Genomic DNA, 461373 nt, shown 5'->3' with positions numbered 1-461373 from the left:
AACCACCGTTTTTTCTTTTTGGGAGCATTTGCCGGTGTCATTGTTGATTTTTGTTCTGGCTGTGGTTCATCATTGTGCTCAAATTGTTTGAACTCTAGCAGCCTCACTTGAGAAAAATCGTGAATACTAGCATTAGCTTTGTCCAGTGTCTTGTTTAGCTGACTAATCTGTTGTTGATAATTCTCTATCAACTGCTTTTGATCGCTGACTTGCTGTCGAAGGTGTTCGTTCTTTAATTTCTCTAGATCTAGTTGGTGTTCAAGCGCTGTACAAGACTGTACAGTCAGACTGTTCAAGTGCGTATTATGAGAGCTGTTCAGTGATTGTTCAGTACGTTTTTTGACAAAGGCTCTCCAAATACCCGAAGCATCTCTGCAGTGTCAATTTTTTTGTCTGCTGCTCTAGAGAGCTCTCCATCATTGACTTTTTGATAGATCGTCGTTCTTGAAACACCCCATTCTTTTGCGGCTTTCGTCACCGATATGTTCATTGTTCACCTAATGTTCAAGTACGTTTTTAGAACCTGTACAGTTGCACTGTACAGAACGTTCAGTGAACAACTATGGCACTAACGTGCTTGTGTGGCAAACTATAAATACTTGGTATAGAAGTTAGGCACTCAGACATATATCATCCATTTCATTGAACAAATATAGGGTATTATAGCTACCTATTACTAGGGCGTGTCCTCAATTCAATCAATTACTCTCTAAATGGGCTAAAAATGGCTAAATTTTGTTAAACATCGTCAAATAGCTTATCAATATCTCGATGTTAACAGCGCTATTTTCCTTGGTTAACTGCAATTTATCTCATTTTTATCACCATTTTTAAAATGAGGACACGCCCTAATAAAAATGATAAAAAGAGATTGATATGCCAACCTTTATAGTTGTAGACGATGGAATTGTTAACCTATCGGAAATTAAAAAGATAACTGCGGATAAAAAGCGACTTACAATCATATTTCATTTAGGGTTTTGGAATGAGAACGCATTTAAAAAATGTACTGATAGCCAGCACTTTGAAGAAGTTTTTGAAAGTATAGTAACTAAGTTAGAAGCTGAAAAGATTTGAGTTCGCTACTTACAGTTCCCAATTTTAGATAGTAAGTCTTTCATTATATTAGTAATCTATAACAGTTTTGTTATGGCTTACTAATACAATTTAGTTAACCAAATATGCTATAGATTATGACAGCAGTAAGTAAAATAGACGAAATATCATCACCCAGTATTATTAATTTATGCCAAGTTTTATCCTTGTTGTTATTATGAGTAATAGAACTACTATTATAATGACTTATGAAATCATCATCACTTATAGAGTACCTTTTTTTCGACAAAGATAGTTTTTGGTCTAGATCTACAGGTATGACAACTTGCTTCAATACTGCTAAAAATATTCCTAGCCATATTAAGATGTTTGGTATGTCTTTATTTATAGAAGAGTTTATGAAAAAACCAAAACTTAGGATTAAAGCCACAATGAAAAACTTGCGGTAACTCCCCTTTGGGTAATCTAGGACAAAATTCCGCATCAAAAATCCTAATAAATGAACGTATGTTTATTTAAAAGATCGAATATTAATGTTGGTGATAACCATTGTCAATAGAGATGTTCATAGCAAACTGAAGATACAGTTCCCTAGTGAGGACTTGAAAATAAGGCTGTGAGCTAATGGTATTAACGTTTTAACTTGCTGAAATAGTCACAGTGTACTTCATGATGTACTTACCATAAATATTCTATTCATGATCGGTGTGCTATACGGGAGTCGAACGTGTTCCCACAACGGACGTTATGGTAAAAGGTATTGAAATGAAAAAAACAGTGATTAAAGAAATTTTAATTAAAAGCACATGCGATGATGGGCGATTATTTATAGAGAGTAGTGCAGATCAGAATAAAGGATCCGAATTGTATACGCACTTAAGTAAAGGTCATAAAGTAATTTCATCTAAATATTTTATTAAGCTAGGAGATAATCAAGAAATTTTTATTCCAGTTGCCAACATCATAGAGCTATTGCCTGATCGAACAGGAGTTGTAGTTATTTATAGTGTTATGTTTGACAATGGTAAACCGACCATTGCTTAACTTAGTCAGATATAGCTAATTTTTCTAAGTAAGTCGGTATTCGATATCGTTGGATTAGTTGGTTTTTCTAATTTGTTAAGTCGAGTTAATTTAATAAATGAACATGTTTTTTTATTTATCACCTACTTTCAAGATAAACGGTAGTTTTTTAATGATAAGCGGCTAGATAAAAATAATTTATCTTTTATATATGGGCTATAATAGCTCCGGCTAAGTAAAAATTCTTTTACTAATTGTAGTGCAATGCATTCGCTAAAAAACACTTAGCTACAGATGTTTTAATGTCATTAACATCTCACAATTTTATTATTACTTTATTTTAATACAATCAAATAAATAGGAAAAAGTATGTCAAATATCGCTGAGTCGTTACAAGAATTAATGAATCTTGATGGTGCAATGGGTGGCTGTATCGTCGACTATATGTCAGGCATGGTACTTGGTATGGCTGGCGGCGGCGTTGACTTAGAACTTGCAGCAGCAGGTAACTCGCAAGTGGTAAAGGCGAAAGTAGCAACGATGAAATCATTAGAAATCAAAGGTGAAATCGAAGATATGTTAATCACCTTGGAGTCTCAATTGCACATCATTCGTCCTACAGCCAAGCATGAAGACTTGTTTATTTATTTGGTGCTTGATAAATCAAAAGCCAATCTTGCATTAGCCCGCCGTAAGGTACAAGCGGTAGAAAATAAACTAGAAATATAATTCGGTTGGTCGTGTTCAAAAAATGAGTGATTTATCAAACTCTCCTTGTTGCTTATCGCGCCTTAAATAAGACAAGACTGGCAACAAGGTCAAATTCGTTATGTACGTACTGTACATAGCGAATTATTATTTTATAAGCAGTAGGAATAACTTAACGAGCGTGAGCCGTTTTATCAAGTGGCAAAATGAAGTGTATTGCATACGTCAGTAGAGTGCCTATCAGTGATCGTACTATTCGAATGCCTACTGGGTTATCAGACATCGTTAGCGTCTCTCGTAAGAATAATCCAAAATCGCAAATTACGGGTATCATCTCTTACCGTGACGGTCAGTATCTGCAAGTGCTAGAAGGCCCTCATCTGGAAGTAGACAAGTTAATGAGTAAGATAGCTTCTGATCCTAGACATGAAGATCTTTGGGTGTTTTTGGATGTGCGCGTGATCAAACGCAGCTTTAATAATTGGGCTGTGAGCGTGTTTGACTTTGTGGATCAAGATAACTTTTTTAATGCGTTCATTGAGAATAATAGCGCTGTGTTGAACAGCTTTGATGAGTCTCAACAAAGACGTATTCAACCGTTTATTGATATAAAAAAATCTGATACGGCGCCTGAAAAGTATTATGAAGGTAAGAATTTAAGATTATTAGCTTGGCCTGATCTGAATAATGAAAGTAATCCTCAAATGACTATGAACCTGTGTATCAAATTGACTAAAAAGCCTTATTCGTTTAATGCACTAGCGGATAGTGGTGATTTTGGTAGCCATCATCAAGTCACACAGATTATCAGAGAGTTTGATCGTTTAGGTTTATTGAGTGTCACAGAGGCAGCACCGATACATGAGCAAACCGTAAATGAGAAAAAGCCTAACAAATTTTATGGTGCGATCAAAAAATTCTTAGGAATGAGGTAAAAAATTGAATATCAGAAACTAGCAATCATTGGTGAAGTAGGTGCTGGAAAAACTCAGTTGGTCAAAACCCTAAGCGAGATAAGCCCCATCGAAACAGAAGCAAAATCTAGTATCGATATCGGTAAAGAGTACACGACGGTCGGTATCGATTATGGGCGCATCACTCTGTCTGACGATATGGCGCTAGGTATTTACGGTGTGCCAGGTCAAGAGCGGTTTTCTTTTTTATGGGAGTTCGTCAATCAGTCGCTATGGGGATTGCTCATTTTGATTAGATATGACGAGACACCCGATTATGCCAATTTAGATAAGCTATTACACTTTTTTGCACCAGAAAAAAATCAGACCACGTGTATCATTGGCATCACTCATTGCGAGGATGCTGACAAAGATAGCCTTTCAGCACTGGGACAAGAAATAAGAGTGATGTTGATGCAGCATAAAGTGGTGGCACCCGTGCTCCATACAGATCCTAGAAATAGAGAGTCCGCCGTGTCTCTGTTGTCATTATTTAATACCCTTAACAATCAAGACTAATGCCAGATATGACTATGTTAAAAGAAAAATTAGACGAAAAATCACCAGCAAAAATAGTGTTATTAAGCCATATGAAAGCACTGTGTGACGCCAATAGAGAAGTCATATTGGTTAGCTTATGCACCACAGATGGCTTTCCCATTAGTTGCTTTTCGATCAGTGAATTGAGCAATCAAACGGACAAGTTTGCAGCGATGAGCAGCACACTATCAGCACTGAGCGATTCATCCGCGAGTCAAATGAAGCAGGGCAAGTGCGACATCACTATCGTCGAAGCCACTGCTGGAAACATGCTATTTGTCAAAACTGACTATATCGGTAAGCCTTGTGTGTTGACCGTAGTAGCACAGAATAAGATGGCACTAGCAGAAGCAAGATATAAGACCAAAAACTGATTGGTCTTATATCTGCTATCACTGAGTAGTGTTTTACGAGATTACCTAAATCATCTGTACAGTAGGACTTATGAGGGAGTACTCAATTATGAATAGATACAAAACCAAATACTTCCCTAATAGCTAGCTCAGAGTTTAGAAACTTTCATAATCTGGATGATAGAGTAAATCTTCAGCTGATCCCATGAGACGTGGTGGTATGTCATAGCCAAAGTCAAAGTTATATTGTCCATCTACTGTGACTTTCATTTTACAGGTAGTCCAATATTCTTTTGAATTATGCATAGTTTCATTTAATTCAAAAAATAATTTTAATAAGAGATACCTATTGTTGACGTCTACTCTATAATCTACTTCTTCGTTATTATGAAACCATACCGAAGATGAACTATTTTCAAAATCCTCACCTGTTTTGACTAGCTCAATGTAGTGACAGTACTTAGTCCAGTTCTGTGGACTATTATCAAAAACCCATCTAACGATTAGCTCTTGTAGTTCTTCCACTTTAGTTACACTCATCTTCAACCACCTTTTTTATTTTGAATAATATTTTCTGTAACTCTTTTACCAACTTCGCCATAAGACACTGAAAAAGCATCTGGTCTAACACTTCGGTTGTTTGAATTATATATTGGCTCAATCAAATTAATAACGGATAAAGTTTTTAAATAGTAAGTTCATATTTTAGAACTCTTTATAGTCTGGGTCGTACATCAAGTCTTCAGCTGATCCCATAAGGCGTGGTGGTATGTCATAGCCAAAGTCAAAGTTGTATTTTCCATCTGAAGTAACTTTCATCTTGCAGGTCGTCCAAGATCTATTGTCAGTCATAAAACTAACTTTATTTAATTCGTAAAATAAATCGGTCATTTGAATACCTATACTACCTTCTACTAAATAATCAATAACTTGATTATTACTATCAAACCAGACTACCGATTCATCTGACTCATAATCATTATTTATGATAATTAGCTCAATATATACACAACATTTTTTCCAGTCGGTAGGTGCGTTACTCTGTACCCAAAGTGATATCTTTTTTTCAATAGAGTTCTTTTCATAGTTATTCATTTCAACCTCCTGCTTGATTTTTAAACGTTCTAGTTCTCCAAGTACCGTTTTCAATTCTATAGCTTGTTCTGATTGTATCTGGCCTTGTTGTATTATTACCACTACGATAAATTGGCTCTATCCTTACTTCTACCTTTTTACCCGCTGCGGCTAACGCTTTTACCTTACTCTCAAACTTACTCGCATAGGCTCCTTGATTTAAGTTTGCTACTCCATTAGAAGGTTTTCCGTTACCTGGTACAACATTTAATCGATTAATTGGACCATTGAACTGATTACCAATTAAATGGAAACCTACATCACCCGATTTCGACCCCTTATCGTTACCAATTTTTGTCGTAGTAATGCTATCTGTTGTTTGACGCCCATGGTCTTTCGGATCAATTGTACCTGATACTTGATCAACACGACCTTTACTATCGGTACGCCATGCATAGCTACCATACTCATAAGTCGTGTTGGGTAGTGGATTCTCTGCCATACGATTAAAGGTAGCTAAGTCTGTGACTTTAATCACGGCAGGTAGTTTTTTTTACAAAACCCTCAGGGGTATTATTGCTTTTATAACTATAAGTCGTTAATACTGAGCTGCCTTCCTTAAATGTGGGCTTAACGTAGTATCATAAAAAAAACCTGCAAGAGCAGGCTTTTAAAAGGTAGAATAAAGATATAAATTTTCTATACCGTATCGTCTTATAAACTCATAGAGCTTGATCAAATCAGATATCTCAACATCACCTAATTGGTGTAGCGGATCGTCCTTATCTAAATCATCAACATTTTTTAGAGTAGTCAGTGTTGGATATTTCTCAAAAATATAGCTAACCGCTTTTGGGTTTAGCTTCGAAAGTAAATAACCACTATGCTCGTCATAAGCGACGGTGTCAGCTATATCAATTGGAATGTCAATTATATCCGTAAGCTCAAGCATTGTAATGGTATCAAACCACAACGTTTCAAATGTAAACCCGTGCCCTTCTTCTGGATAATATTTAATTTTTTCGACATCTGGTTCAAAAATAAATAACCGTATCACCAATCACAGTAGACCTCCTTAATAATAGTCCTTATAACCATAAAATAACCTATATTATGACACTATCAATCTGGCTGACTAATTCTTTGATAACTTCTATATCAATTCCTTCTTTCTTAGCAATCAATTCAGCATTAAATAGTACAGCTGATGTTCCTTCTGGCTCATCAGAAATATCTAACGATATTATTAACTCATTTGGGACGTTTAATTTCTGAATTTGAATGGCGGCTGCCTCGAGATTAATAATAGTGAAGTACGGCCATCTACCAAATTTAATGCTTTCGATATCAGCATTAAACAATCGGCATAGGTGCATATTTGCTTGGCTAAAATCACAGTCTTTTACTAATCCATAATGATTTGATGACTCTTCATCAGGGCGTCCGCCCAAATCGCATCCTAAAAAATTACCTTTGAAGGTTACCGAGTCGAAGGTCACACTATGCTCTTGCCAATTGGTTAGCTTCTTCTTCGTCTGAAAAACACCCCCAACCATTTCAGCATCTAAGAACTGTATACCTCTAGCCGTTTGCTTATTGATAACAACACAATCAACGAGTTTTAAATTTGGTCCTAGAAATATACAGCTGTTACTTTCAATAATAATTTCTTCGTCAATTATTGTCTTGTTACTGAAATTTTCCATACGATTTACCTTTTTAACTCTAGAAAGTTAACATTCGCCAAATGAAATCAGGCATACCCTAGCGGAACCAGCTATTTTAGCCCTTAAACCTATTAACAGACCACAATATCGAGCCTAGACTTTAATAATCTACGCAAACTCATGGATGCCTTAATTGATCTAAAAAAAATTGATGATCTAGATTCTCTTGATGCAGATTACAGTTTTGAATGGCAAGAAGATGCCAACGAGATGATTGATGGTATCAATAAGTATGTAGAGCAAACGTTAGCTAGCCTAGAGGCGGAGAGCTACCAAAATGCTTTCTGTAGTCTGACTTCTTTGAAAATACGCCTACAGCATTTAAATGGCACAATAAAAATGGAATCACTAACGATACTATCTTACTGCACTATGATGATAAAGAATTCACTTGGCCACCATTGAATAAAGATTGTCGCCTTCTTGAGTGATGGCGCGAGCCCTAATACTCTAAATAACCCCTAATTGGACGCTTACTAAACTGTGATGCATTCTTTTTTTAGTCTATTAATCATCTCAAACTCTCATATCCTGACCAGCTAGGTCAATCGAGCTAATTAAATCGTTGCAATCTACTTATCTAGAACAGCCCTTTAACCAATAGGTTAACGATAGAAAATATTGTCGCTACTAAGAATAGGCTGTTAAGAGCCGCTCACTATAATTGCAGACTGTCTCGATTAACTATATATTATAGACTATAATCTATATATTGGTTTTTATATGTGGACTGTCATCACAACAGAGCTGTTCAACCAATGGTTTGATCAGCAAGATGAATCAACGCAAGAAAAAGTACTGGCAGCTTTGATGGTTCTAGAACAGCAAGGTCCAAGCTTAGTCGTCCTTTAGTGGATACGGTGTACGATTCAAAGTTTACCAACATGAAAGAGTTGCGTATTCAGCACAGAGGCAAGCCACTCAGAGCCTTTTTTGCCTTTGATCCAAAGCGGCAAGCGGTTGTGCTTTGTATTGGTGATAAGGGTAATAAAAAGCGTTTTTATAAAGAAATGCTAGCCACTGCAGACCAGCAGTATGAGTATCACCTCAGAACCTTAGGAGATCTATAACATGACTAAGACACTACAAGAGATGTTAGCTGAGCGTTCTTTAGATAGCCGAGCGCGTATTAAACAACTGGCAGAGCAACTGCTTTTAGAAAACCAGCTGTCTCGTATCCGTGAAGAGTTAGATATCTCTCAAAAAGAGCTGGCTCAAACCATGGGTATTAAGCAGCCTTCATTGTCTGCTATAGAAAATCGCGGCAATGATCTTAAAATATCGACCATGAAAAAATATGTTGAGGCTATGGGCGGCAAGCTTCGTATCGACGTTGAGCTGCCAACAGGGAAGCATATAGGCTTTAATGTGTAACAATGAATTCAAGTGATTCAAGCGCTAATAAGCCACCTTCTTATAGGTGGCTTATTTATTGCTAAGAATAGGCTAACGTTATTAGGAAAGCACAGTAGCGAGTCCCTTAATTCAAAGACCTGTTATATATGGTTCCATTATACCAGTCTGTTTTAAGTAGTCTGTTAATAGGTTTGGAGGCTGAAATAGTTGGTTCCGCTGGAGCCTATCCCAGATTCTGTGTAACTGCTATTTAGATTAAATGCTTACTGATACGATCATCAAACATAATCATAAAGCGATTTAAAGCAGACGTCCAGTTACGGATTGGCATCGACCATTTTTTGGATGCTTGCTGGGTTGCCAGATAAATCACCTTGAAAGCTGCCTGATCAGATGGGAACACCTTACGCTTATTCACCGCCGTTCGAATCACGCTATTTAATGACTCAATAGCATTGGTGGTATAGATGGCTTTTCTGATGTCTTTAGGATAACCAAAGAACACCGTTAAGCCCTCCCAGTTACTGCGCCAAGACTTAACCACATGCGGGTACTTATCACCCCACACCTGATCGAATGACTCAAGATTGGCCTCTGCTATCTCAAGCGTATCAGCGCCGTAGATGGCCTTTAAATCAGCCGCTACGGCCTTCTTATCTGTCCACGGTACAAACTTCATCGAATAGCGCAGCATGTGTACGATACACAGCTGAACCTGAGCGTTGGGGTAGACGGTGTTGATGGCATCAGGGAAGCCCTTTAAGCCGTCGACACAGGCAATGAGGATATCTTGTACCCCGCGGTTTTGTAGTTCAGTGAGAACACCCAGCCAGAACTTAGCGCCTTCATTCTCTGATAACCACATACCAAGCAGCTCTTTTTTACCATCAAGAGCAACACCTAGCGCTAAGTAAATGGCTTTGTTGATAATCTGCTTATCTTGACGTACTTTAACGACAATACAGTCCAAATAGACGATAGGATAAACACTGCTCAGCGGCCGGTTCTGCCAAGCGGTGATGTCCTCTAATATGTTATCGGTGACTCTTGAGACAAGAGAGCTTGATATATCAACGTCGTAGAGCTCTTTAATGCTCTCTACAATCTCGGTGGTGGTTTGACCCTTGGCGTAAAGGAATATGATCTTGTCATCAAGGCCTGAGATACGGGTTTGATGCTTACGCACTAGTGCAGGTTCAAAAGCGCCATCACGGTCTCTTGGGGTGGAGATTTCAAGATCGCCTGTGTCGCTACGGACGGTCTTTTTAGTGTGTCCGTTGCGCTTGTTAGGCTTGTCTGCTTTCTCATGCTTGGGGTAGCCCAGATGCTCTTCCATCTCAGCTTCAAGAGCAGTATCGATAAAGGATTGCATGAGCTGCTTTTGGAAGTCTTTGATGTCATCAAAGCTTTTCATGCTACCAGCCATTTGCTCGGCCAGTTTTTTAATGTCAGATTGAGTAGTCATTGCTTATTCTCCGGTTAGTGGATTATAAGCAGTACACAGTTTTTAGGAAAGGCTCTTCCGCTGGGGTATACGTTGCTTAAACAGTATTTATTTATCTTCTAAAAATACTTAAAATGTATATCACCTAATTCCAACTATTATCTGGGTGAGGCAAAGTGTCAACTCGACCTTCCCAATATTTTGCTTGCTCTGCATATTCTAAATCAATGGTCTTTAGCCCCTTATACAATTCTTTCAATTCATTTGTAGCAATATAACTTCCTTGCTCGGCAAGATGTGTGAGTTCCTCAAGTTTTGGGTCAAATAGTTGGTGAATCACTTCTAAAGTGGGGTTATCAAGGGTCTCATCCATTCGATTGATGTAACTCTTTACTAATATAGCCTTCGTGTCTAAGTGCCCTGCTTTGGATAGCAAATAAGCAGTCACGGCTTCAACGCTACTCTCAGTCTCATGCTGTAATTTAATAGGATTGTTATCATTGATATGTCTTTGTTTTTCTATGATTGCTATCGCAACCATAGAATTAAGTAATGGTGATACATCGTTAGGGCTAAAGGATTGATGGTAGTCAACCACATAGCTCATATACTGCACGGCTTTAGCATCGTCTTTAGGTACGAATTCGCCTAAATAACTATGAACCGCCATATAGATGTATACGTTTATGAACTTGTCTGGATCGTACTTTTTCTGTTTTACCGGTTCTACGTTTTTAATTATTTGGTCAAGTTCTTCATTATCTAAACCTTTATATTTAGAGAAGCCTTCTGGTACATCACGAATAATTATCTCCGCTATCTTGTCTAAGTCGTGTTCAAGTTGCTGGTACAGCGCAATAGCCTCTTTGTCACTACTGAATGGCTTACTGGCTTTGCATGGTTGAAAGTCTTCCACTTGAAGATCTAAGTCATTAGAATGAACTTTAATACCATTTGGCGTTTGTGTGACATTATTCAGGTCAATGGAGGTTTCAGACTGTTCAACGTGCTTGTAGATGTCACAACTTGATGAGCTGTCAGCAACGCTTGATACGTTAAAAGACTGGTTAGGTGTGCTTTGAGCGATTGCCATTGATGAGAGCGTAGCAAGTACAGCAACTGACAATATAGATAAAATTGGGTTTAGACACTTATTAATATTTAATTTTTTGTTGTACATAGTGCACTTTCCATGTAAATACCCCATACTTAACACAACATCTTCGTAGAATCATTAAGCCACCTGTCTGTATTCAGCGGGTGTCATATCATTAAGTGAATCATGGGGTCTTTCAGTGTTATAAACCTTGATCCAGTCCTCAGTCAGCTTATTGACTTCCTTTAAATCATTAAATAAATAGCAATCTAAAACCTCATTGCGATAACTACGATTAAACCGTTTAATATAAGCATGACCACTGTCGCTAATCTCATAGACCTTAACTTGGGAGATTTTAATTATACAGCTCGATGCCTGTATAGCGCACCGATCATAGATAGAGTATGTATGGTAAGTACACCATAAAGTACACTGTGGCTATCTCAGTAATTCAAAACCTCGATATCATTAGCCTACAGTCAAAGATTCAAGTCCTCACTAGGGAACCATGCTTACTCTCATAATACTCTTATAATAAACGATTTTAGAAAAAAATAAGGCACTATGTCGATTGCGCTAATGTATGGGTAGTTTAACAATAAAATATCTCAAAAATACAGTGCAATTATGAGCTGTGTTATAATTCATCATTATAAAACTAGCACATTGCTGGCATTGCCTTATCGACCCTCTCTTTTTTATCTATGAAGACTTTTTTATGTCCAAAACATCGTTTGATGCTCAGTCTATTACCAACAGCCTACGCGCTGCCAAACACCAACCGCGTAAGCGCTTTGGTCAAAACTTCTTACATGATCGCAGTGTCATCCGTGAGATTGTTGAGAGCATTCGCTTAGAGCGCGATGACAATTTGATTGAGATTGGGCCAGGGATGGGCGCACTGACTGAGCCATTATTGGCAGAAGTGGATGCGATGACTGTGGTCGAGCTGGATCGTGATTTGGCAGATAGCCTGCGTATTCGTATCGGTGCCAACAGCCATCGAAACTTTACGATCATCAAAGACAATGCCATGCATGTCGACTATCGCGAGCTGTATAGCGATGAGCGTGGCAAGCTCCGTGTGGTTGGTAATCTGCCGTATAATATTTCTACGCCTATCTTATTTCATTTGCTCAGTTATGCCGATGTGATTCAAGACATGCACTTTATGCTGCAAAAAGAAGTGGTCGAGCGTATTACGGCGGATGTCGGTAGCAAAACTTATGGTCGCCTGTCGGTCATTATGCAGTATCATTGCCATACCGATTATCTACTGACCGTACCACGTGGTGCTTTTAATCCGCCACCAAAAGTAACCAGTGCGGTTTTTCGTTTGACGCCGCATATTACTAAGCCAGTCGTCGCAGAGGACGAAGAATATTTCGCGCTTGTGGTACGTGAAACCTTTAACCATCGTCGTAAGACGTTACGTGCCATCTTTAAAAAATCAACGTTGCTACCGACATTGAGCGAAGAAGATTTTGCAGCGTGTAGCATTGACCCACAAGCACGTCCTGAAGTCTTAAGTGTGAAAGATTTTGTGAATTTAAGCAATCAAGCGCGTAAAGTAGAGGTTTAAATCGAGTTACTGCCGATTCGTCGTCAAAGACATTTATATGGAAATGACGACATAAAACTTTCACATAAAAATATCACGTAAAAACACTGAGGATTTATGAGCTTTCGCCATCAGTATGTCATCGGTGACCTGCAAGGTTGCTATGCGGCGTACCTTCATTTACTTGAAATATTGGATTTTGATCCTGCACAAGACAAGCTATGGTTTGCAGGGGACTTGGTGGCACGTGGTGAAGATTCGTTAAGTACCTTGCGTCATGTCAAAGCACTTTGCGAGCAAGGGGCAGCCGCGACAGTACTCGGCAATCATGATATCAATTTGATCGCTGTCTGGCGCGGTGCGGCAAAGATTAAAAAAAAGGATCAGACAGCGCCTATTTTTGCTGCCGATGATTGCGATGAACTGCTTGAATGGCTACGTCATCAGCCAGTATTGGCTTTTCCTGATGAGCAGACAGTATTGGTTCATGCTGGCATTCCACCGCATTGGACGGTTGAGGCGGCCGCAAATTACGCGCAGCAGTTAGAGTCACAATTGCAAAGTAGTTTAAAACAGCTGGATCGTTTATTGCCGAATTTATATAGCAAGACTGCTGATGACTGGCATCCAGATATTAATGGTTTTACCAAAATGCGTGCAATTGCCAATTATTTCACTCGTATGCGGCTGTGTAAACAAGATGGCACGTTAGAATTTAGCTTTGCAGCAGGGTTAGAAGCGTCTATGCCAGAGGGTTTTTTGCCTTGGTTTGAATGGCAAGTGCCGCGGACTCGCAAGGTATTATTTGGGCATTGGGCAGCGCTGAAAGGTGAGATAGACTTACCGTATGCGAGTGCACTTGACGGCGGCTGCGTTTGGGGTAATCATCTATTGGCTTATCGCTTGAGTGATGAAAAAATCATCAGGTCAAGTGCGCACTGCTTACCGCTAGAAACATAATATTAGGGTGTGGGCTCATTTCTATCTCCGTTTTTAAAATGAGGTCACGCCCCAACTATTTTGCTTATTCAAACGATTTATTAAACCACCAAAATCTTCTCATTAGCTGGGTAGGTTCGGTGGTTTTTTGGGTTTAGGTAATGAGGTTTTAGCATCGCCCGCAGCCTTATTTTCAGGGTTACTGTTATCGTTTTCAGGATGGGCAGTCGTCTCATTACCCTCAGTAAAGGCGTTATGCGCTTTATCATATTGAATATCACTACTATAAGGAACGCTATTGAGCTCCTCATCTATCAGCCCATCATCGAGTTCAATGGTTTTTTTGGTACTGATATGATTGGTGGTGCTGTGTGTTTCCCGACTTTTTAGCGCCGCGTCAGTGTCAGCATTTGAGATGTTGTTATCGTAATCTATGTCTGTGATAGCCTGTTCATTTTGCATGCTTTTTTGCTTGGATTTAGGTAGAATTTTTACATCAGACAAACGCCGCACGACATAATTATTGGGAATAGTTTGTCCCCCTTTATGAGCGCTGGTATCGTCAAAAATCATATGTCCTTGACTGTCGATACGAGCATATTTCATTGGCTTATCACGTGGCCAGAAAAAGTCTGAAGGATGGGTAAGCATATGGCTGAAAAGCTGCTTGGTTAAACGACTCCACTCCATGAATTTTACTTCTTTAGAGCGCAGTGCCACAAATAAGGCGAGCGAAAAGCTGACCATGAGGTTCACCATGCCGATAAGGGCAACGCCTAAAATAGAAATAAACACAATCTGCCAATCCCACTGGTTGGCAGATATATTAAACAGTCCATGCGCCAAATTCGCCGAGGCAAACGCAATGTGGCGAATATCAATCGGTAAGCCAAATAAATAGCCAATTGTTGCAGTACTACCTAAGAACACTCCGAACAAGAAATTGCCCATAATGGCGCCGAGGTTGGCTTCTATAAAACCGCCTAAACGCTGTAACCAAGTTTTTGGTAGTAGGTATTGAAGTAGTTTGTGGCGCTGAATACGGGCACCGATTTGGTTGTAGACCGCCAAGTTATCGTAGTAACCAGCAATAAGACCCGATAAAAATAAATAGACGCCAGCAATGGCCGCGTGGGGCAATGCCAGTGAGTGAAAAGGGTCAAGATCATGCAGTAAGTGTGCAGCCTTGTCGGTATTGATCATCGGCGCACCAGTATATTGTAGCCATGCAAAAGAGATAATCAGAGCGACTGGTATTGCTAGCATGATATTGCCCATAATCGCCACAAACTGGGTACGTAAAATATCGACCACCAATTCTGATAGTTTATTTAACTGGTGTGACTTTTTGCCAGAACCGTCCGATATAGTAGAGGCGATTGCCGCCGCCGTCATAGCAGGCTGTTTGGTAGCAACCGTACCATGAACGATATGGATAAAAACAAAACCCAATCCATAAATCATACTATTTACAAAGGCGCGTCCCATCGGTGCGAGGGCTAGGTTATAGGCTAATATCTTAAGCGTTGCCATAAAAGCAATAATAAAACCACCAATAGAGGCTTTCTTGAACATTTTTTGGTAGCCCGATTTATCGGTACTAATATAATGTTCACCCACACGGCTGGCATTTTCAGTGACTTTGCGCGACAGCAGCTTAGTATTATTATCAATTAAGTATCCAATACTATAACGGCGGCTAGCAGTGGTAATCAGTGCTTGAATCAATTCAATGAGCGCCTGATCACGCTTATCATAATTATCTGCTACCAGTTCAGTTAGGATGCGCATACGCTGCAAGCTTTGGTCTAAACGCAGCATCATATTGGTCAGGCGAATAGAGATCCCCGTTTTATAAATGCGCTTGCGTATGGTGGCAACGATATCTTCGCATTGTTCAATCATGACCAGTAACGGCGCAGGATCTACCGCTTTTTCGGGCGTGATATCCGTTAAAGTATCAAGCTCATGCGCTTCTCGGTACTGATTGACGTATAAGACCGCCTCTTGATTTTGTGCCACAAATGACGCTGAATAATTCAGCATTTGCGGATAAAATTCCATCAAATCTGGATGCAAGCCAATACCGCTGATACGGTATGACAAAATGATAATCGCGTTCAAAATACTGTTTTTTGCTGTCGCAACTAAGTTTAAATGCTGCTCATCGACTTTGAGTAGCTCAACCAGTTCATCCCATTTGTCTTTTTTAATATTGGCAAGCCAGCGCTCGTCAGAGCGTTTATCAAATAAATAACCGACCAATTCTACGACAGAATCTTCTTGTGGCAATAGCGGTAAAAAACGGTGTCCGATAAGGCGACGTAGACTATTAAAAAGCCCTGATCCGACATGATACCGGTATCGGTATATAAAGCAATTTGGCGATATTCAATAATCAGTTTTAAGACGAAACTTGACAGTCCATCTGCATATTCTGGATGTTGACGTAAAATATCAATCAGCTCTTGAATGTTTTGATTGGCTAACGTGGGCTCTTTATCGCTCACTCGTAGCTCATCGATTAGGCGCTTGAGTACCGCAGGATCTGGCACATCACTTAAGGCTGTAATCTGTTGTAAAATGTGTTTTATTTCTGACACATTGCATCCCTTGTGGTGGTTATTTCAGTCATTGTTATTATTGAGTATGAGCAAAGATATAGGTGTTTTGAATGACTATATTGGTTATCAATGTCGCGATATCTACCACTATTGATGGTTAGGTTTCTAATTTACAGCTCACTAATTTGGAAATTATTGGTTCAGAGCTTATTGGTTTAGGCATTAAAGATATTTGTACCAATCTTAATGTTGTGACTTTACGTTATTTTAATCGTAACAATGCCTGAGCGGTTAATTATTTTGTTAGCAGTTATTTTGTGGCGCTCATTATATCTATTGTGGAAACCATCGCTGTGATGATATTTTTGGCAAAAAAAGGGACAGTAGCGTGACTGTCCCCTTATCGTAGTGCGGTATGGCTTACTTTATTATAAAAGTAAGAAATTAGCTAGCGGGTACATCAAAGTAGCTAAGATCAAAGTTCATCATTGGATCACTACCAGCTTGAACCATTTGTGCATGGGCATCAATGCGTGGCAAAATACGGCCGACGAAATAATCGGCAAGCTTGGCTTTATTGGTATAAAACTCACCTTCTTTACCGTTAGCTGCTTCTACCATCAACGCAAACATGTACGAGTAAGCGAGGTAACCAAAGGCATGCATGTAATCAACGGCACAGCCATTGACTTCGTTTTTACGCTCGCCAATGTTGCTAAGCACAGTGTTGGTTAGCGCTTCGATAGTATCTGCAGCATCTAGCGTTGCTTGCTTGATACCATGATCCGCTTGCATGTTATTGACGAAATCACGAATTTCACCTAAGAAATGAGTGACGTATTTGCCGTTATTTTTCGCCACTTTACGACCCAGTAAGTCAAGTGCTTGAATACCGTTGGTGCCTTCATAAATCTGGGCAATACGGGTATCACGAACGATTTGCTCCATACCCCATTCGCGGATATAGCCGTGACCGCCAAATACTTGCTGGCAATCAATGGTGGCTTCTAACGCTTTGTCAGTCAAGAAAGCTTTAGCAACTGGCGTTAGTAGCGCAACGCGTGCTGCTGCTGCTTGAGCGGCTTCAGGGTCGGTGCTAAATTTCTCTTCATCAAGATTTTTAGCCACGTACATCGCAAAGCAACGTGAGGCTTCGGTATTGGCTTTGGCATTTAATAGCATACGGCGCACATCGGCATGATGAATGATGGCATCCGCTGGTTTTTCTGGACTTTGCAGTTGGGTATCGCTACGACCTTGACCACGGTCATTGGCATATAGCGCTGCGTTTTGGTAAGCAAGCTCAGAACCGCCAAGGCCTTGCAGACCCATGGTGACACGCTCATAGTTCATCATGATAAACATTGATGACAGACCCGTGTTTTCAGCACCAACCATCCAGCCTTTAGCGCTGTCAAAATTCATGACACAAGTGGCTGAGGCTTTGATGCCCATTTTGTGCTCGATAGAGCCGACTGCTAGCGTGTTACGCTCGCCTAAGCTACCATCTGCATTGACCAAAAATTTTGGTACCACAAATAGCGAAATACCTTTTGAGCCTTCTGGCGCGTTAGGGGTTTTTGCCAATACCAAATGAATGATGTTTTCGGTTAAGTCATGCTCGCCGCCAGTAATAAAGATTTTGGTACCAGAGATATCATAGCTACCGTCATCATTAGGGATAGCTTTGGTTTTGATGATACCTAAGTCAGTACCAGCATGTGGCTCTGTTAAGCACATGGTGCCCGCCCACTCGCCGTTGTACATTTTCTCTAGGTAGGTTTGCTTTTGTTCTTCAGAAGCCGCTGCGTTTAGGCACAGTGTTGCACCAACGGTTAGGTTAGGGTAGAGGGCAAATGATTGGTTGGCAGTGAATACCATCTCTTCAGTCAGCATAGTCACCATTTTTGGGAAACCTTGACCACCGTATTCAGCGTTACCGCTTAAGCCAACCCAGCCTGATTCAGCATACTGCTTATACGCTTCTTTAAATCCAGTAGGAGTCGTGACGACGCCATTACCTTCAAAGGTTGCACCTTCTTCATCGCCGCTGCGGTTGATTGGCAAAAGAATGTTTTTTGACAGTTTTGCCATTTCTTCCAAAATCATATCGACTGTTTCCATATCGACATGAGCTAAGTTTTCGTTGTTTTGCCAAAATTTAGGCGCGTTAAATACATCATTTAAGATAAAGCGCATGTCATTCAGAGGGGTATTATAAACAGCCATAAACATTCCTTTGGTTCAAATAAATAAAATTAAAGTTGTTAAAGATATCAATTGTTCTTTTGGTCTAACCTTAGCGGTTAATAATCAAAGTTTAGCAAATAAGCTTGCGCACGGGTGTGTTTCTTCGTGAATTGTGCGTACACCAAAAGTATTGATAAAGGATAGCCTTTATAAAAATAAGAATAGATTTTTAGAAAAGGTTAGATTTCTTGAAAGTGTTGACTCTACTCGTTATTAATTTTAATAGCGCTAAGAAAATCGGCAACACACCTGAGTATGTTGCCGATAAAAATACAGTATTAGCAGTATTTAACGTCTAATTAAAAAGCGAACTGATCAACGTCCATGCTCATGTATGGTTCAACACCAGTGCTGATACGCTGTACGTGAGTGGTGGTACGTGGCAATAGCTTAGCAAAGTAGAACTGCGCGGTTTTTACTTTCGCGTCGTAGAAGGCTTGTTCGCTAGTACCGTTAGCAAGTTCAGTTTGTGCTACTAATGCCATGCGTGCCCATAAGTAGGCTAGCGTCACATAACCGCTGAAATACATATAATCAACCGCAGCGCCGCCAACCGCATCTGGGTTTTCAGTGGCTTGCATGCCGATGCGTGCAGTCAAATCACCCCATTCTTTAAGATGCTTGGCAAGTGGGCGAATAAACTGACCCATCTCATCGTTTTCTTTGTTTTCTTCACAGAATGTCTGGATGATTTTTACAAAGTTTGCAAGCAGTTTGCCTTGTGAGCCCAATACTTTACGACCTAGTAGATCGAGTGCTTGGATTTCAGTAGTACCTTCGTATAAGCAAGCAATACGCGTATCACGCACGTTTTGCTCCATGCCCCATTCACTGATAAAGCCATGACCACCATAAACCTGTACGCCATGGTTAGCGGCTTCAAGACCAGTTTCAGTCAAGAACGCTTTAGCGATCGGTGTCAATAGTGACAACATTTGATCAGCAAATTTAAGCGCATCGCCTTCGCCTTTTGCAACAGTATCGGCAAAATGTGAGAGGTAATAAACCAAAGCACGACCACCTTCAGCAAAGGCTTTTTCAGTCAACAGCATGTTACGAACCGCTGGATGTACAATGATAGGGTCAGCGACTTTTTCAGGCGCTTTAACACCAGATAATGAACGCATTGCTAGACGATCTTTGGCATAAGTCAATGAGCCTTGGAACGCATATTCTGCTGCTGTTAAACCTTGCACTGCGGTACCAATACGCGCCACGTTCATAAAGGTAAACATGCACTGTAGACCACGGTTTTCTGGGCCAATTAGATAACCTGTTGCGCCATCAAAGTTCATCACGCAAGTGGCTGAGGCTTTGATACCCATTTTGTGTTCGATAGAGCCACAAACGACGTTGTTGTTTTCACCTAGGCTACCATCTTCGTTGACCGTTACTTTAGGAACGATAAACAGTGAGATGCCTTTTGTACCAGCAGGCGCGCCTGGTAGACGAGCCAATACAATGTGAATAATATTGTCCGTTAAGTCATGCTCACCCGCTGAAATGAAGATTTTTTGACCAGTGATGCTATAGCTGCCATCTTCTTTAGGCTCGGCTTTGGTGCGGATAATACCCAAATCAGAACCCGCATGTGCTTCAGTCAAGCACATGGTGCCTGACCATTCGCCGCTGACCATTTTTTCTAGGTAGGTTTGTTTTTGCTCGTCCGTACCGTGATGCTCGATGGTTTGAATGGCACCATGCGATAAACCAGGGTACATAGAAAATGACCAGTTAGCCGTACCAACCATTTCATTAATGACGGTTGATAATGAGAACGGCATGTTTTGACCACCGAAGTCTTCTTCAGCAGACAACGCTGGGAAGCCAAGCTCACAATACGCTTTGTATGCTTCTTTAAAGCCTTTTGGCGTAGTGACTTGACCATTGTTAAACTGGCAGCCTTCAGCGTCACCACTTTGATTCAATGGTGATAGCTCATTTTCAGCAAAGCTTGCCGCCATCTCAAACAGGCTGTCCATTAGCTCGCGATCCGCTTCTTGGAATGCTGGCAGGGTTTTATAATGGCTTTCGCTGTCGAGTAACTCATGCATCACGAATTGAATGTCACGTAAGGGCGCTTTGTATTGCATAACTTCCTGTCCTTTTGAGAATATAACCAATCATCATCAAGGGTAGGCACATGACTGCACTGTTATTTAGTGCACAAGTCCAGCCCATATTAATCTAACGAGCCCAAATAAATGCTAGGCAATAATGGAGATTGACGATGTTGTCGGCTATATAAAATAGTATTGAAAAGAATGGTGATGGTCAGAGTAAGCTTGAAACTTAATAAACTCTAACAAATTCACTATAAAAGATAGGCTTTCAGAGGGGATTATACAAGTTTGGTGACAGCACTGATAAGTCATGAACCTATCTTGCATCGGTTATACAATCGACGTTAGGCGTTAAGAGGAAATGCGAATAACCATATGAAAATACTAATGATACTGGATAAATAAACATTCGTTAAAGGGGGTTTATTTGGCAGCGTACTGCTGAATCAACATCTCAGTCGCAGCATCTGCTGGCACTGGTTTGCCAAACCAATAGCCTTGACCCTGTTGACAGCCCATTTTTAGCAAGACATCGCGCTGTTGTTCGGTTTCGATACCTTCGGCGACTACCTGCATATCAAGTGCAATTGCCAAGTCTAAAATAGCTTTTACAATGGCATGTTGGGTACGATCAGTGTCGATGTTGGATATAAAACTTTTATCAATTTTAATGAAATCAAACGGATATTCTTGTAAGTAACTCAAAGAGGCATAACCGGTGCCAAAGTCATCCAACGCCAAACAAATCCCCAGTTCCTTGAGTAAATTAAGCTGTTTTTTGACATTTGCATGACGCTGAATTAAGGATGATTCGGTGACTTCAATATGTAGCTGATGGGCAGAAATATGGTGTTGCACCAGTAAACTGCTCACCATCTCAGAAAACTCAGGGTGGCTAAATTCGGCGGCATCTGCATTGATACAGATATGCTGAAAAAATCCTTGCTGTTGCCAAGTCGATAACTGCTTAGCAATTTGAACCGCCATGTGCGAGAACAGCTCAAACGACAGTTTATGAGTGATAATGGCATTGATAAAATGTATCGGCTTTAGCAGTCCGCGAGTCGGGTGTTGCCAACGTACCAGCGCTTCAAAACCAATAATGATGCCAGTAGCCAGCTCAAACTTTGGTTGATAATAAGGAACAAACTGATTTTCAGTGGTGGCGGCTCTAAGTTCCGCCTCTAACTGCAAGCTACCCGCAGTGGCTTCGTCAATGGCCGTATCATACCAGCAAATGTCATCACCGCCTTGCTGCTTGACATAATGCAGGGCTTTTTCAGCCTTGGTCAATAATCCTGTCACTTCGTCGTCGTTAGTGGGAAAGTAACTGACCCCGACGGAAATATGACAATAAATCTTGGCGTCTGTCGCAGTGTTTTCATCTAAGGAGAAGGGGCGTTCACACATTTGCATTAAGCTGTCTAGCTGATGACGTACCATATTAGCGTCATTGAATTCGAATAATAACGCAAAATCATCGCCGCCAAAATGGGAAAAACACTGTAAATTATCGAGCTTGAGGTTCTTCAGGCGTGTGACAAAGTTCTTTACCAAAGTGTTGATGCCGTCAGGGCCAAGCAAGCTTGCTAGATTGCGATAACGGTCAATATTAAAGCGCACAATCACGACTTCTTGATAGCTGTCCAACAATAGGTCGCTTGTCTGACTCAAGAAAACCTTACGGTTTGGTAACCCAGTCAATTGATCATAATTGAGCAAATGAGCCACTTGCTTTTGATCCTTGACGACCGAGGACATATCACGCACCATACCGATATAGTAAGTCTTATGATTGACACAGATTTTGCGATAAGTCATGTGACAGTCAAGTATTTGTCCATAACGGTTCGGCATCGAAAAGTCGTTTTCATAAAAACCATTGCAGTCTAGATGGTTAGTGATATCTGCTAAAACGGCCCTTTCTTCATCTGATAAAAATTCTGCTGCATAAACACCAAGTGGTCTGCCAAGCAAAAATGACTCACTGTAGCCAATGATAATCTCATAACTGGCATTGACCGATAGATAGCGTAAATTGGCATCCAAGATGAATATTGCATCATCAAGCTGCTCACATAACTCGGCCAGCAGTTGCTGCTTGTCTGCGATGGAAATAGGGGCGAAAGCAGTCATAGTTGGACTCATCATATCGAAATAGAGCAGCAGTTAGGATTACGCATATGGTATTTACTCATAATAGCTCAAAGCATGCAGAGTCGCCAACGCCACCACGGGTGCGGTCTCGGTGCGTAAGACTCTTGAGCCAATTTGCCAAGGTTCAAAACCAGCTTTGGCTGCTTGCTGGCATTCATCAACGCTCAGACCACCTTCAGGGCCTATTAGCAGCTCAATATAAGGAGACTGTTGCGTTAAGACTGTTGGTAGAGACTTAGGCATTGCTGGTTGTCCTGCAGCTGGTACGCTCAGTTGCAGACGCAAATCTGCTGGTTGTTGTAATATTTGGTAATAAGGGTCTTGGCTAAGGGTGGTAACAATAGTACTGGTAGTAGGAGGGCGCACGTCCATTTGTGAATCGGAAGAGTGGGTCGCTGACTTTTGTAACCAGTCATTTATGGACACAGGCGCAATAATAAGCGGTGGACGGTTAAGACCGCATTGTTCACACGCGGCAATGGCAACTTGCTGCCAATGTGCCAGTTTTTTTTCTACTTGGGCAGGCTTTAGATTGACCTCGCCATGATGGCTACTTAGCAATTGAATAGCAGTGACACCAAGCTCGGTGGATTTTTGAATCGCATAGTCCATGCGTTCACCGCGGCTCATCACTAAACCGATTTTAGTGAAGACAGCGGCACTTCGGTCAGTATCTACATGTGCTAATAATGTCACAGTGGCGTGTTTTTTACTGATGACCTGTAGCTGCACTTGATACTCGCCGCCAAAGCCATCAAATAATATGCCTTGATCGCCAATATTGGCACGCAATACACGGCACCAATGATGGACGATACTCTCTGTTAATTCGGCACTATCTCCAATAGCCAAGGTGCTAAGTTGAGGATGGAGTGAGCTTCTTTCATCACTGATGTCATTGCTGGTGTCATAAAAAAAACGTCGCACAGTTGCTTAGTCCTATTGTTTGAATAATATTTTCAAATATCTTAGCAGAATATCGTTTGAGAGGGTAAAGGGATTATCTTTAGTAGAATTTGCATTAGTGCAATTCTTATACCAAAAAGACTGGCGCTCCTATGAGCGCCAGTCTTTAAAAAATATATTCGATAAATATGATGAGCAATTAAGCTAAGCCGAGTGCTTCAATCAAGCGCTTGTTTGGCTCAACCTTATTCATGCTATAAAAATGCATGGCAGGTACGCCCTCAGCAATTAAGCGCTCGCATAAACGATAGACGACATCAAAACCAAATTCACGAATGGCTTTGCGGTCATCGCCAAAGTCAGACAACTGCTTACGTACATAACGCGGAATATCAGCGCCACAGCTATCGGCAAAGCGTACCAAATTACTTGAGTTAGTAATTGGCATGATACCAGCGATTAAAGGCTGAGCAACCGTATCGATACCACGCTTCTCTAAGGTATCACGCAAATATAAGTAACTATCAGCGTTATAGAAAAACTGAGTAATCGATGCATTAGCACCCGCTTGGTATTTATTGACCAAGTTGTCAACATCAAATGCAAAGCTACGCGCTTGTGGATGCATTTCAGGATACGCTGCGACCTCGATATGGAAATGATCGCCTGAATGTTCACGGATAAACTTAACCAAGTCTAACGCAAACGGCAGCTCGCCCATACCGACTTGACCTGACGGTAAATCACCACGCAGGGCGACTAAGCGCTTGATGCCCAAACCTTTATACAGATCGAGCAATTCAGCGATTTCCGCCTTATCATCACCGATACAAGATATATGCGGCGCAATGTCAGTCTCGCCGCGTGCGCATAGTGCTTGGACGATATCTAAAGTGCGATTTCGGGTTGAACCCCCAGCACCGTAAGTCACCGAAAAATACGCAGGTGATAGCTTATTCAACTCATCATAAGTACTGAGTAGTTTTTCATGACCTAGCTCGGTTTTGGCAGGGAAAAACTCAAAGGAGAAAGCAGGCTTAGTCACAGTCTGGCTCCTTTTAGTATTTATAAGCGTCAGGCTTAAATGGACCTTCGACAGGCACACCCAAATACTCTGCTTGTTTTTCAGTTAGCTTCGTTAGAGTACCGTTAAAACCAGCAACCATCGCCGCAGCGACTTCTTCATCGAGCTTCTTAGGCAGTACTTTGACGTATAGGTTGTCAGTACGTTTATCAGCTGGCAAGTCTGCGAATTTCTCGTCAAACAAGTACATTTGAGCCAATACTTGGTTAGCAAATGAGCCGTCCATCACGCGCGATGGGTGACCAGTCGCGTTACCTAGGTTAACCAAGCGACCTTCAGCAAGCAAAATCAAATAATCATTTTCGTCGTCCGAGCGGAAGATTTGATGGACTTGTGGCTTAATTTCAACCCAGCGCCAGTTATCACGCATAAACTGCGTGTCGATCTCAGTATCAAAGTGACCGATGTTACAAACAACTGCACCAGGTTTCAATGCGGCTAGCATATGACGATCACAAACATGGTAGTTACCAGTAGTCGTGACAATCATGTCGGTGTCTTCAAGCAGACGGGTGTTGATATTCTCAGCGCCGCCAGTGTTATCACCATTGATGTATGGTGACAATACTTCAAAACCGTCCATACATGCCTGCATGGCACAGATAGGATCGACTTCTGAGACACGGACAATCATGCCTTCTTGACGTAAGCTTTGCGTAGAGCCTTTACCCACATCGCCATAGCCGATAACTAAAGCGCGACGACCAGCAAGGAACATGTCAGTTGCACGTTTGATAGCATCATTTAAACTATGACGGCAGCCGTATTTGTTGTCGTTTTTAGACTTAGTAACCGCATCGTTAACGTTGATAGCGGGAACTTTAAGTGTGCCTTTATTTAGCATTTCAACTAAGCGATGGACGCCTGTAGTCGTCTCTTCTGAAATACCGTGAATATTATCCAGCAATTCAGCATAATCATTATGAATCAATGCGGTCAAATCACCGCCATCATCCAAGATTAAGTTGGCATCCCAAAGCTGACCTGATGCTTCACCGCCAACGTGGATTTGCTGACGTAAGCACCACTCGTACTCTTCTTCAGTTTCGCCTTTCCAAGCATAAACAGAGATGCCAGCAGCAGCAATAGCCGCAGCAGCATGGTCTTGGGTTGAGAAGATATTACATGAGGTCCAACGTACTTCAGCACCTAGCGCGACTAGTGTCTCGATAAGTACGGCAGTCTGGATGGTCATGTGGATACAGCCAGCGATTTTTGCGCCTTTAAGCGGCTGATCGGCTTCGTAGCGACGACGCAAACCCATTAGGGCAGGCATTTCAGCTTCGGCAAGGGTGATTTCACGGCGACCGTAGTCAGCAAGGCTGATGTCAGCGACTTTATAGTCAGTAAAAGAGGGATCGATCGTATGGGCAGATGGGGTGTTAGACACTGCGTCCATAATATGCTCCTATCAGTGGTTAAGGTATGATAAAAAGAATAAAAACGCAGGTGCCGTTATTTGCGCTGTCAACAATCAATGAGATGATTGTTTAACAGTTACCGAGCCTAACATAATGACTGATTAGCAGGGCTTTAAAGCCTAAATGCACTATCAGATATTATGGCGCAACACCTCTCGGAGGTCGTTATTGTAATTGATGAGTCATGAATTGTCACCTGTTGGATAACATAAATAGCTGACGGTATAGGCACTAAGAAGGCGAGCGGTAATATGTAGCAATAAAAAAGGCCATCGATGGATGACCTTTTTTATTCTCATTTCAGACAGTCCAAATAGTACTAAGAGAAAATTAGTACCAGTTATAAGTTAATGAGGTAAAGAAGTTGGTGCCGTCCGTATTATAGCCCGGTATGGTGGTGTATTTCTCGTTAGTGATATTGTTTAATCGCGCTGTCATAGATAGATTGTTAGTCAATTTATAATTACCACTGATATTGAATAAGCCATAATTATCAACAAATTCTGACTCAGTATTGGCAACACCACTATAATAATCGCCTACGTATTGATACTCAGCGCGGATATCTACGCTTGGTAAGCGATAGCCCAAATACACTAGACCTTTATGTTCGGGACGAATAGATAGGAAGTTGCCATCGTTAGTGCCGCCACTGTTATTTTTTGCTTGCTGATAGTCATAGCTACCACCGAACAAATAATTATCAATTGTCCAATCTGAGGTTAGCGATAACCCTTTGATTTTAGCTTCATCAACATTTTCACTGCTACCCGCCCATTCATTTTCAGGCGTTGGGTTAGCAACATAACCGATTAAGTCATCAACTTTATTATAATAGCCGGTTAATCGAGTCGATTGTAAAGTGGTGTCATATTCGACAAAGGCTTCATAGTTGTCGCTAGTTTCAGGTTTTAAGTTGGGATTGCCTGAGCCAGGATAGTATAAATCATTGAAGGTTGGTGCACGAAAACCCTTAGCATAGTTGATACCAGCGCGTGCATTGGGATTGATATGATAGGCACCGCCTAAGTTATAAGTGGTTTCATTACCATATTGTGAGTCATCATCAAAACGTAAATTGGCTTGCGCATCAAATTGATTATTGGCCAATACGTAACCCAAAAATGCACTGCTCACATCGCGATCATCAACATCATATTCAGTCGTATCAATACTTTGGTTAAGATATTCTATGCCGTATATACCTTGACCAACAGGAAGTAAGTGCTGACCGACTAAGCTGATTTGGTCTTGTTTAGTATCATAAACACTGCTGTAAGTTGGGTTATCAGACTTATCTATAGAATGGCCATATTGCAATTTTACTGAAGAGCCTGGCATATAACGCCAATCGACAAACGCTTGTGCGGCACCATTTTCTTGATCAGAGTAGGTGTTTTCTGCAGCGCCGTTATCAAAGTCAGTGGTAGACTTACTATACAAGGCGCTTGCACCTACAAGTAGCTGCTCGTTGAGACTTTGGGTTAAGGCAAGACTGACATTATCGCTTTCAAAACCATCTTTATCTTTATTGTAACCATAAGAGCCTGGTAACGTCGCATTAAAGCCGTCGGTTTCATTATGGCTTGCCGAGATACTTAGTGTCGTTCCGGCTTTATTCGCAAATTGGCCGCTGGCACCATACAGATATTCGTCATGTGACCCTGCACCAACCGTTACTGAAAAAGTGGTTCTGTCAACGTTCGTGCCTTTCGTAAATACTTGAATCACACCGCCCATGGCATCTGAGCCGTAAAGACTAGAACCTGACGCACCGTATAGAATTTCGATACGGTCAATTTGATCAGCAGGTAACAGGCTAAGGGTCGCGCCACCAGCACTAATTGAGCTATAGCGTATACCATCGATTAAGACTAAGATTTGATTACTACCATACCCACGCATATAAAAGTTTGAAGTAGTACCAGGACCACCATTTGTGTAATAGCTTATTCCAGGCTGGTGTTTGAGGACTTCAAGGGCACTTTGACCCTGATAACGTTGTAGCTCTTCACTGTCAACCACACGAGTTTGCGCAATTACATTGCTGGTTTTAGTGGGGGTACGAGTTGCTGTTACGATGATTTCATCAAGCTCAACTTGTGGTAGCTCGCTATCGTTAATAGTAGCAACGTCAGGTGTCACTGCCATTGCTGTGTTAACCGCAAGTAAACCCAATGCGCTTAAGATACTCAAACGAAGGTAGGTACCTGAAGATGAACGTGATAAAGACATAGTCAATTCCAAAATAATCATATTAAAAAATGCAGCGAAAAAGTAACCATATTGACGTTAATATGGCTAAAAATTACAAAAAACAGTGGGCAAGCAAAACTGCGTTCATTATCTACAAAACAGACCGCTTTATAAACCACTTTAACCTAATGTTTATTCACGGTAAGCTGAGTAGTTTTCATGATAGATTGCGGTTTATTCATTTAATGATTATCACTCTTATTCATAGTAGGCATTGAGAAGGAGTATCGTGAAAGGTGATAAAACATCAGAAGCCATAAGCAAAGGTGAGAGCAGATAACTCACATAGATGACCATAAAAACGTGTAATCAAAAGCACTGCTGTTATAAATAATTGCTATTATAGGGAAGCACTCATTTGTTCTTCGTTGTACCATTCATAATGCTAAGAGGTTTGTTTTGTCTATTAAGTATCGCCTGATTCCTATGATTACCAGTCCCGAGTTGTCTTCACCATACTCAATCATCAAAATGCCACTAATGGCAATTTTATTTTTGCTTGTGATGCTGTTGAGTGCGTTGTTACCAAATAATGCATTTGCTGCTGAAGCTAGCGCACTGGGGATGGGTGGCAGTACCAGTGAGGAGTCGGCGAGTACGCCGATACCAGATTCATTCGGACGTGATACTCCGCGCCATACCGTACAGGGCTTCATCAGTGCGTTAGGTGAAAATGACTATCTGCTGGCGAGTAATTATTTAAACTTATCAAAGTCGGATAATCCAACCACAATCGTTCGTCAATTTAAGCAAGCGCTGGATGCAGGTGGGCGTTTTCAGCCTGATTTGCAGATTAATAATACGCCTGAGGGCAACCTAACTGATCAGCTACCGCCAAGCCAAGAAAACGTCGGTGCGATTAATGTGGGTGAAAAAAGTGTGCCACTGATACTTGAAAGAGTGGTGTCTAAGCAAGGAGAGCAGTATTGGCAGTTTTCTACGGATACGCTTAGCTCAGTACCAGAAGTCATAGAAAATACCGAACCAACGTTAGTGTCTCGCTATACTTTTGATTCATTAGAAGGCAAAAAGCTGTTTGGTTATCAAGTGGCGGATTTAGCCGCAGCGTTAATGATGACTGTCGGCAGCTTTGTGTTTACTTATATCATGGTATGGCTGCTGTACCATCTATTACGCATCGTCTATCCTCGTGTGCGCGGCGTACCATTGCCATTACCTGATAAGGTCGTATTGCCGCTGGCAGTAGTCATTATGGCGCTGATACTGTCAGAAGTGATGGTGTATGCAGGCGTGTCGGTGACGTTACGTGAACCGATCAATCGTTTTACCGAGATTGCATCTTGGCTTGCATTGACTTGGTTGCTGTTACGAGTCATCGATGCCATATTCACTCGTGCGGTAAACTTAAGTTATAAGAAAAATTATACTGAACGTGTCTCTATCTTGGGGCTGCTACGCAAAGTGGTCAAAGCGTTGCTGCTGATCTTTGCCGTAATTGTTATCTTCGGTAATCTGGGTTTTGATTTGACCACGGGTATTGCTGCCTTGGGTGTGGGTGGTTTGGCATTAGCACTGGGTGCTCAAAAAACCATCGAAAACCTTGTTGGTAGTGTCGTGGTCGTGGCGGATTCGCCCGTACGTATTGGTGATTATTGTAAGTTTGGCACTTATGAAGGCACAGTCATTGATATTGGTATTCGCTCATCACGTGTGCGCACCTTGACGCGCACTGTTGTGACTGTACCAAACGGTGATTTTTCATCGATGCAGATTGAAAACTTTACATCCCGCGATATGTTTCGCTTCTTCCATCAGTTATATATTAAACGCACTGCTGATATTGATGTGGTCTTTAAGATGGTCAAGGACTTGGATGAGTTTATAGATGAGCATTATTTGACCAACCAAGAATGGAATCAGGTCAATATTTTAGAGCTACGTCAAGACTGCTACATCATTCAATTACAGGCGTATGTTAATGCTAATGGCGTGACTGAGTTCTATGACAAACAGAACGTTTTGTTTGTTGATTTATTGAACCAAGTGGCGAAATATGATGTCGAGCATGCTTTGCCAACGCAGCAGCTTATTGTCAATCAAACTGAGCTTGAGCATCACATAGAAAACGAAATTGAAGATAAGAATAAGGAAGGTAACGTCGCCGAAACGACAAAAGACATGTCAAACGATGACCATGCTGATGATGCTAGCGACAATAAGGATAACAGCAACGATGATAAGCATGCCGTGGACTTGAGTAAAGATAATGTCAAGGCAGATGAAAAGAGCAGCCAGCAAACGACTAAATCCGTAGAGAGTAAAAAAGACAATGCGTTAAAGGCATTGAGAAATAAAAGCCGTATGATAAAGAAGATCAAGTTCAAGTACGCAAAAAGAAAATCTGGCTTTTCTATATGGAATCAGCCATAAAATTATGGATTGAAAGCTGTATAAGATCAGCACTTGAGGTAAGTATCAAGCGTTCATCTTATACCATCCACAAAAATTAGAGCAGCAAAGAAAACGAGTGCTAGACTAAGCTTAAGCTAAGCTAAGCTAAGCGAGTTTGACATAGTGAATCGTACTTTGGTGTTTGGTATTATAAAGGGACAGCGGTTTGATTACGTAATAAGCCGTAGTATGACCATAGTAACAGACTGGCAGCGCTGCGATGTGGTGACCAATCTTGTGTTAGATTCTTTAACTGTTTCGGCGTTGGGCGTTCCGTTAAGCCTAATAACGCCATCGCCGCTACTTTAATCGCTAGATCATCGATCGCAAGTACGTCTGCACGTTTCAGAGAGAATAATAAATACATCTCAGCCGTCCAGCGACCAATACCAGTAACGGCTGTCAGCACTTCTATTGCTTCTTCATCAGGCAAAATTTCTAACGCAGCAAAGTCTATATCATGATCGACTAATGAGCGAATATAACGGGTTTTTTGTTTAGATAACCCTTGCGCTCTTAAGTCCTCATCTGTTGCTTTAATTATTGCCTGTGAGTTAGTTAAGTCTGCATCAAGCAATCGTTGCCAAATACTGGCTGCTGCTGCCACAGACAGCTGTTGACCAACCATTGCTCGCATCAACTGCTCAAACCCGCCGATATTATGCCGTAGACTGGGAATACCAACTTGTTCATAGATAGACAAAAATCTTGGCTCGATAACAATCAAAGCCATGATATGTTCATCTAGTTGCTGTGTGTTTTCAATGATCTGTATGCTCATAAATGTCTGATCCTAACTTATGCAAATAACGTTATCGCTAGATGTTAAATGTAGGGGCTATAGTAGATAAAGATTAAATAATGATTTTATGAGCATAACAAAAAGGACTGCCAATAAGCAGTCCTTTTGATTATTCATACTAACTCTAACACTAAAAACTATTCACCATCAGCTTTAGATTTTTTGAGCAGTACCAATACTGCACCGTTACCACCATCTTTTGGCGGTGCAGAACAAAATGCCAATACTTCTGGTAGTTGACGTAGCCAACCATTGACGCAGGTTTTTAAAATGGCTTCACTGCCTTTACCATGGACGATTTTTACCATGGTCTCGTTTTTCTGTTTTGCTTGGCTTAGGAGTTGAGTCATTGCCACGCGCGCCTCTTCGATGGTACAACCATGAATATCTACGGCGTCATACCAACGTAGTTTGCCTTTTTTAAGCTGATCAAAGATTTTATTCTGCAAAGTCGGCTGTTTGTAAGATAAATAGGCTTCAGCAGCGACAGGGTTGAGTAGTGCTTGCATATCTGACAAGCCAGCTCCCAAATCACTCGCTTCACTACCTTGCGCGGCAGCACGTTTAGACAAGGTAGTCGCATCAGGTTTGCCCGCTTTGCTAGCATTGGCAGGTGAGCGCACGTTTTTGTCTTCAAGCTGATTGACACCATGCATTGCTTGCATAAACAGCACTTTGTCATCGTCAATATGCTCGCTAGCCATTTGCTTGACAGTCTTGTTTACTTGCTTTTGCGTGGGCAATGATACAGGCTCAGTAGGCTTTTGATTTTCATCTTCAGGCGAATTGGTATCACGACCTTTGCTAAGTTGGCCTTTTAGCTCTTTGAGCTGGTCTTGCATTTCTTTTGAAAATAGAGAGTTTGACATAGAATTTAACGTATCGTTGGTTGATGAATGATGGACTGATTTAAACTGTTTAGTGGACTTAAGCCACTTTACCCGTCTGCTGCGACGCCCGCAAGTAAGGATTGTAACGCTTGTCCAGGATGATCAGTCTTCATGAACTGTTCACCGATTAAAAAGTGCTGAATATTGTGCTTCAACATCAAATGAATATCAGCGCTATTATGAATGCCACTTTCGGTGACGATAAGCGGTTTAAGCGTGCTGTCCATATCAGCCGCCAGTGCGTCGATTAAAATATTTTTTAGATCTAGCGTGGTTTGTAAGTCGACATCGAAAGTATTCAAATCACGATTATTAATACCGTAAATATTATGCGCTGAGCGCGGTAGCTGTAGCGCACGTTCAAGTTCAGCTTTAGTATGGACTTCTATCAATACATCCATACCCAATTCGATACTTAGCGCATGCAGCTCTTGTACTTGGATGTCGTCAAGGCAGGCCATAATGAGTAAAATACAGTCAGCGCCCATCAGATAAGATTGATAGATCTGGTACACATCTATCATAAAATCTTTACGCAGTATCGGTAGGCTTACCGCATTAGCTGCTTGAATAAGATAGCTATCATCACCTTGGAAATAATCGCGATCAGTCAATACAGACAGACAGCTGGCGCCGGCTTGCTCGTATTGCTTGGCAAATAGGGCAGGCGCGAAGTTGTGATTGATAACGCCCTTAGAAGGAGAGGCTTTTTTAATCTCAGCGATGATACCAATACCATGCTCTTTAGTGCTAGCCGCTCGCAGCGCCGCCGCAAAGCCACGACGTGGTTTGTTATCCGCCGCTACTTGTGCTTGTAAATCTTCAAGAGATAATACCTCGCGTGCGGCATTTACTTCTTCCACTTTAGTGGCGACAATGCGTTGCAGTACGGAAGGAATATCTGTCTTAATTTCTGTATGAGTCATGCGGGTATCCGAATATCGTTGAATGTAAATAGACAAAATAGCTAGAGTGCACAGTAATGGTGCTTAGCCGTTAAGCAGGAGTCACCAGTTGCTGCGTGTATTTGGCGAGAGACTCGAGCTTGAGTAGGGCATCACCGTTCTGAATGACTTTTTGTGCCCGACTCACACCATTAGCATAGTTGCTGGCAAGCCCTGCGGTATATATAGCCGCGCCTGCATTTAGTGCAATCATATCACGTGCTTTAAGGACGGCACGGTCTTGAGAGTTTTCTCCTGATAGAGCCGCGCGAATCAGCTCAAGACTTTGCGCTGGAGAATCTACATCGAGACCGATAAGGGTTTGTGACTCAATACCTGCATCTTCTGGCATCATCTCATAAACAGATATCGCACCGTCTTTTAATTCAGCGACAGTGGTTGAGGTAGCGAGACTGATTTCATCCAAACCGTCTTTTGCGCCCACAACCATGACATGACGTGCGCCTAAGTTTTTCATGACTTTAGCGATAGGCTCGCACAGCTGAGCGGTAAAGACACCGATTACCAGATTGGGTGTGCCAGCAGGGTTGGTTAATGGTCCTAAAATATTAAAGATGGTACGCGCTTTGAGCTCGCGGCGTACTGGATTGGCATAACGCATCGCACTGTGATGATTGGGCGCAAACAAAAAGCCGATACCTTGGTTTTCGATACACGCTTTAGATTGCTCAGGGGTAAGCGCCAGACTGATACCTGCTTGCTCAAGCAAATCTGAGCTACCAGAGTTGGTAGAGACGCCGCGGTTACCATGTTTTGCCACTTGCGCACCAGCAGCGGCAGCAACCAATGCTGACGCAGTAGAAACGTTGAATAAATTGGCACCATCACCGCCAGTTCCGACGATATCGACTAAGTAATTACAGTCATTTGGTTCGATATTGGCTGCTAACGCACGCATTGCACTGGCAGAGGCAGTAATCTCATCGATGGACTCACCTTTCATACGCAGACCAGTCAAAATAGCCCCCATCATGGCGTCGCTACATCTGCCTTGCATGATAATCAGCATCACCTGATACATCTCATCAAAGGTTAAATCAATGTGCTGAAAAATTCGCCCCAAAGCCGTCGTCAGTAGCGTATGTGTGTCTTCATCAGACAGTTGAGCAATATTAGTTGGGGTAGGACTTTTATTTATTTTTGTCGTACTCATTATGATCTCTCTTAATATTTTTATACGTTAATTTTAAATTATCAATAGAATAGGTTTTATTTTAATTTTGTTATTAACGGCTTTTTTAGAACATGCTTTAATAAACTGTTAGCCGACTTGTGGTAGTTCATCTGAGGTTAGTACTGACAAATGATGCGTTTGCAAAAAATTGTTGAGCAGCTGATAACCTGCTTCGCTTAAGATAGACTCAGGATGGAATTGTACCCCTTCTATCGCAAACGTTTTATGATGGATACCCATGATTTCTTCAATACTGCCATCACTGTTTTGTGTCCATGCGGTCAGCTCAAGACAATCGGGCAGGCTGGTTTTATCAATGACAAGCGAATGATAGCGCGTGACTTGTACGGGATTAGGCAAGCCTACAAAGACACCTTGGTCAGTATGATAAACGGCGGATAAGCGGCCATGCATGACTTCGCCAGCCTTGACCACTTGTCCACCAAATGCTTGTCCAATTGCCTGATGTCCTAGGCAAATACCTAGTATCGGTATCACGCCCTGAAAAGTCTTGATAGCTTCTAGAGAGATACCAGCCTGATCAGGATCGCAGGGACCGGGGCCAATGACGATCGCATCTGGCGCAAGGGTTCTAATATTTTCAATAGTGGTTTGATCGTTACGCCAGACGGTGATGTCCTGCTGTAATTCACCGAAGTACTGTACAATATTGTACGTAAAGCTGTCGTAATTATCGATCATCAGAATCATTAGCGTTCTACTTATTGGGTTCTACTTATGAAGATGGTTATATAACGCCGTTATCTTACCACTATTTTGTAGACTATCAAATGTAGGGTGCAGGCGACCCAAATAAGCGGTGAATAACAATACATTTTGCTTATTGGATGACATTCGTTAACATCTCAAACGCACTAAAAAAGTACATAATTTTTATTTATACATTCAATATGCACTAATTTAGTGCGTAAATGCGTTATTAATGATCCTGGATAAACAATTTGCATGACACCACTGACGATAAATCTACGGCTGCAATATTGTCAAAGGTATTATAAGTTACTGTAATTATTATTAATAACTATCCTTATGTCTTCGATATTTTTTTTATTATAAAAAACTGGCATAGCCTTTGCATTATTACTGTTATGATTATCTTTGGTGATAAAGTGGTTCAATAATTATTATTAACGAGTGCCTGAAGAGTTCAGCATAATGAGTGATATGTTGTTAGAATAATATCGAACCAAAACACTGGCGGGTCTTATTAAGCGCATAACTCAGGTGACTATCTTGACTAATAATATTGACAGTGCTGAGAATAAGCATAATATTAAACAGGATATTTAGCTCTAAACGCAGCGCTGACTGTTATCAAACCAGAGATTTTTAACCAACAGATTGTACCTATAATTTTAAATCGCAATAACCTAATCAACACAACGGAGACTATTTATGTCGAACAAACTACTAGATCTTATCCAATCCTCTAATGCTAAATGGGTTGATTTTCGCTTCACTGATACACGTGGTAAAGAGCAACATATCAGCTTTCCAGCGCATAGCGTTGACGAAGAAGTGATGGAAGATGGCAAGATGTTTGATGGCTCATCTATCGCTGGTTGGAAAGGTATCGAAGCGTCAGATATGATCTTGCGTCCTGATCCAGAGACGGCTTTTCTTGACCCGTTCTTTGATTCACTTACCGTAGTTGTTACTTGCGATATCATCGAGCCATCAACGCTACAAGGTTATGATCGTGACCCACGTTCTATTGCGCGCCGCGCCGAAGAGTACTTGAAGTCAACAGGCATTGGCGATACTGCTTATTTTGGTCCTGAGCCTGAGTTTTTTATATTTGATGATGTGAAATGGTCAATTGATATGTCTGGCGTTAGCCACAAGATCACAGCCGAAGAAGCGGCATGGTCGACTAACAATGACTATGAGTGGGGCAACATGGGACATCGTCCACGTGTTAAAGGCGCTTACTTCCCAGTACCACCAATCGATAGCTCGCAAGACATGCGCTCTGTTATGTGTGAGCGTTTAGAAGAAATCATCGGCGAAGGCTGTGTCGAAGTTCATCACCATGAAGTTGCGCCTTGCCAGTCAGAAATTGGTGTCGCTTTCAATACGCTAGTCAAAAAAGCCGATGAAGTACAGCAGTTAAAGTATGTTGTGCATAATGTTGCGCATCAGTTTGGCAAAACGGCTACCTTTATGCCAAAACCAATCGTTGGTGACAATGGTTCAGGCATGCATGTGCATATGTCAATCTCCAAAGATGGTGTCAATACTTTCTCAGGTGATGAGTATGCGGGTCTTTCTGAATCTGCACTGTATTTTATCGGTGGTATTATCAAGCATGCGCGTGCGTTGAATGCGATTACCAACCCATCGACTAATAGCTATAAGCGCCTAGTGCCGCATTATGAAGCGCCTATCAAACTTGCGTACTCAGCGTCTAACCGCTCAGCGTCTATCCGTATTCCACATGTTAGCAGCCCAAAAGCGGTACGTGTTGAAGCACGTTTCCCTGATCCAGCAGCCAACCCATACTTAACATTTGCAGCGTTACTAATGGCAGGTCTTGATGGTATTCAAAATAAAATACATCCAGGTGAAGCGGCTGACAAAAACTTGTATGACTTACCACCAGAAGAAGAAGCGCTCATCCCAACCGTTGCGGAGAGCTTAGAAGTTGCATTACAAGCCCTGCGTGATGATCATGAGTTCTTGTTAAAAGGTGATGTATTCACTGAAGACATGCTAGAGGCGTTCATCGCTTTGAAAGAAGAAGAAGTGCAACGTGTCAATGTAACCGTGCATCCCGTTGAGTTTGACTTATACTACAGTTGCTAATTTATAGCTAATACGCTCATAGCAAGCTCAATTCATAAAACCAGTTAAGGCAATCTTAGCTGGTTTTTTTACGTCTCAATAATAATTTACTAAATCAACAGATATGTCCTCTTTGAAATTATTACTGATTTAACGCCCAAAGTATCGCATAATAGATATTCATAATATTAAGTACTCATTAGGTTGACTGACTATGACTTCATTATCAAAACCAGTTTTTTCAAACAGTAAGTTAGGGTTGGCACTGATTGCTGCTACGATGATTAGTATGGCAACTCTCTACGCCCCTTTGGCAAATGCTGCGCCTATTTATAAAGTTATTGACGAAAAAACTGGTCAAGTCACCTTTACCGATCGCCCGCAAAATTATGAGCAGCAGGCAGGTAAACAAATCAGCCAGACGGGTGTCATGACGAAAGAAAGTCGCGTCAGCTCAAGTAACAGTGATAACACGAGTAGTCAACCTCATTCTAGTAATGTTAATACTACTACGCAAAATACGGCTGCTAAAAATAGCCCTGACGCCAAACCAGTCGTCAATTATCAGCTTGCTATTACTGAACCAAGCGCAGAACGTGCATATCGTCGCCCAGCCCAAAGCATTGATGTTAATGTGCAAGTGAAGCCGAACTTACAAACAGGTGATAGTGTTAGTATTTATTTGGATGGTAATGAAGTCGCGCAAGGTCTTAGCGCCTCGATTGCAACGGTAGATGTTTTACCAGGATCGCACAACATAAAAGCCGTGTTAAAAAATGAGAAAGGTCAAACACTCAAACAAGTAGAGCGTACGGTTTATGTGATTCAAAACAATACAACATTGCAAAATAATAAGAAAATCGCGCAACAGCTTTTAGCTTATCAAAATCTACCTTGGTATCAAAAAGTACTGTTAAAAATGCGTCAAGAGGGCAAACAACCGAATATGCAATCATTTACTAAGCCTATAGTGGATAAACCTATGACGCTTGAGCAACCCGTGATAAATTAACTTATAGTCAATGTGTCAATCATGGATAAGTATAAGAACCCATACAAAATAGAGTAACTTTATAAGTTGATTTCTTCTATATAAGCATAAAGGCAAGCGCTGATTGCAGCACTTGCCTTTATGTTTATCAGGATATTTATCAATTCTATGTATTTATAGCTTATTTAGTCAATTCAATCGTACCGTTAGCAGTCACTGAGATAGTGCTATTGCCAGATTCAAAACTTTGGCTAGGTACTGATTCGTCTGCTGCGCCTGCTTTCATACTCATAGCACTATACATCGGACGTGGGTAGTTGCTACCTGTATTTAAATTCACATTGACCACACGATAGCCACGAGCATCCCAAGCGCGTGTTAGGTTTTTAGCTTGTTGCTGAAAGGCACGAGACGCATTGGTCATCAGCTTTTGCTCAAGCGCATCCTTCTTAGTATCTGAGACACCAAAGTTCAGATTGTCCATCACCAGCGTTTCTTGTAGGTCAGCGATGAGTTGGCTGGTTGCTGCAAAGTCGGTGCTCTTTAAATCGATGTTTGCTTGTCCTGTCCAGCCAATGATTTTGTCATTTTTATCATAGCGAGGGTAGGTGCGCTGTTGTCCGGTGCTCACGGTAACCGTTGGATAGCGCTTAGCAATTTTCATGGCATTATTAATTGAGGTGTTGAGCGTTGTCGCTAGAGTTTTAGAATCCGTTGCCTGCGCTTTTTTATATAAGCTGGCCCGTACTTCATCATTTTGGATTTCTTCTTTTACTTCTGTCTGAAAAGTAAGCTGATCGTAGCCTGTTGGTTCTGCATGCGCGCTACCCATCATGGCTGTGAGTAGAAATGCAGTACCAGTCGTTAGAGCGGCTTTATTAAGTAAAGTGGTTTTCACAATGATCTCCTGAGTGAGTTATATCAATAGTATTTAGGTGAGCCATACAATAAGTAAGACTCGCCTTTATATGAGAAGCTGTCCATTTTAGTTATTAGTTGATACCGAGTATGCTCAGCTTCCTCAACTAAAATAGCAAAATTTAACAGGCTTGCTGTGAGAATTTTGTCACCTAAGTTACAGGGCGTTTTGAGGTAAAAGAAAGAGTTTTACGATAGGGGTTGTAATATTTAAAAATTCTTGTATAATTTGCAACTGGTGGCTCCATTGGTAGCCTCGCAACATTGTTCTATGAACCCCGCCAGGACCGGAAGGTAGCAACGGTAATAGTCACAGTGTGTGCCGAGGATTTGCTTTTGGAGTCGCTTTTTTTTGCCTAAAATTTGATACCTGTTTTGATATTTAATCAAAAATGCTCGTTTGATCTATTAAGCCCTTCATTGTAAAGGGCTTTTTTTCGACCTTTTTTTGTCCGATTTTGACCTTTGATTGATTAAGATGGGTTAAAATACAATGTATTAACTTTTATTAACATTCTGGACACTTTAGGGTTTTCTTATGAAGATGTTTGTTTGGTTGTTCATTGCCTTTGTGCTACTAGTGATTGTGTTTGGCGTATCTATATTTAATAAATTGGTACGCGCTCGCAATCAAGCGAAAAATGGTTTTGCTCAAATAGATGTACAACTGAAGCGCCGTCATGATTTGATTCCAAATTTGGTTGAAACTGCTAAACGCTATCTGACGCATGAAGAAGAGACGCTGACCCGTGTGATTAGTGCACGTAATCATGCCCAGAGCTTGCAAGACTCCAATACACATCAGCCAGACTCGCTTGAGCATATGGCGCTATTTGCCAAAGCTGAGAGTATGCTGTCTAAAGCGTTAGGGCAGTTTTCAGCGGTTGTGGAAGCTTACCCTGAGCTAAAGGCGGACAGCATGATTAAAGAGTTGATGGATGAGCTGACCAATACTGAGAACCGCATTGGCTTCGCCCGTCAGCACTATAATGACAGCGTGATGTTCTACAACAATGACCGCGAGGTATTTCCCAACAATCTTATTAGTACGACTTTTGGCTTTCGCCCGTTAAGCCCGCTAGTTTTTGAAGACAGAAAGGTGATCGCTCAAGCACCTGTCGTCAATATGGGCTGATATTGAATTATATTCATATGTTCAGATGCGTTTAGCTATTTTTAAGTCAGGCATATAGATGGATTTTTTTGGTGAACAACGCACCCGTACCCAGCGAAGTCTGTTGCTCTATGGGCTATTTTTTCTTATTGTCTTTGCCCATCTGGCAGTAGCGCTGGGTATCATGGCGCTGCTGCTAACGATATTTACTGGTGGCATTTATCATTGGGTGTTGATACTGGTTGCTATCTGGACAATCGGTAGCTTTGTGATCGGTAGTTTTTTAGAGTACAGACGTTTAGAAGCCGGTGGTCGCGCTATTGCTCAGCGTGTGGGCGGGGTTCGGCTGTTTATCGACCACAGCCAAGACGCGTGGGAGCATAGTCAAGGGGTTGCCCATCAGCATGGGCCCATACCAAAGGTTCGTTTCAGCGCCCACCATATCGCCGTGCGTGATGAGCGAGACTTCCCGCCTGTCTACCGTCGTTATTATGAGATTGCCCAGCAGCTAGCCATTGCTTCGGGTGTACGTATGCCGATTCTGTATGTACTGCCTGATGAGCAAGGTATTAACGGCTTCGTTGCTGGTCGTCATAGTCAAGATATGGTATTGGTCGTCACTCAAGGCGCGCTTGATAAGCTGTCCGATGAAGGGCTGTATGGACTGATAGGGCATGAATATGGTCATATCTTGCATGGTGATGCGACGTTTAATTTGCAACTGATGGTGGTGCTGGCAGGCTTGCAATTACTCTATGACTGGAGTGATTCTATTAATAATTTTGGCACTGGTAATCAACGCAATCATCAGAATAGCCATCACAATTATTTTGATGATGCGGTCAATCGACGCAATCTCTTGTCACAAAGAGCCGTCGATAGCCATGCGCGTAGCACTGAGGCACAAACAGCAAGCTTTACCACCCATAGTGAATGGGTAAGCTATTGGCAAAGTCAATCACAAAGCCAGCAGTCGTCAGCTAAGAGCCAGTCACGATGGCTACAAAATAATAATAAGTTCGATAGTCAAGCACCGCGCAATATTTGGACGTTGTTAATACATGGATTGAGTTTTTCGAGTATGGCCAGTGCGCAACTGATTAAACACAGCTTTAATCGCCAGCGTGAATTGCTCGCCGATGCCACCAGCGTGCAGCTGACACGCTCGCCGGCTATTATGGAAACCTTACAAGCCATTCATCAAGATTCGCTTGGTTCGCGCTTAACCAGTATCGCCGATATCAATGGTCTTAGTCATTTCTTCTTTGCCAGTAGTGGTGCTGATTTGGGTGACGTCTCTTGGTTTGCTACCCATCCGAGCTTGGCTGAGCGAATGAGTGCCATTAATGCCCACGCTTATCATGATTTTGCGGTAAAAGTAGCTAAAGAAAAGCGCATAAATCAACAGAAAATAAAAGAGATATATGAGCAGCGGCGATTAGGGGATTGGGGTGTCATAAAAGCAAATAGCCTAAGCAAAAATAAAAAAGAAAAAAATACTCAATCATCAATATTTGAAACTCAATCAGGATTAGATAACAATAAAAGCAATAACGATAAAAGCCTTACTAATAACAGCAATGATGTTATAGACAAAGAAATTACTGCTTTTCCTGCAAATGAAATAAAGAATGAGTTGAACGAAGATAAGGGGCTAGAGTTTGTTATCGAGAAAGATGTCATTGTTGAAGGACGTTTACAGATTCAAGCGCAAAATACCGGTATTCATCAGTTGCTCAAGCCATGGCAAGCAAAACATGATAGCGATTTGCCATCGGATACATTGATTGGTATCGACGATAGACAAAAAGTTTCACTGCCGCAGTATATACTCAATCACAGTTATCACCCGCTCGGGGCGCAAGCTTTGATTGAAGCTGTTATGTTATGCCATCAAGGTCGCATATTATCAACGACTGAGAGTTATGACTTGAGTGATATCTGGCTTGAACTTGCTAACGATAAAACGTCTGCTGCTGAAATCGATAATAACGCTAGCGCTAATATTAGCAGCCACCCCCAATTTTTAGCGCATACGATAGATCATAAATTATTAGCGGCAGTGGCACATCTTGATAGGCGTTTAGACAACGCATTGATTGCATTGGCAATAAAGCAACTGAGTCAGCATGACCTGTCAGAAATTGCTATCAATGAATCACGCTTAAGATATGAATCGAGTCATAGCAATCAAGATCATCAACATTATGTGCAGCAAAAAAAGTGTCGTACAATGCTGATGCGCTATCAACAGGGTATCATTGAGCTATTTGAACACTATCTAACGGCGGATTTAAGTCAACATTTGGCTGATAACATAGCTAGTGAAGATGGTGCTATGGATAAAACTAAGCCAGTATCAACGTACTCAGGAAAAATCGACTCTCGGTTGCCATCGATTTTATCATTATGGCAAGCGCTACAGCTGCAGCAATTATTACCGATATTGTCTACTGTATTAAACGAGACACACGTGCATGCTCAGCCTCAGCTATTATTGTTATGGCAGCAAGCATTGCAAGCGAGTAGAGATGATATTTATGACCAGCTTGACCCTTCAGGACAGGTATTTGATGGTCTCGATGTTGCGGCGAAAACAATGCTTATTTTATTGGCTTATCGGCTATCAAAAGATGTTAAGGGTCAGGTCGTATCAGCACTAGATAGCTCAGTACACATTTCAGCACCTATTTCAGTACTCGGCTATAATAATGACAGTATTGCTCACTATATTGTGGATTTGCGGCGTCATGCACGTTTGATTGATATTGACTTAGCCGCCGTTAGTGACGCAAATTTGCAATGGATACTATTGACTGCGCAAAATATAAATAGTATCCAGTTATTGGCAGTGATAGAAGCGGTGCCTATTTTTATAGCGCCTGCCAGTCAATCATCTAGTTCTAAAGCCAAAGGTGATGATAATTATAGACAGAGGCAACAGGGCGGCGATCAAATAGATTATAATGCTCATAGACAAGACGTCAACGCAGGCAATGACAGTCATTCTTATGCTTATCATACTTACCGGCAATGGCTGAGCACATTGCATACGGTGATGTTACACGATACGATAGTCAGTCAAGATGAATATGATTGCTTGTCCATGTTAGCCAATCATTGGTTAGGCGTTCGGCAGCTTTTTTGAGCAATTTAGTTGATGGTACTTAAGTAATTGTTTTGCTGGCAAGAAACGATATGTTCTTGACCTTTTCTTAATAGCATTTCTTTTGATAGTAAAAGCCTGTAAATTCATTTTAGATAAGTAGGATAGTAAATAAGCATGAGTGATATCCAAGAGCCGCTAATTGTATTGCAGCAGCGCATGCAGCAGCGCCAGATTTTAGCGATGATGGGTATCAATCAGTGGGTGCAGCCGAGCTCTGAAACCATGAATATCGCAGATATTTCTGCGCCTACTCTGCCTGATCCGGCTACCACTCACTCGACTATCGCTAATACCAGCATTGCCTCTGTTGCTGCTGCTCCGACCACTGAACAGCCAACTATTGAGTCTCCCAATGGTGAAGATATAAGCATTGGGATGTCGCATTCAGCATCTGCTGATTCGCTATCAGGTATAGTGGATGATGAGTCTACTAATCACTATTATGATGACGCTAATGATACAGATTTAAGCTATTCTGACCAGCAAAGCCCCGTTACCTATAGTTTTGACTCGACTACCCCTGACATCTCTAAGCCCGCCGTTACCTCCTTTGTAGATACTGTTGTACAGCAAACTTCTATTGTTGATATAAATGACGCTTCGAGCTTTGAAAATGGCAGTTTTAAAGAAGAGGGCTTTCAAGAGGAAAGCTTTAAAAAGGTAGCACCCTTTGATTTACAAGGTGGTCGTTATGGTGATTGGGTGATTTTGGTGGATATCCAAGCACTTAATCATGACAGCCAAAAACTGTGGCAAAATATCACCCAAGCGTTATCCATCAGTTGTGAGACGACATCGTTCCCTATCTGTGAAGGTATGGATACGGCTGAGCTTGCCAATGCCAGTCTTGCTGGATACGTCTTTAAAATCGGCCGTAGCGAAGAGATAAAAATTGCCGCATTGACAGTGTTGCCTGACGGTCTTGAGCATCCTAACCTGACGACTGCACCCACGTTGGATGAGATGCTTACTGATAGTAATCTCAAACGTCAGCTTTGGGAGCAGTTATCGAGTCACAGTTAAAGGCTTACCACTTACTATGATAGAGATTAAAAAATAACGATAAATTCAACATTCAACATTCAACCTTTAATAACCACGATGACTTCATCATATTTAGGATATTGATTATGACCAATAAAGCCGCTCCTAACCGCGTACCCAATTTTTCAGCGGGACCTGCTACTATACCGACGGCCGTATTATCACGCGCTCAAGAAGAGTTGCTTGATTGGCAGGGACGCGGCATGTCGGTCATGGAAGTGAGTCACCGTAGTAAAGAATACATCGCCATTACCGAAAAAGCCGAAGCCAAATTGCGCTCATTGATGGACATTCCAGATAACTATAAAGTGCTGTTTTTACAAGGTGGTGCTAGCTTACAGTTTTCAGCGATTCCATTAAACTTGCTAAATGGTGGGCGCGCAGACTATCTAACGACGGGTGCATGGTCTGGTAAAGCGGTCAAAGAAGCCCAGCGCTATGCCAAACTAGGTCTTGGTGAAGTTAACGAAGTTGCAACAGGCAAAGGTAGCAGCTTTACTGATGTACTAGCCGAGAGCGAGTGGAATATTAGCAAAGATGCCGCTTATTTTCATTACTGTGCCAACGAAACCATTCATGGTTTGCAAATATTTGAGCCGCCACAAGTCGATGCGCCGATTGTCGTCGATATGTCTTCTTGCATTTTGTCACAGCCAATTGACGTCTCTAAATTTGGCATGATTTACGCGGGTGCGCAAAAAAATATCGGGCCAGCAGGTCTGATTATCGTGATTATCCGTGAAGACCTATTAGGTCAAGCGAGTGAATGGTGCCCACTGCTGATGAACTATGAGCACCAAGCTGAAAAAGAATCAATGTCAAACACACCAGCGACTTACTCTTGGTATTTGGCAGGGCTGGTATTTGATTGGCTAGAGGAGCAGGGCGGCGTCGCTGCTATCGGCAAAATCAACCAACAAAAAGCCGATTTACTCTATAAAACGATTGATGATAGCAGCTTTTATAGCAATCCAGTTGACCCCAAATATCGCTCTATCATGAATGTGCCTTTTACCTTAGCCGACAGCAGCCTTGATAAAGTATTCTTAGAAGATTCGGAAGCGGCAGGATTGATGAATCTAAAAGGTCACCGCGATGTGGGCGGTATGCGTGCCAGCATTTACAATGCAGTGTCATTAGATTGGGTGCAGCAGTTGGTTGACTTTATGATTGCGTTTGAGAAAAAACACGCATAAATTATGCATAGACTTTAAAATAAAAGACGCAACTTTTATAAGCTGCGTCTTTTTTTATACACGTTAGTATTCTTTTAAGATAAATGATGCATCATGTAGCAACTCTAACGCTGCAAATCATTAGGTTAAAAAACCTAAGTTTGTTATGATAAAATTCTGCAGCACTCACTCTTTTCAATTATATGGTAGCACTTAAGTAAAATTTCATCATACTCATTGGGCTAGCACAAGGGTTTGTTATAACTTTATTATGATAAAAAATACCATGCTAAAAGTCATCTTGTTAGTGGCAACATTAGGAGCAATGGCGAGCTGGATACCAGTTAGTATCGCGGCGCCGATCACCACTACTGCGCTTGGTCATAATAGTACTACTGAGTATATTAATGCGCCTTTTATGCCTTATGCCAATCCAAAGGCACCGACAGGCGGCACGTTATCGCTCGATGCGCGCGGCACCTTTAATGCGGCCAACAAGTGGATGACCACAGGTGTGGCGATGGTTGGCACCGATTATCTCTATGACACCTTGATGACTGGCTCATTAAATGAAGCCTTTACCATGTATCCGCAGCTGGCGAGCAAGGTCACTTATGACCCTGATGATACCAGTTGGATTATCTATCATATTAATCCTGCTGCCCGTTTTTGGGATGGAACGCCAGTCACCAGTAGTGACGTCAAAGCGACTTATGACGCACTGTTAAATAAAGGACCGATGTATATCCGCAGCTATTTGGGTGATATTAAAGACATTCAAGTTGTTGATAAGCAGCAAGTCAAATTTGTCTTTGCTTCTGATGATAATAAAGAGATTTTATTAACCGTCGGACAGTTTCCTATTTTTGCTAAGTCCTCTATCGATACGGATTTTGAAAAAATAACGTTGACGCCATTGATGGGCAGTGGACCTTATAAGTTAGGACGTGTCGATGCAGGGCGCTCGGTCAGCTATGTACGTGATCCCAATTATTGGGGTCGTGATTTGATGGTCAATCGCGGTCGTTATAACTTCGATATGATTAAGTTTGTTTATTATCAAAGCGATGAGATTGCCTTCGAAGGTTTTAAGTCTGGTCAATATCGTTTTCGCCCTGAGAATAAAGCCTCGAACTGGGCAACGGGTTATAACTTCCCTGCAGTCAAGGCAGGGATGATTAATAAAGAAACGATCAGCAGCGAAAACCCAGTACCGATGCAAGGTCTAGTCATGAATATGCGACGTTCCATCTTTCAAGATATTCGCGTTCGCCAAGCACTGAGCAAGGCTTATGACTTTGAGTGGATGAATAAGACCTTGTTTCATGGGCAGTATGAACGCTTGCAAAGTTTCTTTCATGGCTCCGAGCTTGCCGCAACAGGGGTGCCATCTGCTGAAGAGATGCAGGTGCTTACGCCTTTATTACCTAAGCTTGAACCGTTGCAACGTCAAGCCGTATTAATGGAGTGGCAATTGCCGACCAGTGACGGTAGTGGCTTTAACCGTAAAGAGTTACTAGAAGCGCGGCAGCTGTTGCTAGATGCTGGATTTTATTATAACGATATGAAGCTATATCAGCCCAATGGAAAACTTGCTCAGATTGAGATATTGATGACAGGCGAAACCATGGGTCGGGTGCTGCTGCCATATATTCGAAATTTAAAGCGCTTGGGATTTGATGCCACGTTACGTCAAGTCGACGGACCACAATATTATGAGCGGGTACGCCGTTTTGACTACGACATGATAGTTGATAAATTTGCTCAGAGTTTATCCCCTGGTGCGGAACAAGTTGGTTTTTGGGGTAGCTCAGCCGCTGACCAAGCGGGTAATAGAAATACTATTGGTATTAAAAATACGGCGATTGACACAGTAATAGATCAGTTAGGCAAAGCCAAAAATCGTGATGAGATTGTTTTATATACTCAGGTGCTCGATCGCCTACTACGTGCTGGTCATTATTTAGTGCCCTTATACGGCAAATCAGCGACCAATGTCGCCTATTGGGATCAATATCGTCATACTGAAAAACTGCCCTCTAATGCCATCGGTATTGACTACTGGTGGACGGATAAAGAAGCAGAAGCACGTGTTAACCAATACTTGAAGCAATAATTTAGAACAATAAAGGAAATAACGCTTCATCTTAAAATTTTATTTCGTTTAAAAAATCAATAAAAGACATCAGCAATAAAGATAACTACTGGTAAGGATTTAATATGACTATCCGCATTCACCCAATCAAAGCGTTCAATGATAATTATATTTGGACATTGATTAATGAAAATAATAAACAGGCGATCGTTATTGATCCTGGTCAAGCTGAGCCTGTCATGAGTTATTTGGAAGAAAATAAATTAGAGCTGACGTCTATCTGGACGACTCATCATCATCATGACCATATCGGCGGTGTCGCAGAACTGCAAGAGTCTTATCCGATGACGCATCTGGTTGCGCATACTGAGCATAATGTCGATGAAGATCAAACCATCAAAGATGGTAGTACCGTCAGTGCGTGGGGCTGTGCAGCACAAGTATGGGATGTGTCCGGTCATACTGCTAGCCACGTGGCTTATATTTTAGAGATTGACGGGCTTAAGCACTGCTTTTGTGGCGATACTTTATTTAGTGCTGGATGCGGACGGGTATTTACGGGGACGATTGAGCAATTACACAACAGCTTTAAGCGTTTAAATGGTTTGCCAACCGATACCTTGCTATACCCTGCGCACGAATATACCGCTAGTAATCTGCGCTTTGGCTTATCTATTGAGCCTGCTAATGAAGCGATGCAGCAAGCTTTGACACAAGCAGAAGAAAAAAACGCCGAGGGTATCCCGACGTTGCCAGTCACTCTAGAACATGAGCGCGCAGTCAATGTGTTTTTACGGACGCAAGAGCCGAGTGTGATAGCAGGGGTGAAGTCTAAAGCAACTATCGATGATGATAAATCTTTGGCTGTATTTGCTGCGTTACGTGAGCTTAAAAATAGCTTCTAGTTTCTAACTTTTAAAGCTTAAGCCATAAGTTCTAATCAATGCTTTAACAAATAATAAGTCGATAAGTGGTCGCTGCTCATTTTCTCTGTTGTTATGTTTTTATCTTAGGAAGCCACCGTTATGGGTCGTTATATCTTAAAAAGGTTACTGCTGATATTACCGACGCTTTTTTTGATATTGCTCGCAAACTTTGTGATTGTACAAGCAGCGCCTGGTGGTCCTGTCGAGCAGCAACTGGCGCTTATTGAGCAAGGTGCAAAAGACAATGCACTTGGCGGTAATATTGGCGCAGGTAGTGCGGGAAATAACAGTACCTATCAAGGTACGCGTGGCTTATCTGAGGAAATGGTTGCAGCGATTAATGCCCAATACGGCTTTGATAAATCGGCACCTGAGCGCTTTTGGCTCATGTTAAAGAATTACGCTCAGCTAGATTTCGGCGAGTCTTTTTTTAAAGGACAGTCGGTAACAGATTTAATTATCGAGAAATTACCCGTTTCTATCTCGCTTGGGCTCTGGAGCACGTTGCTGATTTATATGATAGCGATTCCATTAGGTATCTATAAAGCCATGCATCATGGCTCGGGGATTGATAAAGTTACTGCCATGCTACTGGCTATCGGGCATGCAATACCTGTTTTCGTATTTGCCGTTATATTACTGGTGTTTTTTGCCGGTGGTAGCTACTGGAATATCTTTCCACTGCAAGGCTTGACCTCTGAGAACTTCGATCAATTAAGCGCGCTGGGTAAAATCAAAGATTACTTTTGGCATTTAGCGCTACCGCTGCTAGCAAGTACGATTGGCGGTTTTGCGGGCTTGACTTATTTGACCAAGTTTAGCTTTTTGGAAGAGCTCGGCAAGCAATATGTGCTTACTGCTCGTGCCAAAGGCTTGGCTGAGCGTCAAGTGTTATACGGGCATGTGTTTCGTAATGCCATGCTGATTATTATCGCGGGTATTCCAGCGGCTATCGTTGGTATTTTCTTTGCCGGTAATTTTTTGATTGAGATTATTTTTAAGCTTGATGGTTTGGGTCTCTTAGGCTTCGAAGCCATTCAACAGCGTGATTATCCTGTGATATTCGGTACGCTATTTATCTTTACTTTACTCGGACTATTATTGCAGTTAATCAGTGATTTAAGTTATCACTTAATTGATCCTCGTATTGATTTTGAGGGGCGCTAATGTCAGATAAAATATCAAATCATCCATTACCTTCAACGCCTTCATCTGCATCTCCTGTCTCTATGCCAAATAAATGTCGTCTAAATCCTATCTGGCAGGCACGCCTAAACCATTTTCGCCAAAATCGTCTTGGCGTCGTATCATTATTCATTTTTGCGCTGATATTCGTCATTTGTATGGCAGCCAATGTGATTGCCAATGACAAGCCGCTACTGGTGCAGTATCAAGGCGATTATTACTTTCCTGTTCTAAAAGCCTATCCTGAAACGGCTTTTGGTGGGGTGTTTGAGACTGAAGCCAATTATAAAGACCCTGCGGTACAGACGCTGATTAATGAGCAGGGTTTTTACATTATGCCGCCGATTCCATTTGCCGATCAGACACCAAACGTTGAGCTGGGTATTCCATATCCAGCAGCGCCCAATAGCCAGAATTGGCTTGGTACTGATGACTTAGGCCGCGACGTGTTGGCACGAATACTTTATGGCATGCGCGTGTCATTATTGTTTGGTTTAGCATTAACACTTGCTGGGGCAGTGATTGGTATTATCGTCGGTGCAATACAAGGTTATTACGGTGGTTGGATAGATTTGGCAGGGCAGCGCTTCATGGAAGTGTGGGGCGGTATGCCGCAGCTATTTATGATTATTATCTTGGTCAGCTTATTCAGCCCTAGTATCTTTATGCTATTTGCAATGATGTTATTATTTGGTTGGATGGGGCTGGTTGGCTTGGTACGGGCAGAGTTTTTGCGGGCGCGTAACTTTGACTATGTGCGCGCTGCTCGTAATCTTGGGGCTTCAGACAGTCAAATCATGCTCAGACATATTTTGCCCAATGCCTTAGCGTCAAGCTTGTCGCAATTGCCTTTTATATTGACAGCTAATATTATCGCTTTAACCGCACTAGATTTTTTAGGTTATGGCTTGCCGCCTGGGTCACCGTCTCTCGGCGAGCTGATGGTACAAGGGAAAAATAATCTCGATGCACCATGGCTTGCGCTATCTGGGTTTTTTAGTTTGACCTTTATCTTATCACTGCTAATATTCGTTGGCGAAGCGCTGCGTGATGCGTTTGACCCGAGGCGCTCCTGATATGACAACTGATAATGTGATTACTGATAGTTTGACAACTACTAATATGACGATTGCTACTGAGCAAAATGCCCATTTAAATAATAGTCATAGCAATAACCAAAATAAGCTGATGCTGACCGTGGATAAGCTGAGCATTGTTACCAATACTGGCTTAACGTTAGTTGATAATCTGTCTTATGCGCTTAGGCAAGGACAAACCCTTGCTATCGTTGGTGAATCGGGCTCTGGCAAATCCATTGCAAGTCTTGCGCTATTAGGCTTATTGCCAGACAGTTTGACTGTTAGCGGTGAGGTGAAGCTAGCAGGGTTGACTGTGCTACCGATAGCCAATGCCAATGCCAATGTTAGTGTTAGTGCTAAGGCACGTAACGCTGCGCTGCGCTCTATTCGCGGACAGCGCATCGGCATGGTGTTTCAAGAGCCGATGACAGCGCTCAATCCACTACATACAGTTGCCAAACAAATTGCTGAATCGCTACGTCTAGTTGGTGTGCCCAAGAAACAATGGCAAAGTCAAACAATCGATTTACTAAATGATGTCAATATTACCAATCCGACTGATAAGCTGAACCGCTATCCGCATGAGCTATCAGGTGGTCAACGTCAACGGGTCATGATTGCCATGGCATTGGCACAGCAGCCTGATATTTTAATCGCTGATGAGCCGACCACCGCGCTTGATGTGACTCTGCAACGTGAGATTCTCGCTCTATTAGATGATCTTAAGCGTCAGCATAATATGGCGATGGTGCTTATTAGCCATGACCTCAATCTGGTCAGGCGCTACAGTGATGAAGTAATTGTCATGCGCCAAGGGCAAACGATTGAGCAAGGGCAAACGGCAGCGGTATTTAATGAGCCTAAAGCAGAATATACTCGCTCGCTTATTCAGCAAGACTTTGGCCAAGCACTGAACTTCTCTAATGATGATAAAATTCAGCAATCAACCGTATTGCAAGTCAGCAATTTACAAGTACAGTTTCCCATTGAAAAAAGTCTGTTTGGTGGTACTAAGCGCTGGTTTGATGCGGTAAAAAATGTTGATATGACGCTACAGAAAGGGTGGGCGTTAGGCATTGTAGGTGAGTCAGGCTCTGGAAAAACCACGATAGCGCTGGCATTAAGTCAATTACTTAGCAATCAAGCGCGTGTGGGTGGCGAAATAATGGTCAATGGACAAGATATTTCAGTATTGTCCAAGGGTGAGCTACGTCAGTTTCGCTCGCAAATTCAAATGGTATTTCAAGACCCCTTTGCCAGTATCAATCCACGTATGACGGTGATGCAAATCATTGAAGAAGGATTGCTTGTACAAGGCGTTGATAAAGCAGCACGGCAGCAGGCGGTGATGGATAGCCTTACTACCGTACATCTGCCAGCTGAGTTTGCGCATCGTTATCCGCATGAGCTATCAGGTGGTCAGCGTCAGCGTGTCGCACTTGCTCGCGCCCTTATTATGCAGCCGAGTCTACTGATATTGGATGAGCCGACGTCCGCGCTTGATAGTACCACGCAGGTCACTGTAGTTAGCTTGCTGCGTGAAATTCAGGAAAAATTGCAAATCAGTTATGTGTTTATTAGTCATGACTTAAAAGTGGTGCGCGCCCTATGTCAGCAAATTATGGTGCTTAAAGATGGCATATGTATTGAGTCTGGACGTACTGAAGATGTTTTTAATAGCCCACAGCATCCCTATGCGCAGCAGTTGCTGCAGGCGAGTATGATTTAGCTTAGCCAAAAAGAGTTAAGCAGATAGAGCCAAATAAGCAGAACATGGCAGTTCATACTAATTGCGATATCCTAAAAATAGCAGTGATACAATAAGTTAAACAGACGTTCACTTTAGTTAGATGCTTAAATTTGTTTAATTTTTAGTTAAAGAGCCGTTTAAATCGCTGCTTTAAAGGATTGTTATCGCTATTATTACTATCATTAAAAAGGATTTTTACTTATGAAAAAGCAAAACAGTATTGCTAAATTAGCAAATAACAAGTTAGTAAATACCAATGGATTGCAGAATGTCGGTTATTTAGCCGTTGCTAAAACACGCGCTAAAGTCTTAAAAGCGTTCGCTTATGTTGTTCCAATTAGAAGACCAATGCTATTTGTCGGTGAGAGCTCTTGTGAAGAGCTATGTGATATGGCTATCAACGAAGGCAGCACCAATGTATTTATCGTCACTGATGCCGTGCTTAATAAGCTTGGCATTCCAGCCAAAGTGACTGATTATCTAGATAGCAAAAATATCAGCTATACCGTTTATGATGGCATTACCCCAGACCCTACTTTTAAAGTTGTCGAAGAGGGACTGCGAAAATCTATCGATGCTAAGTGCGATTCGATTATTGCCATCGGTGGTGGTTCGGTCATTGATGCGGCTAAGATGATTGCGATGTCACAAGGCAATAGTTGCAAGCCGCAACAGCTTATCGGCATTCTTAAAGCCAGAAAGCCTTCGATGCCGCTTTATTGTATTCCTACCACGGCTGGCACAGGTTCAGAAGCAACCCTTGGTGCAGTAGTATCAGACGATAAAACGCATCAAAAAGCACTGTCTATTGACCCAAGAATGGTGCCATTAGCAGCGGCTATTGACCCTGTTATTATGAAAGGCATGCCGGCTCATATCACAGCAGATACGGGTATTGATGTATTGACCCATGCGTTAGAAGCTTGGATGAGTGCTAATGCGAGCGTCGAGACCGATTATTATGCGGCTTCTGCGGTTAAATCTGTGATGCAAAACTTACCGCTGGTCTATAAAGACGGCGGCAATCTTAAAGCCAGAGAAGCAATGGGTATTGCCGCTCATTACGGCGGTATCGCCTTTAATAAAGCGGGTCTTGGTTACGTCCATGCTATCGCTCACCAATTAGGGGCGTATTACAGTATCCCGCATGGTCGTGCCAATGCCATCGTGCTGCCGTATGTGCTTGATGTCAATCGTCAAGGAAGTAAAAAAAGACTGGCAGAGTTGGCTAGAAAAACAGGTATGGTAAAATCGGGACAAGCTAGCAAGAGTGATGCTGAGATTGCCGACCACCTCATCGCGCAAGTACGCGAACTGATTGCCACCTTGAATATCGATCCAACGGTGAAAGGCATGCAAAGCAGTGATTTTGATAAAATTGCTAAAGCAGCAGTAAAAGAAGTCAGTGATACTTATGCCGTACCGACTTATCTATCAGCGTCTGAAATTAAGGCTATTTTAACCAAGATTCAGCAAGCCAGTGATGAGCGTTCTGCTGCAAAATAAAAGAGTAACTAAGCTATATTGATATAATATAAAAGAGCACACTACACTGTCCGTAATGTGCTCTTTTTTAATAATCATACTTTGTAGCAAACTTATCTTATTAAGATAATTGTGTATAATTCAGGGTTTTACTGTTTAATTATATTAAATAATATCTGATTACTGTTAAATGTTTATAACAATATAGGTGTAGTTTAGTGAGGTCAAAGAGTTATCATGGTTATATTATATTACTTTTAGGAGGTATCGATGAATCATAAATTAAAGACGGGCGCTATTACGATGGCTGTAGCAGCCATCAGTATGGTTTTCGTTGGCTGTGCTGCCACCGAAAATACGCCCGCTGTGAAAAATACTGCCATCGATAATCCTTATGCGCCAACGGATCCAAATCTCGCAGTCGCTACGGTCGCTGGCGGTTGTTTTTGGTGCGTGGAAGCGGGTTATGAAAAAATACCTGGCGTTGTAGAAGTGGTCTCTGGCTATACCGGCGGTCAATCGACCAATCCAACTTATAGCACTGTATCAGCAGGCGGCACAGGGCATACTGAAGCGGCTCAAGTCTATTATGACCCGACGAAAATCACCTATAATGGTCTCGTTCAAGCGTTATGGCGTATCGCCGATCCAACCGATGCTGACGGCCAGTATGTAGATCGTGGTACTCAGTATCGTGCTGCTATTTTTTATAATAATGCACAAGAAAAGCAGATAGCAGAAGCGGCTAAGCAATCACTGCAAGACTCTGGTATCTATAGCAAACCAGTTGTGATTGAAATTGTTGCTGCTAGCAAGTTTTACCCTGCTGAAGAGTATCATCAAGATTATTATAAGAAAAACCCAATCCGCTATAAGGCCTATACCTTTAATTCTGGTCGCTATCAGTTTATCGAAAGTGTCTATGGTAAAGACTACGAGCTGGATTTTAGCCAGTTTAAATCTACGGCGGCAGATAGCGTACAGGCAACATCAAACAATGCGTCAGCTACTAAAGCTAGTACAGGATTCAATCCAGATACCTTTGAGAAGCCTGCACAGGATGAGCTAAAGCAGTCACTAAGTGACATTCAATATAAAGTCACTCAAAAAGACGGCACCGAACGCGCTTTTGATAATGAATATTGGGATAATAAAGCGCCTGGGCTGTATGTCGATGTGATATCGGGGGAGCCACTATATTCCTCTCGTGATCAATACAAATCTGGCACTGGCTGGCCAAGCTTTACCCGTCCATTGAGCACGGATATGGTCGTTGAGAAGGAAGACAGAGGGATATTCGGAAGCCGTACCGAGATTCGTAGTCGCTATGCTGATTCACATGTGGGTCATGTGTTCGATGATGGCCCAGCACCGACAGGCAAGCGCTACTGTATGAATTCAGCGGCAATGCGTTTTATTCCACTGGCACAAATGGAAGCAGAAGGTTATGGCAATTGGATTGATGAAGTAAGCTAGGTTAGTTAAGCCTCGTTATATTGCAATCAAGGATTGATTGCTAGTTATTAATGATAGCTATATTGAAAGGTACGCATTAAAAAAGGATACTTAAGTATCCTTTTTTTGTGACTATCTATTGTTATTTGAAGCGTTAGAATGCAGGCTGACGTCTAGGGATCGCACTCAAAAACTCATTGCGCGCTTGATTGTCATGTACGTACTCACCCAACATCGACATCGTGCGTGTAGTAGAGTGTTGTTTATTTACGCCGCGCATCATCATGCACATATGTGCTGCATCCATCACTACCGCTACGCCGCGACAGCCAGTGACATCCATAATAGTTTGTGCCACTTGCTCGCTTAAATTTTCTTGAACTTGCAAGCGACGGGCGAACATATCGACGATACGGGCAAATTTTGATAAGCCCAGTACTTGACCATTGGGTAAATAGCCTACATGAGCGATACCATGAAAAGGCAGCATATGATGTTCGCACAATGAATAAAATTCAATATTTTGTACCAATACCAGCTCGCGATTGCTCGATGGAAACAGGGCGTCGTTGACGACTTCATCCAAGCTTTGATGATAACCTTGGGTTAAATGTGCAAAAGCTTTCGCGGCACGCATCGGTGTTTCTTCAAGACCGGGACGCTGTAAGTCCTCGCCAGTTGAGAGAATCAGTTGACGATAAGACTCAACGCTTTCTTGGTAATTTGATGCTATTGTTGGGGTGTTACTCATAAGTTTGGCAGCCATCCAAAATGTGGGTGTAGCTTAACGCTAAATCCCTAATTACGAACAGTTACAAATAACTGTTGTAAAGGATTTTTATAAAAATTGTGCAAGCTGGGAAGGGCTGTGATTATACTTGAAATCTACTTAACTTCATACTGCTGTGGCGAGCAGTTGGGCGTTTAATCAATATTAGACGCCATTATAAGGGAATACAGTTTACGACTGTTTACTTAAATTAATTCGTGTATAATGACTTATTTTATAATTTGTACTTTTTACGCTGTGATATTCATCGTATCTAATCACTCTAAATAACTTAATATGATTAAACAATTTTGATCGACCCAAAAGGAAATATTATGCTACTACAAGGACAACGATTTGTCGTGACAGGCATTGCGAGCAAACTGTCTATCGCTTGGGCTATCGCTGAGGCACTGCACCGTGAGGGTGCCTCATTAATTCTCACTTATCCTAATGATAAGATCAAAAAGCGTGTCGATATGGCAGCGGAGAAATTCGAAGCAGATTTGGTACTTGAGTGTGATGTGGCGTCTGATGAGTCTATCGCTGCCTGCTTTGAGCAAGTCACTGCCCATTGGGGTGATGGAATCGATGGTGTGGTACATGCGATTGGCTTTGCACCGATGGATCAGCTTGATGGCGATTTTGTTAAGGCGACGACCCGTGAAGGCAGTCAAATTGCCCATGATATCTCAAGCTATAGTTTTGTAGCATTAGCCAAAGAAGCTCGTGCTTTATTGGCCATGCGTCACGGTTCGATGCTGACATTGACGTATGAAGGTAGTATCTCGGTATTGCCAAACTACAACGTCATGGGTATGGCAAAGGCCAGCCTCGAAGCCAGTGTTCGCTATTTGGCTACTTCGATGGGCGGTGAAGGCATTCGTGTCAATGCGATCTCAGCAGGTCCTATTCGCACGCTTGCTGCCAGTGGCATCAAATCATTCCGTAAAATGCTCGATATCAGCGAAAAAATCGCGCCGCTACAACGTAATATCACACAAACCGAAGTCGGTAATGCGGCGCTTTTCTTGCTATCACCTTGGGCATCTGGTATCACCGGCGAGATTATGTTTGTTGACGCAGGTTTTAATACTGTGGCTATCAGTGAGCAATTAATGATGCTTGATGAGCCGAAATAATCCACTTCAATAGTCGGTTATAGGGTTTTATACATCAGGAAGGCAGCCAATCGGTTGCCTTTTTTGGTTATAATAGATGCTTTTTGGTGATAAGCCATTAGGCGGCGAATATGATAACCAAATTACCAAAGTGGATATTGTGGGGCGGGGCAGTACTGGCATTCAGTGCTGGCTGTGTTAACACTGCTGCGTTAATGGGGTTTACCAATCTATCGGTTTCTCATGTCACTGGCAACGTAAGCTTATTTGCAGCGGCTATTGCTTACTTGGATGTGCGTAGTATCTTGTATATCGGTGCGCTGCTATTGTCTTTTTTGGCAGGCGCGATACTAAGTGGTTATGTGATTGGGCAGACATCATTAAAGTTAGGTAGGCGCTATGGTAGTGCGCTATATATCGAGGCGGCACTGTTAATGGCCAGCTACTGGTTGTATCAGCAGCATGATTATTTAGGACAATTGGCGGCGGCGATGGCATGCGGATTACAAAATGCCATGGTAGCGACTTATAGCGGTGCAGTCATTCGTACCACCCATTTGACAGGTTTGACATCAGATATGGGCGCTGCTATTGGCAACTGGCTGGCTGGTCGATCAATTAGTAAACCGACATTGGGTTTTCAAGCCATTATTTGGTATTGCTTTTGTGGTGGTAGCGCCGTAGGGGCATTTTTATTCGCTAAAGTTGGCTATGAAGCTCTATTTGTACCAATTGCTATCGTCTTGACGGCGGCATTTATATATAACTACGCCTCAGATCGCCTGCCAGAAAAAAGAGAGCCAAAACACGAAAGGCGCTCATCATAACGATAAGCACCTTTCGTGTTTTGGCTTGGGGTAATCATAAAACGTTGGCTTACTTCTCACCTTCATGGTCTTCATGTTCATGCATGCCCTGCATCATATCGAGTGCTGAGTCGTCGGTACGTTGCTGGTCTTCTTTAGCCAAACCGTCTTGATTGATATCTTTTGGTGCCATTTTAGTGGTTGAGTCGGTTTTATTTGTGTCTGTCATAAAATACTCCTATTTATTGTTATTAACTTTCCGATATAAATACTATTAAAAAATAATTGTTAAGCTGTTAGCGGTATTAGATTTTTATTTTGACTTATTTAGTATGAGATAGCACCATGCGCTTGTACATACTAAGTGTACGCTTGTTTAGTGACGATGTGTAACCGTACATCACAAGGCTTGCGACTTGATGAAAAGCGATTACTCAGCTATAGATTGCTCACTCTGTATTCGATTTAACAATAATAAGCTGTTGAGTTAAGTTTTTAATTAAAATGTGAACGGGTCCATGAGAAAGATTTATCTCTGTAAAGTACTGTTTTAAGGTGCATTTCGTAAAATGCATCAAAGTAATTTTTTACCTTTGAAATGACAATATTTATTGCAAATCTCATAAGGGCTTTGTTGCATCAGATTTTTGTTATATATCTGTTATTATGACAACGTATTTTTTACGGTTGCTGGTTGAATCAGTGTCAATCGCTAACATACGTTTTTATTTTAGCGTCTTTTTACACTGTCTTTGGGAAAATAAGGACATTTTATGTCAGAGCAAAAACTAGATAGCCATCTTCCTGATGATGGCAACGAGTATTTATTTACCGATACCTTTCCAAAGGGTACTGGTAAAGGGTTGATAGTGGTCGCTATTGCGGCGGTTATTAGTATAATTATCTTTAATATATTGCCATTCGATGTCAATGCCAATAAGGGTCTTGCCTTATTGTTTTTCATCGGCGTACTGTGGCTAACGGAAGCGTTGCACGTCACGATTACGGCGCTATTGGTAGTAGTGGTGGGTGCCCTAGTTGGGATACCAGAATTCGATGCCGAGATAGGCTTACAAAGCTTTGCCAATCCGACCATTTATCTGTTTTTTGGTGGTTTTGCTTTGGCGGCGGCCTTGCATGTGCAGCAGTTGGATAAAAAAATTGCACTGAAGATTTTATCGATGTCAGGCGGCAAATTAAGTACGGCGGTGTTTTTGATATTTGGCGTGACCGCATTTTTATCGATGTGGATATCGAATACCGCGACGGCGGCGATGATGTTGCCACTGGCGCTCGGTATTTTAACGCAAGTTGATCGCGAAAAAGACCGTGGTACTTTTGTATTTGTATTACTAGGTATTGCTTATTCAGCAAGCCTTGGTGGTCTGGGTACGATCGTTGGTTCACCGCCAAATGCCATCGCGGCAAAGGCGCTCAATATTGCCTTTGTGGATTGGATGAAGTTTGGTATACCAATGATGTTGGTGTTACTTCCACTATTATTGGGTGCGATGTATCTGTTCCTTAAACCCAATCTGAATCGTAAAATTGTACTGGTTGAAGACGAACCTATCGCATGGAATAAACCGCGTGTGGTGACGATTATCGTCTTTATTGTCACTGCATTGAGCTGGATTTTCTCCAAAAAGATCGGTGCCGCGCTTGATATTACGGATACTGATGCAGTTATTGCCTTGTCAGCCGCCGCTGCGGTGGTGAGCTTAGGTTTGGTATCTTGGAAGCAAGTGTCTGATAATACGGATTGGGGTGTACTCATGCTGTTCGGTGGCGGTATCGCCCTATCGACGATTTTGAAGGTATCAGGTGCGTCCTTGGTGCTAGGGGAGACGGTCGCTAATGCCTTGTCTTCTGCACCGCTTATCGTGGTTATGATTGCGGTATCAGCATTTATTATCTTCTTGACGGAGTTTGCTTCTAATACCGCCTCTGCTGCACTGCTGGTTCCCGTATTTGCTGCCATTGCAGAGCAGATGGGTTTACCTCACGAAGTGCTGGTATTGGTCATCGGTATTGGCGCATCTTGTGCCTTTATGCTACCAGTTGCGACACCGCCAAATGCGATTGTCTTTGGTACGGGGTTGATTAAACAGAGCGAAATGATCCGTACGGGTGTCATTCTTAATATCATTGCTACCTTTGTCGTCGGATTGTGGGCTTATTTCTTCTTAATATAGTTTAGCAATCACATTAATCATAACTTATGAAACCCGATGTCTCAATACTCACGAGCCATTGGGTTTTTTTGTTTCTCTTTTCTATTCCTTTTTACGGTTAGTCGATGTATAACATAGTGGTTTGTGAGGAGAATAAATAGAATGGCGCACTCTAATAATAAGCATTTAAATACTATCGCGGCTATTTCTGACATTCATAGTAATGTCTTCGCGCTTGAAGCCGTGTTGACTGATATTAAACAGCGTAATATTGATCAAATTGTTAATCTGGGTGATATTTTATACGGACCGATTGCCCCTAAAGATACCTATGCGCTCTTAATGGCACATCAGAACGATATCATTACTATTCGAGGTAATCAGGATAGACAGATTTATGAAGCGACAACGGCGGAGATTGGCAACAACGCAACCATGGCTTTTATCACCGAGGACTTGCCTAAAGCAGCGGTTAATTGGCTACAGAATTTGCCGTTTGATTGTCATTTGAGTGAGGATATTTATCTGTGCCATGGGTCACCAACCGATGATATGGTATATTTGTTAGAAAATATCGAGACGGGTCAGCCAACCTTACGTGATAATCTAGACATTTTGGCACTGCTTAACGGTATCGATAGCACTGTTATCATATGTGGTCATACTCATATCCCACGTACAGTCACGCTATCGACAGGGCAGGTGGTCGTCAATACAGGTAGCGTTGGTTACCCAGCCTATGAAGATGATTTGCCTATTTTGCATAAGATGCAAACCTATTCGCCCCATGCCAGTTACGCGATTATTAAATGTGTTGATACTGAACAGGGCAAATACTGGCAAGCTGAGCATATCAAAGTGCCTTATGATTATGAGGCTGCGGCTAAATTAGCTTCAATGAACGGTCGTGAAGACTGGGCGTTTGCACTGAGAACAGGGCGGGTGTTATAAATGTAGAATTTGCCAACATATTTTTAGAGTAAGCTGATTACATTAATTAGACTAACGATGAGTTTTGTATATTAAATAAGGACTGCGTCAGATGCCAACACTCTTTATGGTGCAGCTTGGTGGTCGCCCTAAAGGTCGTTTGATTGAGCAGCATGATATTTTCTTTGGTGTAGCTGGCAAAGTAAATGAGCTGATAGACGATATCAATAATCATTGGCCAGAAGTCAACAATAAATGGCATATTGATTCATACAGAGCGATTACCAAAGTGGGAAACCATACTATTAAATTGATTGAGTCAAACAATCAAGTAGAGAACGATAACGGTTTAAAACTGTTCTTTATTAATTTAGGTGGCTATCAGCAGGGGAGTTTTGAAGAGTTTCACCATAAGCTACTTATCGTTGCTGATAATCAAACAGATGCCATTAAACAAGCAAAGCAAAGTGAGTTTTATCAGCAATTTACTTATAAAGATAAAGACACACCTTTTAATGCCGCATCGCACATCGATGATAAATTTGAGGTAGATATTGATGATATATACAACGTGAATGACCTTGTCTTAAACATACAGATTTTAATTGAGCCTATGATTAATAATAGTCACGAACTTGCAAATGCTGACGAAGATAAAGAGTATGTTGGTTATCTAAGTATCAAGAATTTAAGGAAGTTACTCTAGGCTTGTTCTCAATTGACGAGACTAGAGTTTAATGGACTAAAAGCGGTTATATCTCCGTCACTCTTTGCAAGTTTTTAGACAATATGTTCATATTCTCTGCAATTGTCTCTTTGACTGACAAAAATATATTTCATTTTTAGTCTCATCATTTAATTAAGGACAGATTCTAATATGGCTTTAAATATGTACTATAAAAATGGCATGATTCGCAAATCGCGTTGCCAAATTTCTGATGAGCTATTACCCACTCTTTATCAGATTCATGATAATGCTAAGTTTCCACAACTCACTTGGTTAATTGATAATGTGTATGAAAATCCGCAGATTCAACCTGACGTCGCGCAAGCATTAGCTGATGAAATGGTAGCGTTTGAGAGGTTAATACTTTCGCTGCATCTGCCTTTTCCTAGGCTGCCATTGCAAAAGTTGCAGAATTTCTTTACGGGGGCTGCCATTCGTCAACAGATTATTTATACAAGCAGCGTTTGAGCTTACAAATAATTTATTCACAAAAATAAAATAGGGCTGGCAGGTTTGAGAAATTTGATAAAATGTCACTACTAAACCACGAATTTACGAACCTTTTATGATCTATCAATGCATCACAGAAGAGGGTGAGCATTTACGTTTGGATGTGATTAATAGCGATATTGGTTATATGCTGAAGTATTATTTCGCTACCCAAGGCAATCCTTTAAGATTAGAGGCGCAGCAAGCGACTGAGGATACCTATTATACGACTCTTTCTAATGGTACTAATCTCGTTATGCGGGATCCGAATAATTACTATGAGCTGACACAGTTTGAAGATAGCGATACTTCTTTTTATATTATTAATGCCATCACTGGTCAGGAGATGAATCATTTTTCTTGTGAGAATAACTCGATTGAAAAGGATCAGTATGCTTTGATTGCTCAGATGGAGCCAAAGCATTTTAAATTTAGACCCATGACGGATGAGCTTAGAAATATTTTGACTGAGCGTTTTGAAAATAGATAATAGTCTGCATAGTTGCCAAGCAAACACTATAACCACCTTGAATCACGCCCAAATTACCCTCATAATCTAACCACTTCCAAACAATAAATAGCCTAAGTAAATATGCCGAATACTTCTAAGAACACCTCAAATATGCCGACTGAAAACAACACCAATGTGTTTAAATCCGATGAATTAAGTAAGTTAGCAAGCCCAAATAATGATAATTCAAATATGACGGCGAACAGTGATGAGGCGTCTTCACAGCCCGACATGGTTGTTGATTTACCAGTACTGGCTAAAGACAGTTATTATTTAAGTCGTCTCGAGCGGGAGCTGGCGCGAGCTACTGTGGCTAAAAATAAAAAATATTCTGACGATAAAGCGGATGATGGGCTAACTAAAAAACGTGCGCAGTATGAAAAAATTAAAAGCCGCTCACAGCAAGCGGTGCAGGCACGTATGGATAGTATTCCAGACAAACTGGCAGAAAAACTGAATCTTGATTTGCCCGTGAGTCAACGTGCAGAAGATTTAGTACAGGCAATTATTGATAACCAAGTCATTATTGTTGCAGGGGAGACGGGTTCTGGTAAGACGACGCAATTGCCGAAGCTGGCAATGCTGGCAGGTCGCGGTATCACTGGGCAGATAGGGCATACCCAGCCTCGACGATTGGCCGCGCGCAGTGTGGCAAACCGTATCGCTGAAGAATTGGGCGAGCAGCTCGGTAATACTGTCAGCTTCAAGATTCGCTTTAATGAGCAGGGTACGGCGCAATCTGTTGTTAAACTCATGACCGATGGTATCTTGCTGGCTGAATTGGGGCATGATCGGTTCTTGAGTAAATACGATACTATCATTATTGATGAAGCGCATGAGCGTAGCTTAAACATCGATTTTATTATGGGGTATCTGAAAAAGCTACTGCCCAAACGTCCTGATTTAAAAGTGATTATTACCTCAGCAACACTTGATACCAAACGCTTTAGTGAATATTTTAGCCGCTATGATAATAAGCTAAAACGCAATGTGCCTGCGCCTATTTTCAATGTCGAAGGTCGTAGTTTTCCTGTTGAAGTTCGTTACCGTCCGCTTACCGATGAGCCAGTGAACAGCTCAGATGATGACAGCTACGATGACTTTGAAGAAAATCTGCCACGTGCGGTCGTGGCCGCCGTCGAAGAATGCTTTAGCGATGCACAAAATAAAGGTCATGCCGATCAAGCGGACATTCTCATATTTGCCGCCACAGAAGCTGAGATTCGTGAGCTACAAGAGGTGCTTGAGCGTCATGGGCCAAAGCATACAGAAGTCTTGCCACTATTTGCACGGCAGACTTATGAAGAGCAGCAGCGTATCTTTCAGCCATCAGGTCGTGGCAGGCGTATCGTTATCGCGACCAACGTTGCCGAGACTGCATTGACCGTACCGGGTATCCGCTATGTGATTGATTTGGGTTTTGCGCGGATTTCGCGTTATTCGTATCGCTCACGCGTACAGCGTCTACCGATTGAGGCGATCTCGCAAGCCGCTGCCAATCAGCGTAAAGGTCGTTGTGGTCGTGTTGCACCAGGGGTTTGTATTCGTCTGTATAGCGAAGAAGATTTTACTGGTCGTCCGGAGTTTACTGAACCTGAAATTTTGCGAACTAACTTAGCCTCGGTTATTTTACAAATGGCCAATCTTCGTTTAGGTAGCGTTGATGATTTTGCCTTTATTGAGCCGCCTGACAGTCGCTTGGTTACTGATGGTCATAAATTGCTCGATGAGCTAGGCGCTATTACTTCTAAAAGCGAAGCAACTTCTGCTCATCAAAACAATAAGCCAAAACCAAAAAAAGGTCTCGATCATTTAAGCCTGACGCCCACTGGGCAAAAAATGGCACGTATGCCAATCGATCCAAGACTGGCACGTATGTTGGTTGCGGGTAGTGATTTTGATTGTATCCGTGAAATGCTTATTGTAGTAGCTGCGCTTGCTGTACAGGACCCACGCGAGCGTCCTGCCAATAAACGCCAACAAGCCGATCAAAAGCATGCGGAATTTAGACAAGATGATTCTGACTTTTTATTCTATCTAAGTCTGTGGAAAGCGCTATTTGAAAAAGATGAAGACGGCAATAAGTTGTCTGGTAATCAGCGAAAGCAGTTTACGAAGAAAAACTATTTGAGCTTCCCGCGTGTACGTGAGTGGAGTCAAACCCATCGTCAGTTAGTACAAATGGTCACAGAACTTAAGCTGACGGATGTTAAAGAGGCAAAAGCTACTGATAAAAATGCTTCGTTAGAAAATATGACCAGCGATCCTACCGCGATCGAAGATGAAGACCTCAAGGCCGTTAAATATGCCAATTTACACCGCGCATTATTGACAGGCTTGTTGTCTACGATTGCGCATAAAACTGAAAATCGTGGTGAATACTTAGCGGCGCGCCAGCAAAAAGCCAAAATATTCCCAGCCAGTACAGTATTTAAACAAGTACCACCTTGGGTAATGGCTTTTGAAGTGGTCGAAACCTCACAAGTCTTTATGCGCACTGTTGCCAAAATTGAACCTGAATGGATTATCTCAGCCGCTGGTAACTTATTAAAGTATCACTACTTTGAGCCGCATTGGTCGAAGAAGACCGGACGGGTTAAAGCCTATGCGCAGATTAGTTTGTTTGGTCTCATAATTATCAGTAAGCAGCTGACCAATTATGAGCAAGTGAACTTAGTTGAGTCACGAGAAATATTTATCCGTGATGGTCTGGTGACTGGTAACTTGGGGCGTCAAGCGCCATTCTTACAGCATAATATGGATAAAATTGCCGATATCGAGCGCATTGAAGATAAATTACGCCGCCGTGATTTGTTGGTGGATGAAGAGGCGTTGTATCAGTTTTATGATAAAAAAATCCCTGAGCATATTGCCAGTCGCAAAGCCTTTGAAGATTGGCGTGCCGAGGTTGAAAAAACCGATGCCAAATATCTATTCTTTACCGATGATGACGTGCTCAATAGCCAAGCACCGACCACAGGCGATTTTCCAGAAGTGTGGAAATTGGGCGATTTAAAACTACCGCTACGTTATGTCTTTGATCCGTCAAGCGATGATGATGGCGTGACCATTCGTGTGCCACTTGCCGCGCTACCGCAGCTTGATGCGATCGAATTATTATGGGGCGTACCGGGTTGGCGTTATGAGTTGGTGTTGCAGTTGCTCAAGTCACTACCTAAAGATATCCGCCGTCAAATTGTACCGATTCCTGATACTGCCGATAGTTTGTTTGATGAATTGCAACCTGCTGGTGGACAAGGACTGCTTAAGCAGCTTTGCCAAGCGCTCAACCGTCGCGGCGTTATGTCAGTGACGCCTGATAGCTTTAATCCTTCCAGCATTGATCGATATTTGCAGCCACAAATCTGTGTGGTCGATGACAAAAATCGTATTATCGAAAAGGGTCGCGACCTGCAAACGCTACAGATTCGCCACGCTTCTGAGACTAGACAAGCGGTGAATGAGCAGCAAGGTACGCACACCGAATTCCCTGAGCATTTTGCCTTTAGTAAAAACCATCATAGTGCAGGAGTAGTAATGAAGCAGTTTGCTGCTTTGGTTGCTGATGAAGCAGGCGAGGCGGTATCCATCCATCAATATACCGATGTCAATGCGGCGTTACAGGCGCACCGTATTGGCGTTTTGACCTTAATAAAAGGTAAGCTTGGTGCGAAGAAAAAACAGCTGACCAGCCAAATCGACAAAATATTTAAATTGGCGTTTGCCCCACTTGGTGATATGGAGAAGCTAAAAACCATCGTTATCGACGCGGCATTGGACGCGTCGCTTGAAGAGCATTATGTGTTATTTGATCACAGTGCTGATTTGCCTGAAAGCGCTGATGATAGTGCTGTAGCCCTTGCTGAAGAATTACCCTTTACACCAGAAGAGTACGAGAAAACCTTGGAAGTGGTTTCGGGTAACTTTCTATTGACAGGTCAAAACGTCATAAAAATCCTTAAAAATGTCTATACTCGCTGGCAACGTATTCGCCAAAGCTTACTCATGCTCGATCGAGAGGTATTTGGTGAGTCTATCGAAGATATCGAAGACCAGTTAGAAGATTTGCACTTGGCTGATTTTGTTTATCGTATGGATTATAGCCATTGGCAGCAGTATCCGCGCTATCTAGAGGCGCTTGAAATTCGTATCGAACGGCTTGAGCACAATCTCGAATCTGATCTCGAAGGAGTATACGCGCTTGATGTACATATGGAGCGGCTGGCGAATCGCGCCAATGATAAAGCCATTAGTGAGTACCGCTGGATGGTCGAGGAGTATCGCATTCAGCTATTCGCGCAACCGATGAAAACCCGTATGGCGGTGTCACCAAAACGTCTAAGCAAGATGTGGGATAAAATGAGTTAGGATAGCGTTAGGCTTTTAGAATGGATCAGAAAATTCGTAACCCATCGATTTTGAATGCCGTATCTCTTGGAGTTATTCCTGCTATAGTCATGTCAATATAAAAGAGATGCCGTATGACTGTTGTAAATTTGAGTAGCTTCTCTCTGCGCAGGCAAAGCAAGCAAAAAAGTTTGTAGCAGTCACGCTGTATCATAATATTGTTTATTTAGTATCGCCTATACATTCTGATTCAAACAATAAAAAAGGCTAGATTAGTAATCGCTAACCCAACCTTTTTTATTGAACTAAAGATAAATTATAGTAAAGCCCTAAATTCTGAATACACCATATCGGAAGGAGACAAGCTATCGTTTAGCATCTCTTTATCCCTCGTTTTTTTCTAATACAATGTCATATACACTGCCACCAGTCTCTTGCGTCTTCTCGCGACAAAAGAAGACGCATCATAACCAAGATGCGGGTTTTATCGTTTTATTTGTCTTATTGCACCGCTTTTGAGTGTCATTGTTTTGCTGCAACGGATAAATCTTTTATGAAACAAAAAAGCAAAGGCGACTTCATGTGACCTTTGCTCTAAAAATTAGCACCTAGATAAAGTTAGTGACTGATCTTTTCTGTCAGTACGCCCATACTATAAAGAACGAATGCAATGACGGTCAATGCTACAATAAATGGCGTGAGTATCCAGATCACCACGTTGATCAATAATGAGGGCAATAATCCGTTAAATAATACGGTATTTGGTGTAAAAAAGTCCGTCATGACATCGACTGCACGCTTAGCTACAGGGAATAACAAGGTGCTTAGTGCCAGCATATAAATATACTTGCTAAAACCAGGGTCGCTCATGACCACCATAAAATAAAACACCAAAAAATAAGTGACACCCAATGCCCAGCATTTGAGAGTATAGCTTAAACGAATCATGTTAGTGCCTCCCGAAATATTCTGACGATCACACGTAGAAAAATTATTATAATAGTTGCTAAATTATGAATATATTATATATGTTATAATATGAATATATAGACCAAGTCAACTGTTTTTTTCTTGGGTAAGATATTTCGTCGTTTGTTTGGCTGGAAAGAGGGAGGGTGTAGGAATCTGTTAAACAGATAATTACATTGTGTACGCAGTTGCTTATGAAGCTGTCAAGACGCAGAGGGATTGCCCTAGTCAGAAACCATTATAGTAGAAGCCTCATTCTAGATATTTAACTCACTGCTTGGGCTTACTCCAAATAGCCGCTTATATTCACGGCTAAATTGGCTGGGACTTTCATAGCCTACTTGCATGGCGATTTGCGATACTTGTGCCTCGCCGAGTTGAATAAGCTGCCGCGCTTTCATCAATCGTAGGCTTTTTTGATATTGAAGCGGGCTTAGTTGAGTGATTTCTTTAAAATGTTGATGAAATCCCGAAACACTCATACCGCAGCGACTGGCCAAATCTTCTATGATGACGGGCTCTTCTAAATGCGCTTTTAGCCAATCGGTAGCTTGGGCAATACGGTGGGTGTGACTGCCGTTAACCATCAGTTGCCGAAGCTTATGACCTTGCTGTGCTGAGAGCAGACGATAATAAATCTCTTGCTGAATTAAAGGTGATAAAAACTCTATATCATTTGGATAATTAAGCAAGTCTATCAGCCGTTCGAATGCGGTTAATATGGTGTCTTCTAATGGCCATTTTATACCTTGATGCTCATAATCGGCATTTTTCTGAGGGGGTATTTGCGCCATGACCTCACGAATGAGCGCCAGATTTAATTTCATAGACAATACGATGACAGGCTTCTCTACAGTGGCGTGTTTGATATGCATGTTTATAGGAATATTGACAGGGCAGAACATCAGACTGCTGTCATCAAATTTCTGGCAATCTGTACCTAAGTAAATTTCACGCGTGCCTTGTAGGACGATACATATACTAGGTTCTTGGATATAGCTGATAGTCTTTCTTGGTGTGTCGGCACAATAAAAAAACAAGCCTGAAATGTCTGATTCGATGGTTTGGTTTTTGGGTAACATACTAAGTAGCTGCTCTACCGTTTTTGTTTTCATGATTTATGCTTACTTTATAATTTGCCTAATGATATAAATATTTATAGGATTAGGCAAGGATTCTGGAGTAATGCTCTACTGGATTAGCGTGCTCACTTCTATAATGATGGCATCAAAACGCAGCAAGATTGATTTGCAGCGTATTGCCCAATACCAACAATATGCCAATCCATAAGGAATATATGATGAAAATTTTCTATAAAACGCGAGCAACGGCAACGGGTGGTCGTTCTGGCCATACAGGTCTTGACGATGGTTCGCTAGGTTTTGATTTGGTCTCTTTTCAAGAAACAGACAAGGAAGGGGTTAATCCAGAGCAGCTTTTTGCAATGGGTTACGCGGCTTGTTTTGATAGTGCTTTAAATCTGACCGCCCAGCAAATGAAACTGCCAATCACTGCCTCAAAAACCTCGACCCAAGTGGGTATTGGTATGAAAGCCGATGGTAGCTATAACTTAGATATAGATTTATATGTTGAAGTGTCGGGCATTGATGAGGCTCAAGCGCAAACACTGGTCGAAACAGCTCACCAAATTTGCCCATACTCTAATGCTACTCGCGGTAATGTCGATGCACGTTTGCATGTGACCGTGGTTTAACGGTCAGCAGTAGTTAACACCTAACGACTGATTCAACAGCTGTTTCTAATAACTATAAACAAATATAAAAACGACATGACTTTCAACTGCTTGGGTACATAAAGTATTCAGGCAGTTTTTTATTGAGTGATTCAACGTTGATCATTAAAATTAAATTATCAAGTATAAAAAGTTAAGTACAAAAAAGAGCCAGTAGTTTGACTACTGGCTCTTTCGTTTTCAATAGATGTGAATAAAAACATGGATTTTATTCAAATAACCACCACGTATTATTTACGCTTGTTTCTAGGGTTATTATAGTTGGCAGTTCACTTGGTATTGTTGACCATTGTCTGATTTGATGGTCATGATGCCGTAATCCGCTTTGGTGTGCCAATCGTAAGTGGTTTTAGGGTTAACATTATTGACATAACGAGCGCCAGAACCTGATACTGCTTGCTCCATGGTGATTTTTGCGTTGGTTAAGCCAACTTTAGGCAAGGTCACGTTTAGGTTAGCAGTTTGACCATTGGCAGTGTAGGCAGCAGTGAGTTGACCGTTGTCGTCACAAGTGAATGATTGGGCTACTGGCTGAGTATTGGTCTCTGAGATCGTAGTAGTTGGTGCATTAGTGGCACAGGCAGACAATAATAGAGCAAAAGGTGCTACGGCTAATAATTTTTTCATAATATGCCTCAAAAGTATCGGTAAAAGTAGGTTGTTACTTCAAGCAACATGATACCGTAGAGAATGTAACTTCATGTTGTGTTTGAGGGCTATGGTAGTAATCTTATCTGTCTTTTTTATCACTAAGCATTTTAGTCTTTATTAGCCTATTAATTTTGAATAACGAATGAGGATATTTCACGTAGGGGCTTTTTCTCTATTTAAAATAAATACCAATACTGCACCCAAGATAACCGAGCTTGCTATAACGAATGGCACGGTCAATTGCTCAGATAGAAATACCACGCCTAATATCGCAGCCAGTATAGGGACACACAGTTGTACAACTGCTGCTTGGGTGTTTTTTAACAAAGGCATGGCCATATACCAGATGCTATAGCCTATACCGGATGCGATCGCTCCTGATGCACAGGCCAAAAGTACTCCCTTGATAGTAATGTCACCTAAATTGATGTTTTCCAAGCCTATATTGTCTAAATAAGTCATGCTTATCACTAACAGTATGGGCGCTGCTATCAGACTCCGAATGAAATTAAAACCTGTGGCTCGCAGCGGTGACACGCAGGTTTTGCCGCGTATGCTATATATGCCCCAAGCGGCACCACTGATTGCCATAAGCACCGCCGCTAGTAATGAAGGCACCGCTGCTGACGGTAGCATCAAATAGACAAACCCTGCTACCGCTACGATGAATGCTAGCCATTGTAAACCGCTCAATTGCTCTTTTTTGTAGATGCCCCAACTAATCATCGTCAGCTGAACCGCTGAAAATAGAATCAGCGCTCCTGTACCAGTATCCAACTCTACATAAGCAATCGAAAAGCATAGCGCATAAATCACTAAGCTCACGCTGCTTAACCAACTGCCTTTATTGTTTAAAATAGCAGCGTGAGCAATACTGTCAGGCTTTCGCACGTGCTGTCGTAACCGATAAGCATGAATGGTCATGATAATACTTAGGCAGACAGCAGCGCTCAGCAGTCGCAAAATGGTAAAGCTCCAAGCATCTATATGACCCTCTGCTAACGCCATACGGCAAAAGAGAGAGTTTGCAGCAAAGGCGATTAATGCAATAACGGTGTACAAGGTGGCTTTCAAAAATAATTCCTACAATAAAGAAGCTGGTTTTTGAATAAAATAGGCAAATTCGACTTTTAGGGATGTTGTTATTACCGCTTTTTTACCAGCAAAAATACTGGCTGAAGTGTGAAAACCCAGTTGCTAGTTGCCAATTGGGAGGTGTCTTACAACAGACCATATTTTATTGCACTCGCAGGCAAAAGTATTTTTTAAATTGGACTGATGATAGTTGAATTAACAATAAAGACCGACTGCAAGGGTGGTGGCAGGTCAAGCGCATATTCAGAACGATTGCTGAAGTTAATCGTCATAAATCAAATAAAAACAATAGATAGGAAAAAGTAATATGGATTGGGCAAGTATCTTTATTCATGACACCACTTGGGCATTTGCGCTTGAGATATTGGTGCGTGTCAGCGTCATGTTTGTACTGATTATTTCGTTTTTGCGTTTGACGGGCAAACGCGGCGTCCGTCAGCTGTCAATCTTTGAGTTGACCATTATTTTATCATTGGGTTCTATCGCAGGTGATCCTATGTTTAACGAGGATTTGCCGATTATTCAGGCGGTGCTGGTCATGAGCGCCGTTATCGTGCTTTATCGACTGTGCACGTGGATCATGATGGAATTCCAACCTTTTGAAGATCTGTTAGAAGGGAAATCGCTCTATATTGTAGAAGACGGGATGCTGGTACTCGATAAGATTAAAAAGGGTAAAATGTCTCATGATGAGTTTTTTACTGAAATGCGCCAACAAGGGGTCGAGCATTTGGGTCAAGTGCGTACAGGCTTGCTAGAGACAGACGGTAATTTTAGTATATTGTTATATCCGCCTGAAAACACTGGCTATGGTATGCCGCTTTTTCCTAAGCAGTATCCACCTGTCGAAGAGATAGAGTCAGAAACATATTACGCATGTATGCATTGCGGCTATGTCGATCATATATCTGACCCCAATCAGCTCTGTGAACGCTGTGAGAATGGATGTCGAGACTGGGCGAAGGCCTTGAATAGTGAGATCGTTAGATAATAATAAATGAGATGATAGCTATATTAAATTATCTATGAGTAGATCGAGCTGTCTTATGTTGGCAGGCTTAATAATAGCCAATTCTACCAACGTAAGACAGCCCTAGACTAAACGCTTTTGACATGCCCTATCTGAATTAGGCAATTTTATACCAATCAATTTTACGGGTCATGACCATCACGCAAGCGAGTAGCACAAAACAGAAGACAGCACCAAGCAATAAATTCATATCTTCGGTGGTTAATATACCGAAAAACGCCGCATACAATCCTGCCAATGTGACAGTAAAAATCGCCGCTCGCTTGACGCCGCCCAGTACATAATAAGTATACCAACCAATGAGTCCAACACAGGCGCTGGCAGCAATGGCATACGCTTTCCAAAAGACAATTTGCTCAGCAAGTGGTAATAGTAAGACATAAAACACAAACAGCGCGCAACCGACCAACAGATATTGAATAGAATGAATACGACTGGATTTAATTACTTCAAATAAGAAGAAAGTGCCGAATGATACTAAGATTAATAATAAGGCATATTTCATCGTTCGTTCAGTTTGTAAATACACATCATTAGGCTCAGCAAAACTCACACCAAAGCTGTTCAGGCGCACGTTTCGATAGCTATCAGGTATGTCAGTAGCTTCTGCTGTAGCAGCGCCTTCCATTGCTGTAATCACATCATCAGAAGCCATTGACTGGCTGTTGTTATCAAGAGTGGCTTGACTGGTGACGACACATCGGTTGTTAGCGATGCTGACACATTGCGACAAATCTTGATTGTTGGCTATTGTTAAATACTGATTTTGCCAACTGGCTTCAAAACCTTTAGCGGTAAGTTTCTTGGCATTGGGGAGCGCCTTACCAATAAAGTTTGGCGCATGCCAATTACTGCGCATCGTTAAGTTAAAGTTTTGTCCAGTCGGCACAGTGTTTACATTGCTAATACCAGCTAACGGTAAATCAATGACGATTTCTGTACTAGTCAATGACTCGCTAGCACTGTTCGTAGCAAGAGCGTTATTGCCATTCTGCTGGCTCGTTATATTTTTTATTGAACGCTGTAATATATCTTGCGGAATAGCTACTTCTACATAGGCCAGGTTTTTCAGCAGCGCTATCTGAGGGTAGGTCGCTTTTATCGGTTTTTTATCAATGCTCACCGTTGGTAGCGTCGCAACGCCGCGCAGATCTGATACTGGAATAATCAATTTTGCTGCGTTCCAGTGGATGATGGCTTTTTCGGGCTGGGTGTTATTTTTATTGGTGGGTGTACTGACAGAACCTTGTGCATCACTAGCTGTGCTCGTAGTGTCATATAAGCTGCTGATGGCTTGATCAAATGTATAGCGTTGGTCAAATGTCAACGCACCATCATAACTGGTCGCATGATAGATACCACGTTTATAGGTATCAGTGCTGACTTCAAGATCTTGTATGGCTTGGGTCTGACTGGCAAAGACAATTTCATTTTTTGAATAGGATGGTGCACATTTACTGGTTGTTTCAGGTGCTGTAATCTGGCATTCAGGCGTAATTGTGGTAGGTATGATGATAAATGGGGTGATGACTTCTTGCGGATTGACGTGCTGCTGGGCAATTTCTTTAACCACCGACGCGGCATAATTTTGTCGTTCGTAGATGACTGAGCCAATCATACCAAGACCGATGGCAAAAATAATACAAAGCCCGGCGATGATGGACAATTTAGTCAATAGTGTTTTTTGCATGAAAGCTCCTCATATGAATCTTTAGTCCAAAACTGTGCATATAACAGTCAGTAGGTTCAAAGAAGATCATAGAGGAGAGATGAAGAAAAAATATGTAAGAACGATGGAGAGTGTGTGAAAAAATAAGCCTTAGTATTTTCTGGCATCAGTGTTTTTTAGTATCACCAACCACTTTATCCATAATAGCAAACAATAAGCCAGACAACACAAAAGTCATATGAATGATGACTTTCCACATGAGTTTGTCCGCTTCACCCTCACTCAATTCATTAGGAATATCCATAAACGATTTTAATAGATCAATCGCAGAAATAGCGACGATGGCACCGATGACTTTTAGTTTTAGACCAGAAAAATCTACTTTTCCCATCCAACTAGGTCGATCAACATGATCACCAGTATCAATTTTTGAGACAAATATTTCATAGCCACTAAATATGATAATTAATAATAAACTGGCTACTAAAGAGAGGTCGACCAACACTAATATATTAACAATGACATCTGATACAGAAGCGCTAAATACAGTATTGAACATCATGACTGTTTTTTGAATGAATTTTATAAATAATAAAATAATCCCTAAGACCAGCCCTAAATAAAAAGGCGCTAATATCCAGCGGCTGTTAAAGATGGTTTTTTCTAGGTATCGTTCAATGTTTTTTAGCATGGACATCTCTTAATGCTCTTAAAGGTAAGGTTGTAGGTCATTTACTGATAACGTGGTATAGGATGAATTTAAGACAGCCATTCGAGCACTTGTTGTACCCGCTCGTCTCTATCACCACCTATGCGATGAAATGGCTTTTGGTGACGGGTCAGCTGACTTTCAAAATAAGCACTGATTTCATCACGTTGATGTGGGCTATCACGCAAATCATCGGCGACCCACGGGATATCAACTTCGGTTAATAAAATCAAGTCATAATGATGCGTTAACGCCGCATTGGTGAGCGCTTTAGGGCAATCACCATAATACCAGTTGGCATAGACCATTAATTCAAACAGACTGGTATCACAAAACAAGTAGCTGCTATCAGAATTTTGCGCGGCTTGTGCGGCGAGCTTATTTTCTAACTCAATTTGACCTTGTGCAATAGGGAGTAAATCCTCCCAAGTGCAAGTGAGATGTTCCTTATCCCATTTCGCTTGTAGATAGGTGCGCATGTATTCTGGCACCCAAGGGCAGCCAAAATGCGCTGCCAAGTCGCGACATAGCGTGGTCTTACCAGTGCTCTCTGCCCCTAGAATCGCGACATTGATGACCGATTTAGGCGTATGCTGCTTTAGGTTGCAAGCGGTAACGTCGTTGCCATTCATAGTAAGCCCAAATTGCGATAAGAGTGAAAACTACGTATTGTAGCGCAGTAAAAGTGAGACCTTTATAAAAGTATAGCGGGACTGAAATAGCATCGGCGATTATCCAGAGTATCCAATGCTCAATTTTGCGCCGCGCCATCAGCCACATCGCCATCAAAAACAGCGCGGTAGTCAACATATCGGTGTAATCGATCCACGTAAATAAATGCAAACCTAATACCGCGCCATCAAAACTAAAGTTATTATTGATGACTGGTCTGAAATAATACACCAACGCGACAAAGGCAATAGTCGCCGAGGCTAGTAAGGCGAGTATTGGCACATCTTTTTTATCGAGATGTTCTACTTGAATAGCATTCTGGGCGTTAGTCCTTGCTAACGACTCATTTTGCTGCTGACCAGTAGGGTTGATATAATCTTGCTGTTTTTTGATTGCTGTGTTTTTCTTACTCTGTGTCCAATTGATCCAGCCATATAGACTCATTACCGTATAGTAGGCATTGATAAACATATCGCCAAATAACTGCCATTTCCACAATAGATAGACAAATATAGCGGTGCTGACGAGACCTATCGGAAATACCAAAATATTGGTTCTGCTGGCGAGTAAGACACTTGCTACCCCAAATATGACAGCAATCAATTCCAGAGCAATAAAGACAGTGGGATAGTCAGCGTATTGTCCAAATAACCAGTTAAAAATTTCTACCATGAGTATTCCCAAATATGAGCGGGTTTTATGTCTCGCAGTTTTATGCGCTCGAACTGTGAACGTGTCGCTAGCAAAATGCGCCAATTATAACGTAGCTGCTCCAAAATGAAGTCAGGACTTTACTTATTTTTCGCAACAAACAGATTATTTGTAACAAAGTATTAGAAAAATAATTATATTCAGGCATAATAAAGGCTCTGATTTTAAGTTTACAGTTATTCACTGAAATCAAACGACTGTTATTTTTCCACTTTTATGCTTATCCCAAGCCCTATAGTAGTAGACAAGGAAGCTTATCATGACGACTTGTATCACAGGCACTGGCCTGTATATTCCGCCTTATAGCATCAGTAATGAAGAGCTAGTAGATTCATTTAATAAGTATGTTGAGAATTATAATGCAAAGCATGCTGACGAGATAGCAGCAGGAACTTTGACTGCCCTAGAGCCTTCTTCAGCGGCCTTTATCGAAAAAGTATCTGGTATCAAATCACGTTATGTGATGGAAAAGGATGGTATTTTAGATCCTGAAATCATGGCACCAGTGATTCCTTATCGTCATTTAGGTGAAGAGCTGTCTATCATGGCAGAAATGGGTACTGCGGCTTTGAAAGACGCGCTAGCAGATGCGGGTCTTGAGGCGAATGACCTAGATGGTATTATCCTTGCCTGTTCAAACTTTCAGCGTACTTATCCTGCGGTCGCTATCGAAATTCAAAATGCAATCGGTATGATTGGTGGTTTTGCTTATGATATGAACGTCGCTTGTAGTGCCGCGACTTTTGGTCTATCGCAAGCACATGGCTCTATCGTTTCTGGTCTGGCTAAGCGCATCGCTGTGGTCAACGTTGAGATTACTTCAGCGCATCTGAACTGGCGTAACCGTGACAGCCACTTTATCTTTGGTGATGTCGCAACAGCATCTATCGTCGAAGAGCTAGACACGCCAAAAGGTTATGAGATTCTTAACTCTAAGCTATTTACCCAGTTTTCGACCAATATCAAAAACGAATACGGTTTTATGGATCGCTCAGAGTTTTTAGCAGCACAGACTGAGATGTATCCAGACATTAAAGAGCCTGTCACCGACAAGCTATTCTTACAAAATGGTCGAAAAGTGTTCCGTGAAGTCTGTCCAAAGGTTTCAGAGGTCATCACTGAGCATTTGCAAGAAAACGATATCGCAACTTCTGACGTTAAAATGATGTGGCTGCACCAAGCCAACGCCAATATGTTGGATTTAATCCTACGTACTGTGATTGGTAAAGAAGCAGATAAAGCGATTGTGCCAAGTGTCATTGCTGAATTTGCTAACACCAGTTCAGCCAGTCCGATGATTGTTTTCCATCGCTATAAAGATGAGCTGGCATCAGGTGATTTGGGTGTGATTTGCTCATTTGGTGCTGGTTACTCTATCGGTTCAGTGTTGGTGCGTAAGGTTTAATTTTTAAAGTAAGACCTGTTACTAATAAAAAATAGCTAAGAGCAATCTTAGCTATTTTTTTGTCTGTTATTTTTGTTATAAGCATTTAATCACATTATTTAAGCAATATATTATTCAAGAATGAGGCGCTATTTGCGAATATAACGGGAAGAATGCTTAGAGGTTTTAATTTACCCCGAAAAATTTGCTATAATCACGGTCTTATTCCTCTCATCCAATTAAAAGTCCTTTTATGAAAGAATCCTTACGCCTGCGTTTAGACCAGATGGTAGACCGTTATGAAGAGGTCACCGCCTTATTATCAGATCCTAGTATCATCAGCGATAATAATAAATTCCGTGAATTGTCTGTCGAGCACAGCGACTTGATGGATATCACTACTTTATGGCAGAACTATGTGCGTGCAGAAACGGATCAGGCTGATGCAGAGGCTATGCTGGCTGATGCTTCAGATCCTGACATGAAAGAGATGATGCAAGAAGAGATTGATAACGCCCGCGAGACCATCGTAGAGATGGAAGAGGCGCTCAATGTCATGATGCTACCAAAAGATCCAAATGATAAAGTGCCTGCTTTCCTGGAAATTCGAGCGGGTACAGGTGGTGATGAAGCCGCGATTTTCTCTGGTGATTTGTTCCGTATGTACCAAAAATACGCGCAGACACAAGGCTGGACAGTGGAAGTATTGTCGGCAAGTGAAGGCGAGCATGGTGGTTATAAAGAAATTATCACTCGCGTATCAGGCAACAGCGTGTATGGGCGCTTAAAGTTTGAATCAGGCGTACACCGTGTGCAGCGTGTGCCTGAAACCGAAAGCCAAGGTCGCGTGCATACCTCAGCTTGTACCGTGGCGGTGATGCCTGAAGTTGAGATTGATGATACAGTAGATCTAAATCCAGCCGATATCCGCTTTGACACTTTCCGTTCAAGCGGTGCTGGCGGTCAGCACGTTAACACCACTGACTCAGCCGTACGTTTGACCCACATTCCAACGGGTACCGTGGTAGAGTGTCAACAAGAGCGTAGCCAGCACAAAAACCGCGCGCAAGCGATGAAAATGCTGATTTCAAAGATTCAGCAAGTCAAAGTACAGGCTCAAGTTGATGCAGCAGATACCATACGCCGTGATTTGGTGGGTAGTGGCGATCGCTCAGAACGCATTCGCACTTATAATTTCCCACAAGGTCGCATGACTGATCACCGTATCAACCTGACGTTATACAAGCTTGATGCCATCATGGAAGGCGACTTGGATGAGATTCTTGATGCACTGTTGCGTGAGCATCAGGCTGATTTAATGGCCAGTATCGGCGGTGGTGATTAGTAACCATCAGGATATTAATGACTAGAGGCTCAATAGCTGGTCGTGAATCCATTAATTCATAAAAGCGTGACACTGTCTTGATGATAGTGTCTGTTTGTTTATAGCTGTTTTTTTACGGCTATCGACTATGATAATAAGTATAGATTTAATTTTGCAGTTTTCGTTTATTCCATTTAATTATCTAATAATATTGAGAGTGTTATGTCAAAGCACAACAATCAGAATCAAGAGCAAGCCCCAGAAGACGCTAACGAGCTAATTGCTCAGCTGCAAGCCAAGCTAGACGATATCAGTGCTTCAGGCAAACAGCCGTATCCAAATACATTTAAACGTACTGATTATGCGCAAGATTTGCAAACTGCTTTTGACGGCGTCTCAAAACAAGAAATTGAAGAAAAAGCGGCGAATGGCGAAAAAACACAGGTCAACGTGGCAGGTCGCGTCATGCTGAACCGTGGTGCCTTTATTGTTATTCAAGACATGACGGGTCGCATTCAGTTATATGTTGCACGCAAAGAGTTGGATCCAGAGACGTTAGCGACCATTAAATCATTAGATTTGGGTGATATTGTTGGCGTATCAGGCTATATCGGTCGCTCAGGCAAGGGCGACTTATATGTGCATATCGAAGAGTTTCAGTTATTGACTAAAGCGTTACGTCCAATGCCAAACAAGTTCCATGGTTTAGCTGATGTCGAAGCTCGCTATCGTAATCGTCATCTTGATTTGATGACCAATGAGACGACTCGTGATACCTTTATGATTCGCAGTCAAGTCATTAGCGGCATTCGAAAGTTTATGTTAAATGAGCGTTTCATGGAAGTTGAGACGCCGATGATGCATCCTATCCCGGGTGGTGCGGTGGCGCGTCCGTTTGTGACGCATCATAACGCTCTAGATATGCCTTTATATCTGCGTATCGCACCTGAGCTTTACTTGAAGCGCTTAGTCGTTGGTGGTTTTGAAAGAGTGTTCGAGATTAACCGCAGCTTCCGTAACGAAGGTGTATCAACTCGCCATAATCCTGAATTTACCATGATTGAGTTTTATCAAGCGTATGCTGATTATCATGACTTGATGGATTTGACCGAACGCTTATTTAATGAATTGGCGATGGATATTTTGGGCACGACTGAGATTACTTATCAAGAAGAAGCCATCAGTCTAAAAGCGCCATTTATACGTTTGTCTATGTCTGATGCAATTGCAAAATATGCCGAAAATTTCGATATGGCACGTATCAATGACCGTGAATATCTGGCAGACTACGCCTCGACAACGCTTAAACAGCAAGTGAAAGAGGTGTTTGGTGTGGGCAAACTACAGACCATTATCTTTGAAGAAACCGCTGAACACCAATTGCGTCAGCCAACGTTCATCACTGAATATCCAGCGGAAACGTCACCACTGGCACGCCGTAGTGATGACAATCCTGAAATCACCGATCGTTTTGAGCTATTCATCGGTGGTCGTGAACTGGCAAACGGCTTTAGCGAGCTTAATGATCCTGCTGATCAGGCAGAACGCTTCCGTGGACAAGTCGCTGAAAAAGACGCTGGTGATGATGAAGCGATGCATTTTGATGAAGAATACATCGAAGCGTTGTCTTATGGCTTACCACCAACCGCAGGCGAAGGTATCGGTATTGACCGTTTAGTGATGTTGTTTACCGATTCTGCCAGTATTCGTGATGTGATTTTGTTCCCGCATATGCGCCGCAAGTTAGAAAGCTAAAACTGGTTTACTTGCCATAAATCCATGCTGGGACTAAACTGAACATAAGAAAGCTCTTTTGCTTTCAATGGAATGGTCCCAGATTCTTTATGAGACCTCATTTATAGGGATATCATGGATACTCAGCACGCGTCACCCTCACTTTGGCAACAGATGATTCAACAAAGTTTCTTATCTTTGTATGAATTACCAGCAGATAAAACAACCAATCCTAAGCAGTTTCAAGGTTATGATTTCGTTTTTGAGTTTTCTGGCGCTATCATTTATTTGATCGTCAATGATGTGGTGATGCAAGCGAGTAGGCAAAAAGTAGACAGCGCTCAAGTTCGTGAGTGGAGAAAAGAAGTCGTCAACCAACTAATTAAGCGTCACGCTCAGCTTTATCTAAAAAACGATAAGTCGATGGCAGAAAGTAATACCTCGGCAGCTGGTAAGGATGTTTATTTCATTGGTTTGACATCACTGTCTGTCATGCATCAAGATGATAAACCACAAGCATCCTCGCATACGGTTGATTATGAATATGGTAGTCAGTTTTTTGCTGAAGACTGTGTTTTAGATCTGGATGATGAGCAGAGTGTCTTACAGGTATTTAGCCATCAAAACTTTGTCGATATCATCAGCCAATTGGTTACGCCAAGCGATTTATCCGCATTTTTAGACTTTCATCGCAGCCAGCTGACAGGGTTTGAGTCATTCCAAGACGAGTCGACATTACTTACCCAGTTTTTACAGTCGCCTGACTTTCATCAAAGAGCGATTAGGGTGCAAGAGCAATTGATTGATAATCAGTTGATCGATCAGATTGAGCAACGCTTGCTCAAAGCTACAGAACCAGATCAGGCAGTCTTTGCCAAAGCACTCATGGCTGAGATTCAGAAAAATACTCGGATGTGGTACAAGCTGTTTAATAGTTTGATCAAAAATTATTATGAGGCAGGTCAACCACTACCAAAAGAGCCAGTCGATATTTTGGTCGATGAGTCAATGTATACTTACGCTTGTTTGGTTGAAAAAATCTTAGCTTACAAAACGATGGATCAAGACTCTCGCTGGAATGGTTATGTCTGTCATGAGCACTCTTATCACGTGTTTGGACGCCATTATCTGATGGTTTTCTATGCGCAAGATGATAATAGTTCGCTGAGAGCTGACAAGGTGCGCACGTCTCAACAAGACTTGTTATTGGAGCTCAATGCTCAAATGCAGGATCCAGTGATGGATGATTTGTTTTTGATTGGCGTAGAGTTTAGACCTTGTGATGATAGCGTCAATACAGAGGTGCATTTGGATGCCTTTTATCAAAAAGGCTCAGTGATTGACGCAAATACTCAGCGCTTATACGAACGTTTAGCACAACTTCAAGCGCAGTTATAATCTAAACCTAATATAGCCTACTGGTTTGACACCCCATCTATATTTGTATTATTCACATTGGCATTTATTATGACGCAGCAATATCAAGTTTTAGCGCGCAAATACCGTCCCAAGAACTTTCACGAGTTGATTGGGCAAACGCATGTTTCTCAAGCATTGATTAATGCGATTGATTATAACCGTTTGCATCATGCTTATCTCTTTACGGGCACACGCGGTGTGGGTAAGACCACAATTGCGCGTATCTTATCTAAATGTTTGAACTGCGATACGGGTATTACTAGTACGCCTTGCGGTGTGTGTGATAACTGCGTGGCCATCGATCAAGGGCGATTTATCGATCTTATCGAGATTGATGCGGCATCCCGTACCAAAGTAGAAGACACACGTGAGTTGCTGGATAATGTACCGTATGCGCCAAGTCAGGGGCGTTATAAAGTATACCTGATTGATGAAGTACATATGTTGTCCACACACAGTTTTAATGCGCTTCTTAAAACTTTGGAAGAACCCCCTGAGCATGTAAAATTCTTACTTGCCACGACTGATCCGCAAAAATTGCCGATTACCATTATTTCGCGTTGTTTGCAGTTTGTACTACGTCCGCTACCGCAAACGTTACTCAGCGAGCATTTGGCAAATGTTCTTACCCAAGAGCAGGTAGATTATACGCAGCCAGCACTTTGGCAGTTGGCCAGTGCGGCTAAAGGCTCAGTACGTGATGCCTTATCGTTGACTGATCAGGCGATTGCTTTTGGTCAAGGTGCGCTTGATGATGTCACTGTCAATGCCATGCTTGGTCTGATTGATGCTGCCGACTTGGTGCGCTTAATCACAGATATATACAATCATGATAAGTCTGCCGTCGCTGCCCATATTGAGCAGATGCGCGCCCAAATGGTTGATGCGACCAGTATGTTCGATGGATTGGCTGAACTATTGCATCAGTTGGCCTTGACTCAACTGCTACCTGAGGTTGCTCTGAATGTAAATGAGGCGCAGGCACAAGACATTAATACACTTGCCCAGCATATTAGTCCCGATGTATTGCAGCTCTATTATGAAATTGTTGTGCAAGCGCGCGAAGGTGTGAAACTTGCTAGTACACCGATGCAAGCACTTGAGATGTGTATTTTACGTCTATTGGCATTTCGTCCTTTGCCTGTCGATGAAGTGCTAAGTAGTCATTCTGTTGGCGCTGCATCATCTTCAGAAACGCCTGCTATAGAAGGTGGCAGTGCAGCCTTAGATAATGACAGTGTCAAAAACATTACAGATGGTGCAAATGTTACGGTGCCTTCTAATGAACATTTAGCTTCAGTACCGCCATTACAATCTTACGATGTTGATTATCAACAGCAAGGTAATGATGAGCAGTTAAGCGCAATTCAAGAATATGAACCAGTTGTTGAGCCTGAACCAGTTGTTGAGCCTGAACCAGTTGTTGAGCCTGAACCAGTTGTTGAGCCTGAACCAGTTGTTGAGCCTGAACCAGTTGTTGAGCCTGAACCAGTTGTTGAGCCTGAACCAGTTGTTGAGCCTGAACCAGTTGTTGAGCCTGAACCAGTTGTTGAGCCTGAACCAGTTGTTGAGCCTGAACCAGTTGTTGAGCCTGAACCAGTTGTTGAGCCTGAACCAGTTGTTGAGCCTGATGCAAATAATTCTCAGTTAACAACGCAACTGGATGATCCTCGTACTTTGCTGCGTTGCTCACCGCAAGAACTGCTTGGTGAGTGGACACCAGAAAAATGGGATTATTGGCTACAAACGGCTCGTGAAGCGGAGATATTGGCTCAAGACGAATTGGCACTTGCGCGTCAAGGCATGATGACGGGCTTATGCGATGGCAAGGCAATATTTATAACCAGTGTAGATAGTCGGCATTTACAAACCACTTTTCAGCAATTAGCGGCTAAACTGCAACAGCAGTTCACCCAAGCAGAAATTGACTTGCAAATCGATGGCAGCGTCATGCAAGCAGAGGATAAGACGCCTGAGCGTCGCCAACAAAAGCGCTTGGTGCAAGCCAAAACGGTTGCAGAAGCAAGACTGCTTGCTACGCCTGTGATGCAGTATTTGAATGAGCGCGGTGAAGGAAAAATGGGTAAGGTTCAGTTGTATTAAACAGTCAGAAAAACTGTTGTTAAAATTATTTAAAAGTCTATATAGTTATTAAATACAACTTTCATATAAAATATCAAGGCGATGTTGTACTATCGCCTTGATATTTTTGTTTTTATTGCAGATTAAATGGGCTTTTTTAAACAAGAGAGAAATATTTAATAACGATAAGATAAATTAAGATTCGTTATAATGGTTAAGTTATATTAAAAACTGAAATGAAGTTTAGGTGAGAATATGTTGGATAATTTACGCGGTATGGCTGTGTTCGCCAGTGTGGTTGGACATGGCTCTTTTAGTGGCTCTGCTCGTGAGCTTGGCATTACAACCAGTGCAGTCAGTCAGCAAATCCGCTCATTAGAAAATGAACTGGGCGTCGTGCTATTACACCGCTCAACTCGTAAGCTGAGCTTAACAGAAGCTGGCGAGAGCTTTTATGAAGCCGCAAAAGATGTTGTCAGTGCTGCTGAACAAGGGCGGATTAAGGTCAATCAGTTGCGTGATGAGTTGGCAGGCAGCTTACGAGTGGCGACAACACCGGAGCTTGGCGTTAATCATATTTTGCCGGCACTTTCTACGTGGATGGCGGCACATGATGATCTTAGCATTACCTATCTGGCAGACAACCATTATATTGACATGATTGATGAGCGGATCGATATTGCGATTCGTATGAGTCCATCGATTAATGACTCGAGCCTCAGCAGTCATCCATTGACCGATGTGCGCCAAATGTTGGTTGCTTCACCGCAGTATCTACGTCAACATACCAAACTGCAGACGCCTAAAGATTTGGCTGACCATCAGCTGATTTGTATTGAAATCATGAAAGATGCCAATCAAATTGATCTCATTCAGACAGAAACGGGTAAAAAGACGCGCACGAAAATGAATTCACGCATTTATACCAATAATGTTTTTATGGCGACCACCTTGGCAAAAGAAGGTCATGGCTTGGTTAGAATGATGGAAATGGACATCAAAAAAGAGCTTGAAAATGGTGACTTGGTCGAAGTGTTGACCGGTTATCAATTACCAGGTTTTGTACTATATGCTGTCACCTTAAACCGTGATCAACAGCCAGCCAAAATCACTCGCTGTTTAGAGGTGTTAAAAAAGTATTTTCATGCTAATTAGATGACGTTTGAATAATGCACCGTAGAGAGTGGTTTAAAGCCTCCAAAAGCAAAAAGCCTATAGACATATTATCTATAGGCTTTTTTAGTATTAGCGTTTAATGTAACCAATCATTTAAAATGATGGTTTTAGCAAGTCAATCAGACGCTCAGCCACTTGTGTGCTCTCATCGCGGCTCATATTAAGCGGCGGTAGCAAGCGCACAACATGCCCACCAGTGACATTGATGATGAGCTTTTGTTCATCACGCGCACGATCAACCAACTGACTACAGTCCATGTCTTCAGGCAAAGCGATACCAATCATCATACCTGCACCACGACTGCTGACTCCATATTGTCCTAGTGTATCGACCAGCGTCTCTCGAATAAACAGCCCTTCGGTTACGGCATTGGTCATGATATCACTGTTAGCCAATACGTCATATACGCTATGTACCACACGACTGGCTAGCGGCGTACCACCATAAGTAGAGCCATGACTACCAGCACCAAACAGACCATTAGCGCGGCCACGTACCATACACGCGCCTACTGGAAAACCGTTACCCAAGCCCTTAGCTGTCGTCAATACATCAGGACGCGCATTACTATGTTGATAAGCGAAGTATTTACCCGTACGGCCATTACCTGTTTGCACTTCATCCAGCATAAATAGCCAGTTGTGGGCTTCACACTCTGCTTGTAGTTCTTCAAGATACGTAAATCCGTTGGCAGCAGTATTTAAACCCCCTTCACCTTGAATAGGCTCTACAAAGATGGCGCAAATTTCATCATGATCTTGCGCGGCTTGCTTAATCGCGGCAATATCGCCAAAGGGTACACGGATAAAGTCATCATCTAATGTGTAAAACCCTTCACGGGCTTTTGGGTTGGCGGTGGCTGACAATGATAATAAGGTACGACCATGGAATGACTGCTCCATAACGATGACTTTTGGGCGTTTAAAACCTTGCTGATAGGCATATAGACGCGCCAATTTAAGCGCCGCCTCGTTCGCTTCAGCACCACTATTGGCAAAGAACACACTGTCCATTTGGGCGGCTGTACATAGTACTTCACCCGCACGCTCTTGCCAGTCGATACCGAATAAATTACTGGTATGTACTAAAGTCGCTGCTTGCTGCTGAATGGCGTCAGTCACTTGCGGGTGGCAATGCCCTAAACCGCATACGGCAATACCAGTCAGCGCATCTAAATAAGGCGTGTCATCTTTGGTATACAACCAGCTGCCTGAACCGCGTGTAAAGCTGATTGGCTGACGGTTATAAGTGGGCATCAGATAAGTAGCAGACATATAAAACATCCTTAAGATGATAAATTAGTTAAAAGAGAAGGTGTTGATTATAGCTCGTCAGAAAAAGGCGTGGTTTCAGCAGGTAAGGTATAGTCTTCATTTGCCCATGCACCTAAGTCGATAAGTTTGCATTGACTGCTACAAAACGGCTTGTATTTATTGTCTTGCCATGCTGTTTTAGTACCACAACGTGGGCAAGGATAGGTTTTAGGAGAGGTTTGGGGGGTAGATTCAGTCATGATAAGGGTGGGAGTATCCTCGATTTATTTGTATGATGAATGTCATTAGCGAGCGGCAGTCGGTAATTACATCTATTTTCATCTCGTATGCGCTTGATAGACTACGATAGCGCGTTACTCGCTGTCGCTATATTACTATTGAAGTGGATTGGCTATATAATAGCATGCGCCCGAATAATGGCAAAAGACAAATACTTTAAGGATAGTAGATGACCGACAATATTGAGCTTACACATCAGCAACAGCGAGCATTTCAACCAGAAAAGCTTTCAGCACCACGTAATTTTATTATGCCAAATATCATTCACGACAATAAAAGCACTGTCCCTTTAATATTAGAAATTGGTGCAGGGAAGGGTAAGCATGCGCTTGGTTTCGCCGCAAAAAATACCGATAAGCACCTGATTGCGATCGAACGTACGCGTAATAAATTTGACGCTTTTGCCAAACTGGCAGTGCTACAAGATTCACCGAATTTAACTGCCATTCATGCTGATGCGATCGCATGGATTGTGCATGCCATTAAACCCAATAGTGTCAGTAAAATCTTCATACTGTACCCCAATCCTGAACAGCATAATCCCAACCAGCAATGGCTAAACATGCCTTTCTTCGAGTTTCTATTGTCACGCTTGCAAGTAGGTGGAGAGGTGGTACTAGTAACAAACATCGAAGCCTATATCAATAATGCAGAGCAGCAAGCAACGGAGACATGGTCGTTGCCTAATGAGCGCTATCAAGTCGCTGATGACAGTCAGCGCACGCATTTTGAAATAAAATATTTAGCCCGTGGGGAGGTATGCTGGGAACTTATTATGCGTAAGCCAGAGGGTTATAAAACTAGGTTTGATGAGTGGCAGACGGATATTGCGAATCAAGTTAAATAACCTAAGTAATAAATCGAAATAAATCTTGCCGATAATAAGTGCTAATTTATAATATATAAAATAGCCTAAGCAGATAAAATACTAAAAAATAAAACCGCCACAAAAAGGCGGTTCAAAAATTATTTATTATTAAAGAAAATTTGCTTCAATCAAGACTATAAATAAGGTTTTACTAAAGTATCCGAATCAGTATAAGCGTCAAGCACCGTCAAAAAGGTATAAGCACCAATAAATTTTCGACTAATAAACATAAATTCTTTTGGTGGCAAGTTAAACTCAAAAGACTGCATTGCTTTTGTGGCTTGTGTTGAAAGGCGAGAGTGAAGTTTGCTATTCGCCCAAATATAACGGTCGTCCTTATCTAAACAATCGCTAGGAATATCAGGATTGGTCGCTGGATCACTAAACGGTTCGGTTGCCAATAAAAATAGTGACGCCATATCAGAGCGTACTTTATCACTCATACTATCAAAGAAGTCATAACCCGTCATCGCAAGCATCATCGCCCGATGGTCATGGCGGTAACCAGCTTTTAGTAAGCCATGCGCAATGGTCAAAAGGTTGTTATCAAATTGACGAATAGCACCAAAATCTAATAATACTAATTTATCGATATCACCTTCATTTTCACTGACACGAACCAAATAATTACCAAAGTTGGGGTCTGTCTGCATTTCACCCCACACAAAAATCTCTTGCATCATGATTTCGATGGCCGCCTGACCAATAGCGTTACGACGCTCATGAGGTAATAATTGTAATGCCTCAGAAACTACAGTAATACCTGGCTCATAAGACATGCAGAGTAGGCGCTTTTTGGAATAAGTACGATTAATCTTGGGCACTATGTAACGCGTATCATTACTCAAACGGTCATAAAATCGTTCTGTCGTCGCGGCTTCAGCTTCATAGTCCACTTCATGATGGAGTAGGTCACGTATTTCTTCGAACCACGCATCGAGCGAACGGGTCTGTGGAACGATATTACTCACTTTTAATAGTTGTTTAAATAAAGCAAGATCCGAGTTGATCGCATCAGCAACACCCGGATACTGAATTTTTAATACAACTTGCTCGCCAGTTGCAATCACGGTGGCTCGATGAACTTGAGCGAGCGACGCAGTGCCTATAGGAACCGTATCGACATCTAATTCATGTAGTTTTTCGCCCAATAATTGCTGCAGGGTTTGTTGCATGGTTGGCCATGATAACGTAGCGGTATCGTCATTGAGCGTTTGCAAGGCACGGGTAATTTCTGGTGGCAAAATATGTTCGCCATAAATCGCTAGCATTTGACCAATTTTGACGACCGAACCTTTTAGCTTACCTAGCTCTTCTGCGAGGTAGTTTGCTTGGGCTTCCATAAATACTTGGTTGCGTGCTGTGCGAGCTTCTTTATTTAAGAACATGCCAGACACACTATTACCCGCCCAGCGGCGACCAATATTTAAGGAAGTTTTAGCAATCGACATTCGTCTATCAAACCCTGAGGTTTTTAAGTTATCGATGGATTGCTTGGTGCTAGAAGGTTTAGACGTATCATTTGCCATAAATATAATCATTCATCCAGTTGGTATTGATTTGTGGGTTCAAAACCTACAATACAAGGGAGATGCGATGTACGGGTACAAAATTGTATCATATAAAGCACATTTGGTTGATGAGCCTAAGCTTGCCAATAGCAGTTACTTTGTAAGCCGCAGTATATATTTGCAGATTATAATTTCGTAAAAAATAATATCAAAAAATAAGACCTAGCATGATGCTAGGTCGAATCATAAAAGCTAAAAATAATTTGGTATATCAGACTAAAACTGAGAACAGCTATCGCCTGAGTAATATTGATTTTTAACTGTTTTCACGAGCAATGGCATGATGCCCAATATCACGGCGATACTGTGCACCATCAAAACTAATCGCACCTGTTACCGCAAGTGCGGCTTGCTGAGCATCTGAAATACTATCTGCAAGAGCAGTCACGCATAATACACGTCCGCCATTCGTCACCACTTCTTTTTCACGGTCTATGGCATCGCTGTCAGAAAAAGTAGTGCCAGCATGGAAGACTTTGACAGCGTTGTCATTATTGTCATCTAGTTCTGGCAAGCCAGCAATTACATCACCTTTTGATGATGTTTCAGGATAGCCTTTTGAAGCAATGACGATACCGAGGGCAGGGCGGCTGTCCCATTGAGCATCACTAGGCAACTGTCCTGCTAGACCTTGTGCCACCAAATCTACCATTGATGATTGTAAACGCATTAGGATAGGCTGAGTTTCTGGATCACCGAAGCGGCAGTTAAATTCGATCACATAAGGGTCACCTGCTTCATCAATCATAAGACCTGCATATAAAAATCCCGTATAAGGGTGACCAGCATTATTCATTGCATCAACCACTGGTTGAATGACTTGGGTCATGACTTTTTCATGGACATCTTGAGTGACCACTGGCGCAGGAGAGTATGCTCCCATACCGCCTGTGTTCGGACCTGTATCGCCTTCAAAAGCCCGTTTATGGTCTTGGCTTGTTGCCATTGGCAAGATATTTTTACCATCAATCATGCAGATAAAGCTGGCTTCTTCACCTTGCAAAAACTGCTCAATCACCACGCGGCTGCCTGCATCACCAAATTTATTGTCCGCAAGCATATCATCGATGGCCTCATATGCCTGTTCGATAGTTTCTGCAACAATGACACCTTTACCAGCGGCAAGGCCATCAGCTTTGATAACGATGGGTGCACCTTGTTCATCGATATAAGCTTTGGCTGCCACCGCTTCGGTGAAGCCTTTATAGGCTGCGGTAGGGATATTGTTTTGTTCCATGAATTCTTTGGCGAAGGTTTTGGAACCTTCTAACTGCGCACAGTATGCTGTTGGTCCCCACGCTTGAATCCCAGCATCGCGGCAAGCATCAACGATACCAGTGACCAAAGGCGCTTCTGGTCCAACAATGACCATATCAATGGCATTGTTTTGGCAAAAATCGATGATTGCACTATGTTCACTAGCGTTGTCGCCCGTAGATACTAGAACAACGTTTTGGCATTTAGGTTCAAGCGCTGTACCAGCATTACCAGGCGCGACGTAGACATTATTGACCTTATCGTCTTTTGCACATTGCCATGCTAGCGCGTGTTCGCGACCACCTGAACCAATCACCAAAATATTCATCATACGTCTTGCCCTTAGCATTAAAGTTAATTATGAGTTAGCCACACACTCTCAAATATACTGGCATATTCTAACAAAAAAGTCGTACCGATTGCCATGAGTATCCACTTGCCAGCAATTAATCATTAATAAACGGAAAAACCTGTCTCATGAGCAAATGTTATCGACATGTTGCTGATTCATGAAATGATGTTGTACGCTTTAGCTGGCGCGCTATGTACGTTACACTTCACTAAATTAATGGCATTAAATCCCAATTGCGACATATTCCTAAAAATAAGGGTGAAAAAAGGAGAGAAACTTAAAATATCAAGAAAAAACAGAATAAATTGCGTAAATGGATATACTGCTCCGCAGCACCAATAATGTTTCACATATTTATGCGCTGCCATTAGTTAGTACGAATTAATAAACTTAAATAAATGATAAATCAAATCTATAAAAAAGGATGAAGGACATGCCAAACTCCCTCAGTATCGCAAAAGAGCGCATCGGCCAGATAAGCGATATTGCTACCAGTTATGTACAAAAAGACAAATCATTATTTGATCATTTTATTCATAGCTATTATCAGCCATTGCACGCAGAGGCAGCTGAGACTATCAGTAATGCTGACCTAGCGGGCATGGCATTACATCATTTTACGTTGCTCCAAGCCTATGATGGCAGCAAGCCACAACTGAAGGTGCTGTACCCCAAAGCAGAAGAGCAGCATTTTCATAGCTCACATACGGTTATTCAAATTGTTGCCTATGACAGACCGTTTTTAGTCGATACGATTTTGATGAGTCTTGAGTCTGAAGGTATCGATGTTCATCGTACTTATAACATCATTGTCAGTGTTGCACGTGATGATAATGGTCATATTACTCATGTCGAAGGCGCACATGAAAGCGCGACCTCTCATTTGTCTTTGATTCATTGTGAAATTGCCTATCAAGATGATGAAGATCTGGCTGCATTACAGCAAATGTTATTGGCAAAAATTGATACGCTAGATACAGTCGTTGGCGATTGGAAGCAGATGCGTGCGCAGTTGACGGATATCAAAGCTGAGCTATCAAACAAACCACTGCCAGAAGTTTTTTACTCGCAGCAAGAGATACAAGCGTTTTTAGATTGGATATTAGACGATCATTTTATATTCTTGGGTTATCGTGAATACCGTTTGGAAGGCGGTCAGGCTGTTGAAGTGAATGCTGAACCTGCTGATTTAGATTTATTCGCCATTGGTAATAGCGGTCTTGGTCTATTACGCGGTGCTGAAGAAGATAAACTGTCAGAAAGTTTTAGCCAATTGCCAAAAGTATTAAAGCAGCTATTGACTGAACCGCGAGTGTTGATGTTGTCCAAATCAAGCCGTGTATCGCCTGTGCATCGTCCCGTATATATGGATTTTTTGGGTATTCATAAATTTGATGACAACGGTAAACTGGTTGGTGAATATCGATTTATTGGTCTATTGACCTCACAAGCGTATCAACTAACGGTACAGCAAATTCCGCTATTACGTGACAAAGCCAATAAGATTATGGCGATGGCAGAATTGCCACGTGACGGTCATGCGCACCATAAAATGATGCATGTGATTAACACCTTGCCGCGTGACGACCTCTTTCAAGCCAGCGTTGAAGAGCTATATCCTATCGTTTCTGGTATCAGCCAGTTGCAAGATAAAAAGAGCCTGCGCCTATTCAGCCGTGTGGATCATTATCAGCGTTTTGTCTCATGCTTGGTCTATATCCCGCGCGACAAGTTCAACACCGAGCTACGTATCAAAGTACAGAACGTCCTAAAAGAAGCTTACGGTGGCACATCATCAGGATTTACCACAGAATTCAATGAATCAGCTCACGCACGTGTGCATGTCCACGTGCGTACGGTGCCAGGTCAAGTGAAAGACGTCGATACTGCGGCACTTGAAGCCAAACTATCTGCTTTAATGCAATCATGGAGCGACAGCTATCAAAAGATGCTGCTGGATAATGTGGGTGAGCAACAAGCCAATGCTTTAAACCGTCGCTTTTTGAATTATATCCCTGCCGCTTATCAAGAGCGTTTTGATGCCCGTACTGCGGTTGAAGACACCAAGCGTTTGGCTGTATTGACAGCAGAACAGCCGATGATTTGGCATTTATACCAGTCAACTGGCGATGCAAGCAATCAATTACACCTAAAATTGTATGGTCGTGAACAGCCTGTTATTTTATCCAAAGTCCTGCCAATCCTTGAAAACTTTGGTGTGTCTGTCATTTCAGCGCAAACCTATGAGTTTGATTTGCCAGAGCAGCCCATTTGGATGCAAGAGTATGAACTGACACTGGAGCATGTCGATACTGTCAACATGCAAGTGGTGCGTGGTCAGTTTGAAGACAGTCTCAAGCAGATTTGGGCGGGACATGTCGAGAGTGACTCCTTTAACGAATTGGTATTAACGACCAATTTAGACACTTATGATGTGGTGGTGCTACGAGCATTGTCACGCTATATGATGCAAGCAAAAGCACCATTCTCTAGTACGTATATTCAGCAAACGGTAGTAAAAAATAGCGACATTAGCGTGGCGCTAGGTAGTCTGTTTGATGCCCGTATGAATCCTAAGTACAGTGAAGATGAACGCACAGAAAAAACCGCGCAGATTCAACAGCAAATCACGGCGGAATTGGCAGGTGTGGATAGCTTGGATGAAGACCGTATCTTGCGTTGGTACTTAGATTTAATTAACGCCATGGTACGCACCAATTTCTATCAAACCGATAGCGATGGTCAGCGTAAAGATCGTTTATCGTTTAAGTTTTTGGCAGCAGATATTCCTAATCTGCCAAAACCAAAACCGATGTTTGAGATATTCGTGTATTCGCCGCGTGTTGAAGCCGTGCATTTGCGCGGTGGTAAAGTGGCCCGTGGTGGTCTGCGTTGGTCAGATCGTATGGAAGATTTCCGCACCGAAGTGCTTGGTTTGGTCAAAGCACAGATGGTCAAAAACGCGGTGATTGTCCCTGTTGGTTCAAAAGGCGGTTTTATCGTCAAAACCAAAACCATGGCAGATGGTCGCGACGCATTCCAAGCCGAAGGCATTGCTTGTTATCAAGCATTCCTACGCGGTATGCTCGATGTGACGGATAATATCGTTGATGGAAAAATTGTCCCGCCAGCCAACACCGTGCGTCATGATGAAGATGATCCGTACTTAGTGGTCGCGGCTGATAAAGGAACCGCCAGCTTCTCTGATATTGCGAATGCCTTGTCTGCTGAATATGATTTCTGGCTCGACGATGCCTTTGCTTCAGGCGGCTCGGTTGGTTACGATCACAAAGCCATGGGTATCACTGCACGCGGTGGCTGGGAGTCGGTCAAACGCCACTTCCGTATGCGCGGCATGGACATTCAGAACCGTGATAACTTTACCGTGGTTGGTATTGGCGATATGAGCGGTGACGTATTCGGCAATGGTATGCTGCTCTCCACCCATACCCAGCTGGTCGCTGCATTTAACCATCTACATATCTTTATTGATCCGAATCCAGATGCTGCTGCTTCACACGCAGAACGTGCCCGCTTATTTGACATGCCACGTTCGACGTGGGATGACTATGAAAAGTTGCTCATTAGCCAAGGAGGTGGTGTTTTCTCCCGTAAAGATAAGAGCATCACGCTCAGTGCTGAGATGAAGCAGCGTTTTGATATCGCTGAAGACAGCATGGCACCCAATGAGTTAATCAGTGCGTTGTTAAAATCGCCTGTTGATCTTATTTGGAATGGCGGTATTGGTACTTATGTGAAAAGCGTGAATGAGAGCCATGCTGATGTCGGCGACCGTGCCAATGACGCAGTACGGGTCAACGGCAATGAGCTACGTACGGCTATCGTTGGTGAAGGTGGTAACTTAGGCTTTACCCAGCAAGGGCGTATCGAATATGCACAAACAGGCGGGCGCATTTATACCGACGCTATCGATAACTCAGGCGGCGTAAACTGCTCAGATCATGAAGTAAATATCAAAATTCTACTTGGTAAAGTGGTTGAGCAAGGCGACATGACTTTAAAGCAGCGTAATGAGTTGCTTGAGAGCATGACCGATAGCGTGGCAGAGCTGGTATTGCGTCAAAACTACCTTCAACCACAAGCGATCGAGCTTAGCCACATTCGTGCGGCGGCTAACTTAAGCGATCATCAGCGTTTCATTCAGATGTTAGAAGGTGAAGGGCGTCTTGATCGGGCGATTGAATATCTGCCATCAGATGAAGAAATTGCCAAACGTCAAAAAGCAGATACTGGCTTGACCAACCCTGAGCTGGCAGTTGTCATGGCTTATGGCAAAATGTGGGTGTATGACAACTTGTTATCATCAGACTTGCCAGATGATGCGTATTTTATCAATGAGCTGCGCAAGTATTTCCCTGATGAGCTGGCGACGCGGTTCTTTGATGAGATGACTGAACATCGCTTACATCGTGAGATTATCAGCACCTATTTGACCAATAGTGTGGTCAATCGTTTGGGTATTGAAGCACTGTTCCGTCTTTATGAGGAAACAGACCAATCGCTTGCGACCATCGTACGTGGTTATGCGATTAGCCGTGATGTCTTCAATGTGTCAAAAGCTTGGAACACGCTTGAAGCACTGGACAATCAAGTCGATGCTACATTACTACTAACTCTTGAACTGCGTCTACGTGACGCGCTTGAGCAAGGTGCTGTTTGGTTTATCAATGCCTTTGGTCAAGAATTGCAAGTCGCTGACATGATCAGTCGCTTTAGCGATAGTGTTGAGAAATTAACCAAATCAGGCGGCTTTATTGAGCAACAATTTGCAGAATACTTGCAAGAAGATACTACTAGCCTGATGCAGAATGATCTGTCTAATAGTGATGCCGCGTTGTTTGCGATGCTGCCTTATCATGTTGATGCACTTGATGCCGCACTGCTCGCTGAGCAATATGAGCGTCCTGTTGATGAGATTGCAACGTTGTACTTTGATGCCTATCACGTCTTGCAGTTAGATTGGATGATGGACAACATCGCCACGTTACCACAGCAAGACTACTGGGATCGCCGCGCACGCCATGCGTTGATGAATGAGCTGTCACGTAGTCTACGTCTACTGATGGATGCCATATTATCTAAACCAGATGCGAAGCAAGCATTTGGTGAATGGCGTTCACGTCACTTGGATCATCTGGAGTCTGTCACCACAGAGATGAGCAAGTTAGATAATCTGCATCGTAATGATGAAAATGGTCAAATTGGTCTTTCAACGTTGTCAGTATTGATGAGTGAGCTAAGCGGTTTGGTAACTAAGTAACTAAACTAACTAAACTAACTAAACTAACTAAGTAGTCATTCAATAAACAACAAGATAAAGGTCTTTTCAAAAAAACCACCGTTATTAATTAACGGTGGTTTTTTATTGTCTGGCTAAGCGTAAAAAGCAATCAACGGCGTGATGCACGCTCGACTCTTGATGACCGCTTTAACTTACAAGGCTTTTTCATTAGTAATATTGACCACTCGGCGACATCCTTGACCACTGATGTGGCTAAAACCACCCGAGATTTTTTCAACCTTGATTTGAGTCAAGATGCGATCTTTTAACGCCTGTACGTGAGAGATAATACCAATAAGCTTACCTTCTTGTTGTAAGCTCGTTAAAGTATCGAGCGCAATATCAAGCGACTCTTCATCAAGCGTACCAAACCCTTCATCCAAAAATAGTGAATCCACGCGAATATTGTGACTCGCCATCTGCGATAGCCCAAGGGCGAGCGCCAAGCTGATAATGAATCCTTCGCCGCCCGATAAGTTTTTGGTACTGCGAATATCACCACCTTGATAGTTATCAATCACATTAAGCTCAAGCGGATTACTGTCATCATGAATGAGCAAATAGCGGTCACTCATTTTTTGCAGTTGCGTATTGGCATGGCTAATCATGACTTCAAACGTTAAGCCTTGCGCAAAGGTGCGATATTTTTTGCCATCAGCAGAACCAATTAACGTATGTAGCTGCTGCCAAACTTGTAGTTTTTGTTTTTGTTCATCGATTGCAATCAGCTGTGTCGCCTGTTGCCCTTTTTGGCTGTCGTTATCCTTAAGCTTTTGGTCAATCGCACCGATTTTTTGACTTAACTCATCGATATCCGTCTGTATTTGATGATGCTTGCCAGCAAGTGTTTCTCGGTCTTCATGTGTCATAGGTGTGGCAAGTTTTTGCTCTAACGCTTGCTGGGTATTATTTAACTGCAACTTAGCTTGTTGTAGGGCATTATCAATCGCTAGTTTACGTATATGTAATGCCTCACGCTCTTCTTTAGGCAGACGCGCACTCAAAAAATCCGACTCATCGACGAACTTTGACTCTGCGAGTAAGTTAGTAAAAATACTGTCCTGTGTATTTACGGTAGTAGTCGCCAACTGTTGCTCTGTAGCTAGCTGTTGCTCTCTGCTCTTTAATTGCTCTAAAGACTGCTGTATAGAATCTAGCTGTCTTTGAGCTATGATTTGTTTGGCTTTAGCCTCATCAGCAGCGCTGCGTAACTGGTTTTCTTCATAGTCTGTATCTTTATCTGCGAATAGCGCTTTTCTAGCTTTCTTTAATTGTTCGATATCCTCTGTTTTATTATCAATTAATTCCTCTAATTCTTTGAGTGCTGCCTCATCATTGGCGAGCTGTGCTTGCTTACTCTCAATATTCGCAGTCAGGCTGCTCAGAGTATTGGTGAGTTGCTGTTGGCGGCTACTTTGCTCATGATGATATTGCTTTAACTGCTTCAAAGCATGACGTTGTGCCCGCAATTGGTTAATATGCTCATCATAATCTGCGCTTGCTAATACTATTTGCTTATGAGTACTTTCAATGAGTTGCAGCAGTGCGCCTTGAATGTCAGTCGCTTTGGGCGCTATCGTTAAATGCTTCTCGTATTTAGCCGTTGGGTACTTACTCACCAAAGATGAAATATTGGTCATCATGGGTATGAGTGCCGAAAAATTAGTGGCAATCTTATCTTCGACACTTTCAATTTTTTGAGCATTTAGCTTGATATCAGTCATCAGGTTATTAATGGCGTGACTAAGTAGCTGTTGCTGCTGTTCATCGGCTTCGATGGCAATACTGAGCGTTGCAGCACTTTCAGCTAGGTTGTCATATTTGACGACTATCGTTTTAAGAGACTGTTTATGCTCAGTCAGTTTGTGTTTGATGGTGTCTAATAAGGATAAGCTGTGATCAATATGAATATCAGTATCGCTCTTAATCTGCGCAAGTGGATCGATAATTGCCACAGTCGATTCCGAATAATTATTTTTAGTGTTAAATAGCGAGGAAAGGTTAGACTGAATATCAGCGTGTAAGATTTTAGATTGCTGCTGTAAGGGCGCTAACTGCTGCTGTTGATTATTGATGGCTTCTTTTTTGGTGGCATGGTCGATATGATGTTTAGATAAAGTCTGCTCAAGATTATCAATAGCAGTTTCTAATTCAGCTATGTGCTGCTGAGTTAATTGCGCCTTAGTCTGTTTTATTGTGGACGACTGGTTTTGATCGTCATGGGCGTCGGTATTATTATTCTTGGTACTAGAGTCTAATAATGGATGATGTTTGCTATAAGGATGCTCATGTGCACCGCAAAGCGGGCAGGGCGACCCATCCTCTAGCTCTACTATATAATCTTCAAGCTTAGCGACCTTTTGTAGTAGATGTAGATGCTCTTGTTTCTCTTGTCTCTTGAGCTTAGCCTCTTCAATATTTATCTTGTGACTGTCAATCAAACCTTCTAAAGTCTTAAGCTCTTGATTCAGTTTGGGTAACGTTGCATTGATGTGTTGAATTTGGTTGGTACGCTCAGACAGCTGCTCTAGCTTAATATTGGCTTGCGCAATCTGGGTGCTGATTTGATCGATTTGCTCTTGCTCGCGACGCATATTAGCAATGGGCTGGTTTTGAATGAGTGTGGCTTGCTGCTGTTGTACGCTGGCAAGTTGCTCGCGTTGCTGCGTTATCAATAATTTCTCTGCGTTTTGCTGCTTATATAACTTATCAAAATCAGTCTGTAGCATGCGGGCTTGATTACTATAAGCAAGTTTATCCGCTGTTAGATTGGCATTATCTTCCAACAGCGCCATTAATTGGCGACAGCTGTTATCGAAGGTCACCATATCTTTATCGAGGTCTTTTAGCTCTTGGTAATCGCGAAAGTACTTTTCTACACTGCTAAGCTGAGTCTGAGTCTTTTGCTCTGTTTGTTTGTAGTCAGCTATATCTTGACCTAATTGTTGAGTGTTACTAACTAATACCTCTTTACGCTGATTATCGCTAGCTAAAGAATAAGAGTGCTGTTTTATCTCAGTATCCAACTCACGCGTCTTTTTAATAATAGGCAAAGTAGCATGTAGGCTATCTGTGGCTTGCTTTTCAATGGTATTGATATTATTTAGATGGATTGAAGCTTGTGCCAGTACTTCTTGCTGAGTTGGAATCTTATTAAGTAAACCTTGCTGCTCAACCTCTAACTGCTTGACCAAATTTCGGTTGTAGCTCAGCTCTCGGAAGTGACTGTCAATCTCTAGAGCTTTATTAGCAATGTTTAAGCGCTGTGCTTCTGGGATAAAGGCTTGCTGCGTTTGCTGCGCTGTTGCAAACTCGACCTGATAGGTCGAGAGATTTTGCTGTAGCTGCTGAACGCTATCCAGCCATTGTAGCTGTTCACTCAGGGTTTTGAATGTTTGGCGCTGTGCGCTCTGCTGTTGGTTAAAGCTCTCTAAATCTGCTACCAATAGCTTTTCGTCTTCAATATTTAATAACGACAAGCTATTCACGCCCGCTTGCAGCTTACCAAGCACTTCTTCCTCAGAGCGTTTTTTTTCATGAACGTTTAATGATATTTTGGCATAAATAGCCGTACCCGTTATTTTCTCTAAAATCGCGGCTCTATCGCCAATATCAGACTTTAAAAACGCGGCAAAACTGCCCTGTGCGAGCATGATGGAGCGCGTAAATTGATTAAAATCCATGCCGATGAGGTTTTGTATATAGGCAGAAGTTTTGGACTTTTTCTCTTCTAAAATCTTGCCGGTCTTCACCTCGCTAATCTCATGCTTAATCGGTAATAAATTGCCCTTGGCTTTTTTGTGAGCGCGATGTTGATACCAGTAGCATTGGTAGCGTTTGGAATCTATCTCGATGATGACTTCTGCTGAGCATTCACCTGTACCTTGAGTCATGATCTCGTTCGTTGAACCAGTGATATCGCCCAGTCTTGGCGTCTGGCTATAGAGTGCTAAGCAAATCGCATCCAATATGGTCGTCTTGCCAGCACCAGTCTGTCCAGTAATGGCAAAGATGCCTTCATTAAGAAAAGCGGGGTCACTAAAATCAATGTGCCATTCGCCTTTTAAAGAATTCAAATTTTTAAGTCGTAGTTCAATTAGGCGCATGATAAGGTCTTATTTTTATAGGTAGTAATAAAAAGGGCAATAATGAGAAATGAAGCTATTATTCTAGCTAGCTTCGATCAACAGCGTTTATGATTACATAATACTATTCAGCCTGAGTATCTTCATGACGTAAGTTATAAACGATTTGATCATAGGCGTCACGTAAGGATGATTTTTGCTCATCAGGAATATCATGAGCAATCAAGCAACGCTCGAATACTTCTTCCTCATTTAAATCTTGTAGCGTCTCGGAAGTTTGTTGTTGATTTAGTACTTTATTATAGGTACGAGTGTTTTTGATTTTTAACACCTCGCACGGCAAATTATCTACCATCGTTTGGATATGCTCACGTAACTCGCTGATAATATCATCACCCGTATAAATAATTTCAAGCCATACAGACTCTGTTGCGTTAAGAGATTGAATGACTTTATCTATAGCCTGATTAATGCACTCCAAATCACCTGAAACTTGCGCCAGTTGTTGAAACTTTGGAATAGGTAGGGATACTACTTGCATCTGATTAGAGTCATCTCGGTGCAGTATTTTGTTGGGAGTATCGATATTTCTAGGCATTGATTGGTTGTTTTGATCCTGCTGATCAGGGATATTTTCTATAGCAGCAGTTTTTGTTATCTCATTACTTTCTGATTGCTCGTCAAAACCAAACAAGTCATCTATAAATCCAGTCGTCTGACTGGCTACTTTCTTAACAGGTTTTTCAATCGGGGTAACGGTATTGGTCAGCTGAGGAATAATGCTTTCAACTATATTATTTGAGGCTGATTTTTGACTGCTAATGTCATTTGCTACTGCGCCAAACTGTACCAGTAATACTTGTTTTTGCTGTTTTGACTCACCAAATCCCATCGCGATTGGCGAGCCTGAATAGCGGATATGATCACAGCTACCAACCCTTTGCGGTACGTGCAAATGACCAAGTGCGACATAGTCAAAGCAGCTATCAAACATACTTGCTGATATTTGACCTAGGTTACCTACATAAAGGTCGCGAACACCATCATCCTCAGTTGTTTTGCTATCAAGAGCAAATAGATGCCCTGTCGCAATGATAGGAATATGACGCTTATGCGCTTTGGTTAACTCAGCTTGTATGGCTTTGGCAATATCTGCAACGTCATCGTAGTGTGCGCAGATACCAGCGATGACATTGGCATCTTTGCTATCAGCCGACTCGCCAGCCTGACTGCTACGCACGTCACGATCACGCAAATAGGGGACGGCAGCGATAATACAATGCGGGTTTCCATCTGTATCATCTAATACCAATACTTCATCGTTTAAGTCTTCACAAGCCGTACCGATAACATGGACGTTTAAAAACTTGAGTACATTGCTTGGTGCATCTAAAAATGTCGGGGAATCGTGGTTGCCTGCGACGATGACGACATGTTGACAGCATGATTTTGAAACTTTTCCTAAAAATTCATAATACAGCGCTTGTGCTCTATTGCTTGGGGTCATGGTGTCAAATATATCACCAGCGACAATAAGTACATCGATTTGCTGCGCACTAATGGTGTCTTGGAGCCAGCTTAAAAACGCTTCAAATTCCTCATAGCGCATCCGTCCATAAAGCCTACGCCCCAAATGCCAGTCAGAGGTGTGAAGGATAGTCAGAGGGGTAACAGCAGATACAGACATAATGAGGCTTAATGGTGAATGAAAGACAGCGATTATTTTAGCAAGGATTAGAGAAGTTTGCTTTGCTATAAATTTACCAGTAAAGCAAAGTAGATACGAATGAGTAGTGACATTTGACCGTAAATGAAACGATGATCGATTATTAAAATAATGGCTATTTAAAAAAGCTGATTAATAAGGCGCGTTGTTAATAGTATTAAGTAACAAATAAATGGTACTAGAAAAGGTCCATATTTAGTAACATCCAAGCCATTATTAATATAAGGTTATGTTATGTCGTTTATCAGATTATGCACATTGGCTTTAATTGCCACTTCCTCTTTGGCTGCTTGTAGCAGTTATGAGCAAGCAAATATGAATAATAAAACCAGTGTGAGTCAAATAAAAGATAGCACCGCGTTTGTCCATTCGATTAAACCGAGTCATTCTGACGCAATCATTGGTCAAGTGACTGAGGTCATCTCGCAAGACAGAGAGCAGCAAAAAGTTACTATCGTCGCTCAAGATGGACAGACGTATACCGCAGAAATCAGTAAAGCCAACTTTGCTCAGAAAAACGCCCATCAAATGCAGAAATTAATCATAGGCGATTATGTTGAAGTGATGGGAGAGCAATCGACATTACAATCAGAGGTAGATAGTAAGCACCACATTACTGTCCATGCGATGCCTTATGTTTTACGTAAAATCATCATCGCTGACCATCAAGTAGACTGTGTCGGTGTTGCGCCGCAATCATGCTTACTGACTAAGCCTGCTGAACAAGCTAACGCCGACTGGGAGTATCGATATAGTGGTATAGAAGGTTTTGATTTTGAACCTAATTATGAATACACTTTGCTCATCAAGAATACACCGATTAGCAATCCGCCTGCTGACGCATCATCAATTCATAGCACGCTAATAAAAGTCATTGAGAAACAAAAGACCAAATCTTAATTGTTAAAAATGAATAGCTCATAAAAGATCAATAGCGTTATACTAAATACTAAAAAGCCCTACTAATCTACTAGCAGGGCTTTTTAGAAATTGAAGATCATACGTCAACCAATCACTAACTGCTCCAAACCATCATCAGCCGTTGCCAAATTAGCCACCATAGATAACGCATGGGCTTGCTGGCTAGTATGATTTGCCTTTGGTGTAGCCGCTGTGCCACCACGTAGCCAGTTACTAGCTGTAGTGTCACTATTGTTGTTTTTCTGCTGATTTTGCAAATTATACCAAGCTAAGTCATGATGCAATGCGACCACATCTCCCATAATGAGCAAGGCTGGCGTGGGTAGCTGATTTTTTTCTTGCAATTCAACGATGTCGGCAAGCGTTCCCGTTAATACCTGCTGATTGGGCATACTGGCATTGGAGACTATAGCAATCGGGGTGTCGCTGCTGCGCCCTGCATCAATCAAGCCTGTCGTCAAACGCGCCAGCGAATGCAACCCCATATAAAAGACGACTGTTTCATCCGTATTCAAAAAGCTCTTAAAGTTATTATTGGGCGCGCCAGCCTTTAAAAATCCAGTGACAAAACGTACCGACTGCGAATGATCACGGTGAGTCAATGGAATACCGGCATAACTGGCAGCGGCATTGGCAGCGGTAATACCAGGTACGACTTGATAAGGGATACTGTGCGCACGCAAGCTCTCAATTTCTTCGCCGCCACGGCCAAAGATGAAAGGATCACCGCCCTTTAAACGCACCACACGGCGACCTTCTTTTGCGCTATTGACCAACAATTCATTGATGCCTAATTGCGCTACTGCATGATTGCTGCGTTTTTTACCAACAAACACTTTATCGGCATCACGGCGGCATAGGTCTAATACTTGCGGTGAGACGAGCGCATCATAGTAAACAATGTCAGCCTGCTGCATGAGACGCAGCGCTTTAAAAGTGAGCAGCTCTGGGTCACCTGGGCCTGCACCAACGATATAGACTTCGCCTACATTATTTTGTAGGGTTTGAGGTTCTGTAGATATATTATTCTCTGTATGTTTATCACTGATAATTGATGCTGTTTTATCTAAATCGGCTTGTAATTGTGCCGCCGCTTCAGTTTCATTACCCGCAAACATCAGCTGACTGACTGGACCTTCAAATGCCTTTTCCCAAAACTGCCTGCGTCCTGTCAGCGTAGGTATTTTAGTTTTCACTTCGCTACGAAAATCGCCAGCAAGCTTTGCCAATTTACCATAGCCTTGTGGAATCAAGGTTTCAAGGCGAGCGCGTAATAGACGTGCCAGCACTGGCGCTTTGCCGTTTGACGATATGCCAATCACGATTGGATTGCGATCAACAATCGCAGGGAAGATAAAATCGCATAAATGCGGCGTATCGACGACGTTTACAGGGATATTTAATGCCGTCGCATCGGCATGAATTTGATGGTTCAGCGCTTCGTCATCCGTGCCAGCGATAATGACGCGTGCGCCTGTCATATAAGTTTTATTATAATTCTCATAAATGAGTGCGTGCTTACTGTCACTGAGCAAGGCTTGTATTTCGTCGCTGATATTTGGCGCAAGAACAGTGATGCACGCGCCAGCACGGCTGAGCAAATCCGCTTTACGTAACGCCACATCACCGCCGCCAACAATGAGTACTTTACGGTCTTCTAATTTAAAAAATAATGGAAAAGTGTTCATAGGATTACCTGTAACTCATTCAATGTAAGGTATGTCGCTATTATGAGGTATCACAGGCATACGCTCACGTAGCGAATTGGCATTAGCATATTCGTTTTTGTCATGTTGGTGAGGGTTTTTGATGTAAAAGGGAATAGGTGAGTCGTGAAATACAGAACTAAAAAAGCCACAGGCTTACGTCAAAGCTTGTGGCTGTCATGTAGATTAGATTTTTGCATTAGATATTAGCAATAACGAGATTTGACAACGTACAAAATCTACTCAAACTCACTCAGCATCTTAGTCATACGGGCATCTTTTTGTTGCCAGATATCCTCTAACCAATCAAACATCATTTTTTTGGTGGTTTCATCACGGTCATAGCCGCCGTCCATGATGGCAGCAAATAATTCGTCTGGTATCTTTAAGCGAGTCACATCGACGCCCAAACGGCGAATATTGCCTTTCCATAAATCATCATAGTCAGGCGCGCCGTCTGGGTAGACAATGGTCACGTCCAAGATAGAATCCAACTCATTGCCTAACGCATTAATTGCTAACGACAAACCGCCAGCCCGTGGTTTTAACAAATGCTGATAAGGGGATTTTTGTTGGTCATGTTTTTCTTTAGTAAAGCGCGTGCCTTCCAAATAGTTTAATAGCGCAAAGGGTTTGTCCTTTAATTGACGACATGCCCGCTTAGCCTCAAGCAGGTTTTGTTTTTTAAGCTCTGGATTTTTGGCCATCGCTTTGGCAGAAAAGCGCTTCATCATTGGAAAGTCTAAGAAATAAAAGGCTTGACCGATGACAGGAATATAAATCAGATTAAACTTGGTAAAAAACCGTGTCAGAGGCAGCGTATCTTGGCTGATATATTGCACAATGCTGGTATCAACCCACGATTGATGGTTGCTTACCAATAGATACTGTTTGTCTTCGCTCAGATCGTCAGGCAGGTTAATGCGCCAGTCTTTGTGAGGCAGGGCATGATCAATGACGGCGTTATTACTATTAATCCAGTATTTGGTAATCGCAATCAGCGCATCATCCGCAGCTTTTGCTCCTGTCAATACTTTTGCCGCTCCCAAAGTCCAGATGGGCAGACCCACCATCGCACTATTGGCAGTAAGAACACTCGTACCGGTTAAAAAAGAGGCTGTCTTGCCTACCGCTGGTAGCTTATCGTGCAATTTTTCATAGAGTGAATCGATTTTTTTTATAAAAGACATAATAAATATCCATATTGATGAGCGCGAGTGCCTATAAGGAAATAAAAAAGGATGAGTAACTTTGTCCATGATGTGGCTTCATAGCGTCGGTTTAATACCGAGCAGCCACTAAGGCAAGCCATAGAATACCGCAATGTTAGACAATAAAACGTTCAAGAAACGTTAATTATTCAAGAGATATTCAAGAATAGTAGAAAATTGTCTATTGAGCAGACTATTTGCTATAGTTTGGCGGCCTCTAATGAATACTTTATATAATAAGCTATTGTGAGGAAGAGGAGGATGTATGTCATGGTTCACCATAGCGTATGAAGCGAGCTGTTAAAGCAATAAACGGTAGTCAATATGATTGTAGTGCTAATCTAAGATGTTGAACATTATTCCGCGTGGCGCCGCGCTAAGTTTAGCGTCTGCTTTGTTTGGCATACTTTTATTATTGGCTTTTGTGCTGACTTATCAAATAAGTTGGTCAATTTCTGGTGTCTATCGCTATGATCTGTTGTTGGCTTATGCTTTGATTATTCAGTTTCTTTTGGTTTATTTCAAATTAGAAACGCCGCGTGAGGTATGGGTCATTGCTATTTTTCATATCATGGCCATGGCAATGGAGCTGTTTTTAACCCATCCCAAAATTGGTTCTTGGTACTATCCTGAACCAGCAATTTTTAGAATTGCCACTGTGCCACTTTTCGCCGGTTTTATGTATTCGGCCGTAGGTAGTTTTTTAGCGCGTGGCTTAAGATTGTTTAATGCCTCTTTTACCGACTTGCCACGTTTACTATGGGTGAGTGTATTGGTTATTTTTTCTTATGCCAACTTCTTCACTAAGTTTTTTGTCCCTGATATTCGCAATATATTGTTCATCGCTTCGATAATTTTATTTTGGAAAACCAGAGTGTTTTTTCAAATACATCACAAAAATAATCTTCAACTGCATGATACCAAGCAATATCAATGTCCATTTTTACCATTACTGTTGTTCCTCGCTTTTTTGGTTTGGTTGGCAGAAAATATTGCTACTTTTACCAATATTTGGCGTTATCCCTCACAAGCAAATGTATGGCATATGGTAGGTTGGGGTAAGCTGGGCTCTTGGTACTTATTACTGATGTTAAGTCTAGTGTTGGTTTTGGCAGTCATGGGTAAAAGGGATGAGAAAGGTGGTTGGCAGTTAGCTCAATAATTTTGATACTTGCGTGTGTCCTCATTTTTTTGGCGGTAGCGCTTGAATGATATATTCAAATTTTGTGGGACTAAATATTGAATCTACTATGACAATAAAAAAACACCTCTTATATCTAAGAAGTGTTTTATCGTAAAACTACGAAATACCTAAAGTTGCGTGTGCAAGCCACACTCACGGCTTTCTTCTACTTTCGTCGGATCAAAGTAATCAAATTCATTCGGTAAGTTATGCTCTTCGAGATAAACATCTAAATCAGCATCAGTGTTTTCAAACAATGGTGCTACTTTTAACACGCCATCTTTTGATAGGCTAAGTACATCAAGACCTTGGCGGAATTCGGTTTGATCTTTACGAATCGCATTGAACCAAACATCTGGCTTTAACTCATCTAGCGCACGGCGGAATGGCTCCAGCTTCACTTGGTCAGTGAATTCATCATGCTGTGGGTTGTCGATACCTGGGATACCGTTCATGGTCGCGTCACGATACGCCGCCGTTTGCTTAGGAATATAGGTGATGACGTTTAAATTTAAATCACGGATGACTTTATTGGCAAATTGATAGGTGGCATCCGTATTGTAGCCTGAGTCTACCCACAATACCGTGATATCAGGACGTTGCTTAGCAACCAAATGCAGAATCGCTGACTCGTATGGGCGGAAGTTAGTCGTGATGATTGGGTTTTTCGCTTGGCTTAATGCCCACTCAACGATTTGCTCAGGCGACTTGCCTTGCAATGCTTGGTTGGCTTGGTCGAGGTCTAAATTTGGATGTAATTGGCTCATAATACCTTCCTTAATGGTTGTTAATATAAAGTTAATATAAAATCGTTGATTAAAAATTTATGGTCAATGTTAAAGCTAGGCGATTGAGGGTTCTGACGGTTTAGCAAACATCGGTAAATCCGAAGCACTTTGTCCATCATAACTACTGGCAAGGGCAGTAAATGCTTGCTCAATACCGAATTTAGAGTCTGGCTGCATGTCATGCTCGCTCAATACAAAGCTATCAACACCCATGCGCAGTAGATATGCGATTTGATCACGGCCAAACGCGCCAGCCACCCGAATCTCACCTTGGTAGCCAATTTGGCGTAGGGTACGTGCAAAGCTAAAGTTGCGACCATCAGCAAATTTAGGTACATCAATCACGATAAGCGCCTGCGTTGATAAGAAATCACCAATACCTTCTAACGCATCAGCATCGGTGTCAGCCGTCACCCACAATCCAAGGCGGCTACTGTGCTGTACTATCAGCTCATAAACCTCTTTGATAAGACCACCGACCTGCGCACCTGATTCGTCTAATAGGTCAGCGAGCGGTACAATCACATCGGGCTTTTCTTGCCTTTGTAGCAGCTCAAGCAAAGTGATGTTTGTTGATACAATGCTCTCTGGTAGCACGTCCGTAGTGAGCACATACCAGTTATCTTGACTGCTGATATCTGTGCCATGACTGTCCAAAATATGATGATTAGCCATAGACCTTCTCCTTAAATGGATCAATACCAACGCGTTCAACCAATTGACCAAAGCTTTCGACATCATTGTCGGTGCTGGCACGCAAGTCTACATAGACATCAACGATTTGCTGTATGGTATTGGCAACCTCAAGAGCAGGGACAGATTTACCTAAGATTTTGCCAAGTTTGGCATCGTCACTGGAATTGCCACCAATGCTGATCTGATACCAATGCTCACCTTTTTTATCCACACCCAAGATACCAATGTCACCTGTATGATGGTGCGCACACGCATTGATACAACCAGACATGTTTAAGCGAATCTCACCCAAATCATACAGATAGTCCAAATCATCGAACTGTTTTTCGATCTGTTCAGCGATGTTGTGTGTCGTCGCATTAGCAAGCGAGCAGTAATCCCAACCTGGGCAGACAATCATATCTGTTAGGGTATTGATATTAGCGCGTGCTAAATGCAACTCTGCTAGCTGCTGCCACAACTCATAAAGGTTATTGGTTTGCACATCAGCGAATACCAAATTCTGCTGATAAGTACCACGCAGCTCACCAAAACTGTATTTGTCAGACAGATTAGCCAGTGCATCCATCTGCGACTCGCTGACATCACCAGAGGGCACATATTTGCCATCGACCAAGCCTGCTTTGAGCGAAATAACGACCGCACGATAACCAGCGACTTTATGCGCCACCGTGTTTTGGTTATACCAATTGGCAAAATCTTTATCAGCATTTAATTGCTGTTGTAGCTCAGACTGTACTTGTAGCGCATCAAACGACACATAGTCAGGCTCACTAAAAAAGCTGCTTGCTGTTGCAAAGTTCTCATCAGTTAAGGTAAGCGAACCATCTTTGGTGTGGGCTTCCCACTCAGCATTGACCAGTTTGGCAAAGGCAGGGCCTCCCATGCTCTCGACCAAAATCTTGATACGTGATCGGTATTTACTGCCTTTATCACGGCGACCATGCAAGTTATAGACACGCAAGATGGCGTCTAAATAACTAAGCAGATGCTGACGCGGCAAGAACTTATTGATGACTTTACCAAGAACAGGAATACGTCCTAGACCACCACCGACCAATACTTCAAAGCCAATCTCACCTTCATCGTTGGTTTTGATATGCAGACCCACATCATGTACTTGGGTTGCCGCGCGGTCATCATTGGTACCGATGACGGCAATCTTAAATTTACGTGGTAAAAAAGCAAACTCAGGATGGAAGGTTGACCACTGACGAATAATCTCACAATAGGGACGTGGGTCAGCGATTTCTTCTTTATGAATACCAGCATATGGATCGGTGGTTGTGTTACGAATACAGTTGCCCGAGGTTTGGATCGAGTGCATTTGTACTGATGCCAGCTCTGCCAAAATATCTGGCACGTCTTCTAGCTTTGGCCAATTCAGCTGGATATTGGTACGGGTCGTGAAGTGACCATAACCTTTATCGTACTTACGAGTAATTTCAGCCAATTTTCGCAATTGGTAGCTGGCAAGTAGCCCGTAAGGAATGGCGATACGCAACATCGGTGCATAACGCTGAATATAAAGGCCGTTTTGCAATCGCAGCGGCAAAAATTGCTCTTCTGGCAGCTCACCTGCCAAAAACCGTTCGGTCTGGTCGCGAAACTGAGCGACTCGTTCTTCTACCAAGGTTTGGTCAGCGTAATTATATTGATACATGACGTAATCTCAATTTTGTTTTTAGTCTTAAAAGCAGTGACGAAAATGATTTGCGTGTGTAATCGGTCTTATTGCCAGTCGCAAGGTAAACCATTCAGAGTCACATCATATAAGCTTGCGTCTATAAACATAAATTCCTTTAAGACATATGTATATCCAAACACAGCATAAATTTTCATAACGAAAGTTAGGTAGCCTATGCTTATCAAATTTATCACTACCCATAAAGGTTATAAATCAATATGACATCTATCACCTCTAAGCAACCATCAAAACTCGTTCCGCCGCATGGCAGCACTGATCTTAAGCCGCTATTGTTGAATGCTGAGGCACGCGCTCAAGCATTGAAACTTGTTAGCACTTTGCCGACCATTACGCTAAGCTCACGTGAGCGTGGTGATTTAATCATGTTCGGTATTGGTGGCTTTACGCCGTTGAATGGCTTTATGAATCAAGCAGACTGGCAGGGTGTGGTTGATGATATGCGTTTGCAAAGTGGTGACAATGCGGGTCTGTTTTGGCCAATTCCGATCACCTTGTCTGCACCAAAAGCGACTGCAGATAGTTTGAGTCAAGGCGATAAAGTAGCCTTGGTTGCTCAAGACGGCGAAATCATGGGTATCTTGACGGTAGAAGAAACCTATACCATCGATAAAGAGCATGAGTGTCAGCATGTATTCACCACAACAGACCCAGAACATCCGGGTGTTCAACAAGTTTTAGAGCAAGGCGAAGTCAATATTGCAGGTAGTGTCGAGGTATTGAGCGAAGGCGAGTTCCCAACGTTATATCCAGAAATCTACAAAACGCCAGCAGAAACGCGTGAAATTTTGGATGCTAAAGGTTGGAAAACAGTGGCCGCCTTCCAAACGCGTAATCCAATGCACCGCTCACATGAGTATTTGGCAAAAATTGCGATTGAGATCTGTGATGGCGTATTGATTCATTCATTGCTAGGGGCACTCAAACCTGGTGATATCCCAGCCGACGTCCGTCAAGAAGCCATTAAAACCTTGATTGATAATTATTTTAGACAAGACACCGTTATTCAAGCCGGTTATCCGCTAGATATGCGTTATGCCGGTCCACGTGAAGCACTGTTGCATGCCGTATTCCGTCAAAACTATGGCTGTAGCCACTTGATTGTTGGTCGTGACCATGCTGGTGTCGGCGATTATTATGGGGCCTTTGATGCACAAACGATTTTTGAACAGGTTGGTAAAGATGATCTTATCACTCAACCACTAAAAATTGGCTGGACGTTCTGGTGTAATGCTTGTAATGCCATGGCTTCCGACAAGACTTGCCCGCATGAAGCGTCTGAACACGTTAAAGTATCAGGTACCAAGCTGCGTAAAGCGCTATCAGAAGATGAAGTGGTGCCAGAGAACTTTAGCCGTCCAGAAGTACTACAAATTTTGCGTGATTATTATGCTGGTATCGCAAGAGAGGAACGTGCTGAAGTGAAATTAGTCGGTGCCTCTGCGGTGTAAACCAAGATTATCAGCATACAAACCAGTATCAAAAAAAGGTGTCAGACTTATCGTCTGACACCTTTTTTTGATACTGGTTTTCAACGCCTGTTATCTAAGCTAGCGTTTGTTATCTATTAAATCTCTAAATCTGTTGTCAGCTTTTGATAGTCACCGACCAATGTGCCACCGCCCGAACAAAAATAATTCAACGCGTATTTATCTTGACTATCAATAGTCAGCTTATCATCCTTAAATTGAAAGAATGCCGTACTGTCATTGACTTTGCTTTGGAAAATAATGCCGTGCGCGTCATCTTGACCCATTAATGTCGCCTTGCCATCAAACTGACAACTGGGCTTTTTAATATCGCTACGGGCGCGAACCTTTATGTTGATTTGCTGATCACTCTCTGCCCGTACCATGACGCCAACCCAATCATAGCCTTGTGCCCGCTTTTCATAACCTTCATCAGCATAATCTCCAACGACTGCTTGCACAGCTGGCATGACATCGGCTATTGGTTGTTTTACGGCTTGGTGATTCACGCTAGGTGTCACGTTATTACAGCCACTTAAGGCAAACAGAGCCGCCGATGTGGTGAAAAATACCGAAAAAAAGCGTGAGTGACGAGCGGCACGAGGTGGAGACATGATCATTTAAGTACCTTTGATAAAGGAGTGATTAAGAGGAATGGTCGTTATCTAAACGCAACGCCTAACAGCATGGCTGTAAGGATATTAGAGATAGTATCGTTTACATAAAGGCTCGTCTATAGAGTAAGCAATACCATTACTTACTCAAAAGTGTCTGCTCATCACTATAGCGCAAAATACTTAGAAAAAATAAGCCTTGTGAAATAATTAATAAAATGACTTATGCCAAGTTAATCACTCGATAAGCGCATTTGTCACTAAGCATTTGACTCACATGCTGTTAGCATATTTCTCATTATCCATAGAACCGTACCCAAAGAATTATGAGCATTAATAAGATTGTTAATGCTGTGGAAAACGCTTCTATCAACATTATCGAGAGCACCCATGCAACCAGATAACAAAAGTATTCAGCAAGTATCTAAAAATCTTCGTTTTGCGAACATACATACATTTATTGAGGATAAAGAGACACCAACGCCGCTCGCCAATATCAGTGTTAAAGTTGGTAGCGTACTAGCGTTTGCCATGCTAATGACAGGCTGTAATCCTACCGAAGCCACTCAACAAGATGGCTCGAACGCAACGGTTGATGCAAAAAATATCAGTTTATTAAATGTCTCTTATGATGTATCACGCGATTTTTATAAAGATTATAACGCTTTATTTAGCGCAGATTATCAGCAAAAGCATTCAGACAGTCAGGTCAATATCAACCAATCACATGGTGGCTCAAGCAAACAAGCGCTGTCGGTTGCCAATGGCCTGCAAGCAGATGTAGTCACCTTAAACCAAGAAAGTGATATGAATCTGTTGGTTAAAAAAGGCTTGGTTGCCTCTGACTGGCAGCAAGCGTTCCCGAACAATGCGGTGCCTTATACCAGTACCATGGTGTTATTGGTGCGCGATGGTAACCCCAAAAACATCAAAGACTGGTCGGACTTGGCGCGTAACGATATCGACGTGGTGATACCAAACCCGAAAACCAGTGGCACCGCGCGTTATGCGTTTTTGGGTGCCTATGGTTACGGATTACATCAATTTAAAGAAACGGTGCAAAGTCCTGCCAAAACGGATGATTTTATCAAAAAGCTACTGGCAAACGTGGTCACTTATGACAATGGTGCGCGCGCCGCAACGACCAGCTTTACTCAGCGTGGGCTGGGCGATGTGCTCATCACGACCGAAAATGAAGCGCATTTAGCCGTCAAGCAATTTGCTAAAGGACAGGTCAATATCGTTTATCCCAGTTATTCTATTGTGATTGCGAACCCAGTGGCGGTCGTAACAGCCGTTACTGACAAGGGCGGCAAGACGGCAGCGGCAAATGCTTACCTAAAAGGTTTATGGGACACTCCAGCACAAGAGCTCATGGCACAGATGTATATGCGTCCCAGTAACCCACAAGTGCTGGCAGCTCACAAAGCAACCTTGCCTGATATTGAGACTTTTGAGCCGGTAGCAGTGTTTGGTTCTTGGGAGCAGATTATGAGCACTTTCTTTGTCGATGGTGGGCGTTTTGATCAGCTGGCAAGAGTGAAGTAGGGAGCCTTTATCAAGAGATTGTCAATGGCCTGATACATACTCAAAGTGCTCAATTTGTATGAGCCAGAGCGGGTAGTTAGTAGGGTGTCAGCGTTATGTATTAACGATACTATTTAAGTAATTGATAACCTTGTATTTATCCCTTTGTTATTCCATTTTGGCAATAACATACGCATATTCATCATTAAACATAATAAGATGGCACTGTTAGCATACTTGCATTACTTAACAGATACCTTTGAGGGATTTATGACATACGCTTTGCACTATCAACAAAAAAGTAAAAAACGTCACGTCTTGAGCATTGCAGGCGTTGCATTAACCTTGGGGCTGGCTGGCTGTAGCAATAGCGAGACAGAGACGACTGCTAATGCAGATGGCACAGTTGCCACAGAAGGTCAAAATATTGAGCTGCTGAACGTCTCTTATGATGTGGCACGTGACTTTTATAAAGACTACAACCCATTATTCGTTGAGCACTATAAAGCGGAAAATCCAAACAGCAATATCCTAATCAAGCAGTCACATGGTGGCTCAAGTAAACAAGCGCTGTCAGTTGCCAATGGTCTGCAAGCAGATGTCGCCACCATGAACCAAGGCTCTGATATTGAGCTGCTTGAGAAAAAAGGCTTGGTTGAGTCAGATTGGGAAAGTAAATTCCCAGACAATGCCGTCCCTTTTACCAGTACCATTGTATTCCTAGTCCGTAAAGACAATCCAAAAGGTATCAATGACTGGGAAGATTTGACCAAAGAAGGCGTTGAGATCGTCATGGCCAATCCAAAAGTGACCGGTAATGGTCGTTATGCGTTCTTGGGCGCTTATGGTTATGGCTTACATGCTTTTGATAAAAACGAGACCAATGCCAAAAACTACGTGAAAGACATGCTCAAAAACGTCAAAGTTTATGAGAATGGCGGGCGCGCTGCGACCACCACTTTCGTTCAGCGTGGTATCGGTGATGTCCTAGTGACTTTTGAAAATGAAGCCAACCTTGCCGCAACTGATTTTGGTGCTGGTAAAGTTGACATCGTTTATCCTAAATACTCTATTAAATCAGAAAGCCCTGTTGCGATTGTCAAGTCAGTAACAGATAAAAAAGGCACAACGGATGCCGCAAAAGCTTATCTTGACTACTTATGGAGCGAGCCTGCTCAGCAGCTAGCAGCCAACCTATACTTGCGTCCTAGCGTCAAAAGCGTCCTTGATAAAAATGGTGATAAATTACCACCAATCGAAACATTCCGTCCAAATGATGCCTTTGGCACGTGGGATGAGATTATGGGTACTTACTTCAGTGATGGCGGTGTATTCGACCAGCTAGCCATTAACGCCCCGCAGTAATCACTTTCTAAGTGCATAAGAGAAGCTACTGCGCTAGCAAATGCAGTCAGTTACACCGTTAGTTATGCTGAACCTCATAAAGGACATGGTCATATACGCTATGTCCTTTATACCGTAAGCACACTAATAACTACCTGATAGCATGGTTTTATGCACGACATCATCGTTAAATGCTTTCTGTTAAGTGCTCTTTTTAAGTATCAATAGTGAAAACCCACGTTAAGCAATAACAATAAATAGTAATCATCGCTAAGTACGATTGGTTAGGCAATAGGACATCATTATGAGTGCAAAAACATCTCCTGCCAGCAAAGCCCCTGCAAAAAAAGGGTGGTTAACACGTTTGCGCCAACGCAATGTGCTGCCAGGGTTCGGCCTGAGCATGGGTATCACGGTCTTTAGTTTGTCGCTACTGGTGGTATTGCCGTTTGCCATGATGGCCTATACCACGACTCAGATGGGTTGGACTGGATTCTGGGAGACGATTAGTCAGCCGCAAGTCACTGCTGCTATCAAGCTAAGCTTATGGATGTCATTTTTGGCGATGCTGACCAACATGGTGTTTGGCACATTGGTCGCTTGGGTACTCGTACGCTACGAGTTCTGGGGTAAGTCGCTGATTAATGCGCTAGTTGATTTACCATTTGCATTACCAACGGCGGTCACAGGCATTTCGCTTGCGACCCTTTATGCCCCTAATGGTTTGATTGGTCAGTGGTTTGATAAATTTGGCATTCAGGTCGCCTTTACACCCATAGGTATTTGGCTCGCCTTGGTTGTGGTCAGTTTTCCCTTTATTGTCCGTGCGGTACAGCCTGTACTCGCTGAGCTATCGGTTGAATTTGAAGAGGCAGCCGCGGTATTGGGTGCCAATCGCTTGACGACGTTTCGCAAAGTAATTTTGCCAGAGCTTTTGCCGGCTTTACTCATGGGTGCAGGCATGATGTTTGCCCGTGCCACTGGCGAGTACGGTTCGGTTATCTTTATCGCTGGCAATATCCCCATGCAATCAGAGATTTTACCGCTCATTATCATTAGTAAACTAGAGCAGTTTGATGTTCAAGGGGCTTCTGCAGTTGCATTATTTATGCTACTGATCTCATTTGTGATCTTATTGACCATTAACATTATGCAGTGGAAACTGTCGCGCCGTGTAGGAGCTCGCTAATGCAAATATCTAATAGCTACGACTACCAGAGCAACGCAGCGACTAAAGATACGCCATGGATACGCCTTACCTTTATCGTCATCGCAGTGCTATTTATGGTCATCATGTTGGTCATTCCTTTACTGGCTGTGTTCTATGAAGCTTTTAAAGGTGGCTGGCAGTTGTATATTGCCTCGCTGGTTGATCCAGAAGCCCTGCAAGCCATTAAACTGACGTTAATTACCGCGGCTATCGTCTTGCCCATCAACATGGTGATGGGTATCGCAATCGCATGGCTAGTGACGCGCTATCAGTTTAAAGGTAAGCAGCTGGTCACCACTTTGCTTGATCTGCCATTTTCAGTATCACCCGTCGTTGCAGGTTTGATGTTTGTTTTACTATTCGGACTCAATTCCACCATTGGCGGCTGGCTTGAAAGCATGGGATTCCAAGTTATTTATGCGGTTCCAGGTATTGTATTGGCAACGCTGTTTGTTACTTTCCCTTTTGTAGCACGTGAGCTGATACCGCTGATGCAGACGCAAGGCGACTCTGAAGAGCAAGCGGCATTGACCTTGGGCGCGACTGGTTGGCAGACGTTTTGGCATGTGACATTACCCAATATCAAATGGGCACTACTTTATGGTTTGATTTTGACCAATGCGCGGGCAATGGGTGAGTTTGGGGCGGTGAGTGTGGTATCTGGTCATATTCGCGGCGAGACCAATACCATGCCACTACTGGTTGAGATTGCTTACAATGATTATAACTTTACCGCCGCTTTTGCCTTATCGAGCCTACTAGCTGCATTGGCATTGGTGACGTTGCTTATTCAACAAGTCATGACTAAGCTACAAGAGCGCAAATTTGCCAAGTCCGAACGGCTGGCAAGTGTGCCTGAGTTACTGGTAAGTGCCAACGCTACTAAGGCTACCAATACTACTGATGCAACAACCGCTGAAAGTTCGGATAAGTAATACTATCTACACTTGGTCTGAAAGGGCTGGCATTAGATTTAATTTAATAATGTAAATGCGGTAACCAAAAAATCTGCCACCATACCAAAGATATAATAAGAGAACCCATTATGAGCATCGAGATTCGCAACGTTAATAAAAAATTCGGTCAGTTTACCGCCTTAGATAATATCAATATCACCGTGCCGACTGGCAAGCTGACCACTTTGCTGGGACCATCAGGCTGTGGCAAAACGACGTTGCTACGCATTATCGCCGGCTTAGAGTATGCTGACTCAGGGCAGATATTGTTTGATGAGATGGATGTGACCAATACGCCAGTACAAAAGCGCCATATTGGCTTTATGTTTCAGCATTACGCATTGTTTCGTCATAAAAATATCGCCGATAATGTCGCCTTTGGACTGACCTTGTTACCAAAGAATGAGCGGCCAAGTAAGGCAGATATCAATAAGCGCGTTGCTGAGCTATTAGACTTGGTGCAGCTGCCACAAGTGGCCAATGCTTATCCGCATCAATTATCAGGCGGTCAGCGTCAACGGATTGCGCTGGCACGCGCCTTAGCAGTGAAGCCAAAATTATTGTTGCTTGATGAGCCTTTTGGCGCACTCGATGCCAAGGTACGTAAAGAGCTGCGCACGTGGCTAAAGAACATCCATCATGAGCTTGGTATTACCAGTATCATGGTTACTCACGATCAAGAAGAAGCCCGCGCCGTCTCAGATGAGATCGTGGTCATGAATCAAGGGCGGGTAGAGCAGGTAGGCACATCGGAGGAGCTGATACACCAGCCAGCCAATGCGTTTATCAGTGATTTTTTAGATTTGGCATAGTAAAATTTGGTGCAGTTCTTCTATTATCACCCATAAAAAAAGACCTACAATAAATAGGTCTTTTTTTATGGGTTAAAGCAGGTATCAATTTCATTTGGTATCTAGCGTTATTGAGATCAAATGTTGATAGCAATAATGCTAGATAGTCATCATATCTCAGCAGGCTTGGACATATCGATATCTTTGCTAGATATTTGTTTATAAGTAATATCCAAAATCTCTTGGCACCATTCTGGCAAGTCGTCAGCGACTTCATACCACATCCACGTACCGTCGCGAACACAGCTTAAAATACCGAGTTTCTTTAAATGGTTCAGATGACGCGATATCGTTGGCTGTGGTTGATCTAGTATTTCTACTAACTCACCAACACAGCGCGATTCTTTGTTAAATAGAATTTGAAATATTTTTAAGCGCGTCGGGTCAGATAAGACTTTAAATAACTCGATAGGTCGTATCGTAAAATTATTATCAGACATAGAACAATTCCAATTGGGCTTTGTTAATAGGGGTTCAATATAACAGCAGTTATCTACAAAATCGATTAAAAAATGGGCTAAATTACAGTTCGTCGTTAATTTACTACCTTTCATCATATTCGGTTACACGCACGCTTATATTCACTTACATCAATTAACTGCGTGCAATATAACTCTACTTTCATGACTGTACTTTTATACCAATAATATATCAAATGCTATTGCAAATGATAATAGTTATCGTTATTATACATCAAGCCATAAAAATGACCGTGAATATCAAGACAAACACTCTATTCACCATTTTTATCATCAATGCACTAAATTTATGAGCAATAAAAGCAGTTACCGAATAGCGGTATTCAGAGGAGCCAGACCATGTACGTATGCATCTGTAATGACGTAAAAGAAAAGCAAATCAAAGCAGCCATTGCTTCAGGTATTGATACCCTTGACGGTCTAAAAGATACCCTTGATGTTGCGACTTGCTGTGGCTGCTGCGAACCGATGGTTAACGATTACCTAGATGAGCATCATGCTAGACTCGATGTCTTGGCTTACGCTGTTTAAACGTTATCAAACCAGAGATTTACTACCCAGCTGTTCATCACCTCATTACACCAATATCACTAGTACGCCTCGATATCACATACATTCAATATTCCGCACTTATCCTTTGGTCATTATACATAAAGGGTAAGTTGCGAGCGTCCGTATAACTTTACTCATACACCTACTTCAATGATATTGAGCATCATTAGCAGCCATTGTTGCGATAAACCGGTGACTCCTAAAGCTAGCTAATTATGATTCTCAATTAGCATCTTATTCTTAGTTCATAACATTACAAGCTGTATAGTGCCTATATGCTACTATATCTGTCTCACGTTGTAAGACGTTTTGTTGATTTTGATCTTTACTGATCAGTTTACCAATAGTACTATCCTTATATGGGTAATTATGAATGTACGGTGATCTGTAAAATATAAATAGGGGAGTATAGGTTATGATAGGTAGCCCAAAAGTCATTGATTATTTGAATTTTTTGTTAGGCGGTGAGCTTGCTGCCCGTGACCAGTATTTTATTCACTCAGAAATGTATGCTGAGTGGCATTATGGCAAGTTGTACGACCGTATCCATCATGAGATGGCAGATGAGACGCTACATGCCCAATCTATTATTCGCCGTATCCTAATGCTGAGCGGCACGCCAAAAATGACGGTCAATGCCATTAATATCGGCGCGACAGTTCCTGAAATGCTGCAACTTGACCTTGAGCTAGAGTATCAAGTACAACAGCACTTAAAAGACGGTATTGCTCTCTGTGAAGCAGAGCGCGATTATGTCACGCGTGAGATGTTGGTAGAACAGCTAAAAGACACTGAAGAAGATCATGCGCATTGGCTTGAGCAACAGTTGCGCTTAATTGAGATGATCAGTCTGCCCAATTATCTGCAAAGCCAAATGGCTGAAGTCACTCCCAATCTTGTTTAATGTCACGAAGATATGAACAATAACCATAGTATTTAGCATAAATAACGACATGAAAGGGAGAGAGATAATGAAAGGGGATAAAGAGGTTATTCGCGCTTTAAATAAAGTGCTCGGACAGTCATTGATTGCCATCAACCAGTATTTTTTACATGCGCGCATTGCGCGCCATTGGGGATTAGAAGCCCTCAATGAAAGTTTCTATAAACAATCCATCGCTGAGATGAAATGGTCTGATGAGCTGATTGCCCGAATTTTATTGCTAGGCGGTTTACCAAATTTGCAAGATTACGGCAAGATGTTCATCGGTGAAGATGTGCCAGAGATTATCGAATGCAATTTGCGCCTAGAAAAACAAAAATTCGAGATCATTACCGATGCCATTACTCTATGTGAAACAAAGTCTGACTATGTGTCGCGCCAGCTATTGGTGACGCTAAAAGATGGTAATGAAGAGTATCAAGACTGGTTAGAGACTCAAGAAGACTTGATCGAAAGCATTGGGGTTGAGCGCTATATCCAATCACAAATGGATGATGACGCGCCTTAATGGTTCATTATTGATGCAATGAATCGTACTATGCTCTAAAAATGCCAGCGTGTCGTGTGGTTTATAATCACTCATATGCTGGCATTTTTATTTCTCATATTTGACAACGCGTGCTATCTGCACTGCTGACAAAATCAACGCTTAATCAATATTTTTTCAAACTCTTTATTCAAAATCCAAATATCAGCGGCTCAGTATAAGCCGCGCCCATCTTCGGGCTTAAGTCGTAAGAAGTACAGCCCCGAGAGAATGGTCAAGACCCCAAGTATCCAATAGGTGGTTTGAAACGCTGTCAGCGTATCCATTTGTAGGCGTTCACGTAACAGCGTCAGTACCGCTGCTCCAAAGGCAATACCGAAACTAATCGCTAACTGCTGATTGACCGCCATCAAGCTATTTCCACTACTGGTTTGAGCGCCTTGCAAATCACCGATAGTAATCGTATTCATCGCGCTGAATTGCATAGAATTACAAGCGCCCATTATGGTCAAAATAGGGATAAACCACAGCCACTGTGAGGCATCGGTAAACTGTGCCAACACAATGATGAGCGTGCCCATCAAAAACGTGTTGAAGACCAGCACTTTGCGATAAGTATAACGCTGAATAATTTTACTGACCCAGGGTTTAATCCCGATAGCACCGACCGCGATGGGCGCGAGGAGCCAACCTGCCTGCGACGGTGAGTATTCAAACACCACTTGCAGCAACAGCGGCAGCAAAAACGGTACAGCGCTAATACCTAAGCGCGTGAATAGGTTACCAGTGATGCCAATACGAAAGGTGCGAATGTCAAACAAACTCAAGGGGAACAACGGTGCTTGACGACGCTTGGCGTGCCAGATATAAGCGCCGATCAATAAACTGGCCACCAAACTAAGCAGCAACCCATAAAACCCTCGACCAGTCTGTGAGCCGAACTCTACAGCAAGCGTAAACCCACAAGCAGCGGCGGCAAACAATAAAAATCCTGTCCAATCAAGCCGCTTGGTATCCTCAAATAGTGCGGGAACCAGTTTTTTGCCCATGATAAAACCAAAAATGCCCATCGGTATATTGATCAAAAATATCCAATGCCAACTGGTATATTGTACGATATAGCCACCTAAGACCGGTCCTACTAGCGGTGCTACCAAAGCAGGAATTACCGCAAAGTTCATGACGGTCAGCAGCTTATTGCGTGGGTAGGATTTGACCAATATTAAGCGAGCCACAGGCGTCATCATCGCCCCGCCAATACCTTGTATAACCCGTGAACCAATCAAAAAATCCAACGTTGGTGACGCAGCACATAGTAGTGAGCCAATACAAAAGATAATAATCGCTGCCAAAAATACTCGGCGCGTGCCGTATTTATCCGCCAAAAAACCACTGATGGGAATAAATATGGCCAAAGTTAGCGCATAACTGATCACCGCCCACTGCATTTTTAATGGAGACTCACCCAGCGCCTGTGCCATCTGCGGTAATGAGGTATTTAGTATAGTGGCATCCAAAATTTGCATAAATAGCGCCACCGCTAGCACATAGGGCAAGTATTTATCTTGTGTCGGGGTTAGCGTTACCATGTAAATCTCATTAGATATCCCATCATAAAATGAACAAAATAGTCTATTGACGACTAATTCGCTATACCAACCGAGTAGTATAAGAAAGACTCAATCATAATAAAAGGGAATCAAAGTAACGGCTGGCGGTTGAGGTTATAGAATTCTGTGTTTAGAGGTAATAATATTAACACTGCTTACAAGAGAGGACTTTAATATCAGGGTTGGTTGTCGTTATAGTAAACCCTCGCTAACGACTTAAACCAATAGATAAGCAGTATAGTATAGTTAATTTCATCTCAATCATATGATATCGAATTGACTACCGACGATATAAGTAGAAGCATCAACAATACGATAAAGATAAACTGAGGATATATTATGAGTCAGGAAAATAACAAAGCTTGCAATCATACCGATGGGCAAAACGATAAATATGTCCCGCCAAAGGTTTGGACGCAGGACAAAGAAAACGGTGGTAAGTTTGCCAGTATCAATCGCCCAACAGCGGGTGCGCGCTATGAGAAAGCGCTGCCAGTAGGCGATGCGCCATTACAGCTGTACTCGTTGAATACGCCAAATGGCGTCAAGGTCAATATCCTGTTAGAAGAGCTTGCCGAGATTGGTGTTAAAGGTGCTAAATATGATGCCTATAAAATTGATATATCCCAAGGAGAGCAGTTTGGTTCTGGCTTTGTAGCCATAAACCCTAACTCAAAAATTCCAGCCTTGGTTGATCATTCTGCTGATATAGCTGGCGAGCCGATAGCGCTCTTCGAGTCTGGTGCTATCTTGATGTATCTGGCAGAAAAATTTGACCGATTTATGCCTTTATCACTTGGCAAAGCACGGGCAGAGTGTTTGTCTTGGGTCATGTGGCAGATGGGTAGTGCGCCTTTCTTAGGTGGCGGCTTCGGACATTTTTATGCTTATGCGCCTGAACCGCTAGAGTACCCGATCAACCGCTATACCATGGAAACCAAACGCCAGCTCGATGTGCTGGATACCCATCTAAAAGACAGCACATATATGTGTGGCGACAACGAAGCCGATTATAATATTGCGGATATGATTATTTGGGCATGGTATGGACAATTGGTGCTTGGAAAGCTCTATGATGCCGCCGAGTTCCTGCAAGTTGATGACTACAAGCATGTGAAGCGCTGGGCACAGGCAATTGCTGAACGTCCAGCCGTTAAGCGTGCCGTAGACTTGTCATTAAAGCCTATTGACTAAACCTATCGATAACAGACGCATTGATAAAATCAAGGCTGATAGGCTATTTGCTTATCAGCCTTGATTTTATCCGACATCTTGCTATTCTATATTCATATATGGTTATATTAAAATAGAGATATACTTACCTGTTTACACAATGATACATTAGTACAACAGATAGAAACCTTAGTACGTTAAGATAGCTTGAGTACCTCAAGCATATAACACCTTAATGAGCGGGTATTTATAGTGCTTATTTGATTGGTTTAATATTATTGGGATACCAGCAAGGCGAATAGAGCCACTTATTATAATAGACTGAGTAAATCAGACAGCATATTTGATTGAAATAAGTTTGACTATATTGATGGATAATGATTATGAAGGATGATAACCGTAAACGGATCAACTTCTCACGACAGGCGATGGCTAGCGAATTAAAAGTTATTAATACTAAGCTCAGCGCCATTCATAACGATCAACAGATAGATGCTGATCGATACTCAATATTGCAATACAAAGCCAACTTAACCACCCATCCTAAAAAAATAAAAAAGATACTCTTATTGATGATAAAAAATAAAATACGATTACCTATGTTTGCTGCTATCAGCGCAGCTTTATTTAGTACAGCGACGATGGCCAGCAATGGCGTTGAATTTACCAATCAAGACTGGCAGGTAGTCTGCGACAATACCCGTACGTGCCGGCTGGCAGGCTATCAAGCAGAAAACAATAGCGAATTTCCTATATCGGTATTGCTCATACGCCGTGCAGGTGCAAATGCTGGTGTGGATGGCAAGGTAAAGCTGGGCGGTGCTAAAGAAAGCTCATCTAAAGCCTTGATGCAACTTGGTAATCGTCATCGTATATCATTGTTCATCAATGGTAGAGACTATGGCGAAACCAAGCCTTTTTCAACTGCAGCAGGTAATGCTGATCTGACCCCAACACAAGTCACAGCGCTACTAGAAGCACTGACTAAGTCAAGCAAAATTGAGCTAGTGCTACGTAACTCACGCTGGCAACTGTCTGATAAAGGGGCTAGCGCCGTCATGCTCAAAGCAGATGAAGCCCAAGGTCGAGTAGGGACATCATCTGCCTTTATCAATACTGATGGTGCCGCCAAATCAAATAGCACTGTATTGCCATCTAAACCTGCACCAAAACTTCGCTTTGTAGCGCCCAATCCGAAAGCCGTCGCTAGCGACAATAAAAAGTTTGTGATGAAATCGTCGCAGCTAGCGGCGCTGATGAAAAGTACGATGAAAGATGCGGATAGTGACTGTCCCAATCTATCAGACAAATCACCATGGCGTGTGAGCCGACTGAATGGCTCACAGCTCTTGGCACAACACGATTGCTGGACGGGCGCTTATAATACTGGTGCAGGCATCTGGGTCATCAATGACAGTAAACCTTATAAACCGACATTGGTAACCACCAACGCCACTGGCTATGATAAGGGTAAAATCACTTCCGTACAAAAAGGTCGCGGCATCGGTGATTGTTTAACCAAGACTGATTGGGTATGGACAGGTAAGGCATTTGAAAAAAGCCATGAAAGTACCACAGGGCTTTGCCGTATGATTGAAGCGGGCGGTGCGTGGCAGCTGCCGACGTATGTCACCGAAGTTAAAATGGTACGATAGCCGCCAATAATACTGCTGATTGTCTTATTACTCAGCATATTGAATGCGTACATCTATAAGAAAATTTGCTTTATTTACCGAGAGATTTAATAAATAGCTACATATAATATTTTATTGTGCTATACTGCGTCGCCACGTTAGCTTAGGCTTTCGTGAATTATGAGATTGATAACATCGCCTGCGATTTTGGGTCTAGGATGACCATAAGTAATTGTTGCCGATGATTTTGTGTACTTGAATAACCTGTCATGAAAATAGCAGTTATTTTTGACTCATATCTTATCTACCGAACCATAAATATGGTTTAAATTGGTTGTTATTCGCGATTATTTGCTTTGGACAAAGCATTAATAATACGCTTATATCAAACAAGGATGAGACACTCGGCACTACCACCAAAATACGTCAGACAGCACGAACGCATTTATTGTAGGGGCTCTAAGCTTTATTGGCTTGGCTTCTGATTATCGACACTTACATGTGGTCCGGTAATTCTTTAATAAAGGCAGCGTGGTGAACGGTTATCAGTGGTATGCATCAAGCTTGCTGAATTTACAGCAACTTATACTTACCAAGGATTCTCATGACTGATATTTTATCTGCAATCGCCGCTGAAAACGGCATCATCGAAAACACTGACACTCCAAATACTGATACTAATAATCAAGCGGCTACTACTGACGCGACTGATGAAGATCAAATTACCTTTGCTGAACTAGACATTGCCAAGCCGATTTTGACCGCGCTTGATCGCAGTGGTTATACCAATCCAACACCTATTCAAGCACAAGCCATTCCTTTTGCACTAGCGGGCCGCGACTTGTTATTGTCTGCGCAAACCGGTAGTGGTAAAACTGCGGCATTCGTTATCCCTGTACTTGATCGTTTAAGCCGTGCCACTAGCTTTGACAAACTAACTAAAGCTCTTATCTTAACGCCAACGCGTGAACTTGCTCAGCAAGTACATGACAGCGTACGTACTTATTCTAAAGACATGCGTGGTCTATTCTGCGTACCTTTGGTTGGCGGCGCACCATACAATGGTCAGATCACTGCATTGAAAAAAGGCGTTCAAGTTATCGTTGCGACCCCAGGTCGTCTACTTGACCATATCAATGCTGGTCGTGTTGATTTATCAAGCCTAGAAATTTTGGTACTTGATGAAGCTGACCGTATGCTAGACATGGGTTTTGCTGATGACATCAGTGACATCCTTCGTGCCGCACCAATTGATCGTCAAACGATTATGTGTTCTGCAACTTGGGATGGCCCAGTAGGTAAAATCGCTGCCAGCTTCACTAAGAACCCTGAGCGTGTATCAATCAAAGTAGAATCTGCACACATCGAAGAAAAAGTGTACTACTGTGATGATTTTGATCACAAAAACCGTTTGCTTGATAAAATCGTTTGCCAGCAAGATATGGAACAGATCATTATCTTTGCTGCTACCAAACGTAGTACTGAAAAACTGGCCAAACAGCTACAAGAAGCGGGTCATAAAGCAAGCTTCCTACATGGTGATTTGCCACAAAGCAAGCGTAACCGTATCGTTCAAGACTTGCGTAATGGTAAAGTAAAAATCCTAGTAGCGACTGACGTTGCTGCTCGTGGTCTAGACATCCCAGCAATCTCGCACGTCATCAACTATGATTTACCGCGCCAAACTGAAGATTACGTCCATCGTATCGGTCGTTGTGGTCGTGCTGGCCGTACTGGTATCGCTATCAGCTTATGTAGCATGGATGATCGTCCACAGCTAAACGCGATCAACCGTTATTTAGATCGCAAAATGGAAGTATGTATCATCGAAGGTATGGAACCTAAGAAGACTTATGTACCTAGCGAAAACAAAGGTAATGGTCGTGGCCGTGGTCGTGGTCGCTCTAACGGCGGCGGTGGCAATGGTCAAGGCCGTGGTCGCTCGAGCGGTGGTTATCAAGGTAATCCTGCTAATGCTCGCGGTCGTTCAAGCGATAGCGCCTCAACTGGTCAACGCGCAAGCAATGACAGCGGTTATCAAGGTAAGCCACGTGATTCATCTGGTAAGCCAAATGAGCGTTCAGGTGGCAAGCCGTATCAAGGCAAGCGCACTGGTGCTCCTAGCCGCGGCGATAGCACTGGCGTTCCACGTGGTGAGCGTGCTGCAACAGGTCGTGGTCGTCCAAGTGGCAGCCAAGGTCGCCCAGCAGGTCGTTCTGACAGCCGTGGTCAAGGTCGTCCAAACGGCGGCAACCGTGGTAACAACTCGTAATACTGTTATATTTGGTGATTAAAGTTATTAATTACTTGATCGCCTAAAGATAGCACTAAAAAAGCCAGATACTTGTTATCTGGCTTTTTTGTGTTTATTCGATCGCTGCTTGCGCGTTTTTTTCGCCTTGTCTATACTAACAAGCTTTTATTCATCGTGTGCTGCGGAGCTATTTGATGCCCGATATTTCTCATTTAACTATTGATAGCCTGCCATTGGCTTTTGGCATCATTATGGCCATTATCGGCTTGGTTTTTTATACTCAAGGATTACCCGGTAAATTTTGGCAGCGCTTTTATGCGGTATTACCGGGTATCGTGCTGTGCTGCTTTATCCCTGCGACGCTAAACAGTTTAGGTGTTTTTGCTGACGGTATTGGCTCACAGATTTATGGCTTTACTGCCACGTATCTGTTGCCAGCAAGTTTGCTGTTAATGACCTTGTCAATGGATGTACCTAAAATACTGGGCTTAGGTTGGAAAGCTATCGCGATGTTCTTCGCTGCCAGTATCGCTATTATTATTAGTGGCCCAATCAGCTTGGGTGTTGCTAAATGGGTATCGCCTGAGATGTTCACGGGTGATACGCTATGGCGTGGGTTTTCGGCGGTGGCGGGTAGTTGGATCGGCGGCGCGGCAAACCAAGCGGCGATGAAGGAGCTATTTGGCGTCAGTGATGATTTATTTGGGATGATGATTTTGGTCGATACCACCAATGCTTCATTATGGTTATTGGCTATCTTGGTATTGGCGAAGCATAGCGATAAGATAGATCGGCTATTGAGGGCAGATACCAGTAGTATTGATAAAGTGATTAAGGCGGTTGAGAATTATGAGCGTGACAATGCTCGTCCAGCAACTTTAAATGACTTGATGGTGATGTTTGGCTTATGCTTTGCTATGGTGGGTGTCGCACACTTTGTTGGTGGGCAAATTGCAGGGTTTTTTGCGCCCTATAGCTGGGCAGTACAATATAGCTTTGCCAGCTCATTCTTTTGGATGGTTGTGATTATAACCTTGATAGGGGTAATTTTTTCCTTTACCAAGATTCGTAGGCTCGACCATGTGGGCGCTTCCAAAATTGGTACGGTATTCATCTTCATCTTGATTGCTGCTATTGGTATGCAAATCAATCTTGCGGGTATCGTTTCGCAATGGCGATTGTTACTTATTGGTTTATTATGGATGAGCATTCACGTTGTCATTATCTTTGCTGTGGCTAGGATAATTCGTGCGCCATTTTTCTTTTTAGCAGTTGGTTCTAACGCCAATACTGGTGGTGCATCATCGGCACCCATTGTCGCAACAGCGTTTCACCCATCACTCGCGCCAGTTGGGGTATTTTTGGGTATTCTCGGTTATGCGGTAGGCACTTTCGGTGGCTATATTAGTACCCAATTGATGCGCTTAGTAGTAGGGTGAGCGCGAATATAATGCTCAGCATTGGTAACGCCAGACGCTTCTGTCATAACGCTAACTAGCCAGCGCTGTGAATCGCCATCATATTCATATGAGTCGGACTGGTTAGTATTGGTTGATAAACAACTATGTTGACCAATCATATATCTACAGAGAGAAAAACTTTCAATCTATACCAATTTAATAACAAAAAGTCGACTTCACTGTCGGCTTTTTACTTGTAGTATCAATACATACCAAATTGAGCAAACACTCAAATTTGATATGAAATATTTTTGACTCAAAACTATAAGGATAAAACAATGCAAGCAAACTACAACCCAAAAATCATTGCTGGTGCAACATTCCCCAATATCAAAGTACCCACTTATAATGGTGACATGACGCTATTAGGCAATCCCGAAAATGGTCATGACTGGAAAATGGTTGTTGTTTACCGAGGTCAACACTGTCCAATTTGTACCAAATACCTCAATCAGTTAGAAACATTAAAATCAGCATTTAATGAAACGGGTGTCGACGTCATCGCTGTTTCAGGTGACAGCAAAGAGCAGGTAAAAAGTCATTTGGAAAAAATAAATGTAAGTTTTCCTATTGCCTATGATCTGACCGTTGAACAAATGAAAATGCTGGGTCTTTATATCTCCAACCCACGTTCAGAGAAAGAAACAGATCATCCATTTGCAGAGCCCGGCTTGTTTGTTATCAATACAGAAGGGGATATTCAGATTGTAGATATCTCCAACGCTCCTTTTACTAGACCTGAGCTGGAAGCTTTAGCAAATGGTCTGGCCTTTATCAGAAATCCAGAAAACAACTATCCTATTCGTGGTACACACGATTATGCTTAAGACTGTATTATTGACGACGGCATTTTTCTTGATGTCAGACATTTAATACGCTTAAGTGTGGCTGTAAACTCAAAACTAAACTAATACATAGTCAAAGACGTAAATTCATAGGGCAGTGCATCATAACCGATGCATTGTCTTTTTTATTGCAAACGCTCTTTATTGTTAACATTCTCTCCAAAAGCTGAAATCACAAGACTTATTCATACAGGTGTGCACTCACAGTCAAAAACTCTGCACTGTCAGTCAATCTATTTGCTAACAACCTCGCTATAGTAAAAAAGCTTCGTCATTAGGATAGATGACGACCAGACAAAGAATGAGTGTAATTGTTAAGTATTGACGGCCACATTGGGCGCTATATTTTACAGAGCCACTCATATCTTCTGATATAAATTTCTAGACAGGGAGTCTCACATGAGCAAAGCTCACACTTCAATTGATCCTATTACTTTGTCCGCCGCAAGTCCCTTACTTCATTAACTCCTATGCAGGCAACTCGATGTCTGGTGTCCTGCTAGGGCTGATGATGTTTGCCCAAGTAGACCCACCGTACAACGAAGGTTTATACCGCTGTGTCACGGTAGACTTGGGCGAGCATGGCACACTGTGTAATGCCAAAGAACCCGCCCCTCATGTGAATTGTACCACCACACCGATGGAAACCTTAACCGATGCCGTACGTATGGCTTTTGAAGATGCCGCGCCAGATCGGGTCATTGCTTCTTGGGGTCATGCGTCTGGTATCAACATCTCAGGTATTGATCCGAAAACAGGGGAACAATATGTCACTATGATTCTAGCTTCGATTATCTCTGGTGCTGGCGCAACTCAGCAAATGGATGGCTGGCATGCTTGCGGTCCTTTATGCTGCTTCGGTGCGTTAAGCTCTGGTGATATCGAGCTATTAGAGTATCAATATCCTATCTTGATTCATAAGTATGGCTTGGCAGAAGATAGTGGCGGTGCTGGTGAATATCGTGGTGGTTGCGGCACGGTATGGGAAGTTGAGCCGTTAGGTCATGAGATGACTGTCGTAGCATTTGGTGAAGGCCGTGAGCATCCGACGATGGGGGCTGCTGGCGCAGAACAAATATCACCTGAGCTGAAGTTAGGGCGCTTGGAGATTATTCATAAGGATGGCGTCACTGATCTTCATAAGAAAAACATAATGACTGAAATACAACCGGGTGATCGTGCGCGTAATACCAATCCTGGCGGTGGCGGCTATGGCAGCTCGTTTGCACGGTCGGTACCCGCAGTATTAAAAGATGTAGAAGAAAGAATCATATCAGTAGCAGCGGCTAAGACTGAGTACGGGGTGGTTATTGACCCACAAACGCTAGCAGTGAATGAAGCAGAGACTGAATCGCTACGCCGTCAGCTGACGGCATAACACCAAATACCAACTGATATTAAATAATTTGAGTTAAGGATGACTTATGAAAAATGATTTCCGTATTGGGGTCGATGCTGGCGGGACGTTCACTGATTTTGTTCTGGCCGAAAGAAGTGGCAATGTACATCTGTTCAAAGCACCTTCTACCCCTGAAGATGGCACTCTGGCCATTGCTAATGGGTTACAGCAAATCGCCACCCAGTTTGACCGTCCTATTGAAGAGATTATTCAAGCCTGCGACCTATGCATCAACGGTACGACCGTCGCGCTAAACGCCTTGATTCAGATGAAAGGGGTGAAGGTCGGGCTATTATGTACGGCAGGCCATGAAGACAGTATCGAGATACGCTTAGGGCATAAAGAAGAAGGGCATCGCTATGATGCTAGCTATCCGCCAGCACCGCAAATTGCTACCCGTGATCGTCGCTTTCCTATCCGTGGTCGTATCTTAGCTGATGGCACTGAACACGAGCCGCTAAATGAGCAAGACTTACTCGATGCAATCAAAGTACTTAAGGAAAAAGACGTTCAAGCAGTTGCTATCTCCTTCGTCTGGTCTATTCGTAATACTCAGCATGAGCATCGCGCTAAAGAGCTGGTTGAGCAGCATATGCCAGGGGTGTTCGTCTGCTGCGGTAGTGACGTATATCCACAGATTAAGGAATACACCCGTACCTCAACGACCCTCGTTAATGCCTATTTAAGCCCAGTTATGGCATCTTATGTCCATAAAATTGACGACTACTTTAAGGCGTTAGGCGCTGAGCAGCCCGTACGTTATTTCCAGTCAAATGGCGGACTTGCTGTCGGTAGTATCATGCGAGAGCGCGCAGTAAATGCTATTAACTCAGGCCCCGCATCTGCACCACAAGCGGGTCTGTATATTGCTAGCCCTTTTGGAATTGACGATATTATCACGGTCGACATGGGCGGTACTTCTTTTGACATCACCATGGCGAAGGCAGGTAGAACCAGCCTCAACCGTGATATTGATTTCTTACGTAATCGTATTGGCGTACCTATGATTCATGTAGAAACATTAGGGGCGGGCGGCGGCTCTATTGGACATGTTAATACCTTTGGTATGCTAGAGGTCGGTCCTCAGAGTGCTGGCGCGACGCCTGGGCCGGCATGTTATGGTAAAGGCGGTGACTTGCCAACCGTCACAGACGCAAACTTAGTATTGGGCTATCTACAGCCGAATGCGGTGTTAGGTGGTAGTGTGACCTTAGACAAAGACAAAGCGGTGCAAGCGGTGCAAACACACATCGCTGATCCGCTAAACATCGAGTTAGATCATGCCGCATTTGGTATCAGTGCTATCGTTAACCAAAACATGTCTAATGCCATTCGCCGTATTACTATCGAAAAAGGCTATGACCCTCGGGACTTTGCGCTAGTCTGCGCTGGCGGAGCAGCTGGCATGCATATTATTGCTCTGGCCGAAGAGATGGGAATAGGGACTATTTTAATACCCAAAATTGCATCCTGTCTCTGTGCCTTTGGTCAGATTATCTCTGATATCAAGTATAACTACTTAGCGACACAAATGATGATCCTTGCACCAGATTCAGAGTTGCAGTCACTCAATGCCAAGCTACAAGAGCTTGAAGCGCAGGGTGTACAAAAACTGCTAGAAGATGGCTTTACAGATGAAGATATCACCATCGAACGTACCATGGAGATGCGCTACGTTGGTCAGGTGCATGAATGTAACGTGCTGATACCGAATGGTAAGCTCGATGCGGATAGTGTCAGCACCATCTTAGAGTTGTTCCATCATCGCCATCGTGAGCTTTATACTTATGATGAGCGTGATAGTCACGTCGAGCTGGTCAACATTGAGGTATCGGTAATTGGTAAAATCAGTAAGCCAAAACTACCAAGCCTTGTGCCGCAGAAAGGGGATATCAGTCATGCTAAAACGGGTAGCCGCGAGATGCTGTTTGATCAATCCTATGACTGGATTGATACGCCTATCTATGACGGGGAGAAATTCGGTGCTGGCGCTGTGGTCATAGGTCCTGCGCTCATTCAAGAGCCAACCACTACCGTGGTCATTAAAAATGGCTGGCAAGCAGAGCTGCATGAGACGGGTACTTATAAGCTGACGCGAGCAGCATAAAGGTAGGTTGTTAAGTAAAACCAACTAGAGGCTTCACCAACTAAAGGCTTCAGGCATTAAAGAGTATTTAATGCCTGAAGCCTTTTTTATTTTATGATAAAAAGAGGATTATTGATCAACAACTGATAGGATATCAGTACAGTTGTATACCATATATTGAGTATTCAAGGATGAATGCAAATCAAAAGCCAGACCGTTATCAAAATACCTCTAATCAAACCTTGCTAGCAGATAAGACAAAAGACGTCACTGCACATGATTCACCAACTAACAAAAACATTCTAAGCCCCTCAGGGTTAGAGATGCCAACAACGGATCGCATGCAAACCTTAGGTGCCTTCGATTGGAAACATACCATCAATGAGACTTATTTTGATCTTGATGTTAGTTTCAGGCAACCGAATAATTTTTCTGGTTTTTTGCAACATGCTAAGCTTCTAGAGATAGGTGTTTCGCACTATCATGCTAATACTGTGCACTATAATCGCGGTAGACAGAGCTCCGGCTATATTGATGACAGTATTTTAATTACTTTTCCTATCACAGGCGACGTTCGTTTTACTCAAAAAGGTCGACAGCTAACGTCTAAGCCCGGTCAGTTCTTTATTGAGCTGTCCAGCCTACCTTATGAGTTCTATCATCTGCACGAAGCATCACTGTATGTGATTAAAGTGCCTTTAGCGCTATTAACCCCGCAAATGGGCACTATAGAGCGGCAGTTTGCCCGCAGTCTGTCTATTGATGAAGGGGCAGGCAGGTTACTGGTATTTCAAATTGGTCAAATACTGGCGCTTATTCATAACAATCAGCTGGGTGACTTGGAGATAAAAATACTAGAGCAGCAGCTGCTTAATCTTATTGTATTGACATTGAGTGCCCCGAAAGAGGTGATGATGAGTTGCAGCTCGTCCATACAGTCGGTGCACCTAAAGCGCATCGAGAATTACGTTTATTTGCATCTAGAAAACTCCGCTTTAACTCCAGCGATGGTCGCTGCTGCTTGTCATATCTCTGCCAGATACCTACATAAGTTATTTTCTGAGCTACCTTATACTTTTTCAGAATGGGTCAAGGAATTGCGTTTAAAGCAAGCCAATCATATTTTGAAGAGCAAAAGCTACGTGACTATAGATGAGGTCGCTCATAGGGTAGGCTATGCCGATCAAGGTTATTTTTCACGCATTTATAAGCAACATTTCGGTTATTCGCCGCGAGATACACCAAGCACAGGGTAGTCATTATTATGTACTCTGTTATGCAGTCGCTGTATGATTTATACATTGAACATTAGCGCGTATATTTATATTTAAGGAAGAACCAAGATGACTGGTGCTACGAATGATAAAACAGCAAAAGTAGAGATATATGAAAGCGCTGATGGAAAAGCGCAGGTAGATGTACGTTTTGTACAGGATACGGTCTGGCTGTCACAATCACAAATGACTGAGTTGTTTGGTCGTGATCAGTCAGTAATTTCGCGTCATATTGCCAATGCTATAAACGATGAAGAGATCGCTGAGAAAAGCAATATGCAAAAAATGCATATTGCAAATTCTGATCGCCCTGTGACGTTTTATGACTTAGATGTGGTTATCTCAGTGGGTTATCGCATCAAATCTCCCCAAGGTGTGCAGTTTAGACGCTGGGCAACCCAGCGCTTACGTGAATACTTGGTTCAAGGCTATACACTCAATCAAGAGCGCTTTGATAAAAACTCAAGCGAGCTACAACAAGCATTAAATTTAATTCGAAAAACCGCGCAAAGTCCCGAACTTAACACCGATGAAGGTCGCGGCTTGGTTGAAATTATCAGCCGTTATACACAGACATTCTTATGGTTACAGCGTTATGATGAAGGCTTGCTTGATAATCCCGCAGGGGAGGATGGCGGTATCTTACCCAGTCCGACTGAGGCAATGGCAGCGCTGACGGATTTGAAAGCGCAGCTGATAAATAGAGGCGAGGCGACTGAACTATTTGCCAAGCCTCGTGGTGATGGGTTGGACAGTGTACTGGGTAATTTAGAGCAAACCGTCTTTGGTGAGCCTGCATACCCGACCATCGAGAGTAAAGCGGCGCATCTGCTGTACTTTATGGTCAAAAATCATCCTTTTACCGATGGTAATAAACGCAGCGGCGCTTTTTTGTTTGTAGATTTTTTGCATCGTAATAATCGACTACTGAATGATAGAGGTGACATGGTCATCAATAATACAGGGCTTGCGGCATTAACCTTACTGGTCGCTGAATCTGATCCCAACCAAAAAGAAACCTTGATTAAATTGATTATGAATATGCTGTCGTTAGAATCTTGATAAACAGGCTTATTGTCAGCACCACTTAACCCCATAAAACACATAACGCCAATAATAAAAAGCACAGTCTAACAACAAAATTAAAGGAACTTCAATATGTTTAGCATGATAAAAGACTGGCGCGAGCAGCGCATATTGGACAACAGCGAGTTTACCCATGCTGACTGGCTGCAAGCGGCTCAGCGTATTGTCATACTTGATCGGTTAAATGAGGACGAGCTAACACGCTTGTTTGAGCTGGCGACGTTATTTTTGGCGGATAAGTCAATCACGGGCGCACAAGGTTTTGAGATTAGCGATACGGTGCGGCAATCCATCGCCTTGCAAGCTTGCTTGCCTATCTTAAACCTTAGCCTTGAGTGGTATGCTGGCTGGTCAGCCATTATCATTTATCCTGGTTCCTACAAGAGCGAAACCACCACTGTCGATGAGCTGGGCATTGTCCATGAGGGCAGTCAGCACCGTAGCGGCGAAGCATGGCTGCGTGGCCCCGTTATTCTGTCGTGGAAGGATGCCAAACACTCAGGGGAGCGCGATGGTCATAACGTGGTCATTCATGAGTTTGTGCATAAGCTTGATATGTTAAATGGTCGTGCCAACGGCTTTCCACCACTGCAAGCGGATATGGATCCTGCGCGCTGGACTGAAATTATGACACGAGATTTTGAGGATTTTCAAAGCCATCATAAATCAGGTCTTGATCGTTATGGCGCGACCAATCCAGCGGAGTTTTTTGCAGTGCTCAGTGAGGTATTTTTTGAGACGCCGCAAAAGCTGGTCGATGCTTACCCTGATATTTACGACATAATGATGAAGTTTTTTCGCCAAACACCACTTTAATCAAAATCATTAATAGTCGCTATTAATGTTCGACAATGAATATATAGACATGAAAAAGCAATGAAAAAGGGCAGTGCATGGGTTTCATGACACTGCCCTTTTTTTGGATTATTTTTCCTTTAAGTCTATGTTTTTATAGATAAAAACTATTTAAGTTGTCCATTGCTCATTCACAATAGCGACCAAATAGCGTTTACCTTCATACTCTTCAAACACTAAACGCATGATGCGCCAATCCATACCAGCGTATTCCTCCGAGCCTTTATGATAAAACTCGACAACCTCTGAATTGGGATAAATTTTCTTTAGATTATTAATCATATTCCCACTGTGTTGGAACTCATTAATACTGATACTGGCATTGTTAAATTTGCTAGCATCAATCCACGTGTCTAAATATGTAGGTAGTGGCGTGACGAGTAGATCGCCCGTACCGTCTTTTTCACCCCAAGTAAAACGAATTTTAGACTGTTGCAAATATTGGGCGAATTGTTCACGGTTAAAGACTTTATCTGTCTCAGGACGCACATAGGCATACATCGAAAAACGGACGCCACGGGTTGGATGAATATCATTGGTGATGCGAGCGAAGTCTTTATTTGCAAGCGCGCGCTGAATACGTAAGGCTTGCTGCTTAATGGTTTGCTGACTGATATCGGAGACAACGGGCGTTGATGAATGGCCGTTAGATTGATTTGGAGTGACTATATTGGATTCAGCAGAAGATTGACAGCCAGTTGCTGCTAGCGCCAAAGCCAATGCGCCGCCAACGGTTAATTTAGATGAACGGTCTTTGAAAGTAGATAATAGGGTCATAAAGCATCCTTATCGCAGTGGTTAGCGAAATATACGTTACTGTGAATATAATTGGGCAAATTTCACAAGATTCCTGAGCAAAAAGTTACTATTTAAAAGTTACTAGGGTGTGTCCTTATTCTAAAAATGGTGATAAAAATGAGATAAATTGCCGTCAAACAAGGAAAGTAGCGCAAAGAATATCGAGATATTAATAAGCTATTTAACGATGTTTGGCAAAATTTAGCCATTTTTAGTCCATTTAGATAATAATCGATTGAATTGAGGACACGCCCTAAGTAATAGATCGTTTTTAGTAGATAAACCGGAATGATACGATAATACAGCAGAGTCATAATATGGTTATGATGTAATGGTTTATAACACTTATATCATTGAAGCTCGTAGAGAACGCCATGCCAACATATTATTCACTGACGCTGCTAGCTATGGGACTGATAGCAACCAATTCTGCTATAGCTGATATAGCAGAGTCAACTCAGACTTATGCAGCCATAAAAATAGCGACCATTAGCAACATGTATCAGCAAGACGTCAGCAATCAAGGCATGGATAATCCGGTCGTATTGCAACAGTATGCCGACCCAGATCTACAAGCCGCGATGCAGATTGAACAGGATTATTTTGATAGAGAGCAAATATCTTGTCATGTTGATTATGATATATTGTGGGATTCGCAAGATCCTGATTATACCCAAGACAAACAGTTTTCGATGACTGACCAAGGATTGGTGCAAGTGAGTTTAGCACATGGCAGCAATGTCTCTTATGAGTTGTCATGTAATGGTACCGATGACGATGCTAATTGCCGAGTAGCAGATGTGATTTTAGATAAAGATGGCAAGTCTTTACGCAAGCATTTACTAGAAACCGTCGCTAGCCAATGTTGAGCATAATTTTCATTAATACCTAAATATAAAAAACTATAAACCCTAAATAAAAATCACAGTGCCAATCATGAGATCTTATAAATGGCACTGTATAAAACTATGAGCATAACTTCTCAAGCCATTGGCTTGTTTTCGCATAATGTATATTATGTTAAATTAACAGTATCTGATAGTAAGTTCATGGAATTATAATCAAACGGTAAATTATTAATCTGATTGATAATTTCTTGACCAGAATATGTACCACCTATCAAATAAATACCGTAATCACTCCTAACGTAACTACTAGCTGATATGTCTTGAAGGTTTAATACGCGGAGTCCTAATTAAGCTTAGTGTATTAGATCAAGTCACTAATAACCTCTTTGCATTTATTTCACAAACCTTTTACCTATGTGTTGTAGATACAATAATTCTACCATTCATTCAAAGTTAATCTGTTCGATGAACTTGTCCTGACTATGGTTAATATGCTTATTACCTTCACCATGCATAGCTAGCCCTTTGCATAGTCTCTCATTCCTAATCATCATCCAACAGCAAAATTCACTATCATTCAATTGTTAGCATCTTAATCATCTGGCTCTTTGGTACGAATGCTTTTGCAATACGTTAGGCATATAAAGATATCACTACCTATAGATTATTAGCTTAGCTCAAAAATCATAACTCTTTTTGATATCTGTTACTTCATATCAGTTCTAATAGCGCATGTATGATACTACAATGCTCCTACTTAGCCTGTCTGCAAGTCTGGTTTAGATCTACCTTATAGTGGCGAATATCATGACCAACTAAGCTGTAATACTTTTTGTTTTAAGTTATCAAAAACCCACTCACTATGCGTAATATAATTCAATCTAAAGCACTAAGTTGATAACCGCCAAATTTGCACAGAACAGTACTATGCCCCTAATTTTTATATTCTGTGCACGTACAGGAGCATGGTTTTTGTCGAAAATATGCTCAATCAAATGTTAGGCAAAGCATCCATCTTATATTAACTCCAATTATTTGAGAAAAATAACCAGTAATAACAACCTACAGCTCAATAAACGCATAGCCTACTCCTCCTTCAGTCGTTATACTATAATCATCCCCAAGTGAAGGTTGGGGATGATTATACTTTATAACCTTATATTTAAAGGGTTTTATAAAATGATTAATGAATAACAGTGTCCATGTTAGTGTCCAATAGCTATCTACGTTTCCCAGAAGACGCTTTTCAGGACTCATAAAATGTGCGCAAAGATTGCTCTAAATCTAAGTATAGAGATAATAAATTAACATTCACAATTTACCTAGCTTATAAAGCTGACGGATGTACATCATGGCTGTCGATAATTTAAATGATATCAATAAACTTGAATGCCGAGATAAAGATTACTCGGTCAGTGTCTCAGGTATCGCGGGTTTAAGTATTCGTATTTATCCAAATGGTAAAAAGGAATACTACTTACGATACGCTCATCCGCATATCGATGGTAAGCGCCCTAGAATGATGCTAGGTAAGGTCGAAGATATCAGTCTATATGAAGCTAAGTATAAAGCAGAAACTATACTTAGCACGGTCGCACAAGGCTCCGACCCTAAAGCCATTCATAAAAAAGAACAAGTCAATAAGTATGCTCATCTAAAGAACGCCACATTTTCTGAAATCACACAAGCGTGGCGAGATCACAAAACGTCAAGTCGTTATCACAGTAAATCCAGAAAGCGCGCGTTTAGTGACTCAACCCTTAAATTTTGGGATTTATGTCTAGGATATATATGTGTCGAGATTGGCGACTTAAGAATGAACGATATCACGAGCGAGATGATATTGAGTGTATGTGAGGCGATTCAAAATAATGAAAACCAAGCAACCTTCGTTGGTGCCAGCACTCGGCTTTATACTGAAAAGGTCTTCTCATTTGCTGTTGCAAGAGGATTATGCGATAGAAACGTAGCTATTGATACACGTGGCGAGCTCGCACCTGCTAGCTCAGGTAACCACTTACCAGCCATTACCAAGCCTGATCAGTTTGCTACCCTCCTGAACGATATGTCCAATTTCAAAGGTGCAAGTAAAACCACATTAGAAGCAATGAATTTACTGCCATATGTCTTTGTGCGTAGTATTGATTTGAGGTCTATGCGCTGGCAAGATATAGATTGGGATCACAAGCTATGGGAGTTTTCCCCAACAAAAGGCGAAGGTCGTGAGCTGATGAGCTGTAGATTGGGATCCCTAAAAGGCGAAGGTGGTATCGCACTTAGTTGTACCACTAGCAACTCAAGTAATTGAGCGCTTACGAAAAATACAAGCAATCACAGGTCACAAAGAACACGTATTTGCATCGATACGTGCCTCAAGCAATCCTTATATTAGCAAAGCAACACTAGTGCAAATATTCCATAGGCTTGGATATAAGGATGTTCAATGCGCTCATGGATTTCGAGCATCAGCTAAAACCCTACTAATGGAACAACCTGAGCTGCGTTATTCAGATATCGTGACTGAGCTGCAATTAGGACATCGAATAAAGGATACGCATGGCGGCGCTTATAACCGATTAGATGAAATAGATACTAGGGTACACATGATGCAAGATTGGGCTGATTATATAGATAAGCTCCGGGGTTCAACGTAATAATTACTTTACGTTGATCATATCACTCAACAATAATATGCCTATTAGCATTCACAATGCACAATAAGCCCTTTGCATAGCATCTCATTTCCAGTCATCACATAACAACCAAAACACACTAACATTCGATTGTTGGTAGCCTAGGTATTGGAATTTCTGCAACCTCGCGCTTGTGACCAACGACCAAGCCGACGGCTTCTAATCTTCGGTATCTTATCTGCATGAGCTCACTTCATGTACTGACAAAATCTATAGCCTCGATTTAATTATCCAGTTTTACCAAACAGTCAGAATTAATATCAGCAATCGTTTTGGCACCAGTCAAGGTCATTGCGACGCGTATTTCTTTATCTAGCAGTTCTAACAAATTGCTTACCCCTGCACCGCCATCCGCTGCTAAAGCATAAATAAAAGCGCGCCCTAGCATGCAAATATCAGCGCCCAAAGCCAACATACGCACAATATCTAAGCCATTACGTATGCCAGAGTCGGCTAAGATTTTAATCTCTCCTTTAACCGCATCGGCAATAGGAGGCAGCGCCCGTGCACTGGATAAAACACCGTCCAGCTGTCGCCCACCATGATTGGATACGACTATGCCGTCTGCCCCAAAACGCACAGCATCTTTGGCATCTTCGGGGTCCAAAATACCTTTGATAACCATAGGCCCATCCCAGTACTCGCGAATCCAATCTAAATCTTTCCAAGAAATAGAGGGGTCAAAGTTATTACCTAGCCAGCCTATATAGTCTTCCAATCCTGTTGGCTTACCTAAATAAGTAGAGATATTGCCCAGATCGTGCGGACGACCATTTAGCCCTACATCCCATGCCCATTGCGGATGCGTCATAGACTGTAAGTAACGGCGCATAGCAGCATTTTTACCGCTCATACCAGAGTGCATATCTCGGTAGCGTGCCCCTGGTACTGGCATATCTACCGTAAAAACCAAGGTCGAACACCCCGCCGCTTTGGCACGCTCCAAGGCATTTTTCATAAAACCTCGGTCCTTTAATACATAAAGCTGAAACCACATCGGACGGTTAATTTTAGGCGCTACTTCTTCAATCGGACAAACCGAAACTGTCGACATGGTAAACGGAATGCCTTTTTGATCGGCTGCCATAGCGGCCTGCACTTCTCCGCGACGTGCATACATACCTGTCAGACCCACGGGTGACAACGCGACAGGCATAGACAGAGTTTCATTAAATAACTGCGTCTCGAGACTAAGCAGTGACATATCATTTAGTACACGTTGTCTAAGGGCAATTTTCGATAAGTCTTCAACATTATGTTTTAAGGTATATTCCTCATAAGCACCGCCATCTATGTAATGAAATAGAAAGGGTGGCAGTCGGCGCTTGGCAGCAGCCCTGTAGTCGTTTGGAGATGAAATAATCATACGCTTGCCCTTATTCTGTTAGATATCTATGTAATATTTTTGAATTTCTAATTATCTATTGATTAGTGCTAAACGATGGATGCAATTGGCTTATTTTTGAAGCAGCAAGCTTAGCCCACACTCACTATTACACACAGCACGAGCAGTTACGTTTGGTTTTCGACATTTTACCGATGCCGGGATTAAAGCTATTGGTTGGGTCTAGACTTTTATAGAAATTCTGCAAATCAGGCTCTGCTTCGTATAGATGACCGACATTATGCTCAGCAGGATATTTGGCTCCGCGTGCGCTCAATAGCTCTAACATCATCTTTTTAACAAGCTTGGCATCACTGCCCTTCTTCAATATATAGTCTTGATGAAACACATAACAAAAGAAATGTCCGTAATACAGCTTCTTTTCTAAGTGTTTTTCAATGTCTTCAGGCAAGCTTTCAAGCCACTCTAGCTCATTACGTGGTATGGCAATATCCAGCGCTAATATCTCACCGACTTCTTTTTCATGTATGATTTCATAGCGTAATGCGGCACCGGCTGCTGCAAAACGATTTAAAAGTGCGCTTTCTGATTCTTCCTGACTACATTCAAAATAGTTACCCGTGTCCGACGCATCAAAAAACGTCTTCAGAAAATCTTGAGCCTCTGCTATACCTTCATCACTCATTTTTATGATGAGGTGATGCTCGTACTGATTGCGGTACTCCATCATGCGCTTGGGCAAATGCTTTGGAAATAGAGTAGCGATGAACTGCATGACTTTGTCAGTAAAATGCTTTGGCATCCATGACCATTTATGGAATTTTGCGTCCATAGCACCTTTAATAGAAAACAGTCTAGGTAAAGCATCTGTACCGAGATGCTTAATACTTAAGAACGTGTCTTTACCGTATTTAGCGGATACATCAAATATATCACGATGCATATACTCGCCAACTTCAGGAATATTATCGAAGCTTGATAGTATCTGCCTTCTGAGCTGTGCAAGCTCACTCACACTGTTAGTGCCTATGTAAAAGGTTTTCTCTTTTGCCGCTATTGGATAAGTGTCAAGACGTACTGCAAACACCGCAAGCTTGCCAGCGCAGCCACTGGCTTCATACAGTCTGCGCTTGTCCGCATTAAAGCGACTGGGCGTGCTTGCATCAATGTCTTTTACTCTGGCGATGTACTCTTTGTCAGATGCGAGCTTGCCACTATCAGGTAATTCTCTTTTATCAAAATTACCATTTTGCAAATTAGTCAGTATTTCTTCTGGCGTATCACCTAGCTCTACGTCTAGATGATTAACCAATACCAGCTGTCCTTGTTCGTTTATTTGGGCAAACAACGCAAGCTCGGTATAGGCGGGCCCTCTTTTGACCAAAGCCCCACCAGAGTTATTAGATATACCGCCAATAATAGACGCGCCTAACGTCGAGGAACCGATGACAGAGTGAGGCGCTCTATTGACAGCATTAAGCTGACTTTGCAACTGATGCAATGTCGCCCCAGGCAAGCTAATCACTTGCTCGCCATCATTCACTAAATACAACTGGTTTATGGCAAGCGTATTAATCACTACAACGGGTCTATCGTAGTCATTACCGCTCGGTGTTGATCCTTCAGTCAGGCCTGTTTTTGCCGCTTGCATAATGACAATACAGTCGCCTTCAACGCACACTTCTAGGCTACGCCAAATCTCCAGCAATGTTTGCGGAAACAAAACCGCTAAGGCACTGCCGCCACCAGAGCGCCACCCCATTCTATAGTGCTCATTTTTCTCTGGATCAGCCTGTACATTACTCGCGCCTAGCAAGTTGGTTAGTTTATCTAACACCTGATCAGGACTAAGCATGCCTTGAGAAGCGCGATTTGACGAAGATATATGATGCTCCTTATCTTGTGATTGTGTGTCATTCATCATGCTAAGGGCCCTTGAAAACCAAAAATGTAAATGGCGGCCATGACGATGATGCCACAGAACAACACATAGTATATGGTGGGTAAAATAGTACGCCTAAGTGTGGCGCCCTCCATACCAAGTAAACCCACCGTTGCTGATGCAGCAACTACGTTATGTATGGCAACCATATTACCGGCTGCGGCACCAACCGCTTGCGCCGCGATGATTAGAGAAGGTGAAATATGTAAGCTCATGGCGGCTTCATATTGGAATTGACTGAACATACCCCACTCTCAACTTCGAAAGTGATTGAAAAAAGAAGAGCACCTCACTAATCTATTGTTTTCGACCAAGAATACAATGGAGTCATGAGATGCCCATAGACGAATTTATCATCAATATCTATTTAATGGTAGAGCAATATTACAAAATAGTCGTCACCAAACCCTTGCGAAGTGCAGGTTACGCACCAAAGTTGAGTGATCCTGAGATCATTTGCATGGAGATGGTCGGTGAATTTTTACACCTAGATCAAGACAAACAAATTTGGCAATACTTTACCCAGCATTGGCAAGACTGGTTTCCAGCCATCGGCTCATACCCTAACTTCGCAAAGCACTGCGCCAATCTGTGGCAAGTCAAACAGCAGATACAAGATAAAGTCAGTGAACTCGAGGGCCGTGACAACATCCATTTTATGGATGGTTTTCCGATACCCGTCTGTCATTATGGACGCGCTTATCGGCATAAAAACTATCAAGACTTAGCGGCTTTTAGCTACTGTGCGGCTAAGCAAGAGAGGTACTATGGCTTTGAAGGACATTTGCTTGTTAACTTATCGGGCATGATTAAAGGCTTTACCTTTGCTCCTGCCAATGTTGATGAAAGAGCCGTTGCCCCAGAAATCACCACTCATATTCATGGGCTACTTGGCGCTGATAAAGGGTATATCAGCCCTAGTCTGACATCGTACTACGACGCTCAAGGCGTGGATTTACAAACGCCACTCAGAGCTAACATGAAAGAGGATAGGCCCAAACCTGTGGTAAGACGGCTGATGAAAGCCCGCCGTATCGTTGAAACAGTCATTGGTCAGCTATCAGAACGATTTAATATACAAAGGGTACGAGCAAGAGATTTATGGCATTTGTCTCATCGATTGATTCGTAAGATTCTTTCACACAATCTGTGCTTTGTACTCAACAAAAAACTTGGTAATCCGCCTCTTCAGTTTGATTTGCTTATTTCAAGTTGAGAGTGGGGTTGAACATCATATTAGATACGGTATTAGAGCCTGCGATAAATGCACCTAAAGCACCAATGGTTGCACTAATCAATGGAAAAACATTGCCAAAAGTACCTGAAAACAACTCTGCACTGGCGACTGGCATACTCGCCACATCTGATAAGTTTATGCCTGAATTGATAAAAATCCTAACCATTGGAATCGTAAAAATAAGTACAAAACCTGCCCCTAACACGGTCTTACCTGACTCTTTAAAGGCACTGCTTAGGGCGCTGACGGGCTTTCTAGTTTGAAAAGCGGCGGCAACCAAAGCACTAATTAGTAACAAGCCGCCTGGTAAGTATAAAGGACTAAAACTGGCACTGATATCTGTCTCACCTAAAATCGAGGTTAGGTCTACTGCCACACTGTTAAGTAAAGACTGAAAGCCTGTAAATACTCTTGAAAACACCAGTAAAAGGGCAACCAGTAAATAAGGGAACCACGCCATAAGGGTGGACATCTTCTTATCACTCAAGGTCAGCGTAATATCTTCTTTACTGACCACTAACTTACCAAGCCATTCACTCGGCCAGTTTTTTTGCGGTTCAAAATCCCATGTGGTTTTTGGTACCAAAAACCCTCTTTTAGCAGCATTAACAACGACAGTAATACTGACCAAGCCACCGACCAGTGACGGAAACTCTGGCCCTAAAAAAACACCGGTTATCACATAAGGGATTGTAAATGCCAAGCCTGCAAAAATAGCAAACGGCCAAATCGCAAAGCCTTCCCGCCAGCTTTTATTTTTACCAAAGAAGCGAGTGAGCATCATCACCATAAAAAGTGGCATAAACGTACCAATGACACCGTGAATAATGGCGACTTGACTGGTAATCAGTTGTAAAAATTCGCCCCACTGTACTCCTTGTTGTGCCAGTTGAGCGCTAATAGCAGCTTTATCTAACCCATCATTTACCCCTATCACAATAGGCGTACCGACCGCACCAAATGATACAGGTGTACTTTGTATCATCATTCCCATCAGCACTGCACCCAGCGCCGGAAATCCTACTGCCACCAGCAAAGGCGCTGCAATAGCGGCAGCTGTACCAAAACCAGAGGCACCCTCAAGAAAGCAGCCAAAGCACCATGCAATAATAATGGCTTGCACACGCCTATCTGGCGATACATTGGTAAACCCAGCACGGATAACGGCGATTGCACCAGTGTGTTTCAATGTATTCAACAAAAAAATAGCACCAAAGACTATCCACAATACCGAAACCGTAATGACCAAACCCTGAATAATAGATGATGACACTCGGTTAAGCGTCATATCCCATATAAAAATGGCAAGCGCAGCGGTAACCACTAAAATGATTGGCATTGTTTTTTTAGCTGACCATTGCAAACCTATCAGAAAAATACCACAGAGAACGATTGGCAGTAATGCCAAAAGCCCATATATTGTTTGATTCAAAATTACATCCTTTTGATTGTGTGATCTTCCTTGAACCAAGTCATCGAAGCCTTTATTTTGACGAACCCATGATGACTAAGTTGTATTAAATATTCACAAATAGGGACTGCTTATTTACTAAATCTGTCTTGCAGAAAAAGCCGAGCACGACTTGCGACAGTTTATGTCCCAATGTCAAAAACGCCCTGGAATAGTCTACGCCTTGTTAATTCATTGATATATTGCATCAATGGACAATGTTATTTTCCTTTTTTGATATAATCAGAAACACATTACTGCAATTGGAGAACAAGTGTGACCAAAGCTGACGACATGATTTTATTCGTTCAAGTTGTTGAAGAAGGGTCATTTTCTAGAGTCGCTGAAAAATTATCATTGACGAACTCGGTAGTGAGCAAGCGCATTGCGAGATTAGAAGAGAACTTAAATACACAACTGCTTTATAGAACCACTAGAAAGTTGAGCTTAACCGATGCAGGCAGGGCGCTTTATAACAAAGCTAAAATTGCTAAATCCGCCTTTCAAGAAGCTGAAAATGCTGTCACGGGTTACGGCGAAGATATGAAAGGCCATATACGTATAACCATGCCTGTGGTCTCTGCGAATTTCATATTTAGCGAATCTATTGCCGAATTCTGTAAACAACACCCTGAAGTATCAGTAGAGTTACAAATTACCAATCGATTGGTTGACTTGATAGAGGAAGGATTTGATTTGGCACTAAGGACCGCTGTGCTTGAAGATTCTTCACTCATTGCAAGGCGCCTTATAGATAGCCAATGGATGATATGCGCGACTCCAGATTATTTAAAGCAACATGGTACACCTCAAAATCCTGAACAGTTACAGAATCATGAGTGCTTGGTTTATAAGTTTGATAATACGGCTAACAGCACATGGCCGCTATATATAGACGGCAAAGAGCAATTAATATCTGTCCATGGTCGGTTTCATAGCAATCATCTGAGTGCAATTAAACAAGCCGCACTTAGCGATTTAGGTATCGCTTTTTTACCACAAGTGTTGATCTATGAGGAGATACAGAAAAATAAACTCACGCAGATTTTACAATGTTTTACCAGCAAGAAGCTGGGGCTATATGCGGTTTATCCTAAGGCCAGACAACCGGATCAAAAGTTAAAACTGCTCGTTGCACATTTACGAGACTCATTACATCAAAAACAGGCTTACTACTACTAAGTAATAAGCCTGTTTTTGATGTATATAAAAAAACTAATAAAGCGGTCTTAAAATTAAAGAGATAGTGAAGAGTTTTTTATGGGCAATAAAAACTGGTCTGATATTATTTTTAATAATCCACAGTGTAGCTCAACCCGTAAGTTGTACCCGATGCAGGCAAACGATTCAAATCGCCATAGGTTGTTTGATGATAGACCGTTAGATAATCCTTATTGAGTAAGTTATAAATCCCATAGTCTACTCGACCTACCGGCATTTTGACTTGTCCTAATACATCAAGTGTCATATAACCTGTGACTGGTAATGCACTAGAATCAGGATCTTTTTGTTGATCCTTAAAGGCTTTATTATCACCGCCAATTGCTAATGCTTGTAGACGTACATTGCTGCCTTCATCGAAGTTATATTGTGTAAATGCCGTGCCTTTAAGGGGTGTCAAGCGTACGGCATCAAGCTCCAACCAATCACCATCTTTATCATACTGACCACGAGTATAGGCAACACTGCCACCCAATTGCCATTGATCATCAATATCATGGCTGAGCGAACCTTCTATTCCGTAGACGCGCTCATCAGTATCGACCACTTCTACCGTATAGTCATTGGTAAAGCGTACCGTTTTATCTGATTTATTATAAAAACCGCTCAATCGTGCAGCAGTATTGCCATGCTTGCCCTGCCAGCCCAACTCGTAATTGTCGATTGCGATAGGTTGTACATTGTCTGAGTTGACGACAAAGCCTGCCCGTACATCACGTAGCGCACGCTGAATGTCAGCAGTGGTAAAGCCTTGTGAAAAATTGGCAAATACTTGGTCATTTGGGGTTAATTGATAGCTGGTACCGATATTAAATAGGGTTTTATCGTGGTCTGTATTGCCCTTTTCCACTTGACCAGCCTGATAGTCAATGCCATAAGCATCGCTGACACCACTGATGCGAGGATCATTAAAATACTCTTCGAGCAATTGCTCATAAATGGGCGTGAAAGTAGCCGTTTCTGCTTTCAATTTTTGATAGCGCACGCCAGCACTGGTATGCCATTTATCAGTGATATCTATATCGGCATTGACAAAAGCGCCCCATTTATCAATGGTGGTATCTGGTCCACCATTATAAGATAGTCCGTTGGTTTGAGCGCTCAAACCATTACTAGCAAGAAACGTGTTTAAGTCTTGCCCTTCATAGGTTTGCTCACTTTTTTCGCGTTCAAAATCAGCCCCATAGCTAAACAGTGTCTTTTTACCCGCAATTTCACTATCCGTTTGCATAGCGGCACGCAAACCCATCACCTCAATATCTGCTTCTGATTGAGTGACGAATGTTGCTGCGCTCAACAGCTTACCTAGCGTGTCTTTATCAGTCAGACCATTGGCAGCCCAAACTTCAGCTGCTTGGTCTGCTGCACTTTTCCCAGAAGGGTAAAAACGGCCTTTTTCGTCTCGATAGTACCCTGTGACGCTCAAATTTGAGCCTGCAATATCATCATTATTATAGTTAAGGTTCACTGATGTTTTGGTGGTATAAGGCTCGTTTTCTACTTCAGCGCCATCAATCGCTTTTAAAGATGGTGGTAATTTTTTCGGTTTTAATAATACTTGTAAATTTTTACCATAATCTGGACCATAGTCAGTATCCTGCTCATCATTATAGTAAGTCACTGCCAAATCAAGACGTTGGCTGTCAGTGAGCTCTATACCCAAGCTACCGTTAATACTTAGCGACTCGGTATCTTGTTGGTCAGTTTGATTGACGTCTGGACTGATGCGATTATCGTGGCTATCGAATTTGCCGCCCTTACGATCATAATCCACATCTAGGCGACCATAGACTCGCTCACCGCCATAACCCAATGTTTGCCCCACATGATAACCTAATGAATCTGAGTCAAAATTACGACTGCTACTGACGCCGACTCTGGTTTGCCTGATAGAGCCATAACCTACCATAGATTTTGTGACGAGATTAATCAGACCACCAGCCGCGCCAGCCCCATAAATACTGGTCGCACCAGAGAGCACCTCTACCCGCTCAAGCTGCGCAGGGTCGATACTGTTTAGCTCGCGTGAAAGGCTGCGTGAGCCACTCAATGGCACACCATTCAGCAAAAACTGCACGGGACGGCCATGCATGGTAGTGCCATAGTTACTGGTTGAGCCGCTGCTTGCCCCCAAACTTGGGATCAGCTGAGCCAATATATCTCCAGTAGTACGATTGCCTGTCGCCTGCATTTGTAGCTCATTTTCGGTAATTACCTGTGTGACGGCGGGCATCTCACTAATTTTTTGTGCCAGAGCCGTTCCTGTCCTTGCTTTAGCAGTGACCGTAATGGTATCTAAAGTCACGTTTGGTAACTCACTTGAGGCGGCGTTGACAGCTAAGTCTTCTGAAAGAATCGTATTTGAAGCGATGTCCATAGCACTGACATTGTTTTGTGCATATAGTTGCTGGCTGATACAAAGGGTAAGAAAGGATAGAGCAACTTGATGGTGGCGTTTCATATTCACTTCACTTAATTGGAGGATCAAAGAGTGGTAAACGTTATATTTAGCTAATAATGCTGTGTGTACTAACTTTGTGAACAATATTGTAAATGATAATCATTTTTGTTTCTATAATTATTTACAATATCGAAAACCCCTAGTGCTTCCGAAAAATACTACTCCAGCGTCACTCAAGATTTGATATCTAAGCGGTATCCATAATTCAATTAATAGCTTTCTATATGGCTCAACACTGATATATTATTCATATCACCCAAGCGCCTGAACAAGGCTTCTTAGAGCATATGATGGCTTTGGTACGATAGAAGATGCCAAACGTACCAGAACGCCAAATGAGATTGAACTGACTATATTGCCGTCCTCTCAAAAGGCAAACTCATTGCTATTTTTATTTCAGTGGCTTTGTTAGTTTGCTTAATTTCGACAACGATTAGCGTAGTAGTCATGAGCTGGATGCTCAAGCTAAGGTGATTGTGATCTTGGGACGAGCGGTGGAAGCTGCTGGCGACGTCGATGTACTATGGATTTAGAACAACAATTACCAGAAGTGGCACGCCGTGGTAGTACGCTACTGCTGGTTGCAGATGGTCAGCAGATATTAAGTGTCATTGAAATTAAAAATATGGTTAAGTCCACTATCAATTAGCATTAACCAAAGTGACTGTTAGCCTATAAACTTGATTATTTTTCCTCACGGTATAAGATATTTTTTGCTTCTACTCTAAAATCTTCATGACTAATGGCAGGCTCAATGCTAGCTGTATTTAGGTTCACACGTGAGACAGACGCTTCTGCCTCACGATATAAGATATTCTGTGCTTCCTGTCTAAAATCACCATAACTAATAGCATTCTTGGCTTGAGCATGCTTAGCTTCAACATTAGCCTGATTGTGATTATTTTTAACTTTTGCTAGCTGTGAACTATCTGCTGCCGTCTCGTTGATTTGATGAGTAGCTACCGTAACAGGTACATGAACACTTACCATGGATGTTTGAGGGATTGTTGAAAAAAAACGAGCCGACACGAATATAGTCGTTAACAACAAGACACCCACTATGGCAAACCATTTTACATGACTCAGCAAACTGCCTTTTGCTAGCTTTGCGGTGTCGGTTGCTAATAGTGGCTCGTTATTAGAATTACTGGATAAGCCAACACTTTTATTGATATCATTTTTATTGTCTGAGATAGTCATAATTCAATACCGAGTCAATCCATGTCATGAACGGCCTATCACCGTATCCTTGATCTTAGGATACGGGCTCTCGGGTATGTTGCAATGATTTTTGGTATGAGCGATAGAATTGACTGATAAGCGGCTTGAAAGCACTATTATTGTATGGCTAGTTGCTGATGAGCAATTTGAAAAATGGTGATAAAAATGAGATGAATTGCAGTCTAATAAGCAAAATAGCACAGGTTATCTCGAGGTATTAAGCAGATATTTAACACTGCTTGGCAAAATTCAGTCCATTTGAATTGAGAATATGCCTTAGATTAAATGACTAGTTGAAATGATGAATGTCCAACAGACCCTAATCATTGGTCTCACGATACAAGGTACTTTGGGATTCTTCTCTAAAGTCATCATAAGTGATGGCTGCCTCAGCTGCTGGCATGGTCGATGGGGCTTCAGTAGTCTCTACCCCATTAGGATTAGTGTCTGGATTCTCAGTGGGGAATTCCTCTGGTTGCGATATCACTGTCGATTTGTCTATCGCGCCTGTATCAGCAGAAGGTTGGTTGTCATCGGTTACTACTGCTTTGCCAGTGCTAACAGCTGGTGCTGCATCTGTCGTTGTTGTTTTCGTCTCTGCACTATCAGGTGCAATCGTTTTCGTTGAGGTCGATAGAACACCGGTGAAAATCAGTGTTGCTACAATAATAGCAATCAATAATGAGCCAAATATCATGCCAATAATAAGCGGTTTTTTGCTACTTACTTGCTTTTCCTTTGATTTTACTAATTGTTTAACAGTGGCATTGTCATTTACAGTCTCGTTATCATTAGATAGTTGTTCGTTTCTAACTTTTTCAGCTGCTAATCTTTCTGAATCTTGACGTTTTAAATCATCAGCATTCGCGCTGTCAGCGATATATAAAGAAGATTTATCGTTACTTGCATCAGAATCTAAAGAGTTGTCAGTATTAGCTAGCGGTGCATGATTTGTCGAAAAACCCTCGTCTTTATCGTCATCAGAAAAATCTACATGAATACCTGTGCTCACGCTTTCTTGCTCTAAATTAGCAAATAATTCTAGCTCTGTGGCGCTTAATGGCTCATACGATGAAAGATGGTTGGTATTCTTTAGTGGTTTTAATGCATTTTCTTTGAAAGCAGGGTTATCCTCATTACTATCAACATTTTCGACACGCGTGATGAAACGCTCGTAGATATTATCTTTACGCATACGCTTACGTGGCTTAGTATTAGCAATTTTGGCTAAATTTGCCTCTAACTGCGCATTAGGGCTATTTTTTTTGTCGCTCATGAAGTAATACCAAACCAGTTTTTACCGCGAAAAAGTAGATAACAGCTAGAATTAAGAATAAAGTTTTTATTGTTTGCTAAAGTGTAACACTAACGTTAACAAACAATATAGTAGCTCGCCTCGTTCGCTTCAAGCATAATTTGTCGCTTACTGCTCTTATTCGGATAAAATAATCAAAATAGCCAAAAAAAATAAGCCACAAGCAACGGTGACATCATAAACAAGTGAGCATAAAGATATGGATTTAAAACAGCTCAACGCTTTTATTGCTATCGCAGATTCACGGAGCTTTAGTGCCGCAGCGACTAAAACTGGATTGTCACAACCAAGCTTGAGTCGTCTGCTTAAACAGCTTGAAACGGATATGGGTGTGGAATTGGTCGATCGCTACCATAGACCGCTACATCTGACTGAAGCTGGTACATTCTTTTACGACAAAATCAGCGCCATATTGACAGAGATTGATACCGTCACCAGCATGACGCAGCGGCTATCGACGCCCAGTAGTATGCTGAATATTGGCTTTGTCCCATCCGTGCTTTATGGATTGCTTCCTGAAATCATTGCCATGCTAAAGCAATCCAGCCCCGATATCGACGTCAATCTCAAAGACATTAGCTCATATCAACAAATAGAGGCGCTCAAATCTGGTGAGATAGACATCGGTTTTGGGCGTTTCCCCCATCAAGATCCATGGATTCAGCAAATACTGCTGCGTCATGAGCGTTATGTCGTCGCCTTACCAAAAGCCCATCCTTTGGCGCATGTAACAGAGCAACGGTTGATAGACTTAGCGAACAATCGTCTGATTCTCTACCATCAAACCCATTTACCGATGGCGACGAGCGTAAAATCAACCAGTGCAAAGCTGGATAATAATACAAAATCCAGACGCACAAGCGCTGAGCAATCCACACTTAGTGCGCCTATTACTGAACCTTTACTACACTTATTCGCACAATACGGTATTTCGCCTTTTATGACTACGACGGTGAGTGACTTGCAAGTAGCGCTAGGCTTGGTGGCGGCTGGCGAAGGCATTACCCTTGTGCCTGCTAGCCTAAAGACTGTGCGTACCGACCAAATCAGTTATCAACGTTTAGTACACGAAAACGTCACCTCCCCTATTTATCTACATACACTCAAAGATTTCGTTCATCCCAGCATTTCTGATTTGCTGAGCGCCACCTATCAGGTATATGAGCAGCGCGGCATCACTTATCGTCAGCAAAAATTTGTGTCACAGCCTTAAATTATCAGATATTGGATGGATATTGTGTTATAAAGAACCGCTAAAAAATAATCAGCCTTAATACTTGATATTAGCAACTGATTATGCTAACTAAAAAGAATGGCAATGCAAACAAATAGTAATAACAACTAGAATAATCATTCTCCTGACTGGCTTCGGTGTGCTAAAGTCGATACAAGATGAATCGTTTTATATTTAAGCAGTTTATAAAGCTCTTCTCTCATGATCATTGGCAAGCTGACACAGGTAAGTGATAATTTGCCGTTTTAACCATTTAGAGGTATTCATGACCACACAACCACTCAATAATCCACGCACCAACCCAAATGCCACTGACGATACTGCGACCTCGCCGCAAGAAGGCTTTAGCTGGCGCATCTTTGGTCCCGGTATTTTGATGGCAACCGCTGCTATCGGTGGCTCGCATTTGATTTCATCGACGCAGGCTGGCGCTATATATGGCTGGCAACTGGCCATTATGATTATTTTAGCCAACGTTTTTAAGTATCCATTTTTTCGCTTTGCAACCGACTACGTCTATGACACTGGCGAGAGTTTGATTGCAGGCTATGCCAAACGCTCAAAAGTATATCTGTGGGTATATTTTATACTCTCTATCCTATCAGCCGTCATTAGTACGGGCGCGGTCTCGCTCATCGCGGCGGTGATACTAGGCTTTATGCTACCCGCCTCCCTTGGTCTGTCGACGATGGCGCTGTCATTGATTATCGTGGCGGTTTCTTGGTTCTTTTTAATTGCGGGTCACTATAAGCTGCTCGATGGTGTGACCAAATGGATTATGATTGCCTTGACGACTGCGACCGTCGCTGCTGTCATCATTGCTGCTGGCAAGCCGACAGTCATGGCTGCTGACTTTGTCGCGGCTTCCCCTTGGAATTTAGCAACTTTAGGTTTCATCGTGGCACTCATGGGCTGGATGCCAGCACCGCTTGAGTTTGCCGCCATTACCTCGATGTGGACATCTGCCAAAGTCAAAGCCGATCACACCACCCATCGCCAAGGTTTGTTAGATTTTAACGTCGGTTATGCCGTTTCTGCCATTTTGGCATTGTTCTTCTTATCGTTAGGTGTGTTTGTACAGTATGGCTCAGGACAAGAAATTGAGCTGGTCGGTGGCGCTTATATCAATCAGTTGATCAACATGTATACCGCGACTATCGGCGAATGGTCACGTTTATTGGTCGCTTTCGTCGCCTTTATGTGTATGTTCGGCACGACGATCACCTGTGCAGACGGTTATGGCCGTGCCAACGCTGAGTGCTGGCGTCTAATAAAAGGTGAAAGCGAAATCAACAAAAAGCAAATCGCTTTTTGGACGACCTATGCTATCGGTGGTGGGTTGATGATTATCACTTTCTTTACTGGACAACTAGGTACTATGCTTAAGTTTGCCATGATATCGGCGTTTGTTTCAGCGCCTATCTTTGGCTGGTTGAATTACTCACTGGTTAAAAACCATAAAAAACTGTCTTTTGGCATGAATGCACTCTCTATCGCGGGACTCATCTTCTTAACGGGTTTTGCGCTGTTATTTTTAGCCAATCTTGCTGGACTATTTGGCTAGGTATCGGTTTTAAAAATATCTATTTATATCATAAAAGCCCTTTTAGCTTAGCTATTAGGGCTTTTTGGTAAGCTAAAACCATGAATCGATAAAAATAAGCGCAACCGCTATTGTAAATAAATGTAAATCATGGGCTATACGTGTCTTTGCAAATTCAGCAATATGAATAATAGCTTAAGCAAACCATTACTTTATAGATAATGCTATTCATATGGTGAATAATATTAATTTTAATAAAATATTTATTTAAATTATTTAAATTATTGTGCTCAAACAATGCTTTGCACTCACTGATTATTGAGTATAATCGAACACAATAACGATAATACTATCTCTCTATGCAAGGACACTCACATGACTCTATCATCTGCTGGCGCACGCTTTCGCAGTGCCCTCACTCAAAAAAATGATAACAACCAGCCACTACAAATTGCAGGTGCTATCAATGCCTATACTGCAATGATGGCAACCCAAGTCGGTCACCAAGCGTTATATCTCTCTGGTGCTGGTGTGGCAAATGCCTCATTTGGTCTTCCTGATTTGGGTATGACTAGCCTTGATAATGTGCTAGAAGATGCACGCCGTATCACTGACGCAGTTGATACGCCGTTATTAGTCGATATCGACACTGGTTTTGGTGGTGCGTTTAACATCGCCCAGACCATCAGAAAAATGGAAAAAGCGGGCGTGGCAGCGGTACATATCGAAGACCAAGTGGCGCAAAAGCGCTGTGGTCATCGCCCAAATAAAGAAATCGTCAGTATTTCAGAAATGGTTGATCGCTTAAAAGCGGCATTGGATGCCAAAACGGATCCTGATTTTGTGGTCATGGCACGTACAGATGCGCTATCGGTAGAAGGCTTAGACGCTGCTGTCGAGCGCGCCGTTGCCTTCCAAGAAGCAGGCGCAGACATGATTTTTGCCGAGGCGTTAACCGATATCGAAATGTATCGTAAGTTCACTGACGTATTGGATATCCCAGTACTCGCCAACATGACAGAGTTTGGTCAGACCGACCTTTACACCACTGATCAACTGTATAGCGTGGGTGTAGAGATGGTGTTGTACCCGCTATCAGCATTCCGTGCGATGAACAAAGCGGCATTAAACGTTTATCAGCATCTATTGACTGATGGCACCCAAGAAAAAGTTGTTGATACCATGCAAACCCGCATGGAGCTGTATGATTTCTTAAATTATCATGAGTTTGAGCAGACGCTAGACAAGCTATTTGCTAATAAGTAGTTAGGCATTCTTCATTGGCAATACTGAAAAGATAGCTCACCTTTGAGTGTGTTATTTTTTCGAAATCCGTCTTCATTTACTTTTAGGTTATTTATGCCATTTTTTACTGCTAATACTGCTCTTAAAACGTCACTACTGAGCAGCACGCTTGCGGCGCTATTATTCATGACGGGCTGTGATAAAACACCAGAAACCGCTGATGATACGACCAGTGGTGCAAGCACTGCTGAAGTTGATACTACCAAACAGGCTCCTGCACCTGCCACTCAAGATGACTTGGTCATGACGACGATTACGCTAGATACCGTCGACAGTCTATTGTTCGCACCAGTTATCAATAGTGGTGCGCTCAGTGCAGAGCAAGTCAGCTGTCTCGAATCACGCGACAAAGACTTGGGTAAAGCCGAAGTCGATAGCTTCTATAAGAGTCAGTTTACCGATGCAGAGTTACAAGAGTTGGATGACTTTTATACGTCAGAGGTAGGGAAAAAGCTGATTACGTTTGGTAATGAGCAACTGCGCGTCATGAATGGTGAAGAGATTGCAACACCAATGGCTGACCCTACTCCAGAGGAGATGACTGAGATTCAGACATTCATGGAATCACCACTGGGTGTCAAGTACATGAAAATCAATAATGCAGAAGGCGAAGGCAGCGCAATGGAAGTCTTGAACGTTCCTATTGAAGCCGAATTCAAGCGTTGTAATGTCGATTTAGATGGTCCACAGCCTGAACAGCCTGCGTAATACTTGACTGGCGCTATAGTCAGTCATCAACTGACAAATTTATTATTAGAAACTTAGAAACTTAGAAACTTAGAAACTTAGAAACTTAGAAACTTAGAAACTTAGAAACTTAGAAACTTAGAAACTTAGAAACTTAGAAACACCGGTTTTCACCCAAAAAGCTACCCACAAAAGGAATTTCATCATGGCAGCACAAAACCCATCAACAAAAGTATTGTCAGGCGCAGGTCTGCGCGGACAAGTAGCTGGCAAGACCGCGCTATCTACCGTCGGCAAGTCAGGATCAGGTCTGACCTATCGCGGTTATGATGTATCAGAACTGGCAGACAAATGCATATTTGAAGAAGTGGCTTATTTGCTGCTATACGGCAACTTGCCAAACCAAACCGAGCTTGATGCTTATCAAGCCAAGCTAAAGACCCTTCGCGGTCTACCACAGTCATTAAAAGACGTGCTTGAGCGTATCCCTGCCGAATCGCATCCGATGGATGTATTACGTACAGGTTGCTCTATGCTGGGTAACTTAGAAACCGAAATGAGTTTTGAGGAAGAAAACGACCAAGCAGATCGCATGCTTGCGGTATTCCCTTCTATCATCAACTACTGGTATCGTTTTACCCATGACAATGTGCGTATCGAAACCGAAACCGATGATGCGACCATTGGCGGTCACTTCTTGCATCTGTTAAAGGGTGAGAAACCAAACGAGCTACACACAAAAGTGATGAACGTCTCGCTTATCCTCTACGCAGAGCATGAGTTTAACGCTTCAACCTTTACGGCACGCGTTTGCGCCTCTACGCTATCTGATATCCATTCTTGTATAACAGGTGCGATTGGCTCATTGCGAGGCCCTCTTCATGGCGGCGCGAATGAGGCGGCAATGGATATGATTGAAGGCTTTAGCTCACCTGATGAAGCCGAAGAAGAAATGATGGGTATGCTGGCGCGTAAAGACAAAATTATGGGCTTTGGTCATGCCATCTATAGCGAGTCAGATCCGCGTAACGTGGTGATTAAAGGCTGGGCTGAAAAACTGGCAGCGGATGTTGGTGATGAGGTGCTATACCCAGTATCAGTGCGCTGTGAAGAAGTCATGTGGCGCGAGAAAAAACTGTTCTGTAATGCCGACTTTTTCCATGCTTCTGCCTATCACTTCATGGGTATCCCAACCAAACTGTTCACGCCAATCTTTGTCTGCTCGCGTCTAACGGGCTGGGCGGCACACGTATTTGAGCAACGTGCTAATAACCGCATCATTCGCCCAAGCGCAGAGTACACTGGCGAAGAATTGCGTCCAGTACCAGATATGAATGCGCGTTAAGCTTATTATTAAGTAGCTGTTATTCAGTTTTGAATGATGATTGTTCAGTGCTTTTTGCCAAATAATTACTATCAGCTAGCAATAGTGCTGGCTGGTAACGATATGATGATTGAGCCTTATTGTCTGTTTGGGCTTAATCGTCATACGCTGTCTTTTTCATATAAACATTTCTTTATATAAACCACGTCTTTTTACTTTTCAATATCGCTTCTTTAGCAAAGCCTATAATAACGAACGATGATTTTGCTAAAGGAATGACTTTTACCTAATATTGACGTTTAACGATTTATTATAATTAGCCAACAGCCAAAGGTGACTTATGGACAACGCCCTCGTACAACCAATGAACGAACAATTCAAAAAACAGCTTCCAGATACTGATCTTTATTACTTTGACACCCGTGAGGCTGTCGAGAGTATCGAAGCTGGTGCTTATGACAAGCTACCATTCTGCTCAAAAGTACTGTGTGAGAACCTAGTACGCCGTTGCCCACCAGAAGAGTTAACCGATGCGCTTAAGCAGCATATCGAAGGCAAACAAGATTTAGATTTTCCTTGGTACCCTGCCCGCGTGGTTTGTCATGATATTTTGGGTCAGACGGCGTTTGTTGATTTGGCTGGTCTACGTGATGCCATCGCTGAGCAAGGCGGTGACCCATCAAAAGTAAACCCTATTGTACCGACTCAGCTCATCGTTGATCACTCGCTAGCTGTTGAGCATGCAGGCTTTGAAGAAAACGCTTTTGAGAAAAACCGTGCTATTGAAGAGCGCCGTAACGATGACCGTTTTCACTTTATCAACTGGTGTCAGTATGCCTTTGACAATGTAAACGTCGTGCCACCGGGTAACGGCATCATGCATCAGATCAATCTAGAAAAAATGTCGCCTGTTGTACAGGTCGTGCACAATAAAGCCGGTGAACAAGTCGCTTTTGCTGACACCTTGGTCGGTACCGATAGCCATACGCCAATGGTTGATGCTTTAGGTGTTATCTCCATCGGTGTTGGCGGGCTTGAAGCTGAGAGCGTCATGCTAGGCAATCCATCGTATATGCGCCTACCGGATTACGTTGGGGTTAAATTAACCGGCAAACTGCAAAAAGGCATTACCGGTACGGATCTCGTACTTGCGATGACTGAGTTCTTACGTGATGCAGGCGTGGTCTCTACTTATATTGAATTCTTCGGTGAAGGTGCACGTCAGCTAAGTGTTGGTGACCGTGCTTCCATCTCTAATATGACGCCAGAATATGGCGCAACCGCGGCGATGTTCTATATCGATGAACAAACCATCGACTATCTACGCCTAACCGGTCGTAGTGAAGATCAGATTAAACTGGTTGAGCAGTATGCCAAGCAAGTGGGTCTATGGGCTGACGGCATGGAAAAAGCCGAATACGCCCGCGTCCTAGAGTTTGATTTGTCAGCTGTCGTCCGTAACATGGCGGGCCCTTCACGTCCACATGCTCGCGTATCAACCACCGATTTGGTAGCAAAAGGTATTGCCCACGGTGCTGATGAAAAATTACCAGAACCCAAAGACGGTATGATGCCAGATGGTGCGGTGATTATCGCGGCTATTACCAGCTGTACCAACACCTCAAACCCACGTAACATGGTCGCTGCAGGCCTCGTCGCCCGTAACGCCAATGCTAAAGGCTTGTTACGGAAACCTTGGGTGAAATCATCTTTAGCACCAGGCTCAAAAACGGTCAAAATGTACCTAGAAGAAGCCGGCTTGATGCCAGAATTGCAAGAAATCGGCTTTGATGTGGTTGGCTTTGCTTGTACCACTTGTAATGGTATGAGCGGCGCACTTGACCCAGATATCGAAAAAGAAATCATTGATAATGATTTGTTCACTACCGCCGTGTTATCAGGCAACCGTAACTTTGATGGTCGTATCCACCCGTATGCCAAGCAAGCGTTTTTAGCGTCGCCACCATTGGTGATTGCCTATGCTATAGCCGGTAATATTCGCTTTGATATCGAAAAAGATTCATTAGGTAAAGATCAAAACGGCAATGACGTTTATTTAAAAGACATTTGGTTTGATGATGACGAAGTGGATGCCATCGTTGCCAAAGCCGTGAAGCCTGAACAATTTAACGCTGTTTATATTCCGATGTTTGACGAAGCCAAAAAAGACACGGGTAAAGCATTAAGTCCGCTCTATAACTGGCGTGAACAGACGACTTATATCCGCCGTCCGCCGTATTGGGAAGGCAAAATGGCAGCGATGAATAAGCTAAAAGGCATGCGTCCATTAGCGGTATTGGGTGATAACATCACTACTGACCATTTATCACCGTCTAATGCGATTTTGGGTGACTCAGCTGCTGGCGAGTACCTTGATACCATGGGTCTGCCAGCAGAAGACTATAACTCTTACGCAACCCATCGTGGCGATCACTTAACGGCGCAGCGTGCTACCTTTGCCAATCCTAAGCTATTGAATGAGATGGTACGTGACGAGAAAGGTGAAGTAATACAAGGTTCGCTTGCTAGAGTAGAGCCTGAAGGTCAAGTCATGCGTATGTGGGAAGCAATCGAGACCTATATGAATCGAGAGCAACCGCTTATCATCATCGCCGGCGACGGCTATGGTCAAGGCTCAAGCCGTGATTGGGCTGCTAAAGGTGTGCGTTTAGCAGGCGTTGAAGTAGTGGTTGCTGAAGATTTTGAGCGTATCCATCGTCAAAACTTGGTCGGTATGGGCGCGCTACCCTTGCAGTTTAAAGAAGGTGTCAATCGTAATACGCTTAATATCGATGGTACTGAAGTATTTGATATCGAAGGCGAAGTGTCTGCCGGCGGTGAGATGACATTGGTCATTAACCGAACAGATGGTACTGTCGATAAAGCCTCAGTGAAATGCCGCTTAGATACCGCTGATGAAGTTAAAATGTATAACGCTGGCGGTATGCTCCAGCGCTTTGCTAAAGAGTTTATCGATGGCACGTTAGATATCGTTTAATAGAAACGAATAAACAACAGCGATAGCTGCCGTACACGTGACAAAAGCCAATGTTATATTTATATGGCATTGGCTTTTTTAGTAGTCTCACAATAGATTCTGATACTCTTTAGTCTTATTAGGCTTCTATCCATTAAATACATTACTTATCGTACTTTATTTAAATGAATTTTCTTAAAAAATAAACATTTGTTTTTCTATTTAGTATAATTGTCATTTTTTATCATAAGAAGTGGCATGAAAAACATCAATAGAACTTTTATTATTTTGATTTCTGTATTGAATCTTAGCGGTTGTAGTAGTCTCACTGATTTATCAATGGTAGACGTCTCTATTTCCATTGTCGTTATTGCTATTATTATTGGTTGTTGGGTTTCTAATGTACGTACCGGCCGCGATATACAAGAATCCGTTGATAGTATTATACAAATTCGACGGGAACAACTTGAAATGGCTAAGTCCGATTTGAGACCTGGCATTGATGAAGGCGACCCAGTTTCGCAGTATCTCTTGGCGCTTAAATTTCATACTGGTGATGGTGTCGGTCAAGACTTAGTAGCAGCGTGTTACTGGTACAGTTTGTCCGCTGAAAGTGGATTTATTCATGCCGTGACAACTTTAGCCCTTATGTATATAAAAGGACGGGGTACCAAGCAAGATTTGACTAAAGCTGCTAAGCTTTTGTCTATTGCCTCAAAAGAAGGCGATCTGCAGGCACAGAACTTTTTAGCAGCAGCCTATTTAAACGGATGGGGTGTTCGAAAAAATGAAGAAAAAGCACGTTATTGGCTGCAACAAGCAGCTGCACAAAGCTCTGAAGAAACCAGTGAGTCTTTAAATATGTTGTCGCCGCAATCTATTGAATCATTAACAATGGTCATTCAAAACGGTGATGAATATATCGTACTAAAATAATAGGAATAAAAAAATGACCCGACCAAACCCTGCTTTTGCCCCACAACTATCTGTCCCCGCCACCTATATGCGTGGCGGCACCTCAAAAGGTACATTCTTTAAACTATCTGATTTACCAAAGCGTTGCCAAGTTGCTGGCGAGTCGCGCGATAAGTTTCTGCTACGTGTCATCGGTAGCCCTGACCCTTATGGCAAGCAAATAGATGGTCTAGGCAATGGCAGCTCTAGCACCTCAAAAACGGTAATCTTATCTGAGTCTTCTAGCTCAGACCACGATGTGAACTATCTGTTTGGACAAGTCAATATCGCCAAACCAATGATTGATTGGGCTGGTAACTGTGGCAATTTAACCGCTGCGGTAGGTGCTTGTGCCATTAATATGGGTTTGGTCGATGCCGATAAAGTGGCTAATAGTATTAATGAAAGTACGGATAACGTCATTTGCGAAGTACGTATTTGGCAAGAAAATATCGGTAAAACGATTATCGCTCATGTACCTGTTTATACTGATGAGCAAGGAAAAGTGCAAGTACAAGAAATCGGCGATTTTGAACTAGACGGCGTCACCTTCCCAGCCGCCGAAGTCAAAATCGAATTTATTGATCCCGTTGATTCATCAAGTGACATGTTCCCCACTGGCAACTTGGTCGATGATTTTGATGTCTCTGACTGTAGTCTAAATACTGATAGCGTCAAGGCAACTTTTATTAGTGCTGGTATCCCAACCATCTTTATGAGAGCAGAAGATTTGGGCTTTACCGGTACTGAGTTGCAAGGCGACATCAATGGCGATGGTGAGCTACTTGCCAAGCTTGAGATGATTCGCGCAAAGGGCGGCGTGGCGATGGGGCTATTTAAAGACGTCAGTGAAGCGCAAACCAGTCAACATATTCCTAAAATTGCTTGGGTTGCCCCTGCACAAAGCTATACCGCTTCAAGTGGCAAAGCCGTTCATGCCAATGATATTGATCTGGTCGTACGGGCGATGAGTATGGGTCAATTGCATCATGCGATGATGGGCACAGCAGCGGTCGCTATTGCCGCCGCAGCGACCACGCAAGGGACATTGGTCAATGAAGCAGCAGGTGCAGGCGAGCTGACCGAGGTGCGTTTTGGTCACCCTTCAGGAACCTTACTTGTAGGTGGAAAAACCGAGCAAGTCGATGGACGCTGGCAAGCCAAAAAAGTCTCGATGAGCCGCTCGGCACGCCGTATTATGGTTGGTGAAGTGTTTGTACCAGCGGATGCTTTTTAGTTAAGGAGACTTAAATGGCTTACGATCTTACAGAAAAACTAGTTATCGGTATTTCATCAAGCGCATTATTTGATCTTAAAGAATCAGATAGTATATTCAGGACAGAAGGCGAGCAAGCCTATAGAGAATATCAGAGAAAGAATCAAGATGATGCTCTTAATACTGGGGTCGCCTACCCTTTTATCAGGAGACTATTGAAGCTAAATGAGCTGCTTAAAGATCCGTTAGTAGAAGTTATTTTATTATCACGCAATGATCCTGACACCGGCCTCAGGGTTATTAACTCAATTGAACATTATAACCTTTCTATTACTCGTGCGGTTTTTTTGCAAGGTCGATCAGCACACGAATATATTCCAGCCTTTGATATTGAATTATTTTTATCTGCTAATGAGGGAGACGTTAAACAAGCAATAGAGGCAGGTTACCCAGCAGGTCAGATTTTACATGGAGATATTTCTGATAATATTGAAGATACGCAATTGAGAATAGCATTCGATTTTGATGGCGTGATAATCGACGATGAATCTGAAAGTGTTTATAAAGAAAATAAAAACCTTGATGAGTTTCACCTCCATGAGTCTACTAAGGTTGATATAGCTCATAATCCAGGACCACTAAAGAATTTTATTGACCGTATTTCTCATATTCAAAAACTTGAAAATGATTATAAGCTTGAAAACCCTAATTATGAACCAATGGTAAGAGTCTCTATCGTCACTGCAAGAAACGCACCTTCACATAAACGTGCAATTAACACAATGCGTGAATGGGGTATTCTTGCAAATGAAGCTTTTTTTATGGGCGGAGTAGACAAATCAAAGGTTCTTGAGATATTAAAGCCTCATATCTTTTTTGACGACCAGATGACACATTTGAAATCATCTGGTGTATTGCCATCAGTTCATATTCCTTTTGGAATCGCTAATAAAGTAGTACATAATGAAAGCTAATTACTAATATTCATAAAAATACATGCCAACATCTCCCCAGCCACGCCATGTGCAGTTAGATAAAAAGCCGCCACTCAAAAAAACGGAGCGGCGGGCTCTACTATGGGATATCCTCAAAAAGCTTGCCGTTTTTGCCGCGCCATATAAAGTTTTAATTATTGCCACACTGATACTAACGGTGCTTGGCTCCTTTACAGCGCAAGTTAATGCCTTTGTGCTGCGCTATGCAGTTGATACCTTGACCGAAATTGCCACGCTTGCCGAGCCGTGGCAGGCAGGCGTGCGTATGCTAGGTATCATCAGTGCCGTACTCTTAACCAAAGAGATACTGTCGATATTTATCTCTTTTGGTCAGCGCTTTTATGGTGAGAAAATTCGTATCAATCTCTCGCGTGATTTATCGCAAAAAATCATTGAGCGCATCCTCACCTACCGCATGGCATTTTATACCAGTAGCGAAAACGACAGCGGCAAGTTGCAAACGCGTATCGATTATGGCGTTAGTAGTCTTACAAGCTTAGTGCAAAACTTCTTTATCGATATGCTACCGCTGTTTGCCAGTGCGATCGTCTCACTCATCATTATGTTTTCGACCAATTTTTGGATAGGCTTGGTCGGTCTTATTATCATTCCCATTTATTTCTTCATCAGCCAAAAACAAGCGCGGCGTCTACAAGGATTCCGTCGGCAGATGCGTGGCTATCGAGAAGCCAAAAGTGGCTTGGTTATCTCCTTGATCAACTCCATCAGCGTGGTAAAATCCTTTGTTCGTGAGTCGATAGAAGCAGAAAAACATTTAACCATTCAAAAAGACATGACTGACAATCAGCTGCGCATTCGCAGTATTGGTTTTATTTATGATGCGATAAAGACCTTTATTGAGCAGATTGGTGTGGTGGTAATCATTCTGCTGACGTCCTACTTTGTTTTAAAAGGCGAGATGACCATCGGTATGATTTTATTCCATGTCATGCTATTCCAAAACGTCGCCGCCCCTATCCGCCAATTGCATCGTATTTATGATCAGATTAATAATGCCCTGACTTACGCTGAAGGCTTCTTTGATATATTAGAAGATGAAGGCCAAGTTGAAGATATCACGGGCAGAAGTAGTAAAAATTTAAAAGGTCATATTGAGCTGAAAAACGTTGATTTCACGTATCCGAATGGCACGCAAGCGCTAAAAGATGTCAGCTTTACTATCAAGCCCAATCGTATTACTGCGCTGGTGGGTTTAAGTGGTGCTGGCAAGAGTACGATTATCAGCTTATTGGTAAAGTTTTATGCGCCAGATAGCGGCACCATATGGCTAGACGGACATAATTTAGCCGACTGCGATACTCATGAATTGCGTCAAAATATTGGCTTGGTACTACAAAGTAATCATATATTTTCCGGTACGATTAGCGAAAATATCCGCTATGGTGATATGAATGCGACTGAGGAAGATATTATCATTGCAGCAAAAAAAGCCTCCATTCATGAGCAAATTATTAATTTAGCAGAAGGCTATGAGAGTACAGCAAAGTCATTGTCTGGTGGTCAACAGCAGCGTATCGCGCTGGCACGGATGTTTTTAAAAGATCCACCCATTGTGTTTTTGGATGAGCCAACCGCTAGCCTCGATGCCATCGCCAGCCAACAAGTGAAGAAAAGTCTAGATCTCATCAAAAAAGATCGTACCGTGATCATGGTCTCGCATAATATTGCCCAAATTATCGATGCGGATGACTTGGTCGTGATAGAAGATGGTCGCGTGGTTGAAACCGGTACGCATGAAGCGCTATACGAGAAACACGGCAAGTATTTTGAGATATTCAATGCCATGTCGGACAGCTTAAATTTGGATAAAATCAGCCAGACTCTAAAGGGTTAGGAATGGTTAATCTGTGCCTAAATCGTTATAATGCCAATCTTTTACCGCCTATATCCAGAAGCTAGCCCACTATGACTTGTGAATTTTCTATCAAAACCTTTGATGAGCTGACCTCAGTTGATCTGTATCATATTTTAAAAGCCCGATCACAAGTGTTTGTGGTTGAGCAAAACTGCGCCTATCAAGATATGGATGAGGTGGACTTTGATTGCCTACATCTTATCGCGCATCAAAACGAGGCGTTGGTAGGCTACTGCCGTATCATTCCGCCTGAATTTAATAAATTAAAATCCAATATATCGGTCGCCGACCCTACGATTAAGACCAATCATACTGCTATGCCTGCCATCGGTAGAGTGTTGGTATTATCAGAGCACAGAGGTGACGGTATAGCACGGCAGATGATGATTCATGCCATAGCGCACTGCCGTAAAAAATATGGTAAGAAGCGCCCAATTATACTCTCTGCACAAGCCTACTTACTTAGCTTCTATGAGTCCTTGGGGTTTGTACCTGAAGGCGATCATTATCTCGAAGATAACATAGAGCATGTGAAAATGGTTCTATACGTTGCCAAGAAAAACAAAGTACAAAAAGAGCGTACTGAGTCTGCCTCCACAACGAACAAAGTATTAAGTTTTCTGCTGTTTATCATGGCGGCTTTATTTGTGTTAGGTCTGCTATATTTGATGATTTAAGCGCGCCACAAGGTTTTAATTTTTAACATAATTCAGTTTGGTTGTTTCATATTGAGTATGCTACTTTTAAATGATGGCTAATTTAAAAAAATGACCGAGATAATGGGTCAAGGAAGTAGCACACTCAAGGAAGAGGAGACAACCATGTCAAATGATAATTTAGATACAACAAATTCAAATAAAAATGATGCAACGGTAGAAAGCAATGTCCGTCCAGAATATGACATTGAGATTCAAAAGATTGCTGATTATGTACTTAATTATTCGATAGATAACGACTCCCCCAATAGCGCAGATGCTTGGAATACTGCGCGTCATTGCTTGATGGATACGCTTGGTTGCGGCCTGCTTGCGCTACGTTTCCCTGAATGTACTAAGCATCTGGGTCCTGATTGTGCCGATCAGCTTACCCCTAATGGCGCGCGTGTGCCTGGCACCTCTTACCGCCTTGACCCTATCAAAGCCGCCTTTGATATCGGCTGTATGGTGCGCTGGCTCGATTATAATGACACGTGGCTGGCTGCTGAATGGGGACACCCTTCGGACAATTTAGGCGGTATCCTAGCAGTCGCCGATTATATCAGCCAACAAAGTGTCAGTCGCAATCATCCGCCATTAACCATGCGTGAGGTGCTTGAGGCTATGATTATGGCGCATGAGATTCAGGGGGTACTTGCACTGGAAAACTCATTCAACCGTGTGGGTCTTGATCATGTGTTTTTAGTTAAATTGGCCTCTACTGCTGTGGTCGCCAAGCTCTATAAATTGCCACGTGAGCGTATCATGGCTGCCATCTCGCAGGCGATCGTCGATGGTCAGGCGTTGCGTACCTATCGTCATGCACCCAATGCCGGTAGCCGTAAATCTTGGGCGGCAGGCGACGCTACCAGTCGTGCGGTACGCTTGGTTGATATTACCCGTCGCGGTGAAATGGGTATCCCTGGGGCACTCTCCGCACCGCAATGGGGTTTTTATGATGTATTGTTTAGCCATACCAACAAAGACTTAGCCCTTAAACCTGCAAACGAGCGTCATTTTACTTTCCAGCGTGAGTTTGGCAGTTACGTGATGGAAAACATTTTATTTAAGTTAAGCTTTCCTGCCGAGTTTCATGCGCAGACTGCTTGTGAGGCTGCTGTTATTTTACATCCACGCATTGATGACAGAATCGACGATATTGAAAAAATTGTCCTGACCACTCATGAATCCGCGATTAGAATTATCTCTAAAGAAGGCACATTGGCCAACCCTGCTGATCGAGATCACTGCTTGCAATATATGGTCGCGGTGCCTTTGCTAACTGGAGATTTAATGGCAGAAAATTATGAAGACGATTATCATGCGCAGCACCATGTTTTGATCGATGGTCTACGCCGCAAAATGATCGTAGAAGAAGATGCGGGTTATTCAAAAGATTACCATGACCCAAGCAAGCGCTCGATTGCCAATGCCATTCAGATATTTTTTAAAGACGGTAGCAGTACCGACAAGGTTGTTGTCGAATACCCTATCGGACATAAGCGCCGCCGCAAAGAAGGTATTCCTGTATTAGAAGCCAAGTTTCGTGCCAGTTTAGCAACGCGTTTTATCGACAGTCGCTGTCAGGATATTTTTGCGCTTTGTAGCGATCAAACCCGCTTAGAGCACACACCTGTACATGAGTTTATGGACTTGTTTATGGCGAATTAAGCATTTGCCTATTTGAAAATTACCTTTATCTTATCAATAACATAGCGCGTGTTATTGTCTTTAATATAATGACAACGACACGCCTTTTTTTATCCATTAATAGCTAGCTTCTAAAAACTACCAAGGTATGGATTCCCCTGCCCAGTCAACAAAGCTTCCTGATTGCAACGCTGTCATACGGTTAAGCACTTCTAATAAGCATTCCACACTATAGGCTGGCGAGAACAACTGACCTTCGGCCACATTACCTTGAAAAGGGGCGGATAGTTGCGTATTTACCGTTCCTGGCTGCATGACAACCACGCACACGTCTTTGAGCGAGCGACTCCATTCAATACTCAGGTTTTTCATACCCATATTGAGTGCCGCTTTACTCATACGATAGCTATACCAGCCGCCCAGTTGGTTGTCACTGATACTACCAACGCGTGCAGATATCGTCGCAAAGATTGCGGGCTTATCATTACTACGCGCAGATTTGGCTAATAGTGGTCTAAAATGCTTGGCAATGAGTAAGCTGGCTAAGGCATTCACTTGCATGTTTTGTAAAAAGAAATCAGTCTCAACCTGACGCAGCGCTTTTTCTGGCTGCTGCGTCGCCGTATGTAATAACCCTGCACAATTGATAATCCAATCAATATGAGTGGTTTGCTGCTGAATAACCTCGGCTGCTTGTTGGATACTCTGTTCGTCGCAGAGGTTCATGGATATCCAATGCAGATTGTCAGCCTCAAAATCAGGTACATTGTGATGATAAGTTGCAAAAACATGAATACCCTGTTTTCCACAATTATCGGTATTCGCATTCTCATCCTCATTGCCACTGGCAGTACCATTTAATAAGTGTTCAATCATCGCTCTACCAATGCCGCCTGTACCGCCAACGATTAGATACGTTCTGTTATTCATGATGATTCCTTTTTTGGATTCTCTTTAACAGCGTTTTTTCACCCTCTGTTTTTTTACACTATTGTCATTATCATTTTGTTCATTATTCATTTTGGCTGATTTTTATTGTCTTTACCATGATAAAAATGCTTAATAAATGTTCATTTTTTAACATTTGGCGAAGGCGTGTCCTCATATATACGCTACAATAATCAAGAATTATCTCCTACATAAACGCCTTTATATGGATGTTATCGCATTATGCTATCACCCCAAGATCAATTGACTGAGTTGGTACGCACGCTTGAGACGCAGCAACATGTCTTTGCCACTGACCCGCTACTTATCACGGAAAAACTACAAGGTGAGGATGGCAAACCCATTCAAAAATTGCACCGCCGAGCCTCACGCATCGATAGTAATGGTGTGCTGGCACGAGTATTGGGCAAAATTGACGGGCGTATCAAAGGCATCATGGTGGTCATGAGCGTGGTGTGGTGTCTCTCGGGATTTTTGGGATTATTCACCTTACTACAGACCAATGTGGTGAATTTCTTTTATGTCTTGGTTTGCTTGCTGGGTTTTCATACTATTATGCTGTTAGGCTGGCTGGTGATGAGCATGATTAATCAAGGCAAGCCGTCTTCGAATTGGTTTGCCAATTTTGTCAGTCCCAATTATCTGATACGTGGCAAGGATGATGTTACCAAGGCGGCAGTCGGTTTGTACGAACGCCAATTACAGCATAGCGGGATGCGCTGGTATTTGGGGCGCTTTAGTCATCAGTTATGGCTGGCAACGTTGACGGGCATGCTGCTGGCGATTATCTTCCTGTTGATTGTGCGTCAGTATAGCTTTAGCTGGGAGTCGACTTTACTATCCGATCAAGCGCTAATTACTTTGACACAGGTACTTGGCTGGTTACCAAGTATGGTTGGGTTTGATGTGCCAAATAGCAACGCTATTGTACAGAGTCGCTTGGTGACTGATGCGATGCCATTGACTGTTGCGCGGCAATGGGCAGGCTTATTGGTTGGTAGTTTGCTGATGTACGGTATTGTACCAAGAGCGATTGCTTGGGCGTTTTGCGCATTGATGTTCCGTCGTAAAAAGATGCGGTTGGACATCAAGCAGCCTTATTATCAAAAGATTTTAAACTTTTGGCAACGTCAGGTGGTAGATGCTGATGACTTTAAAGAAGTGCCTGCGTCTATTGCGCCAAAAGCAGCTGTCAGCGCTGGCAAGAAGCTGGTTGCTTTGCTTGAGTATCCATCAGAGCAAGATAACTGGTGGCTTGCAGGTCTGGATGCCAATATTAATAATAGCGAGATAGAGAATTTCGGTATCGTTGATGATCGTGACGATATGGCACGTCTGAAGACGTATTTAGACAATCATCCCGTTCAAGTACTATTAGGTATTCATAGCAAGGCCTTACCTGACCGTGGTACGCTACGCAAACTTGATCAAATCGCCCGCCATGCAAAAGATGGGCTCATTGTGCAGTTGCTGAGTGATTCAAGCGCTTTAGAGTTAACCAAGCAGGTTGCAGACAATCAAGATGTTCGTTATCAGCAGTGGCAAACCGCCCTTGCCGCTCGGAAAATTGGTCTAGTGAATAATTGATTGACTAGCCAAAATGGGATTATCAGTTACTTAAGACAAATGGTTAGTATTAATACCGAAATAGCGCATAATTTGTTCTACAATAAAAGCCACTGTATGTTTGGTCATTAATAAATATAAGACGATATTATGAATAATGATAATAAAAAAGAGAATTATGAACACAATAAGCCTGCTGGTCTCTTTGCAGATAAGGCTTATGAGGCAACCCCTAACCCTAACACCGCAAACAGCACTTTAAAATCAGCTGTAACTGAGTCAGTGGAAACTCAAGACAATCAACCTTTATCAACTGAACCATTAACAACAACGACAAGTATGACAAGGAAAACCATCGCCAGTGGTGAACCGCTAAAATTGGCCGTCGTTGGTCATACCAATACGGGCAAGACATCCATACTACGTACACTATTGCGTGACGTCTATTTTGGTGAAGTCAAAAACGAAGCCGCAACTACCCGTCATGTAGAGCAAGCCAAATTAACAGACAGCCAAATGGGCGAAGTGTTGGTGGTATTGTATGACACACCGGGTTTAGAAGATGCGTCAGGATTGATGGATTGGTTGGAGGACAATACTGCCAGTCGGCGTGATGGCATTGAGCGTTTGCAACAGTTTTTGGCAGCAGACATTGCCCAAGGTGGTGATGCGCTAAATAGCAATGAGGACTATAGCCAAGAGGCCAAAGTGATTCGGCAGCTGCTGGCAAGTGATATGGCCATTTATGTCGTCGATGCACGTGAGCCAGTACTCGGTAAATATAAAGACGAGTTAGCTATTTTATCTTGGGCAGCGATTCCTGTGATGCCAGTATTTAATTTCACTGACGCTCAAGATGCCAATATAGATGAGTGGCAGACCATGCTGGCAAGACGTAATTTACATATCTCAACGCGCTTTGATTCTGTTGCCTTTGAATTTAACGATGAGATGCGTCTATGGCAAAATCTTGCGACTATGCTCACTCACTCAGAGATGCTTGAGCAGTTGATGGCACGTCGTACTGAAGACTGGGCACAGCTAAATGACGAGGCCAATATTATCATTGCTGATTTTTTAATCAATGTTGCTGCTTTTGTTCGTGAGATTAGTGAAGATGACGACCCAATGCCAGTATTACAGCAAATGCAAGAAGCTGTTCGCCAAAGCGAACGTGCGATGCAGAACAACTTGCTCAATTTATATAAGTTTTATGACAATGACGTAGCAGCAACGCCACTTGAGCTAAAAGCTTATCAACAAGATCCGTTTGACCCTGAGCTGCTAAAAAGTTACGGTATTCGCACCACTTCTGGCGCGGCAGCTGGCGCGTTATTGGGTCTTGGCATCGATGCTGCAGCACTTGGCACTACTTTAGGATTAGGTGCTGCCATTGGCGGTATCGCAGGTGGGCTGTTATCTAATACCAGTAGTATTGCCGATAGAATCACTGGGGTAAAACGTTTATATATCGATCCTGCTACTTTAACGCTATTAGCCACGCGAGCGATAGATTTACTCACCGCCCTGCGCCATCGCGGTCATGCGGCAACCGATGCCACGCAATTGCTGTATAAAGGTGAGAAATCCAGTATTGAACAGTCGTTAGATGACGAAAGCACCACTGTCACACCATGGCCAACACATAAATTGCCCAGTGAGCTAAAAAAAGCTCGTGGTAAACCGCAATGGTCATCACTCAGTAGTGGTAAGTCTGAACAAGCGCAGCTATTACGAGCAGATATGGCATGGTCGCTGGCAAGTAAGCTACAGTCATATAAACCTGAGTAATTATCGTCAAGTTTGACTAAAGTTGTAGATGTTATTATTTAAGTACTGGTCGCAATAGAGCACCTAGTGCAACAGTGCCGCGTACGTCCGTTTGCTGCAAATAAATGGGATATAGCGGATACTTGGGAAAGCTTTGCTCAATATCTTGCATTAATTGCTGTTGGCGTTCAGCTCGATGACGCCAAAACGCATCAGACTGGGTCGGTTCTATCAACTGATTGATAACGATGGCGGCTGGCATGAGCTTACTGTCTTCTAACTGAGCTATCGCTCGCTTTGTTTCAGCCAGTGGCAGTACATCAGCTGTCATAACCAATACTATGGCGGTTTGTGTACGGTCATGCAGTAGCAACCCTGCCTGACGAAACAGCTGCTTGCGTTTCTCTAGTACGGATACTGCTTGCTCCCAGCGGTCAGTTTTGTTTGCGGCAAATGGATTGGCTAAGTCATTTTTGTTATTGTGTGGTTCATAATTGCCTAAATGATTTGCCACTGAGCGCAGTTTTGCCTGCCGCCGCTGCTGCGCTAGCAATCCATCCGTCCATGCCCCCATCATTTCAGGCAGCACTAATAAACGCAGTGTATGTCCCGTCGGTGCGGTATCAAAAATGACGTGCTCATAGCCAGCATCTGCTGCTGCAACCAAGTGCTGACACATGGATTCGAGCATGGCGGCTTCTTGTGCGCCAGGTGCTGATTTTGATAGCCGTAGATGCTCGCGAATTTTTGGCATCATGTCTGGATTGGCATAAGAGGTGATGGTGCGTTCAACTTGGGCAAAATGCTCATCAACGATGACGTCAGGGTTTAGTTCAATAGCATCTAGACAAGAAGTTACTGCTGTTTTTTGGTTTTTGAGCGGGACGTTTAACACATCGCCCAAGCTGTGTGCTGGATCGGTCGAGACAATCAGTGTCTTTTTGCCATGATTGGCATAATAGCTGGCAAGTGCGGCGGCAGTGGTGGTTTTACCGACACCGCCCTTCCCACCGATAAATATAATCGGTTGGGTTGCCAGTTGCTCTACCAATGCGGGTAAAGGGTGTAATGCCATACTTGTATCTCATTTTAATGAATTCAAAGGAAACTAGCAGCAACCTACGTGGTCAAAAGGGCATCTATCCATACCCATTCTGGTATGCCATTCATGGAAGTTTTCTAAAAACAATGGCTGCAACTCTAATGTATAAAAGCTTGCCGGATTGTCGATACCCAAGCTTTCCGCAAACATGAGTAGCATGAAAAAATCTTCTTCATCACGCGCGGCGCGTGCCATTGTCTGACGATAAGGCGCATGATAAAACTCATTTAACCCAGCCACAAACCGTTGCCACCATGGCTCAATATTTTTTATGGGTTTTGTTATATCCGTGTTTTCCATAATCACTCTTCTTTTGCGGATGCTTATTAACTATCATGCCTATATGAGACAAAAAACGCCAGCAATTGCTGCTAGCGTTTTTTATACATTTCAGTAAATATTTAACTAGGCATTCAACATGGCTTAGAGGTTACTTTTGCCTCTGTGTATTGACCATTCTTTGCGGAGTACCGATAGACTCTCAAACGTCACTAAAATCGTGGCTATTAAGATAATGATATCCATAATAATAAGCAGCCAATTACCATCATTGAAAAAGGTTTTTAGCTGAATCAATAACGCAAAAACCGTCATGACCAGTAAAAATGACAATGGCCCCAAGGTATACCACACAGGTCTGCCTTTACGTAACAAGATGACAGTAACAATCATCAAGGTTAATGCGGCCATTAGCTGATTCGTCGTGCCAAATAACGGCCAAATAATCATACCGCCAGCACCATCGATGCCACCAGCACCAAAAGCTAACAACAAACAGCTACCAACGGCAAGCAATGTTGCCACCACACTTTTATTTAGAACAGGTAGTTTATAAATTTCACCAAACTCTTGGAAAATATAGCGTTGCAAACGTACTCCAGTATCCATCGTGGTGCCAGCGAACAATGCTGCCATTACCGTCAGCATCGTCTGTGATAAAACCATATCAATGCCGACGCCTGCATTCAGTATGGTTGCACCGCCATCAATAAAGGCACCAATAGAGCCATCGCCAAATTTTTGATAAACGGCTTGCCAGTCGCCAAGGGTTGCAAAGCCTGCTGTTGCCGCGAGTATCGCACCAAGTGCCAGCATCCCCTCACCCATGGCACCGAAGTAACCAACGAATCGCACATCCTCTTCTTTATCAATCTGCTTAGACGTCGTACCCGTTGCCACCAAACCATGAAAGCCTGAAATTGCACCACAAGCAATGGTGACAAACAATAAAGGCACCATAGATGGTGTACCGATTGGCAATGCCGTGTTTATCGCTGGCGCGACAATATTCGGCGTCGCAATAAAGATGGCGGCATATAACAAAATTAGACCGACAAATAACTGTAAGCCATTGATGTAATCGCGCGGCTGCAAGAGCATCCAAACTGGTAATAAAGAAGCGATTGCCGCATAAGCAAACAAGATAATAATCCAAACAGCATTGTCAGGTAAGCCTAAGAATGTCTCAGGTAATACGACAGGGAACATAGGACCAAGATAGATAAGCCCATATAAAGCCGTGACCCCAATGATTGATACCCAAACCAGATTCATCTTGTAGCGATAAATACACTGACCGATGATAAAGGCGACTATCAAAGCACCCCAAACTGGCAGCACAGCGGATGGGGTTTTTATCATCATATTAGCAATAGCGACACCAAATACCGCATTCACCATGAGTAATAATAAGAAGATAACGATCATCATCAAGCTACGTACACGTGTACCCATGACGGTACCGGCAATCGAGCCAATCGATTGACCTCGATTGCGCATACTTGCCCAAATGGCTGACATATCGTGGACACCTGCCATAAAAATCGTGCCCAATACTACCCAAATGATAGCAGGCACCCAGCCCCAAATAACGGCAATGGCAGGACCAATAATCGGCGCCGCTCCTGCGACTGAAGTAAAATGATGTCCCCATAGCACATATTTATTGGTGGGGATATAATCCACCCCATCTTTCATAGTGTGCGCTGGCGTGGGGATACTGTTATCCAATGCCAAGATTTTAGTAGCGATAAATTTTGAGTAAAACAGATAACCGCAAAGCATCGCGGCAACAGCAAACACTAGCACGATTGCACTATTCATCTTATCTCTCCTTAGACAAGTAATAGGTAGCCTTATAAGTTCAAGCTTTTTAATTTAGAATATAAAAAATATGTTAAATTAGTCGGCGACTAGTGACTTAGCGCACCTGTTGAAAGGCTGTTTATAGAAGTACTGTGGTATCATCATCCATTAATAAGGCTTTGCATTGTATCGTTAGCACATGTCACTAGTCAGCATATGGTGAGTCTTTGACTGCAACCCATCTAGATACTAACTGATTTAACGACAAATGTAACGCTGGTTAAACATGAAAAACAACAAATAAAGGAAGCACCATGGCGCATTATTTTGGGTTTGTACCTTCAGATAAATTGAAAGCATTAATCATTGACGCTGAGCAAGTGATTGCCTCAAATGAGGAGGTCGAATACTACCCATATCGTGATGCCCTGACGCATCAAACAGCACGTGATCTAATCGACAATTTGTTGATTGGATTGGTAGATATTATTCCAAACCCTGAACGTCAAGCCTCCATGCGAGAAATTGTTGGCACAGTTGAAAAAGCGACAGATACGCTGCTTAACATCTTACTCGGTAAAGAGAATAACGAAGAAGTAATGCCAAGCTTTCACTTCTTGAGAGATCGGGCGACGTTTATTGATAATGAAGGTGTAAAACGAGTGGGTTTCAAATTATCTGATGCAGATGCGCAAACCATCGAAAAAGGCTTTGCTGCTATCACACCTGAGCAAGTAGATATGAAAGCATTTAAAACAGCGCTTGAAACCATGAATGAAGAGACATTGACTCACTTTATCAGCCGCTATGCTGAAACCCTGAAACTTGGCATGATTAAACGCAAAGCTGTCCCAGTTGCCAAAGCCGCCATTGATAAAGGCATGAGTATGGCCTTAAATAAGTTGCTACCCGACCTACCGGATCGCTCTTTAAATCGTTTAGCAAACTATTACCGCCCTTTCATCGTAGAAAAGCCGGAATAAATGCCAGTATTTGATTAATTTTGTCTCAAAAGACAGATGGTATTGGGCAAATTCACTAAAATTTGCTAAAATAAGCGGCACTTTTTACCGAAGGCGCACCCGATGACCCAAATCAGCAACCAAGAAATTGAAAAAACATTACGCAACTCAGAGTGCCTTATCAGTAGCATCGAAGTAGCCGCTGCTTATGAGCGCCTTGCCGCCCAGCTCAACCTACATTATGCTGGTTTAAACCCAATCGTTATGGTTGTTATGAATGGTGGACTTATTCCAGCTGGTCAACTATTGACTCATTTGACATTCTATCATCGCATGCATTATATTCATGCATCGCGCTATCGTGATAATGCAGGCACCAATGAGCTAGATTGGAAATTCAAACCTGATGTTAGTATCGAAGGTGAGCATGTATTGCTGATTGACGATATTTTTGATGAAGGTATCACGCTAAAAACAGTTGTCGAAGAATTAAGCAAAGAAAAACCTTTATCACTTGAATGTTGTGTGTTGCTTAATAAAGAGCATGATCGTAAAGTTGAAGATTTTGATGTTGATTTTGTCGGTATCAATGTTGCAGATCGTTATGTCTATGGCTGTGGTATGGATTTCCATGGTTATTTGCGTCATCTGCCTGGCATCTATGCCATCAAAGAAGACAAAGTTTAAGTTCTACATTTGAGTTCAAAAAAAGCATCCAATTTGGATGCTTTTTTATTGCTTGGATTTTGCACTTACTGTTAATTTTGCTACTCATACAATGCCCGTATTTTTTCTGTAGGCAGTATGTTTGTACCAGTCACCACGAAGAAATAATCGAGTTGCCAATTCTGTGTCTTCTTAGCAGTATTACTGGTTGGATTATCCCAGCTAGGATACACCCTGATACCCATCTTACCTTTTGTAAAATGAGACTGAAGAATATTATGTCTAAGCAAGACATTTTTTGGAAAAACAAACTGCCCAAATGTATGCTTATCTTTAAATGTCGTGACTACCAATAAGTCTGGTGACGAATCATATTGAAAAGGTTGATTAATACCTTTGGAATCTTTTTCCCAAAAGGTAACGAACTGCCCTACTTTGGTAGGTGTTTGTTTAGCTACTCTGAATCTAACTGTTTTGACAGCCCGTCTGTTCATTAATTCAAATGTACCAGCAGCATATTCTAGATTTTGTTGTTCTTCTTGAGTTGAAGCAATAATCAATTGGTTGGGCTTATAAATAATTTCATTAATATGCTCTAGCACAGTATCAAAGGTATACAACTCTAGTCCTCTTTTTATATTTCTGAGCATTTATCTATTAATGCTTAGAAAACTGTAATGCCAAACCTGTATGGCGCTCAGTAGGTGTTTGAACAGCCTTTTCAAAAGCAGATTTTGTACTATATATGGTTACCTGTTTCTTAGCACGGGTCACCGCCGTATAAATAAGCTCTTTGCTTAGCAATCTAGCATGACTATTATCAAAAGTAATAGCCACATGATCAAACTCAGACCCTTGTGACTTATGAATGGTCATTGCATATGCGGTGGCGATGACTTCTTCATTTAGTAAATTAACGGCAATCCCTTGTGTTTTATTTTCAAAAAACACTTCTAGTCGGCTTCTATCATCGCTAGTCTGCAAGCAGAAACCGATATCACCATTAAACAATCCTAATTCATAGTTGTTTTGTAGAACCATGACAGGACGGCCATGAAACCATGTGTTTTGGCCCAGTGGTAGCTTTAGCTCAGCAAGATGCCACTGCGTGAGATAATTATTAATATAATGATCGCCCCACTCGCCATTATGGCCAGCACTTAGAATTCTAAACTCATTAAATGTTTCCATTAGTGATGTAATCGTATTTTTTACTGATTCTGGCATGGATTTTTCTATTGGATTTTTTAGGAGTTCTTTTATTTTATTTATATACTTAATATATTTTAATGATATCTTTAGAATAATTTTTTTATTACTTAGGCTATTTCTTGTCTTATTATCTTTAAGCTCATTTGTTTGCAGCGTATTTACATAATGAAAACTCAAGGCTTCATCCTGCCTTAACAGCTGCCAGATGGCTTGCGTATCTATCTCTGCCTGATTAATTTGGTAGGCAAGTTTGCCAATACCTGATTCTGCGCTAAATCTGCGGCTTTCGGTTAACTCTGCATGAATGGGTTGTAACAGTGGAATACGGCACAAGTCAGCCAACACTGCTCCTGCATCTACCGCTGCTAGCTGGTTCGCATCGCCCAATAGTATCAGCCTTGCACCTGGTTTTACTGCACTTACGAGATAATTAGCCAACTCGACCCCGAGCATCGACGCCTCATCAACGATGATGATATCTTCGCCAAGTGGATTGTTAGTATCGTAGCGCGGTCTGCCCGTCCGACCAATACCTAACAAGCGATGGATGGTTTTAGCTTCTTGTAACTGTAGATCAATATCTGCTGTATCGAGAGCAGCTTGTAAAGATTCTTGCATGCGCTGGGCAGCCTTACCAGTCGGTGCTGCCAATGCAAGACTGGCACTGTCCGTACTGAATCTAATATTTTCAGCCCCGTACCCCCCACTCTCTGTCGCTTGTTGCAGCGCAATGACTAACTGAGCCACGGTATAGGTTTTACCTGTACCTGGACCACCAGTAATGATGCTAAATGCATTATTATTAGCCACATTAATAGCTGCTATCTGCTGATCGTTTAAATTTTTTGGTATTGATATATTTAGAGGGGTTATCTGTTGATGCAAAATAGTATTAATGTGCTGTGCTAAGTTAAATTCTGCTTGCCAAGAACGATGTAGCCAAAAAGTTAGTGCTAGCTCTGTTTCATTATTAGTCTGATTTTCTTGAATTTTATATATGATAGGCTTATTTTTGCTTAGGCTATTTACTTTATCTTTATTATTAATGCTACTATTAACTTCAGCAAACAAATCGTGTTCGTTAACTAGGCGTATAAAAAAACTTAAGTCCGTATTTTTCAATAAGTGATATAGCGCAGCAATCATGTCAAAACGCTTGGTTAGTACCTCTTTTTCGTGGTTGCTAAGCACCAATTGCATCCACAGCTGATCTCTCTTATCAAATAGCGTGACTAGCAATACGAATAGCGACCTTTCAGTTATAGAGTCATCTTCTGATTGCGTATTTAGTTTGGTATCTATCAGCGCAAAGATTGGCATTGCTAGCATCTCTAATAACTGTTGCTGCCAAGCATATAGCGTAACTGCCTCATCATTGATTTGACCTTGCAATGCTTCTTCATGCTCAGAGGACTCAATGGTTAATACGGTATGCCCCTCTTCCAAATGAGTCGCTAACATAACGAATAGAGCGGTGAATAAATTACTTTCTTCTGTTTTATCGACTTGCTTGCTATTAGTATTAGCTTTTGCATCCGTTGCCTTATACGCTAAATACGTTTGCTCGCGGCGTAGCAATATATAATCACTGATGTTACTAGCCCAGCTTTGTTGTAGCCCAATTACTGCCTTGCTCTCTTTTTTATTATTACTCATAGTATGCTTGTCTCTATGTTGAAATAGTTAATCGATATCATGTTTTTTAGCATTTAATCATTACTTCTAGCCTACTAATCGGGCATGCCAAACAACGCATCCAAACCTTTAATAAAATCGATTGGAATATCCCACGTGACTAGTCCATAGCGGTCGTTGTGCATTGAGTGGCTATTATCAGCCTCTTTAACATCTGGTGATAGATCATCAGCTGCTTGAGAATTGGGATCATACACACCTCGTAAAAAAACATACTCCACAGCGCCTAAATACTTATCTTCATTGCCTGCATAATCATGTATTCTCATTGAAAGGAATCGATGTAAAGCTACTTGATAAATCGCTGCTTGTAGCCAGTACCCTGCCTTGGACATTGCTTGCTTAAGTGTATTTTCATTATAATCGCTTAGGCTATTTCCTAGAAAGTTGCTTTTATAATCGACAACGTAATACTTACCAGCATGTTCGTACACTAAGTCAATTTCGCCGCGTAAATAACGATACAAATGCGCTTTGTTTTGCGGAATAAGAGTGACGTGTTTGTCCATCTCATTAGGGAGATATTGTTGGAAGAGTTTAGTGATATCCTGTACTTTAAATTTCTCTGACAACCCCATATTGAACTCTAACTCAGAAAACCGCTGACCTGCATTAAGAGAGTTTAATGGTTGATTGGAGGCCAATAGCGGCGCATGTAGCACCTCTTCAATCCAATTGATTAGTGCCTCATGCTTGGTAGCATCTATTGAAGCAAGATCAAGTGAACCAGTATTAAATGAACCGTCATCGCCTTGCTCTTGCTTCTTCGCTTGTGATCGACGGCTTTGCTGCTCAGCGCTACTATAAACTAGAGGCAGTTGATAGCTGTTGATAGCTCTATCGATAACCTGAGACCACTGCGCTTTATTGCTGAAATCAATTTTTTCAAATATCTCATGCAAAAACGTACCCGCATTAGCACCTTTAACAAAGGTAAAGCGGATATCATCTTCTGATTTGAGATTTAACCCATCGACTTCTTTAAGAAACGCGTTACTACTAAGTAAAGGCTCAACCGACACTGAAGTGTCTGCCATATCAATGTCTATAGCATCATCCATACGCTCATCCGCTATCGACATCGCTTGTGTAGATTCATCGAGCTGACGTGCCAAAGCGGTAAAGCTGGTCTTAGCCCAGCCATAAAAATAATTGGTTTTCATCACCTCTGCAAAAGGCGCGTATTCAATAGTCTCTGTGGCAGGCTTATGAGCATCTAACTCGGTTTCGGCTAGCTGAACATTGTCATTTACGCCTGCTGATTTAGCAGCATTGCTTACGTAGTTATTGTCATAGAACTCATTAACCTTATGCCCTCTGAGCATGCCTATCGTACCTTTAAGTCTATCTGGTAGTTCAAACTTTGCTTCTGGCGATTCAAACCAATAAAACACCGGCTTTAACTCAAACCCTGTCTTATTGTTAGGATCTCGCAGCACAACATAAAGCTGCTCACTGGCGCGAGTAAAAGCCACATAACCAAGCCGTCGCAGCTCATCAAAGTCTTCTTGAGTTTCGATATTGGTGTAATAGTCCTCTGTAGTCGCTGAGCCTTGTATCGGTGAGAAGCGGCGCTGGTTTCCCGTTGATTCACTATCTATCGACTGCCGCACTAGCGCTGAAGGCGCTTGTTCGGCATTGTACAAGTACAATCCATAGTCTTCTTTATTGCCTGACTTCCTACTGGCATCACCCATTCCCAGTACATAGACAATGGGAAACTCAAGTCCTTTGGACTTATGAATGGTCATCAGCTGTACGCCAGACTCTGTCGGTAGCGGATATTGCTTAGCCCAATCACTATTGGGCGCTGCATCTATATTTTGTCTAAACCAAGCCAGTAGCTCATGCTCGCCCATACCTAAGCCATATTGCGCCAAAACATCCATCACATGACGCAAGTCCATGATATGGCGATCGCCTTCTGGATGAGCCGCTAGCGCTTGCCAAACGCCTTGCGGCTGTATGGGATTTTTATCTAACAAGTAATGCAATGCTGACAAAATACCAAAGTGCTGCCAACGCTGTGCGCCTTCTTTTAGATAAGTAATAAAATCTTGATAACTTTTTTTATTATCAGTAGCCTCATTAACTGAGGTATCCTTCGAATTAGAGTTGTGTGAATGGGCGCTTGTGGTACTGCTGCTATCAGTAACTCCTGACTCATGATCCGTCATCATGGCTTTGATGTTTTTAATACTCAGTCCATACAGATGACTTGTCAACACCCGATTAATCATGTCATGACGATACGGATATAGCATGGCACTCAGCAGCGCCGCCACATCTTCTGCCATGATGGTTTCAAAGATACTGACATCACTGGTGGTTAAAGTCGGTACATTAAGCTTAACCAACTCATCCTCAACCCGTTTTAGATCTTTTTTGGTACGTGCCAGCACACCGATATCACTAGGCTGAATAGGCTTGCTTTTTAAAGTCTGACCACTACTAAGCAAAGTCGCAATATGACGCGCCGTGATTTCATGCTCATCGTACTCAAGCTCTTTGTCTTTATCATATGGTAAGTGTAATACGCTCACTGGCTGGGCAGAGAGCACCTCAGTCACTAAAGTAGTGCTGTGAGCGTCTGGTTCATTAAACCAAGACAGCCGATTTTCTGGTTTTGCCGCTTTGATATGCTGGTAATAAATACCTGCGCCTAATTGAGCTAATTTGTTCTCGCCAGTGGTTACATCAGCCATGCCGAACCAACAGTTTAGGGCATTAATCACACCAGCATTTGAGCGGCGGTTAATATCAAGCGTCCAAAGCGTGCTTTTATCAAATTGAGCTTTCATGTAGTTATAGTTGGCCACATCGCCACCACGAAACCCATAAATAGCCTGCTTGGGATCGCCAACCAATAATAAAAATTCATGGCTGGCTTTTTTAGTAGCTGACTGTTTATCATTATCAGCAGCCTTGCCCTTTTTCTTTGGCAAATAGATACTTTCAATCATAATGGCTTGCGCGCCATTGATATCTTGTGATTCATCAATCAACGCCACAGGATAGTGGTGACGGATATAACGTGCCAGCTTCTCTCCTTGACGACCCGTTAATGCTTGGTTTAAACGTACCATTTGCAGGCTAAAGGTCGTCTCACCTCGCTCTTCCAAAATAATGGGTAGCCTGTCACGTACCGCAAGCACGATATGACGGTTAAGATTGGCTAAAACAGTCATTATGTATTCGTCTAGCTTTTTACTTTCTTTAATATAGCGTTTAAAGTCACGAACGACCTGCAACTCATTAAATATCAGATTAACTCTTTCACCATCTTTTGGTTTATAGAATTGCTTACCTACGTCATCAGTTTTCTGAAAAGCTTGTATTAACTTTCCTGTATAAGTTTTTTCGTCTGATATAAATTTGTAAGCGGCTGGACCAAAATCTTTTAATGCTTGAATGATTTTCGGCCAAGAGTCTCTGTTATTTTGTAGCTGTCCTTTTGGAACGTCATAGTACTCGCCGTCAGGTTTAAAAAAGATATCAAGCTCATCGCTGCGCTCAATGATAGTATTTATAAGCCGCTCATAGCCCTCAAACGAAAAGTCATTTACTACAATCTCATCAATCGGTGCTGAAATAAAGTTAAGCGAGCGAGTCACATATTTTTTATGATCACTCACGGCAGTCAGCTTACCTTGCTGATCCATAAGCGCATACAGTTTAGGCTGCTCATGATGCAAGCGGCTTTGAAACTGACGCAGCTCATCATGAATAATACTATCAGTCACCTGCTCGATACTGCTGTCTTCGATAATAGCCATACCTTGCTGATGACCCGTCTCGCTACTGTACTCCTTCAGCCATTTTTGCGCCAAGCTATCGAGCGTACCCACAAACAGTTTATCCAACGTGGTTAAAACCAGTGCGGTACGCCTGATAGCTTCCGTCATTGGATAGCTGTACACGTGATCCAGCAAATAACCGACGAGATGCAGGTTAATGGGATCTTGCATGATGCCATCCAAGCGCACATATTTAGCCTGTGCTACCAACCAATCTTCACGGTCTTTTTTTGCTTGCGCACGCTTTGTGGCAGCGGCTTGCTTATCAGTAGCAAGGTCTTGGTTTAACTCATCAGCGCCTATCTCAGTATTTAAATCCGTACTTGATTGTTTGCCCTCTTGTTTATCCTTATCGCTTTCAGGCATCACCTGCAATATATTGGGATATAAAGCCTCCTTATTACGAATATCAGCACTTAAGCTATTGACCCACTGCAATAATTGATAAAAATCCACCAAACGATCATGAATACGCTGACGCATCTCAGCGGCAGCGGCTCGCGTAAAGGTAGTAGCAATAATTTGCTCTGGCGCACGTCGTGCTTCAATTAGCAGGCGCAATACAATGCCTGTCAGCGTCCAAGTTTTACCAGTACCAGCAGACGCTTCAATCAGGTGCTTGCCCGTTAGGTCAACATCAACTGCTGGTATCACATCAGCCTGACGCTCACTCATAGGATCTGAGTGAGGCGCATCTGAGTGCTCATCGAATAAATGTGGCTGTGCAGAAAGTTCAATGATATGGGTTGGATCAGTCAAGTCTGTCATATGGGCGCATACTTTTAATTATTATTTATTAGATCAGGAGAGCAGAAATCGATTATTCTAAATGACTAGCTAGCCATCTAAGTCAATTAACGCATTAAACATCGGCTTGTACAATGGTCGCGCCAAGGTGGTCAACGCCCCTGACAAAGCCTTAAATGCATCTTGATCACGTAATACGTACTGCCAAATGGCATGCTGAGAGCAAGTATCATATACTGTGTCTGTATGATAGCCAGACCGTAGCCAATCTGAAAAGTCTGCTCGTTTTGGCCAATAACTGCCGCCTTCACTATCTTCAGATTTTGAACACTGATCAAGGTAATTGAGTGCATATTCTGGGAGTAATGTAATAGGCACTTGTCCAGATAGCTTGGAAAAAATCGCCCATTTTATCAGTTCAATCACAGCGTCTTCATAGACAATGGGGCTTAGTTTAAATGCAATTACTTTGTCATATTTTTTGATTTGCGAGCTAGGCTTATTAAAGCGCCAAATACTCACCCCATCATTGAGTGCCACTTGCTCAGCAGTGGTACGTCTGGCCACTTGCCAATACAAATGTGATAACCAAAATTTGAGTAAATGCCTAGGACTGGCAGAATTGGGCAATATGTTTAACCACTGCTTGGGTGATTGCTGAGCATAAGGCATGCCCGCCTGAATAATTGATATGGGTGCTAATATAGGTACTGAGCCTTTGATCTTAATGATTTTCGGCAACAGCTTAAGCAGTGCTTCTATCTCTTTAATATCTGTCTGGCTGTTTGACCCGTTATCAGTGTTATTCAGTATATTTTTTAGCTCTATCTGAACAGGGTACTCGGCGGTTGGAGTTAGTAGCTGCAAATCAGCCCCTGTCGTACCCTCTATCCCATCTTCATGGGGTACAATATTTTCGCCAAAATCATTAGCTATTAACTGCTCTTTAAATTCCAAACATTGCTGTTGCAGTTTTTGTTGTTGATTGGGTAGCGTGGTTTGGCGAGCGACACCAGCTGGCATAATTTTTTGATACATCAGAATCGGAGTAGTGCTTTGGGTCGCTGTATTAATGCCATTCGCCTTAGTCTCATCAGTGACCAACTGTTTAATCAAATGATCTTTAATTTGATAGGTAGTCAAACTGTTTAGAAATAATGGCTCTTGATGCGACAGTGCTTCTTCACCTTGTACCACATGCACCTTTTGAGCCCGTAAGAACGCTTTGGCAGGATGGCGCACTTGGTAAGCCAATGCACCTTCAACATCTATCTCCCCAATATTAAATACGCTATCAGATACAGCTTGGGAGAGCACCTGAGTCATATCACTGATATTGCTAGTATCAACAACAGCCTCTAATGCCAATAGTTCAACCAATGCAGACAAGGTTTGAGTGTTTACTTGACCGAGCTGACCCAAGCCTTGACCAAGCATCTTAGCGATTGCTTCGTACTGTGTCTTTGTGGGCAAGCCAACCAACTGTACCTGCTCACTAGACACTCTGCCCTTTAGTGTATCAAACACCGCTTGCCAAAGCGGCGCAGGCGGAAATTGCTTTTTTTGCGCCAATTTGGTTTTGCGCATGGCTTTACTTAAGAGAATGTCCAGCTCATCAATCATCTCAAAAGGGCTGGAATCCTGAGCATTGATATTAATGTTGGCATTAGCATTGTCATCAATATCAGAAGACGCTTGCTCAGAAACATTCGTACCTTCAATTTCTGTTTCAAACAGACTCTCATGAAAAGGCAGAGCAGGATGCTCAGTCACCAACCACTGCTTAATCAATTTAGGCAAATAGCGCTTGAGACTTTCGGTGGTTGGGTCAACATCCTTAGGTAATGTCTCAAGCGAGTTCACCTGCCATTGCACTTCGCCTTGCAAAAACTGTAATAGCTCACTCACTGGATTGGCTGGCAGATGCTCATGAGTGTCCGTCAAGCTTTGACCGTTGTAGAACATCCAGCATGCACTGCGCGCGCACAGCAGGGCATCTAAAAATGCACCGTTGTCATCGTCCTCACTGACTCTGTCACCGCGGCGAGCATTGGTCGCTTTCATCAAATCATAGCGGTTGTCACGATCACGCCCAGGGAACTCTGAGAGATCCATGTTGAGCATGACCACCAACTCAAAAGGCACGTTCCTTAAAGCACCAAACTTACCAAAGGTAATAACACCAGTAGGCTCAGCACTGACTTGCTGACTTTCAAGCTCGTTTTCAATACTGTCTAGCATAAAGCTCAACTTTAGTGGCAACTGCTCCACACCTGCCAGCCTTTGCTCCACTTCTCTGTTGTCGACATCACCACTCGAGTACTGCCTATAGTGACGATTGGCTCGCAAACTTGATTTAAAGCCATTCATCGCATTGTAAATGGCGCGCATGGTACGCGTTTGGTCCACATCGCCAAAGTAGCGATGAATCACTTGTCTCTCAATCTGATCGAGCCAGTCTTCCGCTTTCATTTTTTGTATATGGTCATCCCGTCGTGCGACCAAACCGGTATAAATGCGGCAAAGCGCTTCAACAATCAACGCATCATTTAAGCTGACTTGTGGTAGCGGTAAAGTCATTTCTGGTAAGGCAGTGCTTGGCCATACATCTTCATTTAGAGCATATAAGCAATCACTCAACTCAGCTTCTGGCATGACCAGACCTAGGGTCAATCTGTCTAACGCTTGCGCAAAACTAAAGCGATAGTCATAGTCATTACTATCCAAAGTTTGCTTAAGATGCAGCTCATCAAAACCGCGAATAAAGCCTGCCTCTACCAATAAATCACAGCCACGGCTCATTTGCTCATGAGTCAGTCCAAAGCTTTCAAACAAGGGCGGCAACATCAACCAGTCTAAGACTTCAGCCGCTTCAAAACGGGCGCTATGGCTACCCAATAGCTTATAAAAACCAATAATAGCTTCCCATAACTGGCGAATGTCCGCATCAACAACACCTGTCACTTTAGCGGGCAAGGTCAAACCATCTTGACCTTTACCATTAACAAAGATAGAACCAATCAGCGCATGATGACGCTCGACATCGGGTAGCAGCACAACAATGTCAGATATATGACGTTTCTTTTCACCAAGTTTGATAGGTTCATTTAACCAGCGACCAATCATAATACGCAACACTTCAAGCTGGCGCTGCAAACTATGACACGAATGAATGCTTAGGCTATTATCTTGAGAAGAGATTGCCCAAAAACGGTCTTTCTCAAAGCGTTTATTCTCTAACGCTTCATCTTCATACCAGGCCGCTCCTTGCTTCTCTTCATTGAAGCTTGGCTCTATCTGCTTACTTACCGCTTGCGAGACTTTAGCAGCCGTCGCTTGTTGGGTCGATTGCTCATCAAGCATCAGCACATCGTTCTGCAAACGCTTTAACAGACTTGGATTGTTTTGGCTGTTTTGAACGCTACTAGCATTATCAATATACTCAGCAGCAACCTCATGATTAGAACCAATGCTCAGCGTATCATCAAAATTATCTTGCCATTCAACCAGTGCATCATCGTACTGCTCATTACCCGACAAGTTAGCAAGCATGGCAAACGCATCACGCGATTGCTTACCCAAACGTGACAGCAAGCTATGACCATAATCACGCAAGAACACACTCTCAGGGTTAATAATCTGTTGGCGCTGTAACCATGATTTATCAACAATATCTGCCCAAAACAGCTTCGATGGGTTGTAATGCAATAACGTGATATTCATGTACTTCGATAAACGCTGCAAAAAATCTAGCTCGGTCTGTGGCAACTGCTGAATGGTAAAAATGCGCAGTACTTTGGGCAACTGAGCACGCTCATTCGCCTTATTATCTTTCAAAGCCGACCAGAAGACATCTTCAAGTGCCACACGGTGTAGATGAACATCAGCAAACAAATGCGACCATAAAAATCGTTGCGCAGCCTCTAACTCAATATAATGCTCAACCAGCCACTCAGGCGTGCCGCGTACATACTTATCAAAACGCAGTGACAATGCATCTTTCTCCGCTATCAACTCATTCACATTTAGCGGTTTGTTGTACGACCATAAATCTAGCCAATCCTCACGGTGTGTTAAGTATCGGTTAAACACTCTTGCCAAATCGCTTGCCAGCTGCCAAATACGGGCGTCTTGTTGCGTCTTGTCTTTTATAATATCCTGTCGCACATTATCTTGATAAGTATCTGCCTGCGGCTCATCAATCAAAGACGCCAGCAATGGATGAACCGGATGTTTTTCATCTGCAACAATCGCCTCTTGATAGTAGGTCAAATAGCCAAACAATCGCCACTGCATGACCGTTGGTGACAACACCGCCACTTCTGGCACATTTAAGGTTGCCGCTTCGGAGTCATTCTCTAACAAATACGCGTTATGGCGGGTTAACACATCCTGCATGAGCGTCCACTGATACTGACCCCAAAACTTAGTACGTACCAAGGTACTAATCCCAGCACGACTGGCAATGGTTTTGTCCAACCAATCGCCCAATACCATTGAGGGCACAATGACAATAAAAGGCTCAAAAACAGGCTGATCCTTAGACTGATATTGCACAAGCAGTTGATCAACAAGGTTTTCGGTGCGGTGCGATTGAATAATGGTAAACATAGAAGATAGTCTGATTGAAGTTATATATGAGTGATAGTGTGATGTAGACGGTCATGAGTGCCTGAAATGGAATAACATTTGCGTTAGCTTTCTAATACATATTGGTGGCTGCTAAGGAATACCACGAAGAATACTCACCAATCTATGTTTCGCGGTCGTTACTACAATGTATTTCTGCTAGCATGGCTGTCATAAACACGATGCAAATGACAACAACGATTAACTATCATTGCATCATCAGTGATTATTTATAACAATCATAAAATAGGCTGCTGATTAGTGTGCCATCGATAGCTATCGTTTACTAGTATATGTGCCACTATTATAATATCTTACGACAGATAGTGTCGCATTGATAAGTCTCATATTTATGAATAGAGAAGTCAGTGCTGCTGTCAGATTAACTGCTGTAATTTTTATGTCCATAACCCTTTTTTAACGGAATAACTTAATACTATGCCCTTGCGTCCCATTGATGCCATTTTCGTTCATCCTAAACGACGTCTATATGTTGTATACTATCGCGGTGAATTGTGGCAATTGCCACGTATGAAAATTGACGACAGATCGTGGCAAAACAGACAGCCCTATACTGATGATAGTCGCTCGCTTTATTTGAGCATCCATCAAGCCATTAATGACCCCATACTTGCACAAAAACTGCGAACATTGAATCTGCCTGTCGCAGTGCGTGGGAGCACGCTGCCACGCTTTGAAGCATGGTGGGAAGCCCATGGTTTTGAATGGCTTAAAGACAAGCTTACGATGGGCGAATCGCCATTGGCTGCACACCAAATAAAAGCCATTGACAATGATGTTACCTCCCCCTCAAACGATCAACCTGTGCTATCCAATCAAAATAGTACAATTGGTCATAAGAATAATAGCGAGAAAAAACTTTTACCTGATTCAGAAACCGATGTTTTTGCAGATATGCTTGCGGACTTAGCAGATGAAGTGTTACACCAACAGCTTTAAAAATAATACGTTATACATCGCATTTTATGTAAACTTGACACAAACCCATTAAGAGAAGAGCAGTAACATATGAGAGACTACAAGCTGCTACTGGCTGGGCTAATTTTACTGCTGCTGATAATCTTTATTGCAATCTTTACGTGGTTATGGAGCAGTAACCGTAAAAATATAGATCCCCTACCGATCATGGCAAATGCAAATGAGCCGTCAGCCTCCACTCAAGACGAGGTAAATACCCTCACCGACAGTACGCTGTATATAAAGGCAGAAGAGGATTTACAAGCACCCTTGGACGATATCATCGTTAGCTTCGAATCTCGTTATCCTCATGTGCAGGTTGTGCCAAGTTATGTACCCGCCAGCGACCTCTTAACATTATCAAACGCCAATCCTAACTATAATAAACACTCTGAATTTGGCGCTGATATAGACATGATCGTCGCTAACGACAGCCTATCTGCAGACCGCCTCACACCGTTACAAGCAGAGCTAAAAGCGGCTCAAGATAAAATAAACCAAGACAAAGAAAATATCAGCAATACTGATGATAAAAAAGTAGATACTGCTGAGACTCGTGCCATTGAAACTGACAATGCAGAGGCACGTACCCTAAATTCTTTCAGCTATGCACTGAGAGGCAAGCAAGCGCTTGAAGGGGTTATTTTGACAGAGAATACTGCTGCTATTAACTTCCGTAATTTTTTACTTTCGAGTACCGGACAAGATATATTAGAAAAGTACGATTATTATAATATCGAAGGTTATAAAAACAGTGTAAATGACTTGTTTAATCCAACATCACGTGCACAAGAAGCAGCAAATGCCAACACTGTGAATGTCGCTGATGCCTTGAGTAATGGCAAGTAATGATAAAATCTTTATATTTTGTTGATTGCTTTTATGAGCGATTTTTCCTACAATGTTATTCCAAAATGCGCCTATAGCTCAACAGGATAGAGCAGTTGCCTCCTAAGCGATCGATCGGGGTTCGAGTCCCTGTAGGCGCACCATATAACAAAACATATCACCCCGTAAGCCTTATACTACGGGGGTTTTTGATGTCTTATCGCATAACTGACAATGTATTTTCATAAAGCATACCGTCAAAACACAAAATATCCGGCATCGCTTATTAACCCAATCAATTCATGCTTTTAGGATGTCCAAACTTATTAAAGGTATGAGAATAATTTTCCATCTTCAAAACACAAAAAAGCCTTTCAAGCTTTATATTTCATAGCTTGAAAGGCTTTATCAATCGCATGCTTTTATCTAGGTAAGCGTTTTAATATTAGGATTTGCTTACCGTTTAGAGCCGCTCTTACTCTAGGTTCAACATCGATTTTGCCACGGCTTCTGCCACTTTAATGCCATCAATCCCTGCTGATAATATGCCACCTGCGTATCCTGCGCCTTCACCTGCAGGGAATAAGCCTTTGGTGTTAATGCTTTGGAATTCTTTATTGCGTTTAATGCTGATTGGTGACGATGTTCTGGTTTCTACGCCAGTGAGTAACCCATCATCAGATGAAAATCCTTGGATTTTTTTATTAAACGCTGGAATGGCTTCACGTATGGCATCCACGGCAAATTCAGGTAACGCTTTGCTTAAGTCGGTTAAGGTAATACCAGGAGTGTAAGACGGTTTTACATCGCCTAATTCTGAGTCTGGTTTGCCTTTTAAGAAGTCACCAATGGTTTGCGCTGGTGCGTTGTAGTCTTTGCCGCCTAATTCAAATGCTAAGCTTTCTAATTGTCTTTGTAAGTCAATGCCAGCAAGGGGATGGTTTGGGTAATCTCGCTCTGGGTCGATACCTACCACAATAGCACTGTTGGCGTTACGCTCATTTCTTGAATATTGGCTCATACCATTAGTGACAACACGGCCTTCTTCTGATGCAGCGGCAACAACGGTTCCACCTGGACACATACAGAAGCTATAAACAGAACGACCATTTTTACAATGATGAACCAGTTTGTAATCCGCAGCGCCAAGTATCTCGTTTCCAGCATTGTCACCAAAGCGTGCTTGGTCTATGGTTGACTGTTTATGTTCAATCCTAATGCCAATTGAAAAAGGTTTTGCTTCAATATACACACCTTTATCATGGATCATCTCAAAAGTGTCTCGGGCGCTATGACCAACAGCAAGAACAACATGGTTGGTTTTTAAGGTTTCGCCAGTATTAAGGGTCACGCCTGTTACTTTTGAGTCAGTGATGTGCAAGTCGTCTACGCGAGTCGCAAAACGGACTTCCCCACCGAGTGCTATGATCTCGGCACGCATTTTTTCTACCATGGTGACTAACTTATAAGTACCTATGTGCGGCTTACTGACAAATAAAATCTCATCTGGTGCGCCAGCTTTTACAAATTCAGTCATGACTTTACGGCCATAATGATTGGGATCTTTCACTTGGCTATATAATTTACCGTCAGAAAAAGTACCCGCTCCGCCTTCACCGAACTGTACGTTAGATTCTGTGTTTAATTTGCGCTGACGCCAAAAGCCAAAGGTGTCTTTGGTGCGTTGTCTGACTTCATTACCACGTTCAATGATAATAGGTTTAAAACCCATTTGAGCAAGGGTGAGTCCAGCCATTAATCCACAAGGACCAAAACCAATAACAACAGGACGCTCAGTTAAATTCTCTGGCGCTTCACCTAAATATTTGTAGCTGGTATCTGGTGTTGGCTTAACATAGTTGTCTGACTCAAATTGAACCAGTAAATCATTGGTTAAATCCGAGTCGGTCAGGGTGATGTCTAGCGTATAAATTAATTGGATATTTCTTTTATTACGAGCATCATAACCACGTTTAAACATCACAAATGACGCCATTTGCTCAGCAGAGATTTTAAGTTTTGTCGTTATCGCAGTCGTTAAATCTTCAGGTGCATGATTTAATGGCAATTTAATTTCAGTTAAACGTATCATTGGTTACTCATAAACTCGTGTAGAAAACAGTCTCGCATTTTACTGGTACTGGTACAAATAAGCGAATAAATATTTTACTTACGCAGGGTGAATTTACGGTTTCTTCAGCATAGATCAGCATCCTATTATAAAAACTAAATGTCAGACTTCATCCCAAGCTAGCTACCAAGCCTAATGGCTAACGTGCTTTAGCTAAAAAAAACCTACCTTTAGTTAAGTTGACATCATTTAGTACGTTTGCTTCTTAATTTCCTTCTGTTCACACTTCCTGAACTCAAAAAAAAACATCGCTTCTGATGTCATCATTTTTTATACCGCTTTAGCATTCCTTAACCAGACATAAATGGTGCATAGAAAATCATAAAAACCAATTATGGTGCACAAAAGTGCCCTAGCTCCTGATAAAGACCAATATTGGTGCATTTGTCTAGTATTTTATATTGGCATAGATATTGAAGTATTAATAATAGTTAGGAATGGCTCGTTCACTCGGCCTACCATGCTGCTACTTTATCTTTCTGGAGAAATATATGTCTTTATTGCCAACGCTTATCACTGCTACTCCTATAAGTACAAATTATCGTATCGACTCAAAATTGACATCACGTTTGTCTCTACTAGCAGTAGCCGTTGTCGGCAGCTTAAGTCTTATGGGTTGTCAAAAACCTGCGGAAACCAGTGCAGAAACCAATTCTACCGCCACAAAAACGGACACCTCTGAGACGGCTGCTACCACTGCGGCAGATGGTGACACCATCAAAGTTGGTATCTTGCATTCTTTATCTGGAACGATGGCCATCTCTGAGACGTCATTAAAAGATACGGCGCTCATGACCATTGATGAAATTAATGCCAATGGCGGTGTGTTAGGTAAGCAGCTAGAGCCAATCGTCGTAGATCCCGCTTCTGATTGGCCGTTATTCGCTGAAAAAGCTCGTCAGCTGTTAACCCAAGATAAAGTGGATGTGATATTTGGGGGTTGGACGTCGGTATCACGTAAGTCTGTGCTACCTGTCGTTGAAGAACTAAATGGCCTCATGTTCTACCCCGTGCAGTATGAGGGTCAAGAACAGTCAGAAAACATTTTCTACACTGGTGCTGCACCAAACCAACAAGCTATTCCTGCCGTTGAATACTTAATGAGTCCAGAGGGTGGTAGTGCAGAACGCTTTGTCTTACTTGGGACAGATTATGTTTATCCTCGGACTACTAACCAGATACTGCGGGCTTTCTTAAAATCTAAAGGCGTCGCTGAAACAGATATCATGGAAGAGTACACCCCTTTCGGTTTTAGCAACTATCAGACCATCGTTGGCAATATTAAAAGCTTCTCTACTGGTAAAAAGACGGCGGTTATCTCTACCATTAATGGGGATTCAAACGTACCTTTTTATCGTGAGCTTGCCAACCAAGGTATTAAAGCGTCTGATATCCCAGTCATGGCATTCTCAGTGGGAGAAGAAGAGCTTCGCGGTATCGATACCAGCTTATTGCAAGGGCATTTAGCGTCATGGAACTACTTTATGTCGGTTAAAAATCCTGTCAACAGCGACTTCACTAAAAAGTATAAGAAATATGCGCTGGATCATAAGCTACCCAATGCTGACAAAGTCGTGACCAATGATCCTATGGAAGCCACCTACGTGGGTATCAATATGTGGAAACAAGCAGTCGAAAAAGCTGGTACGACTAATGTCGATAAAGTGCGCATTAGTATGGGAGGTCAGACTTTTGACGCGCCATCAGGGTATACATTGAAAATGGATGAGGAAAACCATCATTTATGGAAGCCTGTCATGATCGGTCAAATCCGTGCCGATGGTCAGTTCGATGTGATCAGCAAAACTCCAAAAGTCATTCGTGCTGAGCCATGGAGTCAATACATTCCTAAATAAGGTTGTGATCACCCAAGCCTTAGTCCCTAATCCTTAGCCCCTTAATGGTATCAAAACCAGCAACCCTTTAGCTCCTCTACTGATAAAACAGTTTTTAGTAGAGGTTAAAGGAGTGTTGACTGCAAAAAAGGAACCATCATGTCACATTACCCTTCCTATTATAAAAGTGACGCGCAAGCCAATTATTTTAACAAGACTTTTATACTCGCCTTACTATCTTTACTCCTCCTCATTGCTATCACATCAGCTGCTCATGCTCACGAGACATCAGCAGTACACAGCCATGGCGAGAAACTATCGACTAATACTGTGGCAGCGACATCCAATGCTGTAAGTGAAGAGACCTTACTTGCTCAAGACGACACCTTGCTTGCTCAAAACAAGCAGTCTCTTACTACGCCAGCTAATCTTGCGATAAGTAAAGGGGATGCTATCGAGCAGTTCGTTGCTGCTGACTTCACCATTCGCCAAACCATGCTCAACCAGTGGCCGGGGTCAGTTGAGAGTTTGGATACTTTAGTTGAGCTGATAAAAAACGATGAGCTGTACCAAGGTAATGGTGGGCAAACCTACCTACTTAACAGCGAAGATGAGCTATTTACTTATCCTGCTAAGCAGCTGACCACCGAGTGGCCTAGTGACTTGGCGCAAGTGACTTTGACCAATACGCTACGCTCAGCCTTAGTATTTGGACAAGCCAAGGTTAAGCTTGAGTCAAACGATCCTACGCAACGTGTGCAGGCAGTTGCCATCTTAGCGGACAATATCGAACAGCTAGATCCAGCACTCATAAGTACTGCTACCACTAATGAGGAAGACGACGACGTCAAAACAGCGTTGAGTACTTTACAAGCGAGGATTGATTTTAGAGATGGCGACGTTACTACCCAAATTGCCGCGCTTACTGTGCTCGCTGATAGCGATAGCCCGCAAGTCTTAGTTGATGTCAAAAAAGCATTGACGGCAAATGATATCGATCCTGTACTCAAATCTGCGCTGTTAGACGCTGAAGAAAGTATTGAGCAGCGCATTACCCTCAGTACTTGGATAGGTCATCTATTCACGGGGCTTAGTACGGCAAGTATCTTACTACTGGCGGCATTAGGGCTGGCCATTACTTTTGGGCTACTGGGTGTCATCAATATGGCTCATGGTGAGCTCATTATGATTGGTGCTTACGCCACTTATATGGTGCAAAATCTCTTTCAAGCGTATTTTCCTAGTATGACTGGATGGTATTTGGTTGCCGCTATACCCGTCGCTTTCTTAGTCAGTGCCATTATAGGCATGATTATCGAACGAATCATTATTCGCCCGCTTTACGGTCGTGAGCTTGAAACCTTACTGGCAACTTTCGGTGTCAGTCTGATTCTCATGCAGTTAGTTCGGATGATATTTGGCGCGCAAAATGTCGAAGTCAGCAATGTCGACTGGTTGAGCGGTGCCTATCAAGTCTCCTCGAGCCTTGTGCTTCCCTTCAACCGCATCGCTATTATCGGCTTTACCATCATTATTCTTATGCTACTGGTGTATTTACTTAACAAGACTCGTTTCGGGCTATTTGTGCGCGCTGTGACTCAAAACCGGCAAATGGCACGTGCAGTTGGTATCTCCTCTGCTCGCATCGACATGTTGGCATTCGGCCTTGGTTCAGGGTTGGCCGGTCTCGCTGGCTGCGCTCTAGCACAAGTGGGCAACGTCGGACCCGACTTAGGTCAAACTTATATTATTGATGCGTTCTTAGTCGTCGTGGTTGGCGGTGTTGGGCAAGTATGGGGCGCGGTATTGGCATCTTTAGGTCTTGGTGTCAGTGGTACGGTGCTTGAGATTGGCATTGGTGCTGTGATGGCTAAGATTGTGTTACTGGTTCTTGTGATTTTGTTTATTCAAAAACGTCCACAAGGTTTATTCGCCCTCAAAGGCCGTTTTGTGGATTAAGGAGAACCTCATGCGTTTGACTCAATTATTATCTGATTCCCCACGTAATGCCATTCTGATTGGTTTGTGTTTTTTAGTGCTACTGATATTGCCTTGGCTCCATTTATTACCTGAAACCTCTAGTTTTCACCTGTCTGCTTATTGGATAACTTTGATTGGTAAAATAATGGCGCTCGCTATGGTAGCACTGGCTTTAGACTTGGTCTGGGGCTATGCCGGCATTCTAAGCTTAGGTCATGGTCTTTATTTTGCGCTAGGAGGTTATGCTTTTGGTATGTACTTGACGCGTGAAACTGCTGGCACGGACTTGCCAGATTTTATGCGTTTTTTGAGTTGGACCGAATTGCCGTGGTACTGGGCAGGCACTCAACATTTCTGGTGGGCGATGGCTTTAGTGGTGCTAGTTCCCGGTCTGGTCGCTTTTATATTTGGTTTCTTTGCCTTTCGCTCAAAAATTAAAGGGGTTTATTTTTCGATTATTACTCAGGCCATGACTTACGCGGCAGCCTTATTATTCTTCCGTAACGAAACAGGCTTTGGTGGTAACAATGGTTTCACAGGTTTTACTACGCTACTAGGTTATGACATCACTGCCTCTTCAACGAGGGCTGTACTGTGTTTTACGACTGCTTTGGCGCTGCTACTGTCATATCTTGGACTACGCTATCTGATGAGCCAGCCTTATGGGCGCGTGCTCGGTGCCATTCGTGATAGTGAAAATCGCTTGCAGTATTTAGGCTATCGCACGCTTTGGTACAAGCTTTCAGCTTGGGTATTGTCTGCAATAATAGCTGGTATCGCTGGTGCTCTATATGTACCGCAAGTTGGCATCATTAATCCAGGTGAGATGAACCCCGTCAACTCTATCGAGATGGCAGTATGGGTGGCTGCTGGAGGTAGAGGTTCATTAATCGGTGCCATTGTAGGCGCTGGTACAATTAATGTGATTAAAACGTATTTTACCGTCGCCTATCCGGAGTTTTGGTTACTTATTCTAGGTGGATTATTTGTGGTGGTTACTTTATTTCTCCCTAACGGCATCATTGGCGTACTTGATCGTTTTAAAAAGGAAAAAGAATAATGTTAATAACTAATGCTGCTACTTCCCAAAAAGTTACTAACGATACGCTTGTTAAAAACAATCCTAGTATCAATAATCCAATGAAAAAATCTAAAAATACACCACACATAACGGTCGCAGAAAACATGCCTACCCGACCAGTCACTACTTTGGCTGAAGATTACGGAGATAGAGGAGGCTTAGCGCATCCTGTTCCCAAATCAGGGCCAGATATGAGACATGGTATTGCGCTGTATTTAGAAGACGTTAGCGTGTGGTTTGACTCGTTCCGCGCACTCAATGATTTATCTTTATACATTGAGGCAGGCGAGCTACGCTGCATCATCGGCCCTAATGGCGCAGGCAAAACAACTTTAATGGATGTTATTACGGGTAAAACGCGCCCCACTAAAGGCAGTGCATTTTTCGGTCAAGTACATAATTTAGCCAAACTATCTACCGAAGAAATAGCGGAAGCAGGCATTGGCCGTAAGTTTCAAAAACCTACCGTATTTGAGAAATTTACCGTACTTGATAACTTAATGCTGGCTGCGCCAAAGGACAAACGGGTATCAAAGAGCTGGTTTACTCGTATTGACACAGAAATCCAAGATACCCTTGACTCAACGCTTGATCAAATACGCCTAAAAGAGCTGATTAACAAGCCAGCAGGATTATTGTCTCATGGTCAAAAGCAGTGGCTAGAGATTGGAATGTTACTGATGCAAAGACCAAAACTTATCTTACTTGATGAACCAGTAGCAGGCATGACCGATGCCGAAACTGAACATACCGCTGAGTTATGTCTACGCCTTAAAAAGAATCACACCTTGATCGTGGTTGAGCATGACATGACCTTTATTGATGCCATAAGTGAGAAAGTAACGGTTTTGGCAAATGGCGCTATTTTGGCTGAAGGCACGTTGAGTGAAGTACAGAATAATGAGGCCGTTATTGAGACCTATTTGGGTCGGTAATAAGCTCAGGTCGATAACAAATAGTAACACTTAGAAATAGACCTAAAAAATAGAGGTGCTTATATGTTAGAAATCAATGCCATAAATCAATATTACGGTGGCAGTCACATTTTACGTGATGTCACCCTCGCCGCCCCTGTAGGAGAATGTAGCGTGGTACTGGGTCGTAATGGCGTCGGTAAAACCACCTTGCTTAAATGCTTGATGGGCATCCTACCAATCAAATCAGGTGAGATTTTATTGGACGGTAAGGATATTAGTCAGATGACACCTGAGCAACGTGTGCGCGCAGGACTCGCTTATGTGCCGCAAGGACGTGATATATTTTCTACTTTGACCGTTGAAGAAAACATTCTGATTGGAATGGCGAAATTTTCTCAACGAAAAGCAAGTAAAGTACCCAAACACTTGTATGATATATTTCCAGTGCTGGACGAGATGAAGCATCGCCGTGGTGGCGATCTATCTGGCGGTCAGCAGCAGCAACTCGCTATTGCTCGTGCGCTTGCATCAGAGCCTCGAGTACTAGTACTTGATGAGCCGACTGAAGGTATCCAACCGTCCATTATTAAAGACATTGGTAGAGTCATTCGTAGTCTTGCTAATAAAGGCGATATGGCAATTGTTTTAGTCGAGCAGTTTTATGAGTTTGCAGAAGAGCTTGCCGATAACTATACCGTGCTTTCTAGAGGACAAGTCGTAGCTCAGGGGGCTGGATGTGACATGGCAAAAAACAATATTCAAGAGTTGGTGGCAATCTAAAAGGAAACTTTATAAAAAGACACTTTATAAAAGGGAATACAATTTTGACTTGGCAATCCTCACTACAGCTCCATTTCGACTGCGCCTCTACTGCTGCAAAAACTCGGCTGTGTCATCGTGCCCATACTGGCGCACTCATGGTGCAGCGCGCGCTGTATCCTGAGCCTGATAGTACTGATAACAGCCAAGCAGGGATTTGCCATATTTATGTGTTGTATCCTCCTGCTGGTATCGCCGATGATGACCGCTTAACATTGGAGTTTAACCTACACTCTAATAGCCATGCGGTGATTACCACCCCTGGAGCCGGAAAATGGTACGGGCAACGCAAATCGTTGCGATCCTCTAGACCCAGCGACTCATCAAAATTTAACAACGGTACTCAATCGGCAAACAGCAACACTTCTAACGACTGTTTTAATGATGTTGTCAGCGCAGAACAGCATATCGACGCCCGCCTCGATGATCACGCTGTCCTTGAATGGCTACCTCAAGAAAGCATTTATTACGATTATTCCAACTCTAATGCCAATAGCCGCTTTTATTTAGCTAAGACAGCAAGTTTATTGACTTGGGATATTGCGGTATTTGGACGTCAAGCGTATCAAGAGACGTTTGCTAATGGTCATTATGCCAACCGCTTAGAGATATGGCGTGAGAGTAATTTATTGGTCAGCGAATGCACCTCCCAGCCAGCAAATACGCGCTGGTTTACCTCACCATTAGGACTGAATAATCAACATGTGCATGGCTCTTTTTGGGCAATACCTAGCACAGAGATCATTGCACCTGAGTTACAGAATAATCCGCTCAAGCTTGGTCAGTATTTAGATGCCACTATTACCGAGATACGCCATCTCATTGATACGCAGTCACTACCTATTCACTGTACTCACAATTTTCAAGGTATTAATTGCCGTTATTTAGGGGTAGATGTGCGTGCCTGCTTTGAGGCTTTTTACCAAGTCCGCGAGCTTATCAGGTCTAAATGGTACAAGCTTGAGCCTCATCGACCGAGAATTTGGGACACCTAATACCATGTGCTCCTGCATACTCTCATCCCTGAACAATGCTGAATCAAACCAGAATGACTCTACTTAGTACATTTAACTTAGCACCTTTACTTTATGAAGATTAAAAACGGTTCATAGTCTTTAAAGCACAATAATTATTAAGGAAGCTTTATGCAATTAAATCCTACAGAGAAAGATAAACTCTTACTATTTACCGCAGGCATGGTGGCGGAACGTCGTAAAAATCGCGGTGTAAAGCTCAATTATCCTGAGTCTATCGCTTACATTAGCATGTTACTAATGGAAGGCGCGCGTGATGGCAAAACCGTGGCGCAACTAATGAGTGAAGGATCCACTTATCTCTCTGCCGATGACGTCATGGAAGGCATTGCAGAGATGATACACGATGTCCAAGTTGAAGCCACTTTCCCCGATGGCACTAAGCTGGTGACGGTACATAACCCCATCGTATAGCTTGCTTGTTGTAAAGCCGTATAAAACGATATTGAACTAGAGCCATTGCCATAAGACGATTAAGGATAATAAAAATGACGATAAAAGCAGGCGAATATAATATTAAAGCAGGCGATATGGCTTTGAATGCTGGTCGATATGTTCAAACCATAACGGTAATCAATACTGGCGACCGCCCTATTCAAATCGGTTCTCACTATCACTTCTATGAAGTCAATGCAGCACTGAGCTTTGATCGAGAGTCGACGCTTGGCTATCGACTCAATATCCTATCTGGCACTGCGGTACGTTTTGAGCCAGGACAAGCGCGCGAAGTGGAACTGGTTGCCATCTCAGGTAGACAGCACATTTATGGTTTTTCAGGCGAGGTTATGGGCGTTGTAGACCCTAAAACCTCTCAAAACACCTCGAAAAAACGCATTGACCGACGTATCTATGCCGAGCATTTTGGCCCTACCACAGGGGATAAGGTACGCTTAGCCGATACGAATTTATGGCTTGAGGTTGAGTATGATTTGACCAGTCATATTGACCACCAGCCTGATATTGATAGCGTCAGCATTGGTGAAGAGGTCAAATTTGGTGGCGGCAAGGTAATCCGCGATGGGATGGGTCAATCACAGCTGCTGGGTGAGCAAATTGCCGATACTATTATTACCAATGCTTTGATTGTGGACTACAGCGGTATCTATAAGGCAGATGTCGCTATTAAGGGCGGTCGCATTAGCGGCATTGGTAAAGCTGGCAACCCTGATATTCAGCCTAATGTGACGTTACCTATTGGCGCGGCTACCGAAATTATCGCAGGAGAAGGTAAAATTTTGACTGCTGGCGGAATCGATAGCCATATTCACTTCATTGCACCTCAGCAATGTGAAACGGCGCTAATGTCTGGTGTGACTACGATGTTAGGCGGTGGTACGGGACCTGCTGAAGGTACTCTTGCCACTACTTGTACGCCTGGTGCCTATCATATTCACAGCATGCTAAAAGCCACCGACTCTATTCCGATGAATATCGGATTCTTGGGTAAAGGCAACGTCAGTTTACCTGCTCCCATTGTTGAGCAGATTGAAGCGGGTGCTATCGGGCTTAAGCTTCATGAAGACTGGGGCTCCACGCCCAAAGCCATTGATAACTGCCTTAGCGTGGCTGAAGAATATGATGTGCAAGTGGCTATTCATACTGATACGTTAAATGAAAGCGGCTATTTAGATAGCACTCTCGGCGCGTTTAAAGACCGCTGTATTCATACCTTCCATACCGAAGGCGCTGGCGGCGGTCATGCCCCAGATATCTTAAAAGCTATTGGCGAAACCAACGTCTTACCCTCATCAACCAACCCGACGCGCCCTTTCACCATTAATACCATTGACGAGCATCTCGACATGCTCATGGTTTGTCATCACTTAAGCCCAGCCATTGCTGAAGATGTCGCTTTTGCCGAGAGTCGTATTCGTAAAGAAACCATTGCCGCCGAAGATATTTTACAAGACATGGGTGCCATCTCCATGATGAGTAGTGACTCGCAAGCGATGGGACGCGTGGGAGAAGTCATTATTCGCACGTGGCAAACGGCTGATAAAATGAAAGCCCAACGCGGTCATCTGGCTCCTGATCAATCAGCTAAAACGGAGCAGTCCTTAGAAAATATCATGCTAAATCCCACTGACTCTAATAGCAGCAATGATAATTTTCGTATCAAACGCTACCTCGCAAAATACACCATCAATCCTGCCATCACTCATGGCATTAGTGACGAAGTGGGATCCATTGAAGTAGATAAATGGGCGGATTTAATTTTATGGTCGCCTGCATTTTTTGGCGTAAAGCCTGACCTTATCATTAAAGGCGGCTTGATTGCGGCAGCGTCCATGGGCGACCTCAATGCTTCCATTTCAACCCCGCAGCCTGTGCACTATCGCAGCATGTTTGGTAGCTTCCCCAAAACAGTGGCGCAGACTTGTATCACCTTTATGTCAAGTGCTGCGATAGACAAAGGTGTTGATAGGCAATTAGGGTTAGAAAAGGTCATCAAAGCAGTACATAACATTCGCAAGGTACGCAAACAAGACATGAAATTCAACAGCTACTGTCCTAAGATGGAGGTTAACCCTGAGACTTATGAAGTGTACGCCGATGGTGAGCTGTTGACCTGTGAGCCTGCCGACTATCTACCGATGGCACAGCGCTATTTTTTATTCTAGCTGCTTTTTATTGTCGTGCTGATAATCCACCATCAGCTGTCAACCATCTACTTTAACGGACTATAAACATAATTATGAACATTTATACGCAACGTCTTGATCTATCAACCCTTAGCGCTGAACAACAGGCGATTATTGATAGGCAAAAACAGGCAGAAAACTTTTTATATTTAGATTTCGATACCCGTCAGCGTAGCCGTTTTAAAGCAGAAACACAGCACCACGCAATCATTGGTGTTGATTTACCACGTACGGAAACTATTAAGAATGGCAGTGTACTGGCAGACCATCAAGGCAACTTGATACAGATTATGGCCGCTAATCAAGCCTTAATCGAAGTGACTGCTGATAATGGTTTTGACCTTATGAAAGGCGCTTACCATTTAGGTAATCGTCATGTGCCATTAATGATTACAACTAAGGCCCTGTACTTTGAGCCTGATCATGTTTTAGAAGCGATGTTAAATCAACTTGGACTACATACCCAAGCCGTACAAGCGCCGTTTGAGCCAGAAACGGGTGCCTATAAAGGCAATCAAGGCGGACATTCTCACTCTCATGGTCATAGTCATCATGGTCACGACCATGACCATTCACATACCCACGGCAACTCTCATGACTAATCACGCCACACACTCACAGCAGACTACCTGTACCGCACAAGGTATAAATGATCTGAATAATACAGAAGTAACTGGACTTTTGTTCATTCTGGCGTCAAGTAACCTACCTATTGGCAGTTATACCTACTCGCAAGGCATCGAACCCGCTATTGAGGCAGGGCTGATTCATAATGAAAGCAGTAGTTTAGCGTTTATGAGTGATTATCTGGAGCTGGCATTATGTCGGTATGAGCTACCGCTACTGGCGCTTATGATTGAAGCACTTATGGTTGATGACGTTGCGCTTGCTGACGCTTTAGGTACAGATTACCATGCCAGCCGTGAAAGTAAAGAGTTTGTCTATGAGTCAAGCCAATTGGCTCTTTCTTTATCAGCATGGCTTGGTGATGTCCTTGAGCTCGACGTGCCTGACAGCTTACTTGCCCATGGATTTTTACCCCTCTTTGCCCATATCAGCTCGCACTGGCAGCTTAAGCCTGTACAAGCCTTGACCACCTACGCCTTTGGTCAAATCGAAAATATGGTGTTGGCTGCGGTCAAGACCGTACCGCTTGGGCAAATGGCAGGACAGCGCATTATTTGGCAGCTACAACAGTTATTAAGTCAGCAGATACAGGCATTGGCTGCCAACGTCAAGCAAAGATTTTTGCAAGTTCAAAATATGCCTTTAGAGGCTAACGTAAAGCTGAATCTACTTTATCAAAAGCTACATATGTCCGCTAACCTACCAAATTTAGCCATACTGTCTTGCCAGCATGAAAGGCAATACAGCCGCCTATTTCGCTCTTAATCGCTAATAAACACAACTCTCATCAAGGAACTTTATTTATGGCACTAACACCCAAAGTCGAAAACAAAAATTTAGAAACGACGCTCTCTCCGCTACGTTTAGGCATTGGTGGCCCTGTAGGCTCAGGAAAAACGGCATTGACGCTGAGACTATGTCAACGCCTGCGGGATGACATCAATATGGCAGTGGTGACCAATGATATTTATACCAAAGAAGACTCTGAATTCTTAACCCGCAATGAGGCGATGCCAGCTGAGCGCATTCGCGGTGTTGAAACCGGTGGCTGCCCGCATACTGCCATTCGTGAAGATGCCTCAATTAACTTATCTGCCATCGCCGAATTACAGCAGCAATTTGCAGGTCTTGAGCTCATTATCATCGAGTCTGGTGGTGATAATTTGGCAGCAACTTTTAGCCCTGAATTGTCCGACTTGACACTATATGTCATTGACGTGTCTGCAGGCGATAAAATTCCTCGTAAAGGCGGCCCTGGTATCATGAAATCGGACTTGCTCATTATCAATAAAACCGACCTTGCCCCTTTCGTAGGCGCGTCACTTGAGGTAATGGCACATGATGCCAAAAAAATGCGCGGTGATAAGCCTGTGGTATTCAGCAACATGAAAACAGGCGAAGGTCTTGATGACATTGTTGCTTTTATCTTAGATAAAGGCATGTTAAATGTGGCGTAGAATGCCTTAGGTAATGGCATTAATAAGTGCTCTACAAACCGCTGATGGATCAGTGGATTATGAGTCAGTTTTTATATCGATTTGTTTATTTATTAAGGATTTATCATGACAACAGACACAGCCAAAACGATGACACGCAAAAACCTCTTCCAAAAAACCACCATAATCAGTGGCTTAGCGCTGTTATCGTTACTACCAACACTCGCGTTTGCTCACCCTGGGCATGGCTTGATGGCAGCAGATGGCTCATTTGGCCTTTCAATATTGTCTGGTATGTTGCACCCTTTAACTGGGTTCGACCATCTGATGTTAGCGCTGGGCATGGGGATGCTATTTACTCAAATGCACAGCTTTAAAAAAGGCTTTGTAGCACTGTTAATTGGTCTAGTAACAGGATTTTTACTGAGTTTAAGTGTGAGCTTGAATAGCCTGTTTATTGAATACGGTATTCTACTCTCTATCGTACTCCTGACCATGGCACTTATGAGCCGCTACTTTAATGTAGCATTGAATCAAAACCACGAGATGTCCGTCAAAACCGTGTATAAATTCTTAATCATTGGCTTTGGTGCGCTTGCTATGTTCCACGGTGCTGCTCATGCAATCGAAGTGCCTGCAAACAGTAATACCGCTGGCTTCTTTACGGGTATGATTGTGGCCATGCTAGGTCTATATACTATCGGCAAAGGATTTGCCACTTATCTAAACACTCACCTGCAAGACAGCTTGATTATTCAACGTGTTATAGCTGTTGTCGGTTTATGCGGTGTGCTGTTAGGTTAACTTTGTTAATTTATACACAGAGTTATTTAACACGGTAGTAAGTTGAAGTGTAATGCACGCAGGTGACATTATCTAAATTGCCTTGTGACATTGCCTTATGCCCCTGAGCTTATGACAGCTCTTAAAGAAACTCTTAAAGAAATAAGGCCGCGCAAGCGACCGCTTAGCTCACAGCAGGATTAGCATTCAAAAAGGTTTGGGCTATAAGAAGCTTTAGATAATAAGTATGAAATGGTCATCAGAAAAAAAGGACAAATTAATGTCCTTTTTCTGGCTTTTGGTTTACTCAATGCTTACCAGCTAAAGCCCATACCCATGCCACCAGAGTTCTCATCTTTCGTGAAAGCACCACCGAGACTAAAGCTGGTATTGGGATTAATGACACGCTGATACCCCAATGAGACCGCTTGCTCGGAGCCCTGAAACCCTGCGCCCACGCCTATACGGTTCTTACCTTGTAAACCTGACGTGCTGGTTGCCATGTTTAACATCGCAGCACTCATCGCACCTTGACGATCAAAACGATCATCAATTTCCTTAAAGCGCTGTCCATTGTCTTGCAGATAATTTTGAATAGAGTCATTTAGAGCATTAAATTTAGTATCAGTATAAGTGTTCGAGGTTTCGATAGCGCTTGTTTTTGCGTCTTGTAACTGACTGACATTGACTGCGTCATTATCAGCGGTACCATTAGCAACATTGATAATCTGACGTTGGTTAAGATCCGAACCAACCGACACTGTGTTTTCACGGTTAGAGCTAGAGTCATTGCCGAGTACCACGGCGTTTTTTGCAGTAGTATTGACATTATTACCGAGCACAAAAGTATTGTCGCCAGACACGGTATTATTATTGCCCATACTATAGCTGTTATTGCCACTGACCGTACTTGGATCGCCAATCGCACCTGAATGATTTCCAGTCACTTTATTACCAGTGCCAATGCTGATAGCTTGCTCGCCGATTGCTTGAGCACCATCTCCCATTGCAATAGATTGCTTGCCCTGCGCCGCCGCATTAGCGCCTAAAGCCATTGCGTTGTCTCCACTAGCAATCGCTTCTGCAGACGTACCACCATTGATGCTTAGGTATTTATGCTGTGCAGCAATGTCCTGTTTAACGCTCAATACCTGATCATTCGTATAAATTTGTGACGATGCTAGAGTCTCGGTTGCTTTGCCGTCGGTATAACCTTTTGAGGCAGTTAAGGTTTCGGTTGCTTTGTCGTCGGTGTAACCTTTTGATGCGGTTAAAGTTTCAGTTGCTTTGTCGTCGGTGTAGCCTTTTGATGCAGTCAAAGTCTCGGTTGCTTTGTCGTCGGTGTAGCCTTTTGATGCAGTCAAAGTCTCGGTTGCTTTGCCGTCGGTATAACCTTTTGAGGCAGTTAAGGTTTCGGTTGCTTTGTCGTCGGTGTAACCTTTTGATGCGGTTAAAGTTTCAGTTGCTTTGTCGTCGGTGTAGCCTTTTGATGCAGTCAAAGTCTCGGTTGCTTTGCCGTCGGTATAACCTTTTGAGGCGGTTAAAGTTTCAGTCGCTTTGTCGTCGGTGTAACCTTTTGATGCGGTTAAAGTTTCAGTTGCTTTGTCGTCGGTGTAGCCTTTTGATGCAGTCAAAGTCTCGGTTGCTTTGCCGTCGGTATATCGTTTATTTACCGCATCTGTATCATTTATTGCATCTGCCACGTTAGTGATACGTTTTTCGAAACCCTTGCTACCAACTGAAATCGTATCCCTTTCATCTGCAATGGAGAAACTACCGATGGCGGTTGCGCCTGTCGCAGTGGCTTGGCTATTACTGCCAAACACGCTGCTGTCTGTACCTGATGCGGTATTCTGATAACCAACTGTAATACTATAGTCACCCTCTGATGTATTTTCAAAACCGACGGCACTACTGTCCTCACCTGATGCTGTATTATTATAACCGACGGCACTGCTATTTACATTCGAGGCGGTGTTTTTATAGCCAATTGCACTGCTATTTATGTTCGATGCCGTGTTGTTATAACCAAATGCACTACTATAACCCTCTGATGCGATATTATTAGAGCCTACCGCACTGCTATTGATACGCGATGCGGTATTGTTATAACCAACGGCACTACTGTACTTAACTGATGCTTCATTATTAGCACCTAACGCACTACTATAATCACCTGATGCTGCATTAGTATAACCAACCGCACTGCTATAAATACCCGAAGACTCATTAGAAATACCTGTTGCGCTGCTATAACTGCCCTTTGCTTTATTTGCATAGCCTAGCGCAGTAGCTTCACTCAATGCTTCATTATCAATACCTAAAGCACTGCTATTGAGACCGTCTGCTGCATTATTTATTCCACAGGCTAGTGCAATTACACCTGTTGCTGTACTTCCTCCAGAGACAGGATCCGTTACGCATACCACGCCTGCCCACACTGTAGAGCCACTGATCGCTGCAATACTGAAGGCAAGCCCTTTCACAGTCAACATCTTATAGTTATTTGAGCGAGCTATCAGGGCGATAGTGCCAGTCGTGCCGCTGGTCTTACCAACGCTCTTGGTATTTTCAGACACCACCACTATACAACCTAGTGATTGACTCCAAATCTTTTTAAATACTTTATTCATAGCTCGCTCCATAAGTCCAAAAACTACTCGTTGATAAAATCAAGGCTATCTATGTCACTTACATTAACCATGCTCGTAAATGACAGCTGTCACTTATTAAAGCACAAAGCTAACATACCTGTATATTTACATTAAAGGATATTTAATCTTCAGAGCTGTCTTAGATAAGCAAAATAATCTGGGATAGTTTTATGGAGAAATAGCATTATGAGTAAGATTCGCCTACCCAAACGCTCACAGCACAGTTAGCACAACGATTGTTATATCGGTAAGAGTGAGCGCGTCCGGTAGGATTGCAAGTGCCGTTATGGCACTCGCAAGGTCTGGCAGCAGATCAACCTGATGGCGTATCTAAGGAAATTTGGCATGGCATAGAGAATGTTGAACAAGTAACCATTGAGTAGATGGACTGATTTCATAACCCAAACAATCTACCTAAATGATTCACTCACGTAAATCATCCACGACTGCCAACATAGCCACTAATGAGGCTTCCCCTAATTTCATAGAGCGCTCTGGTGACCAACCTGTATCCGCATCGGGGACATTATTGTTATCTATAAATGGCATCTCCAAGGTATTGGCAAGGCAGTCAAAACGTTCGGCAACCCAGTGAGTCGCAAGCGTCATATTCGCTGTACCCGGTGCATCAACGTCATAGCCCTCTTCCGTCTGAAAGTCAGCACTGGCAATCTTTAACACTTCTGAGAATCTATCACGTAGACGCGCGAGGCGGTCGCTATAATTTGGCGTACCCTGCGAGCCAGCAAGGAATACAAAAGGTATTTCTTCATCACCGTGTACATCATAAAATAGATCAACACCCGTTTCTTCCATTTTATTAATGACATGAAAGACTTCAGGGCTGGTTTCCAAATTTGGATTTGACCAAGCACGGTTTAGGTTAGTCCCAACTGCGTTGGTACGCAGATGACCTCTCACGCTGCCATCTGGGTTCATATTGGGCACGATGTAAAAGTTAGCTTTATCTAATAATAATTTACCCGTGGCATTATCACCATCTAACAGGCTATGCAGTAGACCATCGACCAACCATTCAGCCATCGTTTCACCAGGATGTTGACGTGCCGTAATCCAAATATTGCGTTTAGGCGCATCATTATTGCTAGCGCCATCACTAATTTTGACTAAGGTTAAATCGCGATTATCAAGGGTTTCTCCCAAATGCTCTAACGTCACTAATGGATGCATTTGCACCGCTGCTAATAAATCTTGATGACGCTCATCACTGTAAGGGGCAAAAAACGCAATTTGAATGGTTTCACATTCCAACTCTGCCGTTATGGTTAACTTTCCGTCTTTATAAGAGGTGGGTAGACGAAACCAATAGTCGCGATCGTACGACGCCACCGCTTGGTAATTCTCCCACCCTGCAGGGAATGCTGCATCCCCTGCATTCAGAATATTGAGCACATATTGCTCGCCAACCTGACCTGTCAGGCGAAAATTAAACCACTGAAAAAACTCGCCACCGACGTCCGGACGAATAGCCAATTGGACATTTTTTTTATCTTCTAAATTAATAACCTCAATATTACCAGCATCGAAATTAGCAGTGATATGCATAAATTTTCCTTAATTGTTTTTTAGATATCTTAGTGAGTATCTGTAAAATACTTGAGCATAAACGATTAAAAACAAGCAGGATAGAGACGCTAACAAATCATCTTAAAAAATAGTAAAAATAATGATTAATAGTTGTAGCATCGCTGCTTTTTTTAATTAAAAGAACGTAAAAACATTCCAAGCATTATGACAGACATAGCATTAGCTAATTTTTTATATTTATCACATTGCTGAATGAATGTGTCAGATTTTGGATATTATAGCTCATAATCCCATATAGCACTGTTCATCATATATAGTACTATTCTCTACCCCACTCTCAACTTCGAAAGTGATTGAAAAAAGAAGAGCACCTCACTAATCTATTGTTTTCGACCAAGAATACAATGGAGTCATGAGATGCCCATAGACGAATTTATCATCAATATCTATTTAATGGTAGAGCAATATTACAAAATAGTCGTCACCAAACCCTTGCGAAGTGCAGGTTACGCACCAAAGTTGAGTGATCCTGAGATCATTTGCATGGAGATGGTCGGTGAATTTTTACACCTAGATCAAGACAAACAAATTTGGCAATACTTTACCCAGCATTGGCAAGACTGGTTTCCAGCCATCGGCTCATACCCTAACTTCGCAAAGCACTGCGCCAATCTGTGGCAAGTCAAACAGCAGATACAAGATAAAGTCAGTGAACTCGAGGGCCGTGACAACATCCATTTTATGGATGGTTTTCCGATACCCGTCTGTCATTATGGACGCGCTTATCGGCATAAAAACTATCAAGACTTAGCGGCTTTTAGCTACTGTGCGGCTAAGCAAGAGAGGTACTATGGCTTTGAAGGACATTTGCTTGTTAACTTATCGGGCATGATTAAAGGCTTTACCTTTGCTCCTGCCAATGTTGATGAAAGAGCCGTTGCCCCAGAAATCACCACTCATATTCATGGGCTACTTGGCGCTGATAAAGGGTATATCAGCCCTAGTCTGACATCGTACTACGACGCTCAAGGCGTGGATTTACAAACGCCACTCAGAGCTAACATGAAAGAGGATAGGCCCAAACCTGTGGTAAGACGGCTGATGAAAGCCCGCCGTATCGTTGAAACAGTCATTGGTCAGCTATCAGAACGATTTAATATACAAAGGGTACGAGCAAGAGATTTATGGCATTTGTCTCATCGATTGATTCGTAAGATTCTTTCACACAATCTGTGCTTTGTACTCAACAAAAAACTTGGTAATCCGCCTCTTCAGTTTGATTTGCTTATTTCAAGTTGAGAGTGGGGTATTCTCTATAGCTACAAAAGCCACTCAACTGGTAACCACCCTATTATCGTCAAGATAATGTTAAGCAGGGTACTTTGTCCAGGCTCCGAGACGCTCATCGATCCAGACGAGCCTTCCATTACGCTGCTCTACTCGCCAAGTAAGGCCAACCATGCCCTCGTCAAATGCTTTGTGCAGTTTCTGTGCCATCTGTTCACTGTTAATCATTAAACCCATTTCGGTATTGAGCGCAGTCGAACGGAGGTCAAAATTGAACGAGCCAATAAAAATGCGCTTTCCATCTACCGCAAAGGTTTTCGCGTGAAGACTGGCTTTTGACGATCTGAACGCTCCTAGATGGTCAGCGGGTGCACCAGACGCAGCTTGGCTACGTAGCTCAAAAAGGCTGACGCCACTTTCAAGCATGGCCTTGCTTTGTTATTATTTTATTAGCTAGCGAGCTGAAGCTTTTTTACGTTACCCATAAGTGCGCTAAGATTTTTCTCAAGCTTACTTTTTTCTAGCTTCATTCTAACGACAACCTTAATAATCTCATCAGCTATCTCTTTATTGCCTTCAGCCACTGCCTGCTGCAATGCTAGGCCTTCACGCATAATAGAAACCCTTAAAGGCTCGATCTTATAAATAATACGGTTGATAGATTTATGCAGATCCGACTGTCTATAGCACTCTTTTACCTTAGATGATTTATATAAGAGACTGTTTTTATCACTTTTTGCGCGGGCTAACGTCTCGATATAATCAGCCGCTATCTTGTCAGCATAATCATCTTGAATACCAATCTCTAAAATATTTTTTACTAATATGATATCGATTTTTTCTAATTCAGTCTCTTTAATGGCACTTTTTAACATTTCAAACAGTCCTTCGTAAATGTTGGGATTAGGGTTGAATTAAGTGGTTATCGCGTATAAAAAGCAAAGCCATCGGCGTCACTATAATTGGCACGTGGATTCGTTGTTTGCGCACTCTTATATTCACACTCGTATAAAAGTTACTTTAACAACCATGCCAATCAATTCGTAATAGAGGTCACTCAAGAATATTTATATATTGATACACTTATGTTCATTCTAACCTAAGAGTACAAGTGTACACAATAGGCATTCAACCCTTTTAATACAAAGGTTATGAAAAGCGGCTATCAAACTGCCATAGATTGATATTTATTTTGAGAATAGTACTGTTGAGGTCTATCAAAATGATGAGGTTAAACAACTCCCTCACTATTAGGAATAGTTTAATGACGCGTGGATTCTTGCTAGACATATCTAAAATAGATTGATGAAATATTTACAAAGAAATGAGTGAGCTACTTTTGCTAAGAAGGAAAAATCACTGGCTCATCGCCATCTTGCCAAGGTTGAAACTTGGTCATGGCTTGTATAAATAATGGATGTGCAAGCCAGTTTTTTAGCCATATTTGCAGTTTAGGATAAGGCAAACTGTAAAAAACGTCGCGATCTACATGAGCAAATTGGCGGACAAATGGCATAATGCCGATATCGGCAATGGTCACACTGTCTCCTAGCAAATAAGTATTTTTAGTAAGCAACTCTTCTAAAATCTGTAGAAATGCTTCTCCTTTTTTCCGATATTCTGTTTGGGTAATTTCAAGATGACGGTCAGCATATTTATAGCGATCTAGCCAATGCTTAAACTCCTGATCGTTTTGCTCAATTAACGTATTACCTTGATGCAAAGTCTTAGGGTTCATCAGCTCTTGTGGGTCTTGCTGTTCAAGCGCCCACTCCATTATTTCCCGACTCTCTTCAATCACAACACCATCAGCGAGCTGTAAAACGGGCACGGTGCCTTTTGGGCTAATCGCTAGCATTTTGGCAGGTTTGTTTTTTAAGGTGATCTCCCGTAGCTCTACTGGCAACTCGGCAAACAACAGGCCAAGACGCGCGCGCATGGCATAAGGACAGCGACGAAAAGAGTAAAGACAAGAAAGGGAGTAAGCAGTCATATTTTTTTTCACAGTTAAAACGAGATCAGTAGCCTTAGAGTTACTGACATCAAGAGTCATTTAGTTTCGTTACTGATCTCTATTAAGGGTTGGTAAAATTAATACTTCAAAGCATTGAACAAAGCCAGTATCATAGCGGCATTGAAAAACCCTTACCTTATTTATTATAAACAAAAGGAAGATATAGTGTCGCAGGCTCAGACAACTATCACAGAAACACCTAATCTCACAAAAGATCAGAACTCTGTATTAAAGATTCTTACGATCATGGGTTATTTAGAAGGTACGTCCTTTTTATTATTACTTTGCATCGCCATGCCGCTAAAGTACATGATGGGTATTGCAGAAGCGGTCACCTACATAGGGATGGCTCATGGCGGATTGTTCATCGCGTATATTTTAATGCTGTTGATAGCCATCACCAAAATCAAAATGCCGCTTTGGGCGATGCCAGCAGGGGTACTCGGATCCTTTTTACCCCTTGGTCCATTTATATTCGATCATTTATTAAAAAAGAGCTTGAATAAAAAAGCTTAAAGCCCCTTAAAAGTAATGTCAAATGACTTACTGAATATGACGAACATTGGTGATTTTAAGATATAGCGCTATTCAAGCGCTGGACGGTATGTATTAATGACTGATCATGATTATTCGTCAGTCATTAATTTCCCATAAAAACTATCCACTTACTGCGACTGGCACTTTACGAATCAGCCATAAAAAGTACGCCCCACCAATGATAGCCGCAATAGTACCCGCAGGCAGCTCATAAGGGAAAATGATATAACGCCCAATCCAGTCTGCTATTACCATCACCCCTGTGCCTAACAAAGCCGCTAATGGCAATTGGCGCTCAAGCCTTACCGCACCGAGTGACGTCGCCAAATGTGGCACCATTAGACCAATGAAACTCAATGGCCCAACCGCAAGCGTACTGGCAGTACTTAGCGCCGCCACCAACACCAATAACGCGAGTGTCACTGGTGTCACTGCCACCCCTAAATTACGAGCGACCCCTGTACCCAAACCAAGCACTCTTAAGGGTTTGATAAGCAATAAGCTGAGGGCAAATAAAATGAGGGCAATGCCGATAAGATACCACACGGTGCTAGGCTGAGCGCTATAAGTCGTTCCCGATAGCCAGCTAAGCATCGCTTCTAGGCGTGGATCGCCAGACAGCTTGACCATGTGCATCACCCCATCCATCATCGCGGCAATACCGATACCGACCAGTAATAGATAGCCAGAACTTACCTTACGTGCCAGCCAAATAACCAGCAATAACACAGCCATCGCTCCTGATAATCCTGAGATTAATAAAGTACCAGCTCCGGCAGATAGCCCTAAGCTTGGTAGCAGTAAAAATCCTAAGATAACCCCAAGCGCCGCGCCCGAGCTCACACCCAATACTTCTGGACTTGCCATCGGATTGCGGGTGAGTGTTTGCAATAACACACCAGCGATGGCCAACATCAGACCTGTTGCCGCAGCGCTCAAACTGCGCGGTAGCCGATACTGCTGGGTGATCGCCCAATCGGTACTTAGTCCCCAGCCACTGACGTCTTGGACAAAAAAACAGGCAAGTATGATTATCATTACCACGCCAAGAGTCCAGCGCCACCATGCCACAGGTGCATGCTTGCCCGTTAGCATCGGGGTTACTGTTTCTATCCGCTCGCGGCGCTGACGCAAAATCAGCCAAATAATCAGTGGTGCACCAAGAATACCCGTCATCGCCCCTGCTGGAATTTGCATATTTAGTATGGGTTCGAGTAATAAAGCAACATTGCTAGTCAGCCATAAAAGCAACGCCCCTAAGACAAAGGCTGCAAGCAGACGTTTGCTAATAGAAGCGACTCCCAGTGCATTGACCAGACTGGCAGCGCCAAGACCGATAAAACCGATTAGACCAACTTCGCTAACCACCAAAGCGGTAACGACCGCCACAATAAGCACTACCAATGCACGAATACCGTTAATCGGCACGCCCAAGCGCTTGGCTTGTGAGTCATCGAGACTCATCAAGGTTAATGGTTTTAACAAGGGTAGACAGACAACCGCCATCACGACGGCTGTTATCGCTAGCATCGTACTGGTATACCAGCTATTCTGTGCCAAAAATCCCGCCGCCCACGACAGCATACCATTACTACGTTCAGCAAAAAACAACACCAAAACATTGGCAACGGCGGCAAGTAGAATGTTTACCACCAAGCCTGCCAATATTAAAATGAGCGGATTAAAACGACTGGGTGCTGACAATACAAAGACCAGTCCCATACTAATAAGCGCGCCGACAAAGGCCACATAAAGTCCGCCATAAATCGCTAAGCTTGGCAAAAACAAGGTCACAATGAGCATGGCCAATTGTGCACCAACGCCGACGCCCAATGTGGTGTCTGACGCTAATGGGTTTTTGACCAGCTGCTGTAGCAAAATACTGACAACCCCAAGCAGACCACCTGCCAATAGCGCCACTATGCTAGTCGCCACTATATGCAGCTGCGTCGCAAGACTGATAATGTCCAATTGCGAGCTTGGAATAAACAAATCACTGATTGGGCGTGTCCACTCCTGAGCGATTAATGCCCACGTGCTCCATACTGACAATATTACAAGGATAATCATTACTGCCCAGATGCGCCATGTATCCTCAAATACCGAAGGTAGTTTCCTAGGTAATTTTGGTGCTGGATTGGGAGGTTTTTGCATAAGCTTGGAGTGTTGCTCTGATGGTGTTTTCAATGTGGGCGACTGAGACGCTGCAAGTGAAGTCATAGGTTTGACATAATCAGTAGTATTATTGGTATGAGAGTGATGAGTCTGTGCGGCAGTATTAATAGTCATGATGCTGCCCCACCTTTTAATGTCACTGTTGATAAATTATTTGCCAAGCCGACCAGTGACGACATGCCACCATAAATCCATATGGGTGGCAGCTCACCCACGCAGCGCTCGTCGCCATAGCCTAGACGCTGCCAAACCAAACTGTCTTTAATCTCAGCTCGGGTTATCGGACTTAAAGGATCGATGATTAATAGGCAGGTCTCATTATCCAATTGAGCCAAGTCGCCCATTCGAATGGGGACAAACCCCCATTGATTGCCTTTGCCCAATACATCAAGCCCTTTGCCCATCTCTTTTAGCACGGGCTGAAACAAACTATTTTTGACATACATGCGCATGTTATTGGCATCAGCAAACTGTACAACGGCAAATCTCTTTACTTTTGGATAGCGCTGCTGCAGACGCTCACTTGCCAGTTTGATATCTGTCTGACTTTTTGTAATATAGCTTTCAGCCAAGGCTGGTTCATCAATTAGCTGTCCCAACTGACGAGTCGGCTCAGTATAATCTGCCCAAGTTGCAGTATCACCTTTAGCGGCGAACATGACCGACTCAGAGGGCACATCTCCATAGAGATTGCGGGCATGCTCATAAAAAAAGTTATCGATGACCAAATCGACAGGCAATTGGGCAACCAATTCCGCATTAGGCTGATAGCGAATGCCCAAATCAATGATTGAGGTTGGCAGTTCAGGCGTACCTACCCATCTGTCCCACACCCTCACATCACCCGTAGCTATCGGGGGGTAACCCATGGCGGTCAAGGTTGCCGCATTGCCCCAATCAGGTGAGACTATATTGATGTTAGCGTTATCTGTATTGCCCACTTGAGCGTCTTTTTGTGCCGTTATTGGTTGGTGACAGGCCGTCAGCATAGTGGTCAGTGTTAAGCTTGCTATGAGCGGCAAACACTTATATTTACTGATAGTGAGATTTGAGCCAGCTTTTATACAAGGTTTTATGAAAGATTTTATGGCTATTAAAGAGAACAGAGATTTATAAAGAGCAGGAAACATGGCGGCCTATCTTTTGCGCGAATAAGAGAAAATAAATGAAAAAGATGAGGCAAATACTAGGGCATGCCCTCATTTTAAAAACGGTCATAAAAATTTAACCATTTTTAGCCTACTTATTCATTTTCGTTCAGATTGATGATATGCCCTACTAAGCAACGGCGACTGGCTGCCCCGTTATAGGATGACTAAGCAGCTGCATATCGACGTTAAAAATCTTGTGCAATACTGTCGGTTGCATGGTGCTGCCGATATCACCGTTATGGCAAATACGACCGTTTTTTAAGGCGATAACTCGATCGGCATACTGCGCGGCCAAATTAATATCATGCAAAATAATAACCACACTCAAGCCCTGCTCATCCACCAAACGACGTATAAGCTGGATAACTTCAAGCTGATAGTGCATATCAAGCGCGGCTAATGGCTCATCAAGTAATAAATATCTGGTGTCTTGTGCCAGACACATAGCAAGCCAAACGCGAGCGCGCTCGCCACCTGAAAGCGTGGCCGTAATGCGGTCAGCGAACGCCTCTGTTTGGGTGATGCGCATGGCTTCTATTACTTTATCTTTGTCTATTTGGTTGGGCTTTTGCAGCCATTTTTGGTGCGGATAACGTCCTAGCATGACCAGCTCACGTACTGAAAACCCAGCGGCTTCTGGTAGTTGCTGTGGCAAATATGCCATTTGTCGCGCCAGCTCTTTACTACTGTACTCACTGATACGGCGCTCATCCAAGCTGATGCTACCGCCATTACTCATCATCTCGCCTGACAACGCTTTGATTAAAGTCGATTTTCCTGAACCATTATGTCCAACCAAAGCGACTAATTGGTTGCTATCAATCTCACAGCTTACATTGTCTAGTAAGGTATTTCCTTGGCGACTGATGGTCAATTGGTTTGCACGTAACATATCGGTACTCATCATGAATTTAAATCGTTGTATTTATATTGGACAGCCAATAAAAACTGATTTTACTCGTAAACGATAATAAAAACAATTATCATTAACTTAAAATACCATTCTTTTTATTTCCGTTCGCTGTTACTTGTAAGTATATATACGACCCATTTTCTTTTATCTGTGACACGTAACCCTCAAATACAAGCCTAATTCTTTATCACCTTAATCATTTTTGAACTCGCACAAACCATTACTCAACTCAATGAAGAACACTTCAATAAGTTGAGATAAGCTAATTGGTTTTTTAGTCGCTTTTATTTCTTTAACCACCAAAGAGCTATCTAGTACCAACGTCAGTAACGACTATCTATGCCGAAGCAATGGCTGTACAAGTATTATTGAAAGACACAAAAAAACGTCTGCTCAATCTCTTGAACAAACGTTTTTAATCCCCTGTACAGCACCTACTACTCAACTTAGCGAGCTACAAACCCGGTAAATTTTTCTCAAACAGCAAGCATATAAAAAGTTCGTTTTGAGAGCGCAAGCTGAGAGACAAATCCAGTCTTTAAGCAACACTCACAGCGGGCAAAACATTGTCTGGCTCGTCACTGGGCGTGATATTGCTATGATTGATGAAGTGAAGCGCCTTTTGTTTGATAGCATTTATATTGTAATCAGCAAGCTCGGCATGCAGAGTGACCACATCACCCATGATAAGTAAAGCAGGTGTCGGTAGCTTGGCGGTGGCTTGTAATTCAGCGATGCTGGCAAGCGTACCGATAAGCAATTGCTGCGTAGGTAGACTGGCATGACTGATAATAGCAAAAGGGGTTTCACTGTCTCGACCAGCCTCTATCAAGCCTTTCGTCATCTCATGCAAACGGTGTAAGCCCATATAAAAAACAACCGTTTGGGTAGTATCAAGCAATTCTTTATAATCGTTATTCGGCGCGCCATTTTTTTTGCAAGCAGTGATGAACTTAACCGATTGCGCATGATCACGGTGCGTTAGTGGAATCCCTGCGCGGCTTGCAGCAGCACTGGCAGCCGTAATACCCGGAATAGATTCAAAATAAATACCATGACGTACCACCTCTTGCAGCTCTTCACCACCGCGTCCAAAAATAAAAGGGTCACCACCTTTTAGCCTCACCACCGTTTTACCTGCCAGCGCGTGTTTGACCAATAGCTCGTTAATGCTCTGTTGTGATAAGGCATGATTGGCGCGGCGCTTACCGACGAATATTTTTTCGGCCGTGCTCGCGCACATATCCAAAACATCTTCGGATACTAAACTGTCATATAACACTACTTCTGCGCGCTGCATCACTCGCCATGCTTTTAAGGTTAATAACTCAGGATCACCAGAGCCTGCGCCGACCAAATATACCATGCCTTTTTTATGAGAATTTTTAGCATTTTCTATACAGTTTTGCCCTGCCAAGTCAGATGTTGGGCTGTTTGCAATAAGGACAGATAAATCAATCATGACGATAGTTCCTAATGACAGTATAAATACAGAAAACCATGTAATAAAAATAAGGTTATTCGATAGAAATCGACCGACCAGATAAGCGCTCAGGCTCGGCTAACCTGTGTTAACACAGTGCAACTAATTCTACATAACAAGTTGCAAGCGACGTGCCATCCCATCATTTAAGCTTGCGCCAATGAGGCGTATTCTGCGATTAATGCGTTGATTTGCCCCACGCAAGACCCACAATTAGTACCTGCGCGGCACTGCTTACCCACTGCCGCCGCACTACTACAATTATGCTGCGTAATAGCGTTGAGAATGGCATTTTTTCCAACCGACATACAAGAGCAGACCAAAGGTCCTGGATCAACATAACCACTGGCAGGCCGCCCCGCGAGCAACCACTTGTATCGTTGATTAACAGGTATCTGGCTAGTATCCGTAAAGCAGCTATCGAGCCAGCGTACACTCGGTAATTGCTTTTGCATTGGGGCAATATAGACTGCCATTATCAGTTGTGCGCTAGAGCTTTTACCATCGGACACTTGACGGTTGATAACAGGGCTATCTGCTCCTACCTTAGACTCAGTTTGGGTCACGATAAAACGTAATTGATTCTGCACATTATCGACAGTAAACGCCGTATGCATGACACCCTTTTGAGAGTTTGGCGGTGATAATGATTGCATAGAGGTCATAAACTGCTGCCAAAACTCGGGGCACGCTAAGGTACTGCTAGACTCCATCATCGGGCTAGCGAGAGTAATCAAGACGCTGTTACTTTGATGACTCAAGCTCCAAGTAAGTGCAGGTAATGCCTCTGGCACAATATTATTTGAACGTGCTTCGCATTTTGTTTCAGATAATTCTTTCTCTGATGCTTTGGCAGAAAAATTGGCCAAAATAGTACGTAATTGCACTATAACAGCGTCTTGCCACTCAGGATGCACCAAAATCTTGCCAAATGATTGCATAGGAACAGGCGTGACGCTAATGGCTGAATTTTTGAGCTCTGGCTGCCCTGAATATGGATCGACCACTGTTGGAATAAGTGGGCCAACTCGGGCAAAGCTAGCAAAAGCATTGCTCCAATGCATGGGCATAAACGCATCACCAACGCGCAACATATCGCTAATGGCAACTTGAGCTAGTACGGTACTTGTGGACTCGTTGCCATCCATAGCTGTATTCATCGAGGTGTCACTGGCTGCCTCATTACTGGTCATACCGTTCTCATAGCTTTCATACCTGCGATGCAGTTGCACAAAATCATTATCTTGAACGCCAAGCTGCCGTGCATCGTTAGCGTGTATGGAAAGTGTCGGTACTGGCTGATGTTGATTTAACTGCGGTGCAAGGCCAGTGCGAGTCATGGTATGCCATTGATCGCGCAGCCTGCCCGTAATCAGGCGTAAATGAACCGCTTGGCTCTCAAATTGAGTATGATAATCAGATTCATGTTCAAAGGATGCTCGATTCTCAACAATCCGTTGGGTATTCTGCCTTCTTTGACGTCGATGCACATTGGCTACGCTCGCCTCGTCAGAGGGCGTAATCGCGATTAACTGTGACTTGATAACACTAGCAGTGGAATTAACGACCTCATTTGTTAAAGGTTTAATCTCATCAATCATAGAGATACGTGTGCCACCCCATTGAAACGGCAACATCTCCTCGTATGCTTGCTTACTGAGTGCGACTGGGGTATATATTTGATTGACGTTCTGGTTAATAGGCTGGCGAATAGATTGATTGACTGGTACCTCATTTGTCATTTCTGTCATTAAAGCAGACAAGTCTTTACTAAGATTCAGATAGCGAGGATAGTTCTTATTAGAATTGGATGTGCTTTGGTCGTCTGCGTTACCATAAGCGGTCAATGCCACATGCTCATTGAATATCTCGCTTGGCTGTTGGTAATCAAATCCCGTTAACCCCATGCGTGTGGCAACCTGAGACAGTATCCACCAATCTGGTTTGGCAAGCCCTACCGCAGGCATTAATGTCCGCTGCCGAGAAATGCGCCGTTCAGAATTGGTGACCGTTCCAGATTTTTCACCCCACCCTTGAGCGGGCAATACAATGTCGGCACACTGCACCGTGTCACTGTCTACCGAGCAATCAGAGACAATCACTAGATCGCACTCAGCAAGCGCTCGACGAAAATTATCGGCATCTGGCAAGCTGACCACAGGGTTGGTTGCCATAATCCAAATAGCCTTGATACGACCATCTAATATCGCAGCGGCAGCATCGCAGGCTTTCACACCCACGTTTGGCGAGATAGGCTGAGGCGAATGCCAAAAGTCTGCCACGAGCTGACGATGATCGGCATCGTCTAGTTCTAAATGAGCCGCTAATAGATTAGCAAGAGCGCCTACTTCTCGTCCGCCCATCGCATTAGGCTGTCCAGTGAGTGAAAACGGACTGGCCCCTACTTTGCCCACACGCCCTGTGAACAGATGAGTATTAATAATGGCATTGACCTTATCAGTCCCACTTTGTGACTGATTGACACCCATGCTAAAAGCAGTGACTGTTTTATCAGTGGCAGCAACGCATTCATAAAACTGGCGGATACTGTCCGCCGATACTTGGCAGGCGTGTGCAACTTTGTCGATGCTCCATGCTTTGGCCGCATTCACCGCATCATCAACGCCCAAACTTTGGTTAACATATTCATCATTTTGGCAACCGTGCTGATCTAGGTAATGCAGCAACCCATTATATAAATGTGTATCCGTGCCCGCAGCAATTGGTAAATGTAAATCGGCAAATTCACAAGAGTCGGTACGGCGCGGGTCTATCACAATCATTTTTTTATTAGGATTGGCTTCTTTGGCGGCTAAAAATCGACCAAACAAAATAGGGTGGCACCATGCCATGTTTGAACCTATCAGCACCAACAAATCGCAAGCCTCTAAATCCTCGTAATTACCCGGCACAAGGTCTGCGCCAAACGCACGTTGGTGCCCTGCTACTGCGGAAGACATACACAGGCGAGAGTTGGAGTCGATATTGTTATTACCAATAAACCCTTTAATAAATTTATTGGCGACGTAGTAATCTTCAGTTAGTAATTGACCTGAGACATAAAACATAATGCTGTCTCGACCGTGTTTGTCGATGGTGTCATTTAAACGACTGGCAACATCCTCTAGTACGGTGTCCCAGTCTGTCTGCTTTATAAGTGGCTTGTCAGATTTACGTTTGGCATTAAAATCGTTATCCAATTGCATAGGCTGATGCTGTTGCATTACTGCTTGCTTGTTTTGATAATATGGCTCGGTCAAGCGGCGCGCGGTTCCCAATGTTTGTGCCAGCGCACTCCCTTTGGAGCACAATTTACCAAAATTAGCAGGATGTTCAGGATCTCCTTTGACGCTCAGCACCTCTGTTGCATTCACGCTTGCTAAAACACCACACCCCACTCCGCAATAAGGGCACGTCGTACGGATAGTAATGGTCGAGCTATCAATCAAATCACCATCAGAGGACGACGATAATGATATTGCTTTTTTGATATTTTTGGCGGCACTTATGTCATGTGTCTCAATGACGTGGCCTGTCGTTTTTTGTACGCTATTAGGTAGGTTGTTCGATTTATTAGCTGACACTACTTTGCTAGCAGCAGATTTATTGGCGGTAGCATCATTCATAATGCCTCCTCTAACAGTTCGGCCGCTTTATGATGATTGATGTTCTTGTCCGTATCATCAAGCTCTACATCGACTTCCGTAGTTGGCGAATTGTTAAGCGTAATTTCATCCAAATGACAATATGCTTCGCCAAATATGAGTGTGTCTTTGATAGGCGTAATATCAACGTTATCTATAATTAACTGACTATAAAATCTGCCATCACTGGTGTCTCCATAAAGCACAGCACCAATGAGTTTGTTTTCTTTGAGGTACAGACAATGATAATGGTTTAAGTCAGGCTGACGATATACGAGGGTCTCAATGGTGTCAGCTGCTTCGTCATCAAAAGCGATTTGCCCTGCAGAAAATGCCGACATACCAGACACTTTTAATTTTAATGATAGCGGTTTGCTCACAAAAGGAATCCAGTGGTCTGGCACGGCGGCTTTACCATCTATCACATTTATATCATTTTCTATCAAAGCATCTTTTAAAACCGTAACCAATGTATCCACTTGCTGATTGACTGGCGCCACCATTCCAAATAGCTCCCCCTCTCGCTCTATACACTCACCAATGGCATAAACATTGGGACAACTGGTGTGCATAAAATCATCGACGACAATACCGCGATTAACCTCAAGCCCGCTTTGTTTGGCAAGCGGTGTATTAGGTATCACGCCCACTGCCATCACGATGAAATCGGCCGCTAGCATGCGCCCGTCTTTTAAAGACAATCCACATACTTCTCCTGCATCATTCATCTCAATGGCCTCAGTATGTGCAGAAACCTCAAGACTAACCCCTCGGCGACTGAGCTCAGCTTGCAAAAGCTCAGCAGCTGGCAGGTCTAGTTGACGATTGAGTACATAGCCATCCATATGAATGACCGTCATGCTCGCGCCCTGTGCCGCCAACGCGCACGCAGCCTCCAATCCCAGTACGCCACCACCAATCACCAAACCCGTTTTTCCTTGGCGGGCATAGTCCATCAGGGCGGTCACATCGGCAAGGTCTCGAAACACATGCACACCTTTAGCTGTGTAATTGGGAAACGGAATGACTCGGGCAGTTGATCCTGTGGCCATCACTAACTTGGCATAATTGAGTGTTTGCCCATCATCCAACTCGATACATTGACACTTGGTATCTATTTTCTCTACCGCAACCCCAGCCAATACGGTGATACCTAGCTGCTCATACTCTGTTTTGTCGTACAAATAAGTATCTTCAAACGCTGTATCGCCAGCCAATACGGGTGATAACATAATGCGGTTATAGCCCACGTGCGGCTCTTTACTGATTAAAGTAATTGGCAAACGGGCGGTGTCATCATTCGATTGTGTGCGAGCAAGCTCAATGGCAAAACGACTGCCTGCCATGCCCGCCCCGATGATAACGATGCCAGCGTTTTTTTGATGACCTGATGCTAAGGCGTGAGTGTTGGTATGAGTATCTACCGTAGTGGTGGCTTGCGATATAGATAATGACATAGACAGTAAATCCCTTAGCCGCGCGGAGCAGCATTGAATGCAAAACAGCGTGTCATGAAAAGTACGCCAACAGCAATAAAATGATGACAAACTCTATGAAGCAAATGCCATGCCATACCAGTAGAGGGTTACGCTTAATGAGGGGTTCTGGGTCACGGCTGTGCGCCTTATTATCGGGGTTAAAATCTTGTAAAAACTCGCCAATGGCTTGATAGCGCGCGTTAGTGTTGACATGTAGCGCACGCATGAGTGCCTGTTGGCTGGCGTCCGGTACGTTCTGTTGCCGTAGCGGCTGCGCGGGCATCAGTAATGTTTGGTTTGGCATCATTAGTGTTTGGGTATTAAATGGCAATTGCCCTGTCAGCAATTCATAGCCAATCACTGCAATCGAGAACAAGTCAGAATGCACGCCTTTTGGTGCATCGGTGTAATATTCTGGTGCAGCATAGTGCAAATCACCATTTGGTGGTCGGGTGCTGTCTTTTAAGATAGAGGAACTGGCGGAACCAAAATCAATCAGTTTGACCGCGCCTGATTTGGTTAAAAGAATGTTTTCAGGTTTGATATCTTGATGTAGCAGATAGTTGCGATGCATGACTCGAACCGCCATGCCAATTTTGGTGAGTAAATCAAAGGTTTGCCACACATCACAAGGCGCATGACGATCCATAAAGTCCCGTAAACTCTCACCAGCGATATATTCAGTCAAATGATATAAGTATGTGGTACTTGCTGGTACTGGATAGTAACGCAGCAGCCCTGACTCACTGAGCCCAGAACCCACGTTATGACCAATATTGTTGGATGCAGGATTGACAGGCAATCGATTGGGATCAGCTTGATTGTAAGCCGACTCACCCGCGCGGCGATGTTTTGATAGGCTCAAACCAATTTTGCGTTCTTTTAAAAAATCACGCAGATAGTGACCATCGGCGACCGAATCTAAACTGGGTGATTTTAGAACAAAGTCATGGTTGTATTCATCTTGCACCCAGTACACGTGACTGCGAGCCGTACGAGCAATGATACCAATCACAGTAAAACCATCAATATGGTCGCCTATCTGTAAATCGGTTGGCAGCTGGTAGCGATTCACATCATGTATGATCGTATCCAGATTATCAAAGTCAATACCATCAAAATGACCAACACCTTTAGAGCCATTGATAGAAGTAAAATGGGCTGATCGTGTGTTCATACTCAGCATAACCATGCTTAGATTGTCATGACTGCCTGCACTAAAGGCTTGCTCGCACACGGCTTGACTGGTGTTAAACCCTAGCGGTAATTTGTGCGTAGTAGCCATCAACTGAAATATATCAGTCGCACTGCTGCACAGCTCAAATTGTAGCTCTGTGGGCTCTATATGCTCATAAACCCCATCTGTCATGATGGCCAAACACTCGTTTTGATGGAGGGTAAATACAGATTGTTGTAGCTCTAACTGGCTATCTGCGCCAATAGCTGCAGCAAGCGCTCCTTTGTCTTGGCCGCGGTGCACGCGGTGATCTTTGCTCAATACCGTCAGACAATCTACCCCAACGCGGTATATTCGAGAGTCGCCTGTATGAAACAGGTGAATACGGTCACCAATACAGAGCAAGCCTGATAACGTAGACAACAATGGCGGTACCCGTTGATACGCTTGAGGGAAATATAGGATATCGTTGGCTTTGTTGACTGCTGTTTTGATGAGACTAGCGACTTGATCATCGTCAAAACTGATGGATGACGTCTCATCTTGTGATTGTGCCAGTGCGGTCAACCCCAATGTGATTTTGTGAGCAATGGTATTCACCACCAATCGACTTGCCTGTTTTGGAAACTGACAAGCGCTGACCCCATCTGCCATCAACACCAATAATGGGGCTGATGATGACGGGTGAGATCTTGCTTGAGATATTGAGCGATTGGCACTAGATGATTCTGTACCTGAACATTGATATGGTAGACAGGTGGTAATAAGTAAACTGTCTTGATTTTCCGTCTTGCGTCCTGCCATCGTGAAAAAATCAAGCCACCATAATGCAGTACTAGCATCATCAAAATTCTTACTTTCACCAGTCTCATCAATAGAGTGCCTATCAATACTCTCCATATTCTTGATGGCCTCATTGGCAACAAACTGATCTGTTTCTATTGCAGATGACGACTGACTGTTATTGATATTAGCTGCCATATCATCAGCGTTTTGGTACACATCACCATCAGCACTTTGACTATTATGTCTATTGGCGTTTGCTACGCTTGCTATCGTCATCTGTCTGCACCCCGTGTTATCTATGACTCACTTGTATTTCGGCAAATGTGCCATCTGGCATCTCTTCAATAATGATGCCTTCTGGCTCTTTTAAGAAAAACAAGGCAAAGAATCCAGCCACTGCTGTCGCGGCAATCACAAAGAAAAACACCTGATAAGACACCAGACTAAGCACCGTTAAATACACCACTGAACCAACATTGCCATACGCGCCTGTCATCCCTGCAAACTGCCCTGTCATACTGCGTTTGATCAGAGGAATCACTGCAAAAACAGCACCCTCACCTGCTTGTACAAAGAATGAGCAAAACATCGTGATTAACAATGCCAATGCAAGTGGCCACGTTGAGTCAAGGAAGCCCATCAACAGATACCCGATGGCCAAACCAGCTGTCAAAATCAATAAAGTTATTTTGCGACCAAACTTATCACTGAGCCAACCGCCACCTGGGCGTGACATGAGATTCATAAAGGCATAGCTCGATGCCAATACCCCTGCCATCACAATCGATAAACTAAAAGTTTCTTGGTAAAACAAAGGTAGCATCGACACGACGGCAAGCTCTGAGCCGAACGTGGCAAAATACAAAATATTTAAGATACCTACTTGCTTAAAATCATAACGATGCGCCGCTGGTACAGGCGTAGTGAATACCTCTTTATTAAAACGGTAGCTACTGATGAACTCGTAAACATACAGTATCGCAAGGCCAATATAGACCATGGTGACACTAGACTGGCTCAGTAAGCTCACACCATCAGGTGATAGTTTCCATGCCAATAATGCCAATGCCAAATACATAGGCAGTTTAAAAACCATCATTAACCAAAAATCACCCGATGACGTCACCATCATGGCACCTGATTTTTTGGGTTTAAAATAAGTAGCCCCTTTGGGTGTATTACGTGCCATCTTATAAAAAATGATGCTATAAAGCGCCATCACCACCCCTGATGTGGCTGTTGCATAACGCCACCCTTCATCACCGCCGAACACTGCTGCGGCACCAATCGCTATAGTTGGTAATAATAGTGCCGCTGCTGCCGAACCAAAATTACCCCAACCCCCATAAATACCCTCAGCTGTCCCCAATTCATTGGTTGGAAACCAATCACTCATCAAACGAATACCCACCACAAAACCTGCACCCACAAAACCCAGTAAAAACCGAGACAGCGCCAAAGTGTTGTAATCCTGCGCGAATGCAAAGGTAAAACAAGGAATAGCACCAATGGCTAAAATAGCGGTATATACAATGCGAGGGCCAAAACGGTCTGTCAGCATCCCGATAATCACGCGGGCAGGAATGGTCAATGCCACGTTTAAAATAAGTAACGTTTTGATTTGATCTTTACTCAGATTGAGTGTTTCTCCAATCGCTGATAGAAATGGTGCATGGTTGAACCATACAAAAAAGGTAAGGAAAAATGCCATCCAACCTAAATGAAGGATTTTATTTTTACCCGTAAATGACAAAACATTAAGCTTGTCTTTACTAGGCGCAACGGGGGCTGATGATGACATAGGCAACTTCCTCAAATGATTAACTTCAGGGTTCTGGCAACGTACTAAATGTTCAAAAAATACAGTATTCAAAAATGATAAGTAGCGATGTTTCAGGCGGTGCAATGGTTATGCCAGTTATTTGTGTACATTGCCAAATCTGTATAAAGGCCAGTGCACGTTAATTATCCAGGCGCCTTTACTAGCGGGTCTATAACCATCGCCACACCTGACGCTTATGCTAATAAAGCATTAACACAGCAGGTTTAAAACATTCCATCAGTCTCCCTTATAAACAGCAATAACATCCAACGTGGGGCACAGTAGTGTCTATTTTGGTGCATTAATTTCTGACATCGCAGTCGGCAATAACGGCATCTATCCTGATTTTTGGCAAGTCATAGCGCTAATTATGCTGACATAAAAACCTTTATACATAAGCGACTGGTCCCGATATGGCATGCCTTTATGCCTAATAGCAACGCGTAAAAACCCAGCTAATCAAAGTGCCATGGCATGATTATTGAATGCTCTGTAATAGTAGGTATTAAATGCTGTTTATCAGCTGTTGTTGAGGGACGGAGCCGTTTATAGCGTGATAAAAAAATAAACGACGACCGTACCCAACCAACCCCATTACTAAGGACAGACGCATGAGTAGCACTGCATTGAGCACAAAAAGTAAAGGCAATTTGGTGGTGATTGGCAACGGTATGGTCGGTCATCACTTTATTGAACGAGCAATTGAGCAAGGTCTACACCAGCAATTTGACATTCATGTATTTGCTGAAGAAGACCGCCCTGCTTATGACCGTGTTTATTTGTCGAGCTACTTTGAACATAAAGATGCCAGTAAGCTGAACCTAGTAGATTTAACGGCTTATGAATTATCAAAAGTTAATTTGCATTTGAATCAGTGTATTGTAGATATCGATTCGGCCAGTCAGCGTATTACTACTGAGGCAGGCGAGATTATTGAGTACTCTGAGTTGGTACTAGCGACTGGTTCATATCCTTTTGTGCCGCCTATCCCAGGCCGCGAGCATCCGCACTGCCACGTATACCGTACCATTGCAGATTTAGATGAGATTTTAGCGATTGCTGAACTGCCCACTGTCAAAAAAGGTGTGGTAGTCGGTGGCGGTTTACTGGGGCTTGAGGCTGCAAAAGCACTCGTGACGCTAGGTCTTGATACCTATGTGGTCGAGTTTGCGCCGCAATTGATGGGTGTTCAGCTTGATGCCGCTGGCGGTGAGATTTTAAAGCGAAAAATAGAAGCACTGGGTGTCAAAGTACTGACGGGGAAAAACACCAAAGAGATTCTATCTAACACTGCGCCGAACTCTGATGACACCAGCGGTGATGATCAACATTTAACCATGCAGTTTACAGATGGCACCTCTCTAACGACCGATATGATTGTGTTTAGCGCCGGTATTAGACCGCAAGATGGTCTCATTAAAAACAACCCCGAGTGCGGTATCGAAATGGGCGGGCGCGGTGGCATCTTGATCAATGAGCAATGTCGCACCAACGCTGATCATGTTTATGCCGTAGGCGAATGCGCAGTATGGGACAACAAAGTATTTGGTCTGGTGGCTCCCGGTTACAATATGGCCAGTATCTGTGCCGCGCAAATTGCTGGTGATAGCAAGCAGATATTTACGGGTGCTGACATGAGCACCAAGTTAAAACTGATGGGTGTGGATGTGGGTAGTATTGGCGATGCACATGGTACGAGTGACGGTAGCTTAAGCTATCTGTATCAAAACCCTGCTGAGGGCATCTATAAAAAACTGGTTACTACACCGGATAACAAACGCTTGCTTGGTGCCGTATTGGTAGGCGACACCGAAGACTATAACAACTTACTGCAACTGTATTTAAATGACATTGACCTACCCGCACATCCCGAAAGTCTGATACTACCCAATGTCGAAAAACCCGTGATGGGTATCGACAATCTGCCAGATACCGCCACGATTTGCTCTTGTTATAACGTGACCAAAGGTGCTATCTGCTCGGCAGTCGAAAACGGTGCATACTCCGTCAGCGATGTAAAAACCATGACCAGTGCTGGTAGTGGCTGTGGTGGCTGTGCACCTATGGTCAAAGATACGGTCAGCTATCAACTTACCGCCATGGGCTTTGAAGTAAACAATGACTTGTGTGAGCACTTTGCTTACTCTCGTCAAGATTTATATAGTCTGATTCGCGTGCACGGTATCAAAACCTTTGATGAATTACTAACTGAACATGGTAGCGGTCATGGTTGTGAGATATGTAAACCAACGGTCGCCTCTATTTTAGCATCGTGCTGGAATGACTACGTACTCAAAACCGAACTGACACCACTACAAGACAGTAACGATTACTACTTAGGTAACATCCAAAAAGACGGCACTTATTCCGTCGTACCTCGTGTGCCAGGCGGTGAAATTACTGCAGACAAGCTCATCGTACTGGGTCAAGTAGCGAAGCAGTTTAATTTGTACACCAAAATCACTGGTGGGATGCGGGTCGATCTGTTTGGCGCGCGCATGGAGCAATTGCCTGATATTTGGACGCAACTGGTGCAAGCAGGCTTTGAGACTGGCCATGCCTATGGTAAATCTTTACGTACCGTGAAATCTTGTATTGGCAATAACTGGTGCCGTTACGGAGTCGATGACAGCATTGGTCTCGCCTTAAGATTAGAAGATCGTTATAAAGGCGTACGCTCACCGCACAAAATCAAGATGGGTGTGTCGGGTTGTATGCGCGAATGTGCTGAGGCTCAAAGTAAAGACTTTGGCATGATTGCGACTGAAAACGGCTGGAATTTATTTGTCTGCGGTAATGGTGGTATTACCCCGCGTCATGGTGAGCTGTTCGCCACCGATCTAGATACCGAAACCATGGTCAAATACATCGACCGCATCATTATGTTCTATATCAAAACAGCAGACAAACTACAGCGCACTTCAAAGTGGCGTGAAAGCTTAGATGGTGGGCTTGACTATCTGAAGGCTGTCATTATCGAAGACAGTTTAGGCATAGCAGATGAGCTTGAAGCTCAAATGCAATTATTGGTCGACAATTACGTGTGTGAGTGGGCGGCGACGATTAACGACGCCGAAAAACTCAAACGTTTCCGTCATTTTGTAAACAGTGAGCAAGGCGATGAGAATGTCGTTTTCGTGACTGATCGTGAACAGATTCGTCCAGCGACTGATGCGGAAAAAGCAACCATCAACTTGGTTGAATTGGCCTAGCCAATGATGAGTGCCTTGTTAATTATCACAAAAAACAAGGCGCTGTTTTTTCCACTCATGTTTTTAGACTCATTTTTCTCAAATCATGTTTTGCAACTTGCAGCTTATCGCTCACGATTTATCACTCATACAGAGCAATATTATCATCACTAAGGATACCGCCTCATGAACCAACAGACTATTTGCACACTTGACGATATCATTCCTGAAACCGGCGTCTGTGCACTGATAGATGGCAAACAAATTGCTATTTTTCGCACCAAACAGAACGATTTATTTGCTCTTGATAACTACGATCCATTCAGTCAAGCCAATGTATTGTCTCGAGGGTTGATTGGTGGCACCACAATTACAGATGATACAGGAACAGCAAAAGAAGTCCTTTATGTGGCCTCGCCCATCTATAAGCAACGCTTTAACCTAGCTACTGGTCAGTGTTTAGATGATGAGAGCGTGATGCTGGATGCATATCAGGTCGTCTTAAATGACAACAATGTCATGATTGCAAGGGTATAAATAAAAACTAGGGCTTGTTATGTTGTCTTAGAAGACACAAGCCCTAGCGTTTTAATGCAGAGTTTAGAGACAAAAGTTTTTCGGGTCACTGACTCTTGAGTCGGCTGATGGTAATTCCCGTAAAACCAAACAATATCGTTAGTAACAGCGATAAATAACAGAAGAACGCATAAGGCAGATAATCAAGCACGGGCACGCCTAATGCTTGGCTGATAAACACACCGCACACACTCCAAGGCACTAGAGGATTGATGACCGTACCTGCATCTTCAATGGTACGAGACAGGTTTTTTGGGTGTAAATTCAACCGCTCAAACGTCGGACGAAAGGCAGTACCAGATAATAAAATACTCAAATACTGCTCGCCAATAAGCACGTTAATACTCAGAGCAGACATGGCAGCGGCAAATATGGCGCGTCCTGATGTGGTTAATGTGTCTTTAATCCCTGATAACAGTGCTGGCAAAATACCCAATGCTGTGAGCAAGCCACCGAGACTGAGTGCCAATATTACAATCGCTTGAGTGAAGAACATACTCTGCACACCGCCGCGCGATAGCATACCACCGACTTCACCCAGCTCTAACGATTCAGCCGGTGCATAGCCTGCAAATAAATAGCCGCCTAATTGTCCAAAGCTCGGCGAGCTGTGCAAATAAGTAATAATCAATGCTGCCACAATGGTACAAATAATCGTATAAATGGCATTGACACGAAAAACTGCCAACCCAACCAGTACCACAAATGGCAATACCGCATAACCATGTACCAAGCCACTTTCAATCAACTGACCTTGCAATACGGTTACTTGACTCAAGTCAGAGCCTGCGGTCTGCCCAGAGAAAAACCAAAAAATAATGACCGTGAGTATCCACGCTGGTACCGTGGTATACATCATATTGCGAATATGCTCAAACAAATCAATACCCACCACCGATGAAGCAATGGTACAGGTATCTGATAACGGCGACATTTTATCACCGAAAAACGCCCCTGAAACCACCGCACCAGCCGCAATCGCCACGTTGGCATCAAAGGCATTACTCATACCAATAAAAGCCACGCCCAATGTCGCCGCGGTGGTCAAACTACTGCCCAAGGCAATACCAATAATAGAGGTCAATACAAAGGCTGAAATGTAATAATACTCTGGTGAAATCAACTGAAAACCAAAATACATCAGCGTTGGAATAGCACCAGACATCATTAAAGCGGCGACCATCAAACCAATAAAGAAGAATAGATAGATCGCACCGATACCACGCATGACACCCGATGCCATTTGCGCTTGCATGTCATCAAAGGTCAAGCCTTTAAACAGACCAATGCCCAGCAAGACACAAATAGCGAGTATCAATGATAAATGCGGTACCCAGCCAAAACCTATCATGGTAACGCCCATAATAGCGATGACAATGGCAGAAATCATAAATGCCAGTTGAGGTGAAATTTGGGTTAATATTTTTGGAGGCATCACACATCCTTAGCTTGCCAGTCAAATCTGGCGTTAGGGTTGGCTTTGAGTCGGACAAGTTTAATGAGTTGCAATAGCGATTGCTACCCTCATTATTGATCCAGCAGACTATCGGTCTTAGCTGCCATGACAAAATCATTGCGATGCAGACCTTTAATGCTGTGTGACCACCACGTAACCGTCACCTTGCCCCACTCTATCAATATGCCAGGATGATGCCCTTCTGCTTCGGCGATGTCTGCTAATTGGTTAGCAAACTCCATCGCCTTGACGAAGTTTTTGAATTTATATTGACGTTGTAATTGCTTAATGCCATCAACCTCGATCAATGACCAATCTGGAATTTGCTGTAATAGTTCTTGTGCTTCGATGTCGCTGACCGTTGGCGCGCCAATGCGGCAGGCCTCACAGCTGGCTTGTGATAATGTCGTCATTATAATGTCCTTTTATGTTAACTATTCATTTTTTTAATACTGTTACTTTTAATACAGTTACGTCCATGTTGACGCTGTCATTTACGACTGCATCATTCAAATGATGCCGTTTTTCTTAACCATGTATTAGGCGTTTTTTACCGTATAACTAGGCTCGAACAATCCTAGCGACATGGCTTGTTTGACCATTCCCATGACATCGCTATTGACGATATCAAATAATGTATCCAAATCATCAATGACATAATAAATCGGCTGGATATGATCGATACGATAAGGGGTACGTAACACATCAAGCAAGTCAAACGCTCGGTGCTCTGGTTGATTTTGCGGTTGATGCTGAGGTTCTGCTTGCTGCTCAGAACCAGCATTGAGCGCATAAACCGTCTCAGACGGTGAGCTTAAGATGCCTCCGCCATAGATTCGGCGACTGCCTTTATTTTGTCCCACCAAACCAAACTCGATGGTGAACCAATAGAGCCGTGCCAAAAACCACCGTTCTTCTTTAGTGGCATTAAGACCCAGCTTGCCATAAGTTTCATTGAACGTCGCAAAGGCAGGATGGGTCAAAAGCGGACAATGTCCAACGATTTCATGAAAAATATCAGGCTCTTCGATATAGTCCATATCATCAAATCGACGGATAAAAGTTGCCACCGGAAAGGATTTATTGGCAAGCAATTTAAAAAACTTACCAAAACTGATTAATGCAGGGACAGCGGCAGTTTGCCAGCCAGTCGTGGCTTGCAATACTGCATCAATATCTTGCAGCTGCGGAATACGCGTAGCGGGCAAATTCAGTTTTTTTAAACCGTCTAGATAGGCTGGGCAGGCGCGATTGGGTATTTGCTCGGCTTGACGCTCAAGTAATGCCTGCCACATACCATTTTCATCATCACTATAATGAATATGACCATGGCTATCTGGCTGATGCGACACGTAAGGTTGTTTTTTAGGCATAGAATCCTGCTTTTTATGAGCAGAATCATCGTGACTGGCATCAGTGCCTAGCGTTTTGCAAGCAACGCTGTTGGCACCGATAGCTTTATTAACAGAATTCGTATGTGGTAGGCGTTCCATGCCTGTATTCCTTTTATTGCCATTAGCGCTCTGAATTTTTGCTAGTCGTTTTCAATCATGACTGAATCATAGCTCAGTCATCGCATTGAACACATGGTATTACAGAGCGCAGTGGTTATTAGGGACAAGACAAACTCCTTTTGCCCTGCCCGTTTATTTTATGGATTTTTCCCTAAATGTAGAGGCGCTTACGGTGTTTCAGTTTCTGGCTGACCAACCGTGCCACGACGGACTTGATCGCGCTCGATGGATTCAAATAGGGCTTTGAAATTACCTTCGCCAAAGCCATCTTCGTAATCACCTTTACGCTGGATAAACTCGAAGAAAACAGGGCTACCTAAGATAGTTTCAGAGAAAATTTGTAGCAGCAGACGCGGTGTTCCGCCTTCAGTGGTGCCATCTAACAAGATACCGCGCATCTGTAGCTCAGAGACATTTTCGCCATGATTTGGTAGACGCTCACTCAGCATTTCATAGTAAGTCGCGGTTGGAGCGGTCATAAGCGGGATACCCGCTGCTTTTAATTTATCAATGCTGGCAAACAAATCATCGCTGGCTAAAGCAATGTGCTGAATACCTTCACCGTTGAAGTGCATCAAGTATTCTTCAATTTGACCGCCGCCCTGCTTTGACTCTTCGTTCAATGGAATACGGATTTTGCCATCAGGCGCTGTCATGGCTTTACTGGTCAAACCCGTATATTCACCTTTGATGTCAAAAAAGCGGATTTCGCGGAAGTTAAAAATGCGCTCATAAAAGTTTGCCCAATAAGCCATACGACCACGGTAAACGTTATGGGTTAAATGGTCGATAACTTTGAAACCATGCCCGACAGGACGACGGTCTACATCAGCAAAAAACTCGAAATCGACGTCATAAATAGACTCACCATCTTTATAACGATCGATGAGATAAATCAGTGAGCCACCGATACCCTTGATAGCAGGCAGGCGCAGCTCCATCACACCAGTGGGTACGTCTACTGGCTGCGCGCCCATTTCGATGGCACGCTCATAAGCTTTTTTGGAATTCTGCACACGAAAACCCATGCTACAAGCGCCAGCACCATGCTCTTCAACGAAATAACTCGCTTCGCTTTTTGGTTCACGATTTAGAATAAGATTGATGTCACCTTGACGGTATAGCGCCACATCTTTTGAGCGATGGTTGGCGACATGGGCAAAGCCAAGCTGTTTGAACAATGCGTCGACCGCATCCGGTTGAGGTGAGGCGAATTCAACAAAATCAAACCCATTCAGGCTCATTGGGTTATCAAATAAATCTGCCATTGTAATCATCCTTAATTTCAATTGGTGGTAAAAATGCGATAAAAAATGTCTTCAATCAATAATTCTTATTGACGATGTATTTATATTAGATTAGGTTTATTTATAAGACTAATTGTTTTTTATGATTTATTTATCAGGTTTACTTATGAATATCAGCATTCGCCAATTAACCGCTTTTATCCAAGTCGCTGACAATGGCAGTTTTACCCGTGCCAGCGATCAGATGCATTTGACCCAATCTGCCGTTAGCGGCTTGATTAAGGAGCTAGAGTCCAGCCTTGGTATTGTGCTGTTCGACCGTACTACCCGCCAGTTGTCGTTGTCGGTAGTAGGACGGCATTTATTGCCGCAAGCACGGCGTATCTTGAATGAGATGCAGCTGTTTGAAAATGAGGCGAGCAGCTTAACAAGCTTGGCGCAAGGTCAAGTCCGACTCGCTGTTTCGCAGTTTGCCGCCTCCTCTATGCCAGCGGTCATCGCCCAGTTTTCCAAACAACACCCCGAGATTAGCGTGTCGCTATTAGATTGTTCGGCAGAAAACTTACTCAGACATATTCAGGACATTGAAGTAGATTTGGGTGTCGGTACTGAGCTTGGATTTATGGAGGCTGAGGACGACATCAATGCTGATTTGTTATATCAGCTGCCATTTTGTGTGGTGATGCCTGACAACCATGCGCTGGCACAAAAGCATGAAATAACGTGGCAGGATTTATTAGACATTCCGCTCATCACGCTGCAAGGTCCTTTCATTGAACAAGTAACAGTCGAGTTGGACGACCGGATCGCCAGTCATATTCAACAGGCACGGTATAAAGTGAATTTTATGTCTACCGCGCTTGAAATGACCCGTCAAGGCTTCGGTATTACCTTATGTTTGCCCTATATGCCCGAAGTCATTGACTGGGTTAGCGCCAACGGCTTACAAATGAGGCCGCTGGCACAACCCGTTAAAATGCGGCAGTTTTTTATCTATCAGCGTTCTTCTCGTGCGTTATCGCCTGCTACCATTGCTTTCAAAGACTTCTTGCAGAGCTATTTTTCCAGTCATTTTAATGACTTACAGCATACTTAAGTATCGCTGATACAGACATGATCGGTGCTTAAAAAGCCTTGAAACACAATGGTCTCAATCAACTATTTTATTAATTATGCAAGATAATTGAATCTCATATTGAGTTAACCGTCAATTTGCTCTATGATTTTTGGCGGCTTGATTTATATTTCATAAGGAAACAACATGTTTGAACGTATCGACTATTACGCTGGTGATCCAATTTTAGGGCTGATGGAAAAATATACAGCAGATAACAATCCTAAAAAGGTCAATTTAGGCATTGGTATTTATTATGATGAAAATGGTGTATTGCCCGTACTTGACTGTGTAAAAACAGCCGAAGAACGCATTGCCGATCCTATTGCGCCGCGTCCATATCTGCCGATGGGAGGCTTACCAGGACATCGTAAAGGCTGTCAGGAATTACTGTTCGGTAAAGACGCGCAGATTTTAAAAGACGGTTTGGTCGCTACTATCGCTACGATCGGCGGTTCTGGCGCGTTAAAAGTCGGCGCTGAGTTCATCCATGAATGGTTCCCACAATCTAAATGCTATGTGAGTGATCCAACATGGGGCAACCACATTGCCATTTTTGAAGGCTCTGATGTCGAAGTGGGTAAATACCCGTACTATGACAAAGCCAACAGCAGCATCAAATTCGATAAAATGATTGCGTTTTTTGAGACGTTGAACAAAAATGATGTGATTTTGCTGCACCCTTGTTGCCACAATCCAACAGGTCTAGATTTGACCCGTGAGCAATGGGATACCGTGCTGAACGTCATTCAAGCGCGCGAATTGATTCCATTTATGGACATTGCCTACCAAGGCTTTGGCGAAGACATGGACAGCGATGCTTATGCGATTCGTAAAGCTGTCGATATGGGCTTGCCATTGTTTGTCAGCAACTCATTCTCTAAAAACTTATCGCTATATGGTGAGCGTGTTGGCGGTCTATCAGTTGTTTGTCCAACGGTTGACGAGACAGAGCGCGTCTTCGGTCAGCTAAATGCTACCGTACGCCGTATTTACTCAAGCCCGCCATCACATGGTGGTCGTGTGGTCGATATCGTTATGAACGACGAAGCACTACATAAGCAATGGGTTGGCGAAGTTTATGCGATGCGTGACCGTATCAAAGCCATGCGTTTACAGCTAAAATCAGTGTTAGAAGCCAAAATCCCGAACCGCAACTTTGACTATATTACCCGTCAAAACGGCATGTTTAGCTTTACTGGTCTGACGCCTGAGCAAGTCGAACGCTTACAAAGCGAGTTTGGCATTTACATGGTTTCCAACTCACGTATGTGTGTGGCTGGACTGAACACCAGCAACATCGACTATGTGGCCAATGCCATGGCAGACGTCTTAAAAGACTGAGTGAGCACGCATTAAAGCGGTGCGGTAGTCAGTAATAGCGATTCATAAGAAGGTTGAGCGAGTGCTCAGCCTTTTTTATGTCCTGCGTTTTCCTATTTATTTTACCAAAGAACATCAATGTCCCTAGTATCACGTCTCTTTTAAGAAAACACTGCACAAAAACCCTTGCAATCTCCACTTTGATAAATTACATTATGCGTAAGTAGTTAATTATAACGTAATTCATAATATGCTTTAGCAAGGAGCACCCTATGTCAAAGATTGACAACACCCTCACATCCTTTATCGATATCGCCGCTGATTCTGACTTCTCCATTCATAACCTACCTTATGGTATTTTTAGTGATACCAAAGATGCTGCTGATAATAACAAGCGCCGCGCTGGTGTGGCTATCGGTGAGTACGTATTGGATTTGGCTGTGCTCGAAGCAGAAGGTTTACTGAGCTTAGAGGGTGGTCCATATTTCGATCAACCAACGCTCAATGCTTTTATTGACTCAGGTCGAGACAATTGGACTCAAGCACGCACAACCATCCAAACTCTCCTATCTAGTGCTAGCGATGCCTTGCGTGATAATCAAGACTTGCAGAAAAAAGCGCTATCTAATCAAGCAGACGTCACCATGCATCTGCCTGTTCACGTACCAGGTTTTACCGATTTCTATTCGTCTAAAGAGCACGCCACCAACGTCGGTACTATGTTTCGTGATCCAAACAACGCCCTGCTACCTAACTGGACTGAAATGCCAGTCGGCTATAACGGACGCGCCAGCACCGTCATCGTCAGTGGCACTGATGTGATACGCCCCTCTGGTCAATTAAAGCCAAATGCTGACGACCGCCCTATTTTCTCAGCCTGCAAGCGTTTAGATTTTGAGCTTGAGACTGCTTTTGTAGTTGGTAAAGGTAATAGCATTGGTCAACCAATTGCAGTAGACAATGCCCCTGAGCATATTTTTGGCATGGTTTTGCTCAACGACTGGTCAGCCCGTGACATTCAAAAATGGGAATACGTGCCTTTAGGGCCATTTAATGCTAAAACCTTTGCTTCTGAAGTCTCGCCTTGGATTGTGACTATGGATGCGTTGGCACCTTTTAAAACGGCATGCCCGATTCAAGAGCCAAAACCATTGGCATATCTAAACGAAAAAGACAGCAATAATAGCTATGACATCCATCTATCAGTTGAGTTATTGCCTGAAAACTCAGATATCGCCACTGTGGTTTGTGAGACCAACTTCAAACATATGTATTGGTCAATGGCGCAGCAGCTCACGCATCACACCATCACTGGCTGTAAAGTGGAGGTTGGCGATATGATGGGCTCAGGTACGATTTCAGGACCAACGCCAGATTCTTATGGCTCAATGTTAGAGATTGCTTGGAATGCGACCAAACCTGTCACTTTAAAAGGCGGCGAGACCCGCAGTTTTATTGAAGATGGCGACACAGTAATCATGAAAGGCTATAGCGAAAAAGACGGCATTCGTGTCGGCTTTGGTGAAGTACGCGGCAAAGTACTGCCCGCGCTTAACTTTGATTTTGACAAATAGTCTAGAAAAAATGTGAGCACTATTGTTTTGAGCTGCCAAGCAACCATCGACCTATAGTCAATCGGTACTGGCAGCCTATTACTCACTGCATTCTCTATCAAAAGGAGTTTGATATGAGCTTTAAAATTGAAAAAATCCATCATGTGGCCTATCGCTGCAAAGACGCCAAAGAAACCGTTGAATGGTATCAAAAATACCTAAACATGGACTTCATCCTTGCATTCGCTGAAGACCACGTGCCTTCGACCAAAGCCTTTGATCCTTATATGCATGTTTTTTTAGATGCCGGTAATGGCAACGTATTGGCGTTTTTTGAAGTGCCCAATCAGCCTGAAATGGGTTTTGATCCGAATACCCCAAATTGGGTGCAACACTTAGCCATGAAGGTAAAAGACCGTGATGCCTTAATGGCAGCAAAAAAGCATTTAGAAGAAAATGGTATTGATGTGGTCGGCGTGACCAATCACGGCATCTTCCATTCTATCTATTTCTTTGATCCTAATGGCCATCGCATGGAACTCACCTACGATGATATTACCTCAGAAGAAAAAGTCTCGATGATTACTGAATCCATGAAGTATGAGATGTTAGAAGAATGGTCACGTACCAGACGCGCACCATCTCATACCCAGTTTTTACATGCAGAGGAACTGGCTGAAGCAAGAGAAGTCGCGCCTGTCGGTGAGTGATTGACCTGTTATTGTGTTCGTTATCTCTTTTTATATGATTAATTAGGGCGTGCCATCATTTTAAGACCACTAAATGTATCAACATACTAATTGATGACACGCCCTAGGTAGCGAACAATATCTAACCATCATGAAAGGATTCAATGATGAAAATAAAAACCCCTTTAGGAATACTCTTAGCGACCTCGATCGCGATGACTGGTTGCTCTAATAATGACCCAGCAGTAAACGCTGATATAGATACAGGCGATGTGACTACTCTAAGATTCTCACACTTTATGACTGCCAATGACAACATAAACACTGAAGCATTGCAGCCATGGGCAAAGAAAATCGAAGAAGAATCAAAAGGCCGCTTAAAGATTGAGATCTACCCTTCGGCTACTCTTAGCAAACCGGGCGCTACCTATGATGCTACCGCGAAAGGTATTGTTGATATTGGTATGCAAGCGCAAGGATATACAGCAGGGCGATTTCCTTTAACTCAAATTGTAGAGCTGCCAGGTATCACCAATACTGCACAGCAGCAGAGCTGCATACTTCATAAACTGTATGATGATGGTGTCATTAAAAATGAGTACGAAGATACTCACCTGCTAGCGCTGATAGGCACTGGACAAGGTGCGCTGCATACCGTAGATAAGCCTATTCGCACGCCAGCTGATATGAAAGGTTTGCGTATTCGCCAACCTTCTGCCGTTGCTAGCCACATTATCGAAGCGACTGGCGCGGCGCCCGTTGGCATGCCTGCCAGTGATACTTATACTTCCCTTCAACGCGGTGTCATTGACGGACTTAGCTTTACTTGGCAGCCCATTCAAGCATTTCGTCTTGATGAGTTAATCAATACGCACACCAATATTCCTTTTTATAACTCTACTTTTGTTATCAGTATGAATAAAGAGAAATACGACAATTTGCCCGATGATCTCAAGAAAGTAATTGATGACAATTCAGGGGCGGAGATGGCAGCACGTGTCTCCAAAGTATTTGACGTCAGTAACGCCAAAGCAATGGCCGCAGCTAAAGAAAAAGGCGATATCATGATCGATATCCCTGACCCACTCAATGACCCAGACTGGAAAGATCCATTAATGGAAGGCTCACAGCACTATCTAGATGAAGTCAATGCCACTGGTCTAGATGCTAATAATGTATACGAAAAAGCAAAAGCAGCAAGTAGCGCCTGTCTCGTTTAAAGAAGTAAAATAATTACGCAGTGGTTTTCTACCAAAAAACAGTCGGTTTATATGGTGAAAATTATGTAGCAAAAGCACCAGCTACGCAATTTGATAACGCTGCGCGATTGCTAGTATTTGCTCAACCACGTTGTCTTGCTCACTCATGGGCAATTGCTCTGTCGTTCCAATGATAGTGATGGCGTATTCTAGTGGTAGACCTTTGTTAGCAGTTTTGTCACTAACAGCAGATAGATTAACAGCGCTATTAGCAAGCTGCGGCAATATGACAGGAATCGTAATGGCATTAATCCCCATCAGCATATCACCCGTCACTGTCGCATAGCCTTGGGTACGAATTTTGGCTTGCAAGTGACTGAAATTCTGCCATTTTTCTGTGATTATTGCTTCATTGTCTGTCTGCCATTCAGCTGTTACCAATGGCTGAATGACGGCATCTGGCTGATAACTGGCAAATAATTGCCCCGTCGCCGATGTCGTCAGCGGCATACGTGAACCGATACGAGTGATAATACTAATCGGGCTATCTGGTTCAACGGACTGAATAATAATAGGACCTTCGCTAAACCATTTGGCAATCTGCACACCGCAATTCAGGGTGTCTTTGATTTCATTAGCGATGTGCGTCAGCCGCTCTAAAATATTGTTTTGACTAAATCCAGAGTGCCCCAATGCTGCCAATGTGTTAACCCTATCGCCTAGCCCGTAGCGACCATCATCAAGCTTACGCGCATAGTTTTTACGAATAAGACTGACCAAATAGCGGTGACACTTTGCTGGATGCATTTGCATCACTTGCGCAATATCTTTTAGCATCATCGGCTCATTATGATCGATAAGAACGTCTAACACCGACAAGCCAATCTCCAGTGACTGGACGCCACTTTGACTTTTATTGGTTGTCACGGGATTTTCTAAAGGGCTTTCAGCTGCTGGCATGTTTTGCTCAATGAGTAATTTACTTGGCATATTAATCTAATATATTCATGAAAAACTGAAATGGAGAGGTAACGTCATAAGAGTTTTTTAATTGTATAAGATACATTTCGTACCATTAATTATAACCGCTTATCTCATTCACAACCTACCATAATAAAAGGAATTCACAATGATGACACTTTATGGCTACTTTCGCAGCAGCACCTCGTATCGTACTCGTATCGCGATGAATCTCAAAGGCTTAGATTATGACTATATTTCGGTCAATTTAGCAAAAGATGAGCAGTTAGCAGATGCCTTTAAATCACTCAATCCACAAGGATTGGTGCCTGTTTTACAGACCGATGATTTATTACTATATCAAAGCCCAGCCATTTTAGAATGGTTAGAAGAGGTTCATCCTAAACCCGCTATTGCCTAAAGACGCGGCTGGACGTATGCAAGTACGAGCCATTAGCGCTATGATTGGTTGTGATATTCATCCTATTAATAACCGCCGTATCTTACAATACCTACGCAATGAGCTGGCAGTAGACGAAGAAAAAGTCATGGCGTGGTGCAACCGTTGGATGAGTGAGGGCTTTGCGGCGTTAGAGAAAATACTAGCAAAAGACAAAAGCCGTGGAAAATTTTGCTACGGTGACAGCCCTACTTTTGCAGATTGCTATTTGATTCCTCAGGTCTCTTCGGCGCGACGTTTTAACGTGGATTTAAGTACCTATCCCAATATCGTCGAAATTGACACGCATTGCCGTACGCTCAAAGCCTTTGCTGACGCTGATCCTAGCATGCAACCTGATGCGCCCAAGTCTCAATAAACAATCAAAAGGGTGCTTTCAGTAAGGGTGTTTTGCTATTAAATGACTAGAAAATGAAATGATTAAAGGATTAAAGGATTAGAGAATTAAGTAACAAAACGCTCTTATAATTGTTGGGCTCAGTGCTCAGACAAAGCAATCAAAGCGAATGACTGCCTGAAAACAGGCAAAGCATTGATACTCTTAAGCCAAATACAGCATTCAATATTTCATCGAATCATCACTTCTACTTTTCATCTCAATATAATATTTAATATATTCAAATTATTGGTTGTATAGCAGTCAACTGTTGGCTATTCTTGGTATAGGCGTTGTTATATCTAAAATTTAGAATTAATTTTAGATATAACATACTGTTTTATACATTAAAATAAGGTTGGATATTATGAGTTATACACCTTTATCAAATAACAAAGACGCTCTACCATCCCATGCCGCTCAAGATATTTATGATTTAGCCCTATCGGCTAGAGAAGAAACAGAAACCTGTAGAAAAATTGCACCGACAGTGGTCAAAAAACTGTCAGAGTTGTCGTTATTTAGGATGGGACTGCCAAAATCGTTGGGAGGATGGCAAGGCAATCCTGTGGAAACGTTAAAGGTTTATGAGACGCTAGCCAGTGCTGAAGCCTCAGTTGCTTGGATCGTTTGGAACAATCATTTGGCCTGCACATTTGGACGATTTTTAGACGAGCCTAGCATGAAGGAGATATACAGTGACCCCTCTCATGTCTATGCCAACTCAGCACGCCCTGAAGGGATTGCTAAACAAACCGCTGAAGGATATACGGTCTCAGGTCAATGGACATTAGTATCAGGTTGTGAATTGGCAGACTGGTTTGTGCTGCGCTGCTTGGTAATATCCGAAGGCTCGCCTACTACCCTTGGACCGGGTGCAAACTTAAAGCTGTTCTTTATTCCAAAAGAAGATGTGGAAGTGATTGATACTTGGCATGTTGGTGGACTAAATGGTACAGGCAGTCATGACATCGTCATCAAAGACGCGTTTGTGCAGGAACGTTATGCGGTCAATTTTGATAGCCCTGTCGCCATCGATAATGCGTATAGTCGACTACCAATCGGCTGTATTAATGCCGCTGGCTGTGCAGCGATGGCACTGGGTGTCTTAAAAGCAGCGACAGATGAGTTAATCCAAATTTGCCTTGAGAAAGTAACGCCCGGTAAAAGCCCAGATTTGCGTGATCGTGCAGCAGTACAAGCGACTATCGCTAGGAGCAAAACGCTATTAGCATCTAGGCGCGCACAATTACACAATAGTGTCGAGGTATTATGGAACGAAGCACAACAACAGAATGCCTTTACCGATACACAGCTGGCTGATGTGTGGGCAGCAGCCTGTGAGGCAGCGAGAGAAGCCAGAGCCATGGTATCGGAGATTTATGCGGTCGCTGGTACGGTCTCGCTATATAAAAAACATAGAATAGAAAGAGCGCATCGAGACATTCATGCTATTTTACAACATGGTATCGTGCAGCCACATTGGATGGAGCAAGCTGGCATGGCTTATGTCGGATTGACCCCAAATGCAGCTATGTTCAGAGTATAAAATTGCTTTTATAAAAATAAAAAAGCCCTCATAGAATGAGGGCTTTTTATCGCTTGGCTATTGAGCCAAAGAAAAACAAATCATTGATAAAAATCATATAGTGACTACCAAATAGTGACTACCAAATAGTGACTACCAAATAGTGACTACCAAATCATCACGCTGAAAACGTCTTCATGCTCATGTCGCAAAAAAGCAAGGCATCAGATGCCTTGCTTTTTTATGACTAATTTTTATAACTAACAAATCACTTTACTTGATAGTAGGCTTGATTGCTTTAATCAAAATGGAAGCCTGCACCAATCGAGCCGCCAGCGTTACCTTGGGTATCAGCGGTGCCGTTTACCTTCATGACCCAACGACCATCATTGGATAACTTCGAGAAGCCAATAGCAACTGCACTTTCCCCATTGTACGTTCCTATACCGCCACCGATTAAGGATTTACCAGCGATGTAAGCTTGCGGTAGTGAAGACATTGCCATGGCGGCTGAGATACCAGCATTTGCATCGTCTTCGACTTCACCAATTTTATAACCTAGCTCATTCATGTTGTTGCCAAGTCTTTGACTAACAGCATCTAATTGACCCATATTTACAGCGTCTCTGGGTGCCATGCCATCAGCCACATCAGTGATCTTGTTGCCAGCGGCGTTGATACCGCTTGCAGTCATACTAGGACCACCGACAATGCTGACGCCATTATTATTAATTGTCGTATTGCCAGTTTTGACGCTATCGATATTAATATCACCGTTTAGATCAAACTTAATACTACTGCCTGCTGCTGTTGTGGTGATGTTATTACCACCTGTGAAGGGGAGGACACTGCCATCGCCTACTGGTTTGTTGATGGTAGCACCGCTATCAGCACCAAAATTGAGACCCGCATCTATTTTATCCTTGTTCACTTTGATATTGGTCGTATTAGTGTCGATGTTTGTTTTATTCGTGGCAATATTCGTGGTATTGGTTTGGATATTGGTAGTGTTGGCTTGGATGTTTTTATTGATAACGACTTCTCCTTGCTTAATAGAAGCAATCGCACCGTCGATACTATTTTGACCAGTACCACCAATATTACTATTGGTAAAGGTACCATCTACAGGATTGTAGACTGTCTCACCGCCAATGATACTACTGATGCCACTACCTTGTGCATAGAGCTGACCACCATTGATAGCATCTTTGCTGCCTTCAGAGACATCGCCATTCACAACGTTTGTAATCTTAGTGTCAGCAGCATTGATACCCGCTTTGGTGACACTAGGTCCACCTGTAATAGTCAGCCCATTATTATTCATAATGGTATCACCCGTCGTTACGCTATCTAAATTCAGGTCTGGATTTAAATCGAAGCTAATGTCATTGACGCCTGCCAATGGTGCAGTAGCAAGTAGGCCAGGGCTAACATTATTGTCCGCTGATCTAGATACTTTAATATTACCATCTGTACTGTTCAAATCGATGGCGCTGCCTTGTTTGATCATAGTGGCAACATCACCCTGAGCCGTTAGTCCCCAACCTTGATCAAGGGCAAACGTCGTGGCGTTCAACTGTCCGACAGTCGCCGCATCTGTATCTGCAATACCAGCAGCTACATTGGTGATTCTGTTAAAACCATTGTCAAGACCACTACTGCTCAGTCTAACCGTTCTACCGGGACCATTATCGGTAAAGGTAAAGCCATTACTATTCATAATGCTATTACCAATCTGCATGCTACCCTCATTGCCTAAATTCAACTGGTTATTCAGTTTCACCTGAACACCCGTTGCCGAGGCCATCGTCGTAATGTTGCTATCACCAGTGACGTTGATGGTATCACCTAAAGCAAACTGCTGGTCGTTGGCACTATTGCCATCACCGATTTTGATGCCTTTAGCCACGAGACTATTGGTTGCTGACAATTGGTCGAAGTTTACCGCATCCTTACCTGTGGTCGCTTCTGCAACGTTAGTAATTTTATTGCCACCATTGTTCAGACCATTGGCTGAGATGCTGACACCGCTACCAAAGTTTGCGCTGTTAAGACCAGTTAAATCTTTCGCAAGTTTCACGGTCAATGTGCTGGTACCGTCAGCAACGACGCCAATGTTGTTGCCATTTGACAAGTCACTTGCCACGGTCGCGCCACCTTTGATTGTCAGCTTGTCACCAAGCTGACGATTAACGGTAGTACCCGTGTCACCATCGAAATCAAAACCTTTATCGATGGTCGTGGTCGTGGCTTGTAGTTGACCAAAGTTTACGGCATCGCTGGCTATTGTACCGTTAGCGACATTGGTAATTTGATTGCCACCATTGTCCAGCCCACTATTACTGAGTCTGACCGTTTGATTAGTCCCACCCATAAATGTGACACCATCAGCGTTGACGACTGTAGTTCCTGTGGTCAAGCTGGTTGAGACTAAGTCGGCAGCAGTAGCAACTTTGATACCGCCATTGTCAGCGGTCAAGACAATATTGTCACCAGTAATAAAGTTGGCTGTATTATTGTCTTTATCCAAAGTCTTGACATCAGCACCATTGATTTGTGTCACTACCGTTTGCATCGCACTATCGGCTTTTACCAAGCTTGCCTTACTACCTTCGCTTAGATCAACTTGATAGTCGGTGATATTGGTATCAGGATCTTTGACACTAGTGCTAACTGTTAGTGCATTAGCATCTGCAGTAGAAACACTGGCGCCATTGGCATTGACAGTATAGACATCCTGTCCAGTATCGCTATCGGTTGAAAAGTCAACACTGGCAACATTCGTACCTTTAACTACTTTGGTTCTCGCTCCTGCGGCTGCCATTTGTACATCACCAATATTCGCCGCATTGCTTACTGTATTACCACCGCTTTTTACTCCCTTGATCTGGGTGTCGTTGGCATTGATACCAGTAGTAGAGATACTAACACCACCAAAATCTGCACTAGTGAGGCCCGTTAAAGTTGGAGACAGACCGAGAGCAATTCCATCGCCTGTTGATAAGCCAGTGGTGGTTAAATTGCTGTCTGTATCAAACTTAATTTCTTCACCCAAGGCGAAGGTTTTTTTGAGAGTGCCGCCGCTACTTGCATCATTCACGTTAAACTTGATGCCTTTAGCAATATTGTCAGTATTGGTACCAATATTGGTGGTATTGGTTGAGATGTTGTTAGTATTGGACGTGACTTGTTGGTTGGTATTAAATAACTGACCACCATTGATGGCGTCTTTGCTATTTAGACTGACCGTACCATTAGAAACATTGACGACCTTCTTATTACCCGCATTGACCCCGCTTTTGGTGATGCTTGGACCATTCAAAATGGTCAGACCATTGCTGGTTAACGTGGCATTGGTAGGGTTAAATATGCTTCCACCCGTTACCGTGACACCTGCACCACTAACGGTAGTGACGCCAGTGAGCACGCCGCCAGTGAGAATACCTAGACCATTGACCGTTGTGCCGTTTAATAAGTTGCCAGTGCTAACGCTGCCTGTTGTACCTAGGTTTAAGTTATCATTAAGCTCGACTTCGATTTTGCCATTTTTTACTCGGGTGTCGATGTTGCTGTTAGAGCCAACTACCTCAACGGCTTGTCCCAATGGTTTCTGTACTGTATTACCATCAGCAGCTTTTAGCGCAAAGCCTGAGGTGGATACACCAGTAATGGCACTATTCAAATCACCGATGTTTGCTGCATTGGTTTCTGTTGTGCCACCGCTAGCCACGCCTGAGATGACTTTATCACCTGCGTTGATACCAGTAGATGAGATACTAACGCCGCTATTAAAGCTTGCGCTATCCAGACCTGTTAAGTTGTTGGCTAAGCCAAGTTTGATTCCATCACCCGTTGATAAGCCAGTGGTGGTTAAATTGCTGTCTGTATCAAACTTAATTTCTTCACCCAAGGTGAAGGTTTTTTTGAGAGTGCCGCCGCTACTTGCATCATTCACATTAAACTTGATGCCTTTAGCAATATTGTCAGTGTTGGTGCCAATATTGGTAGTATTGGTTGAGATGTTGTTAGTATTGGTCGTAACATTAGTATTAGTCGTTTCTAGCTGACTAAAATTCACCGCATCTTTTGCGTTAACCCCATCATCAACGTTAATAACTCTCTTATTACCCGCATTGACCCCGCTTTTGGTGATGCTTGGACCATTTAAAATGGTCAGACCATTGCTGGTTAACGTGGCATTGGTAGGGTTAAATATGTTTCCACCCGTTACCGTGACACCTGCACCACTAACGGTAGTGACGCCAGTGAGCACGCCGCCAGTGACAATACCTAGACCATTGACCGTTGTGCCGTTTAATAAGTTGCCAGTGCTAACGCTGCCTGTTGTACCTAGGTTTAAGTTGTCATTGAGCTCGACTTCGATTTTGCCATTTTTTACTCGGGTGTCGATGTTGCTGTTAGAGCCAACTACCTCAACGGCTTGTCCCAATGGTTTCTGTACTGTATTACCATCAGCGGCTTTTAGCGCAAAGCCTTTGTTAATAGTCGTGGTATTATTTCCGACCGCTTCATTGGTCGCATATAATTGACTACCATTCACGGCATCTGTACTAGCCGCAGTGACAGCTCCACCAGCGACGTTTTTGATCTGACGCTCAGATCCTACTACGCCCACGGATACTTGCGCACCCTCTCGTAGCATGCCCTTATCATCAATGACATTACCGGCGATATCATATACCACGCCACCAACTGTCATTGTCTTTTCAGAGCTTGCACTTGTTGCTGTTGTAGAGCCTGCACCTAAAGAGACTGAACCATCTTTGCTAGCTGACGCACCAACACCGAACGCTGAAGAAGCCGTTCCCGAGGTATTGGAATGAACACCAACGGCTGTAGACAGATCACCTTTAGACAGCGATTTTGCACCAATGGCTATCGACGCAGCACCTCCAGCTTCGGTATTAACATTGTACTGATTGGTTTCTACCAAATCTTTACCTACGTAGGATTTGAAAACATCGTTAACTGTGCCACTATTTAATGGTGACAACGGACTACCATCGATATTAGTTTTCGATGCAAAATTTAGGTCATCACCGCCTATTGCGATAGACGATGCCCCTCTAGACACGACGTTAGCACCGATAGCAATCGATTGCTCACCACTTGCCATCGTCTGTTGCCCAAATTCTGAGCTGCCAATCGCAATGGTTTGGCTGCCTGTGGCTTTTGCATTTCCGCCCAGCGCCATGGCGTTATAACCTGTCGCTCCGTCGTTATTAGCATTACCGATAGCAGCTGAGTCCACGCTATAATACTTGGTTTTATTATTAGCGACAGTATTCGACAGCCCCGTTAGCTGAGCCACATTGACAGCATCACTGTCACTGCTACCTGCTGCGACGTTTACAATCTGACGGTTGCCACCCACTGCTCCTGTTCCTACAGAGACCGCGCCAAGTGTAACGCTATCCGTTGCTTGGATGACTGAACTATCTGCTCCTACTGGCACAAAACCACTGGCACCACCAGCACGATTTGCAGTAGAGTTTGAACCTAATGCGATGCCATTTACTGCGTTAGATCGAGAGCCGACACCAAAAGCAAGACTGTTATCAGCAGTCGCTTTTGCATTACTACCAAAGGCAATCGTATCACTGCCAACTGCTTGAGTTTGTCCATTCGCTCTATAACCTACATTTGCTTGATCAGCCACTGTACCTGCATTTTCAAAATCAGTTGAACCAATCGCAATACCACGTTTGCCTGAGGCAAGTGCTGAATGACCAACAGCTAGAGAGCCTTGACCCGTTGCTGAGGAGACATTACCGATAGCCTGAGCAAAGTCAGCAGTCGCTGCCGATTGACGTCCAAGCGCTAACGAGGTATTTCCATTAGAATACGCTGCCGCCCCAATTGCCACAGATGACCGACCAATGGCTTTTGCTTGAGTGCCTAGAGCAGTAGCGACGTCACCGGCTTCTGTCCCAGTGCCAATGGCGGTACTACCAGAGTTGTTTTGTGAACCACCCGTCCAAGTAAATGACGGATTGCCTCTATCGACCAGATTGAAGTTTTGCCCAGCGTCCGCTTCACAGCCAATGGCAACCGAATAGCTGCCTTCAGCATTCGCTTCAGTACTGTTTGTATTACAAGAAGAAATTGCCGTACCAGATCCCGTACCACCGCCGACATTCACTTGTGCAAAAGCTTGCGGTGACATTGTAAATCCAGCCGCCAGCATCCCTATGGCGATCGTGGATAGTCGGAAAAATTGGGTAGAAGAAAGATTAGAAGTCGTATTGATGGTCGCGTTTGCGCTCACGCTAGATTTGGAAGATTTGCCGCGCCCCTTTGCATATTCACCAACTGCGGTAAAACAGCTCAAGGCTTCATTCCATATTACTTTATAGATGCGGTTCATAGTGTGCACTCCCTTACAGACTGGTCAGATTTAAAAATCAGAGATAATATCCATCTTGCAGAGAGTCGATATCACAAAATAAAACACGTTATCGGCGGATAACGATTAAATGTTTTTTGTTCATTATTTATCTTGTTAACCAACAACTAACACTTTTTATCTTGAAAATCCCTAATCGCTCTCTCTATATATTAGTATTACCGAATATATAGAGAGAGACAATGCCGCTCATCGGGCATTTATTACCGTTCATCCAATTATATAACAAAAAATGAATATATAGATGTTTTTTGCTCCTTGCTTATATTGAATGCTCCCACTTTTTTGAAATAATCCGCTTTGAAACTTAATAAAACACACGCTTATACACACACTTTAGAGATGTTTTAAGCGCGTGTTCGCCACTTTATGCTGCTCTTAGTCCCCTTCAGAGTTAACAGGCAATGTTATTTGCATCACCAGCCCTTGGATATCATCTTGGCGATTATAGACATGAATCTGACCCTTGTGTGCCATTACCACGGCATGAACGATTGCCAGCCCCAAACCATAACCCCCCGTTTCACGATGGCGAGCCGAGTCAAGCCGTACAAAGGGCTGAAAAATACGCGCCAAGTCATTATCCGCGATGCCACCACCCTCGTCTGTGATGCTGATTTGAAGTGCAGGCTTATTGCCCTCCATCTCCACTTTTTTAATGTCAGCAATGACTGTTGAATCAGAGGCCGTATGCATAAAAGCATTACGAATGACATTCTCAAGCGCACTATGCAGCTGTTCTTGATTGCCAAGCACTGTCCAAGGCGTTGTTGAATCAGTGGTAGATGAAGCGTCTGCCACCAATGCATGACTCGGCTGCCATTGCCAACGCACGTTTTTATGCTGAAACTCAAAGCAAACGTCTTGTCCAATTTCACTGATGATGTCAGAAATATCAACCACTTCGTTTTCTATATTGTCGATCGTATATTGCTGCATTTGTAGAGATTGAATATGAATGATTTGCTCAATCAACTCATTCATCCGCGCCGACTCTTTATCTATACGGTCGAGATAACGACTGGCATTCGGTGCAAAGTCGCGAGTCAGCTCAGTCGCAACGTCTAGACGTGCCAGTGGCGATCGTAGCTCGTGCGAGATATCACTGAGCATCTGTTTGCGTGCCAGCTCACTCTCAGCCAACCGTTTTGATAGTTTAGCCACATCTTTCGCGAGTAAACCAAGCTCATCATCTCCCATTTTTGATAGGTCTGGATGGGTCTGATAATCGCCATCAATCAGACGGTGTACGGTATTTTGTACACGGCGGATACGCTGAGTCATTGTACGGCTCAGCCAAATACAAACCAAGACGCTAAAAACGAGAATAAATAGCAAACGTATGGGAAAATTGCCACGTTGCAGCGCCATAACATCAGCAAAACGCAAATGCGGACGTAACTGTATAATGACAGACTGCTCATCTGGTAAGACGACCGTCACATCAGCCAGCTCAGGGCGACTGTCGAAATCAGCTAGCGTAGCGCTATTTGGCATCATCGGTTGCAGAATATGGTTTAAGAATGACGACTTATCATTCGACATTTTATTATTATCGTGACTATTAATCCTGTTATTGTCCACATTGGGCTGAGCTGCCATTGATTGCATTGATGGCTGCATTGATAGTTGCCCTACTTCACGCTGACTACCCTGCATACCTTTTTGCCTACGCTCATCTCTATTGCGATAACGCGGAAATATAATCGCCCCTTCATCATCGTAAACTCTTATCTGATTCATGAGTTGACGGTCCTGACGATACATCTGTCTGACGGCATCTAAGTCACCAACCTGTAACGCGGCAACCATGTCTTGACGCTTAACCAATAGACTGTCGATTTGCACATCCATGCGAGCCGTTAACTCTTTTTCGACCAGCCAGCGCTCAACCAAGATAGATAAAATAGAGGTGATTAGAATCGTCAATAGCAGACTTAGAAACAAACGCCAAAACAATGTGAGTCGCACGTTAAATTTTGGCGCTGGTTTAAGCGTTTTATGGTTAATAGCTTTCTTTGGTGCGTTCATCGATGAGTCCGTCATTACAATACCAGCTGATAGCCTTTACCACGAACCGCTTTGATCGGCTCATCATGAAAAGGTTGGAGTTTTTTGCGGAGTCGCGAGACATGCACATCAAGGCTACGATCGAAAGGCTGTAATTCGCGTTGTAAGACATGCTCTGACAGCCATGCTTTACTTACGACCTCGCCTTTTTGTTTCAGTAGCGCAACCAACAAATCAAACTCTGTCCCCGTCACTTGTAGCTCTACCCCATCTATCTGACAAAGCCGCTGGTTTTGATCCAGATGCAAACGGCTCTCTGGTAGCGGCGTATGCTCTGATATCGCTGCGCTGGTGCGTTTGATGACGGCATTGATACGCGCCAGCAGCTCCCTAGGATTGCAGGGTTTGGTAATATAATCATCAGCACCAAGTTCAAGCCCAATGATACGATCAATCTCCTCCCCTTTTGCCGTCAGCATGATGACAGGGATATCACTGATATTGGGTAATTGACGCAAGACACTCAATCCATCGATTTTTGGCATCATAATATCTAGCACCAGCAAATCGTAAGCAGCAGCGCCATTTAGCACATTATTGCTCGCGGTTTTGAGTTTCTGTATGACAGCCTCACCATCGTGAACGCAGTCGCATGTCACCCCATGATTGTGCAAGTATTCTTGTAATAACTGGGTCAACTCTTCGTCATCATCGCCTAGTAGTATGTGTGGCACATCTTTCTCCTTAAGCGTTAGATCGCTTTATGAGCCATATTATCAGTCAATTGCTTATCGATTCGCTATAAACGTTACCTTTCTTAATACTTCATAAATGTTCGTAACCTTTAACTGTCGTAATATAGCGTTTATCAGCGACAAATACTGATAACAAGCTGTGATGGATAGTGGCTATCCGGGGCACTTACTGTTCATAAGCTGATCAGATAAAAACTGAATTTTTCGCAACCAATAACGTATGCACCATAAATTAAGGTAATGATGATGAAAAAATTATTAATGGGCTCAGTATTAGCAATGTCTAGCATTTTCACCGTAACGGCTTGTACCAGTGTTAATGCAACCACTGATACCACACCAACGACCAGTAAAATGCAGTATAAAGATGGCATGAAAAAAGCCATGAACAAAGGCGGCATGAGAGGTCCAATGTCGCAGCTAGATCTAACAGCAACGCAACAAGCGCAAATCAAAGCCATCATGCAAGCACAACACGGCGATCGTAAAGCTGACCGTACAAAAAACAAAGCAGAACGGGCGCAAATGCAGCAACAGATGCAAGTATTGACTAATAGTAGCACTCTAAATACAGCCGCAGTTAATCGCTTAGCTGATCAGCAAGCGGCTAAAACCAAGCAACGCTTCATTGAGCGCGTACAGACTCAACATGCTATCTCTCAAGTATTGACTGCTGAGCAACGCGCAAAACTTGCTACATTAAAAGCTGAAAAAATGGCGAAAGGTCATAAAGGCTCAGAGCACGGCAAAATGCATGGCAAACAGCGCCAAGGCATGTAAGTCATTAATAATAAAAATTTGCATGTATATGTAATGCCGGTTCAATGTTTTATAAAAGCTAATGCAAAAAAGCGCATCGTATAAACGGTGCGCTTTTTAGTTTTAATGTTGAGGTTTAAATCAATCTTATTACTCACTTTCAACAACTAGCCATATCAATTACATCCAAACTGATTACATGAATAGTTGAAGCTATTTCCATCGCTATCGCTACCGTTATGGTACGTATATGAACCAATTTTTCGAGAAGACTTATTCCAACTACCACCATCAGCACTAGTACCATTAGTATAAGAGGTATCACCAATTCTGTTAGTATTTTGGCTCCAACTGCTTCCTGTACTACTATTATATCCTGATGTATAAGTTGTATTTCCTATTCTATTATTCGTATAAGAATTCCCATTAGCATCAGAGCATGTAGAAAAAGATGAGCTACCAATACATCCGGCTTGGACAGAGCCACATGCAACTATAGTGAAAATAAATCCTACTAAAAACTGTTTCATAACCTTCCTTTTTTAATATCAATATCATTCAATTTTTGAAGTTTTAGAACATAGCAGTTTAAAACATAAAAACATTACTCTAATCAATCGTCCCGAACTTCTCTTTAGCCATTGGCATGACACTAAACATCATCTTTCCTATCGCAGTACCATTGCCATCACGATAATACTGCATCAACTCGCTACCATACTCGCGCATATCAATACTATTACTGACATTAGGCACTTGCACATCACTTGGTAAATTGGGAAATACCATGTTTTTGGCGCTGATAGCGGAATACTGCTGCAAAACATCTATGACCATGTTCTTACTATCGGCGGTTTCGCTCGGAAGCTCACTACGCAGATGCTGCCATTTAAGCTGACCACCCTTATCAAACCCATACAACTCTTGCGTCTCTGCATTTGATAGCATTGCACTTTCTGCCGTCTTTTCTTTTGCCTCTGCCATTGTTTCCTCTATTGTCTCACTGCCACTATCCACATCACTATCCATGTCACTTTTTATCATTGCTAGCATCTGCTGCACTAAAGCTTTACTGGTAAATTTATCAGCATCTGTGTTGCCTACCTCGTCAGCCGCGCTTTCTTTGACCAGTTCTGGATATCGCTGACTCATCCGCTCGTAAACGATGCGCATATAATCTTGATAAAACTGCTCATAACTCTCAGCACTTTGTACACGGCGAATGACTTGGTTGCTTGCTAGCATTGCTGGTAGCTGATGCGCGGGTAACTTGGGAGAGAGCGAGGCTAGCGTATTAGGGGCGACATAATCAAACTGGCTAATAGGTGCAGCATCAAATGTAGCATCTAACGCGGCAAAGTGGCTTTTTATCAACTCAGTACCAAAGCCTTTGGGTAAGGTGCCATCATTAATGGCTAGCTTTAGCCATTTGTCGCGCCACTTTGTCCCGAGCTTGTCATCTAACAGTTCTGAATTAAACATCGCAAAATTATCTGCCCACAGATAAATAGTACCGTTTTTCAAATCCAGATAAATCGGCTGATTCATGCTGCTTTGATGATTACGCGCTTGATACTGCGCGCTTGCCAGCATCGTCGCCTTGCCAGCCATTGGCTGATAGACGCCTTGTGCATTGATAGACAGCGGCTTTAGCACATAAGCATCTAGCAACTTTGCTTTTTTGATATCTTGCGCTGTCGATCGGTCGTCGTGATTATCAAATAACTGTTGGTAAAACGCTGGCACAGTGATTTCACTATCATATTTACTCTCTACCCATGCCTCATAGGCATCCGTACACTCAAGATAAGTGTCTTTGAGCACCGTTCGCTGAGCATCATAATCTGCTGCCAAAATGTCTTTATTTTGCGCTTCTGCTTGGGTAATTAAGGCGGCATACGCTTGATCATGTGTGTCTTCGCAGTATTCATCGATATAGCCTGAGGCGACTGGCGCTTTAGCATCTATTTTAGTATCAATATCACTAAACTGCTGCTCGTTACTGATCTCCAGATTGCTATGGTAACTAAAAGACTGTCGGCGCTGTTTCTGTAACGCCGTCGCCAACGCTGTCTTTGCTGCCGCTGGCGTTTGCTTGGCAGTCATAGCATTAGAGTGGTCAAGACTGGTAGATTGGCAGCCCGTTAATAATAATGCCCCTGTTACCAATGCACCAGCAAATAGGCGATTGCCATTAAGAACTGACGCAAGGCTCGCTGACGAAAGACGACTTGCAATGATTTGATGTGCTTTTTTCATTTTTTATCCTTAATAGATGTGGGCTTGAATATGACAAGATAATGTTATTGACCGCCTATCCTGTTGTCAGCATCATCTGCGGCATCGTCTTCGATATCAGTGTCATCTTGACTATCAGCACTGTCATATTCTGCTGCATCATAGCCGCTATCACCATCTGCATAATCGCTACTATAGTCATCATCATTGTAATCATCACTGCTCCCACTATAGTCATAGCGGGCATCACGTGCCGTTTGCAGTCTTTCTTTTTGTTGGCGTTGCTCTGCCATCCATGCATTGCCATCGATAGCAGCTTTAGCATTTGGGCCAAAAGATTCAGCCAATAAAGGCGTTAGCACATGGTTATTAAAGCTGCTTTTATCGTAGCGTACTTCATTCAGCACGCTGGTCGTCGAACCTAGCAAATCGCCACCGATATTTACCCGCTGCTGCTTAGCAAGCAGGCGATCGGCGCTATCTAAATAATAGTAATTTATCTGATTAAAAGAGATCGGACCGATGGCTTCAATTAGCTGCAAAAGTGAACCTACATCCGCACTTTGGTAGCCTTTATTGTATAGCTGCACTTTCGCAAGCGCAGTTTTTAGCATGGCGCCATCAGGATATTTCTGTGGATTGGCATCGACATAATCCTGTAGCGACTTTGTCATGTATTTTAGGGTTTTGCCGATCATCTCACCGCTTTGCTTGCTGCCAAAATAGACTTTTACCGCACGACTCGCCCCGACTTCTTTGGCAAAGGCATCACTGCGAATATCTACCGCGCTAAAATGCTCAGGCGCAAGCTCTGCCATGCTGCTCTGTATGGCAGCAATGGCGGCATCGTAAAGCACTGCTGGCGGCAGCTGCGCCGTAATACTCTCAGGCAACCCAAAACTTACGGTATGTGAGGTCATTTGGTTAGGTAAAGGGGTGTTTTCAGGATTAACCAATGCTACGATAGGCATGATTGCTGATGGGTCTACCGTAACTGTACTATGGTTAAAATCGAACGCTAGCGGTATCTGTATAGATGAGCTAATCGTTGGTGTCACATAATCATAGCTATAGACGCTTTGCAGTTGTCGCTGTTTGGGTTTGTACTGACTGACACTATTAAACGTTAAATTTTGATATTGATAAGCATTTGACGCAGCTATCTGTTCAGGCGTGCGATGGAACATACTCAGCATTTGACCAATGACGCCCGTAGATGGCGTTGATTGGCTACCTTGTTCTACATCCTCTGATTGTTGTTTTGCCATCTGTATAGTTTCATAGTTTTTTAACAGAGTGTTGGGCTTTAATTTCGAAACCCCTGAGAGAATGCCGCCCTCTGCATTGCCATATTCATCATAGCCATCGCTGTCGTAACCCTCTCGATTGTAGCCATATTCATTGTAACCGTCTGGATCATAGCCGTCTTCATCGTAGTTATACTCATCATCAACAGTCTCATCGGCATCGATGACATCGTAATCGCCATATTCACTAACCTCGTCTACAGCTGTTTCCTCACTAGCTTCTGCTAGATCGGAGTCGCTATAGTCATAACTGCCATCATTATCATTCGACCCACTTTCGTTATCATCGCTATATAAAGAGTCGCTGTCTAAATAATCATTGTCTAAATCCTCAGGCTCATAAGCATAAGCTTCTATAATCGTTCTAAGTAAGCTACTAGAGCCTGCATCAATGCTGTCTGGATCAATAAAAGGAACGGCTTGATAATTGGCTTGCGAGACTGCTACGTGTTCTGTTGCAAGATGCTGACGAATAGCTGCCAGTAAATGTAATTTTGCTTGATTGTCAGTATTGGGATATTTTTCTTGGTCAAATAATTGTTGATAACGCTCAGATTTGGCAGTGAGGCTGGCATTAAATGCGCGGCCTTGGGCTTGGCTCTGCGCGCTATCAGCGGTACTAAAATCAATCATACTTTTTGATGTCGCAGGCGATGATACCGCTGGGCTTGATTGACAGCCCAAAAGAGCCAGAGACGTAGTGCCAACCAGCAAGGCGATAGACGTCAATTTACCTACCTGATATACATGGTCGTTATTATTGATAGACGAATGATGACTCGTCATCTCAGAATAGCGCTGTCGATTATGATTATTAATATGATTTGATGACATAGTAATCTCTTTGTATAAATAGCCAGTCTATAATTAGTGTACATTAGTACCGTTATTTATATCACAATGCGTTACAATTTAGTAATATTAGAACCTATTTATTAAGAAAATACTTAGATTTTTTTATACAAAACAACTTTCTCACTACTGCTTTCTCGCCCAAGTAAAAAGGACTTTACAATGCCAACCTCGATATCAAAAGACAACATACGCACTGCTGACAATAATCCTCAAAGTAGAGCAAATATTAAAGCGGCTATTTTGTTAATCAGTAGCACATTTTTAGTATCACTATCTGCTCACGCGCTTGAGCCGACAACCAATCAATCAACTACTATCAACCAAACATCAATTAACACTAGCGCCATCAATCTCGCGATTATGGCTGATAATCCTACTGTAATATCTGAAACTCAGCGTGTGACAAGAGCCAAAACCAATACGCTTACTTCCACGATTAACAATGCCAATGCCGATCAAGCCATCTATTCTGCAGATGCGATTCACCACCCTGTTTGGGCAAAGAACGGCATGGTCGCCACCCAAGAAGCCCTCGCCTCTAATATTGGACTCAAGATTTTAAAAGACGGTGGTAATGCGGTTGATGCTGGCGTCGCTGTTGGCTTTGCGCTAGCCGTTACCTTACCGCGCGCTGGGAATATCGGCGGTGGTGGATTTATGATGATTTATGATGCCAAGCAAGGCAAAACAGTGGCACTCGATTACCGCGAAAAAGCGCCGAGTGCTGCCACTCGTGATATGTATCTCGATGAGGATGGCAATGCGGTCAGCGACTTGTCTCGTTATCACGGTCTAGCAGTTGGCGTACCGGGAACAGTAGCAGGATTACTTAAAGCATTAGAAGAACATGGCACGATGAGCCGCGGACAGGTGATGGCACCAGCCATTGCACTGGCTGAAAATGGTATTGAAGTTACCGCAGGCTTGTCCGAGTCGTTAGAAGCGTTAAGCGATCGCATGCAAAAATGGCCAAGTACCAAAAAGATATTCTTTAAACCTGATGGTAGCGCCTATCAACCCGGTGAGCGTTTAAAACAACCGGAGCTTGCAAAGTCTCTTAAACTGATTGCCGCAAAAGGGGCGGATGGATTCTATAAAGGAGAAACCGCAAGTAAGTTGGTCAAAGCGGTCAATGAGGCTGGTGGTAGCATGAGCTTACAAGATTTAGCCAACTATGAAGCCATCGCTCGCGTGCCCGTCAAAGGCGATTATCGTGGTTATGAGATTGTCTCCATGCCACCGCCGTCTTCTGGTGGCATTCATATCGTGCAGATTTTAAATATCTTAGAAGGTTATCCGCTAAAAGACTACGGTCAAAACAGCGCGCAAACCATTCATTTAATGGCGGAAGCCATGCAGCTAGCTTATGCGGATCGCGCAGAGTATTTGGGCGATTCTGACTTTATCGATGTGCCTGCCAGCGGTTTAGCTTCTCAGGCTTATGCGGATAAACTACGCACCTTAATCAATCCAGACAAAGCCACACCAGCGTCTACCATCAAAGCCAACAACCCTCTACCCTATGAGAGTGATCAGACCACGCATTTCTCTATCGTTGATAAAGATGGCAATGCAATAGCCAATACTTATACGCTGAACTTTTCTTATGGCACGGGTCTTGTCGCTGAAGGTACGGGGATATTGCTCAATAATGAGATGGATGATTTTTCTGCCAAACCGGGTGTGCCTAATGGTTATGGATTATTGGGCGGTGAAGCAAATGCCGTTGAAGCCAATAAACGCCCATTATCTTCTATGAGTCCGACACTGATATTTAAAGACAGTAAACCATATATCGTCACGGGTAGCCCTGGTGGTAGCCGCATCATCACCACCGTTACCCAAATAATATCGAACGTCATCGATCATGATATGAATATTGCTGAGGCTACTCACGCACCGCGTATCCATGACCAATGGCTGCCTGATGAGATTCGGGTCGAAAAAGCACTGAATATTGATACGGTTAAAAAGCTTGAATCAATGGGTCATACGGTCAGTCCAAAATCAGCCATGGGCTCAACCCAGTCGATTATGATTACGCCAAATGGTGTCTACGGCTCGTCTGATCCACGTATCGTTGATGCAGCTGTGGTTGGATACTGATTTAACTTTTTATGATAAATGCATTTGGCGAAATTGGCTGGGCGACAAGCCTGTAAATTGTTTGAACTGGCGGCTAAAGGCGCTATGATCACTATAGCCGCAGTTCAATGATATTTGAGTGACTGACATCTCAGGCATGGCTAATAGCTTAACCGCATATTCTAATCTCAGCTTTTGTACAAACTGTAAGGGCGACATATTGAGCACCGCTTTAAAGGTGCGCTCCAACTGCGATAAGCTCAAATGTGCCAGCTCCGCCAATTCTGCGATATTAATTTTCTGATCAAGATTGCCACGTACAAACTGTGCGACTTCCGCCAAGCGCGCATGCTTACGTAAAATGCGTTCGTTATCTTCATCAATATCGACGGATATCCCAACCATTGCGACCACTTGTTGATTGCTATTATAGATAGGCAGTTTATTGGTAATGCACCAACCTAACTGACCAGATGCATAACTGTGCAGCTCTAAATTATCAACGATTGATTTCCCATCTCGCAACACTTTCATATCCTGCAAGATATAATCCTTACTCTGCTGATGAGAAAACACCTGCTCAGTGGTAAATCCCACGATATCACTATGCTGACTTAACTTACAACGCTTTAACAATGTTTTGTTTGCCAGCTGATAGCGTGCCTGCTCATCTTTCACAAAAAACACCACATTCTTTAAAGTATCAAGTAGAGGTAGTAATAATGAGACATTACCAATAAATGCCTCACTACTTTCTGAATAATAAGTAGCCATGCTCTGCCGCAACGAGGCAGTAAGGCCGACAAGCCCCGCCTCTTCTATTACATCCATCATCCTATGTCATCCCTGTCATCTAAATCCCAGTCATGAACAAGCAATACTGCTTGCTTATCTCTCGCTAAAGATAGTAAACCTCTATCAAAACACTACTTAATCAGAAGCTATCTCACGATGTCTTTTGACCATTAAACACCATCATTATAGCCTCTAGTGTACACCGAGCCACTGTGCAGGAATGCGCATTTTTTCATCAGAAAACAGCAAGACGCTGTATCTAAAAAAGTTCATTCTATATACAGACCGCGTTAACAGGATGGTTTTGACAAGGTCTAACAGACAACAATGGAATGTTACTTTTTCACGGATGAATTAGGATGTCGGTCATGGATTCTTCTCTATTTAACTTCAAAATTATCGACTCGCATACGGGCGGTGAGCCTACTCGTATGGTCTATAACGGCTTTCCTGACCTCGTCGGCGATACTATTCAAGACAAGCTGCAATCCTTCAAACAAAACTTCGATCATCTACGTCAAAGTATCATTTTAGAGCCTCGCGGCAATGATGTCCTTGTTGGCGCGCTACTCCTTCCTGCCAGCAACCCTAAAGCCACAGCAGGCATTATATTTTTTAATAACACTGGATATCTGGGCATGTGCGGTCATGGCACGATTGGCGTAATCATCTCTTTAGCTTATCAACAAAAAATATCAGCAGGCGTACATTGGCTTGAGACTCCCGTAGGTCTGGTTAAAGCAACCTTACATGATGATAACAGCTGTAGCGTACAAAACGTCCCCTCCTATCGTCATAAAAAACAAGTCGAAATTCACGTTCCTGAGTTAGGGCTTATCCGCGGTGATATCGCTTGGGGTGGCAACTGGTTCTTTTTAGTGAGTGAGCATGGACAAGACATTCAAGCCAGTAACGTTAAACAGCTTACTCAAGTAACCATGCAAATCAAACAAGCATTGGTCGCCGCCAATATCACTGGCGAAAACGGCGGCGAGATTGACCATATTGAGTTATTTGCTGATAGCGATGATACAAAAGTCGATAGTAAAAACTTTGTTTTGTGCCCAGGTTCAGCTTACGATCGCTCCCCTTGTGGTACTGGCACCAGCGCAAAGCTTGCTTGCTTAGCGGCTGACAATAAGCTGGCTCCTGAACAATTATGGCAGCAACAAGGCGTCGTCGGCAGTGTATTTACTGGCAGTTATCAGTATGCATCTGAGCTTAATACTGATCTGAGTACCGATCTTAATACTAAGCTCAACAATCCAGCTGGTGCAGCTTATCCCGAACAGACCATCATCCCAACGATTTGTGGTCATGCTTATGTTTGTGCCGAAACCACGCTCATTGTGCAAGAGGATGACCCCTTTAAATGGGGCATCCCATCTGAATAAGATCGCAGCATTATTTGTGAAACAACAGGTTTATTAATAAATGCGTGAACACTCTTAAAACTGTTTAATCGACTAAACGTAATCGAGAAAAACCATGACGACCTCAAACTTCGACTTACATATTATTGGCGGCGGTATTATCGGTCTAGCGGCGGCAGTGACATTGCAAGCACGAGGCGTCAAGGTCGCACTGCTAGACACTAACGAAGTGGGTCAAGGAGCATCCTTTGGTAACGCAGGTCACATCGCTACAGAGCAAGTATTCCCTATTGCAGATGCCAGCATGCTGCGTCATGTACCAGCCATGTTATTCGATCCGACTGGACCTTTGCGTATAGACTGGCGCTATCTACCTCGCTTGATGCCTTGGGCAATGCAGCTATTGATGAATATGCGCCCTGAGCCATTTGCGCGTATTCATCAAGCATTATTAAACTTAAATAAAAACAGTCTGCAAGCATGGCAAGGCTTTGCCAATCAGTGGCAATTGGACGAATGGGTACAGGTAAAAGGTTCATTATTGACGGTCGAGAATACAAGTAGCGTCGATCCTCTCATAGCACATGGTAGTCGACTTAACGATATTGGCGTGGATAATGAGCTATTGACCAAAGAAGCGTTATTAGAACGTGAACCTGCTTTACGAGATAACCAATTAGCGGCGTTATTTTTTCCAAATACAGGACATATAACCAATTTAAAAGCTGTTATTAATCAGCTTCACCATACTTTTAGAAAGTTAGGCGGTCATGTCATTGAACATTGCCATGTTCTTGCAGCGACCAATGATACAGACGGTATTCACCTAACAACCAGCCAAGGTGATATGACAGCGTCCAAAGTGATGCTAGCCGCAGGCGCACACTCTAAAGCATTGGCCAAGCAACTGACAGGCGTGAATGTGCCGCTAGATACCGAACGCGGTTATCACTTAATGCTACCGCATGAAAGTACGCGCTTGCAGATACCGGTATCAAGCATGGATCGCCGTTTTATCATGACACCGATGCAAGAGGGGCTACGCTTGGCAGGCACAGTAGAATACGCAGGACTTGATGCCCATGCCAATATGCAGCGCGCGCATATGCTATTACAACAAGCGCAGCCTATGCTCAAAGCCGAGTTAGACGCTACTGATAGTACGCCATGGATGGGGTTTCGACCATCGACCGCAGACTCCTTGCCAGTCATCGACAAAATCGAACGCCTCTTTTTAAGCTTTGGGCATCAACATTTAGGCCTAACGCAAGCTGTCGTTAGTGCGCAAATGATTGCCAACTACTATTTTGATGAAGATCACCCTATCGATCCAAAACCGTATCAACTCTCACGCTTTAAATAAGCAGATTATTAAACGTTTATAAACCCAGAAAAACTAACCGATTCAGCATTGAATCATCACCCGTCAAATCACCAACAATATCAACATCACTAAGGATAGTCTTATGAACATTAATGGAATTTTAGTCCCAATCGTTACTCCTTTTGACAGTAATGGCAACGTTGATGCACAAAAATTAAAGACACTGGTCGAAGCTTTTATTGACAAAGGTGTAGCCGGTATCGTTGCTTGCGGTACTACGGGTGAATACTATACCTTTTCGGCAGTAGAGCGTGAGCTCGTATTAACCACTATCGCTGAAGCAGCAAAAGATAAGGTGACTCTTATCGCTGGTATCAATAGCTTATCGACTGACCATTCTATTGAGCTTTCTGCTCAAGCAAAAGCCTTAGGTTATGACGGTCTGATGCTGTCTGCCACGCCTTATAGCTTGCCTGAACAAGACGGCATTATTGCTCACTTTGAAAAAGTCGCAGATGCAAGTGAGCTGCCTATTATCATGTATAACTTCCCTGCTCGTGTTGGCGTTGCCATTGAATTTGACACCGTCGCTCATCTAGCCAAACACCCTAACATCGTTGGTGTAAAAGAAAGTAGCGGCGACTTTAGTCATGCGTTACGCATGCTACAAGCTGATTTTGACAACTTTGAGGTGGTTTGTGGCTGTGATGATCAACCGGTCGATTTCTTCTTTTGGGGTGCAAAGAGCTGGATTGCAGGCGCAGCCAACGTTTTCCCAGAAGAACAAGTTGCACTATTTAATGCCACTCAGCAAGGCGACTGGGATAAAGCCAAACAAATTATGAGCGAGATTTATCCTGCCATCCATTCTATGGAATCTGGCAACTACAACCAAAAGGCTAAAGCGGGCTGCTTAAAAGGCAGTATGGATGTTGGCTCAGTGCGTGTGCCATTAACTGATATGCCAAAAGATGAGAAAGCAGCGTTTTTAGCCTTATTGGCTAAATAGTACTCAGCTTAGTAAAACAACGTTAAGGATAACCAACGCTATATTTGATGCCGCAATCAAACTTTGAATCTATGGCATCGAAATTAGCAAATAAGGATTAGAAAAATGAGCACTAAAGAGCAAGCTACTAAAGAAAAAATCTCTAAAAAACAAGTATTTGAGAAAGCAAAACAGCAACAGCTCTGGGCTGGTCACTTAATAGCGGCTGATCATTTATCAGACGCTACTTTGGACAATTACACGCCTATTGATAATAGCGTTATCGGTCAGATTGCCTCTGGTACTAGCGGTGATGTCGATATTGCCGTGCAAATAGCCCGCGATAGTTTTGAAAATGGTGAATGGCGTCGCCTGGCTCCAGCAGAGCGTAAGTCTGTTATGCAGCGCTGGTGTGCCCTGATGCATGAGCATTCTGAAGAACTTGCCGCCCTAGATTGTGTAGATGCAGGTAAACCAATTACTGAATGTTTAAACACTGACATGCCAGCGACTATTGAGACGTTCGAGTGGTATGCCGAAGCGGCTGATAAGATATTTGGTAAAGTCGCGCCAACTGGTAGCGCAGCTTTAGGGCTTATTGTCCAAGAGCCTATTGGTGTCGTTGGTGCCGTATTGCCTTGGAATTTCCCAGCCCAAATGTACGCGTGGAAAGTCGCCCCTGCTCTGATTATGGGCAACTCCGTCATTGTTAAACCAGCTGAGCTGACCTCATTATCTGCCTACCGCCTAACCAAGCTTGCCTATGAGGCTGGCGTGCCAAGAGAAGCGCTGCAAATGGTCTGCGGTCTTGGTGAAAATGTCGGCGCGGCGCTTGGTCAACATATGGATGTTGACATGGTGTCTTTCACTGGCTCAACTGAGGTCGGACGTCTGTTTTTACAATACTCAGCACAAAGTAATCTAAAAGAAATCGTCTTAGAATGCGGCGGTAAAAGCCCGCAAATAGTCTTTGACGACGCTGTACTCGATGACGCTGCCATTAACGATATCTTATCAGCCGCATTTTGGAATATGAGTGAAAACTGTAGCTGTGGTTCACGTCTGCTGGTACATAGTAGCCAAAAACAAGTGCTACTTGAGCAGCTAAAAAATGGTCTAAAAGATTGGAATGTTGGCTCACCTTACGACCCTGACACTGCCATTGGTCCTATGATTGAAAAAGCACACTTCGATAAGGTTTGTCATTACTTACAGACTGCAAAAGAGGAAGGTGCAACGATTGTCGCAGGTGGCAATATCCACACAGACTTAGGTAGTGGCTGGTATGTCGAGCCGACTATATTTGACAATGTCAGTGCCGATATGACTTTATTCAAAGAAGAAGTATTTGGTCCTTTGCTTGCGGTGACGAGCTTTGAGACGGAAGAAGAAGCCATCAAATTAGCCAATGAGACCAACTATGGACTCGCTGCTTCTTTTTATACCCAGAACATCAAGCGTGCTTATCGTGTGGCATCGTCTATTAAAGCAGGCACCGTCTCAATCAATGGGTTTTCAGAAGGTGATATCACAACGCCATTTGGCGGTTATAAGCAATCAGGATTTGGCGGTCGCGATAATGGTTTAGAGGCTTTAGAACAATACACACAGACTAAAACCATCTGGGTGGTCAATTAGCATACTTACTCAATAGGCACAGGTTATATAACCGTATTCACTAATAAAAACAGCAGCTTAGTTGATTTAAGCCTTTAGTCACATACTTACAGGGAAGTAAGGTCATGGAAGCGATTATTAATACTATCGTCGGCTATATATGGAGCGATGCTTTAGTTTATTTGGCACTTGGTGTCGGCATTTATTTTACCGTTGTGACTCGCGGTGTACAGTTCCGCTATCTTAAAGAGATGGTTAGGCTCTTATTTGATAAGCAAACCTCAACCCAAGGTATCAGCTCATTCCAAGCCTTTTGTATGGCGTTGTCTGGTCGTATTGGGGTTGGTAATATCGCAGGTGTGGCCACCGCTATTGCAGCTGGTGGTCCAGGAGCGGTATTTTGGATGATCGTTATGGGCTTGCTTGGCGGTGCCAGTGCCTTTATCGAGTCAACCCTTGCGCAGGTATATAAGCATGACGTTGATGGTCAATATCGCGGCGGCTCCCCTTTCTACATTGAGCGCGGCCTAAAGATGAAACCGTTCGCTATTGTAGTAGCAGCGGTGACCTGTCTTTCTTACGGCGTTTTGGTGCCAGGCGTACAAGCCAATACCATCGCCGACTCTTTTAATACCGCCTTTAATATTCCGCCCATCATCACAGGGAGCATTATCATTGCTCTATTGGCCTTTATTATCTTTGGCGGTGTCAAACGTATTGCCAGCTTTGCGGGCACAGTTGTGCCCTTTATGGCAATCGGCTATATTTTGCTTATGGTCATTGTTTTAGGCTTTAATGCTTCAAACTTACCTGCCATGTTCACGCTCATTTTCAAAAGTGCCTTTGGCATGGATGCAGTATTTGGTGGTATTGTTGGTCTAGCGATTTCTTGGGGTGTACGCCGCGCAGTCTTTTCAAACGTCGCTGGTGCAGGCGAAGCCACTTTCAGCTCGGCTGCCGCAGAAGTGTCTCATCCTGCCAAACAAGGCTTGGTACAGAGCTTTTCTATCTATGTTGATACGGTTCTCGTCTGTACTGCAACTGCGCTCATGATCTTGTCTACTGGCATGTATAACGTAATTCCAGCAGAAGGATTGGTGCTAGTTGAAAACATGCCAGGCATTGAAGCTGGAACCGCATTTACCCAAGCCGCTGTATCGACAGTATTTAGCCAATATGGTAGCGGTTTTGTCGCTATTGCTATCTTCTTATTTGCTTTTACTTGCTTGATTGCTTATTACTATATCGCTGAAACCACGCTTGTCTATTTAGATAGTAAGTTACGCTATCCGGTGCTAAAGCCGATATTAAAAGTGGTATTTTTAATCATTTGTTTCACTGGCAGTATGCAATCAGTCGGTGTCATGTGGGCATTAGGTGATATTGGCTTTGGTAGTATGTGTTACCTCAACTTTATCGCTATCGTATTACTCAGTAAAACAGCTCTCAAAGTATTAAAAGACTACGATGAGCAAATGAAGCTGGGACTTGACCCTATCTTTGACCCTAGAAAAGCAGGCGTTGAAAATGCAGACTTTTGGATAGAGTATAGTGATAAATATGATAAGCGCTAAACAGCAATGATATGATCTCCCTAAACACAACCTTCTTTCCCAGACGATTAAAGTCCTCTAAACCACTATGATTTAGAGGGCTTTAATCGTATTAATAAACATTAAAATATTATTTAAGAGTCATTATTCAATCAATACAACTTGATCTTGTTGAAGAAGTCATTGTCTAATAACAATTTCGGTCTGGCATTAACCTCTTTTAGACCCACCTTATGTTGCATCATAAGCTCTATGAGATTCATTTGATCGATGAGTATCAAACTGTGCGAATCCGTTGCATTGGCATATTCCTGCGCAGGCTTGGTAAAGCTTGTCGTGGTAATAAACAAGCCATGATGATTAGTTTTTTGTGGTGGATAAGCCCCTATGAAGTTTCTCAAATCGCCATTAGATATATTATTACCGGCACTATATAGTTTGGCTTGAATATAATAGTTATGCACCTCACCATCTGGGAAATCCTGAATAATCAGCCCATCAATGCCATTGTCATTCGAGCGTCCAGTATGACGCGAGGTCAAATTACTCTCAGGACTTTCAATCTCTAAAGATCGTTCAATCATTTTTAGACAAAACCACTCAAATTACAGAGGTGACAAGCTTTCAAGCTGTGCCATAATCATATCAGGCGTTACCTTGACAAAATCATTCCCCACAGTAGCATCTGCATAATTATTCATAAACATAGACGTTCGGCGCTGAGTTCCTTCTATCAAATGATTAATAAGTGCATCGCCGTTTTTACCATAAGCCACAATATTGACTTTTTGCAGATCAGCAAAGGCTTTATTATCAAAACGGGTCAAGTTAGCAATATAATCACTATTTGGAATGCCTTCGTTAATGTATTGAGTAAAATTGTTTCCTGCTAACCAAAAATAGACTTTGCCAAACGGGTCTAAACGTATGATGTTTTTAGGCGTTACTTTTTCATCAAAAGTAATAAAATTAGCAAAATTCTGATTTAAATTGGGTACTAAGCTGAACTTGTCTTCTTTGACCAGCCCCATCGCGGACAAGCACAATAAAATTAGATCAACGATGTCATCATAACAAGGTGAGCCGTTATGACACTCATGGCGTATATCATAATTACTCATGTAATTGATTTCTTTATGATCATTGACAATTTGTGCTAACTTTTCAAACTCTCTATAAAATACCGTGCGACCAACGGTATTCCGCGTACTCAAATTTTTTATGGTTTGTATACCCGCATTTAACATGTCACCAAATGCGGGCAGCTTCGTAATGTTACTCATAATATTATCGTCTTTATTTGATTACATGAACATTATTGTGTGAAATAAGGCGTCAAATGGGCTTTGTTTCGCAATAACTTAAGGACAAATGTTTATGCTACCAACTATTAAGACAAAACACAGCAAAATCTCACCTTTATAAATAAGAAAAACAAATCCTCTCACTCAGATTAAACCCTTTGAATCAGTGGCTGTCTACGGCAAATAATGCTATTATTGACGACCCCATTTAAAACGTATCAACATGGCTATCGAGGTCTTATTTACCTTTGAACATCCATATAAATAACGGATACACATCCTTTATTTTATCGATAGCTTATTGCTTTTGATCGTACTAGTAAGAGTCTTCTATGGCATTTGTACACCTTGGCATCCACAGCGAATATTCAATCACTGATTCTATCGTGCGTATCAAGCCGCTAGTGAAAGCTGCGGCGGCTGACCATCAGCGCGCGCTGGCATTGACCGATTTGTCCAATCTGTATGCCACGGTGAAGTTTTATCGTGCCTGCCTAGGTGCGGGTATCAAGCCCATTATCGGCAGTGAAGTCATCATGGAAAATGAAGACACACGGCTCACCCTACTCGCGATGGACAACGAGGGCTATCAAAACATCACTCGTATCGTATCACTTGGCTTTACCGAAGGGCGCGCCGACGATGCCAATCATGGTGTGCCAGTCGTCAAGCGCAGTCATATTCTAGCGCATGCGGCAGGCGTGATTGTTTTATTTACTGAAAAATCAGATGTCGGTCAGGCACTGGTTGGCTCGATGCCAGAAAAAGCCGATGAGCTGCTAATAGAATGGCAAGCGCAATTTGCTGATCGCTTATATTTTGCGATTAAGCGTACCAATCGCTCAGGTGAAGACGCCTTTATTAAAGCGGCTATTCACTCTGGTGCTAAGCATCATATTCCTATCATTGCTCATAATGATGTGCGGTTTTTAGAGCAGGATGATTTCGATGCTCACGAAGCGCGGGTTTGTATCGCAGGCTCCTACGTACTTGCCGACCAAAATCGCCCGCAGACTTATTCCGATGCGCAATATCTTAAAACCCAAGCGCAAATGCAGCAGCTATTTGCTGATATTCCGCAGGTTATCGACAATACTTTGCACTTAGCAAGCCGCTGTAATGTGACGTTGACGCTTGGTATCAATGTCCTGCCTGACTTTCCTGTGCCTGAAGGTGAGACGATTGAATCGTTTTTCCGTGCAGAATCAATCCGTGGGCTTAATAATCGACTAGATAAACTATTCCCGATCGAGAAACGTAGCGATAATTGGAGCGACTTTCGCCAAAGATATGATGACCGCTTAGAGTATGAGCTAAAGGTTATTCTTTCAATGGGCTTTCCTGGTTACTTCCTCATCGTCATGGACTTTATCCGCTGGGCAAAAGCCAATGGCGTACCAGTCGGTCCTGGTCGTGGTTCTGGTGCAGGCTCGCTCGTTGCTTATTCGCTCAATATTACCGACCTCGACCCTATTCATTACGACTTATTGTTTGAGCGCTTTTTAAACCCTGAGCGTGTGTCCATGCCCGATTTCGATATTGACTTCTGTATTGAAGGTCGCGACCGCGTTATTGATTATGTCGCGCAAACCTATGGTCGTGAAGCGGTCTCGCAAATCATTACCTTTGGTACGATGGCAGCAAAAGCGGTAGTTCGAGATGTGGCACGTGCACAAAGTAAATCCTACTTCCTTGCCAGTAAAATGTCGAAACTGATACCTAAAACACCGGGTATCACCCTCAGTCAAGCGCTTGAGCAAGAGCCGCAGCTCAAAGACTTAATCTCCAATCCTGATAACATGGATTATGAAGATGCCACTGAAGTGTGGGAGATGGCGATTAAGCTTGAAGGCATTTGCCGGAACGTGGGTAAACATGCTGGTGGCGTATTGATTGCGCCGCACAGAATCACAGATTTTAGCGCGATTTATTGTGATGATGAAGGTCACCGTGTCAGCCAATTTGATAAGGATGACGTTGAAGCCGTTGGGCTAGTAAAATTTGACTTTTTGGGTCTACGTAACTTGACGGTGATTGATGCTGCTGTCAGAAATATCAACCTGCGCCGTGCAAAAGAAGGCAAAGATGCGTTGGTGTTAGAAGACCTACCATTAGATGATAAAAAAGCCTACAAGCTCTTGCAAGATGCCAAGACCACTGCCGTTTTTCAGCTAGAAAGTATGGGCATGAAAAAGTATCTGGCGAAATTACAACCGACCAACATCGAAGATGTGATCGCCATGTGTGCGCTTTATCGTCCCGGTCCGCTCGATGCGGGCATGGTAGAGATGTATATCGACCGTAAGCACGGTCGCGAGGAAGTGATTTATGATCATCCCAATCTTGAGCCGATTTTAGAAAATACCAATGGCGTTATTGTTTATCAAGAACAGGTCATGCAAATCTCGCAGGTGATGGCAGGCTATAGCTTGGGCGGTGCAGATATGCTACGCCGAGCCATGGGTAAAAAGAAACCTGAAGAAATGGCTAAGCAGCGCGATATCTTTATTACTGGTGCAACAGAGCAAGGTATTGATGAAGCAACGTCAGGCGGCGTGTTTGACTTGATGGAGAAGTTTGCCGGTTACGGTTTTAACCGCTCACATTCCGCCGCTTATGGCGTGCTCGCTTATCAGACCGCTTATCTCAAACAATACTACCCTGCTGAATTTATGGCGGCGGTATTAACTTCCGATATGAACAACACCGATAACGTGGTGTTCTTTATCAATGATTGCCGTGAAAACTTTGATTTAACCGTGGTTAATCCATCCGTTAACCGTAGTGAATGGCATTTTGTTGCCGATACACCGACCAATATTATTTATGGCTTAGGTGCGATTAAAGGCGTTGGTGAAGGTGCGGTTGAGTCTATCGTTGATGCACGCCGCCGTGAAGGTCCGTTTAAAGATCTCTATGATTTTTGTCGCCGCGTTGATATTAAAAAGGTCAATAAACGCACTTTAGAGGGACTGATAAACGCGGGATGTTTTGATGACTTTGCAGCTACCCTGCGACCAGATTTACCAGCCGATGAAGCGTACGAGATTCGCGGCGCATTAATGAGCCAGCTGCCAAGTGCCGTACAAGCTGCTGAACAAGACCGTCAGAACCGTGAAATCGGCATGATGGATTTGTTTGGTGAAATGGATGGTGTCGTCGCCGCGCCGCCACTGGTTATGACGCCAGAGCTGATTTGGGGTGATAAACATCGTTTAAAAGCAGAAAAGAACACGTTAGGATTGTATTTGACGGGTCATCCAATCAATGAATACTTGGATGAGTTAAAACGCTATACCTCAGGCACTCGTCTCGATAAACTGACTGACACGGGCTATAACGGTAGCTGTTATTTCGCCGGATTGATTATTGATATTGCCAACTTTGGTAATCGCAATGTCATTATCTTAGATGACGGCACTTCAAGGCTGGAAGTAAGCTGCTATGCCGAGCGTTTCAATCGCGTTAAAGAACAGTTAAAAATTGATGAAGTCGTCATCATCAAAGGCAGCATTCGTGAGCGTGATGGGCGTTTATTTGCCCGTCTTGATAGTGCCATGAGCATGGTCGATGCGCGCCTAAGATGGATGAAAAAAATCAGTATTAAAATTCATGGCAGCGACATCAATCTGCTGACGCGACTGCAACCGTTACTCAAGTCTGCACAAGCCAGCATTATTCCGGCACCAAAACTCTCTCATGACAACGAGCAAGACGAGCAAAGTGGCAGCTTTAATGGCAATAGTGGCTACGATGCTGCGATGGGCGGAAGTTTATATGATGAAAATGGCAATGATTTATTGGCGCTAGAAAATGACATGAATCAAAATAGTGCTAATCAAAGTTATGCCAATAATGCTTTGAGCAATACCGACACCTCCATTAATGATAATTGTCTGCCACTGGGACTGAGCATTTATGAGGAATTTGGCATCGCTAACGTAGGGCTATCTGAGCACTGGCGCATCTACCCCAACGATGATAACTTACAGCAATTAAAGAATATGGTTAGTGAAGACAATTTGCATTTCCATTATAGCTAGGGTGTGTCCTCATTTTAAAAATGTTGATAAACATGAGATAAATTGCCGTCAAACAAGGAAGATATCGCCGTTAATATCGAGATATTGATAAGCTATTTGACGATGTTTAACAAAATTTAGCCATGTTTAGCCCATTTACAGAGTAATTGATTGAATTGAGGACACGCCCTAATACCTGAAGAACATTGACGTATTTATAACAAACCCTTTACCGCTTTAACTTTTAGAATTGGACATAAAACCATGGATGAAACCCCAAATAAAAATATGGCTCACCAAGCTGAAGAAATCATTAATCATGAGCAATTTGAAGACATGCGTGATTTGTTAGAAGAAGACTTTGCTGATTTGATACAAGTGTATATCACTGATAGTCAGCAGCGAGTAAGTGCGCTGCGAGTCGCTCAGCAAGAAAATGACAATGCCAATGGTTTTGAGGTTGCTCATGCGCTAAAAGGGGCCAGCGCCAACTTGGGCACGACCCAATTAATGAACTTGAGCAGCCAGTTACAAGAGCGCTGCCGCGAGCGTCTTATCAGCGAGCAAGCGGCACTGATTGAAAATATCGCCGTCGCATTGCAACGCGCAGAACAAGAAATCAATCTAAGACTGGGGTTGTAATGAGTAATGATTCTACCCTTATATTAGCAGCATCTACTGTCAACCATACAGTGAGCGACTATTTGTCTTGTGTTCAAATCGTCATGATTAATACCACTTTGCCTGCCAATATTGGCTCAGCAGCGCGCGCGATGCACACAATGGGTTTGTCTCGTTTGACGGTTGTCGATCCTAAGTTACCAATTGATGAAACCAGTGTGTCTCATGCAGCAGGTGGCAGCGAGCTGCTATCATCAGCCATCATTGCACCTACTTTAGAATCTGCTATTGCGGATTGCCAGCTGGTATTTGCTGCCAGCAGTCGCAGTCGTCATTTGCCTCGCCCTGTCGTGACACCCACGCAAGCTGCTAAGATTATGTTTGATTTCATCGATAAACAGTCGGCGTCGAGCAAAGGCGATAGCAACGCTGATACCCTATCGGCTGCTACTACTAATAAACCAAATATCGCTATCCTATTTGGGCGTGAAGATCGTGGATTAACCAATGAAGAGTTGGCTTATGCCGATTATCATATCCAAATCGATGCCAACCCTGCTTATCCTGTACTCAATGTCGCGTCAGCCGTGCAAGTAATCGCTAGCTTTATTTTTGCCTACGCGCAATCACACACTCAGACAGCGGATAGTTTAGATACTGCTTTGAGTACTACTACTCAGCCAATGCTCGATGTACATTTACGTCAGCAATGGGATGAACCCGCCATTACCCAGCAGCAATTGCAACAGCTGACTCATCGCACAACTGAACTGATGGTTCAACGTGGTTTAGCCGATAGCGAAAACTTGAAGTCATTACCATCGCGGCTGTCACGACTGGGCTCACGCTTACAGCTTGATCAAAAAGAGTATCAGCTATTAAGCGCATTAATTGCCAAACTTGCAAAAGACTAAAACTTTTAATATGCAAGGTTTCCGGCATTGAGTTTCTATTGCATTAGCAGCCGTAGCATTTACAAATCCTATGATTTTAAAAATGATATGATTCAATAATAAAAAGGAATTGATGATGAATTGGAACGTTTATTTGTCTGGAGAAATACACACTGACTGGCGACAAAAAATCATGCAAGGCGCGAAAGACAAAGGTTTAGATATTACCTTTACCTCCGCAGTGACTGAACATGAAGCCAGTGACGCCGCTGGTGACGTACTCGGTAAAGAAGATAATGGGTTCTGGCGCGACCATCAGTCATCAAAGGTGAATGCGATTCGCACCAAAAACATGATTCAAAAGTGCGATATTGCTATCATTCGTTTTGGTGATAAATATAAGCAGTGGAACGCTGCCTTCGATGCCGGCTACTGCGCGGCTTTAGGCAAGCCGTATATTACCCTTCATGCTGAAGATATTATCCATCCGCTAAAAGAAGTCGATGCGGCGGCAATGGCTTGGGCGCAAACGCCAGAGCAAGTTGTTGATCTGCTAAAATATGTTGTCAGTGATAGCTAAATCATAAATAATTGCCTGTAGATAAATTGTCAATGACTGGCATTTTATCTATCAGCCGTCATTTTTATTTATCGCTCATCGCTATATTTTGTGCTGCAAAGCTGCTATAACTAAATAGATTGTAATCAAAAATACGATAGGACAATTTATGTCATTGCCAACTGCCTTATTCAAATCACTTTCACGCATCAAAAAAGACCTAACAGAAGATATCGATGCGGTATTTAACCGTGATCCTGCTGCGCGTAATAGTCTGGAAGTCATCTTGACTTATCCTGGCATCCACGCGCTCGTCCTACATCGCGGTGCCCATTATCTTTGGAATCATGAACAAAAACTGGCGGCGCGAGTAATTTCTTATGGCTCACGCATCATCACAGGTATTGAGATACACCCTGCTGCCAAAATCGGTCGACGATTTTTTATTGATCATGGTATGGGTATCGTGATTGGCGAAACGGCAGAGATTGGCAATGATGTGACGCTTTATCACGGGGTCACGCTTGGCGGCGTCTCTTGGAATAATGGCAAGCGCCACCCTACTTTGGAAGATGGGGTTATCGTTGGTGCTGGTGCTAAAGTATTGGGACCATTTACTGTCGGTAAAGGCGCCAAAATTGGCTCAAATGCCGTCGTAGTAAAGGCAGTACCAGCAGGTGCGACTATGGTCGGCAGCGCAGCTCGGATGATATCAGACCATCATGATGAAAAGGGCAATCCAATTGTCAAAAAAGTCGATGATGCCAAGCAGCAAGAAAAAGTAGCGCAAGCTGCTTCTACAGATAATGGCATAGATAAAAAGGCAGTAGATAAAAAATCAATAGATGAAAAAGCCACCAATCATTTAGCACGCGAAAACGCGTTTCGGGCTTATGGCATCGACCCTATGTCACAAGACCCTGTCGCCGAAGCCTTTGCTAAAATGCTCGAACACATTCAGCAATCAGAAAATCGCTTAGATCAATTACAAGCAGCGATGTGCAAAATCGATCCTGACTTTTGTAAAAAAGAATATGACAAACTTTGCTTAGAGGATATCGATGTGATTGGTCGTGCTGATATGGATGAGATAGACACTGAGCAGAAGTAATCTTCTAGCTGTCGTCGATACTGAATAAAAAAGAGGCCAAATGGCTTCTTTTTACATTTTAATCAATTGATAAACAATGCTTTACTGACTAGCTATTTAACAGACAATATTTATAAAAAAGATGAGTCAGGCTGCGTCAAAAACGCTATTTCTTCACTACTCGAAACCCGTCCCAAAATATCATTACGATGCGGATAACGACCAAAACGATCGATAATCACTTTATGTCTAAGCTCAGCATCCACGGTATCTGCATTGGTATATTGCTTAAATAGCTGTTCCGCCTGCTGATGAATCAGTTTTGATTCGCTGTGCATATAAGGCATCAATAAAAACTTACGCTCATCCATCGTTTCAAGCGCCTCTAATGCACCGGCAGCAACCGCTTCTTGCGCGAGCGCGAGACTCATCGCATCTTGGGCAAAAGCTGCTGGCGTATCACGGTAAATATTGCGTGAAAATTGATCCAATATAATTATTTCTGCTAAACGCCCCTTTATGCTACTACGCCATGTATAAAACTCTGCAGCCTTCGCTTGCTCAAGTATATCGCTGTATCGCTCTATTAATAATTGATCAAACGCTATGTCTTTCTCAAAAAACTTCTCACTACCCGCCTCTTTAAAACAGAAATTTAATATGTCGTTATACATCATTTCCTCACTACATTATTTAAAACAGTCAGCCAAAAGCATTATTCAAAGCTATCATTTAAAAACATCAAGTATTGACTTTTGGTTTCATAATCACTAAGGAGTATTTAGCGATTGTGTCCTATACTCTTTCATTATTCATAACTAAAAAAATAGGAAAACTCATGGCGCGTTTACAAGATAAAGTTATCATTATTACTGGTGCCGCTCAAGGCATGGGCGAGACTCATGTGCGTTTGTGTATGGCAGAAGGCGCTAAAGTCGTCTTGACCGACATCAACTCTGATAAAGGCAACGCATTAGCAAAAGAGCTTGGCGATAGCGCTCTATTTATTAAGCATGACGTTACTAGTGAAGAAGATTGGACGCAAGTTGTTACAGCCACCCAAGATAAATTTGGCAAAATTGATGTACTGGTTAATAATGCAGGTATCACTACGCACAAATCTATTTTAGATACCTCAGTAGAAGCGTATCGCAAGATTCTAGAGATTAACCAGGTGTCGGTCTTTTTAGGCATGAAAGCAGTCATTCCAACGATGAAAGCCGCCAAACAAGGTTCTATCATCAATATCTCATCAATTAATGGCTTGGTTGGCGGCGCTATCGGCTATACCGATTCTAAGTTTGCGGTACGCGGTATGACCAAAGCGGCAGCATTAGAGTGCGCCCCTCATGGCATTCGCGTGAACTCCATTCACCCCGGCGTTATTGCTACACCGATGATTATGCAAGGCGATACCAAAGATGCGGTTGAAGCATTTGCCAAAACTATTCCGATGAGACGTGTGGCACAGCCAGAAGAAGTCAGCGGCATGGTGTTATTTTTAGCGTCTGATGACTCAAGCTACTCGACGGGTTCAGAGTTTGTCGTTGATGGTGGTTTGACCGCACAGTAGGCGTAATAGTTAAAATTTTTAAATGTGATATAGGCTGGGCATTTTGCTCAGCTTTTATTTTGAGAGGTTTTAAGCAAAACACTAGGGCGTGTCCTCAATAACTTTTACTTATTTAGAATAGCATCTAGGCTGCTTCATGTGACCTTTTAAAAAATGACCTTTAATCAACTCCTCTACCCCTGCTCTTTCATGCGCTTTGAATGGGTAACGATCTGCCATTACAATCCAATTAGACTCTTCAAATTCCTTATTACTGCTTAGGCTATTTTTATCAGAAACAACTTCTATTAATAGCTTTTCTATCAATAGAATATCGATATCCATCGTAACTTTTTTTATTGGCGTCTGAGCTTCTGTTAGACGCTGTCTATGACAGTCACCTTCAAGATCTTTGAAAACCTGCTGTAACTGTTGCAGTGTTACAGGTTTTGTTAAACGTAAATAGACACACTGATTGGTATAATCGGGCTTTGGTTGCGCTTTGGTCGATGTAAAGTCAGGATTTTCAAACGCAGTAGATAACTGTATTTCCCCTAGCGCCGCTAGATCCTTTCGGACAAGCGGCAGATAATGTTTAGCTTGATAATTACTACCTAAAGCCAATAATACTGCCGTCACAGATTGTGTTTGCAACTGTTCAGGCGTCTGCTTTTTTAGAGTCTCAAGACTCAAATCAGCCAAATTTTTATGCATATTATGCATCATCGTCCTTGCTTACAACTGGCTTATCTTCGATGACCGTTGCATAACGCGTGATTTGAACCCCAACCGCATCGGCTTGCTTTATAGCAGTGGGCTTAGCAATGCTTAAAGTGATTTTATGACAGCTATATTTTGCAAGCAACTTATCAGCGATTTGCCCCGCTAAATGCTCTAGCAACTGCGCTTTAATCGCTTGGCACCACGCGCTCACATCATCGCAAACCGCTTTATAATTCAGCGCATCATTGACATCATCTGAGATAGCCGCACGGCTGATATCTGTTTCAAGTGCTATATCAATCAGCAGCGGCTGCGTGATTGCGCGCTCCCACGCGTAAACACCGATGACTGCTTCTACTGTTAAGCCTTTAACGAATACTACATCAGATTCGGTATGAAACATGCTCTCATCCTTGTTTGCTAAATTTTAATTAGATTTTGAACTCAGGTTTTTTAATTGGTTTTCTGCAACGCCTCTTCACGCAAACGCGCGGCTTTTAGCGCTTTACTAGGTCGATGACGCCATAAGTCAATGCTAAATAATAACAGACCAAACCAAATCAGACCAAACACTGCAAGACGCTGTAAATCAAATGGCTCGTTATAATAGAACACCGCTAAGAAGAAGATAAAGGTCGGCGTCAGATAATTCATAAAACTTAAAATGCTATAAGCAACGAGCTTGGTAGATTTATTAAACAATAATAGCGGTATCAAGGTAATCGGCCCTGCGATCATTAGTAGCCAAATATTGGGACTAAACCAAAAACTCAATTGACTACTGACCACATCTGATTGCCAGAACCACCATAAGCAAATCGGCACCAACATCGTTGTTTCGACAAACATGGCATCGACAGCCGTCAAAGGCGTCTGCCGTTGAATGGTGCCATAAGTACTAAAACTAAAGGCTAAAATCAGTGATATCCATGGCAAGCTACCAATCATAACTACTTGAATGACCACGGATAATAAGGCGAAACCGATGGCAACCCATTGCAGCGTACGTAAGCGCTCTTTGAATAAAATCATCGATAGTGCAACGCCCACCAATGGTCCGATAAAATAACCCAAACTGGCTTCGAGAATGCGGTCGTGATTGACGGCCCATACATAAGTGAGCCAGTTGGTGGCAATAATCAAACCCGATATAAATGAGAACGCGATCCATCTCGGGTTTTTCTTTAAGGTATCGATCCACTGCCAGCGCTTGGTGACTACCAACACGATAAGCAAGCAAGCAAACGTCCAAATAATACGGTGACCGATAATCTCGGTCGCATCGTAGGCGGCCAATTGTTTAAAATATAATGGAAACCCACCCCAGATAAAAAAGGCAATGAGTGCGGTGATGATGCCACGTCTGGTTGTCTTAATGGGCGTAACTGGTTTTTTGATGACGTTTTGGGTGGTCATAGTACAGTACAACTTTTTAGAGCAAAGCGCACTCTTGCCCCATATTAATTTCTATATCAATTCAATGGCAAAAGCGCAGGGTCACTACAGATAGGATACAAGTTAAAAAGCAATGCGCTCATGCCAATATAGGCATCAACACATTGCTAACGATAACAACTTTAAAAACAACATTTACATCAAGGCTAATGAGCAACTTTTTAGACTTTATTGAATGCTGTAGCCAGCATTTTACAATTCAGTACTTTAAAGCTCAGTGTTGCAAAAGCCAATAACACTATTCAGCAAGTTAATATAGTTTGTGGTATTAAACCGCAGCATTATCAACTTTAATAGACATTCCAATGTGATTGGCAAGCTCTGCAAATCCTGGGAAACTGGTATTGACGGTCTCAACGCCTTCAATAGTAATTTGCTTGGATGCACGTAAGCTGGCAATGGCAAAACTCATGGCAATGCGATGATCATGGTGCGAGGTAATGTGACCGCCACCAAAGACAGGCTGGCTATTATTGATATTGCTATTTTGACCCTCAATGCCTTTACCTTCGATGATTAGCCCATCTTCCGTCACGGTACAATCAATACCCAGTGTTTGTAATCCTTCTGCCATGACTGCAATACGATCAGACTCTTTTACACGCAGCTCTTTGGCACCAGTCAACACCGTACGACCTTGCGCACAGCTGGCAGCAATGAACAATACTGGGAATTCGTCAATCGCTAATGGCACTAAATGCTCTGGGATTTCAATACCTTTTAGGCTTGAGCTACGAATAGTGATATCTGCGACTGGTTCGCCGCCGACATGTGTCTCATTACTTAAGCTGATATCTGCTTGCATTAATTTTAAGATATCGATAATGCCCGTGCGTGTCGGATTAATACCTACTTGCGTCAAGGTCAGCTCGCTATTTTGGCTGATCGCAGCAGCGACCATAAAAAATGCCGCAGAGGATATATCAGCAGGGACAGCGATATCACCACCTGTGAGTTGTCCGCCACCTGCTACACTGATGCGGTTGCCATCAACCGTTACTGGATAACCAAAAGCTGAAAGCATACGCTCGGTATGGTCACGACTGACTTCCGGTTGGGTAACGGTTGTGGTGCCTTCTGCCCAAAGTCCAGCCAGCAACAAGCAGGATTTAATCTGCGCAGAAGCCACAGGCATCTCATAATCGATACCTTGTAATGGCTTACCAATAGTCGCTCGACCAGTGATACTAAGTGGCGCCGTACCACTATGACCCGTACTTTGAATGACTGCACCCATCTCGCGTAAAGGTGCGGCTACACGCTCCATTGGGCGTTTATTTAGGCTGGTATCGCCTGTCAACACGCTGTCAAATGATTGCGCCGCCAAAATACCAGCCAGCAGGCGCATGCTAGTACCTGAGTTGCCCATATACAATGGTGTTTTACTCGGTTTCAGACCGTTCATACCCACGCCATGAATGGTCAATTTGCCGTTATCAGGCCCTTCAATGGTCACGCCCATATCACGGAATGCTTGCAAGGTGGCAAGCGCATCTTCCCCTTCCAAAAATCCAGTGACATTGGTCACGCCTGTCGCAAGGCTGCCCAGCATAATGCTGCGATGCGAGATAGACTTGTCACCAGGAATGGCAATAGTGCCCAATACAGTATTGCTAGGAGTAATATTATAAGAAGCTGACATGGCAGAAGTATCCGTATAAGGGGTGCTGGCTAACATATGGCCAAAATGTCGCCGTGCGGCTTGCGCGCGGCCCAAAAGTCCCATCAGGGCGGTTGAATCTTTATCGATGATGAGCTGACGCATGGTCTGTAGGTAAACGCCATACTCATCAAGGGCGCTAACAATCGCGCTTTCGTTGGCAAAAAATATATCATGCCACATTTTAGGGTCACTGGCAGCGATACGGCTAAAGTCACGAAAGCCGCCCGCTGCATAGCGAAACATATCTAAATTATCATCATGGCTTGCCAGCTGCTCAACCAAATTGAAGGCAAGCAGATGTGGCAGATGACTGGTGTGCGCCAATATGCGATCGTGGTGTTCCGCATCCATTGACATAACGTTTGCACCTACCGCTTCCCATAACTGCCGCAGCTTAGCAATGGCGCTATTATGGGTCGTTGGTAGCTCGCAGATAATGACACTATGATTAACAAACAATGTCGCACGTCTGGCATGATATCCTGAATTCTCTGCACCCGCAATTGGATGTGCAGGCACCAATCCTGTCGGTAGCGAGCCGAACACCGCTTGAGCCGCATCAATGATATTGACCTTGGTGCTACAAACATCAGTAATGATGCAATCAGTGGCAAGTTGTCCATTATCCATCGCTGCTTTGATATCAATAAATACGGCTTGCACCGCTTGTACTGGTACGGCGATAACAATCAAATCACTACCAAACACTACTTCACTTAAGACAGCACTACCAGCGTCTAATAAGCCGTGCTGAATGGCTTCGTCGATGCTTGGTGTATGTCTATCAACCGCCACTAAGCGCTCACTTAGACCATTGTCTTTAATGGCTTGGGCAAGGCTCGCACCGATAAGCCCTAAACCAATCACACAAATCTGTTTAAATAACGGCGGCTGAGTATTCATAGACTGCATATTATTGTTTTGATTGCTTATGTTTTGATTGCTTATATTGTTTTGCTGGCGACTCACGGCTTTTCTCGTTAAACAAACTAGCGTCAGAATGACTAAAACAAGCCGACGCTAGTGTCATGAAAATGATTAATAAATTATTTACTTATCCAAAACGACCTAACATACTTCTGATCAATTATCAGTCAAGATTGAGCGCAGTGTATCAATCAGGCGCATATTTTCTTCTGCTACCCCTACTGTGATACGCAGCCAATGAGGTAAGCCATAGCCCTCTAATGGACGGACGATAACACCCTGCTCTAGCAATGCTTGATGAATAGAAGCAGCGGTGATGTCTTCCATCTCAACGGCTATTTCCACCATAATAAAGTTAGCATGTGACTTAATGAAACCCAACCCTAATGCGTCAAACTGCTTTTCTAACCAGCGCATTTGCTCATCATTCATCAGACGAGTTTTTTCAATAAAGTCTGAGTCAGCAAGTGCCGCCGCCGCCGCCGCTAAAGCCACTCTACTCACGTTAAATGGTTGACGGATTCGGTTGAGTAAGTCCGCGACAGCCACTGAGCTAAGCGCATAACCGACACGTAAACCCGCCAGTCCATAAGCTTTGGAAAAAGTGCGCACGATAACGACATTATCAAATTCATCTAACAACGCCCGATTATTACTCTCAGGGCTATATTCAATATACGCCTCATCTAATACCACCAATACCGAGCTTGGTATACTAGCCATAAATGCTCGTAACTCTTGAGGTTCAAGCTGTGTGCCAGTTGGATTATTAGGATTGGCGATAAAGACTATTTTAGTATTGGGGTTGTCTTGAACCGCTTGACTCATCGCTTTTAAATCATGCCCAAAGCGATGGGCAGGCACTTCTATACCTGTCGCCCCTTGTATTTTAGCCAACATCGGATAAACGATAAAGGCATATTGACTGTAAACGATAGCATCGTCAGCACCAGCAAAACTACGCGCTAAAATATCAAGCAAATCGTCAGAGCCATTACCCAAAGTAATCTGCTCCACACTGACATCATTGAAGTCAGCCAGCGCTTGTTTTAGATAGTAACCGTTGCCATCAGGATAACGTGCCAACTGACCCAATTGCTCAGTAATCGCTAGCGTGACGTGCGGTGAGCAGCCTCTTGGGTTTTCATTACTGGCAAGTTTTACCACATCTGAGACGCCATACTCACGCGTCAACTCTTCAATCGGCTTGCCCGTTTGATAAGGCACTAGCTCTAAAATACTATCGTAGGCAGGTACAAGCGGTGATAAATTTGACTCTACTGAATGAGATGACGGCATGATTTATCCTTAGATATGATTTTGGCAAGTGATGTGAGCCATTCGGCGTTATATCGTTGGTTCAATTTCAGAGCGAGTCAAGGGTAACCAAGGCAACCGAGTGCAGATGATTATGTGATGCTTCACGCAAGGTAAACGCCATGACTCTTTTACAGTAGAGGGACTATAGCACTGCTTTTGGATAAGAACCTAGAACACGCACATCTTTTACCAACGGACGGATATCAGCGATAGCAGCGCTGACGTTTGGCTCGTCAATATGACCATTCATATCGATGAAAAACACGTATGCCCACTTATTCGGACGCTCAGGACGGGTTTCGATACTGGTCATCGACACGCCATGATAAGACAAAGGCTTCAAAATCTCGATCAATGCACCCGCTTTGTCATGTGCTGATACGACGATAGACGTTTTATCCTGACCTGATGGCGCAATCGCTTCGTGACCGATGATAAGGAATCGCGTGGTATTGCTCGGGTTGTCTTCGATATTTGAATATAGCTTATGCAAGCCATATTCAGCAGCAGCCACATCACCTGCGATTGCCGCTGAATGCCATTCGTTTTTCAAGCGGCGGGCCGCTTCGCCGTTGCTCGATACCGCCACGCGCTCGACATTCGGGTAATTGACATCGAGCCAATGACGACACTGCGCTAGTGACTGCTGATGCGAGTAAATACGGCTTAAACCATCAAGTTTGGTATGTTCAGCGACCAAGAAATTCTGATGAATCGGCAGCTCAACTTCTCCAATTATCTTTAAGGTAGAAGACAAAAATCCATCTAACGTATGGTTAACCACACCCTCAGACGAGTTTTCGACTGGCACCACACCATACATCGCTGTGCCTGCTTCAACTTCACGGAATACATCAGTGATGGTGGTCATTGGTACGGTATCAGCGGCTTTACCGAAATGCTTGAGCGCAGCAGCATGAGTAAAAGTACCTACTGGTCCTAAGAAAGCAATGCGCTGCGGTGCTTCTAAGTCAAGGCAGACCGACATAATTTCACGGAACAACCGCGCCATTTTGTCATCAGCGATCGGACCTGTGTTGCGTTCCATCACCGCTTTTAGCACTTGCGCTTCACGCTCAGGGCGATAAAAAATAGGATTGCTATTGTCGGCAGTCGGGTTATTGACAATGTGTTGTTTCTTTACTGCGGCCACTTGCTGAGCCAACTTGGCACGGTTATTAATCAATGTCTGGATTTCGCAGTCTACTGTATCAATACTTTGGCGAATATCGTCCAAAAATGCTTTTTCAGTTGCAGTATCGTTAGCCCCTGCGATGGCTTGATTTAGCTTATCCATGTTTTGCTCTGATGACTGCTCACTCATTACCGCCTATCCTTTTTCTAAAATTATTACTGAGTTTTTTACTAGTTAGGTACTGCTTTTTTAACTTTGAAGGCTTCAAGTATTTCTAATTATCGACAACCAATCATTTCATTATTGAATCAGCACTCAATGACGGTCAAAGGTGTCAAGCATACTAGCAATGATATTCGATAGGAATCACACTAAATAGCAGGCAGCCTCTCAAAAGCACCCTGCACGGCGAGCGCTATCGTCTACTATTGCCGTATGTTAGTCACACACACCAGCATGCAAATGTAGCAGCCAGATCGCTGACCCGCTCTACTATAACAAAAACTATCGACAGTGCCCATGTGTAAATGCGCGTAAATTCGTCAATATTGGCAAACAGAGGCAATATGGCAGCGATGCACGGCAAAACTATGAAGGAACATCCACTCAAAACTATGTTACAGTCTAAAACTGATAGCAAATAGCACTATAAAGTAGAAAATTACCACGTAACTGAACACAATCTGTTTTTGATCAAAAAGGATATCTGATGAGCGCATTACAACAGCTTCGTACCATGACCACCATTGTCGCTGATACTGGTGACCTTGCCGCCATTGCGCGCTTAAAACCTATCGATGCGACCACCAATCCAAGCCTCATTACCAAAGCACTCCTCCATCCTGACAACCAAGGCATGCTGTCAGAAACCATGAGTCGTCATAATGGCAATATAGATGCAGTGATTGACGCGCTGACCATTCAGGTTGGCTGTGATATTTTAGAGCTTATTCAAGGCCGCGTCTCTACCGAAGTGGATGCTCGTTTGTCTTATGACACTCAGGCGACGATTGATAAAGCCTTAGTATTTATGGAAGCTTACCAAAAAGCAGGGGTTAACTCAGAGCGCGTATTAATTAAAATGGCCGCGACATGGCAAGGGATTGAGGCAGCACGCTATCTTGAAACCCAAAATATTCACTGCAATTTAACGTTGTTATTTGGACAGCATCAAGCAATTGCCTGTGCCGATGCAGGTGTGACATTGATATCGCCTTTCGTTGGTCGTATTTTAGACTGGCAAAAACGCCAACAAAATCGTCAAAACGTGCCCGCTTCTGATGATATGGGCGTGCAGTCTGTAAAGCGCATTTATCAATACTACAAGCAGCATAACTATAATACGCAAGTGATGGGCGCAAGCTTTCGCTCGACTGAACAGATATTAGCGCTAGCAGGGTGTGATCTATTGACCATCGCGCCTGACCTTATCGACGCGCTGGCAGCGATGGATACTGAGGTGATACAGCAACTGTCACCTAGCATGTCATTAGATGTAGCCGACATGAAACGCGTGAGTCTAACGCGAGAGGAATATAGTAGCGCCTATCAACAAGACACGGTTACACAAGATTTATTACCAAAAGGTATCGACGGCTTTATTGGTGCTCGTGATGAGCTTGCTCAGATGTTAGCAGCGATGCGTCATTGATATGAGCGTCGAGCGTTATAAACAGTGATGAGTATGATCAACATTTTACAAACCTCAGTCGCAGGTTATAAAAGAAATTTGCCTGCTAATAGTAAGTTGGCTATCATGGCTCACTTCTCACAACAAGAAGCAAGGCTTGATTATGAAACGGCTATCAGTGTTATTAGTGGGTGGTGTTCTAGCAGTCAGCACGCATGCAGTGAACTGGTCAAAAATATCAGAAAGTCCTACTGGATCAATTTTTAGCTTAGACTTGGACTCTATTGAAAGCTCCGACATCAATATCATAGACGAAAAAAATGTCGAAAACATCACCGTATCTATCCGCAGAACATACCCTGCACAAAAAGATGAAACAAAAGTAGATAAGGAAGGTAAAGAAAAAGCGATTCATCATAGCGATCAGCAATTGCTCATCTCTTGTAAAGACGCCAGTTACTATAAACGCGCTTACGTTAACTATGATGCCAATAATAAGGTATTAGAATCTTGGCAATCAGAAAAACCCATATTAACCACCAAAGATTTTAAGATAACCAAGCCAAAAACGATTAGTCGTATGCTAATAGAACAGGCGTGTAAAACTTACCTTACCAGCAAGACAAGTAACGTACGTTAAGACAAAGCAAATACAGGCAATTAAAAAAGCGTTGCCAGTTTTAAGCCTTTAAAACCGTATAGACAGGCACTGGAAATTCGCCATGCAAATCAACCAAATCTAGCAATACTAACGCCCCCACCACGGTATGGTCTGCCGATTTACACAGCTCATAAGCGGTGGTTAAAGTGCCACCTGTGGCTAAAATATCATCGACCAATAGCACGCGCTCAGGCGGTAGATTGTTTTGCATCTCAAGCGTGTCTTTACCATATTCTAGAGCATACGCTTTATTGGCAACGGGCGGTGGCAGCTTACCGGGTTTACGTAGCAAAATCATCCCTTTGCCCAATCGACCTGCAAGCAAACTTGCAAAGACAAAACCACGCGCTTCAACTGCCCCTAGACAATCTACCTCGTCCATCACACCTTCAGGCAGTGCGGCGAGCAATGCATCTATCACCTCATTAATATGACTGCGCAGTAACGGCGTAATATCATAAAAATCAATGCCGACTTTCGGGAAGTCTGGTACTGTGCGAATCACTTGCCAGAAGGGATGATCCGTATTGAGCTTATTAGACGACTCATTTTCGACATTTTTAGATGTAGCGGCAGCATTAATGCTCATGGTAACCCTTAGCGTATATGACTTAGATAATGTAATTTAGATAATAATATATCAACGATAAATGATGGCTAATACTGTGAATTTAGCGGCGCTTATTATAACATAATTGATAGAAATATCGCAGTTGCGCACGTAAGCGTACAGGTGCTTACTGACAGACAGAAGACCTAAACCCCTTGATAAAAACCAATCAATCTCAATATACAAGTGTAAACTTAACGACGAAAATCACGGTTATATGCTAAACTATGTGCGCTTTTACAGTCTCATTTAACGGCTGTGGTTGCAAGTATGCACGTCAAAAACACCCTGTAACACGGATTATAAACACTGATAATGCTCGATAGGACTATTTATGAAACGTTATGAATGTATCGTCTGCGGCTGGATATATGATGAAGCACTCGGCTGTCCCGAAGAAGGGATTGCGCCAGGCACTAAATGGGATGACATCCCTGATGATTGGACCTGCCCAGAGTGCGGTGTGGGCAAGCTTGATTTTGAGATGCTTGAGCTGTAATAGACGACCCTCTAATTAGGACACTTCATGACAACATCGAATGACATCAAACCATCGGCAACCCTACAAGAAGACTTAGGTGGCTACCCTACTCCTGAGTGGCAAAAGTTTGGCGCGCACCAATGGCGAGACTCTGACCTTAGCAAGCATCTGTATCAATCAATGATTGATATCGGCGATGGCATTGAGCTGTGTGTTGAGGCAGGTGGCAATTCTAATGATCCACCACTGCTCATGATTATGGGACTTGGCTCACAGATGATATTTTGGCCAGATAATTTTATCAAGCGCCTTATTGATGCCGGTTTTTTTGTCATTCGTTTTGATAATCGTGATATTGGTCTGTCTTCTAAAGTGCAGATTGATGGACTACCGCGTATCAGTCAGCTAAAAATGATGATGCGCCTGCAAACGGGGTTGTCCAATAAAGGTACGCAAGTGGCTTATAATTTAACAGATATGGCAGAAGATACCGCTCGTTTGATTAAGGCGTTGCAGTTGGGGAAAACCCATCTGATTGGGGCTTCGATGGGCGGCATGATTGCGCAAATCGTAGCGGCACGTTATCCAAGTTTAGTACAGCGCATGGCGTTGATGTTTACCACGACCAACCGTGCATTTTTAAAACCACCAAAACCTAGGCAGCTATATACCCTGATCAACCGCCCTGAAAGTCATTCTGAGCGCGATATCGTGCGCCATAGCGTGTGGTTTATGAAGACAGTCGGTACGCCTGGGCATGTCAACGTACGTATGGTGCGTGAAATTGCCAAATTGCGTTATCAGCGCAACTTTCATCCGCTCGGCACGGTACAACAGCTCAATGCTATCTTGGCATCAGGCTCTATTAGCAGGTTTAGCAAGCAAGTCAAAGCGCCGACTATCGTACTGCATGGTAGCGCAGATGGACTACTGCCCGCCTCACAAGGTCGTGTGGTTGCCAAGACCATTCCGAATGCCAAGTTTCATTTAATCGAAGGCATGGCGCATGATATTCCTGAATACTATCAACCTTATATGGTCGATTTAATCAGCAATCATTTATTAGACGAATAATTTTAGTTGTCACACAATTCATAAAAAAGAGCGTAAACCCTATGAATCAATAGTAGGATTTACGCTCTTTTTTATGCTGGATATTTTACCTAGGTCATTAGATCATGTAGGTCTTTATATTTGGACGCGCCGCTTAATCACAGCCCACTCCTGTGCCCTCTTTATCGATACACATTTTATTGCCGTTTTTTAGATTGCCAATCCACGCTTTACCACCAGTAAAGGTGAAGGCGGGTTTGCCTTGATAAAGATCACCAGCTGACACACCGCTATTGGCAAAGCGAAAAGGAATCACCAACTCGCCACCAAGATTAACAAAGCCCCAGTTTTCATCGATGCGCACGCCAGCCAAGCCTTCGGCAAAGGGACGCACCTCGTCAAAAGAATAGGTAATCATGGTCACATTATTATCATCGATAAACCCCCATTTGCCATCTTGCTGACGCGGTTGTAGCATCGTAAAGCGATTGGGAAGTGTCTGGTTGGATGAGGATGCATTGCCATTAGCGCTGGCAGGTGCTCGTGGCGTCGTGGATTGCTCGTTGTTACTACCATTTGGGTCACTGGTCGTTTTGCCGTTTTCATCAATCCAACTGATCGCTTGATTTTTACGTACACGGGCGACACCATTTTGGTAATCATCAATGTCACTAATCGCGGATGAAAACGGCACGATGGTTTTGTTACTAGTAGTAATGACCCCATATTTACCATCCTGCTTTACCACGATACGCCCGTTAGAGACGGGACGCGCCCAACCCTGTCCTTCTTTAAGCACATCATACATCGCAGGTACTACTTCACGACCTTGCATATTAAGATAACCGACATGACCATTGCGCAATACAGGCAGTAAACCTGCCGATATCTTACTGGCATCGACTTTTTGATAACGTGATAAATCAACGACGCTTTTGCCCTTACTATTAATCAGAGCAACTGGCGCGCCGAAATCTTTTGTCGCCAAAAAATAGCCGCTATTTGCCGTACAAGCCACGTTTTTATAATAACTTTTTGGAATTTTGCAACTGGCCGCTTGTACGCTTGGCGCCATAAATAGCGTACTAGCAAAGATGGCTATAGCAAAACCAGATGTCGATAGTCGTTGTTGTAGGGATAATGAACGTCGCAACATAGATGAACCTAGGCTAATGGTATTGAAGTACTTGAGGTAAAGACTAATAAGAAACTATCCTGTTTTATTATGCCACTACAGAGATTATAAACCACTAGATTAACAAATAGTGATAACCACGCCAACATCGTTCCTGTAAGGATGTCTCCACCATATATTCGTATTGTTATAGAGATTTTCTTATATGAGTGAAGCTTAAGGTCATCATTGATTTTATACCTAGCATATACAGAGATAAAACCTAATATCTTGATAATAAATCAAACAATAAGCATAAATGATGGTTTGACCATTTCATTTTAGCGTCAAAACCTAGACAATACGGCTTGTATTAGCGTCAGTATTCATTGGCGTCATCGTTGATACAGTAAGATAAAATAATAATATGGATATAAGGACATTATATGGCGATTGCTTCTTCACGCTCTGCCTCTACTGGGTTGGTCATTGGTTGTATTATCTTTGGTCTAGGTAGTTTGATTGTCGCTCACGTTGATATTGGCGGTTGGGCAATGGCATTTTGGCGCTTGGCTATTTCAGGTGTCGTATTCGCTGTATTGGCCAAAATCATGGGACAGCGTCTACCCCGCTCAAGGCGCGCTATTTTTTATGGTTTATTATCAGGTGTCTTTTTAGGCTTAGATCTGGCGCTCTGGCACGAGAGTATTTATGCAGTCGGCCCTGGCATCTCAACTTTACTGAATAGCCTACAGATTTTCTTTTTAGCCGCCATTGGGTTCTTATATTTTAATGAACGCCAATCTATATTGCAGCTCATCAGTTTGTTTTTAGCCATGTTTGGTGTGGCCATGATAGGCAGTCCTGAGTTTGCGCATAACAGCGCCGCCACTTGGGGGTTCATCACTGGTATCGTTTCAGGGGCAATGCTAGCGGCATCGATGACCTTTATCCGTAAGACCCATGATACTGAACCCACACCCATATTTATGCTGATGCAGCTGATTAGTATCGGTGGTGTATTGGCGATGATTGTTCCCATGTTTGTGTTTGATATGGGTCATATTTTGCCAAACACTTGGTCTGAGATTGGCTGGGTGCTCATCTACGGTACAGTGATGCAGTGCTTGGCATGGGGTTTAATTGCTTACTCCATTCCTAAGCTGTCTTTGGCGTTAACTGGGTTATTATTATTATCAGAACCCATTGCCGCACTGGTCATTGATTATAGCTGGCTGGACAAACCGATTAATAGCTTACAGTGGAGCGGTGCTCTGTTGACCATGTTTGCAATCTATTTGGGCTCACTGAAACCTAAGCCGCGCGCCCTACGACGTTATCGGTTTTTCTCAAAATTTTACAAGCGAGACTACAAGTAGCTTTTATTCTGCATTTTTATCGTGCACTTGCTGCCACTCCATAAAAAGCGCCCATGCTACCGATAGCATGGGCGCTTTTTATGGAGTGATATACGCTGTTATCGTCGTTATCTGATAGGTATAAAACCTCAGCATCATAAAAGCTGATTACTTAGCCAATGATTGATGAGCAGCCTTCGCTTCAGATCCTTGGTTAAATAACGCATTTAAGACAATCGCTGCCAAAGTCGCCGTACCGATACCGCCCAAATCAAAGCCGCCTAAATGCAAACTAAAGTTACCGGTACCCATAATAACGGTCACGGCCGCGATAATTAGATTGCTGTTTTTGCTAAAGTCGATACGACTGTCTATCCAAATTTTGACGCCTGCAATAGCAATCAAACCGAACACCACAATGGACGCACCGCCCAATAAAGCGGCTGGTATCGTCTGAATGATGGCACCAAATTTCGGTGATAGCCCTAACAAAATAGCTACCACGCCTGCCACGACAAATATTGTTGTGCTATACACCTTAGTCACCGCCATCACACCGATGTTTTCAGCATAAGTCGTCACACCAGTACCGCCAAATCCTGCTGAAAAGGTGGTTGCCAAACCATCAGCAAAAAATGCTCGACCCATATAAGGCGTGACACGAGCTTTGGTCATACCTTCGACAGCCTTAAAATGCCCTAAGTTTTCAGCCACCAAAATAAAGGCCACAGGCGCAATCAGAATAATAGCACTCATCTCAAAGCGAGGCGTATGGATACTAGGTAAGCCAAACCACGAAGCAGCTGCCACACCACTAAAGTCAATCGCCGTACCAAAACCCATGACGTTGGTCATGATAAAATAGGCAAAATAGGATAATATTAAACCAACCAGTAATAGCAGACGACGCAGCATACCACGTGTAAAGACAGCCACACCACTGATGAGTAATACAGTCAAGGTAGCCATCCAAGCATCAAACTGATTGGCAGACACCCCTTGAATGGTCACTGGCGCTAAGTTGAGACCAATAATCATCACAATAGCACCAGTAACGATAGGCGGCATCAAACGCTCAATCCAGCCAGTACCCGTTTTCATCACCAGCAGCCCAATTAACGCATAAATGATACCGCAAGCCATGATGCCGCCCAAAGCGACATTCAAATTACCATTGAACCCTGCGCCTGCATAAGCTGTCACAGCGATAACGGGACCAATGAAAGCAAAACTTGAGCCCAAATAGCTCGGCATGCGCCCACCAGTGATCATAAAGAACATCACCGTACAGATACCTGACATCAAAATGGCTAAGTTGGGATCAAAGCCCATTAACAGCGGCGCAAGCACGGTCGCACCAAACATCGCAAAAGTATGCTGTACACCTAATAGCACGCTTTTTGACGGTGGCAAATATTCATTGATACCGACTGGATCACGATCTAAATCGCCTTGATACGGACGCCATGTCGGAAACCAGCGTCCATTTTCAAAGTCTGGATTGTACGGAGGACTGATCGCCGCAGCCTCTAATCCAGGTTCAGCAGATGGTGCTTGAGCGCTGTTTTCTAAAGGCGAGGAAGGGTCTTTTTGAGAGGGCATACACGCTTGTCCTATGTAAACTGGGCTAAAATAATAGACAACAGTAAATGAAAAATAAAAATTGCTTTAAATCAGGGCATCAATCGGCAAGAATATGTGGCTAGAAATTATAATAACGAGTAAAATCCGCATCTTTTCATTTATAATATGTCGCCCTGACTCATTCATTTATGTTGCAATATGGCAAACCAAAAGTATTATTTGGTATGATGACCATGTTTTGGTAGATGTATGTGGTCGGATATGTTTAACTAAAAAACGGTTATGGTCGCTTATGACTCAGTGTACTCTGCAGCGACAATCAACTTACAGGATGTTACATAGCCATTAGCTCCGAGCATGATAGCGGAGTTTCAAAACAAATAAAAGTTATTATTCAATCACCATTTTTCCTCTTTTGCGTTAATACTTCCATGGGCGGTGCTTCCTCTATACCTTTGTCGGTGCTATAAGCGAGAGCTGCCTGTTATATTCTCAATGAAAGTGCCTAAAGCAGCTATACAACATGTTAGTGCACTTAAAAAACTTGGTAAGTTATTATGATTAGTGTTTTTGATTTATTTAAAATCGGTATTGGCCCATCAAGCTCACACACGGTAGGACCCATGGTCGCCGCCAATCTTTTTTTGGGCTCATTAACCAAGCAAACAGAGCTGAAGGCTATTACAGGTGTTGAGATTGAGCTTTATGGCTCTTTGGCAGCCACAGGCAAAGGACATGCAACCGATACTGCTATATTGTTAGGGCTGCTTGGGCATGCTCCTAGTACGATCGATACCCGTTTGACCAGTCAATATTTGTCACCGATTTTTTCAGACAAACAGCTCAATATAGCAGGCACGCATGTTATTGCCTTTGAGACAGAGCGCGATATTCACTGGTATGACGAAACCGTTTTGCCCTACCATCCTAATGCTTTGACTATCCGCGCATTATTGACCGACGGCAGTCATTACCAACAAACCTATTATTCGGTAGGTGGCGGCTTTGTTATCAATGAAGAAGATGCCACCAATCCGGATGAAGATAACGCCACGCCGACCATTGACGCCATTCCTTACCCCTTTAATAGCGCCGCAGAATTGCTGGAGCAATGTTGTCAACACCACTTAAGCGTTAGTGAATTGGTATTGGCAAATGAATGTCATTACCGCAATCAATCAGAAGTTTTTGCTTATTTAGACTCTATTTGGGAGTCAATGCAGGACTGCGTGACGCGAGGCTGTCAAAACAGTGGCATATTACCTGGTGGCTTGGATGTAAAACGCCGTGCCCAAGCATTACATCTACAATTGTGCGCCGAGAAAAACCAACCCATTACCAAAAATGACAAACTCGCTGCCATGGACTGGATTGATTTATATGCCTTGGCGGTCAATGAAGAAAATGCCAATGGTGGAAATGTCGTCACTGCCCCCACCAACGGTGCAGCAGGTATTATTCCTGCGGTGATGCATTACTATCGTGACTTTTTATCAAGCTATAGCCAAGATGGTGCACGCAAGTTTTTGTTAAATGCGACTGCTATTGGCAGTTTAATCAAACAAAATGCCTCCATCTCTGGCGCTGAAGTTGGTTGCCAAGGTGAAGTTGGTTCTGCTTGTGCCATGGCAGCTTCTGCATTGGCAGAAATCTTGGGCGGTGATCCAGCTAAATGCCTTAATGCGGCTGAGATTGGTATTGAGCATAACTTAGGTCTAACATGCGACCCTGTAGGCGGTCTAGTGCAAGTGCCTTGTATCGAGCGCAATGCCATGGGCGCCGTCAAAGCTGTCAATGCGGCACGACTTGCTTGCCGCGGTAATGGACAGCACTTTGTCTCTTTAGATAAAGTGATTGAAACCATGAAAGTCACTGGTGCGGATATGCTAGATAAATACAAAGAAACCTCACGAGGCGGTCTTGCCGTTTATGCAGACAATCGTATCCCTACTGCCACTCATGGCGTCAGTGTAAAATATAGTCAGTGCTAGAGCGTTCTCTAAATTCGATTGACTGTTATCCAAATGGGGATACGTTCTAACATAACGATCGTTTAATATAGCTTATCCTGACATCACATTCCCAAGTATTTGCTAAAATAAAAAAGACCCCTAATTCTGTATTAGGGGTCTTTTTTATTTTGGTCAAATATGCTCATCAACTAGACATGCTCAATGATTCATTACTCAGCTGTTTTTGAAACCACTTCGTTTAGAATCCAAACTGGCTTAGCCATGTTAGTATTTTCATCCATCATGACTTCTTGGCGAACATCTAGAATATAACGATAGTTTGGCTCATAAGTGAAGCCCTGAATATTACCGTTTAAAGGTGTGTAGTTTTTCTGATAAGTCTGACGATACTGTAAGCATTCTGCTTCAACCTTAGTACCCTCAGCTGTTGACAGCTCACAGACGGCTTTCAGTGGTGCTACTTCTATTTCAAAACTTGGAATGTTAACCACTTTAACATTCATAGGTTGCCCATCGACAACCATCGTACGTTCGTTATCCATACCCATGGTAGAGCAACCTGACAGGCAAAGGCGGTCATTACTGCTGCAAGTACTAATTTTTTCATTATTAAATCCTCAGTTAATTGTTATAAATACATTATTAATGGTTTGAGATTATTGTTTTGGACACATCATGCTGGTAAATATATTTTAAAAATATCAGTCAATTTTTGCGATGGGTGTAATACTACTGTCGATATTGAGCCAAGCAAGAGTATTCACCTGATTTAGCTTTACCGAATAAACCTATTAAGTCTCAATAATGTCGTCTATTGTTTGTTTACTGAGGTCAGTATAGAGCGCAACTCGTCTTCTGCTCTATAACTGCTTTGTAAAGTAACGTCAGCTTTTGCAACTGTTGTTAATCGCGCGTATTGAATAGTAGAGTAAATTGATACTGAGAAAAATTTACACATCAAAAAGCCAGAGTGATAGTCACTCTGGCTCAGTTATTCATTAAAAAGTATTTTACTTAGCTGACAGTGATAACCCTTAACTACGATAATCCGCATTAATTTTGACGTAGTCATATGATAAATCGCAGGTGTATACCGTATCGCTAGCATCGCCGCGAGCAAGATCGATATGAATGGTAATCTCAGGGCGACTCATGACGGTCTTACCTGCCGCTTCCGTATAACTAGGGGCGACACCACCATTCTGGCAAATCATGACTTCATCTAGATAAACATCCACTTGTTCCGTATCCAAGTCTTCGATACCAGCATAACCCACTGCCGCTAAGATACGACCCCAATTGGCATCGCTAGCGAAGAATGCGGTTTTGACCAACGGTGAATGCGCGACCGCATATGCCACATCGCAGCACTCTTGCGTTGTTTTGCCATCAGTGACGTTGACGGTCATAAACTTGGTAGCACCCTCGCCATCACGTACGATTAATTGCGCCAGACGGACAAACACCTCGGTCAAAGCCGAAAATATAGCCTGATAATGCGGATGTTCTGGACTATCAATGATATCTGAGCTGGCAGCACCCGTGGCGATCAACACACAGCAATCATTGGTTGAAGTGTCGCCATCGACAGTGATGCGGTTAAAAGACTGCTCATTAATGGCACTTAGCATTTCTCGTAATAGGTCAGCAGCGATATTGGCATCAGTTGCCACATAGCCCAACATGGTCGCCATGTTAGGGCGTATCATGCCTGAGCCTTTTGACATACCTGTCACATGATAGCTAATACCCGCCACGTCGATTTTTTGGCTAGCGAGCTTCGGAATCGTATCTGTGGTGCGAATACCATTCGCCGCGGCAAGCCAATTGTCAGCCCCCAAATTGGCAAGTGCATTATCTAAGCCCGCGATGACCGCATCGCTATTTAATGGCTCGCCAATGACACCGGTCGAGAATGGCAATATTGCATTACTATCCACGCCAGCCTTACTCGCCAGAGCGGCACAGATATCAACGGCGCGACGTTTGCCATCAGCGCCCGTCCCAGCATTAGCATTACCCGTGTTGGTCACCAAATAGCGCGGGCTGGCCTTGGCAAAATGCTCGCGTAATACCCGTACAGGCGCTGCACAGAAGGTATTTTTGGTAGTCACAACCGCTGTGGTCGCGGTATCAGCGATCTCAATTACTACTAAATCATCTCGGTCTTTATAGCGTACGCCTGCGGCAGTGGCGCTTAGCTTGATTCCTTCGATAGGATAAATAATATCAGGTACTGCAACATTTCCGACTCCCATGGTTTAACCCTTATTGTGAAATTTTTATCATTATTTATCACGGATGATGCGATAAACACTGAGGTGCGTTGAGCCTTCAACCATGATGCTACGGCTGGTGAAGTATCAAACGCGACCTATATAAATATTACCGTTTTTTTAAATCAAATGCCGACCAAATTGGCGCATGATCAGACGGTTTTTCCATCGCCCGTAGCTCATAGCTAATCCCAGCATCAACACAGGCCTCAACAAGATCCGAGCTGCACAAAATATGATCGATACGCAAGCCACGTTTCGGCTCATCATTGAACCCACGACTGCGATAATCAAACCAGCTATATAGCTCTGTGCTCTCTGGATAATGTAAGCGATAGGTATCTGTCAGCTCGCGTGACATCAGCGCCGCATACCACTCGCGTTCTTCTGGTAAAAACGAGGTCTTCCTATTTTTCAACCAGCGCTTAGCATTGACGTCGCCAATGCCAATATCAGTATCTTCTGGGGCAATATTCATATCACCCATGATTATGAGCGAGCGACCTTCTGCTTTTAGGGTATCGATATACGCCATTAAATCTGCATAATAAGCCCGCTTCATCGGGAATTTGGTCGGATGGTCTTGGCTCTCTCCTTGTGGAAAATAACCATTGAGCACATCAATTTCACGACCGTCAAATTCATAGCGGGCATGGATAAAACGCTTCTGTGCCTCGTCATCTTCACCAGGGAAACCTTTTTGCACAAATATAGGTGCAACCTTGGATAGTAGCGCCACACCATAATGGGCTTTTTGACCAAAGTACTCTACGTGATAGCCCAGACTCTCTATATTCTCTAGGGGGAATTGCTCATCATGTACTTTTGTTTCCTGTAGACCCATCACATCAGGATCGATCACTTCTCGCACAGCCTCAAGCTGATGTTGACGTGCGCGAATACCATTGATATTAAAACTGACAAAACGGGTCATAAATTATCCTATACTAATTGATGAAAATACGGTGCTAATATAAAGAAATGGGCTATGAAAGTGCACAATCCGCTATCATAACAGACGTCGACCGACCTAACTGTTGCGCGCCCTGATATCTTAAGCTAGAGTAGTTGTGGTTAATATGGCTGCTATCAAATTTTGGCCATCGAATCATGAACATCGAACAATATTTATTAAAACAATGACCGAGCATCTTTATGATAAAAAATAACAGCAAAAATACAAACACAGTGGCAAGTGTAGACGGCGAATATACGCCATTGTTTACCAAAAATTATAACGTCTATATTAACCATACTGATGCCGGCGGTATAGTCTACCATGCCAATCATTTGGTGTTTTTTGAAAACTGCCGCCGTGATTGGTTTGGGGAACTGAATTTGAATGGGTATTTTTTGCAGACTGACGATGGAGAAATTCAGCATTTTGTCGTCAGTCAAGCAGACTTGCAATACAAAAGAGCTATTTTGTTAGATGAAGTCATCAGTGTGCGCATCGATAAAGTCGAGTTAAAACCTGCCAGCATTATCTTTTACCAGAGCATTTATCGTCACAGCCCAGACAGCCTTTCTTCTGATTATGCTAATAGCAATGCTAATGCTAGCAGCTTATTAAGTAGTGGCAAAATCGGCATTGCTTGTGTGCAAAACCAAGTCAAAACCAAACCGCTATCCAATAGTAAGGCAGATACTGCGGTTGCTAGTGCCACGCCCATGCGCCCTATTCGTGTTCCAAAGCATTTACGCGATGCCATTGAGCAAGCGATCCACGAGCAGCTGAATGCTTAGTGGCTGGATAATTAGTAGTTAGATACTTAATGATTGGATATTTAGTGGCTGAATAATTGGCGATAATGACTTATGCATCTTCATAATAATAAACCGATACTGATATTCGAGAATATTCAGGTACATAGTAAACGTACAGCCAGCATACCTGCCTATAATGATAACAAGGTTGGCGATAAAAGTATTAATAACAAAAATATGGAAGCCATAGAAGCCACAACATCTGCGCTATCTACCATTTATCAAAGATGGATCAGCAAACTAAGACCAAACACTGTCTCTCAGCCAATCATACCTGCTCATCAACGATTATTAATCGATGGCGCCACAGGCAGGCTGTTAGCAGGTCAAGTAACCGTGTTGACAGGCGGTTCTGGTAGTGGTAAATCGGTATTATTACGGGTATTGGCTGGACTATTGCCAATGAGCGGCGGCAATGTGCGTTTGCGCCGTGATGACCAATCAACCAGTAGTGCTTATTGTAGTATCCATGATACTGCACCGATACAGTGGCGCACGCACGTTGCCCTACTCGCCCAGCACCCACAATTATTAGAAGGCAGTGTACTTGAGAACTTGCAAATGCCTTATCAGCTACAAGCGCATCAGCACCTTGACTTTGATATCGACTGGCATATCGCACAGCTTGAGCAATTGCAACGCAGCGCTGACTTTTTGCAGCAAGAAGTCTATCATCTATCGGGCGGCGAGCGGCAACTGGTCAACACGTTACGCCTCTTACAATTGAACCCACGGGTGTTGTTACTAGATGAGCCTACTGCGGCCCTAGACAGTGACACATCAGCCCAGCTCGTCAATCTACTCATGAATTGGTTACAGGCAGATAAGCAGCGTACATTACTGTGGGTAACTCACGATACACAAGACATCATGCCGTTAGCCGATCAGCATTGGCAGATGCAAGCAGGGGCATTAACTGAGATATTCTAATGTTGAGCTAAGCCTGTCATGTCACTCTTTAAGATGACTTTTCTTAACAAATTCGCATTAACGTCTATCTTATATTCGTCAGTTTATATAATGAGCCACTATGAGCGGTACAGATGATATACAAGTATTTTTAACTTACGGTGATATTGCCCTTGCCAGCAGCTTAATTATCATCGTTCTTATTATCTCTTGGCGGCTACGCTTACAGCTGACCAAAACGCTGTTAATCGCGGCTATCCGCACGGTGCTCCAGCTTAGTTTTATCGGTTTAATATTGGCATGGATTTTCGCTCGTGAACAGTGGTATGAAGTCCTGTTAATTTTGACCATCATGACCTTGATTGCAGGCGCTGCTGCCAAAAATCGCGTCAAACGTAGCTATAGAGGTTTGTTAACTGACACTTTGTTAGCAGTAAGCGCTTCGGCTATATTAGTCACTGCCATAGCCATCATGGTTATTTTAAAAGTACAGCCTTGGTACACACCGCAATTCGTTATTCCTATATTGGGGCTAATATTGGGCAATTCGCTCACCGCTATCTCATTGACCAGCAACCAGTTGATTGAATCCTTTCATGAGCAGCAAGGACGTATAGAGATGATGCTCAGCCTATCTGCTCGCCCATTTGAAGCAGTGCATGAACCAATACGCGCCGCCATTGTCAATGGCATGACTCCAACGCTGAACTCTATGCTAGTCGTCGGTATTGTTAGCTTGCCCGGAATGATGACGGGTCAAATATTGGCTGGCGCTGACCCCACTCAAGCGATTCGCTATCAGATAGTCACTATGTTTTTGATATGTGTGAGCAGTACGCTCGGCTGTACAATCAGCGCTTTACTCATTTATCGACGCTTTTTTAATCAAAACAAGCAACTGATATTACCTGAATAATTGAGCATAACTGCATTCAGTTGGAGTGCTGACAAATCTATAGTTGATATATTGATGTTGGCTATGATAACTTTTTTGCTTCACTCATCCTTCTATACTCATTCATTTCTATACTTATTAAGTGTCGAATAGCGTATCTTAAATGACAAACAGCGCATCTATCTAGTCACGTGAAATTCCATAAAAATCATATTTTTCAGCTTTATTTATGCACTGCTCAGTATTTCATACTAGTATAGTATTTGATGATATTCATGCTACTGTATTGCTTAAATGTATCATTATTTTTTGATACCTTAGTGTTAGATAACAGGTAGAGCTTATTTCAGAGCAAAAATGCTTTTATGATTAAGCGATCTGTTCGTTCAATTGACGTCATTATCCTTTAATAATGATTAAGTCGTTTTGTACGATAGCAATAAAACCTAGCAGCCAGTCAATAGATAAGGATATTACTACTCTCAGCGGCAAACGGTTTACGTCAGCGCTGATGTGTTTTATTGACACGGATATGGCTGCTTTACTACAGAATTTACCCTATTTCAAACTTCAAGGACGCTGACTATGACGCCGAATAAACCTTGGCTTGCCCATTATCCTAATGGTGTACCAAAGACCATCAACCCCGATAGATATAGCAGCATCATGGAGCTGTACGAAGAATGCTTTGAGCGCTTTCGTCTGCACCCTATGAGTATCTGTATGGGCGTGACGCATACCTACGATGATGTTGATAAAGCTTCGATTGCCGTTGCCGCATGGTTGCAGGCGCAAGGTCTACCTCAAGGCAGTGTGGTTGCACTCATGATGCCAAACGTTCCGCAATACCTGCCAACGATGATTGGTATTTTGCGGGCAGGCTACGTTTGTACCCCTGTTAACCCACTGTATACTGGTCGTGAGCTGCGCCATCAGTTGAACGACTCGGGTGCTCAGGTTATTTTTGTGGTCGATAACTTTGCCCAAGCGCTTGAACAAGTCATTGATGAAACCCATATTAAGCGGATTGTCCTCTCAAAAATGGGCGACATGATGGGGTTAAAAGGTATCTTGGTGAATACCATCATCCGTCAGGTCAAACGCTTAGTACCTAAGTACAAACTGAATGACCCTAAGCACGAAGTGACCAAGTTCCCTGATGTATTGAAGAAAGGTAAAAACCTTCCGTTCCACAAGCCAAAAATGCAATTGGATCAAAAAGCATTTTTACAATACACGGGTGGAACAACAGGGCTGTCTAAAGGGGCTATTTTATCTCAGCGTAACATCGTCGCCGCTGCGATGCAGTCAGAAGCATGGACCAAGCCGATTACCTCAGAGATTAATGAGGTTTATATCAATATGGTCATGGCGTTACCGCTATATCATATTTTCGCCTTTATGTTGAGTCTACTCGGCATGCGCTCAGGCTATACCTTTATCTTGATACCCAATCCGCGTGATATACCAGGATTTATCAAAACCTTATCAAAACAGCCTTTCCATATATTGCCAGCGGTTAATACCTTATTTAAAGGCTTACTTGATCATCCAAACTTTAAAGATTTGGACTTTAGCTCATTACGTATCTCGCAAGCGGGTGGTATGGCAGCGACTGAACAGACAGCTGCACGTTGGCTTGAGACCACTGGTTGCGCCATGATTGAAGGTTGGGGCATGACAGAGGGTGTTGCCGTGGGTACAGCCAATATCATCACAGATCGTAAATTTAACGGTACGATTGGTGTGCCTGTCTCTAGTGTCGATGTCATTGTCATCGATGATGAAGGCAATCGCGTTGGTGTAAACCAAGCTGGTGAGATGTGTGTAAAAGGTCCTAACGTCACGGTAGGCTATCTTAACAGAGACAGTCGTGATGACTTTACGACAGATGGCTACTTCCGCACTGGCGATATCGTCAGCATGGATGAAAAAGGATATTTTAGATTACTAGATCGTAAAAAACATGATTTTGGTGTCAGGCTTTAACGTCTTCCCAAATGAGGTTGAGTCGGTCATGCTAGATTGTGATGGTATTATTGATTGCGCAGTGATTGGCATTCCTGACGAGCGTCAAGGCGAAGCAGTCAAAATCTATATCGTCCCTGCCGACAACAATGTAACCAAAGAAATTATCACAGATTTTGCGTTAGACAATATGACTGGTTACAAATGCCCACGTCATATCGAATTTGTAAGTGAGTTGCCAAAGAGTAATGTTGGTAAAGTACTGCGTCAAAAACTGCGTGAAAAGCATATGTCGGAAAACCCGCAATCGTAAATAAAGCACCAGTCGTCAAAAAGCGCTTTGCATCATATGCAGAGCGCTTTTTTATGCAAAAACTTAAGTCATGGTGGACATTGAATCAGAGTGCTGGTAGATATTGTCTTTTTGTAAAGCAAAATTAAAAGCAATGAACTGCTAATGAATACTGTTCGCGAATATTCAATATACCTCATAATCCTCATACAGAAATTTTTCATGTTGTAACCATATTGTTAAAATTATCACACAATAAATGTCCTATAGAAAAAGATGCTAATATAATCGCTGGTGATATTTAAAGGAAAAAAACCGTTCATCACCGCCTACAAACCGCTTATCCTTTAGATTGTGACAACATATATTTTTTACTTTATCAAACTTAATTGTAAACTATTAAGTTCTTGTATAAGAATAACAATATCAATTGTAGTTATGTTAATGTGTTGTAAAAATAAGTGATGCTGTTTTTTATTAGAGTAAGTTGATAACATGCTCTATTCACGTGAGTTCAGGAGCATTATTTGCAGGTGGCGATTTTTGTAGTTTCAAAAATATTAACCAGCTGTTTACTCTATTTAGACGCTCACTTTTTATAGCTAGATGAATCTGTAGTTAAATAATTTATATAGAGGCCAACGTATTTTAGCAGTCTGTGAATTGATAGGATAGCACGCGACAATCCATTGCTTTCAAAGCGATGATTTATATTGTTGACAGGGATGTGACTACTTTTTTATAGAACCTTAACATTTAAGGACGCTAAGTATGACAGTAGATAAACCTTGGCTTGCGCAATATCCAGAAAACGTACCCAAGACTATTAATCCTGATCAATATGAGAGCCTCATAGAGCTATATGAGGAATGTTTCAATCGCTTTCGTATGCACCCCATGACTATTTGCATGGGTGTTACGCATACTTATGGTGACGTGGATAAAGCCTCACTTGCTGTTGCCGCATGGTTACAAGCGCAAGGGATTCCTAAAGGCAGTGTAATCGCATTAATGATGCCAAACGTCCCACAGTATTTGCCAACGATGATTGGTATTTTGCGGGCGGGTTATGTGTGTACCCCTGTGAATCCACTATACACAGGGCGTGAATTACGCCACCAATTAAATGATTCTGGTGCTCAGGTTATTTTTGTAGTCGATAACTTTGCTCAAGCACTCGAACAAGTTATTGAAGAAACCGACATCAAACGTATTGTCCTCTCGAAAATGGGCGATATGATGGGGCTAAAGGGTATTTTGGTTAATACGGTTATCCGTCAGGTCAAACGCTTAGTGCCTAAATATAACCTGAATGACCCTAAATACGATGTGACCAAGTTTCCTGATGTGCTGAAAAAAGGCAAAAACTTGCCTATCCAAGCACCAAAAACCACACTGCAACAAAAAGCAATTTTGCAATATACCGGTGGAACGACTGGTTTGTCGAAAGGCGCTGTTTTGACTCAGCGTAACGTCGTCGCCGCTGCGATGCAGTCAGAAGCTTGGTACCGCCCTATCACCTCAGATATTAATGAGGTCTATATCAATATGGTCATGGCGTTACCGCTGTATCATATTTTTGCCTTTATGCTGACCCTGTTAGGCATGCGCTCAGGTTACACCTTTATCTTGATTCCTAACCCACGCGATATGCCAGGCTTTGTTAAAACGCTGTCAAAACAGCCGTTCCATATATTGCCAGCGGTGAATACTTTGTTTAAAGGCTTACTTGATCAACCAACCTTTAAAGACTTGGACTTTAGCTCACTGCGCATCTCACAAGCAGGTGGTATGGCAGCAACTGAACAAACAGCTGCTCGCTGGTTAGAAGTCACTGGTTGCCCAATGGTCGAAGGTTGGGGTATGACTGAAGGGGTTGCAGCTGGTACCGCTAACGTCATCACTGATCGCAAGTTTAACGGTACGATTGGTATACCAGTCCCTAGCGTAGATATCATTGTCGTTGATGATGAAGGTAATCGTGTCGGCTTACATCAAGCTGGCGAGATGTGCATTAAAGGCCCAAACATCACTTCAGGCTATTTTAATAAAGACAATAGCAATGACTTTACCAGCGATGGTTACTTCCGTACTGGCGATATCATCAGTATGGATGAACGGGGCTATATCACTTTACTTGATCGCAAAAAAGATATGATTTTGGTTTCAGGCTTTAACGTTTTCCCAAATGAAATCGAGTCAGTCATGCTAGATTATAAAGGCATCATTGATTGTGCGGTGATCGGTATTCCTGATGACCACCAAGGCGAAGCAGTCAAAATTTATATCGTCCCTGCTGATAACAATGTTACCAAGAGTGATATTAAAGAATTTGCTTTGGACAATTTGACTGGCTATAAATGCCCACGTCATATCGAATTCGTCAGTGAGTTGCCAAAGAGTAATGTGGGTAAAATATTGCGTCAAAAGCTACGTGAAAAGCATATGTCGGATAATCCTCAAACCCTGTAGTGCATAGATTTTATATTTTTAAAAAGAAGACAATAAAAAACCCTCAACTTTAATGCTGAGGGTTTTTTATTGTCTTCTTTTTGACTTCATTGCTGTTGATACCAAAGCAATGAAGTCAAATAGTTACTAATTGACTTTATTGACCACTTGCAATGGCAAATGCTTCATTGCTTGACCGACAATAGACCACGGTAGACTTGGTACACAAGCTTCATCGACTCCAGCCTCAATCGCTGCAACGATGGATTTGGTGCCCGTATCTGCATCCACTTCAAACGGTAGTGGTTTGGCATTTTCATTAATTTCAGTACGGATATAACCCGGATAAATGGTCGAGACTTTAATAGGCAATTTGGTTAATAACATATCAGCACGAATGCCTTCTGCCAGATGAGCCAGACCTGCCTTACTTGCGCCATAAGCGGTCAAATGCTTAGGCAGTCCACGCATTGCTGACATGCTTGATATCACCACCAGATGACCGCTGTTTTGTGCGCGGAATATATTCATCGCCGCTTCACATTGCGCGAGCGCAGAGACAAAGTTAATTTCAACGGTGCGGCGGTTGGTATCGAAGCGCCCTTTACCAATACGGCGACTATCCCCGACGCCCGCATTGACCACCACACGATCGATATGACCAAAGTCAGTTGCGAACGCACCAAATACATCGAATATGGCATCATAGTCGCTGACATCTAATGCTCGATATTCAACACGAATATCAGGATACGCTGCCATTAACTCTGATTGTAGACTTTCTAGACGATCGGTACGACGCGCGCAAATCGCCAAATTATAGCCAAGCTTAGCAAATAATCTTGCCATACCTTCGCCCAGTCCTGAGCTGGCACCCGTGATTAATACTGTTTTACCACGACCAATCTGCTGCTTATTTAAACCTTTTAGGTATCGTGCGGGCACAATCGCGCTAAATAGCTGATTTTTACTTTGTTTAGCGCTTTTGGTGACTAAATTGATCAATTTATTTTGCATAGAACGTCCTGTTTACATCCATATTATATGAAGTTGACAGTCTATAATATCGCAAATTGATAAGTGCGGCTTGTCTGTTATAAAAATACACAAAAAGTACTCAACAATTATCATAGCCGATTTTAATAACATAAAAATCGGCTACGTGTTTAGAGTAGCCATTTTATCCTGATGTCCCACCAGCCATCACATGCTATGTTATCGCCACGTCACGAAGCGTTTGCCATCAGCAAATAAGTGACTGTATTCATTTAAAGACAATAGCCGTGTACTCTGCGCTTTTAAAGTAATAGACGTTACGCCCGTATTAACCAAGCTTTTATTAATTTGATACGCAGTCTGACTGCCTTGCTGCAATAACTGCGCGGTAATAGCCGCAATAATGCCGCCCGAAGTAAACACCAGCACCGTACTATCACGCTCTAAATTCAGATTAGCCACTTGCAAACGCACTTGCTCAAGCGCTTGTTTTGCCCGCTCATTAAATTGTGACCAGCTCTCAATATAATCACCGTCATTCTCACCTGCATGCCAGCGCTGCATTGCGGCATCAAACAACTCCGCTAAACGCATAGACGGCACTTCTGCTTGCGCAATCTCAGCCGCAATAGCACCTTTACTCATAAAAGCAGGATTAGACTTTATCAACACGTCCTTATGATTAAATTCATCAAATTGTGGCAGTACATAGCTATCCGGTGCTGCACTCATATCGATCGCAGGCTTACTAGAGATATTACTATCGCTATCAAAAAATGACTGATAACGCTGCCAAAAATGATGTGCAGAGTCTTGCTGCCTAACCAAACTACCAGTAAAAATCGCATCAATTCGACGCTGAGTCGTCGCGTAATGCTGACCTAGCATCTGCGCTTGCTTGCCACCCAGCTCTGAGAGTTGATCGTAATTCTCTTGTCCAAATGACGCTTGACCATGACGGGCCAAAAGTATGGTTGTCATAAAATATTGCCTTATTAATCGCACTCTTATAATTTTTAAAAGCCCTAGATTTTCAATTTTTAATTTGCTTACTCTTCAGCTTTAGGTGCGCTTTGTCCAAAATAGCTCTTTGGCAAAATACCTTTAATAACAGCCTGTATAGGACTTGGCAACTGCTCAATCGTCGCAGCATCAACACCTATATCTTGCAAATGCGGCTGTACTCGGCTAGTAAACAAAATCTCACCTTCATATTGAGCAATTAGTTTAAGACATTTGGCATGTAATACGTGCACAATAATCCAGAAATTTTTAAAGGCGGGATTGGTCGTTTGTTTATGATAGTAGCGATAATAAATTTGCTGAACGATACCCGCTAGACGGAACAGACCAAACACTTCATAAAATGTCCAGTTGTCTATCTTTAGACCTGTCTGCTCAAGATAATAAGCAACCACCTCATCGCGAGTCATCATGCCTTTTAAATGGGTGGGCTGACGGCGTGACTGCTGCATAATGATGTTGTCATCTTCTTCAATCCAATACGCCAATGCGCTGCCCAAATCCATCAAAGGATCGCCCAAGGTCGCCATTTCCCAATCAAGTACGCCGATCACCTTGGTCGGATCTGCTGCATCCAAAATCACATTATCAAAGCGCCAATCGTTATGAATGAGGCAAGTCTTACTGTCAGCAGGCGTATGTTTACCAAGCCATTGTCTTACCAAGGCAAAGCTTGGCACATTGGGCGTTTTGGCTTTGACATAACGCTTGTCCCAACCTGTCACTTGGCGCTCACAGTAACCTTCACCGCGTCCAAGATTGACCAAATCAGGATGCGCTTTATAATCGACTTGATGCAATTCAATCAAAGCGTCGATGACATTGGTACATAATGCACGCGTTTGCTCTTCATTTAAATCGATGCCTTTTGGCAAATTGGCACGAGGAATGATACCTTCCATACGCTCCATGACATAAAAGTCTGCACCGATGACGGACTCATCCGTACATAACGCGACCATTTTAGGTACATAAGGATAAGCATCTTTTAAGGATTTTTGAACCGTATATTCGCGCACCATGTCGTGTGCTGATTTGGCTTTAGTGCCTTTTGGTGGACGGCGTAAAATTAAATCTTGGCTTTTACTTTTACCTTCGCCTTCATATTGCAAACGATAGGTCCAGTTTGATGCACCACCTGAAAATTGAGTAACGGTAGGCTCGCCTTCTATATCGACGCCTTGAGCACGTAGCCATGAGCTGACCGCTTTGGCATCAAGCTCTTCGCCCTCACGAACCTCGCCGCCTTTATCTAAGATTTTATTAGCTACTTCTTTGACGGTAGTGCTGCTTTGATTAGCAGTTGCCATATGACATTCCTTATCGTGTGGTCAATTATGTTTTATCAGTGAGTATAGGGATGAAAATTCACTATTAACGGCGTAATAGTGACTTTCAATGAGAAATTAAGTTAAGCAGATGGTTATTTAAATCAATCTCTATAAGTTTATGAATAAATAAACTTAGGATTTACCAGATTTAGAAGGACGAATAAAACCCTGACGCTTTAATTCTAACTTAGCAATCATGGTTTTATGCACTTCATCAGGACCATCAGCTAAGCGCAGCGCTCGAGCTTGGGCAAAGAATGCAGGCAACATGGTATCTTGGCAAACGCCCATACCACCGTGAATCTGAATCGCCATATCAACCACTTCTTGTAGCACGGTTGGCGCAACCACTTTAATAGCAGAGATTTCAGTCAATGCTGCTTTTGTGCCTTGCGCGTCCATTTTTTGCGCTGCATATAGTGTCAATAAACGCGCTTGGTCAATCTTAATACGCGCCTCAGCGATACGCTCAAAATTACCACCCAGTTGTAATAATGGCTTACCAAAAGCCGTACGCTCCATGCCGCGCTTAACAGCCAGCTCTAGCGACTTTTCGGCAGCGCCAATACAGCGCATGCAATGGTGGATACGACCTGGTCCTAAGCGACCTTGCGCAATCTCAAAGCCCATACCCGCTCCACCAATAAAGTGACTGACTGGCACACGTACATTATCAAAGCTGACTTCACCATGGCCGTGCGGCGCATCATAATCGCCAAAGACTTTGAGCATACGCTCGATGTTGACACCCGCTGTCTTTGCTGGGACCAATACCATCGAATGCTGATGATGACGGTCTTTATTCTCATCAGGCGTGTACGCCATCACAATCAAAATATCGACCGCAGGGTCACCCAGACCCGATGACCACCATTTACTGCCATTGATAATAATCTCATCGCCATCAACCACAGCTGTCGCTTGCATATTGGTCGCATCACTGGAGGCGACATCAGGCTCAGTCATACAAAATACCGAACGCGTTCTACCTTCTAAGATTGGCGTTAGCCATTTGTCTTGCTGCTCCTCTGAACCATAGCGCCATAAAAGCTCCATATTGCCGCTATCAGGGGCATTACAGTTAAAGACATAAGGCGCTAATAAACTGCGTCCAGTGAGCTCGGCAATCGGTGCATAATCGGTCACCGACAGCCCTGCCCCTAGCGTGTCATCTGGCAAAAACAAATTCCATAGACCGGCTTCGCGTGCTTGTTTACGCAAACTCTCGTATTTTTCTGGCCATTGCCAATTTTTCCAATTACCGTCTGGGTTTTGCGCATGACAATCCGCCCAAAACTGTGCTTCTATTGGTTCAATATGAGTTTCGATAAATGCTTTGACTTTGGCGTGCATGGTTTGACCATGTTCGGTGGCGGTAAACATCAATGTATTTTCAGACATAGCTGGCATCCTTTTCCTTGCTGATGGTTAATTATTTTCATCACGTTCACATAAAGCTTTTATAAAAAGCCCAATATTAATTTTATAGTGTACGTGCGTATACTCTGTTCTGTATGCCACATTTATAACACAGCATTTATGAATAAACAGCAAAAAGGCGCGACCCGCTAGGACACGCCTTTTACAAAATACAAACAATGCATCTATTTAGAGTGGAAAATTGAAAACTACTTTAGGATATTTAAACGGCTATTAAAATCAAAGCGTGCTAGCGCATCTGGTAGTTTATCAATCGCCATATTCACGGTGGCCTCTGCCGCTTGTGACAATCCCAACTTTTCGGCCAGCGTTGGCTTTTGACGTGAATGCAGCGCATAGACTTCATTGTCTTCCATACGCTCTAAAATATAGCTGTCTGAGGTTTGCAGACTGTCAATTAAATTCAATTTTAGTGCATCTTCGCCATACCAATGCTCGCCTGTTGCCACTTTCGCGACCTCCAATGCCGGACGATACGTGTTCACGAAATGTTTGAACAATTCGTGCGTTTGCTCAAGCTCTTCTTGGTATTTGGCACGGTCGTCAGCATCATTTTCACCAAACATAGTGACAGTACGTTTATAGTCACCAGCGGTAAACATCTCATAATCGACGTCATGATTTTTTAGCCATTTATGAAAGTTTGGCAACTGTGATACCACACCGATTGAGCCAATAATGGCAAAGGGCGCAGCCACTACGTTATCCGCCACACACGCCATCATATAACCGCCACTTGCCGCGACTTTATCGACACAGACTGTCAATTTTAAACCAGCCTCTTTTAGACGTGCCAATTGCGCTGCTGCCAAACCATAACCATGAACCAACCCGCCGCCTGATTCAAGACGTACCACGACTTCATCGCCTTTATTTGCACTGCTGATTAATGTGCTGATTTCTTCGCGTAAATGCTTGACTGCCGTGGCTTTGATATCACCGTCAAAGTCGAGAACGAAAACTTGTGATTTATTATCACTGTTTTTTTTCTTATTTTTGCTTTTTGCTTTCAATGCTTGCTTGGCTTTTTTAGCCATTACTTTTTTGAATTGCTTAAGCGCGGCTTTACCTTGAGTTGCCTCCATTAAATCTTCACGGCGTTGTTCTTGGCTTTTATTTAGATGAACAACTTGTAGCTCAACAGGGTTCTTAGCAGGGTGAAAAAGCATGAGTAGCATTCCTTACATGATTAGAATAATTTTAATAAGATTTTATAAGTGAGCCTGATATGTGCACAGTGGCTGATATTTTCAAGCAAAATGACAATATTTAACCCAATGCAGATGTTACTGAATAAATACACCCATTACTGATACTTTCCTACGCTTTGATTGGACGCCACTGGTTGTATAACAAGGGCAGATTAGGCATAATATGCGTTTACACCAAATTTTCTGTAGCCAACGTGATGACCATTTGTCTTAATCGCGGTGTTTGTGCGTTTTTAGCGGATAGCTTGAATCGTACAGCAATGGCTGCATTATTGTATTTCGAATTGGGCTGACAACTGGATAATTATATTATGACGCAAAGCACTATGACGCATAGCGAATATCGAGACGAATATTGCGGAGCCGTAACCGAAAGCTTCATCGATCAAACCATTAGTATCGTAGGCTGGGTACATCGTCGTCGCGATCACGGTGGCGTGATTTTTTTAGACATGCGTGACCGCGCTGGTATCTTGCAGGTCGTCGTTGACCCTGATACACCAGAAGCCTTTGCAACTGCTGATGCGGTACGTCCTGAATATGTGCTAAAAATCACTGGTCGCGTACGTCAACGCTACGCGGGTACTGAAAACAATAATATGACCAGTGGTCAGATTGAGCTGTTGGGCAAAGAAATTGAAGTATTGGCGAAATCTGAAACACCGCCTTTCCCATTAAATGATGAGAAAACCACGGTATCAGAAGACTTGCGTTTAAAATATCGCTATCTTGATATGCGTCGTCCGCAAATGCAAGAGCGTATGGTTTTCCGTGCTAAAGCCACGTCAGCCATTCGTCGTTACTTAGATGACCATGGTTTCTTAGACGTTGAAACCCCTATCTTGACTCGTGCGACACCAGAAGGCGCGCGCGATTATCTTGTGCCATCACGCACACGCCCAGGTAACTTCTTTGCTTTGCCGCAGTCACCACAGCTGTTTAAACAGTTGTTAATGGTGTCAGGATTTGATCGTTATTATCAAATCGCTAAGTGTTTCCGTGACGAAGACTTACGTGCTGACCGTCAGCCTGAATTTACCCAAGTCGATATTGAGACTTCTTTCTTAAATGAAGAAGAAATCATGAACATCAACGAAGGTTTGATTAAGCATTTATTCAAAACCATGATGGATGTTGAGTTTGAGCAATTCCCACGCATGACTTACGCAGAAGCTATGCGTGACTATGCCTCAGACAAGCCTGACTTACGTATTCCATTAAAGCTCATCGACGTTGCTGATTTAATGAAAGACGTTGATTTTAAAGTATTTGCCGGTCCTGCTAACGATCCTAAAGGTCGCGTTGCTGCGCTACGTATCCCTGGTGGTGCTTCATTAAGCCGTAAGCAAATCGATGCTTATACCAAATTCGTTAGCATTTACGGTGCACGTGGTTTGGCGTATATCAAAGTTAACGATGCGAGCAATATCAACAACGGCGTTGACCAAGAATCTGGTCTTCAGTCTCCTATCATCAAAAATATGACCGATGACGTATTGGTAAGCTTGATTGAGCGTACTGGTGCAGAAAGCAACGATATTATATTCTTTGGTGCGGATAAAGCCAGTGTCGTCAATGACGCAATCGGCGCACTACGCCAAAAAATTGGTCTAGACCTTGAGATGACTACTTGTCAGTGGGCACCACTTTGGGTCACTGATTTCCCAATGTTTGAGCAAACGGACGATGGTCGTTGGACGTCAATGCATCACCCGTTTACTAAACCTAAAGGTTCTGTTGATGAATTGAAAAACAACCCAGAATCTGCCCTCTCTATCGCTTATGATATGGTATTGAACGGTACAGAAGTTGGCGGTGGTAGCTTACGTATCAATACCTACGACATGCAGCAAGCGGTACTTGAAGCGTTAGGTATCGGCGAGCAAGAAGCTGAAGACAAGTTTGGTTTCTTACTTGATGCGTTAAGATTCGGTGCGCCGCCACATGGTGGCTTGGCCTTTGGTTTGGATCGTCTGATTATGCTTATGGTAGGCGCTGACTCTATCCGTGATGTTATCGCTTTCCCAAAAACTAAAACTGCTGAATGTCCACTAACTCAAGCACCTGCTGAAGTCGATAGCAAGCAGCTACGTGATCTTGGTATCCGTGTGCGCGAAAAAGCACAGGCTGACACCAACAAACCTGCGCAATAAATGGTCTAACGATGTCCGGATTTTTTTTTCAGTACTTATTACGTGATTCATCACTATGTGAATGGTTATGAATCCGTATTACATTTTTAAAATCGTGCCATTGTCTGTTTTGCAGATACTGGCACGTTTTGTTGCGTGGGTGATTATTAAGATACCCAATTTGAGTATCATGCGTACAGTCAGTATCAATATGACGTTAATTGCGCCTAAGCTGACTGATGTGCAAAAACAAGTAGTAACCAAAGAGATTATTTATCACCAGTGTTTGACCAGTATTGAATCGATCAAAAGCTGGGCCATGCCACCTGAGTGGAGTATTGCTCAGATTCGCGACGTTCATAATAAAGAAATTTTATTAGAAGGACTTGCGAGTGCCAACGGCATGCTCGCTATCGTGCCGCATCTCGGTACATGGGAGATGATGAACGCTTGGCTCAATCAATTTGGTTCCCCAACCATTATGTACAAACCTGTTAAAGGTGACATTACCAACAACTTTGTGCTACAAGGGCGTTCAAGGCTTAATGCGACCTTAGTGCCAACCGATGGTAGCGGTGTCAAAGCCATATTTAAAACACTTAAACAAGGTGGCTTTAGTATCGTCTTACCCGATCATGTTCCCGACCCTTCGGGCGGCGTGGTTGTGCCCTTTTTTGGTATTAAAACGCTAACCAGTACGCTTGCTTCTAAACTTGCTAGTAAAACCAGATGTGCCTTGGTCGGCTTATCTTGTATTCGCCGTGACGATGGTCGTGGATTTGACATCTATTGTTATAAGCTCGATGATCCAGCACTTTATGATCGTCATGCCGAGACCGCCGCTTATGCACTTAACCAAGCCATGCAACAGATGATTGAAGAAAAATGTAGTCACTATATGTGGGGCTATCGACGTTTCAAACACATTCCCACATTAGGAAATCCTTACAACGTTGATGAAGAAACTTTGGCCAAATTCATTCTTGACAACAAGCGGGCTGATCAAAACGTTCATGATACAACCACGCGCGCTGACAATGAGCAATAACCTTACAATTAGCCAAACGTTTAGAGATATCGTGAATCCTAGCTGTGATAGTATTGGCTGACTTTTGTACCTTTAAACGTTACTAAGGCGTGTTCTCATTTCAATCGATCGTCCTATAAATGGATTAAAGATGGCTAAATTTTGCCAAACAGCGTCAAATAGTCAGTCAATAGCTCCATATTGTCTGCGCTATTTTCTTGTTTGGCGACAATTTATCTCATTTTCATCACTATGTTAAAAATGAGAACACGCCCTAAATATTTTTTATTTATATTAATATGAGTGCATTATGGCAACTGACGTAACCAATACTTCATCGACAGACCACACGCATGCACGCAGTAGCACTGCTGAGCAGCGTTATGTTATCTGTATGAAATGGGGTGACAAATACGGCGCTGAGTACGTCAACCGTCTTTATAATATGGTCAGTCGCCATTTGACTTTAGACTTCCAAATGATCTGCCTCACTGATGATAGCAGCGGTATCGACCCTGCTGTGACTTGCCACCCTATTCCAGAGATGGATTTGCCTACTGGACCTGAGCGTGGTTGGAAAAAACTCACGACTTTCAAACCTGAACTATATGGTCTCAAGGGTGTGGCTTTATTTTTAGATATCGACATTGTTATTGTTGACAACATAGATGCCTTTTTTACCTATCAAGCTCAGCACAAAGACAGCGTGGTGATTATCCGTGATTGGAAAAAACCGTGGCGAATGATTGGTAATAGCTCTGTTTATCGTTTCAATATTGGCATGAACACCTATCCTGATTTGCTCGCAAACTTTGAGCGTAACTTTGCCACCATTCGTACCCAAGTGCGCCATGAGCAGGCTTATCTGTCTAACTATTTACGTGAGCATCATCATTTGGAGTATTGGGATAAAACGTGGTGTGTCAGCTTCAAGTACCAATGCATCGCCCCTATTCCCTTTAACTTTGTGCGCGCACCTACTCTGCCGGATGGCGCAAAGATTGTCATCTTTCATGGTGAGATTAATCCGCCAGATGCCATCAATGGTAGCGGCGGCAAGTGGTATCGTCATGTTAAGCCAAGCCCTTGGCTAAAAGATTATTGGCGATAAACCCATAGGAAATACCATGAAAGCAGATGATGAAAAGCAAATAGATATTGTGATTGCTTGGGTAGATGGTGATGAGCCACTGCTTAAACAAAAAAGAGCGCGTTATCAAAAAACAACCAGCGCGGCATCTGATGCTATCAGTTCAACACGTTTCGCCAGTAACGATGAAATATATTACAATATTGCCTCCATCATAAAATACGTACCTTTCTGTCGACATATCTATATCGTCACCGACCAACAGCAACCGGCACTGATTGAAGCATTTGCTGAACAGAATATTTGTGCAAAAGACAAGATACGTATCATCGATCATAAAGACCTCTTTGCGGGCTATGAGCAGTTTTTACCTACTTTTAACACGCGGTCTATTGAAAGCATGCTATGGAATATCTCAGATCTGTCTGATTATTTTATATACATGAATGATGATTTTTTCTTCAACCAACCTGCTGTTATTACAGATTTTTTAGATGACGACACGATTATCATTCATGGTCATTGGCGCAAGAATGCCATTCTACAAGCCAAACTTCAATATCGAAAGTCTCTACAAAAACTATCGGGCAAAAAAGTTCAACCCAAACATACAATTGCTCAAATGCTCAGCGCTAAAATCTTGGGGATGAATCAGTTTTTTGAAGTGCACCACTATCCCCATATTGTCGATAAGAATATTTTAAAAAACTATCTTTTGCATCACCCTCAGCTATTGATTGAGCAAATTCAATATAAATTTAGAGATGTGGCTCAGGTAAATCCCATTACCTTAATGAATCACCTAAAGATTCAACAAGGACAAGCTTGTCTAAAGCCGCCCGTAGCGATCAACTATCTAAAAAATGAAAATGGTGTTGAGGATTTTTTAGCAGGTTTGCAAAAAAAAATCTGTCAAATATGGCTGCATACAAAGCTTAGACTTGCTGGACTCTGACTCCCGTAACAATATTACCGAGGCGATGATTCAGAAGTTTTCCCAGCATCTGCCATCATCGTTATTGCTAAATCCCACTAAATAAAATCAATCTTATAATAATAAAAATATAACCTTGGAATTTTTATGAAAATAACAGTAGTAGGTACAGGCTATGTCGGCTTATCCAATGCTATGTTACTTGCCCAGCACAATAAAGTAATCGCTGTCGATGTCATAGCAAAAAGAGTCGAGAGGTTGAATGCCAAGCAATCTCCTATTGTAGATCCAGATATTGAAGATTTTTTACTCAACAAACCCATCGATTTCACAGCCACTTTAGATGCCAAAGCCGCTTACAAAGACGCAGATTTTATTATTGTTGCTACCCCTACGGATTACGACTCAAAGACCAACTATTTTAATACCCAAAGTGTTGAAAGCGTCATTGAAGAGGTCCTGAGTGTTAATAAAAATGCGCTAATCGTTATAAAATCAACAGTGCCCGTCGGCTATACCAATGACATTAGAAAACGATTTTTGACAGATAATATCATTTTTTCGCCTGAATTTTTACGCGAAGGCAAAGCGCTATACGACAATCTTTACCCTTCGAGAATTATTGTCGGTGAGCAGTCGGAACGAGCTAGACAATTTGCAGATTTGCTTTTGGAAGGTGCGATAAAGAAAGATGTTCCTCAGCTATTTACTGAATCTACTGAAGCTGAGGCCATTAAATTATTTTCTAATACTTATTTAGCGATGCGTGTTGCCTATTTTAATGAGCTGGATACGTATGCCCAGACTTTTGGGTTAGATACCAAGCAAATTATTGAAGGCGTAGGATTAGACCCGCGTATCGGCAATCATTACAACAATCCATCGTTTGGCTATGGTGGCTATTGTTTGCCTAAAGACACCAAACAGCTATTGGCAAATTATGATGAAGTTCCGAGCAACCTTATCAGAGCCATCGTTGACTCTAATAGTACTCGTAAAGATTTTATTGCTGATAAAATCATTGAAAAGCAACCAAAAGTCGTTGGTATCCATCGGCTAGTGATGAAAAGTGGTTCGGACAATTTCAGAGCGTCTGCTATTCAAGGCATTATGAAGCGTATCAAAGCAAAAGGTATCGAAGTGGTTGTCTATGAACCCGTGTTAAAAGAAGAAGAGTTTTTTAACTCAAAAGTCATTAAGGATTTGGACGCATTCAAAGCCATGAGCGATATTATCGTGGCAAACCGCTTATCTGCAGACATACAAGACGTGTCGCATAAAGTGTTTACTAGAGATTTATTTGGGAGCGATTAATGAAAATTTTAGTGACTGGTGCTGCAGGTTTTATTGGCTTTCATTTAATTAGAGCATTACTAAGCGATAATCACTTTATCGTCGGTATTGACAATCTAAACGCTTACTATGAGGTTGCGTTAAAAAAAGACCGCCTCAAAATACTAAGCGAATATTCAAATAAAGATAGTTTTAGATTTATCACCTTAGATCTGGCTGACCGTGAAGCCATGGTCCATTTGTTTGCAGAACATAGCTTTGATATTGTGATCAATCTCGGCGCTCAAGCGGGCGTACGCTATTCTATTGAAAAGCCTCACGAATATATTGACTCCAATGTGGTTGGATTTTTGAACGTCCTTGAAGGCTGTCGACATACTCAGGTAAAACATTTGGTATACGCCAGCTCTAGCTCTGTATACGGTATGAATATCAAACAGCCTTTTAGCACTGGAGATCGTGTAGATTATCCCATCAGCTTATATGCTGCGACCAAAAAATCTAACGAATTAATGGCACATACTTATAGTCATTTATACAACATCCCCACGACAGGGTTGCGATTTTTTACGGTCTATGGCCCTTATGGTCGCCCTGATATGGCCTACTTTTCATTCACCAAAAAAATATTAGCAGGCGAGCAGATAGATGTCTATAACAATGGTGAGATGCAACGTGATTTCACCTACATTGATGATATTGTCGAAGGCATCACTCGTATTATTGATAAAATTCCAGAACCACAACAATCTTTTGCGACCACAGCGATAGCGCCTTACCAAATCTATAATATCGGTAATAACCAACCCGTAACGCTGCGACGCTTTATTACTGCGATTGAAAGTGCATGCGGTAAAAAAGCAAAAGAAAACTTGTTGCCCATGCAGCCAGGTGACGTCCCAGCGACTTATGCCGACATAGACGAGCTAACAGCCGACATTGGCTTTAGACCCGAAACCAGTATCGAAGATGGCATCTTGAAATTTGTAAATTGGTACAGAGCCTATTATTTAGAAGAACCAAAAGAATCACAGCAAGCATAAAACTCGATAAGTCGTAGAATAGATATAGCAAGGAAGAGTCAACCTATGAAGACATTGACATATTTGATTAATTTAGATGGAAGCGATACGCGTCTAGAGAGCGCAACTCAGCAGTTAGAGCAGATAGGCTGGCCGTTTGAGAGGATACCTGCCTATGATGGTCGCGGCAAAGAGCTGTCTGATTTTGTAGATTATGATGATTTTCAAGTCAGAAAAAATCTAGGACGTGGCTTATTAAGTTCCGAAATCGGCTGCTATCTAAGTCATTACAACTGCGCTGAACAATTTTTGCAGACGGATGCTGACTTTTTGGTGGTACTAGAAGATGATATGACCTTGTCTACCAGCTTCAAGACAATAGTCAATGAAACCCTAGCGTTTTTATATGCTCATCCAACGTTGGACTGGTACTTGATAAATCTTGCAGCAAAAAAGAAAAAGCTTGCTCGGGATATCGTTAGCTTTGATAAACATACATTATGGCACGCCTATTATTTCCCTATTCGTGGTCTTGGCCTCATTTGGTCACGTAAGGGTGCTGAAGCATTTATAGCAGCCGCCAAACCCATCTCTATGCCCGTTGATATATTTTTCCAACAATGGCTGAGTGACAATGGGAAAGGTTTGGGGGTTTGGCCTGCATTGGTACAGCCCTTGGGACTTGACAGCGATATCTTAGGAACCGAAGCTTCGCAAAACATAAAACGCAAAGACAAAGAAAATCGAGACTTGTCCTATAATATAAAAAAACAGAAAAGAATGTGGCAAAATAAAACCACAGCTGTTGCCAACTTATACCTAAACAAGTAGTTTATATTTTATGAAAAATATCGTAATAAGTTTAGAATCTGCGGTAGAGCGCAGAAAGCATATAAACGAAGAGTTTGGTAAATATAAAGTAGATTTTGAGTTCTTTGATGCGTTAACTCCAGATACAGCCAAAGATTTTGCCAACAATTTAGGTTTAAACCTTAAAGATGCTAAGTTAACTCCAGGTGAACTAGCTTGTATGATGAGTCATGTAGCTATCTGGAAAAAGACGATTGACGAAAACATCCCTTACGTTACTATCTTTGAAGATGATATCTATCTAGGTGAAGACGCTGAAGAATTACTGAACAGATCTACTTGGATTAAGTCTGAGTGGAATATTATTAAGATTGAAACTGTTCTTAAAAAATTATCTATGCTAAGAAATCTTATAACATACAGGGAGTAACAAGACAGTTGCACCAATTAAAAAGTAAACACTTAGGTACTGGTGGCTATATACTCTCTCTGAAAGGATCTCACACTTTTTTTAATTATATAAATAAAACAATTTTACGCCCCTTAGATGAACTAATTTTCGAAGAGTTTATACTAAATTATGATGAGCCGATATACCAAATGAAGCCCGCTTTGTGCATACAGGAGATAATTTTAGCTGGCCCAGAAGCAGACTTATTATTACCAAGCTTACTCATCAATGAACGTAAAGATAGAATGAAAGCTAATAAAACAACAGGGTTCAATAAAGTACGTAGGGAGTTAAAGAGAGTTGCTCAGCAAACGAAAAAAGCATTATTAGCTAAAGAGATAGCTTTTAAATAATTTCATACCTTTAAATAATGCATATAAATTTACAGCTTGAACTCATTTACTGTCTTACAGGGTAATATATGTCAATTATAAACAGCTCTATAGAAAATCTAAAAAAAGTTAAATATGGCTTTCGCGGTGGTTGGCAATCTATAAAAGATATTAACTCCCGATCGGGACTTAGTATTTTTGATTATACGGAGCTAATGAAACCCTTAGACTTCTATCCTTTTGTACCCCATAAAGAAAATAATTTATATGGAAATGGAAGTGTCATCCAAGCTAGTTTCCCACATTTAGATTTTAGTGAGACTACAATTGAACATGGCTTGTATATTGGTAGTCTTGTTCCCTCACGCCATCTTAAAAGTCGATTTAAGAATATCATTACTTTTTCAGAGTATAGAAAAAAATTTATTGGCGCTAAGACAGAGCAAAATATCATTGCTGTTGGTCCCTACATTAACTATACAAAGTCTCTCTATGACTCTGAAAAGCTACTGTCAGAGAAAGATAAATTGGGAAAAACTTTGGTTGTTTTCCCTTCCCATTCTATTGATAGTGTATATGCTAATCACAATATTACAGAGTTCATTAAGTACATTGAAATTTTTAAGGAAAAATATCGTTTTAACTCAATCTTAGTCTGCATGTACTGGAAAGATATTGAATTGAATAACCATAAGGAATATGAGCTATCAGGCTTTAGAATTGTAACTGCTGGGCATTCTTATGATGCTAACTTTCTTTCGAGATTAAAAACCATACTGCTAATTTCGGATGCTGTGTTAACTAATTCTGTAGGCACTCATGTTGGCTACTCTGTATCATTAAATAGGCCTATTCAAATCTGGAATGGTAGCAAACTAGAATACTTACCTATTCTAGGGCAGGAAGATGAAGCTAAAAAAGAGCTGAGTCAACGGCAAGGAGATGATTTAAATACACACTTAAATGATATTGAACATATCAAAACCATGTTTTTGAGTTTGATGAAAGCATCTCCACCCCACAGCTTGAATGTGTAGAGTACTATTGGGGCAGCTCACCTTCTTATTTATTAGAAGCTTTTAAGTGACTAAAAGGAATTGGACATATGTATTCTATTAAAGACTTAAATCTTTTAGGCAAAGGAACTCAAAAACTTGTCTTTGAACATATTGAAAGTCCTGATAAAGTAATTAAGATAATGAGACCCGAGAACGCCACCGCAGATGGTGCTAGAGTTGGTCAACACTACTTACGAGCACATAGATCACAGGGCATTTACAGACAGTTCCGTAGAGAATTAATCCAATATTTGCAACTATGCAAAACCAATTTTTATGAGAAAAACTACACCTTCCCCATTGAGACTGTACATGGCTTTGTAGGTACAGACTGGGGTTAGGCCTAGTAACAGAAAAAATTATCAGTCCATCAGGCTCTCCTAAGACTTTATCCTACTTATCTAGCCATGATGAGTTTACATCAAAACATGCCAAAGCCTTGGATCAATTTTTTGATGAATGTTGTCATCTTCATATCGTTTTTGGAGAAGTTAATATTGCTGGCATAATGTACACTGAAAATAGAAGAGGTAGGCCTGAGTTCGTTCTCATTGATGGTATTGGAGATAAGCTAATAATACCCTTTAGATCTATGAGTAAAACTATTAACACTAGAAATGTTAGAAAAGTCGAGCGTAAAATAAAGTCTAAAATCCCATTTTATAATGATCCATTTCTCTAATAGAAGAAAAGCTCTATTAAGTAAATCCAAATAATTAAGATAAAAGCTCATTCTTAATATATTTACATATTAGTTATCGAAAGCTTGTCAAACTAACAGGTGTTCTTCCTTATATCCTCTATAACCACCTTCCCAACAATCTTATCATAGAACTTAGGAGCAAGACCGAAACCAGGGCGTACACTGCGTATAGCATCTTCAGTAATGATATCACCCGCTTTTAAATCTTTTACAAAGTACAATGAGCGACGGAATTTCACGTTTGCTTGCTCACTACGTTTACGGCCATAGTTGACTGAACCAAATGCTTGCCAAGCTGTTTTACTATCACGACATAAAGCAACTAAATCCTCAGGCTCAAGTGAGAAACTATCGTCAGGACCACCGCCGTTACGATCTAAAGTAAAATGCTTTTCAATAATTGAAGCACCTAACGCCACACTAGTAATTGCCGTTGTGTTGTCAATGGTGTGATCGGACAAACCCGTTACTAACCCGAAACGCTCTCTCATGTCTAAGAGAGTACGCAGATATCTCCCGCGGGAGCAGGATAACCACTAACACAGTGTAAGATAGCCAATTCTTTACAGCCCCCGATCGTGCGGCATCAATTGCTTCTTGTATCTCTTTGTCATCGGCCATACCAGTCGATATAATCATTGGTTTACCAGTACTTGCCACATATCGAATTAAGGGTAAGTCAATAGCTTCAAAAGAGGCAATTTTATATGCTGGAGCATTCAAGTCTTCTAACAGATCTACAGCTGTATTATCAAAAGGCGAGCTAAACATAGTAATATCTAATTCACGAGCATATTCAAATAAAGGCTTATGCCATTCCCATGGCATATGAGCTTTCTCATAAAGGCTATATAGAGTCTCGCCGTCCCATAACCCACCATGAATTTTGAAATCTTCAGAATCACTGTCTAATGTGATGGTGTCAGCAGTATAAGTTTGTAATTTTATCGCATCAGCACCTGAGGTTTTGGCCTGATTGATAATTTCTAAAGCAGTATCAAAGCTGCCATTATGATTAGCAGAGAGCTCTGCAATGATATAAGGGGCAGCATCAGTTGCGATCCTACGTCCTGCAATATTTATACTAGGGATATTAGACATAATTTAATTCTCATTATTAATTAATTATTAGATAATACTCGTGGGCAAGTAAACCAAAGCAAATAACATCATAATATTTTTTACCATCGAAGTGATGTTGCTCTAGGATACCCTCTTCTTTAAAACCTAATCGTTTATGAAATTTCCTAGAAGCTTCATTAAAGTCTAAGGCTTGTCCACAGAGCTTATGAAGACGTAATATATTAAAAGCATAGTCTAAAGCTTGTGCACCAAGCTTCGACCCTGTTCCTTTGGGAGCATCTGGTGAAGTATAGAATCCCCAATCGGCAATACCACGTTGAGCGATTCGATGAATATTTACAAAACCTAGAGGTTCATTATCTAATTCAAAGATTAAAAGGCTATAGCTACTATCTTTAGAAACCTTATTAAACCAATTTGTGTGCTCAGTTAAGGAAATCTCATGCTGGGTATACATATATCTACGAATATCAATATGGTTTCTCCAACTAATCACCAATGCTAGGTCAGACGACTGCATAGGCCGTAGTTTCAACTGAGATTTATTCATTATGGAAGCTCTTAATCTGTTCTATAACCGTATATACACCCCTACCATCTAGCACATCTGCGCTAGACTGACTCATTGCTTTTAGTTTATCTGGCGTTTTTATAAACTCACATAGATATTCATTGATAACTTGAGCAAGGTTATGATCGTTTAACACAATTTTTACTGCATTTATAGAGCGTAAATTATTTGCAATATCCATTTGATTATCCGCGATAACTAACATAATAGTAGGTAAGCCTAAGCAGCATCTCTCCCAGGATGTTGATCCAGCAGCACCAATGGCTAAGTCGCTGTTAGCCATGAGCTCAGCCATATTAGAAACGCCAGTTTTAACTTCAGTATACCAAGGCAGTTGATTAGCTTTAGTTGTCACAGCATCTAACCATGGAGAGGTAGAGCCCATAACCACCGTAACTTTACATGATTTAGGTAAAGGTGCTTTTTCAATAATTCCAATATATGTGAGGTTATATTATCCTTATCTACACCACCTAAGTTGATTAAGACGTGTTGTAAACTATTATCTTTTCTACGCTCTAAACTATACTGACGCCATTTAGAAAACTCTGGGCGTAGTAGCGCATAGGTAGTTCCACATAAAATTTCGCAGTGATTAGGAGCTAAGTTATGATAGTCTTGCTCATCACGACCAAATGTTTGATCAATTAATACTTCGCAATCATGCTTTCTATCTGCCAAATCGTCAATCACTAGAATATTATTGTAATGAGGTCTAAGCTTTTTCTCCCAATAACTATCTAGGGCGTAGTGGTCAATAACCAGCCATTCCGGTTGTAATGTTTTAATGATCTCTTTGGTTTGCCTGGCATCTTCCTCTTGAGTAGATCCTAACCATTTAGAGTGGAATAGCACCGGCTCGTTATCGTTTTTTTTATTAAAGATATCCTGACTTTCTACCTCAAGCTTATAAGTGTCATAACCTTTTTGAGCGATAAGCTTTATCAGGTGACCCTCATGCTCACGACATATAAAATGGCACTTAGCACCCTGATGCGCTAACTCATCAGCAAGGGTTAAGCAACGCATAACGTGGCCAGTACCTATTTGAATAGAGGCGTCACAGCGGAAGACTATATTCATATTTAATTTAATCTTTTAAAACCACTGTGGCATACGGGGCCATTTAATAAACCCTCTACAGACCGTCCTTGTTCACACTCTTTTATCAAAGAAAATATAGGATCAAGAGCCTCCATATAACCTTCAACAATAGGTTTTGTATGTTCGGTACATACATACACAACATTACTAGCTAGATAGCCTTTCTTTAACATCTCTTGAGTAACTAAGGTTTTGTAATATAAGTTCTTTTCACTAGCAAACGAAAATCCTGTTAAGGCCGGAAGTCCAAATTGACTAATCTCTAGCTCATACTTATCAGCCAGTTTTTGCCAGCTGTTTTTAATATTAAGACCCGTTTGAGTGATGGTATCCCATGATTGAAGCTTCTCCATAACCTCTAACGTTTTTAGCCCAGCTACAGAGCCTATACGTTCAGTCCAGAATGTGCTACTTATAAATGACGACTGTGCTGCCTCCATAACTTCTCTTTTTCCAATCGTGGCAGTCACAGCATAGCCATTCCCTAAAGCCTTACCAAACATTGCCATATCAGGCTCAACACCATACTTCTTATGAATCCCACCAAAGGTCTCACGGAATCCTGATGTACACTCATCAAATATAAGCACTATATTCTTGTCAGTAGCAAGCTTACGAACCTTATGTAAAAAATTATTCTCAGGCCCCATATTACGTACCACTTCCATTTTTATAACGCCAATGTCATGTTTATTGACTAGTGCTTCTAGCTCTTCAAAATTATTGTAATTAAAGGGAAATACTGTACCTCTAAGATTTTGAGGTACACCTTTCGGACTCAGACCAGGTAATAAGTGACCTGCTAAGTTTTCTGAATCTCCAAGGTTTGCTGATAAATACCAGTCATGCCAACCGTGATAACCACAGACAGCTACCTTTTCTTTACCTGACGCTGCTCTCGCAATACGTATTGCAATCGCATTCGCCTCTCCGCCTGTACGAGCAAAACGCACCATATCCGCCCAAGGATGTAGCTCAATTAGCTTCTCAGCTAGGTAAACCTCCTCAGGAGCATTCAATGTTGACATGTTACCTTGATCAATTACAGAGCGAACTGCATCATCTACTTCTTCGTTGCCATAACCTAGTGTATTAGTTCCTATGCCCATAATACACATATCAGTAAATTGGTTACCATCTAAATCCCAAACTTGGCAACCTTTCGCTTTACTAAAGTATGCAGGCCAATGCTCTGGTAAAAACATTTCTGCACGCTTAGAAAGCAGCATGTTCCCGCCAGGAATGACTGACTTAGCCCTTTTCCAAAGTTTTTGACCTGTGCCCATATTAGCTCCTTCATTACGTTTAATATTTCTATTATTATCAAATAACATAGGTTTCTGTTTTTGCAACTCATAAACCTCATACCAACTGAAGTATATATTAGGTGAAAAATGGTCAAAAATGTTAGAAATCACCTCAAAATCGACAGGCTCATCAACGGTCCATCGCAAGTCCGACAGATCCTCAGTATAGCTAATCGAATGAGTCTTAAATTTACCGCTATTTCTGATATATGGCGTAACATGCTCTTGATCGAATAAAGATGTAGTCTCTGTTAGTGCACGCTCTAATACTCTCATAGTGAACACTTCAATATCTAGACCATCTGGATAGGTCGCTGGACTAGTATTGCTTAGATAGTCAACTCCATGATCTTTAAAATCATTAATGGCAATATCTACTAGATTAGCATCGACAAGTGGACAGTCTCCCGTTATCCGTATAACTATATCAGCATTATGAGCTTTAGCAGCTTGATAATAGCGTTCTAAAACATCGTTCTCACTACCTCTTTCACAGACATAACCTAAACTTTCTACATGTCTTACTAATAAATCGTTTTTCGCATCAACTGATGTAGCTACAATTATCTGATCAATCTGTTCGGATTTAGCCAAGCGTTTTAACAAAACCTCTATCATAGGGGTTCCATTAATTTCTTTCATTACTTTATTGGGAAGTCTTGTTGACCCCATCCTGGCCTGAACGATAGCGACAGTTTTCATAGTTGACTCCATAAATGGGGGCTTAATAATTTTTCATCATGACAAAAGAGACTTGAAGGTAGCATAGGTAAGTTACCTTCAGCTGCCGTTATAATTTCTTGCAACTGATTGGCACTATCTACGCCTACCACAACCTTTTCAATCTGAGGCATAGATAAAGCATGACGTATACATGCTTCTAAAGGGGTTAGATTATTTTCCTTTAACCATTCTTCCCACTTTGTCCAAAGCCGTGACCACTGATTAAATTTACTAGATCGTTCTTTTTTTCCATCAATAGTAAGCCCTGAAGAAAAATAGACCTTACATGCAAGCTTGTATCTTGAGCTGTTAATGCATCGAAAGCACCTGAGTCTTGCAATCTTGTATCTAAAACATTAAATGGAACTTGAATTAAGTCAAAGTGAAAATTTCTACTAAGGTTTATAAATTCATTAGGAGAGTAAGTTGAAATTCCTATACGCTCTGTTAAACCTCCACTCTTTAAGGAATTCAGAGCAGCATATATTTTCGCCCCAATTTCTGAGTGGAGTTGCTCAGGGCGATGAAGAAGTACAGCATTTACTTTAGATGTTTTTAACCTATTCAAAGAGCTTGTCATTTGCTCTTCAACCCAGCCTGTGATATCTAAGATATCTTCTGGAATAGAAGGCAATTTAGTAACGATATCAAAACTGCCAAGGTTATGCTCACCCAGCACTTTTTCGCTACTACCGTATGCAATTGCAGTATCTAATGTATGGACACCTTTTGCTTGCGCTGAATCTAAAATCTTACCTACTTCTGAACTACTTACTTGCCCATTTTTATTAGATATTCCATAAGGCAGACCGAACTGTACTGTCCCTAAAGCAATCTTTAAGCGAGTATTTTTTTAAGCATATAAGAAGCCCATATCTCTTATTATTAAATGTAATCTTACTTAAGACGAGCTTACGTCTCTTAGTTTTTTAAAAGCAGCTTCTTAAGATTCGCCACTACTTCTTGCTGCTGTTCATATGATAATGTTGGAAACATAGGCAAGCTAATAGCTTCTTTATAATACTGCTCAGCTTCAGGAAACTGTCCTGCTTCAAAACCTAACTCTTGATAATAAGGTTGTAGATGTATGGGAATATAGTGAAGGTTCACTAAGATACCCGCTTCACGCATACCATTAAATACTTCAAGCTGAGTTTTAGATATTTTATCTAACTGCAATCGAATCACATATAAATGCAGACCTGAGTAGCTATCATCACTCTGCCAAGGCAGTGTAATAGGCAAATCTTTAAGTAACTCATTATAACGCTCAGCAAGCTCATGGCGTTTAGCAACATATTCATCTAGACGTTGCATTTGAGAAACACCTAGGGCAGCTTGCATATCCGTCATACGGTAATTGTAACCAAGCTCCATTTGCTGATAATACCAAGGACCATCAGCCGGCTTAGTCATCAAATTTTCATCACGAGTAATACCATGACTTCGTAGAAGATTTAACCGCTCTGCTAATTTAGGATCATTAGTAACCGCCATGCCACCTTCAGCAGTAGTAATAATTTTTACAGGATGGAAGCTAAATACGGTAATGTCACTGTATTGACAATTGCCAATAGGTTCATCCTTATACTTACCACCAATACCGTGAGAGGCATCTTCAATAACTTTAAACCCATACATTTGTGATAAAGCATAAATAGCGGCCATATCACAAGGCTGACCACTAAAGTGTACAGGAACGACGACTTTAGGGAGTTTACCTTCTTTCTCTGCAATAATAAGCTTGTCTTGCAATGCTTTAACACATAGATTGTAGGTATGAGGATCGATATCAATGAAGTCCACTTGGGCACCACAGTACAAACCACAATTGGCAGAGGCCACAAACGTATTGGGCGTTGTCCACAACCAATCATCTTTACCTAAACCTAATGCTAGGCAAGCAATGTGTAGTGCAGATGTGGCGCTATTAACTGCCACGCCATACTTTGCATTACAAGCATCCACTACTGATTCTTCAAATGCTGAGACTTTTGGTCCCTGAGTTAAAAAATCAGATTTTAATACCTCGACTACTACATCAATATCTTGTTGGCTAATATCTTGGCGACCATAAGGAATCATTTAGATGCTCCCGATTTTTTCACGGTTGGTTTCTATCCATTCTTGAAGTTGTTCATCGCTCATCCACTCAGTATTATTGTCACTGGCATAAACGAATCCTTCAGGAACACGTTTACCATCTTTGATACGAGCAGGGTCAGTCGCCCATCCATTAATAGTTGGCAATATTTTGAAGTGCTCTAAATACTCGTAAGTATAATAAGCGTCTTCTGCACTAATCATTTGCTCATGCAGCTTCTCACCTGGACGAATACCTATAACGTCTTGCTTTGCTTCTGGTGCGACGACGCGAGCTAAGTCAATCATTTTCATTGATGGAATCTTCTTAACATAGATTTCACCTCCAATCATATCTTCGAAAGCATGCCAAACCAGCTCAACACCATCTTCTAATGAAATCATAAAACGAGTCATACGTTTATCAGTAATTGGCAGTACACCTTTATCTTTTATAGACATAAAGAAAGGAATTACTGAACCACGTGAGCCCATTACATTACCATAACGCACCACTGAGAACTTAGTACCATGCTGACCAGAGTATGAGTTGCCTGCGACGAAAAGCTTGTCAGAAGCTAACTTAGTTGCACCATATAAGTTAATAGGGCTACTGGCCTTATCAGTAGATAGCGCAACAACCCCTTTAACACCCTTATCGATACAAGCATCGATTAAATTCATTGCCCCGTTAATATTCGTTTTCACGCATTCAAATGGATTGTATTCAGCCGTAGGAACAATTTTGGTTGCAGCAGCATGAACTACATAATCCACATCATCTAAAGCGCGGTATAAACGTTCTTTATCACGAACATCACCGATGAAAAAACGAACCCTATCATCATTTTCAAAATTTTTGGCCATATCCCACTGTTTCATCTCATCACGTGAGAAAATTATTATTTTCTTTGGATTATATTTAGCTAAAGTCATTGGTACGAATGTATTTCCAAATGAGCCTGTACCACCTGTAATTAAAATGGTTTTATCTGTGAACATAGTTTTCCTCAAAAAAATAGATATTGAAAGTTAAAAGCCAAGACACTATAAATATAGTCAGCCCAATATAAAATATATATCCAATATCACAAAATAGTTTATTTAATTCATAGCCTACCACTCTTGGGATAGAAAATTAGCCTACGCCCACTTCTGCTCGATGGGATTAAGACTAGGATGACAGCCAAAGAATGCGGTGACCATGCATATTGAATAGTTTTTCAATACGTTCCTGCTTATGTTACCTATCACGATCCCACATGGTGTTTTTAAGCTTGAAATAAGTATGTATTTGTAATAATTACATACCAATTCGCAATTTTATATATGTATTTAATAGCAAGCAGCATCGTTTATACACAACCCAATGACGTTGGATATTACGCCAAACCGGTGCTCATAAAGCGACCTTTCATTAAATGTTGGACGCGATCCAACAGTTTGAAGCACAAAAGACTAGATAAAAGAAGCCAAGTGCACTTAGTGTTCAAAAGCAAATACTACTGGCCTTTACTTATTGGTGTGAATACCAGACGCTTTATCACATCAATATAGACTACGGAATTCATGAGTCTTTTCCTAGCTAGATTAGCCGCAGAGTAAAAAACATAATTGTTAACTCTAGTAATTTTAAATTACCCAAAAACCTTCCTAATATAGAGTCGATGATGATGTCAATTGGACACTAATCGTTGTCGATGTAGCAGAAATCCTTACAGAGCTCAAACAAAAACTAAAGAGATTAGTATAGTTGTCAGAAAAAATAGTATACCTTAACAACTCGATTGATCACCTATTGGAAAATAGGCTATATATCAGATGTTCAAATCATTAAAGATTCCGCCCAAAAATTTAGGCTGTATAAGGCAATTTACCCTGACTGACTTCTTAATGATATTAAACTATTAGCTGATAGCGACTATCAGAGCATCTCAAATAAGCCAATCCATACCTAGCTAAACCCTGTATTATGGTTGAATATAAAGTAGGCTTAGTCAAAAATTTTAAAATCGTCAACCATAAATATCGCAATCGTCGTTAGCGCTATGACCTCAAAATAAATCTCTTCACTCGTATTGTTAAATCCGATCTTAGCTTATGACTCTTATAACAGGTCTATTGTTCATAAAAAAGCTAAGACCTCAAGTAATCTTAGCTTTTTTTATCTCATACAATATAATTTTAAATATTAATCAATAAAACTTAACCAATCCATATACTGCTCATTGCGACCATGCACCACATCAAAGTACAAGGTTTGTAGCTTTTCAGTCAAAGGTCCACGTCCACCATTGCCGATAGTACGATCATCATATTCACGGATAGGCGTCACTTCAGCCGCCGTACCCGTCATGAATATCTCATCCGCCAAGTAAAACTCATCACGAGTGATACGACGTTCAACGACTTTGATGCCTAGATCATCGGCAAATTGAATGATAGTACGACGCGTGATTCCGTCAAGTGCACCGCCCGCTAAATCTGGCGTATGTAGCACACCGTCTTTGACTAAGAATAAGTTTTCGCCTGCACCTTGGCAGACATAACCCTGCGGATCCATCAAGATAGCTTCGTCATAGCCATTACGAGTGACTTCTTGGTTGGCCATAATGGACACTGGATAGTTGCTCGAGGCTTTTGCCTTACACATGGTCACATTGGTCATATGATGAGTAAATGAAGAGGTTTTTACACGGATACCATTTTTGATACCCTCTTCACCCAGATAAGCGCCCCAATGCCAAGCAGCAACCATTGCATTGATGCTGTTATCACGTGAAGACAAGCCTAGTTTTTCTGCACCGACCCAAATGAGCGGACGAATATAGGCTTCTGCCAAGTTGTTTTGCTTGACCACATCTTTGTGCGCCTGCTCCAGAGTTGCTGCATCAAACGGTACATTCATTTGAAATATTTTTGCAGAGCCTAACAGACGCTCTGTGTGTTCTTTCAGACGAAAAATAGCCGTGCGATTATCAGCGGTTTGGTAAGCACGCACACCTTCAAACACAGCCATGCCATAATGCAAGCTATGCGTCAGCACATGGACTTTGGCATCTGGCTGCTCAATCATTGTGCCATTCATCCAAAGCTTGCCATCTTGTGTTGCCATATTCATTTTATAATCCTTATGTTAGCACTAACGGCTATTTTTTTAGGTATAGTCGACGCACGTATAAATGCTTCGACTAGAGGTTTTGTTTAATCGTATTTATCAACATCATATGATAACACCGCAGCGTCAAATTTTATTGCTAAAATATAGTGTTATCCTTACTTAGAAATAACCAACAACTGACAGATTTATCGTAATGTGTCGCCGATTATATCACTGGCGGTGCTAGCAAATGAAATCTTTTAGTTTGAGTATCACAGGCTATTATTTATAAGCAAAAACCTTCTTAAAAATTAGGCGAATCGCCATCGGCCAAATTAACACCCATCAAATGTTGCCATTGCGCTTGTACTAATGCTCGTGTTTCTTTCCACAGTGACTCATCCACCAATAGCGATTGCTCTGATAGTGCCAATTGATGAGTAGCAGCACGAATTCTGAGGTAGGCATCCGTTAAATCTTGGCAGACTTGCTCCTCCCAAATACCCAGTGATGCCACTTCTTCAAAAATACGAACGTTGTCGCTCCATTTGGTCAGGCTCGGATGCTCATGCGAATAAGCCAATACTGCAAATTGCGCTAAGAATTCAATGTCAATGATCCCGCCTGCATCTTGTTTAAGATGAAACTTACCTGCTTGTTGTTGCCATTGACTGGTGCCCAGATGTTTTTGCATCTTAATACGCATACTGGTGACTTCTGTACGCACCTGCTCTATCGTGCGCGGTAATGATAATACGTCTCGGCGAATATCACAAAAGCGTGCCGTCACTCGTTTATCACCGCAAATCGCTCGCGCCCGTACCAAGGCTTGATGCTCCCACGACCATGCCTTTTCTAGCTGATAGGTTTCAAAAGCATGACAAGACACCACCATCATGCCAGCATTACCTGAGGGGCGCAGACGCATATCAATCTCATAAGCGCGGCCATCTCGAGTTTGGGTATTGAGATAGTTCATCAGCTTTTGTACCAAACGGGCAGCAAACTTCATACCGCTGACTGATTTTTCACCCGTGGTCATGCCCTGCTCTTTTATCTTATGTAAAAACACCAAATCCAAATCTGAAGAATAAGACAGCTCTAGCCCGCCAAGCTTGCCATAACCAATGATGGCAAAACCGCAATCTGCCTCGGTCACCGGATCGCCATCTTGACCAATAGGATAGCCGTAGCGTTTGACAATTTCTGCAAAAGCCCGTTCTAATGCGGCTTCTAGTACCACCGCTGCGATATATGTAAGAGAATCCGACACCTTCATAATCGGACGCTCAGCCAATACATCACTGGCGGCGACCGCCAACACTTGGTTCTTCTTAAATAATCTTAATACGCTGAGCAGCTCTTCTTCGTCATTAGGCTCTACGCGCAATAGCTGTTGACGCAAAATATCACGCAACTCTGGCTTGTCCGGCAAGTGGCGATAGCGCTGCTGTAAAAAAGTATCTAAGAGCACAGGATAATGTGCCAACTCTTTGGCAATCCAAGGACTGGCCGACAGCATGGGTATCAGTTCAATCGTTGCATTGGGGTTTTCTGCAATCATCACCAAATAGATAGAACGACGACAAATCGCTTCGAGCAATGTAATGAGACGCGGCAAAGCGGTATTGGCCAATTGCTGCTGCTCTTGATGAGCGAGTAACGCATGGATAATTACAGGATAAGCGTCATCCAACCGCTCGCGAGCCTCATCGCTTAAGTTAGCGACCATCTTTGACTGCCAAAAATCTTGTAACAGCACTCGGTTTTCTGCCGTTAACACATCATTCAATCGTGCAATCTGTTCATCAAGATGTTCGGGCTCAAGATCTGTGTCTTCATGATCCGGTACCTGACGTTCGGTCACCATACGCTCAAAGGGAACATTGACATTGTCTCGGTGGTGGTTAAGGGTATCTAACAGTGCATTCCAATCGTCAAACCCAAGGGTAACCGCCAAGTTATACTGCCACTGCGGATCATGTGGCAAACGCTGAGTCTGTTGATCATTAATCGCTTGAATGGCGTGTTCAAGCCGACGTAAAAAACGATACGCGGCTTGGAGCTCTTGATAAGTAGTCCTCTCTAGATACTCAAGCTTATGTAATACCTGCATTGCTTGTAAACAAGATTTCACCTGTAATTGAGGATGCCTGCCACCATAAATCAACTGAAAGGCCTGCACAATAAATTCAATGTCTCTGATACCACCAGCACCCAGCTTGATGTTATCCAAATCTTCCCGCTGAGCGACTTGGTTTTGAATAAGCGATTTCATCTCCCTGAGCGCTGAAAAAGCACTGTAATCCACGTAATAACGGAAAACAAAGGGCTTGATGAGCGCTTGTATCTCATCATAAAACGGCTGTTCTAGCTGCCCGACTACTCGCGCTTTTAGCCATGCAAAACGCTCCCATGCACGTCCATGTTGAGAGAAGTACTTCTGTAATGCAGATAGATGAATGGCCAAATCACTACCATCACCCCAAGGGCGCAGACGCATATCGACCCGAAAAACAAAGCCATCAGCCGTCTTTTGATCCAATAATTTAATAATACCTTGACCAAGCCTTGTCATAAACCGCTTATTATCTATGCTGCGCGTGCCTTTTGATTTATCACCGCTGGTTACACCACGAGCCTGATGGACAAAGATAAGGTCTATATCACTCGATAGATTCAGCTCATGAGCGCCAAGCTTACCCATCGCCATAATCGCCATGTCATCAATTTGCACGTTACCTTTGGCATTGACAAACGTTGGTTCGCCGTACTGTTTAATCAAATGCTGGTAGGTATAATCTTTGGCAAATGAGATACAGCCGTCTGCAAACTCAGACAGCTCGTCGGTCAATTGCTCAAGTGCTATCAGTTGTAAGGCATCTTGCCAAATCCAGCGCATCATCAGCAGTGTACGTAGATGACGCAGGCCACTCATTACCTTCACTTCATCAGCAAGTTGGTAATTATCATCTAACGTATAATCTTGAATCAAATCATCGATTTGCTGCCGAGTTAAGGTTCGATCTAACGGGTAGCTACGTAAAAACGTTTGGCATGAAACCGTTCGACTCTCCCAAATCTGATAAGCGAACTCGCTTGCCGTCTGCAATATTTGCAGCTGTTCGGTTGTATACTGACAATCTGTACCATGGGTCGCACGTGAAGGCATAGCGGATGACATAGGGAACATAACTCCTTGCATAGAGTGATAAGACTACGTGAACTTAGCGCATAAGTTTATCGTTTTTTCTTACGAAGTAGTCACAGCATCAACTAACGATACGCAATATGTCGGTATTTAATATAAAACTACGTTTAATGACAGTGACCCTATTTGCTTTTGAGCGCTTTATGGTAGCATAAACAACTTTAGCGCAGATGATTGAAAAGAGCTCTTATGACAACCATGACCCCATTGCTTCTGATTACTGCTGATCCTAGCCACCCACTTGCCCATTTAGCGCTACGTTATGCACGCGCTTATCTCAAAAATGCCGCCAATAGTAAAGATACCAATGACAATGCCACCTTAGATAATATCACCTTAAACGTATTTTTTTATGGCGATGCGGCTAATACTGCCAATGATCTACGCTGGCAGTCGGCGGATCAAATTAATTTGACCAAAGAGTGGCAAACGCTCGCTGAGCAGTTCCAGTTAGCGCTGCCTGTCTGTGTCAGTACTGCACTCAGTCGCGGCATTAGCGACACGGATAACAGCAAACGCCATCAACTTAATGGTGACAACCTTGCCACTGGCTTTTCACTGATCGGACTGAGTGAGCTGGCGATGATGATGCAAGGCGACTGTCGTTTGATGCAGTTTTGATGACTTGCCGTGCAGACAGATTACATCTTATGATAATAACTGTCAGCGACCAATTAGATTAGGAATTAACCATGAAATTATTAGTTCAGCTGCTCACGCCGACTGAAATGGCGAGTTATGAAGGCTGTGCGCTTGCATTAACGCTAGCGACCTTTGGTCATGAAGTACAGCTGTATTTGGATGCGCCTGTTTTTGGCTTGTTGATGCAGCCTGCGTCGCGTTTGCATGGCATGATTCAGTCGCTTGAGCTATATGACATGCCAGCCGCTTGGCTACCTGACGATGTTTTTAGCGGGTGGGTAACAGGTATGCTACCTATTGATTTGGCTTCACAATTGACATTGATACCTGAAGTGGTGAACGCTTCAGACTTTGAGCAAATACTACGCTTTTAGCCTCGCAATTTTATTTGTAATACTTTAAATACTAGGCCATGTCCTCATTTTAAAAATAGAGATGAGAATGAGGACACGCCTTATCCTAAATCTAGCAAAAAATCGGACACTGTTATGGCAACTTTATATCAAATACACAGCACAATGGATATGCTCAGGCGCAGTGTCGATGAGATGTCACGGACATGGCGCACCGGTGACAGTATTCTCTTGCTTGGTAGCACCGTGGCTTTTATCAGTTGGCTTGATGCGTATTTGAGTGACAATGAAATACAAGGCATCGCAAATATTTATGCCTTAGCCGATGATGTGGCGCAGCTGAGTACCAATACCAGTGCTAAGCTCAATCTAGAAGCCAAGTTGAGTGGGCTGTTAACCGATGAAGAATGGGTCAATCTAACTCAGAATACCAATGCTAGTAATACCAGTGCTAATAATACCGATGCTAATAATGCGGGGTTTGACAAGTAGTGACCATCGCCCTATGAATAACGATAATGCGATTAATCATGATATAACCAATCATGATATAACAGCGGCAATCAACGTTGAATTGGATCAAGACGGTCATTTATGTGACCATAATATCTGGACCCCTGATGTCGCTCAGCAATTGGCCGACACTCTAGAGGTGCATCTAGAAACTGAGCATTTACAAATTTTACAACAGGTACGGGCATTTTTTACTCAGTTTAATCACGCACCAGCCACGCGCCCACTGATTAAATGGTTACAGAAAACCTTGCCAGAGCATGATATCAGCAATCAGAAACTACAGCAGTTATTCAACACTGGCTTGGTTGCCCGCCATGTCAATCGCCTTGCCGGTCTGCCCAAACCACCCAACTGCTTATAAGATATATGGCATATATGATTGATAAGGTGTTATGAATGGCGATGAATACCTAAATGTTGGATCATCGCCTGCAATCAGTAAAAAATGCATGGCTATTTTGGATCGTACACTGTCAACGTCTCATACCCGATACTACGACCTTCATCACCAGTGAAGCCTTGCTGACGCCAGACCTCATACAGACATATCGCCACACTATTCGATAAGTTTAAACTGCGTGAATCAGCCAGCATAGGCAAGCGCAACCAGTGATCAGCGCCGATATCTTCACGTATATCATCTGCCAGACCTGCTGTTTCAGAGCCAAATACTAAGGCGACATTAGGTATCTGCTCAGGCATCAGGGCACAATCAGATTCGGCAGCCATCTGTTGCCCACCAAAGTCATAGTCATAAAAAGGCTTGCTCAGTTTGGTGGTCAATGCTGTGACAATATGACAATCCGCTGCCTGTAGCGCCAGTTTTGCTGTCGCCCAATCATCATGTACTTGTAGGTGCGCGTATTCATGATAATCCAAACCTGCACGCCGCAGCTTTTTATCATCAAGCTCAAACCCTAATGGCCTGACCAAATGTAGCTGCGCGCCCGTATTGGCACATAAGCGGATAATATTGCCCGTGTTACTAGGCATTTTTGGCGCTACCAACACAATATGGGTGGTCATATCGACTCCTTAAGTCGTCAAATCTGCGTATTATCGTCGATCCGAGATAACGTGGACAGACTCTACTAAAATGATGGTTATTTGAATTTCTGAGCAAAAGGTAATTAAAAGTTACAGTTTACTGCCAATAATTACATTTTGATACTTTGCACAGTTTTTAACTTTCACTATGATGTCTCTAACGGATATCGAGATAGTATTTATCTATTATTATCTTATCCAATAACCCCTCAGTGAGGCTCAAGCCTAATGCTTAGCATCACTGTTATTATTTATAACGACCCATTTTTGAGGATTCTATTATGAAAAAATTAATCATCGCATCTTTAACTGCTATGTTTGTTCTAACTGGTTGCAACACTTTTAAAGGTTTGGGCCAAGACGTATCAAGCGCTGGCGAAGCTGTTACTGGCGGCGCACAAGACGTACAAAATAAAATCTAAGTATTGATTTTTTTGCGTATTTGAAAGGCTTATCATTTATGTGATAAGCCTTTTTTTATAACTTTATTTTTCGATAGTAAAGACTGACATTAAAGACACCGTGAATATCTCCAATTATAAGAAGGCTCGCAATATCTGATTGAGATAACGTTGACCCAATAGCGTTGGCTGTAGTCGCTCCGTATTGTCTACTAGTAATCCCTGAGTAATCAATTGCACCACTTGTACAGCAATATCATCATCACTAAGCCCTGTCCTTGCAGTAAACATAGACCAAGCGACGCCATCATGTAGACGTAGCGCATTCAGCATAAACTCACTGACCAATTCATCACTGTCAATTTCCTGCCAACCCACCATTTTTGGTGCGTTTTGTTTAACAGAAGAATCAGTGGTATCTTGATAATCCACATAATCTTTAGGCAGTCGTGACTTACTAAAACGATAAATACCAGAATCTGCTAGCAAGTCATTCTTTAAGCCATTATCTGTTAATGCTGATGCTTCATGAGCAATCGTTACTTTACCATGCGCGCCCGCACCAATCGCTAGGTAGTCACCAAATTGCCAGTAATTAACATTGTGACGGCATGCCTTATCTGACGCGCCTGCCCACGCGGATACTTCGTAATTGCAGTAGCCCAATTGCTGCAACAACGCTTGACCTGCCTGCTCAATATCTGCCAAGTTATCCTCATCTGGTAAAATCGGCTGGCTACGGTAAAATACGGTATTGGGCTCAATCGTTAATTGATACCAAGAAATATGCGTCGCCCCAGCATCATGCGCCATCTGGATATCGTTCAGCGCCTCATTCATCATTTGCTGCGGTAGCCCATGCATCAAATCGACATTGACTCGCTCAAACCCAGCCACGCGAGCTGCACGAATCGCTGACAATGCTTGTGCAGGGTCATGTATGCGACCAAGGGTTTTGAGCTTATCAGCAGCAAAGCTTTGTACACCTATCGACAAACGATTGATACCCACCTCTAAATATTGAGCAAAAGGCGCATGCTCAAGCGTGCCCGGATTGGCTTCCATCGTTACTTCAATGCCATCAGCAAACTTAAAAATGTTGCGTAAGCCAGTAAACAATCGCTGGTATTGCGCAATGGGTAGCAGTGAAGGCGTACCACCACCGATAAAAATAGAACTGATTTCACGCGCTTGGGTTAACGACTGCTGCATGGCGGCATCTGACAGCAGCGCATCCACATATTCGTCATACATAGATAGCTGCATATCCATCGGCAGCTCATGCGAATTAAAATCACAATAAGGGCATTTTTTGACACACCACGGGATATGAATATAAAGCGCCAGTGGAATGGCGCTTACCTGTATCCCACTCGCAGTATTATTAGAGATGCTGAGATTATCAGAAAAATGAGCAGGTGTAATATTTGACATAAACGAAGGTATCTATAAAAAAGGTTACATAAATGGATGACTGCTGTCACTAGCAGAAAGTAGCGCTAGGATAACGGCTAATGTAATTAAAAAAAAGGCTATCTTAAAGAAAAGCCGATCAATAACAAAACCAGTCACAAATATCCATATTAACCCAGTACTTTTATAGGCAAAATAGTGAAGAATGATGGCATAAAATGACATTGTATTAAATGACATTGCATACAGTGATATTGCAAATAATGAATGGCTGATAATGATAAATAGGATAAAGATATGGCTTATTGGTTAATGAAGTCCAACCCCAAGTTTTTTGGTATTGATGATTTGCAACGCCTAGAGACAGACAGTTGGGATGGTGTGCGCAATTACCGCGCTCGTAACTTCATGCGTGATGAGATGCAGGTCGGCGACAAGGTATTCTTTTATCACTCTAGCGCTAAGCCGTCTGGCGTCGCTGGCATCATGATGGTAAGCAAAGCAGGCTACCCTGACCCTTGCCAGTTCCATCCTGAGCACCGTCATTACGATCCTATTGCCACCGAAGATGAGCCACGCTGGTATATGGTAGATGTCACTTTTGAGCAAGCATTTACTGATATTCTACCACTATCAGCCCTTAAATTTTTACCCGCACTTGAGGATTCACTATTAATGAGAAAAGGCTGTGAGCAACTTACCGTAATTCCACTAGACGCCAAACACTGGTACGCCATTATGGATATGGCAGAAACCCTTCATCTACTATCTGAGCAACCAGTGGTGAGATAGTAACGATTGAGTAAGGTTTTTAGTGTTATCAACGAACACTTATTGATGCGCTGCCTGCAAAAAATTTGCTATATTTGCGATTTATGCTCAACAATTCATTTCTCGACCTTCTTTATCACACCTTTATCTCCATTATCAGGACCCGCTTATGAGCGCACCCAAACTACTATTATCTGTATTAACCGTCAGTATATTAAGTCTGACCCTTAGCGCCTGTGGCAGTGACGGGGACAAGGTCAAAGAGGAATATGACCGAATAGAAGATCAGGTGAAAGATGAATATGATCGTGTGGAAGACAAGGTCAAAGAGAAGTATAAAGAAGTCGAAGATAAGCTGAGCGATGATGAAAAATCCATGGCCGAGATTCTGGAGTCAGTATTTTTACCAGAAGAATCACTCGATAATTTCTTGGACAAAATAACCCCAGAAGGCGGTCGCGGCGGTTTATATGTCGGACACTTTATTGAGATTGAAGATGGTGACAACGACGATATCGATATCGGTGCTGTTTACTTTGACATCAGCAAAGATGGCGCTGGCAGCGTCGATGGTAGCGTTAGTTATCAGCAGCAAGCCTGCCAAGAAAATAACACTTTGGGTATCAACTCAGCCATTAAGGTTGACAACTATATCGCGGGTAAAATAACAGGCAGTCTCGATACGTTAGCGTTTTTAGACATTAAATATGTCAATGATTTGGGCATAGAAACACCAAACTTATTAACCACCTTTGCGGGGAGCTTTGAGGAAAAAGAAGCAGGATCACCTTGGAGAGGTAGCTTTGAGTATCAGGATGGCCTCGGCGGTAAAAAGCTAACCAGTAGCGAAAAAAATTGCAGCGTCACTTACACCATCAGCGATCGCTCTAATTTTAAGACGTACCCACTTGATTATAGTCTGGGCAAAATGACTCTTGATGTCATCGGTAATGGCAGTCAAAAGACCGTCACTTGGCAAAATCCTGCCAATACCAAGTATTTACTGGTTAGCCAAATTGATGTCAACAAAGCCGAGTCTGGTGCCAACGGCTATGTGCAGAATGTGATATTAAGTAATCTTGAAACGCAGTTTACCCCTGTCATTCCAGCCATGTTCACCAATTACGTGATTGTCGTGCAAGCATTTGATGCCAATAATACCTTGATTGGCTATCAAGCGGTGGTGCAAGATTTGCCTGAGTCCCTATAAATGCCTGCTGATGTGCCTATAAGTTAGAATGGTTATCTTCAAGTGCTCACTCTCTTGAATCGATTACCTTTCACAGTCAGTTTTTAAGATCGATACAACGCTTTTAAAGCGTTGACATCATAGCGTGGCTTCTTTACCATTCTATTTATTTATGACCTGTCAATCCACTGCTTGGATTGACGGGTTATTTTTATTTTTGTGCCTGACTTTTTTTGCATACTCTGTCTATATAGGCTTGCTCATATTATTTATCGGAGTATTATCGTCGGCACGACTCCCCCTTTTACATCCAGCCAAAAAACTGGATTGGCTTGGTTAAACTTGCTTAGGGCGTGTCCTCATTCTCATTTGCTTTTCTGCTCAAATTTTTGGTTATGGTATGACCGTCTCGCTATTGTTTTGTTGATGGCAATATTTGCTCATCTATCATAATTACCGCAAAGAATAAAAAGTTGCTCACTATGGTTTTCCCATTATCTTTTAGAGATTTTAAAAGCTACAGCTTACGCTTAGGCGTGCTCGCGCTTCCTATTTTAATTACTCAGTTTTGCCAAGCAGCACTTGGTGTGGTCGATGCTATCATGGCAGGTCAAGTCTCCGCGCTTGATTTGGCTGCCGTCGCCGTTGGCTCTGGTATTTGGCTGCCGCTGTTTTTATTAGCCACTGGTATTTTAATCGCCACCACCCCTCTTATTGGTGAGGCGATTGGTCAAAATAAGCACCATCAAGTACCGCATATCACGCAGCAGTCTTTATGGACCGCCAGTGTCATTGGTATTATGGGCTTTATCATCGTTAATTTAGCACCCAATGTACTTGGGGTCATGGGTGTGCCTGAAAACATCCAACCGATAGCAACGCAGTATTTGCATGGCGTGTCGTTTGGTTTTCCCGCACTGGCTGTCTATGCGGTGCTACGCAGTTATTGCGAAGCACTTGGGCGACCTGAGCCGGTGACAGTGATTAGTATTATCGGGCTACTTGCCGATATTCCCCTTAACTATATATTTATCCACGGTCTGTTTGGCATGCCCGAAATGGGCGGCGCAGGCTGCGGGGTCGCAACAGCCATTGTGTTATGGATAAATGTTTTATTACTGGCGGCTTATACCAGCTTTACTAAGCGACAGCAGTTTGCCAGCACGCGCTTCTTTTATGCCTTTGCCAGTCCTAATCGTGCACAGATTAAAAAGCTCCTTAAACTTGGTATTCCGATTGGTATCTCTATCTTTTTTGAAGCCAGTTTGTTCAGCTTGGGCGCTCTTGTTATCAGTCCATTAGGTGAGCTAGCAACCGCATCGCATCAGGTGGCATTAGCGGTGACTTCCCAGCTGTTTATGATTCCGATATCGGTCGCTATGGCACTGACAATCATGGTATCCAATCGTTTTGGCGAAAAAAACCTCATGGCGTTACGTCAAGTGCAAGCCACTGGTCTTATCTGGACAGTATTGATTGCGCTCACTTGTATGATTGGTATTTGGCTATTTAGGCCGCAATTGGCAGCCGCATTCTCTGATAACCCAGCCGTTATCACGCAATCTATGCATTTACTTATTTTTGCCCTTGGTTATCAGCTGTTCGATGGCTGGCAAGTCAACGTCGCTGGTATATTGCGCGGCATGCAAGACACCACGATCCCAATGTGGGTCACGTTGTTCTGTTACTGGCTGGTGGCATTGCCACTCGGTGTTTATTTGGTTCGCTTCACCGATATAGGCGCACAAGGGTTTTGGATGGCATTAATCACAGGTTTATTCTTATCCTCTATTCTACTCACCCTACGCCTGCGCTACCAACAAAAGCGTCTGACGGCGATGTGGGGTTAATGCATCAGCTATACTGATGTAAATGCAGTATCTACTAACCATGACTAGCGCTACATGGTCACATAGACTATGATAAACCATTAAGCATTTCTTACTCGTAAGAAATGCTTACGTCATAATATGTAAAAAAACTCAGTTAACAACTGTACATCGATTGCTCATTGCCATGAATATAGGTATCATTAGCAATTACCTACACAATATTTAGTTACACTATTTCTTGAAATTAGTAGAAGGCAAAATTAAAACTATGGATATTGAAAAAATACGCACCCTAATCGCCCTCATGGAAGAAAGTGAACTGGTTAATTTAGAAATCAGCTCAGATGATGAACACATCAGCTTAACTCGTCACTATGATGCGCCTGCACCGACCATGATGGCCGCACCTGCTGCTGGCATTGCCCCTATCACTGCTGAAGCAAAGCCAGCGGTAAAAGCGGGTAGTGTTGAGACATCGCCGATGGTTGGTGTTTATTACTCAGCTCCTAGCCCTAATGATCCACCATTCGTAAAGGTCGGACAAAAGGTACAAGCTGGTGACACATTGGGCATCATCGAAGCCATGAAAATTATGAATCCTCTTGAGGCAACGCAAAGTGGTGTCGTTGACGAAATCTTAGTCGATAACTCCGAAGTGGTACAGTTTGGTCAACCCGTCATACGCTATAGAGCTTAACGACACTGTTTACCAACCTTTACCTCATTATGATAGAGATTTCGTTATCATTTGGCATTTTAGCTTGAGTTATTTTATCTTTATCGTAGCTCGATTTAATGGTGCCTAAAATAACGACTCTATCAATGACCGCCGCTTCGACAAGGATGACCCCATGATAAAAAAACTGCTCATCGCCAATAGAGGTGAGATTGCCCTACGTATCGTTCGAGCCTGCAAAGCCCTTGGCATAGAGACCGTCGGTGTCTACTCCACAGCTGATGCAAACTTGATGCACCTGCGCTTTGTTGATGAGGCAATCTGTATTGGCAAACCCAATGCCAATCAAAGCTATCTTGATATCAATACTATTTTAACCGCAGCTGAAATCACTGGTGCCGACGCTATCCATCCGGGTTATGGTTTTTTGGCTGAAAATGCTGAATTCGCTGAACGCGTCGAAGAAGCAGGTCTCACTTTCGTTGGTCCTAATGCTGACCATATTCGATTAATGGGCAATAAAGTCTCTGCCATTAATGCAATGAAAAAAGCGGGCGTACCGACCGTCCCTGGTTCAGTGGGCGCGGTAACGTTGCATAATGCTGAAGAGCAAGCACGCCATATCGGCTTTCCGTTATTGATTAAAGCCGCTTCTGGCGGCGGCGGTCGCGGTATGCGCGTGGTTGAGCGCTTCGAAGAAGTCATTGGTCAAGTACAGGCTGCTAAGCAAGAAGCTGAACTGTGGTTTGGTGATGATACCGTGTATATGGAACGCTACCTACAAAATCCGCGCCACGTAGAGATACAAGTGCTTGGCGATGGTAATGGTAATGCCATTCACTTATACGATCGAGATTGTTCATTGCAACGTCGCCACCAAAAAGTATTAGAAGAAGCCCCTGCGCCTGATATCCCTGATGATGTACGTCAGCCAATCTTAGACGCTTGCGTCAAAGCATGTGAGTTGGTGAAATATCGCGGTGCTGGTACTTTTGAGTTTTTATTTGAAAATAATGAATACTTTTTTATTGAGATGAATACTCGTGTGCAAGTTGAGCATCCGGTAACTGAGATGATTACTGGCATCGACGTGGTCGTCGAGCAGCTAAAAATCGCAGCAGGCTACGGTTTGTCTTATCGTCAAAGCGAGATTGAGATTCAAGGTCATGCCATTGAATGTCGTATCAATGCTGAAGATCCAGCCACCTTTATGCCTTGTCCTGGTACAGTCACTCAGTTATTTGCCCCCAGTGGTGCTGGTGTACGCTTTGACTCGCACCTCTACCCGGGCTACGAGATTCCAAGCTATTATGACTCATTGATTGGCAAGCTTATCTGCCATGGTCAAACGCGCCAGCAAGCCGTCTCTAAGACGCTGCATGCACTCGATGAATTGGTGATTGAAGGTATTAAAACCAATATCCCGCTGCATCGCGATGTCATTTTGGCAGATGACAATTTTATTCACGAAGCACAAAATATTCATTACCTTGAAAGAGAGCTTCTAACTGGCAATAAAAAGAAGGCGGATGTATAACCTACTTTGATTTATTGTTAAACATAAAAAAACCGCTATCTATTTAGATAGCGGTTTTTATGTTTTTATTGTAGAAAAAATGGTCTTAAGTCTTATGATTAACGATAAAGTGCTATGGCAACACTCTATTAAAATTCATAAAGCATTCATTACCATCAGGATCCGCACACCATTGCATTTGGTTGCCATCGTGGTTTAAAAACGCAATCAACGCTTCGTCAGTTTGGTCGATTTGGTTACCTGAACAATCTACCTCATTGTTGTCATAGACTGTTTTTAGCGCAATAATGGGCAGCCCTTCTTCGCGGTGCGTGATTAGGTAACGACCATATGTCCACTCTTTGCCACTCACTGCCCACATCTCATTATCGGCCGCAAAATTGTATAGCTCGCGGCACTGGTTTGCTTTTTTGGCAGAAGCCGTTAACTGGTTGTTGGTATTGGGCTTAATATTAAGGACGCGCTTTTCACTTTGCACAAGGACACCGCCTTCTGTGCCAGCAGTCACTTCTGGCTCATCACTTTTTGTCTGTTTCAGCTCTTTTGCTACAGCTTGTCTGGCTTTGGCTTCTTTGGTCATCGTGATACTACTGTCTAAGTCGATTTCCCATTGTCCCGCGATAGCTGGGCTGATATGAGTGGTAATAGTCGGTTTAGTGACCACTTCGCCATTTACTGGCAATGACGCCAAAATAGCAGCCAATGAAAATGAAGCAAGTGAGATAGGTTCCATAATTAACCTTTTGTTTATAATAATATAATAATATGAGTTATGCACATTAGCGTAAGTCTTAGACATCAAAAACACAAGTAACATTATGCTATTAGTCGCGATGCTTTAGCCAACTGCAAGATAGGCGATAGTCATAAATGTCTACTTTCTGCATATAGACTGTCGTTTTTCATGCAAAAAATAACGCCATCGCTTTACTTGCCAAAGACAAGAAGCGACAGCGTTATAGCTACAAGTTATTAAGACGATCATAAAAAAATTAAGCAGTGGCAGTAATAACTGCTTGAGCAAACGCTGACAATGCGCCTTTAAGCATCGCTGATACAGTACTGCTGCAAGTGCCAATGCCAGAATAAACCTCACCATCTACATTTAGTTGGATATAAGCCGCCGCATTCGCATTAGTTTTGTTGTCATTATTGGTATCATCATCGATGCCATCACCGCTATTGTGCTGCGGATTAATCGCATGCTCAGCGTAGTTGATGACATGTATCGATTTACCAGTGTGCTGGGCAAGGCCGTCAATAAACGATGATAATGGACCATTACCAGTGCCATCAATATTAATGATGTCCCCATTCATTTGTACTTGACCAGTAAAGTAGACTTCACCGCCTTTATTATTGACCGTATAATCTAATAGCTCAAAACTGCCTTGCTGTAGATACGTGTCTTCAAAGGTTTGTAAGATTTCATCATTCTGCAATTCGCGAGCAGCTGATTCAGCTTGCTTCTGTACCACGCGGCTGAAGTCAATTTGCATCCAGCGCGGCAAATTAAAGCCATAGTTGCGCTGCAAGATATAAGCCACACCGCCTTTTCCAGACTGGCTATTGATACGTACCACATCCTGATAACTACGACCGATATGTGCCGGATCAATTGGCAAGTAAGCCACATCCCAAACGTTATCCGTCTCGTTTTGATGCTTTTCGTTATAATCGAGAGATTTTTTGATGGCATCTTGATGTGAGCCGCTAAAGGCCGTAAAGACCAATTCGCCGACATATGGATGACGCGGATGTAAGGGCAAATTGTTACATTCGCTGACCACTTGTACAATTTCGCTCATATTACTAAAATCAAGCTCTGGATCGATACCTTGACTAAACAAGTTCATCGCCATGACCATGATATCCATATTACCCGTACGCTCACCATTACCCAATAGCGTACCTTCGATACGATCGGCACCCGCTAATACCCCAAGCTCTGCTGCTGCAACCGCGCAGCCACGGTCATTATGCGTATGCAAGCTGATAATGACATGCTCACGCTGGGCAAGATGACGGCAGAAATACTCGACTTGGTCGGCAAAAACATTGGGCATAGACGCTTCAACCGTCGCTGGCAAGTTTAAAATAACTTCCTGCCCATTTTGTGGCTGCCATACTTCACAGACCGCATCACAGACTTCTACGGCATATTCAGTTTCTGTTTGACTAAAGCTCTCTGGTGAATACTGGAATACCCACTCTGTTTCTGGGTATTTAGCCGCATATTCAACCAATAATTTAGCACCAGTAACAGCAATTTCTTTAATCTCAGCTTTGTCTTTACCGTAGACCTTTTCACGTTGGATACGGCAGGTTGAATTATAAACATGGACAATCGCACGCTTCGCGCCTTTCAATGACTCAAACGTACGGGCGATCAAATGCTCACGAGCCTGCACCAATACCTGCAAAGTCACATCATCCGGGACGTGATTTTCTTCGATAAGTTTACGAGCAAAATCAAACTCAACCTGCGCCGCTGATGGAAAACCAATTTCAATCTCTTTAAAACCAACCTCAACCAACGTTTTAAAAAAACGCATTTTTTGTTCGATCGTCATCGGATCAATCAGTGCTTGGTTGCCATCACGCAGATCTACACTTGTCCAGATTGGTGACTTTTCAATCGTTTTGCTCGGCCAAGTACGATCTGACAGCGATGGCGCAAAAGCAAATGGACGATACTTTTTATAATCAAAAGCGGCATTTTTGGGTGTAATCTTTGCAGTCGTTGAGGCTACAGTGCGTTTGGCTTGGTCAGACATAATCAATCCTTAGATGATATGGGAATTTATGTTTTAGCTGGACGGCTGGTGATTAGATTCATGTTTATCATACGAGATAACCAATGTTTATACCATAATAATATCAGAGTTTATGCAATAGAAATCAGCTTTCTTTGATAATATATGACACTATTTTAGTGAAAAAATACAATTTACTCAGTATAATTAGCTGAATTCACTAATAAAGCAACAGGTCATGCCAAACAGTCATCTGGATAGTCCACATTTAGCCGATATTGATGAGATCGATCGACAGCTCTTGCGCGTATTGCAAACTCAGGCACGTATGAGTATCACCGAGCTTGCCGAACGCGTCAACCTGTCAGCCACGCCTTGTGCACGCCGTATTAAACGCTTAGAAGATGCTGGTATTATCACGGGTTATCACACCAAAACAGATGCGCAAAAACTTGGCTACCCGCTCGCCGTCTTTATCGCGATTAGCATGGATCGCCATACGGCTGAGCGCTTTGAACAATTTGAGCATAAGATTCAGAGCTTTGATGAAGTCATTAGCTGTAGCATTGTCACGGGTCGTACAGAAGACTACCTTATCAAGGTAAGGGTACGCGATATGGCACATTATGAGGAGTTTTTATTACATAGGCTCAATCGTATCGAAGGTGTCGCTCAAGTACATACCAGTTTTGAGTTGCGAGAAATATTTAATCGTAGTGTGGTTTAAATAGTAGTCGGTGGCTGTCGACGAAACAATAGCAATAGCACCAGTCCAACCATCAATCCAGCGGCGGCAACGAGTAACCCTGCATTGAAATTGTCGTCCTGCCCTGCCAATGCTACCGTCACCAATGGTCCCAAAAACTGACCCAATGCATAAGCCAAAGTTGCCAATCCTATCAGCAAATTTGAGTAATCAGGATTGATGTTTTTAATCAAAGTGAGCGTCATCGACACCATCCCCACAAAGGTCAAACCTAAAATAGCAGCATTGCCGTACAAACCAATAGCGCCGTCGAACCATATGGGCAGGCACATCCCAAATGCTTGTAATATCGTTAAGCCTATTAACGTTTTAATTTCACCAATTCGCTTGGCAAGTGCGCCCCACAGTGGATTTGATAACATCGCAAACACACCAACGACTAGCCAAATGAGCAATCCAGCATACGTCTGCGTCGTGAGGCGCTGTGCTGCCATGACTGGCAAAAAAGTCGCAGAGGTAATATAACCAAAGCCCGCCAGTACATAGCTCGCTGACAGCAAAGCAATAGCCTTACGATGACCAGCAATGGCCTCATACAAAGCGCGCTTAAAGCTCAAATAGGTTTGATGCACTGACACGTGCTGTGTAGGATCAGTCCGCAGCAAGTCGGAACCGTGTGCTTGTCTTGGTTTTACCGCATAGAGTAGCCATACCAGAGGTAAGCTTGTAAAGCCTGCTACCAACCAAATGACATCAAAATGATAGCCTAATACTAACAACCACCACGTCAGTATGGCAGAGGCACTGATGCCCACACCAATACCTGCGTAGTGTACTGCCGACAGTACAGAACGGCGTTCAGGACTTAAGCTTTGAATCACAAACGATGAGCTTAAAATCATCGCTACCCCGCTTGCAATACCTGCGATTAGACGAATGAGATACCATACAGTTAATGACATATCAGGTACGACAAGTAGCATCGTTGTGACGACACTTATCATTGCCCACAGTGTCAGCGCTTGCCACGTCGAGCGCTGAGGCACAAACATGGCGATGAGGGCACCGATAAAATAACCGATGTAATTGATAGAGGCAAGCCAGCCTGCAATCGTCGTTGAAATCGACAGTTGCACCATAATATCGGGCAAGGTGGCAGTAAACAAAAAACGCCCATAGCCCATGACGACTGCCATGCAGTACATACCGATACAGGCAATGGCAGCTTCATTAGTAATATGAGGAAAAGCACGGCTTTTGAGAGCAGTCATCATGACAGAGCCATTTTTGCGGCAATTAGCACACAATCCTTTGTGTTAGAGCATTCAAGAGCAGCGGCGGATTAATAATCAAACATACAAGCGAAAACTACGATACGTTTACTGTTGGCGGCATGGTCACATTTGTTTCTGTGTGTCCTAGCATTTGTACGCGTTGATCACTAAACATATCCATATCAGGCGCAAGTGTACGCATAAAGCGGTCAAAATATAGCATCTGTTTGGTCAATAAAGCAAAGTCACGTGGGAAATGAATACCATGACGCTTACCGACTTCTACAATCTCAAGCATCATTTTATTTAACTCATCGGCTTGCTCTTTACTATTAAAAGGCACACCACTGGTAAAGGATTTGTCCTCCGCCATAATAGTCTTCATCATACGCTGCAAATCATTACCCAACGCCACTACATCGACTTTATTGCCACCATGGGTCATTTCCATATCAATCATATGGCGCGCCATCGCTTGATAGTCACTGTCCTGCATGGCTTGCATCATACCCATGCATGCACGCCAACTCTCAGCTTTTAGCTTACCGACAATACCAAAATCCAAGAAGCCAATACGACCATCGGTTAATAGCATCAAATTGCCCGCATGCAGGTCAGCATGAAAACTGTTGCACAGCATGAGACTGGCAAACCACGTATTTAAGGTATCCGCCATGACTTGCGCAGGATCAGCACAATACTGACGCATGAGCGACTCATCGACCATAGATACGCCGTACAAGCGGCTCATGGTTAGTACACGCTTGGTAGTCAGCTCTTCATATACGTTGGGTGCTACCACGCGCGTATTACCTGATACGGCTAAGAACTGCTGAAAATCGCGGATGTTTTGTGCCTCAGCGATAAAGTCTGTCTCGGCAAGCATGCGCAGGCGAATCTCATCGATAATCGGCGCAATACTGGCAAACTTCATCGACGGCATCAGAATCTCAAGTAACTTAGTCACCCCATGCAATACGCCCAAATCCGTTTGCATAATGGTCTCGACGTCAGGCTTTTGCACCTTTAATACGACTTCATCGCCATTATGCAACCGTGCCGCATGCACTTGCGCAATAGAAGCTGATGCTAGTGGCTTTGAGTCGATATGGGCGAACTTATCATCAAGCGTCATGCCATCAACGGCCAACTCTTCTTTCAATACCTGCTCAATATAAGCATAAGATAATGGCGTGGTTTGATCCAAACAGCTCTGAAAAGCTTTTACATATTCACGTGGAAACAGTGACGGCGTACTGGCGATAAACTGACCAATCTTGATATAAGTCGTGCCCAATTGCTCAAACGTTTCTTTTAATAATGTGGCATCAGGCTTTTCACCTTTTGCCACTCTCAGCGCAGATAAACCTGCCACGCTGGCTGTTTGGCGAACACGGTTCATGACATTGAAGGTATGCTTTAATAAATGCGGACGATGAATTTTCATAAAAAACAACTATGGTCATAAGGAAGGTTTTTGAGAATAGGCGATCATAAATAATAACAAGCAACACAACCACTAATGAACAATCACTAATGACTACTACAGACAGGACACGCGGCATCTTGGCGATAGCCCATCAGCCGTTGCTGCATCTGGCTACCATCCCATACTAATAGCTTATTTGTCAGTGGATTTTTGGTTAATCCCAAATACTGCAGGGCAGCATTCGCTTGCAAATTACCCATGATAGCAGTGGTACTCGCTAGCACACCTGAGTTGGCACACGTACGCTCATCAGCCGCTGCATCAAGTACTACCGAACCAAACACGCAATGATAACAACCAGTGTTTAGTTGCGGCTCATATAAGGCTAACTGACCTTGCATCGCAATCGCTGAGGCAGATAATAGCGGGATTTTATAGTGCACGCTAATACGATTGATGACATCACGCGTAGCAAAATTATCGGTGCAATCTAAAAGCAAATCAGGCTTGCCTGTCGCCATATCGAGCAATTCATAAGCATTATCTTCACTCAATCTTGCAACTGTACCGCGAGCGGTAATGAAAGGGTTAATACGCTCTAACATGTGCGCCGCTGTTAGCGCCTTAGTTTGACCGATATCCTCAGGTAAAAACAGCGTTTGGCGCTGCAAGTTGCTGGCTTCAATAATGTCATCATCTATCAGATGAATTTGCCCAAGTCCTGCACGCACCAGCGTCTCAGAAGCAGGACAACCAAGCCCGCCTGCCCCTATCATAACCACCCGAGCTGATTTTAAGCGTAGTTGAGCGTCAATATCCCAACCGTCTAATAATATCTGCCTTGCATAACGCAGCAGCTCTTCATCCAACAACTGCCCTTCATCTGATGTGTGCGCCATATTTATTACCAATAACCTATTATTAAAAAAGTCTACTAACAAAAATCTGATGACTTAATTTGACCCAGCGTAACACGATCATTACCACCATAATCTTGTACTGTACGCACAGATTCGAAGTCACTGTCTACAAACAACTTGCGAACGGCATCACCTTGGTCAAAACCATGTTCGATAGCCAGTAGCCCACCGACACGCAAGTATTTCGGTGACTGTCCTACGATATGCTCTATATCGGCAAGCCCATGATTGGAAGCACTTAAGGCACTAATAGGTTCGGCTACAAGGCGTGCTAAATGCTCATCTTCCTCATCGATATAAGGAGGATTGGACACAATCACATCAAATAATAGCTCGCCATGACTGGGCAGCTCGTCATACCAACTGCTTTGTATAAACTCAATATCAGCAACATCATTGATAACTGCATTGTGCTGAGCAACCTTGAGCGCTTCTGGCGACATATCCACCGCAACGACTTGCCAACTTTCTGCCTCACTGTCTGAACGCTGCGTATTTAACTCATGTGCAAGACTAATCGCAATACAACCTGAACCCGTCCCTAAATCCAATAACCGTTTTGGGCTGCTGACACTGTTTGGCTGATATTTTATCCAAGTTAATACTTGCTCAATCAGTATCTCAGTATCAGGTCGCGGAATTAAAGTGTGCTCATTAACAGTAAATATCAGCGACCAGAACTCTTGCTGACCAGTCAAATACGCAAGTGGCATTCCTTGCTGCATCTTTTTTACACCTGCATTGAATTGCTCAAATTCACTATCAGTTAATTGGTAATCTTCATCCGTTATTAAAAATATCGCAGGCTTCTCGACGACATACAACAGCCAATCTGTTAGCCAAAATGACGGTAGCTTGCTATTTGCAGTCTCATTCGTCAATTGCTGAATGTGCTGCTTTATTTGACGAATACTTGATGCTGTCATATATAGTTCATCACCTATTAAAATTGATTACTCAAGTTTGGTAGAAAGTTCAACTGGATCGTCATTGCTACCAATAACCACATGCTTGTCTACCAAATAAATAAGTATCAAGACAGGTATCCCAATCAAGAATGTGATTAAGAAAAAGTTGGCAAATCCAATGTTGTCTGAAATGCCACCTGAATACCCACCCAGTACTTTTGGAAACAAAGTCATGAGTGATGAAAATATAGCGTACTGTACAGCGGTAAACTTAACTGAAGTAAGCGCTGATAAAAATGCAATAAAAACAGCAGTCGCAAAACCTGCTGCCAAATTATCAACAACCACTGCTAGGTACATATAATTCATATCACCAGGATGATAGGTCAATAGAATAAATAGAAGATTGGTTGTACTCGATGCTATAGCACCAATCAACATGACATGCATCATCTTCATTTTTTGAGCAACAAGGCCACCTAAAAATCCACCTGCAATCGTCATAAACAATCCCAGAAATTTGACCGCGTCAGCAATCTGAATTTTAGTAAAACCCATCTTAGCGTAGAAAACGTTTGATAGATTGCCTGCGACAATATCTGACACACGATAAAAACCTATCAACAATAGCAACAGTATTGCCTGCTTACCATAGCGACGGAAAAAATCAGCAATAGGCTCTACCCACAATCTTTTTGCCACCTCTTTTTTTGCCAGCCCGACTGATATAAGCGCATATCCCACAACCATAGCCACAGCCACACTACCCAACAATCTCACTACTTCTATCAAAAACTTTAGAAAAACACTGTCATCAGGAGCTTGGAATATTTTACCTATAAATACAAAAGCGCCTATAAACGCAAAAACTGACAAGATAAATAAGAATAATATTCTAATATTGTCATCACGAGACTGTACAACTGAGTCAATTTTGTTCACTATTTTGGGTTGATTTAAAATAAAAAATATCAGTAAGAAAGTGCGCATGCCATTACCATCAAGAAATACATATTAATCGCTGGCAAGTACTCAATAGGTATTAACGTTAAAGGCCTACTCAATACTCTGGTTGCAAAGGTGCTGACGAATACTGGCAATCCATAAATCACACCAGGGATAAGGAGAAAAGCCGCGTATATGGAAAATATTTTTAAATTTCTTTTTTGTTTATATATTTCTAATGACTGTGCTGCTGGCTCATAAATAGCAAACGTCGTTAATAAACCGACTGACATGACACCCATCATCGTATAGTAAGTATTGCGCCATGCTTCATAATTATAAAGCTCTTCAGAAGAGCCAAAATAACTTGCTAAATAAAGTGCGCCTGCGCCTGCGACAATCATGCCAATACGATAACCAGCGACATATACTGAAGACAACGTAGGTTGCAATTCAAACCCTGCCAACTCAATACGATAAGAATCAACAACGATATCCTGAGTAGCTGATGAAAAACCAAGCAAAACAGCACCAAGCGCCATAACCCAAAGGACGTTTTCAGCAACAGGGTTAACACTAGCCATCGTAAAAATAGCAACCAGTATCATCAGTTGTGACATAAACATCCATGCCCGACGCCTACCTAGCCATTTAGTTAAGAAAGGAAGTGGCATTGAGTCAATCAACGGCGCCCAAATAAACTTAAACGAATAACCAAGACCTGCCCAACCAAACATTGTTATCACACCGGTTTCTAAACCCGCTTCACTAAGCCATAGTGATAGACTTGAAAAAACCAACAGAATAGGTACACCTGCTGAAAATCCAAGAAATAACATAATCATCACACGAATATCTGAAAAAGATTTCAATGCATCAGACCATGATTTTTTGACAGCTGATTGATTGGGTGGCACAGATTTGACAGCAGACATAATCGCTCACTAGCACTTAAGAAAAAGAACACAACCGCGCACAATTTTTATCAATCATTAGTATCATCTATCGGTAACTGATACTGATAAATAGCACTGATAAACGGGATCGATAAAAATTGCTTAACGTTGCACAAATACAGCCATTACAACAAAATTGAATTATGGTACTTGAGAACGCTGACCTTGACTAGACATTCTAACGATATTTTTGCATTAACCTTTCTTTCTACTAGTGAATAAAACCTAACTTATAGACTAGGGTTTACTTTCATATTAAGAATGGGTATAAAAATAAGGAAAATATCGCATTTTGCATCACAACCCTTTTATATAAACCCCTTTCTCTTGTGATTAGCCAATCATTATCCTGATAAGTTATTAATAATTCATGCTTTAATAACCAGAAATTCTTGCTACATTCTTACTTTTATATATTCATAAATTAAAACATTATTTGATATACCATTTATTTTATAAAACAATATGTTTGTATAAATTAGTTCCCTGAATCAATCATTCTTCTATATGCTAGAGATGACAAATGATTTTTGCAAACAATAGTAAATAACACACTCGATTGCCATTTATCTGATTACTGCCTAGGAGCCACATGATGACTAACTCAAACTCAACATCAGATGCTGCAAGTAACACCACTTATGATAAAGGAGATGGTCATGGACCAACCATTCATAGTGAAAATGTAGATACTTCGCACGAGCCACAACGTCCAAGCATGGGTGGCTGTCCTGTCATGCACCAAGCGCATACTACGAACGCCTCGGCAGCAACCGACTGGTGGCCGAATAGCTTAAATTTAGATATCTTGCATCAGCAGGATCACAAAACCAATCCAATGGATCCTGACTTTGATTATGCAGAAGCCTTTAAGCAATTAGATTTAGAAGCCGTCAAGCAAGATTTAAAAAATCTAATGACTGAGTCACAACCATGGTGGCCAGCAGATTGGGGTCATTATGGTGGGTTGATGATTCGTATGGCTTGGCATTCTGCTGGTACTTATCGACGCTCTGACGGCCGCGGTGGTTCTAACACTGGTAATCAACGCTTTGCGCCATTAAGCAGTTGGCCAGACAATGTCAACTTGGACAAAGCACGTCGTCTATTATGGCCAATCAAGAAAAAGTATGGTAACAAACTTTCTTGGGCAGATTTGATGATACTAGCGGGTAATATGGCTTATGAATCTATGGGCTTTAAGACGTTAGGTTTCGCTGGTGGACGTACCGATATTTGGCATCCAGAAAAGGATATCTATTGGGGTTCCGAGCGTGAATGGCTGGCGGCTACCAAAAATCGTTATGAAGATGATAATCAGCGTGAATCACTAGAAAACCCTTTAGCAGCGGTACAGATGGGCTTGATTTATGTCAACCCTGAAGGCGTCGACGGCAACCCCGATCCTATTAAAACGGCACAAGATATTCGTACAACTTTTGCTCGTATGTCAATGAATGATGAAGAAACGGTCGCCTTGACTGCTGGCGGTCACACGGTTGGTAAATGTCATGGTAATGGTGACGCTACCTTATTAGAAGATGAGCCAGAAGCGGCTGACATCAAAGAGCAAGGTCTAGGTTGGCGCAACCCTAAAGGTACAGGCAATGCTGGCGACACCGTCTCAAGTGGTATCGAAGGTGCATGGACGACGCATCCAACCCAATGGGATTATGAGTATTTTGAGTTATTGCTAAATCATGAGTGGGCACTGACTAAGAGTCCTGCTGGTGCTTGGCAGTGGGAGCCTATCGATATCAAGGAAGAGGATCGGCCTTTAGATGCACATGATCCAAGTGTACGCCGCAACCCAATCATGACCGATGCTGATATGGCAATGATTAAAGACCCTGCTTATCGTAAAATTTCAGAGAACTTTCATCAAAATCCAGAATATTTCGATGAAGTATTTGCAAAAGCTTGGTTTAAGCTTACCCATCGTGATTTGGGGCCAAAATCTCGCTATTTAGGGGCGGATGTGCCAAGCGAGGACTTCACTTGGCAGGATCCAATTCCACAAGGCAATGTTAATCTGAGCGCTGATGATATTGCAATCTTAAAAGCACAGATACTAGGCAGTGGTATCGACCATCGCGAATTTATTATTACCGCTTGGGATAGCGCTCGTACATTCCGCGCCTCAGACTATCGCGGCGGCGCCAATGGTGCACGCATTCGTTTAGCCCCGCAAAAAGACTGGCTAGGTAATGAGCCTGAGCAATTGGCTCGCGTACTTGAGGCGCTCACTGCCATTCAAACGAACTTTGATAAAGACGTCAGCATCGCAGATTTAGTGGTACTCGCTGGTAACACCGCCATTGAAAAAGCAGCAGCTAATGCAGATGTTCAAATTGAAGTGCCATTCGATGCGGGTCGTGGCGATGCGAGCGATGAGATGACTGAAACAGAGAGCTTCTCTGATTTAGAGCCACGACATGATGGCTACCGTAACTGGATCAAAGGCAGCTATGCCATATCACCTGAAGAGATGCTATTAGATCGTACTCAGCTGATGGGCTTGACTGCACCTGAAATGGTCGTTTTAATCGGTGGTATGCGTGTCTTGGATACCAACTACGCTCAGAGCCAACAAGGGGTCTTTACTGAGCGTGCTGGAACACTTAGCAATGACTTCTTTGTGAACTTGACAGACATGAGCTATTCTTGGCATCCCGTTAAGACAGACAATAATAACGCCTCTGCTCTCTATGAAGTACGTGAACGTGCTACTGGCAATCTGAAATGGCAAGCCAGCCGTGTAGACCTCGTGTTTGGGTCTAACTCTATCCTACGCGCTTATGCTGAGCTCTACGCACAAGATGACAACTTAGAGAAATTCGTTAAAGACTTTGTGAATGCTTGGAATAAAGTCATGAATGCGGATCGTTTTCGCTAAAACCCACTGAAATAGATACGCCTTTATCTTAAAAAAGCCCTCTTTAATCGAGGGTTTTTTTATTGTAATGGTTTACTTCTAGCAACGGACAAACGACTTATTCTATATTCCAAATAAACATAAATAGATAACCATTAAGTATATACAAGAATAAACACTTTGTTTTACACTACCTGCTTACTGCATATTTGTACATTTTCACTTTTGTATACAGACAGGGTTTGTATATTTATACAATAGGATTTAGTTATGGCAATCGACGTAGTGGTCAATCAGCGGCATTTACAGATTCAGCTCAAGCAGTTGGAGACAGTATGGCATACGGTGATTAATGGCTATAACTTAAGTCAGGCGGCGACCGTACTGCACACCAGCCAATCTAGCCTATCAAAACATATTGCGGCACTTGAAAATCAGCTCAAAACGGAAGTATTCGTCCGTCAAGGCAAACGCCTAACGGGTCTTACGACCATGGGTACAGCACTAATGCCGCATATCGAATCTATCTTCGCCGAGATCCGTACGATTGAAAACCTAAGTCTCGATTTTAATAATCCGAATATTGGCACGTTGACGATTGCCACCACTCACACGCAAGCGCGATATGTATTGCCGCAAGTCGTCAAAGAGTTTAAAGAGCGCTTCCCCAAAGTCAACCTAATACTACAACAAGCGGATCCAGAGACCATCGCGCAGATGGTCATTCGCGGGCAGGCAGATATTGGCATTGCAACCGAGTCTTTACTTCATAACAATTATTTACGCTGCTATCGCTATTATGACTGGACGCATCGCGTCATTGTGCCAAGCGATCACGAACTGGCCAATCACGAGTCTGTGGATTTGCCGACCCTCGCCAGCTATCCGATTGTGACCTATCACGGTGGCTTTACGGGGCGCGGTGCAATTGACAAAACTTTTGAAGAAGCAGGATTGGAACCAGATATCGTGCTAGCAGCACTCGATGCTGATGTAATCAGTACTTACGTAGGTCTGGGCTTGGGTATCGGCATTATCGCAGAGATGGCGTTTGAACCGAGTCACTATCAAAATTTAACTGCGATACCTGTCGATCACTTTGGGCGCTTTACCAGTTGGATGGCGGTACGTGATGATGCAGAAATTCGTCAGTATGGTCGAGCATTTATGGAACTGTGTCAAAAACAATTTAGCCAGTAAAGAACCATTCATTCATATTTTCACTAAACGTCAATGGCATCGTTATCAACAGATAATGATGCCATTTTCTATTCTCATTTCTACTCAAAATCGACTGCCGCGCATGTGATTCTTATAACTCTACCCCATTATTAAGATTTGTTATCGTCTTAACTTATAACCTTTATATTCAATAGAACCGCCCCATTATATGAACTATTGAACGACTAGTTACAGCAATATTGAATTAGTACTAGATTCTTGAGGTGCTGGTTTATCATTGCTGTCGCTAGTCTCTTTTATAACTAGAATCAAATACCAATATAACCATATAACCATGTCGTTGAAAGGCGGCATCATAAAAATAGGTGATTTATGAGTAACGCTATTCCCTTATCCTTTTTAGACCTAGCACCCGTGCCTGAAGGTAAAACCATCGCTGAGGGCATTGCCCAAACGGTTGAGACAGCACAGCAAGCAGAAAAATTCGGCTTAAACCGTTATTGGATGGCAGAGCATCACAATATGCCGGGCATCGCCAGTGCAGCGACGTCAGTACTACTAGCGCATATCGGTAGCCAAACCAAGCATATACGTATTGGTGCTGGTGGTGTGATGCTTCCGAACCATGCACCGCTCGTCATCGCTGAGCAATTCGGCACTTTGCAGGCATTATATGGTGATCGCGTAGATTTAGGGCTGGGTCGTGCGCCGGGTACTGATGGCGCAACCTTTCAGGCACTACGCCGTCAGATGCAAGATGCTGATCGCTTTCCGCAAGACGTTCAAGAATTGATGTACTTTTTAGGGAACGGTACAGATAATAGCCCAGTACAGGCATTTCCTGGGGCAAAGTCAAACGTTCCTATCTGGATATTAGGCTCTTCTCTTTTTGGGGCTACGTTAGCGGCGCATCTAGGACTTCCTTATGTGTTTGCCTCACACTTTGCACCGCAAATGCTTGGGCAAGCGATTACAGCCTATCGTGAACAGTTCAGACCATCAGCCTATTTGGACAAGCCTTATGTCATGCTAGCAGCCAATTTACTACTCGCCGATGACGATGCTAATGCACAGTATCATTTTACCTCTGCGCAGCAAAGCTTCGTACGCTTGCGCCGTGGTGAGACAGGTCAAATGCCGAAACCTACTCACGATATGGACAGTATCTGGAGCCCTGCTGAAAAAATGATGGTGGATAGCGCATTGTCAGTGTCATTCATAGGTTCTGTAGAAACTGTGAAACCGAGACTGGCGGCATTCCTTGCTCAGTATGAGCCAGACGAGCTGATTGTGACGGCTAACGTTTACGATCAGGCAGCGCGCATGCGTTCACTGGAACTTACACCTGAGTTAAATTTATTTACTTTACAATGAAATCAGACACTTGCATAATTATTAATAAACCTTAGCTGGATGTTTGACATGGATGCAACTCCTATTATCGGTGCCTCACTGCTTATTGGCTCATCAATATTTATGTACATTGTGGCCTTTCTTGCGGTGATGGCTGTCGGTGGTTATTTGACCTACCGCACCAGCCCAAAACGTAAGCAGCGGCGCGAAGACAAACGCAATAAAGACAATTCAAATTAATAAACGCTCTAAAAATATGCTGGGGGCGTATTAATTTAACGTTTAAAGCAATATAAAAAACCCTCTTTCTTATTTAGAAAGAGGGCTTTTTTTGGCTTGCTACATAATAAAAATACAGCAATCTTTACGTACTGTTATTCAGACGGCCTTACCATTCAATTGACGAGCCAAGATTTTTTTGTGCGGCTTGTTGTGCGACATATAGAGCGACTGCTGCATCAAAACTGGCTGCACCAACCGATTTAAATAACGTAACACCATGATTAGACTTAGCGGTTTTTTCTTGTAGCGCCCCTGTGACTAGCGCTTGTAAGTCACCACTGAGGTCGTCCCATGTCCATGCACAATCGACACTATCGTGAGCTTGGATTAAATCGCCCGCTTCATGACGACTGCCAACCAAATCATCGACAACGACCATGCGACTGTTTGCAATGACATCATTGCTTATCTCTTTCATTGAAGGCTGATAGGCGCCGACTGCGTTGATGTGTGCATCAGATTTAATATGGTTGAGATCAAACAAACCTTCTGTTGCACGGGTTGCGACATTGATAACATCTGCATCACGGATAGCATCATTGATATTTTCGCAAACCGTTATAGTAACGTCCCATTGCGGATACTCACGAGTAAATTTCACTTTGAAAATCTCAGCGCCTTCCCTGCTTCTATTCCATAAATATACTGTTTTAATCTCAGGACGTACCGTCAAAACCGCATGTAATTGCTCATAAGCCATGCCACCACAACCGACCACCGCCACACTTTGACAGTCAGCGCTTGCCATATATTTGGTCGCAATGCCTGACAATGCCGCCGTACGCACTTGAGTAATATAAATCCCATCCATAATTGCCAATATCTCACCAGTATCATTGTTTGACACGGTAATAATCGCCGTTGTGGTTGGTAAATTTCGGCTCGGATTATCAGGACAAATGGTGACCAATTTTACCGCGGTATACTCATTCTTACCATCATAAATCGTCGCGGGCATTGATAAATGCGAACCTGAGCGATGAGTGTCATCTTCACTAAAAGTTTCAATGACCAAACGTTCAGGCGCTTTGATCCAGTTGGGGTGCGCTGCCTGTTGATGTAACAATGCTTCTATCGCCCCAATGGCAGATTGCATATTGAGATGTTCGGTCACGATTGCTTTGTTTAGTAATTGCAATTTGAGTACTCCTATTTATAGATTTATTATTAGAACATGTTTTATCACGCCAAAACGGCTACTACATTAATCCCAACCCGCGTAATATTGCCGCACCAATCGCCATTCCAAACATACCTACGACGGTGGTAAAAGCCAAAATATTAGCAGCTAACACATCATTGCCACCCATGGCTTTTGCCATTACATAGCTGGCGGCGGCTGTTGGTGAGGCTGCCATCAAAAACAACACACCCATATGCACACCTGATAGACCAAATCCCAATCCAATAGCGATGGCAATCAATGGCGCAACAATAATACGTCCGATACTCGCCTGCATGGACAGCCCTGAAGGGTGCAACATCGACTTCAAATCAATACTGGCACCGGCGCAAATCAATGCTAAGGGCAATGCCACCGCGGCCAGTAAATCGCCAGTCGTATGAATCACACCTGTAATAGGCGGCAGCGGTGACGCCTTATAAGCAAATGCTGCTACCAATGCGATAATCAGTGGGTTGGTAAATAGTTTTTTGATAATCATGGTACTGCGACTGAGCCAAGTATCATCCACACTTTTGGAAACACGGCTGAGAGTGATAACCGCTAAGATATTAAACAGTATCGTCACCACACCCATATAGACAGCACCGATGCTTAAGCCACGTTCTCCGTAGGCATTAGCAACCGTTGCCAGTCCAATAATAGCCATGTTACTCCGAAATATCCCTTGTACAAACACCCCTTGATCAGCCGGTTTGCTCACAAAATATTTGGCGTAAATCTCTGCACCTATAAACAAGATGAATGTCACCAGAATACCAGCCACTATCAGCGTGATTTGTTTGCTGTAATCGACATCACTATCAACGACGCTAAAAAAAAGCAAACAGGGTAAACAGTAATTAAAGACAAAGCTCGATGCTTGGTCAATAAAAGTCTGGCTCGCCTCACCGCGTCTCTGCATAAAAAAACCCAACCACATTAAGGCAAGGTTGGGCAAGACAATGGTAATAGCAAAGACAATAGCATCAATCATAAATAGGCTCAGTTCGTTGACAAGCCCATCATGATATGGACATCAGCGAGATAAATTAACAAGTAATCATTAAGTTTTATAACCTAGTATAGAGACAAAATAGCAAGTAAGACAAGCGCCTGCTCTATTTTCTTTTAACAGCGGCTGTATTTTTAACAAACAAAAGCCCATAACGATATATCGCTATGGGCTTTTGTTATACTAGTTATACTACTATTACGAATCTAGCGCGGCCTTCGCTTTTTTATGTTTCTTCACTGTCATAGCTAATAATTGAACGGCTGCAGGCGTCACACCGCTCACGCGTCCTGCTTGAGCAAGCGTCGCAGGACGTATTTGCGTCAATTTCTGTACAATTTCATTCGATAATCCCGATACCACGCTATAATCAAAGTCCAGTGGTAGCGCTGTATTTTCTAGGCGTTTCATCTGATCAATGTCTTCTTGCTGACGATCAATATAGCCTGCGTATTTGACAGAAATCTCTATCTGCTCGCCTACTTGTGTATCGACCTGCGAATCAGTGATGGCAGCGATATCAGCAAAATGAATCTGCGGACGCTTGAGCAAATCAAAAGCAGTTGATTCTTTTGACAGCACCTCGCCCGTTTGCTCTGTGACTTTTTTGCCCAACGTATTAGCAGGGGTTGCCCACATATCTTTGAGACGTGAGGTCTCCGTTGTGATCGCCTCCATTTTTTCTTGATACGCTTGCCAGCGCACATCATCTACTAGACCAAGCTTGCGACCCGTCTCAGTTAGGCGTTGATCTGCATTGTCTTCACGTAATAGTAGACGATATTCTGCGCGGCTCGTAAACATACGATATGGCTCAGTCGTACCATGGGTAATCAAATCATCAACGAGCACGCCAAGATAGGCTTCATCACGGCGCGGTGTCCACGTTTCAAACTCACTATTATTAGTAGTAACCAATGCCGCATTGGTACCTGCTAGCAAACCCTGTACACCAGCTTCTTCGTAGCCAGTCGTACCATTGATTTGCCCAGCGAAGTAAAGACGATCGATAGATTTGGTCTCAAGCGTTGGTTTCAAATTTTGCGGATCAAAATAATCATACTCAATCGCGTAGCCTGGACGGGTGATATGCGCGTTTTCTAAGCCTTTCATACTATGAATAAACTCTAACTGCACATCAAACGGCAAACTTGTTGATATACCATTTGGATATAGCTCATGTGTCGTCAAACCTTCTGGCTCGATAAATATCTGATGGCTGTCTTTATCTGCAAAGCGATGAATCTTGTCTTCAATTGACGGACAATAACGTGGACCCACACCTTCGATTTTGCCAGAGAACATCGGCGAACGGTCTAAATTTTCACGGATGATGTCATGGGTGCGCGCATTGGTATGGGTGATGTAGCAATTGACCTGCTCTGGATGCATCGACACATCACCCATATAACTCATGACTGGCAGTGGCGTATCGCCCGGCTGTACGGTCATCACACTAAAATCAACGCTACGTGCATCAATACGTGCTGGCGTACCTGTCTTTAGACGACCGACTGGCAGCTTAAGCTCACGTAAACGATCAGCCAACTTGATAGAAGGTTGATCCCCTGCACGACCACCTTTTGAGCTTTCGAGACCAATATGAATCACCCCGCCCAAGAACGTTCCTGAAGTCAGTACCACCGTTTGCGTATTAAAGATAATACCCGTTGCAGTAACCACTGCCGTCGCACGACCATTTTCAACTAAGATATCATCAGCTGCTTGCTGGAATATATCAAGATTTGGCTGATTTTCAAGCGTATGGCGAATGGCGGCTTTATATAAAATACGATCTGCTTGCGCACGCGTAGCACGAACGGCAGCACCTTTACGACTGTTAAGCACACGAAACTGAATGCCTGACTTATCCGTTGCCAATGCCATTGCACCGCCAAGCGCATCAATCTCACGTACCAGATGGGATTTGCCGATACCACCAATTGCAGGGTTACAACTCATCTGCCCGAGCGTCTCAATATTATGTGTCAACAGCAAGGTCTGCGCGCCCATACGTGCGGCTGCCAAAGCAGCTTCTGTGCCAGCATGACCACCACCGATCACTACCACGTCGTAATTTTTTGGGTATTGCATATACGCCTCACTTGACTCATAACGCTGCTTTTAGCCAAAAACTATCATTACCAGAATTTTATGGCTAAATAGCATGGTCATCAGCAAATAAACGTCAGTCGGATTTAAAAAGTTAACGACTTGGAAAAGCCGCTAGATATTGGATTGCTAACCCATCATTATAACAATTTTTTGATGCTTAAAAAACGCCGCAGTAGAAACTATTTACATTAAGTGTTAAGCATCATTTTTAAACTTAGTAACTAGTAACTTAATAATTAGCGCCTAGTTACCAGGGCTCAGCGGTACGATTTGATCTGATTGACCACTGCTCAGCATATGCTGACTGCCATAACCTTCTGGATTGATCTGCAAATAAGCATTCATCAAGCCAATAGCATCGCCATCATTACTCGCCAAAATTTGCTCTTTAATCATGTCCACTGGCGGTAGCAGCAAGTTTTTTAGCAATGCCAAACGCTGCTGGTTATTACCTTTATTAACGACCATCTCGATAAGTTGACGCGCATCGATAGGTAAATCTGGCGTATTCTGTGCCAATAATGCCAAATGATAAGCGCCCGCAGAATCTTGATCCGCAACGATACGCTGCTCAATCGCAATATAAGTGGCTTCTGTTGCGCCGCCTGCCACGCTAAGCTGATGAATACATTTCAGGGCTGAATGTGGCTCATTGCCAGCAATTTCAATGATGCGCGTGGATTCATTTTTTAAATGCTCACGGCGTTTCTCTATGGTCGCTTGCTCAGCAGATACCGGTTCAGGTGTTTGTTGTTCTATTAGTTGATTGCTCATAATACTCTCTCATTATTTATGTTTTTATAATGCTTGCTGTTGAGCCATATATGGGGTCAATACTGACAAAAACAATAAAAGCCCGAGCGCCCATCTAAGGACTGGCTCGAGCTTTTATTGTTAAAACTTATCAGCTTGATAATAAAAAAGCTTAGATAAGTGTTTTCAGCATTATGCAGCAGGGCTGTTTGCTTCAACCAATGGCTTAAGCTCGCCTGATTGATACATTTGCAAAATAATGTCTGATCCGCCCATCAATTCGCCGTCAATCCACAACTGTGGAAAAGTCGGCCAATTAGCCACTTTAGGTAACGTCGCACGGATTTCTGGGTTTTCTAAAATATTTACAAACGCAAATGGACGACCGATTTGAGTAAGAACTTCAATCGATTTAGCAGAAAAACCGCACTGCGGAAATTGCGGCGTGCCTTTCATATAAATAATAACTTTATTGTCACGGATTTGATCACGGATCAATTGTTCAACGTCGTTTGCAGCAGTATTTGGGGTTTGTTCACTCATAAAAGCTCCTATTGATAAAGCGGTTCATTGAAAACAGTGATTGATATTACAAAATGATTGAGAAAAGAGATGGCTGATACATGGGGCAAGCGCCACGGTATTACAAGTACAACTCTATAGACTATATATATAAAATCTACATAGATAAAATCTGCGCGCAACTGACCCAGTCAATATGACTCGGAGTGCTCAAACAGCGATGACACCCGATCCAAGCTATCTAGATTCGACAACATTAGGCACTAATAATACCACGGCATTGGCCATAATGCCCTCTTGCCGACCTGTAAAGCCTAACTTTTCAGTGGTGGTGGCTTTAACGCTGATATTATTGACCGCAGTCTGCAAATCACTGGCAATATTATCACGCATGGCTTGGCTGTGCGGTGCCAGCTTTGGACGCTCACACATCACAGTGATATCAGCGTTGCCTAGACTATAACCAGCCTCTTGCACTTTACTGTAGACATAACGTAGCAGCACCCGCGAGTCCAACCCTGCATGGGCAGCATCTGTATCAGGGAAATGCTGACCGATATCGCCAAGCGCCAATGCACCAAGCAGTGCATCAGCAAGCGCATGCAGCACCACATCTCCATCAGAGTGTGCAAGCAAGCTGTGCGTGTGTTCAATAGGCACACCTGCTAGCACCACATATTGCTGCTGCTGACCATTATTGTGAAAAGCGTGAACGTCGATACCTTGACCAATTTTTATCATTATTATTCCAAGATGAGTGAAACGTGATTAAAATAATTCAAAACCACTATCTAAATTTCTAAAGCGATTTTACCAATGCCTAGACACCATCGGTCGCCACCAGTTTCAATTAACTGGTATAATATGACGTTTATTTTATCATAATACCAGATCCAAAAGATAAGCTGACGTCGTTCTGCTGAGACTACCTATTGTAGCAATGGCATAATTTTTGGCGTCAATATCTATTTTGGAGAACGTACAAATAGTTGAGCCGCTTTATGTCAGCCATACAAGATACCTCAAGCATAGCCGTTTCCGAGTCTTTTACGACTCATCGTCCATTAACACTTGCCGATATCGAAAATCCTAGCGCCAAGCACGTGATTGTCGGTATGTCAGGTGGCGTTGATTCTTCTGTATCAGCCGTTTTACTTCAACAAGCAGGCTTTAAAGTCGAAGGTCTGTTTATGAAGAACTGGGAAGAAGATGACGGCACCGAATACTGTACGGCAATGGACGACCTAGCGGACGCACAAGCGGTATGTGACAAAATCGGTATGAAGCTACACACAGCCAATTTTGCCATGGAATATTGGGATCGGGTTTTTGAGCATTTTTTGGCCGAATACAAAGCGGGTCGTACGCCCAACCCAGATATTTTGTGCAACAAAGAAATCAAGTTCAAAGCATTTTTAGACTATGCTTTGACGTTGGGCGCAGATTATATCGCCACCGGTCACTACACGCGCCGTAGTATGAACTATACGAATGCTAATGGCACTGAGGTTGCGCAGCTATTACGCGGGCTTGATAACAATAAAGACCAAAGTTACTTTTTACATGCGGTTGGCGGCGATAAAATCGCTAAGACACTGTTCCCAGTCGGTGAGCTTGAAAAACCAGTGGTTCGTCAAATCGCTGAAGAACATGATCTTATTACTGCCAATAAAAAGGATTCAACGGGTATTTGCTTTATTGGTGAGCGCCGCTTTAAAGACTTTTTACAACAGTACTTGCCGGCACAAAAAGGCGATATCGTCACTGACGATGGTCACATTATCGGTCAACACGATGGTTTAATGTATTATACGTTAGGTCAGCGCGGTGGTATTGGCATTGGCGGTGTCAAAGATCGCCCAGAAGAGCCTTGGTTCGTATTGGCAAAAGACTTGGACAACAACCGTTTGATCGTTGGACAAGGTCATGAGCATCCCATGATGCTGAGTAATGAGCTGCAAGCTTATAAGCTCGATTGGGTCGATGGTTTACCGCCTGCAGATATATTTACCGATGAAGGTTTACGTTGTATGGCAAAATCGCGCTACCGTCAGCCAGACCAAGCGTGCCGAGTGTTTTCTGTTGATGATAAAGGTTTAGAAGTACGAGTGATATTTGATGCGCCGCAACGGGCAGTGACGCCAGGTCAATCAGCAGTATTTTATATCGATGAGGTTTGTTTGGGCGGCGGTGTCATTGCCTCTATTGACGCGCCTTGCGGGATTTGACATCTCATTTAACATTAATTAATACAATGATTTGTCTTTTTTTAGGATACTGAATGACCGCTCGCCTTTTCGCCTTGCTGAATATCTCATTTTCTTGTTCGATATGGGTAAAGAGAGGTCTTACGCTTACTTTCATTGCTGCGTCATTTAGTGCACAGTCAGCACCATCAGAGCTGGGTAGTATTACGGTTACCAGCTCTAATGCTTCGACTGGTACTGCTTCTGGCACCTATATCGCAGCAGGTTCTGGTGCTACTGGTCGTTTTACTTTAGTGCGCAATGAAAATATTGGTTATAACAGTAATGCTGAGATAACACCGTCTAGTGGTACGCGTACCAATGGTATTGAGATCAGGAATGATTCTAATACTAGTATTGATAGAGATAAATTTGAGTACACTTTCACTATTACGCCTAATGATAACGCCTCTATACATACCATAAAAATTGGTCAAGCCAGCTATTCAATGGGTGGTAACTCAGAAATTGCACGTCAAACGTTAAGTTTTACCCAAAATAGTCAAATTAGTCTACCTGTGCAAGCCACTATCAAAAACAACCCAGATGTCCCCTATTACTATAATGCAATGGGTGATTATTTTATGGGGACCAAACTTAATGCGACTCAATTGAATTCACAAAATGCTGTGTTCAACCCGCAGCTGCGTACCGATAGCTCAAATGTGAATGGTAGTGGTTTATATTATTATAATATTACTAATCTAGCGGGTGCTACTGGTAGCCAAAATCCATATAGCCCTACTTTAACTAACAATCTAGTCGCCCTTAGCTCAAATAACGGGGTTTTACCACCGACGCCAACTTTTGAAAATATTATTAAAAGTATCAATAATGGCAGCACGTATTCTGCACTCTCATCTAATACGGCTATTTCCAATGGTGGTACTTATGTCAGTTATGGCATTGAAAATAGTCAAAGCAATTACGTTGTCGCGGTAAGAAATGCGAACGCTGTGACTTTGACCTATGAAGGTATTATGAATGGTAATATCGGCATTGCGCGTAACGTAGTCGGTGAAACTTTTAATGAATGGATCAGCTTTGGGGTAGAAAGTGAACCATTGAATTACGTCTTTTCAGGCACTGTATTCAATGATAATGGCGGTATAAACGATAGCGACATCAATGTCAAAAAAGATAACGCTACGATAGACAGCGGTATATATAACAATACCAACTTCTTCAATGGTACTTTTGACTCTGCTGAAAGTGGTATTGCAGGTAGCACAGTCAAGCTGGTTGACTGTACAACCAATGCTCCTTTTGAAACTATCAATATTCCTACTAATATTGTCGGTAAATATGAGATTAAAATACCTATCGCTTCTCTAACTGGCAAAAGTACTGTCTGCCTGATTGAAGAAAATAGTGGTAGCACTTATCCCATTCGTACTACTAATGAAAAAACTGTTATTTCCTTAACTACTAACAAGTATAACTATGAAAATAATAACTTTGGCAGAGTGATTGATAAGAACACAGCTTTAGTCCTTGAAAAAGAACAAGCACTTAACGATTGCAAAATCTCCTCATTGTTACCAAATCTAGAAAACAAGCTTGCCTATAGTCAAGCCGCCCTATCTGAAGTAACTCCAGGACAATGTATTGCTTACAAAATCACTGCGACCAATCGAGCCAACCTTAGTATCAATCACTTTGTTCTACAAGATGTCTTGCAAGAAAAAAATGTGAATCGCGCGATAGTGACATCAAAACTTGCGAATCCAATTCATCAAGCAAGCGAATATGCCGCAGACAGTGTCGTTATCGGCAATAACGGTACTGTTAAAACGGTAACCTCAATTTTAGATCCAAGGACAAAACGTAGTTTTTACTTTAATACTAAGTATGGCACGACATACTCTAATACACCCGATGCCCCTTAATAATGGCGTTATATGCATATTTTGATTTTATCAACGGCTACATTTGCTACACTACCCGTATTTTTTTGACCACAGTCTTATATGATGTGTTCATTTGTGTGATTTCACAGTTTTCATCACTTTTACTTTTTTAATTTAAAGGCATTATTATGAACTTACTTACCGCACTCTCCCCAATCGATGGTCGTTACGCCTCCAAAGCTGACAGCTTGCGTCCTTATTTATCTGAATTTGGTCTCATTAAAGCCCGCGTCACTGTCGAGATTCGCTGGTTACAGTCATTGGCTGATAACAGCGCTATTGGTGAATTGGCAGCATTTGATACCGATACCAATGCCTTTTTAAACAGTATCGTTGATGACTTTAGTGAAGCAGATGCCCAAGCTATCAAAGACATCGAAGCGACGACCAATCATGATGTAAAAGCCGTTGAGTACTTTATCAAAGACAAGTTCCGTGGTCAGGCAGCACTTGAAGATTCATTAGAATTTATTCATTTTGCGTGTACTAGTGAAGATATCAACAACTTGTCTTATGCATTAATGCTAAAAGACAGCCGCGAGATTGTGGTTGCTAAAATGCAAGAAGTGACTGATAGCATCGTTGATTTAGCGATTACCCATGCTGACCAACCCATGCTATCACGTACTCATGGTCAAACCGCTAGCCCAACGACGCTAGGCAAAGAAATGGCAAACGTCGCTTATCGCTTAGCCCGTCAAATCAAACAAGTCGGTCAAGTAGAGCTATTAGGTAAAATCAATGGCGCGGTTGGTAACTATAACGCTCATTACGCCTCATACCCTGACGTCGATTGGCAAGCACATGCAGAACGTTTCATCGATGAAAGTCTTGAGCTGACTTTTAACCCTTATACCACGCAAATTGAGCCGCATGATTATATCGCCGAGCTATTTGATGCTGTCAAACGTTTTAATACCATCCTAATCGATTTTAACCGTGATATTTGGCAATATATTAGCTTAGGCTATTTTAAACAGCGCCTAAAAGATGGTGAAGTTGGTTCTTCTACCATGCCGCACAAAGTGAACCCGATTGATTTTGAAAACTCAGAAGGTAACTTGGGCGTTGCTAATGCCATGCTGGCTCATTTGGGTGAAAAACTGCCAATTTCACGTATGCAGCGTGATTTATCAGACTCTACCGTACTTCGTAATATCGGTGTTGGTCTGGCACAAAGCATGATTGCTTATGATGCTTGTTTAAAAGGTGTCAGCAAACTTGAATTGAATGCCCAGCGCTTAAACGACGATTTGGATAATGCACAAGAAGTATTGGCAGAGCCGATTCAAACGGTTATGCGTCGCTACCGTGTTGAAAACCCATATGAGAAGCTTAAAGCTCTGACTCGTGGTAATGCGATGACTCGCGAAGCCATGCTGACATTCGTTGAAAGTGATGAGCTATCTGCGGTGAGCGATGCGGATAAAGCGCGCCTACGTGAGATGACGCCAGCCACTTATATCGGTAATGCGGCGGAGCAAGCGCGCACGATTAAAGAGTGGATTGCTAAGATTTAACTGGCAACAAACTTATCTTTATAAAATGTAAAAAAGATATAAATGAGCTCATTTATATCTTTTTTCAAAAAACCTTACTCTAAACACTATGATTTTTTTAAATACATAGTTAATGGGTGAGGTTTTATTCTTTATCGTCTTCATCTTTTTTATCACTGCTATCACCCGGTATGATGGCTTTGGTCACAGCAACAGTACCTTTGACGACGCCTTTAGTAGTTTTGTAGGCGACTTTTACAGGTACAGTGACGATTTTATGCACACAAGCTTGCAGCATAAATATACTGGCGATGATGACGATAAATTGTAATTTTTTCATAAATTTCCTACGGATAATGAGAGGCATTGATGGCTATAATTTCACCATCAGCTAGACGCTAATCATAAACCAATACATGTCAGCTATAAAGCACTGTTCTAGTTTTATATTCTGTCTACCTTGATATCCTTTCTACTTAAACACACGGATCTACCCATGACTTCTATACCGCTTTGTTTACCCGACTCTATCACGCCTGAGCAATTTTTAAGCGAATACTGGCAAAAAAAGCCACTCTTAATTAAACAAGGCTTACCACAGCTAATTGGCATGTTCGAACCTGACGACATGCTTGGTCTAGCACTAGAAGAAGATGCCGCAGTGCGCCTGCTGACTCAAGCAGCAAGTAAAAAAGAAGGTCAGGCGCAGTGGCAACTCAAAAAAAGCCCATTGACTGAAACTGATTTCGATAACTTACCTGAGCAATGGACTGTACTGGTGCAGAATATGGAACAGTGGTCGCCTGAGCTTGGTCAATTGTGGCAAGCCTTTGACTTTATTCCACAATGGCAACGTGATGACATCATGGTTTCTTATGCGCCAAAAGGTGGTTCAGTCGGCAAACACTATGATGATTATGATGTGTTTTTAGCGCAAGGGTTTGGGTCTAGACGTTGGCAACTGGGCAAATTCTGTGATAAAAATACCGAGTTTGTCGCTGATGAGCCGATTCGCCTCTTTGATGATATGGGTGAGATTATTTTTGATGAGATATTAGAAGCGGGTGACGTGCTTTACGTACCGCCGAAGCTGTCACATTTTGGTGTGGCACAAGACGATTGCTTAACCTTTTCATTTGGCTGCCGTCGTCCTAACTTGATGCAAATCATCGACAGCTTGGCTGATATCGCCACCAACGATAGCGATTTATTTATCCCAATGCTGCTGCCACAAGCGCTGCAAGCGTCAGGTGAATTGCAAGCGAGCAGCATCAATGCGATCAAAGATCAGCTATTACAAATGCTACAGTCTGAGCGTGGTAGTGATATCATTCGTCAAGCAGTTTCTGAAGTCGTCAGCAAACGCCAGTATGATGCGCTGATGCCAGAGGATACATTAGATACAGATGAGCTCATGCAAGCTCTAGCAGAAGGTGCTACCTTGCAAGCGGATTATAGCAATCGTTTGTTATACACCCAGGCGGATAATGACATCGTTTTATATGCCAATGGGCAACGCATTGACGGGCTTGACGAGACCGCAGTAGCGGTATTGGTGCGTTTGGCTAATGGCGAACACCTAAATAGTCAAGATGTCGCCGATGTTGACTCAGACGATTTGAGCGAATGGCTAGAGAACGGCTGGGTGTGGATTGATATTGCTGAATAATATCTATTAATCAGACATTAATCAAATAACGTAAATAAAAAAAACCGCTATCCGACAATTACTCAGATAGCGGTTTTTTCTTATAAATCGTATTCGGTATTTATAGCTATACCAAACACTGCTTCGCACTTATCAAAACGGATATAAGAGCGAAGTGGGTTTGTAATTAATACGGTTATTCTGTACCAAGTTCAAGCAAGCTAGCATTACCACCGATCGCTGTGGTATTGATTGTTTTGACGCGCTCAGTGACAAAACGATGCAAATAATCAGGCGTTAGCATCTCTGACAAGCCTTCCATATCAGTGACGCTGATGACTTGCGTTAAGATACCGTCTGTATTGGCAAGCTCTTGACTGATAGTCTGTACTTCGCTTCGATTGCCAGAGACTGCAACCTGTGCCAGACGATCGATATATAAAAGCGTGACGGTTTGCGAGTCATTCGCCACACTCAATACATCTTCGCTGATACCTGTATCATATAGTATCTTGGCAGCTTCATTGCACATCTCATCTTGGCTTGGGCAATGCAGGATGACTTCATTACCTGTCAATAGTGCGGCTACCAGCTGTCCTAATACTGCCATGGCTCTAGCAGATTCACCACCAATAACCATGGTCTTACCACGACCAGTGACATATAGATCGTTGGACTCACCAGTTGCACCAGTCATGCGATGCACCTCATCCAAGCTAGGCGCGGCGCTCAATAGATGATTGAACAAACGCTTTGCTTTATTGGCGTCACCAGTCAGCAGCGCCAACTTTGGAATAGCCGCTTGTAGATATGTTGCGCGATTCACTGCGCCAAGTAATCGCCAAGATTCACAAACCTGGGCATGATTTTTTTTGAATTCAGTCGCCATGTTGCTACTCCTTATGCGAGTTCTGTTTGAGTGGTGGTTTGGGTAGTGGTATTAGCAGTTGTTTGGTTACTGCTATTTGACTCTGAGCTAAGCTGCATCAAACGTGCGACATAATGCGGGCCACCAGCTTTAGGACCCGTGCCAGACAGACCACAACCACCGAATGGTTGTACGTTTACGACGGCACCGATTTGGTTGCGGTTGATATAAGTATTACCTACAAACGCACGGCGCTCGATGTGCTCAACGGTATTTTCGATACGACTATGAATACCTAGGGTCAAACCAAAGCCTGTCGCGTTGATGGCATCAATCAGCTTATTCAGATCACGTGCTTGATAACGCAGTACGTGCAAAATCGGACCAAAATGCTCGCCACCGATCACGTCGATACTTTTCACTTCGATCGCTGTTGGCAATACAAAGGTAGACTGTTCTTGACTGACAACTGAGCTTGAGCTCATTGGTGTCTGTGCCAAGATAGTCGCTGTTGGCTCAGCGTCCATACGCTCGATATGCGCTTCAAGACTACGTTTGGCATCCGCATCAATCACTGGGCCCACATCTGTAGCAGCATATAAAGGATTACCGACCGATAGCTCAGCCATATTACCTTGTAATAGCTCAATTAAATTATCAGCCATTTCTTCTTGCACGCACAATATACGACAAGCTGAGCAACGCTGACCTGCTGAACCAAATGCAGATAAGACAGCGTCTCTAACCACTTGTTCTGGCAATGCCGTTGAATCGACAATCATAGCATTCTGACCACCAGTTTCAGCGATAAAGACAGGTAGCTCACCACTGGCTTGTGCATGATCATTTAGGCTTTGGTTAATACGTTGAGCCGTTTGGGTTGAACCCGTAAATATCACACCTGCTATATTGTCAGCCGCTGTCAATGCACCACCAACATCGCCAGCACCGATCACTAACTGTAAGGCTTGTGTTGGTACGCCTGCTTGGTACATTAGCTGAGCACCAAAATGGGCAATCAAGCTGGTTTGTTCGGCAGGTTTCGCCACAACCGTATTGCCTGCTGCTAGTGCCGCTACGATTTGACCAGTGTAGATAGCCAATGGAAAGTTCCATGGGCTAATACAGACAAAGGTGCCACGTGCTTTATAAACTTGACGAGATTGCTTGCCAGCCAAATCGGTGAATTCATGCACGACGTCGTTTAAACGCTCTGCTTCATCGGCATAAAAACGGCAGAAATCAACCGCTTCTTTGATTTCATCAATACCGTCTTGAAGGGTTTTTCCCGCTTCGATTTGGCATAGCGCCATTAGCTCAGCGTAGTTTTCTTCATAGAGATCCGCTATCTTACGCAATATTTCAGCACGCTTAGCAGCTGATACTGCTTGCCAGACACGTTGCCCTGCCACTGCCGCATCGATTGCTTGACCAGCTATTTCAGCATTGGCATAAGTGACTTCACCAGCACTTACTTCGTGGTTCCAAGGTGCACGTACGGTTTGAGTCTCAAGCTTGTGCGTTACGCCCTCTACTTCATATTCATCAACTGCTTTGCCATTGACGATGGACGTCGCTGACCAAGTTTTATGCAAATGGCTATCGATAGCAGATTTAAAGGGCAGCCATTGTGACTCTACGAATATATTAGGACCAAAACTGGCACGGCGCGCACCATAAATCTCTAACGGCAACGGAATCTCTGGATTGTGTAACGTCGCATTGGCCAGCAGCTTGTCATAGGGATGTACTGTCAGCTTCTCAATCGGATAAGACTTGTCTAGCAGCTGATGGACAAACGAGCTGTTGGCGCCGTTTTCGAGCAAGCGACGTACCAAATACGGCAGCAAGTCTTTATGCGCGCCAACTGGGGCATAAATACGTACCGGAATTTGATACGCTTGTAAGATATGATCATAAAGAGCATCGCCCATACCGTGCAAACGCTGAAACTCAAACTCTCTATGCTTACTCATGGTCATAATTGACGCTAGGGTGTGCGCATTGTGTGTCGCAAACTGTGGCCAAATCAAGCCGCGCAGATGATCTGACAATAAGAAACGCGCACAGGCAAGGTAAGCAGTATCCGTGCCTTCTTTGCGTGTCCAGACAGGATAGCCTGACAGACCTTTTTGCTGGGCAAGCTTGATCTCAGTATCCCAGTAGGCACCCTTTACCAGACGTACTGGAATACGATCTCCCACCTCAGTCGATAGACGAGCCAGCCACACTAAAATAGCAATGGCGCGCTTAGAGTAACCTTGCACGACCAAGCCAAGACCATCCCAGTCAGCCGTCAAATTGTCACGGTACAAAGACTCAAACAGTTTTAAAGAAATTTCAAGGCGGTCGGCTTCTTCGGCATCGATACTAAGATCCACATTGACTTCACGTGCCGCTTCGATGAGCAGCAAGCAGCGTTGACGTAATAAACCCATGACTTGGGCTTCTTGCGTGGCTTCATAGCGAGGGTGCAATGCTGACAACTTGATAGATACTGATGGCTTAGGCATGCCTTCTTTGACTTTGATACTGGCAGTGGCTCTGATCGCATGCAGGTAGTCATTGAAGTATTTTTCAGCGTCTTTATGCGCAATAGCCGCTTCACCGAGCATATCAAACGAATAGGTATAGCCTTTATTACGATAAGGTTGGCTATTTTTATTGGCGTCCTCGATGGTCTCGCCCAATACAAACTGATGACCCATGATACGCATGGCTTTTTGCATGGCACTACGAATAACAGGCTCGCCCATCTTTTTAGTCATGCGATCCAAAAAGCCTGATGCTGTGGTGCTACTATCAATACTGACGACACGACCTGTCATCATCATGCCCCATGTTGAGGCATTGACCATAAAACCGTTGTCATTTTTGATGTGCTTTTTCCAATCAGCCACACTCATTTTGTCATGAATCAAGGCATCAGCAGTATAATTGTCTGGCACTCGAATCAAGGCTTCTGCCAAGCTCATCAGCAAGATACCTTCTTGGGTGTCAAGACTATACTCAAGCAGTAACGAGTCGACCATCTTGACCGCTTTGCCATCATTACGTACATGCTCAACCAGCTGGCGCGTTTGCTCAGCAGCGGCGTCACGTTCTTCTGTGCTGGGTTTAGCAAGTGGCAATAATTTGGACAACCAGCGCTCTTCATCAACGCTATACAACGGCGAAATACGGGCGTGCAGAGTTTCTGCCGACTGGGCAATGTAATCTGGCGATAGCAAATCGACAGGATTAAACAAAATCGGCTCTTGCGGGGTAAACTGGTCTACTGGGTTCATAACAACTCCATAACTATCGTTTAAAAACCATCATAAATAGTGCTTTAGGAAGTCTGATCGTCTGGTATAACTAGCCATCACCATCATTCATTTAGATGATGGCTATCGATAGATACTTATAACAATAATCAAAAGTCCAAACGGCGCCATCACAAAACGAGAAAATCCAGCGTAGGCTGGAAGCGGTTAAGTAGGTCGTTCGACTGTTAAACGGGCTACGTTAACAATACAAAGGCAACAACGAACAGCTAAGCGGCATTAGTGCCTTCTTCTTGTTTGTAGTGAAAGGAGTGTGATGATCAGATATCGCTATTAAAACGAAAAAATCGCTTTAGCAAAAAAATCTGCCATCTTGAGTGCTGCTAATTCACTGTAAGAAAAACCTCTACGGCGTTGATTGAGGTGATGCGCTTAACTCGGCTATAATATCATGAAAAAAATTTTCAAACTAACGATATTGCTTATTTACACAAATTAATATATTTCTAAAAAACAATTAGTTAACAGCACTTTATCCCTTATGACGCACTGGTTATACTTTTCTATTTACTATTGGCGATTAATTGTTTTTTTAAATCAAACACTTGAATAAATTTAGGGAAATTTGAGCCATTTTAAATCAAAAAAAACCCCTTTATCGTTTCCGAATAAAGAGGAATTTAACGTAACAAAACTCGAAAGCAGTAAAGTAATATCGAACGCTCACTGCATCCTAGTAAAACTTATAAAACCACCAATTTGGTCAGCAAAATAACGGTCAATACCCAAACTGGGATCGTAATTTCAGAGAATTTACCAGTCATCAGTTTTACCGCGGTAAAGGTGATGAAACCAAGCGCAATACCATCAGCGATAGAGTACGTCAGCGGGGTCAATAACAGAACAACCGCTACAGGAGCCGCTTCTGTCAAATCTTCCCAATTGATTTCTTTTAGGGTAAATAACATCAGTACCGACACATAAAAAATCGCGCCAGCTGTGGCGTAAGCAGGAATCATACCAGCCAATGGTGCAAAGAAAATACTCAGTACAAACAATACGCCAACCGTCACTGCCATCAGACCTGTACGACCACCTGATGCCACTCCAGAAGCACTCTCAATATAACTGGTGGTCGATGACGTACCCAACATTGCACCAGCGACCGTAGCAGTAGAATCGGCCAGTAGCGCTTTGTCCATATTAGGAATATTGCCGTCTTTATCAATCAAACCCGCTTTATTGGCAATACCAACCAAACTACCTGTCGTATCAAATAAATCGACGAATAAGAAGGCAAAAATAACGCTGATCATACCAACGTCAAACGCACCCGCAATATCAAGCTCCATCAATGTTGGTGTGATAGATGGCGGCGCAGACATGATGCCAGCAAACTGTGTATGGCCTGTCAACAAGCTAATCACGGTGATAACCAAGATACCAATCGTCACGGCACCTGGGACTTTTTTATAGACCAAACCAATAATAATAAAGAAACCCAAAGCAGCCATCATAGGTGCAAATGAGGTCATATCACCCAGCATCACCAATGTCGCATCACGACCGACAATGATACCTGAGCTCTGTAGCGCAATAAATGCTAAGAAAGCACCGATACCTGCCACAATACCCTGCTTAAGGCTGTTTGGAATGGCATTGATAACCCATTCGCGAATCTTAAACAAACTCAAAATGATAAACAAGCAACCCGATAAGAAAACAGCACCTAGCGCAGTTTGCCAAGCGTAGCCCATACCCAATACAACGCCGTAAGTAAAAAAAGCGTTCAAACCCATACCTGGTGCGAGTGCCACCGGCAGTCTGGCATAGATACCCATAATAAAGCAGCCTATTGCCGCTGCTAAACAGGTGGCAACAAATACCGCCCCTTTATCCATACCAGCTTCCGCCAATACGTTGGGGTTGACAAAGATGATATAAGCCATGGTCAAAAAGGTGGTTATACCGGCAAGGATTTCCGTTTTGACTGTGGTGTTTTCACCATTAATCCCAAAATAGCGTTCAATTGCATTCATAAGTGTCGCGCCCAGCTTGCTAGTGAAAGAACAAATTTATTGATGCCTAAAATAAATATGACGTCAGCCAATGGATGGCGACGTCATTATCAAAAGACAGCGGTAACAAGGTGCAACATTTTAGAGAAGTTGCGGTACAAATTCAATCATTACCAGTGCCTTATGGGTACAAACCCACCTTTTCAGTCGATTGAGACATAACAGCCAGACAATATTTCAGATATCCACATATAAATTAACCTTATACTATGGATTGTACAAACAGCTGTTAATTATTTGGTATTTAACACTTTAACAAATGACCTTTTCGACATTTAGCAGTACACTAGGCGGCTGATAGCAATATGCATCATGACTGTCATATTATATTTTCGTTATTAAAGATCCTATCTGGTCTGCGTGTCGCGCCATACCAGCTATTATTAATTACCCATGAGTCCCATACATGCCTGAATCATTAAATATTATCGACCTTATTACCCAAGCCAGTCTCTTGGTGCAGATTGTGATGGCATTATTGTTATTGGCGTCTTTAGTCAGTTGGGTAATTATCTTTCGTATGAGCGCGCGGCTTGGTACGGCCAAAAATTTCGATCAACAGTTTGAAACTTGGTTTTGGTCAGGTGAAGATTTAGCCAAGCTTTACCAAGGCGTACAAGGCTCGCCTGAACGCCAAGGACTTGAACAAATATTTTATGTGGGATTTTCTGAATACTTAAGAATGCATAAAAAGCGCCAACCCAAAGATGACATCATCGATGGTGTTGAGCGCAAGCTACGAGTCGGTTTAGGACGTCAGCAGCAACTATTAGAATCAGGACTGACTACGCTAGCGAGTATTGGCTCAGTCGCGCCTTATGTTGGATTGTTCGGTACAGTTTGGGGCATCATGAACGCCTTTTTAGGGTTGTCACAAACGGAGCAAGCAACCCTAGCGTCTGTCGCACCTGGTATTGCCGAAGCATTAATCGCAACCGCTATGGGCTTGTTTGCAGCGATTCCTGCCGTACTGGCGTATAACCACTTTACCGCCAAATCTAGTCGCTTGTACGATTCACGTGCTTTATTTTGCGATGAAATGACGGGCATGCTCCAGCGCGAGACCAGTGCAGAAAGCACTGTTGGTAGAGACAATATCGCTACGAGAGAAACGCAATCTACGGCCAATCAGGCACAAGGACTATGAAATCATGAAACAGAGTCCCTATCGCCGTGAAAAAAAAGCGCTAAATGCGGAGATGAATGTCGTTCCTTATATCGATGTGATGTTGGTGCTGCTTGTCATATTTATGGTCACAGCGCCCATGCTGATTACGGGCGTCGATGTTGATTTGCCAAAAGAGCAAACCAATACCATGAGCCAAAGCCAACTACCCGTCATTGTGTCCTTGACCGATAGTGGCGATATTTTTATCAGTTATGAAGACAATGTTGACCTGCCGATTAGTGAACCAGAGCTGATTGATACCCTATCTAACTTACAAAATCAAAGTAGCGATGCTGGGGCGCAGCCTTTACAAGTCATGATTAATGCCGATCAAAACAATCAATATGGCGCTATCATGACACTCATGGCCACCTTACAACAAGCAGGCATTCAAAAGGTGGGATTATTAACAGGCGCACCCTTGCCCACACCATCATTGTAATAAATCCTATTCCTCGCTCAGCTTGCTATAATAAAGTAGATAATTTGATGAACCTCGTCCTTGAGTATCTTTACCATGCATAATGCTCCTGTCGTTTATGTACCGACCCAACCTGAAGGCAATGGGCTAACATTGCCTACGCTACTTAGCGTGCTGGCACATGGTCTCGTGATTGGGATACTCGTTTATACTTATCAACATACTAAAACCGACACTGTGGAAAGTATTGAGACGGTCATGGTCTCCCCTGAGCAATTGGCTGAAATGCAAGGTCAAATCCTTGCCAATCGTGCAGCGGCAGCTAGCGCGATGCAAGCTGCAAATAGCACAAGCAGTGCATCGAGCACCTCATCATCAGAAAGCTTTAGCGATAGCGCCAGTCAGCCAATGCTGATGAGCGAGGAACAAAATCAGCGTCTGCTTGAGCAAAATCAAGAATACGAGCGCAATATGGCTGAGTTTGCAGCACAATTGGATGAGTCGGTGACAGAAGAGCATAGTCAGGTGGAGCAAAACAAAAATGAAAAGCTGATAGAAGAACAAAATCAGCTGGGCGATTTCCGTAATAAACAAAATAACCCGCCAAAGATTACACGCCCGACTGCGACTGATAAAAATTTAAAGATTAATACAGGTGATTCTGGTAGCGCAGGTCAGAGATATGATCTAGAAGCAGACGGCAACTCAACAACATCTAATGGTGGTAGTGGCAGTACCTCTCGTTCTACTGGTGAGTTCAAAAGTGCTATATTAAGTAAAATACAAAGCAAACTTGATACCCCAATCGAAACACAGGGTCTAACCACGTCATTGTCGCTCAAATTAGATACCAGAGGCAACGTGAAATCTGCAAAGGCTAGTGGTCCAAATGCTGTCGTCAACCAAGCAGTTGAACAAGCTGCACGCGCTGCTAGCCCATTGCCAATTGATTTAGACAATCCTGAAAGTTTTGCAAATTTGACAATCAACGTTACTATTAATTGATTTTGTATAGCCTCTAATCCTATATCATTAATGGTTTTCTACTATCTTAAGGTTCTTGTTTATGAGTTTAAGCAAGTGTCATATATTACGTAATACCTCAACTTTACTGCTATTGCTGTCTTTTTTTCTATTATCTAGCTACTCTGTCGCTGGCACATTACCAGAAAGCCATAATGTCAAAAATGAGTTTATGGATCAAAAAGCCTTGTTTGCCGCTATTACTACTAGAAAAAATGATTTAAGTAATGAGAGTCATGTAACAACAGCTATATTAGAAAAAATTAAACGTAATATTACTCTACCCACTGCTACCCCAGAATCAACAACTACTTTATACTTTAAGTTGGATGAAAAAGGTAATGTGTTATCTGTTAAAGCTCAAGGTACAAATCCTGCTGTAAATCAAGTAGTAAAAAGAGCAGCCTTATCTGCTAGTCCATTACCCATTGGCTTAAATAAACCTGAAAACTTTAAAGACTTGATAATTAAAATTAACGTTCAATAAAAAACACCTAACGTTGTACAGTTAATCTCACTATAAATAATAATTAAGCCTGTATGATGAACCAATTATTTCTATTTTAGGATATTACTTCATGAAGCTATCTACACATTCTATCCTTCGTGCCACTTCAAGCCTGTTGTTAATCACTCCCTTGTTATCAGTGCCTGCTTATGCCGCTGAATCAATGGTGCTTGATATGACTGTTACTGCGCCAAGACAACAAAACCAAGTCGCGTTTGTACCCTTTGCTGGTGATTCTGTGTTGTCACCCATTATCGTCAACGACTTAAGCAAAGAAGGTCTAAAAATTACTAGCCAAAACCTACCGCAGCAGCCACGCAGTAGTAGCGAGCTGGCGGGTACTTTGCCAGTATGGCAAAATTTAGGTATTCCGTACTTAGTAATCGGTGGCACGCGTACCAACCGAGGTAAAATTATCACAGATTATGAAGTGATTGATGTCAAATCGGGGCGAATTCTTGAGGGTAAGCAAACCTCGACAACAAATAAAGATCCTGACAGTATGCGTCGTGCTGGACACGTCATTGCCAATAAAATCTACGCATTGATTACTGGTACGCCAGGTGACTTTTCAGGGCGTATTGCTTATATTGAAGAGACTGGTGCTGGTAAAGAAAAAGTCTCACGTTTAAAAGTGATGGATGCCGATGGCGAAAATGCCAAAACCATTACTGAAGTAACTGGTTCTATCTTTTCACCAACATGGTCGCCAGATGGCAATCGCATTGCTTATTCCTTACAACGCGATAAATCTTATCCCGTTATTTATGTACAAAGTGTGAGCGGTGGCGGTGCAACCCCGTTAACGCCCTTCCCTGGCAGCAATCTCAGTCCATCATTCTCTCCTGATGGCAGCAAGATATTATTCTCTAGCAGCTTTGAAGGTAGCGCAGATATTTATGAGATGAATGCCAGTGGTGGTCAACCTAGAAGGCTTATCAATTGGCCAAGCAGCGAAGTGCAACCAAGTTATGCGCCTGATGGCAAATCCTTTGTTTTTGTATCAGACAAAACTGGATTTAACAAACCACAGATTTATCGTTATGAGTTTGGTTCAGGACGTACGACTAAGGTATCAAGTAGCGGTTATGCCACTAGTCCGCAATTTAGTAACGATGGCTCACAAATTGCCTTTTTAAGTGGTCGCTCAGCGGCGATCATGAATAGCGGCGGCGCTGTTACTACTAACTTGGGCAATACCGGTATCGATGAAGCGCCAAGCTTTTCACCCAGTGGCAGAAATGTAATTTATGCTTCAAAACAAGGCGGCAAAGGTAAATTAACAATTAAATCTTTGAGTAGTGGTCAATCGTTTGACATACCTGTACAAGGCATTGCTCGCTCACCAATTTGGTCATCTAGCCCTAAATAAACCATATTTATCATTATCTTTCTTAATTCATAAAGTCTTGCTCATAAAAAAGCGCCTAATAAATAATTAGGCGCTTTTTTATATTGCGAAGCACGGTTAAATCATTTTGCCACTAGCATGTATTGGACAATTATTGACTAAAGTAGTGAATACTATTAATCATCACTCGGATCACCTGCTGATGGATTGGGATGCCGCAGTTTTGCCACATCTTCAGCAGTCACGGTATCGGTAAAACCATTTAGGTCACTGACCACATATTGAGTAACCGCCGCTATCTGCGCATCGTTCATCATTCCATGGAATGAGGGCATGCCACGAAAGCCATTAATCAAGATATCGATGATGTAATACTTTGATTGCATCTTACTGTTATTCGCCAGTGGCGGATAATAGCCTGCACCGTAAGCACCCTCGCCTTTGTGCATATGACAAGCCGCACAAGAGTCGTGATACAGCTTTTTGCCATCTGTCGTTACAAAGCCATTTGTGCCTTCAAACTTTGCGTCCCATTCAGTAATAATTGGGTCGTCTTCCATATTGGGCAATGAGCTGTCGTCTACAATATTGATAGCAGGTGCAGTAAGCTCCTCACGGCTCATATAAACGCCGCCCCACGCACCCGTATTTCGGCTTGCTTGATAGTCATTGGTTGTTAGGGAATCCTGATCTTGTACACTGGAAACCGTCACTTCATCATCTGACTGTTGACTACAGCCCAACAGTGCTGTACTGCTGATCCCACTCAGCAGCACTACCGTCAGCAGTTTGAGTGTCATGTTTTTCATGACTTTTTTCTTCAAGATTGCTTTCTCCACGATTGCCTTCTTCACAATTGCATTGTCCATGATAGCCTCTGAATCTTATAGTTATTTATATAACCCAAGCGTTATTAAACCAGCATTTTTGCTTTTTTATGTAGGCGCTTTGCGGCATCCATACCAGATAAAATAGCGCCTTCTTGCCATGCTGGAATGTGTGAGCAATGCTCGCCTGTCAGCACAATACGATTATCAATACTGCACAAGGTGTCGTAATGCTGACGACGGGTCGACTCATTCCAAATACCGTAACAGCCGAGCGTCCATGGGATGCGGTGCCAGACAACTGATGTCCCTGCGCGGAATTCTTTTGGATACTGAGGATGGATGTATTTACCATAAGCAAGCGCAACATTAATACGTTCTTGCGGCGTTAAGCTATTAAACTTATAAGACGTCGGACCATAACCATACGCACCGAGTAGCACGCCCGTACCATCTTTAAACATATTTTGTGACGGGTAGGCAATCTGAGCAATGGGCATGTCGGTATAAGTCAGACCACCAAATATCCATTCATCTTCTTCCCAAAAGCGGCGGTTGAACTCTAGACCGACTTTATAAGAGGTCTCATAAGGCACGGCGGCCATCGCCTGCTTCATTGGTTTGGAGACATTGATATCCATCTGCGTTAATACAGTTAATGGAATATTGCACACGCACCAGTCTGCACGAATGGTCTTGGTGGCACCATCTGGGCTGTTGCTGTCTACATAATCGACAGTGACGCCACTGTCATCTTGATGAATTTTAATAACCTTTGCATTAAACTCAATCATATCGCGGCATTCACGGGTGAACGCATCACCAATTTTCCCCATACCACCTACTGGCTGAAACATCGTCGGTTGATGACCATAAGTCATATGGTTGCCATAAATATCTGCCCACATACCTGAATCTAGTATCTCACTAATCGGCAAAGGTTTTGATGGCGTCGCATCAGGCATCAAGCCACCACCTGGAAACACACTAAAGCCGCGATGTTTACTGGTCTCATTACTGGCGCGGTAACGATAATCTTTATCCAGCACCCCCCAGCCTTTTAAACCTTCTAATAGCTTTTCTTTGTCCTCAGTATTGACCGAGCGATCAAGACCACCGACGTTAACTGATTTCGATAGCAGCTCGGCGACATGACCTTGGATATCGTTTTTCACATCACCCAAACGCTGCGGCACGCCGTCGAAATGAGTACTGCGATGCAAATAAGCACGATCATTGGTTTGAATAAAGGGCTGCATTTCAACGCCAAACTGTTTGCAATAATGGAAGACGGCATAATGATGGCTTGGCAGACGCCACGGTCCACCATTAAAATAATTGCCCTCTTCAAAATCACAAGTGACTTCTTCGCCGCCAAGCTCGGTATATTTGTCCCCACTGTTCAATGTCCAGCTACGACCGCCGCCACGATTTTGATATTCGAGCACTTTGACATCGTAACCCGCTTTACGTAACTCATAAGCTGCAGTCAGCCCGCCAAGACCCGCACCAAGAATGACGACACTAGCGCCAGGAGGTGCACCTTTAAGATCCATGGTCTCTTTAAAACTCGACTCTGACGCAAATCCTAATGTCGTCATCGCCTGATACATCGCAGTCGCGCCCGCTGTTTTACCAATCATCGAGAGCAGTTGGCGCCGCGTTGGTGATTGAAGTATGTCTTTCATAATAATGTCCTTAAAGTAGACGTTCCTGCAAGACGGTAGGCATATGTATTATTAATCAGCTCGACTTAGTTCTACGTCTGTTTTTCGAGCTGTTGTGCCTTACCATGTTGCCTGTAGATCTTGTCCTATAATAAATATGTGAATCGTCTTTATAGAATCAATGAATTAACGACGGCGCCTAGACCGCAAGATGGCTCGTATAATAAACACAATGATAATAATGGCCACGATGATACCGATTACTGCCAGTAAGCCCGCGTATTTGATTAAGAAGGGCTTGTCAGTACCTGTCGTTGCGATACGGTCAACATCACTAGCACTCACCTCACTACTGTTGAGACCACCAAAATTCACACGCACATAATTGGTAATACCAGCGATTTGCTCGCTATTTAGCTCATCTGAGAACCCTGGCATGATAGGTGATGTGTTAGTCGCACCTTCTACCCCATGAAGGATCATATTGACCAGCGCATCAGGTTTCTCACGGCGAATACTGCTGAGTCCAACGATAGGGGCGTAACGCGCATCAGGCTGACCATAACCATCAACGCCGTGACAGCTACCACAGGCTGCCAAATATAGCGATTCTGGTGAATTGCTGCCATTACTCACCTGTGCTTTGGCTTGGGCTAAATAATCTTTTTGCGCCAGTAAATCATGAGTGATAGATTCGCTAATGGGTGTTGGTAAACGCGAGACATCAACGGCTGCGACCTTATCATCTGTTTGGATAGCAGGCACCGCTTTTAGATAAGAAGCAATGGCATTCAAATCTTCATTTTTTAAGTAGCGCGTACTATGTGCAACCGCCTCGCCCATAGGACCACCCGCATAGGCACGCTGGTCAAGCTCACCAGTACGCAGATAAGTGACGATATCTTGTTCACTCCAACTACCGATACCGCTCGAATCGTCAGGCGTGATATTTGGTGCATGCCAATGACCAAGCTGAGCACCTGATAGATACATTTTTTTATCGAAACCCATAGTACTATTACGCGGGGTATGGCAAGTACCACAGTGCTCTAAGTTATTGACAATATATTCACCACGTTGCTGCGTCTCAGTGAGACCATCACGGTTTTCAGTAGACGGGACATTAAGAAAATTCCAGCCAATCATTAAGCTGCGAATGTTAAAGGGAAACGGCAGGTCAGTTTTATATTTTGGTGCTTCATCGACAGCAGGTACGGTTTGCAGATAAGCAAACAACGCACTGATATCTTCTTCTTTCATGCCACTATAAGAAGGATATGGCATGGCAGGGTAAAGCATATGGCTTGGCGTACGACCTTTTTGCAACGCGTTCTTTAGGTCCGCTTCGGTATAATCACCGATACCATAACGTTTAGACGGGGTAATATTGGTTGAATAGATATCTCCCATCGGCGTTTCGATCGCTGTACCGCCAGTATAATCTTCGCCATGACATGCCATGCAATCGGCTGCACGGGCAATGTAAGCACCGCGATTGACAAGCTCACTATTGGCTGGACTAATATTAGGTAAACTGGCATTAGGCAAGCTAGCATTGGCTAGATTTGTATTTACGACGCTTGCGCCTTCAGCCATCGCAGCGCTGGAGTTCATACCAATGACGAGCATCGATAACATCACATAAAGTGGCTTCATAATATCCTCATATAGCTGGCACCTAGGGTGTTGTAATTATTATTAGGATGAATGATTGAGATGAAACATTTAGTATTGAGCAAGCCTTAATGAGTGACGACTTGTTATACTCAATTGATAGTCCATTAAATGAGGTAGCAAATCATCCAGTAAATGCTTAATACAGTAGCGTGGTAAAAGTAATTTCATAAGCGTAGTTACTAAGCATAGTTACTAAATGATGTCTACTCACTCTACTAATGTAAGACTATTTCGCTACTATTACTTAATGAGTAACGTATTGGTCTCAAATTTTTACAAAACGTAAAGAACCGCATTGTCATTATCAGTTTTTGATAACGTAATATGTTTTTTTATATTGTAATAATAGGTCATTTAAATAATACCTTTAAAATCAGTAACTAAAGTTCTATTTTTTTGGTGCATATCTTTTATAAAAAACCTATCATTGTAGATAGCTGTCAAAAATTTGCTTCATTTTTTGTCATCATCGATTTTAGTTGTACATAATAGATACATAGACTTAAGTTAGCACTCGCTTTTTTATCAGTCATATTTTTATAATGCTATGAAACAAGCTATTGCAACGCACCATATTTTGTTTATGATAGGCGCTATTTCCACATTGCCGATCGCCGCCTGAGACACCACTATGAAGTTACCGATTCTTGCTTATATACTTACATCAGCCCTGTTAATGACAGGCTGCCAATCATTTCAATTTGTCGACAGCCCTATCCCTGTGAATACCACCCCTACCAATAATATCTTGGTCAAAAATACGCTTGCTACCACTGTGCAGGTTCAAAATAATACCAGTACAAAAAATCAAAAATAGTGCCATCACACTCATAAAATAAGCAAAAAAAAAAAGGCAGATATCGGTTTGATATCTGCCTTTAATGTTTAATAAATTACCTTAAATGATTCAATAGCCATTCATTTCAAGGGCGTGCCGCTGGCTGATGCTTGACAATTGTCTTGGCCAAATGATCGCCGAACCAAATAGCTGTATCAATATCTCCCCGTCCTGGCGTTTCCTCAGGGGGACCATCAAGCGACTGGGTCATCAAGCCCAAAAAGCTAGATAAACGGTTTAAATCGTGAGCCTCATGACCTGTCGGCATCAGCGGTAATCCAATCCAGTTCATACCATGCTGCATCGCATACAAAGAAATCTGCTGCAATACCGCCAGCTTATCACCACTCAGCCCACCAGAGTTGGCAAAAGCGGCTGCCCACTTGCCTTCCCATTTACGATGATACCAGCGCTTTGAGGTTTCATCCATAAAAGTCTTAAATTCAGCAGTGACACTACCCATATATACGGCACTACCGAAAACCAGCAAATCCGCCTGATCCAAATAATCCCAGTCAACCTTGTGGACATCAACGGCTTTGGCCTGTGCTGCTGGCAATTGCTGATGCGCCCCTTTAACGATCGCTTCAGCGACGCGCTTGGTATGACCGTAGTTGCTATGATAAATAACAGCAATAGATACAGTCGGTATGCTATCAGTAGTGGACGATTTGGCAGGTGTATTCATACAAACTCTAATAATGGCTATAAATGGTTAAATAAAAACAATATAAGTTCAACAGTTAATTGCGCGCAACAGCAAATAGCGTAATCCTACGCAGCGCCACGTACAATGACCAGCGCCATTCGACCTGTAGCAGGCTGTTGCAAATGCGTTTGACGCCGATAAGAATAATAGTGGTCATCAGTATAACTACAGCTGCTAGATAAGGTGTCATCTACTATAACGCCCGCCGCACTAAGCTGATCCGCTGCCAACTTTGGTAAGTTTATCTTGATTTTTCTCGTGTCAACTGTGTTACAGCTTGACAGCTTATCAACCGTATCCTGTACATGTTGATTATTGCTATCGCCTTTAATAGTAGCCACAGAATCTATGACATATAACGAATCAAAATGTTCAATACTGGCTGTGTTCAATAACTTATTTTCTGTGCAACCTTTCAATAATTGATTGCGAACTTGAGCGCCAACTTCATAGCTGTCTTGACTGATACAAACACCAATCCAAGCTTTGATTTGTCCCGATTGCGTAAAGCATTGCACAGTCGCTTGAATAATCCCGCAAGCCAGACCTTGCCAACCCGCGTGAATCGCTGCTATTTGACCACTAGCTGGCTGATATAAGACTATCGGTACGCAGTCAGCCGTCATTATCGCAAGCCCAAGCCCTTGTTGCCGACTGACCATCGCGTCAGCAGACATTGGCGTCATACCTAGCGCCGTGCCATCAACATCATGAATTTGCTTACCATGAACTTGGTTAACCCAGTGTAAGCGTTTGATGGGTACGTGTTGGCATGTCGACGATAAGGGTGCAAGCTGCTCATTGATGGCAGATAATAAACGCATGCGATTGCTCAGTACTTTTGCAGCATCATCATTGACATGCAAACCTAAATTTAGCTCACCATAATTCGCTTGATGTTGCTGTCGTACCAGCTGTTCTGTAGGCTGGTCTTGTGATTCAACATCATCGCTTGAAAAGGCAGCCGTTTGAAAAACAGCCACATCATCAATCTGTGCAAGCAATGTCATAGGAAACTGATGAGTCATGGCTGATTTACCGTCTTAATGAGTCATTTTTATGTCACGGATCGCTATTTACTACTAGGCTCTGTTTTTTACAAGCGACTTTACGCTCTCGCCTACAAGGAGCGGTCTACTCGTCATCATAGCCATCACTTAGCACAGCCATTAACTGCTGCATATCTTCAGGCAGTGGTGTGGTGACTTCGATATCTTCACCAGTCGTTGGATGCACGAAACCCAGTGTGTAGGCATGCAAGGCTTGACGTGGAAAATTATTAATCGCTTGACGCTGGGCTTCTGTCAGTCCTGCCCGCAATTGACGACGACCACCATAGACACGATCACCCACTATCGGATAAGTAACATGACTTAAATGCACACGAATTTGGTGCGTACGTCCCGTTTCAAGACCTACATCCAACAAGCAATAATTGCCGTTAAGCGCGGTCACATTCAGTAAATGTGTCACAGCTTCACGTCCTGCCGTCATTACCGTCATTTTAGTACGCTGATTACGGTGACGACCGATTGGGGCGTCAATACGGCGATGGCGCGATAGACTCGCTGCATCCCCTGCTACCACACATTGATAGTGACGATAGACCGACTTGTCCTTTAGTTGCTCCATCAGCGCAAGCTGTGCTGGCTTGGTTTTACCAATCAACAATAGCCCTGAGGTATCTTTATCAATACGGTGCACCAGACCTGCACGCGGCAGATGGTGCTGCTGCGGATAGTGATACAGCAGTGCATTGACCAAGGTGCCGGTTTGGTTACCCGCACCAGGATGCACTACCATGCCAACAGGTTTATTGATGACCAATACGTCATCATCTTCATAGACCACATCGATGTCTATATTTTCTGGTTGATCTTCACTATGCTGCTCTAATGTGGTGGTTAACTGCAGCACATCACCCGCTCTGACACGAATTTTCGGTTTTTGCACGCCATCGTTATACAGCAGGCTGCCATCACTGATCCAACCTTGTAATTGAACACGTGAGAAATCGGTAAATATTTTTGAAGCCAATTTATCAATACGTAAACCAGCTTCGTCTTCTATAACCGTATGCGTCATATTAATAATTACTGGCACCACTTGACCGGCGGCTGACGCTTCATCATCGTCGCTATCATCAATGTCGTCAGCATCTTCATCGCTGCTATCTATCATATCGTCGTCAAGCTCATCACTATCTTTTAACATAGCTTCTTCTGACACAGCGTCTTCTAAAACATGATCGCTATGGCTTTGCTCATCAAGCATCGACTGATTATCGTCAGGTAATTCACTATTATTTAAAACGTCATTTGGCATCGGTGACTCTTGTGCTGATGAATCAGTCTGTCGTGATTGATTCGGTGGTAAATGGGTAGTCATAGCATTATTATTCATAGCAGATTTATATATGGCAAAGCGCCTGACATGGTTTTGAAAGGTAGCTTTTGAGAAATTTCTAATAAAGTGTTAAGCGTAACGCTATAAAAAACAAAAGGCCATTCGCTATCAATCGCTTATCATAAAAGCGATCGTCGTCGAAAAAAGCGGAGGCAATACCATGCTAGTGTAGCATGCCAAGCGCCTAAGCCCTATAGAAGCTGTGTGTTATCTGTCATTTTTTGATTATACCGCAGCGAGCGTCAGCGCCGTACTTAACTCTCTAAAATATGACATTGCTGTAATTTACTGTATATTTATCAGTGTCAGCGACATTCGATATCGCTCGTGACAGCAGCTCATGTTAAAATGTCAAACTGACATGCGTTGGTGTACAGCTCATTGCGAGCAGCAGCATATCGCACCTGTGTTGCAGTAGACTAATAACTGTACGATACTGACTCAAATTCGATGAGCACGATTGGATTAAGTACAATATAGATGGCGAAAAAATAGACGAAGCAAACGTTATTCTATAAAGTATAGCCATATTTTGCTGTATGCTATGCCACTGTACGCTTATCGAATTTTTATTAAAAGCATTTGGTTTGATATAAACCCTATGCCATCAAGCGTTTTTTAATAACGATAACTGGTATGTCCGATGATTGACATAGTAGATGACAGACCACTATTGATGCCTACGCATCGTTTTTTATCATTAACCTAATATCTAGTATGATAGCGTCGCTGCTATTATACGTCTTGTGTCGGAGAAGAAGTATGCAAGCTGTTGGCAATACGTTTATCAAACTGTCCTCAATAACCCTACTTGCGCTAAGCGTAAACTTAGTGGGCTGTCAGACTTTCAAAAACCTGACTGGCGGTAAAGACGTCGATGCAGTAGAAACTGCCGAAAAATCAGAGCAGAACTATTATAACGACGCCATTACCCAGATTGATAAAGGCCGCTATACACAAGCCATCGAAGATTTGACCAATCTGCGCACTTTTTATCCTACTGGACAATACGCTGAGCAAGCATTACTCGACATGATGTACGCACAATATGCCAGTGGTAAGTATGAAATGGCAGCTGCCAGCGCTGAGCAATTCATTAACCTATATCCTTCTAATCCGCAAGTCAGCTACGCTTACTATGTGCGCGGCGTCGCCAATATGCAAGGCTCATCAGAAGGCCTGAAACTGTTTAAGCTCAATCAAGCTGAGCGTGATACCGCCTATTTACGTATTGCCTTCGCTAACTTTCAAGAGCTTATTAACAAGTACCCTAACAGCCCTTACGCGCCAGATGCCGCTCAGCGCATGACTTTCATTTACAATCAGTTTGCTGAAAGTGAGATGAGTGCAGCCAACTGGTATATCGAGCGCGAAGCTTATGTCGCTGCTGTTAACCGTGCCAAATGGGTGTTTCAATACTATCCACTTAGTGAATCCATCCCAGACGCAATCGCGGTCTTAGCTTATAGCTATGATAAATTGGGTATGTCTGATTTGGCAGCAGAATACAAAACTCTATTGCAGATTAATTATCCCAACATGTTAAGTGCCGATGGACGCGTTAAACTCGACACCAAACGTGAGCGTTCTTTCATCAACAAATTGACTTTTGGACAGTTAAGTCGTTTTAACAAAGATACTTCATCAGTTGCGACAGGCGACTATAACGGCGCGACCAAAACTCAGGTTATTCGTAACGCCAGTCAATTAAGACTGCCAAGCGATAATGCAGCAGCCAGTGCAGCGCAAGGTACTTCACCTGTGCGCGCTAATACTGGCATCAATGTCGGCTTAGGTCTGCCTGAAGCATCCGCTGAGCGCATTACTAGCCAATCGAGCACTGGCTCTACGGCAAGAGAAGCCAATGTCGATCCGCAAAACACCAATCCTGTACGCCGTACGACATTGCCTGTTCAAGGGATTGATATCCTGCCAGCAGATGTCGATATGAATGATGAATAAATGCGCTAAATTTGAGGCAACGTCTCTCTTTTAATTAAGAGAACGTCTCTTCTTTTTAGTACATCAACGCACATCATGAAAAAAATAAGGTCAACAACAGAGTTGGCCTTATTTTTTCTGTTTCTGTTTCTGTTTCATTATCTATGCCCAATATTGTTTGCGCCCGATATTGCCTATGCTTAAGATAATACACCTATGGTAAACTGTTTTTTGCATGAGTATTCCAAATCACATTCTCGACCAATTAAATAGCCAAGCTGACTTAATCAGTATCATTGGGCGTCATACGACGCTTAAACGTGCTGGTAGTGAGTTTAAAGGCTGCTGTCCATTTCATGGCGAAAAGTCGCCCTCTTTTTATGTCAATCCACAAAAAAACATCTATCACTGCTTTGGCTGTAGCGTCGGCGGTAATGCCATCAGTTTTTTACGCGATTATGAAAACTTAACTTTTATTGAAGCGGTTAATGAGCTATCAAAGCAGACGGGCATCGAAGTCCCAAAAGAAGAGCAACAAAACGTCAGCTACCAGCGCCGTGCACCAAAACCGATTGCACCACCGCCAACACCTAATCCGACTATCGACGCTAAAAGTCCTGCTCAAGCAATTAATGCGCCTTCTATTAACGCTACTTCGGCTATTCAGCAACAAAACCAGTACGGCGATACCGATCAGCCCGTTTATCACGACAGTAGCAACGGCTACGATGAGTATCCACCGCTAGATGCTTACGACTCAGCGTCTTATCCAGAAGATTCTTATGGCGCAGACTACCAAGATGATAATAGCTATCCGCCAGCATGGTTGACAGGTGGCGATACTGACGCTGCGGCATTGTACGATGATCATAGCGTTTCCGATAAAGACGGTAACCTGTATGAGCTGTTAGAGCAAATCCAGCAGTTTTATCAGCACAATCTCACCCTTCATCCGCATGCTAAGCACTATTTTTTATCGCGTGGCATCACCGAAGACATCTTTGAGACCTTTGGTTTAGGCTATGCGCCCTTTGGGTGGCAGCATCTTGAGCATCAGTTTCCACAAGATATTGAAGGGCTAAAGGCGCTTGGTTTGGTGCGCCAATCAGAGTCAGGGCGCGACTATGATCTACTCCGTGATCGGGTCATTTTCCCGATTCGAGACAATCAAGGACGCACCATTGGTTTTGGTGGGCGGGCGCTCGATGATGAGGTAAAACCCAAATATATCAACTCCTCTGACTCACCCGTTTTTCATAAACAGCATGTGCTGTATGGCTATTATGAATCACGCCAACAACGTGCCGACAGCTGGCTGGTGGTCGAAGGCTATATGGATGTGATTGCCCTTTACCAAGCGGGTATTTATGGCGCTATTGCTTCCATGGGTACGGCGATAAATGAAAGCCAAATCTCACGATTACTAACGCTGAACCCTACCCTAACCTTGAGCTTTGATGGCGATAGCGCGGGACAAAAAGCGGCTTGGCGTACCCTTGAAGTGGCTTTGCCAGTACTGGCTGATGACAAAGAGTTGCGGTTTTTGACCCTACCAAATAATCATGATCCTGATACGTTTATTAAGAGTCAGGGCGGCGATGCCATGCGTGAGCAAATCGCGAATGCCATGCCATTGTCACAGTATATTTTTGCCTATTTAAGCGAGCGTTACGATTTAACCTTGGCAGAAGGCAAAGCCAAGCTCATGTCGCAAGTACGTGCCTTGACCACTGCATTACCTAAAGGCAGTAGCTTTCGCTATTTGCTGAACAATGACGTCTATCAGAAGCTGGGTGGTAAACGTAGCCAAAATATCGAAGCCAAAGATGCGCTGCTAGATTTTGATGGTGACATGACCATCAGTCAGCAATTGCAACTTTGTTTTTTGTTTCAGCCACGCGCCTTAATTGAAGACCCTATCGAAGCCATTTGGCAGCAGGCAGGTATTATTGATTTACAGCTGCCAGCACACATCAAGCAAAAAGCCGCGCCTGACATCTTGCGTCCGCTTGCTTGGGAAGATTTGCAAGATATCGCCTTGCTGGATATCGTTAGCACCATCAAACGCTGCCTGAATCATTTACCCAAAGATGCCAACGCCGCCGCACACTTTATATTGTCTAATGTCAAGCCAATCACCCAAGAGACACTTAGCCGTAGCTGGGGCGGATTTTATAAGACATTAATTGGCAGAAATATTTTGAGCTTGGATGAGTTGATCGAAAACTTGGTGATGCAGTTGCTCAAGTTACATCTGCAAAAAAAGATGCAAGAGCTCATCAAAAATCCTGATCATATCAAGCTGGCGATTGTCCGTAAGCAGTCGCAATTATTAAATGATTGGTTACGCGCGCAGCAAGCTGAGCAGTCAGCGCAGATGGTTACCGTCAAATCTTAACGTTTGCCATTATTTTTGCTAAAAAATCTCCAACCCTTTAAAAGTATAGCGGCTGCCCCCACTACTAATGATTATGCCCAATAGCATGTATTGCCATTTAATCATTTGGCTGATATAAAATAATCAGTAAGAAATGGTCGGTAGATATCACTACCTCGTGCTTGATTACGCTGGTGTGTGTTAAACTGTGTCGCTAACTATTTATAGCCCGATTTAATAGATGGCGATAAATCCGCCTCCTTAAGCACAAATTTTAGATATTATTTTGAAGTATCCGTTTTTAGGGACCGTTATTTTTATATATTATTTTTTAGATAATGTTATCTTGAAGACTTTTTAGCGTTACTAATTTCTAGCAGTTTTTTAGCATTGTAATTGTAGTATTTTGAGCCTTTATTCATATCAACTCATTTTTGATATTATTGACAACCTCTACGCCATATTTTGATGAATCGATTGATTATATCAACGCACTGAGCGAGCGATAGCGCGTCACAATATAAAAATGTCCGATGCAAGTAAGCGAGTATTTATGAACGATAAGTCAGTTTCTAAGTCCACATCTCAACTGGCCACCTTAATCCAAATGGGTAAAGAGCAAGGGTATCTCACCTATGCTGAGGTGAATGACCAACTGCCCGACTCTATTACCGAAAGCGATCAGATCGAAGATATTGTGCAAATGCTGACCGACGTTGGTATCAAAATCTTTGAATCTGCGCCTGATGCCGATGACATCTTGATGAACGACGATTCAAGCGATGATGACATGGCAGCGGATGAGGCAGCGGCGGTATTGGCCTCTGTTGAGACTGAGCCGGGCCGCACCACTGACCCTGTGCGTATGTATATGCGTGAAATGGGTACGGTTGATCTATTGACCCGTGAAGGTGAGATCGCCATTGCCAAGCGTATCGAAGAAGGTATTCGTGACGTACAGCATGCGATGTCTTACTGGCCGGGTACCGTACAGTTCGTCCTTGATGAGTATCAAAAAGTACAAGATGGCGAAAAAAAGCTTTCTGACGTCATTACTGGCTTTTTAGATCCTGAGACCGAAGCAGACAAAATCGCTGCCCAAGAAGCAAAAGAGGCAGCAAAAGAAGAACGTGAACGCATCAAAGAAGAAAAAGAAAATCCACCTGTGATCAAAGCAAAAGCCAAAGCAGCGGCGCTTGATGATGAGGACGAGGATGAAGACGACGTTGAAGAGGAAGCTGAAGAAGAAACCAGCGGTATCGATCCTGAAGAAGTACGTCTGCGTCTAGAAGAAATCGAACACTTATTTATTAAAGCCAAGCAAGCCTTGCTAGATTATGGCCGTGGTAGCACAGAAGCAGATACTGCTTATGCTCTACTTGCCGAACGCTTTATGATGCTAAAGCTGAACAATCGCTTGTCAGACCAAGTGATGGCTATCATGCATGACGTCTATGACGACGTGCGTAAGCAAGAGCGTCAAATCATGCGTTTGGTCATTCGCCGTGGTCGTATGCCGCGCGAAGAATTCCGTAAGACTTTCCCTAGCAACGAGACCAATGTTGATTGGTTGATTGAACGTATTAAAGGTAAGCCTGCGTTTGCTGGTACGCTAGAAAAAGTCACTGATGATGTTATTTTATTGCAACGTCGCATTCGTGACTACGAGCAACAGCTCGACATGAAAATCCACGATATGAAAGACGTGGCACGCCGTATGGCAGTCGGTGAAGCAAAAGCTCGCCGCGCCAAAAAAGAAATGGTCGAAGCTAACCTGCGTTTGGTTATTTCTATCGCGAAGAAATATACCAACCGTGGTTTACAGTTCTTGGATCTAATCCAAGAAGGTAACATCGGTCTGATGAAAGCGGTTGATAAATTTGAATACCGCCGTGGTTATAAGTTCTCGACCTATGCAACATGGTGGATTCGTCAGGCAATTACCCGCTCTATCGCTGACCAAGCGCGTACCATTCGTATTCCTGTACACATGATCGAGACGATTAATAAAATAAACCGTGTCTCACGTCAGTTGCTACAAGAAATGGGACGCGAGCCAACGCCTGAGGAGTTAGGTGAACGCTTAGAGATGGACGAAGTTAAAGTCCGTAAAGTACTGAAAATCGCCAAAGAGCCTATCTCTATGGAAACGCCAATCGGTGATGATGAAGACTCACATCTAGGTGATTTCATCGAAGATGGTACTATCTCAAGCCCTGTTGATGATGCGACCGCAGCTGGTCTGCGTGAAGCGACTCGTGATGTATTGGGCAATCTGACTGAGCGTGAAGCACGCGTACTAAAAATGCGCTTTGGTATCGACATGCCAACTGACCATACCTTGGAAGAAGTAGGTAAGCAGTTTGACGTAACACGTGAGCGTATTCGTCAGATTGAGGCAAAAGCACTGCGTAAATTGCGTCATCCGTCACGCTCTGAGCATCTGCGTTCGTTCTTAGAGAATGATTAATCATAAAGCAAACTAAGCACCAATAAAAAAGCCGAGTTTATCTCGGCTTTTTTGGGTCATCGATTTGATGGCTCGAGTGCTATAACTACATGTCTTCATCAAGGAATACAAGAACGAGCTTGCAATGGCACTATACAATATATATGATTCGTATACATTTCATATACTAGGTAAAATAATGGGTATTGTTAAGATTGATGATGCGCTACACGAAGAGCTTCGTAAAGCCAGTGCGGTAATGGTACGTTCGATTAACGCGCAGGCAGAGTATTGGATAAAGATAGGTATGTTGGCCGAGGCCAATCCTCACGCATCTTATACCGATATCATCAGCGAGCAGTTAAAACGAGCAGATGTTAATATAGGAAATCTTATCGATGGCTAAAATCGCGCTAAAAACACCTGAAGAATTGGCCATCATGCGCGAGTCTGGACGCTTATTGGCATCGGTTTTTGCTTACCTAGATACGCACATGGTCGCTGGCATCTCCACAATGACTGTCAATGATTTAGTCGAGCGCTATATTGTGGATGTTTTGCAGGCGCGACCTGCCAGCAAAGGTCAATACGGCTACCAATACGTGCTCAATACTTCTGTCAATCAAGTGGTTTGTCATGGTGTACCCTCAAGCAATCAAGTCCTAAAATCAGGCGACATCATCAATGTAGACATTACTTTAGAAAAAGGCAGCTTTATTGCCGATTCTAGCAAAATGTATATGATTGGCGATGTGATGCCCTTAACAAAACGCCTCGTCGATAACACTTATGAGGCCATGTGGGCAGGTATCCGTGTGGTCAAGCCGGGCGCAACGCTCGGCGATGTTGGGCATGCCATTCAAAGCCATGCCGAACAGCACGGTTACTCTGTCGTTAGAGAATACTGCGGGCATGGTATCGGTCGCGAAATGCACGAACAGCCTGAAGTTTTACATTATGGTCGCGCTGGTGCAGGCTTGGTTCTAGAACAAGGCATGACCTTTACTATTGAGCCAATGATTAATCAAGGCAAAGCCAAAGTAAAAATGAAAAAAGACGGCTGGACGGTGGTGACTGCAGACAAAAAGCTTTCTGCCCAATGGGAGCATACCATCGCGGTGACTGCCGATGGTTATGAAGTGCTGACGCTGCGTGAAGAAGAGACCCTTTAAAGCGTGCTTACCGTTCCCCTTGCTGCTGCGCAATACAAAAGTGATTTGAGTATTTAAGTATCATCTTATTATTGCCATATTGGTAACTACTGATATGATAGGTCGCGATGATTTGAGTATACGCTGATTGATACCTCTGTCATCGCTTTTTTATACATGCCATCGATAGGAAACCGACATGATTGTCCGGCAAACCCCAAACGCCCTCAAGATACTTTTTACCCTGCACGGCTCTGTCATTCCAAAAATTTATCCGCAAATTTTGCTGATCGCGCTTCTCAGCACACTTATAACAATTATTCAGCACTGGCTTCCTGACTCTTTTCCTTATTATGGTATGGCTCCTTTTACCTTGCTAGGAATCGCGTTGTCGCTATTTCTTGGATTTCGCAACAATGCCAGTTATCAACGCTGGTGGGAAGCTCGAGGGCTTTGGGGTCAGTTGGTATATGATGCGCGTAGCTTAACCCGTCAAGTGCTTTCTTTTATAGATACTGATACCGAGAATGGGCACGAGACTGGGCGAACGATGGTTTACCTGACCATTGCTTTTGCGCATGCTGTGCGCCATCGCCTGCGCGGCTCGTCACCTTGGCATGATGTCGAGCCTTTTGTCGCATCGAAACACCATGATAGTATGCGCCAAGCGCGCAACCTACCTGATTACATCATGCGCCTCATGGGTAAGCAGCTCGGCGACATTCGGCGTCAAGGACTGGTGTCAGAGCAAGTCATACAGAACATGGACGAGCGCCTGACGTCTATGACCATTGTATTGGCGGCCTGCGAGCGCATTCATAATACACCGCTGCCGTTTGCTTATATGCTGCTGGTCCATCGCACGACCTATCTGTATTGCATCATGTTGCCTTTTGGCTTGGTGGCCTCGCTCGGTTGGGTGACCCCACTGATTTGTGCCGTGATCGCTTATACCTTTTTTGGTTTGGATGCCCTCAGTGAAGAGCTAGAAGAGCCTTTCGGCTTAGCCGCCAACAAACTACCCCTGACTGCATTGTCGCGTACTATCGAGATTAATCTGCGAGAAGCACTAGAAGAGGCAGATATTCCGCCTGAGATCACTCCTATCAATGGCTATTTGCCATAGCCTCTTAGCTGAATGATTATAAAGCATAAATTAATCAATGCTAAATGAGACAGTGTCCCATAAACATGTTGCCTTAATTTATAAGATATTTTTTAATATCCTACCGTCGGGTAGCTAAATAATATAGGCAATCGTAGAGCGTTTATGAATAAAAAATACATTTGAAAATAGTGATTTCTTTCACCATTCTCGTGGTACTTGATCAGCTTAATAAAAGGTAAAAACTTGCCTATTTACGCTTGTAAGACAACCTTTATTCATGGTTTTTTGCGCATCACTTGCTAATGATAACTGAATTCGTCTACCATAGAGCCGATTGCTTAAGTACGAGCAGTTTAAACTTATATAAACTTTATATTTATTTCTGAAAAATAAACCTTGTCGGGGTGCTTTGATTTTTGATGCTTTAACTACAATTCAAAATCATGGCTGAGAGTTACCCGCGAACCTGATGCAGTTAGCACTGACGTAGGAAACAAGCGTGACATTTTATAGCACACCTCTTAAGCATACATTGCTAAGCAAGCCTTGCCAGTTTATTCATATAATCTGGTAAGGTTTTTTTGTGCCTGCTCACTGATCACCTCCTACTCTTTGCTTACTCGCATTTTATAACAGTAAGTGAACACTATGAACTACCAAACATTACGCCACCATTGCCCCACATGGGATGACTACATTCAGCATGATTTTGTCAAACAGCTAACAGCAGGTACGCTCGCCCCTGACAGCTTTCGTCACTATCTTGTGCAAGACTATTTATATCTTATTCACTATACCCGTGTGATGGCGTTGAGCGTGTATAGGAGTGATACGCTGGCACAAATGCGAGTCGGTCAAGCAGGCATCAATGCCATGCTAGATATGGAAATTGGCATGTATCTCGATTTATGTCATGAGTGGGACATCCCACTTAAAGAAGTAGAAAGCGCTTCTGAATCTGCCGTGACTATTGCCTATAGCCGCTACCTATTGGACGCTGCCATGTCAGGCTCATTAGCTGAGCTTTATGCGGCAATTGCTCCTTGTTTGATGGGCTATGGCGAAATTGGCAAACGCATTAAAGAACAAGGTTTTGTCGCGGACAATCCTTACCAGCCATGGATTGATGTCTTTGCCAGTGACGAATTTCAAGCGATTACCGCGCAGAATGAAGCGCAGATTAATACGCTACTAGCACAGGCTAACCCCGCTCAGGCAGACAAATTCCAACAGTTATTTAATACTGCTTCACGTATGGAAGTGAATTTTTGGCAACAAGCGCTTGATCTGTCCTAGCCCTATGCAAAGTGCTAGCTTTATGGCAAATACTTTTATATACCATATTTATTATAAATAAAATTTAACTTAACCCTAAACATAATAATGGACACACTCAAGGAGAAACATCATGGCAGCATTTGATGAACATGCAAGCGCGTATGACAGCTGGTTTTTTGACAACCAAAACTTACTGACCAGTGAGCTAAAGCTGGTCGCGCATTTCTTAGATAAGGATAGTGAGATATTGTCTATCGGCTGCGGTAGTGGACTGTTTGAGTCACTATTGGCGCAGGATTATGATATCCATATCAGGCACGGCATTGAGCCTTCTAAAGACATGGCTGAAATCGCTAAAAAGCGCGGCTTACAAGTGGATATTAGTCCTGCCGAGACTTGCGATATTGAGCCAAATAAGTTTGATATCATCATGTTTAACGGCAGTGTCAGCTACATCAACGATTTGGATATCTGTATTAAAAAGGCATTTGATGCCTTAAAAACCGGCGGCAAATTGATTGTTATCGATGTGCCAAAAGAAAGCGGTTTTGCCAGCTTATATAATTTGGCCAGCTCATTAAATACTTGGGAGCATCCGCTACTTGCGCATATCTCTCCTGCTGATCCCTATCCTATTGAGCTGGTTAAATCAGCAAATTGGCGCACCTCTGATGAAAAAATCGCGCTGATGCAAGCCAATGGTTTCGTCGATTTTGAGTATGCGCAGACCTTACTGACCCATCCTATGTATGCCAATGACAAGGTGCAAGAAGTCATCGAAGGCTATGACCGTGGGGATTATGTCGCTGTTTGTGCTTATAAAAAATGAGCTGATATGTGTATTAACATTTGATTATCATGGATGACTGAGCAAAATTTATGACAGAACACAGTGATCCATAGCATACTGTCATTGCCATTTTAGCACTTGAATTATAAGTTTAGTGCCACTATAAATGGTGAATAAAGCTCTTATGCTAATAGCTAACATTTAATAAAGCGAGGCACACATCATGACTGACGATCCAAAAGACAGCACCAATCAAAACAACAACCAAGCACCAGCAAATGAAAAATCAGTAAAAATGACCAACCTAACGCCCAATCAAGGTGTGATCACAGGCAAAAGGACGGATATTCAAAATCCTGAGCTCTGGGACTTTCCAATGAACTATCCACTTAGCATCATTGGTCATGAAGGCGAGCGTGAGAACTTACTCAATGAAGTGAAGCTTATTTTGGGCAGTCAGTTCCCTGATTTCGATTTGGCCTCGATAGAAGTGAAACCGTCTAAAACGGGTCGCTTCCATTCAGCACGGGTCAATCTATATCTTACAGCAGCCGATCAGGTCAATGTACTGTATGCCTCACTCGACGCTGCCAAAACAGTCCGTTTGGTCGTATAAACAGATAATTGTCGTTTAAAAAAAGCCAGCTGCTTTTCCGTCGAAATCGTCACTCGCTATTAATCACATACGGGTGGCGATTTTTTGTGGTTTGCTGTACAATCTGCGCCCTCATGATTATTGTTCTATATCCCCTTATTGGTGGGTCATTTACTCGCGAATGAAAAGCAAATGATCCTACGATTTTTACAAAAAACTTATTATTTGAGTCAATCGCGTCTAACCCTTACCCCATCGTCCTTTGCTAAAATTCGGACACAGCACAACCTCACAGCAACATAGTTTGATGCTAAAATCAATATAGTATTTTCAAAATTTTCCCGCTATATTGTGCCTACCTACTAACAAACACGCTATATGTAGTACTCAGTGAATTTAATTGTCACTATGAGTAGCGGTAGATTTTTGCCTAAAAAAACACCTATCGCGGCGCAAGCATCGTAGCATTATAAAGAATGCCTGCCGTTTACTGACTGTGCAGCATCACTATAAGCAACATTATAAATAATTACCAAGTTATCAACTTAAGAGGGCAACATGACACACATCGACAAAATCAAAGTGACCAAACGTGACGGACGATTAGAGCTTATTGATTTGGATAAAATTCATAAGGTAATCGAGTGGGCAGCTCACAATTTGGATAATGTGTCTGTGTCGCAAGTTGAGCTAAAGTCGCACATTCAGTTTTATGAAGGTATCAAGACTCGCGATATTCACGAGACCATCATCAAGTCAGCAGCAGATCTTATCTCTGAAGATACGCCTGATTATCAGTATTTGGCTGCGCGTTTGGCGATTTTCCATCTGCGTAAAATTGCTTACAATAAATTCACCCCGCCGCACCTTTATGATCATGTCAAAAAACTGACCGACGCTGGTAAATACGATCAGCATATCCTAGCTGATTATAGCCGTGCTGAGTTTGATGAATTAGAAGCATATCTTGATCACTGGCGCGATATGAACCTTGCTTATGCCGCTGTTGAGCAAATGGCAGGTAAATACCTCGTCCAAGACCGTGTCAACAAGACCGTCTTTGAAAGCCCGCAGTTCTTGTACATGCTGGTTGGTATGTGTTTGTTTAGCCGTTATGACAAATCAGATCGTTTGGACTACGTAAAGCGTTTTTACGATGCGACGTCGCAATTCAAAATCTCGCTACCAACACCTATTATGGCAGGAGTGCGTACCCCATCGCGTCAGTTTAGCTCATGCGTATTGATCGAATGTGGTGATAGCCTAGATTCTATCAACGCGACCACCAGCGCCATCGTACGCTATGTGTCACAGCGTGCTGGTATCGGCATCAACGCGGGTCGCATCCGCGCCCTTGGTAGCCCTATTCGTGGCGGCGAAGCACAGCATACCGGTTGTATCCCATTCTATAAACTGTTTCAGACAGCTGTTAAATGCTGCTCACAAGGCGGCGTCCGTGGCGGTGCAGCGACGTTGTTTTACCCATTGTGGCATTTAGAAGTTGAGTCATTATTGGTACTTAAAAACAACCGCGGCGTGGAAGACAACCGTGTGCGTCATATGGATTACGGCGTACAGCTAAATAAAACGATGTACACGCGCCTCATCAAAGGTCAAGACATCTCGCTATTCTCACCAGGTGACACGCCGGGCTTGTATGATGCGTTCTTTGAAGATCAAGACAAATTCGAAGAGCTATACACCAAGTACGAAAATGACCCAAGCATTCGTAGCCGTCAAATCCCAGCCGCTGATTTGTTCAGCCTAATGATGCAAGAACGTGCGAGCACGGGTCGTATCTACATCCAAAACGTCGATCATTGCAATACGCATAGCCCATTTGACCCAACGGTTGCGCCGATTCGTCAGTCAAACCTATGTATGGAAATTGCCCTACCGACCAAGCCACTTGATAATATCAATGACGAAGAAGGCGAAATCGCGCTTTGTACGCTATCAGCGGTCAACTTGGGTAAAGTCGACAACGTCAGCGACATCGAAGAACCAGCTGAGCTAATCGTCCGTGCGCTTGATGCCCTGCTTGATTATCAAGACTATCCAGTTAAAGCGGCTCAAAATGGCAGCATGCGTCGTCGTACACTCGGTGTGGGCGTTATTAACTATGCGTATTACCTTGCTAAGAATGGCGTGCGCTATTCAGACGACTCAGCATTGGGTCTCACCCATCAAACATTTGAAGCGTTGCAATTTTATCTCTTGAAAGCGTCAAACAAATTGGCAAAAGAGCAAGGCGCTTGCCCTGCGTTCAATGAGACGACGTACTCGCAAGGTATCTTGCCGATTGATACGTACAAAAAAGATTTGGATAAAATCTGCCAAGAGCCGCTACATCTCGATTGGGAAACCCTACGTACTGAAATCACCACTCACGGTCTGCGCAACTCTACCCTAACCGCCTTGATGCCGTCTGAGACCTCTAGTCAGATCGCCAACGCGACCAACGGTATCGAGCCACCACGTGGTTTGGTGTCTATCAAAGCGTCAAAGGACGGCATCCTAAAGCAAGTCGTGCCTGAGATTGATAAGCTAAAAAATCAGTATGAGCTACTATGGCAAATGCCAAACAATGACGGTTACCTACGGCTGGTCGCTGTCATGCAGAAATTCGTCGATCAAAGTATCTCTGCCAATACCAACTACGATCCCGTTCGTTATGAAGGCGGTCGTGTACCAATGAAGATATTGCTTAAGGATTTACTAAACGCGTATAAGCTTGGCGTGAAGACGTTGTATTATCACAACACCCGTGATGGTGCGAACGATGCCCAAGCGGATATGGAAGATGATTGTGCTGGCGGTGCATGTAAGATTTAGGCTATTGATGGATGGCGGGTTTAGCTTTTGAGCTAAATCCGCTGTACGCTGTTATCATATATTTATCTACTAATATCGAGATAACTATGATCTTTCCTTATAAAAGCCCTCAATTTGAAAACCTAAAGCGAAAGTTTGAAAACCAGATACACAAACATTCTGAATATTTAGATTTAAGCACAGAAACAAATGACCTAGTTAAAGCTGTACTCAGTATATTAGATAGTAAGAACAAAAAAAATCTATCTATTTTAGATAGTATTGATCTCAAGTATCATAACTGGGAAAAAATAGGTGTTGCACCGAATGATAACGCCTTAGCGGAAGACAATAAAAATCTGTATGATTTTTCTAAGCAAGAGAAACCTCGAGCTAGTTTAGTTAGAAAAGTCATAGAGTCGATATATATAGTATTACTAGCAGACATATATGAAGCTTCATTGATAACTACTTTTGAAACACATAGATCTTTTTTTGAGCAGGCAGTAACAAGCTTACAGTCTTACTCTTATACACTGACATATGATAGTTTAAATAAACTCTGTTATTTATGGTATATCATTCCACAAGAAGTATTCTCAAGACATTTGAATCGACGCCTCGATAGTTCAGTCATCCAAACTATTAATAATTTGCATGAACATCAAGATCTAATTGAGGAAGAAAATAGAAAAAATATTCTATTGAAACAGGACATTAGAGAAATACAGGAAACCTTAAACAACCAAAAAAGTGAATATAACTTTGTTGGCTTGTCAAATGGCTTCAGAACACTTAGAAAACAGAAGAAAAAAGAATTGAATAGTCAAGGTTATATATATTATGGTCTGATGGCTGTAATAGTTTTACTTATAGTCTCAAAATCTATCTGGTCAGCTTATTACTTAAGTGCTAATAGCTTTGAGAACCCAATATTTGTCATAGTTACTATCTCAACGGTTTTGTTCCTTTTCATACTTCTTTATTTTTTTAAAATATCATTGGTTAACGTTAGATCTATCAAATCACAAATACTGCAAATAGATTTACGTCTCACTCTCTGTCAGTTTATACATAACTACGATTCTGACACTAAGGGACTAAGAGAAGGAATGAAAGAAAGCTTTGAAAGGTTCGAGAGTGTTATTTTTGCTCCTATCGTGGCTACTGAAGACCAAATGCCAGCAACTTTTGATGGTCTTGAACAATTGACAGGATTATTAAGTTCATTTAATAAAGGCTCAAAGTAGTTGTAGGGTGCGCCCAGCGCACCGATGATATGTAAATTATATTTAAAGGTGCGCGAGGCGCACCCTACAAAATATATAGATTAACAAATAAGACCTAATTTTCGTGCTAAAATTAGCCCTATATTTAGAGCTTAATTTTAATGGAGAATGAATCATGCAACCGATATTTGCGACACAGACAGCGAGTATTTCAGAGTTAAAGACTAACCCGTCGGCACTGATTAAACAGTCAGACGGCGAGTCCATTGCTATTTTAAACCACAATAAACCAGTGGCTTACTTAGTCTCAACAGACGTTTTTGAGCGCATGATGGAAGCGATGGACGACATGGCATTAAGCCAAACCGTTAGTGCACGATTGAATGATGGGCAGATACCGATAAAGGTAACTTTGGATGACTTATAATCTTGAGTTTCATCCTTTGGCATTAAAAGAGTGGAAAAAGATAGCGCCAAATATTCAGCAGCAGTTTAAGAAAAAGTTACAGCAGCGATTGTCAAATCCTCATGTGCCTGCGTCAAAACTATCGGGACGTACCGATACTTATAAAATCAAACTACGCACCGTAGGCTATCGTCTGGTATATACCGTAAAAGATGATGTGGTGGTGGTTTATGTATTAGCAGTCGGCAAAAGAGAAAACAACAAAGTATATGATGCGCTTGCGACACGCCACCCCTAATTAAAACACAGACAGAATAAAAATAACGGAGGTCATAGAGTGCAATATACCGCAATCATCAAAGACGGTGGTTTGTTTATCCCTAACGTATTTTCAGACCTAAACGATGGTGACTCGCATATCGTACAAGTGGAAGTCGACATCGCAGACGTCCGTGAGCAATTAGGCGAAGGCACAGCAGCAAAACCAGAAGCATTAAAGAAAGTCACCACAAAAGTATTGAAAAAACCAATAAAGAGAACGACTAAAAAAGACGTACAGAAAGAAATGCATCAACTATCAGATGATGATGGCTTGAGTGCGCTGCGTAAGAGTGCGATCGATGAATTGGAAGGTTTGGACGATAGTGAGCTAAGTGAGATATTTAAAGCGTATATGAATGATGGACAGACGCCAGAACAGATATCTTTAGAGCACTTGTAATACAATCCCATCCAATCAAACCAAATCTAGTCAAAACCCTATAACTTAATAACCATATCAATGATAAAGGCAGTCTCATGACTTATTCGATTTTTTCCCAAACGCCAAACAATGCGCTAACAGAGCCGATGTTTTTTGGTAATCCGGTCAACGTGGCGCGTTACGACCAACAAAAGCACCCTATCTTTGAGCAATTGATTGAAAAGCAACTGTCGTTCTTTTGGCGTCCAGAAGAAGTCGATGTATCACGTGATCGTATGGACTATGGCAATTTGTCCTCACACGAACAGCATATTTTTATCAGTAACCTAAAGTATCAAACGCTACTCGACTCTATCCAAGGTCGCAGCCCAAACGTCGTACTACTGCCATTGGTATCGATTCCTGAGCTTGAGACGTGGATTGAGACGTGGACGTTTTCTGAGACCATTCACTCGCGCAGCTATACCCATATCATTCGCAATATTATCAATGACCCTGCTATCGTCTTTGATGACATCATGCAAAACGATCATATCCTAGAGCGCGCCGCAGACATCGCCAAGTACTACGATGACTTATATTATAACTCATCGCTATATAACCTATACGGTGCAGGCACGCACACGATCAATGGTAAGCAAATTACTGTCGATTTAAAATCGCTGAAAAAGCAGCTTTACTTGTGCTTGATGGCAGTCAACGTCTTAGAAGCCATTCGCTTTTATGTGTCATTCGCTTGCTCATTTGCCTTTGCTGAGCGTAAGCTAATGGAAGGTAATGCCAAGATTATTAAATTGATTGCTCGTGATGAGGCGCTACATTTAACGGGCACTCAGCATATTCTTAACCTCATGCGCATCGGTCGTGATGATCCTGAGATGGTCGACATTGCCAAAGAGTGCTATGAAGAAAGCATCGAGATATTCCGTAAAGCGGCTGAGCAAGAAAAAGAATGGGCAGGCTATCTATTCAAAGACGGCTCAATGATTGGTCTCAATAAAGACATTCTTTGCCAATATATTGAATACATCACCAATTTACGTATGGAAGCGGTTGGCTTGCCAGTCGCATTCCCGAATTCTAAATCAAACCCAATCCCGTGGATTAACACATGGTTGTCATCTGACAACGTACAAGTTGCCCCGCAAGAGACGGAAATCAGCTCATACTTGGTTGGTCAAATTGATTCAGATTTATCAGACAGTGATTTTGATGATTTTGAACTTTAGAGCTTATGTGTTCATTTAAAAAATAGTTTTTGAAAGATTATTGTTTAGAAAGTACAGAATGATAGGGAAACAAACAGGATAAGACTATGACTTGGGTAATGACGAGTAAAAAGCAATTTTACTTGCATGATGACGAAAGCTTGCTTGATGGATTGCTACGCACCGGACATGATATCAATTATCAATGTAAGGAAGGCTATTGTGGCAGTTGCCGCATCAAGCGTATCGCCAGCTCACACGTCATTGACTATCCGTTTGCGCCCCTTGCCATGATTGATGAAGACGAGATCCTACCCTGCTGTTGTCGTGTGCAGGGGGTGATTTACATTAATCACGAGCCTACTATAGAGTAATATTAACCAAAATAGTGCTAAAAAAGTCGAAACAAAAAGCGCGTTATCTTCAAGATAACGCGCTTTTTTACTGTCTATAAATTGTTCAAGCCATTTTGATTAAGCTTATTTTGCTTAAGTTTTAGGTGATGAAGAGTGACCTTATAAGGGTGCACCATCTCTTTCAAACAGCTGCAACAGCTCTTCACGCATACGGTCACGCTCGGCTTCTGACATCATCGGTACGTCTTGTCTCTCACCTTGTAGATTTGGATCTTCTATACCACCAACATTTTCATCAAGAATCACAACCGGACGTTCCATCGGCTCTTGTGCTGGACGCTCTTCTAACAGTATTTTGACTTGCGCATTTTTACCACGGCGTAATATTTGCGCATTCAGCGTGGTATTCGGTGCTTTACGAGCGACATACTGAATCAAGGTATTGGCATCCGTCATCTCAACGCCGTCAATCGTCAAAATAATATCGCCGATACGCAGACCACTCTTAGCAGCAGGACTCTTAGGAACGACATTAAGCACTTCTACCCCAGTCGAGGTTTCAAGCTGCGTTGGGTCACGTAGCTGTGACTGTATCTCAATCCCCAACCAACCACGGCTCACCTTACCATCTTTGATAATGGCGTTCATCACTTGCTCAACGATAGCGGTAGGAATAGCAAAACCGATACCCATAGAGCCGCCAGAGCGTGAGTAAATGGCCGTATTAATACCAATTAATTCACCAAAAGCGTCAACGAGTGCGCCGCCCGAATTACCTGGGTTAATCGCTGCATCGGTCTGAATAAAGTCTTCAAACTTGTTGACCCCAAGCCCAGTACGTCCTGTCGCCGAGATAATCCCTTGCGTTACCGTTTGACCGACACCGAAAGGATTACCAATCGCTAATGCGACATCGCCAACTCGGATAGGTTCTTTACGGAAACCAAGTGGTGCCAAACCGGTCATATCTACTTTAATCACTGCCAAATCACTGTCTGGATCTGTACCAACGATTCTAGCGCGGCTCTTACGACCATCATTAAAGGCGACCGTAATTTCATCAGCTTTTTCGATCACATGGGCATTGGTCACGATATAGCCATCTTCTGAGACAATCACCCCAGAGCCTAAATTGGTATTGCCCTGCTCTTCTGACGGTGCACCATGGAACTCAAAAAAGCGGCGCAACACAGGATCATTCATATAAGGATGCTCTGCCATCGTTTGCGTGGTGTAGATATTCACGACTGATTGTGAGGCGCGAGCAACCGCATTATGATAAGAAGAAATCGCTGCGGGTGTATCAGAAACAGGTGCTGACGCTTGCTGCTCAGCAGGTGTGGTTCTGGGCGGCTCCCATGCTTGCTCTGATGCCGTCTTCATACTCGCAAACAACCAAATAAATGCGGCAATCACGACTAGCAATAAAACCCAAGGTAACCATTTTAATACAGACGCCTTGCTGCTGGTGTTCCGAGATGACGACATATAAAACCTCTATAAATTTGATACAAACAGACGAAGATAAATAAGGTAAGAAGCATGGTGTATATTAGGATGCATTGAGCGGCATTTATCAAACGTTCACAGCCCACTAGATGGTTGTTTTTTTGCACTATCTATACGGCAAGCTTACATGTATAAATTATAACCGCCAATACTACCCAGTTGTAACGTATCGTGTACCATTTCAGTGAGTAGGATTGTCTATCCTACTGTAGCTACATGTTAAAATACTCATTATCAAAAGCCACATGTTAGCCATAAATGCTTGCCCCACTGAATCAATTATAAGGGAATACCATGACCACACACAATATCTCAAGCGAGCCCTCAAACACCGCCATTACCGTTCAAGCGCTGACCACATTCTGTGATGACTATTTATTAGCAGATGCTTTTAAAGATTATGCCCCTAATGGTTTACAAGTAGATGGGGGTCGACCTATCAAACGAATCATCACTGGTGTGACGGCTTGTGAGGCGTTGATTGATGCGGCGATTGCTGACAATGCAGACGCCATTATGGTGCATCATGGTTATTTTTGGAAAGGCGAACCTGCCCCCATCACTGGTATGAAAGGTCAGCGTATCCGTAAACTTATGCAGCATGGTATCTCTTTGATTGGTTATCATCTGCCGCTCGATGCCCATCCTGTCATTGGTAATAATGCCAAGTTGGCTGACGCATTAAACATGACCGTTATCGGCGCTTTATACCCTAGTGAGTCGCATCCAGTGGGTAATATCGCCACTTGTACCCCGCAGAATGCTCAAAGCCTCATTGCTCACATTACTCAGACACTAGGACGATTGCCATTGCATATCTCTGCCAATTATAGCGCACCGAATAGTACAAGCGCTCATATCGATAATAACAGAATTATCGAACACGTGGGCATTTGTACGGGCGGCGCACAGGATATGATCGAGCAAGCTGCATTGATGGGCTGTGACGCCTTTATCTCTGGCGAAATATCAGAACGTACCACCCATATTGCCCGTGAGCTGGGCATTGATTATTTCGCTTGTGGACATCACGCGACAGAACGCGGCGGTATTCAAGCACTCGGTCACATAGTTTCTCAAGCATTTAGTATACCCGTGACCTTTGTAGATATTGATAATCCTGCTTAAACTGTGTCCTCAACTCTACTCATAGCTATCTAAATTTAGAATAATTTTCGGAAAACAAGGCTAATAACAATCAGTATTGTCGTCCAGTATGCACAATTTTTGCTGCTGCAATTTTCAATAGTGTATCAATAACAATGGCCTTTTTAACCGTCTATAGCCCAATTGTTAAGTTTTATCGCTAATTTCTTAACCACACTTGAATAATCCAAGGAATATCCGCATATTAATATCCGAAGAAAGAATGTCTTGTCATGAGGCTTCCCATTTATTACAGCTTCCGGTTATGGTACTTAAATGAGTATAACCGCCTAAAATCTTACTATGTTGTATAGCTATTGAGGTCATATAGATAGCGAGGTTTTGGACGGTTTACTAATAGACACACTGTGCGTGATATATTTTCAGCAGCATGGTATGTCTTGATTTAAGTGTCGCGATACTGGGTTAGCAACCGCTGATTGGTAGTAAATTTTCTATCATTTTTTTATTAGTAATGAAAATAGCGACTTGCTTACCCTTATTGCTGGACAAAAAATTAATCACTGTTGACTCTATTACAAATGATTTAAAGAGGACATGGTCATTAATATCAGCATAGAAAAGCTGAGTGCATAAGCACCCCGCTCATTTTATGTTTTGTCTCAATAACTTAGTTCATGACCTTACCTATGTTTAATATATAGTTGTTTTATTCTTAGCCCTATCTATGCATCGATGAAGGAATCATCCGATTTATATCCTTCGCGGTGTTGTGCGTTCATCATTTTGTATTGATACTTTATATCGATGTTTTATATTGATATTTTGAGAGATTTTTTAGCCCTCTTACCTGATACACTGAATACGCCAGTAGATAACCAGCTAATTAAAAACTGCACCGCTACATCTGATAAAAATTCATTAGCGGCACTATTATTAAACAAGATGACGACGCACTTATCTTATTAAGAAGTGCGTGGTTGTCTAAAATGCAACATCGATGTATGACTACTTTATAAGCATACATTCATAAGCGTTTTACGGTAAGCAGGATGGCTAAAATCAGGAGACATCCATGCAGCGTATTACTTATCGTGTGAAAGTATCTGCGCAAGGGGCTAGACGCCGTATTTCTTATTTACTGCGTCCATCTAAACGCCTACCGAACACTAAAAGTAACATCGTTTCATCCGTTACCCCGACGACATCGAGTCGTTTTTCTAGAACCAAAAAGCTTGCGCAAGTTTCTAGTATCGCCCTTCTCTCTTTACCTGCTGAGAGTCTGACGACGATGCGTGCGCCAGTGCCAGCCTATGATAACGTTATGCTAGAAAGCACGTTAACTATCGCTGCCGTCCCCGGTGACAGCACTTATTTTGCGACTGACGGTTTTCAACATGGCTTTGGTTTTGATTTGGTGCGTACTTATGCTGACGAGCTTGGCGTTGATATCGACCTAAAAGCGTATGCCAATGAAGAAACTGCCCTAAAGGCGCTGAGATCGGGCGAGGTAGACATGGCATTAACAACGGCCAGTACACAGTTAAAGAGCAAGTTTAACTTATCGTCTATCAACATCAGTTGCGGCTATGACGCCAGCTTAACAAAGAATGGTTTACATCCAAAAGTCAGTTGGACGTTCAATTCATCCAATGACCCATTATCACAAAAAGCCAGTTACTTTTTATGTGACAGCATTAAGCTGAAAAACACACAAAAACTTGCTGCCTTTTACAATCAAAACTTGCTAAAAGACGCCTATAGCCAAGATCATTTCCAAAAAACGTTGACCGAAAAACTGCCTGATTATCAATCGTCTTTTGAAGAGCAAGCACGCAATTATAATCATGATTGGGAATTATTGGTGGCCATGGGTTATCAAGAATCACACCTTGATGCCAATGCCGTATCGCCAACGGGTGTGCGTGGTCTCATGATGTTGACCAATAATACAGCCAAAGCAATGGGCGTCTCAGATCGCGTCGATCCCTACCAAAGTATCGGCGGCGGCGCGCGTTATTTAGAGCAAATGAAAGCTGACTTTGCTGATGTGCCAAAGACAGATCGTATTTGGTTTGCGCTTGCCGGCTACAACATGGGACCAAATGCAGTAAAGAGTATTCAGCGTAAACTGCGAGATCAAGGTATTGATGATAAAAGCTGGGCGAACGTTTATGCGTACTTAGCTGATAATAAAGCTGCCAATAGTCGTTATGGTCAAGCAATGCATTATGTTAGCAATATTAGAAGTTATCTTGAGACTATCAAAACTCAAACTGTCTAGTTGATAAATATTTTGAGAATTGAATTTTATAGATAAAAAAAGCTGCTCTTATAAAGAGCAGCTTTTTTATGCAGAATGATCTGTCTTAATCGTATTTACTTGGCTATTATTTCACTAAGCAACTTACTCTTAACGATTAGGTACGGTCAGGCGCTGACCGCGCTGTAGCATCGTATCCGCCGCGATATTATTCATCTCAGCCAATTCTTGCGTAGAGACGCCATATTTACGTGCTAAGCCAATCAAACTGTCTCCTGACCCAACGGTGTAGCTCACTGTGAGCTTTGGTACTTTAAGCGTTTGCCCACGCTGTAATTGGGCATTGGTCGCGAGATCGTTGGTCGCAGCCAAGTCGTCTATCGAAACACCAAATTGACGTGCCAAAGCAATCAAACCATCACCAGATTTAACTTTATAGCTCTCGGTGTTGCCCAATTTTTTGCCACTGCTCGCTGTGCTAGTCGCGGCAGTGCTACTAGCCGAACTACTGCTTTGGTTATTGCTACTAGAGGTCGCTACAACGCTGCCACTGGCAGGAATCGTAATCGTACGACCGAGTATCAAATTAGAGTTGGTTTTCAGGTTGTTCGCTGTTGCCAAGTCACTAAGACCAATATTATAACGTTGCGCCACGCCTGTTAACGTATCGCCTGATTTTACTTTATAACTGACAGTTTTATCATTTAGCTGACGATCAACCAATCCTTTAGACACGGGTACTTTGATGGTTTGACCACGTTGTAAGCGTGCTTTTGCATCAAAGTTGCTATTCACCGCCGCAAGCTCAGCTGGACTGATACCTACGCTATTGGCAATGCCGATCAAAGTATCGCCAGATTTTACTTTGTAATTGGTGGTTGCCACCGAACTTGAGCTACTGTTACGGCTACTAGAGCTTGAGATGTTTGCTGCATCGAAATCAACACTTGCAGGTACTTTTAGCGTTTGACCAACATATAGTGAGCTTGTAGTGCTCATATTATTGAGGCTGGCAAGTGTATCAGTTGAAACATTGAACTGACGTGCGAGAGCAATCAAGCCATCGCCCGCTTTTACCTTATAGTTCTTAGTAGCGGTGCTTGATTTACTTGGCTTGGTCGAGGGAGCGGCAGGTGTAGTCACTGGCGCAGTCACCTTACCTGGTATCAGCCATAGCTTTTGACCACGTAGTAAATCCGCTCTACTACTCAAATTATTGTAGGTTGCCAACTGAGTCACCGATAGACCAAAGCGGTTAGCAGTACCAATCAGCGTATCGCCACTCTGTACTACATAGCTCTCTGGTTGACTTGCCGCGGTATTGTTAGCTGTGCTCAACGGTTCGATGGTTTTTGCATTGTATAAGTATAAGGTACTGCCTGATAGCAGCTTAGAGCTGGCATCTATTTGATTCCATTCAGCGATATCGCGCCAACTGACACCCGCACGACTGGCAATATTAGATAAGGTATCGCCACGCTTGACAGTATAAGTGGTACGTGCACCTTGGGGTTTTGGCTTGCTTACTGATGTTTTTGCAAAGCTAAGCTTTTTCTCTTCGCCACTGGCTTCTAGAATAGACTGCTGTGTCTGTACGGCGGATAAATTAATATTACCATCAGCATTGATCACATTGGTTTCAGGCGTGTTACTGCGAATTTGATTGGCAATAAAATCACGCTCTTCTTTGCTCAGTGGTGGTTCTTGGACAATCGTATTATTCTGTGTAATTTGAGCAGAGGTGGTCGGTAGACTGTTACTGCTTTTTAGCTCAGCATTGATCTTGTTGGTTTCTGCCGTACTCAATGGTGGCTCAGTACGCACCGAGGCATTATTACTGTAGACAGAGCTGCTAGTCGGTGTGGCTGACGGTGATATATAACTGGTCGTTTGCTGCGGCACACTAGCGCTTGCAGCATAATCAGCCAAGGCGCTACCTGTAGATGGTAATGAAGAGCCAGTATAGGGTTTGTTATTATAGCTTGGCGTCGTGGTCGTGCTACTTGGTGTGCTTGTATTACTCGATGCCAGTATATTGCCCGTACCATTGCCTCTCAATGAGCTCAATTTAACATCGGTATTAAGACTCACATCATTAGGAATAATAATACGCTGGGGACCAGAAGAATCAACACGCCCTGATGTTAAGGCCGTATTTAACCTTTCTAATTCGTCGTAACTCACGCCTGTCATTTGCGCAACTTCAGCCAAGCTCACGCCATAATTCACTGGCACACTACGGAAATGCTGACGGTTGGCGATGGCTGGCAAGTAGACACCATATTGCTCAGGCTTGGCAACAATTTCCGCTACCGCCAAGAAACGCGGCACGTAATTCATCGTTTCAGTAGGCAATCTCAGAGACCAATAATCTGTCGGTAAACCCTGAGCTCTATTAGCATCAATGGCCTTTTGCACGCGACCAGGACCCGCATTATAAGCAGCCAATGCTAACTCCCAACTGCCAAACTGGTTATGTAGTGCGGTCAAAAAGTCATAAGCGGCGCGAGTTGATTCGATGACATCACGGCGACCATCATAGGTACTGCTTTGATTCAAACCATAAATACGACCCGTGCTTGGAATGAACTGCCATAAGCCTGCTGCTGCCGCACTACTGGTACCGCTTGGATCGTAAGAGCTCTCAATAACAGGTAACAAAGCCAGCTCTGTCGGGATATTACGACGCTCAGCTTCTCGTACGGTGTGATAGATATAGCGACTAGCACGTGCAGTCAAACGGTTTAAATAGTCTTGTCGACTGGTAAACCAGCTTTTTTGCCCTTCGATACGCTGATTATAAGTCGGCTGACCGCCATTCATACGATAGCCAGCACGTAAGCGACTCCATAAATCACCATACTGCTGAATAGCAAGTTTGTTGCCTTCCACCATAGTCATGTCAGTGGCTTCGAGTAAATCGGCTAACTCATCCAAGCTATCTGCATCTAAATATGCCGTTGAATAGTCCGTACTGCTGCTTGCTGCAGGCGCTTTAGTAGCTGGGCGTTTAGTAATAACAGATGAGCTATTGGTCGCACCCTTTTTTACCGCTGACGTATTGCTACAAGCACTGATAAGTAAAGTTGATACCGCAAGCGTCAATGGCAACGCAATAAATGAGCGAGATTTTGATAGCACAGTAGACATGATATTGGAAGTTTCCTAACGACAGAAAGTGATAAGATAAAGTTGCTTGCTAGTATAGTATGCAATGTGAAGCAAAGACCAGTCTAATATAAAAAGATAATCATCATAAGTTGAGTCAATTTTTAGACCTCTCACGAAATGCAATCAACCATTTAGTTGTTCAACCCTGTGAATTTGTATGGCTATTTATGATGGAATGCTTAGCTTTCGAAGAGCCTGATTAATGCACTATTGTCTTTGATTATCCACTGATAAAGACGTTTCTTAATCAATGCTTATCCATTAATACCTAATTGTTGATAATGTCTAATTGCTGACTAGCCAGTACTGAGTTATTAGTCGAGTAACGATTAATTAATCGTTACTTGTGATACGGCACGTAGCAGCACCGCATTACCAGTCGATAACGTCAGCGTCACTCTTGAGGTAGTGACAAATGAGACATTTTTACCATCTTTTACCCAGCTCTCATTGGTCGTGACATTGGCTTTGGCCTGATCGCCCGTAATAACGATGTTATCCACAGAAATATCATAACGGTAATTAGAGGTGTTATTCCAACTATTTTGCAACAACTTTAAATAAGCATCTTTATCTAAACTGGTAGACTTACCTTTTCTAGATAATGAAATCAGTGCATCGTCAGAGACAAGACGCGCGACCTGATTGACATTTTGGCTATTCGCTGATGACTTCATTGCTGCTATATAGTTCTGCACCAAAGCTTCGGTCATGGCTGCCGCTTGTGCACTGATACTCACAGTACTTACAACGGTCACTACCGCCGCCACGCTGGCACTTTTTAGCAATAATGCCAAAAGCCCTTTTCCCCATAATCGTTTCATCATAATCCTTAGCAATGCTGTTATCGTTGTTGCCATCTTTTGATGACTAACGTTTTTTATTGATTAAATATAGTAGTCGTTTATTACTCATTAACATCATGATAAATGAAGCGAGCACTGGCTAGCGTGTGCCCTCTTCATTCTACTTGTGAAAAATATCTGTTTAATCATCACCTACTTATTAATGATGACAGCGTACTTTTACCATAGAGTGAGACTATCATTCAATTCTCACAGCTATGTGACACCCTGTGTAATTATTGCGAATACTAAAATACCAACCATATGGCACAATTATTTCTGGAAATATGAGTCACTGCCCATCGTTATCATAAATACTAGATATATTAACTGAACCACTTACGCAGTACACAGCTCAGTTTTCGCTCTAATTTTAGGTCGCTTTCTGTCAATCCAATCTCAATTTAATAAGCCAAATGGAAGCTTACTTAGCGTCCGTACTATTATCTTCGTATTGTTGTTCATCATCACTAAGCTTCATGCCCAATCGCTCTACTCGTCTGTCCATCATTTGTCGAGCCAGTGCTTGCATGTCTTCGACGCGGTCTATTTCATCCACAATCTCAAGTCCCAATAGCGTCTCAAACACATCTTCTAAAGTAACCAAACCTTTGACTTCACCATACTCACCGACTGTAATCGCAATATGTATACGGTTTTTTAGCATCAGCTCTAACAAATCAAACAGTTTCATTTTTGAAAAAACAAAAGTAATGTCACGTTTAAACTGAGTCAACGGCTTGTGCATCGCATGGTTTACTTTTGCTAATAACATGTCTGTTTTTAATACAAAACCTGTGATGTTATCCAAGTCACCATCATAAATTGGCAGTCGTGAAAACGTCAATTTTGGGCGATCAACCAATAATTCAGCGACTGTTTTGTTTTCTTCAAACGCCAACATCACCGAACGCGGGGTCATGATATCTTCGACTTTGATCGCACCAAATGCTAGTAAATTGCGAATAATGCGCGATTCTAATGGGTCAATCTGTCCTGACTCTTCACCGATACTGGCAAGTGCCGCAAATTCACGACGACTGAATGCTTGGGGTTCTTTGCCACGTACTAGCAATTTGGTTAACTTTTCTGAGATCCAAATAAGTGGATACAACAGCAGGATAATGCCTCGCACGAAGTAAGCGACCATACCGCTTAGTTGACGCCAGTATAGTGTCCCAAGCGTTTTTGGAATAATTTCAGATAAAAACAAAATCGCCAAGGTCATAATGGCAGAAAACAGTCCAAACCAAGCACTACCAAACACAATCGTGGCTTGGGCACCAGCACCGATAGAACCTAATGTATGAGCCACTGTATTCAAAGTCAAAATAGCCGCCAATGACTGATCGATATTATCAACCTTTAAGCGTCTTAGCATATTTGCTTTTTTCGGATTGCTTTCTTGAACATCAGCGATATAAGACGGCGTCATGCTCAGTAATGCAGACTCAGCCAATGAACAGACAAACGAGATACCGATAGCGACAACCACAAAAAGTATGAGTAATAGCACACTGATCGCGGTCGGCTCTGCTAAAGCATCAGCGGCAAAAGCTGGATATGGCAATAGCAGCATCGCCGTCAGTGCTGATAATCCAGCAATTGAATTGGTACGACTAAGACGCTTTGAATAGCGTGATGTCGGAGGAGGTTTAGCAGACGCTTCTTTACAAGCGCGCGGACGACACAAACGAGGTACAAACATAAAAGTGGTAAACAAGTTAGGTAACCTAAACAGAAAAAAGTAAAAGGGATAATAATATAATGAGCAAACGATACTAAATCATTAAAAACAAACATGATTAATTAGCTATTAGTTATCTGCTAAAACGATGGTAACTCGCTGCTCAAAACTGATTTAGCAGCAGATAATAGGATATATTATATACTAATAAACTGTGCGCTAAATGCAGGGAATTATTGCCATTTGATAGTAGCATTGATGATGTCATTTCACAATAAGACGCTATTGTTAAGTCTTTGTTTTTTGGTATCCTTGATCATACCTTTTGCTACGCTACTACTACCTAGCATCCATTCGCTGCTTGAATTTTGTTATACTCTCAGCGCTTTGGCGTCACTTATATGAGGTGGCAAAAATATTGCCGCAAAAAGTAATGACCGCTAGCATGCCATTACCTTAAGAAAAACATACTCAGCCTATGATTAACAGTTACCAAGTCTGGGATTTTTTGTTACTATGCGTTTAATTTTATTATTATCTATGACTTACTGAGAGAAATTATGTTGTTATTTATCCAAGCTGCCCATGCTGCACCAGAAGCTGCTGGTGCGATGTCACTATTTAGTCAAATACTATTGCCTGTTGCTTTTTTTGCGATTTTTTACTTCTTAGTCATTCGTCCACAGTCTAAGCGTACCAAAGAACATCGTGCCATGGTCAATGCATTGACTGTCGGTAGCGAAATCATTTTTGCTGGTGGTTTGATGGGTCGTATCAAAGCCATTGAAGGTGACTATGCAGTGGTCAGCCTAAACAATAATACTGATGTCAAAGTACAACGTGCTTCTGTTATTTCAGTGTTACCTGCTGGCACAATCGAAAGCGTTTAATGATTGATTGAAATATTAGTCGCGTTTTATTAATGATTACTAGGGCGTGTCCTCATTTTAAAAATAGGGGTAAAAATGAAATAAATTGCCGTCAAACAAGGAAAGTAGCGCAAATAATATCGAGATATTAATAAGCTATTTGACGATGTTTGGCAAAATTTAGCCATTTTTAGCCCATTTAGAGGATAATCGATTGAATTGAGGACACGCCCTAATCTTTCGTTAATAAATATAGTGATTAATACAGTGCCTAAGAATGACCGTACCTTATTTACGGTCATTTTTCGCTATAGAGCAATGATGTAAAAACAGTCTCATAGAGTATAGACAATTTATGTTTATGCTTTTGACCATGCTGTCTTTATTGATTTTATCAGTGATATTTTGCTGACTATATATTTTTGATGACTATATAAAGATACGTCTGTATTATTTGCTCTACTGTTTTACTATCATCGCGGATGATCGCAATGGTGCATGATGACGACTGCTAGATACAGCACTCAACCATTGCTATCGCTAACTTCCCATCTGCTAACTTGTGGCCTACGTCGCCAGTCGTTTATCAACCTAAAGAAGTGATTATGCAATATCCCGCTTGGAAATACTTACTTATTGCCGTCGTGCTAATCATTGCCGGTCTATATGCTGCTCCTAACCTCTATCCTGATGAACCTGCCGTGCAGATTACAAGCGCCGCTGCAGGTACACAGCTGTCTGAAGGTATCTTGACTGAGTCTCAAAGCTTGCTTGAAGAGGCTGGCATCAATAACCATGATGGAACCTTTGAGGGCAACAGTGCACTGGTACGTCTTGACAATCCAGTCGATCAGCTCAAAGCTCAGGAAGTACTGCGTCAAAACTTGGGCGAAGACTATGTCGTCGCGCTTAACTTGGCGCAAACGACGCCGCAGTGGCTACGTGATATCGGGGCAAAACCGATGAAACTCGGCCTTGATTTGCGTGGCGGTGTGCGTTTTGTACTAGAAGTCGATATGGACAAGGCGCTTGAACAGCGTTTGACCAGTGCCAGTCGTGACATGCGTCGCGAGCTACGTGCTGAGCGAATTGCGATCAAAGGCATTAAGACAGAAGATCGAAGTGTGGTATTACATTTCGCTGATACAGATGCTCGTAACCGTGCACAGAATGTTCTGCAAGGCTCAATGGGCAATACCTTTAGCTTGCAATCCTCTATTGATGAGCAAGGTCCTGCACTGATTTTAGCGTACAACGATGCAACGCTTGATGAAATCAATAGCTATGCGGTCAATCAAAACTTGACCACCCTTCGCAATCGTATTGCTGAGCTTGGTGTGACTGAAGCTTTAGTACAGTCTCAAGGTGCTAGCCGTATCGTCGTCGAGCTTCCTGGCGTACAAGATACTGCTGAGGCAAAACGTGTCTTAGGGCGCACTGCAAACCTTGAGTTCCGTATGGTTGCTGAAGACAGCGAAAACTATACGGGCGGCATCCCTCCAGCGGGTACCGAAGCTTTCCCGTTTGAGACGCTTGATGGTCCGCCGGTACTGCTTGAACGTCAAGCGATTGTCACGGGTGATAAAGTCACTAATGCTCAAACTGGTGTGGATGAAAGCGGCTCTCCTGAAGTCAGCATTACTTTAGATAGTGCTGGTGGTAAGCTCATGCAAAATGCCACTCGTACCGCCGTTGGCAAACAGATGGCTGTATTGTTCATCGAAAACAAGCAAAGAATCACTTACGAAGAAGATCCAGAAACTGGCGAAACTGTCGAAGTTAGAACGCCTTATGCTGAGACCAAAGTCATTAACCGTGCCAATATTCAAGCGGTCCTTGGCTCATCCTTCCGTATTACTGGTCTAGATAGTAGCGCTGAAGCTGCCGAGCTTGCACTACTACTACGCTCAGGCGCACTTGCCGCACCGATGTACTTTGTAGAAGAACGCACCATTGGTCCATCATTAGGTCAAGACAATATTGATAAAGGTCTATTCTCTACGCAAGTCGGTTATCTATTAGTGTTTGCGTTTATGATTATATTCTATCGTCTATTTGGTGTGATTGCCAACGTGGCGCTGGCCGTGAACGTTATTATCATCATTGCTATTATGTCAATCTTAGGCTCATCACTTACCTTGCCTGGTATTGCTGGTATCGTTTTGACCATCGGTATGGCCGTCGATGCCAACGTACTGATCTTTGAGCGAATACGTGAAGAGCTAGCAAACGGGGTACGGCCCAAATCCGCCATCGTGGCAGGTTTTGATCGAGCCTTTAGTAGTATTTTCGATGCCAACATCACCACCCTATTGATTGCTTTTATTCTATTTGCAATTGGCACGGGTCCGATTAAAGGCTTTGCGGTTACATTGGCTATTGGTATTGTCAGTTCACTGTTTACCGCTATTATGGTGACACGTGCGCTGGTACAGATTGCTTATGGTAAGCGTAAATCTATCAAACGTTTGAGCATCGGTTAGGAGAACATTATGACGATTGATAAGAACAATCCTTTAGAACAGCAGAATAATCCAGATCGAGATGGTTCAAGTGGCTCAAATGTTGAGGCAAGCACACACCGCCGTAAAAAACCACGCCGTGATGGGAAAGGTAGTAATACCAAAGCCAATAACCCAACTACCGCTAAATCAAAAAAAGGCAAAGCTCTGAGCGGCAGTAAGGATGCGGGTAAAGACAGTCAAGCACTGACCACCCAAGCAGCCAATCCTGATGTAGAATCGGGTGATGCCGCTGATGATGCGGCTGCAATCGCTGAAGGCGGTATCAAAGCCGTTGGCAACCAGCGTATTATTCCGTTTATGAAGATAGAAAAGCCAATGGCACTTTTATCTCTATTGATGGTTATTGGTAGTATCATTGCAATTGCAGTAAACGGTCTAAACTTAGGACTTGATTTTACGGGTGGTGTGTCCGCAGATGTGCGTTACGAGCAGCCTGTTGAGCAAGTTGAAGTCGTACAAGCATTGGCCGATAATGGCTTTGATGATGCCGTGGTACAATATCTTGGTACGCGAGAAGAACTCCTCGTACGCTTGCCACCACAGTCTGATAACGTAGACGGCCTAAATAGTAGCCTGACTAAAGCATTAACCCTGCCTAATAATAATGTTGAAATCAGTAACGTTAATATTATTGGCAGCCAAGTTGGTAATGAAATTTATCTAAACTCAGTCATGTCACTGGTATTAGCATTGGTCTGTATGTTGGGCTATGTTGCCTTACGTTTCCAATTTAAACTCGCTCTTGGTGCGGTATTATCGCTGTTTCATGATGCTATCGTGACCATTGGTGTTTTTGCGTTATTTGGTTTCCCATTTGACTTAACCGTCTTGGCGGCCGTCTTGGCACTGGTTGGTTATTCTATCAATGATACAATTGTTGTGTATGACCGTATTCGTGAGAATTTTCGTCGTGTCCGTGGTATCACACCTCGCCAGACCGTTGACCTGTCTTTGACCGAAACGTTGCGCCGTACCATTATGACCATTTCCACTGTTTTACTCGTCGTACTTGCCATGCTATTCTTAGGCGGCGATGGACTGTTCTGGTTCTCAGTAGCGCTCTTCATTGGTCTGCTTGCCGGTACTTACTCATCAACGTATATTGCAAGCTCGATTCCATTACGTATGGGTCTATCACGCGATGACTTTATTGTGAAAGTAAAACCTGAGTTTGAAGAAGAAATTGTCACTTTCAATGATCCAAAAATGTTTGAACAAGACAATGCTTAATAAATTTTATACTTTCTCAAGCTAATCGCTAGCTAAGATAGTATTTAAGCAAGCATCAAGAAAAGCACCTGACTCGTGAATAATGAGTCTAGGTGCTTTTGTCTTTGTAGCTATTTTTGCCTTGAATATCACACTTGCTAGAGCTAACTCCATTTAAAACAGAGTCCAGGCAACAAAGTACAAATATATAAGCCATACTTCAAGTAAAGTTAACGCCGTAACGCCTTTATAATGAATTGACTATACGGTAATGTCATAGCGTTAATGACACTAACTCCGCCCTTCTTGTTTTTCAGCGATAAACGAGCCAAAAATGCCAATGACCACCTCGCCACCTAGTGCTATGCCACCGATTGATACTCGATATGCGCGCATCGTTGCTATTGCGTTGCCCGTGTTATTGGCCAACCTAGCCATGCCACTACAAAGCGTCATCGATACCGCGATCGTGGGTAACATGAATGACACGGCTAAACTTGCTGGGATGGGCTTGGCGATACAGTTATTGTCTTTATTGCTCGTGAGTTTTAACTTTTTGCAATATGCGTCTTCTGGGCTATCGGCTCAAGCGCTCGGACAATCGGTCAATCATGTTGATAATTCTACTCATACCACAAAATCGTCAACCCCATCACCCCTACTATCAATCTTGCAACGTGCCTTGTTATTAGCGTTTGCTATCGGTAGCATTCTGTTACTGGCAAAGCCTTGGTTGATAGATTTTGGCTTGCAAGCCCTATCGGCTAACCCTGAAAGTGGGCAAGCGGCAAAGACTTATTTGGATGTACGCTTTTGGGGCGTCATCGCTGAGCTAATGAACTTTGCCTTTATTGGCTGGTTTGCTGGTCAAGGTAAGACTCGCTACATGCTTTACCAGCAAGGCTTTATCGCTATGCTAAATATCATTCTAACCTTGTTTTTTGTCTACGGCATGCAGATGGGCTTGGTTGGGGTGGCGTTAGGAACCACTATTGCCTTTTGGCTAGGCGTGATACTAGCATTGTGGCTCAGCCGTCAGCATTTGCAAATATCTTGGCAAGCCTTATTCACTGCCGACAAGCAACATTTTTCTAAAGAAAAAATGCTTAGGCTATTTTCATTAAATAAAGATATTTTTATCCGTACTCTAATCTTGACGTTGAGTTTCGCTTGGATTACCCGCTTGTCGGCTCAAAGTGGTGACGTCATCCTAGCCGCCAATGCTATTTTGCTTCAAGTATTAAGTATCTCAGCCTTTGCTCTTGATGGCGTGGCAGTATCGGCTGAGACGTTAAGCGGTCAAGCAGCAGGACGACGGGATTGGCCACGTTTTCGTATTATCGTCAAGCGCACCGGTATCGTCAGTTATGGTCTAGCGATAACGTTGAGTGCAATATGGTGGCTGGCAATGCCAACATATTTGCAATTTATGACCAATATCGAGTCCGTTTTTACGTTGGCATATGAGTACCATCTTTATGCGGTATTACTACCTCTCGTTGGCGTTGGTGCCTATTGGCTAGATGGTATATTTTTTGGCTTAACTGCCGGTAATGTGATTCGTAACGCAGCATTGATACTCGCCGCTATCTTTTTTCCACTTAGCTGGGTGCTCTACCAACAGTGGGATATGACTGGTATTTGGCTAAGCGTGTGGTGTTTGTTATTACTTCGGCTGATTATTTTGGGTGGCTTCTTGTACCGGGCTCATCAAACAGCCAGCTATGAAAAGCTCCAGCCGTCTGTGTAATGTTCTTCGATTAAGTGTATTTTTTCTAGGGTGTTTTTGCCATTGCTCGCACTAGGCTTCATTTTAAAACCAGTTTTCTAACATTAATCTTTCAGTAAAATATTAATAATAACCAAAAAACAGCAAAAATTAGGATGTCATGTGACTACTCATTCAAAAGAATTACATCAACAGCATGAGACCAGCTACGACTGGGCGGCGGGGTTCAAAAAAAGCCTACCTGTGGCGATGGGCTATTTACCTGCGGGTATCGCCTTTGGTGTGCTGGCACAAGTTGCCGGTATCCCTGTGTGGGCAACGATTATGTTGAGTGTTGTACTGTATGCGGGCGCCGCTCAATATGCTTGTTTGCCGATGCTGAGCGCTGGTTTACCGATTGGTAGCATCGCAACCAATATTGCCGCTATTAATCTACGTCATGTATTTTATGGTATGCCATTATTGCAATACCTACCAGAACATAAGCTTGCCAAAACCTATTGCCTATTTGCCCTGACTGATGAAACTTTCTCTGTTATGACCAGTTTACCTAATGAGTCAAGACAAGCGTTGATACTACCATTGAGCTTATTTAATCAAAGCTGGTGGGTACTGGCGAGCACGGTTGGTGTCATGATCGGCAGTACTCTGAGCGATTTGGTACCACATTTGGATTTTGCCTTAGTCTGTCTGTTTGCAATCTTAGCTTATGAGCAGTTCCAAAGTATCAAACGTTATTTCCCCATTGCTATTGCTATCATTTCTTTAGCGGTGGCCTCCTTATTTACTAGCAATTGGTTGTTATTGGTAGCTATCACCATTTGTATGCTATTGATTTTAGCTCGTGGGTTTTGGACGCAGCGCAATATGACAGGAGCCAACAATGACCAGTAGTTACCTTATTTTCGCAACCTTTGCGATGGCCGCCGTGACCTTTATTACCCGTGCGCTACCCGCCTTAATACCCAGAAAGTTGTTAGACACACCTTGGCTGCATCGGCTCAATGAGAGCTTGCCGCTATCAGTCATGGTATTACTTATTTTGACCAGCCTTTCTTATCAAAATTTATCAGCAACGACTGGGCTAGATAGTGCTGAACTGCATTTATTGATGGCGCAAATTGGTGCCCTTATTTTGGTGTTGTTCGTTTATCATATCAGCCGTCAGCTGTTGGTCAGTATGGTCGTTGGCATCGCCGCCATTAATGGCTTACTATGGGTATTTACTAATTTTTTAAGTGGCTACTAGAAAATTGATAAACACGTGAATGGATAACAGCTTATAGTTCATATGAATAATTTTAAACCCTGTAATTGAACTATATTTAAAATAAAAAAAGGCTGGATTCTTATGAGAATCCAGCCTTTTACTTTCTAAAAGTGCTGCAAAAAACTGATACTTTTAAGAAATTGATAGCTTAAAGCTCTTCGACGCCCATCATATCAACTGGGGTATCAGCCACTATCTGTACGCCTTTTTTGCCCGTCTTGGCAGTGTCATTGCGCTGCTCTTGTAGATGCTCAAGATACGCTTCATTGATCTGCCCAGTGATGTAGCAACCATTAAATACGGCACAATCAAAACCTTCAACTTTGCTGTACTTGGTATCTTTTACCGCATCAATCAAGTCGTCCAAATCTTGGAAAATCAATCTATCCGCACCGATGATATCGCGTACTTCTTCTACCGTATGACCTGAGGCAATAAGCTCACTGCGTACTGGCATATCGATACCATAGACGTTTGGATATTTAACCGGTGGCGCGGCACTAGCAAAAAACACTTTATTCGCACCAGCATCGCGTGCCATTTGGATGATTTCATGGCAAGTGGTACCACGAACGATAGAATCATCAACCAACAGGACGTTTTTACCTTTGAACTCAAGTGGTACGGCGCTGAGTTTTTGACGAACTGATTTTTTACGTTGTTGTTGACCTGGCATAATAAAGGTACGACCGATATAGCGGTTTTTCATAAACCCTTCACGGTACTTAATATTCATTTTTAGTGCCAGCTCCATCGCTGACGTACGCGAGGTATCTGGAATAGGAATCACCACATCGATATCGTGATCTTCACCCCATTCAGCAAGGATTTTATCAGCCAGCTTTTCACCCATACGTAAGCGTGCTTTGTAAACTGAGATGTTGTCCATGATAGAATCTGGACGGGCAAAATACACATATTCAAAGATACAAGGCGTGTATTCTTGCTGCTCAACACACTGATGGGTATGTAATTTATGATCTAAATCAATGAATATGGCTTCGCCAGGTTTGACATCACGGATAATACTAAATCCTGATCCTGTCAGTGCAACTGACTCTGAGGCAACCATGTACTCGGTGCCGCCATTCGGTGCCATGCGCTTACCGAAAATAAGCGGACGAATACCGTTTGGATCACGAAATGCGAGCAAACCATGACCAGTAATCAGAGCGACCACGCCATAAGCGCCTTCGACGCGACCATATACAGCCGTGACTGCTTCAAAGATATCAGCAGGCGTTGCTTTGGTTTTACCCAAGTTTTGCATTTCATGGGCAAGTACGTTTAGCAATACTTCTGAATCTGAATCGGTATTAAGATGTCGGCGATCTTCGATGTATAAAGACTTGGCTAAGCTCTCAGCATTGGTCAAGTTACCATTGTGTGCAAGGGTAATACCATAAGGTGAGTTGACATAAAATGGTTGCGCTTCGGCACTGCTTGACGTGCCTGCTGTTGGGTAGCGGACGTGACCGATACCAAACTTACCAACCAGTTTCATCATATGACGATTCATAAATACGTCACGTACCATGCCATTTTCTTTACGTAGATAGAGTCGTCCATCTTGCAAAGTGACAATACCCGCTGCATCTTGCCCACGATGCTGTAGCATCGTCAAACCGTCATAAAGAATCTGATTGACTGGTTCGTGAGCTGCAACTCCAATGACTCCACACATAATAGCTATATCCTATTTTGACTCATTAATTAGTACTACAATAGTGGCAAGACTGCTAACAGTAGATTATAAAAAATGCGTACTGTCACTCACCGACGACATGATGATTGTTGTTCAGAATTTAACGAATATTTATCTTTTGACTATTAGCAAAATGCACTATTTGTTGGCATTTGTGGTCTCTAAATGCGATTAAATAATTTTTTATCAAGGATGACTTACACAGAGGATATGATAGAAGCGATAACCTCTAGCACCATAAATCCAAGCTATCAGCATCGAAGCGTTGAGACATTAAAGGCTAACCGTAAAAATACTTACGACTGATTGACTTGATCCCAAGCCATACCTAATACATCTGAGACCAACGCTTTACCCATCGGGGCATAAGGCAATAGCTCAGGCGCGAGCACTGACGTTTGCCATTGTGGCATTTGCACCAGTAACGGCGCGCTGACGCTAAGCACAACTAAAACCATCAGTACATTTTTAGCAGCACCAAGAACACCACCTGCCATTTTGTCAACGACACCCAAGCGTAAGGTTTTAAGCACGCCTGAGAATACAAATGCCACTAAGTGCATGATGGCCAATATGATTATCACCACCAATAAAAATGCCATTGCCATTTGTAAAACAGGGTTTTGTACCATGCCTGATAGTTGCGGCGAAACCACTCCTGCCAAACGTGTGGCAGCAATCAGGGCAATAAACCAACCGACTAGACCAACGGCTGTTTTAATCAATCCGACTTGAAAGCCGCGCCATAAGCCGATCAAAACAACAATAGCAATCACGATATCCAGACCACTCATGTTCTACGCCTCATACCTTATCGATTTTTATCAGATGTTTACTTTCTTTTTTGTGACACATTAATCTTTGATGACTCAGCTCAAAATACAGTCATCTTGTGCATATGATAGGTAATGAGCTAAGGATATTGATCCGCTATAGCTCCATCGCGTCGTAATAGCCACCGATTGCTTGAATACAAGACTGTACCAGCCCAGGACCACGATAAATGAGCCCCGTATAGAGCTGCACCATACCTGCACCCGCTTCGATTTTTTTGACGGCTTTTGCACCACTGTCAATACCGCCGACGCCTATTAAAGCGACTTTACCATCTAGCTGATCGGAGAACTGTTGTAAAATTTGGGTACTAATGTGGCTGACTGGGCGACCGGATAGACCACCTGCTTGCTCACCATCAGGTAAATCTTCAACACCAACACGGCTCAACGTTGTATTGGTCGCAATCAACCCATCTATCTCAAAATCGAGCAATTGCTGCGAGATATAATCCACTTGTAGCGGCTCTAGATCAGGCGCAACTTTCAATACCAGTGGCACATAAAAACCATATTCAGTGGCTAATTGGCTGTGACGATTTTTAATCGTATCCAAAAGCTGAGTCAAGGCCTCGCCACTTTGTAAATCACGCAGATTCTTAGTATTTGGTGAGGAGATATTAACGGTGATATAGGAGGCATGCGGATAAGCACGCTCTAAACAATAGACATAATCATCGGCGGCTTGCTCTACTGGCGTATCGGCATTTTTGCCAATATTAATCCCAATATTGCCTTTATATTGACAGCGCTTGACGTTTTCGATCAAATAATCGATACCTTGGTTATTGAAACCCATTCGATTGATGATAGCATCCGCTTGCTTGATTCTAAACAACCTTGGCTTATCATTGCCTATTTGCGGTCTTGGCGTGACCGTGCCCACTTCTATAAAACCAAAGCCCAGCTCAGCCAACGCATCGATATAATCACCATTTTTATCCAGTCCTGCCGCTAGGCCGACCGGATTGGTGAATTGCAAGCCCATACAGTCTGTTGGCTGCATTGACTGACCGTATACCAAACCTAAAACACGTGCTTTATGAGCTTTATCTAATAAAGATAAGGTCATCTCGTGGGCGTGCTCTGGATCCATCTTAAACAAAAAAGGGCGAAGTAAGGCATAAGACATAGTAATGGCAGACCCTGCTCGAAAGAAATAGTGAGTGAATAGTGCGAATAAAATCAAGCGCTGCGATTATATCAGCTTAACAGAAATAAGAGCAAAGTTTCATGCGCTAAATTTCTGTATTAGAGTACTAATAGCTATACCTACATATTGGCTAAGGAGCTGACAGATGTATTCTAAAGTCCCTAAGGTACAGGACGACCATCCGTCAGGGCTATCCAACCACGGACGATACGATAAAGATGCCATATGAAGGTAAAAATCATGATTAGCAGGCCAAATACCGCTAATAATACCGAACCAATGGCAATATTATTGCTATCAGCCAGCATACTGATGCCAAAACCCCCTAATGCAAAGGTAATGATAATGATGCCTAAGAAGAAAAACACGATGCTATACCAAAAGGTCTTAATCTGCCAATCGAAATGCGTGGACAACCACGAACCCTCTGCGTCATGGCGCTTCGCATAGTTCATCACAATTGGTACAACCCACAGTAATCCAGCGGTAAAATAGCTGATTACGTATAAAAAATAAGTAATATGATTATAAGTGATTAAAGAACGGCGCTTACCAGTGCTCATATTGTCACTCGCCCCATAGCTCTGCCTTTGCTGAGTCATTTCATGATCAAATGCAGCTTCAACTGACGCATTACTCTGGTGTTCAGCAGTTCTGGTCTGCTGATGGCTACGTGTGTCAGGTTTGCGATCAGAAGATTGATTCATCTTAAATATCCATCTCTGGCTGTGTGATAGTTAATCAATTGTGTCAAACGTGCAATTTTTCAATGATGCTAATGATAAATGGCTATTTTAGAAATTGATGATTAGTTAATTTGGGGCAATAGTAGATAAAGAGTAAAATATTTCCAGTTTCCACAGCATATCGATTTATGAGGTGACAGTCGCTTGTACTTGAATGGCTTTGGTAACCAAGTCTTGCTGTATCGATAGCTGACTGAACTGCCAGCCTTGCTGTTCCAGCTTTCCAAGTGCTGTGCTGACCACCGCTTGACTGGCATGATTGAAGCTCAGTTGCACAGCATCACCCGTCGCAACGACTTGAGCGTTGGCAATACCTGAGTTGTTTAACAATGCACTGATACTATTGGCAGGTGGCATGGCGGCTTCACCATCCGCCGTGTTTGCCGCATTGATCGCATTACTATCGATATTGCCAGCTTGGGCACGCAACCAAAAGTAATCAGCCACTTGCTCTTGATAGTCGCGCTTACTATCGTTTGCCGCTTGATGAATACTATAACCACCATAGCCCCCAATGAACAATAATAAGAACATAGACAATACGGCCAATGCCAACTGATCACGTGGCGAAAGTGCCTGCCAACGTAACGATAGCATCTGTTGAAAATTATTTACACGCGTTGACAGCACATTGGTTCCAATACTGTTACTGGTCTCTGGCGTGATGTTATTACGTTTAGTGCGGCGCTGCAATCGTTTCATTTTCCAACCTTTTTGACTTTTATTACCACTGCCTATTTATTACCGTTGCCTAGTTGGCAAATAAATTATGATGCCGCTACATTGGTTTGCGTAGTGTCATTATTTTCTACGACATTCACCGTAACTTGACCACTAAACTGCCCTTGCTCATTACTGTTTACCTGTGCAAGCTTGGCATTTAAACCCTGCGCAACAAGTGTGCTCGTAAACTTATCAAGACTATTACGATCAGGGGCAATCAAGGTAAAGCTGAGTGCTGATGGCTGCATCACTAATGCTTGCGCCCGCAGTGAAGACTGTTTGATTAACGGGGATATACGAGTCAATGCTGCCATATGAGAGGCTGGTGCTTGGCTGTCACTGCGCAGCTTTGGTTGCAATTGCACTTGCAGTTTGGTGCGCGAGCTTAATGGCTCATTTGGAAACCAAGCTTGATACTGCGCCGCAATCTCAGCTTTGGTCGCTACCGTCGCCTTACTATACTGATACCACTGCAGGCCATCGGTCGCCATCTGTAATACCAGTGCCGATAACGCGACCATCGCTGCCACACGCAAATACGGTGAGAGCTTTGAGTCCGTTGATTTAATAAAGAAGTTAAGCGCGTGACGCTCAGGGCTGTCAACAGGCTTGGGCGGCGTGGTCAATGTGGTTAATAATAACTGATGATCTGCAACAAGCGCGGCCGTTTGTGCCATAAAGCTCGTGGGCATTGCCGAATTTGTTGGCTTTGAAAGATCATCTAAAGCCGTTATGGGCGGTAATATATTCACTTCACTTAAATGCGGGAAACGTTCAAAGATCAAGGGCAAATAACTGACAGCCATACCTTGTCGCAATGACTGACGCAGTAGCATGGTTTGCTCATCTTGATACAGTGTTACTTGCTGACCTGCCCCTTCATCTGGCGTTGGCAGCAATAAAAAATCAGGCAGTAACGCCGTTATGCTCATGCCAGCGAGCTTAGCACTCTGCTGCCATGACTCGATATCGCTTTGCGCCAGTGCATACAGTTGGTGATTATCAGCTTCACTGATTTGCCGAATCGCCAATTGCTCAACAGGGGTCAAGGATGTCTCTTCAAACAAGTATTGCTTGCCGCTATTGCCCAGCTGTTTAAGCTGAGTCGCATTCAGCTCAGTATCTACCTGCAATATATGGCTTGATGGAAAGTATAGACACAAAGTCTTCTGTGCATTGGTTTTATAATTACCATAGATTGCTTGTAGCTGTTGCCAACCATCGACCGTTTGCCATTGCTGAATATCTTCATGCCAGACAGCTAGCGGGCTATGCTGCGCTCGTAACCAAACATGTAACACTAAGCGTGTCCTTAATTATTAAAGCTGCTTTAAATGTAGGATAAGATAGGATTCAGACAATCTCATGCTGATGCAGGTTGGTTTGTTATCATCATTGTTCTCCTGTAATAGCTAAAACCTGATGCATTGGCGACTGAAATTTTAGTAGCCAACCCTTACTTAGCCAGTTTAACACCACTAAGCATCAATAGACTAAGTGTCAACAATATCACTGACGATTCGACCTAATCTCAATACGGCTGCTCAGGCACAAAACGATCAATCTCTTTTGCCATACCTGCCATTACAAATTCCATCTCAAACACCCTTGCTTCTGCAAGAGAAAATGATTCAGGATAATCACCGGTTAATAAACCAGCGATATAAGCAACGATAGACATATGACACACCACTACCAGACACTCAGCGTCAATATTCGCAATATCTATTAAGGCTTGACGCGCATCATCAGAAGGCGTGATATTTTGCTGTACGATTACTGGAACCTTGGGCGCGCGCGTCTGAAATGCTGCTAGCGTCTGCTGTGCTCTATCATAGGGACTGACGACAAAATAATCAGGATGATAGTGAGTCATCACATACTCTGCCGTCTGCATTGCTTGCTGTTGACCAAAGTCAGTTAACTGGCGCGCGCTGTCTGGGCGCGACTCATCTTCTGCTTGACCATGACGTACTAGTATAATTTTCATAACCTTCCTTTATGCATTGTCATGATGACGTTGTTTGCAGAATAATCATTCTTAGAACAACGTCATCATTTAACATTGGGGTTTTTACTTACTGTCAGTATCGCCACTTTCATCATCAGTGCTATCGCTTGACGTCTTCATCTGCGCAGTTAGCGCCGCATTACTATGATCATGTGCCATTACAAATTCAACATCACTACGGAAGCCCGCTTCCATGAGATGTAACGCCACACCTAATGCTGCTTTATCTTCATAAATGACCGCATACAATGCATGGGTAATAGGCATGTAGATGCCTTCTTTGGTAGCTTTCTCATGCACTTGCTGAATGGTATTGACCCCTTCAGCTGTTTGACCGAGTTTTTTCACCGCGGCCTCAATACTCATACCGCGACCGAGCATGTTGCCGATACGATAGTTACGACTGAGCTCTGAGCTACAAGTGGCGTATAAATCACCCACACCAGACAATCCTAAGAAGGTAAGCGGATTCGCACCCGCCTCAACCCCAAAGCGGCTCATCTCTGCCAAAGCACGAGTCAATATCATTGCCTTGGTATTTTCACCGACATCATAGGCCGCCGCCATTCCCATGGCAATCGCATAGATATTCTTTAGCGCACCGCCAAGCTCCACACCTTTGACATCATCACTGGCAAACACTCGAAAAAACGCACTATGTAATGCGGCTTGTACGGCATGGCGCAAGGGCTCAGACTCACTGGCGATAACGGTCGCCGATGGCATGTTTTTCATGATCTCTATCGCAAGGTTTGGCCCCGACATGACACCAAAATTCACTTCAGGTAGCTCATCTTTAATAATGTCGCTCATCATGGCAAAAGTATCTTTCTCCATACCTTTGGTCAATGACACAATAGACTGACCACTGATAAATGGTGCAATATTCTTTAGGGTCTCACGAAAAGCTAAGCCAGGCACAGCGATGAAAACGATATCTTTGTCTTTGACGGCTGCTGCCAAGTCATGGCTGTACTTAAGGCTGTCATCAAGCTTATAACCTGGTAAATATTTTTTATTGGTCTGCGTTTTTATCATCGCTTTTACCGTACGCTTGTTACGTACCCATAGCGTGGTATCACAGCCATTGCGTGCAGCCAAGTTTGCCATTGCTGTACCAAAACTACCACCGCCTAGAAACGCCAAACGTAGCTTGGTAGGATTGCTGTGAATATCCGCCATGTTTTTTGCCACTGCTGATTCTACCGCGCTAGGATTGAGTTTTTTACGACCAATACCCGATTTGGTAGCACGTTCGATGATACCTGCCAGCAGACTGTTTTGCTTTTCAGGGGCATTCGTATTCACCTCAGTATTATCGCTACTTATGTCTTTATTGCTCTCATTAGGGCTGGTCATTTGCTGTTATCCGTATTGGCTGATTTATTATTAATAGAATTTATCATGGGTTATTTATCATGACTTATGACGCTTTGGAGTATTGAGGCTATCTATCTTTTTGCTACACGACCGACTGTCTTCTTAGAGAGCGGTATTCGTCAAGAGAAAAGCGCCACTAAACAGCGCTTAGATATATTATGACTCAAATCGCACTAAAGACTCGATATCAATCGGTTTACGGGCGGGTTCATTTTTGGGACTGGTGCCAGTATAAACAAAAGCCGTCACATAATCATCTGGACCAACGTCAAAATATAATTTAACAGCAGCTTCATTACATAGCAGTCCCGTACGCCACACTGTACTAAAACCTTGGGCTTTTAGCGCCAAAATCAGGTTTTGTACAGCTGCACCCGCACTTAGCATTTGTTCAAAAGGAGGAACTTTTTTGTGCGCTTGTATTTTTGTGACAACTGTGATGATGACGGGCGCTCTTAATGGCATGGCCTGAGTTTTTACGATGTCCTTTTCGGACAGCGTTTCGCCCTCTTGCACCGCTTTAGCTTGAGCCGCTGCGACCAAGGCATTGCCCAATTCATGACGGGCGTCCCCCTGTGTCACTATAAAACGCCATGGGCGCAGTTTTTTATGATCTGGCGCTGTCGCCGCACACTCAATCGCTGTTTCGATTTGGGCATGTGTGGGTGCTGGCGTATCCAAATTGCCCATACTGCGCCTTGAATTGATCCAGCCAATCATTTCTTCACTGCTAATCGGCATACTGTTAGTGGTGATGTCTTTGGTCGACAGTTTTTTATCATTTTCGTCGGATGTAGTCATTACCGCTCCTTATTTATTATTATCTTTTTATGCAAAAAACCAATGCTTTGGTTGGCTCTCAATACTGTCAAAAAACACGTTATGTCAAACGAATATATATCAATATTGAGTGTGAATGACTTGAATGGAAAACCATGAGTGTTTTAATCGACAACTTGTAGATTATCATCGGCTATGAAGAGGCTTTAATTATGCCGCATCATCGACCCGATGCTCCATGCGCAGATAATCCTCTGACTGCATCTCAAGTAAGCGCGAGCGTGTCCGTTCAATCTCAAACGCCAATTTCTCTCCTTGATATAGGTCCAAAATCGACTGCTGCGCTCTAACCAGCAATTTAACACGGCGATCATAAAACTCATCAACCAGATAAATAAACCGACGGGTCGGATCACGTAAGTCATCATCTAAGGCAGGCACGGCATTGACCAATACTGTGCTGAACTGCTTGGCGATTTCGATGAAATCAGATGCTGATCGTGGCTCCATACATAAATGACGGAAATCACAGAATAAAATATCCTCAGTGCGAGCATTAATTCTAATTTCGCGACCATTAATCGTAATTGGCTCATTACTGATTTTTTGGTTATTGGATAAACTGGCAAAACGGTTGGCTAACCAATGATGATTCGCTTTCGTCATAGGCGACTCATATAGCTCTGCCTGCTGCAATACGCGCAAACGATAGTCGATACCAGAATCGATATTCATCACCGTAGTATGACGCTCTACTTCAGCGATAGCGGGCATAAAACGGTCACGATGTAAGCCGTCTTTATACAATCCTGATGGCTCAATATTTGAGGTGGCGACCAATGTAATACCACGATTGAACAGCATGGTAAATAAATCACCCAAAATCATGGCATCAGAAACGTTAGAAACAAAGAACTCATCGAAACAGATAATAACCGCTTCTGCATAAATGATGTCGGCGACTTTTTCTAATGGGTCACTCTCACCTTGCAGCTTGTTTAGCTCTTGATGAACGCGCTGCATGAAATGATGAAAATGCAGACGCATCTTGCGATCAATGGTCAATGAATCATAAAACATGTCCATCATCCATGTTTTACCACGACCTACCCCGCCCCACATATACAACCCCGTTGGTGCTGTCGGCTTGGACTTTAAAAAGCCAAAAAAGCTTTTCTTCTGTGGCGCACTATTGATGAGCTGATGATGTATCTCATCAAGATAGCTCATGGCCTTAAATTGCTGCTCATCTCGAGTAAACTCATCTGTACTGACGGCTTGCTCGTAACGTTGCAATGGAGATAAACTCATAATACGACTCATCATTAGACAAAATAAATAGTAAGGTAATGGTTGATTCTGCATGAACTCGTCAAAGTAAAGCGATCAGAGCTCATGACTTGATAGCGGTTCTCTATCCTAATATTACTAGGTAACAACTAAGCGTCGCTACCAAAGGTATGCTTTTCTAATAAGCCTTTCAACTCTGACAGACGTCCATGAAAAAAGTGCCCTGCGCCCTCTACAACGCTGACAGCAATTCCTAATCGCTCCGCAAATGCTTGCATATTATCAGGGTCAATCACTTCATCAGCATTGCCATAAATCTCAAAAGTTTTATCGGCTGGCAAGCTTATATCACTGCTGTTATTTTTTTCAACGGATGGAGCAATAAGGGCGATTTTAGTAATCTCAAAATCGCCTAGCCCCCAAATATGAGGGGCTTCAAGTACCTGCTCAGCCACCCGTGCTGTCACATAACCGCCAAAAGAAAAACCACCCAACCATAACTTGCGCGCATTGGTTTGCTCTGCAATCCATTGTAGCACGGTCATTGCATCTACGACTTCACCATCCGCATAATCGTGCTCGCCAGTCGACTGCCCGACACCGCGAAAGTTAAAGCGTACCACGTGCATACCATTATCACGAGCAAAGCGATACATCGTCGTTACCACTTTATTATTCATCGTGCCGTCGAATAACGGATTGGGATGACACAGTAACGCCACTGTATCGGTATTTGGATTGTTAGGATTATCTTGTTGCCAAAGCGCGTCGACTTCGAGCACGCCAGCAGGAGCAGGAATTAATGGCATAAAATTACTTATTGATTAAAAATGAATAGGTCAATTATCCTAGATATGGTTTATATTTCAAGTGATTTGCTGTGTCATAGTACCGCTTATTTTCATTTTCGCTCATCATAAGTAAACGTCGCCTATGAATATATGATGAATATGTGCGGTCTCTGCAATACCGCACACAATAACCGACTAGACACCCCAGAGCCGAATAGGGTAGATTCATCATAGTTGTTGAGCCACCTATGGACGGATACGTGCATGGCGTATCCTCAACTTTGCTGTGATATTCAACTTTATATATGACTGACAGACATTAGGAATCGTTTATGAATACTATTAATAAAACCGCTGCACTGACTGCTACTTTGGCGGCAGCACTCGCCCTAAGTGCTTGCCAAACTACGCCTTCATCACCAGTTATCCAGCGTGCAAACTCTATTTATGAGACGACTGGCATCGCCGATAGCAAAGTAAAAGCACAGCAAAATGCGATAGACAGCGCACAAAAGACTTGCAGAGGTAAGCAAGTTATTATCGTCGATGACAAAGTCACTTATAACGGTATTTTAGATGAAAATACCGGTCGGATGATTGGGCAAGCCAGTGCCGTCCTCGGTACGATCCTTGGTACGGGCTCGCCGAACTTATCACGTGATGACGATTACGAGTATAAAATCAACTTTCGTTGCCAATAAAATAATTATTATTTCATAAAGCACTTATTTGGCGGCTCGTTATTTAATAAAGTATCTTGTTATTTAACAAAGTATTTAGCGAACCAATCAGCGATAAGAATATATTAGTCGCTGACTGGTTGGCTTCTCTTTTTGTGTGCTCGCTTTTGGGGTAAACTATCCTTTCTGATTTTTTATGACTCTTATTCTATAAACAGCTCGTTTTTAAGCTCCCTCACTTTTGGTCTATTATTATGCGCAAACCCAACCTGTCAAATATGAAACCAGCTAAGGTATTAGCGCCTGCTAAAGATTTAGCGACCTTGGAAGCCGAGTTAGCTGAGCAAGAAAACAATATAGAAGTCAATTTAGAAGATACCGTTCTGCGGTTGAGTGACTATTTATCAGCCGTTGATATGGTTATCAAACAGACCTTTAACCACCGTGTATGGGTAAAAGCAGAGATTCGCAATCTATCTAGTAAAGGCGGGCATTATTACTTTGAATTGGCAGAAAAAGATGATGACGGTAAGGTCATTGCTAGTTGCCGCGGCAATCTTTGGCGCTTTAAAGCAGCACGCGTCTTAGCAAAATTTGAGCGCGCAACTGGCATGCCCCTTGATCGTGATTTGACAGTATTGCTCAAAGTATCCGCAGGCTTCCATGCGCAATATGGCTTCTCTCTCACTATTGAAGATATTGACCCTAGCTACACGTTAGGCGACTTGGCGCGGCAGTATGCAGAGATGGTCGACCGCTTGACGGGAGAAGGCTTATTAAACCTGAATCAACAGCTGCCTGTTCCATTTGATATTGAGCATGTGCTGGTCATTGCCCCTGAAAAAGCCGCTGGATTAGGCGATTTTCAAGCCGACGCTGATCGCTTAGCGCGCACAGGTGCCTGTCATTTCCATTATCATAATGCGACCTTTCAGGGTAATCATGCGCCAAGCGAGATCCGCCAAGCAATCGTTAACGCCCAGCAGCAGTTTTTTGATACTTATAAGCACCTGCCAGACTTATTAGTCATTATTCGTGGCGGCGGTGCGGTCGGTGATTTAGCCTATCTAAATGATTATGAATTGGCAGCATTGGTTGCCGAGCAGCCTATCCCTGTCTGGGTTGGCATTGGTCACGAGCGTGATAAAGTGATCTTAGATGAAGTCGCGCATACTAGCTTTGATACCCCATCAAAGGTGATTGCCGCTATCATGACGCATTTAGCCCAGCTCGTCACTCAAACGCTGCAATACCAAGCGCAAATAAAACAAGCTGCTCAGCGTCAATTAAGCACCGCTGCACAACAAACGACACGCCAGTTGAGCCAAATACAATCACAAACAATTGGTCAATTAACCGCTCTGCAAAAAGACAGTGATTATGCGTGGCGTAGTATTCAGCAAAGCGCTCAGCGCCAAGTCAAGCAAGCCGCCAGACTCACCAGCGAGCTACGCACACAGACTCAAGCGGCTGCCTATCAGCAGTTAACAGTGGCTGCTAGCGCCAGTCAAAATAACCAAAAAACGATTATGCATTCCGCACAGCAGCAGTTAATACAAGCACAGCGTGATAGCGAACATCTGCGTGATATTGTGCTCCTGCACCGTCCTTCTCGGGTGCTCAAGCAAGGCTATACCATGCTTACTGATGCAAAAGACAAGCAAATACTGACCAGCGGTACGCAGCTCCATCCAGAACAAACGGTGCACATTCTCTTAAAAGACGGTAAAGCAAAAGCACAGATTATTGACGTAAATATTAATAAATAAGAAGTACAACCTACCGTCGATTCAACTTAATCAAAGACTTTATTTTAAAATTAGGAAACCTTATGACAACCCCTACTCGCAAACGCAAAAAAGCCGCCCCAAAAACCTTTAAAGCGGCTTATGATATTCTAAAAACCAATGCCGCTGAATTACAGCAACAAGATGAGCCAGATATTGATAATCTGATGACGACTGTTGAAGAGTCGATTGCTGCTTATCGCGTTTGCGAAACCCGTATCAATGCGGTACAGCAAGCACTAGATGCCGCTTTTGCTGAAGAAGAAGATAAAACAGAGAATAGCGACAGTTAAGTTAAGTCAATTCTATTCAGGCTCGTCGACTTCAAATACTTGGCGCAAATAGGCAAGATACGTGTCGTTATTAATCATGGTCTTGCCTGGACTGTCTGACAGTTTAGCGACTGGCTGCCCATTGCATTCCACCAATTTTAAGACAATATTTATCGGGGTGATACCCATATCATTGGTGAGGTTGGTACCAATACCAAAGCTGGTCTTTATTTGACCTTTAAAATACTGATGTAAATCCCAAGCTTTATCCAAATCTAAGCCATCACTAAAGGTTAAAATCTTGGTTCTTGGGTCTATTTTAAGATTTTTATAATGAGCAATCGCCTTATCACCCCAGATATACGGGTCACCGCTATCGTGACGTAAACCATCAAACAGCTTAGCGAAATACAAATCAAAGTCACGTAAAAACGCATCCATCCCAACGACATCGGTCAGCGCAATACCCAAATCGCCTCGATACTCATGCACCCACGCTTCAAGCGCCGCTTTTTGTGAATCACGTAAACGCACATCCAAAGCCTGAAATGCCTGCATAAATTCATGTGCCATCGTACCGATTGGCGTCATTCCCAGCTTTTTTGCTAAATACACGTTGGAAGTACCGCTCACTATTTTTGGTTCCGCTTTATGCAAAGTCTCAACCACATGGGCTTGCCAAGCTTTGCTAAAACGTCTACGAGTACCAAAATCAGCGATAATTAATGGCGGGGTATTAGCATCACATTTTGCCTGCTCTGTCGCATATTGATGCAACAATGTGACTTTTTCATCCAATCTGCGCTGCCCTTCTTCAATCACACTGGCATTCGATAGCGCATCAAAATACAGCTCATTAACGATGGCGAGTACAAACACTTCAAAGAACATCGCTTGAATCATCGGTCCTTCGATATCGATAAATAAGCGACCTTTATCATCCGTACTGACGGTAATAAAACGACGTTTCAACTTAAACAATTCTAGATAGTCAACGAAGTCTGAGCGCATAAAGCGCAAACCACGTAAGTACTCTAGTTCATCCTCTAAAAATCGTAATTCACATAAATTGTCTAACTGCTGCTCTAGATCATCTTTAATATCAGCCAATGGATACAGCGTGTCTTTATTATTACGGCAGCGAAAGCGATACACACCATGTGTCTGTGGAAACTGATGCAGCATGGCTTGCAGCATCGTAAATTTATATAAATCATTATCGAGTAAAGAGGTAATAATAGGTTCGAAAGGTTTAGAGGTATGAGTAACGGTCATGTTACAGCCTTAAATACAAAAATGAAAAGCCGCCAAACAAATCCAGCGACGAAATAGGTATACATAACTTTGACTTCCTCCCCGCCCTCAAAGGAGGGGGATTCCTACTAAAGACGGCCAAGCCCGACCGCGAGAATGTTTTTTGCTCCATTAACATCTCTGTTATGGGTCGTTTTACAAGAACGACAAAACCATACTCTTATACCAAGCGCTGATCTACCTTTCGGACTGTCTTGGCGAGAGCCGCAACACGAGCAGGTTTGGGTGGTGTACGCTTCATTCACTTCGATATAGTGGCAACCTGCGTTCGCGCATTTATAATCCAGTTGCCGCTTAATTTCAAACCAACCTGCGTCATAGACGGATTTGGCAAGTTTGCCCTTAGTGAATGATGTTGATTTTATTTTACCAACAACAATTAGGCTGTTGGCTTTGACAAGCTTTGATGTGAATTTATGAATAAGGTCTTGACGGGTATTTTTAATCTTGGCGTGAATGGCCTTGACCCGCTTTTTATTCTTAGCTCTTTGAGCAATGGCCAGTTTTTCAGCATATTGATGAGTGACTTTGGTTTGTAGTTTGTCGCCATCACTACTGACTGCTGAATCTTTGCAACCTAAATCGATACCGACTTGACCAGTGCCACACGCTGTTTTTGGAAATTCTTTAACCGTCACACAGACGTACCAGTGACCGCGATGGTCCTGTACCAATTCGCAAGTATTGATGGTGTAGAGCGCTAAGTTATAGCTGTCCCATAGGTCAATAGTGAGTTTTTTACCTTTAGCTAAGCTGAATTGCAGGGTGCTTTTTAGACACTTTTTACCACTTTGGCGGGTGCTGATATGCTTAATAGCGGTCTTTTTAAACGGAATCCAACCAAGAGAACTACGTTTGGCTTTAGGATTATTGGTGCGCCAGTTGAGTTTGGCTTTTTTAAACTGTTTACGAGCCTTGGCATGGGTTTCGGTCACTGCTTGTAAGGTTTGGCTGTGTAGGTTTAGATATTCACCCGCACCTTTGGTGTAAGTAGCCAAATCATAAGCCGAAAAGAATTGACCAGTACGCTTGAGGTGTTTAAAACTTAGCTCATTGACGTAATTCCAGACAAAGTTAACCGACCCCGCTAAGATATTTAGCTGAGTGGCATGTTTGTCTTTGATGCGTAGTTTGAGCGTTTTCATGGGGTAATTATGATCTCAATGTATTTGGTTATCAAGGTATGTTCAATCTTAGGTGACAACGGTTGACGCCTGATATCCACGCCCTAGAAGGACGTGGTTTTACGGCGCTAGATGATAAAAGTATTAATAATAGAAAACGCTCAGCTTTTGAGTATAACGAAGTTTGGTTGGTTTTTCATAATTCAACGGCTATAACAGCAAAAATACAACGATAATAAAACGAACCATCATGCTGTGATAGTAATTATGCTCAAGGCATCAATCATAAAAAAGACGCTAAGAATTATCTTAACGTCTCTATATAAAGTCGATTATCAGTATTAATAATTAAGGTTTTGCAGGCTTAACCAACTTCACTAATGGCGCATAGCCTGACTGCGGCATCACATCGACTGGAATAAACTGTAGCGCCCCGCCATTGATACAATAGCGCAGCCCGCCACGATCTTTTGGCCCATCAGGGAATACATGACCCAGATGTGAGTCTGCTACTCGCGAGCGAACTTCAGTGCGTACCATATTAAAAGCGGTGTCTTCATGCTGGGTAATGACTTGCATGTCAATCGGCTTGGTAAAGCTTGGCCAACCACAGCCAGATTGGTATTTATCAGTTGATAAAAATAAAGGCTCACCGCTCACCACATCGACATAGATACCCGGCGCAAATAAATTATCATATTCATGGCTAAAGGCGCGCTCAGTACCGGCATCTTGCGTGATATTGTATTGTGCTTTGGTCAAGGTGTTTTTGAGCGCGCCTTTATCAAATCCTGCGTAACGCTTAGGATTTAAAGTCTCAGCAACGGTACTTACAGGTGCAAGCTTGGTACGCGCAGTACCTTCTGGTTTATCATCGGCAAGGCTTAAATCAACATGACAATAGCCGTTTGGATTTTTTGCCAGATAATCCTGATGGTACATTTCAGCTAAGTAGAAATTGTCTAGCGGCTCATTTTCTACTACAATTTTTTGTTTATACTGGCTTTGCACACGTTGGAGGGCAGCATCAATCACTGCTTTATCTTCTTTATCGGTGTAATAAACGCCTGAGCGGTACTGCACACCGTGATCATTGCCTTGTTTGTTGAGGCTGGTTGGATCTATCACGCGGAAGTAGTATTTTAAGATAGTATCAAGGTCTGTTTTATCCGCATCGTAAGTGACTTTGACGGCTTCGGCATGACCTGAACCACGAATCACTTGCTCGTAACTTGGATTGGCGGTATCACCGTTGGCATAGCCTGATACAGCGTCGACCACACCCTCGACGCGCTCCATGTAAGCTTCTACGCCCCAAAAGCAGCCGCCCGCCAAGTAGATTGAGCGCGTATTAATCGCTTTGCCTTTATCGTTATAATAAACGCCCTCTTTTTGTTTGATGGTTTCAATCTTGCTGTTGTTGTCTAAGGTTTGCGCGTTTGCTGGTTTAGCACTCCCTGCTTTAAGCTCAGCAAAATCATTATTGGCATTTTCAGCAAGGGCATAGGCTTGCTCTGCCGATATATTGCCTTTCACCAAATGCACCAAGTTGCCGCTTTTATCGAGTATCGCCCAGCTTGGATAAACTTGCACACCAAGTTTATTAATCAGCTCGCCTGAAGCGTCAGACAATACTGGTAGCTTTGGATAGTCTGCTTGGACGCCTGCATACCAAGTGCTAAAGTCGCTATCGGCTTTTTCGTTTAGATGACCGGGACTGACAACAGTCACGACATTTAAATCAGCGAACTTGGGATCGGTGCGCCATTCTTCGGTTTCTGCCAACGTACCCAAACATAATGGGCACCAGCTTGCCCAAAATTTAATCAATGTCGGTTTATTAGGGTCAATGACTGCTGTGCCCGTGTCACCTAAGCCTTTTGTCAATTGCGGCAGCGCTCGCATTTGTCCAAGCATATCGGAAGGCAGCATGTCACGTGAGCTAGTCACTCCACTGTTTTGCTTGGCTGATTTAGTCGTGCTACTTGCATTGCTCTCCGCACTACTCATTTGTCCACAAGCGACCAATATGCCAGCACTCAGTACTGTCGTGACACCAACGGCACTAATGTTTTTTAGCCAACGTGATGAATCACATGGTGAGTCTGTCGCTAACTTATTAGTATGACTATGATCATTATGGCGAATTTTCTTATGCGGCATGCGAGGTCCTTTTTACGAAGTCTTACGATCATAAACTGAGTTTTTATGCTCGCTCATGATCTTCTTACGTAATCAATGAGAGTGGATAAATCAAGATTTTAGCAAAGCTAATACACTATTAGAGTATCTTAATAGTATACATCGATGATGGAGTTTACTTTAATAGTAACTAAGGGGTTGCTACACTTTTTTAACACCAGTGTAAGAATAATGATATAGACAGAAATCTATCATTTTGCAGGTGTAATTTATAAAACAGCATTTAAAAAAACGTCGTATTATTTTTAAATTAAATTTTGGCACGCATAAATTGCGCCACATACTCATCAGCTGGGTTGTGGCGTAATTCACTGGGTGTATCCGTTTGTACCAAACGCCCGCCATTTAAAATACTAATCCGCTGACCGACCTTAATCGCTTCATCGATATCATGAGTGATAAAGACGATGGTTTTGTTTAGCCGTGCTTGTAGCTCAAGTAGTTGGTCTTGTAATTGGGCACGAATAAGGGGATCAAGGGCAGAGAAAGCCTCGTCCATCAGCAATATTTGATTGTCGGTTGCTAAGGCACGCGCAAGCCCTACTCGCTGCTGCATCCCTCCTGACAGCTCATCAGGGTAACTTTTCTCCAAATTTGCTAGCCCAACTTCATTAAGCCAATGCCGAGCAACCTCGTGGCGTTCTTTGATACTCATTTTTCGCACTCGCAAGCCGTAAGCGACGTTTTGCAGCACCGTCATATGTGGCACCAAACCAAAATGCTGAAAAACCATACTGAGTGTCTGCTGGCGATAATGCTGTAGCGCTTTATCATTTAGCTCTAAAATATTAATAGCAGACGATGATCTTCCATTTTCTAATACATCAGCAGAGGGTTTGGCATTAGTGGAGGGCTTAGCAATAGTAGACGGCTTAGCATTAATAGAAGTATCAACCCATATTTTACCGCTGGTTGGGTCAATCAAACGATTGATATGGCGTATCAAGGTTGATTTTCCTGAACCTGACAAGCCCATAATACAATGCAGCTCACCTGCTTTAACGCTTAAATTGATGTCATAAAGCCCGACCGAATAGCCTGTTTGTTCCTTTACCTGAATACTATCCATACCTTCTGCTAGTAATGCCAATGCAGACTTTGCTTGCGAGCTATTGGCATTATAAATCTTGCTGATATTTTCCAATTGAATATGATTCATGATGGCTCTCATTTTTATTTTTCTAGTTATCATTATGATTAGGGCGTGTTGAACATTCGACCAGGGCACTGATAATTAACCAATGGGATGCCTGCCAGCATCGATGGTTTTTTGCCAAGCACGCTTGCCTTGACCGAACGCTTGGGTGATACGGTCAATGATAATTGCAACGATGACAATCGCCGTACCTGCTTGCAAGCCCTGACCGATATTAAGCGTTTGAATCGATTGCAACACATCTTCACCAAGCCCCGGTGCGCCAATCATAGACGCGAGCACCACCATAGAGAGCGACATCATCACCGCTTGATTCACGCCCGCCATAATACTGGGTAATGCTTGCGGCAATTTAATCCAAATGAGCAGCTGCAAGTGTGTGCTACCGAACGAGCGCCCTGCTTCGACCATCTCATGATTGACTTGGGTAATCCCCAATGTCGTCAGCCGAATCAGTGGTGGCAAGGCATAAATAATAGTGGCAAATAACGCAGGCACTTTGCCAATCCCAAATAACATTAATACGGGTATCAAATAGACAAAACTTGGCATGGTCTGCATCACATCCAGTATTGGCGTCACAACCTTGCGAAGAATTTTACTGCCCGACATAGCAATGCCTATAGGAATACCAATCACGACGGTCACCAACACTGATACGATGAGCAGTGCCAAGGTATCAATCAATGCGCCCCATAGTCCAAATGCACCAATGAGAAAAAGTCCTGCGCCGCATGCCAGTGCAAACCAGATTTTACGGACACCAAACCATGCCAATACGCTCACAAGCGCAATGATAAGCCAAGGCGGCATAGTGGTTAATAGACGCTCAATCGGTAGCAATAGATAGGTTAACGCCATGGTACTGACAGTACGAAACACATCGCCATAATTTTGGACAACGCTTGCTAATGTATTATTAAGCGGCGTCTCAAGTGACCAAGAAGGAAAGCTCGATAATGAGGTCGCTCGATTAGTGCTAGAGACGGTTGCATCTGAAGTGATAGCCTCGCCCGTTAAGCTGATGCCTAGCTTAGCCGCAAGGTTACTGGCTGCTTCATCAGACAACCATGCTTGCCAGACGCTCGGATATTTACGCAAAAATGCTAGTGCTTGCTCATCGCCACTGCGTTTATTTTCACTCATCTCCAAGATAGCACCATTGAGCTCATCGGAGCTAAACTGAACTTTTTTAAAGACATCAGCAAGCTCTGGATTGGATTCAATAAAGGGGGTAGATACTGCGATACCTAAAGGTGAGACAGGGAAGCCAGACACACAATCGGCGGTGCCATCCGCTCGTAACAAATCTTGCCAACAAGCGTCATCATGGGCAGGGAACTCTAATGGCGCAAAGTCATATTTTGCCATCAAGCCCGTAGGCTGCCAGTAATAAAACAGTAGTGGCTTATGTTGCTCAAAAGCAGAGGCAATCTCAGCGTCGAGCGCTGCCCCAGTGCCGGGATGGGCATTATTAAAGATACTGTCCAAACCTGTATTCTTCAGCAAGCGAGTATTGAAAATCTCACACGTCCAACCAGACGGACAATTCATAAAGCGTGATTTGCTAGGGTCTTCAGGATCTTTAAACAGCTCAGCATATTTAGGCAAATCTTGATAACTGCGTAGACCTGGGTTTTCTTCTAATACATATTTGGGTACATACCAACCTTGAGTTGCGCCGCCTTTGAGCGTATCACCGATGACTGCCACTTTATTCTGCTCGATGGCTTGTTCCATAATTGGCGAGCGTCCAACCCACTGCTCCCCAATCACTTGAATGTCGTTTTGTGACAATGCCGTTTCGAGTGCAGGACCAGCACCCGGCACCTCTTCAATTGTACAATCATAGCCATCTTCAGCGATGTACTTAAGCACCCCAGAGATAAACTGACCGCTCTCCCATGTCAGAGCGCCAAATTTGATTGGTGAGTCGCAGGCTGCTGATGCCGATACTGGCAGTAACAGCACGCTCATGCATAGTAAACTTAACGCAATCCATTGGCGCATAAGATGTCCTATTTATAATTTTTATTATGGAAATGAACGCCCAAGTCAATAACATTATTGCTTTACGCCAAGCGTGTATTGCTTTTGACTCATTCAGTCGTTGAAGACTAGACAACGTCTTCATCTAAAACTAATACTACTATCGTTTAGGCTCACTACAAAGTGTAGCGATTTATAGACAAGATGACAAATGCTCATTAATTTTTTATCGCTTACTTTTATACAAAAAAATAGCACCTATTGAGATAGATGCTGTTTTTTAAAGTTGCTTATATGATTGCTCACAATGATTAGGTATTTTTGTTTACTTGAACGAAAGTTATGTCAACTTTGCTCACTTTAGCATTTGTTATTTTAAAAACATTGCCATGGCTTTTTTAAACAACCCGCCATAAGGTGGCAACAACAAATTCAACCCATTTAACTTGGATTGTACAAATACTGGTTTCATATGGCTAAGACGCTCGAATCCCGCTTTACCATGGTAAGCCCCCGTTCCTGAATCGCCAACCCCGCCAAACGGTAAGTCATGCTGGGCAACATGTATCAGCACTTCATTAATACATAGGCCACCAGAGACCGTATTGTTACGTACTTTCTCTAGGGCGTTATAGTTATCACCAAAAACGTATAACGCCAGTGGGCGTGGTCGCTCGTTGACAAAATGAATGGCATCATCAAGCGTATCGTAATGCATCAATGGCAAAATCGGCGCAAAAATCTCTTCCTGCATCACATCACTATCGGGGGCAGGCTCACTCACGATGACAGGCGGCATTAGACGCGTTTCGATATTAGACTCAGCATCAGTGAGCTTATGGATCCCATCGCTCGATAATGCATCTAGATAGCCTTTGACACGCTTAAATTGCTCGCCATTGATAATACGTGAGTAATCTGGATTGCTCTCAATATTTGGATAGTGCTTTTCCATCCACTCTTTTGCTAAACGGATAAACTCTTCATGATATTGGCGCTGAATCAGTACATAATCAGGGGCAATACAGGTCTGACCCGCATTTAGTGTTTTGCCCATCATCACACGATTGACGGCGTTTTCTAAGTTTGCGCCCTCTAACACGACGACCGGTGATTTACCGCCCAGCTCGAGCGTGACGGGTGTTAAGTTAGGAGCCGCCGCCGCCATGACTTTTTTGCCCACAGCCGTAGAGCCCGTATAAAGCAGATGATCAAAAGGCAGCTCACTAAAAGCAACCGCAATGTCTACCTCACCCAGTACTACACAAATCATGTCTGGTGAAAAATAACGAGCAATCGCACTGGCAAATGCTTGGGCAAATTGCGGTGCCGCTTCACTCATCTTGATCATAACTCTGTTGCCAGCAGTGAGTGCATCAATCATCGGTCCTACTGCTAAAAATAACGGATAGTTCCAAGGCACCATGATACCAACCACGCCCAATGGCTGAGGCTGGATTTCATTATGAGCTGGCATATACAGCGCTGAAATAGAAGCCCGCTGAACTTTCATCCATTTTTTACCGTGCTTTTTGGCATGACTGATACCAGTAAAGCTAGGAAACAACTCGGCAAACTGGGTCTCTGATTCGCTACGATAACCAAAGTCGGCACTGATCGCTTTGGCGAAACTGGCTTGGTTATCGCTAAGCATGACTTCTAGACTGTCTAGTTGGGTTTCACGAGTGGCCCAGTCATTGATTGGCTGCGTGCGACTGAGTGTTTGTAAGCGTAAAAATTGCGCTCGCATCTCATCAACCGTATTAGCAATACTAGGCGATTTTGGCGCAGGTTGCTGCAACATATCCGTGTCGATTGAGGTCTGCTCATTCATGTTTTGATTATTATCTGTCATTTATCTTCCTTGTCATCTGCGTTGGAGTCAATATACTCTATTGGGTTAGAGACTCTGTATTTCTAGGGCTTATCCTCATTTTAAAAATGGTGATAAACATGAGATAAATTGCCGTCAAACAAGGAAAGTAGCGCAAATAATATCGAGATATTAAGAAGCTATTTGACGATGTTTGGCAAAATTTAGCCATTTTCAGCCCATTTAGAAAGTAATCTATTGAATTAAGGACACGCCCTAATCAGCGGGTTGCATTGATGGCAACCCCTGAACATAAGTAATGCGATTCCATTCATTGCACTTTAATGTAGCGCATCAACGAATCAATGAACAGCACATTAAGTTGACTCCTGCGTCTGTATGAAATAAGTGTCTATAAACACGCATCACAATGCTAGAAATTTCATATTAAGCACTGAGAACTTTTGCTTATTATGGCTACTCCGTTAGGGCATTTATCAGTGTTTTGATTGTTGAGTTTTACAGCGTGACCAGAGATAATCTTGGGTACCAATCGCAAAAACTGCTACACTCACTATCGATATCACGACTAAATATCAGTGATACACCTCTTCGAACCAGACCACAATAAGACTGCGACTCTCATGCAAAACACCACGCAACAGCTTAATGACACACTGATCAGCAAATCTCTAACAACAGCCGATTACGTTCCCACTCTCGATGCGATGCTAGCACGTACACTTGCACGTATTGACTTAAAAAAACAGCAAGGACTGCGCACACCTGACGAATTATGGATTGTCGATCACAATGATGTGTATACTTTAGGGCAAGCAGGTAAAGAAGAGCACATCTTGCAACGTACCAATACGCCTATTATAAAAACGGATCGCGGCGGTCAAGTGACATGGCATGGTCACGGGCAGCTGGTTATTTATTGGTTGTTCGATTTGAATAGCTTGGGCTGGAGTGTGCGCAACTTGGTCTCGCATGCCGAGCAAGCAATCGAAGACGTCATCAATGACTGTTTGCAAAATCTTGCTTCATCAGACACAACAGCCATCAGCGCCCATGCGCGCCGTGACGCACCCGGTGTTTATCTATATGCTGATACATCTGTAGCGGATGATAAAATGATGCTTGGAAAAATGGCATCGTTAGGCTTCAAAATTAAACATGGATTTAGCTATCACGGTATCGCGCTTAATTTAAATTGTGACTTATCCGCATTTAATGCGATTAATCCGTGCGGCTATGCGGGGATGCAAATGTTACGGTTATCCGACTTTACGGCTATGCAAAAAGAGTCAGATGAACAAACTGGTGAAGCCTTAAGCTATGAACAAGTGACCCAAAAACTTATTGATAACATTGCTAAGCGTCATGCTGGACTCATTGAGCTACGCGCACTCGCACCCAAGTGAGGTCTTTAGGTCCGTTTTTGCATAATCTTTTTTTGCATAATATCGTGCACGCTTAGACTTAAGCATTGTGAGAAAATTTGAGTCAAACTTGTTATAATCGCAGGCGGCACATATTGGGCACAGTGATAATATCGCAGTGCCGCAACGTTATTCTTTTATCATCACTTATTATTCAAGCACTTAAAACAAAAGCAAATTGGAGTACTTTATGGCAGATTTTAACAAAATTTTGGACGCAGGCGATGTAGACGGCGGCATTATCAACGTAGTAGTAGAAATCCCAGCTGGTAGCAGCCATAAAATTGAGTGGAATCGTGAACTGGCGGTATTTGAGCTTGATCGTATTGATCCACAGATTTTTGCCAAGCCTTGTAACTATGGTTTTATACCGCAAACGCTTGACGAAGATGGTGATGAGCTTGACGTGTTATTGCTGACTGAGCAGCCGCTACCAACTGGTATTTTCTTAAAAGCCAAAGTCATTGGTGTGATGAAGTTCGTTGATGATGGCGAAGTCGATGACAAGATCGTCGTCGTACCTGCTGACGACCGTGATACAGGCAACGCTTATAACAGCCTAGCGGATCTACCAAAGCAGCTAATCAACCAGTTAGAGTTCCATTTCAGCCACTATAAAGATCTGAAAAAACCAGGCACTACGGTCGTTGAATCTTGGGGCGACGTTGCAGAAGCAAAAGAAGTCATCAAAGAGTCTATCCAACGCTGGAAAGACCTATAGGCTATCAAAAATTGGCAGAAATGCTAATAAAGGATAGCTATTAAAATGCCGCAGTCATTATCGTGATTGCGGTATTTTTTTGATTGAATATTACTGCTATAAAATGGTTATAATAATCAACACTATCGATGCCTATTTTTCATATCGCCATAAGGACAGTCATGTTTAACCCCGACCCTAGCTCAAAACCAGTCAACCCAAAGCTGCCAAGAGACGTCATCATGATGATCGAAAAAAACAATTTAGTGATGGCGATCAAAACTTTGGCGGCAGATGAAGACATTAGTATGGATGACGCCAAGAATAGGATTGATGCCTATGAGACACAACTAAAGGTGAAGCAGCAGCAAAAACTCAACACTATCGCCAGCAAGCAAGGCATTCCTAACCATGCTATTAGCTTTGATAGAGAGCAAGGTGCTGAGGATGAAGCTGGACATCTGATAAAAAATCGCGTC

Annotated in this window: 357 protein-coding genes, 1 tRNA gene, 1 other RNA gene and 12 pseudogenes (1 of these 371 only partly in view); 203 read left to right on the top strand and 168 right to left on the bottom strand. The window is 42.9% G+C overall.

Annotated elements, in window-relative coordinates:
• Window positions 1–296: the 5' portion of a hypothetical protein gene (locus tag JMW85_RS14250; RefSeq protein ID WP_227681727.1), read on the bottom strand. The gene continues 7 nt to the left of window position 1, outside the view; 296 of the gene's 303 nt are visible here — the first part of the coding sequence; it begins with the start codon at window positions 294–296; its stop codon lies beyond the left edge, outside the window.
• A gap of 20 nt (window positions 297–316) precedes the next feature.
• Complete coding sequence (locus JMW85_RS14245) at window positions 317–490, bottom strand: helix-turn-helix domain-containing protein (protein WP_227681725.1); 174 nt, start codon at window positions 488–490, stop codon at window positions 317–319.
• 386 nt (window positions 491–876) lie between these two features.
• Between JMW85_RS14245 and JMW85_RS08005 the strand changes: the two genes are divergently transcribed.
• The 6 genes from JMW85_RS08005 (at window position 877) to JMW85_RS07980 (ending at window position 4654) form a co-directional block, all read left to right on the top strand.
• A complete protein-coding gene (locus JMW85_RS08005; protein WP_045455947.1) occupies window positions 877–1077 on the top strand; it encodes a hypothetical protein in 201 nt (66 codons plus the stop codon).
• A gap of 744 nt (window positions 1078–1821) precedes the next feature.
• Entirely contained in the window at window positions 1822–2100 is a 279-nt protein-coding gene (locus JMW85_RS08000) for a hypothetical protein (protein ID WP_045455910.1), read from the top strand.
• 348 nt (window positions 2101–2448) lie between these two features.
• Entirely contained in the window at window positions 2449–2808 is a 360-nt protein-coding gene (locus JMW85_RS07995; RefSeq protein ID WP_201581393.1) for a hypothetical protein, read from the top strand.
• Between the two features lie 185 nt (window positions 2809–2993).
• A complete protein-coding gene (locus JMW85_RS07990; protein ID WP_201581392.1) occupies window positions 2994–3722 on the top strand; it encodes a BLUF domain-containing protein in 729 nt (242 codons plus the stop codon).
• A gap of 3 nt (window positions 3723–3725) precedes the next feature.
• Window positions 3726–4259 carry a GTP-binding protein gene (locus tag JMW85_RS07985; protein WP_201581796.1) on the top strand — a complete coding sequence of 178 codons (534 nt, stop codon included), beginning with the start codon at window positions 3726–3728 and terminating at the stop codon, window positions 4257–4259.
• 8 nt (window positions 4260–4267) lie between these two features.
• Window positions 4268–4654 (top strand): roadblock/LC7 domain-containing protein, encoded by a 387-nt coding sequence (locus JMW85_RS07980; RefSeq protein ID WP_201581391.1) that lies wholly within the window; start codon window positions 4268–4270, stop codon window positions 4652–4654.
• A 135-nt stretch (window positions 4655–4789) separates the two neighbouring features.
• Here JMW85_RS07980 and JMW85_RS07975 read toward each other — a convergent pair whose 3' ends face one another.
• The 5 genes from JMW85_RS07975 to JMW85_RS07955 form a co-directional block, all read right to left on the bottom strand.
• Window positions 4790–5173 (bottom strand): hypothetical protein, encoded by a 384-nt coding sequence (locus JMW85_RS07975; protein ID WP_045456445.1) that lies wholly within the window; start codon window positions 5171–5173, stop codon window positions 4790–4792.
• A 165-nt stretch (window positions 5174–5338) separates the two neighbouring features.
• Window positions 5339–5728, bottom strand: coding sequence for a hypothetical protein (locus tag JMW85_RS07970; RefSeq protein WP_045456448.1), 390 nt, complete (start codon window positions 5726–5728; stop codon window positions 5339–5341).
• Between the two features lies 1 nt (window position 5729).
• Window positions 5730–6209 (bottom strand): DNA/RNA non-specific endonuclease, encoded by a 480-nt coding sequence (locus JMW85_RS07965; RefSeq protein WP_201581390.1) that lies wholly within the window; start codon window positions 6207–6209, stop codon window positions 5730–5732.
• A 168-nt stretch (window positions 6210–6377) separates the two neighbouring features.
• Window positions 6378–6767 (bottom strand): hypothetical protein, encoded by a 390-nt coding sequence (locus JMW85_RS07960; RefSeq protein WP_201581389.1) that lies wholly within the window; start codon window positions 6765–6767, stop codon window positions 6378–6380.
• Window positions 6768–6813: 46 nt separating this feature from the next.
• Window positions 6814–7413, bottom strand: coding sequence for a hypothetical protein (locus JMW85_RS07955; protein WP_201581388.1), 600 nt, complete (start codon window positions 7411–7413; stop codon window positions 6814–6816).
• A 141-nt stretch (window positions 7414–7554) separates the two neighbouring features.
• Between JMW85_RS07955 and JMW85_RS07950 the strand changes: the two genes are divergently transcribed.
• The 3 genes and pseudogenes from JMW85_RS07950 to JMW85_RS07940 all read left to right on the top strand — a co-directional run bounded on the left by JMW85_RS07950 (window position 7555) and on the right by JMW85_RS07940 (window position 8808).
• The gene (locus JMW85_RS07950; protein WP_201581387.1) at window positions 7555–7839 is read left to right on the top strand and encodes a hypothetical protein; all 285 of its coding nucleotides are present in this window, start codon (window positions 7555–7557) and stop codon (window positions 7837–7839) included.
• A gap of 318 nt (window positions 7840–8157) precedes the next feature.
• Window positions 8158–8504 (top strand): annotated as a pseudogene (locus JMW85_RS07945) (type II toxin-antitoxin system RelE/ParE family toxin).
• Window position 8505: 1 nt separating this feature from the next.
• Window positions 8506–8808: a helix-turn-helix domain-containing protein gene (locus JMW85_RS07940; protein WP_045455952.1), complete on the top strand. Its 303-nt coding sequence runs from the start codon at window positions 8506–8508 to the stop codon at window positions 8806–8808.
• Between the two features lie 232 nt (window positions 8809–9040).
• On the opposite strand, the gene JMW85_RS07935 is transcribed toward JMW85_RS07940, so the two are convergent.
• The 3 genes and pseudogenes from JMW85_RS07935 to JMW85_RS07925 all read right to left on the bottom strand — a co-directional run.
• The gene (locus tag JMW85_RS07935) at window positions 9041–10255 is read right to left on the bottom strand and encodes an IS256 family transposase (protein ID WP_201581386.1); all 1215 of its coding nucleotides are present in this window, start codon (window positions 10253–10255) and stop codon (window positions 9041–9043) included.
• Window positions 10256–10379: 124 nt separating this feature from the next.
• A complete protein-coding gene (locus JMW85_RS07930) occupies window positions 10380–11414 on the bottom strand; it encodes a hypothetical protein (RefSeq protein ID WP_045455950.1) in 1035 nt (344 codons plus the stop codon).
• A 54-nt stretch (window positions 11415–11468) separates the two neighbouring features.
• Window positions 11469–11648, bottom strand: a pseudogene (locus JMW85_RS07925) (integrase core domain-containing protein); the annotation flags it as partial.
• A gap of 403 nt (window positions 11649–12051) precedes the next feature.
• Between JMW85_RS07925 and rsmA the strand changes: the two are divergent.
• Both rsmA and JMW85_RS07915 read left to right on the top strand, forming a co-directional pair.
• On the top strand, window positions 12052–12915 hold the full coding sequence (gene rsmA / locus JMW85_RS07920; RefSeq protein ID WP_201560234.1) for a 16S rRNA (adenine(1518)-N(6)/adenine(1519)-N(6))-dimethyltransferase RsmA: 864 nt from the start codon (window positions 12052–12054) through the stop codon (window positions 12913–12915).
• 96 nt (window positions 12916–13011) lie between these two features.
• A complete protein-coding gene (locus JMW85_RS07915) occupies window positions 13012–13854 on the top strand; it encodes a symmetrical bis(5'-nucleosyl)-tetraphosphatase (protein ID WP_201581385.1) in 843 nt (280 codons plus the stop codon).
• 102 nt (window positions 13855–13956) lie between these two features.
• Here JMW85_RS07915 and JMW85_RS07910 read toward each other — a convergent pair.
• From JMW85_RS07910 to JMW85_RS07875, 8 genes and pseudogenes are all read right to left on the bottom strand, one after another.
• Window positions 13957–16436 (bottom strand): annotated as a pseudogene (locus JMW85_RS07910) (site-specific recombinase).
• Window positions 16437–16841: 405 nt separating this feature from the next.
• Window positions 16842–18626 carry an acyl-CoA dehydrogenase C-terminal domain-containing protein gene (locus JMW85_RS07905; RefSeq protein WP_201581384.1) on the bottom strand — a complete coding sequence of 595 codons (1785 nt, stop codon included), beginning with the start codon at window positions 18624–18626 and terminating at the stop codon, window positions 16842–16844.
• Window positions 18627–18946: 320 nt separating this feature from the next.
• A complete protein-coding gene (locus tag JMW85_RS07900) occupies window positions 18947–20740 on the bottom strand; it encodes an acyl-CoA dehydrogenase C-terminal domain-containing protein (protein ID WP_201553794.1) in 1794 nt (597 codons plus the stop codon).
• A gap of 393 nt (window positions 20741–21133) precedes the next feature.
• Window positions 21134–22846, bottom strand: coding sequence for a putative bifunctional diguanylate cyclase/phosphodiesterase (locus JMW85_RS07895; RefSeq protein WP_201581383.1), 1713 nt, complete (start codon window positions 22844–22846; stop codon window positions 21134–21136).
• A gap of 54 nt (window positions 22847–22900) precedes the next feature.
• Window positions 22901–23794, bottom strand: coding sequence for a 16S rRNA (uracil(1498)-N(3))-methyltransferase (locus JMW85_RS07890; RefSeq protein ID WP_201581382.1), 894 nt, complete (start codon window positions 23792–23794; stop codon window positions 22901–22903).
• Between the two features lie 178 nt (window positions 23795–23972).
• The gene (locus JMW85_RS07885; RefSeq protein WP_201581381.1) at window positions 23973–24818 is read right to left on the bottom strand and encodes a methylenetetrahydrofolate reductase; all 846 of its coding nucleotides are present in this window, start codon (window positions 24816–24818) and stop codon (window positions 23973–23975) included.
• A gap of 13 nt (window positions 24819–24831) precedes the next feature.
• Window positions 24832–26256: an adenosylhomocysteinase gene (gene ahcY, locus JMW85_RS07880; RefSeq protein WP_201581380.1), complete on the bottom strand. Its 1425-nt coding sequence runs from the start codon at window positions 26254–26256 to the stop codon at window positions 24832–24834.
• Window positions 26257–26608: 352 nt separating this feature from the next.
• Window positions 26609–28513, bottom strand: coding sequence for a TonB-dependent receptor domain-containing protein (locus tag JMW85_RS07875; protein ID WP_201581379.1), 1905 nt, complete (start codon window positions 28511–28513; stop codon window positions 26609–26611).
• 447 nt (window positions 28514–28960) lie between these two features.
• Between JMW85_RS07875 and JMW85_RS07870 the strand changes: the two genes are divergently transcribed.
• A complete protein-coding gene (locus tag JMW85_RS07870) occupies window positions 28961–30925 on the top strand; it encodes a mechanosensitive ion channel domain-containing protein (protein ID WP_201581794.1) in 1965 nt (654 codons plus the stop codon).
• A gap of 169 nt (window positions 30926–31094) precedes the next feature.
• Here the strand turns inward: JMW85_RS07870 and JMW85_RS07865 are convergent, their stop codons facing one another.
• From JMW85_RS07865 to JMW85_RS07845, 5 genes are all read right to left on the bottom strand, one after another.
• Window positions 31095–31727, bottom strand: coding sequence for a DNA-3-methyladenine glycosylase family protein (locus JMW85_RS07865; RefSeq protein WP_201581378.1), 633 nt, complete (start codon window positions 31725–31727; stop codon window positions 31095–31097).
• 158 nt (window positions 31728–31885) lie between these two features.
• On the bottom strand, window positions 31886–32617 hold the full coding sequence (locus JMW85_RS07860) for a Smr/MutS family protein (RefSeq protein ID WP_055124887.1): 732 nt from the start codon (window positions 32615–32617) through the stop codon (window positions 31886–31888).
• Between the two features lie 68 nt (window positions 32618–32685).
• The gene (gene trpC, locus JMW85_RS07855; protein ID WP_201581377.1) at window positions 32686–33564 is read right to left on the bottom strand and encodes an indole-3-glycerol phosphate synthase TrpC; all 879 of its coding nucleotides are present in this window, start codon (window positions 33562–33564) and stop codon (window positions 32686–32688) included.
• Between the two features lie 70 nt (window positions 33565–33634).
• Window positions 33635–34756: an anthranilate phosphoribosyltransferase gene (gene trpD, locus JMW85_RS07850; protein ID WP_201581376.1), complete on the bottom strand. Its 1122-nt coding sequence runs from the start codon at window positions 34754–34756 to the stop codon at window positions 33635–33637.
• A gap of 108 nt (window positions 34757–34864) precedes the next feature.
• On the bottom strand, window positions 34865–35488 hold the full coding sequence (locus JMW85_RS07845; RefSeq protein ID WP_201581375.1) for an anthranilate synthase component II: 624 nt from the start codon (window positions 35486–35488) through the stop codon (window positions 34865–34867).
• 705 nt (window positions 35489–36193) lie between these two features.
• Between JMW85_RS07845 and glnA the strand changes: the two genes are divergently transcribed.
• Window positions 36194–37603 carry a type I glutamate--ammonia ligase gene (gene glnA / locus JMW85_RS07840; protein WP_055124883.1) on the top strand — a complete coding sequence of 470 codons (1410 nt, stop codon included), beginning with the start codon at window positions 36194–36196 and terminating at the stop codon, window positions 37601–37603.
• A 193-nt stretch (window positions 37604–37796) separates the two neighbouring features.
• Window positions 37797–38594 carry a DUF4124 domain-containing protein gene (locus JMW85_RS07835; protein WP_201581374.1) on the top strand — a complete coding sequence of 266 codons (798 nt, stop codon included), beginning with the start codon at window positions 37797–37799 and terminating at the stop codon, window positions 38592–38594.
• 160 nt (window positions 38595–38754) lie between these two features.
• Here JMW85_RS07835 and JMW85_RS07830 read toward each other — a convergent pair whose 3' ends face one another.
• Window positions 38755–39408, bottom strand: a complete 654-nt coding sequence (locus tag JMW85_RS07830) for an SIMPL domain-containing protein (RefSeq protein ID WP_372862538.1) — start codon at window positions 39406–39408, stop codon at window positions 38755–38757.
• A gap of 328 nt (window positions 39409–39736) precedes the next feature.
• Between JMW85_RS07830 and ffs the strand changes: the two genes are divergently transcribed.
• The 12 genes from ffs (at window position 39737) to msrB (ending at window position 55989) form a co-directional block, all read left to right on the top strand.
• Window positions 39737–39833: signal recognition particle sRNA small type (gene ffs / locus JMW85_RS07825), an RNA gene on the top strand.
• A 196-nt stretch (window positions 39834–40029) separates the two neighbouring features.
• Window positions 40030–40626: a LemA family protein gene (locus JMW85_RS07820; RefSeq protein ID WP_083475715.1), complete on the top strand. Its 597-nt coding sequence runs from the start codon at window positions 40030–40032 to the stop codon at window positions 40624–40626.
• 58 nt (window positions 40627–40684) lie between these two features.
• Window positions 40685–43753, top strand: coding sequence for a M48 family metalloprotease (locus tag JMW85_RS07815; protein WP_201581373.1), 3069 nt, complete (start codon window positions 40685–40687; stop codon window positions 43751–43753).
• Window positions 43754–43888: 135 nt separating this feature from the next.
• Complete coding sequence (locus JMW85_RS07810) at window positions 43889–44797, top strand: hypothetical protein (RefSeq protein WP_201581372.1); 909 nt, start codon at window positions 43889–43891, stop codon at window positions 44795–44797.
• Between the two features lie 107 nt (window positions 44798–44904).
• The gene (gene serC, locus JMW85_RS07805) at window positions 44905–46014 is read left to right on the top strand and encodes a 3-phosphoserine/phosphohydroxythreonine transaminase (protein ID WP_201581371.1); all 1110 of its coding nucleotides are present in this window, start codon (window positions 44905–44907) and stop codon (window positions 46012–46014) included.
• Window positions 46015–46264: 250 nt separating this feature from the next.
• Window positions 46265–48109: an extracellular solute-binding protein gene (locus JMW85_RS07800; protein WP_201581370.1), complete on the top strand. Its 1845-nt coding sequence runs from the start codon at window positions 46265–46267 to the stop codon at window positions 48107–48109.
• 104 nt (window positions 48110–48213) lie between these two features.
• Window positions 48214–48993: a hydroxyacylglutathione hydrolase gene (gloB, locus tag JMW85_RS07795; RefSeq protein WP_201581369.1), complete on the top strand. Its 780-nt coding sequence runs from the start codon at window positions 48214–48216 to the stop codon at window positions 48991–48993.
• 120 nt (window positions 48994–49113) lie between these two features.
• On the top strand, window positions 49114–50181 hold the full coding sequence (yejB, locus tag JMW85_RS07790) for a microcin C ABC transporter permease YejB (protein ID WP_201581368.1): 1068 nt from the start codon (window positions 49114–49116) through the stop codon (window positions 50179–50181).
• A 62-nt stretch (window positions 50182–50243) separates the two neighbouring features.
• Window positions 50244–51275, top strand: a complete 1032-nt coding sequence (locus JMW85_RS07785; RefSeq protein ID WP_201581793.1) for an ABC transporter permease — start codon at window positions 50244–50246, stop codon at window positions 51273–51275.
• 46 nt (window positions 51276–51321) lie between these two features.
• On the top strand, window positions 51322–53007 hold the full coding sequence (locus JMW85_RS07780; RefSeq protein ID WP_201581792.1) for an ABC transporter ATP-binding protein: 1686 nt from the start codon (window positions 51322–51324) through the stop codon (window positions 53005–53007).
• Window positions 53008–53229: 222 nt separating this feature from the next.
• A complete protein-coding gene (locus JMW85_RS07775; RefSeq protein ID WP_201581367.1) occupies window positions 53230–54534 on the top strand; it encodes an iron-containing alcohol dehydrogenase in 1305 nt (434 codons plus the stop codon).
• Window positions 54535–54783: 249 nt separating this feature from the next.
• Window positions 54784–55989, top strand: coding sequence for a peptide-methionine (R)-S-oxide reductase MsrB (gene msrB / locus JMW85_RS07770; RefSeq protein ID WP_201581366.1), 1206 nt, complete (start codon window positions 54784–54786; stop codon window positions 55987–55989).
• A gap of 133 nt (window positions 55990–56122) precedes the next feature.
• Here msrB and folE read toward each other — a convergent pair whose 3' ends face one another.
• Window positions 56123–56719: a GTP cyclohydrolase I FolE gene (gene folE, locus JMW85_RS07765; RefSeq protein ID WP_227681719.1), complete on the bottom strand. Its 597-nt coding sequence runs from the start codon at window positions 56717–56719 to the stop codon at window positions 56123–56125.
• 353 nt (window positions 56720–57072) lie between these two features.
• Between folE and JMW85_RS07760 the strand changes: the two genes are divergently transcribed.
• Window positions 57073–57879 carry an enoyl-ACP reductase FabI gene (locus JMW85_RS07760; RefSeq protein WP_060491067.1) on the top strand — a complete coding sequence of 269 codons (807 nt, stop codon included), beginning with the start codon at window positions 57073–57075 and terminating at the stop codon, window positions 57877–57879.
• A gap of 110 nt (window positions 57880–57989) precedes the next feature.
• Window positions 57990–58685 (top strand): YoaK family protein, encoded by a 696-nt coding sequence (locus tag JMW85_RS07755; protein WP_201501205.1) that lies wholly within the window; start codon window positions 57990–57992, stop codon window positions 58683–58685.
• Between the two features lie 49 nt (window positions 58686–58734).
• On the opposite strand, the gene JMW85_RS07750 is transcribed toward JMW85_RS07755, so the two are convergent.
• Window positions 58735–58893, bottom strand: a complete 159-nt coding sequence (locus tag JMW85_RS07750) for a hypothetical protein (RefSeq protein ID WP_198331573.1) — start codon at window positions 58891–58893, stop codon at window positions 58735–58737.
• Window positions 58894–59437: 544 nt separating this feature from the next.
• Between JMW85_RS07750 and JMW85_RS07745 the strand changes: the two genes are divergently transcribed.
• The 6 genes from JMW85_RS07745 (at window position 59438) to hrpA (ending at window position 67863) form a co-directional block, all read left to right on the top strand.
• Window positions 59438–60859, top strand: coding sequence for an SLC13 family permease (locus JMW85_RS07745; protein ID WP_201581364.1), 1422 nt, complete (start codon window positions 59438–59440; stop codon window positions 60857–60859).
• Between the two features lie 141 nt (window positions 60860–61000).
• Window positions 61001–61789 carry a metallophosphoesterase family protein gene (locus JMW85_RS07740; RefSeq protein ID WP_201581363.1) on the top strand — a complete coding sequence of 263 codons (789 nt, stop codon included), beginning with the start codon at window positions 61001–61003 and terminating at the stop codon, window positions 61787–61789.
• A gap of 91 nt (window positions 61790–61880) precedes the next feature.
• The gene (locus tag JMW85_RS07735) at window positions 61881–62474 is read left to right on the top strand and encodes a DUF1543 domain-containing protein (protein WP_201581362.1); all 594 of its coding nucleotides are present in this window, start codon (window positions 61881–61883) and stop codon (window positions 62472–62474) included.
• A gap of 171 nt (window positions 62475–62645) precedes the next feature.
• Window positions 62646–62963, top strand: coding sequence for a hypothetical protein (locus JMW85_RS07730; protein ID WP_201553814.1), 318 nt, complete (start codon window positions 62646–62648; stop codon window positions 62961–62963).
• A gap of 97 nt (window positions 62964–63060) precedes the next feature.
• A complete protein-coding gene (locus JMW85_RS07725) occupies window positions 63061–63474 on the top strand; it encodes a hypothetical protein (protein WP_201581361.1) in 414 nt (137 codons plus the stop codon).
• A gap of 213 nt (window positions 63475–63687) precedes the next feature.
• Window positions 63688–67863, top strand: coding sequence for an ATP-dependent RNA helicase HrpA (gene hrpA / locus JMW85_RS07720; RefSeq protein WP_201581791.1), 4176 nt, complete (start codon window positions 63688–63690; stop codon window positions 67861–67863).
• Window positions 67864–68460: 597 nt separating this feature from the next.
• Here hrpA and JMW85_RS07715 read toward each other — a convergent pair.
• Window positions 68461–68790, bottom strand: coding sequence for a hypothetical protein (locus tag JMW85_RS07715; RefSeq protein ID WP_201581360.1), 330 nt, complete (start codon window positions 68788–68790; stop codon window positions 68461–68463).
• Window positions 68791–69068: 278 nt separating this feature from the next.
• A complete protein-coding gene (locus tag JMW85_RS07710) occupies window positions 69069–69926 on the bottom strand; it encodes an AraC family transcriptional regulator (protein ID WP_201581359.1) in 858 nt (285 codons plus the stop codon).
• Window positions 69927–70111: 185 nt separating this feature from the next.
• Between JMW85_RS07710 and JMW85_RS07705 the strand changes: the two genes are divergently transcribed.
• Entirely contained in the window at window positions 70112–70525 is a 414-nt protein-coding gene (locus JMW85_RS07705) for an organic hydroperoxide resistance protein (protein WP_201581358.1), read from the top strand.
• Window positions 70526–70819: 294 nt separating this feature from the next.
• On the opposite strand, the gene JMW85_RS07700 is transcribed toward JMW85_RS07705, so the two are convergent.
• Together JMW85_RS07700 and JMW85_RS07695 are read right to left on the bottom strand one after the other, a co-directional pair.
• Complete coding sequence (locus JMW85_RS07700; protein ID WP_201581357.1) at window positions 70820–71191, bottom strand: MliC family protein; 372 nt, start codon at window positions 71189–71191, stop codon at window positions 70820–70822.
• Between the two features lie 177 nt (window positions 71192–71368).
• Entirely contained in the window at window positions 71369–72289 is a 921-nt protein-coding gene (locus tag JMW85_RS07695) for a DMT family transporter (protein ID WP_201581356.1), read from the bottom strand.
• A gap of 328 nt (window positions 72290–72617) precedes the next feature.
• Here JMW85_RS07695 and JMW85_RS07690 point away from each other — a divergent pair, with 328 nt between their 5' ends.
• A complete protein-coding gene (locus tag JMW85_RS07690; RefSeq protein ID WP_201581355.1) occupies window positions 72618–73301 on the top strand; it encodes a DUF421 domain-containing protein in 684 nt (227 codons plus the stop codon).
• A gap of 136 nt (window positions 73302–73437) precedes the next feature.
• Here the strand turns inward: JMW85_RS07690 and creD are convergent, their stop codons facing one another.
• The 4 genes from creD to pnuC all read right to left on the bottom strand — a co-directional run bounded on the left by creD (window position 73438) and on the right by pnuC (window position 77062).
• The gene (gene creD / locus JMW85_RS07685) at window positions 73438–75030 is read right to left on the bottom strand and encodes a cell envelope integrity protein CreD (protein WP_201581354.1); all 1593 of its coding nucleotides are present in this window, start codon (window positions 75028–75030) and stop codon (window positions 73438–73440) included.
• A gap of 145 nt (window positions 75031–75175) precedes the next feature.
• Window positions 75176–75700 carry a TIGR00645 family protein gene (locus JMW85_RS07680; RefSeq protein ID WP_045447433.1) on the bottom strand — a complete coding sequence of 175 codons (525 nt, stop codon included), beginning with the start codon at window positions 75698–75700 and terminating at the stop codon, window positions 75176–75178.
• Between the two features lie 68 nt (window positions 75701–75768).
• Complete coding sequence (locus JMW85_RS07675) at window positions 75769–76350, bottom strand: AAA family ATPase (RefSeq protein ID WP_045452990.1); 582 nt, start codon at window positions 76348–76350, stop codon at window positions 75769–75771.
• Complete coding sequence (pnuC, locus tag JMW85_RS07670; RefSeq protein WP_201581353.1) at window positions 76301–77062, bottom strand: nicotinamide riboside transporter PnuC; 762 nt, start codon at window positions 77060–77062, stop codon at window positions 76301–76303. The genes JMW85_RS07675 and pnuC overlap by 50 nt, the downstream gene beginning before the upstream one ends.
• Window positions 77063–77360: 298 nt before the next feature.
• Between pnuC and JMW85_RS07665 the strand changes: the two genes are divergently transcribed.
• From JMW85_RS07665 to JMW85_RS07640, 6 genes are all read left to right on the top strand, one after another.
• Window positions 77361–78506, top strand: a complete 1146-nt coding sequence (locus JMW85_RS07665; RefSeq protein ID WP_060491083.1) for a beta-ketoacyl-ACP synthase III — start codon at window positions 77361–77363, stop codon at window positions 78504–78506.
• 232 nt (window positions 78507–78738) lie between these two features.
• Window positions 78739–79830, top strand: coding sequence for a peptide chain release factor 1 (gene prfA / locus JMW85_RS07660; protein ID WP_055125440.1), 1092 nt, complete (start codon window positions 78739–78741; stop codon window positions 79828–79830).
• A gap of 201 nt (window positions 79831–80031) precedes the next feature.
• Window positions 80032–81564, top strand: coding sequence for a lysine--tRNA ligase (lysS, locus tag JMW85_RS07655; RefSeq protein ID WP_201581352.1), 1533 nt, complete (start codon window positions 80032–80034; stop codon window positions 81562–81564).
• A 114-nt stretch (window positions 81565–81678) separates the two neighbouring features.
• Window positions 81679–82941 (top strand): hypothetical protein, encoded by a 1263-nt coding sequence (locus JMW85_RS07650; protein WP_201581351.1) that lies wholly within the window; start codon window positions 81679–81681, stop codon window positions 82939–82941.
• Window positions 82942–83010: 69 nt separating this feature from the next.
• Window positions 83011–85065, top strand: a complete 2055-nt coding sequence (gene dnaX / locus JMW85_RS07645) for a DNA polymerase III subunit gamma/tau (RefSeq protein ID WP_201581350.1) — start codon at window positions 83011–83013, stop codon at window positions 85063–85065.
• Between the two features lie 234 nt (window positions 85066–85299).
• On the top strand, window positions 85300–86199 hold the full coding sequence (locus JMW85_RS07640) for a LysR family transcriptional regulator (protein ID WP_201581349.1): 900 nt from the start codon (window positions 85300–85302) through the stop codon (window positions 86197–86199).
• A gap of 114 nt (window positions 86200–86313) precedes the next feature.
• Here the strand turns inward: JMW85_RS07640 and JMW85_RS07635 are convergent, their stop codons facing one another.
• Both JMW85_RS07635 and JMW85_RS07630 read right to left on the bottom strand, forming a co-directional pair.
• Window positions 86314–87495, bottom strand: coding sequence for an aspartate aminotransferase family protein (locus tag JMW85_RS07635; RefSeq protein WP_201560880.1), 1182 nt, complete (start codon window positions 87493–87495; stop codon window positions 86314–86316).
• A gap of 47 nt (window positions 87496–87542) precedes the next feature.
• Window positions 87543–87734: a DNA gyrase inhibitor YacG gene (locus JMW85_RS07630; protein WP_201501228.1), complete on the bottom strand. Its 192-nt coding sequence runs from the start codon at window positions 87732–87734 to the stop codon at window positions 87543–87545.
• Window positions 87735–87943: 209 nt separating this feature from the next.
• On the opposite strand from JMW85_RS07630, the gene JMW85_RS07625 reads away from it, so the two are divergent.
• Window positions 87944–88621, top strand: a complete 678-nt coding sequence (locus JMW85_RS07625; protein ID WP_201581348.1) for an SAM-dependent methyltransferase — start codon at window positions 87944–87946, stop codon at window positions 88619–88621.
• Between the two features lie 155 nt (window positions 88622–88776).
• On the opposite strand, the gene JMW85_RS07620 is transcribed toward JMW85_RS07625, so the two are convergent.
• On the bottom strand, window positions 88777–90171 hold the full coding sequence (locus tag JMW85_RS07620) for an ABC1 kinase family protein (protein ID WP_201581347.1): 1395 nt from the start codon (window positions 90169–90171) through the stop codon (window positions 88777–88779).
• Window positions 90172–90469: 298 nt separating this feature from the next.
• Complete coding sequence (gene purD / locus JMW85_RS07615) at window positions 90470–91798, bottom strand: phosphoribosylamine--glycine ligase (RefSeq protein ID WP_201581790.1); 1329 nt, start codon at window positions 91796–91798, stop codon at window positions 90470–90472.
• A gap of 457 nt (window positions 91799–92255) precedes the next feature.
• Between purD and JMW85_RS07610 the strand changes: the two genes are divergently transcribed.
• A complete protein-coding gene (locus JMW85_RS07610) occupies window positions 92256–97103 on the top strand; it encodes an NAD-glutamate dehydrogenase (RefSeq protein ID WP_201581346.1) in 4848 nt (1615 codons plus the stop codon).
• A 173-nt stretch (window positions 97104–97276) separates the two neighbouring features.
• Here the strand turns inward: JMW85_RS07610 and JMW85_RS07605 are convergent, their stop codons facing one another.
• Window positions 97277–101230 carry an AAA family ATPase gene (locus JMW85_RS07605; protein WP_201581345.1) on the bottom strand — a complete coding sequence of 1318 codons (3954 nt, stop codon included), beginning with the start codon at window positions 101228–101230 and terminating at the stop codon, window positions 97277–97279.
• Window positions 101231–101333: 103 nt separating this feature from the next.
• Window positions 101334–102896 carry an exonuclease SbcCD subunit D C-terminal domain-containing protein gene (locus tag JMW85_RS07600; protein WP_201581344.1) on the bottom strand — a complete coding sequence of 521 codons (1563 nt, stop codon included), beginning with the start codon at window positions 102894–102896 and terminating at the stop codon, window positions 101334–101336.
• 273 nt (window positions 102897–103169) lie between these two features.
• Here JMW85_RS07600 and JMW85_RS07595 point away from each other — a divergent pair, with 273 nt between their 5' ends.
• Window positions 103170–103835, top strand: a complete 666-nt coding sequence (locus JMW85_RS07595) for a DUF4377 domain-containing protein (RefSeq protein ID WP_201581343.1) — start codon at window positions 103170–103172, stop codon at window positions 103833–103835.
• A gap of 104 nt (window positions 103836–103939) precedes the next feature.
• Here JMW85_RS07595 and cysG read toward each other — a convergent pair whose 3' ends face one another.
• Together cysG and JMW85_RS07585 are read right to left on the bottom strand one after the other, a co-directional pair.
• Window positions 103940–105544, bottom strand: coding sequence for a siroheme synthase CysG (gene cysG / locus JMW85_RS07590; RefSeq protein ID WP_201581342.1), 1605 nt, complete (start codon window positions 105542–105544; stop codon window positions 103940–103942).
• 257 nt (window positions 105545–105801) lie between these two features.
• Window positions 105802–106752, bottom strand: a complete 951-nt coding sequence (locus JMW85_RS07585) for an acetyltransferase (RefSeq protein WP_055125451.1) — start codon at window positions 106750–106752, stop codon at window positions 105802–105804.
• 367 nt (window positions 106753–107119) lie between these two features.
• Between JMW85_RS07585 and JMW85_RS07580 the strand changes: the two genes are divergently transcribed.
• Window positions 107120–107935 carry a DUF817 family protein gene (locus tag JMW85_RS07580; RefSeq protein ID WP_201581341.1) on the top strand — a complete coding sequence of 272 codons (816 nt, stop codon included), beginning with the start codon at window positions 107120–107122 and terminating at the stop codon, window positions 107933–107935.
• Window positions 107936–108084: 149 nt separating this feature from the next.
• Here the strand turns inward: JMW85_RS07580 and JMW85_RS07575 are convergent, their stop codons facing one another.
• From JMW85_RS07575 to JMW85_RS07565, 3 genes are all read right to left on the bottom strand, one after another.
• Window positions 108085–108723, bottom strand: coding sequence for a phosphoadenosine phosphosulfate reductase domain-containing protein (locus tag JMW85_RS07575; RefSeq protein WP_087814249.1), 639 nt, complete (start codon window positions 108721–108723; stop codon window positions 108085–108087).
• A 75-nt stretch (window positions 108724–108798) separates the two neighbouring features.
• Window positions 108799–109419: a DUF934 domain-containing protein gene (locus tag JMW85_RS07570; RefSeq protein ID WP_201581340.1), complete on the bottom strand. Its 621-nt coding sequence runs from the start codon at window positions 109417–109419 to the stop codon at window positions 108799–108801.
• Window positions 109412–111103, bottom strand: coding sequence for a nitrite/sulfite reductase (locus tag JMW85_RS07565; RefSeq protein WP_201581339.1), 1692 nt, complete (start codon window positions 111101–111103; stop codon window positions 109412–109414). Before JMW85_RS07565 ends, JMW85_RS07570 begins: the two co-directional genes overlap by 8 nt.
• Window positions 111104–111345: 242 nt before the next feature.
• Here JMW85_RS07565 and sat point away from each other — a divergent pair, with 242 nt between their 5' ends.
• Window positions 111346–112596 carry a sulfate adenylyltransferase gene (gene sat, locus JMW85_RS07560; RefSeq protein ID WP_201581338.1) on the top strand — a complete coding sequence of 417 codons (1251 nt, stop codon included), beginning with the start codon at window positions 111346–111348 and terminating at the stop codon, window positions 112594–112596.
• Window positions 112597–112712: 116 nt separating this feature from the next.
• Here the strand turns inward: sat and JMW85_RS07555 are convergent, their stop codons facing one another.
• Entirely contained in the window at window positions 112713–113234 is a 522-nt protein-coding gene (locus JMW85_RS07555; RefSeq protein ID WP_201581337.1) for a hypothetical protein, read from the bottom strand.
• A gap of 525 nt (window positions 113235–113759) precedes the next feature.
• Here JMW85_RS07555 and JMW85_RS07550 point away from each other — a divergent pair.
• The 5 genes and pseudogenes from JMW85_RS07550 to JMW85_RS07530 form a co-directional block, all read left to right on the top strand.
• Window positions 113760–114776, top strand: coding sequence for a sulfate ABC transporter substrate-binding protein (locus JMW85_RS07550; protein WP_201581789.1), 1017 nt, complete (start codon window positions 113760–113762; stop codon window positions 114774–114776).
• 249 nt (window positions 114777–115025) lie between these two features.
• On the top strand, window positions 115026–116120 hold the full coding sequence (locus tag JMW85_RS07545) for a sulfate ABC transporter substrate-binding protein (protein ID WP_201581336.1): 1095 nt from the start codon (window positions 115026–115028) through the stop codon (window positions 116118–116120).
• A gap of 283 nt (window positions 116121–116403) precedes the next feature.
• On the top strand, window positions 116404–117288 hold the full coding sequence (gene cysT, locus JMW85_RS07540; RefSeq protein WP_198329918.1) for a sulfate ABC transporter permease subunit CysT: 885 nt from the start codon (window positions 116404–116406) through the stop codon (window positions 117286–117288).
• Window positions 117288–118244, top strand: coding sequence for a sulfate ABC transporter permease subunit CysW (gene cysW / locus JMW85_RS07535; RefSeq protein ID WP_201501256.1), 957 nt, complete (start codon window positions 117288–117290; stop codon window positions 118242–118244). The genes cysT and cysW overlap by 1 nt, the downstream gene beginning before the upstream one ends.
• 110 nt (window positions 118245–118354) lie before the next feature.
• A pseudogene (locus JMW85_RS07530) lies at window positions 118355–119074 on the top strand (sulfate/molybdate ABC transporter ATP-binding protein); the annotation flags it as partial.
• Between the two features lie 152 nt (window positions 119075–119226).
• On the opposite strand, the gene JMW85_RS07525 reads toward JMW85_RS07530, so the two are convergent.
• Entirely contained in the window at window positions 119227–119556 is a 330-nt protein-coding gene (locus tag JMW85_RS07525) for an ArsR/SmtB family transcription factor (RefSeq protein ID WP_045456178.1), read from the bottom strand.
• Window positions 119557–119934: 378 nt separating this feature from the next.
• Here JMW85_RS07525 and JMW85_RS07520 point away from each other — a divergent pair, with 378 nt between their 5' ends.
• From JMW85_RS07520 to bfr (JMW85_RS07510), 3 genes are all read left to right on the top strand, one after another.
• Window positions 119935–120126, top strand: a complete 192-nt coding sequence (locus JMW85_RS07520) for a (2Fe-2S)-binding protein (protein ID WP_045447323.1) — start codon at window positions 119935–119937, stop codon at window positions 120124–120126.
• A gap of 436 nt (window positions 120127–120562) precedes the next feature.
• Window positions 120563–121051 carry a bacterioferritin gene (gene bfr / locus JMW85_RS07515; protein WP_045447320.1) on the top strand — a complete coding sequence of 163 codons (489 nt, stop codon included), beginning with the start codon at window positions 120563–120565 and terminating at the stop codon, window positions 121049–121051.
• Window positions 121052–121118: 67 nt separating this feature from the next.
• Complete coding sequence (gene bfr, locus JMW85_RS07510) at window positions 121119–121598, top strand: bacterioferritin (protein WP_045447317.1); 480 nt, start codon at window positions 121119–121121, stop codon at window positions 121596–121598.
• Window positions 121599–121789: 191 nt separating this feature from the next.
• Here bfr (JMW85_RS07510) and JMW85_RS07505 read toward each other — a convergent pair whose 3' ends face one another.
• Window positions 121790–123166, bottom strand: coding sequence for a DHA2 family efflux MFS transporter permease subunit (locus JMW85_RS07505; protein WP_055125460.1), 1377 nt, complete (start codon window positions 123164–123166; stop codon window positions 121790–121792).
• Window positions 123167–123526: 360 nt separating this feature from the next.
• Here JMW85_RS07505 and yghU point away from each other — a divergent pair, with 360 nt between their 5' ends.
• From yghU to JMW85_RS07455, 10 genes are all read left to right on the top strand, one after another.
• Entirely contained in the window at window positions 123527–124381 is an 855-nt protein-coding gene (yghU, locus tag JMW85_RS07500; protein ID WP_201581335.1) for a glutathione-dependent disulfide-bond oxidoreductase, read from the top strand.
• Window positions 124382–124743: 362 nt separating this feature from the next.
• Window positions 124744–126015 carry a DUF1176 domain-containing protein gene (locus tag JMW85_RS07495; protein WP_227681716.1) on the top strand — a complete coding sequence of 424 codons (1272 nt, stop codon included), beginning with the start codon at window positions 124744–124746 and terminating at the stop codon, window positions 126013–126015.
• Window positions 126016–126598: 583 nt separating this feature from the next.
• A complete protein-coding gene (locus tag JMW85_RS07490) occupies window positions 126599–128266 on the top strand; it encodes a DEAD/DEAH box helicase (RefSeq protein ID WP_201581334.1) in 1668 nt (555 codons plus the stop codon).
• Window positions 128267–128442: 176 nt separating this feature from the next.
• The gene (locus tag JMW85_RS07485; RefSeq protein WP_201581333.1) at window positions 128443–129687 is read left to right on the top strand and encodes a DUF819 family protein; all 1245 of its coding nucleotides are present in this window, start codon (window positions 128443–128445) and stop codon (window positions 129685–129687) included.
• Between the two features lie 299 nt (window positions 129688–129986).
• The gene (locus tag JMW85_RS07480; RefSeq protein WP_201581332.1) at window positions 129987–130535 is read left to right on the top strand and encodes a peroxiredoxin-like family protein; all 549 of its coding nucleotides are present in this window, start codon (window positions 129987–129989) and stop codon (window positions 130533–130535) included.
• 439 nt (window positions 130536–130974) lie between these two features.
• Entirely contained in the window at window positions 130975–131931 is a 957-nt protein-coding gene (locus tag JMW85_RS07475; RefSeq protein ID WP_265090735.1) for a hydantoinase B/oxoprolinase family protein, read from the top strand.
• 46 nt (window positions 131932–131977) lie between these two features.
• A complete protein-coding gene (gene capA, locus JMW85_RS07470; RefSeq protein WP_201581330.1) occupies window positions 131978–134059 on the top strand; it encodes a caprolactamase subunit alpha in 2082 nt (693 codons plus the stop codon).
• A 170-nt stretch (window positions 134060–134229) separates the two neighbouring features.
• The gene (locus tag JMW85_RS07465) at window positions 134230–135294 is read left to right on the top strand and encodes a helix-turn-helix transcriptional regulator (RefSeq protein WP_201581329.1); all 1065 of its coding nucleotides are present in this window, start codon (window positions 134230–134232) and stop codon (window positions 135292–135294) included.
• A gap of 87 nt (window positions 135295–135381) precedes the next feature.
• Window positions 135382–136374, top strand: a complete 993-nt coding sequence (rhuM, locus tag JMW85_RS07460) for a RhuM family protein (protein ID WP_201581328.1) — start codon at window positions 135382–135384, stop codon at window positions 136372–136374.
• A 96-nt stretch (window positions 136375–136470) separates the two neighbouring features.
• Window positions 136471–137214, top strand: coding sequence for a M90 family metallopeptidase (locus tag JMW85_RS07455; RefSeq protein ID WP_201581327.1), 744 nt, complete (start codon window positions 136471–136473; stop codon window positions 137212–137214).
• Between the two features lie 150 nt (window positions 137215–137364).
• On the opposite strand, the gene JMW85_RS07450 is transcribed toward JMW85_RS07455, so the two are convergent.
• Complete coding sequence (locus tag JMW85_RS07450) at window positions 137365–138030, bottom strand: hypothetical protein (protein ID WP_201581326.1); 666 nt, start codon at window positions 138028–138030, stop codon at window positions 137365–137367.
• Window positions 138031–138425: 395 nt separating this feature from the next.
• Between JMW85_RS07450 and JMW85_RS07445 the strand changes: the two genes are divergently transcribed.
• The 3 genes from JMW85_RS07445 (at window position 138426) to JMW85_RS14240 (ending at window position 141553) form a co-directional block, all read left to right on the top strand.
• Window positions 138426–138920, top strand: coding sequence for a hypothetical protein (locus JMW85_RS07445; RefSeq protein WP_201581325.1), 495 nt, complete (start codon window positions 138426–138428; stop codon window positions 138918–138920).
• 1330 nt (window positions 138921–140250) lie between these two features.
• Window positions 140251–141207: a tyrosine-type recombinase/integrase gene (locus JMW85_RS07440; RefSeq protein ID WP_227681714.1), complete on the top strand. Its 957-nt coding sequence runs from the start codon at window positions 140251–140253 to the stop codon at window positions 141205–141207.
• A 175-nt stretch (window positions 141208–141382) separates the two neighbouring features.
• Entirely contained in the window at window positions 141383–141553 is a 171-nt protein-coding gene (locus tag JMW85_RS14240; RefSeq protein ID WP_227681712.1) for a hypothetical protein, read from the top strand.
• 262 nt (window positions 141554–141815) lie between these two features.
• Here JMW85_RS14240 and lldD read toward each other — a convergent pair whose 3' ends face one another.
• From lldD to JMW85_RS07425, 3 genes are all read right to left on the bottom strand, one after another.
• On the bottom strand, window positions 141816–142958 hold the full coding sequence (gene lldD / locus JMW85_RS07435) for an FMN-dependent L-lactate dehydrogenase LldD (protein ID WP_201581324.1): 1143 nt from the start codon (window positions 142956–142958) through the stop codon (window positions 141816–141818).
• Between the two features lie 127 nt (window positions 142959–143085).
• Window positions 143086–144792, bottom strand: coding sequence for a D-lactate dehydrogenase (gene dld / locus JMW85_RS07430; RefSeq protein WP_227681802.1), 1707 nt, complete (start codon window positions 144790–144792; stop codon window positions 143086–143088).
• Between the two features lie 65 nt (window positions 144793–144857).
• A complete protein-coding gene (locus tag JMW85_RS07425) occupies window positions 144858–145124 on the bottom strand; it encodes an L-lactate permease (RefSeq protein ID WP_201581323.1) in 267 nt (88 codons plus the stop codon).
• Window positions 145125–145213: 89 nt separating this feature from the next.
• Between JMW85_RS07425 and JMW85_RS07420 the strand changes: the two genes are divergently transcribed.
• Window positions 145214–146095 carry an IS982 family transposase gene (locus JMW85_RS07420; protein ID WP_201580713.1) on the top strand — a complete coding sequence of 294 codons (882 nt, stop codon included), beginning with the start codon at window positions 145214–145216 and terminating at the stop codon, window positions 146093–146095.
• Here the strand turns inward: JMW85_RS07420 and JMW85_RS07415 are convergent.
• Window positions 146082–147548 carry an L-lactate permease gene (locus tag JMW85_RS07415; RefSeq protein WP_201581322.1) on the bottom strand — a complete coding sequence of 489 codons (1467 nt, stop codon included), beginning with the start codon at window positions 147546–147548 and terminating at the stop codon, window positions 146082–146084. The two genes, JMW85_RS07420 and JMW85_RS07415, sit on opposite strands and share 14 nt — an antisense overlap.
• Window positions 147549–147842: 294 nt before the next feature.
• On the opposite strand from JMW85_RS07415, the gene JMW85_RS07410 reads away from it, so the two are divergent.
• Complete coding sequence (locus tag JMW85_RS07410) at window positions 147843–148748, top strand: LysR family transcriptional regulator (RefSeq protein WP_201581321.1); 906 nt, start codon at window positions 147843–147845, stop codon at window positions 148746–148748.
• Between the two features lie 109 nt (window positions 148749–148857).
• Here JMW85_RS07410 and JMW85_RS07405 read toward each other — a convergent pair whose 3' ends face one another.
• Window positions 148858–151248 (bottom strand): TonB-dependent receptor, encoded by a 2391-nt coding sequence (locus tag JMW85_RS07405; protein ID WP_087815429.1) that lies wholly within the window; start codon window positions 151246–151248, stop codon window positions 148858–148860.
• Between the two features lie 523 nt (window positions 151249–151771).
• On the opposite strand from JMW85_RS07405, the gene JMW85_RS14420 reads away from it, so the two are divergent.
• A complete protein-coding gene (locus tag JMW85_RS14420; protein WP_265088312.1) occupies window positions 151772–151897 on the top strand; it encodes a hypothetical protein in 126 nt (41 codons plus the stop codon).
• A gap of 35 nt (window positions 151898–151932) precedes the next feature.
• Here the strand turns inward: JMW85_RS14420 and JMW85_RS07400 are convergent, their stop codons facing one another.
• Together JMW85_RS07400 and JMW85_RS07395 are read right to left on the bottom strand one after the other, a co-directional pair.
• Window positions 151933–152448 (bottom strand): hypothetical protein, encoded by a 516-nt coding sequence (locus JMW85_RS07400; protein WP_087815427.1) that lies wholly within the window; start codon window positions 152446–152448, stop codon window positions 151933–151935.
• Between the two features lie 340 nt (window positions 152449–152788).
• Complete coding sequence (locus tag JMW85_RS07395; RefSeq protein WP_087815425.1) at window positions 152789–153745, bottom strand: hypothetical protein; 957 nt, start codon at window positions 153743–153745, stop codon at window positions 152789–152791.
• A gap of 238 nt (window positions 153746–153983) precedes the next feature.
• On the opposite strand from JMW85_RS07395, the gene JMW85_RS07390 reads away from it, so the two are divergent.
• The 12 genes from JMW85_RS07390 (at window position 153984) to JMW85_RS07335 (ending at window position 170261) form a co-directional block, all read left to right on the top strand.
• Window positions 153984–154997: a LysR family transcriptional regulator gene (locus JMW85_RS07390; RefSeq protein ID WP_087815424.1), complete on the top strand. Its 1014-nt coding sequence runs from the start codon at window positions 153984–153986 to the stop codon at window positions 154995–154997.
• A gap of 286 nt (window positions 154998–155283) precedes the next feature.
• A complete protein-coding gene (locus tag JMW85_RS07385) occupies window positions 155284–156582 on the top strand; it encodes an NRAMP family divalent metal transporter (RefSeq protein WP_045454703.1) in 1299 nt (432 codons plus the stop codon).
• Between the two features lie 354 nt (window positions 156583–156936).
• Entirely contained in the window at window positions 156937–157827 is an 891-nt protein-coding gene (prpB, locus tag JMW85_RS07380) for a methylisocitrate lyase (protein WP_087815419.1), read from the top strand.
• 93 nt (window positions 157828–157920) lie between these two features.
• A complete protein-coding gene (locus JMW85_RS07375) occupies window positions 157921–158574 on the top strand; it encodes a DUF2059 domain-containing protein (RefSeq protein WP_087815417.1) in 654 nt (217 codons plus the stop codon).
• A gap of 184 nt (window positions 158575–158758) precedes the next feature.
• Complete coding sequence (prpC, locus tag JMW85_RS07370; protein ID WP_087815415.1) at window positions 158759–159898, top strand: bifunctional 2-methylcitrate synthase/citrate synthase; 1140 nt, start codon at window positions 158759–158761, stop codon at window positions 159896–159898.
• A 343-nt stretch (window positions 159899–160241) separates the two neighbouring features.
• The gene (acnD, locus tag JMW85_RS07365) at window positions 160242–162875 is read left to right on the top strand and encodes a Fe/S-dependent 2-methylisocitrate dehydratase AcnD (RefSeq protein WP_201581786.1); all 2634 of its coding nucleotides are present in this window, start codon (window positions 160242–160244) and stop codon (window positions 162873–162875) included.
• Window positions 162876–163112: 237 nt separating this feature from the next.
• On the top strand, window positions 163113–163790 hold the full coding sequence (locus JMW85_RS07360) for a tetratricopeptide repeat protein (RefSeq protein ID WP_087815410.1): 678 nt from the start codon (window positions 163113–163115) through the stop codon (window positions 163788–163790).
• Between the two features lie 13 nt (window positions 163791–163803).
• Window positions 163804–165045, top strand: coding sequence for a 2-methylaconitate cis-trans isomerase PrpF (gene prpF, locus JMW85_RS07355; RefSeq protein WP_201581320.1), 1242 nt, complete (start codon window positions 163804–163806; stop codon window positions 165043–165045).
• Window positions 165046–165059: 14 nt separating this feature from the next.
• Complete coding sequence (locus JMW85_RS07350; RefSeq protein WP_087815406.1) at window positions 165060–165998, top strand: 5'-nucleotidase; 939 nt, start codon at window positions 165060–165062, stop codon at window positions 165996–165998.
• A gap of 22 nt (window positions 165999–166020) precedes the next feature.
• Window positions 166021–167874 (top strand): ABC transporter ATP-binding protein, encoded by a 1854-nt coding sequence (locus JMW85_RS07345; RefSeq protein ID WP_227681708.1) that lies wholly within the window; start codon window positions 166021–166023, stop codon window positions 167872–167874.
• A 71-nt stretch (window positions 167875–167945) separates the two neighbouring features.
• Entirely contained in the window at window positions 167946–168572 is a 627-nt protein-coding gene (locus JMW85_RS07340) for a GNAT family N-acetyltransferase (protein WP_055125822.1), read from the top strand.
• Window positions 168573–168716: 144 nt separating this feature from the next.
• The gene (locus tag JMW85_RS07335; RefSeq protein WP_201581319.1) at window positions 168717–170261 is read left to right on the top strand and encodes a bifunctional 2-methylcitrate dehydratase/aconitate hydratase; all 1545 of its coding nucleotides are present in this window, start codon (window positions 168717–168719) and stop codon (window positions 170259–170261) included.
• Between the two features lie 117 nt (window positions 170262–170378).
• On the opposite strand, the gene JMW85_RS07330 is transcribed toward JMW85_RS07335, so the two are convergent.
• The gene (locus JMW85_RS07330; RefSeq protein ID WP_087815398.1) at window positions 170379–171170 is read right to left on the bottom strand and encodes an SDR family oxidoreductase; all 792 of its coding nucleotides are present in this window, start codon (window positions 171168–171170) and stop codon (window positions 170379–170381) included.
• Between the two features lie 240 nt (window positions 171171–171410).
• Between JMW85_RS07330 and JMW85_RS07325 the strand changes: the two genes are divergently transcribed.
• Entirely contained in the window at window positions 171411–172775 is a 1365-nt protein-coding gene (locus JMW85_RS07325) for a DUF2868 domain-containing protein (protein WP_087815396.1), read from the top strand.
• A gap of 129 nt (window positions 172776–172904) precedes the next feature.
• Window positions 172905–174545 carry a DUF3482 domain-containing protein gene (locus JMW85_RS07320; RefSeq protein WP_201581318.1) on the top strand — a complete coding sequence of 547 codons (1641 nt, stop codon included), beginning with the start codon at window positions 172905–172907 and terminating at the stop codon, window positions 174543–174545.
• Window positions 174546–174579: 34 nt separating this feature from the next.
• On the opposite strand, the gene JMW85_RS07315 is transcribed toward JMW85_RS07320, so the two are convergent.
• The 3 genes from JMW85_RS07315 to JMW85_RS07305 all read right to left on the bottom strand — a co-directional run bounded on the left by JMW85_RS07315 (window position 174580) and on the right by JMW85_RS07305 (window position 177729).
• The gene (locus tag JMW85_RS07315; RefSeq protein WP_201581317.1) at window positions 174580–175599 is read right to left on the bottom strand and encodes an ArsA family ATPase; all 1020 of its coding nucleotides are present in this window, start codon (window positions 175597–175599) and stop codon (window positions 174580–174582) included.
• A 33-nt stretch (window positions 175600–175632) separates the two neighbouring features.
• Window positions 175633–175926 (bottom strand): cory-CC-star protein, encoded by a 294-nt coding sequence (locus JMW85_RS07310; RefSeq protein ID WP_201581316.1) that lies wholly within the window; start codon window positions 175924–175926, stop codon window positions 175633–175635.
• 123 nt (window positions 175927–176049) lie between these two features.
• Complete coding sequence (locus tag JMW85_RS07305) at window positions 176050–177729, bottom strand: carbon starvation CstA family protein (protein WP_055125815.1); 1680 nt, start codon at window positions 177727–177729, stop codon at window positions 176050–176052.
• 296 nt (window positions 177730–178025) lie between these two features.
• Here JMW85_RS07305 and JMW85_RS07300 point away from each other — a divergent pair, with 296 nt between their 5' ends.
• Window positions 178026–178694, top strand: a complete 669-nt coding sequence (locus JMW85_RS07300; RefSeq protein ID WP_201581315.1) for a hypothetical protein — start codon at window positions 178026–178028, stop codon at window positions 178692–178694.
• A gap of 102 nt (window positions 178695–178796) precedes the next feature.
• On the top strand, window positions 178797–179360 hold the full coding sequence (locus JMW85_RS07295; RefSeq protein ID WP_045447249.1) for a hypoxanthine-guanine phosphoribosyltransferase: 564 nt from the start codon (window positions 178797–178799) through the stop codon (window positions 179358–179360).
• 80 nt (window positions 179361–179440) lie between these two features.
• Here the strand turns inward: JMW85_RS07295 and JMW85_RS07290 are convergent, their stop codons facing one another.
• The 4 genes from JMW85_RS07290 to JMW85_RS07275 form a co-directional block, all read right to left on the bottom strand.
• On the bottom strand, window positions 179441–179959 hold the full coding sequence (locus tag JMW85_RS07290) for a MepB family protein (protein ID WP_083475789.1): 519 nt from the start codon (window positions 179957–179959) through the stop codon (window positions 179441–179443).
• 37 nt (window positions 179960–179996) lie between these two features.
• Window positions 179997–182207: an exodeoxyribonuclease V subunit alpha gene (recD, locus tag JMW85_RS07285; protein WP_201581314.1), complete on the bottom strand. Its 2211-nt coding sequence runs from the start codon at window positions 182205–182207 to the stop codon at window positions 179997–179999.
• A gap of 74 nt (window positions 182208–182281) precedes the next feature.
• The gene (locus JMW85_RS07280) at window positions 182282–186811 is read right to left on the bottom strand and encodes a UvrD-helicase domain-containing protein (RefSeq protein ID WP_201581313.1); all 4530 of its coding nucleotides are present in this window, start codon (window positions 186809–186811) and stop codon (window positions 182282–182284) included.
• A 69-nt stretch (window positions 186812–186880) separates the two neighbouring features.
• Window positions 186881–191401 carry an exodeoxyribonuclease V subunit gamma gene (locus JMW85_RS07275; RefSeq protein WP_201581312.1) on the bottom strand — a complete coding sequence of 1507 codons (4521 nt, stop codon included), beginning with the start codon at window positions 191399–191401 and terminating at the stop codon, window positions 186881–186883.
• A 456-nt stretch (window positions 191402–191857) separates the two neighbouring features.
• Between JMW85_RS07275 and JMW85_RS07270 the strand changes: the two genes are divergently transcribed.
• From JMW85_RS07270 to JMW85_RS07260, 3 genes are all read left to right on the top strand, one after another.
• Window positions 191858–192379, top strand: a complete 522-nt coding sequence (locus JMW85_RS07270) for a hypothetical protein (RefSeq protein ID WP_201581311.1) — start codon at window positions 191858–191860, stop codon at window positions 192377–192379.
• 69 nt (window positions 192380–192448) lie between these two features.
• Entirely contained in the window at window positions 192449–193246 is a 798-nt protein-coding gene (locus JMW85_RS07265) for a hypothetical protein (protein WP_201581310.1), read from the top strand.
• A 67-nt stretch (window positions 193247–193313) separates the two neighbouring features.
• Window positions 193314–193389, top strand: a tRNA-Arg gene (locus tag JMW85_RS07260).
• Between the two features lie 311 nt (window positions 193390–193700).
• Here the strand turns inward: JMW85_RS07260 and JMW85_RS07255 are convergent.
• Window positions 193701–195317, bottom strand: coding sequence for an NAD(P)/FAD-dependent oxidoreductase (locus JMW85_RS07255; RefSeq protein ID WP_201581309.1), 1617 nt, complete (start codon window positions 195315–195317; stop codon window positions 193701–193703).
• Between the two features lie 584 nt (window positions 195318–195901).
• On the opposite strand from JMW85_RS07255, the gene urtA reads away from it, so the two are divergent.
• From urtA to JMW85_RS07195, 12 genes are all read left to right on the top strand, one after another.
• Window positions 195902–197212, top strand: a complete 1311-nt coding sequence (urtA, locus tag JMW85_RS07250; protein ID WP_201501621.1) for an urea ABC transporter substrate-binding protein — start codon at window positions 195902–195904, stop codon at window positions 197210–197212.
• Between the two features lie 138 nt (window positions 197213–197350).
• The gene (urtB, locus tag JMW85_RS07245) at window positions 197351–199150 is read left to right on the top strand and encodes an urea ABC transporter permease subunit UrtB (RefSeq protein ID WP_201581308.1); all 1800 of its coding nucleotides are present in this window, start codon (window positions 197351–197353) and stop codon (window positions 199148–199150) included.
• Between the two features lie 10 nt (window positions 199151–199160).
• Window positions 199161–200231 carry an urea ABC transporter permease subunit UrtC gene (gene urtC, locus JMW85_RS07240; RefSeq protein ID WP_201581307.1) on the top strand — a complete coding sequence of 357 codons (1071 nt, stop codon included), beginning with the start codon at window positions 199161–199163 and terminating at the stop codon, window positions 200229–200231.
• Window positions 200231–201187 carry an urea ABC transporter ATP-binding protein UrtD gene (gene urtD, locus JMW85_RS07235; RefSeq protein WP_201581306.1) on the top strand — a complete coding sequence of 319 codons (957 nt, stop codon included), beginning with the start codon at window positions 200231–200233 and terminating at the stop codon, window positions 201185–201187. The genes urtC and urtD overlap by 1 nt, the downstream gene beginning before the upstream one ends.
• Before the next feature lie 63 nt (window positions 201188–201250).
• A complete protein-coding gene (gene urtE, locus JMW85_RS07230; RefSeq protein ID WP_201581305.1) occupies window positions 201251–201949 on the top strand; it encodes an urea ABC transporter ATP-binding subunit UrtE in 699 nt (232 codons plus the stop codon).
• Between the two features lie 44 nt (window positions 201950–201993).
• On the top strand, window positions 201994–202983 hold the full coding sequence (locus JMW85_RS07225; protein ID WP_045454657.1) for an urease accessory protein UreD: 990 nt from the start codon (window positions 201994–201996) through the stop codon (window positions 202981–202983).
• Window positions 202984–203133: 150 nt separating this feature from the next.
• Window positions 203134–203436, top strand: coding sequence for an urease subunit gamma (gene ureA / locus JMW85_RS07220; protein ID WP_045454654.1), 303 nt, complete (start codon window positions 203134–203136; stop codon window positions 203434–203436).
• A 74-nt stretch (window positions 203437–203510) separates the two neighbouring features.
• Window positions 203511–205643, top strand: coding sequence for an urease subunit alpha (ureC, locus tag JMW85_RS07215; protein WP_201581304.1), 2133 nt, complete (start codon window positions 203511–203513; stop codon window positions 205641–205643).
• Between the two features lie 74 nt (window positions 205644–205717).
• Complete coding sequence (gene ureE, locus JMW85_RS07210; protein WP_201501303.1) at window positions 205718–206266, top strand: urease accessory protein UreE; 549 nt, start codon at window positions 205718–205720, stop codon at window positions 206264–206266.
• On the top strand, window positions 206259–207056 hold the full coding sequence (locus tag JMW85_RS07205; protein ID WP_045454652.1) for an urease accessory protein UreF: 798 nt from the start codon (window positions 206259–206261) through the stop codon (window positions 207054–207056). The genes ureE and JMW85_RS07205 overlap by 8 nt, the downstream gene beginning before the upstream one ends.
• Window positions 207057–207094: 38 nt before the next feature.
• Complete coding sequence (gene ureG / locus JMW85_RS07200) at window positions 207095–207748, top strand: urease accessory protein UreG (protein WP_201581303.1); 654 nt, start codon at window positions 207095–207097, stop codon at window positions 207746–207748.
• 105 nt (window positions 207749–207853) lie between these two features.
• On the top strand, window positions 207854–208531 hold the full coding sequence (locus tag JMW85_RS07195) for a HupE/UreJ family protein (protein ID WP_045454647.1): 678 nt from the start codon (window positions 207854–207856) through the stop codon (window positions 208529–208531).
• A gap of 293 nt (window positions 208532–208824) precedes the next feature.
• On the opposite strand, the gene JMW85_RS07190 is transcribed toward JMW85_RS07195, so the two are convergent.
• Window positions 208825–211143: an ESPR-type extended signal peptide-containing protein gene (locus JMW85_RS07190; RefSeq protein WP_201581302.1), complete on the bottom strand. Its 2319-nt coding sequence runs from the start codon at window positions 211141–211143 to the stop codon at window positions 208825–208827.
• Window positions 211144–211587: 444 nt separating this feature from the next.
• Entirely contained in the window at window positions 211588–212730 is a 1143-nt protein-coding gene (locus tag JMW85_RS07185; RefSeq protein ID WP_201501305.1) for a M14 family metallopeptidase, read from the bottom strand.
• Window positions 212731–213129: 399 nt separating this feature from the next.
• Here JMW85_RS07185 and JMW85_RS07180 point away from each other — a divergent pair, with 399 nt between their 5' ends.
• Complete coding sequence (locus JMW85_RS07180) at window positions 213130–214011, top strand: IS982 family transposase (protein ID WP_201580713.1); 882 nt, start codon at window positions 213130–213132, stop codon at window positions 214009–214011.
• Between the two features lie 69 nt (window positions 214012–214080).
• Here JMW85_RS07180 and JMW85_RS07175 read toward each other — a convergent pair whose 3' ends face one another.
• The 3 genes from JMW85_RS07175 to JMW85_RS07165 all read right to left on the bottom strand — a co-directional run bounded on the left by JMW85_RS07175 (window position 214081) and on the right by JMW85_RS07165 (window position 215992).
• Window positions 214081–214425: a phospholipase D-like domain-containing protein gene (locus tag JMW85_RS07175; RefSeq protein ID WP_201501306.1), complete on the bottom strand. Its 345-nt coding sequence runs from the start codon at window positions 214423–214425 to the stop codon at window positions 214081–214083.
• Between the two features lie 23 nt (window positions 214426–214448).
• Window positions 214449–214874 (bottom strand): hypothetical protein, encoded by a 426-nt coding sequence (locus tag JMW85_RS07170; RefSeq protein ID WP_045454644.1) that lies wholly within the window; start codon window positions 214872–214874, stop codon window positions 214449–214451.
• A 467-nt stretch (window positions 214875–215341) separates the two neighbouring features.
• On the bottom strand, window positions 215342–215992 hold the full coding sequence (locus JMW85_RS07165; protein ID WP_201581301.1) for a glutathione S-transferase: 651 nt from the start codon (window positions 215990–215992) through the stop codon (window positions 215342–215344).
• Between the two features lie 186 nt (window positions 215993–216178).
• Here JMW85_RS07165 and JMW85_RS07160 point away from each other — a divergent pair, with 186 nt between their 5' ends.
• Window positions 216179–216529, top strand: a complete 351-nt coding sequence (locus JMW85_RS07160; RefSeq protein ID WP_045454747.1) for a DUF3817 domain-containing protein — start codon at window positions 216179–216181, stop codon at window positions 216527–216529.
• Window positions 216530–216670: 141 nt separating this feature from the next.
• Here the strand turns inward: JMW85_RS07160 and fhuB are convergent, their stop codons facing one another.
• The 8 genes from fhuB to JMW85_RS07120 form a co-directional block, all read right to left on the bottom strand.
• Window positions 216671–218839: a Fe(3+)-hydroxamate ABC transporter permease FhuB gene (gene fhuB / locus JMW85_RS07155; RefSeq protein WP_227679039.1), complete on the bottom strand. Its 2169-nt coding sequence runs from the start codon at window positions 218837–218839 to the stop codon at window positions 216671–216673.
• Window positions 218836–219747: an ABC transporter substrate-binding protein gene (locus tag JMW85_RS07150; protein ID WP_227681706.1), complete on the bottom strand. Its 912-nt coding sequence runs from the start codon at window positions 219745–219747 to the stop codon at window positions 218836–218838. The genes fhuB and JMW85_RS07150 overlap by 4 nt, the downstream gene beginning before the upstream one ends.
• A 256-nt stretch (window positions 219748–220003) precedes the next feature.
• Window positions 220004–220768 carry an ABC transporter ATP-binding protein gene (locus JMW85_RS07145; protein WP_201581782.1) on the bottom strand — a complete coding sequence of 255 codons (765 nt, stop codon included), beginning with the start codon at window positions 220766–220768 and terminating at the stop codon, window positions 220004–220006.
• 559 nt (window positions 220769–221327) lie between these two features.
• The gene (gene cobA, locus JMW85_RS07140; RefSeq protein ID WP_201581300.1) at window positions 221328–222251 is read right to left on the bottom strand and encodes a uroporphyrinogen-III C-methyltransferase; all 924 of its coding nucleotides are present in this window, start codon (window positions 222249–222251) and stop codon (window positions 221328–221330) included.
• A 167-nt stretch (window positions 222252–222418) separates the two neighbouring features.
• Complete coding sequence (locus tag JMW85_RS07135) at window positions 222419–225898, bottom strand: nitrate reductase (protein ID WP_201581299.1); 3480 nt, start codon at window positions 225896–225898, stop codon at window positions 222419–222421.
• Window positions 225895–227373: an NAD(P)/FAD-dependent oxidoreductase gene (locus tag JMW85_RS07130; RefSeq protein WP_201581298.1), complete on the bottom strand. Its 1479-nt coding sequence runs from the start codon at window positions 227371–227373 to the stop codon at window positions 225895–225897. The genes JMW85_RS07135 and JMW85_RS07130 overlap by 4 nt, the downstream gene beginning before the upstream one ends.
• A 52-nt stretch (window positions 227374–227425) precedes the next feature.
• Window positions 227426–229633 carry a protein kinase domain-containing protein gene (locus tag JMW85_RS07125; protein ID WP_307783121.1) on the bottom strand — a complete coding sequence of 736 codons (2208 nt, stop codon included), beginning with the start codon at window positions 229631–229633 and terminating at the stop codon, window positions 227426–227428.
• 16 nt (window positions 229634–229649) lie between these two features.
• A complete protein-coding gene (locus JMW85_RS07120; RefSeq protein WP_201581297.1) occupies window positions 229650–231158 on the bottom strand; it encodes a NarK family nitrate/nitrite MFS transporter in 1509 nt (502 codons plus the stop codon).
• 632 nt (window positions 231159–231790) lie between these two features.
• Between JMW85_RS07120 and nirB the strand changes: the two genes are divergently transcribed.
• Window positions 231791–234391 carry a nitrite reductase large subunit NirB gene (gene nirB, locus JMW85_RS07115; RefSeq protein WP_201581296.1) on the top strand — a complete coding sequence of 867 codons (2601 nt, stop codon included), beginning with the start codon at window positions 231791–231793 and terminating at the stop codon, window positions 234389–234391.
• A 165-nt stretch (window positions 234392–234556) separates the two neighbouring features.
• Window positions 234557–234907 carry a nitrite reductase small subunit NirD gene (nirD, locus tag JMW85_RS07110; RefSeq protein ID WP_087815345.1) on the top strand — a complete coding sequence of 117 codons (351 nt, stop codon included), beginning with the start codon at window positions 234557–234559 and terminating at the stop codon, window positions 234905–234907.
• An 85-nt stretch (window positions 234908–234992) separates the two neighbouring features.
• Here the strand turns inward: nirD and nhaC are convergent, their stop codons facing one another.
• The 4 genes from nhaC to hppD form a co-directional block, all read right to left on the bottom strand.
• Complete coding sequence (gene nhaC, locus JMW85_RS07105; protein ID WP_055124079.1) at window positions 234993–236381, bottom strand: Na+/H+ antiporter NhaC; 1389 nt, start codon at window positions 236379–236381, stop codon at window positions 234993–234995.
• Window positions 236382–236473: 92 nt separating this feature from the next.
• Window positions 236474–236815 (bottom strand): 4a-hydroxytetrahydrobiopterin dehydratase, encoded by a 342-nt coding sequence (locus tag JMW85_RS07100; RefSeq protein WP_201581295.1) that lies wholly within the window; start codon window positions 236813–236815, stop codon window positions 236474–236476.
• A 126-nt stretch (window positions 236816–236941) separates the two neighbouring features.
• Entirely contained in the window at window positions 236942–237895 is a 954-nt protein-coding gene (phhA, locus tag JMW85_RS07095; protein WP_201581294.1) for a phenylalanine 4-monooxygenase, read from the bottom strand.
• A 188-nt stretch (window positions 237896–238083) separates the two neighbouring features.
• Window positions 238084–239184, bottom strand: coding sequence for a 4-hydroxyphenylpyruvate dioxygenase (hppD, locus tag JMW85_RS07090; RefSeq protein WP_045447873.1), 1101 nt, complete (start codon window positions 239182–239184; stop codon window positions 238084–238086).
• Window positions 239185–239329: 145 nt separating this feature from the next.
• Here hppD and JMW85_RS07085 point away from each other — a divergent pair, with 145 nt between their 5' ends.
• From JMW85_RS07085 to JMW85_RS07065, 5 genes are all read left to right on the top strand, one after another.
• Window positions 239330–240259 carry a LysR family transcriptional regulator gene (locus JMW85_RS07085; RefSeq protein WP_201581293.1) on the top strand — a complete coding sequence of 310 codons (930 nt, stop codon included), beginning with the start codon at window positions 239330–239332 and terminating at the stop codon, window positions 240257–240259.
• 165 nt (window positions 240260–240424) lie between these two features.
• Window positions 240425–241621 (top strand): amino acid aminotransferase, encoded by a 1197-nt coding sequence (locus JMW85_RS07080; RefSeq protein ID WP_201581292.1) that lies wholly within the window; start codon window positions 240425–240427, stop codon window positions 241619–241621.
• A 251-nt stretch (window positions 241622–241872) separates the two neighbouring features.
• A complete protein-coding gene (gene fahA, locus JMW85_RS07075) occupies window positions 241873–243174 on the top strand; it encodes a fumarylacetoacetase (RefSeq protein WP_374220449.1) in 1302 nt (433 codons plus the stop codon).
• Between the two features lie 113 nt (window positions 243175–243287).
• On the top strand, window positions 243288–243863 hold the full coding sequence (locus tag JMW85_RS07070) for a VOC family protein (RefSeq protein ID WP_201581291.1): 576 nt from the start codon (window positions 243288–243290) through the stop codon (window positions 243861–243863).
• 146 nt (window positions 243864–244009) lie between these two features.
• The gene (locus JMW85_RS07065; RefSeq protein WP_201581290.1) at window positions 244010–245062 is read left to right on the top strand and encodes a TRAP transporter substrate-binding protein; all 1053 of its coding nucleotides are present in this window, start codon (window positions 244010–244012) and stop codon (window positions 245060–245062) included.
• Window positions 245063–245143: 81 nt separating this feature from the next.
• Here the strand turns inward: JMW85_RS07065 and JMW85_RS07060 are convergent, their stop codons facing one another.
• The gene (locus JMW85_RS07060) at window positions 245144–246031 is read right to left on the bottom strand and encodes an IclR family transcriptional regulator (protein ID WP_227681704.1); all 888 of its coding nucleotides are present in this window, start codon (window positions 246029–246031) and stop codon (window positions 245144–245146) included.
• Between the two features lie 142 nt (window positions 246032–246173).
• On the opposite strand from JMW85_RS07060, the pseudogene maiA reads away from it, so the two are divergent.
• A pseudogene (gene maiA / locus JMW85_RS07055) lies at window positions 246174–246819 on the top strand (maleylacetoacetate isomerase).
• Between the two features lie 385 nt (window positions 246820–247204).
• Window positions 247205–248386, top strand: coding sequence for an acyl-CoA dehydrogenase family protein (locus JMW85_RS07050; RefSeq protein ID WP_201581289.1), 1182 nt, complete (start codon window positions 247205–247207; stop codon window positions 248384–248386).
• Window positions 248387–248663: 277 nt separating this feature from the next.
• Here the strand turns inward: JMW85_RS07050 and JMW85_RS07045 are convergent, their stop codons facing one another.
• The 3 genes from JMW85_RS07045 to JMW85_RS07035 all read right to left on the bottom strand — a co-directional run bounded on the left by JMW85_RS07045 (window position 248664) and on the right by JMW85_RS07035 (window position 257536).
• Entirely contained in the window at window positions 248664–254753 is a 6090-nt protein-coding gene (locus JMW85_RS07045; RefSeq protein WP_201581288.1) for a YadA-like family protein, read from the bottom strand.
• A 417-nt stretch (window positions 254754–255170) separates the two neighbouring features.
• Complete coding sequence (locus JMW85_RS07040; RefSeq protein WP_201581287.1) at window positions 255171–256823, bottom strand: sensor histidine kinase; 1653 nt, start codon at window positions 256821–256823, stop codon at window positions 255171–255173.
• A gap of 14 nt (window positions 256824–256837) precedes the next feature.
• Window positions 256838–257536 (bottom strand): response regulator transcription factor, encoded by a 699-nt coding sequence (locus JMW85_RS07035; protein ID WP_201581286.1) that lies wholly within the window; start codon window positions 257534–257536, stop codon window positions 256838–256840.
• A gap of 267 nt (window positions 257537–257803) precedes the next feature.
• On the opposite strand from JMW85_RS07035, the gene JMW85_RS07030 reads away from it, so the two are divergent.
• Window positions 257804–258337 carry a Spy/CpxP family protein refolding chaperone gene (locus JMW85_RS07030; RefSeq protein ID WP_201581285.1) on the top strand — a complete coding sequence of 178 codons (534 nt, stop codon included), beginning with the start codon at window positions 257804–257806 and terminating at the stop codon, window positions 258335–258337.
• Between the two features lie 155 nt (window positions 258338–258492).
• Here the strand turns inward: JMW85_RS07030 and JMW85_RS07025 are convergent, their stop codons facing one another.
• The 3 genes from JMW85_RS07025 to JMW85_RS07015 all read right to left on the bottom strand — a co-directional run bounded on the left by JMW85_RS07025 (window position 258493) and on the right by JMW85_RS07015 (window position 262695).
• The gene (locus JMW85_RS07025; protein WP_201581284.1) at window positions 258493–258846 is read right to left on the bottom strand and encodes a hypothetical protein; all 354 of its coding nucleotides are present in this window, start codon (window positions 258844–258846) and stop codon (window positions 258493–258495) included.
• A gap of 79 nt (window positions 258847–258925) precedes the next feature.
• A complete protein-coding gene (locus JMW85_RS07020; protein WP_201581283.1) occupies window positions 258926–260575 on the bottom strand; it encodes a hypothetical protein in 1650 nt (549 codons plus the stop codon).
• A 44-nt stretch (window positions 260576–260619) separates the two neighbouring features.
• Window positions 260620–262695: a hypothetical protein gene (locus JMW85_RS07015; RefSeq protein WP_201581282.1), complete on the bottom strand. Its 2076-nt coding sequence runs from the start codon at window positions 262693–262695 to the stop codon at window positions 260620–260622.
• Window positions 262696–262875: 180 nt separating this feature from the next.
• On the opposite strand from JMW85_RS07015, the gene ggt reads away from it, so the two are divergent.
• Window positions 262876–264822: a gamma-glutamyltransferase gene (gene ggt, locus JMW85_RS07010; RefSeq protein WP_227681702.1), complete on the top strand. Its 1947-nt coding sequence runs from the start codon at window positions 262876–262878 to the stop codon at window positions 264820–264822.
• Window positions 264823–264831: 9 nt separating this feature from the next.
• Here the strand turns inward: ggt and JMW85_RS07005 are convergent, their stop codons facing one another.
• Window positions 264832–265635: a helix-turn-helix domain-containing protein gene (locus JMW85_RS07005; protein ID WP_045455507.1), complete on the bottom strand. Its 804-nt coding sequence runs from the start codon at window positions 265633–265635 to the stop codon at window positions 264832–264834.
• 329 nt (window positions 265636–265964) lie between these two features.
• Between JMW85_RS07005 and JMW85_RS07000 the strand changes: the two genes are divergently transcribed.
• From JMW85_RS07000 to JMW85_RS06980, 5 genes are all read left to right on the top strand, one after another.
• A complete protein-coding gene (locus JMW85_RS07000) occupies window positions 265965–266990 on the top strand; it encodes a proline racemase family protein (protein WP_201581281.1) in 1026 nt (341 codons plus the stop codon).
• 94 nt (window positions 266991–267084) lie between these two features.
• Window positions 267085–268332 (top strand): NAD(P)/FAD-dependent oxidoreductase, encoded by a 1248-nt coding sequence (locus JMW85_RS06995; RefSeq protein WP_201581280.1) that lies wholly within the window; start codon window positions 267085–267087, stop codon window positions 268330–268332.
• A gap of 103 nt (window positions 268333–268435) precedes the next feature.
• Window positions 268436–269302, top strand: a complete 867-nt coding sequence (gene dapA, locus JMW85_RS06990) for a 4-hydroxy-tetrahydrodipicolinate synthase (protein ID WP_045455504.1) — start codon at window positions 268436–268438, stop codon at window positions 269300–269302.
• A 105-nt stretch (window positions 269303–269407) separates the two neighbouring features.
• Window positions 269408–270919 (top strand): aldehyde dehydrogenase, encoded by a 1512-nt coding sequence (locus JMW85_RS06985; protein WP_201501331.1) that lies wholly within the window; start codon window positions 269408–269410, stop codon window positions 270917–270919.
• A gap of 104 nt (window positions 270920–271023) precedes the next feature.
• Window positions 271024–272472 carry an alanine/glycine:cation symporter family protein gene (locus JMW85_RS06980; protein ID WP_045455501.1) on the top strand — a complete coding sequence of 483 codons (1449 nt, stop codon included), beginning with the start codon at window positions 271024–271026 and terminating at the stop codon, window positions 272470–272472.
• 131 nt (window positions 272473–272603) lie between these two features.
• Here the strand turns inward: JMW85_RS06980 and JMW85_RS14235 are convergent, their stop codons facing one another.
• Together JMW85_RS14235 and JMW85_RS14230 are read right to left on the bottom strand one after the other, a co-directional pair.
• On the bottom strand, window positions 272604–273035 hold the full coding sequence (locus JMW85_RS14235) for a restriction endonuclease (protein ID WP_227679043.1): 432 nt from the start codon (window positions 273033–273035) through the stop codon (window positions 272604–272606).
• Between the two features lie 21 nt (window positions 273036–273056).
• A complete protein-coding gene (locus JMW85_RS14230) occupies window positions 273057–273734 on the bottom strand; it encodes a hypothetical protein (protein WP_227679044.1) in 678 nt (225 codons plus the stop codon).
• A 353-nt stretch (window positions 273735–274087) separates the two neighbouring features.
• On the opposite strand from JMW85_RS14230, the gene dnaE reads away from it, so the two are divergent.
• The 5 genes from dnaE to cysE all read left to right on the top strand — a co-directional run bounded on the left by dnaE (window position 274088) and on the right by cysE (window position 280961).
• Window positions 274088–277798, top strand: coding sequence for a DNA polymerase III subunit alpha (dnaE, locus tag JMW85_RS06970; protein WP_201501333.1), 3711 nt, complete (start codon window positions 274088–274090; stop codon window positions 277796–277798).
• Window positions 277799–278041: 243 nt separating this feature from the next.
• Window positions 278042–278419 carry an Hpt domain-containing protein gene (locus JMW85_RS06965; protein ID WP_045455494.1) on the top strand — a complete coding sequence of 126 codons (378 nt, stop codon included), beginning with the start codon at window positions 278042–278044 and terminating at the stop codon, window positions 278417–278419.
• Window positions 278419–279312, top strand: coding sequence for an RNA methyltransferase (locus JMW85_RS06960; RefSeq protein WP_201501334.1), 894 nt, complete (start codon window positions 278419–278421; stop codon window positions 279310–279312). The genes JMW85_RS06965 and JMW85_RS06960 overlap by 1 nt, the downstream gene beginning before the upstream one ends.
• A gap of 115 nt (window positions 279313–279427) precedes the next feature.
• The gene (locus JMW85_RS06955) at window positions 279428–279871 is read left to right on the top strand and encodes a YtoQ family protein (RefSeq protein WP_045455487.1); all 444 of its coding nucleotides are present in this window, start codon (window positions 279428–279430) and stop codon (window positions 279869–279871) included.
• Window positions 279872–280058: 187 nt separating this feature from the next.
• Window positions 280059–280961: a serine O-acetyltransferase gene (cysE, locus tag JMW85_RS06950; RefSeq protein WP_372815325.1), complete on the top strand. Its 903-nt coding sequence runs from the start codon at window positions 280059–280061 to the stop codon at window positions 280959–280961.
• A gap of 110 nt (window positions 280962–281071) precedes the next feature.
• Here the strand turns inward: cysE and JMW85_RS06945 are convergent, their stop codons facing one another.
• Window positions 281072–281617, bottom strand: a complete 546-nt coding sequence (locus tag JMW85_RS06945) for a DUF924 family protein (protein WP_201501336.1) — start codon at window positions 281615–281617, stop codon at window positions 281072–281074.
• Window positions 281618–281778: 161 nt separating this feature from the next.
• Here JMW85_RS06945 and JMW85_RS06940 point away from each other — a divergent pair, with 161 nt between their 5' ends.
• Complete coding sequence (locus JMW85_RS06940; RefSeq protein WP_045455480.1) at window positions 281779–282513, top strand: glucose 1-dehydrogenase; 735 nt, start codon at window positions 281779–281781, stop codon at window positions 282511–282513.
• 108 nt (window positions 282514–282621) lie between these two features.
• On the opposite strand, the gene JMW85_RS06935 is transcribed toward JMW85_RS06940, so the two are convergent.
• The 6 genes from JMW85_RS06935 to pheA form a co-directional block, all read right to left on the bottom strand.
• On the bottom strand, window positions 282622–283218 hold the full coding sequence (locus JMW85_RS06935) for a 2-amino-4-hydroxy-6-hydroxymethyldihydropteridine diphosphokinase (protein WP_227681700.1): 597 nt from the start codon (window positions 283216–283218) through the stop codon (window positions 282622–282624).
• Window positions 283208–283618, bottom strand: coding sequence for a dihydroneopterin aldolase (gene folB, locus JMW85_RS06930; protein WP_045455477.1), 411 nt, complete (start codon window positions 283616–283618; stop codon window positions 283208–283210). Before folB ends, JMW85_RS06935 begins: the two co-directional genes overlap by 11 nt.
• Window positions 283619–283668: 50 nt before the next feature.
• Window positions 283669–284631, bottom strand: coding sequence for an EamA family transporter RarD (rarD, locus tag JMW85_RS06925; protein ID WP_045455474.1), 963 nt, complete (start codon window positions 284629–284631; stop codon window positions 283669–283671).
• A 307-nt stretch (window positions 284632–284938) separates the two neighbouring features.
• On the bottom strand, window positions 284939–287245 hold the full coding sequence (locus JMW85_RS06920; protein WP_372815324.1) for a bifunctional prephenate dehydrogenase/3-phosphoshikimate 1-carboxyvinyltransferase: 2307 nt from the start codon (window positions 287243–287245) through the stop codon (window positions 284939–284941).
• 171 nt (window positions 287246–287416) lie between these two features.
• Window positions 287417–288559, bottom strand: a complete 1143-nt coding sequence (hisC, locus tag JMW85_RS06915) for a histidinol-phosphate transaminase (protein WP_087815303.1) — start codon at window positions 288557–288559, stop codon at window positions 287417–287419.
• A gap of 163 nt (window positions 288560–288722) precedes the next feature.
• The gene (gene pheA / locus JMW85_RS06910; RefSeq protein ID WP_045455471.1) at window positions 288723–289904 is read right to left on the bottom strand and encodes a prephenate dehydratase; all 1182 of its coding nucleotides are present in this window, start codon (window positions 289902–289904) and stop codon (window positions 288723–288725) included.
• Window positions 289905–290424: 520 nt separating this feature from the next.
• On the opposite strand from pheA, the gene JMW85_RS06905 reads away from it, so the two are divergent.
• Window positions 290425–291366 (top strand): transaldolase, encoded by a 942-nt coding sequence (locus JMW85_RS06905; RefSeq protein ID WP_045454919.1) that lies wholly within the window; start codon window positions 290425–290427, stop codon window positions 291364–291366.
• Window positions 291367–291508: 142 nt separating this feature from the next.
• Window positions 291509–291985, top strand: coding sequence for a hypothetical protein (locus JMW85_RS06900; protein WP_045454922.1), 477 nt, complete (start codon window positions 291509–291511; stop codon window positions 291983–291985).
• A gap of 40 nt (window positions 291986–292025) precedes the next feature.
• Here JMW85_RS06900 and JMW85_RS06895 read toward each other — a convergent pair whose 3' ends face one another.
• The gene (locus JMW85_RS06895; protein ID WP_055124107.1) at window positions 292026–292595 is read right to left on the bottom strand and encodes an adenine phosphoribosyltransferase; all 570 of its coding nucleotides are present in this window, start codon (window positions 292593–292595) and stop codon (window positions 292026–292028) included.
• Between the two features lie 355 nt (window positions 292596–292950).
• Here JMW85_RS06895 and JMW85_RS06890 point away from each other — a divergent pair, with 355 nt between their 5' ends.
• Window positions 292951–293115 (top strand): rubredoxin, encoded by a 165-nt coding sequence (locus JMW85_RS06890; protein ID WP_011280463.1) that lies wholly within the window; start codon window positions 292951–292953, stop codon window positions 293113–293115.
• 27 nt (window positions 293116–293142) lie between these two features.
• Entirely contained in the window at window positions 293143–294171 is a 1029-nt protein-coding gene (locus JMW85_RS06885) for an alpha/beta fold hydrolase (protein WP_201581278.1), read from the top strand.
• Between the two features lie 133 nt (window positions 294172–294304).
• On the opposite strand, the gene JMW85_RS06880 is transcribed toward JMW85_RS06885, so the two are convergent.
• Window positions 294305–295225, bottom strand: coding sequence for a WG repeat-containing protein (locus JMW85_RS06880; protein WP_374190037.1), 921 nt, complete (start codon window positions 295223–295225; stop codon window positions 294305–294307).
• 485 nt (window positions 295226–295710) lie between these two features.
• On the opposite strand from JMW85_RS06880, the gene JMW85_RS06875 reads away from it, so the two are divergent.
• Window positions 295711–296643, top strand: coding sequence for a DMT family transporter (locus JMW85_RS06875; protein ID WP_045447840.1), 933 nt, complete (start codon window positions 295711–295713; stop codon window positions 296641–296643).
• A 147-nt stretch (window positions 296644–296790) separates the two neighbouring features.
• On the opposite strand, the gene JMW85_RS06870 is transcribed toward JMW85_RS06875, so the two are convergent.
• Window positions 296791–298224 carry a solute carrier family 23 protein gene (locus JMW85_RS06870; RefSeq protein ID WP_201501342.1) on the bottom strand — a complete coding sequence of 478 codons (1434 nt, stop codon included), beginning with the start codon at window positions 298222–298224 and terminating at the stop codon, window positions 296791–296793.
• Window positions 298225–298763: 539 nt separating this feature from the next.
• Here JMW85_RS06870 and JMW85_RS06865 point away from each other — a divergent pair.
• Window positions 298764–300197, top strand: a complete 1434-nt coding sequence (locus JMW85_RS06865) for an L-serine ammonia-lyase (RefSeq protein WP_201581277.1) — start codon at window positions 298764–298766, stop codon at window positions 300195–300197.
• 191 nt (window positions 300198–300388) lie between these two features.
• Here JMW85_RS06865 and JMW85_RS06860 read toward each other — a convergent pair whose 3' ends face one another.
• The 3 genes from JMW85_RS06860 to xthA all read right to left on the bottom strand — a co-directional run bounded on the left by JMW85_RS06860 (window position 300389) and on the right by xthA (window position 303389).
• Window positions 300389–300727 carry a DUF4377 domain-containing protein gene (locus tag JMW85_RS06860; protein ID WP_227681698.1) on the bottom strand — a complete coding sequence of 113 codons (339 nt, stop codon included), beginning with the start codon at window positions 300725–300727 and terminating at the stop codon, window positions 300389–300391.
• 486 nt (window positions 300728–301213) lie between these two features.
• Complete coding sequence (argJ, locus tag JMW85_RS06855) at window positions 301214–302437, bottom strand: bifunctional glutamate N-acetyltransferase/amino-acid acetyltransferase ArgJ (RefSeq protein ID WP_201581276.1); 1224 nt, start codon at window positions 302435–302437, stop codon at window positions 301214–301216.
• Window positions 302438–302564: 127 nt separating this feature from the next.
• Window positions 302565–303389, bottom strand: a complete 825-nt coding sequence (xthA, locus tag JMW85_RS06850) for an exodeoxyribonuclease III (RefSeq protein WP_201501345.1) — start codon at window positions 303387–303389, stop codon at window positions 302565–302567.
• Window positions 303390–303610: 221 nt separating this feature from the next.
• Here xthA and JMW85_RS06845 point away from each other — a divergent pair, with 221 nt between their 5' ends.
• From JMW85_RS06845 to JMW85_RS06825, 5 genes and pseudogenes are all read left to right on the top strand, one after another.
• Complete coding sequence (locus JMW85_RS06845; RefSeq protein WP_201581275.1) at window positions 303611–304201, top strand: acyl-CoA thioesterase; 591 nt, start codon at window positions 303611–303613, stop codon at window positions 304199–304201.
• Window positions 304202–304273: 72 nt separating this feature from the next.
• Window positions 304274–305152: an ABC transporter ATP-binding protein gene (locus JMW85_RS06840; RefSeq protein ID WP_201501347.1), complete on the top strand. Its 879-nt coding sequence runs from the start codon at window positions 304274–304276 to the stop codon at window positions 305150–305152.
• 100 nt (window positions 305153–305252) lie between these two features.
• The gene (locus JMW85_RS06835; protein ID WP_109592779.1) at window positions 305253–306047 is read left to right on the top strand and encodes an ABC transporter permease; all 795 of its coding nucleotides are present in this window, start codon (window positions 305253–305255) and stop codon (window positions 306045–306047) included.
• Window positions 306048–306611: 564 nt separating this feature from the next.
• Window positions 306612–308307 (top strand): annotated as a pseudogene (locus JMW85_RS06830) (AMP-binding protein).
• 750 nt (window positions 308308–309057) lie between these two features.
• The gene (locus tag JMW85_RS06825) at window positions 309058–310758 is read left to right on the top strand and encodes an AMP-binding protein (protein WP_201581274.1); all 1701 of its coding nucleotides are present in this window, start codon (window positions 309058–309060) and stop codon (window positions 310756–310758) included.
• A 126-nt stretch (window positions 310759–310884) separates the two neighbouring features.
• Here JMW85_RS06825 and JMW85_RS06820 read toward each other — a convergent pair whose 3' ends face one another.
• The 5 genes from JMW85_RS06820 to sohB all read right to left on the bottom strand — a co-directional run bounded on the left by JMW85_RS06820 (window position 310885) and on the right by sohB (window position 316696).
• Window positions 310885–311754, bottom strand: coding sequence for an SDR family oxidoreductase (locus tag JMW85_RS06820; protein WP_087815272.1), 870 nt, complete (start codon window positions 311752–311754; stop codon window positions 310885–310887).
• Window positions 311755–311952: 198 nt separating this feature from the next.
• Window positions 311953–312714, bottom strand: a complete 762-nt coding sequence (locus JMW85_RS06815; RefSeq protein ID WP_087815269.1) for a histidine phosphatase family protein — start codon at window positions 312712–312714, stop codon at window positions 311953–311955.
• A 68-nt stretch (window positions 312715–312782) separates the two neighbouring features.
• Window positions 312783–314066 carry a phosphotransferase family protein gene (locus JMW85_RS06810; RefSeq protein WP_087815267.1) on the bottom strand — a complete coding sequence of 428 codons (1284 nt, stop codon included), beginning with the start codon at window positions 314064–314066 and terminating at the stop codon, window positions 312783–312785.
• Window positions 314067–314219: 153 nt separating this feature from the next.
• Window positions 314220–315470 (bottom strand): acyl-CoA dehydrogenase family protein, encoded by a 1251-nt coding sequence (locus JMW85_RS06805; RefSeq protein ID WP_201501632.1) that lies wholly within the window; start codon window positions 315468–315470, stop codon window positions 314220–314222.
• A 245-nt stretch (window positions 315471–315715) separates the two neighbouring features.
• On the bottom strand, window positions 315716–316696 hold the full coding sequence (gene sohB / locus JMW85_RS06800; protein WP_087815265.1) for a protease SohB: 981 nt from the start codon (window positions 316694–316696) through the stop codon (window positions 315716–315718).
• A gap of 368 nt (window positions 316697–317064) precedes the next feature.
• Here sohB and aspS point away from each other — a divergent pair, with 368 nt between their 5' ends.
• The 11 genes and pseudogenes from aspS (at window position 317065) to JMW85_RS14540 (ending at window position 327569) form a co-directional block, all read left to right on the top strand.
• A complete protein-coding gene (gene aspS, locus JMW85_RS06795) occupies window positions 317065–318891 on the top strand; it encodes an aspartate--tRNA ligase (protein ID WP_201581776.1) in 1827 nt (608 codons plus the stop codon).
• Between the two features lie 67 nt (window positions 318892–318958).
• On the top strand, window positions 318959–319918 hold the full coding sequence (locus tag JMW85_RS06790) for a lysophospholipid acyltransferase family protein (RefSeq protein WP_193011549.1): 960 nt from the start codon (window positions 318959–318961) through the stop codon (window positions 319916–319918).
• A 373-nt stretch (window positions 319919–320291) separates the two neighbouring features.
• A complete protein-coding gene (locus tag JMW85_RS06785) occupies window positions 320292–321008 on the top strand; it encodes a glycosyltransferase (protein WP_374190038.1) in 717 nt (238 codons plus the stop codon).
• 16 nt (window positions 321009–321024) lie between these two features.
• A pseudogene (locus tag JMW85_RS06780) lies at window positions 321025–322027 on the top strand (capsular polysaccharide biosynthesis protein).
• A gap of 41 nt (window positions 322028–322068) precedes the next feature.
• Window positions 322069–323235, top strand: coding sequence for a nucleotide sugar dehydrogenase (locus tag JMW85_RS06775; RefSeq protein ID WP_201581273.1), 1167 nt, complete (start codon window positions 322069–322071; stop codon window positions 323233–323235).
• A complete protein-coding gene (locus JMW85_RS06770) occupies window positions 323235–324257 on the top strand; it encodes an NAD-dependent epimerase (protein ID WP_201501355.1) in 1023 nt (340 codons plus the stop codon). Before JMW85_RS06775 ends, JMW85_RS06770 begins: the two co-directional genes overlap by 1 nt.
• Before the next feature lie 45 nt (window positions 324258–324302).
• Window positions 324303–325067 carry a glycosyltransferase family 25 protein gene (locus JMW85_RS06765; protein ID WP_201581272.1) on the top strand — a complete coding sequence of 255 codons (765 nt, stop codon included), beginning with the start codon at window positions 324303–324305 and terminating at the stop codon, window positions 325065–325067.
• A gap of 10 nt (window positions 325068–325077) precedes the next feature.
• Entirely contained in the window at window positions 325078–325476 is a 399-nt protein-coding gene (locus tag JMW85_RS14225) for a glycosyltransferase family 25 protein (protein WP_227681697.1), read from the top strand.
• 8 nt (window positions 325477–325484) lie between these two features.
• Window positions 325485–325850: a hypothetical protein gene (locus JMW85_RS14220; protein WP_227681695.1), complete on the top strand. Its 366-nt coding sequence runs from the start codon at window positions 325485–325487 to the stop codon at window positions 325848–325850.
• A 68-nt stretch (window positions 325851–325918) separates the two neighbouring features.
• A complete protein-coding gene (locus JMW85_RS06755) occupies window positions 325919–326866 on the top strand; it encodes a hypothetical protein (RefSeq protein WP_201581271.1) in 948 nt (315 codons plus the stop codon).
• A gap of 68 nt (window positions 326867–326934) precedes the next feature.
• Window positions 326935–327569 (top strand): annotated as a pseudogene (locus JMW85_RS14540) (YrbL family protein).
• 92 nt (window positions 327570–327661) lie between these two features.
• On the opposite strand, the pseudogene pseI reads toward JMW85_RS14540, so the two are convergent.
• The 11 genes and pseudogenes from pseI to glnE all read right to left on the bottom strand — a co-directional run bounded on the left by pseI (window position 327662) and on the right by glnE (window position 340744).
• Window positions 327662–328691, bottom strand: a pseudogene (gene pseI, locus JMW85_RS06745) (pseudaminic acid synthase).
• Window positions 328692–328707: 16 nt separating this feature from the next.
• Window positions 328708–329223 (bottom strand): UDP-4-amino-4,6-dideoxy-N-acetyl-beta-L-altrosamine N-acetyltransferase, encoded by a 516-nt coding sequence (gene pseH / locus JMW85_RS06740; protein WP_227681694.1) that lies wholly within the window; start codon window positions 329221–329223, stop codon window positions 328708–328710.
• A complete protein-coding gene (locus JMW85_RS14215) occupies window positions 329216–329629 on the bottom strand; it encodes a glycosyltransferase (protein WP_265090731.1) in 414 nt (137 codons plus the stop codon). Before JMW85_RS14215 ends, pseH begins: the two co-directional genes overlap by 8 nt.
• Entirely contained in the window at window positions 329605–330327 is a 723-nt protein-coding gene (gene pseG, locus JMW85_RS06735; RefSeq protein WP_227681692.1) for a UDP-2,4-diacetamido-2,4,6-trideoxy-beta-L-altropyranose hydrolase, read from the bottom strand. The genes JMW85_RS14215 and pseG overlap by 25 nt, the downstream gene beginning before the upstream one ends.
• Before the next feature lie 2 nt (window positions 330328–330329).
• Complete coding sequence (locus JMW85_RS06730; protein ID WP_201581270.1) at window positions 330330–332357, bottom strand: aminotransferase class III-fold pyridoxal phosphate-dependent enzyme; 2028 nt, start codon at window positions 332355–332357, stop codon at window positions 330330–330332.
• On the bottom strand, window positions 332354–332635 hold the full coding sequence (locus JMW85_RS14535; RefSeq protein WP_201581774.1) for an aldo/keto reductase: 282 nt from the start codon (window positions 332633–332635) through the stop codon (window positions 332354–332356). The genes JMW85_RS06730 and JMW85_RS14535 overlap by 4 nt, the downstream gene beginning before the upstream one ends.
• Complete coding sequence (locus tag JMW85_RS14400) at window positions 332560–333213, bottom strand: aldo/keto reductase (protein WP_201581773.1); 654 nt, start codon at window positions 333211–333213, stop codon at window positions 332560–332562. The genes JMW85_RS14535 and JMW85_RS14400 overlap by 76 nt, the downstream gene beginning before the upstream one ends.
• A gap of 86 nt (window positions 333214–333299) precedes the next feature.
• A complete protein-coding gene (gene pseC / locus JMW85_RS06715; RefSeq protein WP_201581269.1) occupies window positions 333300–334463 on the bottom strand; it encodes a UDP-4-amino-4,6-dideoxy-N-acetyl-beta-L-altrosamine transaminase in 1164 nt (387 codons plus the stop codon).
• Entirely contained in the window at window positions 334464–335462 is a 999-nt protein-coding gene (pseB, locus tag JMW85_RS06710; RefSeq protein ID WP_201581268.1) for a UDP-N-acetylglucosamine 4,6-dehydratase (inverting), read from the bottom strand.
• Window positions 335463–336651: 1189 nt separating this feature from the next.
• Complete coding sequence (locus tag JMW85_RS06705) at window positions 336652–337581, bottom strand: branched-chain amino acid transaminase (protein ID WP_201501366.1); 930 nt, start codon at window positions 337579–337581, stop codon at window positions 336652–336654.
• Between the two features lie 283 nt (window positions 337582–337864).
• A complete protein-coding gene (gene glnE, locus JMW85_RS06700; RefSeq protein ID WP_087815249.1) occupies window positions 337865–340744 on the bottom strand; it encodes a bifunctional [glutamate--ammonia ligase]-adenylyl-L-tyrosine phosphorylase/[glutamate--ammonia-ligase] adenylyltransferase in 2880 nt (959 codons plus the stop codon).
• A gap of 216 nt (window positions 340745–340960) precedes the next feature.
• Between glnE and tusD the strand changes: the two genes are divergently transcribed.
• The 4 genes from tusD (at window position 340961) to JMW85_RS06680 (ending at window position 342643) form a co-directional block, all read left to right on the top strand.
• Complete coding sequence (gene tusD / locus JMW85_RS06695; RefSeq protein WP_201501367.1) at window positions 340961–341392, top strand: sulfurtransferase complex subunit TusD; 432 nt, start codon at window positions 340961–340963, stop codon at window positions 341390–341392.
• Between the two features lie 71 nt (window positions 341393–341463).
• Window positions 341464–341787, top strand: coding sequence for a hypothetical protein (locus JMW85_RS06690; RefSeq protein ID WP_201553732.1), 324 nt, complete (start codon window positions 341464–341466; stop codon window positions 341785–341787).
• A 114-nt stretch (window positions 341788–341901) separates the two neighbouring features.
• The gene (locus tag JMW85_RS06685; RefSeq protein ID WP_201581267.1) at window positions 341902–342258 is read left to right on the top strand and encodes a hypothetical protein; all 357 of its coding nucleotides are present in this window, start codon (window positions 341902–341904) and stop codon (window positions 342256–342258) included.
• A 13-nt stretch (window positions 342259–342271) separates the two neighbouring features.
• Window positions 342272–342643 (top strand): TusE/DsrC/DsvC family sulfur relay protein, encoded by a 372-nt coding sequence (locus JMW85_RS06680; RefSeq protein ID WP_374220448.1) that lies wholly within the window; start codon window positions 342272–342274, stop codon window positions 342641–342643.
• 92 nt (window positions 342644–342735) lie between these two features.
• Here JMW85_RS06680 and JMW85_RS06675 read toward each other — a convergent pair whose 3' ends face one another.
• Window positions 342736–343308: a tRNA (cytidine(34)-2'-O)-methyltransferase gene (locus tag JMW85_RS06675; protein ID WP_201501369.1), complete on the bottom strand. Its 573-nt coding sequence runs from the start codon at window positions 343306–343308 to the stop codon at window positions 342736–342738.
• A gap of 302 nt (window positions 343309–343610) precedes the next feature.
• On the opposite strand from JMW85_RS06675, the gene JMW85_RS06670 reads away from it, so the two are divergent.
• Window positions 343611–343751 (top strand): entericidin A/B family lipoprotein, encoded by a 141-nt coding sequence (locus tag JMW85_RS06670; RefSeq protein ID WP_045447789.1) that lies wholly within the window; start codon window positions 343611–343613, stop codon window positions 343749–343751.
• Between the two features lie 114 nt (window positions 343752–343865).
• Here JMW85_RS06670 and hemW read toward each other — a convergent pair whose 3' ends face one another.
• On the bottom strand, window positions 343866–345164 hold the full coding sequence (hemW, locus tag JMW85_RS06665) for a radical SAM family heme chaperone HemW (RefSeq protein WP_201501370.1): 1299 nt from the start codon (window positions 345162–345164) through the stop codon (window positions 343866–343868).
• Between the two features lie 276 nt (window positions 345165–345440).
• Between hemW and JMW85_RS06660 the strand changes: the two genes are divergently transcribed.
• From JMW85_RS06660 to accC, 5 genes are all read left to right on the top strand, one after another.
• Window positions 345441–345935: an EVE domain-containing protein gene (locus tag JMW85_RS06660; protein WP_087815241.1), complete on the top strand. Its 495-nt coding sequence runs from the start codon at window positions 345441–345443 to the stop codon at window positions 345933–345935.
• 148 nt (window positions 345936–346083) lie between these two features.
• Window positions 346084–347124 carry a hypothetical protein gene (locus tag JMW85_RS06655; protein ID WP_087815240.1) on the top strand — a complete coding sequence of 347 codons (1041 nt, stop codon included), beginning with the start codon at window positions 346084–346086 and terminating at the stop codon, window positions 347122–347124.
• A 461-nt stretch (window positions 347125–347585) separates the two neighbouring features.
• Complete coding sequence (locus tag JMW85_RS06650) at window positions 347586–348953, top strand: MATE family efflux transporter (protein ID WP_055124142.1); 1368 nt, start codon at window positions 347586–347588, stop codon at window positions 348951–348953.
• A gap of 250 nt (window positions 348954–349203) precedes the next feature.
• Window positions 349204–349632, top strand: a complete 429-nt coding sequence (gene accB / locus JMW85_RS06645) for an acetyl-CoA carboxylase biotin carboxyl carrier protein (protein ID WP_045447773.1) — start codon at window positions 349204–349206, stop codon at window positions 349630–349632.
• Window positions 349633–349786: 154 nt separating this feature from the next.
• Window positions 349787–351148, top strand: coding sequence for an acetyl-CoA carboxylase biotin carboxylase subunit (gene accC, locus JMW85_RS06640; protein ID WP_060490945.1), 1362 nt, complete (start codon window positions 349787–349789; stop codon window positions 351146–351148).
• A gap of 112 nt (window positions 351149–351260) precedes the next feature.
• Here accC and JMW85_RS06635 read toward each other — a convergent pair whose 3' ends face one another.
• Both JMW85_RS06635 and leuA read right to left on the bottom strand, forming a co-directional pair.
• Window positions 351261–351881 carry a hypothetical protein gene (locus JMW85_RS06635; protein WP_087815239.1) on the bottom strand — a complete coding sequence of 207 codons (621 nt, stop codon included), beginning with the start codon at window positions 351879–351881 and terminating at the stop codon, window positions 351261–351263.
• 259 nt (window positions 351882–352140) lie between these two features.
• On the bottom strand, window positions 352141–353925 hold the full coding sequence (gene leuA / locus JMW85_RS06630) for a 2-isopropylmalate synthase (protein WP_087815238.1): 1785 nt from the start codon (window positions 353923–353925) through the stop codon (window positions 352141–352143).
• Window positions 353926–354142: 217 nt separating this feature from the next.
• Here leuA and JMW85_RS06625 point away from each other — a divergent pair, with 217 nt between their 5' ends.
• Window positions 354143–354631, top strand: coding sequence for an Lrp/AsnC family transcriptional regulator (locus tag JMW85_RS06625; RefSeq protein WP_087815237.1), 489 nt, complete (start codon window positions 354143–354145; stop codon window positions 354629–354631).
• Here the strand turns inward: JMW85_RS06625 and JMW85_RS06620 are convergent.
• The 6 genes and pseudogenes from JMW85_RS06620 to JMW85_RS14205 form a co-directional block, all read right to left on the bottom strand.
• On the bottom strand, window positions 354628–355884 hold the full coding sequence (locus JMW85_RS06620; protein WP_087815236.1) for a YbfB/YjiJ family MFS transporter: 1257 nt from the start codon (window positions 355882–355884) through the stop codon (window positions 354628–354630). The genes JMW85_RS06625 and JMW85_RS06620 overlap by 4 nt on opposite strands.
• Before the next feature lie 94 nt (window positions 355885–355978).
• Window positions 355979–357331 (bottom strand): ABC1 kinase family protein, encoded by a 1353-nt coding sequence (locus tag JMW85_RS06615; RefSeq protein ID WP_087815235.1) that lies wholly within the window; start codon window positions 357329–357331, stop codon window positions 355979–355981.
• An 86-nt stretch (window positions 357332–357417) separates the two neighbouring features.
• Window positions 357418–358212, bottom strand: a complete 795-nt coding sequence (locus JMW85_RS06610) for a HesA/MoeB/ThiF family protein (RefSeq protein WP_087815234.1) — start codon at window positions 358210–358212, stop codon at window positions 357418–357420.
• Between the two features lie 35 nt (window positions 358213–358247).
• Window positions 358248–359159, bottom strand: coding sequence for a peptide chain release factor N(5)-glutamine methyltransferase (gene prmC / locus JMW85_RS06605; RefSeq protein ID WP_087815233.1), 912 nt, complete (start codon window positions 359157–359159; stop codon window positions 358248–358250).
• Between the two features lie 27 nt (window positions 359160–359186).
• Window positions 359187–359945 (bottom strand): annotated as a pseudogene (locus JMW85_RS14510) (AmpG family muropeptide MFS transporter); the annotation flags it as partial.
• A gap of 167 nt (window positions 359946–360112) precedes the next feature.
• Window positions 360113–361021, bottom strand: coding sequence for an MFS transporter (locus JMW85_RS14205; protein WP_374220447.1), 909 nt, complete (start codon window positions 361019–361021; stop codon window positions 360113–360115).
• Window positions 361022–361760: 739 nt separating this feature from the next.
• Between JMW85_RS14205 and katG the strand changes: the two genes are divergently transcribed.
• The 4 genes from katG (at window position 361761) to JMW85_RS06580 (ending at window position 366692) form a co-directional block, all read left to right on the top strand.
• Window positions 361761–363938 carry a catalase/peroxidase HPI gene (gene katG, locus JMW85_RS06595; RefSeq protein WP_201555040.1) on the top strand — a complete coding sequence of 726 codons (2178 nt, stop codon included), beginning with the start codon at window positions 361761–361763 and terminating at the stop codon, window positions 363936–363938.
• A gap of 249 nt (window positions 363939–364187) precedes the next feature.
• Entirely contained in the window at window positions 364188–365117 is a 930-nt protein-coding gene (locus JMW85_RS06590) for a LysR substrate-binding domain-containing protein (protein ID WP_045446223.1), read from the top strand.
• A gap of 354 nt (window positions 365118–365471) precedes the next feature.
• Window positions 365472–366473, top strand: a complete 1002-nt coding sequence (locus tag JMW85_RS06585; RefSeq protein ID WP_087815229.1) for an LLM class flavin-dependent oxidoreductase — start codon at window positions 365472–365474, stop codon at window positions 366471–366473.
• 48 nt (window positions 366474–366521) lie between these two features.
• Window positions 366522–366692 carry a hypothetical protein gene (locus JMW85_RS06580; protein WP_176393081.1) on the top strand — a complete coding sequence of 57 codons (171 nt, stop codon included), beginning with the start codon at window positions 366522–366524 and terminating at the stop codon, window positions 366690–366692.
• Between the two features lie 148 nt (window positions 366693–366840).
• Here the strand turns inward: JMW85_RS06580 and JMW85_RS06575 are convergent, their stop codons facing one another.
• From JMW85_RS06575 to ispF, 6 genes are all read right to left on the bottom strand, one after another.
• On the bottom strand, window positions 366841–367872 hold the full coding sequence (locus JMW85_RS06575; RefSeq protein WP_087815227.1) for an ornithine cyclodeaminase family protein: 1032 nt from the start codon (window positions 367870–367872) through the stop codon (window positions 366841–366843).
• A 61-nt stretch (window positions 367873–367933) separates the two neighbouring features.
• Entirely contained in the window at window positions 367934–368893 is a 960-nt protein-coding gene (locus tag JMW85_RS06570; protein ID WP_087815225.1) for an AEC family transporter, read from the bottom strand.
• Window positions 368894–369109: 216 nt separating this feature from the next.
• Window positions 369110–371005 carry a tRNA uridine-5-carboxymethylaminomethyl(34) synthesis enzyme MnmG gene (gene mnmG / locus JMW85_RS06565; RefSeq protein ID WP_087815223.1) on the bottom strand — a complete coding sequence of 632 codons (1896 nt, stop codon included), beginning with the start codon at window positions 371003–371005 and terminating at the stop codon, window positions 369110–369112.
• A 264-nt stretch (window positions 371006–371269) separates the two neighbouring features.
• Window positions 371270–371800 (bottom strand): hypothetical protein, encoded by a 531-nt coding sequence (locus tag JMW85_RS06560; protein ID WP_087815221.1) that lies wholly within the window; start codon window positions 371798–371800, stop codon window positions 371270–371272.
• A gap of 171 nt (window positions 371801–371971) precedes the next feature.
• Entirely contained in the window at window positions 371972–372322 is a 351-nt protein-coding gene (grxD, locus tag JMW85_RS06555; RefSeq protein WP_045446215.1) for a Grx4 family monothiol glutaredoxin, read from the bottom strand.
• A 216-nt stretch (window positions 372323–372538) separates the two neighbouring features.
• A complete protein-coding gene (ispF, locus tag JMW85_RS06550; protein ID WP_045446213.1) occupies window positions 372539–373042 on the bottom strand; it encodes a 2-C-methyl-D-erythritol 2,4-cyclodiphosphate synthase in 504 nt (167 codons plus the stop codon).
• 260 nt (window positions 373043–373302) lie between these two features.
• Here ispF and mnmA point away from each other — a divergent pair, with 260 nt between their 5' ends.
• The 3 genes from mnmA to purB all read left to right on the top strand — a co-directional run bounded on the left by mnmA (window position 373303) and on the right by purB (window position 377977).
• Entirely contained in the window at window positions 373303–374529 is a 1227-nt protein-coding gene (gene mnmA, locus JMW85_RS06545; protein ID WP_087815219.1) for a tRNA 2-thiouridine(34) synthase MnmA, read from the top strand.
• A gap of 53 nt (window positions 374530–374582) precedes the next feature.
• On the top strand, window positions 374583–376436 hold the full coding sequence (locus JMW85_RS06540) for a hypothetical protein (protein WP_087815217.1): 1854 nt from the start codon (window positions 374583–374585) through the stop codon (window positions 376434–376436).
• A gap of 149 nt (window positions 376437–376585) precedes the next feature.
• Window positions 376586–377977, top strand: coding sequence for an adenylosuccinate lyase (purB, locus tag JMW85_RS06535; protein ID WP_201553726.1), 1392 nt, complete (start codon window positions 376586–376588; stop codon window positions 377975–377977).
• Window positions 377978–378101: 124 nt separating this feature from the next.
• On the opposite strand, the gene JMW85_RS06530 is transcribed toward purB, so the two are convergent.
• Window positions 378102–378296, bottom strand: a complete 195-nt coding sequence (locus tag JMW85_RS06530) for an NF038104 family lipoprotein (RefSeq protein ID WP_087815212.1) — start codon at window positions 378294–378296, stop codon at window positions 378102–378104.
• A gap of 156 nt (window positions 378297–378452) precedes the next feature.
• Between JMW85_RS06530 and JMW85_RS06525 the strand changes: the two genes are divergently transcribed.
• A complete protein-coding gene (locus JMW85_RS06525) occupies window positions 378453–379625 on the top strand; it encodes a cupin domain-containing protein (RefSeq protein WP_201553725.1) in 1173 nt (390 codons plus the stop codon).
• Between the two features lie 175 nt (window positions 379626–379800).
• Here the strand turns inward: JMW85_RS06525 and JMW85_RS06520 are convergent, their stop codons facing one another.
• The 3 genes from JMW85_RS06520 to JMW85_RS06510 all read right to left on the bottom strand — a co-directional run bounded on the left by JMW85_RS06520 (window position 379801) and on the right by JMW85_RS06510 (window position 385777).
• Complete coding sequence (locus JMW85_RS06520) at window positions 379801–380493, bottom strand: 1-pyrroline-5-carboxylate dehydrogenase (protein ID WP_045446201.1); 693 nt, start codon at window positions 380491–380493, stop codon at window positions 379801–379803.
• An 11-nt stretch (window positions 380494–380504) separates the two neighbouring features.
• Window positions 380505–383759 carry a bifunctional proline dehydrogenase/L-glutamate gamma-semialdehyde dehydrogenase PutA gene (gene putA, locus JMW85_RS06515; RefSeq protein ID WP_087815208.1) on the bottom strand — a complete coding sequence of 1085 codons (3255 nt, stop codon included), beginning with the start codon at window positions 383757–383759 and terminating at the stop codon, window positions 380505–380507.
• 722 nt (window positions 383760–384481) lie between these two features.
• Window positions 384482–385777 (bottom strand): NCS2 family permease, encoded by a 1296-nt coding sequence (locus JMW85_RS06510; RefSeq protein WP_055124161.1) that lies wholly within the window; start codon window positions 385775–385777, stop codon window positions 384482–384484.
• A gap of 445 nt (window positions 385778–386222) precedes the next feature.
• Here JMW85_RS06510 and tolQ point away from each other — a divergent pair, with 445 nt between their 5' ends.
• The 5 genes from tolQ (at window position 386223) to JMW85_RS06485 (ending at window position 390308) form a co-directional block, all read left to right on the top strand.
• On the top strand, window positions 386223–386963 hold the full coding sequence (tolQ, locus tag JMW85_RS06505) for a protein TolQ (protein WP_045452254.1): 741 nt from the start codon (window positions 386223–386225) through the stop codon (window positions 386961–386963).
• Between the two features lie 4 nt (window positions 386964–386967).
• Window positions 386968–387426 carry a protein TolR gene (gene tolR, locus JMW85_RS06500; protein ID WP_045452251.1) on the top strand — a complete coding sequence of 153 codons (459 nt, stop codon included), beginning with the start codon at window positions 386968–386970 and terminating at the stop codon, window positions 387424–387426.
• A 75-nt stretch (window positions 387427–387501) separates the two neighbouring features.
• Window positions 387502–388410 (top strand): cell envelope integrity protein TolA, encoded by a 909-nt coding sequence (locus JMW85_RS06495; RefSeq protein ID WP_087815202.1) that lies wholly within the window; start codon window positions 387502–387504, stop codon window positions 388408–388410.
• Between the two features lie 61 nt (window positions 388411–388471).
• Complete coding sequence (locus JMW85_RS06490; RefSeq protein ID WP_087815200.1) at window positions 388472–388915, top strand: cell envelope integrity protein TolA; 444 nt, start codon at window positions 388472–388474, stop codon at window positions 388913–388915.
• Between the two features lie 91 nt (window positions 388916–389006).
• On the top strand, window positions 389007–390308 hold the full coding sequence (locus tag JMW85_RS06485) for a PD40 domain-containing protein (RefSeq protein ID WP_201581266.1): 1302 nt from the start codon (window positions 389007–389009) through the stop codon (window positions 390306–390308).
• A 155-nt stretch (window positions 390309–390463) separates the two neighbouring features.
• Here the strand turns inward: JMW85_RS06485 and JMW85_RS06480 are convergent, their stop codons facing one another.
• The 3 genes from JMW85_RS06480 to JMW85_RS06470 all read right to left on the bottom strand — a co-directional run bounded on the left by JMW85_RS06480 (window position 390464) and on the right by JMW85_RS06470 (window position 394437).
• Complete coding sequence (locus JMW85_RS06480; protein ID WP_176393086.1) at window positions 390464–391096, bottom strand: c-type cytochrome; 633 nt, start codon at window positions 391094–391096, stop codon at window positions 390464–390466.
• A gap of 104 nt (window positions 391097–391200) precedes the next feature.
• Window positions 391201–392802 (bottom strand): flavin monoamine oxidase family protein, encoded by a 1602-nt coding sequence (locus JMW85_RS06475; protein WP_087815198.1) that lies wholly within the window; start codon window positions 392800–392802, stop codon window positions 391201–391203.
• Window positions 392803–392967: 165 nt separating this feature from the next.
• Window positions 392968–394437 (bottom strand): cytochrome c, encoded by a 1470-nt coding sequence (locus JMW85_RS06470; protein ID WP_201581265.1) that lies wholly within the window; start codon window positions 394435–394437, stop codon window positions 392968–392970.
• 652 nt (window positions 394438–395089) lie between these two features.
• On the opposite strand from JMW85_RS06470, the gene JMW85_RS06465 reads away from it, so the two are divergent.
• On the top strand, window positions 395090–395275 hold the full coding sequence (locus JMW85_RS06465) for a hypothetical protein (protein ID WP_087815194.1): 186 nt from the start codon (window positions 395090–395092) through the stop codon (window positions 395273–395275).
• Window positions 395276–395381: 106 nt separating this feature from the next.
• Here JMW85_RS06465 and JMW85_RS06460 read toward each other — a convergent pair whose 3' ends face one another.
• The 3 genes from JMW85_RS06460 to JMW85_RS06450 all read right to left on the bottom strand — a co-directional run bounded on the left by JMW85_RS06460 (window position 395382) and on the right by JMW85_RS06450 (window position 398393).
• Complete coding sequence (locus JMW85_RS06460; RefSeq protein WP_087815192.1) at window positions 395382–395984, bottom strand: flavodoxin family protein; 603 nt, start codon at window positions 395982–395984, stop codon at window positions 395382–395384.
• A gap of 86 nt (window positions 395985–396070) precedes the next feature.
• Complete coding sequence (locus tag JMW85_RS06455) at window positions 396071–397033, bottom strand: polyphenol oxidase family protein (RefSeq protein WP_201581264.1); 963 nt, start codon at window positions 397031–397033, stop codon at window positions 396071–396073.
• A gap of 106 nt (window positions 397034–397139) precedes the next feature.
• Window positions 397140–398393, bottom strand: coding sequence for an RluA family pseudouridine synthase (locus JMW85_RS06450; protein ID WP_201553721.1), 1254 nt, complete (start codon window positions 398391–398393; stop codon window positions 397140–397142).
• 780 nt (window positions 398394–399173) lie between these two features.
• On the opposite strand from JMW85_RS06450, the gene JMW85_RS06445 reads away from it, so the two are divergent.
• The 16 genes from JMW85_RS06445 (at window position 399174) to yfaE (ending at window position 416834) form a co-directional block, all read left to right on the top strand.
• Entirely contained in the window at window positions 399174–400373 is a 1200-nt protein-coding gene (locus JMW85_RS06445) for an outer membrane protein assembly factor BamD (RefSeq protein ID WP_087815188.1), read from the top strand.
• A 214-nt stretch (window positions 400374–400587) separates the two neighbouring features.
• Entirely contained in the window at window positions 400588–402750 is a 2163-nt protein-coding gene (locus JMW85_RS06440) for a DNA primase (RefSeq protein ID WP_087815186.1), read from the top strand.
• A 532-nt stretch (window positions 402751–403282) separates the two neighbouring features.
• On the top strand, window positions 403283–405199 hold the full coding sequence (gene rpoD, locus JMW85_RS06435; protein ID WP_045452235.1) for an RNA polymerase sigma factor RpoD: 1917 nt from the start codon (window positions 403283–403285) through the stop codon (window positions 405197–405199).
• A gap of 178 nt (window positions 405200–405377) precedes the next feature.
• Entirely contained in the window at window positions 405378–405584 is a 207-nt protein-coding gene (locus tag JMW85_RS06430) for a ParD-like family protein (RefSeq protein ID WP_045446174.1), read from the top strand.
• Window positions 405577–406350 carry a type I methionyl aminopeptidase gene (map, locus tag JMW85_RS06425; protein ID WP_087815184.1) on the top strand — a complete coding sequence of 258 codons (774 nt, stop codon included), beginning with the start codon at window positions 405577–405579 and terminating at the stop codon, window positions 406348–406350. Before JMW85_RS06430 ends, map begins: the two co-directional genes overlap by 8 nt.
• A 178-nt stretch (window positions 406351–406528) precedes the next feature.
• The gene (locus tag JMW85_RS06420; protein WP_087815182.1) at window positions 406529–407455 is read left to right on the top strand and encodes a bestrophin family protein; all 927 of its coding nucleotides are present in this window, start codon (window positions 406529–406531) and stop codon (window positions 407453–407455) included.
• A 630-nt stretch (window positions 407456–408085) separates the two neighbouring features.
• Complete coding sequence (tenA, locus tag JMW85_RS06415) at window positions 408086–408733, top strand: thiaminase II (protein ID WP_087815180.1); 648 nt, start codon at window positions 408086–408088, stop codon at window positions 408731–408733.
• Between the two features lie 112 nt (window positions 408734–408845).
• Window positions 408846–409544 (top strand): class I SAM-dependent DNA methyltransferase, encoded by a 699-nt coding sequence (locus tag JMW85_RS06410; RefSeq protein ID WP_087815611.1) that lies wholly within the window; start codon window positions 408846–408848, stop codon window positions 409542–409544.
• A gap of 256 nt (window positions 409545–409800) precedes the next feature.
• Window positions 409801–410121, top strand: a complete 321-nt coding sequence (locus JMW85_RS06405) for a YbeD family protein (protein WP_045446256.1) — start codon at window positions 409801–409803, stop codon at window positions 410119–410121.
• A gap of 537 nt (window positions 410122–410658) precedes the next feature.
• Entirely contained in the window at window positions 410659–412935 is a 2277-nt protein-coding gene (nrdA, locus tag JMW85_RS06400) for a class 1a ribonucleoside-diphosphate reductase subunit alpha (protein ID WP_087815613.1), read from the top strand.
• A gap of 11 nt (window positions 412936–412946) precedes the next feature.
• Complete coding sequence (locus JMW85_RS06395) at window positions 412947–414164, top strand: hypothetical protein (protein WP_201581263.1); 1218 nt, start codon at window positions 412947–412949, stop codon at window positions 414162–414164.
• 154 nt (window positions 414165–414318) lie between these two features.
• Window positions 414319–414570, top strand: a complete 252-nt coding sequence (locus JMW85_RS06390) for a type II toxin-antitoxin system Phd/YefM family antitoxin (RefSeq protein ID WP_109591377.1) — start codon at window positions 414319–414321, stop codon at window positions 414568–414570.
• Complete coding sequence (locus JMW85_RS06385) at window positions 414560–414847, top strand: type II toxin-antitoxin system RelE family toxin (RefSeq protein ID WP_201559800.1); 288 nt, start codon at window positions 414560–414562, stop codon at window positions 414845–414847. The genes JMW85_RS06390 and JMW85_RS06385 overlap by 11 nt, the downstream gene beginning before the upstream one ends.
• 39 nt (window positions 414848–414886) lie before the next feature.
• A complete protein-coding gene (locus JMW85_RS06380; RefSeq protein WP_087815623.1) occupies window positions 414887–415270 on the top strand; it encodes a hypothetical protein in 384 nt (127 codons plus the stop codon).
• Between the two features lie 77 nt (window positions 415271–415347).
• A complete protein-coding gene (nrdB, locus tag JMW85_RS06375) occupies window positions 415348–416481 on the top strand; it encodes a class Ia ribonucleoside-diphosphate reductase subunit beta (RefSeq protein ID WP_045446160.1) in 1134 nt (377 codons plus the stop codon).
• An 86-nt stretch (window positions 416482–416567) separates the two neighbouring features.
• On the top strand, window positions 416568–416834 hold the full coding sequence (yfaE, locus tag JMW85_RS06370; protein ID WP_045446158.1) for a class I ribonucleotide reductase maintenance protein YfaE: 267 nt from the start codon (window positions 416568–416570) through the stop codon (window positions 416832–416834).
• A 141-nt stretch (window positions 416835–416975) separates the two neighbouring features.
• Here yfaE and JMW85_RS06365 read toward each other — a convergent pair whose 3' ends face one another.
• On the bottom strand, window positions 416976–418304 hold the full coding sequence (locus JMW85_RS06365; RefSeq protein ID WP_087815625.1) for a S1C family serine protease: 1329 nt from the start codon (window positions 418302–418304) through the stop codon (window positions 416976–416978).
• Between the two features lie 315 nt (window positions 418305–418619).
• Between JMW85_RS06365 and JMW85_RS06360 the strand changes: the two genes are divergently transcribed.
• Together JMW85_RS06360 and JMW85_RS06355 are read left to right on the top strand one after the other, a co-directional pair.
• Window positions 418620–419453, top strand: a complete 834-nt coding sequence (locus tag JMW85_RS06360) for a Nif3-like dinuclear metal center hexameric protein (RefSeq protein ID WP_087815627.1) — start codon at window positions 418620–418622, stop codon at window positions 419451–419453.
• A gap of 1054 nt (window positions 419454–420507) precedes the next feature.
• Window positions 420508–421716, top strand: coding sequence for a transglycosylase SLT domain-containing protein (locus JMW85_RS06355; RefSeq protein WP_201501400.1), 1209 nt, complete (start codon window positions 420508–420510; stop codon window positions 421714–421716).
• A gap of 129 nt (window positions 421717–421845) precedes the next feature.
• On the opposite strand, the gene JMW85_RS06350 is transcribed toward JMW85_RS06355, so the two are convergent.
• From JMW85_RS06350 to JMW85_RS06340, 3 genes are all read right to left on the bottom strand, one after another.
• Window positions 421846–424845 carry a LysM peptidoglycan-binding domain-containing protein gene (locus JMW85_RS06350; RefSeq protein WP_201559799.1) on the bottom strand — a complete coding sequence of 1000 codons (3000 nt, stop codon included), beginning with the start codon at window positions 424843–424845 and terminating at the stop codon, window positions 421846–421848.
• 350 nt (window positions 424846–425195) lie between these two features.
• Window positions 425196–425693, bottom strand: a complete 498-nt coding sequence (locus JMW85_RS06345; protein WP_227678933.1) for a nuclear transport factor 2 family protein — start codon at window positions 425691–425693, stop codon at window positions 425196–425198.
• 442 nt (window positions 425694–426135) lie between these two features.
• Window positions 426136–427419, bottom strand: coding sequence for a CNNM domain-containing protein (locus JMW85_RS06340; protein WP_087815657.1), 1284 nt, complete (start codon window positions 427417–427419; stop codon window positions 426136–426138).
• A 539-nt stretch (window positions 427420–427958) separates the two neighbouring features.
• On the opposite strand from JMW85_RS06340, the gene yajC reads away from it, so the two are divergent.
• The 6 genes from yajC (at window position 427959) to JMW85_RS06310 (ending at window position 434979) form a co-directional block, all read left to right on the top strand.
• Window positions 427959–428288, top strand: coding sequence for a preprotein translocase subunit YajC (gene yajC, locus JMW85_RS06335; protein WP_045446152.1), 330 nt, complete (start codon window positions 427959–427961; stop codon window positions 428286–428288).
• Window positions 428289–428872: 584 nt separating this feature from the next.
• Complete coding sequence (gene secD / locus JMW85_RS06330; RefSeq protein ID WP_055124186.1) at window positions 428873–430750, top strand: protein translocase subunit SecD; 1878 nt, start codon at window positions 428873–428875, stop codon at window positions 430748–430750.
• A gap of 9 nt (window positions 430751–430759) precedes the next feature.
• Complete coding sequence (gene secF / locus JMW85_RS06325; RefSeq protein WP_087815635.1) at window positions 430760–432022, top strand: protein translocase subunit SecF; 1263 nt, start codon at window positions 430760–430762, stop codon at window positions 432020–432022.
• A 313-nt stretch (window positions 432023–432335) separates the two neighbouring features.
• Window positions 432336–433751 (top strand): MATE family efflux transporter, encoded by a 1416-nt coding sequence (locus JMW85_RS06320; RefSeq protein WP_176393095.1) that lies wholly within the window; start codon window positions 432336–432338, stop codon window positions 433749–433751.
• 141 nt (window positions 433752–433892) lie between these two features.
• Entirely contained in the window at window positions 433893–434624 is a 732-nt protein-coding gene (locus JMW85_RS06315) for an AzlC family ABC transporter permease (RefSeq protein ID WP_227675918.1), read from the top strand.
• Window positions 434614–434979: an AzlD domain-containing protein gene (locus JMW85_RS06310; RefSeq protein WP_087815638.1), complete on the top strand. Its 366-nt coding sequence runs from the start codon at window positions 434614–434616 to the stop codon at window positions 434977–434979. Before JMW85_RS06315 ends, JMW85_RS06310 begins: the two co-directional genes overlap by 11 nt.
• Before the next feature lie 169 nt (window positions 434980–435148).
• Here the strand turns inward: JMW85_RS06310 and purF are convergent, their stop codons facing one another.
• The 11 genes from purF to JMW85_RS06255 form a co-directional block, all read right to left on the bottom strand.
• Window positions 435149–436684, bottom strand: a complete 1536-nt coding sequence (gene purF, locus JMW85_RS06305; protein WP_055124190.1) for an amidophosphoribosyltransferase — start codon at window positions 436682–436684, stop codon at window positions 435149–435151.
• Between the two features lie 317 nt (window positions 436685–437001).
• On the bottom strand, window positions 437002–437499 hold the full coding sequence (locus tag JMW85_RS06300; RefSeq protein ID WP_045446136.1) for a CvpA family protein: 498 nt from the start codon (window positions 437497–437499) through the stop codon (window positions 437002–437004).
• Window positions 437500–437635: 136 nt separating this feature from the next.
• On the bottom strand, window positions 437636–438670 hold the full coding sequence (locus JMW85_RS06295; protein WP_201581262.1) for a quinone-dependent dihydroorotate dehydrogenase: 1035 nt from the start codon (window positions 438668–438670) through the stop codon (window positions 437636–437638).
• A gap of 182 nt (window positions 438671–438852) precedes the next feature.
• Window positions 438853–439398, bottom strand: coding sequence for a DUF4870 family protein (locus JMW85_RS06290; protein ID WP_227675917.1), 546 nt, complete (start codon window positions 439396–439398; stop codon window positions 438853–438855).
• 165 nt (window positions 439399–439563) lie between these two features.
• Window positions 439564–440139, bottom strand: a complete 576-nt coding sequence (gspM, locus tag JMW85_RS06285) for a type II secretion system protein GspM (protein WP_087815640.1) — start codon at window positions 440137–440139, stop codon at window positions 439564–439566.
• Window positions 440140–440204: 65 nt separating this feature from the next.
• Window positions 440205–441461 (bottom strand): type II secretion system protein GspL, encoded by a 1257-nt coding sequence (gspL, locus tag JMW85_RS06280; protein WP_087815642.1) that lies wholly within the window; start codon window positions 441459–441461, stop codon window positions 440205–440207.
• A 230-nt stretch (window positions 441462–441691) separates the two neighbouring features.
• Window positions 441692–442150: a SixA phosphatase family protein gene (locus JMW85_RS06275; protein WP_087815644.1), complete on the bottom strand. Its 459-nt coding sequence runs from the start codon at window positions 442148–442150 to the stop codon at window positions 441692–441694.
• Window positions 442151–442234: 84 nt separating this feature from the next.
• Window positions 442235–443530, bottom strand: coding sequence for an NAD(P)H-dependent glycerol-3-phosphate dehydrogenase (locus JMW85_RS06270; RefSeq protein ID WP_201553718.1), 1296 nt, complete (start codon window positions 443528–443530; stop codon window positions 442235–442237).
• Between the two features lie 177 nt (window positions 443531–443707).
• Window positions 443708–444352: a nitroreductase family protein gene (locus JMW85_RS06265; RefSeq protein WP_087815646.1), complete on the bottom strand. Its 645-nt coding sequence runs from the start codon at window positions 444350–444352 to the stop codon at window positions 443708–443710.
• Window positions 444353–444541: 189 nt separating this feature from the next.
• A complete protein-coding gene (zapE, locus tag JMW85_RS06260; protein WP_087815649.1) occupies window positions 444542–445642 on the bottom strand; it encodes a cell division protein ZapE in 1101 nt (366 codons plus the stop codon).
• Window positions 445643–445770: 128 nt separating this feature from the next.
• The gene (locus JMW85_RS06255; protein ID WP_087815651.1) at window positions 445771–446430 is read right to left on the bottom strand and encodes an alpha/beta hydrolase; all 660 of its coding nucleotides are present in this window, start codon (window positions 446428–446430) and stop codon (window positions 445771–445773) included.
• A gap of 314 nt (window positions 446431–446744) precedes the next feature.
• On the opposite strand from JMW85_RS06255, the gene JMW85_RS06250 reads away from it, so the two are divergent.
• From JMW85_RS06250 to xseB, 3 genes are all read left to right on the top strand, one after another.
• The gene (locus tag JMW85_RS06250) at window positions 446745–447113 is read left to right on the top strand and encodes a hypothetical protein (protein WP_045446124.1); all 369 of its coding nucleotides are present in this window, start codon (window positions 446745–446747) and stop codon (window positions 447111–447113) included.
• Between the two features lie 233 nt (window positions 447114–447346).
• Window positions 447347–448861: an exodeoxyribonuclease VII large subunit gene (xseA, locus tag JMW85_RS06245; protein ID WP_201553717.1), complete on the top strand. Its 1515-nt coding sequence runs from the start codon at window positions 447347–447349 to the stop codon at window positions 448859–448861.
• A 62-nt stretch (window positions 448862–448923) separates the two neighbouring features.
• Window positions 448924–449172, top strand: coding sequence for an exodeoxyribonuclease VII small subunit (xseB, locus tag JMW85_RS06240; protein WP_045446121.1), 249 nt, complete (start codon window positions 448924–448926; stop codon window positions 449170–449172).
• 12 nt (window positions 449173–449184) lie between these two features.
• Here the strand turns inward: xseB and pncB are convergent, their stop codons facing one another.
• From pncB to JMW85_RS06210, 6 genes and pseudogenes are all read right to left on the bottom strand, one after another.
• Window positions 449185–450426, bottom strand: a complete 1242-nt coding sequence (pncB, locus tag JMW85_RS06235; RefSeq protein WP_087815655.1) for a nicotinate phosphoribosyltransferase — start codon at window positions 450424–450426, stop codon at window positions 449185–449187.
• Window positions 450427–450513: 87 nt separating this feature from the next.
• Window positions 450514–451610 (bottom strand): annotated as a pseudogene (locus tag JMW85_RS06230) (RNA-guided endonuclease InsQ/TnpB family protein).
• A 327-nt stretch (window positions 451611–451937) separates the two neighbouring features.
• Window positions 451938–453752 carry a bifunctional peptide-methionine (S)-S-oxide reductase MsrA/peptide-methionine (R)-S-oxide reductase MsrB gene (gene msrAB / locus JMW85_RS06225; protein WP_087814394.1) on the bottom strand — a complete coding sequence of 605 codons (1815 nt, stop codon included), beginning with the start codon at window positions 453750–453752 and terminating at the stop codon, window positions 451938–451940.
• 289 nt (window positions 453753–454041) lie between these two features.
• The gene (locus JMW85_RS06220) at window positions 454042–454950 is read right to left on the bottom strand and encodes an ATP-binding cassette domain-containing protein (RefSeq protein ID WP_087814393.1); all 909 of its coding nucleotides are present in this window, start codon (window positions 454948–454950) and stop codon (window positions 454042–454044) included.
• A gap of 75 nt (window positions 454951–455025) precedes the next feature.
• Window positions 455026–456957 (bottom strand): glycine betaine ABC transporter substrate-binding protein, encoded by a 1932-nt coding sequence (locus tag JMW85_RS06215; RefSeq protein WP_201581260.1) that lies wholly within the window; start codon window positions 456955–456957, stop codon window positions 455026–455028.
• 349 nt (window positions 456958–457306) lie between these two features.
• The gene (locus JMW85_RS06210; protein ID WP_176393036.1) at window positions 457307–458791 is read right to left on the bottom strand and encodes a coniferyl aldehyde dehydrogenase; all 1485 of its coding nucleotides are present in this window, start codon (window positions 458789–458791) and stop codon (window positions 457307–457309) included.
• A 602-nt stretch (window positions 458792–459393) separates the two neighbouring features.
• Here JMW85_RS06210 and lipB point away from each other — a divergent pair.
• The 3 genes and pseudogenes from lipB to JMW85_RS06195 all read left to right on the top strand — a co-directional run.
• Window positions 459394–460176 (top strand): lipoyl(octanoyl) transferase LipB, encoded by a 783-nt coding sequence (lipB, locus tag JMW85_RS06205; RefSeq protein WP_201559795.1) that lies wholly within the window; start codon window positions 459394–459396, stop codon window positions 460174–460176.
• Window positions 460177–460384: 208 nt separating this feature from the next.
• Window positions 460385–460915: an inorganic diphosphatase gene (locus JMW85_RS06200; protein WP_010198287.1), complete on the top strand. Its 531-nt coding sequence runs from the start codon at window positions 460385–460387 to the stop codon at window positions 460913–460915.
• Window positions 460916–461076: 161 nt separating this feature from the next.
• Window positions 461077–461373 (top strand): annotated as a pseudogene (locus tag JMW85_RS06195) (hypothetical protein); the annotation flags it as partial.

It is taken from the genome of Psychrobacter glacincola, from assembly GCF_904846075.1.
Taxonomy (GTDB): Bacteria; Pseudomonadota; Gammaproteobacteria; order Pseudomonadales; family Moraxellaceae; genus Psychrobacter; species Psychrobacter glacincola_C.
The sequence above is the reverse complement of the archived record's forward strand: the minus strand, read 5'-3'. Positions and strand labels throughout refer to the sequence as shown.

Bases quoted from the DNA above. Each gene is read 5' to 3' on its own strand.
- JMW85_RS06860 (WP_227681698.1), bottom strand. From the start codon at position 300,727: ATGGGTATGGATAACGAACGTACGATGGTTGTCGATGGGCAACCTATG.
- ureG (WP_201581303.1), top strand. From the start codon at position 207,095: ATGGCACTAACACCCAAAGTCGAAAACAAAAATTTAGAAACGACGCTC.
- JMW85_RS07335 (WP_201581319.1), top strand. From the start codon at position 168,717: ATGTCAAATGATAATTTAGATACAACAAATTCAAATAAAAATGATGCA.
- JMW85_RS14235 (WP_227679043.1), bottom strand. From the start codon at position 273,035: ATGATTGAACGATCTTTAGAGATTGAAAGTCCTGAGAGTAATTTGACC.
- JMW85_RS07550 (WP_201581789.1), top strand. From the start codon at position 113,760: ATGCTAATGACAGGCTGTAATCCTACCGAAGCCACTCAACAAGATGGC.
- accC (WP_060490945.1), top strand. From the start codon at position 349,787: ATGATAAAAAAACTGCTCATCGCCAATAGAGGTGAGATTGCCCTACGT.
- JMW85_RS06730 (WP_201581270.1), bottom strand. From the start codon at position 332,357: ATGAAAACTGTCGCTATCGTTCAGGCCAGGATGGGGTCAACAAGACTT.
- JMW85_RS06495 (WP_087815202.1), top strand. From the start codon at position 387,502: ATGCATAATGCTCCTGTCGTTTATGTACCGACCCAACCTGAAGGCAAT.
- JMW85_RS07860 (WP_055124887.1), bottom strand. From the start codon at position 32,617: ATGTCAAACTCTCTATTTTCAAAAGAAATGCAAGACCAGCTCAAAGAG.
- JMW85_RS06960 (WP_201501334.1), top strand. From the start codon at position 278,419: ATGAGTAATGATTCTACCCTTATATTAGCAGCATCTACTGTCAACCAT.
- JMW85_RS07640 (WP_201581349.1), top strand. From the start codon at position 85,300: ATGTTGGATAATTTACGCGGTATGGCTGTGTTCGCCAGTGTGGTTGGA.
- JMW85_RS06985 (WP_201501331.1), top strand. From the start codon at position 269,408: ATGAGCACTAAAGAGCAAGCTACTAAAGAAAAAATCTCTAAAAAACAA.
- JMW85_RS07020 (WP_201581283.1), bottom strand. From the start codon at position 260,575: ATGAAAAAAGCACATCAAATCATTGCAAGTCGTCTTTCGTCAGCGAGC.
- JMW85_RS07905 (WP_201581384.1), bottom strand. From the start codon at position 18,626: ATGGCTGTTTATAATACCCCTCTGAATGACATGCGCTTTATCTTAAAT.
- JMW85_RS07730 (WP_201553814.1), top strand. From the start codon at position 62,646: ATGGCTTTAAATATGTACTATAAAAATGGCATGATTCGCAAATCGCGT.
- JMW85_RS06295 (WP_201581262.1), bottom strand. From the start codon at position 438,670: ATGTCTTATGCCTTACTTCGCCCTTTTTTGTTTAAGATGGATCCAGAG.
- urtC (WP_201581307.1), top strand. From the start codon at position 199,161: ATGCGTTTGACTCAATTATTATCTGATTCCCCACGTAATGCCATTCTG.
- dnaX (WP_201581350.1), top strand. From the start codon at position 83,011: ATGACGCAGCAATATCAAGTTTTAGCGCGCAAATACCGTCCCAAGAAC.
- JMW85_RS07555 (WP_201581337.1), bottom strand. From the start codon at position 113,234: ATGATCATGTCTCCACCTCGTGCCGCTCGTCACTCACGCTTTTTTTCG.
- pnuC (WP_201581353.1), bottom strand. From the start codon at position 77,062: ATGGTAGAAATTTTTAACTGGTTATTTGGACAATACGCTGACTATCCC.
- JMW85_RS06825 (WP_201581274.1), top strand. From the start codon at position 309,058: ATGACAGTAGATAAACCTTGGCTTGCGCAATATCCAGAAAACGTACCC.
- JMW85_RS06320 (WP_176393095.1), top strand. From the start codon at position 432,336: ATGCCAATGACCACCTCGCCACCTAGTGCTATGCCACCGATTGATACT.
- JMW85_RS07700 (WP_201581357.1), bottom strand. From the start codon at position 71,191: ATGAAAAAATTATTAGCCGTAGCACCTTTTGCTCTATTATTGTCTGCC.
- JMW85_RS07980 (WP_201581391.1), top strand. From the start codon at position 4,268: ATGACTATGTTAAAAGAAAAATTAGACGAAAAATCACCAGCAAAAATA.
- JMW85_RS07800 (WP_201581370.1), top strand. From the start codon at position 46,265: ATGATAAAAAATACCATGCTAAAAGTCATCTTGTTAGTGGCAACATTA.
- JMW85_RS06520 (WP_045446201.1), bottom strand. From the start codon at position 380,493: ATGGCGACTGAATTCAAAAAAAATCATGCCCAGGTTTGTGAATCTTGG.
- JMW85_RS07490 (WP_201581334.1), top strand. From the start codon at position 126,599: ATGACTGATATTTTATCTGCAATCGCCGCTGAAAACGGCATCATCGAA.
- prfA (WP_055125440.1), top strand. From the start codon at position 78,739: ATGAAAGAATCCTTACGCCTGCGTTTAGACCAGATGGTAGACCGTTAT.
- JMW85_RS07930 (WP_045455950.1), bottom strand. From the start codon at position 11,414: ATGTACAACAAAAAATTAAATATTAATAAGTGTCTAAACCCAATTTTA.
- JMW85_RS14240 (WP_227681712.1), top strand. From the start codon at position 141,383: ATGGAACAACCTGAGCTGCGTTATTCAGATATCGTGACTGAGCTGCAA.
- JMW85_RS07190 (WP_201581302.1), bottom strand. From the start codon at position 211,143: ATGAATAAAGTATTTAAAAAGATTTGGAGTCAATCACTAGGTTGTATA.
- gloB (WP_201581369.1), top strand. From the start codon at position 48,214: ATGACTATCCGCATTCACCCAATCAAAGCGTTCAATGATAATTATATT.
- argJ (WP_201581276.1), bottom strand. From the start codon at position 302,437: ATGGGAGTCGGAAATGTTGCAGTACCTGATATTATTTATCCTATCGAA.
- pseH (WP_227681694.1), bottom strand. From the start codon at position 329,223: ATGAATAAATCTCAGTTGAAACTACGGCCTATGCAGTCGTCTGACCTA.
- JMW85_RS06940 (WP_045455480.1), top strand. From the start codon at position 281,779: ATGGCGCGTTTACAAGATAAAGTTATCATTATTACTGGTGCCGCTCAA.
- JMW85_RS06675 (WP_201501369.1), bottom strand. From the start codon at position 343,308: ATGACCACCCATATTGTGTTGGTAGCGCCAAAAATGCCTAGTAACACG.
- JMW85_RS06660 (WP_087815241.1), top strand. From the start codon at position 345,441: ATGGCTTATTGGTTAATGAAGTCCAACCCCAAGTTTTTTGGTATTGAT.
- JMW85_RS06215 (WP_201581260.1), bottom strand. From the start codon at position 456,957: ATGCGCCAATGGATTGCGTTAAGTTTACTATGCATGAGCGTGCTGTTA.
- purF (WP_055124190.1), bottom strand. From the start codon at position 436,684: ATGTGTGGAGTCATTGGAGTTGCAGCTCACGAACCAGTCAATCAGATT.
- JMW85_RS07575 (WP_087814249.1), bottom strand. From the start codon at position 108,723: ATGAGCCAATTACATCCAAATTTAGACCTCGACCAAGCCAACCAAGCA.
- JMW85_RS07350 (WP_087815406.1), top strand. From the start codon at position 165,060: ATGGCTTACGATCTTACAGAAAAACTAGTTATCGGTATTTCATCAAGC.
- hrpA (WP_201581791.1), top strand. From the start codon at position 63,688: ATGACGGCGAACAGTGATGAGGCGTCTTCACAGCCCGACATGGTTGTT.
- JMW85_RS06805 (WP_201501632.1), bottom strand. From the start codon at position 315,470: ATGTTTACCGCCACCGAACATGGTCAAACCATGCACGCCAAAGTCAAA.
- JMW85_RS14205 (WP_374220447.1), bottom strand. From the start codon at position 361,021: ATGTCTGCTGTCAAATCTGTGCCACCCAATCAATCAGCTGTCAAAAAA.
- JMW85_RS07895 (WP_201581383.1), bottom strand. From the start codon at position 22,846: ATGACTGCTTTCGCCCCTATTTCCATCGCAGACAAGCAGCAACTGCTG.
- JMW85_RS07570 (WP_201581340.1), bottom strand. From the start codon at position 109,419: ATGGCTAATCATCATATTTTGGACAGTCATGGCACAGATATCAGCAGT.
- JMW85_RS07975 (WP_045456445.1), bottom strand. From the start codon at position 5,173: ATGAGTGTAACTAAAGTGGAAGAACTACAAGAGCTAATCGTTAGATGG.
- JMW85_RS07620 (WP_201581347.1), bottom strand. From the start codon at position 90,171: ATGGCAAATGATACGTCTAAACCTTCTAGCACCAAGCAATCCATCGAT.
- JMW85_RS06670 (WP_045447789.1), top strand. From the start codon at position 343,611: ATGAAAAAATTAATCATCGCATCTTTAACTGCTATGTTTGTTCTAACT.
- recD (WP_201581314.1), bottom strand. From the start codon at position 182,207: ATGAGTAATAATAAAAAAGAGAGCAAGGCAGTAATTGGGCTACAACAA.
- JMW85_RS07280 (WP_201581313.1), bottom strand. From the start codon at position 186,811: ATGACAGACTTGACTGATCCAACCCATATCATTGAACTTTCTGCACAG.
- fahA (WP_374220449.1), top strand. From the start codon at position 241,873: ATGTCAAAGATTGACAACACCCTCACATCCTTTATCGATATCGCCGCT.
- JMW85_RS06470 (WP_201581265.1), bottom strand. From the start codon at position 394,437: ATGAAGCCACTTTATGTGATGTTATCGATGCTCGTCATTGGTATGAAC.
- JMW85_RS07315 (WP_201581317.1), bottom strand. From the start codon at position 175,599: ATGGCATTACACCCTTTACCCGCATTGGTAGAGCAACTGGCAACCCAA.
- JMW85_RS07830 (WP_372862538.1), bottom strand. From the start codon at position 39,408: ATGATGGGTAGCGCGCATGCAGAACCAACAGGCTACGATCAGCTTACT.
- JMW85_RS07900 (WP_201553794.1), bottom strand. From the start codon at position 20,740: ATGCAATACAAAGCGCCCTTACGTGACATTCAATTCGTGATGCATGAG.
- tolR (WP_045452251.1), top strand. From the start codon at position 386,968: ATGAAACAGAGTCCCTATCGCCGTGAAAAAAAAGCGCTAAATGCGGAG.
- JMW85_RS07735 (WP_201581362.1), top strand. From the start codon at position 61,881: ATGCCAACACTCTTTATGGTGCAGCTTGGTGGTCGCCCTAAAGGTCGT.
- cysT (WP_198329918.1), top strand. From the start codon at position 116,404: ATGAGTGCAAAAACATCTCCTGCCAGCAAAGCCCCTGCAAAAAAAGGG.
- JMW85_RS07050 (WP_201581289.1), top strand. From the start codon at position 247,205: ATGAGTTATACACCTTTATCAAATAACAAAGACGCTCTACCATCCCAT.
- accB (WP_045447773.1), top strand. From the start codon at position 349,204: ATGGATATTGAAAAAATACGCACCCTAATCGCCCTCATGGAAGAAAGT.
- JMW85_RS06705 (WP_201501366.1), bottom strand. From the start codon at position 337,581: ATGAATATGGCAACACAAGATGGCAAGCTTTGGATGAATGGCACAATG.
- JMW85_RS07520 (WP_045447323.1), top strand. From the start codon at position 119,935: ATGTACGTATGCATCTGTAATGACGTAAAAGAAAAGCAAATCAAAGCA.
- msrB (WP_201581366.1), top strand. From the start codon at position 54,784: ATGAATCATAAATTAAAGACGGGCGCTATTACGATGGCTGTAGCAGCC.
- grxD (WP_045446215.1), bottom strand. From the start codon at position 372,322: ATGAGTGAACAAACCCCAAATACTGCTGCAAACGACGTTGAACAATTG.
- JMW85_RS06270 (WP_201553718.1), bottom strand. From the start codon at position 443,530: ATGACCAGCCCTAATGAGAGCAATAAAGACATAAGTAGCGATAATACT.
- JMW85_RS06365 (WP_087815625.1), bottom strand. From the start codon at position 418,304: ATGTCGTCATCTCGGAACACCAGCAGCAAGGCGTCTGTATTAAAATGG.
- JMW85_RS06560 (WP_087815221.1), bottom strand. From the start codon at position 371,800: ATGAGCAATCAACTAATAGAACAACAAACACCTGAACCGGTATCTGCT.
- JMW85_RS06820 (WP_087815272.1), bottom strand. From the start codon at position 311,754: ATGCAAAATAAATTGATCAATTTAGTCACCAAAAGCGCTAAACAAAGT.
- JMW85_RS06360 (WP_087815627.1), top strand. From the start codon at position 418,620: ATGACCACACACAATATCTCAAGCGAGCCCTCAAACACCGCCATTACC.
- ggt (WP_227681702.1), top strand. From the start codon at position 262,876: ATGCCAACCTCGATATCAAAAGACAACATACGCACTGCTGACAATAAT.
- JMW85_RS07480 (WP_201581332.1), top strand. From the start codon at position 129,987: ATGCAAGCAAACTACAACCCAAAAATCATTGCTGGTGCAACATTCCCC.
- JMW85_RS07185 (WP_201501305.1), bottom strand. From the start codon at position 212,730: ATGCATATCACTGCTAATTTCGATGCTGGTAATATTGAGGTTATTAAT.
- JMW85_RS06995 (WP_201581280.1), top strand. From the start codon at position 267,085: ATGACGACCTCAAACTTCGACTTACATATTATTGGCGGCGGTATTATC.
- JMW85_RS06255 (WP_087815651.1), bottom strand. From the start codon at position 446,430: ATGCCATTAATTCCTGCTCCTGCTGGCGTGCTCGAAGTCGACGCGCTT.
- JMW85_RS07205 (WP_045454652.1), top strand. From the start codon at position 206,259: ATGACTAATCACGCCACACACTCACAGCAGACTACCTGTACCGCACAA.
- JMW85_RS14420 (WP_265088312.1), top strand. From the start codon at position 151,772: ATGGATTTAGAACAACAATTACCAGAAGTGGCACGCCGTGGTAGTACG.
- JMW85_RS07665 (WP_060491083.1), top strand. From the start codon at position 77,361: ATGACGACTTGTATCACAGGCACTGGCCTGTATATTCCGCCTTATAGC.
- map (WP_087815184.1), top strand. From the start codon at position 405,577: ATGGCTAAAATCGCGCTAAAAACACCTGAAGAATTGGCCATCATGCGC.
- JMW85_RS07935 (WP_201581386.1), bottom strand. From the start codon at position 10,255: ATGACTACTCAATCTGACATTAAAAAACTGGCCGAGCAAATGGCTGGT.
- JMW85_RS06810 (WP_087815267.1), bottom strand. From the start codon at position 314,066: ATGGCAACTGCTAATCAAAGCAGCACTACCGTCAAAGAAGTAGCTAAT.
- JMW85_RS06300 (WP_045446136.1), bottom strand. From the start codon at position 437,499: ATGAGTGGTCTGGATATCGTGATTGCTATTGTTGTTTTGATCGGCTTA.
- JMW85_RS08000 (WP_045455910.1), top strand. From the start codon at position 1,822: ATGAAAAAAACAGTGATTAAAGAAATTTTAATTAAAAGCACATGCGAT.
- JMW85_RS07120 (WP_201581297.1), bottom strand. From the start codon at position 231,158: ATGTCATCATCAGCCCCCGTTGCGCCTAGTAAAGACAAGCTTAATGTT.
- JMW85_RS07265 (WP_201581310.1), top strand. From the start codon at position 192,449: ATGAGAGACTACAAGCTGCTACTGGCTGGGCTAATTTTACTGCTGCTG.
- JMW85_RS07565 (WP_201581339.1), bottom strand. From the start codon at position 111,103: ATGTATCAATATAATTACGCTGACCAAACCTTGGTAGAAGAACGAGTC.
- JMW85_RS14225 (WP_227681697.1), top strand. From the start codon at position 325,078: ATGAAAAATATCGTAATAAGTTTAGAATCTGCGGTAGAGCGCAGAAAG.
- JMW85_RS06650 (WP_055124142.1), top strand. From the start codon at position 347,586: ATGGTTTTCCCATTATCTTTTAGAGATTTTAAAAGCTACAGCTTACGC.
- nirD (WP_087815345.1), top strand. From the start codon at position 234,557: ATGAACCAACAGACTATTTGCACACTTGACGATATCATTCCTGAAACC.
- nrdA (WP_087815613.1), top strand. From the start codon at position 410,659: ATGACACACATCGACAAAATCAAAGTGACCAAACGTGACGGACGATTA.
- JMW85_RS07360 (WP_087815410.1), top strand. From the start codon at position 163,113: ATGAAAAACATCAATAGAACTTTTATTATTTTGATTTCTGTATTGAAT.
- JMW85_RS06590 (WP_045446223.1), top strand. From the start codon at position 364,188: ATGGCAATCGACGTAGTGGTCAATCAGCGGCATTTACAGATTCAGCTC.
- JMW85_RS07915 (WP_201581385.1), top strand. From the start codon at position 13,012: ATGAGCTTTCGCCATCAGTATGTCATCGGTGACCTGCAAGGTTGCTAT.
- JMW85_RS07455 (WP_201581327.1), top strand. From the start codon at position 136,471: ATGTTTAGCATGATAAAAGACTGGCGCGAGCAGCGCATATTGGACAAC.
- JMW85_RS06570 (WP_087815225.1), bottom strand. From the start codon at position 368,893: ATGATTGATGCTATTGTCTTTGCTATTACCATTGTCTTGCCCAACCTT.
- JMW85_RS07810 (WP_201581372.1), top strand. From the start codon at position 43,889: ATGAGTGATATCCAAGAGCCGCTAATTGTATTGCAGCAGCGCATGCAG.
- JMW85_RS06615 (WP_087815235.1), bottom strand. From the start codon at position 357,331: ATGAAAATTCATCGTCCGCATTTATTAAAGCATACCTTCAATGTCATG.
- JMW85_RS06210 (WP_176393036.1), bottom strand. From the start codon at position 458,791: ATGACAGATAATAATCAAAACATGAATGAGCAGACCTCAATCGACACG.
- JMW85_RS06865 (WP_201581277.1), top strand. From the start codon at position 298,764: ATGATTAGTGTTTTTGATTTATTTAAAATCGGTATTGGCCCATCAAGC.
- JMW85_RS07100 (WP_201581295.1), bottom strand. From the start codon at position 236,815: ATGACGACATTATCACAAGCCAGCTGTGAGGCCTGCCGCATTGGCGCG.
- xthA (WP_201501345.1), bottom strand. From the start codon at position 303,389: ATGACCCGTTTTGTCAGTTTTAATATCAATGGTATTCGCGCACGTCAA.
- JMW85_RS06345 (WP_227678933.1), bottom strand. From the start codon at position 425,693: ATGATGAAACGATTATGGGGAAAAGGGCTTTTGGCATTATTGCTAAAA.
- hemW (WP_201501370.1), bottom strand. From the start codon at position 345,164: ATGTCAAATATTACACCTGCTCATTTTTCTGATAATCTCAGCATCTCT.
- JMW85_RS06460 (WP_087815192.1), bottom strand. From the start codon at position 395,984: ATGAATACACCTGCCAAATCGTCCACTACTGATAGCATACCGACTGTA.
- rsmA (WP_201560234.1), top strand. From the start codon at position 12,052: ATGTCCAAAACATCGTTTGATGCTCAGTCTATTACCAACAGCCTACGC.
- JMW85_RS07785 (WP_201581793.1), top strand. From the start codon at position 50,244: ATGCCAAATAAATGTCGTCTAAATCCTATCTGGCAGGCACGCCTAAAC.
- JMW85_RS07015 (WP_201581282.1), bottom strand. From the start codon at position 262,695: ATGTCATCAAATCATATTAATAATCATAATCGACAGCGCTATTCTGAG.
- JMW85_RS07970 (WP_045456448.1), bottom strand. From the start codon at position 5,728: ATGAATAACTATGAAAAGAACTCTATTGAAAAAAAGATATCACTTTGG.
- katG (WP_201555040.1), top strand. From the start codon at position 361,761: ATGGGTGGCTGTCCTGTCATGCACCAAGCGCATACTACGAACGCCTCG.
- JMW85_RS07995 (WP_201581393.1), top strand. From the start codon at position 2,449: ATGTCAAATATCGCTGAGTCGTTACAAGAATTAATGAATCTTGATGGT.
- JMW85_RS07070 (WP_201581291.1), top strand. From the start codon at position 243,288: ATGAGCTTTAAAATTGAAAAAATCCATCATGTGGCCTATCGCTGCAAA.
- JMW85_RS07820 (WP_083475715.1), top strand. From the start codon at position 40,030: ATGAAGATGTTTGTTTGGTTGTTCATTGCCTTTGTGCTACTAGTGATT.
- JMW85_RS07595 (WP_201581343.1), top strand. From the start codon at position 103,170: ATGTCGTTTATCAGATTATGCACATTGGCTTTAATTGCCACTTCCTCT.
- xseA (WP_201553717.1), top strand. From the start codon at position 447,347: ATGCGCAAACCCAACCTGTCAAATATGAAACCAGCTAAGGTATTAGCG.
- JMW85_RS07780 (WP_201581792.1), top strand. From the start codon at position 51,322: ATGACGATTGCTACTGAGCAAAATGCCCATTTAAATAATAGTCATAGC.
- urtE (WP_201581305.1), top strand. From the start codon at position 201,251: ATGTTAGAAATCAATGCCATAAATCAATATTACGGTGGCAGTCACATT.
- sohB (WP_087815265.1), bottom strand. From the start codon at position 316,696: ATGCTTTTTCACCCTGCTAAGAACCCTGTTGAGCTACAAGTTGTTCAT.
- JMW85_RS07835 (WP_201581374.1), top strand. From the start codon at position 37,797: ATGACTTCATTATCAAAACCAGTTTTTTCAAACAGTAAGTTAGGGTTG.
- msrAB (WP_087814394.1), bottom strand. From the start codon at position 453,752: ATGCCGCATAAGAAAATTCGCCATAATGATCATAGTCATACTAATAAG.
- JMW85_RS06875 (WP_045447840.1), top strand. From the start codon at position 295,711: ATGGCGATTGCTTCTTCACGCTCTGCCTCTACTGGGTTGGTCATTGGT.
- JMW85_RS07940 (WP_045455952.1), top strand. From the start codon at position 8,506: ATGACTAAGACACTACAAGAGATGTTAGCTGAGCGTTCTTTAGATAGC.
- trpD (WP_201581376.1), bottom strand. From the start codon at position 34,756: ATGAGTACGACAAAAATAAATAAAAGTCCTACCCCAACTAATATTGCT.
- JMW85_RS06525 (WP_201553725.1), top strand. From the start codon at position 378,453: ATGACTTCTATACCGCTTTGTTTACCCGACTCTATCACGCCTGAGCAA.
- JMW85_RS07725 (WP_201581361.1), top strand. From the start codon at position 63,061: ATGATCTATCAATGCATCACAGAAGAGGGTGAGCATTTACGTTTGGAT.
- JMW85_RS07950 (WP_201581387.1), top strand. From the start codon at position 7,555: ATGGATGCCTTAATTGATCTAAAAAAAATTGATGATCTAGATTCTCTT.
- JMW85_RS07025 (WP_201581284.1), bottom strand. From the start codon at position 258,846: ATGAAACAGTTTTTAGTAGGATTTATTTTCACTATAGTTGCATGTGGC.
- JMW85_RS06395 (WP_201581263.1), top strand. From the start codon at position 412,947: ATGGCGGGTTTAGCTTTTGAGCTAAATCCGCTGTACGCTGTTATCATA.
- hppD (WP_045447873.1), bottom strand. From the start codon at position 239,184: ATGGCAGATTTATTTGATAACCCAATGAGCCTGAATGGGTTTGATTTT.
- JMW85_RS06475 (WP_087815198.1), bottom strand. From the start codon at position 392,802: ATGAAAGACATACTTCAATCACCAACGCGGCGCCAACTGCTCTCGATG.
- JMW85_RS07465 (WP_201581329.1), top strand. From the start codon at position 134,230: ATGAATGCAAATCAAAAGCCAGACCGTTATCAAAATACCTCTAATCAA.
- JMW85_RS06880 (WP_374190037.1), bottom strand. From the start codon at position 295,225: ATGGCGCCAAGCGTACAAGCGGCCAGTTGCAAAATTCCAAAAAGTTAT.
- ahcY (WP_201581380.1), bottom strand. From the start codon at position 26,256: ATGGACGCAGTGTCTAACACCCCATCTGCCCATACGATCGATCCCTCT.
- JMW85_RS07525 (WP_045456178.1), bottom strand. From the start codon at position 119,556: ATGTCTGATAATAATTTTACGATACGACCTATCGAGTTATTTAAAGTC.
- phhA (WP_201581294.1), bottom strand. From the start codon at position 237,895: ATGGAACGCCTACCACATACGAATTCTGTTAATAAAGCTATCGGTGCC.
- JMW85_RS06625 (WP_087815237.1), top strand. From the start codon at position 354,143: ATGCCAAACAGTCATCTGGATAGTCCACATTTAGCCGATATTGATGAG.
- bfr (WP_045447320.1), top strand. From the start codon at position 120,563: ATGATAGGTAGCCCAAAAGTCATTGATTATTTGAATTTTTTGTTAGGC.
- JMW85_RS06420 (WP_087815182.1), top strand. From the start codon at position 406,529: ATGATTGTCCGGCAAACCCCAAACGCCCTCAAGATACTTTTTACCCTG.
- JMW85_RS06680 (WP_374220448.1), top strand. From the start codon at position 342,272: ATGAATAACGATAATGCGATTAATCATGATATAACCAATCATGATATA.
- JMW85_RS06935 (WP_227681700.1), bottom strand. From the start codon at position 283,218: ATGATGCATAATATGCATAAAAATTTGGCTGATTTGAGTCTTGAGACT.
- JMW85_RS06485 (WP_201581266.1), top strand. From the start codon at position 389,007: ATGAAGCTATCTACACATTCTATCCTTCGTGCCACTTCAAGCCTGTTG.
- JMW85_RS06455 (WP_201581264.1), bottom strand. From the start codon at position 397,033: ATGACTCATCAGTTTCCTATGACATTGCTTGCACAGATTGATGATGTG.
- bfr (WP_045447317.1), top strand. From the start codon at position 121,119: ATGAAAGGGGATAAAGAGGTTATTCGCGCTTTAAATAAAGTGCTCGGA.
- JMW85_RS06965 (WP_045455494.1), top strand. From the start codon at position 278,042: ATGGATGAAACCCCAAATAAAAATATGGCTCACCAAGCTGAAGAAATC.
- JMW85_RS06770 (WP_201501355.1), top strand. From the start codon at position 323,235: ATGAAAATTTTAGTGACTGGTGCTGCAGGTTTTATTGGCTTTCATTTA.
- JMW85_RS06200 (WP_010198287.1), top strand. From the start codon at position 460,385: ATGGCAGATTTTAACAAAATTTTGGACGCAGGCGATGTAGACGGCGGC.
- JMW85_RS07375 (WP_087815417.1), top strand. From the start codon at position 157,921: ATGCCATTTTTTACTGCTAATACTGCTCTTAAAACGTCACTACTGAGC.
- JMW85_RS06465 (WP_087815194.1), top strand. From the start codon at position 395,090: ATGAAGTTACCGATTCTTGCTTATATACTTACATCAGCCCTGTTAATG.
- dnaE (WP_201501333.1), top strand. From the start codon at position 274,088: ATGGCATTTGTACACCTTGGCATCCACAGCGAATATTCAATCACTGAT.
- JMW85_RS07255 (WP_201581309.1), bottom strand. From the start codon at position 195,317: ATGATACGTTTAACTGAAATTAAATTGCCATTAAATCATGCACCTGAA.
- lysS (WP_201581352.1), top strand. From the start codon at position 80,032: ATGTCAAAGCACAACAATCAGAATCAAGAGCAAGCCCCAGAAGACGCT.
- dapA (WP_045455504.1), top strand. From the start codon at position 268,436: ATGAACATTAATGGAATTTTAGTCCCAATCGTTACTCCTTTTGACAGT.
- JMW85_RS06655 (WP_087815240.1), top strand. From the start codon at position 346,084: ATGAGCGCACCCAAACTACTATTATCTGTATTAACCGTCAGTATATTA.
- JMW85_RS07815 (WP_201581373.1), top strand. From the start codon at position 40,685: ATGGATTTTTTTGGTGAACAACGCACCCGTACCCAGCGAAGTCTGTTG.
- JMW85_RS07705 (WP_201581358.1), top strand. From the start codon at position 70,112: ATGAAAATTTTCTATAAAACGCGAGCAACGGCAACGGGTGGTCGTTCT.
- JMW85_RS07760 (WP_060491067.1), top strand. From the start codon at position 57,073: ATGCTACTACAAGGACAACGATTTGTCGTGACAGGCATTGCGAGCAAA.
- JMW85_RS07965 (WP_201581390.1), bottom strand. From the start codon at position 6,209: ATGGCAGAGAATCCACTACCCAACACGACTTATGAGTATGGTAGCTAT.
- acnD (WP_201581786.1), top strand. From the start codon at position 160,242: ATGAACGAACAATTCAAAAAACAGCTTCCAGATACTGATCTTTATTAC.
- JMW85_RS07085 (WP_201581293.1), top strand. From the start codon at position 239,330: ATGAATATCAGCATTCGCCAATTAACCGCTTTTATCCAAGTCGCTGAC.
- JMW85_RS07175 (WP_201501306.1), bottom strand. From the start codon at position 214,425: ATGCTTGAAAGTGGCGTCAGCCTTTTTGAGCTACGTAGCCAAGCTGCG.
- JMW85_RS06765 (WP_201581272.1), top strand. From the start codon at position 324,303: ATGAAGACATTGACATATTTGATTAATTTAGATGGAAGCGATACGCGT.
- ureA (WP_045454654.1), top strand. From the start codon at position 203,134: ATGCAATTAAATCCTACAGAGAAAGATAAACTCTTACTATTTACCGCA.
- JMW85_RS07680 (WP_045447433.1), bottom strand. From the start codon at position 75,700: ATGCTAAAAAACATTGAACGATACCTAGAAAAAACCATCTTTAACAGC.
- JMW85_RS07340 (WP_055125822.1), top strand. From the start codon at position 167,946: ATGACTTGTGAATTTTCTATCAAAACCTTTGATGAGCTGACCTCAGTT.
- JMW85_RS06265 (WP_087815646.1), bottom strand. From the start codon at position 444,352: ATGACTACATCCGACGAAAATGATAAAAAACTGTCGACCAAAGACATC.
- hisC (WP_087815303.1), bottom strand. From the start codon at position 288,559: ATGCCGTCATCTCATTCAGTAGAGTCAAATTTATCACCGCTTGTACCT.
- JMW85_RS07755 (WP_201501205.1), top strand. From the start codon at position 57,990: ATGATAACCAAATTACCAAAGTGGATATTGTGGGGCGGGGCAGTACTG.
- JMW85_RS06350 (WP_201559799.1), bottom strand. From the start codon at position 424,845: ATGTCTACTGTGCTATCAAAATCTCGCTCATTTATTGCGTTGCCATTG.
- JMW85_RS06980 (WP_045455501.1), top strand. From the start codon at position 271,024: ATGGAAGCGATTATTAATACTATCGTCGGCTATATATGGAGCGATGCT.
- yfaE (WP_045446158.1), top strand. From the start codon at position 416,568: ATGACTTGGGTAATGACGAGTAAAAAGCAATTTTACTTGCATGATGAC.
- JMW85_RS06775 (WP_201581273.1), top strand. From the start codon at position 322,069: ATGAAAATAACAGTAGTAGGTACAGGCTATGTCGGCTTATCCAATGCT.
- JMW85_RS06540 (WP_087815217.1), top strand. From the start codon at position 374,583: ATGACCGCTCGCCTTTTCGCCTTGCTGAATATCTCATTTTCTTGTTCG.
- rarD (WP_045455474.1), bottom strand. From the start codon at position 284,631: ATGACCACCCAAAACGTCATCAAAAAACCAGTTACGCCCATTAAGACA.
- JMW85_RS07750 (WP_198331573.1), bottom strand. From the start codon at position 58,893: ATGACAGACACAAATAAAACCGACTCAACCACTAAAATGGCACCAAAA.
- JMW85_RS07080 (WP_201581292.1), top strand. From the start codon at position 240,425: ATGTTTGAACGTATCGACTATTACGCTGGTGATCCAATTTTAGGGCTG.
- JMW85_RS07710 (WP_201581359.1), bottom strand. From the start codon at position 69,926: ATGAAAACAAAAACGGTAGAGCAGCTACTTAGTATGTTACCCAAAAAC.
- JMW85_RS07270 (WP_201581311.1), top strand. From the start codon at position 191,858: ATGCCCTTGCGTCCCATTGATGCCATTTTCGTTCATCCTAAACGACGT.
- JMW85_RS07635 (WP_201560880.1), bottom strand. From the start codon at position 87,495: ATGTCTGCTACTTATCTGATGCCCACTTATAACCGTCAGCCAATCAGC.
- tenA (WP_087815180.1), top strand. From the start codon at position 408,086: ATGAACTACCAAACATTACGCCACCATTGCCCCACATGGGATGACTAC.
- JMW85_RS14230 (WP_227679044.1), bottom strand. From the start codon at position 273,734: ATGAGTAACATTACGAAGCTGCCCGCATTTGGTGACATGTTAAATGCG.
- cobA (WP_201581300.1), bottom strand. From the start codon at position 222,251: ATGATTGATTTATCTGTCCTTATTGCAAACAGCCCAACATCTGACTTG.
- yghU (WP_201581335.1), top strand. From the start codon at position 123,527: ATGAGTCAGGAAAATAACAAAGCTTGCAATCATACCGATGGGCAAAAC.
- dld (WP_227681802.1), bottom strand. From the start codon at position 144,792: ATGCTTAGTCCTGATCAGGTGTTAGATAAACTAACCAACTTGCTAGGC.
- JMW85_RS07065 (WP_201581290.1), top strand. From the start codon at position 244,010: ATGAAAATAAAAACCCCTTTAGGAATACTCTTAGCGACCTCGATCGCG.
- ureC (WP_201581304.1), top strand. From the start codon at position 203,511: ATGACGATAAAAGCAGGCGAATATAATATTAAAGCAGGCGATATGGCT.
- JMW85_RS07395 (WP_087815425.1), bottom strand. From the start codon at position 153,745: ATGAGCGACAAAAAAAATAGCCCTAATGCGCAGTTAGAGGCAAATTTA.
- creD (WP_201581354.1), bottom strand. From the start codon at position 75,030: ATGCAAAAAACACTATTGACTAAATTGTCCATCATCGCCGGGCTTTGT.
- JMW85_RS07180 (WP_201580713.1), top strand. From the start codon at position 213,130: ATGCCCATAGACGAATTTATCATCAATATCTATTTAATGGTAGAGCAA.
- JMW85_RS07390 (WP_087815424.1), top strand. From the start codon at position 153,984: ATGGATTTAAAACAGCTCAACGCTTTTATTGCTATCGCAGATTCACGG.
- nirB (WP_201581296.1), top strand. From the start codon at position 231,791: ATGAGTAGCACTGCATTGAGCACAAAAAGTAAAGGCAATTTGGTGGTG.
- JMW85_RS07845 (WP_201581375.1), bottom strand. From the start codon at position 35,488: ATGATTCTGATGATCGATAATTACGACAGCTTTACGTACAATATTGTA.
- secF (WP_087815635.1), top strand. From the start codon at position 430,760: ATGACGATTGATAAGAACAATCCTTTAGAACAGCAGAATAATCCAGAT.
- JMW85_RS06755 (WP_201581271.1), top strand. From the start codon at position 325,919: ATGTCAATTATAAACAGCTCTATAGAAAATCTAAAAAAAGTTAAATAT.
- JMW85_RS07610 (WP_201581346.1), top strand. From the start codon at position 92,256: ATGCCAAACTCCCTCAGTATCGCAAAAGAGCGCATCGGCCAGATAAGC.
- JMW85_RS07545 (WP_201581336.1), top strand. From the start codon at position 115,026: ATGACATACGCTTTGCACTATCAACAAAAAAGTAAAAAACGTCACGTC.
- JMW85_RS07005 (WP_045455507.1), bottom strand. From the start codon at position 265,635: ATGATGGATGTAATAGAAGAGGCGGGGCTTGTCGGCCTTACTGCCTCG.
- JMW85_RS07300 (WP_201581315.1), top strand. From the start codon at position 178,026: ATGGCGCATTATTTTGGGTTTGTACCTTCAGATAAATTGAAAGCATTA.
- JMW85_RS06945 (WP_201501336.1), bottom strand. From the start codon at position 281,617: ATGATGTATAACGACATATTAAATTTCTGTTTTAAAGAGGCGGGTAGT.
- lldD (WP_201581324.1), bottom strand. From the start codon at position 142,958: ATGATTATTTCATCTCCAAACGACTACAGGGCTGCTGCCAAGCGCCGA.
- JMW85_RS07170 (WP_045454644.1), bottom strand. From the start codon at position 214,874: ATGTTAAAAAGTGCCATTAAAGAGACTGAATTAGAAAAAATCGATATC.
- yajC (WP_045446152.1), top strand. From the start codon at position 427,959: ATGTTGTTATTTATCCAAGCTGCCCATGCTGCACCAGAAGCTGCTGGT.
- JMW85_RS07165 (WP_201581301.1), bottom strand. From the start codon at position 215,992: ATGACTGCTTACTCCCTTTCTTGTCTTTACTCTTTTCGTCGCTGTCCT.
- folE (WP_227681719.1), bottom strand. From the start codon at position 56,719: ATGAGTAACACCCCAACAATAGCATCAAATTACCAAGAAAGCGTTGAG.
- JMW85_RS06410 (WP_087815611.1), top strand. From the start codon at position 408,846: ATGGCAGCATTTGATGAACATGCAAGCGCGTATGACAGCTGGTTTTTT.
- JMW85_RS06290 (WP_227675917.1), bottom strand. From the start codon at position 439,398: ATGAATCAATCTTCTGATCGCAAACCTGACACACGTAGCCATCAGCAG.
- tusD (WP_201501367.1), top strand. From the start codon at position 340,961: ATGACAACCATGACCCCATTGCTTCTGATTACTGCTGATCCTAGCCAC.
- JMW85_RS06905 (WP_045454919.1), top strand. From the start codon at position 290,425: ATGAGCGCATTACAACAGCTTCGTACCATGACCACCATTGTCGCTGAT.
- cysG (WP_201581342.1), bottom strand. From the start codon at position 105,544: ATGAACACTTTTCCATTATTTTTTAAATTAGAAGACCGTAAAGTACTC.
- JMW85_RS07450 (WP_201581326.1), bottom strand. From the start codon at position 138,030: ATGACCCTATTATCTACTTTCAAAGACCGTTCATCTAAATTAACCGTT.
- aspS (WP_201581776.1), top strand. From the start codon at position 317,065: ATGACGCATAGCGAATATCGAGACGAATATTGCGGAGCCGTAACCGAA.
- JMW85_RS07305 (WP_055125815.1), bottom strand. From the start codon at position 177,729: ATGAATAGTGCAATCGTGCTAGTGTTTGCTGTTGCCGCGATGCTTTGC.
- JMW85_RS07990 (WP_201581392.1), top strand. From the start codon at position 2,994: ATGAAGTGTATTGCATACGTCAGTAGAGTGCCTATCAGTGATCGTACT.
- JMW85_RS07125 (WP_307783121.1), bottom strand. From the start codon at position 229,633: ATGACGATAGCAAGCGTAGCAAACGCCAATAGACATAATAGTCAAAGT.
- JMW85_RS06510 (WP_055124161.1), bottom strand. From the start codon at position 385,777: ATGAATGCAATTGAACGCTATTTTGGGATTAATGGTGAAAACACCACA.
- JMW85_RS07405 (WP_087815429.1), bottom strand. From the start codon at position 151,248: ATGAAACGCCACCATCAAGTTGCTCTATCCTTTCTTACCCTTTGTATC.
- nhaC (WP_055124079.1), bottom strand. From the start codon at position 236,381: ATGCCTCCAAAAATATTAACCCAAATTTCACCTCAACTGGCATTTATG.
- JMW85_RS06390 (WP_109591377.1), top strand. From the start codon at position 414,319: ATGCAACCGATATTTGCGACACAGACAGCGAGTATTTCAGAGTTAAAG.
- JMW85_RS06585 (WP_087815229.1), top strand. From the start codon at position 365,472: ATGAGTAACGCTATTCCCTTATCCTTTTTAGACCTAGCACCCGTGCCT.
- JMW85_RS07775 (WP_201581367.1), top strand. From the start codon at position 53,230: ATGAAAAAGCAAAACAGTATTGCTAAATTAGCAAATAACAAGTTAGTA.
- JMW85_RS06815 (WP_087815269.1), bottom strand. From the start codon at position 312,714: ATGACAACCATACTTTTGGCCCGTCATGGTCAAGCGTCATTTGGACAA.
- pncB (WP_087815655.1), bottom strand. From the start codon at position 450,426: ATGACCGTTACTCATACCTCTAAACCTTTCGAACCTATTATTACCTCT.
- JMW85_RS07440 (WP_227681714.1), top strand. From the start codon at position 140,251: ATGGCTGTCGATAATTTAAATGATATCAATAAACTTGAATGCCGAGAT.
- JMW85_RS07740 (WP_201581363.1), top strand. From the start codon at position 61,001: ATGGCGCACTCTAATAATAAGCATTTAAATACTATCGCGGCTATTTCT.
- prpF (WP_201581320.1), top strand. From the start codon at position 163,804: ATGACCCGACCAAACCCTGCTTTTGCCCCACAACTATCTGTCCCCGCC.
- JMW85_RS07870 (WP_201581794.1), top strand. From the start codon at position 28,961: ATGATTACCAGTCCCGAGTTGTCTTCACCATACTCAATCATCAAAATG.
- JMW85_RS06250 (WP_045446124.1), top strand. From the start codon at position 446,745: ATGAATACTATTAATAAAACCGCTGCACTGACTGCTACTTTGGCGGCA.
- lipB (WP_201559795.1), top strand. From the start codon at position 459,394: ATGCAAAACACCACGCAACAGCTTAATGACACACTGATCAGCAAATCT.
- JMW85_RS06790 (WP_193011549.1), top strand. From the start codon at position 318,959: ATGAATCCGTATTACATTTTTAAAATCGTGCCATTGTCTGTTTTGCAG.
- JMW85_RS07320 (WP_201581318.1), top strand. From the start codon at position 172,905: ATGAATAATGATAATAAAAAAGAGAATTATGAACACAATAAGCCTGCT.
- JMW85_RS07385 (WP_045454703.1), top strand. From the start codon at position 155,284: ATGACCACACAACCACTCAATAATCCACGCACCAACCCAAATGCCACT.
- JMW85_RS06580 (WP_176393081.1), top strand. From the start codon at position 366,522: ATGGATGCAACTCCTATTATCGGTGCCTCACTGCTTATTGGCTCATCA.
- JMW85_RS06440 (WP_087815186.1), top strand. From the start codon at position 400,588: ATGAGTATTCCAAATCACATTCTCGACCAATTAAATAGCCAAGCTGAC.
- JMW85_RS06530 (WP_087815212.1), bottom strand. From the start codon at position 378,296: ATGAAAAAATTACAATTTATCGTCATCATCGCCAGTATATTTATGCTG.
- JMW85_RS07745 (WP_201581364.1), top strand. From the start codon at position 59,438: ATGTCAGAGCAAAAACTAGATAGCCATCTTCCTGATGATGGCAACGAG.
- JMW85_RS07295 (WP_045447249.1), top strand. From the start codon at position 178,797: ATGACCCAAATCAGCAACCAAGAAATTGAAAAAACATTACGCAACTCA.
- JMW85_RS06870 (WP_201501342.1), bottom strand. From the start codon at position 298,224: ATGCCCTCTCAAAAAGACCCTTCCTCGCCTTTAGAAAACAGCGCTCAA.
- JMW85_RS07000 (WP_201581281.1), top strand. From the start codon at position 265,965: ATGGATTCTTCTCTATTTAACTTCAAAATTATCGACTCGCATACGGGC.
- JMW85_RS07045 (WP_201581288.1), bottom strand. From the start codon at position 254,753: ATGAACCGCATCTATAAAGTAATATGGAATGAAGCCTTGAGCTGTTTT.
- JMW85_RS07875 (WP_201581379.1), bottom strand. From the start codon at position 28,513: ATGTCTTTATCACGTTCATCTTCAGGTACCTACCTTCGTTTGAGTATC.
- JMW85_RS06430 (WP_045446174.1), top strand. From the start codon at position 405,378: ATGGGTATTGTTAAGATTGATGATGCGCTACACGAAGAGCTTCGTAAA.
- JMW85_RS06955 (WP_045455487.1), top strand. From the start codon at position 279,428: ATGAATTGGAACGTTTATTTGTCTGGAGAAATACACACTGACTGGCGA.
- putA (WP_087815208.1), bottom strand. From the start codon at position 383,759: ATGAACCCAGTAGACCAGTTTACCCCGCAAGAGCCGATTTTGTTTAAT.
- prpB (WP_087815419.1), top strand. From the start codon at position 156,937: ATGACTCTATCATCTGCTGGCGCACGCTTTCGCAGTGCCCTCACTCAA.
- xseB (WP_045446121.1), top strand. From the start codon at position 448,924: ATGACAACCCCTACTCGCAAACGCAAAAAAGCCGCCCCAAAAACCTTT.
- JMW85_RS07495 (WP_227681716.1), top strand. From the start codon at position 124,744: ATGAAGGATGATAACCGTAAACGGATCAACTTCTCACGACAGGCGATG.
- JMW85_RS07130 (WP_201581298.1), bottom strand. From the start codon at position 227,373: ATGTCATTATCTATATCGCAAGCCACCACTACGGTAGATACTCATACC.
- urtB (WP_201581308.1), top strand. From the start codon at position 197,351: ATGTCACATTACCCTTCCTATTATAAAAGTGACGCGCAAGCCAATTAT.
- JMW85_RS07955 (WP_201581388.1), bottom strand. From the start codon at position 7,413: ATGGAAAATTTCAGTAACAAGACAATAATTGACGAAGAAATTATTATT.
- mnmG (WP_087815223.1), bottom strand. From the start codon at position 371,005: ATGCAATACCCAAAAAATTACGACGTGGTAGTGATCGGTGGTGGTCAT.
- JMW85_RS06895 (WP_055124107.1), bottom strand. From the start codon at position 292,595: ATGAGCATTAATGCTGCCGCTACATCTAAAAATGTCGAAAATGAGTCG.
- JMW85_RS06690 (WP_201553732.1), top strand. From the start codon at position 341,464: ATGAAATTATTAGTTCAGCTGCTCACGCCGACTGAAATGGCGAGTTAT.
- JMW85_RS06445 (WP_087815188.1), top strand. From the start codon at position 399,174: ATGCAAGCTGTTGGCAATACGTTTATCAAACTGTCCTCAATAACCCTA.
- gspM (WP_087815640.1), bottom strand. From the start codon at position 440,139: ATGAAACGATTGCAGCGCCGCACTAAACGTAATAACATCACGCCAGAG.
- pseG (WP_227681692.1), bottom strand. From the start codon at position 330,327: ATGAATATAGTCTTCCGCTGTGACGCCTCTATTCAAATAGGTACTGGC.
- JMW85_RS07865 (WP_201581378.1), bottom strand. From the start codon at position 31,727: ATGAGCATACAGATCATTGAAAACACACAGCAACTAGATGAACATATC.
- JMW85_RS14215 (WP_265090731.1), bottom strand. From the start codon at position 329,629: ATGGGCTCTACCTCTCCATGGTTAGATGCTGTGACAACTAAAGCTAAT.
- sat (WP_201581338.1), top strand. From the start codon at position 111,346: ATGACATCTATCACCTCTAAGCAACCATCAAAACTCGTTCCGCCGCAT.
- JMW85_RS06785 (WP_374190038.1), top strand. From the start codon at position 320,292: ATGAAATGGGGTGACAAATACGGCGCTGAGTACGTCAACCGTCTTTAT.
- JMW85_RS06310 (WP_087815638.1), top strand. From the start codon at position 434,614: ATGACCAGTAGTTACCTTATTTTCGCAACCTTTGCGATGGCCGCCGTG.
- JMW85_RS06835 (WP_109592779.1), top strand. From the start codon at position 305,253: ATGAGCGGTACAGATGATATACAAGTATTTTTAACTTACGGTGATATT.
- tolQ (WP_045452254.1), top strand. From the start codon at position 386,223: ATGCCTGAATCATTAAATATTATCGACCTTATTACCCAAGCCAGTCTC.
- JMW85_RS07195 (WP_045454647.1), top strand. From the start codon at position 207,854: ATGACAACAGACACAGCCAAAACGATGACACGCAAAAACCTCTTCCAA.
- JMW85_RS07400 (WP_087815427.1), bottom strand. From the start codon at position 152,448: ATGACTATCTCAGACAATAAAAATGATATCAATAAAAGTGTTGGCTTA.
- nrdB (WP_045446160.1), top strand. From the start codon at position 415,348: ATGACTTATTCGATTTTTTCCCAAACGCCAAACAATGCGCTAACAGAG.
- JMW85_RS07485 (WP_201581333.1), top strand. From the start codon at position 128,443: ATGCCCGATATTTCTCATTTAACTATTGATAGCCTGCCATTGGCTTTT.
- purD (WP_201581790.1), bottom strand. From the start codon at position 91,798: ATGAATATTTTGGTGATTGGTTCAGGTGGTCGCGAACACGCGCTAGCA.
- JMW85_RS07030 (WP_201581285.1), top strand. From the start codon at position 257,804: ATGAAAAAATTATTAATGGGCTCAGTATTAGCAATGTCTAGCATTTTC.
- JMW85_RS07605 (WP_201581345.1), bottom strand. From the start codon at position 101,230: ATGCGCCTAATTGAACTACGACTTAAAAATTTGAATTCTTTAAAAGGC.
- pseC (WP_201581269.1), bottom strand. From the start codon at position 334,463: ATGATTCCTTATGGTCGCCAAGATATTAGCCAACAAGATATTGATGTA.
- JMW85_RS07715 (WP_201581360.1), bottom strand. From the start codon at position 68,790: ATGATTCGTTTAAGCTATACTCTCAAATGCTGGGCATTGGGTGTCACT.
- JMW85_RS07145 (WP_201581782.1), bottom strand. From the start codon at position 220,768: ATGTTACGTGCAAACCAATTGACCATCAGTCGCCAAGGAAATACCTTA.
- JMW85_RS07505 (WP_055125460.1), bottom strand. From the start codon at position 123,166: ATGGTAACGCTAACCCCGACACAAGATAAATACTTGCCCTATGTGCTA.
- JMW85_RS08005 (WP_045455947.1), top strand. From the start codon at position 877: ATGCCAACCTTTATAGTTGTAGACGATGGAATTGTTAACCTATCGGAA.
- capA (WP_201581330.1), top strand. From the start codon at position 131,978: ATGAAAAATGATTTCCGTATTGGGGTCGATGCTGGCGGGACGTTCACT.
- JMW85_RS06220 (WP_087814393.1), bottom strand. From the start codon at position 454,950: ATGAATCATATTCAATTGGAAAATATCAGCAAGATTTATAATGCCAAT.
- JMW85_RS07650 (WP_201581351.1), top strand. From the start codon at position 81,679: ATGGATACTCAGCACGCGTCACCCTCACTTTGGCAACAGATGATTCAA.
- cysW (WP_201501256.1), top strand. From the start codon at position 117,288: ATGCAAATATCTAATAGCTACGACTACCAGAGCAACGCAGCGACTAAA.
- serC (WP_201581371.1), top strand. From the start codon at position 44,905: ATGACCAATAAAGCCGCTCCTAACCGCGTACCCAATTTTTCAGCGGGA.
- glnE (WP_087815249.1), bottom strand. From the start codon at position 340,744: ATGTCATCCGCTATGCCTTCACGTGCGACCCATGGTACAGATTGTCAG.
- JMW85_RS07625 (WP_201581348.1), top strand. From the start codon at position 87,944: ATGACCGACAATATTGAGCTTACACATCAGCAACAGCGAGCATTTCAA.
- glnA (WP_055124883.1), top strand. From the start codon at position 36,194: ATGTCGAACAAACTACTAGATCTTATCCAATCCTCTAATGCTAAATGG.
- prmC (WP_087815233.1), bottom strand. From the start codon at position 359,159: ATGACAGCATCAAGTATTCGTCAAATAAAGCAGCACATTCAGCAATTG.
- JMW85_RS06340 (WP_087815657.1), bottom strand. From the start codon at position 427,419: ATGTTTGTACCTCGTTTGTGTCGTCCGCGCGCTTGTAAAGAAGCGTCT.
- ispF (WP_045446213.1), bottom strand. From the start codon at position 373,042: ATGATAAAAATTGGTCAAGGTATCGACGTTCACGCTTTTCACAATAAT.
- JMW85_RS07675 (WP_045452990.1), bottom strand. From the start codon at position 76,350: ATGAATGGCAACGACGTTACCGCTTGCAACCTAAAGCAGCATACGCCT.
- JMW85_RS06845 (WP_201581275.1), top strand. From the start codon at position 303,611: ATGATAAAAAATAACAGCAAAAATACAAACACAGTGGCAAGTGTAGAC.
- JMW85_RS07325 (WP_087815396.1), top strand. From the start codon at position 171,411: ATGCTATCACCCCAAGATCAATTGACTGAGTTGGTACGCACGCTTGAG.
- zapE (WP_087815649.1), bottom strand. From the start codon at position 445,642: ATGAGTTTATCTCCATTGCAACGTTACGAGCAAGCCGTCAGTACAGAT.
- JMW85_RS07630 (WP_201501228.1), bottom strand. From the start codon at position 87,734: ATGACTGAATCTACCCCCCAAACCTCTCCTAAAACCTATCCTTGCCCA.
- yejB (WP_201581368.1), top strand. From the start codon at position 49,114: ATGGGTCGTTATATCTTAAAAAGGTTACTGCTGATATTACCGACGCTT.
- JMW85_RS07135 (WP_201581299.1), bottom strand. From the start codon at position 225,898: ATGAATGATGCTACCGCCAATAAATCTGCTGCTAGCAAAGTAGTGTCA.
- JMW85_RS07060 (WP_227681704.1), bottom strand. From the start codon at position 246,031: ATGCCAAGTAAATTACTCATTGAGCAAAACATGCCAGCAGCTGAAAGC.
- JMW85_RS07585 (WP_055125451.1), bottom strand. From the start codon at position 106,752: ATGTCTTTTATAAAAAAAATCGATTCACTCTATGAAAAATTGCACGAT.
- JMW85_RS06480 (WP_176393086.1), bottom strand. From the start codon at position 391,096: ATGAAAAACATGACACTCAAACTGCTGACGGTAGTGCTGCTGAGTGGG.
- JMW85_RS07345 (WP_227681708.1), top strand. From the start codon at position 166,021: ATGCCAACATCTCCCCAGCCACGCCATGTGCAGTTAGATAAAAAGCCG.
- JMW85_RS06385 (WP_201559800.1), top strand. From the start codon at position 414,560: ATGACTTATAATCTTGAGTTTCATCCTTTGGCATTAAAAGAGTGGAAA.
- JMW85_RS06900 (WP_045454922.1), top strand. From the start codon at position 291,509: ATGAAACGGCTATCAGTGTTATTAGTGGGTGGTGTTCTAGCAGTCAGC.
- JMW85_RS06610 (WP_087815234.1), bottom strand. From the start codon at position 358,212: ATGGCGCACACATCAGATGAAGGGCAGTTGTTGGATGAAGAGCTGCTG.
- JMW85_RS07600 (WP_201581344.1), bottom strand. From the start codon at position 102,896: ATGTCTGTATCTGCTGTTACCCCTCTGACTATCCTTCACACCTCTGAC.
- JMW85_RS06355 (WP_201501400.1), top strand. From the start codon at position 420,508: ATGCAGCGTATTACTTATCGTGTGAAAGTATCTGCGCAAGGGGCTAGA.
- JMW85_RS06885 (WP_201581278.1), top strand. From the start codon at position 293,143: ATGACAACATCGAATGACATCAAACCATCGGCAACCCTACAAGAAGAC.
- JMW85_RS07445 (WP_201581325.1), top strand. From the start codon at position 138,426: ATGCCAACATATTATTCACTGACGCTGCTAGCTATGGGACTGATAGCA.
- fhuB (WP_227679039.1), bottom strand. From the start codon at position 218,839: ATGACTATTAATACTGCCGCACAGACTCATCACTCTCATACCAATAAT.
- ureE (WP_201501303.1), top strand. From the start codon at position 205,718: ATGAACATTTATACGCAACGTCTTGATCTATCAACCCTTAGCGCTGAA.
- JMW85_RS07040 (WP_201581287.1), bottom strand. From the start codon at position 256,823: ATGAACGCACCAAAGAAAGCTATTAACCATAAAACGCTTAAACCAGCG.
- JMW85_RS06405 (WP_045446256.1), top strand. From the start codon at position 409,801: ATGACCAACCTAACGCCCAATCAAGGTGTGATCACAGGCAAAAGGACG.
- JMW85_RS07580 (WP_201581341.1), top strand. From the start codon at position 107,120: ATGTTGAACATTATTCCGCGTGGCGCCGCGCTAAGTTTAGCGTCTGCT.
- pseB (WP_201581268.1), bottom strand. From the start codon at position 335,462: ATGTTCACAGATAAAACCATTTTAATTACAGGTGGTACAGGCTCATTT.
- trpC (WP_201581377.1), bottom strand. From the start codon at position 33,564: ATGACTCATACAGAAATTAAGACAGATATTCCTTCCGTACTGCAACGC.
- rpoD (WP_045452235.1), top strand. From the start codon at position 403,283: ATGAACGATAAGTCAGTTTCTAAGTCCACATCTCAACTGGCCACCTTA.
- JMW85_RS06635 (WP_087815239.1), bottom strand. From the start codon at position 351,881: ATGGAACCTATCTCACTTGCTTCATTTTCATTGGCTGCTATTTTGGCG.
- purB (WP_201553726.1), top strand. From the start codon at position 376,586: ATGAACTTACTTACCGCACTCTCCCCAATCGATGGTCGTTACGCCTCC.
- JMW85_RS06620 (WP_087815236.1), bottom strand. From the start codon at position 355,884: ATGATGACTGCTCTCAAAAGCCGTGCTTTTCCTCATATTACTAATGAA.
- JMW85_RS06890 (WP_011280463.1), top strand. From the start codon at position 292,951: ATGAAACGTTATGAATGTATCGTCTGCGGCTGGATATATGATGAAGCA.
- JMW85_RS07275 (WP_201581312.1), bottom strand. From the start codon at position 191,401: ATGTTTACCATTATTCAATCGCACCGCACCGAAAACCTTGTTGATCAA.
- JMW85_RS06490 (WP_087815200.1), top strand. From the start codon at position 388,472: ATGAGTTTAAGCAAGTGTCATATATTACGTAATACCTCAACTTTACTG.
- folB (WP_045455477.1), bottom strand. From the start codon at position 283,618: ATGTTTCATACCGAATCTGATGTAGTATTCGTTAAAGGCTTAACAGTA.
- rhuM (WP_201581328.1), top strand. From the start codon at position 135,382: ATGACTGGTGCTACGAATGATAAAACAGCAAAAGTAGAGATATATGAA.
- JMW85_RS07330 (WP_087815398.1), bottom strand. From the start codon at position 171,170: ATGAATAACAGAACGTATCTAATCGTTGGCGGTACAGGCGGCATTGGT.
- JMW85_RS06685 (WP_201581267.1), top strand. From the start codon at position 341,902: ATGGCAACTTTATATCAAATACACAGCACAATGGATATGCTCAGGCGC.
- JMW85_RS07690 (WP_201581355.1), top strand. From the start codon at position 72,618: ATGGATTGGGCAAGTATCTTTATTCATGACACCACTTGGGCATTTGCG.
- JMW85_RS07420 (WP_201580713.1), top strand. From the start codon at position 145,214: ATGCCCATAGACGAATTTATCATCAATATCTATTTAATGGTAGAGCAA.
- secD (WP_055124186.1), top strand. From the start codon at position 428,873: ATGCAATATCCCGCTTGGAAATACTTACTTATTGCCGTCGTGCTAATC.
- JMW85_RS14245 (WP_227681725.1), bottom strand. From the start codon at position 490: ATGAACATATCGGTGACGAAAGCCGCAAAAGAATGGGGTGTTTCAAGA.
- JMW85_RS06840 (WP_201501347.1), top strand. From the start codon at position 304,274: ATGCATCTTCATAATAATAAACCGATACTGATATTCGAGAATATTCAG.
- pheA (WP_045455471.1), bottom strand. From the start codon at position 289,904: ATGAGTGAGCAGTCATCAGAGCAAAACATGGATAAGCTAAATCAAGCC.
- leuA (WP_087815238.1), bottom strand. From the start codon at position 353,925: ATGTCTGACCAAGCCAAACGCACTGTAGCCTCAACGACTGCAAAGATT.
- mnmA (WP_087815219.1), top strand. From the start codon at position 373,303: ATGTCAGCCATACAAGATACCTCAAGCATAGCCGTTTCCGAGTCTTTT.
- JMW85_RS07310 (WP_201581316.1), bottom strand. From the start codon at position 175,926: ATGGAAAACACGGATATAACAAAACCCATAAAAAATATTGAGCCATGG.
- urtD (WP_201581306.1), top strand. From the start codon at position 200,231: ATGTTAATAACTAATGCTGCTACTTCCCAAAAAGTTACTAACGATACG.
- JMW85_RS06450 (WP_201553721.1), bottom strand. From the start codon at position 398,393: ATGACTACCCATTTACCACCGAATCAATCACGACAGACTGATTCATCA.
- JMW85_RS06920 (WP_372815324.1), bottom strand. From the start codon at position 287,245: ATGCAGTCTATGAATACTCAGCCGCCGTTATTTAAACAGATTTGTGTG.
- JMW85_RS06275 (WP_087815644.1), bottom strand. From the start codon at position 442,150: ATGAAAATTATACTAGTACGTCATGGTCAAGCAGAAGATGAGTCGCGC.
- prpC (WP_087815415.1), top strand. From the start codon at position 158,759: ATGGCAGCACAAAACCCATCAACAAAAGTATTGTCAGGCGCAGGTCTG.
- JMW85_RS07425 (WP_201581323.1), bottom strand. From the start codon at position 145,124: ATGTTCAGTCAATTCCAATATGAAGCCGCCATGAGCTTACATATTTCA.